The organism is Bifidobacterium psychraerophilum (assembly GCF_000741705.1).
GTDB classification, from domain to species: domain Bacteria; phylum Actinomycetota; class Actinomycetes; order Actinomycetales; family Bifidobacteriaceae; genus Bombiscardovia; species Bombiscardovia psychraerophila.
Genome location: NZ_JGZI01000010.1, coordinates 57,672 through 519,044 on the forward strand (window position 1 = coordinate 57,672; position 461,373 = coordinate 519,044).

At 59.6% G+C, this 461,373-nt stretch carries 360 protein-coding genes, 11 tRNA genes, 2 pseudogenes and 4 riboswitches (2 of these 377 running past the window's edge); of the genes and pseudogenes, 127 read left to right on the forward strand and 246 right to left on the reverse strand.

The genetic code is table 11. The annotated features are described in order from the left end of the window. The 10 genes from BPSY_RS07445 to tsaD all read left to right on the forward strand — a co-directional run. On the forward strand, window positions 1-584 hold the 3' portion of the coding sequence (locus BPSY_RS07445; RefSeq protein WP_033497566.1) for an amino acid ABC transporter permease. It extends 94 nt beyond the left edge of the window; only the last 584 of its 678 coding nucleotides appear in the window; its start codon lies off the left edge, out of view; it ends in the stop codon at window positions 582-584. A gap of 15 nt (window positions 585-599) precedes the next feature. Then, a complete protein-coding gene (locus BPSY_RS07450) occupies window positions 600-1,706 on the forward strand; it encodes an amino acid ABC transporter permease (RefSeq protein WP_081884340.1) in 1,107 nt (368 codons plus the stop codon). Window positions 1,707-1,831: 125 nt separating this feature from the next. Continuing rightward, on the forward strand, window positions 1,832-4,792 hold the full coding sequence (gene leuS / locus BPSY_RS07455) for a leucine--tRNA ligase (RefSeq protein WP_034886839.1): 2,961 nt from the start codon (window positions 1,832-1,834) through the stop codon (window positions 4,790-4,792). 253 nt (window positions 4,793-5,045) lie between these two features. Then, window positions 5,046-5,840, forward strand: coding sequence for a ComEA family DNA-binding protein (locus BPSY_RS11145; RefSeq protein WP_051921832.1), 795 nt, complete (start codon window positions 5,046-5,048; stop codon window positions 5,838-5,840). A gap of 143 nt (window positions 5,841-5,983) precedes the next feature. After that, window positions 5,984-7,693, forward strand: a complete 1,710-nt coding sequence (locus tag BPSY_RS07465) for a ComEC/Rec2 family competence protein (RefSeq protein ID WP_052118909.1) — start codon at window positions 5,984-5,986, stop codon at window positions 7,691-7,693. A 55-nt stretch (window positions 7,694-7,748) separates the two neighbouring features. Continuing rightward, window positions 7,749-8,732: a DNA polymerase III subunit delta gene (holA, locus tag BPSY_RS07470; protein ID WP_033497918.1), complete on the forward strand. Its 984-nt coding sequence runs from the start codon at window positions 7,749-7,751 to the stop codon at window positions 8,730-8,732. A gap of 29 nt (window positions 8,733-8,761) precedes the next feature. After that, the gene (gene tsaE / locus BPSY_RS07475; protein WP_033497879.1) at window positions 8,762-9,364 is read left to right on the forward strand and encodes a tRNA (adenosine(37)-N6)-threonylcarbamoyltransferase complex ATPase subunit type 1 TsaE; all 603 of its coding nucleotides are present in this window, start codon (window positions 8,762-8,764) and stop codon (window positions 9,362-9,364) included. A 43-nt stretch (window positions 9,365-9,407) separates the two neighbouring features. Further along, the gene (tsaB, locus tag BPSY_RS07480; RefSeq protein ID WP_238556826.1) at window positions 9,408-10,358 is read left to right on the forward strand and encodes a tRNA (adenosine(37)-N6)-threonylcarbamoyltransferase complex dimerization subunit type 1 TsaB; all 951 of its coding nucleotides are present in this window, start codon (window positions 9,408-9,410) and stop codon (window positions 10,356-10,358) included. Next, window positions 10,355-10,966 (forward strand): ribosomal protein S18-alanine N-acetyltransferase, encoded by a 612-nt coding sequence (rimI, locus tag BPSY_RS07485; protein ID WP_081884341.1) that lies wholly within the window; start codon window positions 10,355-10,357, stop codon window positions 10,964-10,966. Before tsaB ends, rimI begins: the two co-directional genes overlap by 4 nt. A gap of 68 nt (window positions 10,967-11,034) precedes the next feature. Beyond that, the gene (tsaD, locus tag BPSY_RS07490; RefSeq protein ID WP_033497912.1) at window positions 11,035-12,081 is read left to right on the forward strand and encodes a tRNA (adenosine(37)-N6)-threonylcarbamoyltransferase complex transferase subunit TsaD; all 1,047 of its coding nucleotides are present in this window, start codon (window positions 11,035-11,037) and stop codon (window positions 12,079-12,081) included. Between the two features lie 12 nt (window positions 12,082-12,093). Here the strand turns inward: tsaD and BPSY_RS07495 are convergent, their stop codons facing one another. The 3 genes from BPSY_RS07495 to BPSY_RS07505 form a co-directional block, all read right to left on the reverse strand. Next, complete coding sequence (locus BPSY_RS07495; protein WP_034886776.1) at window positions 12,094-13,569, reverse strand: MFS transporter; 1,476 nt, start codon at window positions 13,567-13,569, stop codon at window positions 12,094-12,096. A 2-nt stretch (window positions 13,570-13,571) separates the two neighbouring features. Further along, window positions 13,572-14,348: a winged helix-turn-helix domain-containing protein gene (locus BPSY_RS11150; protein WP_051921834.1), complete on the reverse strand. Its 777-nt coding sequence runs from the start codon at window positions 14,346-14,348 to the stop codon at window positions 13,572-13,574. A 173-nt stretch (window positions 14,349-14,521) separates the two neighbouring features. Then, window positions 14,522-15,034 (reverse strand): class II glutamine amidotransferase, encoded by a 513-nt coding sequence (locus tag BPSY_RS07505; RefSeq protein ID WP_051921835.1) that lies wholly within the window; start codon window positions 15,032-15,034, stop codon window positions 14,522-14,524. A 161-nt stretch (window positions 15,035-15,195) separates the two neighbouring features. Between BPSY_RS07505 and BPSY_RS11710 the strand changes: the two genes are divergently transcribed. Beyond that, window positions 15,196-15,435, forward strand: a complete 240-nt coding sequence (locus tag BPSY_RS11710; protein WP_034886780.1) for a hypothetical protein — start codon at window positions 15,196-15,198, stop codon at window positions 15,433-15,435. Window positions 15,436-16,056: 621 nt separating this feature from the next. On the opposite strand, the gene BPSY_RS07520 is transcribed toward BPSY_RS11710, so the two are convergent. Then, window positions 16,057-17,082 (reverse strand): uroporphyrinogen decarboxylase family protein, encoded by a 1,026-nt coding sequence (locus tag BPSY_RS07520; protein WP_033497876.1) that lies wholly within the window; start codon window positions 17,080-17,082, stop codon window positions 16,057-16,059. 455 nt (window positions 17,083-17,537) lie between these two features. Then, complete coding sequence (locus BPSY_RS07525; RefSeq protein WP_033497875.1) at window positions 17,538-18,233, reverse strand: aspartate/glutamate racemase family protein; 696 nt, start codon at window positions 18,231-18,233, stop codon at window positions 17,538-17,540. 245 nt (window positions 18,234-18,478) lie between these two features. Beyond that, window positions 18,479-18,571: riboswitch (Fluoride riboswitch) on the forward strand. Between the two features lie 55 nt (window positions 18,572-18,626). On the opposite strand from BPSY_RS07525, the gene BPSY_RS07535 reads away from it, so the two are divergent. Both BPSY_RS07535 and eno (BPSY_RS07540) read left to right on the forward strand, forming a co-directional pair. Then, window positions 18,627-19,121 carry an inorganic diphosphatase gene (locus BPSY_RS07535; protein WP_033497873.1) on the forward strand — a complete coding sequence of 165 codons (495 nt, stop codon included), beginning with the start codon at window positions 18,627-18,629 and terminating at the stop codon, window positions 19,119-19,121. Window positions 19,122-19,359: 238 nt separating this feature from the next. Then, complete coding sequence (gene eno, locus BPSY_RS07540) at window positions 19,360-20,652, forward strand: phosphopyruvate hydratase (protein WP_033497872.1); 1,293 nt, start codon at window positions 19,360-19,362, stop codon at window positions 20,650-20,652. Between the two features lie 87 nt (window positions 20,653-20,739). Here eno (BPSY_RS07540) and BPSY_RS07545 read toward each other — a convergent pair whose 3' ends face one another. The 6 genes from BPSY_RS07545 to BPSY_RS07570 form a co-directional block, all read right to left on the reverse strand. Further along, window positions 20,740-22,509, reverse strand: coding sequence for an ABC transporter ATP-binding protein (locus BPSY_RS07545; protein WP_033497871.1), 1,770 nt, complete (start codon window positions 22,507-22,509; stop codon window positions 20,740-20,742). Continuing rightward, entirely contained in the window at window positions 22,506-24,353 is a 1,848-nt protein-coding gene (locus BPSY_RS07550; RefSeq protein ID WP_051921836.1) for an ABC transporter ATP-binding protein, read from the reverse strand. Before BPSY_RS07550 ends, BPSY_RS07545 begins: the two co-directional genes overlap by 4 nt. Window positions 24,354-24,384: 31 nt before the next feature. Further along, the gene (locus BPSY_RS07555) at window positions 24,385-26,001 is read right to left on the reverse strand and encodes an ABC transporter ATP-binding protein (protein WP_238556827.1); all 1,617 of its coding nucleotides are present in this window, start codon (window positions 25,999-26,001) and stop codon (window positions 24,385-24,387) included. Further along, window positions 25,998-26,849: an energy-coupling factor transporter transmembrane component T gene (locus BPSY_RS07560; protein ID WP_157809786.1), complete on the reverse strand. Its 852-nt coding sequence runs from the start codon at window positions 26,847-26,849 to the stop codon at window positions 25,998-26,000. Before BPSY_RS07560 ends, BPSY_RS07555 begins: the two co-directional genes overlap by 4 nt. Then, entirely contained in the window at window positions 26,846-27,457 is a 612-nt protein-coding gene (locus BPSY_RS07565) for an MptD family putative ECF transporter S component (RefSeq protein WP_033497870.1), read from the reverse strand. The genes BPSY_RS07560 and BPSY_RS07565 overlap by 4 nt, the downstream gene beginning before the upstream one ends. A gap of 414 nt (window positions 27,458-27,871) precedes the next feature. Continuing rightward, entirely contained in the window at window positions 27,872-28,354 is a 483-nt protein-coding gene (locus BPSY_RS07570; RefSeq protein WP_051921838.1) for a Fur family transcriptional regulator, read from the reverse strand. A gap of 100 nt (window positions 28,355-28,454) precedes the next feature. On the opposite strand from BPSY_RS07570, the gene BPSY_RS07575 reads away from it, so the two are divergent. Together BPSY_RS07575 and BPSY_RS07580 are read left to right on the forward strand one after the other, a co-directional pair. Further along, window positions 28,455-28,991 carry a VIT1/CCC1 transporter family protein gene (locus BPSY_RS07575; protein ID WP_202961806.1) on the forward strand — a complete coding sequence of 179 codons (537 nt, stop codon included), beginning with the start codon at window positions 28,455-28,457 and terminating at the stop codon, window positions 28,989-28,991. Window positions 28,992-29,172: 181 nt separating this feature from the next. Continuing rightward, a complete protein-coding gene (locus BPSY_RS07580) occupies window positions 29,173-30,039 on the forward strand; it encodes an aldo/keto reductase (RefSeq protein WP_033497897.1) in 867 nt (288 codons plus the stop codon). Between the two features lie 113 nt (window positions 30,040-30,152). Here the strand turns inward: BPSY_RS07580 and BPSY_RS11975 are convergent, their stop codons facing one another. Then, complete coding sequence (locus BPSY_RS11975) at window positions 30,153-30,920, reverse strand: cupin domain-containing carboxymuconolactone decarboxylase family protein (protein ID WP_238556828.1); 768 nt, start codon at window positions 30,918-30,920, stop codon at window positions 30,153-30,155. An 87-nt stretch (window positions 30,921-31,007) separates the two neighbouring features. Between BPSY_RS11975 and BPSY_RS11715 the strand changes: the two genes are divergently transcribed. From BPSY_RS11715 to BPSY_RS07600, 3 genes are all read left to right on the forward strand, one after another. Beyond that, a complete protein-coding gene (locus tag BPSY_RS11715) occupies window positions 31,008-31,424 on the forward strand; it encodes a MerR family transcriptional regulator (RefSeq protein WP_033497868.1) in 417 nt (138 codons plus the stop codon). A 580-nt stretch (window positions 31,425-32,004) separates the two neighbouring features. Next, window positions 32,005-32,661 (forward strand): MarR family winged helix-turn-helix transcriptional regulator, encoded by a 657-nt coding sequence (locus BPSY_RS11155; RefSeq protein ID WP_051921839.1) that lies wholly within the window; start codon window positions 32,005-32,007, stop codon window positions 32,659-32,661. After that, window positions 32,658-33,419: a hypothetical protein gene (locus tag BPSY_RS07600; RefSeq protein WP_051921840.1), complete on the forward strand. Its 762-nt coding sequence runs from the start codon at window positions 32,658-32,660 to the stop codon at window positions 33,417-33,419. Before BPSY_RS11155 ends, BPSY_RS07600 begins: the two co-directional genes overlap by 4 nt. Before the next feature lie 34 nt (window positions 33,420-33,453). On the opposite strand, the gene BPSY_RS07605 is transcribed toward BPSY_RS07600, so the two are convergent. The 3 genes from BPSY_RS07605 to BPSY_RS07615 form a co-directional block, all read right to left on the reverse strand. Continuing rightward, window positions 33,454-33,702 (reverse strand): hypothetical protein, encoded by a 249-nt coding sequence (locus BPSY_RS07605; RefSeq protein WP_033497866.1) that lies wholly within the window; start codon window positions 33,700-33,702, stop codon window positions 33,454-33,456. Between the two features lie 159 nt (window positions 33,703-33,861). Further along, window positions 33,862-34,500, reverse strand: a complete 639-nt coding sequence (locus tag BPSY_RS07610; protein ID WP_033497865.1) for a class I SAM-dependent methyltransferase — start codon at window positions 34,498-34,500, stop codon at window positions 33,862-33,864. 179 nt (window positions 34,501-34,679) lie between these two features. After that, window positions 34,680-34,755 (reverse strand) — tRNA-Asn (locus BPSY_RS07615). 208 nt (window positions 34,756-34,963) lie between these two features. Here BPSY_RS07615 and BPSY_RS07620 point away from each other — a divergent pair. Beyond that, the gene (locus BPSY_RS07620) at window positions 34,964-35,623 is read left to right on the forward strand and encodes a GNAT family N-acetyltransferase (RefSeq protein WP_033497864.1); all 660 of its coding nucleotides are present in this window, start codon (window positions 34,964-34,966) and stop codon (window positions 35,621-35,623) included. A 36-nt stretch (window positions 35,624-35,659) separates the two neighbouring features. Here the strand turns inward: BPSY_RS07620 and BPSY_RS11160 are convergent, their stop codons facing one another. The 6 genes from BPSY_RS11160 to BPSY_RS07650 all read right to left on the reverse strand — a co-directional run bounded on the left by BPSY_RS11160 (window position 35,660) and on the right by BPSY_RS07650 (window position 40,641). Next, on the reverse strand, window positions 35,660-36,064 hold the full coding sequence (locus BPSY_RS11160; RefSeq protein WP_052118907.1) for a hypothetical protein: 405 nt from the start codon (window positions 36,062-36,064) through the stop codon (window positions 35,660-35,662). Next, window positions 36,061-38,238, reverse strand: a complete 2,178-nt coding sequence (gene feoB, locus BPSY_RS07630; protein WP_238556829.1) for a ferrous iron transport protein B — start codon at window positions 38,236-38,238, stop codon at window positions 36,061-36,063. Before feoB ends, BPSY_RS11160 begins: the two co-directional genes overlap by 4 nt. Before the next feature lie 141 nt (window positions 38,239-38,379). After that, the gene (locus BPSY_RS07635; protein WP_081884419.1) at window positions 38,380-38,607 is read right to left on the reverse strand and encodes a FeoA family protein; all 228 of its coding nucleotides are present in this window, start codon (window positions 38,605-38,607) and stop codon (window positions 38,380-38,382) included. Window positions 38,608-38,647: 40 nt separating this feature from the next. Beyond that, a complete protein-coding gene (locus BPSY_RS07640) occupies window positions 38,648-39,070 on the reverse strand; it encodes a hypothetical protein (RefSeq protein ID WP_051921842.1) in 423 nt (140 codons plus the stop codon). Between the two features lie 17 nt (window positions 39,071-39,087). Then, window positions 39,088-39,792: an SDR family oxidoreductase gene (locus BPSY_RS07645; protein WP_033497863.1), complete on the reverse strand. Its 705-nt coding sequence runs from the start codon at window positions 39,790-39,792 to the stop codon at window positions 39,088-39,090. Window positions 39,793-39,990: 198 nt separating this feature from the next. After that, entirely contained in the window at window positions 39,991-40,641 is a 651-nt protein-coding gene (locus BPSY_RS07650) for a TetR/AcrR family transcriptional regulator (RefSeq protein ID WP_051921843.1), read from the reverse strand. Between the two features lie 484 nt (window positions 40,642-41,125). Between BPSY_RS07650 and BPSY_RS11640 the strand changes: the two genes are divergently transcribed. Then, the gene (locus BPSY_RS11640) at window positions 41,126-41,881 is read left to right on the forward strand and encodes a M23 family metallopeptidase (protein ID WP_100841090.1); all 756 of its coding nucleotides are present in this window, start codon (window positions 41,126-41,128) and stop codon (window positions 41,879-41,881) included. 65 nt (window positions 41,882-41,946) lie between these two features. Continuing rightward, entirely contained in the window at window positions 41,947-43,764 is a 1,818-nt protein-coding gene (locus BPSY_RS07660; RefSeq protein ID WP_033497862.1) for an AMP-dependent synthetase/ligase, read from the forward strand. Between the two features lie 78 nt (window positions 43,765-43,842). Here BPSY_RS07660 and BPSY_RS07665 read toward each other — a convergent pair whose 3' ends face one another. Beyond that, complete coding sequence (locus tag BPSY_RS07665; protein ID WP_238556830.1) at window positions 43,843-45,558, reverse strand: substrate-binding domain-containing protein; 1,716 nt, start codon at window positions 45,556-45,558, stop codon at window positions 43,843-43,845. 199 nt (window positions 45,559-45,757) lie between these two features. After that, the gene (locus BPSY_RS07670) at window positions 45,758-46,975 is read right to left on the reverse strand and encodes an NADP-dependent isocitrate dehydrogenase (RefSeq protein WP_033497860.1); all 1,218 of its coding nucleotides are present in this window, start codon (window positions 46,973-46,975) and stop codon (window positions 45,758-45,760) included. A 106-nt stretch (window positions 46,976-47,081) separates the two neighbouring features. Between BPSY_RS07670 and BPSY_RS07675 the strand changes: the two genes are divergently transcribed. From BPSY_RS07675 to BPSY_RS07795, 25 genes are all read left to right on the forward strand, one after another. Then, window positions 47,082-48,206: a GuaB3 family IMP dehydrogenase-related protein gene (locus BPSY_RS07675; RefSeq protein ID WP_033497859.1), complete on the forward strand. Its 1,125-nt coding sequence runs from the start codon at window positions 47,082-47,084 to the stop codon at window positions 48,204-48,206. A gap of 153 nt (window positions 48,207-48,359) precedes the next feature. After that, complete coding sequence (locus BPSY_RS07680; RefSeq protein ID WP_034886788.1) at window positions 48,360-48,872, forward strand: hypothetical protein; 513 nt, start codon at window positions 48,360-48,362, stop codon at window positions 48,870-48,872. A 41-nt stretch (window positions 48,873-48,913) separates the two neighbouring features. After that, the gene (locus BPSY_RS07685) at window positions 48,914-51,019 is read left to right on the forward strand and encodes an AMP-dependent synthetase/ligase (protein ID WP_051921844.1); all 2,106 of its coding nucleotides are present in this window, start codon (window positions 48,914-48,916) and stop codon (window positions 51,017-51,019) included. A gap of 2 nt (window positions 51,020-51,021) precedes the next feature. Continuing rightward, window positions 51,022-51,507 (forward strand): peptide deformylase, encoded by a 486-nt coding sequence (gene def, locus BPSY_RS07690; RefSeq protein WP_033497856.1) that lies wholly within the window; start codon window positions 51,022-51,024, stop codon window positions 51,505-51,507. A gap of 272 nt (window positions 51,508-51,779) precedes the next feature. Further along, complete coding sequence (gene rpsB, locus BPSY_RS07695; RefSeq protein WP_033496465.1) at window positions 51,780-52,679, forward strand: 30S ribosomal protein S2; 900 nt, start codon at window positions 51,780-51,782, stop codon at window positions 52,677-52,679. 59 nt (window positions 52,680-52,738) lie between these two features. Beyond that, window positions 52,739-53,587 (forward strand): translation elongation factor Ts, encoded by an 849-nt coding sequence (gene tsf, locus BPSY_RS07700; RefSeq protein WP_033496463.1) that lies wholly within the window; start codon window positions 52,739-52,741, stop codon window positions 53,585-53,587. A gap of 226 nt (window positions 53,588-53,813) precedes the next feature. Beyond that, on the forward strand, window positions 53,814-54,560 hold the full coding sequence (pyrH, locus tag BPSY_RS07705; protein ID WP_033496461.1) for a UMP kinase: 747 nt from the start codon (window positions 53,814-53,816) through the stop codon (window positions 54,558-54,560). A gap of 259 nt (window positions 54,561-54,819) precedes the next feature. Continuing rightward, window positions 54,820-55,374 carry a ribosome recycling factor gene (gene frr / locus BPSY_RS07710; RefSeq protein WP_033496459.1) on the forward strand — a complete coding sequence of 185 codons (555 nt, stop codon included), beginning with the start codon at window positions 54,820-54,822 and terminating at the stop codon, window positions 55,372-55,374. 55 nt (window positions 55,375-55,429) lie between these two features. Beyond that, on the forward strand, window positions 55,430-56,422 hold the full coding sequence (locus tag BPSY_RS07715) for a phosphatidate cytidylyltransferase (RefSeq protein WP_033496457.1): 993 nt from the start codon (window positions 55,430-55,432) through the stop codon (window positions 56,420-56,422). Window positions 56,423-56,512: 90 nt separating this feature from the next. After that, entirely contained in the window at window positions 56,513-57,733 is a 1,221-nt protein-coding gene (rlmN, locus tag BPSY_RS07720) for a dual-specificity RNA methyltransferase RlmN (RefSeq protein WP_051921941.1), read from the forward strand. A 212-nt stretch (window positions 57,734-57,945) separates the two neighbouring features. After that, window positions 57,946-58,716 (forward strand): imidazole glycerol phosphate synthase subunit HisF, encoded by a 771-nt coding sequence (hisF, locus tag BPSY_RS07725; RefSeq protein ID WP_033496455.1) that lies wholly within the window; start codon window positions 57,946-57,948, stop codon window positions 58,714-58,716. Between the two features lie 183 nt (window positions 58,717-58,899). Then, window positions 58,900-59,313, forward strand: coding sequence for a phosphoribosyl-AMP cyclohydrolase (hisI, locus tag BPSY_RS07730; protein WP_033496453.1), 414 nt, complete (start codon window positions 58,900-58,902; stop codon window positions 59,311-59,313). Then, window positions 59,310-60,875 (forward strand): anthranilate synthase component I, encoded by a 1,566-nt coding sequence (gene trpE, locus BPSY_RS07735; protein ID WP_033496451.1) that lies wholly within the window; start codon window positions 59,310-59,312, stop codon window positions 60,873-60,875. Before hisI ends, trpE begins: the two co-directional genes overlap by 4 nt. A gap of 76 nt (window positions 60,876-60,951) precedes the next feature. Further along, the gene (trpB, locus tag BPSY_RS07740) at window positions 60,952-63,048 is read left to right on the forward strand and encodes a tryptophan synthase subunit beta (protein ID WP_033496449.1); all 2,097 of its coding nucleotides are present in this window, start codon (window positions 60,952-60,954) and stop codon (window positions 63,046-63,048) included. Window positions 63,049-63,052: 4 nt separating this feature from the next. Next, the gene (trpA, locus tag BPSY_RS07745) at window positions 63,053-63,955 is read left to right on the forward strand and encodes a tryptophan synthase subunit alpha (RefSeq protein WP_415926596.1); all 903 of its coding nucleotides are present in this window, start codon (window positions 63,053-63,055) and stop codon (window positions 63,953-63,955) included. Between the two features lie 103 nt (window positions 63,956-64,058). Next, the gene (gene lgt / locus BPSY_RS07750) at window positions 64,059-65,102 is read left to right on the forward strand and encodes a prolipoprotein diacylglyceryl transferase (RefSeq protein WP_081884346.1); all 1,044 of its coding nucleotides are present in this window, start codon (window positions 64,059-64,061) and stop codon (window positions 65,100-65,102) included. Window positions 65,103-65,153: 51 nt separating this feature from the next. Further along, window positions 65,154-65,819: a ribulose-phosphate 3-epimerase gene (gene rpe, locus BPSY_RS07755; protein WP_033496447.1), complete on the forward strand. Its 666-nt coding sequence runs from the start codon at window positions 65,154-65,156 to the stop codon at window positions 65,817-65,819. A gap of 19 nt (window positions 65,820-65,838) precedes the next feature. After that, window positions 65,839-66,102 (forward strand): phosphoribosyl-ATP diphosphatase, encoded by a 264-nt coding sequence (locus BPSY_RS07760; RefSeq protein ID WP_033496445.1) that lies wholly within the window; start codon window positions 65,839-65,841, stop codon window positions 66,100-66,102. Between the two features lie 32 nt (window positions 66,103-66,134). Next, complete coding sequence (hisG, locus tag BPSY_RS07765) at window positions 66,135-66,986, forward strand: ATP phosphoribosyltransferase (RefSeq protein WP_033496443.1); 852 nt, start codon at window positions 66,135-66,137, stop codon at window positions 66,984-66,986. Between the two features lie 4 nt (window positions 66,987-66,990). Next, the gene (locus BPSY_RS07770; RefSeq protein WP_033496441.1) at window positions 66,991-67,605 is read left to right on the forward strand and encodes a CDP-alcohol phosphatidyltransferase family protein; all 615 of its coding nucleotides are present in this window, start codon (window positions 66,991-66,993) and stop codon (window positions 67,603-67,605) included. Further along, the gene (locus tag BPSY_RS07775) at window positions 67,598-68,581 is read left to right on the forward strand and encodes a DUF881 domain-containing protein (protein WP_033496439.1); all 984 of its coding nucleotides are present in this window, start codon (window positions 67,598-67,600) and stop codon (window positions 68,579-68,581) included. The genes BPSY_RS07770 and BPSY_RS07775 overlap by 8 nt, the downstream gene beginning before the upstream one ends. 2 nt (window positions 68,582-68,583) lie before the next feature. After that, entirely contained in the window at window positions 68,584-68,916 is a 333-nt protein-coding gene (locus tag BPSY_RS07780) for a small basic family protein (protein ID WP_033496437.1), read from the forward strand. Window positions 68,917-68,945: 29 nt separating this feature from the next. Beyond that, window positions 68,946-69,761 (forward strand): DUF881 domain-containing protein, encoded by an 816-nt coding sequence (locus BPSY_RS07785; RefSeq protein WP_051921942.1) that lies wholly within the window; start codon window positions 68,946-68,948, stop codon window positions 69,759-69,761. A gap of 5 nt (window positions 69,762-69,766) precedes the next feature. Continuing rightward, window positions 69,767-70,210 (forward strand): FHA domain-containing protein, encoded by a 444-nt coding sequence (locus BPSY_RS07790; protein WP_033496431.1) that lies wholly within the window; start codon window positions 69,767-69,769, stop codon window positions 70,208-70,210. Between the two features lie 79 nt (window positions 70,211-70,289). Next, window positions 70,290-70,970, forward strand: a complete 681-nt coding sequence (locus BPSY_RS07795) for a MerR family transcriptional regulator (RefSeq protein WP_033496429.1) — start codon at window positions 70,290-70,292, stop codon at window positions 70,968-70,970. A 287-nt stretch (window positions 70,971-71,257) separates the two neighbouring features. Here the strand turns inward: BPSY_RS07795 and BPSY_RS07800 are convergent, their stop codons facing one another. The 6 genes from BPSY_RS07800 to BPSY_RS07825 all read right to left on the reverse strand — a co-directional run bounded on the left by BPSY_RS07800 (window position 71,258) and on the right by BPSY_RS07825 (window position 79,115). Further along, window positions 71,258-71,977, reverse strand: coding sequence for an HAD hydrolase-like protein (locus tag BPSY_RS07800; protein ID WP_033496427.1), 720 nt, complete (start codon window positions 71,975-71,977; stop codon window positions 71,258-71,260). Window positions 71,978-72,085: 108 nt separating this feature from the next. After that, the gene (locus BPSY_RS07805; protein WP_033496425.1) at window positions 72,086-72,433 is read right to left on the reverse strand and encodes an RNA polymerase-binding protein RbpA; all 348 of its coding nucleotides are present in this window, start codon (window positions 72,431-72,433) and stop codon (window positions 72,086-72,088) included. 129 nt (window positions 72,434-72,562) lie between these two features. After that, window positions 72,563-75,211, reverse strand: coding sequence for a DEAD/DEAH box helicase (locus tag BPSY_RS07810; RefSeq protein WP_081884347.1), 2,649 nt, complete (start codon window positions 75,209-75,211; stop codon window positions 72,563-72,565). Between the two features lie 68 nt (window positions 75,212-75,279). Continuing rightward, complete coding sequence (locus tag BPSY_RS07815) at window positions 75,280-75,597, reverse strand: hypothetical protein (RefSeq protein ID WP_033496423.1); 318 nt, start codon at window positions 75,595-75,597, stop codon at window positions 75,280-75,282. Between the two features lie 12 nt (window positions 75,598-75,609). Then, a complete protein-coding gene (locus BPSY_RS07820) occupies window positions 75,610-77,547 on the reverse strand; it encodes a helix-turn-helix transcriptional regulator (protein WP_033496422.1) in 1,938 nt (645 codons plus the stop codon). A 137-nt stretch (window positions 77,548-77,684) separates the two neighbouring features. Beyond that, window positions 77,685-79,115: a UTP--glucose-1-phosphate uridylyltransferase gene (locus BPSY_RS07825; RefSeq protein WP_033496542.1), complete on the reverse strand. Its 1,431-nt coding sequence runs from the start codon at window positions 79,113-79,115 to the stop codon at window positions 77,685-77,687. Window positions 79,116-79,289: 174 nt separating this feature from the next. Here BPSY_RS07825 and BPSY_RS07830 point away from each other — a divergent pair. Together BPSY_RS07830 and BPSY_RS07835 are read left to right on the forward strand one after the other, a co-directional pair. Further along, window positions 79,290-79,363 (forward strand) — tRNA-Pro (locus tag BPSY_RS07830). Between the two features lie 250 nt (window positions 79,364-79,613). Next, on the forward strand, window positions 79,614-80,537 hold the full coding sequence (locus BPSY_RS07835) for a zinc-binding dehydrogenase (RefSeq protein ID WP_051921846.1): 924 nt from the start codon (window positions 79,614-79,616) through the stop codon (window positions 80,535-80,537). A 111-nt stretch (window positions 80,538-80,648) separates the two neighbouring features. Here the strand turns inward: BPSY_RS07835 and BPSY_RS07840 are convergent, their stop codons facing one another. The 6 genes from BPSY_RS07840 to BPSY_RS07865 all read right to left on the reverse strand — a co-directional run bounded on the left by BPSY_RS07840 (window position 80,649) and on the right by BPSY_RS07865 (window position 95,294). Further along, window positions 80,649-84,398 carry a family 43 glycosylhydrolase gene (locus BPSY_RS07840; RefSeq protein ID WP_033496420.1) on the reverse strand — a complete coding sequence of 1,250 codons (3,750 nt, stop codon included), beginning with the start codon at window positions 84,396-84,398 and terminating at the stop codon, window positions 80,649-80,651. 53 nt (window positions 84,399-84,451) lie between these two features. Further along, window positions 84,452-87,262 (reverse strand): LamG-like jellyroll fold domain-containing protein, encoded by a 2,811-nt coding sequence (locus tag BPSY_RS11165; protein WP_051921847.1) that lies wholly within the window; start codon window positions 87,260-87,262, stop codon window positions 84,452-84,454. Window positions 87,263-87,458: 196 nt separating this feature from the next. Beyond that, window positions 87,459-90,614 (reverse strand): immunoglobulin-like domain-containing protein, encoded by a 3,156-nt coding sequence (locus BPSY_RS07850; protein WP_051921848.1) that lies wholly within the window; start codon window positions 90,612-90,614, stop codon window positions 87,459-87,461. A 367-nt stretch (window positions 90,615-90,981) separates the two neighbouring features. Continuing rightward, window positions 90,982-92,208 carry a cobalamin-independent methionine synthase II family protein gene (locus BPSY_RS07855; RefSeq protein ID WP_033496417.1) on the reverse strand — a complete coding sequence of 409 codons (1,227 nt, stop codon included), beginning with the start codon at window positions 92,206-92,208 and terminating at the stop codon, window positions 90,982-90,984. A 186-nt stretch (window positions 92,209-92,394) separates the two neighbouring features. Then, window positions 92,395-94,524, reverse strand: a complete 2,130-nt coding sequence (gene der, locus BPSY_RS07860) for a bifunctional cytidylate kinase/GTPase Der (RefSeq protein ID WP_033496415.1) — start codon at window positions 94,522-94,524, stop codon at window positions 92,395-92,397. After that, the gene (locus BPSY_RS07865) at window positions 94,521-95,294 is read right to left on the reverse strand and encodes a pseudouridine synthase (RefSeq protein WP_033496413.1); all 774 of its coding nucleotides are present in this window, start codon (window positions 95,292-95,294) and stop codon (window positions 94,521-94,523) included. Before BPSY_RS07865 ends, der begins: the two co-directional genes overlap by 4 nt. A gap of 146 nt (window positions 95,295-95,440) precedes the next feature. On the opposite strand from BPSY_RS07865, the gene BPSY_RS07870 reads away from it, so the two are divergent. Further along, window positions 95,441-96,463, forward strand: a complete 1,023-nt coding sequence (locus tag BPSY_RS07870; RefSeq protein WP_033496412.1) for an MIP/aquaporin family protein — start codon at window positions 95,441-95,443, stop codon at window positions 96,461-96,463. On the opposite strand, the gene BPSY_RS11980 is transcribed toward BPSY_RS07870, so the two are convergent. The 25 genes from BPSY_RS11980 to BPSY_RS11985 all read right to left on the reverse strand — a co-directional run bounded on the left by BPSY_RS11980 (window position 96,380) and on the right by BPSY_RS11985 (window position 122,886). Beyond that, the gene (locus tag BPSY_RS11980) at window positions 96,380-96,676 is read right to left on the reverse strand and encodes a DUF3017 domain-containing protein (protein ID WP_081884421.1); all 297 of its coding nucleotides are present in this window, start codon (window positions 96,674-96,676) and stop codon (window positions 96,380-96,382) included. The genes BPSY_RS07870 and BPSY_RS11980 overlap by 84 nt on opposite strands. Before the next feature lie 118 nt (window positions 96,677-96,794). Beyond that, complete coding sequence (purH, locus tag BPSY_RS07880) at window positions 96,795-98,417, reverse strand: bifunctional phosphoribosylaminoimidazolecarboxamide formyltransferase/IMP cyclohydrolase (RefSeq protein WP_033496408.1); 1,623 nt, start codon at window positions 98,415-98,417, stop codon at window positions 96,795-96,797. After that, window positions 98,417-99,922, reverse strand: coding sequence for a cell division protein PerM (locus tag BPSY_RS07885; RefSeq protein ID WP_051921849.1), 1,506 nt, complete (start codon window positions 99,920-99,922; stop codon window positions 98,417-98,419). The genes purH and BPSY_RS07885 overlap by 1 nt, the downstream gene beginning before the upstream one ends. Next, entirely contained in the window at window positions 99,922-100,842 is a 921-nt protein-coding gene (sucD, locus tag BPSY_RS07890) for a succinate--CoA ligase subunit alpha (protein WP_033496406.1), read from the reverse strand. Before sucD ends, BPSY_RS07885 begins: the two co-directional genes overlap by 1 nt. Next, window positions 100,842-102,059 (reverse strand): ADP-forming succinate--CoA ligase subunit beta, encoded by a 1,218-nt coding sequence (sucC, locus tag BPSY_RS07895; protein WP_033496404.1) that lies wholly within the window; start codon window positions 102,057-102,059, stop codon window positions 100,842-100,844. Before sucC ends, sucD begins: the two co-directional genes overlap by 1 nt. 19 nt (window positions 102,060-102,078) lie before the next feature. Further along, a complete protein-coding gene (locus tag BPSY_RS07900; RefSeq protein ID WP_033496402.1) occupies window positions 102,079-102,660 on the reverse strand; it encodes an adenine phosphoribosyltransferase in 582 nt (193 codons plus the stop codon). Window positions 102,661-102,703: 43 nt separating this feature from the next. Beyond that, a complete protein-coding gene (yajC, locus tag BPSY_RS07905; RefSeq protein WP_033496400.1) occupies window positions 102,704-103,132 on the reverse strand; it encodes a preprotein translocase subunit YajC in 429 nt (142 codons plus the stop codon). A 75-nt stretch (window positions 103,133-103,207) separates the two neighbouring features. Then, the gene (ruvB, locus tag BPSY_RS07910) at window positions 103,208-104,275 is read right to left on the reverse strand and encodes a Holliday junction branch migration DNA helicase RuvB (protein WP_033496398.1); all 1,068 of its coding nucleotides are present in this window, start codon (window positions 104,273-104,275) and stop codon (window positions 103,208-103,210) included. Window position 104,276: 1 nt separating this feature from the next. Then, window positions 104,277-104,888 carry a Holliday junction branch migration protein RuvA gene (gene ruvA, locus BPSY_RS07915; protein WP_033496397.1) on the reverse strand — a complete coding sequence of 204 codons (612 nt, stop codon included), beginning with the start codon at window positions 104,886-104,888 and terminating at the stop codon, window positions 104,277-104,279. A gap of 138 nt (window positions 104,889-105,026) precedes the next feature. Continuing rightward, on the reverse strand, window positions 105,027-105,608 hold the full coding sequence (ruvC, locus tag BPSY_RS07920; protein WP_033496395.1) for a crossover junction endodeoxyribonuclease RuvC: 582 nt from the start codon (window positions 105,606-105,608) through the stop codon (window positions 105,027-105,029). Window positions 105,609-105,614: 6 nt separating this feature from the next. Next, window positions 105,615-106,370, reverse strand: coding sequence for a YebC/PmpR family DNA-binding transcriptional regulator (locus BPSY_RS07925; protein WP_033496393.1), 756 nt, complete (start codon window positions 106,368-106,370; stop codon window positions 105,615-105,617). Between the two features lie 52 nt (window positions 106,371-106,422). Continuing rightward, a complete protein-coding gene (locus BPSY_RS07930; protein ID WP_051921850.1) occupies window positions 106,423-107,658 on the reverse strand; it encodes a glycosyltransferase family 4 protein in 1,236 nt (411 codons plus the stop codon). A 3-nt stretch (window positions 107,659-107,661) separates the two neighbouring features. After that, window positions 107,662-108,660 (reverse strand): phosphatidylinositol mannoside acyltransferase, encoded by a 999-nt coding sequence (locus BPSY_RS07935; protein ID WP_033496391.1) that lies wholly within the window; start codon window positions 108,658-108,660, stop codon window positions 107,662-107,664. Window positions 108,661-108,669: 9 nt separating this feature from the next. Next, complete coding sequence (gene pgsA, locus BPSY_RS07940) at window positions 108,670-109,332, reverse strand: phosphatidylinositol phosphate synthase (protein WP_033496389.1); 663 nt, start codon at window positions 109,330-109,332, stop codon at window positions 108,670-108,672. Then, window positions 109,325-110,059 carry an HIT family protein gene (locus BPSY_RS07945; protein WP_081884348.1) on the reverse strand — a complete coding sequence of 245 codons (735 nt, stop codon included), beginning with the start codon at window positions 110,057-110,059 and terminating at the stop codon, window positions 109,325-109,327. The genes pgsA and BPSY_RS07945 overlap by 8 nt, the downstream gene beginning before the upstream one ends. Window positions 110,060-110,070: 11 nt before the next feature. Next, window positions 110,071-112,116, reverse strand: coding sequence for a threonine--tRNA ligase (gene thrS / locus BPSY_RS07950; RefSeq protein WP_033496387.1), 2,046 nt, complete (start codon window positions 112,114-112,116; stop codon window positions 110,071-110,073). A gap of 284 nt (window positions 112,117-112,400) precedes the next feature. Then, entirely contained in the window at window positions 112,401-113,726 is a 1,326-nt protein-coding gene (locus tag BPSY_RS07955; RefSeq protein WP_051921851.1) for an aspartate aminotransferase family protein, read from the reverse strand. 136 nt (window positions 113,727-113,862) lie between these two features. Next, window positions 113,863-115,434: an APC family permease gene (locus BPSY_RS07960; protein WP_081884422.1), complete on the reverse strand. Its 1,572-nt coding sequence runs from the start codon at window positions 115,432-115,434 to the stop codon at window positions 113,863-113,865. 262 nt (window positions 115,435-115,696) lie between these two features. After that, window positions 115,697-116,317 (reverse strand): TetR/AcrR family transcriptional regulator, encoded by a 621-nt coding sequence (locus BPSY_RS07965; protein ID WP_152596813.1) that lies wholly within the window; start codon window positions 116,315-116,317, stop codon window positions 115,697-115,699. Between the two features lie 92 nt (window positions 116,318-116,409). Continuing rightward, window positions 116,410-118,467 carry a glycoside hydrolase family protein gene (locus BPSY_RS07970; protein ID WP_051921852.1) on the reverse strand — a complete coding sequence of 686 codons (2,058 nt, stop codon included), beginning with the start codon at window positions 118,465-118,467 and terminating at the stop codon, window positions 116,410-116,412. A gap of 2 nt (window positions 118,468-118,469) precedes the next feature. Continuing rightward, a complete protein-coding gene (locus tag BPSY_RS07975) occupies window positions 118,470-119,153 on the reverse strand; it encodes a YesL family protein (protein WP_051921853.1) in 684 nt (227 codons plus the stop codon). A gap of 48 nt (window positions 119,154-119,201) precedes the next feature. Further along, on the reverse strand, window positions 119,202-120,167 hold the full coding sequence (locus tag BPSY_RS07980; protein WP_033496383.1) for a carbohydrate ABC transporter permease: 966 nt from the start codon (window positions 120,165-120,167) through the stop codon (window positions 119,202-119,204). Between the two features lie 11 nt (window positions 120,168-120,178). After that, window positions 120,179-121,090, reverse strand: a complete 912-nt coding sequence (locus BPSY_RS07985) for an ABC transporter permease (protein ID WP_100841141.1) — start codon at window positions 121,088-121,090, stop codon at window positions 120,179-120,181. 180 nt (window positions 121,091-121,270) lie between these two features. Further along, window positions 121,271-122,380 (reverse strand): extracellular solute-binding protein, encoded by a 1,110-nt coding sequence (locus tag BPSY_RS07990; RefSeq protein WP_238556831.1) that lies wholly within the window; start codon window positions 122,378-122,380, stop codon window positions 121,271-121,273. Continuing rightward, window positions 122,341-122,886 carry a type 2 periplasmic-binding domain-containing protein gene (locus tag BPSY_RS11985; protein WP_238556832.1) on the reverse strand — a complete coding sequence of 182 codons (546 nt, stop codon included), beginning with the start codon at window positions 122,884-122,886 and terminating at the stop codon, window positions 122,341-122,343. Before BPSY_RS11985 ends, BPSY_RS07990 begins: the two co-directional genes overlap by 40 nt. A gap of 264 nt (window positions 122,887-123,150) precedes the next feature. Next, window positions 123,151-123,245: riboswitch (TPP riboswitch) on the forward strand. Window positions 123,246-123,351: 106 nt separating this feature from the next. Here BPSY_RS11985 and BPSY_RS07995 point away from each other — a divergent pair. Beyond that, window positions 123,352-124,029, forward strand: coding sequence for a TenA family protein (locus tag BPSY_RS07995; protein WP_033496379.1), 678 nt, complete (start codon window positions 123,352-123,354; stop codon window positions 124,027-124,029). Window positions 124,030-124,196: 167 nt separating this feature from the next. Here the strand turns inward: BPSY_RS07995 and BPSY_RS08000 are convergent, their stop codons facing one another. Then, complete coding sequence (locus BPSY_RS08000; RefSeq protein WP_033496518.1) at window positions 124,197-126,440, reverse strand: exo-alpha-(1->6)-L-arabinopyranosidase; 2,244 nt, start codon at window positions 126,438-126,440, stop codon at window positions 124,197-124,199. 289 nt (window positions 126,441-126,729) lie between these two features. Between BPSY_RS08000 and BPSY_RS08005 the strand changes: the two genes are divergently transcribed. Beyond that, window positions 126,730-127,332 carry a TetR/AcrR family transcriptional regulator gene (locus BPSY_RS08005; protein WP_051921944.1) on the forward strand — a complete coding sequence of 201 codons (603 nt, stop codon included), beginning with the start codon at window positions 126,730-126,732 and terminating at the stop codon, window positions 127,330-127,332. A 118-nt stretch (window positions 127,333-127,450) separates the two neighbouring features. On the opposite strand, the gene BPSY_RS08010 is transcribed toward BPSY_RS08005, so the two are convergent. The 4 genes from BPSY_RS08010 to BPSY_RS08025 all read right to left on the reverse strand — a co-directional run bounded on the left by BPSY_RS08010 (window position 127,451) and on the right by BPSY_RS08025 (window position 133,350). Next, the gene (locus BPSY_RS08010; RefSeq protein ID WP_033496377.1) at window positions 127,451-129,571 is read right to left on the reverse strand and encodes a beta-galactosidase; all 2,121 of its coding nucleotides are present in this window, start codon (window positions 129,569-129,571) and stop codon (window positions 127,451-127,453) included. 57 nt (window positions 129,572-129,628) lie between these two features. Next, on the reverse strand, window positions 129,629-130,969 hold the full coding sequence (locus tag BPSY_RS08015; RefSeq protein ID WP_033496375.1) for a glycoside hydrolase family 30 protein: 1,341 nt from the start codon (window positions 130,967-130,969) through the stop codon (window positions 129,629-129,631). A 124-nt stretch (window positions 130,970-131,093) separates the two neighbouring features. Then, the gene (locus BPSY_RS08020; RefSeq protein ID WP_033496372.1) at window positions 131,094-132,419 is read right to left on the reverse strand and encodes an MFS transporter; all 1,326 of its coding nucleotides are present in this window, start codon (window positions 132,417-132,419) and stop codon (window positions 131,094-131,096) included. A gap of 298 nt (window positions 132,420-132,717) precedes the next feature. Continuing rightward, entirely contained in the window at window positions 132,718-133,350 is a 633-nt protein-coding gene (locus BPSY_RS08025; protein ID WP_081884349.1) for a TetR/AcrR family transcriptional regulator, read from the reverse strand. A gap of 171 nt (window positions 133,351-133,521) precedes the next feature. Between BPSY_RS08025 and BPSY_RS08030 the strand changes: the two genes are divergently transcribed. Continuing rightward, the gene (locus tag BPSY_RS08030) at window positions 133,522-134,853 is read left to right on the forward strand and encodes an amidohydrolase family protein (protein WP_202961807.1); all 1,332 of its coding nucleotides are present in this window, start codon (window positions 133,522-133,524) and stop codon (window positions 134,851-134,853) included. A gap of 204 nt (window positions 134,854-135,057) precedes the next feature. Here the strand turns inward: BPSY_RS08030 and BPSY_RS08035 are convergent. The 4 genes from BPSY_RS08035 to BPSY_RS08050 all read right to left on the reverse strand — a co-directional run bounded on the left by BPSY_RS08035 (window position 135,058) and on the right by BPSY_RS08050 (window position 135,422). Then, window positions 135,058-135,130, reverse strand: a tRNA-Val gene (locus BPSY_RS08035). A 30-nt stretch (window positions 135,131-135,160) separates the two neighbouring features. Beyond that, window positions 135,161-135,232: transfer RNA gene (locus tag BPSY_RS08040), tRNA-Val, on the reverse strand. Between the two features lie 20 nt (window positions 135,233-135,252). Beyond that, window positions 135,253-135,323: transfer RNA gene (locus BPSY_RS08045), tRNA-Cys, on the reverse strand. A 26-nt stretch (window positions 135,324-135,349) separates the two neighbouring features. Beyond that, window positions 135,350-135,422 (reverse strand) — tRNA-Gly (locus tag BPSY_RS08050). 174 nt (window positions 135,423-135,596) lie between these two features. Here BPSY_RS08050 and BPSY_RS08055 point away from each other — a divergent pair. After that, window positions 135,597-136,463 (forward strand): PAC2 family protein, encoded by an 867-nt coding sequence (locus tag BPSY_RS08055; RefSeq protein WP_033496366.1) that lies wholly within the window; start codon window positions 135,597-135,599, stop codon window positions 136,461-136,463. Window positions 136,464-136,690: 227 nt separating this feature from the next. Here the strand turns inward: BPSY_RS08055 and uppP are convergent, their stop codons facing one another. Then, window positions 136,691-137,563 (reverse strand): undecaprenyl-diphosphatase UppP, encoded by an 873-nt coding sequence (gene uppP, locus BPSY_RS08060; RefSeq protein WP_033496364.1) that lies wholly within the window; start codon window positions 137,561-137,563, stop codon window positions 136,691-136,693. 187 nt (window positions 137,564-137,750) lie between these two features. Between uppP and BPSY_RS08065 the strand changes: the two genes are divergently transcribed. After that, a complete protein-coding gene (locus BPSY_RS08065; RefSeq protein ID WP_033496514.1) occupies window positions 137,751-138,542 on the forward strand; it encodes a fructosamine kinase family protein in 792 nt (263 codons plus the stop codon). A 127-nt stretch (window positions 138,543-138,669) separates the two neighbouring features. Here the strand turns inward: BPSY_RS08065 and dnaJ are convergent, their stop codons facing one another. Together dnaJ and hrcA are read right to left on the reverse strand one after the other, a co-directional pair. Beyond that, window positions 138,670-139,815: a molecular chaperone DnaJ gene (gene dnaJ / locus BPSY_RS08070; RefSeq protein WP_033496363.1), complete on the reverse strand. Its 1,146-nt coding sequence runs from the start codon at window positions 139,813-139,815 to the stop codon at window positions 138,670-138,672. Between the two features lie 155 nt (window positions 139,816-139,970). Then, window positions 139,971-141,122, reverse strand: a complete 1,152-nt coding sequence (hrcA, locus tag BPSY_RS08075; RefSeq protein ID WP_033496362.1) for a heat-inducible transcriptional repressor HrcA — start codon at window positions 141,120-141,122, stop codon at window positions 139,971-139,973. Between the two features lie 496 nt (window positions 141,123-141,618). On the opposite strand from hrcA, the gene tkt reads away from it, so the two are divergent. Together tkt and tal are read left to right on the forward strand one after the other, a co-directional pair. Beyond that, window positions 141,619-143,724: a transketolase gene (gene tkt / locus BPSY_RS08080; protein ID WP_033496361.1), complete on the forward strand. Its 2,106-nt coding sequence runs from the start codon at window positions 141,619-141,621 to the stop codon at window positions 143,722-143,724. 104 nt (window positions 143,725-143,828) lie between these two features. Further along, window positions 143,829-144,938, forward strand: a complete 1,110-nt coding sequence (tal, locus tag BPSY_RS08085; protein WP_033496359.1) for a transaldolase — start codon at window positions 143,829-143,831, stop codon at window positions 144,936-144,938. Between the two features lie 152 nt (window positions 144,939-145,090). Here tal and BPSY_RS08090 read toward each other — a convergent pair whose 3' ends face one another. The 10 genes from BPSY_RS08090 to BPSY_RS08135 all read right to left on the reverse strand — a co-directional run bounded on the left by BPSY_RS08090 (window position 145,091) and on the right by BPSY_RS08135 (window position 157,848). Continuing rightward, window positions 145,091-145,936, reverse strand: coding sequence for an HAD family hydrolase (locus BPSY_RS08090; protein WP_033496357.1), 846 nt, complete (start codon window positions 145,934-145,936; stop codon window positions 145,091-145,093). Window positions 145,937-146,118: 182 nt separating this feature from the next. Beyond that, window positions 146,119-146,367, reverse strand: a complete 249-nt coding sequence (gene secG / locus BPSY_RS08095; protein ID WP_033496512.1) for a preprotein translocase subunit SecG — start codon at window positions 146,365-146,367, stop codon at window positions 146,119-146,121. Window positions 146,368-146,430: 63 nt separating this feature from the next. Further along, entirely contained in the window at window positions 146,431-147,225 is a 795-nt protein-coding gene (gene tpiA / locus BPSY_RS08100; protein ID WP_033496355.1) for a triose-phosphate isomerase, read from the reverse strand. 186 nt (window positions 147,226-147,411) lie between these two features. Further along, on the reverse strand, window positions 147,412-148,608 hold the full coding sequence (locus BPSY_RS08105; protein ID WP_033496353.1) for a phosphoglycerate kinase: 1,197 nt from the start codon (window positions 148,606-148,608) through the stop codon (window positions 147,412-147,414). Window positions 148,609-148,806: 198 nt separating this feature from the next. Then, window positions 148,807-149,748, reverse strand: a complete 942-nt coding sequence (whiA, locus tag BPSY_RS08110) for a DNA-binding protein WhiA (protein WP_033496351.1) — start codon at window positions 149,746-149,748, stop codon at window positions 148,807-148,809. A 197-nt stretch (window positions 149,749-149,945) separates the two neighbouring features. Beyond that, the gene (rapZ, locus tag BPSY_RS08115) at window positions 149,946-150,875 is read right to left on the reverse strand and encodes an RNase adapter RapZ (protein ID WP_033496348.1); all 930 of its coding nucleotides are present in this window, start codon (window positions 150,873-150,875) and stop codon (window positions 149,946-149,948) included. After that, on the reverse strand, window positions 150,875-151,798 hold the full coding sequence (locus BPSY_RS08120; RefSeq protein ID WP_033496346.1) for a shikimate dehydrogenase family protein: 924 nt from the start codon (window positions 151,796-151,798) through the stop codon (window positions 150,875-150,877). Before BPSY_RS08120 ends, rapZ begins: the two co-directional genes overlap by 1 nt. Window positions 151,799-151,849: 51 nt before the next feature. Then, window positions 151,850-154,282 carry an excinuclease ABC subunit UvrC gene (uvrC, locus tag BPSY_RS08125; RefSeq protein WP_081884350.1) on the reverse strand — a complete coding sequence of 811 codons (2,433 nt, stop codon included), beginning with the start codon at window positions 154,280-154,282 and terminating at the stop codon, window positions 151,850-151,852. Next, window positions 154,279-157,182: an excinuclease ABC subunit UvrA gene (gene uvrA / locus BPSY_RS08130; protein WP_081884351.1), complete on the reverse strand. Its 2,904-nt coding sequence runs from the start codon at window positions 157,180-157,182 to the stop codon at window positions 154,279-154,281. Before uvrA ends, uvrC begins: the two co-directional genes overlap by 4 nt. 297 nt (window positions 157,183-157,479) lie before the next feature. Continuing rightward, on the reverse strand, window positions 157,480-157,848 hold the full coding sequence (locus tag BPSY_RS08135; protein ID WP_033496343.1) for a metallopeptidase family protein: 369 nt from the start codon (window positions 157,846-157,848) through the stop codon (window positions 157,480-157,482). A 175-nt stretch (window positions 157,849-158,023) separates the two neighbouring features. On the opposite strand from BPSY_RS08135, the gene BPSY_RS08140 reads away from it, so the two are divergent. The 4 genes from BPSY_RS08140 (at window position 158,024) to BPSY_RS08155 (ending at window position 163,575) form a co-directional block, all read left to right on the forward strand. Then, window positions 158,024-159,625: an ABC-F family ATP-binding cassette domain-containing protein gene (locus BPSY_RS08140; RefSeq protein ID WP_033496341.1), complete on the forward strand. Its 1,602-nt coding sequence runs from the start codon at window positions 158,024-158,026 to the stop codon at window positions 159,623-159,625. 114 nt (window positions 159,626-159,739) lie between these two features. Then, window positions 159,740-161,695 carry a bifunctional ADP-dependent NAD(P)H-hydrate dehydratase/NAD(P)H-hydrate epimerase gene (locus tag BPSY_RS08145; protein WP_051921855.1) on the forward strand — a complete coding sequence of 652 codons (1,956 nt, stop codon included), beginning with the start codon at window positions 159,740-159,742 and terminating at the stop codon, window positions 161,693-161,695. A 65-nt stretch (window positions 161,696-161,760) separates the two neighbouring features. Continuing rightward, window positions 161,761-162,570, forward strand: a complete 810-nt coding sequence (locus tag BPSY_RS08150) for a 2,3-bisphosphoglycerate-dependent phosphoglycerate mutase (protein ID WP_051921856.1) — start codon at window positions 161,761-161,763, stop codon at window positions 162,568-162,570. Between the two features lie 81 nt (window positions 162,571-162,651). After that, on the forward strand, window positions 162,652-163,575 hold the full coding sequence (locus BPSY_RS08155) for a LysR family transcriptional regulator (RefSeq protein WP_033496338.1): 924 nt from the start codon (window positions 162,652-162,654) through the stop codon (window positions 163,573-163,575). Between the two features lie 39 nt (window positions 163,576-163,614). On the opposite strand, the gene pyrE is transcribed toward BPSY_RS08155, so the two are convergent. The 12 genes from pyrE to BPSY_RS08215 form a co-directional block, all read right to left on the reverse strand. Next, entirely contained in the window at window positions 163,615-164,340 is a 726-nt protein-coding gene (pyrE, locus tag BPSY_RS08160) for an orotate phosphoribosyltransferase (protein WP_033496336.1), read from the reverse strand. Continuing rightward, window positions 164,334-165,314, reverse strand: a complete 981-nt coding sequence (locus BPSY_RS08165; RefSeq protein ID WP_051921945.1) for a dihydroorotate dehydrogenase — start codon at window positions 165,312-165,314, stop codon at window positions 164,334-164,336. The genes pyrE and BPSY_RS08165 overlap by 7 nt, the downstream gene beginning before the upstream one ends. A 46-nt stretch (window positions 165,315-165,360) precedes the next feature. Further along, a complete protein-coding gene (locus BPSY_RS08170; RefSeq protein WP_033496502.1) occupies window positions 165,361-166,188 on the reverse strand; it encodes a dihydroorotate dehydrogenase electron transfer subunit in 828 nt (275 codons plus the stop codon). A gap of 58 nt (window positions 166,189-166,246) precedes the next feature. Then, entirely contained in the window at window positions 166,247-167,233 is a 987-nt protein-coding gene (gene pyrF, locus BPSY_RS08175) for an orotidine-5'-phosphate decarboxylase (RefSeq protein ID WP_033496334.1), read from the reverse strand. 114 nt (window positions 167,234-167,347) lie between these two features. Beyond that, window positions 167,348-168,880: a dihydroorotase gene (locus BPSY_RS08180; protein WP_033496332.1), complete on the reverse strand. Its 1,533-nt coding sequence runs from the start codon at window positions 168,878-168,880 to the stop codon at window positions 167,348-167,350. A gap of 1 nt (window position 168,881) precedes the next feature. Continuing rightward, complete coding sequence (locus BPSY_RS08185; protein ID WP_033496330.1) at window positions 168,882-169,301, reverse strand: aspartate carbamoyltransferase regulatory subunit; 420 nt, start codon at window positions 169,299-169,301, stop codon at window positions 168,882-168,884. Continuing rightward, a complete protein-coding gene (gene pyrB, locus BPSY_RS08190) occupies window positions 169,301-170,248 on the reverse strand; it encodes an aspartate carbamoyltransferase (RefSeq protein ID WP_033496500.1) in 948 nt (315 codons plus the stop codon). Before pyrB ends, BPSY_RS08185 begins: the two co-directional genes overlap by 1 nt. A 235-nt stretch (window positions 170,249-170,483) precedes the next feature. Beyond that, window positions 170,484-173,579 (reverse strand): bifunctional [glutamine synthetase] adenylyltransferase/[glutamine synthetase]-adenylyl-L-tyrosine phosphorylase, encoded by a 3,096-nt coding sequence (locus BPSY_RS08195; protein WP_033496328.1) that lies wholly within the window; start codon window positions 173,577-173,579, stop codon window positions 170,484-170,486. 57 nt (window positions 173,580-173,636) lie between these two features. Next, a complete protein-coding gene (locus BPSY_RS08200) occupies window positions 173,637-173,900 on the reverse strand; it encodes a hypothetical protein (protein ID WP_033496326.1) in 264 nt (87 codons plus the stop codon). Between the two features lie 137 nt (window positions 173,901-174,037). Then, window positions 174,038-175,261: a multiple monosaccharide ABC transporter permease gene (mmsB, locus tag BPSY_RS08205; protein WP_033496324.1), complete on the reverse strand. Its 1,224-nt coding sequence runs from the start codon at window positions 175,259-175,261 to the stop codon at window positions 174,038-174,040. Further along, window positions 175,258-176,811 carry a sugar ABC transporter ATP-binding protein gene (locus BPSY_RS08210; protein ID WP_033496322.1) on the reverse strand — a complete coding sequence of 518 codons (1,554 nt, stop codon included), beginning with the start codon at window positions 176,809-176,811 and terminating at the stop codon, window positions 175,258-175,260. The genes mmsB and BPSY_RS08210 overlap by 4 nt, the downstream gene beginning before the upstream one ends. An 84-nt stretch (window positions 176,812-176,895) precedes the next feature. Continuing rightward, window positions 176,896-178,041, reverse strand: coding sequence for a substrate-binding domain-containing protein (locus tag BPSY_RS08215; protein WP_033496320.1), 1,146 nt, complete (start codon window positions 178,039-178,041; stop codon window positions 176,896-176,898). Between the two features lie 266 nt (window positions 178,042-178,307). Between BPSY_RS08215 and BPSY_RS08220 the strand changes: the two genes are divergently transcribed. Genes BPSY_RS08220 through BPSY_RS08230 form a run of 3 tightly spaced genes read left to right on the forward strand, consistent with a single transcriptional unit; the run spans window position 178,308 to window position 180,721 of the window. Then, window positions 178,308-179,480 (forward strand): ROK family transcriptional regulator, encoded by a 1,173-nt coding sequence (locus tag BPSY_RS08220; protein WP_033496318.1) that lies wholly within the window; start codon window positions 178,308-178,310, stop codon window positions 179,478-179,480. Window positions 179,481-179,501: 21 nt separating this feature from the next. After that, on the forward strand, window positions 179,502-180,356 hold the full coding sequence (locus BPSY_RS08225) for an ATP-binding cassette domain-containing protein (protein WP_033496316.1): 855 nt from the start codon (window positions 179,502-179,504) through the stop codon (window positions 180,354-180,356). A 26-nt stretch (window positions 180,357-180,382) separates the two neighbouring features. Then, window positions 180,383-180,721: a hypothetical protein gene (locus BPSY_RS08230; protein WP_033496314.1), complete on the forward strand. Its 339-nt coding sequence runs from the start codon at window positions 180,383-180,385 to the stop codon at window positions 180,719-180,721. A 78-nt stretch (window positions 180,722-180,799) separates the two neighbouring features. On the opposite strand, the pseudogene metF reads toward BPSY_RS08230, so the two are convergent. From metF to BPSY_RS08300, 14 genes and pseudogenes are all read right to left on the reverse strand, one after another. Continuing rightward, a pseudogene (metF, locus tag BPSY_RS08235) lies at window positions 180,800-181,646 on the reverse strand (methylenetetrahydrofolate reductase [NAD(P)H]). A 1-nt stretch (window position 181,647) separates the two neighbouring features. Then, window positions 181,648-183,960 (reverse strand): 5-methyltetrahydropteroyltriglutamate--homocysteine S-methyltransferase, encoded by a 2,313-nt coding sequence (metE, locus tag BPSY_RS08240; protein ID WP_033496312.1) that lies wholly within the window; start codon window positions 183,958-183,960, stop codon window positions 181,648-181,650. Window positions 183,961-184,142: 182 nt separating this feature from the next. Next, on the reverse strand, window positions 184,143-184,697 hold the full coding sequence (locus BPSY_RS08245) for a SixA phosphatase family protein (protein WP_033496309.1): 555 nt from the start codon (window positions 184,695-184,697) through the stop codon (window positions 184,143-184,145). A gap of 34 nt (window positions 184,698-184,731) precedes the next feature. Beyond that, window positions 184,732-185,787, reverse strand: coding sequence for a tRNA (adenine-N1)-methyltransferase (locus tag BPSY_RS08250; RefSeq protein ID WP_033496307.1), 1,056 nt, complete (start codon window positions 185,785-185,787; stop codon window positions 184,732-184,734). A gap of 81 nt (window positions 185,788-185,868) precedes the next feature. Next, window positions 185,869-187,839, reverse strand: a complete 1,971-nt coding sequence (locus tag BPSY_RS08255) for an ABC transporter ATP-binding protein (protein ID WP_033496305.1) — start codon at window positions 187,837-187,839, stop codon at window positions 185,869-185,871. Next, the gene (locus BPSY_RS08260) at window positions 187,839-189,599 is read right to left on the reverse strand and encodes an ABC transporter ATP-binding protein (RefSeq protein WP_033496303.1); all 1,761 of its coding nucleotides are present in this window, start codon (window positions 189,597-189,599) and stop codon (window positions 187,839-187,841) included. The genes BPSY_RS08255 and BPSY_RS08260 overlap by 1 nt, the downstream gene beginning before the upstream one ends. Before the next feature lie 173 nt (window positions 189,600-189,772). Continuing rightward, complete coding sequence (locus tag BPSY_RS08265; protein ID WP_051921857.1) at window positions 189,773-190,663, reverse strand: ABC transporter ATP-binding protein; 891 nt, start codon at window positions 190,661-190,663, stop codon at window positions 189,773-189,775. A 44-nt stretch (window positions 190,664-190,707) separates the two neighbouring features. Further along, window positions 190,708-191,943, reverse strand: a complete 1,236-nt coding sequence (gene glgA, locus BPSY_RS08270) for a glycogen synthase (RefSeq protein WP_033496301.1) — start codon at window positions 191,941-191,943, stop codon at window positions 190,708-190,710. 151 nt (window positions 191,944-192,094) lie between these two features. Continuing rightward, entirely contained in the window at window positions 192,095-192,547 is a 453-nt protein-coding gene (locus BPSY_RS08275; RefSeq protein ID WP_033496299.1) for a membrane protein, read from the reverse strand. Between the two features lie 112 nt (window positions 192,548-192,659). Further along, complete coding sequence (locus BPSY_RS08280; protein WP_033496296.1) at window positions 192,660-194,192, reverse strand: glutamate synthase subunit beta; 1,533 nt, start codon at window positions 194,190-194,192, stop codon at window positions 192,660-192,662. A gap of 1 nt (window position 194,193) precedes the next feature. Then, complete coding sequence (gene gltB, locus BPSY_RS08285) at window positions 194,194-198,765, reverse strand: glutamate synthase large subunit (RefSeq protein ID WP_033496496.1); 4,572 nt, start codon at window positions 198,763-198,765, stop codon at window positions 194,194-194,196. 263 nt (window positions 198,766-199,028) lie between these two features. Then, window positions 199,029-200,252 carry a radical SAM family heme chaperone HemW gene (gene hemW, locus BPSY_RS08290; RefSeq protein ID WP_033496294.1) on the reverse strand — a complete coding sequence of 408 codons (1,224 nt, stop codon included), beginning with the start codon at window positions 200,250-200,252 and terminating at the stop codon, window positions 199,029-199,031. A gap of 114 nt (window positions 200,253-200,366) precedes the next feature. Further along, entirely contained in the window at window positions 200,367-202,244 is a 1,878-nt protein-coding gene (gene lepA / locus BPSY_RS08295) for a translation elongation factor 4 (RefSeq protein WP_033496292.1), read from the reverse strand. Window positions 202,245-202,412: 168 nt separating this feature from the next. After that, window positions 202,413-210,443 carry a SpaA isopeptide-forming pilin-related protein gene (locus BPSY_RS08300; protein WP_034886795.1) on the reverse strand — a complete coding sequence of 2,677 codons (8,031 nt, stop codon included), beginning with the start codon at window positions 210,441-210,443 and terminating at the stop codon, window positions 202,413-202,415. A gap of 346 nt (window positions 210,444-210,789) precedes the next feature. On the opposite strand from BPSY_RS08300, the gene BPSY_RS08305 reads away from it, so the two are divergent. After that, window positions 210,790-212,367 (forward strand): metal ABC transporter substrate-binding protein, encoded by a 1,578-nt coding sequence (locus BPSY_RS08305; protein WP_033496288.1) that lies wholly within the window; start codon window positions 210,790-210,792, stop codon window positions 212,365-212,367. 129 nt (window positions 212,368-212,496) lie between these two features. Further along, entirely contained in the window at window positions 212,497-212,757 is a 261-nt protein-coding gene (gene rpsT / locus BPSY_RS08310; RefSeq protein WP_033496286.1) for a 30S ribosomal protein S20, read from the forward strand. 113 nt (window positions 212,758-212,870) lie between these two features. Here rpsT and BPSY_RS08315 read toward each other — a convergent pair whose 3' ends face one another. The 7 genes from BPSY_RS08315 to BPSY_RS08345 all read right to left on the reverse strand — a co-directional run bounded on the left by BPSY_RS08315 (window position 212,871) and on the right by BPSY_RS08345 (window position 220,168). Further along, window positions 212,871-213,650: a trimeric intracellular cation channel family protein gene (locus BPSY_RS08315; RefSeq protein ID WP_051921859.1), complete on the reverse strand. Its 780-nt coding sequence runs from the start codon at window positions 213,648-213,650 to the stop codon at window positions 212,871-212,873. 95 nt (window positions 213,651-213,745) lie between these two features. After that, complete coding sequence (locus BPSY_RS08320; protein ID WP_033496284.1) at window positions 213,746-214,804, reverse strand: NAD(P)-dependent alcohol dehydrogenase; 1,059 nt, start codon at window positions 214,802-214,804, stop codon at window positions 213,746-213,748. A 193-nt stretch (window positions 214,805-214,997) separates the two neighbouring features. Further along, window positions 214,998-216,125 carry a branched-chain amino acid aminotransferase gene (locus BPSY_RS08325; protein ID WP_033496282.1) on the reverse strand — a complete coding sequence of 376 codons (1,128 nt, stop codon included), beginning with the start codon at window positions 216,123-216,125 and terminating at the stop codon, window positions 214,998-215,000. A 184-nt stretch (window positions 216,126-216,309) separates the two neighbouring features. Beyond that, window positions 216,310-216,939, reverse strand: a complete 630-nt coding sequence (locus BPSY_RS08330) for a 50S ribosomal protein L25/general stress protein Ctc (protein WP_033496492.1) — start codon at window positions 216,937-216,939, stop codon at window positions 216,310-216,312. Between the two features lie 328 nt (window positions 216,940-217,267). Next, window positions 217,268-218,674 (reverse strand): NAD(P)(+) transhydrogenase (Re/Si-specific) subunit beta, encoded by a 1,407-nt coding sequence (locus BPSY_RS08335; RefSeq protein WP_033496280.1) that lies wholly within the window; start codon window positions 218,672-218,674, stop codon window positions 217,268-217,270. Next, window positions 218,671-219,030, reverse strand: coding sequence for an NAD(P) transhydrogenase subunit alpha part 2 (locus tag BPSY_RS08340; RefSeq protein ID WP_033496277.1), 360 nt, complete (start codon window positions 219,028-219,030; stop codon window positions 218,671-218,673). The genes BPSY_RS08335 and BPSY_RS08340 overlap by 4 nt, the downstream gene beginning before the upstream one ends. Window position 219,031: 1 nt before the next feature. Then, window positions 219,032-220,168 (reverse strand): NAD(P) transhydrogenase subunit alpha, encoded by a 1,137-nt coding sequence (locus tag BPSY_RS08345; protein ID WP_033496275.1) that lies wholly within the window; start codon window positions 220,166-220,168, stop codon window positions 219,032-219,034. A gap of 153 nt (window positions 220,169-220,321) precedes the next feature. Between BPSY_RS08345 and BPSY_RS08350 the strand changes: the two genes are divergently transcribed. Beyond that, entirely contained in the window at window positions 220,322-222,337 is a 2,016-nt protein-coding gene (locus tag BPSY_RS08350) for an AMP-dependent synthetase/ligase (RefSeq protein ID WP_238556834.1), read from the forward strand. Window positions 222,338-222,499: 162 nt separating this feature from the next. On the opposite strand, the gene era is transcribed toward BPSY_RS08350, so the two are convergent. The 6 genes from era to BPSY_RS08380 all read right to left on the reverse strand — a co-directional run bounded on the left by era (window position 222,500) and on the right by BPSY_RS08380 (window position 227,867). Then, on the reverse strand, window positions 222,500-223,549 hold the full coding sequence (era, locus tag BPSY_RS08355) for a GTPase Era (RefSeq protein WP_033496273.1): 1,050 nt from the start codon (window positions 223,547-223,549) through the stop codon (window positions 222,500-222,502). A gap of 4 nt (window positions 223,550-223,553) precedes the next feature. Then, window positions 223,554-224,951 carry a hemolysin family protein gene (locus BPSY_RS08360; RefSeq protein ID WP_033496271.1) on the reverse strand — a complete coding sequence of 466 codons (1,398 nt, stop codon included), beginning with the start codon at window positions 224,949-224,951 and terminating at the stop codon, window positions 223,554-223,556. 2 nt (window positions 224,952-224,953) lie between these two features. Continuing rightward, a complete protein-coding gene (gene ybeY, locus BPSY_RS08365; RefSeq protein WP_081884353.1) occupies window positions 224,954-225,520 on the reverse strand; it encodes an rRNA maturation RNase YbeY in 567 nt (188 codons plus the stop codon). Beyond that, complete coding sequence (locus BPSY_RS08370; RefSeq protein WP_033496269.1) at window positions 225,517-226,581, reverse strand: PhoH family protein; 1,065 nt, start codon at window positions 226,579-226,581, stop codon at window positions 225,517-225,519. Before BPSY_RS08370 ends, ybeY begins: the two co-directional genes overlap by 4 nt. A 38-nt stretch (window positions 226,582-226,619) precedes the next feature. Continuing rightward, window positions 226,620-226,958, reverse strand: a complete 339-nt coding sequence (locus BPSY_RS08375) for a histidine triad nucleotide-binding protein (protein WP_033496267.1) — start codon at window positions 226,956-226,958, stop codon at window positions 226,620-226,622. 111 nt (window positions 226,959-227,069) lie between these two features. Beyond that, the gene (locus BPSY_RS08380; RefSeq protein WP_033496265.1) at window positions 227,070-227,867 is read right to left on the reverse strand and encodes a 16S rRNA (uracil(1498)-N(3))-methyltransferase; all 798 of its coding nucleotides are present in this window, start codon (window positions 227,865-227,867) and stop codon (window positions 227,070-227,072) included. Between the two features lie 115 nt (window positions 227,868-227,982). Between BPSY_RS08380 and BPSY_RS08385 the strand changes: the two genes are divergently transcribed. Together BPSY_RS08385 and BPSY_RS08390 are read left to right on the forward strand one after the other, a co-directional pair. Continuing rightward, window positions 227,983-228,072, forward strand: a tRNA-Leu gene (locus tag BPSY_RS08385). Between the two features lie 64 nt (window positions 228,073-228,136). After that, a complete protein-coding gene (locus BPSY_RS08390; RefSeq protein ID WP_033496263.1) occupies window positions 228,137-229,024 on the forward strand; it encodes a TrmH family RNA methyltransferase in 888 nt (295 codons plus the stop codon). On the opposite strand, the gene BPSY_RS08395 is transcribed toward BPSY_RS08390, so the two are convergent. Further along, window positions 229,011-230,336 (reverse strand): uracil-xanthine permease family protein, encoded by a 1,326-nt coding sequence (locus BPSY_RS08395; protein ID WP_033496261.1) that lies wholly within the window; start codon window positions 230,334-230,336, stop codon window positions 229,011-229,013. The two genes, BPSY_RS08390 and BPSY_RS08395, sit on opposite strands and share 14 nt — an antisense overlap. Before the next feature lie 200 nt (window positions 230,337-230,536). Here BPSY_RS08395 and glgC point away from each other — a divergent pair, with 200 nt between their 5' ends. Beyond that, window positions 230,537-231,781, forward strand: coding sequence for a glucose-1-phosphate adenylyltransferase (gene glgC / locus BPSY_RS08400; RefSeq protein ID WP_033496260.1), 1,245 nt, complete (start codon window positions 230,537-230,539; stop codon window positions 231,779-231,781). A gap of 141 nt (window positions 231,782-231,922) precedes the next feature. Here glgC and BPSY_RS08405 read toward each other — a convergent pair whose 3' ends face one another. The 10 genes from BPSY_RS08405 to aroC form a co-directional block, all read right to left on the reverse strand. Then, window positions 231,923-232,489, reverse strand: a complete 567-nt coding sequence (locus BPSY_RS08405) for a metal-sulfur cluster assembly factor (RefSeq protein WP_033496258.1) — start codon at window positions 232,487-232,489, stop codon at window positions 231,923-231,925. 3 nt (window positions 232,490-232,492) lie between these two features. Beyond that, entirely contained in the window at window positions 232,493-233,062 is a 570-nt protein-coding gene (sufU, locus tag BPSY_RS08410) for a Fe-S cluster assembly sulfur transfer protein SufU (RefSeq protein ID WP_415452635.1), read from the reverse strand. A gap of 58 nt (window positions 233,063-233,120) precedes the next feature. After that, window positions 233,121-234,395 (reverse strand): cysteine desulfurase, encoded by a 1,275-nt coding sequence (locus BPSY_RS08415; RefSeq protein WP_033496483.1) that lies wholly within the window; start codon window positions 234,393-234,395, stop codon window positions 233,121-233,123. Window positions 234,396-234,403: 8 nt separating this feature from the next. Beyond that, complete coding sequence (gene sufC / locus BPSY_RS08420) at window positions 234,404-235,183, reverse strand: Fe-S cluster assembly ATPase SufC (RefSeq protein WP_033496256.1); 780 nt, start codon at window positions 235,181-235,183, stop codon at window positions 234,404-234,406. Window position 235,184: 1 nt separating this feature from the next. Further along, window positions 235,185-236,408, reverse strand: a complete 1,224-nt coding sequence (sufD, locus tag BPSY_RS08425) for a Fe-S cluster assembly protein SufD (RefSeq protein ID WP_033496481.1) — start codon at window positions 236,406-236,408, stop codon at window positions 235,185-235,187. A 17-nt stretch (window positions 236,409-236,425) separates the two neighbouring features. Then, window positions 236,426-237,940, reverse strand: a complete 1,515-nt coding sequence (sufB, locus tag BPSY_RS08430) for a Fe-S cluster assembly protein SufB (RefSeq protein WP_051921860.1) — start codon at window positions 237,938-237,940, stop codon at window positions 236,426-236,428. Between the two features lie 194 nt (window positions 237,941-238,134). After that, on the reverse strand, window positions 238,135-239,793 hold the full coding sequence (locus tag BPSY_RS08435) for a CTP synthase (protein WP_033496252.1): 1,659 nt from the start codon (window positions 239,791-239,793) through the stop codon (window positions 238,135-238,137). 65 nt (window positions 239,794-239,858) lie between these two features. Next, window positions 239,859-240,314, reverse strand: coding sequence for a type II 3-dehydroquinate dehydratase (gene aroQ, locus BPSY_RS08440; protein WP_033496250.1), 456 nt, complete (start codon window positions 240,312-240,314; stop codon window positions 239,859-239,861). Between the two features lie 36 nt (window positions 240,315-240,350). Continuing rightward, window positions 240,351-241,958: a bifunctional shikimate kinase/3-dehydroquinate synthase gene (locus tag BPSY_RS08445; protein ID WP_033496480.1), complete on the reverse strand. Its 1,608-nt coding sequence runs from the start codon at window positions 241,956-241,958 to the stop codon at window positions 240,351-240,353. Between the two features lie 49 nt (window positions 241,959-242,007). Continuing rightward, a complete protein-coding gene (aroC, locus tag BPSY_RS08450; RefSeq protein ID WP_033496478.1) occupies window positions 242,008-243,201 on the reverse strand; it encodes a chorismate synthase in 1,194 nt (397 codons plus the stop codon). A 58-nt stretch (window positions 243,202-243,259) separates the two neighbouring features. On the opposite strand from aroC, the gene BPSY_RS08455 reads away from it, so the two are divergent. Then, window positions 243,260-243,709, forward strand: coding sequence for a prepilin peptidase (locus BPSY_RS08455; protein WP_033496477.1), 450 nt, complete (start codon window positions 243,260-243,262; stop codon window positions 243,707-243,709). Here the strand turns inward: BPSY_RS08455 and mltG are convergent. From mltG to BPSY_RS08485, 6 genes are all read right to left on the reverse strand, one after another. Beyond that, window positions 243,706-244,893 (reverse strand): endolytic transglycosylase MltG, encoded by a 1,188-nt coding sequence (gene mltG, locus BPSY_RS08460; protein ID WP_033496475.1) that lies wholly within the window; start codon window positions 244,891-244,893, stop codon window positions 243,706-243,708. The two genes, BPSY_RS08455 and mltG, sit on opposite strands and share 4 nt — an antisense overlap. Before the next feature lie 11 nt (window positions 244,894-244,904). After that, window positions 244,905-245,369, reverse strand: coding sequence for a Holliday junction resolvase RuvX (gene ruvX / locus BPSY_RS08465; protein ID WP_033496248.1), 465 nt, complete (start codon window positions 245,367-245,369; stop codon window positions 244,905-244,907). 8 nt (window positions 245,370-245,377) lie between these two features. Further along, window positions 245,378-248,068 (reverse strand): alanine--tRNA ligase, encoded by a 2,691-nt coding sequence (gene alaS / locus BPSY_RS08470; protein WP_033496246.1) that lies wholly within the window; start codon window positions 248,066-248,068, stop codon window positions 245,378-245,380. Window positions 248,069-248,176: 108 nt separating this feature from the next. After that, the gene (locus tag BPSY_RS08475; protein ID WP_033496244.1) at window positions 248,177-248,413 is read right to left on the reverse strand and encodes a hypothetical protein; all 237 of its coding nucleotides are present in this window, start codon (window positions 248,411-248,413) and stop codon (window positions 248,177-248,179) included. Then, entirely contained in the window at window positions 248,413-248,847 is a 435-nt protein-coding gene (locus tag BPSY_RS08480) for a DUF948 domain-containing protein (protein WP_051921862.1), read from the reverse strand. The genes BPSY_RS08475 and BPSY_RS08480 overlap by 1 nt, the downstream gene beginning before the upstream one ends. 104 nt (window positions 248,848-248,951) lie before the next feature. Beyond that, complete coding sequence (locus BPSY_RS08485) at window positions 248,952-249,623, reverse strand: histidine phosphatase family protein (protein WP_033496242.1); 672 nt, start codon at window positions 249,621-249,623, stop codon at window positions 248,952-248,954. Window positions 249,624-249,672: 49 nt separating this feature from the next. Here BPSY_RS08485 and BPSY_RS08490 point away from each other — a divergent pair, with 49 nt between their 5' ends. After that, a complete protein-coding gene (locus tag BPSY_RS08490; protein ID WP_033496240.1) occupies window positions 249,673-250,038 on the forward strand; it encodes a phage holin family protein in 366 nt (121 codons plus the stop codon). Window positions 250,039-250,171: 133 nt separating this feature from the next. On the opposite strand, the gene rpsD is transcribed toward BPSY_RS08490, so the two are convergent. From rpsD to guaA, 3 genes are all read right to left on the reverse strand, one after another. After that, on the reverse strand, window positions 250,172-250,798 hold the full coding sequence (gene rpsD / locus BPSY_RS08495; protein ID WP_033496238.1) for a 30S ribosomal protein S4: 627 nt from the start codon (window positions 250,796-250,798) through the stop codon (window positions 250,172-250,174). Between the two features lie 286 nt (window positions 250,799-251,084). Continuing rightward, window positions 251,085-253,643: a UvrD-helicase domain-containing protein gene (locus tag BPSY_RS08500; protein WP_100841143.1), complete on the reverse strand. Its 2,559-nt coding sequence runs from the start codon at window positions 253,641-253,643 to the stop codon at window positions 251,085-251,087. Window positions 253,644-253,959: 316 nt separating this feature from the next. After that, window positions 253,960-255,522, reverse strand: a complete 1,563-nt coding sequence (gene guaA, locus BPSY_RS08505) for a glutamine-hydrolyzing GMP synthase (RefSeq protein ID WP_033496234.1) — start codon at window positions 255,520-255,522, stop codon at window positions 253,960-253,962. 522 nt (window positions 255,523-256,044) lie between these two features. Here guaA and BPSY_RS08510 point away from each other — a divergent pair. The 3 genes from BPSY_RS08510 to BPSY_RS08520 all read left to right on the forward strand — a co-directional run bounded on the left by BPSY_RS08510 (window position 256,045) and on the right by BPSY_RS08520 (window position 261,710). Next, window positions 256,045-258,522, forward strand: coding sequence for a phosphoketolase (locus BPSY_RS08510; RefSeq protein WP_033496232.1), 2,478 nt, complete (start codon window positions 256,045-256,047; stop codon window positions 258,520-258,522). A 187-nt stretch (window positions 258,523-258,709) separates the two neighbouring features. Then, window positions 258,710-260,398, forward strand: coding sequence for a phosphate acetyltransferase (pta, locus tag BPSY_RS08515; protein WP_081884355.1), 1,689 nt, complete (start codon window positions 258,710-258,712; stop codon window positions 260,396-260,398). A gap of 85 nt (window positions 260,399-260,483) precedes the next feature. Further along, entirely contained in the window at window positions 260,484-261,710 is a 1,227-nt protein-coding gene (locus BPSY_RS08520; RefSeq protein ID WP_033496228.1) for an acetate/propionate family kinase, read from the forward strand. 217 nt (window positions 261,711-261,927) lie between these two features. Here the strand turns inward: BPSY_RS08520 and hisN are convergent, their stop codons facing one another. The 3 genes from hisN to BPSY_RS08535 are packed head-to-tail and all read right to left on the reverse strand — an operon-like array spanning window position 261,928 to window position 265,357. Then, a complete protein-coding gene (gene hisN, locus BPSY_RS08525) occupies window positions 261,928-262,755 on the reverse strand; it encodes a histidinol-phosphatase (RefSeq protein WP_051921863.1) in 828 nt (275 codons plus the stop codon). Window positions 262,756-262,769: 14 nt separating this feature from the next. Continuing rightward, window positions 262,770-264,122 (reverse strand): 3-phosphoshikimate 1-carboxyvinyltransferase, encoded by a 1,353-nt coding sequence (gene aroA, locus BPSY_RS08530; RefSeq protein ID WP_033496226.1) that lies wholly within the window; start codon window positions 264,120-264,122, stop codon window positions 262,770-262,772. Between the two features lie 53 nt (window positions 264,123-264,175). Then, window positions 264,176-265,357 (reverse strand): hypothetical protein, encoded by a 1,182-nt coding sequence (locus BPSY_RS08535; protein ID WP_033496224.1) that lies wholly within the window; start codon window positions 265,355-265,357, stop codon window positions 264,176-264,178. A gap of 129 nt (window positions 265,358-265,486) precedes the next feature. On the opposite strand from BPSY_RS08535, the gene BPSY_RS08540 reads away from it, so the two are divergent. After that, window positions 265,487-265,560, forward strand: a tRNA-Pro gene (locus tag BPSY_RS08540). Window positions 265,561-265,627: 67 nt separating this feature from the next. Here BPSY_RS08540 and BPSY_RS11170 read toward each other — a convergent pair. Next, complete coding sequence (locus tag BPSY_RS11170) at window positions 265,628-266,239, reverse strand: DUF805 domain-containing protein (RefSeq protein WP_157809789.1); 612 nt, start codon at window positions 266,237-266,239, stop codon at window positions 265,628-265,630. 223 nt (window positions 266,240-266,462) lie between these two features. On the opposite strand from BPSY_RS11170, the gene BPSY_RS08550 reads away from it, so the two are divergent. Continuing rightward, entirely contained in the window at window positions 266,463-267,485 is a 1,023-nt protein-coding gene (locus tag BPSY_RS08550; RefSeq protein WP_162178447.1) for an alcohol dehydrogenase catalytic domain-containing protein, read from the forward strand. Between the two features lie 124 nt (window positions 267,486-267,609). On the opposite strand, the gene BPSY_RS08555 is transcribed toward BPSY_RS08550, so the two are convergent. Next, a complete protein-coding gene (locus BPSY_RS08555) occupies window positions 267,610-270,543 on the reverse strand; it encodes an isopeptide-forming domain-containing fimbrial protein (RefSeq protein ID WP_162178448.1) in 2,934 nt (977 codons plus the stop codon). A gap of 296 nt (window positions 270,544-270,839) precedes the next feature. Continuing rightward, on the reverse strand, window positions 270,840-271,052 hold the full coding sequence (locus BPSY_RS08565; RefSeq protein ID WP_034886800.1) for a hypothetical protein: 213 nt from the start codon (window positions 271,050-271,052) through the stop codon (window positions 270,840-270,842). Between the two features lie 79 nt (window positions 271,053-271,131). On the opposite strand from BPSY_RS08565, the gene BPSY_RS11645 reads away from it, so the two are divergent. Further along, complete coding sequence (locus BPSY_RS11645) at window positions 271,132-271,296, forward strand: hypothetical protein (RefSeq protein ID WP_156099251.1); 165 nt, start codon at window positions 271,132-271,134, stop codon at window positions 271,294-271,296. 46 nt (window positions 271,297-271,342) lie between these two features. Here BPSY_RS11645 and BPSY_RS08570 read toward each other — a convergent pair whose 3' ends face one another. From BPSY_RS08570 to BPSY_RS08600, 7 genes are all read right to left on the reverse strand, one after another. Beyond that, entirely contained in the window at window positions 271,343-272,518 is a 1,176-nt protein-coding gene (locus tag BPSY_RS08570) for a hypothetical protein (RefSeq protein ID WP_033495415.1), read from the reverse strand. Continuing rightward, the gene (locus BPSY_RS08575) at window positions 272,519-273,157 is read right to left on the reverse strand and encodes a response regulator transcription factor (protein ID WP_160247971.1); all 639 of its coding nucleotides are present in this window, start codon (window positions 273,155-273,157) and stop codon (window positions 272,519-272,521) included. It lies immediately after the preceding gene. Between the two features lie 199 nt (window positions 273,158-273,356). Then, a complete protein-coding gene (glgX, locus tag BPSY_RS08580) occupies window positions 273,357-275,477 on the reverse strand; it encodes a glycogen debranching protein GlgX (RefSeq protein WP_033495525.1) in 2,121 nt (706 codons plus the stop codon). A gap of 163 nt (window positions 275,478-275,640) precedes the next feature. Beyond that, window positions 275,641-276,534 carry a Nif3-like dinuclear metal center hexameric protein gene (locus BPSY_RS08585; RefSeq protein ID WP_033495411.1) on the reverse strand — a complete coding sequence of 298 codons (894 nt, stop codon included), beginning with the start codon at window positions 276,532-276,534 and terminating at the stop codon, window positions 275,641-275,643. A 15-nt stretch (window positions 276,535-276,549) separates the two neighbouring features. Then, entirely contained in the window at window positions 276,550-279,429 is a 2,880-nt protein-coding gene (gene polA / locus BPSY_RS08590; RefSeq protein ID WP_033495409.1) for a DNA polymerase I, read from the reverse strand. A gap of 26 nt (window positions 279,430-279,455) precedes the next feature. Next, window positions 279,456-280,070, reverse strand: a complete 615-nt coding sequence (locus tag BPSY_RS08595) for an ANTAR domain-containing response regulator (RefSeq protein WP_202961808.1) — start codon at window positions 280,068-280,070, stop codon at window positions 279,456-279,458. 83 nt (window positions 280,071-280,153) lie between these two features. After that, window positions 280,154-280,227: transfer RNA gene (locus tag BPSY_RS08600), tRNA-Leu, on the reverse strand. A 112-nt stretch (window positions 280,228-280,339) separates the two neighbouring features. Between BPSY_RS08600 and BPSY_RS08605 the strand changes: the two genes are divergently transcribed. Next, the gene (locus BPSY_RS08605; protein WP_033495405.1) at window positions 280,340-280,939 is read left to right on the forward strand and encodes an NUDIX domain-containing protein; all 600 of its coding nucleotides are present in this window, start codon (window positions 280,340-280,342) and stop codon (window positions 280,937-280,939) included. Window positions 280,940-281,351: 412 nt separating this feature from the next. On the opposite strand, the gene pyk is transcribed toward BPSY_RS08605, so the two are convergent. The 6 genes from pyk to BPSY_RS08635 form a co-directional block, all read right to left on the reverse strand. Continuing rightward, a complete protein-coding gene (gene pyk / locus BPSY_RS08610) occupies window positions 281,352-282,794 on the reverse strand; it encodes a pyruvate kinase (RefSeq protein ID WP_033495403.1) in 1,443 nt (480 codons plus the stop codon). A gap of 159 nt (window positions 282,795-282,953) precedes the next feature. Beyond that, a complete protein-coding gene (locus BPSY_RS08615; RefSeq protein WP_033495401.1) occupies window positions 282,954-283,949 on the reverse strand; it encodes a TerC family protein in 996 nt (331 codons plus the stop codon). Window positions 283,950-284,041: 92 nt separating this feature from the next. Then, window positions 284,042-286,153: an excinuclease ABC subunit UvrB gene (uvrB, locus tag BPSY_RS08620; RefSeq protein ID WP_033495524.1), complete on the reverse strand. Its 2,112-nt coding sequence runs from the start codon at window positions 286,151-286,153 to the stop codon at window positions 284,042-284,044. A gap of 66 nt (window positions 286,154-286,219) precedes the next feature. Further along, on the reverse strand, window positions 286,220-286,894 hold the full coding sequence (gene coaE / locus BPSY_RS08625; protein ID WP_081884359.1) for a dephospho-CoA kinase: 675 nt from the start codon (window positions 286,892-286,894) through the stop codon (window positions 286,220-286,222). Window positions 286,895-287,087: 193 nt separating this feature from the next. Next, complete coding sequence (gene rpsA, locus BPSY_RS08630) at window positions 287,088-288,572, reverse strand: 30S ribosomal protein S1 (protein ID WP_033495397.1); 1,485 nt, start codon at window positions 288,570-288,572, stop codon at window positions 287,088-287,090. A gap of 111 nt (window positions 288,573-288,683) precedes the next feature. Then, the gene (locus BPSY_RS08635) at window positions 288,684-289,562 is read right to left on the reverse strand and encodes a bifunctional methylenetetrahydrofolate dehydrogenase/methenyltetrahydrofolate cyclohydrolase (protein WP_033495395.1); all 879 of its coding nucleotides are present in this window, start codon (window positions 289,560-289,562) and stop codon (window positions 288,684-288,686) included. A gap of 120 nt (window positions 289,563-289,682) precedes the next feature. On the opposite strand from BPSY_RS08635, the gene BPSY_RS08640 reads away from it, so the two are divergent. The 3 genes from BPSY_RS08640 to BPSY_RS08650 all read left to right on the forward strand — a co-directional run bounded on the left by BPSY_RS08640 (window position 289,683) and on the right by BPSY_RS08650 (window position 292,489). Next, window positions 289,683-290,669: a metal ABC transporter solute-binding protein, Zn/Mn family gene (locus BPSY_RS08640; RefSeq protein WP_033495393.1), complete on the forward strand. Its 987-nt coding sequence runs from the start codon at window positions 289,683-289,685 to the stop codon at window positions 290,667-290,669. A 75-nt stretch (window positions 290,670-290,744) separates the two neighbouring features. Next, a complete protein-coding gene (locus BPSY_RS08645) occupies window positions 290,745-291,656 on the forward strand; it encodes an ABC transporter ATP-binding protein (protein WP_051921866.1) in 912 nt (303 codons plus the stop codon). Then, the gene (locus BPSY_RS08650; protein WP_033495391.1) at window positions 291,653-292,489 is read left to right on the forward strand and encodes a metal ABC transporter permease; all 837 of its coding nucleotides are present in this window, start codon (window positions 291,653-291,655) and stop codon (window positions 292,487-292,489) included. The genes BPSY_RS08645 and BPSY_RS08650 overlap by 4 nt, the downstream gene beginning before the upstream one ends. Before the next feature lie 33 nt (window positions 292,490-292,522). On the opposite strand, the gene BPSY_RS08655 is transcribed toward BPSY_RS08650, so the two are convergent. Both BPSY_RS08655 and BPSY_RS08660 read right to left on the reverse strand, forming a co-directional pair. Next, window positions 292,523-293,023 (reverse strand): 2-C-methyl-D-erythritol 2,4-cyclodiphosphate synthase, encoded by a 501-nt coding sequence (locus BPSY_RS08655; RefSeq protein WP_033495522.1) that lies wholly within the window; start codon window positions 293,021-293,023, stop codon window positions 292,523-292,525. A gap of 165 nt (window positions 293,024-293,188) precedes the next feature. Further along, a complete protein-coding gene (locus BPSY_RS08660) occupies window positions 293,189-293,782 on the reverse strand; it encodes a CarD family transcriptional regulator (protein ID WP_033495389.1) in 594 nt (197 codons plus the stop codon). Window positions 293,783-293,904: 122 nt separating this feature from the next. On the opposite strand from BPSY_RS08660, the gene glgB reads away from it, so the two are divergent. From glgB to BPSY_RS08685, 5 genes are all read left to right on the forward strand, one after another. Continuing rightward, window positions 293,905-296,157 (forward strand): 1,4-alpha-glucan branching protein GlgB, encoded by a 2,253-nt coding sequence (gene glgB / locus BPSY_RS08665; RefSeq protein ID WP_033495387.1) that lies wholly within the window; start codon window positions 293,905-293,907, stop codon window positions 296,155-296,157. A 45-nt stretch (window positions 296,158-296,202) separates the two neighbouring features. Continuing rightward, window positions 296,203-296,934, forward strand: a complete 732-nt coding sequence (locus BPSY_RS08670) for a response regulator transcription factor (RefSeq protein ID WP_033495385.1) — start codon at window positions 296,203-296,205, stop codon at window positions 296,932-296,934. A 141-nt stretch (window positions 296,935-297,075) separates the two neighbouring features. Then, window positions 297,076-298,077, forward strand: coding sequence for a sensor histidine kinase (locus tag BPSY_RS08675; RefSeq protein ID WP_420796621.1), 1,002 nt, complete (start codon window positions 297,076-297,078; stop codon window positions 298,075-298,077). 111 nt (window positions 298,078-298,188) lie between these two features. Beyond that, a complete protein-coding gene (locus tag BPSY_RS11475; protein ID WP_081884360.1) occupies window positions 298,189-298,836 on the forward strand; it encodes a LexA family protein in 648 nt (215 codons plus the stop codon). Between the two features lie 2 nt (window positions 298,837-298,838). Further along, window positions 298,839-300,278, forward strand: coding sequence for a Y-family DNA polymerase (locus BPSY_RS08685; RefSeq protein WP_238556836.1), 1,440 nt, complete (start codon window positions 298,839-298,841; stop codon window positions 300,276-300,278). 7 nt (window positions 300,279-300,285) lie between these two features. Here the strand turns inward: BPSY_RS08685 and BPSY_RS08690 are convergent, their stop codons facing one another. Together BPSY_RS08690 and BPSY_RS08695 are read right to left on the reverse strand one after the other, a co-directional pair. Then, complete coding sequence (locus BPSY_RS08690) at window positions 300,286-301,032, reverse strand: ComF family protein (protein WP_157809793.1); 747 nt, start codon at window positions 301,030-301,032, stop codon at window positions 300,286-300,288. A 79-nt stretch (window positions 301,033-301,111) separates the two neighbouring features. Next, the gene (locus BPSY_RS08695) at window positions 301,112-301,948 is read right to left on the reverse strand and encodes an HAD-IIB family hydrolase (RefSeq protein WP_033495384.1); all 837 of its coding nucleotides are present in this window, start codon (window positions 301,946-301,948) and stop codon (window positions 301,112-301,114) included. A 105-nt stretch (window positions 301,949-302,053) separates the two neighbouring features. Between BPSY_RS08695 and BPSY_RS08700 the strand changes: the two genes are divergently transcribed. Further along, the gene (locus BPSY_RS08700; RefSeq protein ID WP_033495382.1) at window positions 302,054-302,485 is read left to right on the forward strand and encodes a metallopeptidase family protein; all 432 of its coding nucleotides are present in this window, start codon (window positions 302,054-302,056) and stop codon (window positions 302,483-302,485) included. A gap of 54 nt (window positions 302,486-302,539) precedes the next feature. On the opposite strand, the gene BPSY_RS08705 is transcribed toward BPSY_RS08700, so the two are convergent. Genes BPSY_RS08705 through BPSY_RS08715 form a run of 3 tightly spaced genes read right to left on the reverse strand, consistent with a single transcriptional unit; the run spans window position 302,540 to window position 307,584 of the window. Then, window positions 302,540-304,078 (reverse strand): DUF5719 family protein, encoded by a 1,539-nt coding sequence (locus BPSY_RS08705; protein WP_033495380.1) that lies wholly within the window; start codon window positions 304,076-304,078, stop codon window positions 302,540-302,542. After that, window positions 304,075-307,212: a glycosyltransferase family 2 protein gene (locus tag BPSY_RS08710; RefSeq protein WP_033495378.1), complete on the reverse strand. Its 3,138-nt coding sequence runs from the start codon at window positions 307,210-307,212 to the stop codon at window positions 304,075-304,077. Before BPSY_RS08710 ends, BPSY_RS08705 begins: the two co-directional genes overlap by 4 nt. Window positions 307,213-307,269: 57 nt before the next feature. Further along, window positions 307,270-307,584 carry a WhiB family transcriptional regulator gene (locus BPSY_RS08715; RefSeq protein ID WP_033495376.1) on the reverse strand — a complete coding sequence of 105 codons (315 nt, stop codon included), beginning with the start codon at window positions 307,582-307,584 and terminating at the stop codon, window positions 307,270-307,272. Between the two features lie 281 nt (window positions 307,585-307,865). Here BPSY_RS08715 and BPSY_RS08720 point away from each other — a divergent pair, with 281 nt between their 5' ends. The 4 genes from BPSY_RS08720 (at window position 307,866) to BPSY_RS08735 (ending at window position 313,066) form a co-directional block, all read left to right on the forward strand. Further along, the gene (locus BPSY_RS08720) at window positions 307,866-309,326 is read left to right on the forward strand and encodes an LCP family protein (RefSeq protein WP_238556837.1); all 1,461 of its coding nucleotides are present in this window, start codon (window positions 307,866-307,868) and stop codon (window positions 309,324-309,326) included. A 68-nt stretch (window positions 309,327-309,394) separates the two neighbouring features. Continuing rightward, on the forward strand, window positions 309,395-310,672 hold the full coding sequence (locus BPSY_RS08725; RefSeq protein WP_033495372.1) for an LCP family protein: 1,278 nt from the start codon (window positions 309,395-309,397) through the stop codon (window positions 310,670-310,672). A gap of 191 nt (window positions 310,673-310,863) precedes the next feature. Then, on the forward strand, window positions 310,864-312,651 hold the full coding sequence (locus BPSY_RS08730) for an FtsK/SpoIIIE domain-containing protein (protein ID WP_051921869.1): 1,788 nt from the start codon (window positions 310,864-310,866) through the stop codon (window positions 312,649-312,651). A 136-nt stretch (window positions 312,652-312,787) separates the two neighbouring features. Then, on the forward strand, window positions 312,788-313,066 hold the full coding sequence (locus BPSY_RS08735; RefSeq protein ID WP_033495370.1) for a WhiB family transcriptional regulator: 279 nt from the start codon (window positions 312,788-312,790) through the stop codon (window positions 313,064-313,066). Between the two features lie 272 nt (window positions 313,067-313,338). On the opposite strand, the gene BPSY_RS08740 is transcribed toward BPSY_RS08735, so the two are convergent. Next, window positions 313,339-314,832 carry a sensor histidine kinase gene (locus tag BPSY_RS08740; RefSeq protein ID WP_033495516.1) on the reverse strand — a complete coding sequence of 498 codons (1,494 nt, stop codon included), beginning with the start codon at window positions 314,830-314,832 and terminating at the stop codon, window positions 313,339-313,341. Window positions 314,833-314,962: 130 nt separating this feature from the next. On the opposite strand from BPSY_RS08740, the gene trhA reads away from it, so the two are divergent. Continuing rightward, complete coding sequence (gene trhA, locus BPSY_RS08745) at window positions 314,963-315,796, forward strand: PAQR family membrane homeostasis protein TrhA (RefSeq protein ID WP_051921870.1); 834 nt, start codon at window positions 314,963-314,965, stop codon at window positions 315,794-315,796. 114 nt (window positions 315,797-315,910) lie between these two features. Here the strand turns inward: trhA and BPSY_RS08750 are convergent, their stop codons facing one another. The 8 genes from BPSY_RS08750 to eno (BPSY_RS08785) form a co-directional block, all read right to left on the reverse strand. Further along, window positions 315,911-316,390 (reverse strand): GreA/GreB family elongation factor, encoded by a 480-nt coding sequence (locus BPSY_RS08750; protein WP_033495368.1) that lies wholly within the window; start codon window positions 316,388-316,390, stop codon window positions 315,911-315,913. Between the two features lie 114 nt (window positions 316,391-316,504). Next, a complete protein-coding gene (locus BPSY_RS08755; protein ID WP_033495366.1) occupies window positions 316,505-316,912 on the reverse strand; it encodes an FKBP-type peptidyl-prolyl cis-trans isomerase in 408 nt (135 codons plus the stop codon). 98 nt (window positions 316,913-317,010) lie between these two features. Further along, window positions 317,011-317,493 carry a hypothetical protein gene (locus tag BPSY_RS08760; protein ID WP_162178449.1) on the reverse strand — a complete coding sequence of 161 codons (483 nt, stop codon included), beginning with the start codon at window positions 317,491-317,493 and terminating at the stop codon, window positions 317,011-317,013. A 183-nt stretch (window positions 317,494-317,676) separates the two neighbouring features. Beyond that, a tRNA-Leu gene (locus BPSY_RS08765) sits at window positions 317,677-317,760 on the reverse strand. A gap of 31 nt (window positions 317,761-317,791) precedes the next feature. Further along, window positions 317,792-318,802 (reverse strand): Ppx/GppA phosphatase family protein, encoded by a 1,011-nt coding sequence (locus BPSY_RS08770; protein WP_033495362.1) that lies wholly within the window; start codon window positions 318,800-318,802, stop codon window positions 317,792-317,794. A 33-nt stretch (window positions 318,803-318,835) separates the two neighbouring features. Beyond that, entirely contained in the window at window positions 318,836-319,378 is a 543-nt protein-coding gene (locus BPSY_RS08775; RefSeq protein WP_033495514.1) for a DUF501 domain-containing protein, read from the reverse strand. Between the two features lie 41 nt (window positions 319,379-319,419). Beyond that, entirely contained in the window at window positions 319,420-319,929 is a 510-nt protein-coding gene (locus tag BPSY_RS08780; RefSeq protein ID WP_238556838.1) for an FtsB family cell division protein, read from the reverse strand. 90 nt (window positions 319,930-320,019) lie between these two features. Then, window positions 320,020-321,315, reverse strand: coding sequence for a phosphopyruvate hydratase (gene eno / locus BPSY_RS08785; protein ID WP_033495360.1), 1,296 nt, complete (start codon window positions 321,313-321,315; stop codon window positions 320,020-320,022). Window positions 321,316-321,514: 199 nt separating this feature from the next. Then, a riboswitch (TPP riboswitch) is annotated at window positions 321,515-321,659 on the forward strand. 2 nt (window positions 321,660-321,661) lie between these two features. On the opposite strand from eno (BPSY_RS08785), the gene BPSY_RS08790 reads away from it, so the two are divergent. The 3 genes from BPSY_RS08790 to BPSY_RS08800 all read left to right on the forward strand — a co-directional run bounded on the left by BPSY_RS08790 (window position 321,662) and on the right by BPSY_RS08800 (window position 324,443). Then, a complete protein-coding gene (locus BPSY_RS08790) occupies window positions 321,662-322,516 on the forward strand; it encodes an ABC transporter permease (RefSeq protein ID WP_238556839.1) in 855 nt (284 codons plus the stop codon). Window positions 322,517-322,726: 210 nt separating this feature from the next. Further along, entirely contained in the window at window positions 322,727-323,647 is a 921-nt protein-coding gene (locus tag BPSY_RS08795; protein ID WP_420796620.1) for an ABC transporter substrate-binding protein, read from the forward strand. Between the two features lie 10 nt (window positions 323,648-323,657). After that, complete coding sequence (locus BPSY_RS08800; RefSeq protein ID WP_081884366.1) at window positions 323,658-324,443, forward strand: ABC transporter ATP-binding protein; 786 nt, start codon at window positions 323,658-323,660, stop codon at window positions 324,441-324,443. Window positions 324,444-324,495: 52 nt separating this feature from the next. Here BPSY_RS08800 and mfd read toward each other — a convergent pair whose 3' ends face one another. The 4 genes from mfd to BPSY_RS08820 form a co-directional block, all read right to left on the reverse strand. Next, window positions 324,496-328,083 carry a transcription-repair coupling factor gene (gene mfd, locus BPSY_RS08805; RefSeq protein WP_081884367.1) on the reverse strand — a complete coding sequence of 1,196 codons (3,588 nt, stop codon included), beginning with the start codon at window positions 328,081-328,083 and terminating at the stop codon, window positions 324,496-324,498. Window positions 328,084-328,141: 58 nt separating this feature from the next. Further along, window positions 328,142-328,741 carry an aminoacyl-tRNA hydrolase gene (pth, locus tag BPSY_RS08810; protein ID WP_033495358.1) on the reverse strand — a complete coding sequence of 200 codons (600 nt, stop codon included), beginning with the start codon at window positions 328,739-328,741 and terminating at the stop codon, window positions 328,142-328,144. Window positions 328,742-328,966: 225 nt separating this feature from the next. Further along, window positions 328,967-329,536 (reverse strand): GNAT family N-acetyltransferase, encoded by a 570-nt coding sequence (locus tag BPSY_RS08815; protein WP_051921872.1) that lies wholly within the window; start codon window positions 329,534-329,536, stop codon window positions 328,967-328,969. Further along, window positions 329,529-332,738 (reverse strand): UPF0182 family membrane protein, encoded by a 3,210-nt coding sequence (locus BPSY_RS08820; RefSeq protein WP_033495356.1) that lies wholly within the window; start codon window positions 332,736-332,738, stop codon window positions 329,529-329,531. The genes BPSY_RS08815 and BPSY_RS08820 overlap by 8 nt, the downstream gene beginning before the upstream one ends. A 128-nt stretch (window positions 332,739-332,866) precedes the next feature. On the opposite strand from BPSY_RS08820, the gene BPSY_RS08825 reads away from it, so the two are divergent. Then, window positions 332,867-334,114 carry a glycoside hydrolase family 3 protein gene (locus BPSY_RS08825; protein WP_193346447.1) on the forward strand — a complete coding sequence of 416 codons (1,248 nt, stop codon included), beginning with the start codon at window positions 332,867-332,869 and terminating at the stop codon, window positions 334,112-334,114. A 38-nt stretch (window positions 334,115-334,152) separates the two neighbouring features. Here BPSY_RS08825 and BPSY_RS08830 read toward each other — a convergent pair whose 3' ends face one another. The 3 genes from BPSY_RS08830 to BPSY_RS08840 form a co-directional block, all read right to left on the reverse strand. Next, entirely contained in the window at window positions 334,153-334,584 is a 432-nt protein-coding gene (locus BPSY_RS08830) for a hypothetical protein (RefSeq protein ID WP_033495354.1), read from the reverse strand. Between the two features lie 591 nt (window positions 334,585-335,175). Beyond that, window positions 335,176-335,787: an NAD(P)H-dependent oxidoreductase gene (locus BPSY_RS08835; RefSeq protein WP_033495506.1), complete on the reverse strand. Its 612-nt coding sequence runs from the start codon at window positions 335,785-335,787 to the stop codon at window positions 335,176-335,178. 62 nt (window positions 335,788-335,849) lie between these two features. Next, window positions 335,850-336,269, reverse strand: coding sequence for a nucleoside 2-deoxyribosyltransferase (locus BPSY_RS08840; protein WP_238556840.1), 420 nt, complete (start codon window positions 336,267-336,269; stop codon window positions 335,850-335,852). A 227-nt stretch (window positions 336,270-336,496) separates the two neighbouring features. Between BPSY_RS08840 and BPSY_RS08845 the strand changes: the two genes are divergently transcribed. The 3 genes from BPSY_RS08845 (at window position 336,497) to BPSY_RS08855 (ending at window position 338,592) form a co-directional block, all read left to right on the forward strand. After that, window positions 336,497-337,513 (forward strand): YdcF family protein, encoded by a 1,017-nt coding sequence (locus BPSY_RS08845; RefSeq protein WP_033495350.1) that lies wholly within the window; start codon window positions 336,497-336,499, stop codon window positions 337,511-337,513. Window positions 337,514-337,523: 10 nt separating this feature from the next. Further along, window positions 337,524-337,595, forward strand: a riboswitch (Fluoride riboswitch). A gap of 107 nt (window positions 337,596-337,702) precedes the next feature. Next, complete coding sequence (locus BPSY_RS08850) at window positions 337,703-338,218, forward strand: fluoride efflux transporter FluC (RefSeq protein ID WP_051921873.1); 516 nt, start codon at window positions 337,703-337,705, stop codon at window positions 338,216-338,218. After that, complete coding sequence (locus BPSY_RS08855) at window positions 338,218-338,592, forward strand: fluoride efflux transporter FluC (RefSeq protein ID WP_033495348.1); 375 nt, start codon at window positions 338,218-338,220, stop codon at window positions 338,590-338,592. The genes BPSY_RS08850 and BPSY_RS08855 overlap by 1 nt, the downstream gene beginning before the upstream one ends. Before the next feature lie 111 nt (window positions 338,593-338,703). Here the strand turns inward: BPSY_RS08855 and BPSY_RS08860 are convergent, their stop codons facing one another. From BPSY_RS08860 to BPSY_RS08875, 4 genes are all read right to left on the reverse strand, one after another. Further along, window positions 338,704-339,750, reverse strand: a complete 1,047-nt coding sequence (locus tag BPSY_RS08860; RefSeq protein WP_033495346.1) for a bile acid:sodium symporter family protein — start codon at window positions 339,748-339,750, stop codon at window positions 338,704-338,706. 147 nt (window positions 339,751-339,897) lie between these two features. Next, window positions 339,898-340,467: a glutathione peroxidase gene (locus BPSY_RS08865; protein ID WP_081884369.1), complete on the reverse strand. Its 570-nt coding sequence runs from the start codon at window positions 340,465-340,467 to the stop codon at window positions 339,898-339,900. A gap of 241 nt (window positions 340,468-340,708) precedes the next feature. Then, window positions 340,709-341,968, reverse strand: coding sequence for a MalY/PatB family protein (locus BPSY_RS08870; RefSeq protein WP_033495344.1), 1,260 nt, complete (start codon window positions 341,966-341,968; stop codon window positions 340,709-340,711). Window positions 341,969-342,097: 129 nt separating this feature from the next. Continuing rightward, window positions 342,098-343,090 (reverse strand): LysR family transcriptional regulator, encoded by a 993-nt coding sequence (locus BPSY_RS08875; RefSeq protein ID WP_238556841.1) that lies wholly within the window; start codon window positions 343,088-343,090, stop codon window positions 342,098-342,100. Between the two features lie 295 nt (window positions 343,091-343,385). On the opposite strand from BPSY_RS08875, the gene BPSY_RS08880 reads away from it, so the two are divergent. After that, complete coding sequence (locus BPSY_RS08880; protein WP_033495342.1) at window positions 343,386-344,777, forward strand: NAD-dependent succinate-semialdehyde dehydrogenase; 1,392 nt, start codon at window positions 343,386-343,388, stop codon at window positions 344,775-344,777. Window positions 344,778-344,930: 153 nt separating this feature from the next. On the opposite strand, the gene ychF is transcribed toward BPSY_RS08880, so the two are convergent. The 3 genes from ychF to BPSY_RS08895 form a co-directional block, all read right to left on the reverse strand. Further along, window positions 344,931-346,016 (reverse strand): redox-regulated ATPase YchF, encoded by a 1,086-nt coding sequence (ychF, locus tag BPSY_RS08885; RefSeq protein ID WP_033495340.1) that lies wholly within the window; start codon window positions 346,014-346,016, stop codon window positions 344,931-344,933. A gap of 128 nt (window positions 346,017-346,144) precedes the next feature. Continuing rightward, entirely contained in the window at window positions 346,145-346,936 is a 792-nt protein-coding gene (gene proC / locus BPSY_RS08890; RefSeq protein ID WP_033495502.1) for a pyrroline-5-carboxylate reductase, read from the reverse strand. 94 nt (window positions 346,937-347,030) lie between these two features. Further along, the gene (locus BPSY_RS08895) at window positions 347,031-348,383 is read right to left on the reverse strand and encodes an alpha/beta fold hydrolase (protein WP_033495501.1); all 1,353 of its coding nucleotides are present in this window, start codon (window positions 348,381-348,383) and stop codon (window positions 347,031-347,033) included. A gap of 160 nt (window positions 348,384-348,543) precedes the next feature. Here BPSY_RS08895 and BPSY_RS08900 point away from each other — a divergent pair, with 160 nt between their 5' ends. Both BPSY_RS08900 and BPSY_RS08905 read left to right on the forward strand, forming a co-directional pair. After that, the gene (locus BPSY_RS08900; protein WP_034886806.1) at window positions 348,544-351,102 is read left to right on the forward strand and encodes a sensor histidine kinase; all 2,559 of its coding nucleotides are present in this window, start codon (window positions 348,544-348,546) and stop codon (window positions 351,100-351,102) included. A gap of 204 nt (window positions 351,103-351,306) precedes the next feature. Beyond that, on the forward strand, window positions 351,307-352,050 hold the full coding sequence (locus BPSY_RS08905; RefSeq protein ID WP_033495338.1) for a response regulator: 744 nt from the start codon (window positions 351,307-351,309) through the stop codon (window positions 352,048-352,050). Between the two features lie 82 nt (window positions 352,051-352,132). On the opposite strand, the gene BPSY_RS08910 is transcribed toward BPSY_RS08905, so the two are convergent. Continuing rightward, complete coding sequence (locus tag BPSY_RS08910) at window positions 352,133-354,736, reverse strand: ABC transporter permease (RefSeq protein ID WP_051921874.1); 2,604 nt, start codon at window positions 354,734-354,736, stop codon at window positions 352,133-352,135. A 151-nt stretch (window positions 354,737-354,887) separates the two neighbouring features. Beyond that, window positions 354,888-355,706, reverse strand: coding sequence for an ABC transporter ATP-binding protein (locus BPSY_RS08915; RefSeq protein WP_033495498.1), 819 nt, complete (start codon window positions 355,704-355,706; stop codon window positions 354,888-354,890). Between the two features lie 372 nt (window positions 355,707-356,078). Between BPSY_RS08915 and BPSY_RS08920 the strand changes: the two genes are divergently transcribed. Further along, window positions 356,079-357,032, forward strand: a complete 954-nt coding sequence (locus BPSY_RS08920) for an aminodeoxychorismate lyase (protein WP_033495331.1) — start codon at window positions 356,079-356,081, stop codon at window positions 357,030-357,032. An 88-nt stretch (window positions 357,033-357,120) separates the two neighbouring features. Here the strand turns inward: BPSY_RS08920 and BPSY_RS08925 are convergent, their stop codons facing one another. Beyond that, window positions 357,121-358,431 carry an O-acetylhomoserine aminocarboxypropyltransferase/cysteine synthase family protein gene (locus BPSY_RS08925; protein ID WP_033495497.1) on the reverse strand — a complete coding sequence of 437 codons (1,311 nt, stop codon included), beginning with the start codon at window positions 358,429-358,431 and terminating at the stop codon, window positions 357,121-357,123. 446 nt (window positions 358,432-358,877) lie between these two features. Here BPSY_RS08925 and BPSY_RS08930 point away from each other — a divergent pair, with 446 nt between their 5' ends. From BPSY_RS08930 to BPSY_RS08945, 4 genes are all read left to right on the forward strand, one after another. After that, on the forward strand, window positions 358,878-359,753 hold the full coding sequence (locus BPSY_RS08930) for a pyridoxamine kinase (RefSeq protein WP_033495496.1): 876 nt from the start codon (window positions 358,878-358,880) through the stop codon (window positions 359,751-359,753). Window positions 359,754-359,928: 175 nt separating this feature from the next. Then, window positions 359,929-360,378: a YraN family protein gene (locus tag BPSY_RS08935; protein WP_051921875.1), complete on the forward strand. Its 450-nt coding sequence runs from the start codon at window positions 359,929-359,931 to the stop codon at window positions 360,376-360,378. Then, on the forward strand, window positions 360,378-361,931 hold the full coding sequence (locus tag BPSY_RS08940) for a YifB family Mg chelatase-like AAA ATPase (RefSeq protein WP_033495329.1): 1,554 nt from the start codon (window positions 360,378-360,380) through the stop codon (window positions 361,929-361,931). The genes BPSY_RS08935 and BPSY_RS08940 overlap by 1 nt, the downstream gene beginning before the upstream one ends. Then, window positions 361,928-363,370: a DNA-processing protein DprA gene (locus tag BPSY_RS08945; protein ID WP_051921876.1), complete on the forward strand. Its 1,443-nt coding sequence runs from the start codon at window positions 361,928-361,930 to the stop codon at window positions 363,368-363,370. Before BPSY_RS08940 ends, BPSY_RS08945 begins: the two co-directional genes overlap by 4 nt. Before the next feature lie 112 nt (window positions 363,371-363,482). Here the strand turns inward: BPSY_RS08945 and BPSY_RS08950 are convergent, their stop codons facing one another. Then, complete coding sequence (locus BPSY_RS08950) at window positions 363,483-363,827, reverse strand: MGMT family protein (protein ID WP_033495493.1); 345 nt, start codon at window positions 363,825-363,827, stop codon at window positions 363,483-363,485. A 123-nt stretch (window positions 363,828-363,950) separates the two neighbouring features. Here BPSY_RS08950 and BPSY_RS08955 point away from each other — a divergent pair, with 123 nt between their 5' ends. The 3 genes from BPSY_RS08955 to BPSY_RS08965 all read left to right on the forward strand — a co-directional run bounded on the left by BPSY_RS08955 (window position 363,951) and on the right by BPSY_RS08965 (window position 367,689). Then, entirely contained in the window at window positions 363,951-365,879 is a 1,929-nt protein-coding gene (locus BPSY_RS08955; protein ID WP_033495327.1) for an FAD-binding protein, read from the forward strand. Window positions 365,880-365,942: 63 nt separating this feature from the next. Further along, window positions 365,943-366,962 (forward strand): succinate dehydrogenase/fumarate reductase iron-sulfur subunit, encoded by a 1,020-nt coding sequence (locus BPSY_RS08960; RefSeq protein WP_051921877.1) that lies wholly within the window; start codon window positions 365,943-365,945, stop codon window positions 366,960-366,962. 55 nt (window positions 366,963-367,017) lie between these two features. Further along, the gene (locus tag BPSY_RS08965; RefSeq protein WP_033495326.1) at window positions 367,018-367,689 is read left to right on the forward strand and encodes an O-methyltransferase; all 672 of its coding nucleotides are present in this window, start codon (window positions 367,018-367,020) and stop codon (window positions 367,687-367,689) included. 120 nt (window positions 367,690-367,809) lie between these two features. On the opposite strand, the gene BPSY_RS08970 is transcribed toward BPSY_RS08965, so the two are convergent. Further along, window positions 367,810-368,505, reverse strand: coding sequence for an LOG family protein (locus BPSY_RS08970; RefSeq protein ID WP_238556856.1), 696 nt, complete (start codon window positions 368,503-368,505; stop codon window positions 367,810-367,812). Window positions 368,506-368,921: 416 nt separating this feature from the next. Continuing rightward, window positions 368,922-370,100, reverse strand: a complete 1,179-nt coding sequence (locus BPSY_RS08975; RefSeq protein ID WP_033495320.1) for a MalY/PatB family protein — start codon at window positions 370,098-370,100, stop codon at window positions 368,922-368,924. Between the two features lie 316 nt (window positions 370,101-370,416). Between BPSY_RS08975 and BPSY_RS08980 the strand changes: the two genes are divergently transcribed. Next, window positions 370,417-370,490, forward strand: a tRNA-Arg gene (locus BPSY_RS08980). Between the two features lie 143 nt (window positions 370,491-370,633). Further along, window positions 370,634-371,413 (forward strand): nucleoside phosphorylase, encoded by a 780-nt coding sequence (locus BPSY_RS08985; RefSeq protein ID WP_051921878.1) that lies wholly within the window; start codon window positions 370,634-370,636, stop codon window positions 371,411-371,413. Between the two features lie 109 nt (window positions 371,414-371,522). Here BPSY_RS08985 and BPSY_RS08990 read toward each other — a convergent pair whose 3' ends face one another. Continuing rightward, window positions 371,523-373,532 carry a hypothetical protein gene (locus BPSY_RS08990; RefSeq protein WP_033495318.1) on the reverse strand — a complete coding sequence of 670 codons (2,010 nt, stop codon included), beginning with the start codon at window positions 373,530-373,532 and terminating at the stop codon, window positions 371,523-371,525. Then, window positions 373,529-375,367, reverse strand: a complete 1,839-nt coding sequence (locus BPSY_RS08995) for a S53 family peptidase (RefSeq protein ID WP_051921879.1) — start codon at window positions 375,365-375,367, stop codon at window positions 373,529-373,531. The genes BPSY_RS08990 and BPSY_RS08995 overlap by 4 nt, the downstream gene beginning before the upstream one ends. 358 nt (window positions 375,368-375,725) lie before the next feature. Here BPSY_RS08995 and BPSY_RS09000 point away from each other — a divergent pair, with 358 nt between their 5' ends. Further along, window positions 375,726-377,657: a histidine-type phosphatase gene (locus tag BPSY_RS09000; protein WP_051921880.1), complete on the forward strand. Its 1,932-nt coding sequence runs from the start codon at window positions 375,726-375,728 to the stop codon at window positions 377,655-377,657. Here BPSY_RS09000 and nrdF read toward each other — a convergent pair. The 13 genes from nrdF to BPSY_RS09065 all read right to left on the reverse strand — a co-directional run bounded on the left by nrdF (window position 377,654) and on the right by BPSY_RS09065 (window position 393,077). Continuing rightward, entirely contained in the window at window positions 377,654-378,649 is a 996-nt protein-coding gene (gene nrdF, locus BPSY_RS09005; RefSeq protein WP_051921950.1) for a class 1b ribonucleoside-diphosphate reductase subunit beta, read from the reverse strand. The two genes, BPSY_RS09000 and nrdF, sit on opposite strands and share 4 nt — an antisense overlap. A 659-nt stretch (window positions 378,650-379,308) precedes the next feature. Then, entirely contained in the window at window positions 379,309-379,944 is a 636-nt protein-coding gene (locus tag BPSY_RS09010) for a GNAT family N-acetyltransferase (RefSeq protein ID WP_238556842.1), read from the reverse strand. A gap of 2 nt (window positions 379,945-379,946) precedes the next feature. After that, complete coding sequence (gene clpX, locus BPSY_RS09015) at window positions 379,947-381,260, reverse strand: ATP-dependent Clp protease ATP-binding subunit ClpX (protein ID WP_033495316.1); 1,314 nt, start codon at window positions 381,258-381,260, stop codon at window positions 379,947-379,949. 138 nt (window positions 381,261-381,398) lie between these two features. After that, on the reverse strand, window positions 381,399-382,070 hold the full coding sequence (locus BPSY_RS09020) for an ATP-dependent Clp protease proteolytic subunit (RefSeq protein ID WP_033495314.1): 672 nt from the start codon (window positions 382,068-382,070) through the stop codon (window positions 381,399-381,401). Window position 382,071: 1 nt separating this feature from the next. Next, the gene (locus BPSY_RS09025; protein WP_033495313.1) at window positions 382,072-382,689 is read right to left on the reverse strand and encodes an ATP-dependent Clp protease proteolytic subunit; all 618 of its coding nucleotides are present in this window, start codon (window positions 382,687-382,689) and stop codon (window positions 382,072-382,074) included. A 160-nt stretch (window positions 382,690-382,849) separates the two neighbouring features. Then, window positions 382,850-384,229, reverse strand: coding sequence for a trigger factor (gene tig / locus BPSY_RS09030; protein ID WP_033495486.1), 1,380 nt, complete (start codon window positions 384,227-384,229; stop codon window positions 382,850-382,852). Between the two features lie 47 nt (window positions 384,230-384,276). Beyond that, window positions 384,277-385,581: an HRDC domain-containing protein gene (locus tag BPSY_RS09035; RefSeq protein ID WP_081884372.1), complete on the reverse strand. Its 1,305-nt coding sequence runs from the start codon at window positions 385,579-385,581 to the stop codon at window positions 384,277-384,279. A 162-nt stretch (window positions 385,582-385,743) separates the two neighbouring features. Continuing rightward, entirely contained in the window at window positions 385,744-386,259 is a 516-nt protein-coding gene (locus tag BPSY_RS09040; RefSeq protein ID WP_051921881.1) for a DUF3000 family protein, read from the reverse strand. A 151-nt stretch (window positions 386,260-386,410) separates the two neighbouring features. Then, window positions 386,411-387,292, reverse strand: coding sequence for a pyruvate formate-lyase-activating protein (gene pflA, locus BPSY_RS09045; RefSeq protein ID WP_033495312.1), 882 nt, complete (start codon window positions 387,290-387,292; stop codon window positions 386,411-386,413). 106 nt (window positions 387,293-387,398) lie between these two features. Further along, entirely contained in the window at window positions 387,399-389,774 is a 2,376-nt protein-coding gene (pflB, locus tag BPSY_RS09050) for a formate C-acetyltransferase (protein ID WP_033495311.1), read from the reverse strand. A gap of 139 nt (window positions 389,775-389,913) precedes the next feature. Next, window positions 389,914-390,105, reverse strand: a complete 192-nt coding sequence (locus tag BPSY_RS09055; protein WP_033495309.1) for a hypothetical protein — start codon at window positions 390,103-390,105, stop codon at window positions 389,914-389,916. A gap of 47 nt (window positions 390,106-390,152) precedes the next feature. Then, the gene (locus BPSY_RS09060; protein ID WP_051921882.1) at window positions 390,153-391,841 is read right to left on the reverse strand and encodes an NAD+ synthase; all 1,689 of its coding nucleotides are present in this window, start codon (window positions 391,839-391,841) and stop codon (window positions 390,153-390,155) included. Window positions 391,842-391,895: 54 nt separating this feature from the next. Beyond that, complete coding sequence (locus BPSY_RS09065) at window positions 391,896-393,077, reverse strand: amidohydrolase (RefSeq protein WP_051921883.1); 1,182 nt, start codon at window positions 393,075-393,077, stop codon at window positions 391,896-391,898. 184 nt (window positions 393,078-393,261) lie between these two features. Here BPSY_RS09065 and BPSY_RS09070 point away from each other — a divergent pair, with 184 nt between their 5' ends. Then, window positions 393,262-394,077, forward strand: a complete 816-nt coding sequence (locus BPSY_RS09070) for a Cof-type HAD-IIB family hydrolase (protein ID WP_033495307.1) — start codon at window positions 393,262-393,264, stop codon at window positions 394,075-394,077. Window positions 394,078-394,222: 145 nt separating this feature from the next. On the opposite strand, the gene BPSY_RS09075 is transcribed toward BPSY_RS09070, so the two are convergent. Together BPSY_RS09075 and BPSY_RS09080 are read right to left on the reverse strand one after the other, a co-directional pair. Further along, complete coding sequence (locus BPSY_RS09075) at window positions 394,223-395,905, reverse strand: oleate hydratase (protein WP_033495305.1); 1,683 nt, start codon at window positions 395,903-395,905, stop codon at window positions 394,223-394,225. A 339-nt stretch (window positions 395,906-396,244) separates the two neighbouring features. Then, a complete protein-coding gene (locus BPSY_RS09080) occupies window positions 396,245-399,046 on the reverse strand; it encodes a phosphatase PAP2 family protein (RefSeq protein ID WP_033495303.1) in 2,802 nt (933 codons plus the stop codon). A 255-nt stretch (window positions 399,047-399,301) separates the two neighbouring features. Here BPSY_RS09080 and BPSY_RS09085 point away from each other — a divergent pair, with 255 nt between their 5' ends. From BPSY_RS09085 to BPSY_RS09095, 3 genes are all read left to right on the forward strand, one after another. Next, entirely contained in the window at window positions 399,302-399,841 is a 540-nt protein-coding gene (locus BPSY_RS09085; RefSeq protein WP_033495301.1) for a peptidylprolyl isomerase, read from the forward strand. An 83-nt stretch (window positions 399,842-399,924) separates the two neighbouring features. Next, window positions 399,925-400,428 carry a very short patch repair endonuclease gene (locus tag BPSY_RS09090; RefSeq protein WP_051921953.1) on the forward strand — a complete coding sequence of 168 codons (504 nt, stop codon included), beginning with the start codon at window positions 399,925-399,927 and terminating at the stop codon, window positions 400,426-400,428. A 138-nt stretch (window positions 400,429-400,566) separates the two neighbouring features. Then, the gene (locus BPSY_RS09095) at window positions 400,567-401,607 is read left to right on the forward strand and encodes a Gfo/Idh/MocA family protein (RefSeq protein ID WP_051921885.1); all 1,041 of its coding nucleotides are present in this window, start codon (window positions 400,567-400,569) and stop codon (window positions 401,605-401,607) included. A 69-nt stretch (window positions 401,608-401,676) separates the two neighbouring features. Here the strand turns inward: BPSY_RS09095 and BPSY_RS09100 are convergent, their stop codons facing one another. From BPSY_RS09100 to BPSY_RS09115, 4 genes are all read right to left on the reverse strand, one after another. Then, window positions 401,677-402,123 (reverse strand): VOC family protein, encoded by a 447-nt coding sequence (locus BPSY_RS09100; protein WP_033495299.1) that lies wholly within the window; start codon window positions 402,121-402,123, stop codon window positions 401,677-401,679. Beyond that, window positions 402,123-402,434, reverse strand: coding sequence for a cupin domain-containing protein (locus BPSY_RS09105; protein ID WP_051921954.1), 312 nt, complete (start codon window positions 402,432-402,434; stop codon window positions 402,123-402,125). The genes BPSY_RS09100 and BPSY_RS09105 overlap by 1 nt, the downstream gene beginning before the upstream one ends. Window positions 402,435-402,605: 171 nt before the next feature. Next, window positions 402,606-403,445 carry a class I SAM-dependent methyltransferase gene (locus tag BPSY_RS09110; protein ID WP_051921886.1) on the reverse strand — a complete coding sequence of 280 codons (840 nt, stop codon included), beginning with the start codon at window positions 403,443-403,445 and terminating at the stop codon, window positions 402,606-402,608. A gap of 124 nt (window positions 403,446-403,569) precedes the next feature. After that, entirely contained in the window at window positions 403,570-404,199 is a 630-nt protein-coding gene (locus tag BPSY_RS09115; protein WP_033495297.1) for an ECF transporter S component, read from the reverse strand. 258 nt (window positions 404,200-404,457) lie between these two features. Between BPSY_RS09115 and BPSY_RS11720 the strand changes: the two genes are divergently transcribed. Beyond that, window positions 404,458-405,894, forward strand: coding sequence for an exonuclease domain-containing protein (locus BPSY_RS11720; RefSeq protein ID WP_081965573.1), 1,437 nt, complete (start codon window positions 404,458-404,460; stop codon window positions 405,892-405,894). An 86-nt stretch (window positions 405,895-405,980) separates the two neighbouring features. Beyond that, on the forward strand, window positions 405,981-406,286 hold the full coding sequence (locus BPSY_RS09125) for a YhbY family RNA-binding protein (RefSeq protein ID WP_033495295.1): 306 nt from the start codon (window positions 405,981-405,983) through the stop codon (window positions 406,284-406,286). A gap of 27 nt (window positions 406,287-406,313) precedes the next feature. Here BPSY_RS09125 and BPSY_RS09130 read toward each other — a convergent pair whose 3' ends face one another. The 12 genes from BPSY_RS09130 to BPSY_RS09185 form a co-directional block, all read right to left on the reverse strand. Then, window positions 406,314-407,360, reverse strand: coding sequence for a DMT family transporter (locus tag BPSY_RS09130; protein WP_051921887.1), 1,047 nt, complete (start codon window positions 407,358-407,360; stop codon window positions 406,314-406,316). 87 nt (window positions 407,361-407,447) lie between these two features. Further along, entirely contained in the window at window positions 407,448-409,055 is a 1,608-nt protein-coding gene (locus BPSY_RS09135) for a xylulokinase (protein ID WP_033495293.1), read from the reverse strand. A 96-nt stretch (window positions 409,056-409,151) separates the two neighbouring features. Then, complete coding sequence (locus BPSY_RS09140) at window positions 409,152-410,180, reverse strand: ABC transporter permease subunit (RefSeq protein ID WP_033495291.1); 1,029 nt, start codon at window positions 410,178-410,180, stop codon at window positions 409,152-409,154. Further along, window positions 410,177-411,268: a fructose ABC transporter permease FruF gene (gene fruF / locus BPSY_RS09145; protein WP_033495289.1), complete on the reverse strand. Its 1,092-nt coding sequence runs from the start codon at window positions 411,266-411,268 to the stop codon at window positions 410,177-410,179. Before fruF ends, BPSY_RS09140 begins: the two co-directional genes overlap by 4 nt. Beyond that, a complete protein-coding gene (gene fruK, locus BPSY_RS09150) occupies window positions 411,265-412,815 on the reverse strand; it encodes a fructose ABC transporter ATP-binding protein FruK (protein ID WP_033495285.1) in 1,551 nt (516 codons plus the stop codon). The genes fruF and fruK overlap by 4 nt, the downstream gene beginning before the upstream one ends. A 103-nt stretch (window positions 412,816-412,918) precedes the next feature. Further along, window positions 412,919-413,887 carry a fructose ABC transporter ATP-binding protein FruE gene (fruE, locus tag BPSY_RS09155; protein WP_033495283.1) on the reverse strand — a complete coding sequence of 323 codons (969 nt, stop codon included), beginning with the start codon at window positions 413,885-413,887 and terminating at the stop codon, window positions 412,919-412,921. Between the two features lie 181 nt (window positions 413,888-414,068). Then, window positions 414,069-415,778 carry an LpqB family beta-propeller domain-containing protein gene (locus BPSY_RS09160; RefSeq protein ID WP_051921888.1) on the reverse strand — a complete coding sequence of 570 codons (1,710 nt, stop codon included), beginning with the start codon at window positions 415,776-415,778 and terminating at the stop codon, window positions 414,069-414,071. After that, on the reverse strand, window positions 415,778-417,478 hold the full coding sequence (gene mtrB, locus BPSY_RS09165; RefSeq protein WP_051921889.1) for an MtrAB system histidine kinase MtrB: 1,701 nt from the start codon (window positions 417,476-417,478) through the stop codon (window positions 415,778-415,780). The genes BPSY_RS09160 and mtrB overlap by 1 nt, the downstream gene beginning before the upstream one ends. A 7-nt stretch (window positions 417,479-417,485) precedes the next feature. Next, a complete protein-coding gene (gene mtrA / locus BPSY_RS09170) occupies window positions 417,486-418,244 on the reverse strand; it encodes an MtrAB system response regulator MtrA (protein ID WP_081884426.1) in 759 nt (252 codons plus the stop codon). 153 nt (window positions 418,245-418,397) lie between these two features. Then, entirely contained in the window at window positions 418,398-419,777 is a 1,380-nt protein-coding gene (locus tag BPSY_RS09175; protein ID WP_033495278.1) for a replication-associated recombination protein A, read from the reverse strand. Between the two features lie 176 nt (window positions 419,778-419,953). Continuing rightward, a complete protein-coding gene (locus BPSY_RS09180; RefSeq protein ID WP_051921955.1) occupies window positions 419,954-422,488 on the reverse strand; it encodes a DEAD/DEAH box helicase in 2,535 nt (844 codons plus the stop codon). Window positions 422,489-422,765: 277 nt separating this feature from the next. Further along, entirely contained in the window at window positions 422,766-423,860 is a 1,095-nt protein-coding gene (locus tag BPSY_RS09185) for a LacI family DNA-binding transcriptional regulator (RefSeq protein ID WP_238556843.1), read from the reverse strand. Between the two features lie 158 nt (window positions 423,861-424,018). On the opposite strand from BPSY_RS09185, the gene BPSY_RS09190 reads away from it, so the two are divergent. Next, window positions 424,019-425,869 (forward strand): glycoside hydrolase family 13 protein, encoded by a 1,851-nt coding sequence (locus BPSY_RS09190; RefSeq protein ID WP_033495276.1) that lies wholly within the window; start codon window positions 424,019-424,021, stop codon window positions 425,867-425,869. Window positions 425,870-425,932: 63 nt separating this feature from the next. Here the strand turns inward: BPSY_RS09190 and BPSY_RS09195 are convergent, their stop codons facing one another. From BPSY_RS09195 to hisS, 3 genes are all read right to left on the reverse strand, one after another. Continuing rightward, the gene (locus tag BPSY_RS09195) at window positions 425,933-426,925 is read right to left on the reverse strand and encodes a PPK2 family polyphosphate kinase (RefSeq protein WP_033495274.1); all 993 of its coding nucleotides are present in this window, start codon (window positions 426,923-426,925) and stop codon (window positions 425,933-425,935) included. Between the two features lie 215 nt (window positions 426,926-427,140). Further along, window positions 427,141-428,934: an aspartate--tRNA ligase gene (gene aspS / locus BPSY_RS09200; protein ID WP_033495268.1), complete on the reverse strand. Its 1,794-nt coding sequence runs from the start codon at window positions 428,932-428,934 to the stop codon at window positions 427,141-427,143. A 59-nt stretch (window positions 428,935-428,993) separates the two neighbouring features. Beyond that, a complete protein-coding gene (gene hisS, locus BPSY_RS09205) occupies window positions 428,994-430,412 on the reverse strand; it encodes a histidine--tRNA ligase (RefSeq protein WP_033495266.1) in 1,419 nt (472 codons plus the stop codon). Between the two features lie 86 nt (window positions 430,413-430,498). Here hisS and BPSY_RS09210 point away from each other — a divergent pair, with 86 nt between their 5' ends. Continuing rightward, window positions 430,499-431,962, forward strand: coding sequence for a DUF349 domain-containing protein (locus BPSY_RS09210; protein ID WP_033495264.1), 1,464 nt, complete (start codon window positions 430,499-430,501; stop codon window positions 431,960-431,962). Window positions 431,963-432,237: 275 nt separating this feature from the next. Here BPSY_RS09210 and BPSY_RS09215 read toward each other — a convergent pair whose 3' ends face one another. The 3 genes from BPSY_RS09215 to BPSY_RS09225 form a co-directional block, all read right to left on the reverse strand. Then, window positions 432,238-434,619: a RelA/SpoT family protein gene (locus tag BPSY_RS09215; protein WP_081884374.1), complete on the reverse strand. Its 2,382-nt coding sequence runs from the start codon at window positions 434,617-434,619 to the stop codon at window positions 432,238-432,240. 171 nt (window positions 434,620-434,790) lie between these two features. Beyond that, window positions 434,791-435,267, reverse strand: a complete 477-nt coding sequence (dut, locus tag BPSY_RS09220; RefSeq protein WP_033495263.1) for a dUTP diphosphatase — start codon at window positions 435,265-435,267, stop codon at window positions 434,791-434,793. Further along, complete coding sequence (locus BPSY_RS09225; protein WP_033495261.1) at window positions 435,267-435,560, reverse strand: DUF4193 domain-containing protein; 294 nt, start codon at window positions 435,558-435,560, stop codon at window positions 435,267-435,269. Before BPSY_RS09225 ends, dut begins: the two co-directional genes overlap by 1 nt. 156 nt (window positions 435,561-435,716) lie before the next feature. Here BPSY_RS09225 and sepH point away from each other — a divergent pair, with 156 nt between their 5' ends. Further along, on the forward strand, window positions 435,717-436,967 hold the full coding sequence (sepH, locus tag BPSY_RS11175; RefSeq protein ID WP_051921891.1) for a septation protein SepH: 1,251 nt from the start codon (window positions 435,717-435,719) through the stop codon (window positions 436,965-436,967). Window positions 436,968-436,981: 14 nt separating this feature from the next. Here sepH and BPSY_RS09235 read toward each other — a convergent pair whose 3' ends face one another. Then, the gene (locus BPSY_RS09235; RefSeq protein WP_415926597.1) at window positions 436,982-438,220 is read right to left on the reverse strand and encodes an alkaline phosphatase family protein; all 1,239 of its coding nucleotides are present in this window, start codon (window positions 438,218-438,220) and stop codon (window positions 436,982-436,984) included. Between the two features lie 199 nt (window positions 438,221-438,419). On the opposite strand from BPSY_RS09235, the gene BPSY_RS09240 reads away from it, so the two are divergent. Further along, window positions 438,420-441,032 (forward strand): DNA gyrase/topoisomerase IV subunit A, encoded by a 2,613-nt coding sequence (locus BPSY_RS09240; RefSeq protein ID WP_033495454.1) that lies wholly within the window; start codon window positions 438,420-438,422, stop codon window positions 441,030-441,032. Window positions 441,033-441,655: 623 nt separating this feature from the next. Here BPSY_RS09240 and BPSY_RS09245 read toward each other — a convergent pair. The 4 genes and pseudogenes from BPSY_RS09245 to BPSY_RS09260 form a co-directional block, all read right to left on the reverse strand. Further along, window positions 441,656-446,131: pseudogene (locus BPSY_RS09245) on the reverse strand (DEAD/DEAH box helicase); the annotation flags it as partial. A 62-nt stretch (window positions 446,132-446,193) separates the two neighbouring features. Then, window positions 446,194-447,453: an MFS transporter gene (locus tag BPSY_RS09250; protein ID WP_051921956.1), complete on the reverse strand. Its 1,260-nt coding sequence runs from the start codon at window positions 447,451-447,453 to the stop codon at window positions 446,194-446,196. Between the two features lie 92 nt (window positions 447,454-447,545). After that, window positions 447,546-447,764, reverse strand: coding sequence for a helix-turn-helix domain-containing protein (locus BPSY_RS09255; RefSeq protein WP_033495257.1), 219 nt, complete (start codon window positions 447,762-447,764; stop codon window positions 447,546-447,548). Further along, entirely contained in the window at window positions 447,765-448,316 is a 552-nt protein-coding gene (locus BPSY_RS09260) for a DUF2975 domain-containing protein (RefSeq protein WP_033495255.1), read from the reverse strand. Between the two features lie 249 nt (window positions 448,317-448,565). Between BPSY_RS09260 and BPSY_RS09265 the strand changes: the two genes are divergently transcribed. After that, window positions 448,566-450,011: a DUF4153 domain-containing protein gene (locus tag BPSY_RS09265; protein WP_034886809.1), complete on the forward strand. Its 1,446-nt coding sequence runs from the start codon at window positions 448,566-448,568 to the stop codon at window positions 450,009-450,011. Between the two features lie 6 nt (window positions 450,012-450,017). Here BPSY_RS09265 and BPSY_RS09270 read toward each other — a convergent pair whose 3' ends face one another. From BPSY_RS09270 to BPSY_RS09280, 3 genes are all read right to left on the reverse strand, one after another. Further along, a complete protein-coding gene (locus BPSY_RS09270) occupies window positions 450,018-452,423 on the reverse strand; it encodes a DNA gyrase/topoisomerase IV subunit B (protein ID WP_033495251.1) in 2,406 nt (801 codons plus the stop codon). A gap of 105 nt (window positions 452,424-452,528) precedes the next feature. Next, entirely contained in the window at window positions 452,529-454,070 is a 1,542-nt protein-coding gene (locus BPSY_RS09275; RefSeq protein WP_274518468.1) for an RNA polymerase sigma factor, read from the reverse strand. Between the two features lie 115 nt (window positions 454,071-454,185). After that, a complete protein-coding gene (locus BPSY_RS09280) occupies window positions 454,186-454,851 on the reverse strand; it encodes a hypothetical protein (RefSeq protein WP_034886811.1) in 666 nt (221 codons plus the stop codon). A gap of 299 nt (window positions 454,852-455,150) precedes the next feature. Between BPSY_RS09280 and BPSY_RS09285 the strand changes: the two genes are divergently transcribed. Beyond that, a complete protein-coding gene (locus tag BPSY_RS09285) occupies window positions 455,151-456,344 on the forward strand; it encodes a polyprenyl synthetase family protein (RefSeq protein ID WP_033495450.1) in 1,194 nt (397 codons plus the stop codon). Window positions 456,345-456,428: 84 nt separating this feature from the next. Then, complete coding sequence (locus tag BPSY_RS09290) at window positions 456,429-458,561, forward strand: Stk1 family PASTA domain-containing Ser/Thr kinase (protein WP_033495245.1); 2,133 nt, start codon at window positions 456,429-456,431, stop codon at window positions 458,559-458,561. Window positions 458,562-458,601: 40 nt separating this feature from the next. Here BPSY_RS09290 and BPSY_RS09295 read toward each other — a convergent pair whose 3' ends face one another. Then, the gene (locus BPSY_RS09295; protein WP_033495243.1) at window positions 458,602-459,312 is read right to left on the reverse strand and encodes a lysophospholipid acyltransferase family protein; all 711 of its coding nucleotides are present in this window, start codon (window positions 459,310-459,312) and stop codon (window positions 458,602-458,604) included. A gap of 48 nt (window positions 459,313-459,360) precedes the next feature. Between BPSY_RS09295 and BPSY_RS09300 the strand changes: the two genes are divergently transcribed. Beyond that, a complete protein-coding gene (locus BPSY_RS09300; RefSeq protein WP_033495241.1) occupies window positions 459,361-459,936 on the forward strand; it encodes a hypothetical protein in 576 nt (191 codons plus the stop codon). Window positions 459,937-460,005: 69 nt separating this feature from the next. Here BPSY_RS09300 and trpD read toward each other — a convergent pair whose 3' ends face one another. Beyond that, window positions 460,006-461,067: an anthranilate phosphoribosyltransferase gene (gene trpD / locus BPSY_RS09305; RefSeq protein ID WP_033495238.1), complete on the reverse strand. Its 1,062-nt coding sequence runs from the start codon at window positions 461,065-461,067 to the stop codon at window positions 460,006-460,008. Window positions 461,068-461,237: 170 nt separating this feature from the next. Then, window positions 461,238-461,373 carry the end of a preprotein translocase subunit SecA gene (gene secA, locus BPSY_RS09310; protein ID WP_033495236.1) on the reverse strand. Its footprint extends 2,786 nt past the window's final position, so the window shows 136 of its 2,922 coding nt (coding positions 2,787-2,922); its start codon lies off the right edge, out of view — the gene reads right to left on this strand; its stop codon occupies window positions 461,238-461,240.

Consider the following 461,373-nt stretch of genomic DNA (forward strand, 5'->3'; position numbering starts at 1 on the left):
TGGTGCTCGGCATCGTGCTCGTCATGATGCGCATATGCCCTGTGTCGAGCCTGAGGGGTCTCGCGTCCGGTTTTGTCGAGTTCTTCAAGAACATGCCTCTGACCATCATCATGGTCTTCATGGTGCTCGGCGTGTTCGGTCAGTTGAAGTTCCAGTTCTCGGACAACTTCGATACGAACTTCTTCTGGCTGGCGGTCTGCGGGCTTTCCATGTACACCTCGGCCTTCGTATGCGAATCCCTGAGATCGGGTATCAACACCGTCCCGCTCGGGCAGGCAGAGGCAGCACGCTCCCTCGGTCTGGGATTCATGCAATCCGCCAGAATCGTGATCCTCCCGCAGGCTTTCAGAGGTTCCGTGGCTCCTCTGGGCAACACCTTGATCGCGCTGCTCAAGAATTCGACGGTCGCCGCCGCGGCTTCCGTCAGTTCGGAAACGTCAAGCCTGATGAGCTCGATGATCGAGAACGACGCCTCCAAGATAGTGACGATCTTCCTGATCTTCGCCATCGGATACGTCATCATGATCATTCCCATCGGCCTGATCACCACCTGGCTGTCCAACAAACTCGCGGTACGCAGGTAGGAAGAGGGAGACATCATGAGTACAAGCACAACATCCCCTGCTGCACCCAAGGTGAAGCGAGTGAAGAAGCGCAAGCTGAACGAGGCATCGGTCCTCTTCGACGAACCGGGGCCAAAGTCCAAGCGACGCATCCTGTTCATCAACCTCATCGGTCTCGCCTTCATCGTCGTGCTGGCGATAGCGGTGCTGTCGCGGCTCGCCAACCCTCCACAGGGGCAGAACCAGCTGAGTTGGAGCCTGTGGAAGCCCGCGTTGAACGCCGAAGCGTGGAAGGACTTCTATCTGCCTGGTCTCTTGCAGACCTTGGAGGCTTCGGTCGTGGCGATAATCGGTTCCGTGTTCTTCGGTGTGATTTTCGGTATCGGACGTCTGCTCGGCTTCGCGCCCATCAGGTGGATCTCCTCAATCATCGTGGAATTCTGCAGGGCCGTACCGGTGCTGCTGTTCATGATCTTCCTGTGGCGGGGATTCTCGGCTATGGGCATCAGCGACAATGCGGCTTTCCTGGCCGTTGTCGTCGGTCTGATTCTCTACAACGGTTCCGTGGTGGCCGAGCTGGTCCGCTCGGGCGTCGGCAATCTGCCCAACGGGCAGCGCGAGGCCGCTTTGGCGTTGGGTATGAGCCCGCTGCGTTCCCTGCTCTCGGTTGAGGTTCCCCAGGCTCTGATCGCCATGCTTCCGGCCCTGATCACACAGCTGGTCGTCGTGCTGAAGGATACGGCGCTTGGTTCGATCATCACCTACACCGATCTGCTTCAGGAATCACGACGTCTCGGTTCCGCCAACTTCAACATGCTGCAGACCCTCGTCGTGGCGGCGGTGATCTACTTCATCTTCAGCTACCTGCTGTCCCGTCTGGCCGAATCGCTCCCACGACGCATGCGTCGCAGGACCACCGGCATCACCATCGAGCCGGTCCAGGCACCGATCGCGATCATGGATCCGTCCAACACCAGCATGATCGAACGTGCCGGCGAACGCGAATTGCCCTTCAATGGTGCGGAACAGCCCTTCCATGACCACTATCACGGTTCGAACGCCGTGGCGGGCAAGTGGAAAGGCAGCCATTTCGAACATGGACATGATCCGAACCATCCGGTGAACAAACACAACAAGTGGTGACAGCGCTGTACAGGCCTGTGCGATCAAGGGGACGTCTATTCGGGGGCGTCCCCTTGATTGTCATATGCTGAGATATCGCCGATGAATACGCGGCAGTGTCCAAGCGAATAGCGATAATGCACCATATGCATTCCAACGAAAACAGCACAGCGTCGCATGCCGAGGCAATCGAAGAACCGCAATTTCGCTACAACGCCGATATGGCGCAACTCATAGAGGAAAAATGGCAGAAGACATGGGAAGGTCAGGGGACCTTCTGGGCTGCCAATGTGGGCGGAGATCTGGTTGATGGGGCAGGAAAGCACGCGGATAAGCGCGATCCGTACTTCGTCATCGATATGTTCCCGTATCCCTCCGGCAAAGGACTGCATGTAGGACATCCTCTGGGCTACATCGCCACCGACGTGGTGAGCCGCTATCACCGCATGAAGGGCGAGAATGTGCTTCACGCGATGGGATATGACGCCTTCGGTCTGCCGGCGGAGCAGTATGCAGTGCAGACGGGGCAGCATCCCCGCATCACCACCGAGCAGAACATCGCCAATATGCGCCGCCAGCTGCACCGCATGGGTCTCAGCTTCGATGACCGACGCTCCTTCGCGACCATCGACCCCGGCTACGTCCGTTGGACGCAGTGGATTTTCTCCCGCATCTACGACTCCTGGTATGACCCCGAATTCAAGCGCGAGGATGGGGGAGTCGGTTCCGCACGCCCGATCAGCGAGCTCATCGAGGCTTTCTCCACCGGGTCGAAGCAGATCCCCGGGCATGACCACGAATCGTGGGAAGCGCTGAGCGCAGCCGAGCAGTCCGAGGTGCTCAACGATTTCCGTCTCGCCTACATCTCCAAATCCCCGGTCAACTGGTGCCCGGGACTCGGTACGGTGCTCGCCAACGAGGAGGTCACCGCCGAGGGGCGTTCGGAGCGTGGCAACTTCCCGGTGTTCCAACGTGAACTCAAACAGTGGTCGATGCGCATCACGGCTTATGGGCACCGCCTGATCAATGACCTTGATGAGCTTGATTGGCCCGAGAAGGTCAAGCTGATGCAACGCAACTGGATCGGTGAATCCCACGGAGCCTCGGTGCATTTCTCGGTCGAGACCGCCGATGGCGAGAAGGATATGGAAGTCTATACCACTCGCCCGGATACCCTGTTCGGCACCACCTTCGCGGTGGTGTCCCCGGAGCACAGGCTCCTTGATGCGATTCCGGAGCAATGGCCGGCTGATATCCCGGAATCCTGGAAGGGCGGCTACGCGAATCCCCGGGAGGCGGTCAAGGAATACAGGCGCGCTTCCGAATCCAAAACCGCCAAGGACCGTGTGGACGAGGCAGGGGAGAAGACGGGCCTCTTCACCGGTTTGTACGCGACCAACCCGATCACCGGCGCCAAACTCCCGGTCTTCACGGCCGACTATGTGCTGATGGGCTATGGTACCGGCGCGATCATGGCGGTTCCCGGCGGCGATCAGCGTGATTATGATTTCGCGGTCAAATACGGTCTGCCGGTGATCTATACCGTCAAACCGCTGGAGGGCGCGGAGGAGAAGCTGGAATCATACGAGGGCACCGCGCCTTTCGTGTCGCACGACGGCATCGTGATCAATTCCTCCGTTGAACACACCAAGGTATTGGGTGACGCGTTGAGCCTCGACGGCCTTCGTGTGGATGCCGCAATCGCCAAGGTCACGCAATGGCTTGAAGAGGCCAAGGTCGGCACCGGCAAAACCTCTTACCGTCTGCGTGATTGGCTGTTCTCACGTCAGCGCTATTGGGGCGAGCCCTTCCCCGTCGTCTATGACGAGGAAGGCCTCCCGCATCTGATCCCTGACGACCAGCTTCCCGTGAACCTGCCGGAAGTCCCTGATTACAGCCCGAAGACCTACGATCCCAACAACGCGGACAGCAATCCGGAGGCTCCTCTCAGCCGCAATGACGACTGGGTCGAGGTCACGCTGGATCTGGGGGATGGCCCGCGCAAATATCATCGTGACACCAATACGATGCCGAATTGGGCCGGTTCATGCTGGTATTACATGCGGTACATCGACCCGGCCGATCAGCAGCATATGGTCGAATCCAACGAGTTCGACTACTGGCTCGGACCGCAGCACAACGACACGGCGGGTACCTCGGGAGGCGTGGACCTCTACGTCGGTGGCGTCGAGCATGCCGTGCTCCACCTCCTGTATTCGCGTTTCTGGCACAAGGTGCTCTACGATCTCGGCTTCGTCAGCTCGAAGGAGCCTTTCCACAAGTTGTTCAACCAGGGAATGATCCAGGCATACGCCTACACGGATGAGCGTGGGCAGTACGTCCCGGCCGCCGAGGTCGAGGAGAAGGATGGCGGTTTCATCTACGAGGGTGAGAAGGTCAACCGCGAATTCGGCAAAATGGGCAAGAGTCTGAAGAACATCATCACACCTGATGATATGTATGACACCTATGGTGCGGATACCTTCCGTCTCTATGAGATGAGCATGGGGCCTCTGGCCGAGTCCCGTCCGTGGAACACGCGCAATGTGATCGGCGGTATGCGCTTCCTGCAACGCTTGTGGCGCAATGTGATCGACGAAGGCAGCGGTGAGCTGGTCGTCAGCGATGATGTTCCGGATGAGAAGACGCTGAAACTCCTGAACAACACCATCCATGACGTGACCGAGGAGATGGAGGCGATGCGTCCCAATACGGCCATCTCCAAGCTGATCGTGCTGAACAACCATCTCACATCGCTGCCATCCGTCCCGCGTAGCGTGGTCGAGCCCTTGATCCTGATGCTCGCACCCGTCGCGCCGCATATCAGCGAGGAACTGTGGGCGAAGCTGGGTCATGAGGATTCGCTCGCGCACGCCGACTGGCCGCGCTATGACGAGCAATACCTCGGACAGGACACCGTGACCGCCGTGGTGCAGGTCAAGGGAAAGATCCGCGGCAAGCTTGAGGTGAGCCCGGATATCGATCCGAAGGAACTGGAGACCCTCGCCCTCGCCCTTCCCGCCGTGCAGGAAAGGCTCGGCGGCAAGCCGCCTCGCAAGGTCATCGTGAAGGCGCCTCGAATCGTGTCTGTGGTTCCCGGGGTCTGAGGGCTCCCAGCCGATAGATGCCGCCACCGCCCAAAGCGACGCGGCACGCAGTGACACCTGCTCCACCAGGGATGGAAACGGACTCCACAAGGTCCGTGAAGCATTCCGGTGGGGCAGTCGTCATATCCGGGCTGTGTGAAACGCCATCACTCATCGTTGCCGCACATTCGACCACACCAGCCGATTGCCGTCATGGCACCCGGCAAGGCGGTGCCATCCTGATGCGATGACAACCACGGTGGAACGACTCAGGATGCTTGATAGAGCAGCGATCGAAGGACCCGACTCGGACGCTGCCGAGGGAGACGGTCGGCGTCCTTCCGCATCCGGCGGCGATGCCTTCGATGCGGGGCAGGTGGGACTTCAGAAGGGCCACACGCTGGACCACGCTGGGGACCATCCACTGGGGTTTGCGGTGGGCCATCCACCGGGTCTTGCGGAGCTGCTCGCCCAGGCGGATGGCCACGGTCGTGACGGTGATGGCCTCGGAACGCAGGGTGATGCCCTGTCCGGGGAAAACGGTGGTGCAAGGAGAACGCCTCGCGTCAGGGACGAGGCCCGTCTTCATTTCGGTATCGGCCATGCCCTGATCGTCATCCTCATTCTGGTGGCCGCATTATGTGCAAGCCTGACCCTGCTGATCCAGCAGGCGAGGAATTACGCGGCCTTCGAACGCCAATCATGGACCCTCGCCAAAAGCCGGGAAAGCCCGTCACAGACCGAGATGCACCCGGATCCGGGCACCACCCCCTCGGATCCGGGCTCGCCTTCCGGGGAACCTTCGGCTGACTCCTCCGCGCAACCATCCGATGAGGTTCCTGCAGCGCCCTCCGTGGAGGCTTCGCATACGTCGGCGCTGATCGACCTCAATACGGCAAGCAGCGCGGATCTGACCACGATCAAAGGCATCGGGCCGGTCACAGCCGAGAAGATCGTGGCCTATCGCAGCACCATCGGCAGATTCCACAGCGTGGATCAGCTGCTCGATGTGCAAGGTATCGGGGTCAAAACCCTCGAAAAACTACGACCCCACCTGACCGTGCAATGATGACAGGGCATACGTGGCATACACGGCATACACGGCGGCCGCGGCAGTCGCGGAGCGATCCGTCCATTCGTATGGTGTGCGCCGATGGGCGTGAGAGGGGCAGCCGCGACCTGAGAATGATGCCGCTAGCATGCGCGGCGTGGGTGGGTGCGTTATCCGCTCCGAGGATCCTCGATGCGAGTACGGCGCCGACGGAGATGCCGCCTGTCGTATTCGCCACGATAGTCGTGGTCGTGGTGCTGCTGGTCACCATGCTTGTAGCCACAGTGCTTTTCGACACAGTGCTCTTCACCCGGTGCGCCGCCGCACGTCACCGATCAACCGTGGGGAAGGGCCACGCCGCATATGTCGGCGGTGCATCGGCACCGTTGAGACGGTGCCTGCCGATGCTGCTGCTGATGTTCGTCGCAGGCGGTGCGGCGGCTCTGAGCGCCATCGCCGATGAGACGGTGTCACGTGGTGACGCTGCTTCCGTGATGGCCTCGGAGCGGGCCGGAAGGGTCGAGATCGTAGCCGAGGTACTGTCTCCTGCCGTGTCCTGCACCTTCCGTGGCAGTGATTGCATGATGAGCATACGGATACGGTCCCTGCGATCAGCAGAGTCGGCCACGCCATCCTCGGCGGAGGCGACGCTCTTCGCATCGGGGCCGGGCTGTATGTTGCAAAGCGGCGCGGTCTATCGATTGACCGGGAAGCTCAGCCATTCCTCCTACTCGAAGGAGCTGTGGTTCACACTGGCCGTGGATGACCGGGCTCCGGCTCCCCGCCTGGTGGTGCAGGCTCCCGGATGGAAACGGGCCATCACGCTGATGCAGCGGCGTTTTCTTGCCGTGACGGCACGACTGGGGGAGCAGGGGAGGGTGCTGGTGCCCGGTTTGACGCTGGGGGTTCTGGGACAGGAAGCCATTGACGGCGGCGGTGCCATGCCGGGGGCGGCGATCGTGGACCCGGCCTATGCGGAGGGAATCAAGGAGGATTTCCGGCGTTCGGGCATCATCCATCTGATGGTCGTGTCAGGAGGCCACTTCCTGCTTCTGGAGTCCGCAGTCATCTCCATGGCGCGAACACTGCGTATGCATCGCGTACTCATCGCATGCGCCACCGCGATCGCGTCACTGGCCCTGGGCCTGTGCGTCTATCCTTCGGCCGCCGTGGACCGTGCTTTCGCCATGAGTCTGCTCGGGGCATGCTCCCTGATGCTGGGACGACCCCGGCAGACGATCAGCCAACTGTCGTGGGCCGTCATCGTGATGCTGCTGCTGCACCCTCGTTTGGCTCATAGCTACGGTTTCGCGCTGTCGTGTGCGGCGGTGCTGGGCATCGCATTATGGTCGGGCCCGACCATGAAGATGCTGCATGCGATGCTGCCCGCTCCGATCGCGAAGGCGCTTGCGGTCACCATAAGCGCGCAATTGCTCACACTGCCGATTCAACTCCTGATCGATCCGAAGCTGCCTCTGCTGTCGGTACCCGCCAACCTGCTGGTGACCCCGGTGGTCAGCGCGGCGACGGTCTGCGGTCTGCTCTCACTCGCCCTCGCCTGGTGCGCGCCGCAGCTCTCGTATCACCTGGCATGGCTCGCTTCGTGCGGCACCTCACTGATGGAGGATTGTGCCACATGGATCGGCAACAGCCCGTATGCGATGCTTCCCTGGGTGCAGGGGTGGGTCGGCGCCCTTTCGGTGTTCCTGATGGAGATGCTATTGCTCATCGCCTGCTCCGTCGCACGAAGGATGCGGGGCGGAGGTGATGACCCAGGGGCCGATGGCGTGCCTTACCAACCCCGTCGGCTGGATGCGCTGCGCTTCTGGTGGCGTGAGAGCAAGGAGATGTTCGGGCTCGGCGGGGATTGAAGGATGCCTCTTGCGATGGCAGGCATTGTCCAGTACGGACGCGAAATTGGAGGTTATGGCAAAGTCACGGTCGGTACAGGCACCATTCACGCTTGTGGTCGGAGGGGATGCATTCCTCAATGCGCAGTGCATGCATGATCTGCGCAACGCGGCGTGCGCAAACAGGCCGGATGCCGAATTGATCGAACTCGACGCCTCGGATTGCGATGCCTACGCCTTTGATGAGGCCGTAGGACCCTCACTGCTCAGTGAAAGCTCCATCGTGGTGATGACCCATCTGGAACGTGCCGATGACAGACTCGGTGCGGCGATGGAAGCCTACTGCAAGCAGAACAACGGAAACGGGGAACAGGCCAGTCTGGTGATCTGCCAGCATGAAGGCGGGCAGAAAGGCAAACGGCTGCTGGACAAGCTGGTCAAAGCGGGTGCGGACAGGCAGAACATACCTGATCTGAAGAAGTTCGATGCGAAGATCAACTTCGTATACGCCATGATGGAGCGCAACGGGCGAAGAATCGAAGCCGCGGCAGCCCAGCAACTCGTCAACGTGCTCGGCGATGACACCGGTGAGCTGGCGGCCATGTGCAATCAGCTCTGTTTCGATTTCGATGAGAATCCGATCGGCCTTGATACGGCGAACACCTATCTCACGGCGAATCCCCAGGTCACAGGTTTCCTGGTGGCGGACAGGGCTGTGGAGGGCAGGACCGCCGATGCAATCATCGCCATGCGGTCGGCTGTGGAACAAGGCATCTCCCCAATCGCACTGATCGGCGCTTTGGCGTTGAAGCTCCGCATGATCGCCAAAGCGGCAGCCATCAAATCGGGAAGCATATCCCAGGCGGAGGCCAAGGCAAGCCCCTGGCAGATCAGGGCGGCAAGCAGGCAGCTTTCCGGCTGGACCTCGCAGGGCCTTGGTCGTTGCATCGAGGCGCTCGCGGATGCCGATGAGCAAAGCAAGAGCAGCGGCGGTGATCCGGTATTCGCACTGGAAAGCGCGATTGAACTGCTTGGCGTAAAAGGACGTCAGGCGAGATAATCGATGCAGTGCGAACATGATGGAGGCAGATGAACGTGGATGACCACTCTGAGAGCAGTGGCAGTGTGAGGATCGAGGCGCCGACAGCCGATGCGATGCGCGATGTGGGCCGTGCCATCGCGCGCTATGTACATGGGGGAGACGTGTTGCTGCTCGCCGGTCCTCTCGGTGCCGGTAAGACCACATTCGCCCAGGGCTTCGGCACGGGACTGGGCGTGGAAGGCCCCATCGTGTCCCCGACCTTCACGATAGCCAGAGAGCTCAGTGGCCGTTTCGAGGATGGGTCGCCGGCGCATCTGGTTCATGTTGACGCCTACCGCCTGGGCAGCACGCAATTCGCACCCGGTGAGGATGTCACATCGAGACTGCTTGATGAGCTTGAGTCCCTCGGGCTGGATGAGGAACTGGAAAGTCCTGGTGCCGATACGCTGGTGCTGATGGAGTGGGGCCAGCAGATGGCCGTTGCACTGGCGCCGGAACGGCTGGAAATCGTCATAGAGCGTCCTGTGGAGCATCGGAGCGGTGATGCGGATACGGAACTGAGCAGTGCCGGGACGCGCATCGTATCGATTACAGGAGTAGGCTCTGCATGGGCGGAGCGACTGGAGCGCATGCGCAGTGAGATCGCATGACGGGTGCCGACGCCAGGCTTGTATCGCACAGGGAGACAGGGCAATGACTGATCAGAACACACGTCACACGATGCGGCATACGCAGGAGCCCGGCGACGCGCAGCAACACGGCGATGCCCCGATTGGCGGGAACGGAGACACGGTCACCCTGATCATCGACACCTCATTCGGTTCGACCGTCGGTGTGCTTGGGCATACACCCATCGTTGAGAGTGATTCACGTTCGCATGTGGAGCGGTTGCAGCCGAATATCGCACGGGCCATGCAGGATGCCGGTGTCGCAGCCGATCGGATCGGACGCATCGTCGTCGGCGTCGGCCCCGCCCCGTTCACGGGACTTCGTGCAGGCATCGTGGCCGCGAAGGCCATAGCCTATGCGAGTGGTGCGGAACTGCTGGGGCAGGATATCCTCGAAGTCCAGCATGACTGGATGCGCAGGCTGCTTCATCAGTCATCGGATGGTCGGGTCAGGCATGTGACGCTGGCCGTCAACGATGCGCGCCGGCATCAGTTGTATTACGCGCTGTATATGGATGAGCGCGTCCTGATGGCGATGGACATCGATTTCCCGGCTGACATCGTCCGGAAGATCATCGCATGCCTGGAATCCGAAGCGGGCGATACCGATGCCTTCGTCATCGATATCGTCGGTCATGGCGCCCAACGCTACAGCGATGTGTGGGCGACGATGCAGCAGCCTGATGCCGAAGCATCAGCCCAGCAGGTACGGCAAACGGCGCTCAGTGTGGGCAGGGTGATCGATCAATCGGTGTTGGATCAGGGTGAGGAGGGTCTCGCCATATTCGCCCAAGCCGCGGTGCGACGCATGGAGGGGGGAGAGGCCTTGCCTGCCGAGCCGCTCTACCTGCGCAGACCCGATGTCTCGGTGCCCAAACCTCTGAAACAGGTTCTGCATCATCCTGAGCATCCCGCGGATGCCCACGCGAACCATGACGTCCAGCGGCCCGCAGCAACAGGCGATGAGCTGCGATGATCCGCTCACTGCTTGAAAAGGACATCGCATCCATCGCGAAGCTCGAACGCGAGCTCTTCGGTCCGGGGGCCTGGAGTGAGGCTCTGGTGCGGCAGGAGATCAATGCGCCGGCCCGCAACTATCTGGTCGACGAGGGGCCCGAAGGAGGGATCCGGGGATATGCCGGCTACTGGTATGACGGCGATGACGCGGAACTCATGACGATCGGCGTCGCCAAAAGATGGCAGCGGCGGGGCATCGCGATTCATCTTCTCGAATATCTGCTGAGCCAGGCCCATCAACAGGGTGCCCGACGGATGCTGCTTGAAGTCCGCGTCGACAATGAAGCGGCGATCAGCATGTATGCACGACTTGGTTTCCTCCGTATCGGCCTGCGAAAGCGTTACTATCAACCCGAGGGCGTGGACGCCTACACCATGTCCCTGGATATCGCTCAATGGGCAGCGATGTCCTATGCCGGGAGACTGCCCCAGAGTGATGGGGCAAGGCGGCATCCGAGTCCCGCTCAGGCTGATGCCGTGGGGACGGATACGGACGCCACGCGGCAGGGGGATACGCCGACGGGGCGGAATATGACGGCAATGAATGATGCGGTGCGGAAGGATTGATGATGAGCGATGCGATAACAGGTGAAGCGGGAGCTTCCCAAACGCAAACTCTCGATGCGGACACACGGATGCACGGCATCACGGTGCTGGGTATCGAATCCACCTGTGATGAGACCGCCGCAGCCGTTATCCGCGATGGACGTCTGATTTCCAATGTGGTCGCCTCCTCGATGCTGGAACATGCACGCTACGGTGGCGTGATACCCGAAATCGCATCGCGGGCCCATGCGGAATCCTTCGTACCGGTCGTATCCAAGGCGCTTGCGGATGCGAATCTTGATCTCAGCGATGTGGATGCGATCGCCGTATCCGCCGGACCGGGTCTGGCAGGATGCCTTGCAGTCGGGGTATCCGGGGCGAAATCCTTGGCATGGGCTGCGAAGAAACCGATATACGGCATCAATCATGTCATCGGGCACATCGCCGTCACCCAGTTGCAATTCGGTGCCTTTCCGGAAGACACGATGGCCCTGATCGTCTCCGGAGGTCATACCTCCCTGCTCCATGTGCGTGATGTGGCACGGCATGTGGATGTTGTCGGCACCACGCTGGACGATGCGGCCGGTGAGTGCTTCGACAAGATCGCACGCCTGCTCGGTTTCCCATATCCGGGCGGCCCGCATATCGATAAGCACGCCCGCACCGGTGACCCGCATGCCATCCGTGTGCCCAAAGGACTCACCCAAGGCAAATCAGCCGCCAAGCATCCATACGACTTCAGCTTCTCCGGCGTCAAAACGGCTGTGGCACGTTGGATCGAGGGCGAAGAGGCCGCTGGGCACGCCATTCCGGTCGATGATGTGTGCGCCTCCCTTGCGGATTCAGTGGCCGATGTGCTGGCCGAAAAAGCGATGGCGGGTTGCGCGCAATACGGGTCGGACACCCTGATCGTCGGTGGCGGATTCTCCGCGAATTCGCAGTTGCGCGAGAAGCTGCAACAGGTGGGAGAGCGCGAAGGTGTGCAGGTGCGCATCCCGAGAATCGCGCTCTGCACCGACAACGGTGCGATGGTGGCCATGCTCGGTTCGAACCTGCTGGCCTCCGGCATCGCACCCTCATCAGCTGACTTCCCGATCGACTCTGCGATGCCGTTGACCCAGATCGTGATGCCCTGAATCATCCAAGGATCACAGGGTTTGGATCCTCTTGAAATCGCGTAGTGCCGGGACGGCCAGAGGTGTCATCGTCACCAGGAAGTAAATGACTCCCAGAATGGCCAGAGTGCTTTGCAGCCCGATGAGATGGGACATGAACCCTCCCATCAGCGATCCGATAGGCATCAGACCCCAGGTGAGGGCGCCGGTGAGAGAGATGATTTTCCCGCGTGACTGCTCGGGCATCCTCTCATACAGGACCGCGCCGAGGATGGGATTGAGGAATCCCGAGCCTATGCCACCTATGACCATCGTCATCAGGACCACATTCATCGGTGCGTTCATAGCCATGGCGATATACCGTGGGGCACCCGCGAGCAGATAGCCCACGATGAACACGGGGAAGCGCGGAAGTCTGGAAGCGAGGATCGTTGCCAGCAGACTGCTGATGATGGCCGGGAAGGTCAGCGCCGCGAAGAGCAGACCAAGAGTCTGCGAGCCGTGATGCTGTGAGATGACCCAGGCGGGAGCGAGCACATCGGTCCAGGCGATATCTATCATATTCGTGATGGCCGGAATCAGAGCGAGTCCGAATACGGTGGGAATCGCGATCAGCGACTTCCATCCATCGGCGATATCGCTCATATACGTCGAAACGCCCGCGCGCAGATGAGTCAGGGTGAGCCCGGTATGCATATGCCGTGCATGCTGCTTGGATGATGCCTCAGTCTGTGTTGTCTGAGCCTGTGTCGTCTGAACCGGGGTTGTCCGGTGCTGCGTCTTCTGACTCCCCGCCTCGTCCCCGTGACCGGGTTGAGACGTCGAGAGCAATGGCAGCAGCGCAGGACGGACGATGAAGGAGATGAGCGTCGCGCCGATGATCAGTCCCAAAGCCGTGAACGCCAAGGCATAAGGTCCTCCGACAAGACCTATGATGACACCTCCCGCAGCGGATCCGATGGTGCTCGCCAGACGTTCGGTCGTACCGGACAGACCCGTGATTCTTTCCATCGGTTGTTTCGCGAATTGGGCAACGGTCGGGGAGAGCACGCTTTTGGCGCTATTCGATGGGCCACGCAAGGCGCCGACGACGGCCACAATCGCGATCAATGCGGGGATCGAGAACAGATGCAGGGCCCACAACAGTGGGATGAGCGCTATGAAACATGCACTCGCGTAATCGCAGAAGACCGAGATGCGCGTGGGTCCCAGCCTGTCGATCAGCGGGCCGGAGACCAGATTCGCCAGAACCAGGGTGCCCAGTTGGACTGCGCTGACGACACCGGTGGCAGCGGTGTTATGCGTCAGGTTGAGGACCATCCAGGGGACCGCGAGACTGCTTAATGCGGTACCGAACAAGGACACCACATCAGAACAGAGCCAAGCCGCCACGACGATGCGCGTGCGCGACGAAGTCCTGCTGGCGGCATGTTGTGCGGAACCGCCCGAGGTCGGATGGCCGGGTGCGATGATGTCCGCTGCATCGGTGACGATGTCGGGGTCGTCCATGCTCATCCTTCCTCGCCTTCGGGAAGATTCTCGTCGCCGGCGCTTCGATCCTTGCCGTGCCGGGTAGTGCTGTCTTGGGCATCGCCGTGCTGGTCGGCACGGTCTTCATCCGCCATGCCTTCATTCGCGATGCCTTCATCCTGCATCGCAACCATCAGAGGGAAGCCCAGGAGCTGTATCGTGAAGACTTCGGTGTCGGCATCCATGTCCGTGTCCGATTCGCTGTGCCCGGTGGGCTCGCCGCTGTGCAGGGGATGATCCCGCATCTCGTCCAGCAGCAACGCCGCGATCTTATGCGTGATCGTGTGCGCCTGCTGTGCCGTGAGCCGCATCGGAAAATCACTCAGGGTCGAAGCGTCCTGCCACTCGGGGGAGAGCGTCCTCCAATGTTCGGTGGCTGCGATCATCTGACGCGAATATTCGGCGGCAACAACCTGCTGGAAGCCATACATGGCATCGAGTTGGACATCCGCGTCCGCTTCCTGCCGCGTGGGGGTGTTCGTGACCGTCGATGTGTTCGAGGCGCGCCAGACCAGTTTCCTGCCTGCGGAAAGCTGCTCGTCCTTTTCGATGAATCCGTATTTCGCCAGCATTCTCAGGTGGTAGCTGGTCGAACCGGTGTTCAGCCCTGTCCTGTGCGCGAGATCGGTTGCCGTTTGTGGCCCGTCGATGCGGAGCAAGCCGAGCAGCCGCAGTCGTATCGGGTGTGTGAGCGCACGCAGCTGCTCAGGGTTCGGTGTGATCGAATCTATCTTCGATGAGAAATCATGCTCTTCCATAAGTGCAAAGATATCATTGCAAATAAATCTATGCAAACGAATCTTTGTATAGAGTCGCTTTTGTTACTGGAAGCGGAGTGACATACTGTTTCGACGGCCAAACATGGTGCAGAGCGCATCACAGCATCCATGCACCAAGGCCTTCCGCGGGAGTGGAAGCTGAAGCCCTCTGTTCAGGCAGCCTCGTCAAGGACGAGATTGACGGCCTTCTCCCACTTGTGGTTGCTGACGAGGATATTCCCGGTGGCGCCGCTTACGAGTTCCTGACCGTTGTGCCAGCGGATGACCCCGCTTTCGCTGATTGAGGCGAATTTGCCCTGCTCGCCGGTGGTGATATCCACCGCATGCCCCTGCCAGGCCTGGATGACATTCCGGCTGTCGCAGCCGTACAGACCGCTCGTGTAACCCTCGGCAACACCATTATGCGCGATATACCCGCGCTCACCGTCGACTTCATAATGGAAGGGATGCGTGTTGGTCTCGCGTATGCCTCCATGTGTGGCATGCCTGAAATGCAGCAGGAATGGCACGGAAGTGAAGTACCGGTAATCACCGAGTATCTTGCCGAGCGTCTTGTTGTTATCCAGATTGCGGTAGCGATGCAAAGCCGTGCCGTCATACCATGCGATACCTGCACCATCGGGGTTGATTGCGCTCATGGCCGCCAACTGAATGACACTTGGCATGCTACCCGCCTCCGCAGTAATGATGACGCACATATCTCTACCTCGATTCCGTTCTGTTCCAGGCCTTCAGGCTCCGTTGTGATGCTGTGGTTCTTCGTGATACTGCAAAAGCCTATCCACCGGAACCGCAGTACTCAAGGATGTCGGTATACGCATTCGTGATGACCGGTTATCAGCGGTGGGGATTGGCGGCCTCATGCGACCACGGCGCACTGCTCAAGACAGTGCAGATTGAGACGATGTTGATGATGTTGATGATGTTGATGATGTTGATGGAGACAATGATGGTCGGTGCGACTGGTTTGTGCGACTGGTTTGTGCGACTGGACAATGCGATTGGTCGGTGCGAGCGGTGGGCGCGACCGAATGGTGCAAGCGGTCGGTGCGGGCGATCGATGTGACCCATCGATGTGACCGATCGATGCAGCCGATGGATGCAGCAGATCGATGCGGCTGCTCAGGAAGCGACATGACTTGTTCGGGTCCGGGCCGAGCATCAAAGCACTTGATAGCGCACGATAGGCGATGCGTCTAACGGATTCGGCACGTCGGCGTTCCAGTCGTTTAGCATGCATGGCAAGGGATATGGAAATATGCACATACGAGGATGGGAGCGGCTGCGATGGACTTCGGAGGAATACTGCGCATCACGGCATCGTGGCTGGATCTCGAAGAGCTGTTGCCTGAGGATGCATCGTCGCACTCTGCTTCGCACCCCGCCTCGCACTCTGTCTCGCACCCCGCCTCGCACCTTGCCCCGGATTGCGGCGCACCTGAGCCGATACGCAGTGGCGGGCTCTCCGGGCAGGGCCTCATCATTCCACTGGCCGCCGCAGGCGGATGTTCCCAGCCCATCGCCGTCCATCCATACCGTCTCAGCGGGAGGGCCGGGGGCGTCCGGGAAGGCGTCGGCGGCAATGAGGCCATGGCCCAATCCCATGAGGGATGGGGTATTCGGCCGTGTTGTTGCTGACCCGTCATGCTGTGACGGGTCGATGAGCATGCCGCTGACGATCGGTGGGCTACTCCTCGACTGCCGATCTCAGTGCCGACAATGCCGGATTGCGCAATCCGGTGAGCGTGCTGCACGTCGGCGACAACAGGAAGGGTTTGCCCCGATACACCTGCAGTGCCCTGCGGGCCTGCTGCTGTACGGTCTCCACATCCCGCTTGGTGATGTCGGCCCTGTTCACTCCGGCCAATGCAGGAATGGGTGATGGTGTTCCGATGCCGGGGTTGCCGGAGTCGAAATGATCCCAACTGATGGCCTTCACCGGGTAGCTGGAGATCACATCCGGGAATGCGTGCGGGCCGCAGGTGTGGAGCAGGGTCGGGAGTCCATGGTCGCTTATGGAGGCGATGATGCGTCTGTCATACGGGGTCGAGAATTCGGTGAATATGGTTTTGCCGCTGATGACAGGATTCGCTGTGCCGGTCAACGCGTAGTACACCGCGTCGGCCCCGGCGTCGGCGATTCGGGCGATGTAATCCTCCAGGACCAGGGTTATCTCATGCAGTGCACGGTGGGTGCCCTCGGGGTCTTCGCTGATCAGATCCTTCAGGCTCACCTGCGTGGTGGAGCCGGGTATCGTCTTGCCCACGCTGCGTGGCAGACCCGCCAGCCCGAGCAGAATGGTCAAGGGGGAGAAGACCGTTTGCGCCACCGGCAGATCAGGCAGTGACTTCCTCACGCGTCGCAAGACATCGATCTGGTCGAGTATGGCCGTGGAACCGATCGCGCGTTCATGGTCCACCAGCCGCAGGTCCTTGACGGTGTTGATGATTCCCCGGGTCTGGTAGGGCTGGGAACCGTGATAATCGTCATAGTCGAAGGTATTGCCGAAGGCCTCAAGATAATAGGTGTTCCTTGGATTGATTTTCACCCAATCCCAGTCGTATCCGAGCGTGAAGCGAATCGTCGCGTCGGCGAGCAGTGCCGGATCGGTCTCCACATCGAAGAAATGACCCCATGCGGCGACCGGAGGCCTATCCGGGACCTCTCCACTCAGCACGGCATCGAATCGTGAGCGGCTGTTCCAATCTGACATGGGAATCTCCTTCTGAGCAGTTCATGTGTTCCGATGACCAGGGCATGGATACAGCCGGAGCGGAAACGCATCTGTTGTGTTGCACACGAAGGTAACAAGGATTGAGACGGCTGTGGCGGGTGCAGGCATCGGCATTACTTGGAGCCGGTTCAAACACCCCGGTTTTCCGCCCAATCCCCGCAATCGCAAGGGTATAGAGGTCCGTTATAACCCGTGACACCCAATCCCGAATGCGCAGCAATGCCCACGCAATGCCCTCGCAATGCGCTCCACCCTCGATGAGCGCTACCAGTGCCTAGGGTTGAGTGTCGCCGGATGCACCTCTCAGCGGCGCAGGAGATGGACGGTGCCCCGGGGGAGAAGCAAGGAACATGCACGATGCATCCATGCCGCGTGGCACCGATGTCACGCCTCCATCCGATCATCGCTTCGGCTATGGTGCAAGTTCTTGAAATTCAAGCACAGATGTCTTCAACGGCCTGCTGGATGTGCAGTTTGGCGATGTCAAGGATATCAACAGGGATGTCGGTATTCTGCAGCAACAGGGGCAGTTCGGTGCAGCCCAGGATGATGCCATCGAGGTGATTGCTATGAATCATCGTTGTGATCAGCCGTATCATCTCCTGTCTGGTCTGTTCCAGAACGATACCGTTCTCCAATTCCTCGACGATTTTCCGGTGGATGTAAGTCTGATCCTCCGGCGAGGGAGTGATGATGTCGATGCCGGTCCGGATGAAAGGCACTGTGAAGAAATCATGCTGCATGGTGAATTTGGTACCCAGCAGCCCAAGCCTTCTCAGTCCTTTGTCCTGAGCGGCCTTCAGGGAGGGAGTGATGATGCTCAGTAAAGGAAGATCGACCTGTTCCTGGATTCTTTCGAAAACAATATGGGGTGTGTTGCCACACATCAGCCCGAAGTCGGCGCCCGCCTGTTGCAGTTCGCGTGCGGCATCTGCGAGGTAGGTGGCCACGGCAGCGTAATCCTGAACTTCCAACAGTGAAAACATGTGGTACATATTGATGCTGTTGATGACGATTTCCGGCAGAGTCTCAAGGCTGCCCATACGGTGCTGGTACCCTGCGATGATTTCCGAGTAGTACGACATGGTCGCCTCGGGACCGATACCTCCGATGATGCCAAGTTTCTTCATAACGTACCCCCTGTGAGAGCCCAGTGTATCCGTGGGCATGCCGTTATGCGGTCATGTGGACGCATCACGGATAACGCCATTGATGATGATCTCCTGAAGTCCTCGCACCGGCTCCTGGGATGCCGAGTATCAGGGTCTTGGGTATTTGGGTATTTGAGTATCTGAGTCTCTGGGGTGGGGCTTGGGAGCTCTTGGGAACTTTCGGGACACGCGTGGGGCGTTTCCTCGTGTCGCGAGTTATAGTGGGCGTGGTTGGGTATGAAGTTACCCTAGGCACCAAAATGAAACACAGTACATACGCCTGAACCGCTCAACGAGCTGATGACTTCTGCAGAGATGCAGGAGCCGTTATGCCCAGTCTCCTCATCTCTGGAACGATGACAAGGAGACAGTATGAAGAGCAGCGCGGCATTGCCGGTAATCATTGAAATTCCCCGTGGCGAACGCAATAAATACGAGGTGGACCATCAGTCGGGTCGAATCCGATTGGATCGCACACTATTCACATCAATGGGATACCCCGCCGATTACGGCTTCATCGAGGGGACGCTCGGGCAGGATGGTGACCCTCTTGATGCCCTGGTCCTGGACGAGGTTCCCGTATTCCCGGGTTGTCTGATTCTGGCCCGTCCGGTGGCATTATTCGTGATGAGCGACGAACACGGTCCCGATGCGAAGGTGATATGCGTTCCGCAGGATATCCGCTACCAGGGCATCGAGAACCTCGATGACATCAGTTCATGGAAGCAGGAGGAGATCGAACACTTCTTCTCGCAATACAAAGCCATAGAACCCGGCAAGTACGTAGACCCTGAATTCTTATGGAAAGGGGTGAGCGCCGCCAATAAGGAAATCTCGGAATCGTTTACTCGGGCCCAACGTGGCTAGGAATCCATCCTCCGATTCACTACCGCCGCGCTCTCTCTGTGCGGAGCTCACTGTGTGGTGTCCTCTGCACAGTGCTTGTTACACAGTGTTCTCTGCGCGGTGTTCTCCGCACAGTGCTTGTTACACAGTGTTCTCTGCGCGGTGTTCTCCGCACAGTGCCCTCTACGCAGTGCTTGAGACACAGTGCTTGTTATGCGGTGTTTTATACAGTGCACAAGCAATTAGCTAAGGAAATATTATGGATACGACAATCTCTCACATTCACGCACGTCAGATCCTCGATTCACGAGGCAACCCCACACTCGAAGTGGAAATGGTGTTGGACGATGGCTCCTTCGGTCTCGGTTCGGTGCCTTCAGGCGCTTCGACCGGTGAGAACGAAGCCAATGAGAAACGGGATGGAGATAAGCGGTTTTACGGTGGCAAAGGCGTGCAAAGCGTCGTTGACGGTGTGAACGGCGAGATCTCCAAGGCCGTCATCGGTCTTGATGCCAGCGATCAACGAGGTCTGGATGAGACGCTGATCGACCTTGATGGCACGGAAAACAAGTCGAGGCTTGGAGCGAATGCCATACTCGGCGTCTCGTTGGCGGCCCTGCACGCTTCGGCCTCTTCCTCACATCTGCCTCTGTACCGGTATATCGGTGGTACGGACGGTCACATCATTCCGGTGACCTCGATGAATGTGCTGAACGGAGGGGTTCACGCCACCTCATCAAACGTGGACATCCAGGAATTCATGTTCGCGCCCGTCGGTTTCGACAGCTACCACGATGCACTACGTGCCAATGTGGAGTCGTATCATGCCTTGAAACAGGTGCTGGTCAAGCGTGGGCTGGAAACAGGGCTGGGGGATGAAGGCGGATTCGCGCCGAATCTTCAATCGAACACCGAAGCATTCGATCTGCTGGTCGAAGCCATCGAAAAGGCGGGATATGAAGCGGGGGGACAGATCGCCATCTGCTTCGATGCCGCAGCATCCGAATTCTTTGACAAGGAGGAAGGCGTCTACCACTTCGATGGCGCGCTCGCCAGCGCCCAGGATATGACGAATTTCTATGAGGGGCTGCTGGACAAGTATCCGATCGCTTCCATCGAAGACCCCTTTGACGAGAACGCATGGGATGATTTCAGATCCTTGACCGCCAGGGTTGGTGACAAGGTTCAGATCATGGGGGATGACATCTTCGTCACCAATCCGAAGTTCATCACACGCGCGATCGCCGAGCGTACGGCCAACTCCACCTTGATTAAGCTCAACCAGATAGGCACGGTGACCGAAACCCTGGATGCCATAAGACTCGCTAATCGCAACGGTCTGACCACCATGGTGTCGCATCGTTCGGGTGAAACCCCGGATTCGACCATCGCCGATCTCGCCGTGGCGACGAACGCCATGCAGCTCAAGTCGGGGGCACCCGCACGCGGCGAGAGGGTGGCGAAATACAACCAGTTGCTACGAATCGAGGAAGGCCTGGGGAACTCCGTGGAATATGCGGGAAGGAATGCATTCCCGCAGTTCGCGGCGTGAGCGCACGGAGCTGAACCGGAACATGCGGGGAACTGCCGTGATGCGGCGGAATCTCATTCGTGGGGATTCCGCCGCATCGTCTTCAGGCTAGGCTATGCGCCACTGGCTTGCACGATGGCGTGCGGCATAGAAGGAGGCATATTGCCCTTCCTGCCCGATAAGTTCCTCATGCCTTCCACGCTGCACCACGCCACCCTTCGCATCGAGCACGATGATCAGATCGGCTGAGCGAATCGTGTTTAGCTTATGCGCTATCACCAGCAGAGACGAGGTCCGCCTCAGACGCTCCACGCAGTCCATGATGTGACGCTCGTTCTCGGCATCCAATGCGCTCGTCGCCTCATCCAACAGCACGATGGGGGCCTGCTTGAGCAATGCCCGGGCTATCGACACACGTTGGCGCTCGCCGCCTGAAAGGGCATGCCCGCCTTCACCGACCCTGCTGTTCCAGCCATCGGGCAATCTGTCGACGATTTCGGACACACCCGCGAGCGCGCCGGCATCTTGAACCTCCTGGTCAGTGGCCGATGGCCTTCCGACCCGGATATTCGCGGCCAAGGTGTCGTCGAAGAGGTAGACGTCCTGGAAGACGATGGACAGCTGCTCCATCAGCTGCGCGACGGGCTGGTCCTGCACCGCCACGCCACCGACGCGGATCTGGCCTGAAGTGACGTCGTAGAAGCGTGCGATGAGCTTTTCGATCGTTGACTTCCCGCCGCCCGAAGGTCCGACAAGAGCCACCATCTGGCCGGGTTTCACGTCGAAGGAGACATCGCGAAGCACCGGATGATCGGAGAGGTAGGAGAAATTGACGTCCCTGAGTGAAACCGCACCCTTGTCGCTGAGTTCGGCGGGCGCATCGGGTTCGCTCAGTGTCGGCGCATTGAAGATGTCGTCCAGATGGTCCAGCATCACCCTGTTGTCTTCGACACCCAGCAGCTTCCCGCCAAGCTCCTCAAGCGTCTGCATGAAGCGAAGCGACAATCCGATGAACGCGATCGCGGAGACCGGGCCCAGGGTGCCTGCCATCGCGAAGCGGGCGGCGAATACAATCATCAGCACCACGATCAGCTGCCCGATCACACCGGTGAGCAGATTCGCGGCGGTGCCCCACCACAGGGAGGTCTTCTGGGCTGCGGTGCTGGCCGCGCTCGCCTCGTCGAGTTCCTTGAATGAGGTGCTGCGACCGCAGGCGCGCAAGACGCCTTGACAGCGACCGAATTCGACGATGCGATCGCTGATCTCCTGCTCTGCGGGGTCGGTGATGTGCTTGCCTCTGGTGATGCAGTACTGCGAGAGCCTGAGCATAAGCAGCATCACCGGTACGCTGAGCGCCAGTATCAGACCGAGTCGGACATCCCAGACCAGCACCCCGATGATGACCACGCCGACGCAGCAGGCGTTCTGTATCAGTTTGCCCAGCAGATGGGCGACGCTCTGCCCGAGTGTCATCACGTCCTGCGAAGCGAAGCGGGAAAGGTTGCCGGCCGAGGACTCATGGAACCAGCCGATGGGAAGTTTGGCGAGTTTATCACCGACTCTCCTGAGCAGGTTGCGGATGATGTCAAGGGCGGATTCATAGGATGCTATGGCACCGAGATACTCTATTACCGCACCTGCGGCGCCGAGCAGTGCGAGCATGATCATCCATCCCCAGAAGCCGAGTCCCAGCGAGGTGTCCGCGCCGGAGAGTGTGGCGGATGCCGGCAGAAGCACCAGCAGCGAGAGGCCTGTGACGATGCCGGAAGCGGCGCTCAGCGCGATATCCGATGTGAAACGTGACTGTCCTTCCTCGGAGATCATCACCCGGTACCGGGAGATCAACGAGGGTTTGCCTTGTGCTGATGCTGCACTCATAGATTCACTCCTTCGCTGCCGGAATTCACGGCGGCGTAATCGCTGGCATCTGTCTGCGCGTTGGCCCAGAGGGCCGCGTAATGGGATTCGTCGGCAAGCTCGTCATGGGTGCCGCAGGCTTTGATCTGCCCGCGTTCAAGCACGACGATCTGTTCGGCACCAACGATGGATGTCGGTTTGTGCGCGATGACGATTACGGTTCTGTCGCGTACCAGGTTGTTCAATGCTGTTTGTATTTCTGCTTCCGACTCGGGATCCACCGACGCGGTCGCCTCGTCGAGTATCAGGATCGGTGCATCGACGATCAGCGCCCTGGCGATGGCGATGCGGTGTTCCTGTCCTCCCGATAATCCGACATCCTGATTGATGACCGTGTCGTAACCGTGCGGGAGGGCCATGATCTCAGCGTCGATGTTGGCGGCTTTGGCGGCTGCCCTCACCTCGTCAAGGCTGGCTTCGGGACGGGAAAGCGCGATGTTGTCCCTGACCGACATGCGCAGCAGCTGCGCATCCTGCAATACGAAGGATACGGTGGAATACAGCTTGTCATAGGACATATCGCGTACGTCCACGCCGCCGATGCGTACCGTGCCCTCATCGGGGTCGGCGAATCGGGCCACCAGCGTTGCGAGTGTGGACTTACCGGATCCCGAAGGGCCTATCAGCGCGGTCGTCGTGCCTTCGGGAATACTGAGACTCACATCGTTGAGTGCCAGCACATTCCCGTATGAGTACTTCACATGGTCGAAGCGTATGTCGTAGCCCTTGGGCGTGCGCGGTGTCGCGCTCTGTTCCATCACGGGGGTGTCAAGCACGTCCTTGAGACGAAGCGCGGCGGCTCCGGCGACCTGGTATGACCAGGACATATTGCCGGCGACCTCTATGGCTGCGGGAAGCACGAGGGCGATCAATGCGCATGCGAGTACCTGCACGGATGTCACCCAACCCTGTGAAACCATCAGGAATCCGCCTGCGAGATTGATCAGGAGCATCACCGGAGCGGCGATGAAGGACATCGAGATCGCCGAGCCTTTCAGCAGGGGTGCGCACCACCCGACGTAGAAGTCGGAGAAGTCGTCGGCGGCGCGGGCGAAGTTCCTGTGTGCGCGGCCAACCTGTCCGAAGGCTTTCACCACACTGATGCCGCTGACGAATTCGACCATCGTCGAGGAAACGGTGGAGAGCTTCGTATCCATCTCCGCGGTCTTCTCGGGCATGCCTTTCATCGTGAGCATCTGCAGCAGCAGGTATATGGGTATGGTCGCGACGGAGAGCAGACCCAGACGCCAGTCGATGCTCAGCGCATAGAGGAAGAGGGCGGCCGGCATCACCAGGGCGGAGGTGGATTCGACCGGGGCATGTGCGACGAGGCCGTGAACGGTATGGGTGTCGTCCTGTACCGCTTTTCGGATCTGGCCGCTGGTCGATGCCGAGAAGTGGGAGAGTGGGGCCCGGCCCAGTGCGGATATGAGACGTGTGCGCAGATCGAGTCCCATGCGGGCATCGGCGAAATGCGTGATGCTCAGAGCCAGGAAGTACAGGCACAATCTGCCCGTGAAGGTGCCGATGAGTACCGAAAGCAGCATCATGGCTTTGGGCTGGTCGATGGGTGAGCCCGTATTCCAGGCTTGCAGGAATACGGCACCCAGATTCACCAGCGCGACGTATGGGGCTATGGCCAGAACCGCTGAGATTCCGGAAAGCACCCGTCCTGCGAGCAACCACCATCTGATGGAACTGGTGATCTGGGCGAGCGCGGCCTTTCCGGCCTTGCTTTTCGACGCGGCGTCCGTTCCGCCGTCGCTATGCTCGCTTGTGTTCTTCCTTGTTGTTGGTGATGTCACAACTGTCCTTCCAGAACGCCCGATGCGGCGTCTATCGTATTTCTGCTTCTTCTTGTCTCACCACGGATTCGACCTGGATGTGCGAGCCGCCCTCGGATTCCGACAGGGCATGCAGGGTGACGATCCGATCGGCGCAGGCCCGAAGCAATTCGGTGTCATGGGTGATGACTATGACGATCGAGCCGCTGCGGGCGAGCGACCTGAGTCGCTTCGCGATGGCTATCAGATGCCGGTAGTCAACGCCGGAGGTGGGTTCATCGAATACGTACACCCGTTTGTCGCAGGCGATCGCCGAGGCGATGACCAGCCGTTGCTTCTGGCCGCCGGATAGGGAAAGCGGATGCCGGTCGGCGTATGCTTCAAGATCGAATTCCTTGAGCAGCGAGGGGACATCCACGGCTTCCCACTCCGCGCTGCTCTGTCCCAAGGTCACTTCCTTGCGGAGTGATTCCGAGAACAGTTGGCGGTGCACATCCTGCATGACGATGTAGCTCATGCGGGTTCTGTCCCGATGCGACACCGTGGCGCCGTCCAGACTGATGCCCGAGCCGCCTCGTTCCTTGAGCAGGCCGCAGATCAGACGTGCCAGCGTTGATTTTCCGGCCCCATTCGCTCCTACCAGGGCGGAGACGGAGCCTTCAGGGAATTGCACATGGCTGATGTCAAGAACGGCCTTCTTCCGGTATGCGAAGCGAAGATTGTCGAGCGCGAGGCCATTGCCGCCCTGCTCCGTGACCGGTGCGGTGGCCACCATCGGTTCTTCAAGCGAGCGCAGACCTCTTCGCCGCCGGGCTTCGTCGCTTTGCGCAAAGAACTCATCCCCGTCCATGATTTCGCTGATACGTCCGGAATCGAGCAGTACGGCCTGATCCACCAGCCCTTTGAGGAAATAGAGCCTGTGCTCGGCGATGACGACGGTTCGTCCCTGTCGTTTGAGCCGCGCCAGCATCCCGGCGAATTCTTCGATCGCATCGACGGAAAGGTTGGAGGTGGGTTCGTCGAAGAGCAACAGGGGCGTGTCCGCGCCGATGGCCTGCGCGCATGCGACTTTCTGCAGTTCCCCGCCGGAGAGCTCGTTCAGATGACGTCCCATCAGCTCCTCGATGTCGCCATCTCGTGCGGCACGGGCCACATTGCTGACGATCTGCAATCGGGGGACGGCATGGTTCTCCATGCGGAAGGCGAGTTCACTGCGCACCGCGCTGGTGAAGAACTGGGTTTTCGGATTCTGGAACACCGTGGCGCTGACTTCCCCGCAGGCGCTCAGATCTGCTGTGGACAGGTCGAGATCCGCCACGCGGACATGACCGGTGATCGTTCCCTGATGAAAATGGGGGACCAGACCATTGAGGAGTTGCAGTGCGCTTGTTTTGCCGGAGCCGCTCGCGCCACATAGCAAGGTGATCGTTCCCGGCCGGATGTCCAGTGAAATATCGTTGAGGGTCGCTCTGTCGGTGCGTTTGACATCCGCGGTGCCGTCATCGGCGGCTGTGGTGTAGTACGTGGAATGCCGTGTCGGTGCCGAGCCGTACCAGAAGCTCACATGATCGATGTGCGCGACGGCGTTGCCGTGGTGGGATTGCCCGGAATCCAAGGACTCCGCTGATGATATGCCACTGTGCTCCATATCCTTCTCTCCCCGGTTCATAGGATGATCCCCCCTCCGAAGATGCGCAGTGCGATGAGCAGCAGGGAGCAGATGCATACGAAGATGTCCCCGGTGCCGAATGTCAGTGCTTCGATGGTGGTGGGATGACGGTGCGTTCCCAGGCCACGCAACATCGATGAGGCGCTCAGGTCGTCGGCGATCCTTGAGGAGGCCGCAAGCAGGGGGACCAGAATGAATTCCGAGCTTCGTATCGGGTGCATGATCGCACCGAGCGCGCCGGGACGGATGCCTCGCAGCAGCATCGCGTCGTTGATGGCCCGCAGCTCCTGTCCGACCGTGGGGATGAATCGAATCACGACGATCAGCGGGACCACCACGCTTCTGGGGAATCGCAGTGTGACCAGGGCGGCGGCTATCTGGGCGGGGCCTGTTGTCGCGATGAAGAAGGCCGCGTATCCGCAGGAGACGCCAAAGCGGGTGAACCAGTAGGCCGCCACGGCCACAAGAGCGGTCACGGGGTTGGCAACAAGACGTGGAAGCACGAGGAATACCGTGGCGCATACCAGGATGAATACGCTGAATTTCAGCGCCCCACGCCATCTGCCGCACAGCAGATACAGCACTGCGACGAATGCGGCGGTCGCGAGCGTGAGGATGAAGGGTCCACCGCCAAGCACCAGGATGTTGACGAGTACCAGCAGCGCTATCGAGGTGCGCGGGTCGACGGACAGACCGCTGGCGGCGGCACCGGCCTGCAGGGTTCCGGCATTCGCCGTGGATGCCCTCTGCATGGCCGAGGGTGCGGGGGAGGATGCTGCTGCCGAGGCCGCTTCGGTCGGCGTCGACGTGGGCGGTACTGCTTCGCTCAGTGTTGCTTCGGCGCTCACGACACCATACCCGCTTTGGCGAAATGTCGGTCGATGAGTTTGGTGCCGATCCATGCTCCGAGCAGTCCCACGAAGCAGAGAATGACGATGAAGGCGGCGACGACCCACGGGGTGAAAATCTGGGACATCTGATTGGCGTATGTCGCACCCATGCTGCCTCGCATATCCTCGTAGTATGCGGTGGTGTTGATGAAGAGCGGGGCGAAGGGGCCGATAAGCCAGAGTTGGAAGAGGCCGTAGGCGGCGATGTTATGGCCGCGTGACCGGTAGTGCCCGGCTCTTACGATGAGATCCGCCACGAAGCCCAGTCCGGCGCACAGCGGGACGGTGCCCCAGAAGTGCCCGGTGGCGAGCATCAGGATGCCGATGATCAGACCCAGTATGGTCATCGCCCCCATAACATGCGTTTTGGCCATGAACAGCATGATGACGGTTCCGCCGATGATGGTGCTGAGGGTGAATCCTGCGAACATGCCGATCGGACTGATGATTCCCATCATGCCGCCGAGGAAGGTGACGAAATAATAGATCGCCGTGAACACACCGATATTGACCAGGTCCCTGGTGCCTAATGTCAGACGCGACGTATTATCTTGCTGTGATGTCATGTGTGGTGCTTTCTTGATGAAATGAGCTTGTAGCAACTGCCGGGTGCATTACTGCAGGGGGAGCCGGGGCTGATGAGGCAGGCGGGTCTCCCAAGAGGATGCTAAATATCCTGGGAGCGAAATACAAGACTGTGATTTTCCGAGAAATTCGGTTATCATATCCGCCCTTGTCGTCGGGTTCCTGTTCTTCAGGAATATGCCTTCCATCAGCACGTGACCCATACGAGGCCCTTCTACAAATCAATAATGATAATAATTATCATATACTGCCGATGCCGTTTTGTGTAGGGTTCGGCGCGTTGGCGGCGTGATGCATCGGTGGCAAGGTCCCGGAAGCCGCGGTGTCGGCTCGTTTGAAGCGTCGGGCGGGCAACGGCGATCCTTCTGTGGACTTCGCCTTCCCTCCCGGTCGCCTCAGTCGGCGGTTGTGGGGGATGGCAGGGTGCCTGCCAGACGTGCCCTGCAGTCGCCGCACAGACCGTGAAGAACGAGATCGCCGGAGTCCACGGTGAAACCGTGCTCGCTGGCCGCGTTGATTTCGGCGGAGTTCACCGGTGGTATGTCCAGATCGAAGATCCGCCCGCATTCGCGGCAGACCATATGGGCATGCGGTCGCTGTTGGCCGGTGTCGTAGAGCATGGCCCCGTCCACCATCGCCATCTTGTGCACGATGCCCAGTTCGGCGAAAAGCTCAAGTGTTGCATACACGGTCGGCAGGGAGATGCCCGGCATCAGATCCTCCAATTGCCGCTGTATGTGCACGGCGCTGACGTGCTGCGGGGAGGAGGAGACTATGCGGTATATCAGTTGGCGCTGTGGCGTGTTGCGCAGCCCGTGCTCATGCAGCAAGGCATCAAGATCCCTTGATCCGTCTGATGTGCGCGTTGTCGACTGCATAGCTCATAGCCTACTATCTTCACCCATTATTTCAAGGAATTTATAGTTTTAATTTGCATCTTATTAAAAGTTATTTAAGATAAGAGGCAAAGGAGCAGCGATGACGATAGAGAGTGAAATGGAATCGGGGAACATTCCGGAAACGACGGGTATCCATGTTGCGCATGGCGGCGATCATGATGCCTTCGTGCTGCGATATGTTCAGCCGGGATTGGTCGGACTGATCGATGGCACGGTGAGCACCTTGGCCCCGGTGTTCGCGGCCGCGATCTTCTCAGGACCCCACGCGGCGTTCATTGTCGGTATGGCGACCGCCCTGGGTGCGGGTGTCAGCATGGGGTGGTCGGAGGCGCTCTCCGACAACGGCAAGAGCACGGGTCGTGGTTCGGCCATCGTCCGCGGTGCGATCACCGGTGCGGCCACAACCATCGGCGGCACCTTCCATACGCTGCCATTCCTGATTCCCAGTCTTCACTGGTCGTTGATCGCGGCATTCATCGTCGTCGCCATCGAACTGGTCGTCATCGCCTGGGTCCGTTATCGCTTCCTGCATGTCCCGATGAAGAATTCCCTGATGGTCGTCACCCTGGGCGGTGCCATCGTGCTGGCCATAGGGGTGGCTCTGGGCGCCAGCTGACTCGTGCCTGCCGACGCCCGTTCCCCAGCGCTATGCGATGGCATCGGCGCTCTGCACTCTGGGGTTGACTTCAAGTGGACTTTAAGTTTTACACTCGTGCTTGGCATCGCAGGCGCTGATATGCATCACTGCCTTGCAGTGCCGGAAGATCAACAATGAAGCCAGTGATGGAGGAACGAATATGGCGAGCGTTTTGCATGATCATTTCACGTTGGCGAATGGCGTGGAGATTCCGAAGATCGGCTTTGGAACCTGGATGATAGAAGACAATGGCAAGGCCGCGCAAGCTGTCCGGGAGGCCATCGAGGTGGGCTATCGCCATATCGATACGGCTGAGGCGTATGGCAACGAAGCGGGTGTTGGCGAGGGGGTCCGTTCATCGGGGGTCGACCGCAAGGATATCTTCGTGACGACCAAGCTCCGTGCCGAATACAAGGACTACGAGGGCGCCAAGCAGGCCATCGATGAATCCTTGAAAACACTGGATCTCGGATACATCGATCTGATGATCATCCATTCACCCAAGCCCTGGGCCAAATTCGGTGAGGAGGAGCACTTCTTCGAAGGCAACCTGGAGGCATGGAAGGCCTTGGAGGAGGCCCATGATGCAGGCAAGATACGCGCGATAGGCGTATCGAATTTCCAACAGGTCGATTTGCAGAATATCATTGACCACTCGGCAACCCTTCCTGTGGTCGATCAGGTGCTCGCCCACATCGGGAACACCCCATTCGATCTGATCGATTACGCACGGGAGCGCAATATCCTCGTCGAGGCGTATTCGCCCTTCGGGCACGGGGATATGCTGAACAACGCCGATATCCAGCGGATCGCCGAACGCAATGGGGTGTCGGTAACGCAACTCGCTGTCCGATATCTGCTGCAGCAGGATCTGCTGCCGTTGCCCAAGGCCTCAAGCATCGACCATATGAGACAGAATGCGGATGTCGACTTCGTCATCAGCGATGAGGATATGGCCCAGCTGCGCGATATCACCAAGCAGCGCTACTCGGATGCGAATAGGAAATTCCCGGTCTACCAGTCATGAGGTGATTCCCGCCTTCTGCGTGGTGATGGATGCCGGCCGATCAACGCGATGTCCCGCGGCCGGCATCCATCCCGGTGCTAGGCGTTCCTCGCACCGGATACCGGCGAGGGCGCCTACTTCCATATTTCCTTGGCCATGTTGAATACGGCCCATGCTTTCGGCCAGCCCACATAGAAGGCGGCATGCGTCACGGCCTCCGCGATCTCCATCTGCGTGATGCCGTTCTCCTTGGCTGTTTGCAGATGAAAACGCAGGGAGTTGTCGAGCACTCCGCTGGACATCAGGCTGATCACCGTCACCAGGCTTCTGTCCCGTGCGCTGAGCTGCCGCTGCCTGGCCCAGACCTCACCGAAGAGAACGTCGTCATTGAGACGGGCGAATTCGGGTGCGAAAGCGCCCAGCTGATCCCGTCCCGCACTGACCTTGGTGTCCATCGTCATCGTGCTCGAAGGACTTGGGTCGGAGGGGAGATCCGCGGCAACGGCGGCGTTCGCGGCATCGTACTCGGCGTCGCTGACCGTCCGTCCCCATGAAACGGCATGACCATCGGCATCCTTGAGGGTCACCGCAAGGTGCTCCATGGCATGATTGCGGCAGGCGCCATGCCAGTGATTCACCCCTTTGCCCGTGGTGACCACATCCCCGCTGCGCAGGAGTCTCGGGGCCTTGCCCTCCTCCTGGTAGATGCCGAATCCTTCGGTCACCACAAGAATCTGGGCGACGGGATGCGTGTGCCAATGGTTGCGGCAGGCGGCATCGAAGTGGACGGTGCCTGTCGAGAATTCCTCGTCCGCCTCATGCATGGTCAGGCTTCCCGTTCCGTCAAAGAAGTTCGGGTCGAGCGTTGTGCTCGTTGGATCGCTGCTGTGTGTTGCGGTCATCGTCATCCTTCAATCGCTGCATCGAATACTGATGCTCGTATACTAAAACTTCGAGTGAGCTTTAAGTCAAACCGTGTAGGGGAATCCATGGAATATGCAATCGGACAGGCTGCCAGGGCCGCAGGCATGACGGCCTCAACGCTGAGATACTACGAGCAGGAGGGTCTCATCGTGGCGAAACGGCATGAGAACGGTAGGCGCTACTTTGACCAGGAGGATGTCAACTGGCTGAAATTCATCCACCACATGCGCAGCACCGATATGCCCATCGCGGATTTGGCCAGATATGTCAAGCTCCGCAGGCAGAAAGTGGAAGGCTCCCAAGAGGAGCTGCTGCTGATCATGAAGAAGCATGAGCGGCATCTGATAGAGAAGATGGCTCATTACCAGAGCAATCTCGATATGGTCAGATACAAGATCTCAATGTACGAGCATGAGCTCAAGGACGGGGACAACGATCTCTTCGAACTCTTCAAAGAGCGCAGGTGCAGATCCGATCAGTAGTCCTTCCTCATGCCCTGTGTGGGGGCGAATGCCCGTCGCGCACCCTGGCATAGTTTCCATGAATCCCGACCTCGGGCCAACTGAGCATCTGATTATTTACTTTCCGAAATGTTGCAACTGCTTTGGCCTTCAGGGTGTCCTCGGACCGTTCGTATGAACCTGAAACTTCCCGTACCTACGGATCTTCGCTTGAGAAAGACGCAGTTCTCGGTGCCGATCAGCATCGGTGACAATGTGTGAATCGGATCGGGGGTGACCATATTGCCCCGAGTGGCGATTGGGAAGAGTCCCGTCGTCTGTGCGAATTCATTACTTCCCAGCAGTGGCCCTGGTGAATATATGAGTGTCTTGGCCAATTGGGTGATTGGGGATATCTTAGCGATGCTGCGTGCCATCGATGCCCTCTAGTGCTACGTGAGCCGGGGGACTTGCCGATAGGGGAACCGCGGCCTGCGGATGTATCGAAGGGGTCGGCAATCGCGGGTAGGTAATTGTCAAGTAGTTGACAAATTCACGAAGGGGCCATAGGCTGTTAATTGTCAAGTACTTGACAATCGAAATCGAGCATGAAAGGACAATCATGGGAAACGATGTCAAACCACATATTCTCAATCAACTCAGAGAGTTGAGCATGCTGATGATCCGCAGTCGTACGCAGGTTGCCCGCCTTGATGGCCGTGGCATATACGGTGGCGGGCGTGGGCGTGCAGCCGCCCGTCCGGCGCGCAGGCATGAGCGCTTGGGCGGACCGGGTGCCGCTGTTGCACCAGAAGACCAGGGCGGCCAGATCGCCGATGGGGGAGGCGCTGATTCGGCTGTGCGTGGGCAGGGTCGGGTGCTGCTCACCTTAACGCTGCAATCCACTGTCAGCCAAAGGGATTTGGCGACTATCCTTGGACTGAGCAGACAGGCGCTTGGTCAGCTGTTGGGGAAACTGGAAAGCAAGGGGTATATTTCCAGACAGCCCTCCATCGAGGACAAACGCGTGGCGATGGTGCAGATCACCGAAAAGGGCCGGAAGGCGGCCAGCCAGCTGCACGACAGTCTTCAACAGGACGCCGATATATTCGACTGCCTGAACGAAGAGGAACTTGCCGAATTCAGCGGGTATTTGAACCGCATCATCGACAATATCGAACGAAAGCATCCTGAAGACGATTTTGTCGAGCGTCGCAAGATGATGAGAGAGGCCATGCGAGAATTCCGCAGGGCAAACAGGCAAGAAAGGGACCAATGAGCACACGACCATCAATCTCCTTGTTCTCATCAAGCGAGGCAGTCGCCATAGAGCAGCACAGCGCGACACCTTCGGTAAGCCGCACCTCGACTGGCACGGCGCGCGTGGAAGGTCGTCTGACCTCACCGGTCGCGCGAGTCCCTGAATCCACCGCGGTGGCCGGTGGGATAACCGTCAAAGGTCATACCATCCGCACCTTCGCCTACACCACCGATGCCGCGGTCATCCGCAACACCAACGCTGATGCGATCCTTGCGGTGTATCCCTTCACCGGGGAGCCGGTGATCACGCAGGCCCTGCTCACCGTGGCCCAGCAGCCCCTGTTCGTCGGCGTCGGGGGAGGGACCACAACGGGGACGCGCGTTGTCGAACTGGCTATGGTCGCCGAAATGCAGGGTGCCGCCGGCGTGGTGATCAATGCCCCGGCCCCGGCGGAAACGATCGAGGCGGCGATGAACGCGGTGGATATCCCCGTGGTGGCGACGGTGACCTCCGATGATGAGATAACCGAGGAAAAAATCCTCGCGGGTGCCGCCATCATCAATGTGGCAGCCGGTGCGCGCACCGCTGATGTGGTCGCCAGCATCCGCATCCACCATCCCGAGGTTCCTATCCTGGCTTCGGGCGGTGCCACGGATGAAAGCATCGCCTCAACCATCCAGGCTGGTGCGGATGCGCTCAGCTGGACACCTCCCAGCGCCCAGCAGCTGCAATCGGTGATGATGGCCCAATACCGTGGTGATGGACTGAAGCAGTGATCGCCACCTCGCAACCCAACTCCCTGAATCGAGCCTAAGGGTGGCGGTAAGGGCCGATCACGGCATTCCTGTCGCTCAACTCGCTGACGAACAGGCCATCACCGGAATCAAGATGTGCGAAGATGCTGTCAGCCGTTTCCTTTGCAGTCATTGAGGAATCGATAATCCACACGTTGGTCTGCAGCCGGGTCGGATTCGTCAATCCCTCGATCTTCACGAAGAAGTCAGGGCAGACATCGACCTCGTCTGAATGCAGGTCAAATGAAACAATGTATTCAGTCATCTCTTCCCCCTTGATAGAGCTGGCACTCACATCATAGACAGGATTCGTGATTGCCGGTCCCTGGGTCGTGGCCTCGCGAGTCCTGAGCTTGCGCGGCTTCCCACGCAAGTGCCCATGCAGGCCCGAACACGGCCTTCGGGGATCAGTGCCAGCATCCGCTCAACGCTTGGCGATATCCCGTTGGTAATCGCTTCGGCGAAGTTTCTTCCCGTTCGGCAGGTCGGTGTCCTCCACGGTGATTCTGGTGTACCCAATGGATGCCATCGTTGTGGTCAGGGATGCTTCATCGACGTGATGGTACACCTTCACGATGTCCTTGAACATATGGCCGTATGGTGATTCGGAAACAAAGCCGTCATCCTCATTGACCTGAAGCACGCATGAGACGAATTCCGGGTCCACGGTGCGCAGCGCCCTGGTGAAGGCCTCGTAGCCGACATATTCGATGAACAGGTTGGCCACGACGAGATCGGCGCTTGGCAGCTTCACTGCTTCATCCGATATATCCGCCAAAAGCGGTGTGAATGAATCGCCCAGATCCTGATGCCTCCGGGAGCAGGCCTGCAGATAGCTCTCGTTGAGATCCACGCCGTAAACGTGGGATGTCCGATTCGGATCAATATGTTCGAGACCGTTGCCTCCCGCGACGCCGAGAATCATGATGTCCGACACATCGAATGACGCGAACTGCTCCCTCATGATGAGATTCAGCGCCTGCAACTGGCGTACGGATTCCAGACGCATATGATTCTCGTAATCGGAGAGCTGCACATCGAGCCAAGGATTCGAAGAAGACATGTCGCTGCTCCCATTGCGTGATGGATGGTGATATCCACACGATACAACCCCTCTGTCACCAGTCGGTCCGGCCGGGATAAGCGATGCTCCGCGAGCGCGTGAATTACCGCAATACAGCTATGCATGATTCTGATGTGGCGAACAAAAAACCGCAGCCACTGATGTGGTTGCGGTTTTGATGGCTCCTGCGACTGGGCTTGAACCAGTGACCGTCCGATTAACAGTCGGATGCTCTGCCAACTGAGCTACGCAGGAATAATGTGTGTGGCGTGCGCCGCACACAAGAAGTAGATATTACAGTCACTTTTCAGACAATGCAAATTGGCATGTCGGATGTGTCGGCATCCACCTGCTCCGGGGATCGGACGCGGGGCCTTCACCATCCCTTCCCTGGAATCGGGAAGGTCGTCGTGAATCGGGAACATCATTGCCGAAGTACTTCGCACTTGCTACTAATGGACATATGTCCGATACCAAACAGCAATCCACCGTCGAATACCGTTTCGCACGTCCCGAGGAATTCGACGCGCTTGCCCGTTTGACCGCCCTGTCCTTCGGTGAGTACCCCTTTTTCAGTTTCGTGTTTCGTGAGGCATTCGATTCCTATGCCGATTACGTGAACTACATGGCTCGACTGGATCGGATGCATATCAGGGCCAATGCGCGCAAGCACGCCTGTCTTGTCGGCATCCGCAACGCCCGGGTCGTCTCGGTCGCGCTGTTGCAGGATCCCACAGCCAAACGGCTCGGTGTCTTCGACTACATCCTCTCCGGCGGACTGGGACTGATACCGCATGCGGGTCTCACACGTCTGCTGGATTTCTTCAGTATCAGCGAGCAGGCCCATCAGGATTGCGCGAGGGAGTGTCCTGATGCGTGGTACGTCGAGATGCTTGCCGTGGATAGCGGTCTCAAGGGGCAGGGATTAGGCAGCCATATGATTGAGGAGTGCCTGGTCCCGTATGTGCGAGCCCATGGCGGTACTGAGCTGAGCCTGATCACGAATACTGAGGCGAACCGCCGCTTCTATTCCAGGAACGGATTCACCGAATTCGCAGGGGGACAGCTCGAACGGAAGGGCACACAGATCGGCAATTGGAGTTACCGCATGGATCTGGAATGATGCGAGGAATCCGGCCGTAACACCCCAGAGGAGCCTTCAGCGACCGCTGTGCGGCGTCTGGAAGCGTCCTACGAGCTTGGAGATGTGATTGCCGGCTCCGCCCCTGAGACGGGGCTTTCGCCGCTTTGCCGTAACCATGACGGGGCAGCCTGCGCAGACCAAGGAATCCGGGTCAGGTGAGCAGCTGCCAAGTGAACAGCTGGCACCTCCAATCCGGAGGATGTCGAGTTTTCCTTCCGCCCGTGCCTCTTCGATGACCATCTCGACGAAGTCCAGTGGCAGGTGGAGATGCTCGGCTGCCAGACGGGGTGTTGAACCGGATCGCAGTTCAGCGATGATCGCTTCGCCGATGCCTGTGGCCTGTGGCCTTGCCCCGTCGGGGTGCCGGTTGGGCGCACTTGCGGCTGAGGCCATGCCCACGGTGTGATGGAATCCCTTCACAGCAGTCGGCCTATCTGGAATATCACGATGGCCAGCACATATGCGACCACGAGTCCCATCGCCACGGATTGCATGGCGGTTTTCCCGCCGAACTGGCGTTTCATCTCCGCGACGGTGGCGAGACAAGGCGTGTAGGCAAGCACGAACACCATGAAGGCCGCGGCTGCCGCGGAAGCATGGCCTCCGCTGGAGCGTTCGAAGCTGCCGCGCACCGCTTTGCCGAGAGAACCCCTTCCCTGGGCGGCTTCAGAAGCGTTGCCCGAGTCGTCGATCGCATAGCTTTGGGCCATCGAACCCACAACGACCTCTTTGGCGACGAAACCGGTGATCAGCGCGGCTGATGCATGAAGGTCGTTGAAGCCTGCCGGTTCGAAGATGACGGCCGACTTCTCAGCCACCACGCCGTAGAGCGAATGCTCGACCGCATCCACATGTCCGAAGCTGTTGGTGCCGGCCGCGCCCGCGGTGACCGGTATGGCGGCCAGAAACCACATGATGATGGTCATCGAGATGATGATCGAGCTCGCACCGGTGATGAAGGCCCACAGACGCAAGGCCACCGATTTCACCAGACGGAGAAGCTTGGGCAATTGATATGCGGGGAGCTCCATCGCGAAAGGCTGGGTATGCAGGTCGTTGAACTGCGTCTTCCTCAGGGCGAATCCCACCGCCAGGATGATCACGATCGAAGCGACATACATGAGGAAGATCGCGAGACCCGCATAGCGGTCGAAGAAGGCATACGCCAAAACGATGTAGACACTGAGACGCGCCGAGCATGAGGTGAAGGGTATCAGCAGTCCGGTCAGCAGTCGTTGCCGGGAATCGGGCAGGGTGCGCGTGGATGCCAAAGCGGGCAGATTGCAGCCGAAGCCCACGACCAGCGGCAGGAAGGCGCGTCCATCAAGGCCGATCACCCTCATGGCCTTGTCCATGACGAAGGCCGCACGGGCCAGGTATCCAGAGTCCTCAAGCATCGAGAGGATGAGGAACATGATCCCCATAGGGGGCACGAAGGTCAGCACCGTGATCGCACCGCCCAGCACACCGTCGATCAGCAGCGCATGGAACCAACCGTCCAGTGACCCACTGCCGGCCAGTGTGGTGAACACCGCATCGATACCGGAGGTCATCCACTGCCTGAAGGTGACATCGAAGAAGTCGATGAAGGGGCTGGCCAAGGTTGTGATCGATTCGAACACCAGATACATGACCGCCAGGAACACCACGATTCCCGAAATCGGATGGAGGAGCACCCGGTCTATCCTGTCGGAAAGCGTCACCGCGGCCGCAGCGGGATGGCTCCCATCCAGGGCCCGGACCTTTCCGGCGACCCAGTCGAAACGCTCGTCGGCCGTGGACTTGATCCATTGCGATACCTCACGCTGTGAGGCCTGCCTTCCCGGGGCCGGGGTGCTGAGCATCTGATCGCCGGCGGTGAATGGCGAAGAGCCCCGCTCCGAGGTCGTCGATGCCGCAAGAGCCGAGTCGATGGCCTGCAGCAGCTCCTCCTTGCCTGCCGAGGTCCTGCCGTCCACCTGCACGAAGGTCAGTTCGGGAATCAGCGTGCGCAATCCTTCGAGCGTCACGGATGAGCCTTGGCGAAGGGCGAGATCGAGCATGGTGACGGCCACCACCAGGGGGCGTCCCAGGTCGATGAGCTGACTCAACAGGTAGAGGGATCTCGATGGGGAGGTCGCATTGATCACGGCGACGATCACATCGGGAAGGGGGTTGCCGGCCCGGCCCATCGCCGCCTCGGAGGATACCTGCTCATCAGGGCTGATCGCATCCAAGGATGTCGTACCCGGAGTATCGGTGAAGGTCCACTGCTCATCGTGATGGTCGAGATTGCCGGATTCGATGAGCACAGTGGTGCCCGGTGCATTCATGACCTTTGCGTTGCTGCCCAGCACGGCGTTGAAGAGGGTTGATTTTCCAACATTCGGATTCCCCATGAAGACGATGTTGCTATGCTTCCCATCCGCCTCGCGAGGGGATTCGTGCGAGGTCGGCAACAGGGCCGCGAGGCCCCGATGGTGGTGATGCCCGGATGTGCCGCAGTGGGAGCAGCCGGGTGCCGCCGCATCGCAGTTGGGGCACGCTGCGGGTGCGCTCAGGTCATCCGCGCTCTGATCCGCTGCATGACGATCCTGGATACCTGGCATTGGCATGATGTTTCCCTCAAGTTCTTATGGTCGCACTGTTCGTATGCTGCAATCGCAGTAGGCTCCATGGGCCGGGACCAGGGCCGTGGGCCGGGTCGGACATGACCGTTCAAGCCCTGGCAGCGTGGGGCATACGCGTGCATTCGGTCAACTGGGACGGACCAGTATGCGTCTGGCCGTTGAGCCGTCCACAGCGATGCGCTCGGATCCATGTGAGATCACGCAGCCGCCGAAATTGGCCTTCTGAATGACGGTGATCCGTTCGTGCTCGCGAAAGCCAAGCTCTCTGAGACGGAAACGGTACTGCTCCGCAAGGTCAATTGCGCAGATCTCTATTTCCATACCGAGTGGGCATGTGCGCAATGATTGGGTCATGATTTCGACCTTAGTGGTGTGCGGCGGCATTTGTAAAGGGTCATGTTTCCGGTGTGGTCCTCGCCGCTAGCGTCCGCATCCTGTTCCCGCGCAAGGCCTGTGTATCCAATACGAAGCCCGAGGCGCTTCGCGAGTAGGGAAGATCCTCGGACCGTACCCCCTGCAGCATGATTCCGGCCTTATCCCCGGCGACGACCATCTGGGATTTGCGATGACGGGATTCGATCGCCTTGATCGCCCCTGATATCGCGAGGTCCGTGGAGGGCTCGGCATCAAGTGTGAGCACATCACCGACACGCAGCATCCCACTCTCCACGGCTCCGGTGAATACAGGACCCCGGCCGGTGATCACAAAGACGTCTTCGATGACGAAGACACCGTCGCCTTCCATCGGCTGGGAATGCCACGGTGTCTGTTCGTTGTCCTGACCGCCTGTGCGGCGCAAACGTGAAAAAATACCCATGAGCTTAACCTTAGGGGTTATTGCGGGTTGCGTTCCACCACGAGATCCGCAACCGTGAGATTGGCCTTGCTGAGCGTGCTGTCCAGCAGCACCTGCGCGAGTTCCTGTGGTTTCATGAAGCCGTGCTGCTTCGTCTCATCCACGTAGTCCCTGCTCTCGGTGTAGAAATCGGTATCGATGCCACCCGGATAGAAGCCCACGATTTTCACGCTGCTGCCTTTGTACGCAGCTTTCAGGCTTTCGGTGTATCCGCGTTCGCCCCATTTCGCGGCGCAATACACGGATTCATGCGGATTGCCGCGTAGCGCGGCGGAAGACATCACGTTGATGATCTTGCTTTCCCGCTCACCGCTTGCCTTCAATACCGCAGTGCTCCACGCGATCATCGCGCGCAGACCGGTCAAACAGCGTTCAACATCGGCCGCTGTGTAGGCTGTGGGGGCTTTGAAGGAGGGTTGTCCCGCATTGTTGACCAGCAGGGAGATATGTCCGAGCTGCGAGATTTCGCCGATGCATGATGCGATGAACGCTTCATCGGACGCATCACCGACATAGCCGTAATACCGGGGTCCCATCGTGGTTTGCAGCGCAGCCATCTTCGCGGCATCGAAATCGATATTGCACACGGTGTACTGCCGCTCGATAAGCTGTTGCACGATCGCATGACCGAGACCTGACGCTCCGCCGGTCACAATGGCTAGGGGGGATGGATGTTGGGCCATGATTCGTCTCCATAGTCTGTGTGTCTGCTTCAGGGCAACTATACTGCCAAAGCCCTTTCCGGCGGCATCGCCGGTATCCCTCCATCCCGGCCACCGCAGGTCTCGGATTTGGCGGTGGCCGGGATACGGTCGCGTCCTGGCGTCAATGCCTGATCGTGTGCGGAAGACCGGGGTTGTCGGCGGACGGTGGAAGGAGCGTCATTGTTCTTCCTGGGTGTTGCCTTTCAAAGAGACGTTGAGCATGCTGAATGCCTCAGTGGCCACCGCCTCCATGTCGACGCTGTTGTCGAGAAGCCACTGAATCTGTAATCCATCCAACAGTGCCTGGATGATCCGCGCGACATGCTCCGGTGATGCCGACAGACTGTTTCCGTGGAGCTGCGAATACCGTTCCACAAGATGGCCCACGAACTTGCGTTCGAAAGAGCCCCGTTCGGTGAAATAGGCGTGCGCAGGGTTACCGGGGTCCGAGGCCTTGACGGACATATGCGCATACAATTCCACCAGGCCTGGCGTCATCATATTCTTCTTCGTGAGGTCGGATACGATTTTCACCGGATCCCAATCCTCGTCGATGATGGTGTCGAGTATTTCGGTACTTGGAACGGGGGCGCCGCTGAAGGTGTCCACATCCTGCATATCCCGTTCTCGCAGGACTTCGACGAGAAGATCATCCAGGGAATGGAAATAGTGAAGCACTCCTGCCTCGGATATGCCGACCGCCTGCGATATTTTCGCCAGAGTCGTGTGGTTGAAACCATCCTCGGCGATAATGTGCAGCGCCGAATCGAGTATCTCTTTACGTTTGGCGATACCTTTGGGATAGGAACCACGACTACCTTTTGACATTTCGCTCCTTTCTTAATCATGTGGAATGCGATGCGACGCTCGAACCTTGAGCGTGTGCTGAGCTATCAAATAGTAATCCCAGAAGAGGAAACATCAGGGAAACAACATCCGGATTGCTGAATACCGTGAGATATTCATGGTGATGAAACGTTCAGCGTTGCGTTGCCGGCCCCGGCCGGGACCGCCTGAAGACCTTTCCAGACTCGGATTCCAACGGTGTATTCGGTTGTGGCGGCACAACGTCGTGCGTCGTGCATGCATTCAGTTTCGGCTCTCCGCAGGGACGATTGCAAGTCGTTCAGGTATCGGCGAAAGCATCGCTCCGCACCTGTCCGCACCACGCGGGACACGAAGCGCGCTGTGGACGAAGGGGACTTTCGACCACACGAGGATTCCTCGCAAGCTTCTGGTGTGAAGCCGATGGAATATGGCCGGTACATGGCGTTGCCGCTTGAAGGCGCCGCTGCATCAGGAAGGCACTCATATGAACGATCTGCATGGCAAACGGCATCGTCAGCGTTTCTGGCTCAACAGGAAGGCATGGGCCGCCAAGCGCTCGCTCAATGCGGTATCCGCCTGTTGTCTGGTGGTGGCGGCGATATGGACCTGCATGTTCCTGCCGTTTGTGTTCCACGGTGCTTCCCGGACGATGCCGCGAACGCCATACCTCCGGTGTCCCGACGCCGCTGTGGACATTGCTCGCGGATTCACTCCTGATCCGGGCATCCCCGCAGCATCACCCTCTCCGCCATCCGGGCCCGCACAGGATGGGCTCCTCTTCCATACGAGTGCCGTACGGTCACCGCTGCTGCAGGCGGCGGGTGAAAGGGGATGCCGTGCACGGCTGCTCTGGCCCGTGAAGCATCCCAAGATGCTCAGGGCCTTCGATCCTCCCGAGCAACCCTGGCTTGCAGGTCATCGAGGCGTCGATCTGGGTATTGAGATGGGGGAGCAGCTATTCGCCCCGGCATCGGGAACGATCGCCTTCTCGGGCAAAGTGGCGGGAAAGGATGTGGTCACCCTGTTGTGTGAGCCGTGGCTGCTCAGTTTCGAACCCGCTGTCAGCGACCTTGCGGTAGGCAGTGCGGTGGAGCGCTCCACAGGCTTCGCGGTGGCCGTGGGATCCTCCGATCACTGTGGGGATGAGTGTCTGCATTGGGGTGTGCGCGACGCCGCCGGGAACTACAGAAACCCCGAATCCTTGGCCGGAAGCAGCAGAATTGTTCTCAAAGCGGCGTGACCGAGACCAACATGCTGCCTGGGCATTGTAGAATTCAATTGAATCCGCATGAGACAAGGGGCACCATGTTCAAGGAATATTCTCGTCCGCTAAACCAGGCGATCGAAGACGACCGCAACATTTTTTCGGTTCTGCAGGAGCGGGCGGACCGCGCTCCGGACGATACGCTCATTGAATACAAGACCTTGAGGAACGGTTGGGGAGCCTTCACCGCGCTGGAATTCCGTAATACGGTGGTGGCTTTGGCGAAGGGGCTGATCGCCCGGGGAATCATGCCGGGGGACTCCGTCTCGATCATCTCCCACACCCGGTGGGAATGGACCGCCCTCGATATGGCGATCATGTCCATCGGCGCCCTGACGGTTCCGGTGTATGAAACGAATTCCTCCGCCCAGGTCCGCATGATCTTCAACGATGCCAAGGTGACGATGGCCTTTGCCGAAACCGACGAGCAACGGGATAAGATCGAGTCGGTGCGGGACCAGTGCGCGTACCTCAACGATGTCTACGTGATCGATCTCGGAGCCCTCGATGCGCTCACAGCGTATGGCCGTGGGGTCAGTGACGAGGAGTTCATGGAGCGCGAGCAGGGCGTCAAGGGATCGGATCTGGCAACGATCGTATATACATCGGGTTCGACCGGAACGCCCAAGGGCATCGAGCTGTCCCACAGCAATTTTGTTTTCGTCACCCATTCGGGTGTGCAGACCATGCCCGACATCAGCCTGAAGCCGAACCGGAGATTGCTGCTTTTCCTGCCCCTGGCGCACGTTTTCGCGCGGTATATGCAGTTCTTCTGTTTCGCGGGCAACATCACCCTGGGCCTGTCCAGCAACCTCAAGACGATTCTGGCGGATTTCCATGCCTTCAAGCCCACATTCATACTTGCGGTGCCCCGTATCTTCGAGAAGATCTTCAATGCGTCCTCACAGCGTGCAGGCAAGGGCGTCAAGGGGCGCATCTTCCTTCAAGCGGCGAAGACGGCCCGCGAATGGTCGGTGTATCAGCAGGAGGGCAAGCACATGCCCCTGTCCTTCCGTCTCAGGCACGCCTTCTACGACAAGCTGATTTACAGCAGCATCATGGAGGTCTTCGGCGGCAGCGTCGAATATGCGATTTCCGGAGGGGCCCCGCTCGATACGTCGATCGCGCATTTCTTCAACGGTGTCGGACTGCCCCTGCTTGAAGGCTATGGCATGACGGAAACCAGCGCTCCGGCAACGGTGAACCCCACGGTCGGCTACAAGATCGGCACCATCGGCAAGCCGCTCGAGGGTATGAGCGTCGGCATCGATGAGGACGGGGAACTGTGCATCAAGGGCGCCAGTGTATGCGTCGGGTACCACAACCATCCGGAGATCACCCACAGCCAGATCACGGACGGATGGTTGCACACGGGTGATCTGGGTGCCATCGACGATGACGGCTTCGTGTCCATTACAGGGCGGAAAAAGGACCTCATCATCACCGCGGGTGGAAAGAACGTTTCCCCAAGCGTGCTTGAGGCATCCGTGATGACTTCTCCGGTTATCGGGCAGTGCCTGGTCATCGGAGACCGTAAACCCTTCATCGCGGCGCTTGTCGCCTTGGATCTGGCCGAAACGAATGCATGGCTGAAGGCTCAGGGCGCCGAAACGGTCGCCAGCCTTGAAGAGGCCCGCGAGAATCCGATCGTCAGAACGGAAGTCGAGCGTGCGGTCGATAACGCCAATGATCTGGTGTCAAGAGCCGAATCGATACGCAAGTTCGAGATCCTCTCCGATGATTTCACCGAAGAGAACGGGATGATCACCCCCAGTCTGAAGACGAGGCGCGAGGCCATCATCGCCAAGTACCGCGTGCTGATCGACACCGTGATCTACACGCCAAGGAACAGATCCTGACCCTCATAGTGCATGAACGGGAATCGGGCCGCTGAATTGGTAGCAATTCAGCGGCCCGATTCCCGTTCAAGGGCTTGTCTAGAGTCCGGCGTCGGCGGCCGTGACGTAGTCGGTATCGATAAGGGCGCTTTTGAGATTCGATGCCGAGACGGTTATCAGTGCGTGGGTCAGCGTCGGTGCTGTGATTCCGTTGCTTTTGGCCGAGGCGATGCTGCTGATGGTGCTGAGCGACTGATCGGCGTTCATCAATGCCAGCGCCTGTGCAAGGGTGTCTGCCAGGGTCTTGCGGTCTTCCAAAGCCGTCATCCACTGCTGTCCGTCGACGATTCCGGGGATGTTGTCCAGATAGGCCCCGTATCCGGTGACGATTGGCCAGCTGCTGTCGTCCGTACCGTCCTTCTCCGAGTCGGTGCTCGAATCGGAGGAAGCCGAGGAGTCGGAGGAAGCCGTGGAATCGGATTGTTCCTCGCTGTCGGATTGCCCTTCAGGGGCAACGCTCGGATCCGGTGCCTTGCTTTTCTTGAGATCCTTCTTGCCTGTGATGTTATCGACGATTCCCGAAATGGTGATCTCCGGATTGATGTCCGCCGCGGTGCCCGTATAGCCGAGAGAGCTCAGCGTCGTCGTGACGGCTGAGGCCACGTAGTCATTCGTCGCAAGAATGCCGTCTATGCGGGTGTGTTTGCCTGATGCTTTGGAGTTCTTGCCCAGGCGGTTGGTCAGTTCCTTCTTGATCGAATCCTCGTTCGAAGCATCGAAGGTGACGGACTTCCAGCTATCGGCCGTACTGTTCTTATCGAGCAACGCTGATGGGCTCACCACCGTGCCGTTGCGGAAATACGGGCCGAGTACCTCCCACATGGCCGCGAAGGCGGTTTGGTCGATCGATGAGGAGGTGGTCGTGTCCGACGATTTCGATGAGTTCGCCGAATCGGAGGGGAGCATGATTTCGATCTGCTTCGGATTCTCGGTGCTGGTCTTGTCGAGTTCCAATTTGCTGACCAACTGCTTGGCCTGCACCTGGGCCATCTGCTGCACCGAGGACATCGGCACGAAGAGATCCGGTGTGAAACCCTCGAGTGTGGAGGAGAGCAGGACCACATGCATGCCGGATTTCTTGGCGAGATTCAAAGCCGAAATCATCCTGCTCACCGAAGCCTGTTCGGAGCTCGATTCGGTATCGCTGTCGGATGAGGCACTGGATGAAGCCGTGGCGGAAGCGGACTTGCTGCTCGAAGCGCTGGAGGACGGGGAGGAAGTGCCTTCGGATTGGGTGCCGGTGCCCGATGAACTGTGTTGCAGGGCCTTACCCAGGTAATCCCCGAACTGCCGCTCGGTGCTTGTGTTCTCTATTACCGGTGCGACAATCAGGCTTTCCGATCCTGATCCCGATGATGACGCGCTACTGGAATTGCCGCTGGCCTGCGTGACATGGTTCACCACATAATCCTGGACGGCCCTGCTCTGCTCGTCGAGGGTGTCCTGCGTCTGCGTGCTTATCGACTGCTTATCCATATGCCGTGTGCGCAGTGACGCGCTGAGTTCGGAAACGAATGCGGTCCACTTGTTCAACGGCGTGTGCTGGGAGAGTGTGATCCCGTCCGATGGGGTGAATATCGCAACGCTGCCCGTCGCCTTGGTGGTCGAAGCCGATGTTGAGGCCGATTGCGTGTTATCGGGTGAGGGCGAGCAACTGGCGGCCGAAATGACCAGCAGCGATGCCATCAGGGCGGCGAACATCCGGCCCACTGTGCTACTGCGATGCTTGCTATGCCCGATCCAGCTCAGTTTCACGATTCCCCTTATTGTATGGAACACCTTGGTATTGGAACTCCGTGCGTGCAGGAGCTCTCTGTAGGCTACCCGTATCAACGAACCATTGTAGGGTAATGAGCTGATTCGGCGCAGGAAGCGCAAACTTTCGCCCGGACCGCAAAACAGCATGCGGTCCGGGCGAAAATGTCGGGTCAGGTTTGGCTACAGCGCTATGGGGCTATGCGGACAGGGCCTTGCGCAGCTCCTCATCAAGGGCGTCCATGAATCCTTCGGTATCCAACCAGGCCTGCTGCGGTCCGACGAGAGTGGCCAGATCCTTGGTCATACGGCCCGATTCAACGGTCGAAATGATCACCGACTCCAAGGTTTTGGCGAAGTGATCGAGTTCCGGCGTACCGTCGAGCTGTGCGCGGTGCTTGAGCCCACCGGTCCAGGCATAAATCGACGCAATCGGATTGGTGGAGGTCTTTTCGCCCTGCTGCCAGCGGCGGTAGTGCCTGGTGACCGTGCCGTGGGCCGCCTCGGCTTCGACGGTCTGCCCGTCAGGTGTCATCAGGACCGAGGTCATCAGACCCAGGGAACCGAAACCTTGGGCCACGGTATCCGACTGGACATCGCCGTCATAGTTCTTGCACGCCCAGACATAACCGCCTGACCACTTCAAAGAGCTTGCGACCATGTCGTCGATCAGACGGTGCTCGTAGGTGAGTCCCTCGGCCTCGTAGCGCTCCTTGTACTCGGTTTCGAAGACCTCGGCAAAGATGTCCTTGAAGCGTCCGTCGTATGCCTTGAGGATCGTGTTCTTGGTGCTCAGGTAGACGGGGTAGTGGCGCAGCAGCCCGTAGTTGAAGCAGGCGCGCGCGAATCCGGTTATCGAATCGTCGAGGTTGTACTGCACCTGCGCAACGCCGGAACCCGGGTAGTCGAACACCACATGTTCGATGGCTTCGGAACCGTCTTCGGGCGTGAAGGTGACGGTGAGCCTCCCCTTGCCCGGCACCTGGAAATCGGTGGCCTTGTACTGGTCACCGAAGGCGTGGCGCGCGACGATGATCGGCTTGGTCCAACCCGGGACCAGTCTGGGGACATTCGATATGACGATCGGTTCACGGAAAATCGTTCCGCCGAGGATGTTGCGGATGGTGCCGTTGGGGGATTTCCACATGCGCTTGAGCCCGAATTCCTCGACCCTGGCCTCATCTGGCGTGATGGTGGCGCATTTCACGCCCACATGCTCACGGCTGATGGCGTTCGCCGCATCTATGGTCACCTGGTCGTCGGTGGCGTCACGGTGCTCGATGCCGAGATCGTAGTAATCAAGATCGACGTCCAGATAGGGGAGGATCAGCCTGTCTTTGATGTCTTTCCAGATGACGCGGGTCATCTCGTCACCGTCAAGCTCCACAACTGTGCCTTCGACTTTGATTTTGGCCATGCACTGCCTCCTGAATTGCAAGATGTGATTTACCGGGTCAAGTTTTACCCGACGGATGTTACTGACTTTACCCGAGCGGTCGGGCATGCGCATTAATCTGAATGATATGTCTCAGGAAATCGAAATCGGTCTCGGAAAAAAAGGTCGTCTTGCGTACTCGCTCGATGATGTCGCCATCGTTCCCTCGCGTCGTACCCGCGACCCGCAGGACGTCTCGACCCAATGGCAGGTGGATGCCTATGAATTCGACATCCCCGTGATCGCGGCACCGATGGATTCGGTGAGCAGTCCTGCGACCGCAATCGAGATGGGCAGGCTTGGAGGTCTTGGCGTCCTCGACCTTGAAGGGCTATGGACCAGATATGAGGATCCGCAGCCTCTGCTGGACGAAATCGCGCAGCTTCCCGCCGATAGGGCGACGCAGCGCATCCAGGAGATCTATACGGAACCCGTCAAGGCAGAACTCATCACGCGCCGTCTGCACGAGATTCGCGATGCCGGTGTGACGGTCGCGGGAGCGTTGTCCCCCCAGCGCACCCAGCAGTTCTCCTCAACCGTGATCGAAGCGGGCGTCGATCTCTTCGTGATCCGCGGCACCGCGGTTTCCGCTGAGCACGTGTCCACCACGCATGAACCGTTGAACCTCAAGCAGTTCATCTACGAACTCGACGTACCCGTGATCGTCGGGGGAGCGGCGACCTACCAGGCCGCACTGCATCTGATGCGCACCGGTGCGGCGGGAGTCCTCGTCGGTTTCGGCGGTGGCGCCGTCTCCGCGACCCGCACCACGATCGGCGTGCACGCGCCGATGGCGACGGCGATCGCCGATGTATCGGAGGCAAGGCGCGACTACATGGATGAGTCGGGTGGCCGTTACGTCCAGGTCATCGCGGACAGCGGCATGGGGAATTCGGGCAGCTTCGTGAAGGCTTTGGCCTTGGGTGCCGATGCGGTCATGCTGGGTACCCCCTTGGCCCGGGCCACACAGGCTCCGGGGCAGGGCAAGCACTGGGGTGCCGAGGCGCGCCATATCGAGCTGCCGCGTGGCTTCCGGGCGGATGTCGGCACAGTGGGCACCTTGGAGGAGATTCTCAACGGTCCAAGCCACCAGCCGGATGGCAGAACCAATTTCATCGGGGCGCTGCGCCGTGCGATGGCTTCTACGGGATATGTCGATATCAAGAATTTCCAGCGTTGCGGAGTGGTCGTGACGCCTTTCGGCGAAGCCTAGCAGTGATCGCCGCCCCTGGGGCATGGCCGCTTCGCGAGCCGATGCCCCCACTTATCCACAGTCGGGTGAAGGCGTGTTGACGGGGCTTCGTATTCCTTGAGATGCTCGTGGTGTTTACAGACACCGCGAGCATCTGCCGTATAAGGAGCGACCATGAATCAGCCGGAATCCACACCCCGGGCGACAGGCCCGCAGATGCCCGAATCCAGGATGTATGGCATCGCATCATTCGAATGCGTGATCGCGTTGGGGTCGGGCATGATGCCCGTTTCGATGCATCTCTCGCGTTGCGTTCCCAGCACATTAAGCGACGAGGATTGCCGCCGTCTGTGCATCTCGGCGTGTCGTCTGTCGTGCATGGCGATTGACGTCGTCCGCAGGAGGCTCGATGCCCGCTTGTTGAGACGTTCGGTCGATGAACCGAGCATCAGCAAACTCGAAACCCTTTCCCTGCTGCTTAGCGAGCATTGGGTGCAATCCGTTGAAGTGAAACGCGAAATGGCGCGGCTGCCGGTCGTCGCGAGAAATCTGGATGCTGTGCTTGTCGATCCCCGGCGCATTGAAGTGGCGGTCCATATGAATATCGGGAGAACCCAATACTGGGCCAACACGGTTATGCGCCTACGTAATCAGCGTTGGGTGTGTACGATGCTTGATCTTGGCTGAATGCAGGGTTTTGGGCAGTGCATCGCCTTATAGTGGAGCCTATGCTAAGAGAATTTTCCGTAGAGACGTCTCATCCGACTAACGATGGAGACACCGTTTTTTCATTGCTGAGCAATCGAGTCGAGAGGTATCCGGAGGACACCATCGCCCAATGGCAGGACGAGTTCACCCGGGATTGGCACGAGGTCAGAGCCGACCAGATGCTTCAACGTGTGCGCGAAGTCGCCAAAGGACTGATGGCGCTTGGTGTGCACAAGGGAAGCACCGTCGTCATCTACTCCGCGACCTGCTACGACTGGGGCGTCATCGATTTCGCCTGCGCCGCGATCGGCGCGGTCTCCGTGCCCGTGTACGAGACCGATTCAAGCAAGCAGGCCGCCGCCATCGTCAAGGATGTCAAGCCCGTGGTCGCTTTCGCGGGTGGGAGCGATCATGCCCAGGTCCTCGAAGGTCTCAGAAGTGGATCGCAGGGGTTGAAGTATGTCTTCAACTTCGAGGCAGGCGGGTTGAACGCCGTGAGCGATTTCGGCGAATCGATATCCGAGGATGATCTCGACAAGGCGATCGTGCAGGTGAAGGCGGATGATCTGAGCACCATCGTCTACACCTCAGGTTCCACCGGCAAGCCCAAAGGCGTTATGCTGACCCACCGGAATTTCACGCATATCGTCTTCGCCGGTTACGAGGCCTTGCCGAACATGCTGGCGGCTCCGAGCAGACTGCTGCTCTTCCTCCCTTTGGCCCACTGCTTCGCACGCTATATCCAGTATGTCGCGATCGGTTCGCGCGGTGTCGTCGGCTATGTGCCGAATACCAAGCATCTGCTTGCAGACCTTCGCAGTTTCAAGCCTTCATATCTGCTGGGGGTCCCGCGAGTCTTCGAGAAGGTCTACAACGCCGCCTCGCAGAAGGCGGGGGCCGGCATTCGCGGAAGACTGTTCGCACAGGCCTTTGAACACTTCGTGCAATGGTCGAAGACAGAGCAGCTTCACGAGCGCCACACCGCGATCCAACGACTGCGTCACCGCTTCTTCATGGGTACGGTCGGCAGTTCGGTCCGATCGGCGCTTGGACCGAACCTGCGTTTTCTGGCCTGTGGCGGCGCACCGATGAATGCCGACCTCGCGCACTTCTTCAATGGAATCGACGACATCACCTTCATTCAGGGGTATGGCATGACGGAAACGGCCGCCCCCTGCTGCGTCAACGGGGAGATAGAGAACGAGGTCGGTTCGGTCGGGCGTCCCGGACCGGGCATCTCCGTGGGGCTTGCGGATGACGACGAGCTGCTGGTCAAGGGTCCCAACGTCTTCGTTGGATACTACGGCAGCAAGCGCCTTGACCGCAGCGTGATAGATGCCGACGGCTGGTTGCATACCGGCGATCTGGCCACGATCGACGACAATGGCTTCGTCTTCATCACCGGCAGGAAAAAGGACATCATCATCACCGCGGGTGGAAAGAACATCAGTCCCGCACCGCTGGAGGACACGATTTCGACCTGCCCGATCGTCTCCCAATCCGTTGTTGTGGGGGATGCCAAGCCCTTCATCGGCGCGTTGATCACGCTGGATCCGGAAATGCTGCATTCCTGGTTGAAGTCGCAAGCTCTCGATCCGGAGATGCCGGTTGAGGAAGCGGCCACGAATGACGCGGTCCGTGCCTTCGTGCAGCAGTACGTCGACCAGGCCAACAGCACGGTTTCCAGAGCCGAGTCCGTGCGTAAATTCATCATCATCAATGAGGACTTCACACAGGAGCAGGGCACGCTCACCCCCAGCATGAAGGTCGTGCGCCCACAGGTCCTGCGTCTCTATGCGCAGTTGATCGATAAGGTGCTCTACGCCCCGAAGAACCCGAATGCCAGGCCCGTTCCAACAACCGCGAAGTTGATGGAGAAGGCCAGCGAATCGGTGACCCCGCTGGTGAATATGGCGCAGGAGAACGCCCTGCCGAGGATCAATGAGATGCGCGAGGCGATTGATCGGGCCCGCACGAATGTGTCGGATTCCTTTGCTAGCGTTTCCGAGAGGATTCGTTCGGCCCAGGACGGCGAAGATGAGCATGACGATCATGAGGCCCATGACGAGCATGATGCGCAGACCGATACGGGCGGCGAGAAGACGCAAGAAGCCAACGAGGAGTAATTGTGGCAATTCGAGATATCCGGGTGGTCCCGGACCCTGTGCTTCGCACGCCCTGCGACCCTGTCAGGGACATCACGCCAGCAGTCAGAAGATTGGTTCAGGATCTGATAGACACCGTTGACGATCCCGGACGCGCGGGTCTTTCCGCGAACCAGATCGGTGTGAGCCTCAGGGCCTTCTCATTCAACATCGAGGGCAAGGTCGGCTACGTGCTCAATCCGGTGATCGAGGAGGTCTCCGGTGAGCAGACCGGCGACGAAGGCTGTCTGTCCCTGCCGGGCCTGTGGTACGAGACCAGAAGAAGCGACTACGCCCGGGTGCGTGGCACCGATCTGGATGGCAAGGAGGTTGTGCTTGAGGGCAGCGGGTTGATGGGCAGGATGCTGCAGCATGAGTGCGACCACCTGGACGGTCACGTCTATATTGACCGTCTGGAGAAGGATGTGCGTCGCAAGGCATTGCGGCAGTTGAGGAGTCAGGGACTCTGAGCGAAGGCCCTGGTTGGGCTGTAATCGTTGCCGTGCCCCGTCGGAAGTCGACTTCCGACGGGGCACGTTCTGTTCCGGTGTTGTGGTAGTGTGAATACTTGTGTGTCGCCTAGGACTTTGACGCAGTCGCAGACGTCGGGGTTCGTCATGAATACCACTATCAGACACACGAATTCGCGCCATGTTAGCGATGACCTGTGTCGGTCGGCCTTCGGGTTGCACTCAGGTTCGCATGGCCAGGCAATAACCGGCAATGAAAGGCACAATTCAATATGGCACAGATCACCATGAGCGAAATGCTCAAGGCAGGCGTCCATTTCGGTCACCAGACCCGTCGTTGGAACCCAAAGATGAAGCAGTACATCTTGGTGGAGCGCAACGGCATCCATATCATCAATCTTTTCAAGTCCCTTGACCTCATCGACAAGGCTTACGACTTCATCCGCCAGACCGTGGCCCACAACGGCACCGTCCTCTTCGTCGGCACCAAGAAGCAGGCACAGGAGGCCGTGAAGAAGCAGGCCATCCGCGTGAACATGCCATATGTGTCCGAGCGCTGGCTCGGCGGCATGCTGACCAACTTCCAGACCGTCTCCAAGCGCGTCTCCCGCTTGAAGGAACTCGAGGAGATGGACTTCAGTGATGTCCACGCTTCGGGCCTGACCAAGAAGGAGCTGCTGCTGCTCGAGCGCGAAAAGGACAAGCTCGAAAGGCAACTCGGCGGTATCCGCAACATGAACCGCACGCCTTCGGCACTGTTCGTGGTCGACATCAACAAGGAAGCCCTTGCCGTTCAGGAAGCGCACAAGCTGGGCATCCCGGTCGTCGCCCTGGTCGACACCAACACCGATCCCGAAGAGGTCAACTACCCGATTCCCGCCAACGATGACGCCATCCGCGGCATCGAGCTGCTCACCAGCCTGATGGCCGATGCAGTGGCTGAGGGCACCCTGGATCGCTCGAGCAAGGCAAGCAAGACGGAGACCTCCGCCGAGCAGCCTCTCGCCGAGTGGGAGCAGGAGCTGTTGAAGAAGCAGGATTCCGAAGCATCCGCCGAAACCCCAAAGGCTGAGGCAAGCGATACGGAAGCCGGGAAGACCGAGGCTCCGGTCTCCGCCCAGGCTCCTACCGATGCAGCAGCTGCTACCACGGAAACGGCCGAAGCCAAGTAATTTTACTGGCCGTCCCGGGATAACACCGGGGCGGCTTTTATCATCAGAGGAGAACATCAATGGCAAAGATCACAGCCGCACTTATCAAAGAGCTCCGTGACGCCACCGGCGCAGGCATGATGGATGTGAAGAAGGCGCTGACCGAGGCGGAGGGCGATGTTGCTCGCGCCAAGGAGATCATCAGGGCAAAGGGCATCCAGGCAGCCGGCGCCCGTGAGGGACGCAAGGCACAGGAAGGCCTCATCGCCTCCACCGTTGTGGATGACGCCGCCGGACAGACCGCATACGCCGTCGAGCTGAATTCCGAAACCGACTTCGTTGCCAAGACCCCGCAGTTCGTGGAGTTCGGTGATGAGGTTGTGGCGGATGTGGCCAAGGCATCAGCCGCGACTGCTGAAGAGGCCCTTAAGGCTTCCTCCGAGGCCGGCACCGTGAACGATACGGTCGAAGAGGCTGGCGCTTTGTTCCACGAGCACGTGAAGCTCGGACAATTCGCGAAGGTTTCAGGACCCAAGGTCGAGATCTACGCCCACCGCAAGTCGGTTGAGCTGCCTCCGTCAATCGTGGCCATCATCGCCACCGATGAGGCGGGTTCGGCAGTGGCCCATGAAGTGGCGTTGCAGATTTCCGCGATGAGCCCCAAGTGGTTGAGCCGCGAGGATGTTCCCGAGGACATCGTGGAATCGGAGCGTCGTGTGGCGACCGAGAAGTCGCTGGCCGAAGGCAAGCCTGAGAAGATCGTCCCCAAGATCGTCGAAGGACGTCTGAATTCCTTCTTCAAGGAGACGGTGCTGCTCGAACAGCAGTATGTGAAGGATGGTTCACGCACCATCGCCGATCTCTTCAAGGAAGTCGGCGGCAAGGCTGTGGCATTCTCACGTCTTGAGGTCGGCAAAGGCGAGGAGTGACGCATCCGCTGTAGCCCATCTCTCTGCGGGAGCGGGTTGCGGTGAGCGCGAGCAATGAGTGGGGGCGGTCATATGACCGCCCCCACTTGTATATTCCGGATGGGGAACACGATGGTGTGGGATGCCGGGGGCTGAGCGCATCATGCGGCATGGGAGCTATGTCTCCATTCGTGTATATCCTGAAATACGGTCTGCTAAGGACTCACAGTTATCAGAAAGGCATCATATGACTGACACAGGTCCGACCGCGAATGTACGCAGAGTACTGCTGAAGCTTTCGGGGGAGGCGTTCGGCGGAGGTGCTGTCGGTGTGGACACCACTGTGGTACGCAGAGTCGCGGGAGAAATCGAACTTGCAGCACGGCATGGTGTGCAGGTCGCCATCGTGGTGGGTGGAGGAAACTTCTTCAGAGGTGCCCAGCTGAGTCAGGCGGGCATCGACCGCTCGCGGGGCGATTACATGGGTATGCTCGGCACGGTGATGAATTGTCTGGCATTGCAGGACTTCCTCGAACAGGAGGGCCAGGCCACACGCGTGCAGACGGCCATCACGATGGGTCAGGTCGCAGAGCCTTACATTCCTCAGAAGGCGATTCGTCATCTGGAAAAAGGCAGGGTCGTGATCTTCGGGGCCGGGGCCGGAATGCCGTACTTCTCCACGGATACCGTTTCGATTCAGCGTGCGCTCGAGATCCATTGCGCCGAGGTGCTGATGGGCAAGAACGGTGTCGATGGCGTCTACACCGCCGATCCACGCAAGGATGAGCAGGCGAGGATGTTCACGCAGCTCAGCTACAAGCGTGCACTGGTCGACAACCTTGCCGTCATGGATGCCTCCGCGCTTTCGATGGCCCGCGACAACAACATGCGCATCAGGGTGTTCGGCCTTGAGGCACCTGGCAATGTCACCAAGGCCCTGGAGGGTGAGGATATGGGAACGCTGGTTTGTGGCGGCGATTCGATCACGCGCTAAGGCAGGGATGCCCGACGCGCCACGCGGGCAGGACGCTTGTGCGGCACACCCGGCTTGGCATCTACCATAGTGTTCATGAGATGGTGTTCATCAGACAGTGTTCATAAGACAATGTTCATAGGACGGTGTCGGTGAGACATTGTCGATGAGAGACAGTGCCGAACAAACAGACAGCGTCATCCACGGATCGTCCATCAAGACAGAGCGTCCATCAAGACAGTGCCGACCACAGAAGGCCAATAACACAGAGGAGTCAATCATGGCAGGTGCAATCGATCAAGCCAAAGAGCAAATGAGCAAGTCCGTCGAGGCCACGAAGGAGAACTTCTCCGGCATCCGTACGGGACGGGCCAACCCTGCGCTGCTCAACGGCATCGTAGTCGATTATTACGGTTCGCCAACACCACTGAAGGCGCTGGCGTCAATCGGTGTGCCTGAACCGCGCACCCTTTCCGTCACACCATTCGACGCCTCGCAGGCCGCTGCGGTGGAGAAGGCGATCCGGGATTCCGATCTCGGGGTGAACCCGAACCGCGACGGCAATGTCATCCGCGTCGCACTGCCCGAGCTGACCGAGGAGCGTCGAAAGGAATACGTGAAGCTGGCGAAGACCAAGGCCGAGGAAGGCAAGGTCGCAGTCCGCAACATTCGCCGCAAAGCCAAGGAAAGCATCGAGACATCGGTTAAGGACGGCGACCTGGGCGAGGACGAAGGCGAGCGTCAGCAGAAGGATCTTGACTCCTTGACCAAGAAGACCAGCGACCAGATCGACGAACTCCTCGACAGCAAGCAGAAGGAAATTCTCGAAGTCTGAGTTGAAGTGGGAACATAGTAGTGCGGATGTGGCAGTGCGGGAATGAAAGGCCGGAATGACTCATACGGGGGACAGGCATGATGAAGCCGAGGAGGCTTTAGAAGCCATCAATAAACGTACCGGTCGCAATATGCCTCAGGCGGTTGCGACGGGTGCGGTGCTCGTAGTGGTCATTCTGATCTGCCTGCTCATCCGAATCGATTTTTTCGTGGTGCTCATCATGCTGTTCATGATTCTCGGACTGTGGGAGCTGAGAATCGATTTCGCCACCGCAGGGCTGCATATACCTCTGCTGACGCTCTGCATATGCTCAAGTGTGTCGATTCTGGCCACATACTATGCGCCTGAGCATTTCATCACGATGATGCTGTGCATCATGGCGACGATACTGCTGGTCACCCTCAGCGCATCCACACGAATCAACGTCGGGACCAGGGTTTCGGTGGCGGTGGCCAGGAAACTGTCCAGCGCCGATTCAACCGCACGACTTGAATCCTCATACAACAACACGGACCAGGACGAGGGCATCCATCAGAGCAGACTGAGCAATGTCGGAGCCTCGATGTTCACCGTGCTCTACATTCCCCTGCTGGCATGCTTCCTCGTGCTGCCTTTGACGTTCGGCGGCCATCCCGTCGCGCATGCCGTCATCAGCATTTTTCTTCCCGCGCTCAGTGATATCGGCGGACTGTTTTTCGGGGCATGGTTCGGCAAGCACAAGCTGTCACCGCGCATATCGCCCAAGAAATCATTGGAAGGTCTGCTCGGTTCGATGCTGTTCAGCACGGCCGGGGCCTTCGCCGTATTCGCATCCACATACGGTTCAGAAGTCTGGGGATCCTCGTGGTGGGTGCCGATCCTGTTGGGCGTGATGACCGGAATCATCGGAACCTTCGGTGATCTGTGCGCCTCGATGCTCAAAAGGGATATCGGCATCAAGGATATGGGACATCTGCTCAGAGGCCACGGCGGTGTCCTCGACCGGGTCGATTCGATTCTGCTGACGGCCCCCTTCATCGCCTTGGTGCTGTTCATCACCTCGCTCTAGACGGTGGATGCGGACGGAAGAGGGGCGTACAAGGCCATGGATATGAACGGAAGTGTGGAAGAGGATATGAGCGTGGAAGACGACAGGACGATGACGGACGCCGTGCACGGCGTGGAAGGCGAACAGGCTGAAAGCGGCGTGACGCCCGGCGGGCATAGCGGTGCATTCAGGGACGTGCTGGCAAAGGATCACGCCCGCAGAGGCAAAGCGCCGCTGCATTTCGCGGATATGACACCTCAGATGCGTGAGGATGCGGCAAGCCGTATGAAGCTTCCCCGATTCCGCGTGAAGCAGCTGGCCAATCACTATTTCAATCATCTGTCGACCGATCCCGAAAGCTTCACCGATCTGCCCGCAGCCTTGCGTCAGCAGGTCAGCGACACCTTCTTCCCGCCTCTGATCCACGCTCTTGCCGTGCAGAAGGCCGATGAAGGAACCACGATCAAGACCCTGTGGGAGCTCTTCGACGGCGCTCAGATCGAATCGGTGCTGATGAGATATCCGAGAAGAACGACCCTGTGCATCTCAAGCCAGGTGGGCTGCGGTATGGGATGCCCCTTCTGCGCCACGGGACAACTCGGTCTGACCCGGAACATGTCGACCGGCGAGATTCTCGAACAGGTCCGCACCGCAGCGGCTTCGATGCGTTCGGGGGAAGTGGCCGGCGGGCCGGGGCGTCTGAGCAATGTCGTGTTCATGGGTATGGGTGAACCGATGGGCAACTACAAGGCCGTGATGCAGGCGGTACGTCAGATATGCACCCTTGCCCCGGAGGGCTTTGGGATTTCCGCACGCAACATCACGATCTCCACGGTGGGCGTCGTCCCGGGAATCAAGAAGCTGGCCAATGAGGGTCTGCCCATACGGCTGGCGCTTTCCCTGCATGCCCCGACGGATGAGCTGCGCGATGAACTGGTACCGATGAACCGTCGTTTCAACACGACCGCGGTTCTCGACGCCGCCCATGACTACTATCTGGCATCCAGACGTCGGGTCAGCATCGAATACGCCTTGATGCGGGGCATCAACGATCAAGAGATCCATGCACGCCAACTGGCGAAACGCCTGAACCATTACGGCGACGACTGGGTCCATGTCAATCCCATTCCCCTGAACCCTATCGAGGGATCGAAGTGGACGGCTTCAAAGCCCGAGGATGAACAGCGCTTCCTTGAGATACTTCATCGTGCGGGTATCGCAGCCACACTCAGGGACACGCGTGGTTCGGATATCGACGGCGCATGCGGGCAGCTCGCAGCCAAGGTCCAGTCCCGGCATGCGGATGCCGGCCAGACGCCGGCACTCGCATAGGCCCTGCGGGGTTAGGTCGAAAGCATCCGACCCTGCACCCTGCGCGAGCGGGGCGCAAGGCTGTCCCGTTGACCTATACCGACACGTCTTCGCTCGGTGATCGGCAAAGCGCCCGATCGCTTTCTCGGCAGGTGAATCCCGTAATGATATGCGTCTGCTGATGCCGCTATTCTTATTGGCATACCGTAACTGAAGAGATATGGAGGCGCCTGATGTCGCTCGCGGTCAGAGTTATCCCCTGTTTGGATGTGGATTCGGGCCGTGTGGTGAAAGGCGTGCATTTCGAGAATCTCAGGGACGCAGGGGATCCGGTCGAACTGGCGAGCGAATACTATCGCCAAGGCGCCGATGAGGTGACGTTCCTGGATGTGACGGCATCCTCATCACACCGCTCGACGATGGTCGATGTGGTCAGCAGAACGGCGGACAGCCTGTTCATCCCCCTGACCGTCGGTGGGGGCGTGCGAAGCGTCGATGACGTCGATTCGCTGTTGCGTTGCGGTGCCGACAAAATCGGCGTGAACACGGCGGCCATCAACGATCCCTCGCTGATCGAGCGTATTGCGGACAGATTCGGATGCCAGGTTCTGGTCCTTTCGGTTGACGCTCGACGGGAACGCGGCGAGAAGCACACCCGCTCGGGTTTCGAGGTCACCACGATGGGCGGTCGCAAGTCCACAGGCATCGATGCACTGTGGTGGGCGAAACGCGCCGAGGAGCTAGGGGCAGGTGAGGTGCTGCTCAATTCCATGGATGCCGACGGCACCGAGGGCGGTTTCGATGTGGAGATGATCTCAGCGGTCAGAAGTGAGGTTTCCATCCCGATCATCGCCAGTGGCGGTGCAGGGAAGAAGGAGGATTTTCCTCCTGCTATCGCGGCCGGTGCCGATGCCGTGCTTGCCGCATCGGTGTTCCATTACGGCAAGGTGACCATCGGTGAGGTCAAAACCGCGTTGAGGGACGCGGGATACACGGTTCGCTGATGCCGGGTGCATACCGATCGCGCGACAGCTGGCGTTCCGGCGCCCTCATTACACTGTCGCCGGTACTGTTCAGCTGAACATACCGCATGCGATGACACAGCAGAAGGTGAAGACAGAGCCGAAGAGCCGATACAGGCACCCAGGTGACGTATTGAACAGAGCAACAGAAAACGACGATGGATCATGAGCACAGAGAATACAGAGAACATGAATACCGAGGTTTTGGACGAATCCATAGCGCGCCGGCTCAAACTCGACAGCCAGGGCCTTGTGGCGGCCGTCGTGCAGCAGTATGACAGCAAGGAAGCGCTGATGGTCGGCTACATGAACGAGGAGGCGCTTCGTCGCACGCTGAGCACGGGGCGGGTGACGTTCTGGTCGCGGTCAAGGCAGGAATACTGGCGAAAAGGCGACACCTCGGGTCATGTCCAGTACGTCAAAGGCGTGCATATCGACTGCGATGGCGACGCCTTGCTCATATCGGTCGATCAGGTGGGCGCCGCATGCCACACCGGTGCGAGGTCATGTTTCGATGCAGGTGGGGAATTGCCCAGTGTGGAGGGCTTCCGTACGCAACAGGAGGAGGTTGCCCAATGAGCACCGAAGTCAAGTGTGATGTCAGACAGCTCCGCTGGGGTGAGACCTGGCCTTCACGGGAGGACTTCCGCGCATTGGCGGGGCAGGGGTACCGGGTGCTGCCGGTTGTGCGCAGGCTTCTTGGCGATGCCCTGACTCCGGTGGGATTCTATGAGCGCCTGGCTTCAGGGCGCAGCGGCACCTTCATCCTGGAAACGGCGGAGCACTCCGGTTCCTGGAACCGATACTCCTTCATCGGCGTCAATTCCATCGCCCAGCTGCGTTCCGATCATGGACGTGCGGACTGGCTTGGCCAGGTGCCGGCCGGTATCCCGACCGAAGGGGACGTGATGGAGGTCGCCCGTGAGGCCCTCCGCGTGCTCAAAGCGCCGGAAGTCGCCGGTCTGCCGAGTCTGACCAGCGGTTTCGTCGGTACGGTCGGTTGGGATGCGATTCGTCATTGGGAGCCGACACTGCGAGCCGAAGCCCCCGATGAGACAGGACAGCCCGAGCTGGCCCTGGCCCTGGCGACCGACATCGCGGTCGTCGATCATATGGATGGCTCCCTGTGGCTGATCGCCAATGCGGTCAATGGTGATGATCGACCCACCAAAGTCGATGAAGCCTATGAGCAGGCCATCAGCAGACTCGATCTGATGCAGCGATCCGCTTCGACGACCGTCGAAGGGCAGACGCGCGTGAACCAGCTTGATACCACGGTGGAGCAGCCGGAGCTGAGATTCAGGACGGCGAAGGGCGTCTATGAGGATGCGGTCGAGGAGGCCAAGCGCCATATTGTTGATGGTGACGTCTTCCAGGTGGTGATCTCCCAGAGACTCGATCTTGATTCCCCCTCGGACCCCTTCGATGTATACCGGGTGCTGCGTACCCTGAATCCAAGCCCATACATGTATTTCCTGGCGATGACCGACGCGCATGGACGTGATTTCAATGTGATCGGCTCCAGCCCCGAGACCCTCATCAAGGTCGATCACGGTCATGCCATGACCTTCCCGATCGCAGGGTCCCGTCCCCGCGGGGCGACACCCGAGGAGGATGCGCGTCTGGCACAGGAGTTGCTTGCCGATCCCAAGGAACGAAGCGAGCACATCATGCTCGTGGACCTGTCCAGGAACGATCTCTCACGGGTCTGCGTGCCCAGTTCCGTCGAAGTGGTCACCCTGATGGATATCAAGCGTTTCAGCCATATCATGCATATCGCCTCAACGGTCACCGGTCAGGTGAGTCCCGAACTGACGACCTTCGACGTGTTCAAATCGGCCTTCCCGGCCGGTACGCTCAGCGGCGCTCCGAAGCCGCGAGCGGTGGAGATCATCGATGAGATAGAAGTCGCCGACCGTGGCATCTACGGGGGCACGGTGGGGTACTTCGACTTCTCGGGGAATATGGATATGGCGATAGCCATCCGTACGGCCTTCCTGCGCGACCATCAGGCGAGTGTGCAGGCCGGCGCGGGCATCGTGCTGGACTCCGTACCGGAAACCGAATGGCAGGAGACCCGCAACAAGGCCGAGGCTTCCGTGGAAGCGATTCAAATAGCGGCGCAACTTACCGAAGCCTGAACACGGATGCCTTAAGATAGGCGGGACTGCACAGAATATATGCAGCACATTGGAAGCATGAATGACGAGGAGCATTATGTCAGTACTCGATGACTTGGTGGCAGGAGCAGTGGAGGACCAACGTGAACGTGAGCAGCACGTTTCCTTGGATTCGCTGAAACACCAGGTAGCGGGGCAGTGGCATACCCCCAAGGATGTGTTGTCCGTGCTGAAATCCGAAGATTCGATACCGGTGATCGCCGAGATCAAGAGGGCTTCTCCCTCAAAAGGCCATCTCAGCGATATCCCCGATCCCGCTGCCTTGGCCCGGGAGTATGAGCAGGGCGGTGCAAGCGTGATTTCGGTGCTGACCGAAGGACGCCGATTCCTGGGCTCATTCAAGGATCTGGATGCGGTTCGTGCAGCCGTCGATATCCCGGTGCTCAATAAGGATTTCATCGTCACCGACTATCAGATCTGGGAAGCCAGGGCGCATGGGGCCGATATGGTGCTGCTCATCGTCGCGGCGCTCGATGATGCGAATTTGAAGCATCTGCTCGAACTGGCCCATGACCTGGGCCTCGCCGCGCTGGTGGAAACGCATAGCGTCGAGGAGATACAGAGGGCCGTAGGGGCCGGTGCCAGGATCATCGGCATCAATGCGAGAAACCTCAAGGATCTGCATGTTGATGTGAGCAAATACAGTGAGCTGGCCGCCGATCTGCCTGCGGACGTCGTGCGTGTGGCGGAATCAGGCGTGTTCGGCAGCGTGGAGTTGGAAGCCTATGCACGGGCCGGTGCGGATGCCGTGCTGGTAGGCGAAGGCGTGGCGACGGCTGATGACCATGTTGAAGCGGTCCGTAGGCTTGTTGCAGGCGGTGAAAGGGTGAAAATGTCTGAACGTCGTCCTCTGGGGACACATCAAGGTCCGTATTTCGGCCAGTACGGGGGGCGTTTCGTACCCGAAGCCCTGATCGGTGCACTGGATGAATTGGAACGGGTATACCGGGAGGCCAGTCAGGATCCGGAATTCACGGCTGAACTGAAGCGCCTGAACGAGGATTATGTGGGGCGTCCCTCCTGTCTGACCTATGCGCCCCGTTTCGCCAAGCGCGTCAGTGATGCCGTCGGCGGCGAGGTCAGCATCTATCTGAAGCGCGAGGATCTCAACCATACGGGTGCGCATAAGATCAATAACGCCCTTGGCCAGGCTCTGCTGGTGAAGCGTATGGGGAAGACCAGGGTCATCGCCGAAACCGGTGCCGGACAGCACGGTGTGGCGACGGCGACCGTATGCGCGTTGTTGGGGCTGAAATGCCGCATCTACATGGGCCAGATCGACGCGCGCAGGCAGGCGCTCAATGTGGCTCGCATGCGTCTTCTCGGGGCCGAGGTGGTGGAGGTCACCCAAGGTACGAAAATACTCAAGGACGCCATCAACGAGGCCTTGCGTGACTGGGTGACCAACGTCACAACCACCCACTATCTTCTTGGTACCGTGGCGGGCCCACACCCATTCCCCACGATGGTCAGGGATTTTCAGAAAATCATCGGTGAGGAAGCCAAGGAACAGCTCAGCGAGCATTACGGTGTCGACCACCCGGATGCTGTTGTGGCCTGCGTCGGAGGAGGGTCCAATGCGATAGGCGTGATGAACGCCTTCCTGGATGACGAGCGTGTGGCACTCTACGCCTACGAAGCGGGCGGTCATGGTCCGCAGACCCCGGATCACGCCATCCGTCTGACCGAAGGAACCGGACAGCTGGGTGTTTTCCAAGGTGCCAAGTCCTATCTGCTGGAAAGCAGTGAAGGGCAGACCCTTGACACATACTCGATTTCCGCGGGCTTGGATTACGCCTCGGTCGGGCCGGAGCATGCCTGGCTCAAGGACATCGGACGTGTGCAGTACGACTACGCCACCGATGACGAGGCCATGAGCGCCTTTGCGGATCTGTGCCAAAGCGAGGGGATCATTCCCGCACTGGAGTCCTCGCACGCATTGGCCGGCGCGTATAAGGCCGCGAAGGATCTGCTGTCCAAAGGTGTGAAGCATCCGGTCATCCTGGTCAATGTCTCCGGGCGAGGAGACAAGGATGTGGCGACGGCGGGCAAGTGGTTCGGTTATCTGACGGATGAGCAGAGCAAGGCTTTGGATGCCAACGGTGCCCACGGCAGCAGCGTGGATGGAGAGTGAAGAGATGCTTGAGAGTGGATCAGCAGCGACGAGTGCGCAGATGAAGGACCCGACCCCCGGTGGCGCGCAGCCCCTGGGCTTCCACCACGGCGACAGCCCTGTGGGAAGCCTGCTTGACGGCTTCAAGGAGCGCAACGAGGCGGCCTTCATCGGATATCTGCCATATGGTTTCCCCGATCCGGACACCTCCCTGGAGGCATTGCGGACGATGGTCGAGCATGGTGTGGATGTGGTCGAAATCGGCCTGCCCTATTCCGATCCGGTTATGGACGGACCGGTGATTCAGGCGGCTTCGCATATAGCGCTTCAGCAAGGGGAGAGGATCGCCGGGGTGTTCGACGCGGTCGAGACCGTGGCCAAGGCGGGTGGCGTCCCTCTGATCATGAGCTATTGGAATCTCATCTTCCATTACGGTGTGGAACGCTTCGCGAAGGATTTCTCCAACGCCGGCGGCGCGGGTCTGATCACCCCCGATCTGATACCGGACGAGGCAGGCGATTGGATCGAGGCTTCGGATCGATACGGTTTGGACCGCGTCTTCCTCGCATCCCCGGATTCGACCAATGAACGCCTTGCCGTGGTGGCCCGGAACTCACGCGGATTCGTCTACGCGGCTTCCCGCATGGGTGTCACCGGTGAGCGCAGCAGTATCAGCACATCGCCTGAATTGCTGGTGGAACGTACCCGTCAGGCCGGCGCGCAACATGTGTGCGTCGGCATCGGCGTGTCCACGGCGGAACAGGGAGCGAAGGTCGCCACCTATGCCGACGGTGTGATTGTCGGTTCGGCCTTGGTGCACACGATGCTTGATGATTCAGGCACCACCTCCACTGGTCGTGCCGGGCTTTCCGCACTGGCCGCCAAAACCGAGGAGCTCGCGCAGGGCATCCACCAGGCGAGGGCATAGACGGTATGCAACGCGGCCTGAAGATCAGCCGGTATACCGACGCTTTGGCGCGAATCCAGCATAAGGAAGCTCACGGGGCTTCCATATACAGCATCGAGGAATCATGACACTTGCATACATCCCATCGCCATCCATCTCGCAATTCAACATCGGTCCGGTGACCATCCATATCTATGCGCTGACCATGCTGCTGGCCATCGCCGTGGCGATCTGGATGTCGGCCGTCCGGTGGAAACGCCTCGGTGGGAGCAGCGATCAGATCTTCGACATTGCGCTGTGCGCCGTCCCCGCGGGCATCATCGGCGCACGTCTGTACCACGTGATCACCACGCCGGAACGATTCTTCGGCTCCACCGGCAATTGGGTCGACATCTTCAAGATCTGGCAGGGTGGACTCGGCATCTGGGGCGCGGTGCTGCTCGGAGCATTGGCCGCCTGGGCATGGTGCAGGCATAAGCATTATCCCGCCGCGCTGCTCTGCGACGCCATCGCGCCCGCACTGCTGGTGGCGCAGGCGGTCGGCAGACTGGGCAACTGGTTCAATCAGGAGCTGTACGGTGCGCCTACCACCCTGCCATGGGGACTCAAGTTGAATACGACAGGCACCTCCATCGGTTCGAGCGAACAGTGCTACGACGGCAGCAGCTGCCCCACGGGGACCCTGTTCCAACCGACCTTCCTGTATGAGATGATATGGAACCTCATCGGGGCTGCACTGCTGATCTGGATCGGACGCAAGGCCGTCAGGGTGCTTAAGGCGGGATCGCTTTTCACCCTCTACGTGATCTGGTACACCGCCGGACGTACGTGGATCGAATCGCTGCGTATCGACTTCGCCCATGAATTCCTCGGAGTCCGTGTGAATGTCTGGGTATCGATGGCCGTCTTCATCCTCGGCGTCATGGCTTTCATCATCGTGATGAACAGGGGCAAATCCACGGCTCTGCTCGCGGAGAAGCTGCGCACCATCACCGAGATGGAGGAACGCGAGCTGCAGGAGCACGAAGCACATGGGCATGAAACACAGGAGCACCCGAAGCCCGCGAAGACGACCGACAGCGCTGAAGCCTCCCAGCCATCGGAAACCCGGAGCCAACAGGATGGCAACCCCGATCCCGAGGGGCAAAGCGGTGGGGACGCCCTGTAGATCGCTTCCCCTTCGCATTACTCGTCGCTCTCACTCCCTAGAATGGTTTTTATGCAGATTCAAATAGCACCTAGTATTCTGTCCGCGGACTTCGTCAATCTGGAAAGGGATCTGAAAGCCATTTCCAATGCCGATATGGTTCACGTGGATGTGATGGATCACCACTTCGTTCCCAATCTGACCCTGGGCGAGCCTATCGTCAAGCGAATCTGTGAGGTCACGGATTTGCCCGTCGATGTGCATCTGATGATCGAGGACCCCGACCGTTGGGCTCCGGAATTCGCCAAGCTCGGTGCCGCATCCGTGACATTCCATATGGGAGCCACCCACGCGCCGGTGCGTCTGGCCCGTCAGCTCCGTGCTTCCGGAGTCAAGGCATGCTTCGCGGTCCGACCCGCGGAATCGATCGATGGCATCCTCGATATCCTCGATGAATTCGACATGATTCTGATCATGACCGTTGAGCCGGGATTCGGCGGACAGAAGTTCCTCGACAATCAGATGAACAAGACGCGGCGTTTGCGCGATGAGATCACCAGGCGCGGATTGCATACCCATATACAGGTCGATGGTGGAGTCAGCTCCTCAACCGCCCCCATCGTGGCGCAGGCTGGTGCTGATGTGCTGGTGGCGGGTTCCGCCGTATATGGCGCCGAGGATCCGGCCAAGGCCATTGATGACATCCGTACGAAGGCGCAAGCGCACTTCCGTGCATAAGCATGAGCAAGGGAATAGCATGAAGACATTTGATTCGTTGTTTGCGGAGCTCTCCGAAAAGGCGAAAGAGCAGAGCGAAGGTTCGCTGACCGTCGATGAACTCTCGAAGGGGACGCATTTCATCGGCAAGAAGATCGTGGAAGAGGCGGGGGAGACCTGGATCGCCGCCGAATACGAAGGTGCCGACCGCACAGCAGAGGAAATGAGCCAGCTCCTCTACCATCTTCAGGTCATGATGATTGATCGTGGGATCACATTGGACGACGTATACCGCTACCTGTGAGCTTCTGCATACATTCGTACTGAGGAGAAACGATGTTGAGAATCGCAGTGCCGAATAAAGGCATGCTTTCCGAACCGGCATGGAATATGCTTTCCGAGGCCGGGTACCGGCTGCGCAGCAACCCACGCCAGCTTGTGGTGGAGGATCCCGACAATGAGATCGAGCTGTTCTACCTCCGCCCGATCGATATCGCGGTGTATGTCGGCAGGGGAACCGTTGATGTAGGCGTCACCGGACGTGATCTCCTGCTCAACTCCGGTACGAAGGCCGTCGAACACCTGCAACTGGGCTTTGGTGCTTCGACCTTCCGTTTCGCGGCCCCCAACGAATCCGGTATCGAGGATCTCGCGGACATCGACGGCAAGCGCGTCGCCAGCTCCTTCGACAAACTGGTGGATGACTACCTGAAGGAACACGGGATCCATGCGGACATCATCCATCTGGACGGTGCCGTGGAGTCCTCCGTGCACCTCGGTGTGGCCGATCTGATCGCCGATGTGGTGTCGACGGGTACGACGCTGCGCAACGCCGGACTGCGCATCTTCGCCGAACCGATCCTGCATTCTGAGGCCATTCTCATTCGTTCCCCGCGCATATCCATCGAGGACGAGCGACTGATCGTGCTGAGCCGTCGTCTTCAGGGAGTGCTCACCGCCCAACGTTACGTGCTGATGGACTATGACATACCAGTCAGCAAAGTCGCGATCGCCGTGGGGATAACCCCGGGCTTCGAGTCTCCGACCGTGTCCTCCCTTCATGACAAACAGTGGGCGGCCGTCAGGGCGATGGTTCCCAAACAGCAGGTCAATAATCTGATGGATAGGCTTTACGAGATAGGTGCCAGGGCCATCATCGTCACAGCCCTCCAGGCATCGAGAATGTGAGACAATGCATACGCCGGAAAGCAGCAAAGACACTCGGTACAGCCCTGAGCCAAAAGATGTGTTGTGGACGATTCCCAACGCGATAAGCGTGTTGCGCATCATGACCATACCCGTGATCGCGGTTATGGTCTCCCAACGACATCTGATGATATCCCTGGTGCTGATCGTGGTTTCCGCTGCGTCGGATGGCGTTGACGGTTTCATTGCCAGGCGTTTCAACCAGGTCAGCCGTGTCGGTCAGATCCTCGATCCGATCGCGGACAGGCTGCTGATCCTGTGCACCATCCTCGCGCTTGGATTCGCCCATATTCTGCCGTGGTGGCTGCTGATTGTGGTCGGACTGCGGGATCTGGTTATGGGAATCCTCATCCTTATCCTCGCGCAGCATGGCTATGGCCCTCTGCCGGTTCATTACGCGGGAAAAACCGGTACGGCGATGCTGATGCTGGCCATCCCCACCTTGATTCTCGCGGATTTCCAGGACACGCATTTCTTCGGGATCCTCCATCTGATCGCCTTGGCCGCGGTGCTGTGGGGCGTCGTGCTGTACTGGTTCGCCGGTGTCCTCTACATCCTGCAGGGCGCCAAGCTCATCAGGGAAGACACGCTTCATGAGTGAAGAACTCCACATGCCTTTGTCCTTCGAGGTCTCTGCTGATAGGGTCCCCTTGCATAGGCGTGCAGTGTTTTCCAAATCGGTTTTCTCGATCACCTCATGGAGTATCGGACAGGTGTCGCGGGATTCGATGACAGGGACGATGCGGAGGCGCAAGCTGGCTGATGAGTCGCTTCGCCTCATCGATGATCTGACGAACCGTCCCGTCGACCCGATGTTCGAGGATGCGCTGCTGACCCCCAATGAGCAGCGTTCCCGGCTCTCCATCTGGTCGGGCAGGGTCGTGGTCTTCGTCATCACCCTTGCCGTGGGCTTCGCCGGCTGCCTGATCATCAGGGATCTCCATCAGGACACCAGACAGAAGGTGCGCCAAGAACTGATCGCGCAAATCGACTATGCCTCCTCGCGGTCGGACAATCTCTCGACAAGCATCGATGGCCTGCGCAATCAGATCGACAAACTGTCCACCGAGGTCGGTGGAGGCAAACAGAGCGCCGAAGTGACCAGGGAGGGTATCCTGAACGGCACGACGGCTGTCAAAGGGCCTGGCATCAGCGTGACCTTGACCGATCCCTTGGCCGCTTCCGACGATGGAACGGCTTCCGGCTCATCCGGGCAGAACGACTCCTCGCAGATCCGCATCGTTTCGGATAGGGATCTGCAGACCTTCGTTTCCAAACTGTGGGCCGCAGGCGCGGAGGCGATCGCGATCAACGGGAACCGAATCGGTGTGCAGACCTCCGTTCGCACAGCCGGTTCGACCGTGCTGGTGGGGGTCGAATCGGTGCAGAGCCCATACACCATCGAGGCGATAGGGGACAGCAGCGCCTTGAAGAAGGCGATGAGCTCCTCCACCGAGAGCAATCTGTATGCGACACTGAAACAGGCGGGCATCTACCCACAAGTGTCTACGAAAGATACGATTACGATGGATGCTGCGGGATCACCTGATCTGTCGTATGCAAAAGGGGAGGAATAGATATGTCTGCGGTGCTTGGATTGATAGTGGGAGTGGTGGTTGGCATCTTCTTGCAACCGGATATTCCCATCGTGCTGCAGCCGTATCTGCCGATCATGGTCGTCGCCGCATTGGACGCGCTCCTTGGGGCCGCACGATCCTTCTTCGAGCGGAGCTTCTCCGACAAGGTCTTCGTCATATCCTTTCTGTCGAATGTGCTGACGGCCACGCTGCTGGTGCTGCTCGGTAACCAGCTCGGGGTGGGCTCACAGCTGCAGACCGCCGTGATCGTGGTCTTGGGCATCAGGATATTCTCGAATGTGTCCGCAATCAGAAGATTCATCTTCAGGGGATAGTCGGAGCATCTATGGCAAAGCACGATGATATGGAATCAGAGCCGGAGACGGAGGCCCAGACTGAGGCACGCCGTACCCGGCGACGCAGCAAGAACGGCGACAATACCGATACCGGATCTTTTCCGATGGTCAGAAGAAAGCCCTCACGCTCGCTGAACGCCAATGCCACACGCGCGAAGGTCGTCACCAGCGTGCTGGTGGGGCTCCTGTGCGCCCTGCTCGGTTTCGGATATGTCGTTCAGGTGCGCAACACCTCCTCCTCGTATGAATCCTTAAGCGAGGACGAACTGGTTCGCGTGCTCGATGAGACCAGCACGCAGGTGGACAAGCTTGAGGAGCGCCGGAACGAACTGAACCGGCAGCTTACCTCCATCCAGTCCGCGGCGGACAAGCAGAAGGAAGCGGAGAAGATCGCGCAGCAGAACGCGCTGACCAGTGGCATACTCTCCGGAAGACTGCCCGCACAGGGCAAAGGCGTGACCATTCACGTGACCCAGCACGGCACGCATGTCGATGCGGCGACGATGTTCACACTGATCGAGGAGCTGCGCAATGCGGGAGCCGAGGTGATCTCCTTCAGTTCGGTTCGCGTGGTCACATCCACATACATCAAGGACACGAAGAACGGCCTGATCGTCGATGGGGAACAGCTTTCCAGCCCTTATACGATCAAGGCGATCGGCAACCCCTCGGACCTGCAGAACGCCATTCAGATCGCCGGGGGAGTGGGCTCTCGTTTGAAGGTGACACTGAATGCGACGGTGAGTGTCGCGCAGACCGATAGTGTCAAAATTGACGAGGTTCGCACACCCAAGCAATATCAATATGCAAGAACGGTAGAATAACGACTATGACTGATCCGATTCCAACAGCTGGCGAAACAACAATAATCGGCATGCCGGCGCTGAGCATACCTGTGGTAACGAGTGCCGACCGTCCACTGACTCAAGATGATCTTGAAACGATAGCCAAGCTTTCCGAAGGCACCGCACTGCTCATCTCGACGCGTGGCGCCGTCTCAGGCTCCAGATACCTCCTCGATGAGGATGAGGTAACGGTGGGCAGGGATCCCAACGCCGACATCCTGCTCGACGACTCGACCGTATCCAGGGCGCACGCACTGTTCCGAAGGGTCGGAAACGACTTCCATGTGGTCGATGCGGGAAGCCTTAACGGCACCTATGTCAATCGTGAACGCGTCGATGATGTGATGCTTCACAACGGTGATGAGATCATGGTCGGAAAGTTCCGACTCGTTTTCTTCACCAAATCCGCAGTTGTATCCGCACGCTGACGACGGAGCTCGCGTTAGACTGAAAGCATGATGAGAATTGCACGCTTGCGATTTGCTGGCGTGCAGGGGACTTCCAGTGATGAGGGGCACGGCGATGGCGGTAGGACGGCAGACGGACGGTGAACAGGCGACGGCGTTTTTGAAGCTGCATGTGCCGCTGGAGGAACGCACCGACTTGAACGCCGATGATGCAATCCAGGGGGAGTTGTTCGGCTTCCCTGAGGACAGCGATGAGATTCGCGGCTACCGGGGGACCGTGGCGTCCAAGGCCGCAGGAATCACATACAGGCAGCTTGACTACTGGGCGCGCAAACAGATCGTCGAACCGTCGATCAACCCTTCACACGGCTCGGGATCACGACGACTGTATTCCTTCAAGGATGTGGTCATCCTGGCCGTGTCGAAGAAACTGCTGGATGCGGGTGTGAACCTGCAGAATGTGACCACCGCAATCGGATATCTCACCGAGCGTGGAGCGCAGCAGCTCGAAGGCATCACGATTGTGTGTGATGGAACGGCTGTGCGTGAGTGCACCGGTGTGGAGGAAATCTCCGCGATGGTCAACAGCGGCAAGGCCGTGTTCGCCGTATCGGTCGGATCATTGTGGCATCAGATGGAACAGACCCTTGAGCACGAGGATTATGTCGAGATCCGCAGCGCCTCGGCGAGTAAGCCCGCTGGTCGGCCGATCGATGAACTGACCGCGATGCGTCTGCGCAAGCGTATGGAAGAGCAGCGCATCGAACGAGAGCGGGCCTAAGACCAGAGCAGTGCATCGCCGAGGACAGCCACGCAGCGCAGAGCAGCGCTGCGTGGCTGTGTCGTTCCTGACAGCAATATGTTGATCTAATCTGACATAACGTACATTATCGGCGTTTACTGTATGGACTGCAATGATAGTGATTTTGATTGTGATAGGGATTTTGATTGTGATAGGGACTCTGATAAGGAAACGCCGGGTACAGAATGGAAATCCCATACCCGGCGCAGCCGAGGAATCCTGATGGTCCGTATGGGCGAATGCCCGGCACCAGCACTGATGTCGTTTCAGTGGGTGGTGAAATACTGTTCCACGGCGTTTTCCAGTTCATCAACGTGCTGGATGATCTCGTAGGCACCATGCTCCTTGAGCTCACCATCCTCGGCGTAGCCCCAGGCGCAGCCTATGGCGTCCAGACCGACGGCGATGGCGCCATCAACATCGGTCCAGCGGTCGCCCACCATAACCGCCTTATCGCCGTGTTCCGGGTCAAAGCCGATGTTCTCGAAGGCGTAGCGTATGACCTGATCCTTGTTGATGCGGCTGTTGTCCCTGCTGGCGCCGTAGACGGCGTCGACCATCGCGTCGATACCGAAGTGCTCGCAGACCGGGCCGGCTTGGTATTCGGGCTTGCAGGTGGCCACGGCGAGATAATAGCCGTCGTCGCGGAGCTTGCGCAATTGCTCGGGTATCCCCTCGTACACCGAGTTGTACAGGCATCCGGGCACCAGATGACCGGGTTGCTGAGGGTCGTCGAAGGTATCGATCTCCGAGTAGTATCTGCGATACAATTTCACGGAACGCTCAAGGGTCTCGCCACGCAGACCGTTGCGGTGCATGGATTCCATGATGGCCGGGCCGATGAAGCGGTTCAGCTCCTGCGCGTCAGGAACCGGCTGATGAAGGTCCTCAAGTGTTTTCCTGACCGATGAGAGGATTCCTGGTGCTGATTCGGTCAATGTGCCGTCCAAATCCAACAGCACCACCCGTGATGCGCGATTTGCCATATCCCTTACATTCCCTGTCTGGTAGTTGATGCTGATATTCAATCCAAGGACTTCGCCCGACGCGCCCCGCCGCTTTTCAGAGCCTGCGTGCAGGGCGCATCATGATGCTCACTCGTAATCTGGTATCCAACCGTCATGATGCATCGCCAGGCGCTTCTCCAACAGTGTTTTCAACTCATCTTCACTGCGGCGCTCAAGCAGCATATCCCAATGGGTCCTGGTCGGTTTGGTGATTTCGTCGGCCTGTGAATCGTGCTCGCCCTCACGCTTTGCCACGGAACCGCAACGGCACTCCCACTCCTCGGGAACCTCGGCGCCTTCGGCGAAGGGAAGAATCGTACGATGACCCTTAGGACATACATACGCAACATCCATGCGTGCCGCAAAATCCACATTATCGTCTGATTCCAACGATTTCGCACCGATGCTCATCCCGCGCAAACTGCGTTCAGCCATACTGCCTCCTCAAAATTGTCCTTATCCAAACTACAAAACAGCTGGGACGTAACGAATATTCCGCAATTCGCCCCTCGCTGAGGCCACTTCCCCACCGCCCGGTCCCCCGGAATCACGTGCGCCGCGGCATCAATCAACGCCCGAATAGGCCACGATTCCTCGATTGACCAGATCGGCCGCGACCGTCGCGCTTTGCGACAGCTCCGCCCCGGGCTCGCCGAGGTAAGGACCGGCCTGGGCTATCTGCGAGAGGATATCGGCCAGACGCTTGGCATTGCGCACGAAGTCGCCGCCGGTCATCTCGCTTTCCTTGAGGATCATCGAGAGGTCCTGCCCGCCTGCCCATGCGAACATGATGTCGCATATGCCGAAATCCAATTCACGGCTCGGCTCAAGGCCCTCGTCTTCGCACAACGTATTGATCTGTCCCCAGATGCTGACCATCCGCTCGGCGCATTGGGCGACCACACCATCGGCCCCTCCGGGATAATGCCGTGGCACTCCCCCGTATCCCCCGCGTCTGGCCTCGTACACCAGCGAGGAAAGCACCGAAGCCAGTTCCTGTGGTCCCAGGTGATCGAGTGTGCCACTGATCAGAATCTGCGCCAGGATCAGATCCTGATCGCTGTAGATGCGTCTGAGCAGTTGGCCGCGGTCGGTCAGCTCATAGTCGGTTGAGGAGCCATGGGCCGATCCCCTGCCGGGCTCTTCGCGCTTCAGGTAACCGAGCTGGTCGAGGATCCCGCAGATCCTATCGAAGCGGCGTGCCACCGAACCGGTGCGTGAATCAAAGCGATTGCTGATCCGATCCAACTCACGCTTCTCACGAGCCCAGCGATGGCCCCATTTGAGATGGGATTGCAGATCGGGGCACGCCCGGCATGGGTGATGCCGTTCCTGCTCCTGCAGGGCCGCGATCCTGCGATCCAGATTCCTGAAGGCCCTGCTGCGTTCCTTCTCCGAGGCGAAGGGGTGGTGCTTGAGTTCCCTGCGCTCTTTTTTCTGCGCGTCGGCCAGTTCCATGCGAATGGACATGAAGGATTTGAAATCCCCGTACTCACAGGCGAAGGCCTGCTCATAACCCGCCAGGGCACTGCGCAGCGTATCCATCTGCGATTCAAGCTGCCATGCGGATTCGTTGGCCTCCCACTGTGCGAATGAGTGATCCAGCGTGATGCGTGAGCTCTCGTAATTGCTTGAGTTCAGCAGATTCACCGCCATGTTGAAGGTCGGTTTGAAGCTTGAATGCAGCGGGTAGACGCGCTTGCTGGACAGCGAGGCGGCCGTTGAAGGGACGAAGCCATGATGATCCACGACGACCGCATGTCCGATGGTGTCGATTCCCCTTCTTCCCGCGCGACCGGTGAGCTGTGTGAATTCCCCGGGCGTCAAGGCGACGTGTCCGGTCCCGTCGTATTTCTCCAGTTTCTCGACCACGACGCTGCGAGCAGGCATATTGATGCCCAGTGCCAGTGTCTCGGTGGCGAATACGACCTTGACCAGACCTTCCTCGAACAGCCGTTCGACAATCTGACGGAAGAGCGCGATCATACCTGCATGATGTGCCGCGAAGCCTTCTTCCAGTGCAAAACGGAACTTGCTGAATTGCAGGGTCTTGAGATCATCCCGGCTCAACTGTCCATCGACCATCTCGTCGACGATGCGACGGATACGCCTTGCCTCATCATCATCGGTCAGTTCCAGACCTGCGTTGATGCACTGTTCGACAGCCTGATCGCAGCCATTGCGCGAGAATATGAAATATATGCCCGGCAGCTTCCCCAGATAATCGAGCTCATCGACCACCGCCCAGCGGCGTGGGGTATGGCGTTCCACCGCGTTGGACCTTGGACGGCTGTGCGGATGCCTGGACTCGAAGCGGGCGTTTCTTCCGGTGTCCTTGTGCTTGGTGGCCCGGCGATCGAGCTGCTCCAATCGATTCACCAATTCCGGATTCAGTTTCAGCGTCTGCTGTTGCTCGGCCTTGTGCCTATAGAGATCGTAGAGTTCAGGTTCGGTGGAGTCGTCCTCCTGAACGATCACATGCTGTTCCAACGGCACCGGCCGGCGTTCCGAGACGACCAGCGTCGTCTTTCCCCTGACCGATTCGATCCACTGCGAGAAATCCTCGACATTCGATACCGTGGCCGAAAGTCCGATGATGCGGATGGATTGGGGCAGGTGGATGATGACTTCCTCCCAGACCGGACCGCGATAACGGTCGGCCAGAAAATGGACTTCATCGAGTACCACATAGCGCAGCGCATGCAGTGTGGAAGACTCCTCGTACAACATGTTCCTGAGCACTTCGGTGGTCATGACCACGATATCGGCCTCTGAATTGATCGAGGTGTCACCGGTGAGCAGCCCCACGCGGCTTTCGCCGAAGGTCGCCACGAGATCATGGTATTTCTGGTTGCTCAAGGCCTTGATCGGCGTGGTGTAGAAGGCTTTGACATTGCGTTCCTGGGCCAGGAAGACCGCGAAATCGGCGATAACCGTCTTGCCGGCACCTGTGGGTGCGGCAACCAGTACATTGGTGTCCGCCTCCAGGGCGTCCAATGCCTCAAGCTGGAAATCATCAAGAGGGAAGGGGACGCTTTCGGCGAAGCGCGCGACCGCGCTGTTCGCGTGGAGCCGTTGTTTTCTGGCGGCGGCGAAGCGTTGGGAGGGGCTTTGCTCCTCCTCGCCCGATGGGCGATCCGCTCCCACACGTCCTATCGGGATGATCGGTGTACGCCGTTGCGATGAAGGGTTCTTGTGCTGATGATTAGCCATGGTGCCGAGAGATTCTGTCGTGACGCATGCGCAGGGCTCCGCCCAGCATCGCAATGCCTGATTGTGGATTACTCGTTGAAATGCCTCCACTGCTCCCAACGACTCATATGTTTCATTCTTTTATTCGTTTTGCGCTCGATAACACGTGCATGGGCCTCAGCATAACGGTCGGATGCCGACAGCAGCGGCTGGGTGAAGGAAGGCGGCTCCGGAAGCGATTCTTCGGATGGGGATGCGTTCATTGCCGCAAGCTTCTCCCCTATCTCCGATCCGAGCACGGAAACCTTCTTCATCGCTCCGAGTGCGTGGCTGAATGCATACCAGGCTCCGACTCCAAGCATGACGAACATGAAGATCGTGATGACCAACCAAATCCACCAAGGCATGCTTCTCCCTCTCTACTCGTCCACCAGGGTGACCTCTTGTTCAAGGCTCAGTTCCCTCCGGGCCCTGGCAAGAATCATGGTTCTGAGCGTTCCGGGCGCGACGGCGACGATATGCCTAGCATGGGATATGCAGAAGGCGACGAACCACGAATCCGAGGAGACCGTCAGATGCACCTTCTCGCCGGTGCCGTGCGCTTCGGTGCTTGCACCGGGCAGGGACTTGGTGAAGGCGAGGTCCGGCTTGTCGGTGATGAACATCGCCGCTGTGCCGTTGTCGAAGCTCCACTTGCGCAGTTCGCTGATCGGAGCGTCCGGGAACTCGACCTTATGCAGCGGTGTGACCAGTTCGGCCCGTTCGATTCTGGCGAGACGCAGCATCTGCCATGCATCCTCGTGGGAGCCGTTCCTGCTGTTGCCATTCAGCGGGGTGACACCGTTGACGTCGGGTTTGGTCTTCTGATCCTCGCTGATTGCGTCTCCGATATCGGTCCACACAGCGGCGTAGTAGACGCCTTCATCGACGAAGATCTTGGCCGGGGCAACGATCTTCCTGCGGGTTCTTCCGGCACCGTCGGTGTATTCCATATCCAGCAGTGAAGCCGTGTCGAGCGCACGCTTGACCACGGTGAAGCTCGTCGGCTCAAGTTCGTAGCCGGTAAGGCTCAGCCAAGGGGTCTCACCTGGTTCGACATGCTGTCTGAGGCGTTTGTAAAGCGAATCGGCCTGCGCGCGTGAGCCCTCGGGAAGCAGTGGCGAATGGGCCAGATAGCTCACGGAAGCGGTGATCAGACTCAGATACTGCGGAGAGACACCCGCAAGACGTTCCAATCCAAGCGAATTGGTGGCGGACACGATGTTCTCGGTATCGAGCAAGGACCAGTCGATATCGAAGAACTGGCTTCCCGCCATCTCCCCGTCGTCGGAAACCGTCGTCAGTGTGTTGATGTCCTTGTGGATCACATTGATGGCGCGTTTGAGCTCGTCCTCGTTACGGGTCTTGCCCACGAAACGTTCCGCCAGCTCCGCGAGTGAGAACTCCTCGCCAAGATGCGCGGAGAGGAAGAGCATCAGGCGCAGGCGGCGATCGACCTCCGAGCCGGTCTGGAATGATGCGCTTGAACGTTTCGCATTGTCCTCGTCATAACCGTTCAGATCATGGTCAGGCGTCGAATCACGCTGTGCCGTATTGGCCAGGGTATGCGTGTCGTCCTCGGAATCCCCATCGGCCTCGGCGAAACCTGTGGCCGCGACGAGTCTGCGATGGAAGGCGTCCGCGGCTTCGGGCGGGCTGATGATCGTGGCACCCGGGTGCTCCAGAACGAACATGGCAAGATCGTCCGAATCGGTGTAGGCGACGTTGATGTGCTCACCGTTGACGTCGACCGTCGCCGCGAAACGGCGTGAATCAATGACCCGTTGCAAGGCATCGGGAATCGTCTGCGTCCCCAGGCCCGGCGCTATCGAATCAAGACCAAGGCCCGGAATCGGTATCTGCGGTACGCGCGGGGTGCTTCTGGAGCTTTGATGAAGCTGCTGCTCCGAGGACTGGGACATCGAGATCGAACGTGCCAGGTAGTTCGCGGCTGCGAGTACCGGCAGGTCCTCCAGATCGAAGCGCAGGCGTACCCTCGGCTCATCCCCCAATTGGAGTCGGTATGAGGCGAAATCCTGGCCTTCGGACTTTGATGAGTACTCGGGCTGTCGTGACTCGATCGCGATGCCCATCGCGGCGAGCTTCGCCCTGTCCCGTTGGAATTGCTTCGCAAACGCGGCCTTGGCGGCCTGATCCGCCAATTCACCGTATGAATCGGCATATGCCTTGACCCGTTGGGCTATCTGTCTGGATGTCAACCATTGGGGGAAAGCAGACGACAATACCGCAAGAACATCCAGTTCATGTTTTCCCCATTTATCGGAGAACCGCCGCCTGCCATTTGTTCCCTCTGCCATTAGTCCTCGCGTATCACTAAAATCTTAAATTAAATGTGCCCGGTTCTACACACTGTTATCTATGATAGATGCTTTTTGCCCGCTTACATGCATATTTGCTTAATATCCGGGCTATTTTCTTGTGAGGCTTAACGCGCCTACACCCACTCATCCGGCTCTATACCCTGCGGTCCCACATAGCCGCCATTCGGCACGTACGAGGGGTGTCCAAGATCCTCCAAAACGGCGTCCGCGAACATGGACACATTCTGTCCAAAAGTCCAATCCCCATGGATCGTCACCGAATTGGCCGCAGCCAACGAGGGCACCGAATACGGGAAGCGTTCGTTGAAGTCACCGATGTTCTTGTAGTAGTGCTCATCGAGCTCCACATTCGGGAACATGTAGTTCCCGTCCTCCATCTCGTAGGAATCGGTGAGATGAAAACGATCGGAACGCATGATGAAGAGATCGTCGGTTGTTTTGACGGGCAGGAAACGCATGCGGTCCACCTCTATGCATGACGCGTCGTCGAAGAGGCTGATCGCCGCACCCATCGCCGTTTCGAGCTGGATGACCTTCGCGGTCTCCCCATTGCTGGGATCTACGGTCTTCTCATTGCAGATCACCGGGAGCGGAAGCACCCCGTCGTATTCATCGAGTTTCTGCTTGAGGGCGTCAACGCGGACCCAGATGCTGTTGGTGTTGAAGAAGGGATGCTTTTTGATGTTCGTCGCCGCACGTTTGTCTTCCGAACGGACCTGGCTCATCTCACGCAGGAGCAGCCTGCCCGACTCCTTGTCGACGACGATGTGACCGCCCTTGCGATCGGCATTGGTTCGCTTCGATACCTCCACCATGAATGAGGATCCGGATTCCGCGAAATGGCCTGCCAATGTCCGCGAGGGGCGTGCGCCGAGATTGTCCGAATTCGAGATGAAGAGGTATTCGATGCCGTGTTCGAGCAGGGTGTCCAGCAATCCCGATTCGTGAATGGTCGAGAAGACGTCGCCGTGTCCCGGTGGGCACCATTCGAGTTCGCGGTCGTCCGGGAAGTCGACGGGTTCTCCGCTATCGGCGAGGATCTTCGGCTCGACGTGCTGGATGATTTCGACGGGGATGTCGTGCTGCTCGAAGGCCTTCGTCTTGCTGAGGACGCGCTTGGTGTCTTCCGACGTACGGAATGAATTCATGAAGATCAGCGGCAGCTGCACATCAAGACGTTTCCTCGCCGTGATGACCTGACCGAGAATGATGTCGAGGAAGCGCATCTGACGGGCTTTGTGACGACGGACCGGCAGCAGTGATTTCGCGCCTTCAAGCCCCATCGACGTGCCCAATCCCCCGTTGAGCTTCAGGAAGGCCGTTTTGGAGAAGGCCTCGAGGGCCTTGTCCGGGTCGATCTGTTCATGCACCTCACGCACCGAGGGGATATCGTGCAGCGCCTTGACGTTGCTCTCGCGTATCGAATCATCCGACTCATCATGTTTCCATGCTTCGAACAGCCGCTCAAATTGCGATATCGCAACTTCGCTCATTTCACGTTCGCGCATTTTGGCTGCAGATTTCTCAAATACAGCGTCGCCCATGATCGGTCTCCTTCCAGACACAATATTCACCAGTCTAGCGGTTTGTATGGTGGTGTCGAGGAAGGACGTGGCCGCATCGCCGCCGGCCATCGATAACCCATCCCCCGTGCAAGCCGGATTATCAAAAATCCATATCTTGTGCTACCTTATCTCTTCGGTGCTTAGTTGCATCGTCGGGCCATAGCGCAGCTTGGTAGCGCACTTGACTGGGGGTCAAGGGGTCGCGAGTTCAAATCTCGCTGGCCCGACTAGAACGGCCGTTGTTCGTGAACGAGCGACGGATGCGGTTGAATCGCTGACTCGCCCTACGCCTTATGGCGGGGGCGAGTTCTTGTATCTCAGGGTCTTCGGATCGGAGCGCCACGGCATCGTTATGTTCCAACGCCCGGGTTTCACCGATGGCGATCGGGCGAGGATCGGTGCGATGCATGCGGAGGGTATGATACTTCGTCAGGTTGTGACATCGGACGCATAGGAACGGATGCAAAGGAAACACGTATGCAGGCATGGACGATCGACCCGGGCGCATTGGGTGGCCTCTCCTTACAAGACACTCAGGAGCCCGCACCTCAGGCTCATGAACTCCTCGTACAGGTCGAGGCATTCGCCCCGAACCCCGGCGATCTGGCCGCACTCTCGGGGCAAGCGGCAGGATCCATCCCCGGTTGGGATGGCAGCGGAACCGTCATCGCACCCGCAGCCGATGGGACGGGTCCGAGGGCCGGTGACCATGTGCTGTTCCTCGGACTCGCCGCCCAAGGCTGGGCACAGCGCAGAGCCGTGCCGGTGGCGATGACGGCCGTCGCGCCACCGGAGGCGAGCTGGGAACATCTCGCGACGCTCCCTGTTCCTGCCACAAGCGCCCTGCGGGCCTTGCGCAAGCTCGCTTCGATACTGGGACGTCGCATTATGATCGTCGGCGCGGGCAGTGCGGTCGGTCGTATCGCGGTCCAGCTGGCGGCGCGTGCCGGCGCGCATGTCATCGCCGTCGCCCGTGACGAAGGCCAGCACCAGGAATTGCGTCGACTCGGCGCGGATGAAGTGCATTCGACGCTTGCCACGGTGACCACGCGTGTGCACGGAGCGATCGATCTGATCGGCGGACAGCATCTGGTGGACGCCTATGCCCTGCTGGAAGCGGGGTCGACTGTTATCGCGCTCGGGCATGCGGCCGGTGCGGACGAGCACTTCCCGTACGGCGCCTTCGTATCGGATACGACAACTGCGAATCGATCGATCACAAGCTTCTTCCTCGGTTCAGAAACGGATCTGTCTGCCGAGATGGCGTATCTTGCCGCTGATTCGAGTCTGGATGTCGGCGCTCTTGACGTCAGGTCATGGACGCGACTCGCTGAATGGGTCGCGCAGGGCGCCCCGCGTACGAGCGGACGTCCGGTGTTCCGGGTTGAGCGTAGCAAGTAGCGAGACACCCAAGCACTCATCGACGATAAGCGCTTCATACGCCAATGTGGGTGGGGTCCCGTGACCGGCACGGGACCCCACCCACACGGTCCTGATCCTAGGGTGTGACCCTTATCGTTGTGCTTTCCTGCGTAGCTTCACCGTCACCACACCCACACCTGCGCAGATCAGTGCGAGCGCGGCCACGCCTGCGAGCGCCGAACCGCTCCGGGCCAATCCGGCGACTCCATCCCTTGCCGCGGTATCCCCATCACCCGTCTGTGCACCGCCGTTGCCGGTGCCGGAGGCATCGTTACCGTCCGTGCCGTTGCCACCTGTGCCATTGCCACCGGTGCCGCCGTCATCCGTATCGCCTTTGGATCTCACAAGCGAGTCCATCGCGGCGGCAAGGGCCTTCTCGGCATCGTCGACCTGCTGTTGGGAGGCCCCATCATCCGCATACACATCCTGGGCCGCGGCCAGTGCCGCGCTGAAGGCCTTCCACGTGGTAGCGGTGTAATCCTTCGCACTGAGCTGCCGTGCGGAGCGGATCGTCTGCGACAATGCTGTTTTGTCAACGCTGACATCGTCGGAGACCACGTTCACCTTGAATGAGACGCTTGCGGATGCGAGTTCCTCGGAGGAATCCATGTCGAATACGGGCATGCCGTCCGCGGCCCAATGGACGCGGCGCACGAAGGTGTCCCTTCCCGAATAGTTGCGGTACCCCTCGCTTTGGTTCGCATAGGCGTGGAAGACGTATATCTGATTGCCGTCCTCGTCTTCGCTCCACATGCCGTGCCCGGTGCCCAATTGCCAGCTGCCGTTGAATATACCTGATTTCTGAATCGGATAATTGAGATTCGACCAGCTGGATGGATCCGTCAGATCGGTGTTGCCTGAAGCGTCGGCGACGGCCAATCCCGTGGTATATGTTTTACCGACCGAGGACCCTGAATACATCAGATACAGTTTCCCGTCGCGCGTCGTGACATTCGGGCCTTCGGCGATGGTGACGTTCCACGCGTATTCCGGTGCCACGATGCGCACCGGCGTTGAGGTGATATGGGAGGGGTCGGAAGGATCCATGGTCGCGATATACGTCGCCCCCAGTTGCTGCCAGGCATAGTAGGACTGCCCCTGTTCATCCTGGAAGTAGGTCATATCGAGTGACATACCCACACTGCCGTTCGCCGCGGTGGCCAATGCGCTGCCATCGCTTCGTGTGATTGGATGCGGGGTATCCCAATTGGCGGCCTGGGTTGGGTCCAGGTCGTTGCCGTTCGCATCCTGCTTCAGCTGCATGTAGACGGATTTCCCGTTCGACCAGGTACTGCCGTACCCGGCCATGAAGAGGATCGTCAGACGTCCGTCGATTTCGTGGATCTCCGGGGCCCAGAAACTGTGCATAATCGAATTGCCATCGCTGTCCTTGGCGCCGGCGGAGAGCAGGATGTTCTCCTTCGGGTTGTAACCATTGCTGGCGACCAGACCACTGGCCTCGCCCGGTGTGTCAGCCAGAGCCTCGATGCTGTCCGCCATGCGGAAGGGCATATGAGGGGTGCCCCGCTGCCAGGTCACATCACCGTAGATGTCATTGGTGGCTATCATCAGATACTTGATTTCGGTGACGTCCTTGCCATCGACCTGATGTTTCCAGTTCCACTTGTACACCGACGGGTCGGCGCGCTCCTCCGCGAAGGGGACCTTGTATGATGTCTGCTTCACGGTTCCGCTCACCGTGTATTCGCCGACCTTCGTCAGATCGACGTCGGATGTGTCCCATGATTCGATGGGCAGTGATCCTGTCGAACCATCGGAATACGTCAATTCGGCCTTTGCGGGCAGCTGCAGGGCATCCACCGAGGAGTTCCGCTTCACCGTGATGTCGGAGAGGTTGCTCACCCCGGTGTTCTGCGAGCGTCCGAAACGGACGTCCAAAGCGCTCGCCGTCTCCTCGTCGATCGGGATTGTCGATCCCGCCCGGAAGTCCTCGATGCCACCTGCGGTATCGGCATCCATGATTCCCAGGGTCGAGAATTCCCCGACGAGCACCTCGCCGTGCTGCGAATCGGCATCGATCAGCTGCTCGAATGTGGTGTATTTGGATACGCCATTGTCATCGGACCAGCCGACCAGATAGCGTGTGGAGGCTGAGTCGTAGACGGCATAGGGATGATTTACGCCGTTCGTCTCCCCGACGTCAATGATGCCGGCCGAATTCGGATCCTCGTGGTAGCTGAGCAGATCGTCGGATGTGGCCAGAAGAATGCTGTTTCTGGCATCGGCGGTATCCGTGCCTCGTTTGGTGCGCACCGACACGATGCCATAGGATCCGTCCGCCATGTACAGCACCGAGGGGTCCTTGAGGCTCCGTGCGTAATCGACCGTATTCATATTCAATGGTTGCGATGCATAGCCGAGGGGGAAGAAAATTCCATAGTTCTCGTTCAGGGTGGTGAAAGCGGCATCATCGTCATCCTTCAATGCCAGATGCATGCTATGCGCCACATCACCATTGTTGGCCTCATCCACCGATGTGGCATTCCTGTCGTACGCGGCAAGGGTCTGTGCCTTCGAAGCCGGCAACACCTGTACCCTGAAGGTCTTCTGTACCGGGGACGCGGCCCCCGCCTTGCTGATCGTCGCCGTGACGCTACCGCTTGTCCGCTCCTCCCCTGCGATGCTCAGTCTGCCATCTTCGGAAACAGTGATTCCATCCGAGGCGGTGAAGGACACCTCGGTGCCGTTGATCGCGGAGGGCAGGCTGGTGCCTGATTCGAGGACCGTCGGGATCACATATCCGGTGGCGGCATCCGCAAGCAGCTCCTCAGTGGATTTGTCACTCGCTTTGACGGTGATGGTGTAGCTTCTGCTGGAGCTCAGACCGCGTGTCACGGTGGTGGCCGTCAATGTCACCGTCCGGTCATCCTCGCCCTTGGCGGGTTGGTTGACGACACCCTGATTCGTGATGATCGATTCATCACTTGAGGTCCACGTTACCGCGCCACCTTCGCTTGGCAGGGCGATGTAGCTCGCATTCACGGTCTGATCGGCGAAATCGAGTCCATCGATAACCGCATTGGCGATCTCATCTTCATGGATGCGGGCATCGTCGTCGCTTATCGATGCGATCTCTTCCGCGCTCAGCGCCGTATCGTATATGCGCATGGTCGAGACGGCCCCCTTGAAGTTGTTGTCCGGCCAGGGTGCGCGTCCGATGGTGTTGAGACTCTGGTCGGCCACATGTGAAGGGTCGGCGGGAACGGTTCCTGCCGCCACCGCTTCGCCGTCTATGTAGAGTTTCGCACTTTTGGTGGAACCGTCGATGGTGGCGGTGACCGACAGCCACTGATTGGCTTTCGCGGTGCAGGAAGCGGATTGCACGAGGGTTTCGACCGCGGATGATTTGATGCCGACCAGGGGCCTGCGGTTGGATCCGCAGTTCAAGGATGCGAAGAAATACTCGGTGTTGGGCGATGAGTTGCCGATATTCCACAGGAAGTGGAAGGCACTGAGCATGGATGGGTCGGCTTTCACCTCGATCTGTACGGTGGCCGAGCTGCTGCCTGCGAGCAGATCGGAGGGCAGCTTGACCCAACTGCCTGAGCCATCCTTCGAACCTCCTGTCAGGGTCAGGGCCTTGTCGGACCACAGGCTGTCGCTGGGATTCTGGACTTCGGCGGCGCCGACCTCGCTCGCGCTCGCGGTGTTGTCGACGGTTATGCCGTCATCCGGTTTGTTCTCGAATGAGTATTCGGCCACGAGTCCGTCTGCCGGCACCGTCGTTTCCGCCAATGCGGAGGAAGGGAGCATCATCACCCCCGCGAAGGTCACCGGTATGGCCGTAAGCACGGCCAGTAGTTTGTTCACATGCTTCATTGCACTCCTATTCAGTGGTGTCGGATGCGCGATTATCTGGGCATCCTTTAGGTTCATTGCTGTTCGGATGAGGAAGGGGGCGACGTGCGCCTGTGCTTGACGAGGTGGCGCAGCATCAGTGACACGGCGGCTGCAAGGAGCAGCAGAGCGGCGGTGCGGATGGGTGGACCGCTTGCCGCACCGGTCGACGCCAAGGTCTTGTCACTGATGACGCTCCGCGTATCCTTCCCATTGCCCGCGGCATCACCTTCCGTCTGCTTGGATTCCCCCGTCGCATCCGGATCCTCGCTGCCGCTGCCGTCATTCCCGCCGTTGTTTCCACCGTCATCGTCGCCGTCGTTGTCGCCGTCATCGGTGCCCTCGCCGTCGTCCTGTGACACCACGACTTCGGCACTGACCGTGATGGCTGTCGAGCTGTACAGTGGGCGGTCCGTGGCCTGGGCCGCGAAGCCACCGGAGAGGCTCCATGAATTCGCGGTATTCGCACCGCTGTTGATCAGGAGCTCCGTATCACTTCTGCTGCGTCCGGTGGAATCGGTCCATGACCAATGGTTGAGATTCGCACCTATGCTTCGGACGGTTCCGGAAACCGTATATCTTCCATCACGCGAGGTGTCGACGCCGGAGACATCCCAGCTGACCTCACTGTCGGCGGTGCCGAAATCATGGTTCAGGCTGACCTGCTGTGTTTTCGGAAGTGCGGAGACAAGCTGCTCCGCGGAGGCTCCTCTGGGAACCTTCACCGTCTCCTTGACGTTCAGATCGGCGTTCTGGCTTGGTGAGGCATCGGCTGCGCGAATCGCGTCATAGCCGGACTTGGTCAGTGGAACGATGCCACCATGCTTGGTGCCTGATCTCAGCACGAAATCCGATGAATCCAGATACTGCCATGCATCCTCGGCGTCGAGATCGCTCGCGACCATCGGACGGTAGCCGGGTGTGGGGAAATTGTCCACATACAGATACCACTTGTCCTCGCCGTTGACCTTGAAACTCGCGGCGCCTTCGACCGAACCGTATGCGCTGCCGATGCCCTGCTGCGTCGTCCTCCAGTCGACGTTATTGGCTGCCCGCCACCAGTCCTGCCGATCGGTGACCTGCATGTAGATGTTCCCGCTCCCGGTGACACGATAGGTGCGCAGTCCCCCATCGGCACGTTCGCGCTGAATGATCGTGGTGTCGATGGTGGTGGTGTAACTCGTGGTCGGTACCAGAACACCGCCGAATTCGAAGCTGTCCTGGGAGAAATCGGTGGTCGACGCCCACAGCACGTTCTTCCCTCGCGGAGCATCCCCCACCTGGGCCTCAACCGACCAATACATCACGAATGCTCCGCCTTCGCAGGAGGCGTTATCAACCCCGTCATCGTTCAGGTCGCAGAAGTCGGCGACCCAGGTCGCCTCGGGCGCCCACGCCATGCCGATCTGCGAAATGGCATCGCCGGTCACCGTATCCGTCAATGTGGAGGACCGCGTCCCGCTGCTGTCCGCGGTCGTTTCCAGTGTGCTCATATCACTGAAGCTGATGAAGTCCTTGGTCTGCCATACATGAAACTTGGTGCTGTAATCATTCACCCACGCATACCAATTCGCATTGTCGCCGCCGAACACGCGCAGATCGGTTGCCAGCACGTAGTAGGTGGCATTCTCCGGGTTATACGCGATGAAGGGGTCGCGTACGCCGGTTGTGGACAGGTTATTGGCCAGCACGGGTTCTCCGGCATTGAGCGGATCCCATTGCTCGGCATTGTCGCCGCGTGAGATGTCGAAATAGATTTTCTCCGCGTATCCATTGGAATCCTCCATGAAATGAACCATGATGTATCCATATGCATCATCGCCGTCCACCGCATCAACCGTGACCTTGATGCTGGTGCTGATCGAGGGATCCCGCTGCGAACGGGCGGATATTGTCGCGGTCCCTGCCATCGATGCGGTGACCAGACCGCTTGCCGAGATGCTCGCGACCGCCGGATTATTCGATTCCCATGTCAGTTCGGGATCGGCCCCGCTCGGTGAGATCGTTGCCGATAGTTTCGCCGAAGAGCCCTCCTTGACGGTGAGCGCGCCGTCCTTGACTCCGGTGCCCTGGATGCTCAAGGATGTGGGCTGGGTTATTCCCAGTTGGGTGCCGGAAAGCGCGGCATCATATATCTTCAGATTGTCGAGCAGACCGGAATAGTACTCGCCGCTGCCCCAATTGCCCTTGCCGAATTGGAGCACTCCGCCCGAGTCGCCGAGGATCTCGCTGAGCGTATTGCCGGAGGTGTTCCGTGCGACGAATTTCCTGTCGACGTACACCGTGGAGGTCTTCCCGGAAACCACGACATCCACGTGTTTCCATGAGGTGCCGGTGGTGACGCCCGCTTCGATGGTGGCCGCATCCCCGGCTCGCCCACTGAGATAGCGTTCGACCCTGATCTTGTCGGTGTGATCGAGCACTCCGACATACGTCGGGGCGTTTCCCTCGACCTGAGCGTTCGTCGGTGCGGCGAACAGGGCCCAGGCACCGAAGCTCTGCTGTGTTTTGCTGTCGAATGAGAAGGTGACATCATCCATGCCGGCGAGGAGCGGGCTGCCGTCGTTCTTGGTGACATCGAGCCAGAAGGCACTGCCGAGTTGCGCTGCCGTGCCCTCGCCTTCCGCACCGGACACCAGTGTCTCCGTGCCCTTGATGCTCGCTTTGGCCCCGTCATAGGCATAGGCCTTATCGACTGCAGGGGTGTTGAAATCAAAGCTGGCGATCGGGCTGATGCTCGAATCCTCCGTCTGAGGTTCAGCCGAGGCGACGGTGGACGATGCCAGCCCCGTGCCCAGCGCCGCGAATGCGGTCACGCATGTCAGCAGTTTTTTGATGCTTGTCATGATCGTTCTTTCTGTGTCGTGTGCGCGATACGCTCAGGGATCCGGAACACTGCCGGTGTCAGCGGGTGTCAGCAGGCATATGCGCCATTGCAGTGGCTGGTGATATCGGTCGATGCCCGGGCTGTGGTGCAGCCGTGCCTGACCCGCGAATCACGGGATTCGATGCGGATAGGCACGGCTGCCGCCGTGATCGCCGCTACCGTATGTGCTGATCGGCGCTATCGCGTCTCATATGGGAACGGGCCAATGCGGTGGCACCGAGCGAGGTGGCGAGTATCGCGAGGATTACGATCGCGCTGACCGTCGATCCGGTGCTGGGCAGTTTCCCGCTGAGGGCGGTATGTTGTTGGCCGCCGTCCTGGCTGTTGCCGCCCTGTTTGCCATCGGACGGTACAGCTGCACCGGAGTCATCATCTCCCCCGGGCGAAGGTGTCTCCCCACCGCTTTTCTGCAAGGTCACCGTGTAGATCGCATGCCTGCTCGCATCCGATGACGTGACCGCGATGGTGATGACATGATCCGCAAGGGATATCTCCACAGTCGCGGCGGGGTCGACGGCACTGGCATGCACATCGGCTTTCGTGACCGTCGAGGGATCGGCTACGCGGACCACCGCCTTGCCTGCCTCGAGATCGGGAATGCTCACCTCCGTGCCGGATACACGCAGTGACTTGAGACGCACCTCGTCGGAAAGCCCGGTGTCGACCGGCAACACGGTCACGGTGGCGGAGACCGGCATACGGGAATCGTCATCGGCGACACCCCGGACTTCGAATGATCCGGCCTGTGCATAGGACGCCGCATCGATCTGATCCCAGCTCACTCCGGCTGAGGCTTGCGAGTCATCCGCCTTCGTCAGTGTCACGGTGTTCGGCAGGGATGCCGTGGGATCGGTGCCGACCGTGGTGCTCAGGCTGACCGCCTGCACGGATGCAACCGCGATATTCGGCGCATACGCCTCCAAGACCCGCTGATACTGCGCTCGGGTCACGGGCAGCACCGTGCCATGGCGGGGCATCCCGCCATCGGAGTTCGTCGGGAAGTTGCCTTCCGGCATCTCATTGCCGATGACGGTCCATGCGGAGGCGTCGGAGATATCCTCAGTGGCCAGCGGCACGTAATGGTTCGGGCCGCCGTGGTAGTTGGGCTGATCGGCGAAGAGATAGTACTGGTACCCGTTCACGTCATCGGCGTTCGCCTTGAATAATGAGGGTCCCTCCCCTGCGCTGAAGGTCCCGCCGTAGCCATTCGACTGCCCGTATCCGATTCTCTCCCCCATCAACGACCACTGATCGCTTGCCAGACCCGAGGTCGGATAGCTGCCCGTGATCGTGGCCAGGAGATTCGTCGATTTCTCCTGACGCAGGGTCATGGAATTCTCGTCTTTGTAGATGCGGTAATACGTGCCGTTCTCTTGCTGAACCGTGGCGTCGATGGAACCGGCACCGCTCTGTCCCCGGCGATCCACGTCGATCCAGATCTTCGCCTCCGAGAAATTCACGAAGTCATCGCTGGTGACGTACATCATCCGGTTGTAGGTCAGTGTTGTCCGCGCGGCGGTATCCGTCGTGTCGTAGAGATTCGACGCCCAATACACGACGTACTTGCCGAGTTCCTCGTCGTAGTAGGCTTCCGGTGCCCAGGTGTTGCCCGCGTATTCGGAGCTGACCTTCACATGCCGTTGATCGGACCAGGTGACCAGATCATCGGACTCCCAGATCTCGATGTACTTCGATCCATCGGCCTGGGCGCCCGCGAAACCGGACAGGCCACCGGCCGAATTCGGGCGGCCCGCGATTTTCAGGTCGGTGGCGATCATATAGAACTTGTCGCCATCCTTGGATTTGAATATGAAGGGATCGCGAAGGCCCTGCTCCCCCTGTGAGGATGTGAACAGGGGTGTTCCGGCGTTCAGAGTGTTCCAATCAAGAGCATCATTGCCTTTTGAAGCGGAAAGGCTGATTTTCTCCCCTCCCACGCCCTCTCCGGTGAAGAAGGCCCATACATAGGCCTCATCAGCCGACTCATCCGTTGGCATGGCCTGTATGGTGACCGTGAAGTCCTTGCTTGTCGTCACGTCGCCGAGTGTGGCCGTCGCCCTCAACACCAGTTGCGTGGCGTCCTTCCCTGCGGCCGGGCGGAAAACCGTGACGGTCCGTGACGAATCATTGACACCCTCCGTTATGGATGGGGATGCTTCGCCACCATCCACAACATTCCAGGTGATGAGCGAGCCGTTCACGCCTGATGTGGGTACGGAGAAATTGGTCCTCATATCGTCCGCATTCGCGATGGCGATGGCTGCGAGATCCTGCTGCACCCGTTCCGCGTCGCTGAGCCCGCGAGGTACGGTGAGTGTGTATTCCTTGCTTTGGCTGAGACCATCAACGGAGAAGGTGGCCGTCAAAGTCACCTGCTGATCGCTGTGCTGCGAGTCCGGGCGGGTCACGGTCGCCTTGCCGCCCGTAATCGAAATGGCGCTGTTATCAGAACTCCATGCGATTGTCGTTCCCGCGGACGTGGTCGGCAGCGTGAAGTCTGCGGTCACGGTCGTTGGGAGCTCCACCCCGGAGATGGCCTTGTCGAAGACCTGGGAGGAATATATGTCGGAGATCGCGTCGGCGCTCAGGGCCGAGCCGTACACCGCATAATCATCGACGTCGATTTTCGTGTTGGGATCCGGGTACGAGGATTTGCCGATATAAGCGACCAGGTCCTTGTAATTCGTCAAGCCTCCCTCCGCAATGGCATATTCACTGGATCCGACCTGTTTCCCGTTGAGGTATACGCTCATCTTGCCTGAGGAACCATCGATCACGGTGGTGTACAGGGCCAATGCCGCGGTGGATCGAGTGCCGCTGGTGGGGGCGGCCGTCGAGCCGGGTCCTGTTTCCGTGGACCAGGGACTGCTGCTGGGATTCGCCGCTGTTGCGCCGGTCATCACCGATTTGAGGTAATTGCTGGGATTGGAAGGATTCAGGAGGAAATAGCCTTTGGATGTGGAAGCGTTGCCGATATACGCGGCGGCGGTGTTGCCGCTCCCGTAATTGTTCTTCAACCACATCGACACGGTGACGTCGCTGTTTCCCGCCAAGGATGCAGTGGGCACGGTCACATACTGGCTTCCGGTCAGCATGATCCGACCGTTCTCGATGGCGGCGCTGCCGCTGATAACACCGTCGCTGTCCTCAGCCGTACCGGTGTTCCGGACTATCCCATCATCCGCCGCCGTGTCGAATGGGTAGTGGATCAACGGCTGGATGCCGGTATCCGCAGAGGCAGTGCCGAGCTGCACGGCGCCGCATGCCATCAGCAATACCGCGCTGATGGCACCCGCTGCAAGTTTTCTCACAAGTCTTGTACCACTATTACTGTTCACAAGCCCCCCTGTTCGGCCAGTGCTTCATCCGGAGCCCATGTGTGATGTCCCCGTCATGGGATGGCGATACGCCTGTGGATGATCGCTTCGAATAGCACTCGTCGCTGCTTTGTTTTGGAAATCGCCGCGCATTCAACGGTGAATGCACAGAACACTCTTGAACAATACATAGATTCAGCCCGGTCGCGTGGCGCGACCGGGCTGGGGATGTCGGGTTTCAGATAACGAATTGTGATTGTAAATCGTTCATATTCCGGGAATCCTGACCTTCCGGAACAGGGAATTTCCGTATCGGGCGGCCGGATAACAATTCGATAACAATCCAGGGAGCCGAAAGGGTTCAGCCCCAGAGCTCCTCGGAGGCCAATGCCGCGCCTTTGGCAAGCGTCTCAAGCTTGGCCCACGCGATGTGCGGGTGAACGCGCCCACCAAGACCGCAATCGGTCGAGGCGATGACGTTCTCCTTGCCGACCAGTCCGGCGAAGCGTTCGATCCGATCGGCGACCAGGCGGGGATGCTCGATGACGTTCGTGGAGTGAGTGACCACACCTGGAATGATGACTTTGCCTTCGGGCAGTTTGTGATCCTCCCAGACGCGCCATTCATGCTCATGACGGACGTTCGCCGCCTCGAAGGTGTATCCGCCCGCGTTGATCTGCAAGACCTTGTCTATGATGGCCTCAAAAGGAATGTCAGTGGTGTGGGGACCGTGCCAGCTGCCCCAGCACACGTGGAAGCGGACCAGTTCCTCGGGGATGCCTCTGAGCGCGTGATTCATCGCTTCGATGCGCGGCTGGATGAAGTTGCGATAATCCTCGATGGATGGTTCCGGGTTGATCTGGTCGAAGCCCTCGGCGATCGAAGGGTCATCGATCTGCAGTTCCAGACCGGCATCGGTTATCGCTTTGTATTCCTCGTGCAAGACATCGGCCCATGCGAAGAGCAACTCCTCGTCGCTGCTGTAGTACTCATTGCCGACTCGTGCGGCGGAACCGGGTGAGACGGCGGTGATGAAACCGGTCGGGAATCCTTCACGTCGCAATGCGGCCTGCAGATTGCGGATATCCTCGTTCACCGCATCCTGACCGATGTACGTCAGCGGTCCCACGACACTGGGATAGGCGGTTGCGGTCTTGCCTACGAGCACACCCCCGTCAGGATCGGAGTACACGTCGTGGAAACGTGTCCAATCGCGGCGATCGGGGAATGTGGTGTAGCGCAGATGCCCGGGTGTGCTTCTTACCGGGGTGGCGTCGAAGGGATCGCTTTTCGATATGCGAAGACCTGAGACCCGTTGGGAGATGTAGTTCCACCATGCCCCGTAATCGACGGAGGAACTCATCGCCTTGCCGTATTCGCCGTCATTGGGGATATCGACCCCGACTTCGCGCTGATGCCGTACAACCTCGTCCACGGCTGCCGTTTCGAGTGCGTCGAATTCCGGTGTGTGATTGAGCGTGAAACCATCTTCGGCGAATTGCCGGGCGGCATTGGCTTCGATGAGCTGTTTGCTGCGGGGAAGGCTTCCCGCGTGGGATACCAGTATGTGATCGTCGTTATGTAACATACATCCCACGATAGGGCTCTTTGAGCCCTCGCGCAGCATATCGGGCCACGATGCGGTACGGCGTTTTCCGGACCGTGCCGGGCCGCGTCGGATGGTTGCGCATAACGGTGAAGGCCCACCGTGCGGGGCTGTGCTCGCCATGATCGTGGCTGCCGCCTGCAGGGTGGGCCTGACTGTGTTGCAATATCAGCGTTTTTTGCGCTTCTCCCGGATATTGACCGATATCTGAACCGGTGTTCCTTCGAAACCGAACTCTTCGCGCAGGGAGCGTTCGATGAAACGACGGTATCCGTGCTCGAGGAAACCTGTGGCGAAAATCACGAATCGTGGAGGACGGTTCGAGGCCTGGGTCGCGAAGAGGATGCGCGGCTGTTTGCCTCCTCTGAGTGGATGAGGATGCGCGGCCTGGATCTTTCCGAGGAAGGCATTGAGCTTGCCGGTGGGAATACGCTGATCCCAGGATTCCAAAGCGGATCGCATCGCATCGGCCAGACGATTGGTGTGCCATCCCGTTTTGGCCGAAAGGTTCACACGCTGCGCCCAGGTGACCCGATCGAATTCGGTTTCCCAGAGTCTTTCCAGACGCTGTCTGCCGAAGGAATCGAGCAGATCCCACTTGTTGAAGATCAGGACGATGGCACGGCCCGCATCAACGGCCTGGCTCATGACCTTGAGATCCTGATCGGAAATCGGCTGTGAGGTATCGAAGAGCACCAGCACCAGTTCCGAGCGTTCGATCGCGGCCTGCGTGCGCAGACTGGAATAGTAATCCGCTCCCGAAACCTTGTGCAGACGGCGTTTGATGCCGGCCGTATCGACGAAGAGCCAATCCTCGCCATCGACATCGACCACCTCGTCAACGGGATCGCGCGTGGTGCCGGCAAGATCGTTGACCACCGATCTTTCCTCATGCGCCAGCTGGTTCAGCAAGGAGGATTTGCCCACATTCGGACGTCCGACAAGCGCCACCCGTCGCAGACCGGTCGGCGTGAGAAAGCCCGAGGTCTTCTTCGCGGATGCCAGGCAGTCCATCGAAGCGTCGAGCAGCTCTCCTATGCCGCGCCCATGCATGGCCGAAATGGCATAGGGCTCCCCCATCCCGAGTTTCCAGAACTCGGCGGCCATGTACTCGCCGGTGCTGTCATCCACCTTGTTGACGGCGAGCAGGGTGGGTTTGCCGGAGGCACGGAGCATGCGCACGATGTTCTCGTCGCTTGCCGTCATGCCGACCTGTCCATCGACCACCAGCACGACCGCATCCGCGAGGGAAACGGCAACCTGTGCCTGGGATGCGATGGCCGATTCGATGCCTTCGACATCGGATTCCCAGCCACCGGTGTCCACCAGACGGAAATCATGTCCCGACCATTCGGCGTCGTAACCGACACGGTCGCGCGTCACCCCGGGGGTGTCCTCGACCACGGCCGCACGACGGCCCAGGATTCGATTGACCAAGGTCGATTTTCCGACATTGGGGCGGCCCACGACGGCGAGCACACCTACCTGTTTGGCGGCGTACCGGTCCCCGTCCATGACGGAGCCATCGGCTTCAAGCAGGTTGCGGTCCTCATCCTCAAGCTCATAGCCTTCGAGATTCGCCGCGTATTCCTCGTATGAACGCCTTTCCACCGCGTCCTCGACCAGTGAGACCAGTGCCGCGAGGGTCTGGTCGAAATCCATATCCGAGTTGTCGACGGTGGTCACGCCCTCCGCGGCACTCAGAAAGCTGGTCACCTTCGAGTCGGCCTTATCGCGTGCCTCGACGTCATCGCCTCCGACGCCCGTCGCGCTCTGACCGGCTCTGCGGGCCGCCCTGATCTCCTCACGGGCGGTGAGCAATACCCGCACATCGGCCTTCGGCGCCACGACTGTGGTGATATCCCGGCCTTCGGCGACGATCCCGGCACCCTCGGAATACGAGTCCTTCGAGGATTCGCCGGCGATGTATGCACGCTGGGCCGCGATCAGCACATTGCGGACGGGTATGATGCTGGATACCACGGAAACATGTGATGAGACCTCATGGTCCCGTATCAGCATCGTGATGTCCTTGCCGTCCGCCAGAACCGTGGGATTGTCGGGATTCAACCCGATATCGAAATGCCCTTCGGTGAAGAACGCGCCGACGGTTTCGGTGATGAGCTGCTCGTCCGGATGCTCGGCGTCCAGATCGATGCCCCGCTCAAGGCACCACCATGCGCAGGCCCTGTACATGGCACCGGTGTCGAGGTAGGCGAATCCGAAATGTTTGGCAAGCGCTTTGGATGTGGTCGATTTGCCGACGCCGGCAGGACCATCGATGGCGACCGTGATCACAGACCCACCTCCTTCTCCAGGGACTTCACCTCTACGGATGAAAGCACCCGGTATGCACCCGGCTTGACGTCACCGAGCTTGATGGGGCCGATCTGCGTGCGGACGAGTCGCTTCACCGGGAAACCGACGGCTCCGAAGAGTCTGCGCACTATGCGGTTCTTGCCGGAGTGCAACACCACCTTGACGATGGTGTGTTCTCGGCTCTGGTCGATGATCGCGCAATGATCCAGTGTGATCTGGCCATCATCCAGGTGCACGCCCTGGGTGACCAGCCTGCGGCACACGTTGCCGCCGATCTTGCCTTCCAAGGTGGCGATATAGGTTTTGGCGACCTCGTATTTGGGATGCATGACGTGCTGCGAGAGCTCGCCGTCATCGGTCATCAGGATCAGGCCCTCCGAGTCGTAATCCAGACGTCCCATATGGAATACCCGCTCGTACTTGTCACCGATGATATCCCTGAGGGTGAAGCGTCCTTTGGGGTCGTCCATCGTCGACAGGACCTTCTTCGGCTTGTTCAACGCCAAGGTCACGTGACGATTGTTGATGTGTATGCGCGAACCGTCCACCCTGATCTTCTGGCTACCGGGATCGACACGTGAGCCGAGCTCGGTCACGAGCTCCCCATCGACCTCGACCCGGCCCTCGGTGATGATCTGCTCGCATTTGCGACGGGAACCGAATCCTGCCTGAGCCAGAACCTTCTGCAGACGTATGGCATGTGCTGAATCTTCATGCGCCTTCGTGGCGCGAGAATATGAATGAGGCATCGTTCTCCCAACGTGGCCGTATACAGCTTGTATTAATTATTGTCTGATAACTATAGACTCGTTCATAGTACAGCATGACCTTCGACTGGTACTATGACAATCGTTCACAGGCTTAACAACCTCAACAGAATATAAGGACCATATCAATGACAGGTAATCAAACATCCAGCAGTGCAGTGTTGAAGAGCACGTTCTCGCCTGCGACAGCCATCAGGGTCGGAGCCGAGTTCGCCGGCACCTTCCTGGTGACCTTCGCACTCTTCGCCGTGGGAACCTGGGGACAGGTCCTCTATGGCGCAAGCGTCATGTACGTGGCACTCGCCACAGGACTCGCCTATGCTGCGGGAAGCGCTTTGTTCGGCCGTATATCCGGTGCGCATTTCAATCCTGCTGTGACGATCGCGGCCGTGTTCACCGCAAAGATCGGCTGGCTCGAAGGCCTCTTCTATGTGATCGCACAGCTTCTCGGCGCGATTGCCTCAGCGGCGATAGTCATCGGCATCCTGCCGACATCCAGCACGGTGACTTCCTCGATGTGGCTGACCTCCGCGGTCAACGGCTTCGATAAGGGTTCCGCCTCGAACAGCATGCTTTCGCAGGCGAACATCTCCTTCAACGTCACCATGGCCATCGTGCTTGAAATCGTTGCGGGTCTGATCGTCGTCGGCGCGGCCGTAAGCACCCTGCGCGACAACGGCGGCGCGGACAAGCGTCATGCCCTGTACTCGGGATTCGCATACGCGATCGCCGCAGCCATCACCTTCCCGATCACCGGTGCAGGCCTGAACCCCGCGCGTTCGACGGGTATTGCCATCTTCGCCCAGAACAAGGGTCTCAGCCAGGAGCCGCTGCAGCAGCTGTGGGTCTTCTGGATCTGCCCGATCCTCGCCGCCGCGATCGTCTCACTGGTCATCATCATCACCAATATGGTGAAGGGCAACAGTGCGCTTGCCGGTGCGGCCTATGATGTCGAATCCGACGGAGATGACGAGGATGTGGAGATCATCGGTGACGAAATCGTGTACACGAGCGAATCACCCGCAGCCACCTCGGAGGAATCCGCTGAAGAGTATGAGCAGAAGGATTCAGAGCAGCAATCTGATGCTGAAGTAGGTAACGAGGAGACCGAGGCCCAGAGCGATTCCGATGAAGGAGTCAAACGCGACTGAGCGTACCTTCCAAGGGCTGCGTTCTCGCAGCGTAAGACGTAGCACAGCAGTGCATATGGCGGCAACGGAGATGATCACCGTTGCCGCCATATGATATCCGAACCAGGCAATGATGCCACTGGCCACGACGACCATGGTAACCGACCACTCGAACAGCGGGTTGCCTTCGTGGCGTTCGGAGACGAAGGGGTGCGTGCTCTTGCGCTTCTTCATATCAGGATCTTGCGGATGTCCCATGGTCATGACTCCTTCTTGTCGATGATGATGCTGAAACGGCAACGATCGTATGCTCACGCACCCGAATTCACCAAGGCCGAGGCCCTGCCTCCGATCAGTGGAAGAAGTGGCGGGCCCCGGTGACATACATGGTCACTCCGGCCTTCTGGGCCGCCTCGAAAACGGCTTCGTCACGTATGGATCCTCCTGGCTGCACCACGGCCTTGACACCCGCGTCCGCCAGAATCTCCATGCCGTCGGGGAACGGGAAGAAGGCATCCGATGCCGCGACGGCACCCTGCGTCCGATTGGCACCATCAGCCAGGGTGTTGGCCCTGGTGACGGCCAGATGGCTGGAATCAACCCGGTTGACCTGTCCCATGCCGATGCCGACCGTGGCGCCATCATGCGCGATGAGGATGGCATTCGACTTGACCGAACGGATGGCCCTCCAAGCGAAGTTCAGATCCTTGAGCACACCGGCATCCGCCGCCTCACCCGCGACAAGCGTCCAGGTCTCGGGGGCATCGCCCGCGGCATCGATGTGATCCTGGCTCTGGACGAGCAGACCACCGTCGATCTGTCTGATCTGATCCTGGGTCCTCGGAGGCTTCGCGACCTTCAGGATGCGCAGGTTCTTCTTGCTCTGCAGCAGGGTGAGCGCATCGGCGTCATAGTCCGGAGCCACAATGACTTCGGTGAAGATCGGCTTGACCTGTTGCGCCATCTGCAGGGTCACCGTCGCATTGGCTGCGATCACACCGCCGTAGGCACTCATCGGATCGCATGCGTGGGCCTTGCGGTGGGCTTCGGCAACATCAGCGCCTATGGCGAGACCGCAGGGATTCGAATGCTTGACCACGGCCACGGCTATGGTGCCCGGGAAATCCCAAACACTGCGCCAGGCCGAGTCGGCATCCACGAAATTGTTGTAGCTCATGGGCTTTCCGCCGAGCTGTTCGGCATGGGCGAAGCCATTCCGATCCAGCGGGTCGAGATAGAGCGCCGCCTGCTGATGAGGATTCTCCCCATATCTGAGCGTGTGAGAACGGTCCCAGGTACGCGTCAGGGCCTCCGGGAAGGAGGAGTCAGAAGCAGACGAAGCATCGTCGGCAAGTGTGCCGATGCCTTCCGGTTGAGGCCACTGGGCTGCCGTCCATTCGGCGATGGTCGCATCGTAGGCGGCCGTATGCGCGAAAGCCTTGGCCGCCAGCCATCTGCGCTCATCGAGGTCGAAGCCTTCCCCTGATTCCACACGCTGTGCGGCCAGCGCATAGTCCTTCGGATCCGTGATCACGGCGACGGAGGCATGGTTCTTCGCGGCTCCCCTGACCATCGACGGGCCGCCGATGTCGATTTTCTCGATCACGGCGGCCGCATCGGCACCCGAACGTGCGGTGTCGGCAAAAGGATAGAGGTTGACGACAACCATATCGAAAGGCTTGATGCCGAGATCATCCAGTTGGGATACATGCGCCGGATTCGTCATATCGGCCAGGATTCCCGCATGCACGTGAGGATCGAGCGTTTTCACGCGACCGTCCAGGCTTTCGGGGAAGCCCGTCACCTTTTCGACCGGGGTCACCTTGACGCCGAGGCTTTGCAGAACCTTGGCGGTCGAACCGGTCGAGACCACCTCTGTTCCGGCTTTGGCGAAGGCCTCGGCCAGCACTTCGATGCCTTCCTTGTGGAATATGGACACCAGTGCCCTGTTGATCGGTCGCTTGCTGCTTGGCATTACTGTTCCTCCTTGTGGTGCGGATGGGAGTCGTTGGAGAGACTGAATGCTTCGGTCCCATTGTTATCCCCCGAAGTTCCACTGACGACCCTGCGTTGCGGCGCAGCATCGCGGGAGGATGCTTCGGAAGTCTCATCATCGGGTGCGCTCGTCGTTGAGGCTCCGTCCCTGTCGCCTGATGGCCCCTTGCCTTCGCGGGATCCATCCGAATCCCCTGCATCATCGCGCTCTTCGTTGTCTGGGCTCAGCGAGTGCGAGACATCGGCACGGCGTTTGATCTCCGCGATGAACCAGATTCCGCCGAAACGCAGGCCATAGGCCAGAAGCACCACGCCCCAGGCGATTGCAAGGCCAAGTGCCGTGGAATGTGCCAGCATACTGGTGGTATTGGCCACGTCCACACCCACATGCGCAAGCCGTTTGCTGCCCAAGGCCCCATTGGAGAGGGAGAACACGGCTGTGGAGCTGACGGTGAGGAGTATCGAGACCAGGCAGAAGGAGAGCGCGGGATAGCCGAATCTCAGCAGGTTCTTCCTGCTCAGCAGACTTCGATCCTGCTGTTCCCCGCGCCGCCATACGTGGAAGGCGTGTGGGTGCAGCATGGCAAGCAGTGCGAGGATGAAGGCCAGGGCGGCCGGAACGGACATGCACAGCACGCGGAGCAGATCGTTCTCAAGCGCCGAGGGCAGCAGACCGAAGACGGGAACAGGTGGAAGGTCCGTGGACTGTCCCACCCAAAGCGAGAAGTTGGCCGAGCTGCCGATGGTGAACCCGGCCCCGGAAAGCCACGATACGGCCCAGATGCAAAGGTTCGGCAGCCATGCGACGCTGGCTAGGGTCGTCATGATGCGAGAACCGGTACCCATGCCCACGAGGTCGAAGACCCGGCCCATCGTGCTGGCGTTCATCAGGGACCAGACGGCGACCGTCGCGATGCCGCATATGGCCAAGGCGACCAGCAGGCTTATCCATATTCTGATCGCGAGACGTATGGACTGGTACAAGGCGGGGGGCATCGCACGTTGGGCGCGCTCCAACAGGCTGTGCACCGTGTCGTCGCCTGGTAGCAGCGCCCACAGATATCCGAGCGAGAACACCAGGCCTATGCCCAGCAGATTCAACCATTCAGAGGTGACCAGCGTGTACCCGGTCGTGTGCAGCAGCGCTATATGGATAAGCACCCATGAAGCCAGACCGCACACATACCCGCCCCAGCTGGTACCGATCTTCAGGGCGAGTGCACGTATGAGCAGCACCAGCATGATGCTCAGCAGCAAAGGTATCAGCGTGATGAGGAAGGAGCCCGAGGTGAATCCCGCACCTTGCGAGAGGAGCAGGATCGCACTGGTCAGGCCGACGGAGAGCGAGGAAAGCGATCCTCCCTCCTCCATCGAAATCACCAGCAGCATCAAGGAGATGAAGCATCCGAGTGCAACGGCGTAAATGGCCATCGTGACGATGGTCACATACAGTCCCTTAAGCCATGTGTGGATGCGTGCGTTCATTACCGGGCGGCACCCGCCAGCACCTCGCGCATGATCTCAGCGGTCTGCCCGGGTGTCTTGCCGACGCGTATGCCCACTGCCTCCAGGGCATCCTGCTTGGCCTGCGCGGTTCCTTTGCCTCCTGAAACGATGGCTCCGGCATGACCCATCTGTCTGCCTTCGGGGGCCGTGAAACCCGCGATGTATGCGACGATGGGCTTGCTCATATGCTCCTTCGCCCAACGTGCGGCCTCCTGCTCGGCATCTCCCCCGATCTCGCCAATCAGGATGCAGGCTTTGGTGTTCTCATCCTCTTCGAAGGATTGGAGGGCTTCAAGCAATGTGGTTCCGACAATCGGATCGCCACCGACGCCCAGGCATGCGGTGAATCCGATATCCGCGAGTTCGCCCATCAGCTGATAGGTCAGCGTCCCCGATTTGGATACCAATCCGAGGGGGCCGCTGCTCACGATTTTGTCGGGGATGATTCCCAGATTCGTGCCCGCGCCATTCTGCTCATTGGGCAGGGTGATCAGACCGGGGCAGTTGGGGCCGATGATCCGAACCCCATGGCGTTGCGCAAGGGCCACGCAATAGGCTGTATCGGCCACGGGAATGCCCTCGGTGATGACCACGATCAGCTCGATCTTCGCCTGTATCGCCTCGATCATCGCGGCTTTCGCGAAGCGAGGGGGGACGAAGACGACGCTGGCCCTGGCTCCGGTCGCATCCTTTGCCTGCTGGCAGTCGGCGAATACCGGGATATCGACCTCGCCGCCATCGGCTGAGGTGAAGGCCACCGAACTCCCCGCTTTCCTGGGGTTCACCCCTGCGACGATGGGGGTGCCTGCGGCGAGCATACGTGCGGTGTGCGTCATGCCCTGATGACCGGTCATGCCTTGGACGATGACGGGCGCTTGTGCATCAATGAACAGTGGCATCAGCGGTTCTCCTTGGATGGCCAGGAGGATGAGGGGCTGAACTGCGCGGCGAGCGATGCCGCCGTCTGTGCCGCCTCCTCCATGGTTTTGGCCACATGCAGGCGGGGGTTATTCGCCTGGGAGATGGTGGACAAGCCTTCCTGCGCGGCATTGCCATCGAAACGGATCACGATCGGTTTCGCCGAATTGAGTGTCTGCAACGCCTGAAGGATGCCTTCGGCCACCAGATCGCATCTGGTGATGCCTCCGTAGATGTTGACCATCACGGAAAGCACCTGCGGGTCGGAGAGCACGATGGACAGGCTTCTGCTCATCACCTCGGCTGAGGCCCCTCCCCCGATATCGAGGAAATTCGCCGGTTTCACGCCGGTGCCCTGTTCCTCGCCCGCTCCCGATACCGCATCGAGCGAACTCATCACCAGTCCGGCCCCGTTGCCTATGACGCCGACCTGACCGTTCAGATGCACATAGTGCAGGCCGTGTTCCCTGGCCTGCTGCTCATAAGGGTCCGTCTGGATCGGGTCCTTGAAGCGCTCCCATCCGTCATGACGGAAGGCCGCATTGTCGTCCAAGGAGATCTTCGCATCCAATGCGCACAGCGTTTTCGAGGATTCGTCCTCCGGATCGCCGACTTTGGCGAGCGGATTGATCTCCACCAGGGTGGCGTCATTCTCTTTGAAGGCGCGCCACATCTTGAGCAGGATCTGTGCGGCCTGATCCACATCCGCATGGTAGAAACCGATGCTGGCGGCCATCTCGGTCGCCGCTGCGAGGTCGAAGTCCTCAAGTGCCCCTATATGAAGCCTTTTGACCGCTTCAGGATGCTCTTTGGCGATGACCTCCACTTCGGTGCCGCCATTCGCCGTCGCCAGCACATCGAAATCCCGGGAGGCGCGATCGACTGAAATCGACACGTAGTATTCGTGCAGAACGTTCTTGGCGCCAGCGACAAGAACCCCACTGCATTTATGTCCGTGGATGCTCATCGGCAGTATCTGTTCCGATGTGAGTATCGCGTCATCCCTGTTCGAGGCGAGTTTGATTCCCCCGGCCTGACCGCGATGACCGGTTTTCACCTGCGCCTTGATGACGCACGGGTATCCGATTTCATCGGCGGCAGAGGCCACCTCATGGGAGTTCTGCGCGAAAATCGCTCGCGGAGTTGCGATCCCCTGCTCCTCCAGTAGCTCACGAGCCTGGTATTCATACAAATCCATTGTGCTTCCTTAATGACCCCTACGCCGGCATACTGAACAATGTGCTGACCGGATGCTGCTCCAGCGCATCGCGACCGTTCAGCCCTTCAAGTTCCATGACGAAACTGTAGCCGCTGACACTGGCACCCGAGGCCTGGATCAATTGGGCTGCAGCATGCGCGGACCCGCCTGTGGCGATCAGATCGTCAACAACCAGTACGCGCTCACCGTGTGCACACGCGTCCTGTTCGATCTCCACGCATGCGGAACCATACTCCAAAGCATACGTCTGACTGAGCGTTTCGGGCGGAAGTTTGCCCGCCTTGCGGACCGCGATGAATCCTTTGCCCAGGGCATTGGCCATTGCAGGCCCCAGCAGGAAGCCCCTGGCCTCAAGCCCGGCGACTACATCGATCTCGTCAGGCGATACCGGCAGGTTGGCGAGCATCGCTCGTATCAACAACGATAATCCGCGTGGATCCGCCAACACCGGCATGAAATCCCTGAAGAGTATTCCGGGCTTCGGGAAATCCGGAATACTGCGGAACAGGGAGATCAGGTATTCGATCTCCTCGCTCTGCAGAGAAGGGATGTTGCCGGCTTTGATGTCGGACTTGGGCATGGGTGACTTCCTTGTATTCGTCTCTATGGCGGTTGTCGACAACTTACTTGGCTGCTGGATGCTGCTCCGGCGCTTCGTCGGTCGTCACGCTCTGCACATCGATGGGCTCCTGGGCGGCACTGGAATCAGTGGCGATCTGTGCCTGATCCGCGTCATTCGGCGCCTCAAGGGGATTGCCCTCGGCATCGACCTCATCATCGGAAACGAATGCGGGGACGACGGGAGGCTCGGTGATCGCCTGGATGCGCCAACGTGACTGCGCACCCTCCGAATCGATCACGATCTGATCCTTGTCGAGATCGACCGAAACCACGGTGCCGATGAGACCCGAGAAGGTCGCGACCTCGGTACCCGGCTGCAATGACTCCCTGAAGTCCTTGACCTTGGACTGTTGCTGCTTGGATTTACGAGATTGCCACCACATCAGTCCGACCATGAACACGATGACGACAATCATGAAAGAATATTCCATTGGCTTGCTCCTTAGAGTTTGGGGGTATCGGAGGCGCAGAAGAGCGAAGAGTTCAACACATCCAAAGACTTGATTTTAGAACAGCTTGTTGACATCCGGTCCGGGTTCCAGACCGAGGTGGGCCCAGGCCTTCGCCGTGGCGACACGACCCTTGGGCGTCCGGATCATGAAACCTTCGCGAACCAGATAGGGTTCGCATACGGTTTCCACCGTTTCGGCCTCTTCCCCGACCATCGCGGCGAGATTGTTCAGTCCGACCGGACCTCCGTTGAAATTCGTCACCACGGCCTTCAGCACGGCTATATCCAAGCGATCCAGACCCTCCGAGTCGATCTGATACAGGCTGAGGGCCTGACGGACGTCATCGGGCCCGACGGTTTCCAGATCATGGACCACGGCCCAATCGCGGACACGGCGGAGAAGACGGTTGGCGATGCGCGGCGTGCCCCGTGAACGAAGGGACAGTTCGGTGGCGGCATCCGAGACCAGGCGCACATGCAGGACCGAGGCTGATCTGTCGATCAGACGCTCAAGCTCCTCATGCGGATAGAAGTCGAGATGAGCCGTGAATCCGAAGCGCGCCCTCAGCGGTGAAGGCAGCATGCCTTCACGGGTCGTGGCCCCGATGACCGTGAAGCGGGGAAGCGTCAAGGGTATCGATGAGGCACCCGGACCCTTGCCGACCATCACATCGACACGGAAATCCTCCATAGCGATGTACAACAGCTCTTCGGCGGCGCGTGGCAGACGGTGGATCTCATCGATGAACAGCACTTCGCCCGTTTCGAGCGAGCTGAGCATCGAGGCGAGATCGCCCGCATGTTGAATCGCAGGGCCGGAGGTGATGCGGATGGTGACATCCATCTCCTTGGCGACGATCATCGCCAAAGTCGTTTTGCCGAGTCCCGGAGGGCCTGCGAGTAGGATATGGTCTGGGGCGACATCGCGTTTCTTCGCCGCGTCCAGGAACAGTCCCAGCTGCGCCTTGAGCCTCGGCTGGCCGATGAATCCCGCGAGGGTGTCGGGTCGGAGCTCCTCGTCGCTGAGCACCTCGTCACTGATGGGATCCGCGGAAACCATCCTGAGCGAATCCTCATTGGCCCCATTGTTCTGCAACATCGCGTCCTGCTGTTCCGCGGACATATCAGCGCCCCCTGTCGAGTGAAGTCAAGGCAAGTTTAAGCGCCCGGGGCACATCTTCGGAAGGCAACGGCAGGGAGAATCCGGAGTCTTGCAATGTCTTGCGCACCGCCTGCTCCGCATCCCGCATCTGCCATCCGAGGGAGAGCAGACCCTGCAGCACCTGCTCGCTGCCTTCGTCCAAGTTCTCCTCCGTCCCGCTTGAAGGTGCTTTGGGCAGGTCGATATGTCCCGCAAGATCCAGGATGATCTTCTGCGCGCCCTTGCGTCCCAAACCAGGCGCCTTGGCCAGAGCGGCCGCATCGCCGGCCTCCACCGCGGCGACGAGCTGATCCGGTTTGAGCGTCGACAGCAGGGACAACGCCACCTTGGGACCGATGCCGCTGACCTTCTGCAATCTGACGAAAAGGGTCTTCGAGGATTTGGAGATGAATCCGAAGAGCGTGATCGCATCCTGCGAAACGTTCATGGTCGTGTATACCCGGGTGGATGATCCGGCATGCATACTGGTCAGATCACCGGCCGGCATATGCACCTCATAGCCAACGCCGGAGACGTCGATCGTGGCGATATCCGCTTCGATAGCCACCACTGTTCCCGAGAGTAAAGCAATCATGCACCCATCCCTGCTTCCATTGCCCCGCCTGCGGCCTCCCGCACCGATACCGCTGCGATACGCTGATCGCGTTGCAACGGCACCGCTGCGTACGGGACATCAGAGCGGGATACATGTTTCGAACGTTTGTTCGATAGTCTACATGCCTCTGCCGACCCCGCGGCTTCGGGCGGCCTTCTGACTTGCCGTCGTCCACTGACGCTGGGCGGCTGTGAGATGCTGCTCCCGTTCCCCTCCCTGCAGGGCACCACCGGGGCGCAACGCATGGCATATCGCCAGAGCCAGGGCATCCGCGGCGTCAGCGGGCTTGGGCAACTGGTTGAGTCTGAGAATGGTGGTCACCATGCGTTCCATCTGGATCTTTTCGGCTTTTCCGTTTCCGGAAATGGCGAGCTTCGCCTCGGTCGGGGTATGCAGGGCCACGGGGATGCCCCGTTGGGCCGCAGCGAGCATGGCCAATCCCGCGGCCTGGGCCGTCCCCAGAACGGTGTTTCTGTTGGACTGGGCGAAAACCCTTTCGATCGACACCGCATCGGGCGAGAAGGCATCCATCTTCGCCGAAAGGCCGTTGAAGATGGTCAGCAGGCGCAGATCCTGGCTTTCCTCTGGCGCTGAGCGCACCACATCCACATGGATAAAGGAAAGCCGGCGTGAAGCGCCGGCTTCGATAACGCCGACCCCGCAGCGTGTAAGCCCGGGATCGACGCCAAGGATGATCACTGTTCCTTACTCCTCGTCGAGCTGGGCCAGAACGTCATCAGACGCCGTCCAGTTGTAGTAGAGGTTCTGAACATCATCGAGGTCATCGAGGTTGTCGATGAGTTTGATGACCTTGCGTGCGGAGTCGATGTCGAGTTCCACCTCGCTCTTGGGGTTGAGCACCAGATCGGCCGAATCGTAGTCGATGCCGGCATCCTGCAGTGCTTTGCGAACCGTGACCATATCGCTTGGATCGGTGATGACGGCATAGCTTTCCTCACCGTCGGTCACATCCTCCGCACCGGCTTCGGCCGCGATCTCGAAGACCTTGTCATAATCGACATTCGACGCAGGAACCACGATCTGTCCCTTGCGCTCGAAGTTGAAGCTCACGGAGCCGTTCTGCGCCAAGGACCCGCCGAATTTGGTGAGTGTCGAACGCACTTCGGCGGCCGCACGATTGCGGTTGTCGGTCAGACATTCGATGATGAGTCCGACACCGGCAGGTGCGTAGCCTTCATAGACGATATCCTCGTAGTTCGCCGCACCGGCCTCTTCGCCGGAACCGCGCTTGACGGCGCGGCTGATATTGTCGGCAGGCACCGACGACTTCTTGGCTTTGACGATGGCATCGTACAAGGTCGGGTTTCCATCGGGGTCGCCGCCACCGGTGCGTGCTGCGATCTCGATGTTCTTGATCAGCTTCGCGAAGAGCTTGCCGCGCTTGGCGTCGATGGCAGCCTTCTTATGCTTGGTGGTGGCCCACTTGGAATGCCCTGACATTTCGCTCCTGACAGATTCGATACGTTAAACGACAATGATTTTAGGGTGTCTCTCAGACAATATGACGCTGTCGGGTGAAGCGGTGCCCCTCTTTGGGCGCGTTGAGGACGTCGGCATAGACGGAAAGCACACTGCTGGTGACCCGGGACCAGTCATAGTCGCGGGCCCTGGCCTCACCCTCGACACAGAGCCTCGCACGGGCCCCGTCATCCTCTATCAGCTCCGTGATCGCCCTGGCGCAATCCTGGGCGTCACCATTGGTGAAGAGCGTCGCCGCCTTGCCTTGTCGGGATACCGCCTGGAAGGCCTTGAGATCGGATGCCACGGTCGCGCATCCGGCAGCCATCGCCTCCGCCAGCACGATGCCGAAGCTTTCGCCGCCGGTCTGCGGGGCCACATACACGGTGAGGCTTTTATAGAACGAGGCCTTGTCCTCTTCGCTGATGCGTCCGAGAAACTCCGTGTGCGCGATGAGCTCTTCGGAGACGGAAGCGAGTATCTTGCGACCGTCATGCTCACCGTCGCCAACGCAGAGAAAACGGGCCTGTGGGAAACGCTTGAGAATCAGCGATGCAGCACGGGCGAATACGGCGAAGCCCTTGCGCTCCTCCCCCATGCGTCCGAGGAAACCGATGGTCGGGCTTGTCGATGTGCCCAGCCATTCGTCCTTCGTGGAGGCCGTCGCATATGCGCTGGTGCAGATGCCGTTGGGAATGACCGAGATATCGGTTGAGGGATCCAGATAATGACTGGCTGTATCCATCGCGGCATCACTCACGCATATGGCCGATTTGATATTGGACAGGTATGAACGCAGATAGAACTGCGTGCATCTCAGGGCCAGTGGGTAGGTGTCGAATGAGGCGTGGAAGGTCGCGACGTACGGGCAGGGCTCAAACCCGGGGATTAGGGGTTTGTGGCTGATACTGGGCACTTCGGGCTCATGGAGGTGCACGATGTCGAAATGGCCTTGTTTGATCCATCGTCTGGTGACCGATCCGACCCATCCGAAGTAGCTGAGGTTGGCGACTGATCCATTGTAGGGAATCGCGAAGGAACTTCCTGTGGTCTGCACCCACAGTGGCATATCATGCGTGCGTCGTCCCGGGGCCAGCACCTCGACGTCATGTCCCCGGGCGATCAGCTGCTTCGCGAAATCCCTGATGTGGAATTGCACGCCACCCGGGGTTTCGAAGGAATAGGGGCTGATGATGCCGACTTTCAATTTTCTGCCGTTAAGCGGATCACCGGCATCGCTGGCAGGAAGCTGGGAAAGTTCTGAGCGCATGTATTACATTCTCCCACTCGGGCCCGCCGATGTTCTGGATATGCTGTCAATATTTTCTGGCACGCCATGCATTCTGGCAAGATCGAGATCTTCGATGAACACCGGCTGCAGCATGTGCCAATCCTCTGGATGGTCCTCTATCTTGGCCGACCAGATGTCGACCCAGGCCTGGGACAGCGCCGTAATCGCCTCTTCCTTGGGCATGTCCTCATAGGGGTGGGGATCGATCGGGCCGCTTATCGTGCACACATAGCCATGCTTGATTCCCGCGACACGCCTGCCTGCGGCGTCCAGGGCCTCCCTGTGCATGTTGAACACATAGAGCGGGCGTCCCGTTTCCAGCGCTATGGTGGCCGGTCCACGTGCCACGCGCATCAGCGATCCGAATGCGTTGACGAAGACGCCGTGTCTGCTCAGATCGCGGTCGGCCAGCAGAGGAACGATGACATGCGCTTCGTCCAGGCGCTCCTCCAATTGCCCGATGAGGCCGTGCTCTCCGGTGAGCAGAATGGTCATGCCGAGTTCTTCGCGGATGGAAACGAAGACCTTGAGCAGCTCCTCGTTCTTCAGGCGTTCGGCGACCGTCGTTACCGGCGCGATGGCCGTATTCGCCCAGAATCCCGCATAGTCCCAGTTGCCCTGGTGTCCCATCGCGATTGGGGCGGAAGATTCGACGCAGAGTTCCTGTATGGAGGCGAAACCCTCCCCCTCGCCTCTGATGCGCGCCAGAAGCTCCTGCTCGCTGCGGGCGCCGACGGTCAGGGCCTCGGCGAAATACATGAAATAGGAATGCATCGCCTTGCGCGAACTCCGGCGGAGCGTCCTGCGGTCCACCTGGCCGTCTCGGTGCTGCAGGACCTGCCGGAGATTGCGTTCCAACTGGCGCACCCCTGCGATATGCAGCAGCCAGGCCGCATCCGCCGCGAAGGAGAACACCGCCCGGATCAGGGTTTCCGGCAGCCATGAGGCATGTTTCGCCAGGGCACTGAGCACATGGTTCATGGATTCAGCTCACTCGTGTTCCGGATTGGCGGGTTTCGTGGATGTGCTCATGCTTCTGCTGACATGCCATATGCGTTGCCACACGGTCAGAACGCCCAGGGCCGCAAGCAGCAGCATGCAGCAGGTGAGCACTGCTGGCGGCAGCCCGATGCCGGTGAGCGCCATGCCGACCAGAATGATGACGAGTCGGTCGGATCGTGTCGCGACGCCGTTCTTCGCTTCGAAGCCTTCGGCTTCGGCGCGCGCCCGTGCATACGATGTGACAAAGGATGTCATCACCGAGAACAGGGCCGCATACATGCCGATTTCAGGCCAGTAGTCGTTGGGGCCGGTGGCGCCCGAGGAGATCAGACGGTGGAAGTATATGATGACGCCTGTGAGCACGGCCCAGTCGGCGATACGGTCCAATGTCGAATCCAGAAAGGCGCCGAATTGGGTGCCTCCGCCGCTGAGTGCGGCAACGGAGCCGTCCAGGGAATCGAAGATCACCAGGATGGTGAGCACGATCGCACCGGGTAGCAGCCAGCCGGTCAGGCCGGTGATGATCGAAACCACAACCGTGCCCACCGCCCCGACCACGGTCACCACGTTGGCGGTGACTCCGATGGACACCAGACCGCGTGCGATGGGGGCGATCAGACGCTTCCAGGGTTTGCGCAAGTGCTCAAACATCGATATCCCTTTCATTGGGGTCTTCGCGCGTCGGGCGCGCATGATTCGTGTCTTCGGTGCCGCACAGGGCCGCAAAGGCCTGCGCATACTGGCTGCGCTGGTCCGAAAGCAGAATGGGCATCGTGCGTGTCTGCGCCACGATCGGCATGAAGTTGGAATCCCCGTTCCATCTCGGCACGATGTGCTGGTGGAGATGGGATGCTATGCCGGCACCCGCGACCTCGCCCTGGTTGATGCCCAGATTCCATCCGTCCGGATGTGAGACCTTGTCCATCACCCGCATGGCCTGCGCACTGGTCTTTTCGAATTCGATGAGCTCATCGTCGTCAAGATCGGTCAGCAGGCTCACATGGCGATAGGGGCACACCATCACATGTCCCACGTTGTAGGGGTACAGATTCATGATGACGAAGACCTTGGTGCCGCGCCATACGATCAGGCCGTCCTCATCGGATTTCTTCGGAGCCTCGCAGAACGGGCACTGCCCTGTCCGCGGTGATTTCTCCTTGTCGGGGGCCAGCACATACGCCATGCGCTGGGGCGTCCACAAGCGCTGGATATGATCCTCCTGCGGGGGGAAATCGTCGACCGTGTCACAACGGACCTGCGATGAGTTCCCCTGCTGCCCATCATCCTGATAAGCATCGTCCTGCCGCACAGTCGGGCGCGCGGATTCCGTATTCAATTGCGCGCCCTCTTCACGTGGGACATCATCCCTGTTTTCCATAGTTCTTCAGCTTACTGCTGGCTGATGCCCGTAGCTGCGGTGAAGTCCTCGCTGGAGCTGATCTGGGCGCGTCGTGCGATCGCCGTGGTTATGCCATTGATGGCCTCGTCGACGGGAACGCCGTTGATCTGGCTGCCGTCACGGAAACGGAAGCTCACCGCGTTCCTGCTCCGGTCATCCTCACCGGCGATAAGGGTGAAAGGCACCTTGGATTTCGAGGCGTTGCGGATCTTCTTGCCGAAGCGGTCATCCGAACGATCGATTTCGCAGCGCACCAACGCATCCTCCAAGCGGTGCAGGATGCCTTCGAGATGCTCCGTGTATTCATCCGCGACGGGGATGGCCTCGACCTGCACGGGTGCAAGCCATGCGGGGAAGGCTCCGGCGTAATGTTCGAGCAGAATCGCGAAGAAGCGCTCGATCGAACCGAAAAGCGCACGGTGGATCATAACCGGCCGTTGGTGCGATCCATCGGCGGCGACGTATTCCAATTGGAATCGCTCAGGAAGATTGAAGTCAAGCTGGATCGTGGAGACCTGCCATGTGCGTCCAATGGCATCGCGTGCCTGGACCGAGATCTTCGGCCCATAGAAGGCGGCGCCACCCGGGTCGTCCACCAGGTCGAGGCCCGAATCCTTGGCGACTTCGGCGAGGGTGTTGGTCGCCTCCTCCCACACCTCGTCGGATCCGACGAACTTGTGCGGATCCTTGGTGGAAAGCTCCAGATAGAAATCATTGAGACCGAAGTCCTTGAGCAGGCCGAGCACGAAGTTCAGCAGGCTCTTGAGTTCGTCCTTCATCTGATCGCGGGTGCAGTAGATATGGGAATCGTCCTGGGTGAGACCACGTACCCTCGTCAGACCGTGGACCACGCCGGACTTCTCGTAGCGGTAGACGGTGCCGAATTCGAAGAGGCGCAGCGGGAGCTCTTTGTATGAACGTTGGCGCGAACGGAAGATCAGGTTGTGCATCGGGCAGTTCATCGGCTTCAGGTAGTAGTCGAAGCCCTGCTTGGTCACCTGACCGTCGGCATCGGTCTCCTCGTCAAGATGCATCGGAGGATACATACCGTCCTTGTACCACTGCAGATGCCCGGAGATCTCGTAGAGATGGCCCTTGGTGATGTGCGGGGTCTGCACGAAGCTGTAGTGATGCTTGCGGTGCTGCTCGCGCGAGTAATCCTCCATCGCGTTGATGATCGCCGCGCCCTTGGGGTGGAATACGGCCAGACCCGGTCCGATCTCGTCCGGGAAGGAGAACAGGTCCATCTCGGCGCCGAGTTTGCGATGATCCCTTTTCGCGGCCTCCTCCATGCGGGAGAGATACGCCTTCATCTCGTCCTTGCTGGGCCATGCGGTGCCGTATATGCGCTGCAGCATCGGGTTCTTCTCGCTGCCGCGCCAGTAGGCTGCAGCCGTGCGCTGGAGCTTGAATGCCTTGATGTAGCGGGTGTTGGGCAGGTGTGGTCCCCTGCACAGATCCTTCCAAACGACGGTGCCTTCACGGTCGACATTGTCGTACATGCTGAGTTCGCCAGTGGATACCTCGGTTGCGGCCTCCTGGTCGATTTCAGCTTCTTTGACGCCGATCAGTTCAAGTTTGTAAGGCTGATCGGATTCCTCGGCGCGTGCCTCGTCCTCGGAGACGACACGGCGCTGGAACCGCTGGGCCGACTTGATGATGCGCTGCATGCGCTTTTCGATATCCTTGAGATCCTCCGGGGTGAAGGGCTTCTCGACATCGAAGTCATAATAGAATCCGTCATCGATCACCGGCCCTATGCCAAGCTTCGCGTCAGGGCGAAGCTCCTGGACGGCCTGTGCCATCACATGGGTGCAGGAGTGACGCATGATGGCGACACCTTCGACGCTGTCGAGGGTTATCGCTTCCACCGAGTCACCGTCATGAAGCGGGGTGTACAGGTCTCTCGCTTCACCGTTGATCTTGACCGCAATGATGTCCTTGTTCTCGGCGAAGAGTTCGGTTCCGGTCTGTGTGGCATTCACCTCCTTCGGATCACCGTTGATTGTGATGGAGATGGTCTGCGTGGCTGCCATAGTGCCGTCCTTACTCTCGACCCGCGTTACAAGGTGCAGGTCTGGACTGTGTGTGTACGCGCATGATGATAATCAGGCGCGATATTTGACAACCGCCACCATATGAGGTGACGGAGACAAGGTGGCCCCCGATGGGCGCAGACGGCCATGATGCCGAACTCCCCGTTCACGGCATGCTTCGGCACCATCAGATACGGCATATGGATCCATATGCGCCGACCGACACCCATCGGTCGGCGCGGGTCGGGAGCTTGCGGCTCCTTGGCCGGTGAAGTTCCCGACGCTCAGGCGACTTCGGCGATCGACTGTTCAAGGGCTCCCAGGAACCAGTCGAAGTCTTCCTGCGTCGTGGTTATGTTGGGGTATACACGAAGAATCGTGTCATCGTTGATCGATGTCATGGTATGCACCCGATGCTTCTGAGCCAGTACGGTGCCTATGGCGTTGGCATAACCGGTGCCCTGTTCATCGCTGCCGAACTTGAGGCCGATCATGTAACCGCGTCCACGGATCTCTTTGAGCACCGTAGGGTGCTTGCTGCGGATGCGTTCCAAACCCTCCCATACATAGCCGCTGCGCTCGAGGACCTTCGCCGCGACATCCTCTTCGATCATGAATTGCAGGGAGCTCAACGCGACGGCGGCCGAGATGTTGTTGTCCTGGTAAGTGGCGGTATGCATCATCGCGCTGTCGAAAGACCCGTATGCGGCCATATACAGTTCCTCCTTGACCTGGACTCCCGAGACCGGAAGAACGCCGTCCGAAATGCCTTTGGCGAAGGTGAAGGCATCCGGGACGAGTCCTTCGTAGTATTGGTGCGCCCAGACGTATCCGGTTCGGCACGAACCGGCCTGCACCTCATCGAGAACCATGTAGACATCGTATCGGTCGCATAGCTCACGAACCCTGTAGAAGTAGTCGTCGGCAGGTACGACAATCCCTCCCTCCCCCTGTATCGGTTCGGCGATGAACATGATGACATCGCCTTTTTTGAATTCCTCCTCTACCGCGTCGGCATCGCCGTAGGGCACGTAGGCATGCCCGGGTACGGGGGTCTGCCAGCGGCGCCACACGTCCTTTCCGCCTGCGTTGACCGCACCGGTTGTTTTCCCATGGAAGGAATTGAGGGTGGATATGACCCGGGTCCTTCCTGTTTTGGTGCGTGCGGCTGCTATACGGCACATTTTGAGTATGACCTCGTTGGCCTCGGCGCCTCCTCCCCCGTTGAGCACGGTGCGTGTCAGCTCCGGGGTGATGAGCGCCATATTGTGGGCGAAAGCGGCCGTCACCGGTTTAAGCGCCATCGGATCCATCGTCAATGCCTTGCTCTCCAGATAGCGGCGCACGCCGTCCAACACGAAGGGGTTGTTGTGCCCGAGTATGTAGACACCGACGCAACCGATGAAGTCGAGCCGTTCATTGCCCTCCGAATCCCACATGTGGCAGCCCTCGGCTTTGACGATATCGAATGTCAGGCCGGCGGACAGTCCGATCTGAGTCCTGTATTGATTCATATGCCTGAGCTGGAGTTCCTCAACCCTGCGTGAATCGAGTGACAGGGATTCCTCAAGGGTGATGAATTCCGGGTAGATGGTGTTGACGTCGGTCATGTGCTGCTCCTGTTGGATTGCGGTGCGGCCTGCGGATGTACATTCGGCAGACAGCGCCTGTCGGTGTTGATTGTGGTTTGGATGCCTTCGTGCGTGGGATTGCCTTGCGCACGAAGGCGGGAATCATGTGCCGTGGCTATCCGGCAAGGCCATCCGTGAGCTCTTCGTAGCTCTGGGGCCTTCTCAGCCTGAGGATGATGGCCTGGGCGACACCTGCCAGGAAGAACACCAGCAGCAGGCCAAGCAGGCCGTAGGTCAGCGCCCCGGCTTTCGGATTGCCCGCCGCGTCGGAGTCACCGACCAGAAGGGGGAAATTGACGACGATCATCATCAGGAAGACGGCAAGTATGATGCCGCCGAGACCGGGCGCCACCCGGGTCTGCCATATACCCGCTTCAAGATCTCGGTTTTTGGCGAAGAAGGCGATGACGGCCGCGCAGGTCAGCAGCATCAATGTCACGAAACCGGCCGTGGCGACGCCTGAGAACCATGTGAAGCCTTGGGCATAGGGATCCAAAGCGCTCAGGACGATGATGCCAAGGGCGAGCAGGGCGGTCGCGCTCTGCGCCAGGGAGGCGCGAGCCGGCGAGTGGTGTTTCCTATGGGTATGCGCCAGAAAGGCCGGCAGGGCCTTGGAGGAACCCATCGCATGCATATACCGGGCCAGTACGTTGTGGAAGCTCAGTATGCAGGCGAACAGGCTGGTGATGAGCAGCACGCTGATGACCACGGCATACCAGGATCCGATATAGCGCTCGCCGGTGAGTTGAAGCATGTTGCCGGCTTCGAGCGTCGATCCGGCGACTTCGACCACGGAATCCGGTCCCCACGCGGTGACGAGTGCCCATGATGCGAATACGTACAGCACGCTTGCGAAAGCGCATGCGATGTATGTTGCACGGGGAATCGTCCGGTCGGGATTCTTGGCCTCACTGCGGTAGATCGCGGTCGATTCGAATCCTATGAAGCTCGCGATGCCGAACATGAATGCGACGCCGGGCGAACCGCTGACGAAGGCCTGCGGTGAGAAGGATTGCGCGATATGGATGCCGCTTGCGCCCCCTGTCGCGAATATCGCCAGCGACAGCACGAGGATGACCGCGATTTCGGCGATCAGCAATACGCCCAGGACTTTTGAGCTCATATCGATATGCCTGTACCCGAGGAATGCGGTGAGTGCCAGAACCATCAGGGAATACGCCCACCATGGGAGCGAAATCGAGAAGGCCTCCAGAGCCACGGAAATCTGCAGCCCGATCAGGCAGTAGACGGACACCTGGATCGCGGTATATGAGACCAATGCCAGCATGGCCGCGCCAAGACCCCAGGTAGGGTTGAGTCCGCGGCCGATATAGGCGAAGAAGGCACCGGCCTTGGGGACGAATCGTGCCATGGCGCTGAGTCCTACGGAGAACAGGGCCAAGGCGATGCCGGCGACGATGTATGTCGAGGGGAATCCTGCGCCATTGCCCAACAGTATTCCCACCGGTGCGCCGCCCCCTATGACGGTCAATGGCGCAGCCGCGGCGACGACCATGAACACGATGGCCCCAACGCCCAGGGAGCCTGACAATGATTGACGTGTCGACGAGGAGGATTCAGGCGGAGGGTTTGATGTGGTGCCCGGAGTGGGCAGCGATGACGACGCTGCGTGCCTGCCCGGATTGTCTGCGCTCAGCGGCTCCGTGTTCAGAATGTCTGTGCTCATGGTGCTGTGGCCTTTCGATTGAAGGCGCCTGGGTGATCTGCCGTTGTCGCATGCTGTGGAGGGGTTCTTGTTCGGCATCGATCCGGGGCCTGTATGGCAATGAGTACTGTGACCTGTTCTGATGATGCGTCCGGGATGTCTCCCCCAGGCTGAGCAGGCCTAAGGGTATTTATAAATGAGCAAGTGCTCTTTTTAATGTCGGGCAGTTATCCAATATGTTTCACGCCGAAACACTACAGAAACGAAAAAGCGGGCACAGGCGCTATTTGCCGGCGAGGCGGAGGACGGCGTCGACGGATTCCCGCAGGGTGCGGGCCCTGTTTTCCGAATGGGTCATGGCGTATTCGACCTGGGCCTGGATGGCTGTTGATATCGCCATCTGCGCCAGATCCCGCAACGGGGCGGACGCACTGATCTCGCCAAGTTCCACGGCCTGCTGCAGAAATCCTTCGAGCTGCGACGACCATTCGTTCAGTTCGTCCAAGGTTACGGAGGCCTGACTATGGGTGGAAACCGCAAGACCCCAGAAACTCACTGCGATTTTGGCCTCGACCCGGGATACTTCGGAGATCGGGAAAATCTCGTCAAGGGCGAGATTGAATGCATGCAGACCGGATGCGTGTTCGACCGCGTATTGGATGCGGGTGCTGGTGTCTTCGGTGATGGTCGTATATGCCTGTTCGATGAGTTGGTTCATGTCATCGAAGTAACGCCATAGGAGGCTGTTCGATATATCCAGCTTACGGGCCAAGGCTCTCGAATTGGCCTCCGCCATGCCCTGCTCCCCCACAAGTTCAAGAAAAGCTCTGACGATACTGTTGCGGCGCGCTTCGTGATCCACGATTTTGGGCATGATGATGACTTCGCTCTCTGAAAGGCTCAATGGACAACAAGATACCAGAAAGCGTTGCGGGATCTGATGGCGCTCACGGGCCCGCAACGCTCCGCCATACCTGAGGCTCTGCGCTCCTGCGGCTATTCCCAGATTCCGTGCAGGGCGCGTAGCTCGACGGTCGCCTGCCCCGTCATATCGGCGCTCAATGTGGCCGCGAAGGACCCGTCGATATCGGTGCAGTTGCTGAGTATGGCTCCTGCCGCCTCCCCATCGTTGAGGAATATCTCGGCAACGCCACGATCATAGAAGATCTCAACGCGCCTGATCTCCTCGATGCCGGTGCTCAGATAGAGATCATCGGTGGGTGCGCCCTTCGTCCACACGCGTGTGATCCCGTTTTCGCGCGTCAGATGCAAGGAGCGTTCGGACGAATGTGCGGCGATCCTCAAATCGAAGTCCGTATCGTCGGGCAAACACACATCGGCATAGTAGGCGTTTGAGGGAACGGGAACATGCATGGTCGGTACGGCTCCGTCGACACCCTTGGCATCCAGGGATTCGATCGCGAGGCTCTCCCCCACCAGATGGTCATATACCTCTTCGACGGGGCTGCTGGTCAGCCTTCCATTCCGCACATGGAGCTCGCGCGGCAGGGACATCACACCATTGGCCGCGTATTCGTTCTCCTGGCGGACGCCGAACCAGTCCGACAGCCATCCGATGGCGATACGGCGCCCCCGGTCATCCGCAAAGGACTGGACCGCGTAGTACGAGGTGCCGAAATCGCATAGTCCGGCGGTCCGGGCCCTGAATCGCGCCGAAGCAGCGGCATCATCCGCGCCGACGATGTCTCCCGTATACCAGAGAACCGGCTGGAAGCGACCTCCGCCATCGCGGAACTTCATCAAAGCCGCGACGGCTACATCCTCCCCATCCAGGGGGAAGAGGTCGGGGCACTCGTATGTGAATGATTCGGTATGCGCGGTATCCGCGAATGCGACGCCTTCATACTGCCAATCCTCGGCTGTGGAGATGCCCTTCGTCGGGTCGGCGGTGAACATCGCCAGTGCAGGCACACGTGCGCCATCGGCCTGGCGCTGCCCCTTCGTATCTCTGGGAGCGTCGGCATACCAACCTTCGCGGAGGTCCGTCGAGGGTGCCCAGCTGAAGTCATAGTGCTGCTGCTCGACCGATTCCTTAGCCACATTGCTCGCCACGACCATCACGGCCGCATCGTCCGCAATGGCATCGTTCCGTCTGAATCTCCACTCGACCTTAGGATCGCGGAAATCAAGGCCGAGTTCCGGATGATCGCCGTCTTCCGGGCGGCGCACAACGATGTCTTCAGGGCCCATATCGATTCCATTGACGCTTTCGCACGTCGTCTGGTACTCAAGCAGGCTTGAGGGATCGCCGGGGATCTCCATATGCCGGGTGAGGAAGAATCGAATCGCATGCGCTTCATCCCCGGGGCAAGGTTTGCCCGACTCGTCGACGGGTACCGCACTTCCTGAGAACGCGCCGCCCGAGCGATCCTGGCCCTGGTGCAGTCGTGCTTGCGGGAACAGCGCGACGGGCAGATGCGTCCAATGCACCAGATCGGTGCTCACCGCATGCCCCCAGTGCATATTGTCCCAATTCCATCCGTAGGGGTTGAACTGGTAGTACAGGTGGTACCTGCCCTGGAAACGGCACAGTCCGTTCGGATCGTTCATCCAATGATTGAAGGGCTCGAAATGCGAGCGCGCCCTGCCGTGCGATTCGTGGAAGGAGCCCAGATCCCCGACCGGGTGCAAGGGCAGCGCATCCGATGTGCCCATCGTGCCATCATTGGATGATTGAGGGCTGACGTCCATGAAGGTGATGCCTCTGTCAAGCAGTCCCTCACCACCGGAGAGATAGGCCAGTGAGACCCGTGCATTGATGCTCTCGATGCTGTATGACCAGCCTTCTTCGATATCGAAGGAGACATGACCACGTCGGGTGCCCTCCTCAAGAAGGAACTCCTTCCTGAGGGGTGCCGTATCGATGTCTGGCTGCCTGGCGGCGATGAGGGCTATGCCGGATCGTCTGTCGTCGGCGTGATCACCGGTACCGGGCACCCCTTCGATGAAGAATTCGGCATGCGTGTACCCCTGAGCCGAAAACGGCGTTCGGTCCGTCCGGCTATCTGTCTGCGTATGCGTTACGGAGCTCATGGCTATCGTCCCTCTGTCATGTGTGAAGGCGTCGAAACGCCTGCGCTGATGTTATGAATATCCATCCCCGGCAGCTTTGCGTAGGAAAACACGACCATGCAGGAGAGCAAGGCGGGAACGGAGAGACCGAACACCACCAGCACGCCGGGCCAGGTATACCAAACCCATACCAGGAGCGCGAACAGCACCGCACTCATCAGACTACACAAGGGTCTGGCTACCACCATCTGGATTGTCGTCTTGGCGATCCAGAGTCCTGATTCCTCGAAATTCGCGCGGAGCACCCAACTGAGCAATGTGAATATGCCGAGAACGGCCATAAGCACCACCAGTGCCCCCGAGACGGCCACACCGATCCGGCCTCCGGCATCATGCCAGTTGACGACCCAGTAGTCGAAGATCAGCAGGGCCCACAGGCAGAGCAGCGGCCACCCGAATGCATTGGCTGAGCGTATGTCCTGTTTCCAGGCCTTATGGAAGCAGGACCACGTATTGCGGACCGTCCAGGCGCGGTCCTCGCAGAGCAGCCAGGTGCGATAGGTGGTGTGCGCGGCCCCGATCGAGGGAAAGAAGCCGAAGATCAGGACACCAAGCAGCGTATGCGCGATCATGGCCACATTGACGATGAACACCATCAGCGCGGTTCTGCATATCCGCTCATAACTCAACGCGAATCTTGACAACATTGCACTACCTCGATTTCTTCCTCGTAAGTGCTGTGACGGGCATGCCCTTCACCCCTTGATGGCACCGATCATCACGCCCTTGTTGAAGTACTTCTGCAGGAAGGGGTACATGACCAGCAGCGGCAATGTGGAGACGATGATCACGCCGTATTTGATCTGCTCGGCGAAACGCTGCGCCGCCACAGCCGTCATGCCGGCGCTGTTCGAGTTCGTCTGGTTCGCCAGCAGAATCGATTGCAGCACGTTCTGCAAAGGCTGTTTGCTGGCATCGCGGATGTAGATCAGGCCGGTGAAGTAGTCGTTCCAGTGTCCGACGAAATAATACAGGGCGATCACCGCGATGATGGCGCTGGACAGAGGCAGCACGATGCGCACGAAGTAGCCGATGTAGGACATGCCGTCGATCTGCGCCGCGTCGTGCAGCTCCTCCGGGATGGAGGTCTCAAAGAAGGATCTGGCGATGATCAGGTTGTAGACGCTTACGGCACCCGGCAGGATGAACACCCACATGGAGTTCAGGATGCCGATCTGCTTGTAGAGCAGGTAGCTGGGGATCAGGCCGCCACCGAAGAACATCGTGAAGGTGAACAGGAACATGATGATGCGCCGTGGTTTGAATTCGGATCGGGAGAGCGCGAATGCTGCCGGCAGCGTGACCACCATGTTCAGCGCGGTTCCCGCGAAGGCGTAGATAAGCGTGTTCTTGTATCCGGTCCAGATGCGGGAGTCGGCGAATATCTTCGTGTACCCGGTGAAATTCGTGCCTTTGGGGAGGGTGAGCACCTCGCCTATGGCGACCTTGGTCGGGTCCGAGAAGGATGCGATGACGATGAACCACAGTGGATACAGCACCACCAGGATGATCGCCACGACCAGAATCGCGATCAGGCCGTCCGCTATATGGTCGCTCAGCGTTTTGGACTGCTTGGTCTTCTTGTTCCAGGGAACGCTGCTCCCATTCATTTTCGGGGCTTCCGGTCGTGCGGCTTTGCCCTGCAAGCTAACTGATGTCATGGTGATTCCCCTCAGAAGATACTGGTTTCGGAAACTCTCTTCGAGATCGCGTTGGCGATGACGAGGAACACGAAGTTGATGAGTGTATTGAACAGTCCTATCGCTGTCGAGTATGAGAACTGGTTCGAGACGATACCTATCTTGTAGGTATAGGTCGAGATGACTTCGGAAGATGAGAGGTTCAAGGCGTTCTGCATCAGGAAGACCTTCTCGAATCCGACATTGAGCACACTTCCCATGTTCAGGATGAGCAGTATTCCGCAGGTCGGCAGGATCGTCGGGAAATCGACGTATCGGATCAGCTGGAAGCGGCGGGCCCCGTCGACCTTCGCGGCCTCATACAGGGCGGTGTCCACACTGGAGAGTGCCGCAAGGTAGATGATCGAATTCCAACCCACGTGCTGCCATACCTCGGTGACCCAGTAGATGGGTGTGAAGAGGTTGGGATTGCCCAGAAGGCTCGTGTCTCCGAGGAAACGGCCCAACAGTCCGGTTCCGGGGGTCAGGAAGATGTTGATCATCGCCACGATCACCACGGTTGAGATGAAGTGCGGCATGTAGGTGATCGTCTGCACGAAGCCCTTGACCTTGGTGCTGCCGATCTGGTTGATCAGCAGTGCAAGGATGATCGGTGCGATGAATCCCATGACCATCGTCCACAGGCTGATGGAGATGGTGTTCTTCATGATGTTGCCGAACATCGGGGACTCAAGGAACTGCCTGAAATATTTCAATCCGACCCAAGGGCCTCCGGTGAGGCCCTTGCTGGGAACGAAATCTCGGAAGGCGAGCTGGACGCCGTACATGGGTACGTAGGCGAACAGCCCGATGAAGCAGATGGCAGGCGTCACCATCAGCCACAATTGCCAGTATCGCTTGAAATGCTCGCCTAGCCGTGTGAGCAACGAACCGTGCTTCGGCATCGCCGGGTGCCGTTCACGACGCTTGCGACGTTTGCTGCTTGTCGCAGCCGCTGCGACTGGGACGATTTGCGTGGCATCCTGCATGCCGGGATTGACCTGTGTCTGCCCTGCCGCCACGCTTGCGACTGTTGCGCTCTGTGTCATTGCGCTTCCCTTCCGATTGCGTTAGCTGGCCTGTGATCAGTTCTTGGTGTACTCGTCGTAGTACTTCTGCCACAGTTTGACGTTCTGGGTGAGTCCTACGCTGTCCAGTTTCTTGACGTAGGCATCCCAATCAGCGTCGACGCCGCCCTTTTGGATCCAGGTTGCGGTCTTGGTGAGCGCGTAATTCAGCACCGCGGTGTTGTTGTTGGTGATCGTGGTCTGGTCGTCGACATCAGGACGGACGTAGATGGGCATCACATCCTTCGTCTCATCAACATTCGCGAATGCCTTGGTGTATGCGGAATCAGCCTCGCGCAGGGCCTCACTGGCCTTGTCGTTCTTGATGGTCGCGCTGTCTGGAATCCAGCCTGCGAAACGGTCGGCGGTGGCCTTGCATGGATCCTTGGTGCTGGAATCGAAGCAGCGGTCGTTTACCGTGTAGGTGCTGTTGTCGGAGCTGGTGACGTCTTCGGGGATGTCGCCGTAGTACTGCTGGATGGATACCTTTTCGCTGTAGAGCGCGTTGACGACCTTATAGACCGCCTCTTTGTTGGGTGCGTTCTTCGAGACGGCGATGGCGTGGTTGGAAAGCTCCGTGAGATCCTGCGAGGCATCCCAGGTGACTTCGGAATCCGGTGTCGAGGCCGTGGCCTTCAAAGAGGGGAGCGCCACGTACTGGTCCTGGAGCTTCTCGAAGTCCGTGGTGGCCCAGCCGACGATCATGCCGCTTTTGGCCGTCTTGCCATCGCTGACGGTATCGGCGGTGATGGCCGAGTCCTCGCGCGTCAATGCATCGGCGGGGATGAGACCCTGCTCCATCAGTGAATGGAGGTATTTGACCACGCTCTTGTATTCGTCGCTTTCGAGGAAGTTCCCCACCTTGCCGTCCTTCACGTAGATGCCTTGGAATGATGGCGATGTGCCTGCGAAGCTGGTCGTGATGCCCAGGGAGTTCAGCAGAACGAAGGGGTTCCACAGGGAGAAGCCGGTGGTGTCGATACGGCGCATGTTGAATGGCACCTCATCGGCTTTGCCGTTCCCGTTCGGATCCTGGGTCTTGAAGGCCGTGAGGACCTTGGTCAGCTCATCCCACGTGGTCGGCATCTTCAGGCCCAGCTTGTCGAGCCAGGTCTTGTTGATGAACATGTGGTTGGAGGAGACGCGGTAATATTCTCGCCTCGATCGGATGGCAGAACGAAGACATTCCCGTCCTTGTTCTCCACCATCTTCTTGGCGCTGGTCTGTGTTTCGAAGAATTTCTTCACATTGGGCATGGCGTCCATGTGTTTGGAGAGATCCTCGAAATACGGGTATTGCTCGCCATCGGTGGGATCGAAGGTGAAGATCGAGACATCGGGCACATCCCCCGAAGCGAGCACTGCGGATTTCTGCTGGCTCCATGAGGAATCGGCCACGTCATCCCACTTGATCGTGCAGTCGCACGCCGCTTCGATGTCCTTGGTCCATCCCATCGACTTCATCGCGACATCGGTGGAATACCGTGTGATGAGAATATTGACGATCGGCTTGCCGTTCGCATCCACTGTGGCCTCATCACTGCCTGAGCCTCCACAACCGGAAAGGGCCATCGTCACCGCTGCTGCTGCGGCCGCCAGCGAAAGCATTCGCTTCTTAGCACCTCGTCGTGCCATATTTCCATCCTTTCAATCATTGCTTCCTCAAGATGCTTCGCCACGGGCGACGCACCGAAGTTACCTGCAACCCATCCGGATTCCCGTCATTGGAGTCCGTGAGCTTCTCTGCTGGGTTGCATTCATCAAAATAACACGTCAATCGTTTGACGTCAAACGATTGACAGTCTTTCTTCGCGGAGTGTTGCGAAGCTGGCCGGAGGCGCGGTCGTTTGGGCGTGCAGGAGGTCTGGGAGTCCTTCATCCCCACCGGACTGTAGTGTGAATCCCGACACGGGGCGCCGCTTCCTGGCGGCTGAGATTGACCCGTTGAACCTGATACAGATAATGCTGACGAAGGGATGTCCTGCATATGGGTATGCATTGCCATGTTTCACCATCAACGCATGATGGAATGAAGTCTCCACTGGTGGTGGGGCCGCTTACATCGATCCTGTCCTCCTCTTCCTGCGAGGGAGGTGCGAGATGACACAGAGCGCATATGAACTGCTTCGCAATAGAACGGGTGTGGAATGGGATGCCGCGGTGAATCACCGCTTCGTCCGGGAGCTGGTGCACGACCAACTGGCGGATGATGTGCTGCGCTCCTATCTCATCCAGGATTGGCAGTTCTCCTTCGACTTCTATTCCTTGATGGGAGAAGCCATCGCTACTGCCGACACGATGCCGGCGAAGGTCAGGCTGGGGCGGCAGATGGGTTTCATCGCCAATGATGAGAACACCTATTTCCATGAACGTTTCGCACAGTTCGGAGTCAGTGAGCGTGAGCTGGAATCCCCGGAACTCACCCCGGCATCCGCAGGATTCCGGGGTCTGTACCGTGATGCGGTCGACGCGCACTCCTACGCTCAGGCCCTCGCCGTGCTGCTGGTTGCTGAATCGCTGTACCTTGATTGGGCCGAGACGGCCAGCGATCACGGAAGGTCGATGCCACGGCTTGAGCAGAACATCGGCTGGGTCAATGTGCACCGCGGTGCCGATTTCGAGGAATGGGTGCGTTTCCTCATTGACGAATTCGATCGGGTGGCGGATCCGAAGGATCCTGATGTGGTGCGGTGCTTCGAGCAGGCGGTGCACTACGAGCTCGGCTTTTTCGATGACGCATACGACCATGCCGGCGATGACAGCCGGAACGTCGCCTGAAAGGCAGGCACGAAGCCGTCGCTGACGGCTGTGCCGCTCCGATGCATGCGTCACCGATCAATGACGCATAGCCGCCCACGGACCATATAGGCTCCGTGGGCGGTGTGTTCCGCGGATATCAGGGGCGATGATTCGATGATGGCGATCATCGCCCCCCATCACATAGGTCAGGCCTTTGCCTGCCGGTACTGTTCCAACAGATAGGTGGTGAGCCGGTCGCCCCCCGGTCCGATGAGCATCGAGAGGGAGTTGATGGGCATCGTATCGAGGAAGACCATAACCGCCGTGTTGTCCTGAGGGATAACCGGCAACCGGCCGTTCTCCCCCTCCTCGATCATGCGGCGGACGATCTGGGCGCCAATCGGATCCTGACGCCATTCCTCCAGATTCGACCATTCGTCCAGGGGCATCCGCCTGCCGTCGCCGTCGATCTCCACATCCCGTCTGCCGATGATGTCCCGACTGGATGTACCCACTTCTATCCCATAGCTTCCCTTCTCGATGCGCCAGTCGTCGAAACGCTCCGACCAGTAGGAGAAGGCACGCTCATCGAGGGGGATCGTAATCTCGCGGGACTCCCCTGCCTCCAGGTACACTTTCTCGAAGCCCTTGAGCTCATGCACGGGTCGCGCGACATCGGCCTTGCCCGGCGCCACATAGATCTGGACGGTTTCGGCGCCTGGTGTCGACGAGGTGTTGCTCACCGTCGCGTGTACCTCCGCGGTGTTGGCCCCTGTCTTGTCCACCCGGATGTCGGTGATGTCGAAATCCGCGTAGCTCAATCCGAAGCCGAATGGATAGGCCAGTGGCTTGTCGTAGGTGTCATAGTATCGGTATCCGACAAAAACACCCTCGCCGTAATCGACGTGCCCCTCCTCTCCGGGCCAATTGACGGTGCTCGGATCATCGCTGAGATCCAGAGGAATGGATTGCGCGAGCTTGCCCGAGGGGCTGGAGGATCCGAAGAGCACATCCACCAGTGCCGCTCCCCCCGCCTGTCCGAGCAGCCAGGATTCCACGATTCCCTTCGCCTGCTCTCTCCACGGCTCAACCGAAACAACCGAGCCATTGGACAGCACGACGATGATCTCCTTGTTCACGGCGGCCAGGGCCGTCAGCAGTTCCGTCTGCTTCCGTGGAATATCAAGGGTCGTGCGGTCGAATCCTTCCGATTCGGCTTCGGAGGGCAGACCCAGGAACACCACGACGGTCTGCGCGTCCTGCGCGGTACGTAGCGCTTCGTCACGCAGCGCCGCATCCTGCTCACTATCGTCCAGAGTGAATCCTGGTGCGAATGCCGCCTCGATTCCTGCATCCGAGAGGGCGTCGAGGAAGCTCGTCATTCTGGTGGGGGTGATGTGTGATGAACCACTGCCCTGATATCTCGGGGTCCTTGCGAATTCACCGATGACGGCCAGCTTCGTATCTGTGGACAGGGGCAGGATGCCGTCATCGTTCTTGAGCAGCACGATGGACTCTCTGGCGGCCCGCCGAGCCATATCGTCATGGGCCTGAACGTCGAAACGATATCCTTCGATATCCATCGCCGCGCTGGCCTTGTCGGTGAGATCCAGCATGCCTTGGGCCATATCCTCCAGCTGCTTCGGGTCTACCTTCTGCTGCCGAACCGCATCCACGATCTGATCATCGGTGTGGCTGGGCGGCATTTCAAGATTGAGCCCTGCATTCAGTGAGGCGACGCGATCATGGTCGGCGCCCCAATCGCTCATCACGATGCCCTTGAACCCCCACTGGGAGCGGAGCACATCACTCAGCAGCCAATGGTTCTCGGAGGAGAACACCCCATTGATGCGATTGTAGGAACACATGATCGTCCAGGGCTGCGCGGTGGTGACGATGTATTCGAATGCGGGGAAATAGATCTCCCGCAAGGCGCGTGACGATACGTTGGCGCTGATGCGTAGGCGGTCGCTTTCCTGGTTGTTGACCGCGAAATGCTTGAGTGATGTGCCGATGCCTTTTGACTGCACACCGGTGACGATGCCCACGGCCTCATGGCCGGCGAGATATGGGTCCTCGGACCAATACTCGAAGCAGCGGCCCCCGAGCGGGTTGCGTTTGATGTTGACGCCGGGGCCGAGGATGACGGCCACCTTCTCCTGGATGCACTCCTCGGCCATGGCCTCGCCCACCTCATGGACCAGTTTCGGATTCCATGAGCTCGACAGACCTGCCGCCGGTGGGAAGCAGGTGGCAGGTACCGTGTTATCGAGATCGACCGTCTCGGAACTCCCGGCGGTCTTCCGCAGCCCGTGGGGTCCGTCGGTGATCATGTATCCCGGTATGCCCTTTGACTCCACGGCCTGAAGGTGCCAGGAATCCCCTCCGGATGTCAGACTCGCCTGTTCCTCAAGCGTCAGATCTGCTGCGTGATGATGATGTTCGCCCATGAAACCCTCATTTCCGTGTGGATCCGGATGGTGCACGACATCATTGCCGTTCACCTGCGATGCCTTGCGCTGAGGCCGTCGGGCCCAGACACCTCGCATCGGATAGATTCCTACCAACCGGTTGGTAAGTAGAGTATCATCTTATTTCACGAAACACACCGTTCTTGGTCGACTCGTTGAACATTGCTAGTGTGGCGGCCGAGAACACATCTGTCATGGGGCGGAGGAAGGCATGCCTTCGTATGCCCGGCCCCATGTGGAATGGATGAAAGTGAGCACCAGTATGGCCATGCAGGAGCAACGGCGCACACCGCACAGCATCGCGGCGCAGGATCGGATGGCGGCGATACTGGAGACGGCCGTCACGTCATTGGGCGTACGCGGCTACTACGGCACTTCCCTGCAGAGCATCGCCAACGGAGTCGGTCTGACGAAGGCGGGGGTGCTCCACTATGTAGGCAGCAAGGAAGGTCTGTTGGAACTTGTGCTCGACAAGATGTACGACCTGCAGACCGATGAGATATTCGCCGCGATGCAATCCGAGGAACGCCCTCTCATCGCAGAGCTATGGAGAAAGACGGTGGCGGTGAATGCGCAACGGCCCGAGCTGGTTCGCATGTTCACCACACTGAGCGCCGAGGCCCTGGACCCGGCGCATCCTGCCCATGACTACTTCGAATCACGTGAAGGCAAAACGGATGATGCCGCCCATACCATACGGTGGTCGCTTCCCGATGGCGTGCAGGCGGGTCCGCTGCTGCAGGCGGGATTCAGCATGATGGACGGTATCCAGCTGCGGTGGCTTCGCAATCCGGGCAACGATCTCAATACGATGTGGTCGCGCTGCGAATCGGTGCTGATGCCGTACCCGCTGTGGCAGGGATACCGATAAGGTCTACGGATGCGGAAGGCCGCCCGTGTACGTTCACGATCGCAGCACGCTGTCTGTGTCGATCGTGGACGCACACGGGCGATACCGGGGCTCCGCAGGGGCATCAGGGCCTTTCGTCTCAGCTGGCTATCACGGCCAGATTCCATGGAGCGATCGATATACGCTCGCCTTCGGACACATGGTCCGAGGTCGACAGCCCTTCTTCGGCCCCCTCTGGAAGCGCCGGCACTCCACGGATGCTGATGGCGCGAGGCGCGATGATGACCTCGCCTGATACGGGGCTGTCGAATGCCGCGGTGGAAGCGGTGTAGTTCAGCAGGTAGCTTATGGTCTCCCCCGCCTCATTGCTGCCTGTGCGGATGACCAGCCCCTCCGGGAGCGAGGCCCGTCGGTCATCGATAAGGCCCGCATTCCCAAGCGCCTCGCGCAACAAGGCCCTGGTCGAGTGATCGTCGGGAACCGTGCCGATCCATTCCGCCCAGCCGCTGCCGTACTGATGCCGGGTCACCGCCGCGTAATGCTTCCAAACCGGATGGTCATACCAAGCGATGACATCCTCATTCCTCTCGGGTGTCAGCAACTCGATCAAGGCGGTCGCCTGGGATGAGACCGGAGCCTGCCCGGTGAAGGCCAGGCCGGTGTCCTGTGGCCGTGTGAACTGCTGATATGACGATCCGAACACGTCATCGAGACCATGGGGTGCCCTGTCGTGCCATATGGTCACGTTCTCATCCGCCACGAAGGAGCGCAGCGTGGAGATCAGATGGCCTCCTGCACGCACATACTCCTTCAGGGTGTCGATGCATTCCTGGGTGGCGCAATACAGTGCGGGCGTGATCACCGCCTGGTATGCGCCGAGCCGCTCGATCGAAGCATCCGCAGGTACGAAATCGCATTCGATATTCAATTCGAAGAGGGCATCGTAGATACGGCGAAGCACATCGTTGTATCCGGGGCCGGTGCCATCGGGCAGCCCCGTCTCCAAACGGAACCATTCGAGTGCGCTGAGGGATTCGTTCGAGACCATGATGGCCACCGGATTGTGCTTCCTCAAATGCAGGATTCTTGGACCCACCTTAGGGTCGGCTATCTCGCGTCCGAATACCCCCGCCTCCTCATAGGTGGGATTCGACTCCAGATCATGGCTCAGCAGGCCTTTCCAATAGCTCTCGAAGGAGTTGTGGATGGAGTGCCAATGCCAGTACATCACACCGTCCGCACCGGATGCCAGGTGGCTGTAAGCCTGAAGCCTCAGTTGCCCGGGATAGGGCAGCCAGCCGTGCTGGCCTTGCGCCTGGGTCTCCAGAACGATGTAATTGGCACCTGATCTGATCGAACGGGTCATATCTCCGCCGAAGGCTATCTCCTTGCCGCTGAGGGCGTCCTCGGTCGGATGGTAGATGTCGACTCCGGCGATATCCATATGGGCGGCGGCCTTGAAGTGATCGACCGCGGGTTGGACGCCGTATGAATGGCCGCGCCACTCGAAATCGAAGTTATGCGTCACGAACTGCCCGTCCCGGGCGTATTCGCGTACGATGTCCGCTTGCCACCCCAGGAATTCGGAGACCTGTTCACGTCGGAAGGCGTCGAATGCTCCGCGCAGGGATTCATTGATCGAAGCGCGGACATCGGGGAAATCCTCCCAGGCATTGATTCTGTTCGACCAGTAGTCCAGGCCGAATGTGTTATTGAGCGCGTCAAGATCATCCGAAAAACGTTTGCGCAGGTGTTTGACGAACAGCATCTGCATATCGTGGCTGACGGAATCATAGTATTTCGTCTCATTGTCGACCTGATAACCGATGACGGCCGGATGGTCGGCCACATGCGCGATGAGCGCACGGATCACCCGTTCCGCGTAGAAGAGGTATGAGGGGTTGACGATATCCATGATCTGGCGTGCGCCGTAGTGCCCGGGGCCGGCGGGCGTTTCGGCGAGGACATCCGGGTGCATGGCGACGAGCCAGGTCGGTACCGCATAGGTCGGAGTTCCCACGATCACATCGATGTGATGCTTATGCGCCGCTTCGAGGGCACGGTCGACATGCGTGAAATCGAATTCGCCGGGCTGGGGTTCGCAGGTGCTCCACGTCGACTCGGCGATGCGGATGACGTTGATGCCGGCAGCCTGCATCATCTCCATATCGGTGTTGATGCGGTCGACGTCCTTCGGCATGTACTCGTCGTAATAGGCGGTGCCGAACAGTGGGTGTGTGAAGACTGGTGTGGTGGTCATGGAATGTCCTTAGGGGTGGTGGCGTGCGGGCGGGTGACGCCCGCACGCCTGTTGCCGTTAGTCGATGATGAAGGTGTTGAATGAGCGCGGTGCGAGCACCACATCAATCCCCCGCGAGGCTTGCTCCGGGTCGGCGAAGTCGAAGGGCAGGCTCCGATCCAGGGCGTTCTGCACGACCAGCACGATGCTGCCATCGGGATTTCTGAAGGCGATGCCGAGTGAGTTGAAGTGTCCCGTGGTCTCCAGCACGACGGCCCCCGGATGCACGTAGGTGGAGAAATGCCTCATCACATACCATTCCGGGTTTCTGACCAAGGTGCCCTGCTGCGAATCAATGCTGTAGAGGGAGTTCTGCTGCCATCCCCAGGTGCTCACGATTTCGGTGAGCGCCATATTCCAGTACGTGTACGCGGTCGCTCCATTGCGCAGGTAGTGGTTGATGAGGTGGAAGACGTATTCCGCATACTCCCATGAGTTGTCGCCGTTGCCGCATTCGGACTCGGTCTGCAGCAGTTCCAGCTCGGGCCATGATTCGTGTGTGCGTGCGATGCAATGCTGTCCGGCCCACTGATAGCCGATCCCTTTGATGTAGGAACGTGCCTTGTCGTCGAACAGGATGTTATCGACGTATCGGTTGTAGTTCTCCAGCTTCATCGCGTAACCGCCGACGAAGGCCATGTCCTCAGGTCCGTTGAGGGTGCCCAGGAAGATCTCCGTATCGATGCCTGCCTTGTCGAAGGCCGGCCCGAGGTAATCGCGGATGAACACACGCATGTCCTCACTGGACCAGAGGCAGCTCGGGAACTTCTGGTCGGCGAAGACCTCGTTCTGCACATGCAGCTGCGTGACCTCGATGCCGCGCTCGGCATAGGACTGGATGTATCGGACGAAGTACCGGGCGTAGGCATCCAGATTCTCTGGGGTCATGACGATGCGTCCGAAGTTATAGGCCTTCGGGAACTTCATCCAGGTCGGCGGGCTCCAGGGGCTTGAGAACAGCTGCATCTCCGGCTGGTATTGCTGGGCGTGGCGGATGTAGGGCACGAGGGTGTCGTCATCGTGACCGACGCTGAAATGCTCAAGGGAGTAGTCGCCGTCATGCTCGTCATAGCTGTACCATTGCTCGGCGAAATCGTTGGCTCCGACGGGCGCGCGGTTGAAGGTGAAGTTCAGCTCATCGGGGCTGAAGAGCTCCCTGTAGACGGTTTCCTTGTCCTCCTCGCTCAGATAGCGTTCAATGGCCAGATAACCGAGTTCATTGAAGCAGCCGCCGAAGCCACGGATCTGCTGCAGGGCGTTGCCGGTGAGGGCCAATCCATCCGCGCTTGTCCGTGCTTGGCCACTGAGTTTCGACGTCACCAGTCGTTCCTCGGGTGTGCTTGCGATCCAGGTATTCATTATCCGATCCTTACCTTGCTGTGTTTCCTATGTGTGTGGTGTTGCGTTGTCGTGATGCCGATGCCCGATTCCGGGCCCCGCGATCCGGCGTGATGATCGGCGGGGCATCTTCTCATCGTCGCCGTCACTTCACGGTTCTGATGAAGAGGATGAATACGCATCCGATCAGCGCCAGGGCGATGGCCAATGGGAAGGCGAATACATAGCCCACCGCGAGAACCACGGTGGACATGATGATCGGGCCGCACATCTGGCCGAGCGTGGTCGCGAGGTTGAGGATGCCCAGATCCTTGCCGGCCTGATCCTTGTTCGGCAGCACGTCGACGAGCAGTGCCTGGTCAACGGAGGAATACACGCCATAGCCGAGTCCGGCGATGGCTGCATAGAGATACATGCCTACCGATGAGGGGAATATCCAGGGCATCGCGATGCCGATGGCGAAGCAGACCGAAGCGATGATCACCGGCAGCTTGCGGCGGCCGATGAAGTCGGAGAAGGGGCCCGCCACCACGGATCCGACCAGGGATACGACCATCGTGATGACGGAGATCACCGATATGGTGGCGGCGGATTCCGCGGTGGACTGACCGATGTAGTTCTGGACGATGTAGAGCTGGTACGCGGTGATCATCTGATAGCTCACCAGCATGCAGAAGCGGCCGACGAAGGCCTTGTAGAAATCGTGGGACTGCGAGAACTTCGGTGGGCGGAAGGACATCACGACATCCTTGACGCCATCCTGTGACTTCGGCAGATATGCCGCCGACTCCTCACGCGGCATGATGAGCACCGCCACCACGCCTCCGAGGAACATCAGCGTGCCGGAGATGGCGAATCCGGGTATCAGATTCGATATGAAGTACGCGCCGATGAGGGTTCCGATGGGTGCGCCGATCGTGGCGCCTGCGCCGTAGAACGCCGACATCGTGCCGCGCACGCCGGAAGGTATGCGGTCCGAGAGCAGAGCCACCAGAGGCGCGATCATGCAGTTGAGGCCGAACATGCTGCCGCAGTAGTAGATGGTCAGCAGAATGGCGTTGTCGGTGGTGCCGGTCAGGAAGAGCGTTACGCCACCGAGCACCGCACCGAAGAGAATCCATGGCGTTCGTCTGCCGAAACGTGATCGTGAGCGGTCCGAGAAGTTGCCGAAGAGAAGATTGGCCACGAGCGAGGCGACGGCGGTCGCCGCGTTGACGATGCCGAGCAGGGCTTCGGGTTGGATGCCCTGGATCGATTTGTAGTGCTCGGGAAGCAGGACTATGGATACGATGCCGAGCCCCGACATCCACAGGATGCCGAAGATGAGGAATCCGGCCCCGAATCGGAACAGGGTCCCCTTGCTTACTTTTCTTCCGGTCTCCGGACTGAGCGACGGATCCTTGGAGGCGGCGGCGATGGCCTGCTCATGGGCCGCCAGAAGCGTCACCTGATCTTGGGTGCTTGTATTCATTCGATATCTCTTTCGCTGGTCTTCGTTGACGTAACGCCCGAACATGGAAAGACATCACTATCTAATGCATGTTAGGTAGAGAATAGAATAAGTGAATTCACTTAACTTGTCAACACGGAATCGCTTGATAGCAACAATAATCAGTGAATTATCAGAGAATTCATAGACAGGATACTTCCTTGGATTCTTGGAACTCTCGATAATGTAACGATATATCTGTTATATATTAGATAATAAACAACAACGAAGCGGAACACTCGATTCGAAGCTTCCGCTCCCCTATGACCGGAGCCTTGCCTCAACGATATCCATCCCATAGAGGTGAGGGAAACAGCAGCCCTTCGAACAACAGCCATTCGTCATACATATCGATGGGCGGTTCGCGTAGCCAACGCAGTTGGATGCCATCCATCGCCTCGATGCACTGGCGCACGACGGCCTCCATCCGGTCCTCCCACGGGCCGAGCTGAGGAGGGATTTTCCATGGATACCGTGAATACATCTCCCAGACAAGCCCTGGCCTGGTGTGGAAGTAGTCATACAGCGGATGGGCCGGGTTGAGTGACTCGGATTCAAGAACCACATAGAGTTGGACCATCATTCGCCGTTGGGCGTTATGACGCACCAGAAAACGCAGATACGAGGGGAACAACGGCTCATCGGGATTGCTGCCGGGCAGACCCGAGGCCATGAAGTCATCCGGGGTGCCGGAAGTGTCATAGATATCGGTGACCAGCAGGGAGAGCAGCCCGTCTTTGTTGCCCACATAATGCAGCAGACCCGGCTGGCTCATCCCGACGTCATCGGCGACATCCTTCAATGAGATGCCGTTGAAACCTCGTTCGCTGATCAGACGCGTCGCCGACTGTGCGATTTCACGTTTGCGTTCCTGCGGGTCTTTGCGAACACGTTTCACTCTGGCTTGTGGCATATGCCTCATCGTAGCGAGATGCCGCTATGTTCCGGCCTGTCGTGTGCGCCGAAGGCTGATATGAAGCCTTCACGGAGGCTGCGGACATACCACCGGCACAGGGATGCCCACGGATATGCCGCTAAGATGCCGTGTAAGGCAAGCCATCAATACCATGGCTGGAGAGGTTGGATGCTTATGACCGGGTCATTTGCGATAACGAATGTGAATATTGTCAGTGAAGACGCCAAGGACGGCCTCCTGCACGGCTACAACGTGGTCGTCGGTCCTGATGGGAGGATATCCAAGGTCGGAGCCGGGAACCGGACCGGCATCCCTGACGGATACCACCGCATCGACGGCACGGGCAGATACCTGCTTCCGGGCCTGATCAACGCGCATGTGCATCTCTTCTCCAATGGCAAACCGCTCTCCGCGACGCTGACAGGCCCCACCTTCCAGCATGCGGTGAGCGCGGCGCTGCATAGCCCGCTCGGAGCCTTGCTGATCGCCCATCGCACGAAGGTGAACGCACGGACCCTGCTGCTTTCCGGCGTCACCACATTCCGTACGGTGGGAGATGTGGGCTACGAGGCGGTCAGACTGCGCGAGAGGATCGAGAGCGGTAAGGAGCTCGGTGCCAGGATGCTGGCAGCGGGGCCTCTTCTTGCGATCACGGGCGGGCACGGCAGTCCTCAGATAGCGTTGATCGGTGATTCCCCATCACAGAACAGGAAGAACGCACGCACGAATATCATGCATGGCGTGACGGCTATCAAAATCGCCGCAACGGGTGGAGTCACCGACGCGCGCAGGATCGGCGATGCGGGCCGTCCCCAGATGAGCGAGGAGGAGATGGCCGCGATATGCGAGGAGGCGCATCACGCCGGTCTGCTCGTCGCGGCTCACGCGCAGAGTCCTCTGGGTGTCACGATGGCCTTGCGTGCCGGGGTGGATACCATCGAGCACGGCTGCGCGATGAACAGCGAGATCATCGATCTCTTCGGCGACAACCCCCGTTCGCTTCGTGGCTGGTCGGCGTTGATCCCGACGCTTTCCGCGGCACTCCCCCTGGTCAAACTCAGCAGGGAGGTCACCGGAGTGGATGAGATCGTCGTCGCGAATGCGCGCATCGCCGTGGATGAGATGGTCCAGGGAATCCATGACGCCAAGGAGAACGGCATCGCACTGGGCATGGGAACGGACACCGCGATGACCTATGTGACCCAGTACAACACGTGGCGCGAGCTCGCCCTGCTGAATGAATACGGCGATTTGACGCCGCAGGAGGCGATACACGCAGCAAGCGCCGAGAATGCCCGGATTCTGGGTTTCGATCAGGTCACAGGGCGGATCGCACAGGGGCTCTCCGCGGATCTGCTGCTGCTGAAGCGGAATCCGCTCAATGATTGGCGCGCTTACGAGCACCCGGAGTTCGTCATCGCGCGTGGAAGGGTTTTGCAGAATCCACAGATCGAGCGTTTCGAGCTCGTCGACAATGAGCTGGACGCGATGAAGGCCTGATCGAGGGATATGGTGCGCCTCCCTCGCAAGCAGGCTGCCAAGGGACTCTGGTCCCGCGGTGACTGGCGTTGGGGAAGACGCATCATAAGGGGCTTCGGCCGCCGTGCATCGCTGTTGAAGCGGTCGGTCTCATCGAGCACATACAGCAATTGATTCGAGACCATATGAGAAACACAAATGTGTGAAAACTGACGTGATGAACTGTGGGCGATGCAGGAATCGAACCTGCGACCCCTTCGGTGTGAACGAAGTGCGCTAGCCGCTGCGCCAATCGCCCGAGTTTTTGGGTAAGGACTCGGTGTCCTTGTGGGCGATACTGGGATCGAACCAGTGACCCCTTCCGTGTCAGGGAAGTGCGCTACCGCTGCGCCAACCGCCCGGTTGAGTCTTGCGACTTCGAGGTGGGTACGAGAGTCGAACTCGTCTAAACGGCTTTGCAGGCCGCTGCCTAACCGCTTGGCTAACCCACCGTGACTGGTCTACGTCTCGGACCTCGAGCGGGCAACGGGACTCGAACCCGCGGTCTCGACCTTGGCAAGGTCGCGCTTTACCAACTAAGCTATGCCCGCATCACTGCTATCTGCACCCGGAAGACTGACCTCCAAGCACGAGTCACTACTATAACTACATCATTGGGATTACGCAAATTGCGTGTCGTTTGCGCGAGTCATGGCGTCATTCCCCCTGTTCTCGCTTTGGGCAAAAGCTCGGAACATGAAGATATTCCCGCTAATCTATGAACTGTGAGTGAAGAAGCACTGCAATCCCAAAACGTTCTGATCGCTGCATTCGAAGGCTGGAATGATGCCTGCCAGGCGGCGACGAATGTGCTGCGCCATCTCATCGACGTCTACGATTCGCACGAAGTGGCGCGGATCAACTGCGATGGTTTCTATGACTATCAGATTTCACGTCCGATGATGTGCCACGTTCAGGGCCAACGACGTATCGTCTGGCCGGAAACGGTGTTCTACGAGATCAGGATAGACCCCGAGCACACCGTCTATGCACAGATGGCTCCGGAACCGAATTACCGCTGGAAGGAGTACTGCAGGGAAAGCATGCATATCGCCGAGCAATGCGATGTCGATGCGATTGTGACCCTTGGTTCGATGTACGCCGATTGCCCTCATACCAGGCCCCTGCCTGTGGAATCCTTCAACGATGACTGCGGGTGCGCAACGGAGGATGAGCACTGCGGCCCCATCGGCGTTCCGACCGTGCTGGACACGATGGCCGAAGAACGCGGATTCACCGCCGATCCCATTTGGGTTTCGGTGCCTCAGTACCTGGGTAGCGACGAGTGCGCGCAAGGCACCCTCCAACTGCTGCGTACGCTGTCGGAACTCCTGGGTGTGCATCTGGACGAAGGCGATCTGCAGGAGCGCGCCGATCGTTGGAAGGCGCAGGCGGAGGTGCTCGTGCGCTGCAATGACGATCTGGCGGACTATGTACACAGGCTGGAACGTGAATACGACTTCGAACAGAAGGCCCGTAAGCAGGCTGAGATGTCCACGCTCAACATCGGGGACGTCGTCGCCGAAGCGGAATCCTATCTGCGTGGGCCGGGATCGGGTCCTTCATCGGAACTGGGCACGGAGCGGCAATAACTCGTCGTCCCGCATATACGCACCAGGGTGCTCTGCCGATCTGTCATGAGTTGGAAGCGCGGTCACCGTACCGGCGTCTCCCGGCGGGCATGGGAAACAGGAAGTGCCCCACCTCATGCGTATACCGCATCACGGTATACGCAGGGTGGGGCACTTCCTGTATGTGCATGGTTTCCGATGCCGCTATGCGGAAGGCATCGGAGCCGGCACGCTTCGGATCGGGGGTATCACACGCTCGGTCCAGCCAGGGGCGCGAGCACCCCGGTGATGAGCAGCAAGGCGACGATGACGGCGATTGCTATGCGGTAGATCGCGAAACCCTTGTAGGAGAATGTCGAGACGATTTTCAGGAATGCGATGATCACCAGGTATCCGACGACGAAACTGACGATTGTGGCGCATATGGTCGCTCCCCAGCCGGGGAATCCGGATGTGGCACCTGCGGCACCGAGTGATTTGAAGGTTTCCAGAATCCCTGCACCGAAAACCGCAGGAATGGCCATGAGGAAGCTGATTCGTGCCGCATCCTCGCGGGTGTAGCCAAGGGCGCGGCCGAAGGTGATGGTGCCGCCTGAACGGGAGACACCGGGGACCAGCGCCAGCATCTGTCCTATGCCGAAGATGACGGCATCTTTGAGTGTCATCTCCTTGATCGTTTTGGTCTGTGCGCTTTTGGCATCGAAGTACCACAGCAGCAGACCGAAGACGATGAGCATCAGCACGGTGATCCATAGATTCCGCAAGCCGCTTTCGATGCTCTTCTGGAAGAGCAGGCCTGCGATGACGATGGGCAGCGTGCCGACGATGATGAACCATCCCAGGGAGGCATCGCGGTCCTCGGAGCCGAGACGCTGTGAGATCTCGGAGCCATCCTTGCCTTTCAGGCACATGAACCAGTGGCTGAGGATTCTTGCTATATCGTGACGGAAGTACAGCAATACCGCGCTTTCAGTGCCCAACTGGATGATGGCGGTGAACGCGGCCCCGGGATCCTGCCCGAGCAACGCCCCGGCGATGCGGATATGTGCACTGGAAGATACAGGAAGGAATTCAGTGAGCCCTTGGATGATTCCCATCAGTATCGCTTCGAAGAAATTCATAAGCCCTCGTATTGCTTGTTTGTTGGTGTCAACAGAACTATAACCTTCCTTAGAGTAACGAAAAACACTGTCTTGTGGAGTGTCGAAGGCCTTGTCGCGCAGAATGCCCACAATGAAGGTCATGGGCGGATACTGGCATCGTGATGCACAGCGCCGCGATATGACGTCGTCGAATTGGGAGGATGATATGGAACAGTACAGAAAATCCAGGGCCCACTCCCCTCGTGGCTTCTTCGAGTGTGAAGGGCGCGGCCTCAAATGGCTTGCCGAGGCACAGCCGCAAGGTGGTCCCCGTGTGGTGGAGGTATTCGGCTGGGGCAATGATTATCTGGATATCGAAAGGGTTCAGTCGGCGTCACCGACCCCTCGGGCCGCCCATGATTTCGGCGCGGCACTTGCCCATCTGCACGATTTCGGCGCGGAATACTTCGGCGAGGCGCCGAAAGGCTATGACGGCACCTGCTACTTCGGTCCTCTGCAGGATCCGGTCCCCATGGATACAGGCACATGGACGGATGCCGCCCAATACTATGGCGAAGGCAGACTGCTGCCCATGGTGCAGATGGGCCTTGATCGGGGAAGCCTCAATCGCCAGGATATGGAGATGACGCAGGCCGTTGTCGATGCGCTTCCCGAGCTCTTGGGTCCTGCCGCTTCCGACCGGCCGGCACGCCTGCACGGGGATTTGTGGAGCGGCAATGTGATGTGGACCGCCGACCGTGGGCATGCCGAGGCGGTTCTCATCGACCCGGCCGCCCACGGTGGGCACCGCGAGGAGGATCTGGCGATGCTGCATCTCTTCGGCATGTCGTATCTGCACGACATCCTCGACGGTTACCAGTCGGTGCATCCACTGGCCAGCGCTTTCATGGACAGGATGACGCTGTGGCAGCTGTACCCGATAGCGGGTCATTGCGTGTTCTTCGGCGGCGGATATGTGAGCGAATACCGCTCCATGTGCCGTTCGCTGCTTGGCTGAGCCCTCTGGCCACGGCGCCTCGGCTTCCCTCATACGATTCCGGGGCGAGGCCGAGGCATCCAGGGCGAATCACGCCATCCGGATTCTCGGCCTCGCCCCGAACATGGGTGGGCTGGTGCCCGAAGTCCTAGCTCAGTGCGTCTTTGAGACGGTTGAAGAAGCCCTTGCGGTTGACCGGTGTCGGCTTGGAACGCTGCGCCGTATGCTTCGCATCGGCGTCATGGGATTCGGAGAAGGATTCGATGAGTTCCTGCTCCTTATCGTTGAGTTTGGTGGGGATCTCCACGGTCACATGCGCCACCAGCTCGCCGCGTTCACCCTGGGAACGCAGTTTCCCGACTCCCAGGCCCTTCAATGAGATGGTGTCGTCAGGCTGGCATCCTGCCGGTATGGAGACCGACTGCTGTCCGTCGAAGGTGTCGATCGTGATGTCATGCCCGAGCACGGCCCAGCTCATCGGAATCCTGATCCAGCAATGCAGATCGTCGCCTTCACGGGTGAACTGCCGATCCGTCGCGATGCTGACGTCGATGTACAGATCGCCCGCGGCGCCGCCGCCTTCTCCCACCTCGCCCTGTGAGGCCAGACGGAGCCTCGAATCATCCGATATGCCTGCCGGAATCGAAACGCCGACCGTCCTCTTCGTGCGCACGCGGCCATGTCCGAGGCATGACGGGCATGGATGCTCGATGATGGTGCCGTGCCCTTCGCAGCGGTCGCAGGGAGCGGTGGTCATCATCTGGCCGAGCATGGTCCGCACGACCTTCTGCACGAATCCCTGTCCGTGGCATTCAGGGCATGTGACCGGCTTGCTGTTCTGTTCCGCGCCGGAGCCCCCGCAGTCTTGGCAGAGTCCGTAGGTGTGGATGACGGTGTTCGCCGTTCCGCCGAAGACGGCGGTTTTAAGGTCGATGGTCAGACGGGTGAGCGCATCGCGTCCCGGCTGCGTCCGCGGAATGGGTCCCTGGGAGGCACCCCCACCGAAACCGCCGCCGAAGAACTGTCCAAACACATCCGAGAATCCTTCGAAGCCTGAAGCCCCACCGAAGCCTGAAGCGCCGGGATTATTGGGATCAACGCCCTGATCGTACATCTGGCGCTTCTGCGAGTCCGAAAGCACCTCATAGGCGCTGTTGACTTCCTTGAATTTATCCTCGAATTCCGCACCGGCGATATCAGGGTGGTATTTACGGCTCATCTTGCGATAGGCGCGCTTGATCTCATCCTCGCTCGCGTCCTTGCTGACTCCCAAAACCTCGTAATAGTCTGCCACTGATGACTCTTTCTGTGTTGTTACGATGACTCTCGTTGTGGTGCGGCACCGTCCTGCCGCGATCTCCTGCGCTTCACGTGCCGGGGCTGCGCGTTGAGTCGCTTACTTCTCCTGCAAACCGGCCGATGCTTCCTCACCCGCCATCGGCGTACATACTACAACCCGTCCCCGCCAGAGTCGTTTGCCAGCAGCGCAGTCAGATAATGTGCCACCGCATGCACGGCCGCCATGGTGGTCGCGTAATTCATATGCGTAGGCCCGATCGATCCCACGAAGGCGAGCGGTTCATTCGAAAGCGAAGCGAAATCATCATCGGAAGGGGTTTGCGTCGATTCTGCGCGATCGGCTTGCGCATTCGTGTGCCCCGCATCACCGTCAGTGTGCGATGACGATGACGCTCCGTACCCACTGGTCACCACGGCGGCATGCAGCAGCCCCGGGTTATGTGTTTCCGAACCGATGGCCACGCTCACACCCGATACCTGAGAAACCTCGCTGAGTGTGCTCATGAGCTTCATCAGCACCACCTGCTCTTCGAGTGCATCGAATAGGGGCGCCAGATCGTTCAGATTGGCGGCCTGCTGGTGGGTGAGCTGCGAGGTGCCTGCCATATAGAGGCTGCTGGCCTGCTCCTGCGACGCCATATCCTCCAATTCATCGGCAAGACGGTCGGTGAGCGCCCGTATGGCGTTGAATTTGGCGTCGGTACCCAGCTGACGGATGTCCTCGCTGGCCTTCGACAGCGTTATGTTCTGATCCTGTTCGTTGATGACGCGGGAGAGATCGTTGATGACGTCCTGCGAGAGCTGTGTATTGCAGCGGATGCTGCGTTGTGCGACCCTCCCGGTATCGGTTATCACCACCACCAGCAACAGCAAACCGGACAGTGGGATGATCTCAAGACGCCGCAGTTTCGACTTCGCGAGGGATGGCGATGCGACGACCGCGACCTGGCCGGTTATCTGCGCGAGCAGTCGCGCGGAACGTTGCAGGGTGTCCTCAAGGTTGACCGACCCGGACAAAAAGGATTCGATGCCTCTGCGCTGTGCGGTGGAGAGCGGAACGACCGTGGCCAACCTGTCGACGAAATACCGGTACCCTTTTTCCGTGGGAATGCGGCCTGCCGAGGTGTGGGGCTGGATCAGGAAGCCCTCCTCCTCCAATGTGGCCATATCGTTGCGCACAGTTGCGGAGCTGACTCCGAGATCATGATCCTTCGTCAGTGTGCCTGAGCCCACCGGTTCCTGGGAGCGGATGTAATCCTCCACCACGGCTCGCAGCACCAGCATGCGCCTGTTGTTCGTCATGCGCACCTCCTCGGGTTGCCTTGTCCTGTCGGCTGATGCGTTTTGCGGACCGTGCCATCGGTGTCGTCAGCCGTGTTCGCGTTGTCCTGCCGTGTGTCGGATCATGCGATGGCAATCCATCCCACACGGATCAGTGCACGGCCGTGACATGCATGGCCGTGAAAGAAGACAACGCCTTCCTTCCTACATCTATACGATTGTATTAGCACTCACTGTCAACGAGTGCTAGGGCTTCGTCATAAGCGCACAGTGTACGTTTTTGGAATCTTTTGAGCATATTGCGAACATCTTATGAGTGCAAAGTTCACGTGACTGAGCGGATATGTACTGCGCCGCATGCCTGATCAGAGCTGTCACACACGCACGGGCCACGGGCAATACCCTTCTGGTGTCTGCTCTGAAAGCTAGCATTGAAGAGCAATGTGAGGGCTACCAAGCACTGTCCGACACAAGCCGGGCACAAGGCCCAACCAATTGGAAGGAAAGTTGATCATCTATGACCGATTTCACGTGGTCTGAACTGGACGAACGCGCAGTAAAACTGGCGAAGGTCCTCTCAGCTGACGCGGTCGAGAAGGCAGGAAGCGGACATCCCGGTTCCCCTATCTCACTGGCACCCGTCGCTTACACTTTGTATCAGCATTTCATTAAGCATGATCCCAATGATCCGAACTGGGCGGGACGCGACCGTTTCATCCTCTCCGGTGGACACGCCTCACTGACCGAGTACGTGCAGCTGTATTTCTCGGGTTATGGCTTGACGCTCGACGATCTCAAGCGCTTCCGTACCGCGGGTACGCGTACGCCTGGCCATCCTGAGTATGGTCTGACCCCCGGCATCGAAATGACCACGGGTCCGCTGGGCCAGGGTCTCGCATCGGCCGTTGGTTTCGCATACGGACAGCGCTATCAGCGCGGTCTGCTTGATCCCGAGGCTCCTGCAGGTGAATCACCATTCGACCACAAGGTCTGGGTCATCTGCGGTGAGGGCGACGTCGAGGAAGGCGTCTCCTCGGAGGCAAGCTCACTCGCAGGGAACCAGCAGCTCGGCAACCTGACCGTGATCTTCGACGCCAACCACATCCAGATCGAGGGCGACACCAAGATCGCCTTCTCCGAGGATATCCTCAAGCGTTACGAGGCATACGGTTGGTACACGGATGAATTCAGCTTCATCCAGCCCGACGGTTCCTACAACGAGGATGCCGAAGGCTTCGCGAAGGTCCTCGAAAAGGCCGAGCAGGTCACCGATCGTCCCAAGCTGATCAAGGTCGATTCGCTCATCGCATGGCCCACCCCGGGCAAGACCAACGATCCTTCGTCACACGGTTCGAAGCTGGGTGCCGAGGCCGTCGCCGGATTGAAGAAGGAACTCGGATACGATCCCGAGCAGTCCTTCCAGGTCGATGAAGAGGCACTCGCACACGCACGCAAGGTCGCTGACCGCGGTCTTGAAGCGCACAAGGCATGGGATGAGAAGTTCGAATCCTGGAAGAAGGCCAACCCCGACAAGGCGGCTCTGTACGACCGCATCGCCGCTGGCAAGCTCCCCGAGGACTTCGACAAGGCCATCGACGAGCTCGTTGCAGGCTTCACCGCAGGCTCGAAGGTTGCGACCCGCAAGGCCTCCGGTGCCGTGCTGAACGCCATCGCCGCCGTGATGCCCGAACTCTGGGGCGGCTCCGCCGACCTCGGTGGTTCGAACAACACCAACATCAAGGGCGCAGCCTCCTTCGCACCCGACGAGTACGCGACCGTCCAGTGGCCGACCGTCAGCAAGTACGGCCGTCAGCTCCACTTCGGTGTGCGCGAGTTCGCGATGGGCGCCATCACCAATGGCATCCTTCTCGGTTCGAACACCCGTCCCTTCGGCGGCACCTTCTTCCAGTTCGCCGACTACGAGCGTCCTGCCGTGCGTCTTGCCGCACTGATGGACATCCCGAACCTCTTCGTCTGGACCCACGATTCCGTGGCGCTCGGCGAGGATGGACCCACCCATCAGCCAATCGAGCATCTTGCGGCCATGCGTGCGATCCCACAGCTTGAGGTCGTCCGTCCTGCCGACGAGTTCGAAACCGCTGAGGCATACCGTTACTTCTTCGAGAAGAACAACACGCATCCCGCAGCCTTCATCCTGACGCGTCAGGGTGTCCCCTCCCTTGAGGAGACCGCGGCGAAGGCCAAGGCAGGAGTCCGCAAGGGCGCCTATGTGCTGGTCGACACCGAGGGCGAGCCCGACGTGCTGCTGCTGGCGACCGGTTCCGAAGTCCAGCATGCGGTTGCAGCCGCGAAGTCGCTGGCGGATGAGGGCGTCAAGGCCCGCGTCATCTCGGTTCCCTCCCTTGAGTGGTTCGAAGAGCAGGATGACGAGTACAAGGAAGAGATCCTTCCTTCCACGGTCAAGGCCCGCGTTTCGGTCGAGGCCGGTCTCGCCATGCCTTGGTACAAGTACCTCGGCTCCTATGGCAAGCCCGTGTCCATCGAGCAGTTCGGTCTGCAGGGTGATGGCGACGAGAACATGCGCGATCTCGGCATCACCGCCGAGCACGTCGTTGAAGCCGCCAAGGCCTCAATCGAAGAGGTCAAGGCCGCTCGCCAGTAAGTATCCGGGAGGGCCGAGGCTTCATGTCCGGCTCTCCCCCGCTTCCGCAGGGGCGTCAGCCCCTGCGGTAACAACAAGTTTTGGTTGGAATACAAGGAGAAATAATGGCACAGAATGAAAATACACAGCGCACCAGCGATTCCGGTGTCTCCATCTGGCTCGACGATCTGAGCCGCACCCGCATCGAATCCGGCAGCCTGCAGAAGCTGATCGCCGAGAAGAACGTCGTTGGCGTCACCACCAACCCTTCGATCTTCCAGAAGGCTCTGAGCCAGGTCGGCCCATACGACGCACAGCTCAAGGAACTCGGCAAGGTCGACGTTGAGACCGCCGTTCGCGAGCTCACCACCACCGATGTACGCAACGCCACGGATATCTTCCGTGATGTCGCCGAGAGCACCGACTACGTGGATGGCCGCGTTTCCATCGAGGTCGATCCCCGTTTGGCTCACGACACCGAGAACACCGCCAAGCAGGCCGTGGAACTCTGGGAAAAGGTTGATCGCCCGAACGCCATGATCAAGATCCCGGCGACGCTCGAAGGCCTTCCTGCGATCACCGCCACCCTGTCCAAGGGCATCTCGGTGAACGTGACCCTGATCTTCTCGCTCGAACGCTACGAGCAGGTCATCGATGCCTTCATCGAGGGCATCGCACAGGCCGACGCCAATGGTCACGACCTGAAGCACATGGGTTCCGTCGCTTCCTTCTTCGTGTCCCGCGTGGACAGCGCCGTCGACAAGCTGCTCGAAGCCAACGGTTCCGTGGAAGCCAAGGAACTCGAAGGCAAGGCTGCCGTTGCCAACGCACGTCTGGCATACGAGCTCTTCGAGAAGAAGTTCAACGAGGACTCCCGTTGGTCCGCTCTCGAAGCCAAGGGTGCACGCCGTCAGCGTCCCCTGTGGGCTTCAACCGGCACCAAGAACGCCGCATACTCCGATTGCAAGTATGTCGACGAACTCGTTGCCAAGGATATCGTCAACACCATGCCTGAGAAGACGCTCGACGCCCTCGCAGCACATGGCAATGGCGCACCTTCGATCGAAGGCACCTACGAAGAGAGCCACTCCGTGATGGAGAAGCTCGAGGAGCTCGGCATCAGCATCAAGGATGTCACCGACAAGCTTGAGGCTGACGGTGTTGCTTCCTTCATCGCTTCATGGGATTCCGTGCTTTCCGACGTGCAGGCCGGCATCGACCGCGTGAACGCCTGAAACACGGCGCCCAGGCGCATACAGCAGTAAGACTTCGGCCCCTGCATCTCACCTTGAGGTGCAGGGGCCGAAGCATATGCTCATCCGCCCATATACGTCCTGTCCCCTGTGGCAGAGCCACGGGCGAATCCCATGCTGAGCCGGTGGGCTGGCTAGCGGGAGGCCTCCAAGGCCGCGTCAATCCATTGGGCGACGCCATCCTCGTTGTTCGAGGGGCATATCTGGTCGGCCTCGTTCAGCACATCGGGTATGGCATTCGAAACGGCGACCCCGATGCCGGCCATCCTCATCATCGAGATGTCGATCGCATCATCGCCGAAGGCCGCCACGGAGGCGAGAGGGACGTCCTGCCGGGCGCAGAGGGTTTTCAGGGCGTGGGCTTTGTTGGCCTTCGGATTCATCAGCATCCACATGATGCCTTCACTGACATGGGGTTCGAAGTCAGGAGGGAGCACCGCCTGCAGATGCTGAATCTGCTCGGGATACGGGAAGATGATGATCTTATCCGCATAGCCTGGCGGCAGGGTGCTGAAGTCGGTGATATGGCATTCCTCATGGGCCCAGAGCACCCGTATGTCAAAGTTCGTGTAACGCTTGTCATTCATGACCACGCCGACACGCAGCCCAGGGATCGCCTCGACCAGATTCCTGCACACCTCCGCCGCGCGCGATGAGGGGAATCCGAAGCGCAGCAGATGATCATACCCCTCCTGCGTCTGCGAGGTGAGCATGTCATAATCCGAAGATTGCGGCGATGTGTCGATGAGCGCACCATTCAGATACACACATGCATCGACCGGAATCTGATGGACGATGTCCCAAGCCGTTCGCACCGGGCGTGCAGTGGCCACGGCGATGCCGATACCCGCTTCGTGGGCGCGGTTCAGACTTGAGATGGTGCGGGCGCTTAGCGCCCTCGTTTCGAATGAGGATCCGTCGCACAGCAGGGTTCCATCCAGATCAGCGACAAGAAGACGTAGTGGCGGATGCGCTTGCATGATATCCCATCTCTCGGCCCGAAAGGCACTCGGTCATTCGGGATCCCTATCCGATTGCCCCCAATATACCGGAACACCGCAGCCTATGGACTGCGGTGTTCCGGAACATCAATAGTACATCGAAGCGGTGGTACGCTTCAGCGGCGGTACCCACCACCATATGCATCGCTGGCTGATGTCGTTCAGCCTACGTTGAACTTCGCCATAAGGCCGAGAGCGATGATGATCGCCACCCAGATCAGCGCCACGATGATGGTGATGCGGTTGAGGTTCTTCTCCGCGACACCTGAGGTGCCGGCATTCGAATTGATGCCTCCACCGAACATATCGGACAGACCACCGCCCTTGCCCTTATGCATCAGGATCAGAAGGGTCAGCAGTACACTGGCGACAACCACGATGGCTTCAAGAACGATCTTGACAATAGTCACAGGAACCTCCACATTTTTTTGCTCTTTGGCAAGGATACAGCACGCAGACGATTATCGTTCGTTTTAACGCGCAAAAGATTGTTTTTGAGTGATGCGGGCGATTTTCGAGAACTCTTCGACCTCCAAAGAAGCGCCGCCGACAAGAAATCCGTCCACATCGGCCTCCTGGATCAGCTGCGCCGCATTCTGCGAGCTTACCGAACCGCCGTACAGGATGCGCACCGTATTGGCCACGGTGTCGTTGAAAGCCTGGCGCATGTGCGCCCTGATGGCTCTCGCCGCGTCCTGCGCCGACTGAGGGGTGGCCACCATGCCCGTGCCGATGGCCCACACCGGTTCGTACGCGATGATCAGCGCGGCCGCCTCCGCCTCGTTGAGATCCCGTGTCACGTCGTGGACCTGCCCGACGGCGAACTCCAACTCGATGCCCTGACGCCGTTCCTCGAAGCTCTCACCCACACACAGTATGGGTTGCATACCCGCTGCGAGTACCGCGCGTACCTGATCGACGATATTGGCGTCATCCTCGGGATGGTACTTGCGTCGCTCCGAATGCCCGACGATGACGTACGAGCATCTCAGCTGAGACAGCATATCCGCTGAAACATCACCGGTGAAGGCACCCTGCGAGGTGACGGAAACGGATTGCGCGCCGTAACGGATGCGCAGGTTGTCCGCCTCGACCAGAACCTGCACGCTACGCAGGGAGGTGAAAGCCGGAAACAGTACAATTTCGCAGTGTTTGTAGTCGAAATGGGCATCACGGAGCAGCCAGGCAAGTTTTTGGACGAAGTATGTCGCTTCGAGATGATCCAGGTTCATCTTCCAATTACCCGCAATAAGCGGAACTCTTGCCATCAGTATCGCCTTTCCGAACCCACCCCATAGACCAGGGGCGGATGGCTTCTGTTGCCAGGAAGCGCATCCGCCCGCATACCACTTTCATCATACGTGACCCGATACGGCCGATTGCCTGACTTCGCCATTGACGTCACATCGTCAACGTGGGAGCCGCACCGAGTCATCTCCTATCCGGCGGTACCCTTACTCGATCACTTTGAGGCCGGGCAGTTCCTTGCCTTCGAGGAGCTCCAGCGAAGCGCCGCCGCCTGTGGAGATGTGGGAGAAGCCCTCCTCCGGGAAGCCGAGGTTACGCACGGCGGAAGCCGAGTCGCCACCACCGACGATGGTGAACGCCCCTGCCTTGGTGGCGTCGATAAGACCCTGGGCGACGGCTTTCGTGCCCGCCGCGAAGGCCGGGAACTCGAATACACCCATAGGTCCGTTCCATACGACCGTCTTGGAATCCACGATTTTGTCGTGGAAGAGCTTCTGCGAATCAGGCCCGATGTCGAGACCCATCTTGTCGGCGGGGATGGCATCCGCTGCAACCGTCTCGTAGGGCGAGTCGGCGGCGAAGGTATCCGCGGCGATGATATCGGTCGGGAGCACGAGTTCGACGTCGTTCTCCTGCGCCTTCTTGATGTATCCCTTGACGATCTCCACCTGGTCTTCTTCCAGGAGGGATTTGCCGACCTCGTGGCCCTGGGCCTTCAGGAAGGTATAGACCATGCCGCCGCCGATGATCAGACGGTTGGCCTTGCTCAGCAGGTTTTCGATCACGGCGAGCTTGTCGGAGACCTTGGAACCACCGAGAACGACGGTGAACGGTCGCTCCGGGTTGACGGTCGCCCTGGACAGAGCCGTGACCTCTTTCTCGACCAGCAGTCCGGCAGCCGAAGGCAGATCGGCGGCGACGTCATAGTTGGAACCCTGTGCACGATGCACCACACCGAAACCATCGGATACGAAGACATCGCCCAACGCGGCGATCTTCTTGGCGTAGGCGGCGCGCTCATCCGCGTCCTTGCTGGTCTCTTCAGGGTTGAAGCGCACATTCTCGAGCAGCAGGACATCGCCGTCCTTCAATGCGGCGACCTTCTTCTGTGCATCCTCACCGTAGGTGTCGCTTGCGAGCTCCACATTCACGCCGAGCAGCTCCCCGAGGCGCTTGGCCACCGGCGCGAGGCTCAGTTCGGGAACGACCTTGCCCTTCGGACGGCCGAGATGCGCCATCAGGATCACCTTCGCGCCCTGCTCGCGCAGATTGTCGATGGTGGGCAACGCGGCCTTGATCCGGCCATCGTCGGTGATGGTAGTGCCATCCAGCGGAACGTTGAAGTCAGCGCGGACGAGGACTCGCTTGCCCTGCAGATTACCGAGGTCCTTCAGTGTTTTCATGAACTATCCTTTCCTAGCTGCAGTCCAGGTAGCCTGTGATGGTCGTACCTGCCACAGAAAGCATCAAGGCGCATGATGACGCCACATCGAATTCTATCCTGTACAACAAACATTCCCACGAGCGTCACCATAGGCGTCGGATTCCTGCGACGCGGTCCGGATGGGCATCGTCGCAGCGCACTGGCAAGCCCGACAGGGCTATTGGGCGCGCTGCTTCTCGACCTTGGCCGCAAGCTGCAGCAGACGCCTGATGCGTCCTGCGATGGCGTCCTTGGTCACCGGCGGATCCGCCAGACGTCCGAGTTCCTCAAGACTGGCATCACGGTGATCGAGACGGAGCTGGCCTGCAGCCCGCAGATTGTCCGGGATGCTGTCGCCCAGGAGCCTGAATGCCTCAACGACCTTCTCGCTGGCCTCAACCGCTGCTTTGGCGCTACGACGCATATTGGCATCATCGAAATTGGCGAGGCGGTTGGCCTTGCCGCGCGATTCCCCATCGTTGCGCTTGCCCGTCCACTCTCTTGCGGATTTCGGTGCGCCGATGAGATTGAGCATGCGTTCGATCGCATCGGGATCTCGGAGCGTCACCCGTTCCGAGCTGCGTACCTGCCGCGCCTTCGCATTGATGCCGAGGCGTCGTGCAGCACCGACCAAGGCGAGTGCGGCCTCGGAACCGGGGCATACGATTTCGAGATAGCTCGCTTTGCCCGGATCGGACAGTTCGCCATGCGCAAGGAAAGCGCCGCGCCAGGCCGCCTTGATCTGGGCGATATTGCCGCTGATGATATCGCTTGGCAGTCCGCGCACAGGACGTTTGCGTCGATCGAGCAGACCTGTCTGCAATGCCAACGCCCCGCCTGCACGCAATACGCGTACCGAATATCGCACGGCGTCACCGGCCGGTGCCTGCCTCGAAACCTCTATGAGGTCCGAGCTGTGACCGTAGATTTCCTTGATGGCGTTCTGCAACCATTGGGCAGAAGCAAAGGAGTCGAATTGCGCCTCGACGACGATATGTCGCTGCACCAGATGCAGTCCACCGCCGAAACGAATCATCGTCGCGGCCTGTGCCTTCTTCGCTGCAGGAAGTTCATTGTCTATAGCGGCAAGTTCGCTCTTGACATCATCGAGTAGAGCCAATAGCCAACCTCCTACGGTTGTGAGAGTCATTTCCATTCCGGCTTCCAGCGTCCAAACTGAAAAGCCACCGGCTATCTGTGATACAGAATATCTTGGACAACCTTGCACCAGCATGGCCTTCATGGACACGCTTATTTCGCAATATGGATGTGTGCCCTATCCGGGCGGAGAACGATGATGCCCGGCGGGGAGGAATCTCAGACACGATGACGATGCAGCTCCCTGGCGGAAACCGTGACGCTCAGGCCGTGCTCCCGCAAACGCTTGGCCAGGGCCTCGCTCATGGCCACCGAACGGTGCTGACCGCCCGTGCATCCCATCGCTATCGTGACGAAATGCTTGTCCTCACGTGAATAGCCCCTGATGGCGGTCAGGATCGCCTGCGTATAGGATTCCAGAAATTCCTTCGCCCCGGCGCTGGTGAGCACGTAATCGCTGACCGCTTTGTTCAGACCTGTCAGCTCCCTCAATCCGGGCACCCAGAAGGGGTTGGGGAGGAAACGCATATCCGCCACGAAATCCGCGTCCAAAGGCAGACCGTATTTGAATCCGAAGCTGAAGATATGCACCGAAACCGTGGTGGGGCCGGTGCCGAGCAGCGCGTCATACAACTTCGTGGACAGCTGGTGAATGCTCAGATTCGAGGTGTCGATAACCACATCGGCACGTTCTTTGAGATGCGCCAGCAGCTCCCTTTCCTCATGTATGCCATCGATGAGTCTGCGCCCATGCTGCAAGGGATGGGGTCTGCGGACCGATTCGTAGCGTTTGATCAGCACCTCGTCATCGGCGTCGAGGAACAGGATCCGGTATTTCACACCCAGATCGTCCAAATGGCTGAGCACGGCGGCCAGATCATCAAAATAGGAACGCGACCTCACATCGATGACCGCTGCCAGTTTGTGCACCTTGGACCCTGAGGAGGTCATCATATCCACAAGAGGGACCAGCAGCTTCGGGGGAAGATTGTCGACCACGTACCAGCCCATATCCTCCACGCTGTTGGCGGCATGGGAGCGTCCCGCACCCGACATACCGGTAACGAGCAGCACCTCGAAATCATCGGCTGGCGCCGGCCTGGTGTCCGCCTCTGCCGAATATGTGGTCGGATCATTGTGTTCGGTCATCACAGCACCTCCTGAAGCGCTTGGAGCATGGTCACGTCGATATCTGCCGGCAGTGCCTGTTCGCTGAGTCCTGTCATCAAGGCTACCTGTGGTATCGCCTGGTGCAAGAGCATCATCTCACCACCTATGGCATGTCCGCCTGAGGATCTCCATGCGAGCATCGCCTCGGTGGGCCTGGGGTCATACACAACATCGAGGAAATGTCCGAGATGCCGTGGTGCCGAGTCCCTCAGCCGATGTGCGAAATCGTCGGCGGCATGCGCTGGCAGGGTGCTGATGGACACTGCGCATCCGGGAGCATGCAGCACCGCCTGCTCCAAGGGCAGTACGCTCAGATCCATGTCGAGCTGCTCAGCCAGTGTCTGGAGATGGGCGGCTTTCTCGATATTGCGGGCGAAGAGCTTCACGCTGCTCATGCCGAGCAATTCGCAGGCCGCCAGAGCCGAACGTGCGGTGTTGCCGCTGCCGAGGATCATGGCGCATCCTGATCGCTGCCCGGTGGATGCATCCTGACCGGCTCCGCTGACCGTGCCCGTCCCGGAGCGCTCTGCGCTGATGAACCCGTCTTTTCTCAAGGCCTCGGCGATTCCGCGCACATCCGTGTTGTACAGGCGTATCAGGGCTTCGCCGTCGCCCGCCGACCAATCCAAGACGGCGGTATTGGCGACCGATAGCACGGTCGACCACCGATCGGCACTCTCCCCCAGCTTCATGACGGTCCGTTTCAACGGCATCGTCAGACTCAGACCAGCCCACGTCGAATCCAGGCTGTTCAGAAAGGACTCCAAGGCCGGGGCATCGACCTCCCGACGACCGTAGCGCCAGTCGTTCAGCCCAAGTGCCCGATAAGCGGCATTATGAAGCGTCGGTGAGAGGGAATGCGCAATGGGTTTACCCAGAACGGCACATTGGTGCGTAATCATCTGCACAGATATCTCCTTCGCTCAATACCAATATTAAGCGAAGTGTGATGCCTATTCGTTTCCTGGCTCCTCGGACGCCTGGCCCACCACGCCCTCGGCTGTGTCGGTGACCGTGACCGCGGTGCCTGCGGCAGCCTTCTGCGGGGCATCCCCATTGTCATCATCGCGATGAAGAGCCTCGTAAATCGTCGTCGCCTTCGCCTTGCCGACGCCTTTGACGGATTCAAAGTCCTCGATACTCGCCTGACGCATGGCGCGCACCGAGCCGAAGTGATTGAGCAGGCGCTTCTGGTACGAGGCGCCGACACCGGGAATACCGTCCAAAGCCGAGCGCAGGGCACCCTTGCGACGCTTCTGTCGATGGTAGGTAATCGCGAAACGATGGGATTCGTCACGGACACGTTGCAGCAGATACATACTCTCCGATTGCCGTTTGAGGATCAATGGATAGTCCTCGTCGGGCATCCACACTTCCTCAAGGCGCTTCGCCAGTCCACAGACGGCGACATCCTGCACACCCTGATCCCTGATGGCCTTCGCCGCCGCCCGTACCTGCGGCTTGCCGCCATCGACGACGATCAGATTGGGTTTGTATGCGAAACGATGGGATTGCACCTGTTGCTGGACGATCTCCCCGGCTGCGCCATCCGCTTGGCGCTCGACGCCGGCCTCTTCGATCTGTCGCTCGTTCTCCATGCTGTCGCCGGTGTCCCCGGCCACGTTCCCGTGGCTGAAACGTCTGCTCAGGGTCTCGTAGATGGCCGTGGTGTCGTCCACCGCACCCTCGCCGTTCTTGCCGCGGATCGAGAAGCGCCGGTATTCGGACTTCTTCGCGGTGGCATCTTCGAACACCACCATCGAGGCGACCTGGTACGCGCCGCCCAGGGTGTTCGAGATGTCGTAGCACTCGATGCGCAGCGGGGCCTGAGCAAGCCCCAGTGCCGAGGCAAGGTCGTTCATGGCCTTGGTGCGGGCTCCCATATCGCTGATGCGGCTCATCTTGCTGCGCTGCAAGGATTGCCTGGCATTGGCGTTGGCGCGTTCCATCAGGGTGCGTTTCTCCCCGCGGGAGGGTACGTGGATGGTGACACCCGAACCACGGCGCTGCGAAAGCCAGTGCTCCAGCTGCTGCTCCTTGCTCGGGGCCAAGGGCAGTATGATCTCCTTGGGAATCGGTGAGATGGGTTCCAGCAGATCGTCACGGCCCGTCATCTTGCGACGTGCCTTGCGGAACTTGGTGGCCTTCGACCTGGAGGTGCTGTCCGTCGCGGTGGCTCGCTGCGTGCTGCCCAAAGCCTCGCGCGCCGTTGCGATGGTGATCCCCGCCGATGAGGCGCTGCGGATCCGCGTTTCATCGCGGTCGGTCTCCGATGGCTCGGATTCCTGCCGGTCCCCGTCCTTCGGCATCTCTTCGAGCAGGGTCGAATACACCTGCGTGATCAGATCCCCGACGAGTTCCTCATCGGATACATCCTCGACCCGTTCCACACTCCAACTGCGTTCCCCGCGTATGGAGCCCGCCCTGACGAAGAAGGCGTGGACCGAGGCCTCGAGCTCATCGCTGGCAAGACCGAAGACATCCGCGTCCACATCGGACTCGAACACCACGGCGTTCTGTTCGATAACCGTGTCGAGCATGGTGATCTGGTCACGCAGACGGGCGGCACGCTCAAAATCAAGTTCCTCACTGGCCTCCTTCATCTGCGCGCCCAGCGTCGCCCTGAAGGAACGGCCGAGTTTGCCGGTCATGATCCCGATGAGCTGCTCGCACATCTTCCTGTGCTCATCAAGATCGATCCGGCCCACGCATGGTGCGGAGCATTTGCCGATCGATGCGAGCAGGCATGGGCGCTGACTGACCTGTGCCCGGTGGAAGACACTGGGCGAACAGCTGCGCACAGGGAAGCTCTTCAGCAGCTTATCGAGGGTCTGCCGCACATCCCATACCTTCGCGTAGGGCCCGAAATATCTGGTGTCGCGACGGTTTCTGCTGCGTGTGATCCATATGCGAGGCACATCCTCGCCGGCCGAGATGGCCAGATAAGGGTAGGTCTTGTCGTCACGGAACACGACGTTGAAGCGTGGATCGAACTCCTTGATCCATGTGTATTCGAGGGTGAGCGCCTCCAGCTCCGTGCCGACCACGGTCCATTCCAGACTCCGGGCGGTGAGCACCATCGTCTGGGTGCGTGGATGCAGTTGGAACAGCGGCTGAAAATAATTGCTCAGACGATTGCGCAGGTTCTTGGCCTTGCCGACATAGATGACCCGGCCTTCCGCATCCCTCCATTTGTATACGCCGGGCTGTGCCGGAATGTCCGAGGCCTTGGGCCTGAAACCATCCCTGGAATCACCGAGGAGCGGGGCGCCGTTAGCGTTGCTCCCACCCTCGTTCTGGCCTCCGCCGGCATCCGTCCGCATCAGTGCGGAGGCTGTTTTCCTCCACACGTCGCTGGAGTGTCGTTCGAAGATGCCGGAACTCATTGCCCGGTGCCTTTCAGCGTCTTGGCGAGGAAACGGCCCGTCCAGCTGTCCTTCTCCTCGGCGATCCGTTCGGGAACGCCTTCCGCAACGATGGTGCCGCCCTTGTTGCCGCCTTCGGGACCGAGGTCGATGATCCAGTCGGCGCTTTTGATCACATCGAGATTGTGCTCGATGACGATGACGGTATTGCCTTTGTCGACAAGGCCCTGGAGCACCTTCAGCAGCTTGCTGACATCCTCGAAGTGCAGTCCGGTCGTGGGTTCGTCAAGGATATAGGCCGTGGTTCCGTCGGAGCGTTTCTGCAACTCCGTGGCCAGCTTCACGCGCTGGGACTCGCCGCCCGACAGCGTCGGAGCGGGCTGTCCGAGGCGGATGTAGCCAAGGCCCACGTCCACCAGTGTCCGCAGATAGCGTGCGATCGAGGGATAGGCGGTGAAGAAGTCGGCGGCCTCCTCGATCGGCATATCCAATACGTCGGCCACCGATTTGCCGTTGTAGGTGACCTCGAGGGTTTCACGGTTGTAGCGTTTGCCGTGGCAGACCTCGCAGTCCACGTAGACATCGGGGAGGAAGTTCATCTCTATTTTGATCGTGCCGTCCCCGTGGCAGGCCTCGCAACGACCACCTTTCACATTGAAGGAGAAGCGTCCCGGACCGTATCCGCGCACCTGGGCTTCGGGCGTTTTCGCGAAAAGCTGGCGTATCTTGTCCCATACGCCGGTATATGTGGCCGGATTCGATCGCGGGGTCCGTCCGATGGGGTTCTGATCCACATGGATGACCTTGCGCAGTTGCTGCACACCATCCACCCTGGTGTGCTTGCCGGGAACGATGCGTGCGCCATTGAGCCGGTCGGCGAGCACCGGATACAGGATCGAATTGATCAGTGTCGATTTGCCCGAACCGGAAACCCCGGAAACCACCGTCATGACCCCGAGTGGGATGTGCACGGTGAGGTTCTTCAGGTTGTTCTCACGCGCCCCGACGATGGTGAGCTGCTTGGTCTTGCGGATCTTGCGACGCCTCTTCGGGGTGGCGATGCTTCGCCTGCCGGCGATGTAATCTCCGGTGATGGAGCCGGGGGCGTTCACGAGCTCCTGGGAAAGACCCGAGAACATGACCTTGCCGCCGTGCTCGCCCGCGCCCGGACCGATATCGACGACCCAGTCGGCCTCCATAATCGTCTCTTCGTCGTGTTCGACCACGATCAGGGTGTTGCCCAGATCGCGAAGATGATGCAGCGTTTCGATCAATCGCTCGTTGTCGCGTTGGTGCAGGCCTATCGAGGGCTCGTCGAGGACGTACATCACACCCACCAGACCGGAACCGATCTGCGTCGCGAGCCTGATGCGTTGGGCTTCGCCTCCGGAAAGGGTCGCCGCGGCACGCGATAGCGTCAGATAGTCAAGACCGACGTCATTGAGGAATCCGAGTCTCGAACGAATCTCCTTAAGCACCTCGCCCGCGATTTTCGCGGCGGCGCCCTCCAGATGAAGACCCGATACCCAGCCAAGGCTGCTCTCGATGGGCATATCGCACACATCGGCTATGGATTGGTCATCCACGGTAACCGCGAGCACCTCGGGCTTGAGACGCTTGCCTTGGCAGGTCTGGCATGGGATCTCGCGCATATACGATTCGTAGTACTGGCGCATCTGATCGGAATCGGTTTCGTCGTGCCTTCTCATCAGGGTGTGAATCACACCCTCGAATCCGGTTGAGTACTCACGAAGACGACCCCAGCGGTTCCTGTAGGAGACCTTGACCTTGAAATGGTGGCCGTAGAGAATCGAGTGACGGGCGTCTGTGGGCAATTCCTTCCAGGGCGTCTTCATCGAAAAGCCGAGCTCATCCGCCAGACCTTCAAGGAGGTGCTCGTAATACTCCGACGTGCTTTTGCTTCCGCCCCAGGGCTCGATGGCGCCGTCGGCGAGCGATTTATCAGGGTCGGGCACCACGAGTTCGGGATCTATCTCAAGACTGAAGCCGAGGCCGGTGCACGCCGGGCATGCACCGTAGGGCGCATTGAAGGAGAAAGTGCGGGGTTCGATTTCATCCAGTTCCAGTGCGTGCCCATTGGGGCAGCTGCGGTGCTCGGAAAAAGGCTGACGACGCCGCTCGTCCTTCTTGTCCAGATCGACGAAGTCCGCGATCACCGTGCCATGCGCCAGTTTCAGTGCGGTCTCCACCGAATCGGTGAGCCGTTGGCGGATGCCTTCTTTGATCACCAGACGGTCGATGACGACCTCGATGGTGTGCTTCTTCTGCTTGGCCAGTTTGATCTCGTCCGAAAGCTGTGTCATCTCGCCGTCGATGACGGCCCTCGAATACCCATCCGAGCGCAGTGTCTCCACGAGTTCGACGAATTCGCCCTTCCTGCCGCTGACGACCGGAGCGAGCAGCTGGAATCGGGTGCCGTCCTTCTGCGTCCGTAGCGTATCGACGATCTGCTGCGGCGTCTGCGCCGTGACCAGCTCGCCGCATACCGGGCAATGCGGGATTCCTGTGCGTGCGAACAGAAGACGTAGGTAATCGTAGATCTCCGTGATCGTGCCCACGGTGGAGCGCGGGTTGCGGTTGGTCGTCTTCTGGTCGATCGAGACCGCCGGGCTCAGGCCCTCGATGAAATCGACATCGGGTTTGTCCATCTGACCGAGGAATTGCCGTGCATAGGCCGAAAGGGACTCGACATATCGCCGTTGACCCTCCGCGAAGAGGGTGTCGAAGGCCAGTGATGATTTCCCGGATCCGGACAGACCGGTGAACACCACCATGCGGTTGCGTGGGAAGGCGAGGTCGACGTTCTTGAGGTTATGCTCGCGGGCGCCCTGGATGACGATCTTCCTGTCATTCGGCACCTCCTTGAGATCCGCGATAAGCGATTCCCCGTCCGCCACCATATGCGGATGATCGTATGCCGACTGCGATGACTGCTGTGTTGTTGCTCTATGATCCACTATCCGTCCGATTCTTATCTATGCGTGTAGCGGTGCTGCTGCCAGGTGACCGTATAGCCCGATGAACAATGCAATATCTTAACGCAAAACATCGATGCATTCGAACACATGTTCGAAATATGCGTAGAGCGAGAAGGGATTTCATCATGTGCCGAGGCCGTCATGATTGTGTGTCGGCGCACGGCACATGCGGTGGCATATGTGATGGCGAGCATACTGAAGAGCACGCTGGAGAGCGGTCTAGTAGCCATGCCGGTGCAGGTAGTCATCATCGAAGCCGAAGTAATGGCCGAGTTCGTGCAGCACGGTTCTTCGGATCTGTCGGATCAGCTGTTCCCTGCTGTGGCACACCCGTTCATGGGCCCCTTTGAAGATGGTGATGACATCGGGAAGAGCGCCCGCATACCCCCAGCTGCGTCGAGGAAGCGGAATGCCCTCATAGAGTCCCAGAAGCTCCCCGGTGGCGGAGGCGCCTCTTGCCAGCTGTCCCTCATCCGGTTCATCGGCGACGGTTATCACGATATTATCCAAGGCCTTGAGGAAGCGCTCGGGCAGACCTGCCAGGGCGTCGTGCACGGCGGATTCGAATTCCTCATCATCGACATGCATCTGCGCCTCCCTTGTGATTCGCTCTTCCTGCAACGATACGCGAATCACCGCTACGCCCGGAGCGCATCGAGGCCGGCTTTCGGCGCGAAGCGCATTACAGGTATCCCCTTCGCTATGATGGGCGATTGGGTATTTTCGATTTCACACAACAGGACATCAGGAAGACGGTAGAGGCATGGCTATTGAGGCACAGGGGCTGGAAATTCGTATTGGAGCCCGAGTGCTGCTCTCCCCTACCGATTTTCACGTCGCCAAAGGCGACCGCATCGGTCTGGTGGGTCGAAACGGAGCAGGGAAAACCACGCTGACGCGCGTCATCACCGGCGATATGCTGCCATCTGACGGCAAGGTGCGCGTCTCCGGGAAGCTCGGGTATCTGCCGCAGTCAACCCATGTGGCGGATCCTCACCAGACCGCGAGCGACCGCGTCATGAGCGCGAGGGATATCTCGTCCATCATCACCAGGATTCGCAAATCCGAACAGGATATGATGAACCCCGATCCCGATGTGATGGAAAAGGCGATGGCCCGCTATGACAAGGCCCAGCAGGACTTCGAGAACGCAGGCGGTTATGCCGCGCAATCAGAGGCCATAAAAATGGGTGAGAGCCTCGGGCTCGATCAGGATGTGCTCAACCGGGAATTGGGTACGCTTTCCGGAGGGCAGCGTCGACGTGTCGAGCTGGCCAGAATCCTTTTCTCGGACGCGGACACGCTGATTCTCGATGAGCCCACCAACCACCTTGACGCCGATTCCATCGAATGGCTCAAGCATTACCTCAAGCGCTTCGAGGGCGGTTTCCTGGTCATCTCCCACTCCACGGAGCTTCTGGATGAGACCGTGAACAAGGTCTGGCATCTCGATGCCCAACGCGGTTCGATCGATATGTACGCGCTGGGGTGGAAAGCATACCTTCGTCAGCGGGTGGTCGATGAGGAACGCCGCAGGCGTGAACGCGAGGTCGCCGAGAAGAAGGCCGACCGTCTGATGAAGCAGGGTATTCGTCTGCACGCCAAAGCCACCAAGGCCGTGGCCGCCCAGAATATGATGCGCCGCGCGGAGCGACTGTTGGAGAACACGGAAGACGCCCAGCGCGCCGAGAAGGTTGCGGATCTCAGGTTCCCGGAACCGGCACCGTGCGGACGCACGCCGATTATGGCCAAGGACATCTCCAAGGCCTTCGGATCGAATATCGTATTCGCGGGCATCAATCTGGCGATCGACAAAGGGTCGCGCGTTGTGATCCTCGGATACAACGGCGCGGGAAAAACCACCACGCTGCGTTTGCTGGCCGGTATCGACAAACCCGACACCGGTGAGGTCGAATTCGGCCACGGTGCGAAAATCGGCTATTTCGCGCAGGAGCACGACACCCTGGATAACCAGGTGAGTGTGTTGGAGAATCTGCAGCAGGTGGCACCTGATCTTGACAATACGCAGGCGCGTTCGATCCTCGGATCCTTCCTCTTCTCCGGCGATGATGCGATGAAGCCGACCTCGGTGCTGTCCGGCGGTGAGAAGACCAGGCTCGCATTGGCCACTCTGGTGACCAGTCGCGCCAACGTGCTGCTGCTTGATGAGCCCACCAACAACCTTGATCCCGCCAGTCGTGATGAGATCCTCAAGGCCATATCGAAGTATGAGGGGGCGATCGTCCTGGTCACCCACGACGAGGGTGCGGTGCTTGCGTTGAACCCCGAGCGCGTGCTGCTGATGCCGGACGGTGACGAGGATCTTTGGAACGACGGCTATCTGGAGCTCGTCGCCGAAGAGTAACGGACGGCGATGCCGCCAGGTGCGCGCATCGCCTCTTCCGAACGCGGAACAGATGCCCTCAGGGTACAGTGGAGCAATAGGGCCATTGTTTCCGCAAAGGAAGGGGATCCCGCCATGGTGTCCTTGCTGTTTGACGATGATGCGCAGGCTTTGGAGGCCTTTCTCACCGAAGCCTTTTCGGAGCGATCCATTCGCGATCTTGAAGATCCGCTGCTGCACGAGGGCGTGCCGCTGATGCGTCAGGCCGCCTCCGCGGTCATACGCACCGCAGCTCTGATGATCGCGCATGCGGTCGGTCCGCTATCCGAGAGCCGCGTCGTGGTGCTGGCGGGAGCCGGCAACAACGGTGCGGATGGCACATTCGCGGCCGCCGGACTCGCCTCAGCCGGTGCCCACACAACCCTCGTCGCCGTGGGGAAGACCCTTGATGATGAAGCACTCGTCGAACTCTCGAACAGCAATGCCTATATCGTGGCGCTGGACGAGCAGGCGCGCATACCCGGCGTCACCGCCCCCAGAAATGCGGAGGAGCGCTCGGCGCATATGGATGAGGCGATGGTCGAACTCGGCAAGGCCGATCTGATCATCGATGCCATGACGGGCATCGGACTCAAGGGGGCCCTGAGAGGCATTCCCGCCGAGATAGCGGGTCTTATCGGCGAAACGGAGGGGCTGCCGGATCGTATCGCCTTCCCCCACGGCTCCCATATCGACGATTCCCGCATGGTTCTTGCCGTCGACACCCCTTCGGGGGTCGGTGTGGATGACGGCTCCCTACCGGGTCCGTATATTCCGGCGGATGTCACCGTCTCCTTCGGCGCCTTGAAACCCTGCGCCCTGCTGCCTCCCTCCTCCTATGCCTGCGGTCAGTTGGTGCTGGTGGATTTCGATTTCGAAACCGAGCGATCCGCGCCCGTCGCGGAGGTGATGACCGCACGCAAAAGCGCGCAATCCATACGTCTGCCCAGAGTCAACGATTCCAAATACACCCGCTCGGTCCTCGGCCTGGTCACGGGCTCGCAGCGATACCCGGGGGCCGGTATGCTCTCGACGCTTGCCGGGGCCCGCTCCAATGTCGGAATGGTCAGGTACATCGGCCCCCCGCAGCTTCGTGACCGCATACTGCAGATATTGCCCGAAGCCGTATTCGAGTCAGGCAGGGTTCAGGCCTGGACGCTCGGATCCGGACTTCCCGTCGTCGATCCCGGTCAGGAGGTGGCTTCGGATGACGGACAGGCTTCTCGTATCGGCGAGATACTGAGCTCCTATGATGCGACGGGCTCCTCCCCCGATGCCATCTCGCAGGAGGGTTCTGGGCTGCCCCCGGTCGTGGTGGATACCGGTGCTTTGGATATCATGCCGGAACATGTGACATCCCTTGTGGTCATCACGCCGCATGCGGGTGAGTTGGCGCGCCTGTTGCAGGCCAGAGGCGAGGATGTGGATTCGGCGGCCATCGCCTCGGAACCTCTGCGATGGGCGACGAGGGCTTGGGAACTGACCGGAGCCACCGTGCTGTTGAAGGGTGCCATCACGGTGATTGTCGGCGACGATGGCTCAGGACTCCCCCGCGTGATCACCGTTGGTCGTGCGCCGGCATGGCTGTCGACCGCAGGTGCCGGCGACGTGTTGGCGGGAACGCTGGGCGCCGTGCTCGCGCAGAATGCCGATAATCTGATCGCGCATCCCGATCTGATGCCCGATTATGTGGCCGCGGGCGCCTATGTGCATGCCCTGGCGGCGTCCCTGGCCAGTGAATCGGCACAGTTCGGGTGGTCGCTTCCCGTGCTCTACGACGGTGATGATGTGCAATCCTTCAGTGAGGATCTCACCGGCCGTCTCACATCAGGCAGCGCATCCGATACGCCCTCGTTGGGACATCCGGTAACGGCAAGCGATGTGATAGACGCATTGCCGAAAGCCTTCTCGCTGCTGGCGGGGTTGTACGACGACTCCCCTGAATCGGAGAAGCCGGACAGCGCGGACGACCGTCCCTCGCCCTTTTCATCCGACGGCGATGACGACGACGATGATGTGATCGATGACGGCGGCGTGGATAAGGAAGTATGACCTCCGCAGTGCAGGGCGGCGACAGGACTAGGCTCATATCCACATGAGGTCACAAGGAGATGGCTATGGAACAGCAGCACGGCAAGCTCATCATCATGCGGCATGGTGAAAGCATCTGGACCGATAAGACGGTGAATTGTTTTGCGGGCTGGGTGGATATACCTCTGACCGCCCATGGCGAGCAACAGGCCGCACACGCTGCGTCGCTGCTCGCCGCATCGGGGTTGAAGCCCGATGCGCTCCTCACTTCGGTGTTGAGGAGATCCATTCACACAGCCGACATCGTTCTCGATGCCATCGACAGGCTGTGGATCCCCGTTGAACGCAGCTGGCGTCTCAACGAAAGGCATTACGGCGCTTTCCAAGGTCAGACCAGACCAGCCATGCGCGATCGCTATGGCGAGGAGCTCTTCAACACCTACAGGCGGTCCTTTGATGTGCGCCCTCCCGAGATCGAGGAGGACTCACCCTACTTTCAGGGTCTGGATCCCCGGTATTCGGCGATGTTCTCCGATGGTCTCGATGCCCTCGATCCCGCCGGCATCAGAAGCGAATGTCTCAAAGACGTCTGGATCCGGCTCCGTCCTCTCTGGGACGGCCGCGTGCTCCCGCTGCTCTCTTCGGGCAAAACCGTGCTGATCGTCACGCATGGTTCTGTTGTCAGATCGGTGGTGAAGGAACTGGAGCATGTCAGCGATGCGGATATCCGTTCCATCAACGTCCCGACAGGGGTTCCCATGATGTATGACTTTGCGGTCGGCGGCGATGGCAGGCCCGAGGTGCTGGGCAAGGGCATCTATCTCGACCCTGAAGCGGCGGCACGCGGCATAGCCGACACCAACGCCCTGGGCTCGGCCGAGGCCCCCCGCAGTTGATCGCCGATCGGTCCGGCCGGGTCCGCGTCGGGTTGCTATAAGCAACAGCTGTGTTCATGGCATCTGCTATAGATTTCATGTATGACACTGCTGCAATTGAAGTACATCGTGAAAATCGTCGAATGCGGTTCGATGAACGAGGCTTCGCATGAGTTGTATGTTTCCCAACCAGCACTGAGCTCTTCGGTCAAGGAACTGGAGAATGAGCTCGGCATCGAGATCTTCACCCGGTCATCCCAGGGCATCGCCCTTACCGTTGACGGCGCGGAATTCCTCACCTACGCGAGACAGGTGCTCGACCAATCGGCGCTTCTCGAGGAGCGCTACAAGAACGCCAAACCGCGCAAGCAACTGTGCAGGGTCTCGACCCAGCATTACATGTTCGCGGTCGAAGCCTTCGTCGAGATGATCAGTTCCACCAAATCGGACGAGTACGAATTCACCATCCGTGAGACCCGTACCAGGGACATCATCAATCAGGTGGCCAATATGCAGTCCGAGGTGGGTATCATCTACCTCTCGGATTTCAATAAGGACGTCATCGGCAAACTGCTGCGTGAGAAGCATCTGGAGTTCCATCCGCTTTTCCGGGCGGGCCTCCACGTCTTCCTTTCCAGGAACAATCCATTGGCATCGAAGAAGGTGCTGACCATGAAGGATCTGGAACCCTATCCTTTCATCCAGTACGAGCAGGGCGACGAAGGAAGCTTCTACTTCGCCGAAGAGGCGGTGTGGCCGGAATACTCGCCCAAGCAGATCAATGTGACCGACCGGGCGACGATTCTGAACTTCATCGTCGGACTCAACGGCTATACGGTCTGCACCGGAATCGACAACGAGGATCTCAACACCGAGAAGATCGTCACCGTCCCCCTGGATTCGGATGAGTCGATGCTCCTGGGGTGGATCACGAATGAACGCGCCAAAATCTCGACCGCCGCAGGCCTGTATCTGGAGAAACTCAAGTCGGTCGTCGCGGATCACGGGTATTCGATCATCGATTGAGCGCCCGTGATCGCTGAACGGCGATTCGGATCCTCGTTTTCAGACGGTATGCGACCCGTAGCGTGCCAGATATTCCTCGGCGGCCTGCTGGATGTCCACGGACAGGAGGGCTGAACCGTCACCGTGCTGCATTTCGGCCGCCGCTTGGAAGATCTGCCTGACATTGACGATGCTGCGCACCGGGAAAGAGAATTCCCGTTCTATGGTCTGCACAGCCGAGGCTTCGCTCCCCTTCGACTGCTCCATGCGGTCCACGGCCAGAACCAGGCCGACCACTTCGACATCGGCTTCGGCCTTGAGCTTCGGAATCGATTCCCGAACGGCCGTACCCGCCGTCATCACGTCATCGACCATGATGACTTTCATGCCGTCACGCAAGGGCGTTCCCACGAATGAACCGCCGTCGCCGTGGTCTTTCTTCTCCTTGCGGTCAAAGGTGTAGCCGATCGGCATATGGTGCGCGCTGGTGAGGGCTATCGCGGTGGAGACGGCCAGGGGAATGCCCTTGTATGCCGGGCCGAATACGGTTTCGACATCCTTCGGGAAGGTGCCCTCGCTGATCAGCCCTTCGATGACCGTCGCGTAGAACTCTCCGAGCAAAGCGATCTTGGCCCCGTCGTCAAAGGCCCCGGCATTGATGAAGTACGGCGATTGCCTGCCGGACTTCAACGTGAAATCCCCGAATTTCAGCGCCTCCGACTGCAACAGGAACTGTGTGAAACGATGTTGCAACGATGTCTGATGCTGCCCGTTATCGGCTACCATGCCATCCCCTTCTCAAGTTTCTCGGCAAGTTGTGGTCTGGAATCCAGTAAGGATTCAAGTTCATGGGCGACTCTGAGCGGCGCGACGGGATCGAGCAGCGAAGCCGCCCCCACCTCCACCGCATTGGCTCCGGCATAGAGGAATTCCAGGGCATCCTCGCCCTTGCTGATGCCTCCGATGCCGATAATCGGTATGTTGGGCAGCGCCTGCCGCACTCTCCATACAAAGGACAGTGCGATCGGCAGTATGCAGGGACCTGAGACCCCTCCGGTGTTGTTCGCCAGGATGGGTTTCCCGGTGTTGATGTCCAGACGCATGCCGACCAGGGTATTGATCAGACTCAGGGCATCGGCACCCGCATCCACGCAGGCCTTCGCGATTTCGACGATATCGGTGACATTCGGAGAAAGCTTGACCACCATCGGCTTGTCGCTGATCGACCGCAACCTGCCGATGAGCCGGAACAGTGCCAAAGGGTCGGTCCCGACGGACATGCCGCCATGGGAGACGTTCGGGCAGCTCACGTTGATCTCGAGCATGTCGGCAGGACTGTCCGCAAGGCGCGCGACGACCTGGGCATAGTCGTCGTCGCTGTGACCGGCCACATTGGTCACCACCGTGGCGCCAAGGGCTTTGAGTTTGGGCAGCTCGTCGATCAGGTAATGCTCGACGCCGGGATTCTGCAATCCGACCGCATTCACCGTTCCGCACGGTGTTTCCGCCGTTCTCGGCGTGGGGTTGCCCTCCCAGGGAACCGGGGACACGCCTTTGGTGCTGATCGCGCCCATCGCGCTGACATCGTAGTAGCGTCCGCAGGCGGCCAGATTGAAGGTGCCCGATGCGGTGCCGACGGGATTCTTCCAACGGACCCCGGCCACGACGGTACCGTGCCTCCACCCGGTATGTGGCTCATCGGTGCCTGGTGTCTCCGCCCGCGGTGACCGTCCTTCTTCCCCGCTCGCTTCGCTCCGCATCCCCGTACCGGCAGGATCCGTCTGCAAGGATTCCATCATCGTCATCTCACACCGCCCATCCAAGTTCATCCGCCGTGAAAACCGGACCGTCCATGCATACCTTTTTACGTCCTTCGACGGTGTCCTCGACACAGGCGACGCAACTGCCGAAACCGCATCCCATGCGTGCCTCCAGACTGAGCTGCGAGGGAATCGCATGAGCCGAAGCCCACTGCGCCACAGCCTTCATCATCGGATGCGGACCACATGACAGTATGATCGTCTCCCCGCTCTTGCCTTCACCGCATTCATCACCGTCAAGCCCTCCAAGGTGACGGTTGAGCAGCGTGATGACATTGCCTTCAGACTCGTCGATGCTCCGCACTGCATCGCAGTATCGTGATGCTGTGGAATCCGCATAGCGGATGTCGCGATACCCCAGCAAGGCCAGACTGTCCGCATCGGATCTCGCCATGAGCTGCTGGGCTGCGTACAGCAGAGGCGGTATGCCCAATCCGCCGCCGACAAGCACATAGCGTGCGGATCTGCTCATATCGAATCCCCTGCCCAAAGGACCGAGCACATCGATGCTGTCCCCCGCCCTCAGCCGGGAGAAATCGAGCGTCCCCGAACCGACCACGGCGAAGATCAGCGTGATCGCATCTCCTTCCACGGCACTGACGCCGAAGGGACGTGGCATCATCCGGGTGGGATCATTCGTATAGAGGTTGATGAACTGTCCGGCGGCGGCATGCCGGGCGACATACGCGTCCTCCAGCACCAGATGGGTGATGCCCGGAGCCAATTCCCGTACGGAGAGTATCTTGGCGCTGTGCCTCGGCATCAGGAACGCACCGCCGTCATCGGCATGCACATCATGACTTGCACTGTTCATCGTCTTCCCCTGCCGTCTCTTCGCTCCGACTTCGCCATATTCACGGGTGTCCATCCGCTCATCGTGCATCCAATGCGGCGAGCAAGGTGTCGCGCATGGAGATGGCGGCGGCGCGTGCGCACTGTGAAACAGTGTCGCAGGCCTCCTCGACGCTCATATCCGGACTGTATCCTTCGCTGGTGCGCCATGCGCCGATGATTCCCCTGGATGAGTTGACCAATGCTCCTGATGCATGGTCGTCGAACATAGCGGCCACATCCTGGGCCGAACCGCCCTGGGCCCCATACCCCGGGATCAGGAAGAAGGTATGCGGCATGCGCGCACGCAGACTCCGCCCTGCCTGAGGATGCGTCGCACCGACCACCGCACCGAGACGGGAGTACCCGTGTTCGCCGATGCTCTCACGTCCCCATTCACTCACCAGATCGGCGACGCACTCGTAAACGGCCCGGCCGTCTTCGGTCTTCAGTTCCTGTATCTCACCGCTTGAAGGGTTGGAGGTACGGACCAGCACGAAGAGGTCGGTGTCGCTTGCCTCGGCAGCCTGGGCGAAGGGGGTGATGCCATCCGAACCCAGATAGGGGTTGACGGTGATCGCGTCCTCATGCCAAGGCGAGGACCCCCGACCGCCCGGAACGCCGCTGAGATGCGAGGCATAGGCGCTTGCCGTGGACCCTATATCGCCTCGTTTGATGTCGCCTATCACCGAGAAGCCCATCTCCTGGGCCAACGCGCAGCTACGGATATACGCCCGCACGCCTTCCTGTCCGAGGGCCTCATACATCGCTATCTGAGGTTTCACGGCGGGGACGATTCCCTGCACGCCTTCCATCACGGCACGATTGAAGCGGAGATATGCATCCGCGAGCGATCGTGCACGATCCGCGTCATCGCCGTCATCGACGTGAGCAGGCTGGGTGCCAGCGGTGTTCTGGTCCTTCCCGGGCGTTGGCATCAGCTGTGATGGGATCAGGGCGGGGGTCGGATCCAGTCCGACGACGCTCGGGTTGCCGCTGCGTGCTATCGCTTCGATCAGTTTGTCCAAGGCCTTATGCCGCCTTCCATATGTTCCTGTATCCGCGTATCAGGCGAAATCCCTTTCGGCCATGTTCCATGACCATATTGTTCAATGAGCTTTCACGACGATGACTGATGACGATCACGCGCCTTGCCCATCGTCGATCAGCATCCCCTGCGGTATTCGGGAGAAGGCCAACGATGAGGAGATCACGGTGGCGATCGGACGCCCGGTGACTTTCCATGAGCCGAACGGCGTATTGCGGGCCTTGGAATGGAAGTTCCCGGGATCGATCGTCCACTGTTCGTCGGGTGCGAGAATGCTCATATCGATGGCATCGGCGTCGTCTCGGCCCCTCAGATCGAGCAGACGTAGCTGCTTGCCGAGGGAGGGATCGGACAGCATGGCGGTGATGTCGACGGAGGGAACCCCCATCAATCCCGCCGGCGCCACGGCCATCAGCTCGATCAGCCGCCTGTCGTCTATGAATCCCCCGTCGACGAGCACGCTGTGGCACACGCCATAGGCGCTTTCCAAACCGATGATGCCGTTCGGTGCTTCGCTCAGAGGGAGCTGTTTCTCGGCGATCGTATGTGGAGCATGGTCCGTGGCGATCATATCCACGGTGCCGTCGCACACCGCCTCGATGGTGGCCTGACGGTCCGCCGCGCTTCTCAACGGCGGGTTCATCTTCGCCAAGGTCCCGTGTTCAAGAACATCCTCGTCACACAACGCCAGGTAGTGGGGTGCGGTCTCGCAGGTCACCGGCAATCCTTCACGCTTGGCCCGGCGGATCGCTTCGAATGCCGCAGCCGTGCTGACATGTTGCAGATGGACATGCTGGCCTGTGCGACGGGCAAGCTCGATATCCCGGTCAACGATGGTGAGCTCGGTCGATGAGGGAATTCCTGGTACATTGAGCCGTCGCGATATCTCGCCTTCATTGATGACACCACTTTCGTGGTGTTCGCAATGATCCACGATGGGGATGCCGGCAAGCAGTGCGTGCTCCGCGACCTCGGACAGTATCCCATCGGCGATCGCCGCACCATCGTCGCTGATCGCGATCACCGGGTGCGAATCGGGACCTTCGGCCACGCCGGATGCGCCGGATGCGCCCTGCCCGCGCAGGAAGCGTTTCCACGCCCCGATATCGCTCGCCTGCAGACCCTCGCGTCCCATGGAGGCTGCGACGCACAGACAGTAACGGACCGGCAGGGTCTCCCCGATCACCTCTGCATAATGCTGCAGATAGTCGATGGATGTCTCGAAGCCTGCGTCAGTCACCTCCTGCGCACCCTGATCGCCCGGCTTGACCGCGGCTCCGTCGAGTGCGGGAAGCGTATTCGGCATGATCAGGACATTGGTGTATCCGCCGCTTGCCGCCGCCGCACAACCCGAAAGCATGCTTTCCTTCTGCGTCTGCCCGGGATCGCGGAAATGCACATGCGGATCGCAGAGTCCCGGGGCCAGGGTCAGGCCCGAGCAATCCACATGGATGTCCTCACCGGCATCAAGCGCATGCATCCATGCCTTGCCCAGAGCGCCGCTCTCATCAAGGCATGGCGCCGATCCGGTGGGTGCCGTCCGGTGCGGTCCAAGCGCGAGATCGATACGCTCACCTGTGTCCCAGACCGTGAGTCCATGGAGGAATATGGATGGTGATGCGCCCATATCAGAGTTTCGCTTCCTCGTCGCAGTAATCGCAGCGGTATTCATGCCGTTCACTGTGCGCGAGGTGGAAACGCTGGCTGATGCCCGGTTCCGTTGTGGTGACACAGCGGGGGTTCACACAGGTGATCACGTTCACCAGATGGTCGGGAAGATTGGGCTGGTGTTTGGCCACGATCCTACCGCCTCTGACGATGTCCACGGTCGCCTGCCTGGCCACGAATCCGAGCACATCCAGATCCACATCCTGCTCGTCCTCGATTTTGATGATGTCCTTGCAGCCGTAACGATTGCTGTCCGCGTTCATGATCAGTGCAAGCTTCGCGGTCGCCGGATCGATATGCAGATACTGCAGCACGGTGAGCGCCGTGCCCGCCGGTACGTGATCGATGATGATGCCGTTGGTGATGCTGGTAACTTCCATCAGGCCGCAACCTCCTTATTCGACCAATCCTCATATCCTGGCAGTGTGTCACCGACCAGGGTGCTTTCCAAAGCCATACGCATCAACATCCCGTTGCGCACCTGTTCGAAGTATGCGGCGCGGGGGTCGGCGTCCACATCGACGGCGATCTCGTTGACACGGGGCAGGGGGTGCAGCACCGCCATGCTCGGCTTGGAGAGCTTCAGCTTCTCCGCATCGAGGATGTAGGTGTCGCGAAGGCGCAGGTAATCGTCTTCGTTGAAGAAACGCTCCTTCTGCACCCTGGTCATGTAGAGCACATCGAGGTCCGCGATCACCGAGACCAGGTCCTTGACCTCCTCGTACGAGCAGCTTGGCGTTTCATCGATGCGGTCCAGAACGTACTGCGGGGTTTTCAGTTCATCCGGGCTGACCAGGACGAAGTGCACATTGCCGAAGCGGCACAGTGTCTCGATCAATGAGTGCACGGTACGGCCGAAGGTCAGATCACCGCATAATCCGACGGTGAGGTCGGTGATGCGCCCGAAGCGGGATTTGAGCGTCGCCAGGTCGGCCAGGGTCTGGGTCGGATGCATGTGACCGCCATCGCCGGCATTGATCACGGGGACGGATGCCGCCTGCGATGCCACAAGCGCGGCGCCTTCCTTCGGATGCCTGATCGCAACGGCGTCGACATAGTTGGAGACGGTTTTCAGGGTGTCGCCTATGGATTCGCCCTTCGAGACGCTGGAGAGCTGGGCGCCTGCGAAACCGATGACATTTCCCCCCAAACGGAGCATGGCGGTTTCGAAGCTGAGACGGGTGCGGGTGCTTGGCTCGTAGAAGAGCGTGGCCAGAATCCTGCCATCGCAGGTGTGGGCGACTTCCTTGCGATGCGTGTCGATATAGCTTGCTTTGAGCAGCAGATCCTGAATCTGGGCTGTTGTCAGATCGTCAAGCGTGACCACGCTGCGACCGCTTAATGATTGATCGGTGGATGCTGCCGGGGATGTCCCATTCTCAACGGGCTCCGAGAAGCGTTCGTGTTGTTGCTGTTCGGACAAAGGCTCACCTTTCGCTTGTGTCAAGGTGGCCACCTTCATGTGACCTAGTTGAATTTACGCTGCCATCGGGACAGCGGCGATATACGTCGTCATTTCCGGCGCATATCGCGCGTTCGTGAAGGGCGTCACGAGCCATCCCTCAGTCCTGCGTGTCGTAGAAGAGACGATCCATCACCTCACGGCAGCGCCGCATCAGCAGGAGCATGCGGTTTTCGAATTGCTGCCCCCAGTGCGCGGGATGCCCGAGATAGACGGCGATACCGCCAAGCGAATAGCTGTCATCCGGGAGGATGTCCGCCTGGGCCGCCCTGCCGGACCATAGATAGTTCCCGTTTCGCGCCCCGGTGCAGGCCCTCCACCCCTGTTCGAGGATGTCGGCGTCCTCAGCGTCGATCAGCCCCAGCTGTTCAAGGGCGTGAAGCGCGGGAATCGTCTGCGTGGTGTGCAATTCATCATGCATGCCCGCATGCTGGAGCTGCATCAGCTGAACCGTCCATTCGACGTCGGAGAGTCCTCCTTTGCCCAGCTTCAGATGGCGGTCACGTCGCACCCCACGCGGCAGGCGCTCGGCCTCCATACGCGCTTTGAGGCGACGTATCTCACCGATCTGGCTTTGGCTGATCTCCGATCGTGGGTATCTGATCGGATCGGCGATCTGTGTCAGGAAGTCGTGCGCCAGCGCTTCGTCGCCCGCGGCATAGCGCGCCCGGAGCAAGGCCTGGTGTTCCCATACGCTGGACCACATCGCATAGTATTCCCTGCATGAGTCGAATGAACGGATCAGAGGACCGTTCTTGCCTTCGGGACGCAGATCCATATCGAGATCGATTTTCGGTTCCACCGTCGTCGGGCCGGAGACGACGCCTCGCAAGTCATCGATGACGGCCTTCGCGAAACGGTTCGCCTCAAGATCGTCAACGCCTTCGTTTGGCCGGTATATGGCGATCACGTCGGCATCGGAGCTGAAATTCACCTCCCGCCCGCCGTACCGTCCCATCGCGATCAGGCTCACCGCCGCCACGGGAACGGAGCCGTCCCTGTCTTTCATCTGTCGTCTGAGCGACCATCGCAGGGCCGAATCGAGTATCGCGTCGTAGACCTTCGTCATCCCCTCAAGGCAGGCGTCATCGTCGAGTGTGCCGCTCATCCATGCAAGTCCGATGCGTTCGATTTCATGCCTGCGCATGGCCCGTATCGAATGGGCGTATTCCTGTGGCCTGTCCGCGAAACGTTCGCTTGCCGAAGCCGTTTGGGTGTCGAGGCTCTCCCTGCTTCGCGCGCCGAGTTTCGCATCATCCCCGAGCCAGGTGACCGATTCGGCGGATTTGTTCAAGGCATCGAGCAGGAAGCGGGAATTCGCCAGAACGTGGCATAAGCGCTGGGCGGCCGAGGGTGAATCCCGAAGAAAACCGAGGTAGTTGCTGCCCGACCCGAAGCGTTCCTCCAGACTGCGCCAACCAAGCAGACCCATATCCGGGTTCTGCCCTTCACCCAGCCATTCGAGCACTGCGGGAAGAAGGATCTTGTTGATCTTCGCCGCCCTGGATACGCCTGAGGTCAGTGCCTGCACATGCCTCATCGCGTTTTGCGGATCCTGGAATCCGACGGAGGCGAATCTCACCAAGGCTGCCTGAGGGCTCAGGCTGATTTCATCCTCGTTCAGTTGGGCGTTGATCGGCAGCATCGGGCGGTAGTAGATGTCCTGATGCAGTCTGCGGACCTCGCGTCGGGTCGCGTCGAAACGTTCCACTAGTTCATCGGCATGCATGCCGAGGCTCCGGGCGAGCCTGCGCAACTCGATATTGGCATCGAGGGCATCGCGGTTCAGCTCCCGGGATCGTTCGATGCCTCCGATGCTGCCCGGGCCGAGATCCGGGAAGAGATGGGTTCGCTTGAGCGACCACATCTGCCTGCGGTGTTCCAGCACGCGTTCGAAGCTGTAGTCCCGGGCCAGGCGTTCGGCCTGATTGCGTGAGACGTAGCCGCCTCTGGCGAGGGCGTTCAGGGAATCGATCGTCGCTGTGGTGCGCAGGGATTCATCCGATCTGCCGTGCACCAGCTGGAGCATCTGGACGGTGAACTCGACATCCCTGAGCCCTCCCTTGCCGAGTTTGATCTCCCGGTCTTTGAGCGGGGCGGGAATCAGACTCTCGACGCGTTTGCGCATCTGCTGGCAGTCATAGACGAAATTCTCCCGTTGCGAGGCCTTCCATACGAACTGCTGCGCCATATCGTAGTAGGCTTTTCCCAACTCCCGGTCACCTGCCACGGGGCGCGCTTTCAGCAAAGCCTGGAACTCCCAGTTCTGGGCCCATTGCTGGTAATAATCCTGATGGGATTGCAGGGTTCGGACCAAAGGTCCGTCCTTGCCTTCGGGACGAAGTGCGGTGTCGATCTGCCAGAGCGATGGCTCCCGAACCCCGGGGACCACCGATTGGCACACTTTCTGGAGTATGCTCGCCAATTTGCTGCCGGCTCGCACCAGCTGCTGGTGGTTCTTCGAATCCTCCACCGGCTCTACGACGTAGATGAGATCCACGTCGGAAACGTAATTCAATTCCCGTGCCCCGAGTTTGCCCATGCCGATGACGGTGAATCGGCAATCTTTGGCCTCATCCACCACTCCACGGGCCACGGCGAGCGCGGCTTCCAGGGCGGCTGAGGCAAGATCGGAAAGCGCCCTGCTGATCATCGGCTGCACGCTGACCGGGTCGGAAGCCGTGGTGTCCCGTGCCATGATATGCGCGAGTGTGCGCAGGTACTGGGCTCTGAGATGCGTCGTGCCGTCGGCGAGCGAGAGACGGGACACGGGAAAAGCTTCGGTGGCATCGTCGGCGGCGACGGCCGCGAGCATATCGGATCGCATCGTTTCCGCCGTCGGCAGCGCCTCTGATGAGGCCGCGCATTCGAGCAGGTCCGGTCTGGTGCGCATCAGCACACCCATGACCTCCGAGGCTCCCAGCACGGACACCAGCGTGGCCCAGGACCGCGGATCGGGAAGCAGATCATGCAGGTACACACCGTCGTTGTGGAAGGATTCGCGGATCATCGTGAGATGCTGCAGGGCGATGTCGGGATCGCATACACGGGTCAGTGCTTGGAACAGGGCATCCATGCAGCCTTCACTCATCCCCGCCGCCCGCAACGCGGCAAAGCCTTCCCGAGCCTGGGCGAGATCCTGGAATCCGACATGTATGAGTGCCTGCGAACTCAGTTGCTGTGCTTGTTCTGCCATGCATCAAATGTAGCTCACGAATGCCACGGCGGACCGGGTATGGTGACAGGCGCGGATTCAGTCATCCCTGCCTGTGGCCGGATCGTCGCCTGTTGCCCGCTCCTCCTCCGCCTGGGACCTGCGTACGGCCTGCATACCCGAAACCGCCTGATGCGACGTATGCAGGATCACGACGAGCAGGCATGCCGAGAATATGAGCGTGGGCCACGAAAGCAGGCTCCCGTCCTGCATCGATTCGTACACTGATTGGATAAGCCATATGCCGCATGCCAATGCGGTCATGGCATACAGTTTCGCTTGTGCCGATGTGCTGAGTTTCATGGCATCTCCTTGCCGTGTTCTCTGAGTGCTGCAATGGGTCTGTGACTGTTCGCTTCGTTGGATGCCGTTGAGGGTGTGACGGGTCGGACGCCGAGTCCGTCAATCCCGCCACACCCTGCGTGCACGATGGTGAGCGATCAGCTCTTCTTGCGCTTCGACATGATGTCGATGGCCACTGCGACCAGCAGCACCAATCCCTTGATGGTTTTGACGATTGCCGTGTCCACGCCCATGATCGAGAGTCCCTGGTTGATCACACCCATGACGAATGCGCCGACGACGGCACCCGGGATCGTTCCTATACCGCCTGTGACGGCTGTCCCGCCGATGAAGCAGGCGGCGATGGCATCCATCTCGAACTCCATGCCCGCCTGGGCGGTCGCGGAGGCGAGACGTGAGAGCATGCAGACCGCGGCCACGGCCGAAAGGAATCCCATATGGATGTACAGCGTGAAGTCGACCCTTCGGGAATCGATGCCCGAAAGGATGGCCGCCTTACGGTTGCCGCCGACCGCATAGACGTGACGTCCGAATACCGTTCGTGTCAGGATGAAGTTGTAGACGAGAACGAGAACCGCCACGATCACCAGCATGATGGGGGTACCACCTTGGTCCGCGTTTCCGGAGGAGGCCAGGAGGTAGGTGACGAAGGCGATGACGACCGATGCGATGACGATTTTCCCTATGGTCAGGCTCATCGGTTCGGTGGCGAGTCCGACTTTGGCCGCCTTGCGTCTGCGGGAGATCTGCGCCCAGGCGAAGGCCGCGATGCACAGCAGTCCGAGCACGATGGTCAAGCCGTCGAAGGGCCCCCAGAACATCAGGATATTGGGCAGGTAGTTCCTCGCGATGCCTCTGAACGCGGATGATGTGATCGGTACCGATTCACCGACGATAACGGTCGCCAGGCCACGGAATATCAGCATGCCCGCAAGCGTGGTGATGAATCCGGGAATGCCGACATATGCCACCCAGAATCCCTGCCACACACCCACCAGCAGTCCGACGACCAGGCTGACGACGATGGCGAGCACCCAGTTCATCCCCTGCCGTTCCATCAGCAGCGCGCATACGCCGCCGATGAATGCGACCAGCGATCCGACCGAAAGGTCGATATGCGTGGCGATGATCACCATCACCATGCCTATCGCGAGGATGATGACGTAGGCATTCTGCTGGATGAGTGAGACGAAGCTGTTCGGTTTGAGGAGCACTCCCCCGGTGAGCACTTCGAATACCAGCACGATTACGATAAGCGCGCCCACGATGCCGTATTGGCGGGCATTGCTGGCGATGGACGAGAGCATGCCGACTTCTTTGTCTCGCTCCGATTTCTTTGGTTCAACGGTTGCGGATGTCATCGCGCCGTCACCTCCCTTTCCTTGGTCATGCCCCTCATCAGGTATTCCTGGGTGAAGGCTTTTTTGGGTACATCATCGGTGATGCTGCCCTGGCTCACGGTGTAGATCCTGTCGCAGATGCCGATCAGCTCCGGCAGCTCGGAGGAAATGACGATAACCGCCTTGCCTTCATCGGCCAGATGGTCGATGATTTCGTAGATCTCATATTTCGCGCCGACATCGATGCCGCGTGTGGGTTCGTCGAGAATCAGAATGTCGGGGTTGGAGATGACCCATTTGGCCAGCACCACCTTCTGCTGGTTGCCGCCCGACAGAGTGGATACCGCGACATCGATGTTTCTGCACTTGATGTTGAAGTCCTTGCGGTACTCCTCGACCTCTCGCCTCTCGACGTTGCCGTCCATCACACCGTGCCGGCTCATCTTCCTGAGCGAGGCAAGCGCGGCGTTCTCACGGATGTTCTGCAGCAGATTGAGGCCGAACACCTTGCGGTCCTCCGTTGCGTACGCCAGACCGGCGTCGATGGCGGATTGCACATTCGGCATCTGCACGGCTTTGCCTTTGACGAAAGCCTCTCCCGAGATATTGCTGCCATATGAGTGGCCGAAGATGCTCATCGCCATTTCGGTCCGACCTGCGCCCATGAGTCCGGCCAGTCCGACGATCTCTCCGGAGCGCACGTAGAAGTTGGCATGATCCATCACCACACGCGAAGCGTCCAGTGGATGATGAACCGTCCAATCCTTGACGCGGAAGAGCTCCTCACCCGGCTTCGAATCATGATCGGGATACATATTCGTCAGTTCCCGGCCCACCATCTTCCTGATGAGTTCATCCTGGTCGAAGGGTGTCTCAGGCGAGATGATCATGTCCCCCACCGTCGAGCCGTCCCTGATGATGGTGACCGCATCGGCGATCGCAGCGACCTCATTGAGCTTGTGGGTGATGATGATGCTCGACACCCCGTGCTCGTCCCTGAGTTGCCTGACCAGATGCAGGAGATGTGCAGAATCCTCGTCGTTCAACGCGGCCGTCGGTTCATCGAGGATCAGTAGTTTGACGTCCTTGGAAAGCGCCTTGGCGATCTCCACCAGTTGCTGCTTGCCCACGCCGATATCCATGATTTTGGTATCGGGATCCTCGGGCAGCCCGACCCGTTTCATCAGCCGATCCGCTTCCACGCGTGTGGCGTTCCAGTCGATGACGCCTCCCGCGGAGCGTTCGTTGCCCATGAAGATGTTCTCTGCGATGGACAGGAATGGGCTCAGTGCGAGTTCCTGGTGGATGATGACGATCCCATCCGCTTCGGAATCATTGATGGTGTGGTATTTGCACTCCTTGCCTTCGAAAACGATCGTTCCGGAATAACTGCCATAGGGGTATACCCCGGAAAGCACATTCATCAGTGTCGACTTACCGGCCCCGTTCTCGCCGCAGATCGCGTGGATCTCTCCGCGGTCCACCGACATGTTCACGTCGGTGAGCGCTTTGACCGGGCCGAAGGTCTTCGTGATTCCTTGCATCTGCAGGATTGTCTCAGTTGCTGACATCACGTCACTCCTCTTCTTGCTCTGCATGACTGCCCAGGCGGGCCGCCGCGGCGCATATGCCGCCGCAGCCCGTGGGATCATGGCTTACTTGGTCAGCTGGTCGAATTTGTCCTGCGTGACATATCCGGCTTTGACCAGATCGCTCAGATTGTCCTTGGTGATGCTCACCGGATCCAGCAGCTTCGAAGGCACCTCGATGGTGTTGTTGTTGAACTTGCCGTTGAGCCCGGTCACTTCCTTGCCTTCGGCGATTTCGATGATCATGTCGTATACCGCGTCCGCGAGGTCGTTGACGTTCTTGAATACCGTCTGGCCTTGCAGTCCCTGGCTGATGTTGGCGACGGCGATCTCCATGGCGTCCTGACCGGTCATGAATGGCCAGCTATCGGTGCCCGGCTGCATGTCAGGCCGCTTCGACTGGATCGCGTTGATGACGCCTTGCGTGATCCCGTCGTAGGGGCTGAGCACCGCGTTGAGCTTTTGGCCTTGGGAGTATGTGGAATCAAGGATCGACTCCATATCCTTCTGGGCCTGCTCGGTTTTCCAGGATTGCACCGAGATCTTCTGCCAGTCGTCGACTGTGAAGTCCTTCGTCACGCCTCCGCCGTGGTTCGACGGTGAGACCAGCACTCCCGATTCGAAATACGGTTGCAGCAGATCCCACGCGCCCTTGAAGAAATACTTGGCGTTGTTGTCATCGGGCGAACCCGTGAACAGTTCGATGTTGAAGGGGCCTTTGGCTCCGTCTTTGAGACCCAGCGAATCGATGAGGTAGTTGGCCTCCAGAACGCCGACCTGTTCCAGTTGGAAGGTCGCATAATAATCAACGGCCTTGGTGTTCATGATCAGACGGTCGTAGGCGATGACCTTGGTGCCGGCATCGCGGGCCTTCTCGACCGCTGGCCCGACCGCCGTGCCGTCCTTCGCGGCGACGACCACGATCTTCGCGTCATTGTTGACCATGTTCTCGATATCCGAATTCTGCTGTGCGGGCTTATCGTCCGCAAAGGACAGGATGACCTTGTACCCGGCATCTTCAAGCTTGGCTTTGAGGTTGTTGCCGTCCTTGTTCCACCGTTCCTCGGACTTCGTCGGCATCGAGATGCCGATCGTGGCGCCTTTCTCCAAGGATGAGGACTCTCCCGTGGATGTGCCCGAACGGGTGCCGCCGCAGGCGCCCAGCCCGACCACCATGGCGAGGCCCGTGGCCGCAGCCAGGACTTTGACCATCCTTCTACCTAGTGTTCCACCCATTGCTTTCATGCGTTCTCCTTCTTCATTGAGGGAAGCGGCGGACTGCCTTGTCCACCAATCTGATCTCTGATTCAGATGTGTTTATCACTATACAGTCTTGTGTTCAAGTCTTCAACTCAATAAGCAACAATATTAATGTTTGAATTCATGTCTTGAATATATAAAGGGTGTTTGTTAAAGAAATACCCTATTCATCCCCATTCAGTCGTCATAGGGCTTCACAGCTTGTATGCTAGATTGCTATGACAGCACGATTCTTCGGCTCCCAGTCCTCATTGCGAGAGGCCAACCGGGCTACCTTGCTTAAGACCGTGCGCAACTACGGTGCCATGACCCAGGTCGAACTCGCCGAGAACACGGGCCTGTCCACGGCGACCGTATCCAATCTGGTGCGTCAGCTGGTCGACGAGGATGTGGTCGAAACCAAGGCGACGATCCGCAACGGACGCCGTGCGACCCTGGTGGCGCTCACCCGTCGCCAGGGTATCGGCGTTGGCGTGCACATCGAACGACGTCATATGCGTGTGGTGCTGATGGACTTCGCCAAGGTGGTGCTCTCCGAGCGCGGTATGCCGTTGGCGCTGAACCATCGTCCCGATTCGACCATTGAACGGATCATGGTGCTCATCAAGGAGATGGTGAGCGCGATAGGTGCCGCCATCGACGAAATCGTGGGCATCGGGCTGGCGGTGGGCGCACCGCTTGACTACCGCACCCATGCGGTCGCGATACCTGGGATCCTGCATGGGTGGGAGGGCATGGATCTTACCGCGCCCTTCCGCACCGCATTCAATGTTCCGGTGAATGTGGACAATGACGCCAATGCCTCGGCATTCACCGAAATGCGCATCGGAGCCGCCAACGGCGTCGACAACTTCGTGTACATCCATGCCGATGACGGCGTGGGGTCGGGCATCGTGATCAACGGAAGGCTCCTGCGCGGCATCACCGGCCTTGCCGGCGAGATCGGTCATATACAGGTCGACCCGCTCGGCAGCATCTGCAGCTGCGGCAACCGTGGATGCCTGAACACCGTGGTCGACGAGGATCGATTGGTCTCCCTGCTCAGCGTGACCCACGGGAACATGACGCTTGAGGACCTGGTGAAGATGACCAACGACGCGGATCCGGGATGCCGCCGTGTGGTCTCGGATGCCGCCTTGCGCATCGGCAGCGTCGCGGCCGATCTATGCATCTGCGTCGATCCCGAGATAGTGGTCCTGGGCGGCACCCTGTCCACCACGGGTGATGTGTTCCTCGATCCCTTCCGCGAATCGCTGCAACGGCTGCTCTTCCCCGATGCCTTGACCCCGATGCAGGTCAGATCCGCCGCGCATCCGGTGTTCAACGCGGCGATCGGTGGCGCGCTGATGTCCATCGAGAAGGCGGACAACACCATCGGAATCAGGTCATGACTAGCTCAGAGAGGAGATAACATGACCGGTAATGACCATCAGCCTCTTCTGGAGACCGTGGATGTTTCCTTGCGCTTCGGCTTCATCGAGGCCTTGAAGAACGTGAACCTGACGATCAACCGTCGTGAGGTGCTCGCCGTCGTGGGCGACAACGGAGCGGGAAAATCGACCCTTGTCAAAACCCTCGCCGGTTTTTACCAGCCCAATGACGGGCAGCTGCTCTGGAAATCGGAGCCTGTTTCGATTTCGAATATCCGGGAGGCGAATGAACTGGGCATAGCCTCGGTGTTCCAGGATCCAGAATTCTGCGAGAATCTGGATGTCGCATCGAATCTGTTCCTCGGCAAGGAGAAACGCTCGACCTTCCGAAGAAGGGACGACGAAGGCATGTACCGTGAGGCGAAGGCCGTGCTGAGAACACTCTCCTCGGTGATCCGCATAGGACAGCCGATAGCTTCGCTGTCCAAAGGGCAGCGGCAGACCGTCTCCATCGCGCGCACCCTGCTGAGCGACCCCGAACTGATACTCCTCGACGAACCGACCGCATCCCTCTCGGTGATGCAGACCGCCGAGGTCCTTTCCTACATCAAACGTCTGCGAAGCGAGAACCATTCGGTGCTGATGATATGTCATGATCTTCCCGATGTCTTCGCCGTCGCGGACCGGATCATCGTGATGAGGCAGGGACGCATCAAGGGCGTCCATTACACCAAGGAGACCAGTTACGAGCAGATCATCGCCGAGATCGCGGGCGTGAACGCCAGCGGACAGCCTTTCGAGGATGAACGGCAGACGCAGATCGTCGTCAACAATATGATCGCCCAGCATCACCTCATCGATCGATCGATGAAACGCAATCTGTATGAAACGCAGTGAGCCGAAGGGCTCGGGAAGGGATCAGCATGGAGTATGTGCTATACGCGGGAATCGCCATAGTGGGCGTGGCCATCGGAGTGTTCTTCGGGGCGTTGCCGCTGCGCAGCAGCGAGATGAATGACCGACAGCAGAAGCACTCGTCCTTGGTCGGCATGATCGCCCTTGGTGTGGTCGCGGTGCTGATCATCATCGGACAGGATGCCGCGTCATGGATCGCGATCGCCGCACTGTTCATAGGCTTCGGTGCAGGGAAGATCCCCGTCCTCCATCGCGCGCTCATCCACCGCTGGCCGTATCTCAAGGCCACACCGGGCACGAAAGGCAAAGGTCAGGGCAAAGGCTCCGGCAAACAGGGCCGACGCTAGACGCTAACCATCATGCCCCCTGCGGGCACGCCACGAACGGCATACCCGATCCGGATGCGCCACTTGCCATTGCGGTCTTCAGCGTTCGAAGAGGGTGTGCGTATTGTTCCAGATCCGCCGGGTCGTTCCCGCGTGATTCATCGTATAGAGGTGGATGCCGTCGACGCCCCGGGCCAGCAGGTCGCTGATCTGCTCCGAAGCGTAGATGATCCCGGCCTCGCGAAGGGACTCCTGGTCATCCCCCCCAGCGATCCAATATCCGAGTAAGGCCTTCGGGTATCCTCGAACCGCACATCGAGACCATACGTCTGATCTGGGCCGCGCTGGTGACCGGCATTATCCCGGCCTCGACGGGAACGGTGATCCCCGCCGCACGGGCCTTGTCGATGAAGTTCAGAAAGTCGGCGTTGTCGAAGAACAACTGTGAGATCAACCGCTCGGCACCCGCGTCCACCTTGGTCTTCAGATGACGGATGTCCTCGTCGAGGCTTGCCGCCAGCGGATGGCACTCCGGGTAGCAGGCTGCGAAGACCTGCATATCCGGCTTGTGCTCTCTGATGTAGGTGACCAGATCGCTGGCATGGTCGAATACATGGGCGGGTTCGCGGTCGGGAAGCACATTGCCGCCCAAAGCCAGAACAGCGGATACTCCTGCGGCCTCGAAAAGGCCGAGTTCCTCGTCTATCGTCTGCTGATCGGCGTAGAGCGCCGTCAGATGGGCCACGGCCGGAATGCCGTATTCGGCCTTGACGGTGTGCGCTATCCGTGCCGTGACGGTGCGATCCGATTGTTTGCCGGTGCCGTAGGTCACCGAGATGAAATCGGGGTCGACGCCCTGAAGACCGTCCAGGGTGTCATAGATGGTTCCCACCGGGGTATTGCGCTTCGGTGGGAACACCTCCAAAGAGAACATCGTGGAATGCAACTCAGTGCCCCAGACGCGCACGCACGGCCTTCGCCGCAGCGACCATATGCTCAAGGCTCGGCCACGTTTCGGCGTTGCCTCGTGTTTTGAGACCGCAGTCAGGATTGATCCATACGGACGAGGCGTCCATCTTGTCCAGGATGTTGCCGATGCGTTCCTCGATCTCCTGCTGTGACGGGATGCGCGGTGAATGGATGTCGTATACGCCCGGACCGGCCTCAGTCTCGAAATGAGCATCCTGGATGGCGTCAAGAACCGTGAGATCGGAGCGTGAGGCTTCGAAGGAAATCACATCAGCGTCCATCGCATCGATGTCACGGATGATGTCGTTGAATTCGGAGTAGCACATATGCGTGTGTATCTGCGTCCCGGGCTTGACGCCGGAATGCACCAGACGGAAGGCGGGTATGGCCCAATCGAGGTACTGCGCATGCCAATCGCTTTTGCGCAGCGGAAGCTTTTCACGCAGAGCCGCCTCGTCGATCTGGATCACCTTGATGCCGGCCGCTTCCAGATCAAGGACCTCGTCACGGATGGCGAGTGCGAGCTGGGTCGTCTGCTGCTCGTGGGTGATGTCTTCACGTGGCCAGGACCAGTTCAGAATCGTCACCGGACCGGTCAGCATGCCTTTGACCACACGCTCTGTCCTCGATTGCGCATAGGCGCTCCAGGCCACGGTGATCGGCTTCGCCCTGGAGACATCCGACCATACGATGGGGGGCTTCACGCAGCGGGTGCCATAGGACTGCACCCAGGCGTTCTTCGTGAAGAGGAAGCCATTGAGATTCTGACCGAAGTATTCGACCATGTCATTGCGTTCGAACTCGCCGTGCACCAGCACATCGAGACCGATCGCCTCCTGCTTCGCCAGCACGGCATCGATCTGCGATCTGATGAAGGCGTCGTACTCCTCCTGGCTGATCTCACCATGACGGAGCTTCGCGCGTTCCGCGCGGACCTCCTTCGTCTGGGGGAAGGAACCGATGGTGGTCGTCGGCAGCACGGGAAGATGGAGTTCCTCGCGTTGCAGGCGCTGGCGCTCACTGCGCGCAGGCTGACGGTTGAGTTCATCCTCGGTGAGTGCGGCGATACGACTGACCACGGACTCATCCGCCGTCACACGTCGTCCGTCGAAAAGCGATTGGTTGCGCTTCAGGCTTTCGGAAGCCCTGCGCTCCTCGTCGCCTGCATCGGCGAGATCGGCGATCTCCTTCAGTTCATCCAGCTTCTCCACGGCGAATGCGAAATGACGGCGTACCTGCTCGTCCAGACCATCCTCGTTCGCCACACTGAAGGGAACGTGGAGCAGTGAGCTCGCTGTGGAGACCGCGACGCGCGACGTGACCTTGCGCACGGCGTCCAGGATGCCGAGACTCACCGCATAATCATTACGCCAGATGTTGCGTCCGTTCACCACTCCGGCGAATATCGTGGTCTGCTCCGGCACACCGAACTTCGCCAGGGCCGCAAGATTCTCATCCTTGCCTTCGACGAAGTCGAGACCGATGCCGTCGAAGCCCAGCAGCGCCAGGGTCTCATAGGAATCGCCCACATGACCGAAGTAGGTCTGCAGCAGAAGTCGAACGCTGCCTTCCTGCGCACGCCGTGACGGCAGGATCTTCGCATAGAGGCTTTTGAAGAGCTCGATATCCCCGCGTTCCTTGTCAAGAACCAGATAGGGCTCGTCGAACTGCACCCAGTCCGCGCCCAATGACGCGAAACGCTGCAGCACCGAAGCGTAGGCCGATGCCACCTGATCGATAAGACCACGGTCGATGGCCAACGGAGCGCCTTCCGGACGACGGGCCAATTTAAGGAAGGTATAGGGGCCGATCAGCACCGGCTTCGTCACGATACCGAGCGCCTTCGCCTCCTCGAACTCACGGAAGGGTTTATCCCCGGCCAGTGTGATGGATACCGAATCGTCGATTTCGGGAACGAGGTAATGGTAGTTGGTGGTGAACCACTTCTTCATCGGCAACGCGGTGACGTCGCCCTTCTCCCCCTGATACCCGCGGCCCATCGCGAAAAGCGTGTCCTCGGGTGAAAGTGCGAGACGCTTGTATCGTTGCGGAATCGCGCCAAGCAGTATCGAAGTGTCCAGAAGCTGGTCGTAGTAGCTGAAGTCATTGCTGGGGATCAGCCCAATGCCGGCTTTCCGCTGGATGTTCCAATGGCGTTCGCGAAGCCCTTTGGCCGTGGCCTTCACGTCATCGATGCCGTGCTTGCCTCTCCAATAGCCCTCGATGCTTTTCTTCAGCTCCCGATCGGAACCGATGCGGGGGAAACCGACTACAGATGTGGGCACGGACATGAAACCTCCAATGGATGATAGGCGACTGTTGAAGACTAGCAAAACACTGAAGGAACAGAGTAATCAGGCGGATTGATGTGTCGCTATAAATCCGATTGATACATACTGCGGGGCGATGGCCTCTTCCGTGACGGGACCGGGTGGCCGACGACGATGCGCCCGCCCCATCACGGTGCCGGGAATCAGAAATCGTGGGGGCCGAGGACGGCGAGCAGGGTGCCGCTATGCACCTGCCATTCCTTGAAGGGCTGGTCGGAAGCGAATATCGCGATATTGGCGGGAGACATGCCCAGATTCAACAGATCCAGCAGTGCGGGGTCGGAGTCCGATGTGGCGAGCCATTGGCAGCTGATGGATACCGTCGGTTCATGGCCGAGGACCATCAGCACCTTGCGTTTGGTCTTCGTGGCCTGGAGTTCGTCGAGAACGGACTGGACACCGCCCTCATAGAGGCTTTGACGCATATCGACCTTGGGTTTGTCCCCGAAGACCTTGAGCATGCGCTCCAAGGTCTGACGCGCCCTATCCGCACCTGAGCAGGCTATACGGTCAGGCATCAGATCCATCGACATCAGGCCTTTGGCGACGGTTTTCGCCTGTTTGGCACCCTTTTCCGTAAGCTGCCTGGCCCGGTCGTCGACGCTGCCGAAGGCATCCGCCTTGCCATGCCGCATGACCACCAGCACATACTCATATGAATGGGCCCGCTTCGCCACTTTGCTGATCTTCACACCCATACCGCGTACCTTTCAACGGCCGGCACTGCCCCGGTCACTTCTTCGGATCGTCTGGTGCGTCGTGCTCGATGACGCTGCGTTGATGGTCAAGATCCCTGATGACCTTTCTCAATTTCCTATCGGAGATATCCCGAAGCTCCAACGCCTCGAACGATTCACGAGCACCCTCACCATCAACATCAGTATACGTGTCTTTGGACCCACGCTCACGCCTGCGCAGGGCCGGGGATCCCTCTGTCATCGCGCGCGCGATCACCAGGAAACCGGTGTGGGCGATCATCTGATGATCGGGACGCACCGAAAGCCCCTGCGCCTTCCAGCTGCGCTCCAAAGTCTCATCGATCGTGGGTTCCGTCCAACGCTCCGAATCCCTGAGTGCATCCGCCAAACGACTCATCTGCGTGGTGGTGGTGATATAGCAGGTGAGCACACCACCGGGTGCGATGACCCTTTCCACCTGATCCAGGCGGTTCCAGGGATCGAGCATATCCAGCACCACGCGGTCGAAACTGTGCTCCTCCAAGCCGGCCGCGACGGAATCGAAGTCTCCCTGAAGCAGCTGCCACCATTGCGGCTCGCCGCCGAAATACACCGTTGCATTCGCCTGCGCTATCCGGGCGAATTCAGGGCGAAGCTCGATCGTGGTCAGCGAACCCCGCTCACCCACAGCGTCGAGAAGATGGATGCTGAGGGATCCCGAACCGGCTCCGGATTCAAGAACCCTCATCCCGGTGCGGATGTCACCGAGACTCAGCACCTGGGCGATATCCTTCGGATACATGATCTGGGCGCCCCTCGGCATCGAAAGGACGTAATCGGCCAGACGAGGCCTCATCACCGCATACTGCCATCCGCCGATCGCCCTGGCGGCCTTCCAGGGCTTGCGCCTGTCGTCATCCGTGGCCTCGCGTTTGGTCGTTGCGGTGACGATGACGCTCCCCTCGCTCAGGCCGATCACATCGTCATGCCGGATATGGCCATGCGGGGTCTGGATGACGGCACCGTGCTCCAATTGGGTGGTGATCATATTCCCTTTGCGATCGGAAAGCTGGACCTTTTCCCCAACTTCCAGAGGGCCGCGCAGTGCCATGTCTTATCCTTCTCCGCCCAGACCTTCGTGCTGGTCACCGGCTGCATCGCAGAGGTGACCAGCACGAAGTGATCCGAGCTGTCAGAGTGAACCGCCATCGGTGTCATCCGATGCCTGTGTGAACTGTGAATTATACAGCGTGGCATAGGCGCCGTTGAGGGCTATCAGCTCGTCATGCGAGCCCTGTTCGATGATCGAGCCGTGGTTGACCACAAGGATCAGATCGGCATCGCGGATCGTCGAGAGCCGGTGCGCGATGACGAAGCTGGTCCTGTTCTTGCGCAAGGCGTTCATCGCCTGCTGCACAAGCAGTTCCGTTCTCGTATCGACCGAACTGGTGGCCTCATCGAGGATCAGGATGTCCGGATCGGAGAGGAATGCACGGCATATCGTCATGAGCTGCCGCTCCCCCTGGCTCAGTTCCGAACTGTCCTCGTTGAGAACCGTATCGTAGCCTTCGGGCAGTCTGCGTATGAATTCATCCACATGGGTCGCCTTGGCGCCCTCAAGCATCTGCTCTTCACTGAGATGACGGCCTTCCGGCACGCCATACAACAGGTTGTCGCGCACCGTGCCATCGAAGAGCCAGGTGTCCTGCAGCACCATGCCGAAATGACGGCGCAGGCTGTCTCTGGTCACGGTGGAGGTGTCCACACCATCGATGGTGATGGCGCCGCCCTGGATCTCGTAGAAGCGCATCAGCAGATTCACCAGGGTGGTCTTGCCCGCACCGGTGGGACCGACGATCGCGACCGTCTGACCGGGCTTCGCCTGAAGGGAGAGGTTCTGGATCAGCGGTTCGTCGGGTCGATAGGAGAAGGAGACGTTGTCGAAGCGTACATGCCCTTCGACGGTGCCGCCTGTGAGCTCACCAATCTCATGGGCATCCGCGGGATCGGGCCGCTGCTCCTCCTCGTCCAGGAATTCGAAGATCCTCTGGCAGCTGGCCAGGGAGCTCTGCAACATGGTTCCCATCGAGGCCAACTCGCCGAGTGGCTGCGAAGACTGCCGGGAGTACTGCGTGAAGGCTTGCAGGTCACCCAGGCTCAAGGTGCCGGAGAGCACTTTGACACCGCCGAAGATGACGACCAGTACGAAACTCAGATTCCCGAAGAAGGTCGTCACCGGTGTGACCAGGGATGAGAGGAAGGAGGCCTTGAATGACGCGTCGTACAACTCGCGGTTGCGCCCTTCGAACTCGGCCTTCGCCACATCCTGCCTGCCGTATGACCGCACGATCATATGACCGGAGAACATCTCCTCCACATGGCTGTTGACCTCACCGGTCTTGGCCCATTGGGCGATGAAGTTCGGTTGCGTCTTCTTCATGATGAAGCCCGCGCACAAGCCCATCACCGGGATGATGATGAAAGCGATCAGCGTCAGCAATGGTGAGATGGTAAGCATCATGATGAAGGTGCCCACCACCATGAACACCGAGAAGAACAGTTCGCCGAGGATCTGCTGCAAGGTCTGCGAGATGTTGTCCACGTCGTTGGTCGTACGGCTCATGACCTCGCCGCGGGGCGTTCTGTCGAAGTACTGCAGGGGCAGACGGGACATCTTGTCTTCGATCTGCGCCCTCATCCGGAACACCGCATTCGAGACGACTCGTGTCATCAGGAAGTTCTGCACGAGCCTGAGCAGGATCGAAAGCAGATAGATCGCGATGACGATCAGCAGGATCGTGCCGAATTTGGACCAGTCGATGCCTTCGCCGACCTTGACATCCATCGATGAGATCATATCGGCGAGAGAACCCTGTCCTCTCGCATGCAATGCGGCGATGACCTGTTTCATCGGTGTTCCCTTGGGCACGCCCTGCTTCTGCAGCATCGTGCCGAGGATTCCGGAGAAGAGCACATTCGTGGCTCTTCCGAGTATCTTCGGGCCTAACACGATCAGGCCCACGGAGATCATCCCCGAAACGACCATGATGCCGACGCGGATTTTGCTGGCCAGCAGATAATGCAACAGGCGTTTGATGATCTTGCCCGTCTGGCCCTTCTTCTGCACTGGGATGGCAGCGGGCATTCCTGAAGCTCGTGACATTATGCTCCCCTCCCGTCCAGGCTCAAGGTCTCCACATCAGGACCCAAACCACCTTGAGATTCAACGATCTGCTGGTATGTGGGACATGTGAGCATCAACTCGTCATGCCTTCCTCTGCCTACGATCCGACCTGACTCGAACACGAGTATCTGATCGGCATCACGTATCGATGTGGCTCTCTGCGCCACGATGATCTGGGTCGCATCCCGGGTGACGGGAGCCAGGGCTTCACGCAACTTGCGGTCCGTGGCGACGTCAAGCGCCGAGAAGGCGTCATCGAAGGTGTAGATCTTCGGATGGCGCAGAACGGCGCGTGCGATGCACAGGCGCTGCTTCTGTCCTCCGGAGAAATTCGTACCGCCCTCCGAAACCGGGGCGTCGAGTCCCTGGGGATTCTCGCGCACGAACTCCTCCGCCTGCGCGATCCGCAGGGCGTTCCAGATGTCGTCATCCGAAGCGTCTTCGGCACCATACAGCATATTGGAGCGGATGGTGCCGGAAAACAGGATGGCCTTCTGCGGAACCTGGCCGAAGAGCAGATTGAGTTCCGCGGGATCGTATTCACGGACGTCATGCCCGTCGATAAGCACCGAACCGGAGGTCACGTCGAACATTCTGTTCATCAGACGCAGCACCGTTGATTTTCCCGAACCGGTGGACCCTATGATGGCCGTGGTGCTGCCGGGTTCCGCGGTGAAGGAGAGATCGGCGAGCACCGGATCGTCCGCACCGGGATATGAGAAGCCGACGTTTCTGAATTCGACCTTCCCCATCGGTGACTCCACGACGTAGGGATGCTCGGGTGCGGTGATGCTGCTCTTGGCATCCATCACCTCGTTGATGCGTTTGCTGGCGACCGATGCACGCGGAACCATCACCATCATCATGGCGGCCATCATCAGACCGATGAGGATGATCATCAGATACTGGATGAATGCCTGCAAGGAACCGATCTGCATACCGCCTGACTCGATGCGTTTGCCACCGAACCACATGATTCCCACATTGGAGAGATTGATGATGAAGAACAGCAGCGGGATCATCATGCTCATCAGACGACCGGTTGACATCAAGGTGTCATACACCTTGCGATTGGCGACGTGGAATCGTTCGGCCTCACTGCGCTCACGCACGAAAGCCCTGATGACGCGCACACCGCTGATCTGCTCGCGGACGAGCTTATTCACCGCATCGAGCGTGCGTTGCATCCTGCCGAACAAGGGGCCCATCTGGGACATCAGAATGCCCGCCACCAGCAGCACCACTGGCAGGATGACCGCCAGGGACCAGGTCAGCGGCCTATCCTGTCGGAATGCGAGAATCAAACCACCGATGAACTGCACCGGTGCCTGAAGCACGATGAGCAGCACCTGCATGGTGGTCATCTGCACCTGCTGGACGTCATTGGTCGTCCTGGTGATCAGGGAACCCGCGGAGAAACGCTCCACCTCCTGCAGGCTCATATCCTCGACGGCGCTGAAGATATCGCGACGCGTCTCATAGCCGAGCCTCATCGCCAGACGGGTCGAATAGTAGACCGCGACGAGATTGGCGACGATCTGCACCAGGGAGATCCCTATCATCTGGAAGCCGTAGCGATAGATGGCATCCTTGTCCCCGGCCGCAACCCCGTTATCAATGATGTCCGCCTGAAGATTAGGCAGATACAGGTTCAGCACGGTCTGCGCCACCTGGAACACCACCAGTATGGTGACCTGTATCCAATACGGCCTGAGGTATTTGCCCCATAGTCTTAACATTCATCCTCCACATACCTACGAACAGGCGCAGAGCCCCCGGCTCAACGCAAAACCTGACCAAGGGTACTACCTTGGAGATTCAACTCATAACAAGAGAGGGCAAAACAGCCCATTCTCAGCCAACCGTGAACGCGCCACCGAATCCCGTCACCGACGGCCCCAACCGTGACCTGCTACACCGCGAAGGCGGACCAGCGCCCATCCTGCCGTGAAACGTGCAGAGGAATCCCGAACACGCTGCTCAGACGCTCATCGGTGAAACCATGCTCCAGATCGCCCCGGTACACGATGGTCCCCGGTTTCGGATCGGCACCGGATACGGCGTCCTGGTGGGCGGCCGATTCGTCACCTTCGATGCGTCCCATGATCGCCACATGATCGAAGCCCTGGGGTATCTCCTCAAGTCGATGCGTGACCAGCACCACGGCCTTGCCGCCCTCATCGGCCCCGATGCGGCTTAATGCCCGGATGGCGAGTTCCCGTCCTCCAAGGTCAAGCCCCGTGGTGGGCTCATCGAGGATCAGGAGCTCTGGATCCGCCATCAGCGCCCGGCATATCAGAATACGCGTTCTCTCACCCTCCGAGAGCTTGAACATCTGTTTGCCCCGCAGATATTCGACCCCGAACCGAGTCATCAGTTCCAGCGCCCTGCCGTATTCCTCTGGCGTATAGGAGTCGCGCCACCTTCCGGTCGTCGCGGTGAGTGCGGTCACGACGACGTCGAGGGGATCCTCTTCCGGTGGAAAGGCGCGTGACAACTCCGCCGACGACAATCCGATGCGGTTGCGGTAGGAGAAGACGTCGACCTTGCCCAGACGGTTACCGAGGATCTCCACGCTGCCTTCGCTGGGGAAACCACGGGTGCTCATCATCGACACCAGGCTGGATTTGCCGATGCCGTTGGGGCCGAACAGCACCCATTTCTCACCTTGGGCGATACTCAGATTGACATCGGTGAGTATCACACGGCGCTGCCTGCGGAATTCGACACCCCTCAGGTCGAGCGCCCGCCGTGGCTCAGCCTTCACGGCTTCGGCGTGATCCCCGTTGCCGACTTGATTCATCTTCTGACACCTTCGCTTGGTAGTCGATTACACCCTGCATCAGCTCAACGCCGGCCCAAAGCCCTCCGATAGACGGCGATGGTCTCCTCCGCGATGCGCTCCCATGAGAAGTGGTCACGGGCACGCTCGTATCCTGCCTTGCCCATGTCCTTCGCCCGTTCCCGGTCCTCGAACATCGCATCGATCGCCCCGGCCATGTCGTGCACGAAGGCATCGGGATCCGTGGGCGTGCCTGTGCCGTCATGAAGCTGCTGCAAAGGCACCAGGGAGCCGGTCACACCATCCTCCACGACCTCAGGGATACCACCTGTGGCACTTGCCACCACGGGCAGGCCGCACGCCATGGCCTCAAGATTCACGATCCCCAGGGGTTCATAGATGCTGGGGCAGATGAAGACGTCGGATCCGTGCTCCAAGGCGCACAGCTCGGGACGCGACAGCATCTCCTCGATCCAGATGATATTGCCGCGCTCCTCCTGGAGCTGGGCGAAACCCGACTTGACTTCGGCGGCGATCTCGGGGGTGTCCGGGGCTCCGGCGCACAGGACCACCTGGATATCGGGGGCGATGAGGTGCAGGGCCTTGAGCAGATACGGCAGACCCTTCTGCCTGGTGATCCTACCGATGAACAGCAGTGTCGCCTTGCTCCGATCGATGCCGTAGCGTTCGAAGACGCCCCATGCCGGATCACCGTCATCAGGACGCACGAAGTCATCCATCGTGATGCCGTTGTGAACCACGTCGACCCGTTCCGGATCGACCTTCGGATACGCGCTCAGGATGTCCTGTTTCATGCCCGCGGAAACGGCGATGATCCGATCCGCCGACTCGTAGGCATCACGTTCCGCCCAGGAACTCAGCTGATAGCCGCCTCCGAGTTGCTCCGCCTTCCACGGGCGGAAGGGTTCCAGACTGTGCGCGGTGATGACCAGGGGGATGTCGTGCAGTTGCGCGGCCAGGCGCCCAGCCAGGCATGTGTACCAGGTATGGGCATGCACCAGGTCGGCATCGACGTCCCGTGCCATCAGCAGGTCAACGCCGAAGGTCTTGAGCACGGTGTTCGCGTCCGACAGTTCCTTCGGGACGTCGTAGCCCTGAACATCCAGGGATGGGAGTGGTCCGTCCTCCCCGCTCCGTTCGGAGGGCGATCGTGGGCCGTCGAAGGCCCTGACGGTGACATCGATACGGGAGGCGAGGACCTGAGACAATTCATCAACGTGTACGCCAGCTCCGCCGTAAACATGCGGTGGGTACTCGCGAGTCAGCAAATCGACCTTCATAGTGTGCCTTCTCTCTCTGCATTATCGCAGTCGCTTGTATTGCACAGTCATGTCGTACACAGGTGTTGTCTCACACGGTCGCATCCCAAGGCAATCGCATCGTTCACAAGCAAGCACATCCCGCACGATGTCACGTCAGGCCGAGGGCGACCTAGACGGCGGCACCATAATCATCGAGATTAGGGTTCTCATGAGGCGATCCCCCGACGAAGAACAGGCTGAGCACACCCACCGCGAATACGGCGGAGATGGTGATCACCAGCCACAGTGGCACGCTTGACAGCCACATGATCACCAGGAAGGCGATGCAGGCGGCAACGATCAGCACCCAGCTGATCAGTCGCATCCATTGCCTTGGTGAATGTGGCATGTGCATCGGATTCTCGTTGCGCTGTTGCTGATCGACCTGAACCGCATCGAGATCGGTGCCACCGGAGGGCTTCCATTCGGCACTCTCATGGTTCTGCAATCGCCTCGAACGCTCCTGCAAGGCATGCTCGTCGATCATGCCTGAGCGGCCACGCCCATTGCTCTGATCATATTGGCTCGGAATGCCTTTCTGATTACTCCGGGCCTGTGCACGTCGGGCTGCGCGGTTTGCCATTCGGAAATCCTCCCTGTTCCACAGTATGCGGAAACTACCTGTGTTCGAGATCTATCGTCGCTGTGCGATCTTCCCGGGCCGCATCCGACCCTCCGTTGGGAATACCACCAGTCTAGCGCGGGAGCATCATCGGGCGCTGCGAAGCCACGACGGGGGCCGGAAGCTCGGTGCCGCCGGTAAGGAAATCGTCCACTGCCGCCGCGCAACTGCGACCTTCCGAGATCGCCCACACCACGAGGGACTGTCCACGTCCGGCATCGCCGCACGCGAAGACCCCATCCTGGCTGGTGGCGAAGTGATCGTCACGTGCCACATTCCCTCTCGGGTCGAGCTCGACAGGCACCTGATCGACCAGCGTGGTCGTATCGGGATGCAGGAAGCCGACCGAGATGAGTACCAGATCGGCGGGCAGCACGCGGTCGGTGCCTTCCTGCCGTGTGAAGGGGCCGTTGTCGCCAGGTGCCACATCCACGACCCGAAGGCCGGTGATGTGCCCTTGCTCATCGGCCAGGAAACCATCGACCGCGGTGTTCTCGGTGATGTTGACTTCCGCGCCTTTGGCATCGTCATCCAAGAATTCTACGGAATCGGTGCTGTACAGATAGGTGCCGCCCTCTTCCATCGAGGAGGTTTTCTGGTAGGTGCGTGCATAGGTGGGCCAGGGATTCGCATCGGGGCGATCCGCTGGCTCCTGCGGCATGATCTGCAGCACGGTGACCGACTTCGCGCCTTGTCTCAATGATGTTCCGAGGCAATCGGAACCGGTGTCTCCACCGCCGATGACGATCACATGCTTGTCCTTCGCCGTGATGTCGTTGACCGGCTGCTTGCCCCAGACACGACGCGTGGCATCCGGCAGGAAGTCCATCGCGTAGTGGATGCCGTCGAGTTCGCGTCCCGTGATCGAGATGTTGCGCGGAACGGTCGATCCTATGGCCACGACCACCGCATCATAACGGCTGCGCAGGTCGTCCCAGGTGATGTCCTTGCCGATTTCGGTATTCGTCCTGAATCGCGTGCCTTCGGCTTCCATCTGCTCGACGCGCTGGTCGAGCAGGCTCTTGTCGAGTTTGAAGTTCGGAATACCATAGCGCATCAGACCGCCGATGGCGTCGGCGCGCTCATAGACGACCACGGTGTGCCCCGCGCGCGTCAGCTGCTGGGCGCAGGCGAGGCCCGCGGGGCCGGAACCCACCACGGCCACGGTCATATCGGTGAGGCGCTGCGGCGGCTGCGGCTTGACGTAGTCCAGCTTCCAGGCCTGATCGATGATCGTCTGCTCGTCCAGCTTGATCATCGTGGGCGGTTGGTGGATACCCAGTACGCAGGCCTGCTCGCAGGGTGCCGGGCAGATGCGTCCGGTGACCTCCGGGAAGTTGTTCGTCACGGAGAGCCTGTTGTAGGCGTCCTCCCACTTCTCCTGGCTTACCAGGTCATTGAACTCGGGGATGATGTTCCCCAAGGGGCAGCCCGTCATGCAGAAGGGTGTGCCGCAGTCCATGCAACGGTTGGCCTGGGTCGTGGTCCAAGGCTGCTGACCGACTTCGGCATGCACATCGAACCAGTCCTGAATACGTTCGTTGACCGGACGCTCCGCAAGCTCCCGCCGGGTGCGTACCTTCAAAAATCCTCTGGGATCTCCCATATCAGTGAGCTCCTTCCATCACGCGCTCGTACACATTCTCCCAAGCACCTGGTTCGTTGAAATCTACCTGGTCACGCTGTGCCTGCTCCATGACCTTGGTCATGGCCAGATACTGCGTGGGCACCACATGGGTGAAGCGCGAAACCGCGCCGTCCCAGTCCTCAAGCAATGCTGCTGCGGTCTGTGATCCGCTTTCCTCGGCATGCTGTTTCACGAGTTCATGGACGATCTTCGCATGCTTCTCGTCAAGGGGCCGGAACTGCAGGGTTCCGTTGGATGCGGCACTTGGATTCACATTCGCCATATCCAGATCCAGTACGTAGGCATTGCCGCCGGAGAATCCTGCTCCGAAGTTCCTGCCCGTAGCGCCCAGCACCAGGACGGTGCCGCCGGTCATGTACTCGCAGCCGTGGTCGCCGACGCCCTCCACCACGAAGGTGGCGCCACCGTTGCGGACGGCGAAGCGTTCACCGGCCTTGCCCGCCACGAACATCTGACCGGATGTCGCTCCGAAGCCCGTGACATTGCCGCATATGACGTTGGTATGGGGATCGAACTCTATATCCTCTTCGGGGCGCACGATGATACGTCCTCCGGACAGGCCTTTGCCCGCATAGTCATTGACCTCGCCATATACACGCAGCGTTTCCCCGCGAGGGATGAACGCTCCGAGCGACTGACCGCCCGAACCGTGCAGGGTGAGATCGATGGTGTCATCCGGCAGGCCTTCGGCCTGATAACGCTTGGTGATCTCATAACCGAGCATGGTGCCGACGGTACGGTTCACATTGCGGATCGGCAGTTCGATGCGCACCGGCTCCTTGCGGTCCAAAGCCGATTGGGCCAGGGCGATGAACTTGTTGTCGATGGCCTTGTCGAGATCATGCTTCTGATCGATGGTGTGGTGCAGCACGGTGCCCGGTGTGGGGCCGGCAGGCATCAGCACATTGCTCAGATCTATGCCTCCGGATTTCCAACGCTTGATGGCTTCGTTCTGATCCAGGCACTCGACGTGGCCAACGGCCTCTTCCAGGCTTCTGAAACCGAGCTGGGCCAGGATCTCCCGCACCTCCTCGGCGATGAACATGAAGAAGTTCACCACATGCTCAGGCTTGCCGGTGAAGCGTGCGCGCAACTCGGGATCCTGCGTGGCGATGCCCTGCGGGCAGGTGTTCTTATGGCAGGCGCGCATCATGACGCAGCCTTCGACCATCAGCGCCGCCGTTGCGAAGCCGAATTCCTCAGCACCGAGCAGAGCCGCGACGACCACATCACGTCCGGTCTTCAACTCACCGTCGCACTGCACGACGATTCTGCTTCGCAGTCCATTGAGGATCAGCGTCTGCTGCGTTTCCGAAAGACCTATCTCCCAAGGGGTTCCCGCATGCTTGATCGCATTCAGCGGGGCCGCTCCGGTTCCACCGTCGTAGCCCGAGATCAGCACGACGTCGGCATGGCATTTCGCGACGCCTGCCGCAATGGTGCCCACGCCGAATTCCGAGACCAGCTTCACATGGATGCGGGCCTTGGGATTGGCCATCTTCGCATCGTTGATGAGCTGCTTGAGATCTTCGATCGAGTAGATGTCGTGATGCGGTGGTGGTGAAATCAGCTCGACGCCGGGTGTCGCATGACGGACCTTGGCGATCCACGGCGGGACCTTGGCGCCGGGCAGATGCCCTCCCTCTCCCGGTTTGGCTCCCTGGGCCAGTTTGATCTGCAGGTCGGTGGCGGAAACGAGGTAATCGCTCGTCACACCGAATCTTGCGGAGGCGATCTGCTTGATGCGGCTCGTGCGTGCAGGATCGTTGATGCGATCGTCGGATTCCCCACCTTCACCGGAATTGGACCGTGCACCCAACTGGTTCATCGCGATGGCGAGCGTCTCATGCGCCTCCTGGGAGATCGAGCCATAGCTCATGGCACCTGTGGAGAAGCGCTTGACGATTTCGCTCGCGGATTCGACCTCGCTGATGTCGATCGGCTTGCGCTTCGAATCGAATTGCATCAGTCCGCGCAGGGTCATCAATCGGTTGGAGGTGTCATTGACATGATCCGAGTACTGCTTGAACATCTCGTAGTTGCCGCGTTGCGTGGACTGCTGCAGCAGGAATATCGCGTCGGGATCGTTCAGATGGTCCTCGCCGGTGCGCCTCCACTTGTAGTCCCCACCGGTCCGCAGATTGCGATGCGGACGGGCGGTCCATTGGTTCGGATAGGCGACGCGGTGGCGTATCGCCACCTCCTCTGCGAGTTCCTGCAGGCCGATGCCGCCGACGCGCGAGGTGGTGCCGGTGAAATATTCCTCAACCGTCTTCTCATCCAGACCGACGGCTTCGAAGAGCTGCGATCCACGGTAGGACATGATGGTGCTCACACCCATTTTGCTCATGATTTTGAGCACGCCCGTGCTCAGCGCGGCGATGAGGTTCTTCGAGGCCTTCTCCGAGGTGACGGAAAGGTATCCCTTACCGGCAAGATTCTCGACCGATTCCAAGGCGAGGTAGGGATTGACGCAGGCGGCGCCGTAGGCGATCAGCAAGGCCACATGGTGCACTTCGCGGACATCTCCCGCTTCGACGGCGAGCGATACCTGGGTGCGCGTATGTCGGCGGAGCAGGTGGTGCTGCACGGCGCTCGTCAGCAGCAGGGACGGGATGGGGCCCCATGTGTGGTTCGAATCACGATCCGACAGCACGATGAAATTCTTGCCTGCTGCGATCGCGGCATCGACCTCCTCGAATATCTCATCGAGCCGCTGTTTCATCGCGTCGCCGCCACCGGCCACCTGGTACAGGCCTTTGATGGTGTATGGCTTGTAATACCCGCCGAGGATCTTGGCCTTGTCGAGACGCTTGAGCTGGGCCATCTGATCGGAATCGACCACGGGCAGGGGAATGAGGATCTTCTTCGCATGCAGCTCCGAATCCTCAAGCAGGTTCGGCTCGGGGCCGATGGCGGATTCGAGGCAGGTGACGATCTCCTCGCGTTCCCAATCCAGAGGAGGATTGGTCACCTGGGCGAATTTCTGCGTGAAGTAATCGAAGAGCATGCGTGAGCGTGAGGAGAGCACCGCCATGGGCGCATCGTTGCCCATCGAGCCCAGAGGCTCCTTGCCTGTGTTCGCCATCGGTGCCAGCAGCAGCTTCAGATCCTCTTCGGTGTATCCGAAGGCCCGCTGCCTGCGCTGTACGGACATACCGGAGTGGCTGACGTGCTCGCGTGCCGGCAGTTCGTTCATCTCGACACTGTTGCCTTCGACCCATTGCCTGTATGGATGCTGCGCCGCAAGATCGGATTTGATCTCATCATCGGGGACGATGCGGCCCTGCTGCGTGTCCACCAGGAACATATGCCCGGGCTCAAGGCGCCCTTTCGCGACGATCTCGCTCTGGGGGATCTCGTTGAGCACACCGGCCTCGGAAGCCAGAACCACATGGCCGTCCTTGGTGAGCTGCCAACGTCCCGGTCGCAGACCGTTGCGGTCGAGCTGCGCACCGACCACATTGCCATCGGTGAACACGATGTTCGCAGGACCGTCCCAAGGCTCGATCAGCGTGTTGTTGTATTCGTAGAAGGCCCTGATCTCCGGGTCGAGCGACTTGTCCTTCTCCCATGCGGGAGGAAGCATCATCAGCACCGCATGGGGCATCGAACGTCCAGCCAGATACAGCAGCTCAAGGGTTTCGTCGAAGGTGCCGGAATCCGAATACCCCGGGGTGTTGATCGGCAGCAGGGGTGCCATATCACCGATCTCGGCCGAACGCAGTCGGCCTTCGCGTGCGGAGACCCAGTTCCGGTTCCCCTGGATCGTGTTGATCTCACCATTGTGGGCGAGGAGCCTGAAGGGCTGTGCCAGGGGCCAGCTCGGGAAGGTATTGGTCGAGAAACGGGAATGCACGATGGCGATCAGGGCCTTCATGCGTGTGTCGGAAAGATCGGTGAAGAAGGGCTGCAGCTGCTTGGTCGTCAGCATGCCCTTGTAGGTCAGCGTCCTTGTGGAGAGTGATGCGAAGTACACACCGACCTCATGCTCGGCACGCTTGCGCACGCGGAAGACGCGGCGTTCAAGCGCGAAACCCTCAAGCGATTCGTCATCCGAAGCGAGCAGCAGTGTTTTGAAGGAAGGCATGGTCGCCAGGGCCTGCAGTCCGAGTCCGTCGGGATTCGTCGGGACCACCCGCCATGCCAGGACCTTAAGACCCTCATCCTCGGCTATCGCCGCGATTGCCTGTTCCTGCTGGCTGCTCGCCGCTATGTCACGGTCGAGGAAAGCGATACCGGCGGCATACTTCCCCAACTCGGGCAATTCCACATCGATGGTGGCCCGCATGAACTCATCCGGCATGCTGACCAGGATGCCGGCACCATCACCGGTGTTCTCCTCCGCCCCGACGGCGCCGCGGTGATCGAGGTTCATCAACACTTCGATCGCGTTCTCGACAATGCGTCGTTCCGGCACTTTGTTGAGCGTGGCAACCATACCAACACCGCAGGCGTCATGCTCCGCATTCGGGTCGTACATCCCGTGTGGAGCGTGGATCGTGAGATCTAGCGGGGCTTTTAAGGTCACCGAAATCACCTCTTCTGTGGGTAAAGGAGAACCGAAAGGGTCTCATTGACATTCCTTCACAGATTACAGCGTGCATACGTCAAAGCTTGTTTTTGCGTCCAAATTACGGCGGAGCGAGTCGTTGCGGAAGGGTTGACTTACTCGAAACACAAGCAATATCAACAAATCGGCACTACTTGTTCACACAACACCCGCAGCTCATCCCAGGGCGGATTCGTCTGCATCACCATGCTGCCGGGTCTGACGCGCCTGTTCCAGGACGGTCAGTAAGCCACCGAGTCCAGCACACGGCTTATCAGGGCGTCATTGAGCAGACGTCCACGAAGTGTCGGCACAATCACCGAGGAAGGCTCTTCGATAAGCCCCTCGTCACACAAGCGGCGCAATACCGCAGGCTCAGGTGTCGAGGCGGCGACTTCCTCGATGCGGGACAGGGGCAATCCCTCCCGCAGCCGCAGGCCGAGCATCACGGTCTCTTCGATATTCGCGGTGCGGTCGATACGCTCGGTATCCTTCCATGGCAGGGCGTCCTGATTCAGCTGATGAGCCCAAACACGTGGGAAAGCGATATCCCAGGCTCTGATGCCGAAGCACTCTTCGGCATCCTGCGTCGCCGCGCCTTCACCGTGCAGGTGCCGACCTTCGGTCTGGGCGTAATGGGAATGTGCGCCCGGGCCTATGGCGGCCCAGTCCACATTGCGCCAATACCCGAGATTATGCCGCGACTCGAAACCCGGCTTCGCCCAGTTGGAGATCTCGTACCAATGCAGACCACGGGCACTGAAGAGACGGTCGGCGATCTCGTACTTGCTGGCCTCGTCGTCATCATCAGGTGCCGGCAGCTCGCCGCGCCGCACCTGGCGTCCCATTTTCGTGGTCGGTTCCAGGGAAAGCGCATAGGCGGAAATATGGTTGACATCCAGCGCCAATGCGGTTTCGACGCTCACGCGCCAATCCTCGACGCTCTCCCCCGGCGTGCCATAGATCAGATCCACACTGACCTCAAGACCGACGCGCTGTGCATCGGCAACATGCTCGCTGACATTCTCGGGCGTATGCGTGCGATCCAATGTGTGCAGCACATGCGGCACGGCCGACTGCATGCCGAATGAAATCCTGGTGAATCCGCCGTCTTTCAGGGTTGCCACATACGATTCATCGACCGTATCGGGATTCGCCTCGGTGGTGATCTCGGCACCGTCTTCGATACCCCAGATGTCACCGGCGGCCTTCACCAGAGCGACCAGATCCTCGGCTGCCAGCGTCGTCGGTGTGCCGCCGCCGAAGAAGATCGTCGAGATCGGCGGTTCCTCGATGCCGTGTTCAAGCTGCCACCGCTTGAGGATATGCATTTCGCGGATCGCCATCTGGGCGAAATTCGACCTGCTGGCACCCTCGCCGAGATCCGTCGCCGTATAGGTGTTGAAATCACAGTATCCGCAGCGCCGAAGGCAAAACGGTACGTGTATGTACAACTCGTAGGTCACGGTTCATCCCCTCCCCGGCGTCCAGGTGGTGGCCGCATCGGCATGACGCCGTCCCGCCTGCCGCCCGCCTTCATACATGCCCGGCGAAACGGCCATCCCCTGCCGCATGGACGCTCAGTTCTCTTTTTTGGCCGCGGCCCTGATCTTGTCCTTGGTGTCGCGGTCCGTGGAATCGTCGGTGCTCAGTGCGGCGATGAAGGCCTCCTGCGGCACCTCCACGCGTCCGAGCATCTTCATGCGCTTCTTGCCGGCCTTCTGTTTTTCAAGCAGCTTGCGCTTTCTGGTGATGTCCCCGCCGTAGCACTTGGCCAACACATCCTTGCGCAGGGCCCGAATGGTTTCGCGCGCGATGATCCTTGATCCGATAGCCGCCTGGATGGGTATCTCGAACTGTTGGCGAGGGATCAGTTCACGGAGCTTCTTCGTCATCATCACACCGTAGGCATAGGCCTTGTCCCTATGCACGACCGCACTGAAGGCATCCACCTTCTCACCCTGGATGAGAATGTCGACTTTGACCAGATCGGCGCTCTGCTCGCCGGACTCATGGTAGTCAAGGCTCGCGTAGCCTTTAGTGCGGCTTTTGAGCTGGTCGAAGAAGTCGAAGACGATTTCGGCGAGCGGCATCGTATAGTGCATCTCCACGCGTTCGGTGCTGATGTATTCCATCGTCCCCATCTGCCCGCGGTGGTCCTGGCAGAGTTCCATCACCGCGCCGATGAATTCCTTGGGCGTGATGATGTCCGCGGCGACCACCGGTTCGACGATCCGTTTGACCTTCCCCTCGGGGAATTCGCTGGGATTGTTGACATGATGCAGGCTGCCGTCCTCCATCGTCACATCGTAGGTGACGTTGGGTGCGGTGGAAATCAGATCGAGGTCGAATTCGCGGCTCAGACGTTCGGCGACGATCTCCATATGCAGCAATCCGAGGAATCCGCATCGGAAGCCGAATCCCAGGGCCACTGATGTCTCGGGTTCGTAGATCAGCGCGGCATCGTTCAATTTGAGCTTATCGAGCGCATCCCTCAGATCGGGGAACTGGGCGTTGTCGACCGGGAACAGGCCCGCGTACACCATCGGTTTCGGGTCGCGGTAGCCAGGCAGAGGCTCATCGGCACGACGGTTTTCGGCGGTGATGGTGTCGCCGACCTTGGACTGCCCGACATCCTTCACACCGGTAATGACATATCCGACCTCACCCGCGCCAAGTGCCTTCGTCGGCACCATATCAGGGCTGATCACGCCGAGTTCGATGGGATCGTGAACGGTGCTCAACCCCATCATGCGAATCTTCTCACGGGACTTCAATTCACCATCGACCATGCGGATGTAGGTGACTATCCCGCGGTAGGAGTCATAGACCGAGTCGAAGATCAGGGCCCGCGCAGGGGCCGAGGCATCACCGGAAGGTGCGGGTATCTCCTCGACGATGCGGTTGAGCAGCTGCTCGACGCCTTCCCCGGTCTTGCCCGAGACCCGCAGCACATCGCTGACGTCGCAACCGATGAGTCCGGCGATCTCCTCGGCGTGCTTCTCGGTTTCGGCGCTCGGCAGATCGATTTTGTTCAATACGGGAATGATGGTCAGATCGTGTTCGATGGCCATATACAGGTTCGACAGCGTTTGGGCCTCAATGCCCTGTGTCGCATCGACCAGCAGTACCGCGCCCTCGCAGGCGGCCAGGGCACGGGATACCTCATAGGTGAAATCGACATGACCTGGGGTGTCGATCATGCCGAGCGTGTATTCCTGCCCATCGAGGGTCCATGGCACACGTACGGCCTGGGATTTGATGGTGATGCCACGTTCCTGCTCGATATCCATACGATCGAGGAAACGATCGCGCATCTCACGGTCCGATACGATGCCGCTCAGTTGCAAGATCCTGTCCGCCACCGTTGACTTGCCGTGGTCGATATGCGCGATGATGCAGAAATTGCGGATAAGCGACTGGTCGGTGAAACCAGCTTGGTTATTCGGCTCAGACACCAGATTCCACTCCTTAGCAGTTTTCCGGGCCCATGCATGACCCGAAGCAACAACTCTACCCTGCTATATCTACGGCTCGCGCATGGGAAGCGTACACAACGGCATATGACACGCCGTACCAAGCCGGCGGCATACGCGGCCCGCACGCTTCGCGGGAAGTACCGAGCTCTACCTGCGTCGTCTTGAGAGGGAACCGAGCAGCACTGCGAGGGCACAGATGATGAGTGTCACGACGGTGAAGCCCGCCAGCATGATGCCGGTTGAAGCCAGCCATCCGCCGGTCGTGATGCCTGTCGGAGCCGCATCCGGGTGAGTGGTGGAGACCGCAGGAATCGATGACCCGGGAAGGGCATGATCCAGGTAGGCGGCTATCGGCAAATCCGCTTCACCTGCATTGGCGCCGCCAATGCCGATGATCCGCGAATAGCGATCCTGAGGAAGCAGATAGCCGTCAGGGGCCCGCTCCTCCTTCCAGAAATAGGAGCCGAAGGCCAGATCCCGGATCGAGCATCGCCCGTCAACACCCGTATCACAGGCACCGACTCGCTGTGCCTCCCTTTCGGAATCAGGACCCGGCAAGAGTGGAGGGACGGTGCCGATGTATCGGAACAACACGAAGGTTGCACCGGCAAGCATGCGCTGGGGATCTTCGATATCCGCTTTGCTCACCGTCAACACCGAAGGCAACTGTCGATTCGCAAGCAGCAGGGAGGCGACGGCAGATCCCGCATTCCCGGCATCGACGCTTACCGCACCCACCCATTGCCTATCGGGTGCATATCCTTGGGGCGCACTGCGTTCGGTGAACAGGTACCGTGCAAAACCACCAACCCTCACCGAACATAAACCATCGGCCCCTGAGGTGCAGCTGTTGATGAATGCGTCACCGTCGTCGAGCACACCATTGTCATTGCTGTCCTCATTCAAGTCGAATACCGCACCTGCCAGACCTTCGCCGCTGACCGCATCGCTTTTGCGCACGCTGACGGCCGTCGGCGATTTTCTGTCGCTTATCGCCAGGGGAATCAGCAGATCCGTGCCCGCTCCCGCGTTGAATGCTTCGACGTGCACCGTGCCCAGTGGCCCATCACGGCGCTCATATCCCGGTGGTGCTGCGGTTTCGACCCATAGGAAATCACCGAAGCCATCCACGTCGACGGAACAGCGGCCATCAGGATTGAGCTGCGTGATATTCGTGGTGCAGGAAGCGACGGTCGTATCGATGCCGTCGTCGATGGCGCCGTTGTGATCCAGATCCCGGACCAAGGCGAAACTCGCACCCGATAGCGGCATGCGGTCATCCGCATCCACTTTCAGCACACTGAGATGTGAGATTCTAGGGGTATCGACGGCGAGTTGTGTCACGGTGCCTTCAGCGTCGGTCAGGATGATCGGATACACCGTGTCTGAGAGCTCATAGCCCAGGGGTGCGGCCACCTCCTTCACGTAGTAGAGCACTCCTGTGGCGCTGACCGCCAGATCATCGACGCGGCATATCCCCGTCCTATATGCAGTCGTGCATTCCCCTACCTGGCTGTCATCAGAGGTGAATTCGCCGGGGCTATGGTCATCGCTGAATATCGCGTAGGTCGCTCCTCCCAGCCGGTTCCCGCCAGCGCCGCCCTCACGCTTATCGATGATGATGCTGCCGGGATTCCTGGGATTGATGAAAGGCAGCGGCGGTATCGAAGTTCCCGCGTTCTCCGGCGTCACATTGACGAGTGCCGAGGTCCTGTCTTGCGGCAAGGTGTGCAGCGGCGGTGCAAGCGTCTCCTCCCAGAAGTAGGAGGCGAATCCCAGTCCCGCCACCTCGCAGATTCCGTCGGTCCCGGTCGTGCATGACCCCACTTTCACATCCCCCGGCAGATGGGTGTCACCAGGTGGGGTGGAGGGATCCGCGGCCTCATAGAGATCGAATTGAGCCCCCGGCAGCGGGCTGTTGGTGATGCGATCGAGTTTCAATATCCGCAATGTGGTGAGTGTCGCCGAATCCTTGAAAACGGTTGGGGTTGCGGTGTTGTTCGTCCCCGGTGCCTTCACGCGCACCGCTGCGCTCACACGACGAGCAGGTGGATCGTACCCGACGGGCGCGTTGATCTCCTTCCAGAAATACACACCCGTATCGAGGTCCGTAACCGTGCACATCCCGGATTCCGCTGCGGTCGTTGCGCACGATCCGCGAAGTTCCACCGTCGCCGCATCATAGACGCCTGTTCCCGACGTGTCCTTGTACAGTTCGAAAACCGCTCCGGCAAGTGCTTCGCCCGAATCGGCGTCGACTTTCTTCACCGTCAACGAGCTTGGCTGTGGGGCATCGACGGCGATGTAATCGAATGACGTCATCTGGGGCTGCCCTTGCGCATCGTATCCGAGATCGGAGAGGATGATGACCGGGCTTACCGGATCGGGAGGCAACTCATACCCTGGTGGTGCGTCGCTTTCCACAAGGAAATACGCTCCCGGCGACAGTCTGTCGAATGAGCATTCACCCGAGGCGGAAGCCGTCTGGCACTCATTGAGTGCACTGTCGACGCTGTTGTCGAAAACCTCATCGGCGTTGCTGTCCGCGTACAACGTGAAGGTCGCTCCGCCCAAAGGCATCGTGGTATCGGCCGCTCCGGTCGAGGAACGGGCGAATTTCCGGATCAGGAGTCTGCCTGATGCCACGGGGTCGTTGAAGGAAACGATGGGCATGACGCTTCCGGCGTTACGCGCATTGATCGTAATCAGTGCGGTTGTCCTGTCCTTCGGGAGCGCATAGCCGTCGGGTGCCACGACCTCCTCCCAGAAATAGCTGCCGAAGTGCAAGCCGTCGACCGTGCAGATTCCCTGGCTGTCGCTCTCGCATTCCCCGACTTTCACATCGGCCGAGGAGTGGAGATCGTCTGGCTGACGGCTTGCATCGGCACTCCTATATAGTGCGAATGTGGCACCTGCCAACGCTGAGGCCTTATCCGTGCCGAGTTTCCTGATGCGCAGTGCCGTGAGTCGTTGCTGGTCCACCATCGCAATGCCTGTGGAGATACTGCCGCCCTCGGTGATGGTGAGCACCTCGCTATACGGATCGTCGGGCAGCACATATCCCTGAGGGGCGGCTAGCTCCTGATAGCGGTAATCCCCGGCATCACGCACTGCAAGCGAGCAGCTCCCGAACTCGGGAGTGGCCGCATCGGCACCGGATGTGGTGCACTCATCGAGTATGGGCCCGTATGGTGATCCGCCTGCGTCAACCGCAAGCAGTCCGAAGCGGGCCCCTGCGAGCGCCTCCCCCGTTGTGGCATCGATCTTCTTCACTTCGACCGTACTGGCCTTGGGGATGTTGCCGAATGCGTACTCGTATGTGGCCGAGGCATCACCGGCATCGCCACTCAGCGTGATGAGTGGGCTCACGGCCTGCCGAGGCAGTTCATACCCCTGTGGGGCATCCGTTTCGACTACGAAGTATCCGTTTCTGCGACCCGGATCGGTGCTGGTGTTCAGATCATCGACGGTGCATGTTCCATAGCCATCCGGACTTGGGGTGTGCACGTCGGAGGTGGTGCAATGATTCACTTCCCTGTCCTGTGAGGCATCGAAGCTCCCCGAGTCATCGCTGTCCTCGTATATGAGGAAACCCGCACCGGGAAGCGGCGTGCTCGTCAGGACGCCGTCCGGCGTGCTGCGGTATTTCCTGATGACGATACTTCCGGCATTGCGGGGATTGCTGAATTCGTAGGGCTGCTTCGTCAAAGCTGTGCTTCCGGCATTATCCGCATCGATCACTATCAGTTCGGATGTCACGGTATGCGGCAGTTGGTAGCCATCCGGTGCGCTTTCCTCAACCCAGTAGTAGCGGCCCCACGGCAGCTGCCAGATCGTGCAGATGCCGTTCGTATCGGTGATGCATTCGTCAATACGGGTGTCTTTGCCGCTTGCGTTCGGTGTGGCCGGTGCTTCGCTCTGTGTGCCGCCAAGTCGATACAGTGAGAATCTCGCACCGGCGAGCCCCGCCCCGCCGAGCAAAGCGGTCTTGTGGATCGTGATCCCCGAGGAGGTCTGCCGATCATAGGCGGTGGTGACGGCGAACTGCCGTGGTTGCCCCACGTTGGCTGTGGTGATCTCAATGGCCGTGAACTGATCCGGACACTGCGTGGTGGATCCTGATCCCATGGGCAAGGGGCAGGGATTGATGTCATATCCCTGTGGCGGGGTCATCTCAAGCCAGTAGTAGCGGCCAAGGCCTGGCGCATCCACCGTGCAGTTTCCCGATGGGCCGGAGGTGGTGCAGGTGCCGACGAGATCGTCATATGAAAGGGAGGCGATCGTGGCGGAGCCAAGCACCACATCGGGGTGTTCACCCGTCATGCGATACAGGCCGAAGCTTGCTCCCCCAAGCGGATCCATCCCCTCAAGCCCCACTTTGCCCACCTGCAACCCGGTCGGTATCGCGGCGTTGGGCACCTCCACGAAAGCGACGGATGCATCGTCCGCCTGCGCCGGTGGAGTGATCGTTATGGAGGCGAAGGCCGAGCAGCCATCCGCGGCAGGCACATAGGTGAAAGCCGGTGGCGCCTTGCATTCGCGGTACAGATAGTCGCCGAGGCCCAGATCCTCGACGGTACACGTGCCGTCGGCACCGGTCGTGCAGCTGCCTGCGATCGCTCCCTGCGTCCCACCTCCCGCATCGCTCCACACCTCGAACAGCGCTCCTGCGAGCACCATCGACTGGTCACCGGGATCATCGGGATTCTCGGCGTATTTCAGGAAGTGCATCTGCCCGGGATTCCTGGGGTTATAGAACTGCAAGGGCGTTATTGCGCTTCCCGCGTTTTCGGCGGTGACGAAGAAGACTCCCGATGTGCGATTCTCGGGCAGGCTGCCGATCGGCACCGATGTCTCCTCCCAGAAGTACGCCCCGAAATCGTTCACCTCCACCTGGCATCTACCAAAATCCGCCCCTGAGACGGATGAGGTGGTGCATGAGGAGACAAGGGTGTCGGCGGCGTCGTGGGTGGCACCGACCGGGGTCGAGGCATCGGCTTTCCTGTACAACGCGAAGCCGTAGTCACCCGCTCGGTGATAGTTGCCGTCTCCCCCATTGAGCGCCCATTTCTCGACCGTGAGGGTGGTGCTTTCCGGAAGGTTCCTCATCACGATGGTCGTCTGCGTCGAATAGTCGAAGGTGATTTCCTTATCCTTCCATTCGCCTTGGCTCGCGCTATCCCATCCTGCCGGGGCCCCGGCATCATCCGCCGGGAAGATGGCGAAACGCGCATATCCTGAATCCACGGTGAGACGGGTCTCGCCTTCGGCCTCCGCAGCCGTGTAGCGTCCTTCGGCATCCGTGACCCATGCGGCGCCACGCTCCTGCGCGGGCGCGCAGCTCTGACCGGCCACCACACCACCCAGCTCCCGCACGCATGCGTCCTGGGTGAAGTCGTAAGTGAGGGGAAGCGCGGATCGACCGTTGGCATCTGAGATGACCATCCACTGGCTGTCGTCGAAGACGCCGGTGCTTGGTGCCGTCTGGCCCAATCCCAGGCCGTAGAGCCGTCCGGTGACATTCCTCATGTTGGCGAGCTCGTCTATTGAGGTGACTGGGTCGTCCTGTCCGCGCCCGACGATAGGCGCTTTGATCCTGCTCATCTCCAGTTCAACGGAGACGACGTTCTCGGGGTCGTAGCTCCGACTGACGTACATCTCCCCCGCTCCGGCATTGTTGGCGCTGATGTCCGAGCTTCCGGCGTCCGCGAAATATCCGCCGGGAGAATACGTCAGTGCGACAGCATAGGGGTTGCTCCGGAAACCTTCCCCGGGCGGGGTGGTCTCTTTCAGGTAATAGTGTCCATAGGAATAAGGATGGAGCACATCCGCGGCGGTGAATGAGACATACCCGTTCTCGTCGGTGAAGCGCTCGCCCGTCAGGGTCTGCGCGCTGCTGCAACTGCCCTGTTGCGTGGCTTCGGCGCACTGTTTGTCCGTGAATATCGTGAACCCGACGTTGCGCAGGGGCCTGCCATCGGCATCCACTTTGCGCGCCGTGATGATCTCCGGGGTGTTCGGGATGATGATATCCGAAACCCGTTGCCGCGAGAAGGAATTGTAATTCAGCAGGATCTTCTCCCCGCCATTGCCGGTGTCCAGGTAGTACAGCACGTCGAAATTGAGTTCGGTACGGTTCGGGATGTTGTAATCGGTGATACGGCCGGGCAGATCCGTCACTCCAACGCGATAGGTGGATCCATATGATTCGAAATCGTAGACCTTGGCGCTGCTGAGATCGTTGTTGACGAGCACGCCTTCATCATCCGTGGTCACAGCCGTGTATTGTCCGGATGAGATATCCGTGGCGGGCATGATCATCCGCCAGCCGGTGGTGCTCGACCCGTTCATCAGATGGTATCCGGTATTCTGCCATGATCCGGCTGCATCCGGATCCGCCCTTTGCGTCGCGGCGTCAGGGAAGTCGACGTCATGGTCCTCTGGCGCATGCACGACGACGGCCTTCAGCCCTGCGCTGCCGTCCAGGGCCTTCATGGCCTTCACATCACTGAGGGTAAAGGCGGTCTGCACCCCGGCCGGGCACCGCCCGAATGTGTTGCCGTTGTAACCGGCGCTTCCGCTCTCACCGGGGCACCATCGGTACATGGTCGAGTTCACCGGCATCGCCCAGGAATCGAAACTGCTTTCCACGCCGGTCTCGTAATAATTCACCACATTCAGGGTTCCGCTCCCCGGAATCACACTGCCGTCCGCCTGGCTTATCGGGATGAACCGCAGGTGGATGCTGTTGAGCAGCAGGGCGTAACCCGGCGGAGACGCGGTTTCTTTGAGCACGAAGTAGGAAGTGGGATAGAGCCCGAAGTTCATCTGCGCCCCGGTGTCCTTGTCCACGAAGGCGATGGCTCCGTCGTCATCGGTGCTGAAACTGCCTATGTTCCGCGCCTGGGACCCGGTGATGTCGTAATCGGATCCGGTGTTGTACAGATCGAAACTGGCTGCGCTGCCCGCCGGGGTTTTCACCGGGGCGCCGGTGATATCGGTTTTCTGGATATGCGCTGCGGGCATGTAATTCAGATTCGTGGTGATTTCAAGATTGGATTGGTAATTGCCGCGTTCCATGTAGAACAATGAGAAACGGTGCCGTGTGCCATCCACGAAGGTCGAGCCCTGCCAACCTGATGGCGGGGAAAGCCCTGCGGCGCTGAACTGCTGTCGAAGAGTCGATGAGGTGATGACCTGCCCCGCATTGCCTTTGACCGTCACCTGTCCCGTCCTGAAATTGATGGAGCCGCTTGCGGGTGCGTGTGATCCGCCGAGATCCAGGACGAGCGCCCCATCGATGAAGATCCACATATCGTCGTCGCCGGAGAAGTCGAACACCATGTCATCACCGCCCACCACGCCTCCGAGCGGCTGGGTGAATGTGGATAGCATACCCAAGCCGAAGTAGTGGTTGATGGCCGCATCCGTCACACTGATGTTATTGGCCTCACCGTTGGTGAACACCTGATCGGCGGTGTTGAAGGGGAAGAACTGCCCCACATTGGATCCGGTCTGCACCGCCGCTTTGTTGTAGACGTCGAATTGGCTGGTCGTGGTGTTGTAGGCGGCAAAATTCTCCTTGGAATTGTATTTCAGATAGTTCCCGTCCAGTTTGAAGAGATTCGCACCGACGACTTCATAATGCGCACGTCCTTCATGCTCGACCGCAGGGTTGAAGAGATATGACAGGGAGGCGTCGCCGTATCCGTTGAGAACGGGGTAATCGTCCTTCAAGGCGGTTTGGACGATCCCCTGTTTCACCGAATCGCCTGCGGAGAGATTCGTGGCGTTCGAACCCCAATTGCCCAGATCGCAGCCCGAAGGCGGCCACTTCAGATCCTTGGCGAATTTCAGCGCCTCTCCCTGGACGCCCCCGCTGTTCAAGGTCGACGGGCCGTTGATGCCCGACGTGAGATAGCTCTTCCACGCGTTGCAACTGGTCGGCGGTGCGTTGTCGGGCGCTTCCTGGGCGGCGCCCCAGTAGTCGAAAAGCTGCATCGATGTGGACGGCAGACTAACCGTCTCGATGGTGCTCAGTCCCGCGGCCCGTGCGGATCGCAGTGGTGCCACCATCAGCGAGGCGAGCATCGCGCATATCATCATCAGCGAGGTTGCGATCCGTGCATACCATCCCAAAGCCGCCTGGGCTGTTTGGGTCTTCCCGAGCTCAGCCATATCGTTTCCTTTTATCCCGGCGGCGGTATGTGCGAAGCTTCTGCCTGCCCATGACCGCGCATCCAACATGGCACATTATACATAGAGTACGTTTTTATACGTATCGACTGATGTAAGGATACGGGCCTGCGGCATGCGCGGCTTCGGAGTGGATCGAGCGCGGCGCGATGCATGCCCGCCGGCATCACGTCCGGACACCATCGTCGGTATTTGTGATAATGGTTATCGTTAGTTACAATCTGATGCATGTTCCCATCCATTCGGATTCGGGGACATCACCACAGTCGCCCGGTGGTCCGGCTTCGATTTTGCACCACCACAACCTGGAAATTAGGTAACTCAGACCATGACCGACCCGAACACCACCCCCAAGGCGATGTCCAGAGCCAGAGCCACGATCATCACCGTTACAGCAGCCGCAATCGCCATCGCGTTGATTGTCGGAAGCGTCATATTCTGGCGCAGCAAGGAATCATCGGCCCCGGAGGGCAATACAACGGCCGCGAACGCCGTCAACGGCATCAAGGACAGTTGCGAAGACGTCATAACGGTAACCGCATCAGTCAATCAGTGGGGCTCCCTTGCCAAGGAGCTCGGAGGCGATTGCGTAGCGGTCACCTCGATCATCAACTCGACCTCGGCGGACCCGCACGGCTATGAAGCCAGTCCTTCGGATCTCTCCACAATCGCGCAGGCGGACATCGTTCTGATCAACGGAGCAGGATATGACGGATGGGCCGACACCACGCACGCCACGTCAGCAACACAGACCGTCATCGATGTGGGGACGCTGATGGGCATAACCGCCACCGAGGAGGAACATGACCATGAGGAGTCAGAAGGGCATCACCACCACGGTGACGTGAATCCGCATCTGTGGTTCAGCCCAGACGCGGTGCTGAAAACAGCCTCCGCTCTCACCGCGGCCTACACCACACATGCCGACGGCAATCCGAATGCCCAGGCGACGGTCCAGCGGCACTCAAACGCCTGGAACAGCGATTATGCCGACTTCGTGGCGATGGTCAACACGGCACGCAAGGAGCAGGGCGCACGAAACTACGCAGCCACGGAATCCATAGCCGACTTGCTGATGACCTATATCGGCGCGGTGAACAATACGCCGGAGACCTATACCAGTGCGGCCGCGAATGACGCGGAGCCCTCAGCCTCCGATCTGAAGAGCGCCATAGACATCGTTGCGGGACCGACGGTGGATGTGCTGATCGTCAACCCACAGGAGCTTGACGGCTTTGCCGAGCAATTGCAGGCCTCCGCCAAGAAGAGCAGCAAAACCATAGTCTCGGTCAGCGAGCAGCTTCCGGAACAGACACCGACCCTGCTGGGATGGCTCAGCCTGATCGCCAAACAGACCCTTGCGAATGACACCTACAACGGATTCTTCCTCACCCAGGACGTCAAGGACCGCAGCCTGCAAGATTACGCCGGTGAATGGCAATCGGTGTACCCACTGCTCCAGGATGGCAGCCTGAAGGAGGTCATGGAAGCCAAGGCGGCGAGCGGGACGATGAGTGCTGAGGAATACACGCGCTACTACGACGTCGGATACAAAACCGATGTCTCCACGATCACCATCGGATCCGACACCATGTCCTTCTCGCGCGGTGACGATACGGTATCCGCGAAATATCGATATGACGGTTTCCACATCCTTGATTATGCCAAAGGCAACCGTGGTGTGCGGTACCTCTTCACCGCGGTCGGCGAGGTCCCAGACGGTGCCCCGCAGGTCGTGCAGTTCTCCGACCACGGCATAGCATCCGAGAAGTCGGCGCACTTCCATATCTTCATGGGAGAGAACAGCCATACGCAGACGCTCAAGGAAATGGACAACTGGCCGACCTACTACCCCTCATCCCTCAGCAAGGAGGCGGTGGCCAAGGAGATGCTGGCCCATGGATAGTCCCCATCGCCCCGTCTTCTGGACGTAAAGCCACGGTCGGGCGGTTGATTACCGCACATTGTTCGGCAATCATGCTAAACTGTGGGTTTGTCTGTCAGGAATAAAGCACACACGTCGTTTGGAGTAATAGTGGCAAACATCAAGTCGCAGAAGAAGCGCGTCATCACCAATGACAAGGCGCACGAGCGCAACATCGCGGTCAAGAGCTCAATCAAGACCGCCGTTCGTTCCGTACAGAAGGCCGTGGAAAGCGGCGACAAGGCTGCTGCACAGTCCGCATACCAGCTTGCCGCCCAGCGCCTCGACAAGGCCGCGGGCAAGGGTGTGATTCACAAGAATCAGGCCGCCAACCGCAAGTCAGGTCTGGCTTCAGCAGTGAACGCCATCTGATTGCACACCTTACGGTACGCTTCGACCCCGCATGGCAACATGCGGGGTCGTTTTGTATGTGCACCAGGCATCCCGCTCAATGAGCGGATCGGCACCGCTCGGGAGGGATATCCTCAGCCTTCGTGATGCTTGCCGGCTGCTTCCGGTGGTATGTTCACAGCCGCATCCTGAGGCTCGTGCACCTGCGGATGCACGACAGGGCGGCGCAGATAGCGCGACCTCATACGAAGATGGGCGCGTTCACGCTCCAGGGCGCCGGGAAGCATGATGTTGAACTTCACGGACAGCAGGCGCATGGCGACCACCAGGGCGACGATGCCCAGGTCGAGTGCCATCTCGCCATGCAGATCGATGATGCCGGCCCGGACGCATTTGCTGACGATGACCGTCAGGATGCAGCCGACGAAGGAAGGCACCGCATACCAGTGTTTATCCCTGATGATCGAGGGCACCTCATTGAGCAGGGTGTCCCGGATCAGCCCCCCTGCCAAGGCGGTAAACATCCCCAGGAACACCGCAGTCATCCCGGATGTATGGAAGGCCATGGCCTTAGCGGTGCCATTGACCGCGAACAATCCGAGAGCCATGGCATCGACGACGATCATCGATCTGGTGAGGTTCCCGATTTCCGGATGCGCGATCGCGACCACGACCCCAGAAAGCAAGGCGGACAGCACATAGCCCTTGTTGGTGATGCCGGTCGGGGGAAGACTGCCCAGCAGCACATCGCGGACGATGCCTCCCCCCAAAGCCGTGACCCACGAAATCATCAGAATCGAGAAGATATCGTAATGCTTGCGGGTCGCGGCCAGACCACCGGAAAGACCCGAACAGAAAATAGCCAGATACTCTATGCCGATGAAGACGGCATTGCTTTCTAACGCAACCGACATAGTTCTCTCCCCAACAAGCACCGGCAATATACGCGCTGCCAAGACTACCCGAAATCAACGGCGACTCGCTGTGTCCGGAGAGGTATTTCCGTACGCTAGCCGATGACGACAACAGGTTTGATCAGATCGCGGGGCTTCTCCTTCATCAAAGCAACCGCATCCGCGATATGCTCGAATCCTTCGAAACGGTGCGTGATCATCAGTGATGGGTCAACCCGTCCATGAACCACCATGCTCGCCAGGCGTTCCATACGCAGCCGGCCACCGGGCATCAGCCCTCCGTGGATGGTTTTGTGCCCCATTCCCACACCCCAATCGAGTCTGGGAATCCTGACATGGTCCCCATTGCCAAGATAATTCACGTTACCGATGGCGCCACCCGGCTTGAGCATGCGTATCGCCGGCTCGAATGTATCGACATCACCGCCGGCGATGAGTACCCTATCGACACCTTCGCCATCGGTCATCTCCAGAATCTGGTCATCGATCGGGCCATCCTTGTAACTGATGGTGTCCGTCGCGCCATATTTCCGGGCAACCTCAACGCATATGGGTCTGGACCCAACGCCTATGACCCTCGATGCACCCCGAAGAACGGCACCACGCACACACATCAGACCTACCGGACCGATGCCGATCACGCATACCGACTCACCGTACGTGACCTTCGCCATCTCGGAGGCATGGAAGCCCGTCGGCATCATATCCGAAAGCATGCAAGCGGTTTCGAAACCTATTCCACTGGGAAGCAGAGCCAGATTGGCGTCGGCCTCGTTGATGTGGATCTTTTCCGCGAACACGCCATCCTTGCCATTGGAGAACTTCCATCCTCCCAGCATTCCACCGGAATGCACCGAGTACCCACGCTGAGCCTCGCGTGAACCCCAATCCGGTGTTATCGCAGGCATAATGACGATATCCCCAGGTGAGAAATCCTTCACTAAAGCGCCGACTTCGATGATCTCCCCCACACCTTCATGCCCTAAAACAAGATTGTGCCGGTCGCCTATCGCACCCTCCCACACCGTATGAATATCCGAGGTGCAGGGAGCCAGGGCCACCGGACGACAGATCGCATCAAGTGGTCCGCAGGCGGGATCCTCCTTCTCAATCCAACCGGCTTTGTTCAATTCAAGCATCGCATACGCTTTCATGGCATTGTCCTTTCGCACGAGGTCGTCGTTGACCGGATGCCTGCAGGTCTGATGTCACGATACGGCATCCACATCACATAGTAACAAATTAAACACTATGTACGGCATATGTGACGGGACATGCATGCATAACAAAGAGGTGGTCGTCGTCCACCGGGACGACGACCACCATGTTATGACGTGCGGCTGGGTGTCAGCACACCTTCCACATCCAGTTGTGCGGATCCTCGCGTTCACCGAGCTGGATGCCCAGCAGCTCCTCACGCAACTTCACCGTGAGCTCTCCTGAGCCTCCATCCGCAACCGTCACATCGAAGCTATCGGACTTGAAACGTCCGATCGGCGTGATGATCGCGGCTGTTCCGCATGCAAAGACCTCGGTGACCTCGCCCGATTTGATGTCCTCAAGCAGATCATCGAGCTTGATCATCGTTTCCACGACGTCGCGATTCTGGTCCTTGAGCAGCTGGATCAGTGAATCCCTCGTGATGCCGGGCAGTATGCTGCCGGTCAGGCTCGGGGTCTCCAGATGCCCATCCTTGTGCACGGCGAACATATTCATGCCACCGAGTTCCTCAAGATAGGTCTTCGTCGCGGCATCGACGAAGCAGACCTGTTCGCAGCCATGCTCCAGACCGCGGTATTCACCGAGCAGCGAGGCCGCATAGTTGCCGCCGCACTTGGCGAAGCCCGTGCCTCCGGGACCGGTACGGAACCATTTGTCCTCGACCCAGATGCTTACCGGCTTCACACCGCCTGGGAAGTATGGCCCGGATGGTGAGGCGATCACGCAATAATCCACTTCCTCAGGTGCACGCACACCGAGGAAAGGCTCCGAGGCGAACATGAAGGGACGCATGTACAGGGTGTACTCGCGACGGGTGGGAACCCAATCGACATCCTGCTTGACGAGGGCGGCGACCGAAGCGAGGAAGTCATCGATGCCGAGTTCCGGAAGGTACAGACGCTTGGCCGAATTCTGGAAACGCCGCGCATTGGCATCCGGCCTGAAGAGCCAGGTCGAACCATCGCTGTGACGGTATGCCTTGAGACCTTCGAAGACCTCCTGCGCATAGTGCAGCACCGATGCGCCCGGATCAAGCCTCAAGGGGGCATAGGGCTCCACGCGGCGATCCGACCAACCCTCGCCCTTGGTCCAGCTGATATGGCTCATATGATCCGAAAAGACCTGTCCGAAGGCCGGCTTGTCGATGAGTTCCTTGCGCTTCGATTCGGAAGCGGGCTCCGTGTTGGCCAGAATGGTGAATGCTTCGGCCTGTGCATCCAAAGCGGCCGGATCGTGATGTGATTGCTCTGTCATACTATCGTGCTTCTTCTTGCTGTTGCCGCATACGCGGCTGTGATCATAAAGGGCCTCAGGGCTTCTGGCTCAGCACCCACACCTGCACTATCGCACAGGTGCGCCGTCTTCGCGTGAGGCGGCTCACATTATGAAAACGCACGGCCGACCCAGAAGCCGACCGTGCGCTCTGCGTGAATCAGAACTACTCGGCGTCCGCGTCGGCGGCATCGGCAGTGGCGTCCGCATCCTCGGCAGGTGCCTCTGTGGTGGTCTCCGGCTCAAGGGACTCTTCCTTCGGCACCTCGACGGTCACGACGGAATCTTCAGGATCGTCGATGATCAGCTCGGCGCCCTCAGGCAGCTTCACATCCTTGGCGAGAACCTTCTCGCCGTCGCCAAGACCTTCGACGTTGACCACAATGCGCTCGGGCAGGTTGGTGACATCGGCACGGACCTCAAGGTTCTGCATATCGACGAATGCCACGGCCGCACCGGTGGTCTCACCTTCGACGAAGACAGGAACCTCGACGACGACCTTCTCCCCTGCACGGACCTCAAGGAAGTCGATGTGCTCGACCTGACGCTTCACAGGATTGCGCTGCACATCCTTGACCACGGCCATCTTGCTGCCGTCGTCATACTTCAGCTCGAACAGTGCGTTGGTGTGGCGCAGCGCGTTGGTGGTTTCCTTCATCGGCAGCTTGATGAAGGTCGGCTCGTTGCCGCCCGCATAGATCGTCGCAGGGATCTGGAATGCGACGCGCATACGACGTGCTGCGCCCTTGCCGAACTCACTGCGTGTTTCACCCTGAATGGTAATGGTGTTTGCCATGATGCTCTCCTCGTTACATACACAGCGTGCCGCATGCACACTATGTCGTATCAGTGTCTTGTACCGATCCTCCGGCGCATCGACGCGTCGAAAGATCTCCATGAGGAGCAGACCAATCAGCCGAGTCGATTACGGGAACGAATCATCGATTCCCCTCGCCAAAGCAATGAAGCATACGATAGCACATGCCAAGGGACAACTGAGCCGATGCGCAGGAGCCGTGGAAGCATGCGTACCCGGTCATATGACCAGGCCCTCTCAGACCTGGCACGACAGACCTGACATGACGGGTACGCACAAGCTCACCCCGTGATCGAGACGCGGCGGATCAGGAGGACAGTTCCTTCACGGCGGCGATGATAGCCTGCAGCTCTGCCTTGGCGTCTCCGAAGAGCATCTGCGTGTTGTCGTTGAAATACAACTCGTTCTCGATGCCCGCATATCCTTTGCCGCGCCCGCGCTTGATCACCACGACGTTCTGCGCCTTGTCGACATCGAGTATCGGCATGCCGGAGACGGCCGTCCCCGCTTTGCGAGCCGCAGGGTTGGTGACGTCATTCGCACCGACCACCAGGGAGATCGAAGCCGTGGGGAACTGTGGGTTGATCTCATCGAGGTCAACCAGCTCCTCGTACGGAACGTTCGCTTCCGCAAGCAGCACGTTCATATGACCTGGCATACGTCCGGCAACGGGATGAATGGCATAGAGCACTTCGATGCCTTTGGCCTTGAGCAGTTCGCCCAGATCCGCAAGCTCACGTTGGGCCTGCGCCTGCGCCAGACCGAAACCAGGTGTGAAGATGACCTTCTCCGCATACGCCAGTTGCACGGCCACATCATCGGCTGTGGTTTCCTTCATCGTCCCTTCGGGACCCTCGGCATCCCCCGCCGTTCCGGTATCACCGAAGCCACCGAGCAGGACGCTGGAAAGCGGACGGTTCATCGCCTTGGCCATCAGGACCGAAAGCGTGACACCCGCCGCGCCGACGAGAGCACCCGCGATGATCAGCGCGACATTGTCTATGGCAAGACCGCTCATCGCGACCGCCGTACCCGTGCACGCGTTGAGAACGGAGATCACCACCGGCATATCGGCCCCACCGATGGGGAAGACGAACAGCAGTCCATAGATCAACGCCAGCAATGCGGTGAGCAAGGACCACAGCAGGCGTCGTTCAGGCTGGATGATCAGCATGACGAAGCTTGCGACAGCCAGCAGCACGCAGAGCAGACTCCATAGGTTCTTCAGCGGCAGTGAAATCGGCTTGCCGGGAATCACACCCTGCAGTTTGCCAGCGGCCACCAGCGATCCGGTGAAGGTCACCGAACCGATCAGCACACCCAGACCGGCGGTGACCAGCACCACGCTTCCCGGGGTCGATGACGATGCGAGAATATCGTTCAGTGCCACCAACGCAGCGGCGCCACCACCCACGGTGTTGAACACCGAGACCAGCTGCGGCATATCGGTCATTTTGACCTTCTTGGCCGAATACACTCCGGCGAATCCTCCGACGAGGATCCCGGCTACGAGCACGATGACGGCGGTCGAGGAGATGAAGCCCACCACGAAGAGGTGCACGAAAGCCATCACCACGGCGAGCACCATGCCCTCAGCGGAGATGCGATTGCCTTTTCGCGCCGTCTTCGGCGAGTTCATGAAGTGCAGACCGATCACGAACATGACGGAAGCCAGCAGATATACGAACCACGCGACTATATCGATGTTGCTCATGATTGATTGGCTTTCTGAGCGGACTGACGCTCATCGGATTTCCCGTCATCGGATTGCTTCCCCTTGGAGCGGGTTGGCTTCGATGATTTGAACATCTCCAACATGCGATCGGTCACCACATAGCCTCCGATGACGTTCATCGTGCCCAGCACCGCGGCCAGGAAGATGAAGACGTAGGACAACGGCGAATCAGCATGTGCCGCGACGATCACCACACCCACGATCACGATGCCGTGTATCGAATTGGCCCCGCTCATCAGGGGCGTATGCAGGGTCGCTGGAACCTTGCCGATCACTTCGACGCCTAGCAATAATGCCAATATGAACAAAGTGATAGGAACCACGAGGTTTTCCATATCAGTCTCTTCCTTCCTTACGACCTGAGATGACCAGTGCGTCATCGAGTTCCCGGCTCAGATCCATCTGCAGAGCCCCACCCTCGCTGACGAAGTGCGCGAGAGTATCGGCAAGGTTCCTGGACAGCAGCATGGATGCCGTCGTGGCCACCCCGCTCGCCAGATCCGCGTTGCCGATGACTTTGACCCCGCCGGCGGTGACGGTCATACCCGGGGCGGAGCCCTCCACATTGCCGCCAAGATCACTTGCCGCGCAGTCAACGATGACGGCTCCGCGGTGCAATCCCTCCACACCTGCTTTGCTCAGCAGCACCGGTGGTTTCCGTCCCGGAACCTTCGCGGTGGTGATGACGATATCGAACTGGGCCGCCTTCTCATCGACGGCACGTTGCTGGGCCTGCTGTTCCTCCTCCGTCAGCTGACGCGCATATCCACCCTGACCCTGACCAGCGGAGAAATCGACATCCAGATCGAGGAACTTGGCCCCGAGGGACTCGACCTCCTCACGGGATGCGGGACGCACATCGTAGGCCGTGACCACGGCCCCAAGACGCTTCGCTGTCCCGATCGCCTGCAGACCCGCGATGCCCGCACCGAGTACCAGCACCTTTGCCGGGCGTATGGTGCCTGCCGCGGTTGTCATCATCGGCAGGAAGGAGCCGTATTCCTGCGCTGCGACCAGGACGGACTTGTATCCCATCACGGAGTTCTGCGAGGTCATCTCATCCATCGATTGGGCGGCGCTGAGCTGCCTGGGCAGACGCTCCATGGCGATGCCCACGAGTCCGGCATCCTGCAGGGCAGCCGTGTATCCCTCATCGGTGAAGGAGCCGAGCATGCCCAGAACCCATGATCCCGCCGGCAGCATGGCGATCAGATCCGCGGAGGGACGTTCGACGAAGCCGAAGGCCTGCGCTGTCGCTATGATCTCCTCTTTGCTCACCACCTGCACGCCCGCCTGACGAAAATCATCATCGCTGAAGCCGGCGCTGATGCCGGCATCGCTTTCGATCAGACAGGACACATGCGAACGCTTCAGCCGGACTGCGATATCCGGTGTAAGCGCGACGCGGGACTCCTGTTGCGTTGATTCCTTGAAAACTCCATATGTCACGCTGGACCGGTCTTCCTGACCCATAGACATCCCTTCTCGCTAGATGTGCGGGGACACTCGACAAACGTCGATAGACACAGTGTATAAGACATTCACGATTCCTACGCAGGTGTGTCCGCTTCATTATCTCCATTGCACAGGATACTGTTGTTAGGTCGTATAGATGGAGGAGAGAGCGTGACTTTGATCAAATCTGCGAAGTCCTACCTTGTTGCGATGGCGCAGCGCGCAGCAACCCTGGGTGGATATCATGACCACGAAGGAAATGCCGGCGATGATGCTTCCGGAATGCAGCACGAGCATGAGGCAAGCACGGAACCCGTCGTCCGTGAATGGTCCGTCGGCTATCCAACAGTGACCGCCATCGATGAGCAGTCGGGTCTGCTGACCACGTCGACGTCGGGCGCGGGCAAAATCCCCGATGACATGACCGTCTATGACCTCTATGCATCCCGCGCCCGGGAGATGCCCGATGAGGATATGTACCACTTCCAGCGCAATGGGAAATGGATCAGCCGTACGGCTGCGGAAACCTTGGAGGACATACGCTCCACCGCGAAGGGCCTGCTGCATGCCGGTCTGAACAAAGGCGATGCCGTGGCATTCATGTGCCACACCAGTTATGAGTGGAACATCGTCGATGCCGCGGTGCTCGCCGTGGGGGGCATCATCGCGACGGTGTACGACACCGATTCGGCCGAACAGATCCGTTACATCGTCAATAACTCGGACGCAAGCCTGCTGATCGTCGAGACCCGCGACATGCGCGAGAAGGCCGATGGCGCCATCGACGAGTGCGAAAGCCTCAAGCGTATCGCCTGTCTGGAGAACGGGGCACTCGAGGAGCTTCAGGCCTATGGCACCACGGTCAGCGATGAGGAGCTCGATAAGCGCATCGCCTCGATCAAAGCCGACGATCTCTGCTCGGTCGTCTACACCTCCGGTTCGACCGCGGCACCCAAGGGCGTCGAGATGACGCACTCGCACTACTGCACGCTGGCGCACAACCTGTGTGCCTACATCCCCGATCTCCTAGGTGACAAGGACGGTTCGGTACTGCTCTTCCTGCCGCAGGCCCACTCATTCGCGCGCGCCATCAACTATGCCTGCGCTTACAGCTCCATCCAGATCTACATAGCACAGGGCATCAAGACGCTGATCTCTGATCTCCAGGTCGCCAGGCCGACCGTGATGATCGGTGTGCCGCGTGTTTTCGAGAAGGTGTACAACGCGGCTTCACAGAAGGCCGGTCATGGCGCGAAGGGAATGACATTCGCGGCGGCCGTGGTCGCGGCCCAGGATTACATGTCCCAGGTTTCAAGCCAGGGAAAGGCGAACAGGCGAACCACGCTGCGGCGTGCGCTCTTTGACCCCATCGTCTACAGTTCGCTCAGGCAGGCCCTCGGTGGCCGCGCCAAGTGGATCGTATCCGGCGGCGCTCCCCTGGATCCTGCGCTGCTCAGCTTCTTCCGTGGTGCTGACGTCCCCGTGTACGAAGGCTATGGTCTGACCGAGACCACGGCTCCCTGCGCCTTCAGCCCATTGGGATCGCCCTTCCATGACGGTTCGGTGGGCATCGCATTCCCCGGTTTCGCGATCCGCGTCGCTGCGGACGGCGAGATCCAAGTCTCCGGAACCAGTGTCTTCAATCGCTATCACAAGAACGACGAGGCCACGGCCTCCTCCTTCACCAAGGATGGCTGGTATGCGACGGGCGATCTCGGACGTCTCGACCATGATGGCTTCCTGTACATCACCGGACGCAAGAAGGATCTGATCATCACGGCAGGCGGCAAGAACGTCTCCCCCGGACCGATCGAAGAGATGATCCAGCGCTCCTCGATCGTTTCGAGAGCAGTGGTGCTGGGCGATAAGCGCCCCTTCATCTCGGCCCTGGTCACCCTCGACGAGGAGACCCTGCGTCCTTGGCTCGCATCCAAGGGTTTGGACAAGAATATGTCGATCGCGGACGCGGCGAATAACGCCGCCGTGCGCGCCGAGGTCCAGCAATTCGTCGATGAGGCGAATGATGGTGTGTCGCGTGCCGAGTCCGTGCGCAAATTCATCATCCTTCCCGAGGATTTCTCCCAGGAGAACGGACTGCTCACCGCATCCATGAAGGTGATCCGTCCCAAGGTCATCTCCAGCAACGCGGAACTGCTGAACACCAAAATGTATACGCCGCGCAAGTAGCGCATCCGCCATCGCTGTTCCCGCTGTGCCCCGGCCGTGAAACGGTCGGGGCACAGTTGTAATCACACACAGTTGTAATCACACACAGCTGTCATCGCATGCAAAGATCATCAGACATTGCGGTGCCGGGACGTCATCACCGCCGGCCCGGTGTCAGAATGATCAGAAACCCAGTTTGGCGAGTTTCTTGGGATCGGACTGCCATCCTTTGGACACCTTGACATGAAGCTCGAGTTTCGCCTTGCTGCCGATGATGCGGTTCACGGGCGTCCGGAGCCTCTTTTTCACCTGAACCAGATGCTGCGCACCCTTGCCGATGATGATGGGCTTCTGCGAATCGCGTTCGACATAGATGGATACCAGAACACGGACCTTATCCGTGGCATTGTAGGCTTCGGCATCCTCATCCGGGTAGATGACGGAATCGACGACAACCGCCAGCGAATGCGGCAGTTCATCATCCAATTCCTCAAGGAACGCCCCACGAACCAGTTCGGCGATGGTGTCCTCCGGGCGTTCCTCGCTGAGCTGCTCGTCGGGATACATTTTCGGGCCTTCAGGCATGGCATCGACCAACAGGGAACGTACCTCATCGAGATTGTCATGTTTCAGGGCGCTCACCGGAACGATATCCGTGAATGCGCCGAACTGTTCGACCTCGATGAGCTTGCTGATCAAAGCCTCACGATCAAGGGTGTCGATTTTGGTAACCACGGCGATTACCGGAACCTTCCAGACATCCTTTGCGTCTTGCCCATCCGATGAGGGCCGTTCCCCGGTACCCGCAGCACCGGCATGCGCGCCGGCCTGCCCCTTGCCGTACTGCGAACGCAGACGCGACAAGATCATCGTGTCTCCGGGGCCTATCTCCTGATCCGCGGGCAGGAGGAAGGCTATGGCATCCACATCGCTCAGGGACTCGTCGACCATGTCGTTCAGACGTTGGCCGAGCAGCGTGCGTGGGCGGTGGATGCCGGGCGTATCGACAAGCACCAGCTGGGCGTGCTCAAGTGTGAGGATGCCACGTATCGCTTTGCGCGTGGTCTCCGGACGTGAGGATGCGATCGCGATCTGCGTGCCGATCAGGGCATTGGTCAAGGTGGATTTCCCTACATTGGGCCTACCCACCACGGCCACGAAACCTGATCGATAAGGCGTCTGCGCGCCTGTGGTCTCAGCTTCCGCACTCCGATCGCTTTCACCCTGTGTCATTGATTCAGTCCTTCTCATCCGGTAGCTTGTCCGCTTGCTGCGCCGTCTCTTCGTCATTGCCGTCTTCAGATGCAGTGCCTGCAGGTTCCACCAATATGGTGGAGACCTTCTTGCGCCTGCCTGCCGAGTCTACCGCTGTGAGACGCAAACCCCTGACCACGGCCGACGATCCCACGATCGGCACCCTGCCGAGCATCTTGGTCAGCAGGCCGAATACCGTGTCGACATCATCCTCATCGATGTCGATTTCGAACAGTTCCTCAAGATCCGCTATGGATGTGCGGGCGGGCAGTTTCCATGTGGAGGGACCGACCTGTTCCGGCTCCTGGTGCTGCGTGCGATCGTGCTCGTCTTCCAGCTCTCCGACGATCTGCTCTATGGCGTCCTCTATGGTGACCAGACCCGCGATACCGCCGTATTCATCGACGACGACGGCCACATGCTGCCTGGTCTGCTGCATATGGTGGAAGAGATCGTCCACGGGCTTCGATTCCGGAACCAGCATCGGATCGCGGCATACCGAGGAAATGACCCTGCTTGATGCGGCGGGGTTGAACGCAATCGTCCGCACCGCGTCCTTGAGGTAGGCGATGCCGACCAAGTCATCGACGTCCTCACCGATGACCGGGATACGGGAAAAGCCTGAACGTGAGAAGAGTTTCAAGGCCGAACTCAGACTGACATCCCTGTCGACGCAGATCATATCCGTTCGCGGGACCATGATCTCCCTGGTGAGCGTATCCGAAAGGGTCAGCACATTGCGCAGCATCTCGGAGACCTCGGGATCGAAACCGTTGCTTTCCACAAGCCGATCGACCATCGCGCGACCCTGTTCGAGCTGGATCTTGTCGAGTTCCTCATCGTCGGAGAGACTGAGGTCTTTGCCGTGCTTCCTGCCTTTATTCGGGTTGCGCGCCTTCGCGAAGGGTGTCAGGGCCACCGCCACAGTGGTGATCTGGGCGTACGCCAGCATGATATCCAGCGGTTTCGAAGCGCCTGCGACCCGCGGCCGAACCAGAATGGAGACGAAGGCCACCAGCAGGGCGAAGACCAGACCGCAGATCAGACCGATCCACAATTCCGCACCGAACAATGATGCGATGCCCGCGACCAATGCGCCATCCATCACATTGCACACGATGCGGAAAAAGGCACATGAGCCCGCCGTGGCATAGCGATCAGCGATCAGACGCTGCACCTTGTGGATTTTCTCGATCCTCTTCATCCGCGAGAACTGACCCAAGTCAAGATCGGTCTGAACGGCCAGAATCAGATTGTTCAGGCTTGCCCTGGTGACCCGCGAAACCGCGCCTTCGGTCGCCGCCATCACCAGCGAGAGCCACACCAGGGCCGAAGCGACCACAACCATCAGCAGGACGAGAAGCAATAATTCACTCTGCATGTTCACGCCTCGGTGCCTTTCGTCGAATGGCCTTTGCGGAGCGCACGACGCGGATCGGCACCACCGATCGCACCTTCCGGAAGCCAGGCCTGCGCGGCTTCACCCTGCGCGGCACCGCCTTGCAATTGTGCGAGGAAGGTCAGCAGCAGTTGGCGTTGCAGCCCGAACATCTGCCGTTCCTGATCGGCCGTGGTGTGATCGTATCCCAACAGGTGCAGCATGCCGTGTATGGCGAGCAGCATCATTTCCTCCGTTGTGGAATGGCCTGCGGCAGCGGCCTGTTGCGCCGCGACCGATGGGCATATGACGATATCCCCCAGGATGCCCTCCACAATGCTTTTGCCATCTCCCGGACGCAGTTCGTCCATCGGGAAACTCATCACATCGGTCGGGCCTTTGAGATTCATCCACCGCTCGTGCAGTTCGGCTATCGCATCCGCCTCATAGAACAGCACGGTCAGATCGGACTGCGTACTCACACGCATCTGGTCCAGAACCCATATCCCCAAATCCGAGAACAGTTTGGGTTCGATGTCCCACTGCGTTTCGTTGGTGACCTCGATGCTCATCTTGTCCTGTTCCTTCTCGCCGCTTCGCGTTCCTCACGCGCCACGGCATCCCTTTGGGCCTTCTGGTCGTAAGCCTGTACGATTTTGCCGACGAGCTCATGCCTCACCACATCCGTGGCGTCGAGGTGCGCGAAGGCGATGTCGTCGATATCCTTGAGAATCGCCTCGATCGTCGAGAGCCCCGACTTCGGTACCGCGAGATCCACCTGGGTGATGTCCCCGGTGACGACCATGCGGGTGTTGAAGCCCAATCTGGTCAGGAACATCTTCATCTGCTGCTCGGTGGTGTTCTGGGCCTCATCCAGTATCACGAAGGCGTCGTTGAGGGTTCGTCCACGCATATAGGCGAGCGGGGCGACCTCGATGCTTCCGTCGTCCATGTAGCGTCTCATCTGTTCGGCGCCGAACATATCCGACAAGGCGTCATACAGGGGACGAAGATAGGGATCGACCTTCTCATTGAGCGTTCCCGGAAGGAAGCCGAGGTTCTCCCCCGCCTCAACGGCCGGGCGGGTCAGGATGATTCTGCTGATGACCTTGTCCTGGAAGGCGCGAACGGCCTTGGCCACCGCCAGATAGGTCTTGCCCGTTCCGGCGGGCCCTATCGCGAAGGTGACGGTGTTGCGCCCGATTGCGTTGACGTAGGCTATCTGACCTGCGGTCTTGGGCCGTACGGGAATGCCCGAGGCATAGGTGATGACTCCCGGGACGTTCATGGATTTGCCCATACGCTGTTCTTTTCGCTTCGTCGGTGAGAGTTCCCTCCCGAGAATGTTGCGTTTATGGATCTGTGAGGATTCGATCATCCGTCTGACGGTTTCGGCATCCATCGGGGCGGAATACGCCGCATCGATGATGGTGCTCACCACATCCTGGGCCTTCGCCGCCTGCGCTTCGGTCTGGCGGTTGCGCGACATGATCACGACCCTGTTCCCTCTGACGATGATGGTCAGATCCGGGAACGCCCGTTCGACTTCTCTGATGACCTCATCGACCGGCCCCAGCACCGTCACTGGATCCAGTTCCGCCGGAATGGTGATTGTACGTGTAGTGGTGGCCACGGATGCCTTTCTGTTGTCCTGGGTTCAATCGTAGTACGCTACTCGTCCAGTACTTCGCCTGTGAGCACATGTGCGTGAACATGGAATACGGTCTGTCCGGCATCCAGCCCCGTGTTGAAGACCAGGCGGTACGCGCCGTTGTAGCGTTCCTTGGCTATCCCCTGCGCCACTCCCACGATATGCGCCAGCTCGGCGGGATCCTCGGAGGCCAGTTCGTCGACTGAGGCATAGTGCCGTTTGGGCACGACCAGCACATGTACCTTGGCTTTCGGATGGATGTCTTCGAAGGCGTAGGTGCTCTCATCCTCGTACACTGTCGTGCTGGGGATCTCACCCTTGATAATGCTGCAGAACAGGCAGTCTTCGCTATCACTCATGCTGGCTCCTTCGATTGTGTATTACAGCCTCCATGCTATTGCCGGTGCGGGATAAATCGCCCCGTCGCGTATCCCCGGCGATGCGCGATGCACCGCCCATCCTTCGCCGCTTCAGGACCAACGCCCCAAAGCGCGGGACAGCAGCGAGAGCGCAACCGCCCCGGCACACGAAGCCCGGAGTATATTGCTGCCCAGCACACAGCATTTCGCGCCGGAATCCTTGAATAGCGCGATCTCATCATCGCTGATGCCGCCTTCGGGCCCGACGATGACGCTGATCGTCCTCGGACGGGCGTCGCTGAGGCACCGTGCCTCCATCGCGTCGGCGGCCTCCTCGATTCCCGACCAGCTCTCGCTCGCATCCTGATGGAGCACGATGACCAGATCACCGTGCACATTCGCCCGTTTGCAGATCGCCGCGATCTGTTTGCTGGAAACGTGATCGGCCAGCTGCGGACGCCATGAGCGCCGGGATTGTTCGGTGGCCGATTGGATGACCTGAAGCCATTTGCGATCGGTACGCCCCTCCTTCCACCGTGCGATGGAACGGTCACTCTGCCAGGGGATGATCGCGTCCACGCCGATCTGGGTCGCCATATCGATGGCCTGCTCATCATGCCCGCCCTTGGCGAGTGCCTGTATCAGCGCCAATCGTGTTGTCGGCTGCGCTTCCTTGCCGACCGAGAGTATCTTGACGACGCCGTTCTGAGGATCCTCGATGCTCGCCTGTATGCGCAGCCCTCTGCCGTCAGAGAGCTCAAGACCATCCCCCTTCCCCAATCTCATCACTTGGATGGCATGTTTGCGGACGTTCTGCGGCAGGGTGATGTTCCAGCCGGAATGCAGTTCATCGGTGTGGACAGGGGCATCGTCACTGGATGGATCAAAGAGGAACAGGGCTTCAGTCATGGGCACAAGAGTACCGTCACCACCGGGTTTCAGCCTGTATCGCCGGCACCTCGCGACACGGTTCACCAAAATCCTGAATATGTGTTATTGTTTCATCTGTTGCCTAAAAGCAAATGTCCGGGTGGCGGAATGGTAGACGCGCTAGCTTGAGGTGCTAGTGCCTATTTATACAGGCGTGCGGGTTCAAGTCCCGCTCCGGACACCAGTACCGGGAGTCAGATGACTCCCGGTTTTCTGTTTTCATACGGCGGTCAGGATGGTGGTGAACGATGCGACTGGTCTATCTCGACAACATCGAAGACACGATGATCGATGAATACACGCATCTGACCGAGCTGCAACTCCGCAATCGTCTTGAACCCGAAAAAGGCGTGTTCATCGCCGAATCCCCGAAGGTGATCTCCAGAGCGCTCGATGCGGGCGTGGAACCGAAGTCCTTCCTCGTGGAAGAGCCCTGGCTGGCGGGGATGTCCGAGACCTTCGCACAGGTCGATGCACGTTGGGGTGAGGATATACCCGTGTATGTGGCCTCGCCGGAACAGCTGAAACTCATCACCGGATATCGTCTGCACAGAGGCGCCCTGAGCGCGATGAAACGCTGGGCCCTCCCCTCCGTCGCGGATCTGTGCAGGGATGCCAAACGCATCGCCGTTATGGAGAACATCGTGGATCACACGAATGTGGGCGCCATCATGCGTTCCGCGGCGGCGTTGAACGTAGACGCCGTCCTGCTCACCCCCTCATCCGCCGATCCGCTCTACCGACGTGCCGCCCGCGTCTCGATGGGCACCGTGTTCCAGGTCCCGTGGACACGCATAGGGGGCGACGATACGAAGGCCTGGCCGGATGCGGGGCTGCAGGAGCTGCATGAACTCGGCTTCGTCACAGCCGCCATGGCTCTTGAGGACGACTCGATCTCGATGCAGGAGCTCAGCAGGCTGTTGCGCGACGATGCACCGCGATCCGAGCATATCGACAGGCTCGCGATGATCTTCGGCACCGAGGGGGACGGTCTTTCCCATAGGACCATAGCCCGGGCCGACCTGACCGTGAAGATAGCAATGGGCCACGGCGTGGACAGCCTGAACGTGGCCGCCTCAAGCGCCGTGGCCTTTTGGGCCACCCAATACGAGGGTGCTCAGCCTACTTCGAGCTGATCGCGTCCTTATCGCCTGCTTCCGGCACAGCAGGTGCCTCATCCTTCGGCAGAGAACCGGTGGCATGGCCGATTGCGGTCAGGCCGTGGTACATCACCAGAACCGCTATGGATCCGATGGCGATGCCATTGAAGCTGACACCCGCGATCGAGAAGGTGAAGTTGGCGATGCCGATGATCATCGTGACCGCGCCGACCATCATATTCACGTTCTTGCTGAAGTCCACCTTGTTCTCCACCCAGATGCGCACCCCGAGCATGCCGATCATGCCGTAGAGCAGGGTCGTTACGCCGCCGAGCACGCCGCCGGGAATCGAATTGATGATCGCACCGAACTTCGGGCAAAGGGCCAGGATGAAGGCGAAGGCCGCGGCGCACCAGTATGCGGCGGTCGAATAGACCTTGGTAGCCGCCATCACGCCGATGTTCTCAGCGTATGTGGTGGTTCCTGAGCCTCCTCCGAAACCGGCGAGCATGGTACCGATACCGTCCGAGAACAACGCGGAACCCATCTGTTTGTCATAGTTGCGGCCGGTCATCAGGGAAACGGATTTGATATGACCGATGTTCTCGGCGATCAGCACCAGCACCACCGGAATGAACATCGGCAGCACACTCATATCCGCCTGGGGCAGATGGAATTTGGGCAGTCCGATCCAAGCGGCCTGCTCGACCGCGGCGAATTTGACCTCTCCCCTGAAATACGCGAAGGCATAGCCGATCAGCACACCGATCAGAATGTTCAGACGTCCGATCATCCCCTTGAACAACACGCCGATCAGCATCACGGCCAGCAACGTCACCAGTGCGGTGATGGGCGAACCCTTGAAGTTCTCCCACGCGGAGGGCGCGAGGTTGAATCCGATGATCGCGACCACGGCACCGTTGACGACCGGTGGCATGATCGCATCGATCCACTTCGCCCCCGCGAAATGGACGATGACGCCGACCAATGCCAGCAGCACGCCGGTGATGAGGATACCGAAGCTGGCCACGCCAAGACCCTTGTTGGCCGTGGCCACGGCCGCGATCGGCGCGATGAATCCGAAGGAGCTTCCCAGGTAGCTGGGCAGCTTGTTCTTGTTGATCAACAGGAACAGGGCCGTGGCGATCGCCGTGAAGAAGAGGGTGGTGGATGGATCGAAATGCGTGAGCACTGGAACCAGGAAGGTCGCGCCAAACATCGCGATCACATGCTGGGCGCCGATTCCTATGGTTCTCGGCCAGGTGAGACGTTCATCAGGCTCCACGACCTCGCCTGGCGCCAGCGTTTTGCCGTCGCCATGCAGCTTCCATCCGAATGACATTGCCATAACTGCTCTCTCTCGTACTTGCGCCATGTTCATCACAACGCTCAGACATAGAGTAATGCAGCTGTGTGACGCGCTGAAGTCCGCAATTCCTTCATCCAGTCAAGAATTTATGCAATGATGGTGTCGACGAAGTTTCGCAATGCTGCGAAACGGCTGCTTCAGCGGGTCGTACGCCATCAAGCTGACGGAAGGAGAGCGCGATGAGTAACAATCCTAAGATTCTGTCCATTGTTCTGGCTGGAGGAGAGGGCACGCGACTGATGCCCTTGACCCGAGACCGCGCAAAACCAGCAGTTCCCTTCGGCGGTGTGTTCCGGCTGATCGACTTTCCCCTGAGCAATCTGGTGAATTCCGATTACCGCCAGATAGTCGTCCTGACGCAGTACAAATCCCATTCCCTTGACCGGCATATCTCACAGATGTGGCGATTCGCCCCGATGCTCGGCAGCTATGTGTCACCTGTGCCCGCACAGCAACGCCTGGGCAAGCATTGGTACCTGGGTTCGGCCGACGCGATCTACCAGACCATCAATATCATCGAGGATGTGCAACCGGACATCGTCGTGATCGTTGGCGCGGACCATGTCTATCGTATGGATTTCGGTCAGATGGTGCAGCAGCACATCGAGTCCGGAGCCGAGTTCACCGTTGCGGGCATCCGTCAGCCCCTGAGTGATTCCAAGCAGTTCGGCGTCATCGATGTTGATCCCAAGCATCCGAACATGATCCGCAGCTTCCAGGAGAAGCCCGAGCATCCCGACGGTCTGCCGGATGACCCCAAGTCGATCCTCGCCTCGATGGGCAATTACGTCGCCAATACCAAGGCATTGTTCGAGGCGCTGTCGCTCGACGAGAAGGCGGAGGATACCAAGCACGATATGGGTGGTGATATAGCCCCCTTCTTCTCGGACAGGAACCAGGCCGGGGTCTATGACTTCAATGACAATTCGGTTCCCGGCTCCAACGACACCGATCATGCCTACTGGCGTGATGTGGGTACGATCAAGCAGTTCTACGATGCACATATGGATCTGATCGCCTACGTCCCGGAATTCAATCTGTACAACACCGAGTGGCCGATCTACACGAATAATGGTTCGCTTCCGCCGGCGAAATTCGTTCACTCGGGTCAGGATCGTCTTGGACACGCAACCGATTCCATCGTGTCGCCGGGCGTCATCGTTTCCGGTGGTGAGGTCCACCACTCGGTGCTCTCCCCCAATGTGCGCATCCATTCATGGGCGCAGGTCGTAGATTCGATTCTCTTCAACGGCGTCATTGTGAATCGCCGCGCGAGGATCTACAAGGCGATCATCGATAAGAATGTGGTGCTCAAGGAGAATTCGACGGTGGGCATCGATACCCAGCACGACATCGAACGTGGCTTCACGGTCACACCGGAGGGCATCACCGTGGTCCCGAAGGGCACCGTCGTAGAGGATTGACGCCGCAAGAGACGCCTGTTCGGCAAAGCCGCACCCGCCCCGAAGATATCGGGCGGATGCGGCTTTGTGTTGACGCAATGCTTGGCGGGGATGCCTCTGGATGACCCTGCCGTCAGCGATGACTAAGCCATCAACGAGGACTCAGGTATGGGGCATCGCGCTGAAATTGAAGCCGAGGGCCGCGAGCTGTTCCCTGCCTTCCGGGCTGATCATATCCATGGTCCAACGCGGCGTCCATGTCCAATCGATGCGGAACTCCTCGACCAGACCGGCCAGCACGCTGGCGCACTGATCCTCCAACAGATCCGTAAGGGGGCATGCGGGGGTGGTCAGCGTCATCGTGATGATCGCACGTCCCTGTTCGTCGATCTCTATGCCATACACCAGCCCCAGATCGACGACGTCAATACCCAGCTCGGGATCGATCACCTGATGCAGGGCTTCCTTCACATCCTGCGCGGTGGCACGACCGATATCGTCAAGCGCCTTGATCGCTATCTTGTTGCCGTCATCCTCGTCATCGCAGGCGCATGACCCGCCACAGGCGCAACCGCCGTGCTCGTCCTGACCATCAAGATCACGGTTGTACAAGGCGGCCCGTTCCGGGTTCGCCATGACCTTGCGTGCGGCATCTTCACTGCCGACCACCGCTTCGATGGAATCCAGGATGGATCCGGAGGGCTCCGGTACCAGATTTGAGTGTGACATCGTTCAGCGCTCCTTCGTTTGCATCGCCATCGTAGGCCGTGAATCCATATGTGACAAGGCCTGGGCGACGGATGCCTTCATGCCCTCCCACCCCAGCAAGGCGCATTTGATGCGCATCGGATAGCGGGAGACGCCTTGGAACACCACCGCATCGCCCAAGGTGTCGTCCAGATTCGCATCGGGAACTCCCTTACCCCGGGAATCCATCAGGCGATGGAAATCCGAGGCCATACTCATGGCCTCATCCACCGTCTTGTGCTCCACGAGATCGACCATCACCGACAGGCTGGCCTGGGAGATCGAACATCCCTGACCGTCCCACACCAGTCTTTCGATGCGTTGCGGACCGCCGTCCGAGCCATCGGATACCTCGACATGAACCGTGACCTCGTCACCGCAGGTCGGGTTGAACTGGTGCGAGCGGGCGGGTATGCAATACTCATGGGTATGGGACAGGGTCACTCCTGTCTCCGCCTCGGTATCCTGCTCCTCCAGCGTCACCTTGCCGTGTGGGTCCCGGGCGGCATCAAGAATAACCTCCTGATACATCTGCTCCAGATCCTCATCACTCATGCCATATAAAGCCATGGTGTCCAAAATACTCGTAACCTCCGTTACTTGCGATCGTTCTTCACTTCACGCGGAAGAAATCGCGGACTCCCCCCACGGCTTCGACCAGCCGGCGAGCTTCCTCCGGCGTGTTGTAGACGGCGCTCGATGCCCGATTTGAGGCGAATACGCCGAAATGCCGGTGTACCGGCTGGGCGCAGTGATGCCCGACGCGTATGGCTATGCCCTGCGCATCGATGAACTGGCCCACGTCATGGGGATGGACACCCTCGACCTCGAAAGCGACCGTGGCGATCCGACGCTCTGCGGATCTCGGGCCGAGGATGCGCACGCCTTCGACCTCCCCGAGCTTGAGCAGTTCCTCGGTGATCGTCGCCTCATGACGTTCCACACGATCCATGCCGATGCCCATCATCCAATCAGCCGCGACGCCTGCCGCGACGATCTGCGCCACCGGCTGCGTTCCCGCTTCGAAGCGTGCCGGAGGTTCCATGTATTGCGCGGGCTTGTCCATGAAGGCCAACTCGACCATCGAACCGCCGAAACTCGCCGGCGGCAAGGCCTCCAGCAACGCGCGTTTGCCGTAGAGGAAACCGACGCCTGTGGGTCCATACATCTTGTGGGAGCTCCAGGCCGCGAAATCGACGTCCAGGGCATGGAAATCGATGCGCATATGGGGCACCGACTGGCATGCATCCAGCACGACGATGGCCCCTACCTCATGAGCCCTGCTCACGATGGGTGCCAGATCGGTTATCGCTCCCGTCGTGTTGCCGACGTGGGTGATCGCCACGATCTTGCAATGCTCTGTGATCACCGTATCCGCGGTGTCGGAACGTATGCGGCCTTCATCGTCGAGATCGAACCATCGCAGCGTCGCACCGGTTCTGGCGGCGAGCTCTTGGAAGGGCAGCAGCACGGAGTGGTGCTCCGCTTTGCTGACCACGATCTCATCCCCGGGCTGCAGTGCGAAACGGCGTGCGGCCGCCCCACCTCGTCCCATCGAGGCGTTGCCGAAGGAGGTGGCGAGCAGATTCAGGGATGCGGTGGCACCGGCCGTGAACACGATCTCCTCTTCGCCTTCGGCCTCCGAAGCGTGTACCAGTCGCGCGACTTTCGCCCGTGCCTCCTCAAAGGCCACGGTGCTTCGGGCCGCAAGCTCATGCGCTCCGCGATGCACCCCGGCGTTGATCGTGCGGTAGAAATCGCTTTCCGCGTCGATCACTGCTTCCGGTTTCTGCGCCGTTGCGGCAGAATCCAGATATACAAGAGGATGTCCGTGGATACGCTGATCGAGTATTGGGAACTGTTGACGAATCGCCGAGAAATCCTCCATATCGGTCATCACGCCAAAGCCGATTCGGAGTTGGCGCCTTCGGGGAGGTAGCGATCGTAACCGGACTCTTCGAGTTCATCCGCCAATTCGGGCCCGCCGGTCTTCACGAAGTGTCCGTCCGCGAAGACGTGGACGATGTCCGGTTTGATGTATTTCAGAATACGCGTGTAGTGGGTGACCATCATGATCCCCAGCCCGGTATTCTCCTTCGCCCTGTTCACGCCTTCGGACACGATTCTCAGCGCATCGACGTCAAGACCCGAATCCGTCTCATCCAGCACGGCGAACTTCGGCTTGAGCAATTCGAGTTGAAGCACTTCGGCGCGCTTCTTCTCGCCGCCCGAGAAGCCCTCGTTCACCGAACGCTGCGCGAATTTCGCATCCATCCGGAGCTTTTTCATCGCGCCTGACAGATCCTTGGTCCACTGTCTGATGGCCGGTGCCTTGCCGTCGATTTCGGTTTTGGCCGTGCGCAGGAAGTTGGTCATCGAAACACCGGGAACCTCCACCGGATACTGCATGGCGAGGAACAGCCCGGCCTTGGCACGCTCATCGGGGGTCATCGTGAGAATATCCTCACCGTCAAGCAGGGCCACACCCGAATCGACCTGATACTTCGGATGCCCGGCGAGGGTGTAGGCCAGAGTCGATTTGCCCGAACCGTTCGGCCCCATGATGGCGTGGGTCTCATTGGAGTTGACTGTGAGGTTCACACCCTTGAGAATCTGCTTCCGGCCTTCCTTCGTCTCGACCGAAGCGTACAGATCCTTGATTTCCAGCGTTGCCATATCAGTTTCCCTCCAAAACGTGTTGCATATCCTCAGTCTCTCCCTTGGCCAGCCGACGATCGATCGTCGCCATCAGATGCCCTGAGATCGACGGGATGCCGATCTCCTCCACCAGCTCCCCGAAGAAGCCACGAACCACGAGCTTGCGTGCCTCGGCTTCCGGGACGCCGCGTGACTGCAGGTAGAACAGCTCCTCATCATCAAAGCGGCCGACCGAACTCGCGTGCCCGGCACCGATGATATTCCCGTTCTCGATTTCCAGATTCGGTTCGGAATCCGCGACGGCACCCGGTGTGAGCACCAGGTTGCGGTTGAGCTCATAGGAATCCGTTCCCGGTGCGGTCGGCAGGATCATCGCGTTGCCCACCCACGTCGAATGCGCGTTCTTGCCTTCGAGCGCACCCTTGTAGACCACACGCGATTTGCACTCGGGATGGTTGTGGACGACCATCGTGCGATGCTCCATGTGTTCGCCCGGGTCGACGAAATAGATGCCCAGCATGTTGAGATCGCCCTGGGCTCCGCCGAAGTCCTGATCCATGCGGATACGGACCACATCACCACTGAGGGTGACCACCGAATGCCTCAGCGAGGCCTCCTTGCCCACATGGATGCGATGATTGCCGACATGCTTGGAATCGTGCGTCCATTCATGGATGAAGGTGGTGCTCACGTGGGACTGCTCGCCGGTGGTGATCTCCACACCCTCAGCCAGTCTGGCCTGCCCCTGGTGTTCGATCACCACGTCGGCATGGACACGGTCATCGACCTCGATGACGAGGTGAAGCGCATCGAGATCCAAGCCGCCGCCGGTCACGGTGATGAGCACGGGAACCTCGGTATCCTGGTGTATTTGCACCACCAGCGCATCCTTCGCGCTGGCCCATTCGACCGATGACGCACGGTCGTTCGGCTTGGAGACCGTGCCGCTCGGTGCCACGTCCTTCGCGACCCTGCGCACGTCGACCTGTGAGTCGCTCAAGGCTGAACCATCGATCGAGGATACGGTGACCTTCGTTGCTCCCGATGCCTCGAAGAGCTGGAAGAACTCCTCGATACGGTCAACGGGGGTGAAACGCCAGTCCTCCTGACGACGTGTCGGCATCTTGAAGGCATCCGGGGAGAAGGAGCGTGGGGCCCGATCCGCACTGGATGGCATCAACGCCGGCAAGGCGTAAGGATCGTTCGGATCGGCCTTGGGCATTGTGACTTCGTGTTCCGTCATATTTCCTGATTCGCTCATCAGCCTACTGACCCTTCCATCTGCAGCTCAACCAAACGATTGAGCTCAAGCGCGTATTCCATGGGCAGCTGGCGTGAGATCGGCTCGACGAACCCACGGACGATCATTCCCATGGCCTCCTTCTCCTCCAAGCCACGGCTCATCAGATAGAACAGCTGGTCTTCCGAGACCTTGGAGACGGTCGCCTCATGGGCCATCGAGACGTCATCCTCGCGCACATCCACATGCGGGTAGGTGTCCGAACGTGAGAATTCATCGACCAGAAGCGCATCGCACACCACCGAGGAACTCGAGCCCTCGGCCCCCTTGAGGATCTTGACCAGACCGCGATAGGCCGAACGACCGCCGCCCCTCGCGATGGACTTGGCCACAATCGTCGAGCTGGTGTGGGGTGCCAGATGGATCATCTTGGCACCGGTGTCCTGGTACTGTCCCTGCCCTGCGAAGCCCAGAGACATCGTCTCGCCTTTGGCATACGGTTCGGCGAGAATGCAGGCCGGGTATTTCATCGTGGCCTTCGAACCGATGTTGCCATCGATCCATTCCATCGTGGCGCCCTCGCGCACGTAGGCACGCTGGGTCACCAGATTGTAGACGTTATTCGACCAGTTCTGCACGGTCGTGTATCGGACGCGGGCATGGGGCTCCACGAAAATCTCGACTATCGCGGCATGCAGGGAGTCGGTGGAGTAGATAGGTGCCGTGCAGCCTTCGACGTAATGGACGTATGAGCCTTCGTCCGCGATGATCAGCGTGCGCTCGAACTGCCCCATATTCGGGGTGTTGATGCGGAAATAGGCCTGCAGAGGGATATCGACATGCACCCCTTTGGGGACGTAGACGAATGATCCGCCCGACCACGCCGCGGTGTTCAAGGCGCCGAATTTGTTGTCGTCAGGAGGGATGACCTTGCCGAAGTACTTCTTCACCAGCTCCGGATACTGCTTGACCGCGGAATCCGTGTCCAGGAAGATCACACCCTGTTCCTTGAGGTCTTCGCGAATGGAGTTGTAGATGACCTCGGACTCGTACTGGGCCGCCACTCCGGAGACCAGACGGTTCTTCTCCGCTTCCGGAATACCGAGCTTGTCGTAGGTATTGCGGATGTCGTCCGGCAATTCCTCCCAGCTTTGCGCCTGCTTCTCCAGCGGTTTCACATAGTATTTGAAATCATCGGCGTTGAAGCCGCTGAGATCGACACCCCAATCGGGCATGGGCTTGTCGAGGAATGATTGGTATCCCTTCAACCTGATGTCAAGCATCCAATCAGGCTCGCCCTTGTCCGCGGATATGGACCTGACCACATCCTCACTGATGCCTTTTTTGGCGGATTCGCCTGCGCTATCGGCATCATGCCAGCCGTAGCCGTACTCACCGAACTCAGATATCAGCTGATCGTCCTGCTTGATCTTGTCTTCGTTCACGTGGGCACGATCAGCTACATACTGATTCATCTCCACATCCTGTGACGCATCCGCGTTCCGTTCCGGATCGGTCAATTCGCGTCCTCCCATTCAATGCCGTCAGCACAGTGTCGTCTACACGGTGCCTGTCTACAACAATGATCATCTACCACAATTTCCCAGCACAATGTCATCAGGAACATCCTCATAACGGCTTTGCCAGTCTAGTGAAGCATGCCATAAAAAGGAACCCTTTTACAGCATGCTTCATGAAGAGCGAAAGACACAGGCGAGGGATGGGGCCTTTACTTCCCGCTGTGATGATCGATTGCGGCCTTCACCAGACCGGCGAAGAGCGGATGTGGACGTGTCGGGCGTGATTTGAACTCGGGATGCGCCTGTGTCCCCACATAGAAGGGGTGCACGTCCTGCGGCAGTTCGACGAATTCCGTCAGCTCACCGTCAGGGCTCGTGCCGGAGATATGCAGGCCACCCTCATCAAGACGCTTCTTGTAGGCCACATTGACCTCATAGCGATGGCGATGACGCTCGCTGACCTCGACCGCGCCATACAATCCGGCGACCACTGATTTCGGATCCAGAACGGCTGGATAAGCACCCAGACGCATCGTGTGACCCATATCACCCTTGCCCTCGACGATGTCCTTCTGCTCTTCCATCGTGGCGATCACGGGATTCTCGCAGCCAGCCTCGAACTCCGAGGAATTCGCATCCTCCAACCCAAGGACGTGTCGGGAATACTCGATCACCATCGACTGCAGGCCCAGGCAGAGGCCGAGTGCGGGGATCTTGCGTTCGCGCGCCCAGCGCAGGGCGCCGATCTTGCCTTCGATGCCGCGAATGCCGAAACCGCCGGGTATCACGATGCCATCCATCTGGGCAAGGGCGGCTTGGGCGCCGTCCATGGTCTCGCACACGTCGGCCGCCACCCATTTGACGTTGACCTTCGCGAAGTTCGCGAAGCCACCGGCTTTGATCGCCTCGGTGACGGAGAGGTACGCGTCCGGGAGGTCGATGTATTTGCCCACGATCGCGATATTCACCTCATGCTTGGGATGATGCACGCGCTCGAGGAGATCCTCCCACTCGTTCCAATCCACATCGTGGAAAGGCAGACCGAGTTCACGCACCACGTAGGCGTCAAGGCCTTCGGAGAACAGGATCTTCGGAACATCGTAGATGCTGGGTGCATCCACGCAGTTCACCACACCCTCTTCGTCGACATCGCACATCAGCGAGATCTTGTCCTTGATGCTCTGGCTCAGTTCCCTGTCCGAACGCAGCACCAGCGCATCCGGCGTGATGCCCAATTGACGAAGCATCATCACGGAATGCTGGGTCGGCTTGGTCTTCAGCTCATGCGCAGCAGCTATGAAGGGAACCAGCGAAACGTGCACGAACATGCAGTTCTGAGGACCGATGTCCCGGCGAACCTCGCGCGCCGCTTCCAGGAAGGGCTGCGATTCGATGTCTCCGACCGTTCCACCGATCTCGGTGATGATGACGTCCACATCCTGTGAGGCCTGGGCACGCATACGGCTTTTGATCTCATTGGTGATGTGCGGAATGACCTGGACGCATTCGCCGAGGTATTCACCGGCGCGCTCCTTGCGCAGCACGCTCTGGTAGATCTGGCCGGTGGTCACATTCGCCTTCTGGGACAAGAACACGTCCAGGAAGCGCTCGTAGTGGCCGATGTCCAGATCCGTTTCGGCGCCGTCTTCCGTCACATAGACCTCACCGTGCTGGAAGGGGTTCATGGTGCCGGGATCGACATTGATATAGGGATCGAGTTTCTGTTGCAGTACATGAATGCCGCGGCTGCGCAGCAATCTTCCGAGCGATGAAGCAGTGAGTCCTTTTCCAAGCGATGAGACAACGCCGCCGGTCACGAAAATGTGTTTAGTGATATGTTCCTGAGAGTTTCCATGTTGTCTAGCCATGGGACTTCAGCGTATCACCCAAGGGTGACTCAGCGTGTTTCGCAGGGTCGTTTGTGGACGCGAGGCTAGGCTTTCCTCAAACCACCCGCAATCGCCCGTAACGCGAGATGATATCCCTCGAATCCGAAACCGGTTATCGTGCCGGTGGCGATCGGCGAGATCACCGATCGTCTCCGGAAAGCCTCCCGTGACGCCGGGTTGGAAATATGCACCTCGACCAGGGTCAGACCGGCATCAGTGACCTGGGCCGCGGCATCGGCCAGACCGTAGCTGTAATGCGTGAAGGCCGCCGGATTCAGAACCACGGGTGTGGACTCATCGACCGCCTGATGCATCCAGTGGATGACCTCGGCCTCGTCATCGCTCTGACGAACCTCGACCTGCAGGCCGAGCTCCTTTCCCCAATCCGAGCAGAGTTCACGGAGATGCTCAAGGTCCTGGTGACCGTACACTTCCGGTTCACGGACGCCGAGACGTCCAAGATTCGGTCCGTTTACCACCACCACGCGCGGTGAATTCATATATGCTCCTTCTTCGCTCAGTACGGATGTTGCCGATCACGGCCTGCGGATACGCCTGAAGGCCTCCTCGACCGCATCCGCAGGCGGATCATCCAGATGGATGGGATGGCCTATATGGTCCAGCACCACGAATCGCAGTGTGTTGCCACGAGCCTTCTTGTCACGGTGCATCAGCGAAAGGACGCTCTCGAAATCGCCGCCGTCCCATGATGTGCGCAGACCGAGGGACGTGAGCAGCTCACGATGGTAATCGACCTCATCGGCGTCGAGGTATCCGAGCAGATGCGCCAACTCGGCGGCATACACCATGCCCACGGAAACCGCCTGCCCGTGCCTCCACCGGAAATGTTCAAGCTGTTCGATCGCATGCCCCAGGGTATGCCCGTAATTCAGGAACTCCCGCTTGCCGGATTCCCTCAGATCGACGGAAACATGTTCGGCTTTGACGCTCACCGTCCGCTCGATGAGTTCGGCGATGACGCTCCGGAGCCCGTCGTCGATGGCATCACCCTGGAAATGACGGAGCTGTGAAGCGTGGTCTTCAAGAAGATCCAGAATCACGCCATCCATGATGAAACCGGATTTGGCGACTTCTCCGAGCCCTTCGATGAAAATATCGTTCGGCAATGTGGTGAGTGTCCGCAGATCGGCCAGCACCCCCCTGGGCGTGTGGAAGCTGCCCACCAGATTCTTGCCTTGCGGGGTGTTGATGCCGGTTTTCCCGCCCGTCGAAGCATCGACCATGGCCAGCAGGGATGTGGGGCAATTCACATACGCTATGCCTCGCATCCATGTCGCTGCCACAAAACCGGCAAGATCGGTCGCGGCGCCTCCACCCAGACCCACGACAGCATCCGAACGGGTGAATCCCTCCTTGGAGAGACGTTCCCAGATGCCGTTCGCGACGCTTATGGTCTTGCCGGCTTCCGCATCGGGAATGGTGATATCCGTGACCTGGTAGTGGGCCGATCGCAGCGAGGCGCGTGCATGGTCGCTGTGACGCTGCACGCTCGTGGTGTGTATCAATGCGACCCGTACGGGTTCATCGCCGAGTGTCTCACGCAGACCTTCCATGCTGCCCTCGCCGATGCGCACGGTGTAGGGATTCGCTCCTGCGACCAGCACCCTGCGTTCGCGCAATGCGGCGACCAGTTTCTGGGCCGCCACGGAGGGCGGTGCGCCATGGGTCCGGATCACGCGGGTCGACAAGGCCTGGAACACCGGCTTCCTCTCCTCATACAGATGCATCCATCTGGCATGGGCGTCACCCGCGAGCAGCGGCCTGTTGCCGCTTCTCGAAGCCCGTTCCATCATCTCCTCCGGATCGGCATCCAGATACACCAGCAGGCCGCCCCGATCGGCGTACCGTTCCAAGGCCCGCCGAGTACGTTTCGTCATCGGTGCTCCCCCGCCCAGAGCGAGCACACCCTCGAAGTGTTCCAGATCATCGACGATGAGTTCGCACTCCAGACGGCGGAATTCCTCTTCTCCATCGCTCTGGAAGATATCGGCGATCCTTCTGCCCTGCTCATGTTCCAAAGCGACATCCGAATCCCGGAATTGGATGCCCAGGATATTCGATGCCTCTTTGCCTATACGGGTCTTACCCGCTCCGGGCATGCCGATCAGCACCGCCCGGGGCATGATGCCTGTATCGTGTGCAACCCTGTCCGATTGATTCACCGTCATCCCCCTAACGAAGGTGCTCTGGCCATGAGGCGATGTATTGCCGGGCGTTCCTTGCGGTCTCCTCGACATTGTCCCCGCCGAACTTCTCCAGGACGAATGAGGCAAGCGTCAGACGCATCATGGCTTCGGCCACGACCGCAGCCGCGGGCACTGCCGTGATGTCGGAACGCTGATGGATCGCCGTGGCGGGCTCCCCGGTGAGCACGTCAATCGTCTTCAACGCCCTCGGAACCGATGAGATCGGTTTCATCGCCGCACGCACGCGGATGGGCTCACCGTTGGACATACCGCCCTCTATGCCGCCAGCCCGATTGGTCTGACGAGAGATATGGCCCTGCGCATCCGCAACGATCTCATCATGCGCCTGGGAGCCCGGCCGCTCGGCTTCAAGGAAGCCGTCCCCGATCTCCACGCCCTTGATCGCCTGAATGCCCATGAAGGCCGAAGCCAGGGCGGCGTCGAGACGTCGGTCCGATTCCACATAGGTGCCCAGACCTGCCGGAACACCATAGGCGATCACCTCGATGACACCGCCCAAGGTGTCACCGGCCTTCTGGGCCTGATCGATACGGCTGATCATGCGCTGTTCGGCATCAGGATCAAGTGTGCGCACCGGTGAGGCATCAAGCCTCTGCGCGTCATCGGCGCTGGGCAGGGCCTGATCCTGCTCACTGCCGACACCGCCGATGGACAGCACCTGCGAAATGACACGAATGCCAAGGGTCTGTTCAAGGAAATTACCTGCCACGGCCCCCAAAGCGACACGGGAAGCCGTCTCCCTGGCGCTGGAACGCTCCAGAATGGGTCGCGAGTCCTGGAATCCGTACTTTCTCATACCCGTCAGATCGGCATGCCCCGGCCTCGGGCGGCTCAGCGGTGCGTTTCTGCCCGTTTCCGGAAGCTCGACACCCTCCTCAAGCGGATCCGCGCTCATCACCTGCACCCATTTGGGCCATTCGGTGTTGCCGATCTCAATGGACACCGGCGACCCGAGGGTCTTCCCATGCCTGACCCCGGTGAGCAGACGGACTTTGTCCCTTTCGAACTTCATCCGGGCACCACGCCCATGCCCCAGCCTCCGTCTCGCCAGCGCGTCACTGATCTGCTCAGTGTTGATCGAGATGCCCGAAGGCAGCCCCTCGATCATCGCCACAAGGGCTTCTCCGTGGGATTCCCCTGCCGTCTGCCAGCGCAACATGCTTTCTCCTTCGATGCTGAGTTTGATGTCCAAGTCCAACTTCGGTATATCTTACGTAATGCCCTACCTCTTGCTCATGCCCTGTCTCATCTGCTGTCTCGCGCTTTCGATCGAGGATCTGCGCAGCAGACGGATTCCCCGTGCATGGGTCGGGGCGGGTGTGGCCCTGCAGCTGATTGTATTCATCTGCTGGTGCGCATTCAACGGTGTGTGGGGCACCCTGGTGACGGCGGTGACTTTGGCCGTGGTGTGCGCACTGCTCCAGTTGGCCATATCCCTGGCCAGACCGGGGGCGCTGGGACTGGGTGATGTGAGCTGCACCTTGCTCGCGGGCCTTGCCGTGGCCTTCTTCGGTCCCGACGCCATCCTGGTCTGGTGGTGTCTGATGGGAATCCTGGGAGTGACGGCGATCGCGCTCTTCGCACGCGCCGGTGCCTCCATCGCCTTCGCACCCGTCATCTCGATCAGCGCGGTAGGCGCGATCGTCGTGGATTCGGCCTTCTTCTAGCTGTTATCGGCTTCCCACTGCTTGTATTCCTTCACATAGCCGTCGAACTCGCTGGAATCGGCTGTAAACTTGGTCTCCCCTGTATCCAGGTTCACCGTCACGAAGTACAGCCAGTTGCCTGAGGCCGGGCTCATGGCGGCTTTGATGGCGTTGTCCCCCGGATTGCTGATCGGTGTTGGGGGCAGGCCTGTATGCACACGCGTGTTGTAGGGGTTGGATTTGTCGCTGAGCTGCGCATTCGTGAGGTCGGAGGCGGAGACGTTGGCCCCATAGGCGACGGTGGTATCCATGCCGAGCGTCATGCCTTTGGCCAGTCGGTTCTCGATGACCCTGGTGACCTTGCTGTAGTACTCCTCCTGGTTGACCTCAGCCTCCGCGATCGAGGCGATATTGAGTATGCGCTCCCGCTCGCTTCCCGTGGGTACGTTCATCGCGTCCAGCTTGGCGATCCGCTGATCCACCAGCTCTTTGAGGATCTCCTTCGCCGAGCTTTTGCCCTTGACATTGTATGAACCGGGCTCGAACCAGCCTTCGAAGTTGCCACCCGCCTCACTGGGCAGGATGCCGGAACCCTTGTCCTTGATGATGGCGTCGAAATCGGATTTCTTGATCGACGAGAGGGTGGCGGCCTTGGTGATCACATCCGCGGCCTTGTCACCCGATCTGACTTCAAGGAAGCCTCCGGCCTTGCTGGAGTCGGTGAGTATCGTGACCACATCAGAGGCCTGCATATGCAGTTTGAGCTCGAACACACCTGGGAAGAGCTGGTTCTGCACCCCCGCGACGGCAACAGCCTGCGTGAACGCGGCCGCGGATTTCACGATATCCGCTTTCACCAGGTTTTCGGCGATCTTGTCGGCGCTCTGCCCGGTCTCCACGGTGAAATCAACTTCCGAGCCACCTGGACCGGGATAATCCTCAGCGACCGATTTGGTGGCGCTGACGATCGAAGACATTCCCGAGACCTTCTGGGCCACAAACCATCCACCGCCGCCGAGCAGCGCCAGAATCACCAGCACTATCAGCGCGGTCGTCAGGCGCTTGCGATGCACGGACACCCGTCGGCGTCGCATCTCACGTCTTGATTTCGGCGGCAAAGGAGGCGCTGAGGACGCAATGGGTTTCCCCGCCTCATCCACCAGATGCGAGGCATCGGTGAAAAAGTCATCCAGATCTTGATCCAACACACACTCCTTTATTCGTGATTCAGTTCGTCCAAGGCTGATTGCAGCAGCACGACGGCGGACTGCTGATCAACGAAGGGACGATGTTCACGCCCTGCGACGCTTGCCTCACGCAACTGTCTGTGCGCGCTTACCGTGGTGAGTCTCTCATCACGCAGATGCACATCCGGCATGCTTTCCAGATCCAGTGTGCCTTCGTCCATCAGCGCCTGCAGACGACGTCCCAGGGCAGCCGCCCAACGTTCGGCTTTCTTCCCGCTGCGACCCAGAGTCCCATCCAGCAGCAGGGGCAGTCCAATCACAACAGTAGCAACTGCTTCTTTCTCGATGATGTCGACAACCGACTCCAAGGCCAGGAAGCTGTCACCATCAACAACCACATTCCCAGCCGGATGGGCGAAAGTCAACTCCGGGTCGGACAATGCGAGGCCGACCCGTGCATTGCCGAGATCAACACCAAGCCAAGGTGCATGCATGGAGGCGCTCAGACCTTCTGCGCCTCGGCGCGCAAGGCTTCCAAGGCCTGGTCGATACGGGTGGCATCACGGCCTCCGCCCTGCGCGAAGTCGGGTTTGCCGCCACCGCCGCCACCGAGGACCTTCGATGCTCCGCGCACCAGATCCCCGGCCTTGATCCCAAGCTTGCGGGCCGACTCATTGGTGGCTGCCAGGACGACGGGACGTCCGTCCTCGCTCTCACCAGCCAACGCCACCACCGACGGACGATCGTCTCCAAGCTGGGCTCTGAGATCGCTTACCGTCTTGCGCAGAGCCTCCACCGAACCGAAACGCCCTACATTACGTGCCGCAACCAAGACCGGCGACGCCGAGTTCCTGGCCTCCTCGATGATCGCCGGTACGGATTCGGAGAGATTCCGCTCGTACATCGCGGCAAGACGCCTATCGGATTCCTTGAGTTTGTTCAACAGACTCGAGATGCGTGATTCCAGCTCATCGGGACGCGCGTTCAAGGTGTCCGAAAGCTGCGAGACCAAAGCGTGCTCTCTGGCATTGAATTCGTAAGCCCCCTGCCCGACGACGGCATCCACGCGACGCACGCCGGTACCGACCGAAGCTTCGGAAAGAATCGAGACCTGCCCGATCTTGCCCACATGATCGACGTGGGTCCCACCGCACAGCTCACGGCTCCAACCGTCCTGACCAATGGTCACGACCCTGACGATATCGCCGTATTTCTCGCCGAAGAGGTGCATGGCGCCCAGCGCGATGGCGTCATCGAACTTCATCTCCGTGGTGTTGACCGAGAGATTGTCCCGCAGACGATCGTTGACCCGCGCCTCGACGGTGTTCATCGCATCCGCGCTCGGAGCCCCCGACCACTGGAAGTCGAAGCGGAGCCTGTTCGGCGCATCCTCGGATCCGCGTTGCGTCGCCTGCGGCCCCAGCTCCTCGCGAAGGGCTTTATGCACCATATGCGTCGCGGTGTGCGAACGGGCTATCGCGCCTCTGCGTACCGGGTCGATGGTCGCGGTGACCGCCGAGCCGACCACCAGGGTTCCCTCGGTGATGCTGCACTGGTGAACGGTCAGTCCCTTGACCGGATGCTGCACGTCATCAACATCAAGCACGGCACCTTCATCGGAGAGTATCTCGCCCTGGTCGGCGAGCTGTCCACCCGCCTGGGCGTAGAAGGGTGTGCGGTCGAGGATGACCTCGACGTAGGCCGGAGCTGAGACGGCGGGTACGGAACCCTTGCCTGCCTCGATGATGCCGAGCACGCGTGAACGACTTGAGTAATCGGTATAACCCAGGAATTCCAAAGGCCGATCCAAGGTCTTCTTGAAGTCGTCATAAACGCTGACATCAACGTTGTGGCGTTTGCTGAGTGCATCCGCGCGCGCACGTGACTTCTGCTGCGCCATCAGCTCGCGGAACTTGGGTTCATCCACATGGACGCCCTGTTCCTCCGCCATCTCCAGCGTCAACTCGATCGGGAAGCCATAGGTATCGTGCAGGGTGAAGGCCTCGTCCCCGCTGACCACGGCGTCACCGCCCTGGGCCGCGGAATCCTGCGCCTTCTTCACCGCGACGTCAAGAATCGAGGTTCCTTTGTCGAGTGTGCGTCGGAATGACGCCTCCTCGCCATAGGCAGCCGCCGAAATATCGGGGAAGAGTTCGTTGAGTTCCGGATAGCTCGAAGACATCGCCTCTTTGGAGACCGGGAAGAGATGCGGAAGAACGTCATCCTGAACTCCGAGTGTGCGCATCGAGCGGATGGAGCGGCGCAGGAGCCTGCGCAGCACATAGCCACGGCCTTCGTTGCTCGGGCGAACGCCGTCGCTCATGATCATCAGCGCGCTGCGGACATGATCCGCAACGACCCTGAAGCGCACGTCGTCATCCGCATCCTCGCCGTATGTATGCCCTGACAGCCGTTCCGCGGCCTCGATGACCGGATAGACCTCATCGGTCTCGTAGATGTTGTTCTTGTGCTGCAGCAGGTACGCGAGCCGTTCCAGACCTGCACCGGTATCGATGTTCTTGTTCTCCAATTCGCCGACGATATGCAGGTCGGTTTTGGATTTCACATTGTCGACTTCGAAGTTCTCGAAGACGAGATCCCAGATTTCGATGTATCGGCTTTCATCCGCCGCGGGTCCACCCTCGATGCCGTATTCCGGCCCACGATCCACATAGATCTCCGAGCAGGGTCCACCGGGTCCCGGTCCGCCGGTCGTCCAGAAGTTGTCCTCCATGCCCATGATCTGCATATGCGCGGGGTCCATGCCCTCGTTGCGCCAGATCGAACGCGCCTCCTCGTCGTCCGTGTAGGTCGTGACCCACAGACTCTCGGGGTCGAAACCATAGCCGCCCTGGTCCTGCGGTGTGGTCAGCAGCGTCCAGGCGTAGTGGATCGCCTCCTCCTTGAAGTAATCACCGAAGGAGAAATTGCCCAGCATCTGGAAGAAGGTGCCGTGACGCGTGGTCTTGCCCACTTCATCGATGTCCAGTGTGCGCACGCACTTCTGATTGCTGGCCATACGCTTGCTCGGGGGTGTCTGCTCGCCAAGAAGGTAGGGAATGAAAGGCACCATACCTGCGATTGTGAAAAGCGTTGTCGGATTAGGTGAAATCAGCGAAGCCGAAGGCACGACCATATGGCCCTGTTTGGCGAAAAAATCAAGATAGCGCTTTGCAATCTCTGAGGTGCGCATTCTTCTGTTTACTCCTTATGGTGCGTGCGAACAACACCCCGTCTTCTTGTGCGGTCACAAGTCAGGGCGTGATGTGTTGTGTTATATGCTGTTGAGCTTCAGCTCAACTCAACGCGAATTATCGATGTACTGACGGTTCAGTTCCGCTTCGCGTGCGCGGCGTGTCTCCTGGAATTCATCGTACAGACCTTGCAGTGTGGAGACAGCGACGTTGGTGGTGTCATGCCCGAAGACGAAATCCCTGGCACCGGCCGGGGTGTGTGCCTTCACATAGGCCCTCGCCTTGCTCGCCGTCACTACGCCGATGGTGACGCCAACCCCTATCCAGAACAAGCGTTTGAACATCACTCCCCCTTGTGACTGTGGAAGGCCCGCGAGGAGCCGGTCTCAGGGGCGGACGATGCCGCCGGCTGAGCCTGCTGACGGCGGCCTTTGAAAAATGAGCTTGCCGTGGTCCGCAAGGCGAAGAAAGCGGAGGCGAGCTTGATGATCGGCTTGCCGAGCATCGATCCGTACAGATCCGTAAGAGCTCCGACATTACCTGCCGTGGTCGAGGCGGCAGCCGAAATGCGGTTGACATCTTCAAGTGTTTTATTGACCTGCTGCACGGTTGCCGTGGACTCGTCGAGTGTGGGCAACGCATGCTCACCGGTCTCCTTGACCGTATCCGCCAGCTGATCGAACAAGCGCCCGAGCCTGATCAACGGATAAATCAAGAATCCTGCGAGCACCGCGAAGGCAATGGCTGCGATAAGACCCGCGATTTGGCCTACATCCATCTTCAGCACCTCTTTCTGACCCCAGTCATGTTACTCGCTCAAGGCTACCACGATGAGTGCAACATGAGCGTTGTGGTGAAAGGCCCCAGCGGCTGCGCCGCGCATCATTCGTTGTAGGCGACCACGGACAGGGCCTCGTCGATCGGCTTGGAGGTATCAAAGTCGATGCGCGTCACACTGCCGTTGCGTGGCCGTTCACTGAGGTCATAGCCCTGTGGCGCATAACGGTGCATCAGACTGAGCAGCGTATTGCCGTGGGAGATCACCAGCACGTCATCGCCATCGTGCACGCCTTCATCGGCCGCGATGATGGCGAAGCCACCTTCCACACGCTTCCAGTATTCCCCATCCGATTCGGCATCGTGAAAGGGGTCGGCCTCATGCAGAAAATCCCTGCTCGCCCCGAGACCGAAGCGTTCGACGATCTCATTGTATGTTCCGGCTCCATGCGGGGCCCCGGCGGCCCACCAGGCTGCCGCCATATCCTGTCCTTCGTAATAGCCGTAGCATTGCTCCCTGAAATGCATATCCGAACGCGGCTCGGGAAGCGGGTCGCTGGCCGTATTGCAGCGCAGGATGGTCTGCGCGGTTATCTGGGCACGGGTGGTGTCCGAGCAGAAGGCGGCCGTGAAGGACACCGAGGCGAGTTTGCGTCCGGCCCGTTCCGCATCCGCCATGCCTGTTTCGGTAAGAGGGGAATTCGACCATCCCTGCAAGCGGTTGTATCTGTTGAACATGGTCTGCCCGTGACGTACCAAGTGAAGATGAAGTAGCATATCTTCGATTATGGCACCGTCACCGCGGCGATTCCCGCATAATGGTGTCATGGGTAGATTCTTCGGACGATGGTTCACACTTACGGTCGCGGTCGGCGTCATGACGTGGCTGCTTCCCGGCATGATTGTTCAGGGTTCCAACACCTTCATCTCGATCGCATGCTTCGCGCTCTTCATGGCGTTGATCAATGCATCCGTCAAACCCGTAGTGCAGCTTCTCGCGCTTCCGCTGACCATTCTGACCTTCGGACTCGCCGCGTTGATCCTGAACGTGATGTTCATGCAACTGGCATCCTGGCTCTCGTACTCCGTATTCCACGCCGGCATATACATCGGAGGGTTCTGGTGGGCTGTGTTCGGCAGCTTCATCATGATGGTGGTTGACGGGATACTCGGCGCCATCATGCGCGATTAGCCCTCACACTCCACTCAGTGGACACCGATAACCGGGGATAGCCATACCCGACGCACAGCGATTGACGGTGGATAAACGACGATGCGCCGCACATAGTGTGCGGCGCATCGTGCAAGTCTCGGAAGGATCCGAATCAGCGGGCGTAGTACTCGACCACGTACTGGATGTTGACCTGGACTGGAATCTCTTCAGGCTCCGGCTTACGGGTAAGCGTTGCCTTCAGTGAAGTGAGCTCCACATCGAGATATCCCGGAACCGCGGGGAGCACGTCACGGTGGACGCCTTCGGCTGCGATCTGGAAGGGAACCGTGGTCTGGCTCTTCGGCTTGACCTGGATGGTCTGGCCTGGGCGCACACGGTAGCTGGGGCGATCGACGATGTTGCCATCGACGAGGATGTGGCGGTGAACCACATACTGGCGGGCCTGTGCGGTGGTGCGGGCGATGCCTGCACGCAGCACCAGGTTGTCGAGGCGAACCTCAAGATCCCGGAGCATGGCGTTGCCGGTCTGGCCTGCCTCGTGGGTGCCCTTCTCATAGGCGGCGCGAAGCTGCTTCTCAGAAAGACCGAACTGGGCCCTCAAACGCTGCTTTTCACGCAGACGTACGGCGTAATCGGATTCGGTGCGACGACGTGTGCGACCATGCTCGCCTGGAGCATAGGGACGCTTTTCGAAGATTCGCTGAGCCTTGGGAGTCAGTGCGATTCCCAGTGCTCGGGACAGGCGCACCTGACGGCGCGAACGCTGAACCTTGGTCATAATTGCTATTTCCTTTGTTGCTGTCGTTATCTGAACGCAGGTGGAAACCCACCGAGTCAGCCTCTCCAATGCTTCACCGTGCCAAGCACGAGCAGTGTTCCCACTGCCGACCCATTGACGGGCTAAGACTCCAGACAGATGCCTCCTTGTGCAGGCACCAGCGTTCAATCCTACACCAAGGCCTGTATGTTTCCGACACGCTCCGGGTTCGAAGGCCTAGCGTCCTTGCGCTTCCCAGCAGGCATCAGGTGGATCCACACGGCATTGCGGGAACAGAGCCCGGCGTTCAGAGCTTTTCGATGGGGGCGACCCTGAGCATCAGACGTTTGACGCCGTCGGAGCCGAAATCCACGGTAATCACGGAGTTCCGCCCTTTGTCCTGGAGCTCAAGCACGGTTCCCAGCCCGTAGCGGTCGTGCGATACCTTGTCCCCCACGGCGAAGTCGGCGATCTGGCGTTCCTGCGTGCTGGCGGGAGCGGCTTGCTGACGTTTCGTATCGATGCGACGCGTGGTCACCTTCGCATGCTTCGATCCATGTGAACCACCACCTGCACCGGCACCTCCGCGGTACTGGCCGCTGCGATAGCCATAGGACCCACCCTGCGATGAGGAGGAAGCCGAGCGGCGGTATGAGCTCCCCTGATTCGACGAGCAGCCGCCACCCCATCTGGCCGAGGATCCGAAGGAGGCGCCGAAATCGTCATCCTCGAAACCGCCGAACTCATTGTCGTCGTCCTTCCAGTTGCTCCGCATCCGTTCGACGCTTGACTCCCTGCGCTTCCAGTCGATGAGTTTCTCGGGAATGTCATCGAGGAACTGACTGGGCAGCATCTCACTGGCCTGTCCCCACTGCGCACGGACCGCGGCACGGGTGAGATAGAGATGCTGTTTCGCGCGTGTGATGCCCACATAGGCCAGACGTCGCTCCTCCGCCAGTTCGCTCGTATCCTCCAGACTCCGTGAATGCGGGAAGGTGCCCTGCTCCATCCCGGTGAGGAACACGACCGGGTATTCGAGTCCCTTCGCGGTGTGCAGGGTCATCAGGGTGACCTTGCCGAAGTCCGCGGTCTCGTCGGGCAATTGGTCGGAATCCGCCACCAGTGCGGTGGTCTCCATGAAGGAGGACAGGGAGGCATCCGGTGTGTTCTGTTCGAATTCCGCCGCCACCGATTGCAGCTGGGAGAGATTCTCCACCCTCGAGGCATCCTGCGGGTCATCCGATTTGCGCAGTTCCTCAAGCAGACCGCTTTGCTCAAGCACCTGAGCCACGATTTCAGAAGGTTTGGCGTCATGCTCCCGTGCGAAGGCAGCAAGTCCGATCATCAGATCCCGGAAGGCCTTGAGCATGCTGGACGTTCTGGTGGGCACGCCCTCGATCTGCTCCATATGGCTGATGCCGTTCCAGAAACTCACGCCATGCTCCTGCGCGTAGCCGGTGACCAGGGACTCCGCCCGCGGTCCCAATCCACGCTTGGGGACATTCATGATTCTTCGCATATTCACATCGTCATCGGGATTGGCGAGAGCCTGCATATAGGCCAGTGCGTCCTTGATCTCGCGACGCTCGTAGAATTTGGTGCCGCCGATGAGCTGATAGGGAATGCCGGCGTTGATCAGGGCCTCTTCCAAGGAGCGTGATTGCGCATTGGCGCGGTACATGATCGCCATATCCGCATAGTGCACCTGTTCCTCGCCCGCCAGACGGGATATCTCGTTCGTGATCCACGATGCCTCCTGCTGCGCGTTATCCGCGGCGAAGGCTGTTATCGGACTCCCCTGCCCCAAGGCGGTCCACAGTTTCTTGGGTTTGCGCCCTTCGTTCTTGGCGATCACGGCGTTCGCGGCATCAAGAATCGTCTGGGTGGAGCGATAGTTCTGCTCCAGCATAATCGTCTTCGCGTTCGGGAAATCCTTCTCGAAGTCCTGGATATTACGTATATCCGCACCACGGAAGGCATAGATCGATTGATCGGAATCACCGACGACCGTGATCCAGGCGGGACCGCTTTTACCCGCCGCCACAGCCGTACCCTGCTGGGGCACATCCGCATCCACGCCCGCCAACTCACGGATGAGCTCATACTGGGCATGGTTGGTGTCCTGATACTCATCGACGAGGATGTAACGGAACTTATGCCGGTAATAGTCGGCCACCAAGGGGTCGGTCCGTATCAACTCGACCGTCCTGCCGATCAGGTCGTCGAAGTCGACGGCGTTCGCCTGTGCGAGCCTGTGCTGGTATTCCGCGTACATCACCGCGTACAGCTCTTCCACATTCCCGAATCGCCCGAGCTGCTGACCACGCTGACCCGGCTTGTAGTCAGGTGCGTACTCCTTGAGTTGGGTCTGCCAATCCTGAAGATTGTTCTTGCAGTCGGATATGCGCGCGAGAATCGCGCGGGGGGTGTAGCGCTTCATATCGATGTTGAGATCATTGCCGATGATCTTCACCAGGCGTTCGGAATCGGCGGAATCGTAAATGGAGAATCCCGAGCGCAGGCCGATGGATTTACCATCCCTTCTGAGGATGCGCACGCAAGCCGAGTGGAATGTGGAGACCCACATACGCTGGGCGACCGGCCCGATAAGCACCGAAAGACGTTCCCTCATCTCCGCCGCCGCTTTATTGGTGAAGGTGATCGCCAGGATCTGACTTGGCCATGCCCCGAACTGGCTGAGTATCCATGCTATCCGTCGGGTGAGCACACGGGTTTTGCCCGATCCCGCGCCTGCACCTATCAACAGAGCCTGACCCCGGTGTTGCACGGCCTGCGCCTGTTGTTGGTTGAGATCGCCGGTCAGCTCTTCGGCGCTTCGTTGTATCAGATCAGGATCACCCGTCACGTTCCTCATACCCTCGTTCTTAGTCATTCGAATGTTCTCAATGGTCAGGATGCTCATCCCTCTGGCGGCGCCACCCTTACGGACGCTACGCCATACCCGCGCCGCCGGACGGATCACCAGCATCGCCGCATGATCCGGCGTGATGAACCGCGGCTTCGCCCGGCACCGCGTACCGAAGGATGGCAGCGGTGTCCACAGCCTCCTGCTTCCCCGTACACCAATACCTTATATATATAAGGTGTCGTCCACGAATATCGGCATCATGGGCGACACCTTACACAGCCGGGCATGTTCTCACGGCATGGTCTGCAGGATGCTACTCCCACTCGATCGTTGCCGGTGGCTTCGAGGTCACGTCGAGGGCCACGCGGTTGATGCCTCTGCATTCGTTGGTGATACGGGTGGAAATCGCCGAAAGCACGTCATAGGGAACCCTTGACCAATCGGCCGTCATCGCATCCTCGGAGCTGACGGGTCGCAGCACGATCGGGGAGCCGTAGGTGCGTTCATCACCTTGAACGCCAACGGAATGGACATCGGCAAGCAACACCACCGGGCATTGCCAGATGTCTCGGTCAAGACCCGCTTTGCTCAACTCCTCACGGGCGATGGAGTCCGCCTCCCGAAGCAGATCAAGACGTTCCTGCGTGATGGCCCCGATGATACGAATGCCCAGACCCGGACCCGGGAAAGGCTGTCTCCACACGATCTCATCAGGAAGGCCCAATTCGGTGCCGATCGCCCTGACCTCATCCTTGAAAAGCGTGCGCAACGGTTCGACCAATTCGAATTTCAGATCCTCAGGAAGACCGCCCACATTGTGATGCGATTTGATGTTCGCGGCGCCGTCGCCGCCACCTGATTCGACCACATCGGGGTAGAGCGTGCCCTGCACGAGGAATCTGACCTCTTCGCCCTGCTCACCCGCCTTGCTGACGATATCCCTTGCGGCACGTTCGAAGGTTCTGATGAAACGCTCACCGATGATCTTCCTCTTGCGTTCCGGTTCGCTTACTCCGGCAAGGGCGTCGAGGAAGTCGGCGGAGGCGTCGACTGCGACGAGGCGGATGCCTGTGGCCTGCACGAAGTCCTTGCGGACCTGCTCCACTTCACCTTTGCGCAGCAATCCATGATCCACGAACACGCATGTCAGCTGATCACCTACCGCCTTGTGCACCAGAGCGGCGGCCACCGCCGAGTCGACACCCCCGGACAGACCGCAGATCACCTGATGATTGCCGATCTGGGCTTTGATCTTCGCCACCTGATCCTCGATGATGCTTGACGCATCCCAGTGGGCTTCGATGCCGGCGCAATCATGGAGGAAGGTCTCGATGAGCTCCTGTCCCTTGGGCGTGTGGCGAACTTCCGGATGCCACTGCACGCCGTACAGTCCCCTGGCCACATCCTGCATGGCCGCAACCGGTGCACCCTGCGTGTGCGCGAGCACCTCGAAACCCTCAGGCGCCTGTTCCACCGCAACACCGTGGCTCATCCATGTGCTTTGCTCCGCAGGAGAATCCTTGAGGACACCCTCGGCATGATCGATCGATGCCGGGGTCTTGCCGTATTCGCCAAGAGCCGCTCGGTCGACGACCCCGCCGAGCTCATGCGCCATGACCTGGAATCCGTAGCAGATGCCCAGCACGGGAATGCCCGCGGAGAATATCTTGGGGTCGATGCCCGGCGCACCCGGCTCGAAGACCGAGGCAGGTCCTCCCGAAAGGATGATGGCCTTCGGATCCTTGGCGAGGATCTCATCCACCGGCATCGAATGAGGCACCAGTTCCGAGTAGACGTGGGCCTCCCTCACCCGACGCGCAATCAACTGCGCGTACTGCGCACCGAAATCGACTACAAGAACGGGACCTTGTGCCATATGTTCTTCTCGCTTCCTTAGGAATCGACATGTTGTGCCTTGTATTCCGCCACTTGGCAGCGCTTCGGATCGGTAATTCCCGATGCCCTGCGCCGCCCGAATCGCGGTTGACATGAATACGTCGATTATGGCTGTTGTTTTCGACATATTCCCCATCCCGCGAGTTACAGGGAGAACGCGGCTGTCCTATCATTTATTATGTTCATTCGAACTGTCGCGAAAAGTATCCCCCACGACAATTTCATTGAGAGTCAAAATCGAAAAATTGGGCAGATGCACTGCAATGAGTGGGAAACAGGCAGAAATGGCCAATTCTCGGAGTCCGAAAAAGGTAACAGAAGGTCTACTTTGCCTAACAACATCGAACAGACACGCAAAAAAACTGCCATAAGTCTGCTAGTCAACGTACCATGATTAGCGACTGGTGATGAGGGTCCCAAGAACCGGAAACGATTCGCGGAACACTCAAAACCGAACGAAAACAATCAATCGCACAACACAGTGCAGAGTACAGGAGTACATATGACGAGTCCTGTTATTGGCACCCCTTGGAAGAAGCTGGAATCCCCAGTTTCCGAGGAGACCCTGGAAGCCGTCGATAAGTATTGGCGTGCAGCCAATTACCTCTCCATTGGCCAGATTTACCTTCGTAGTAATCCACTGATGAAGGAACCGTTCACACGTGAGGATGTTAAGCATCGTCTCGTTGGACACTGGGGAACGACACCTGGTCTGAACTTCCTGATCGGTCATATCAACAGACTGATCGCCGATCACCAGCAGAACACGGTGATCATCATGGGCCCGGGCCACGGCGGTCCTGCAGGCACCTCACAGTCCTACCTGGACGGAACCTACACCGAGTACTTCCCGAAGATCACCAAGGATGAGGATGGTCTGCAGAAGTTCTTCCGTCAGTTCTCATACCCAGGCGGCATTCCTTCCCACTACGCACCGGAGACACCAGGCTCAATCCACGAAGGTGGAGAGCTGGGTTACGCCCTGTCACACGCCTATGGCGCCGTGATGAACAACCCGAGCCTCTTCGTCCCGGCCATCGTCGGTGACGGCGAAGCCGAGACCGGCCCTCTGGCCACCGGCTGGCAGTCCAACAAGCTGGTCAACCCACGCACCGACGGCATCGTGCTGCCGATCCTGCATCTTAACGGATACAAGATCGCCAACCCGACCATCCTCTCGCGCATCTCCGATGAAGAGCTTCATGAGTTCTTCCACGGCATGGGCTACGAACCATACGAGTTCGTCGCAGGATTCGATGACGAGGACAGCCTCTCGATCCACCGTCGTTTCTCCGATCTCTTCGAGACCGTGTTCGACGAGATCTGCGAGATCAAGGCCACCGCGCAGACCGACGACATGACTCGTCCGTTCTACCCGATGATCATCTTCCGCACCCCGAAGGGCTGGACCTGCCCGAAGTTCATCGACGGCAAGAAGACCGAAGGCTCATGGCGCGCCCATCAGGTTCCGCTGGCTTCCGCCCGCGACACCGAGGCTCACTTCGAGGTTCTCAAGAACTGGCTGGAATCCTACAAGCCGGAGGAGCTCTTCGACGAGAAGGGCACCGTACGTCCCGAGGTCCTCTCCTTCATGCCTGAAGGCGAACTGCGCATCGGAGACAACCCGAACGCCAATGGTGGCCGCATCCGCGAGGATCTCAAGCTGCCCAACCTTGACGATTACGCGGTACGCGAGGTCGAAGAGTACGGCCACGGCTGGGGACAGCTCGAAGCCACTCGTCGCCTGGGTGTGTACACACGCGACATCATCAAGCTCAACCCGGATTCCTTCCGCATCTTCGGACCGGACGAAACCGCTTCGAACCGTCTTTCCGCAGCTTACGAAGTAACCAGCAAGCAGTGGGATGCCGGCTATCTGTCGGATCAGGTCGACGAGAACATGAGCGTCACCGGTCAGGTCACCGAGCAGCTCTCCGAGCACCAGATGGAAGGCTTCCTCGAAGGATACCTGCTCACTGGTCGTCACGGCATCTGGAGCTCCTACGAGTCCTTCGTGCACGTCATCGATTCGATGCTCAACCAGCACGCGAAGTGGCTCGAGGCCACCGTGCGTGAGATTCCTTGGCGCAAGCCGATCTCCTCGGTCAACCTCCTGGTCAGCTCGCACGTATGGCGTCAGGATCACAATGGCTTCAGCCATCAGGATCCAGGCGTGATCGACATCCTGCTGAACAAGAACTTCAACAACGATCACGTTGTGGAGATCTACTTCCCAGCGGATTCGAACTTGCTGCTCGCCGTTTCCGAGCGTGCATACAAGTCCACGAACAAGATCAACGCCATCATCGCCGGCAAGCAGCCAGCCGCCACTTGGGTCTCACTTGATGAGGCACGCGCCGAACTCGAAAAGGGTGCAGCCGAGTGGAAGTGGGCCTCCAACGTCAAGGATGGCGAGGACGTCGATATCGTGCTCGCGGCCGCAGGCGATGTTCCCACCCAGGAACTCCTGGCAGCAGCGGACAAGCTCAACCAGCTTGGCGTCAAGTTCAGGTTCGTCAACGTTCTGGACCTGCTCAAGATCCAGAATGCCTCCGAGAACGATCAGGCCCTCAGCGATGCCGAGTTCACCGAACTCTTCAGCGCCGACAAGCCCGTCCTCTTCGCGTACCACTCCTATGCACGCGAGATCCGCGGACTCATCTGGGATCGTCCGAACCACGACAACTTCAACGTCCATGGCTACGAAGAGCAGGGTTCGACCACTACCCCATTCGATATGGTTCGCGTCAACAACATCGATCGTTACGAACTCACCGCCGAAGCACTGCGTGCAGTCGACGCGGAGAAGTTCGCCTCCAAGATCGATGAACTTGAGAAGTTCCGTACCGATGCCTTCCAGTTCGCAGTGGACAAGGGCTTCGACCACCCGGATTACACCGATTGGGTGTGGCCTGGCGTCAAGACCGAGATCCCAGGAGCCGTCACGGCGACTGCTGCGACCGCAGGAGACAACGAGTAATCTGAAGTACTAGATTCCTCCTGTCGGCATATCTGCCGGACATCAAGGGGCTCTGAATGTGCAAACATCCAGAGCCCCTTCTTCATAGTTGTTTCCGGTGGTGATTCTTATCACATATGGGCATTACAATATGAGTTGCTATCCGCACCATGCCGACTACACAGGTGTAGTCGTCTTTTGTATTCGAATGGAGAGATCCTTGAGCGTTTGCAGTGTAACCATACTCAGTCCTGAATCAGCCAACGGTCGTAATGTGATAGCGCTCGGAGTCACCTCCGCGTTCTCACAAGCCAAAAGCACCGCTGTGTTCCGTCCGGCGGTCTGCCACGACGATTCCTTTACCTCAGCGTTGATCGGGCAATCGAGCGTGAAGACACCGCAGGCGGCAAGCATCGGGGTCTGCCCCAAACAGGTCCGGGAGAACCGTGATGAGGCCCGGGCCGATATCGTCGCCGGCTTCCACGATCTCATCGATGATTACGAGCCGGAAGCCGTTGTGATCGTCGGCACGGACAAGTCACCGATCGCAGACCCGCAGGAATTCGCCTTCAACGCACAGCTGGCAGCCGACCTGCAATCCCCCGTCTTCCTTGCCGTATGCACGCTGGAGCGCAACCCTGCCCAGCTTCTCGCGACCGTCCGAGCCTGCCAGGCGAGCGTCCGCAACGCGGGATCGACCGTTGTGGGCGTATTCGTCACCGGTTGCGCAGCTGAGAAAAGCGCCGAGACACTCCGTGAGCTCAAGGTGTTGAATCTGCCGACGTGGACCGTGCCGCCACAGGGTGTTGACGCTCATGATCCCGCAAGCATAGATGCGGCGCTCAAGCTCTTCGACCGCAACGTGCCCTCATCAGAGCTCCTTGAGGCCGCGGCCACGGACTTCGAGAAGCCGGTTACGGCGGTCCACTTCCAGAATTCACTGCTGCACAAGGCGAAAGCCGCCGGCAAGACGATCGTCCTGCCGGAAGGAGAGGAAGACCGCATCATCCGCGCGGCGGACTTTCTGCTTGCCCGCGACATCGTGAAGCTGATCATCGTCGGAGAACGGGACGACATTCTGGAACGTGCGGAATCACTTGGCCTGAAGAACCTCGACAAGGCGGAGTTCCAATCGATACATGACGAGGCGCTGCTTCAATCCATGACCGATAGATTGTGCGAGTTGCGCCGCAGCAAGGGGCTGACGGAGGAACAGGCACGGCTGACCTTGGAGGATCCCTCGTACTTCGGTACGATGCTCGTCGTTCTGGGAAGGGCCGACGGTCTTGTCTCAGGGTCGGTGAATTCCACAGCCAACACCGTGCGTCCGGCATTGCAGACCATCAAGACGAAACCCGGTGCCTCCTTGGTCTCCGGCTCCTTCCTGATGTGCTTCGACACCCATGTGGCGATTTTCGCCGACTGCGCCATCAATCTGAACCCGGATGCCCAAGCACTTGCGGATATCGCCATACAATCCGCCAGCACCGCACAGGCATTCGACATGAAACCGCGTGTAGGCATGCTTTCGTATTCCACCCTCGGATCCGGGAAAGGGCCCGATGCGCAGCTTGTTGAGGAGGCGACCAGACTGGTGCACGAGAAGGCGCCTGAACTCAGTGTGGTCGGCCCGATACAGTTCGATGCCGCATGGTCACCTGATGTCGCCTCGACCAAGGCGCCAGGCAACGAGGTCGCAGGCCATGTGAACGTTTTCGTCTTCCCTGACCTCTCGGCGGGCAACATCGCCTACAAGGCCGTCCAACGCTCCTCAGGGGCGCTTGCCGTGGGGCCCGTGCTCCAAGGTCTGAACAAGCCGGTGAACGATCTCTCCCGCGGAGCGACGGTCCAGGACATCATCAACACTGTGGCGCTTACAGCCGCTCAAGCCCAATAGGCGCACGGCTTTGTAAGCCCCCACGAGTAATCTCACAACAGTAGGGAGCGTTCGCTCCAGGTCATATCATCAGGAGGAAGCCATAATGGCGAAAACCGTCCTTGTCATCAATTCGGGCTCAAGCTCAATCAAGTATCAACTGGTCGATCTTGAATCAGGCGAAGGCCTTGCTTCCGGTCTCGTCGAGAAAATCGGCGAACCGTCAGACGGTCATTACAAGCATGAGTACCAAGGCCAAAAGCACGAGTTGGAAGAGCCGATTCCCGACCATGAAGTCGGACTCAAGCGCGTTCTTGAATTCTTTGAAGAGTATGGACCCAGCATCCAGGAAGCCGGAATCGTGGCCGTCGGCCATCGCGTGGTCCAGGGTGGATCGGTCTTCCCGAAGCCGGCTCTGGTAACCGACAAAACCATCGCACAGGTCAAGAACCTTGCCGTGCTCGCACCTCTGCACAACGGCCCCGAGGCCGTCGGAGCCGAAGTCATGCGCGCGCTGCTCCCCGACACCCCACAGGTCTTCGTATTCGACAGCTCCTTCTTCTTCGACCTGCCGAAGGCCGTCAGCACGTATGCGCTGAACAAGGACATCGCCGACGAGTACCACATCCGTCGTTACGGCGCCCACGGCACCAGCCACCAGTATGTCGGCTCACTGGTGCCCGAGCTGGTAGGCAAGCCTGCTGAAGGGCTCAAGCAGATCGTGCTGCACATCGGCAACGGTGCTTCGGCATCGGCACAGATCTCCGGCAAGCCCGTTGAGACCTCAATGGGTCTGACCCCTCTCGAAGGACTGGTGATGGGAGGACGCACGGGCGATATCGATCCCGCCGTCGTCTTCCACCTGATCCGCAATGCTCACATGAACGTCGACGAGCTGGACGCGCTCTTCAACAAGCGCTCCGGCCTGACCGGTCTGACCGGCCACGGCGATATGCGTGAGATCCATCGCATGATCGCCGAAGGTGACGAGAACGCAAAGCTCGCGCTCGATATCTACGTTCACCGCATCGTCGGATACATCGGCAACTACGTCGCCCAGATGGGTGGCGTCGATGTCATCACCTTCACCGCCGGTGTCGGCGAGAACGACGAGGTCGTACGCAGGGAAGTCGCCAAGAAGCTTGCCCCCTTCGGCGTCAAAATCGACCTTGAGAAGAATGATATCCGCTCCAAGGAGCCACGCATCATTTCCACCCCGGACAGCAGCATCGACATCTGCATCATTCCGACCAACGAAGAGCTCTCCATCGCCCGTCAGTCGGAGACCATCGCAGAGAACGGCGACTCATACGGGAACGTCTTCAACAAGTAGTAGTGCGAAGCCGCTCGGTACCGGGCTTCACGCCTTCGGGCGGCCATGATGCAGAGGAGGCCACCACGTCAATACGACGTGGTGGCCTCCTCTGCATCTCATGCAAGCATTCCGGTAGCCGATGCGGATATATCAGGGCTGCTTCGCCTGGACCACGGCATGCGCTTACACGTGCACGTTCCCATCGACTTTCGCAGACGGCACAGGCTGCAGTGCGTCAGAGTGCCTGCAGTACCGTGTGGTGCAGCAATCCGTTACTGGCCAGTCCGTTCCCGCCCCAGGGGCCGGGATTCCCCTCGAGATCGGTGAAGGTACCACCCGCCTCCTCAACGATCGGCACCAGTGCCGCCATATCGTACAAATCAAGTTCCGGCTCAGCGGCGACGTCGATCGCGCCCTGTGCGACCAGCATGTACTGCCAGAAGTCACCGAATCCTCGCAGCCGCCACATCCTATCGCTCAATGCGATCAACTCATCGCGGTCCCCGCGTTCCTTCCAGCCGCTCAGGGACGAGAGCGACAGGGAGGCATTCGCCAGATCGGACACTCCGGATACGTGCAGGCGCACGGCATTATCCGCATCGGAACCCATATAGGCTCCTCCATCACGCACAGCAAACCAACGATTATGCAGCATCGGGGCCGACACAACCCCGAGCACGATGTCATCACCATCCTGAAGTCCGATTAATGTGGCCCAGACAGGCACACCGCGTACGAAATTCTTCGTACCATCAATAGGGTCGATGATCCACCGCCTGCCGGTCGAGGCGGCCTTGCCGAGTTCCTCGCCGTAGATGCTGTCCTCGGGACGCTCCTTGCCGAGGCGATCGCGTATCAGCTGTTCGGTGGCGCGATCGGCATCCGTGACCGGAGTGTGGTCGGGCTTGTTCTCGACATGCAGATCCATGGCACCGAAGCGGTGTGAGGTGAGCTCATCGGCCTCATCCGCCATGCTCAGTGCGAGAAGAAGATCGTCGTAATGAGGATTATCCGCAAGTTCCTTCGCAAAGGACCGTTCATCATACACAGTACGTGCTGCCATCAAGGGGCTGCCTTTCATTTGTCATCGTTCAGCATGGAACGCCACATCTCCACAAAATCGGGAAGCGTTTTGCTGGTTGTGCCGATATTCTCCACAGTGATTCCATGGATCCGCAAAGCGAGCATCGCACCGAATGTAGCCATCCGGTGATCCGCGTAGCTGTGAAGGTCCGCCGCATGCAGACGCTCCTGAGGTACCGGGGTGATGCTGATGCCGTCGGGCAGCTCCTGTGCTTCTCCCCCGATTCTCCCGATCTCCTGCACCAAAGCGGCAAGTCTGTTTGTTTCATGACCCCGCAGATGCCCGATGCCGAGCATATTGGTACCTGCATCGGCGAATACGAGCAAGGCCGCCAGGGATGGCGCGATCTCCCCTGCCGCAGTGAGATCGAAATCGCCGAGACCGTGAATGGTGCCGTCAGAGGACACCCGGCACCAGCGCGTCCCCTCCTCCTCGATGAAGCTCACATCAGCGCCCATACGACTGAGATACCCGGGAAGCAGACCCCCGGGCTGGGTTGTCTGCTCCGGCCAGTTCGGCACCTCGACGCTGCCGCCTGCCAGCAAGGCCGCACCGAGGAAGGGGGCCGCATTCGACAGATCGGGTTCGATCGTCACATGGGGTGGCAGGTGCAGGCTTCCCGGCTCGACAAGCCATTCACGCTGGTATTCATGCGCCTTCACCTGTGCACCGGCATGCTTCAGATCATCCACGGTCATGCGGATATGCGGAAGGCTGGGAAGCGTCTTCCCGGTATGCTTCAGTATCACGCCATGCGGCAGGGCCGGCGCTATCAGCAATATTCCCGAGATGAACTGGGATGAGGCCGAGGCATCGATCGCCACCTTCCCGCTATTCCATTGGGAGGGTGGAACGAGGGTGAAAGGAAGATGACCGGGCTCACCGTGATAGACGATGTCCGCACCGAGTTGTTCCAAGCCCTCAAGCAGTGGCGCCATAGGACGCTGATAAGCCTGGCTGTCCCCGTCGAAGGTGACGGGACCGTCAGCGAGCATAGCCAGACCCGGTACGAAGCGCATAACCGTACCGGCAAGACCACAATCGATGGTGACGTTGCCCGTATACCTGCCGCTTCCGGGAGGACTGACGCTGACCGTCGTCGGATCGTCGGCATCACTGCTCACACGAACCCCAAGGGTCTCCAAAGCGCCCATCATCAGCTCGGAATCCCTGGAACGCAGCAGTCCATGAAGCGTCACCGTGCTGCTACCGGCCGCAGCGAGCAGGAGATAGCGATTCGACAGTGATTTGCTGCCCGGTATCTTCACTCTCGCATGCAGGGGACCCTGTGGCGCGGGAGCCGGCCATGATTCCTGGATGTTTGGGTCTGCTGTCATGTCTGTCATGGTATCCGCCCTCCCCGATTTTTCTGGAATCCACCGCCGATCCGTACCGCATTCTACTGATCGGCCGCAAGCCTCGATTCGACCATCAGGGGATCGTCCCGATGCGGGGATTCGGAGGAACTCTGTATATACACCATCTGGGCCTGCACACGATCCGCCTCAATCGCCGCGATCTGACGGGAAAAGACGATGAACCATCCCAGGAATATGAGCCCTGCGAGGGCTTCGACATTGGTGAGGGTATTCGCCCCTTCCAGCCAGACGAAACCTGCGACCGCGCACAGTACGATGCCCAGATCGGATATGACATACATCGCACGGGAAAGCTGCGGTGCAAGCCACGGCAATCCGATTAGCAGTATGCACATGATTCCAGGCAATCCTCTGGCAAACACGTTGTGCAGAATGGGATGCGGTGAATAGCGGAAGGAGCCTATGCCGATGAAGGCGATGCCGGAGCAGATCAGCAGCGCCGTGAGCAGTATGGTCCGCATCGAAAAATGGGCGACCTCCCCGGAGGCCTGGGGCGCGTCATCGATCTGCGGGGCTGGGCGGTGCGCACGGGACCACGCCAGCCGCATGCGGTGGGTGGCTCTGAGTTCGGAGATGGCAAAGTAGCTGATGATGACGATGCATATACCCGCAAGTATCAATGTCGAATTGAACATCCGCGCCGCAAAAGTGGTGCGGTCCCCCAGCTGGGAGAAGTTGTTGTGCCACCAGTAAGGGTCATCGGTCGTCAGCCCTGCGGTGGACACACCCGCCATCACGAAGAGGGGCAGCAGCGAGGCGATGGTTTTCGCATCCATCAGATCGGCCTGCACAAAGGTGATATAGCCCGCGACGCCGGCGAAGATGCCGCACACCCAGGGAATATAGCCGCTGAATATGCGCACGCCCATCATATCGTTCATGATGCTGAGCAAGGCGTAGATCGAAAGGAAGATGGTCGCCGCATACACTACGGACAACGCGATGATCTCGACGATGCGACGTATCGGCACCCACCAGCCCTGTCCCAGGGTCAATGATTTGGACCGTCTGGAATACCCCACGATGAAGGAAAGCACACCACAGAGCGCCACGACACCCGAACCGACGATGAACACACGTCTCGTCACCAGCCAAATCGCACTCGCATTATCCATGAACACGGTCATCGAAACCGCGGCAACCATAAGGCATAGGATGAACGAGATAAGACCGGACGTCTCGGCGCGCTGATGCCGCCCCATAAATCCTCCTCCGGTCGCCGACTGCTCCCCCGATTCTAGCCGCAACACGCTACCGGCATTTATGGGTTACAATATTATCTTGTGCCCACGTGCCGGTATCGGTGTGGGTTGCACCAGTCCTTAGGACATCGGGCCGTAGCGCAGCTTGGTAGCGCGCCTGCTTTGGGAGCAGGATGTCGCAGGTTCAAATCCTGTCGGCCCGACTTCATATATACAGAAATGACCGCATCGCAGCGGCCTCGGATATCACCAAAGAATACGGGTACGACTTCACACCGTCATATATGCGTTTTCTCCGCTTTCGGACTGCGGAATGATGAGTGTCGGACCGCCCTGCTTCGCATTGGGAAGGCGTGACCGGCTTTGCCTGAGCATCAACGCCACATACACGCAGTCACACACGATGGTGAGGGCGGCGACCTGCACCGTGGCGATCGCACCGCCGTCAACATACGCAGCGATGACGTTGGGGAACGCCCCTGACCGGAGCTGGAGCACTCCCTTCGTAAAGGTTGCGGTCAGTGCGGCTATGAGCAATGCACAACCATCACCGATATACGGAAGGACGCACCAGTATCGGCTCATCCCCGAATCCTGCAGACGTCGGGATCCCAATGACAGCGTCGGGAGCAAGGTGACGAGAACCCACACCAGCATCAACGCGGAGAGGCCGTTGCCCCACCACCATGAGGCGAAGCCGATGGCGGCCATCACCACCGCATTCGTCAGCATCCACCACCAGTATTCGCTTCTGCTTGCCCGTCCATTGAACATGGCATATCGCCGGACGAAGCGTACGACGGACTGATCCCATCGAAAAGCACGACGAGGTTTGACCACGTACAGAGGAGGTATGCGAGTCTTCCTATCGTGACTCAACATGCTTCCTCCTCTCGTCCGAAGTGCCTGTGCCATGTACGGGCCCGGTATCACACCACGCACAGCTGTACCTTGCCTACGATCAAGTCTAATTTCCAGCTTTCCTTAAGGATATGAGCGAGCTCCCAGCTTCTGTACCCTAAACGGCTGCTTACCGTCGATCACTGGCGCGAGCATTCACACCCTATTGCGTGACATGTCATGCAACTTCGCTATGCTGAATTACATGACATGTTACCTAAATGATTCATCAATAGAACGAGATGCCGTGCGCGTGGAAGGCTTCGACCCCATGCAGACGACAGTGGTCAGGGAGAGACTGTCCCGGAGGAGGCAGAGCCGCCACGCTCTCGTCCACGTCACACATGCCTCGATGGGAGTGACGGACGCCATGGCCGTGCGGGGCGATTATCTGCTCCATCCCATACGAGGCTTCACACCCGGCTATGACTTCGTAGGCGTTATCGAGCGTTTGCCCGCAGACACACCACCTGATCTGCACGTCGGACAACGGGTTGCGGGGATTCTTCCTCGGATGGGTGCACATGCGAGCCTCATCAGCGTCGCACCCTCCCTGCTGGTGCCGGTGCCGGACTTCCTTGACGACGCGATTGCGGCGACGGTCCCACTGGATGCCGTTACCGCCCTGTTCGCGCTCGATGCACTGGCAGTGGAGTCGGGAACGATCCTCGTGCAAGGTGCCGGCGGTGCAGTCGGAGCGTGGGCCTCACAGCTCGCCACCACCCGAGGCTTCACTGCATACGGCACGGCATCGCCGCGCTCTCATGACCACGCCGCACGGTTCACCGCTTCCGTGTTCGATTACAACGACGCCACGTGGATTGACCGGATTCTCGAAGCCACCGACGGGGGTGTTGTCGGCGCGATCGACCACACCGGCAGTCGATCCGTGCGCAGGACCATACGCCCGGGTGGTCGTCTGGTGCGCACGGCATTCGGTGGAACGCCCGGGCGAGGGCGCTCCAGCACAGCGGCCGGCTTCGCCACCTCGGCGCTGCGACGTTACGCGCAACCACATGAACGCATCTGCTCCGTCCCAATCATCGTGGCAACACAGCGGCCACGATATCGGCGGGCACTCAGTGGACTTTTCACCGCGGTCGGCAAGGGGACGCTCCTTCCACCACAACCACGGGTCACACCGCTTGCAGCATATACGGACGCCCTTGCGTCCATGGTCGGAGCCGCTCCGGGCGAGAAGATAATCCTGACAACATCGGAGGAGTAAACCACGATGAAGCGCATACGGGAATGTCCGAACCGCCACCCGCCCGTGCCCGCACGGGAACCCACGGGCAGATGGCATCAAGCCGAGGCGCATGGTTCATAGGGGGATACGGCCCGATGTGCCATCATTCCAGGATGTTGGCTGTGGTTTCGGCTCGGTGGGACAGGTAGTACGGGCGTACCGCGAACACCAGGAACAGTGTGGCAAGCACCAACAGGACGAGGATGCCGATGCCTCCGGTGTAGGGCAGGTTCGCCAGGGAGTGGGCCGGGTCGGCCACCATGACCGCGCGCCCATCCCGGGACACGAAGGCCAGGCTGGTGCCATGGGTGCGATACGACGCCAGCGTCACCTCACTGGCGTCCGTGTTCCACACCGGGAGCACCTCCACCATGAAGGCCGGCACCTTGAAATACCCCGACGGAGCCGAGGTCTCCCTCAACGACAGGCCGCGAGCCTCCACACCCAGTAGCTTCAGCGTGCCGTCCGTATGGGAGAAGACCTCACTGAGCGCACCCGTGTCGCCCGGCACCGCCAATCGGTACACGCCCGGACCCAGCTGCACGAAGCCCAACACCTGCCCGTCGCGGCTCACCTCGAAGCCCGCGCCACCCAATACCCTGGTGGTGTCGTCCTTGTCGACCTTCACCAGGTCCAACCCGAACACATACGCGTTCGCCGTCGCGCTTTTGGACTCCGCGCCGGGGCCGGCGTCATCCCAACCCGGGGACACCCCGGCGATACGTGAGCGGGTCAGGGTCGCCGTGTTCACATTCGGACGCAAACCCCCACCACCCGGAGCGGACAGGGACGCGCCCGTATTCAACACCGCACTGTAACGGATCCGGATCAGCGAACCCACCGGAACCGAGGCCTTATTCGCCACATGACCGGACGCATCCTCAGCGAACACAGCCTTCAAGCCGCTCACACTCAACGTGTCACCAGACACCCCGACCGACAAGCCCGGCGTGCCCGTCACATCCGTATCCGGCGACGGCACATCCATCAACACCCGCACCGCGGACACGGCAGGCAACGTCAACCCCGCATCGGCCACATCGGACAAAGCGAACACGTAAGAGGAATACGGCAAAGAAGCGAAGGACGACAGGTCAGGCACCTGGAGCGCGATCTCATACTCCACCTGACTCCCCAGGTCGAAACCATCCATACCAGCATCATTCACAACCCGCTTCGACACATCCAACACGCTCGTCTTCAACGAAGCCCGACCCAACCTGGGCTTGCCCTTGACACCGGCGTCCGCGAAATCCACGAGACCCCCATCATCCCCGAGATCCGGGTTGAAGACCCTGGTGCCCACGATGATCGGCAGGGAACCACCAGACGCCTGACTATCATCCACCACCAAATACAAGCCCGGACCGGACACCGGCAGCGTCACCGTCGCCAGGGAAGAGAACGTGCCCGCGGGCAGGCTGCCCGCCACCGCGCCCAGGGACCCGGTGTCACCGGCCAACGCCTGGGCGAACAACTGCAGACTGCCCGCATACGGACTGAACGCCGAAGTCACATCATCACTCAGAGGCACACTGGGATACCCCAACCAGTGAGATGCCACCCAAGCAATGGGGTTACCAGCATCCACACCCACACCACCCGCCACACCGGCAGCAGCCAGGACCGCGGACACCAACCCGGCAGGGGTCGTCAGTTTCACACTGCGCAACGCACCCGTATGATCGAACACCGTCTCCGCGTAATCACCGATTTTGTACGCCCTCAACCCACCAGAGGTGACACCCGTCACCTCGATGCCATAGGAGGGAGGAACCTGCACCTTCCAACCTTTGATCGTGGTCTTCACCGGCTCAGTGGCCCTATTCGTCAACCCAACCGTGGCACTGCCATCCTCTTGGCCCCATATATACAGGTCATAATCCTTCGACACATCCGGCATCAACGACTCGGGCAACGCCATATTCCCGCCAGCACTCGTCCTGCCCGAACCCAACACCGTGGAGGTAACCGGATCCACCACCTTCCAACCCATGTCCGAGCCCAGATCCGAAACGCCCGACAGACTCAAGGCCCTTGCACCCGCAGCACCCGACACCGAAGCAGACCAGGTATGCAACTGCTTGCCCGACTCGACATAGGTCAACCGCAAATCACCCGACGCACCCTGACCCTGATCACCGCTGAGAGCCGACAGCAGCAGACCATCAAGACCCAAACGAAGAGCAGGACGCAAACTATAAACGGTATTGCCTGTATTGAAGTAGTCAGGGATACCACTATCTCTCCCCACATATGCACTATATTGGCTGGACCAGCGGGCAGAACGTGTCCAAAAGCCCTGACCATAGGTGCATCTACTTCCAGGACAAGCAATATTGGCATCCGCCACCGAACCAGAAGTATGGCCAAGATACTTGCTGAAATCGCCGATAGACAGGGGAAACACCCTGTATGCGTTCACCGAATCAGACTGCTGCGTGTAACCACCCTGAGAACCGCAGCCAATCAACTGAGGCGCCGTACACACGCCCTCTACTGGGGCCACACGCAGCAAAGACTGTTCAAGAGAGGAATAATGCTGCGCCCCCACCGCATCGGACACGAGAGCCAGATTCGACTGATAAGGACCTGTCGCACTATCAAAAGAATTCCGAGCCGTAGAAGATATATTGTCAAATGGGAAACCTGGGATCACTGTGTTATCAGACCATAGCAGAGCCTCATTCGTGGCGACCGACGTGGTAGCGGACTTCGAATACGCCTGGTTCACACCAAAATCGGCATCGGGTACACTCGCCACCGCACCCTTCGCCAAGGTCTTGTACCCGCCGGACACCGTTGCACCGCCATAGGTACCCGTATTGCCCTGCTTGCCGAACACGATACGACGCGTATTGGCCCAACCGTCCTGAGGTATCCCGGGCGTCTCGTTATCCTTATCCACCACCGGAAGCGCACCCGCACCCAAAGTGCTGAAATACCCATCAGGGCCCAAATCAACAGGAGCAGCCGACGCCCGATCCACCGGCAGCGCCACCAGCACAAGAGGCAGAACCAGCAACAGGGACAGCAAGAAGGCAACTACTGCCCCCCCCCCCGCGACAGGCACCAAGCGAACAGACGCATAACGACCAACACGACCAGATACACGACGACCGATATCCCGCAAGCTACCCATACGAACACTCCCGCCTCAACACCGTCCTCCTGTGACCGGCGATGATGCAGACAGAGTCCCAAGGCTTCAGGACTTGCCGGCGTGCAGACTGCCATCAGGAGGTACATGACCATACAATATGCTCAACATCATACAGTATGTATATCCATCTCCATCGTATAAGCGCTGCGTCACGGTTTCTCAGAGTCGCATCACTGCTTGGGCGCATAGTCCTTGATACATCTGGTCATGGCGACATGTTCACCAGTTGTGCCGCATCCGAGGATGCTCATGTGCCGGCAGAGACCCTTGCCTGCCGGAGACCGGTGATCCTGCTTGGACTCCTCGTCATCAAGCGAATACACTCGATTCTTGGGTGCGCTTCCTTGTCCGGCTCCGGAAATCTCGACGATCTCCGACTCCATGAAGAATTGCACTTCGGTTCAGGCAACGCGATTCACCACAGGAATGTGGGAACGCATACAGTTGAGGAAAGGGATTCATATGAAGGTTATCGCTGGAATATTCGCAGTCTCATGTCTGTTGGGTGCGGGGTACGCGACTCCTGCCAATGCTCAGAGCAGTGTCACGCAATCCTCGGAGGACTCCGGAATCGTGGTCCTCTACAAGCCTTGCCCTGCATGGCTGTCCTGGCTGTGCGACCGTTAACGGTCAGGGTGTGATTCTGGCAGCGGATTGACCTCAACGTTGAGGATCATTGAGGCCGAGCATCACGCGGAAGACGGATCGCCATCGTCCATTCATGTTCGTCGGCGTTGCAGTCCATGCTGCCACCCCTCTCCTTCACGGCGCTTTCGATCAGATGCAGGCCCGGACCCGAAGTGCCGAGATCCGAGGGCTTGTCCTGAAGCGTCAGATTCGAGGACAACACACTGACCGCATCAGTGTCGAAGGTAATGCGGAAGAGGTATTCACCGGGCCTGCCGTATTTGGCTATGTTATTGGACAGCTCATCGATCATTCGTGCGACTTCCAGGCACTGCCCGGTGTCGGCGAACTCATCGATGCCGATGATCTCGATACGCCCGGTAAAACCCAACGCCGCAAGTTTCCGCTCCGCCGCGCATGTTCTCTGATGCAGGATCCGCTCCCCATCGGAGCCCTGGATCTCGGGGACCGGGATGCTTTCCAGGGTGCGTCGTGCGGGCTCGATCACCTGTTCACGCAGCTGGTGCAGCACTTCGCTCACCATGCCTTCGAGATCCTGGATCTCCTGTTTGGCGGCCGGATCCACATCCGGGTCGCTGCGCCATAAACGACTGCGCTGTATGACATGCGTCAATTCGCCTGCGATCCGGTCATGGAGCACATGCAGGTTCTCAAGTCTCTCGGTCTGGAATCGCAGACGCTGCTCGCTCAGCTCCCGCTCCTTCTGGGCCCGCATCGCCGACGTCTGTTTCTGTATGGCGAAACCGGCAAGCCCCGACAGCACATAGCTGCACGCAAGCCCCACATCCCCCACTGTTGGGGCCTCACCACCGAACACGACGCCTGAGAATGATGCCATCACATTCGCCGCCACGCATATGACGGGAATCAGCGGCTTGCGTCTCAGTCCGAGCACACCGAGCGCATACCATGTTCCCCAGAAGTCCGAAGGTCCCACCACGAGCACCGGAAGCAATGATTTGACGACGCTGAGCACCGACAGCCCCACGGATGCCGTCTCAGGCAATAAGGGCAGCACCGCCAGCAGCAGGGCGTAGATCACGGTGAAAGCCACACCGATGGCGGTGAAGCTTTTCCAGGCCAGGATCTCCATGGTCATGAAGGTCAGGCATATGCCGGATCCCGCGGCGTAACGGATATGGGACCGGTAGTTTCGCAACAGCTGCTGCATCGTTTTCTGTACGGTCGCGCCAAAGGCCATTCAGATCAGACCATCCCTGATGCAGATCGCGATGGCTTCGGTCCTGCTGTGGGCGTTGAGCTTGGCGTAGGCGCGTTTCATATGCACCTTGACCGTTGCGGGGCTGATCCCCAGACGAACCGCAATGGACTGCAAGGTGCGTCCCTGTGCGAACATACTGAAAATATCGCATTCGGTATCGTTCAACGCGATGATGCTGCCGGGCCCCTGCCAGTACATCGCGGCATCGTTTCCCACCACATGCCCCAGGGTCCTGACGATATTCATCACCGTCTCGTCCTTGTTCAGCACCGCCGAAATACCCGCCTGACGGGCGGAATCCTGCTCATCCGGTGAACGCAGGGCGGTGATGCCCACGACTTTCATCGCCGGATACAGTGCTGTGATCTCACGCGCGAATTCGATGCCGCTCATCTCGGGTATGGACATATCGGTGAGTATGACCTGAGGCAGTGCCGCCTCGGCCTCGCACAGCTTCAGCGCGTTCCTCGGCACGGTCGTCGTCCAGAGCACATGAATCGGAGCGGAGCTGCGTTTGAAGAGGATTTCGAGATAATCTACGGCATAGGGGTCGTTGTCCAGGATGCCAAGAGTCAGTTGCCCGCTGTCCGAGCCCCTCATCTCTTCTGGAATTCCCAAAACCTCAACGCTCCTCATCTTGGATGATCGAGAATCATCGACCACAACCGGGTTGGTACATCAGCCTGTGCGAAGGTACGTCAGGCACTCCCTCTAGCTTCGCCTGCAGTCAGGACAGTCCATGCCCACCTTCATCGCCCTCGTGGCCTGCAGCGACATCCCCGTACCGCAAACTCTCCCATCCCCCGTCATGAATCGCTCAGAATTCCCTGGCCACCTTGGGTTTTGTGGCGCTCATCAGCATGATGAAGCTTCTGGGCTGGGCCGTGATGTTGAATCCCGCCTCATACACCAGTTCCGGCCCTGCAGGGTTGAAGGTGTCCACCACCAGCTGCCATTTGTTGCCGTATTTCTCATCAGGGAGGGAGAATACGATCGGCTCGTAGAAGGCGTTGAATATGCAGATGAAGTCATTGTCGACCATCGTCGAACCGAACCAGTCCTTTTCGGGAATGTCGGCGCCGTTGACGAACACCATAACCGAGAATGCGTGGGTGTTGTTCCAATCGGTGCGGTCCATGATCGAACCGGTATGGTCGAACCATTCCACTTGTGGAACCGTGTCCGAGGTGTCCCCCGCCTCGCGCCCCATGAAGAAGCGTCTGCGATGGAGCACCGGGTGATCCAGACGAAGATGGATCAGCTTGGTGGAGAATGCGAGCAGCTCACGCTGGCTGTCATCCAGATCCCAATTCGTCCAGGAGATCTCATTGTCCTGGCAGTACGCGTTGTTATTGCCATGCTGGGTGCGGGCCACCTCATCCCCACCGCAGATCATCGGGATTCCTTGGCTGAACAGCAGCGTAGCCAGGAAATTCCTGCATTGGCGCGCCCTCAGCTCGTTGATGTCCCTGATCGATGTGGGACCTTCAACGCCGCAGTTCCAGGAGCGATTGTTGCTTTCGCCGTCCCGGTTGTCCTCCCCGTTGGCCTCATTGTGCTTCTCGTTGTAGCTCACCAGATCGTTGAGTGTGAATCCATCATGCGCGGTCACGAAGTTCACCGAGGCGACCGGTCTGCGGCCATCATCCTGGTAGAGATCCGAGCTGCCCATCAAACGACTGGCGAATTCGGGCAGTGTCGATGGCTGCGACCGCCAGAAGTCACGGACGCAGTCACGGTAGCGGCCGTTCCATTCGCTCCAGGAGGATGGGAATCCTCCCACCTGGTATCCGCCCGAACCCAAATCCCACGGTTCGGCGATCAGCTTGACCCGGGAGATGACGGGATCCTGCTCGACGATGTCGAAGAAGGCGGAGAGCTTGTCGACCTCCTGGAACTGCCTGGCGAGTGTGGCCGCAAGGTCGAAGCGGAATCCGTCCACATGCATTTCCGTGACCCAGTACCTCAACGAGTCCGTGATGAGTTGGAGCGCATGCGGCGAACGCATCAGCAGGGAGTTGCCGGTTCCTGTGGTATCGAAATAGTGGGCCTCGTCGCCATCGACCAACCTGTAATAGGATTTGTTGTCTATGCCACGGAAGCTCAGTGTGGGACCCTGATCATTGCCTTCGGCGGTATGGTTGTACACCACGTCGAGGATCACCTCGATGCCGGCGCTGTGGAATGATTTCACCATCGATTTGAATTCATTGACCTGCTCTCCGCGGGCCCCTGAACTGGAATAGTCATTATGTGGCGCGAAGAAGCCGATGGTGTTGTATCCCCAATAATTCGTCAGCCCCTTCTCCTGCAGGAAGGTGTCGTTGACGAACTGGTGGGTGGGCATCAGCTCTATGGCCGTGATGCCCAGCTTTTTGAGGTATTCGATGACCGTCGGGTATGCGAGCCCAGCGTAGGTGCCGCGAATCTCGGGGGGTACATCCTGGTTGAGATTCGTCATGCCCCGCACATGGGCCTCGTAGATCACTGAATCGTGATAAGGGATGTATGGATGCTGGTCGTTACCCCAATCGAAATAGGGATTGACCACGGCCGACTTCATCGTGTGGGGTGCCGAATCCAGTGTGTTGAGCGAACCTTCATCATGGCCTTCACCGTGCCAGTAAGAGAACAGGCTCTCATCACCATCTATGTTGCCCTCGATGGCCTTGGCATAGGGGTCGAGCAGCAGTTTGTTCGGATTGCAGCGTTGTCCGTGAGCGGGGTCGTAGGGGCCGTGGACACGGAAGCCGTATCGCTGACCTGGTTGGATTCCCGGAAGGTAGTTGTGCCATATGAAGGAGTTCTGCTCGCTCATCGCGATACGTGTTTCGTTGTCATCATCGTCGAACAAACAGAGTTCGATTTTTTCCGCCGCCTGTGAGAAGACCGCAAAGTTGACACCAGCACCGTCATAACTGGCACCAAGCGGATACATGGAACCTGGTCTTATTTGCATAGTTACTAGTATCGCATTATCTTCTGTGTTTCCATTGCAATCCGCGGTCCAGCGCTTCGTGACAAATCGCACAGATGATGGACTTCGACCTGGCACCCGCGTGCCTTGCAGGGCTCAGCTCCGATAGCTCGGATCATGTGCCTCAGATGCGCAAGGACCAGGGATCGGTGTTCAGGGCGGAGATTGTCAGCTGCGGGCGAACTCCGTAACGCTCCTGGACCCGAGCGGGAATATCGATTCCGGCATGGTGGAACCACAGACTCTCGATAGCGCTGTGAGGCGTATTGATCAATGCAGGGCGTATATGGCCATCGCCGCTGCCGAGAGCGACGCCTGCACCGCGCATCGCAGCCTCGTATCGCGCCTGCTCGATCGCATCGAGCGCCGGATGGTGGCGCAGGTCGCTCGTTACGAACACATCGGCCCCGCATGCACGCACGTCGTCGAACATCGAATCTCCCGAGCCTGGTAGGACCGCGACCCGGCTGACCGGCGCCTCAAGATCCCCGCTGACCTGCACACCCGCCTGGGTGAAGGGCAGCGCATCCTTCACCCGCATCGCGAAATCTCGCAGGCTCATGGCCTGCGGCAATACGCCGACCCTACCCAGTCCCACCTGGTGTTCGGACAGCTCGTCATTGATGGGCAGCAACGGTCTCAGATCCTGAAGGCCAAAAGCCTCCGCCGCGCCTTCGGCCACGCCACGGTACGCTGCATCCGCATTGGTGTGCCCCACCCACAAGGCACAATGGTGTTCGATGAGCCTGCGGATGATCTCGCCGCGAAAGCCAAGACCCGAAACCTCATGAACGGATCGGAAGAGCAAGGGATGATGCGTGACCAGTAGATCCGCGCCCTGTTCTATCGCCTCATCCACGACCTGGGGCGTCGGATCGACGGCGCAGTGAATGGCATGCACCGGCGCGCAGAGATCCCCGACGATCAGGCCGGGTGCATCCCAGTCCTCGGCATACCGTAAAGGGTAGAGCTCTTGGAGAACCCCGATCACCTGTTCGAGTCTGAGTGCATCCGCCATCGTCAATCACGCCTTTCAGTGCGCGGCAAGCTGCCAGTCATCACCGAGACCGGTGGAGACATCCAGTGGCACGGCGATCTCGACGGCATGCTCCATCGCGTCCTTGACCAGTCGTGTCGCCTGTTCCTGCTCGCCATCGGCGATTTCGACGACAAGTTCATCGTGTATCTGCAGAATGATCCTGCTGCGCAAACCCGCCTTGATGAGCTCCTGATCGGCCTTCACCATCGCGATCTTCATGATGTCCGCTGCTGAACCTTGGATGGGCGCATTCAGCGCTCCGCGTTCCGCCGCGTCACGGGCCTGGCGATTCGTTGATTTGAGACCCGGGAAGTATCGTCTGCGGCCGAACATCGTTTCGGTGTAGCCCTTCTCGCGGGCTGTATCCACGAGTGATTCGAGGTAATCCCTCACCTTGCCGAAAGTCGCGAAGTACTTTTCCTTGAGCACGTCGGCCGCCGCCGGGCTGATGCGCAGCTGCTGCGCCAGACCGTAGGTGCTCAATCCATATGCCAGCCCGTAACTCATCGCCTTGACGTGCGAACGCTGATCCTGCGTAATGTCGTCAACCGGCAGATCGTAGACCAGACTCGCCACGTATTTGTGGAAATCACGACCCGAACGGAAGGCTTCGATAAGGGCCTCATCACCGGAGAGATCGGCCATGATGCGCAATTCAACCTGTGAATAATCCGAACTCAGCAGGGATATGAAGCCTGGTCCGGGCACGAAAGCGGAACGTATCTCGCGCCCCTGCGCATTCCGGTTCGGGATGTTCTGCAGGTTCGGGTCCACCGAGCTCAGGCGCCCGGTGGCCGCAACGGTCTGTTCGAAGGTCGTGTGGATACGGCCGTCGCGTGGATTGACCGCATCGAGCAGGGTCTGCACTATCTGCTTGAGCTTATTGGTCTCCCGGTGCCTCAGCAGGGCTCCGAGGAAGGTGTTCGCACGCTCGTTATCGACCGATTTCAGATACATATCCTGCAAGGCCGCAGCATTCGTGGTGTAGGAACCGCTTTTGGTCTTGCGGGAGTGACGCAGGCCCATGTCCTCGAAGAGCACCTGCTGCAACTGCTTGGGACTCTGCAGGTTGACCTTCGTGCCCGCCTTCTCCCAGGCCAATTCCTGTGCCTGACGTGCATCGGCGGCGAACTGGTCGCGCATATTCACCAGGCGTTCGCCATCAATGGCGGCACCATACGACTCCATCCTGGACAGTGTTGATGAGACCGGCATCTCGATGTCCGTCAGTAGCTTCAGCTGCCGCCGTTCATCAATGACCGGAGCCAGGTATCTGGCGAGTTTATAGACCAGACCGGCGCGTCGGAGCAGGAGTTCCTCATGCTGCCGCCGCTCTTCGTCATTGCCCTCGGCCGTCTCGTCATCGAAGGCGAAGGCCCCCTGTGTTGACGAGGACTTGCTCTCCGCGGGGCTTTCAATCTGCAGGAAATGCTCGGCCGCACGTTCCACCGAATCCGGGTGGAAATCCGGGTGCACCAGATATCCGGCCAGTTTGGTGTCCAGCACGGGCTGTGGCAGCGGCAGATGAGCCGACGCCAGCATATGACTGTGCTCCTTGTATCCGTGGACCGCGGCCTGACTCGCGTATGTGTCGAGCACGGCGGCGACGCCTTCGTGAAGGGAGTCGTCGTCATCTTGGCTGAAGGCGGATGCCTCCAGAATCACAGCGTGACCGTCTGCGGACATGAAGGTCAACGACGCACAGCTTGCACGGCCTGGCCGATCATCGCCCTCGGCGCTTAAAATCCACGATTGTGCGACATCGTCGGCGCAGTGCCCAGACTGCTGGTCGCCCTGTTCACCGTGTTCCTCAGCACCCGTTGTGGCGGGGTCCTCCCGACCGCCCGAAACGGTGACGAGGTGCTCATGCGCCCAGCGCATCAGCTCATCCTTCGTCGAGACCGTATCGAGCACGGCGTCCGGCTCCTCCTCCGCGTCCGGCGTTGATTCCTGGGCCGCATCAGCGACCGGCATGCAGTTGAAGGCTTTCAGCACCCGATTGCGCGTGCGCTCCCCGAATTGAAGTTTGGCGAACAATTCCTTCGCGGCATCGGTATCGACATCACCGAAGGTCAGATCCCCGACCTCGACACCGAGGTCCAGATCGCGTACCAAGGCATTGACCTTGCGGTTCAGACGGACCTGATCGATGTTCTCGCGAAGCGCCTGTCCTTTTTTGCCTCCGATGGAGTCGGCGTGTTCGAGGATACCTTCCAAACCGCCATATTCGTTGATCCATTTGGCCGCGAAACCATCGCCCACACCAGGGACGCCCGGGATGTTGTCGGCCGTCTCGCCCCTCATCGCGGCAAGCTCGGGATATTGAACAGGCGTCACATGATACTTCTCCACGATGGCATCGGGAGTCATATGTTTGAGCTCTTTGAAGTGGTGACCCGGATACAGCACGGTGATCCGCTCGTCGACGAGCTGGAAGGCGTCCCTGTCCCCCGAAAGCACCAGGGTGCGGAAACCGGCCTGCTCACCCATCGTGGCCAGGGTACCGATGACATCATCGCCCTCGAATCCGGGCTTCTCGATATAGGTCACCCCGAGGGAACGCAGCAGATCCTGAATCAGTGGCAGCTGGCTCAGCAGCTCTTCGGGGGCAGCATCCCTCGTACCTTTGTATTGCGGGAGCATCTCGTTGCGGAAGGTGCCGCCCTTGACATCGAAGGCCACGGCAAGGTGGGTGGGATGCTCGGATTCGATGACCTGCGCGAGCATCGTGGAGAATCCCCACACCGCATTCGTGCTCTGGCCTGCATCGTTGCTGAAACTCTCGACCGGAAGGGCGAAAAACGCCCTGAACGCCAGGGAGTGACCATCGACCACCAGGAGCGTGTTGTCATCCTTCTGTTCTTGCGACGTCATCCCCTGTGGCCTCCTGATGCTGTTGTTTAATCTTCGCCGTCTACCTGTGCGATAACCGCATCCGCGACTTCCTGCATCGTCAGACGCCTATCCATCGAGGTCTTCTGAATCCACCGGAAGGCTTCAGACTCGCTCAGGCCCATGTTCTCCATCAGGAGACCCTTGGCGCGATCGACACGTTTACGGGCCTCGAAACGGGCCTTCATATCGGTCACTTCATCGCGAAGCGCGTTGATCTGATCGTATCGGGACATCGCAACCTCAAGCGCGGGCAGAAGCTTTTCAGGCACGAAAGGCTTGACCACATAGGCCATGGCGCCTGCATCGGCGGCCTTCTCGACCAGGCTGCGCTGTGAGAACGCTGTAAGCATAACGACAGGGGCGATATTGTTCTCGCCGATCTCCGTTGCGGCGGAAATGCCATCCCTGCCGGGCATCTTGACATCCATCACAACCACGTCGGGCTTCAGCTCTTTGGTGAGGTCGACGGCTTCCTGACCGCTGGCCGCCTGGCCAACGACATCGTAACCGGCATCCTTGAGGGCTTCCACGATATCCAGGCGAATGAGGGCCTCATCCTCGGCCACAACAACCGTGCGGCCTTCCGAAATCTCTTCAACCCCTGCGCTATCTGCAACCATAGCCACCCTCATTTCGTAACTTCCCATCCGAGCTAGGCTTCCATGCTTCCCCGGGACGCATCTATCGGACAGATCTTGGACAGTGCCCCTGGTGAGACTCGAACTCACACTGCACGGATTTTGAGGCCGTTTCCTCTACCAATTGGGATACAGGGGCTTTTTGTACCTTTTGGGAATTTACCACATTCTCCAGACTGCGCAAGCTGACCGGTATGTGGGACCTACAATACAAGTGTACAAACGCTATTTGAGACCCCAAAGGAGACATCATGGGAAATGTGACATATCGTCATTTCGATCCCTGGCGCCCGTCACCGGTGAAGGAGGAATCCCGCAGCCAAATCGTGGAGAGCCACTACTTCAACGTGGACCGGGTAGCCTTCGAATCCTCACAGGTAGGTCATTTCGAACGCTATATTCTTCATGAGAACAACGGTGATACCGTGGCGGTGCTTGCCGTGACGAAGGACAACAGGATTCCTTTCGTCGAGCAGTACCGTATTCCGACGCACCGTTGGACACTCGAAATCCCTGCAGGCCACGCCACCAGCCCAAGCGAGCGTCCTCTGGATGTCGCGATGCGCAAACTGCGTCAGGAAGCGGGCTTCGAAGCCGAGCACTACACCCAGTTCGGGCGCTTCATCAACACGCCGAGCTTCTCGACCCAACACACCTCGATGTTCCTCGCGACCGGCCTGACAGCCGTGGATCGCAGCTCCATCGGACCAGAGTCCCCTCGTTCCAATGTCCGCCTCTACACGGTGGATGAGGCCTATCGAATGGTGCTCAACGGGGTCATAGTCGATGCCAAATCGGTTATCGCCGTGCTGCGTGCGCACTGCGGCCTTGATGACGTGCAACAGCACTGATCGCAATCCCGGAACCCCGGATGTAAGGATGTCTTCCACCATGAAGCCTCCCGTCATCCGGGGTTCCTTTGCATATCCACCTGCCCTTCCTCCGCTCGCCAGCCGTCCCGAAGCCACCGGAGCATGACGCGCTCCCGTGCAGGCCGCAGCGGGCTGCAGAAGGTCACAGAGGTGGTATGGAGAGGCACCGTGGCACAGGAGAAAGCCGTAAGAACAGGTCCAAGCGACCAGAACGCCCCGGACTGAAGTCTTCATAACGGCGATTTCACAGCACATGGTTACCTGGCACAGCTGTATATGGTGCAGCCTTGGACAGCACAGAGCTTCATAGCATGAACCTTCATGGTATGAATGTGGGGCCCACACGGATTCACCGTGTGGGCCCCACATTGATGTTGCGCTAGCTGTCGTCTTACTCTACCGAGCCGACGATGTGCACGTAGATGGAATCGGTGCGTCCTGGCTCATGCTCGCCTTGCGCGCTGCTCAGCAGCACGATGCGATCGCCATCGGAGACGGCTCCGGCTTCCTTCAGCGTCTTGTCCGCAACGGACATCAGTTCGTTACGGGTCAGATCGTGATAATCGGAATCCAGCAGGAACGCCTCGGTGCCCCAGCTGAGAGCGAGCCAACGATAGGTGTGCTCGTTGGTGGTCAGACCGAAGACAGGCGCGGCAGGACGTTCACGGGAGATCCTGTGGACGGTGTTGCCGGTCTGGGTGAAGGCGACGATGGCCTTGGCGTTGAGCTTCTCTGCCAGATCGACGGCGGCCGAGGAAACGGCTCCCGCGTTAGACATATCGAGGTTCTTCAGCTCGGGGATGCGGTCGAAACCATGCTCGGTGGCGTATCCGGAGATGCGTGCCATGGTGCCGACGGTCTCGGTCGGGTAATCGCCCACGGCCGTCTCGTTGGATGTCATCGTTGCATCGGCGCCGTCGAGGACGGCGTTGGCGCAATCCGAAGCCTCTGCACGGCTCGGGACCGGTGAATGCACCATCGAGCCCAGCACCTCGGTTGCGACGATAACGGGCTTCGCGTACTGACGGGCAAGCTCGATGCAGCGCTTGGTGACCAGCGGGACCTCTTCGAATGGCATCTCGACGGCCATATCGCCACGGGCGACCATGATGCCGTCGAAGGCCTTGACGATCTCTTCGAGGTTCTCGACTGCCTGCGGCTTCTCGATCTTGGCCACGATCGGGATGCGACGTCCTTCTTCATCCATGATCTCGTGGGCGCGGTCGATATCCGTCGCGAAACGGACGAAGGACATGGCGATGATGTCGGCACCGGTCTGGATGGCCCAACGCAGGTCGGCCTGATCCTTCTCGGTCAGTGCAGGAAGGCTCACGGCGACGCCTGGGAGGTTGATGCCCTTGTGCGAGGAAACCGGGCCGGAAACGATGACCTTGGTGTGCACATTGTTGCCCTCGACACTGGTCACCTCAAGGCGGACCTTGCCGTCATCGATGAGGATCGGATCCCCTGGGTGGCAATCGCCCGGGAGTCCCTTGAATGTGGTCGAGGTGATGTTCTCGTCACCCTCGACGTCGTCTGTGGTGATGGTGAATTCCTGGCCGGCCTTGAGGATGACCTTGTCTTCACCTTCAGCGTTCTTCTTGAACCAACCGCAACGAATCTTCGGTCCCTGCAGATCAACGAGAGCCGCAACGTTACGACCTGTTGTCTTGCTTGCTTCGCGAAGGTTGCCGTACACCTTGAGATGATCTTCAGGAGTTCCGTGCGAACGGTTGAGTCGTGCCACATCCATACCCGCTTCGACGAGCTTGGTGAGGTTCTCCAACGATTCTGTGGCTGGTCCGATGGTGTCTACAATCTTGGCTTTGCGCATGAATGCCTGCCTATTTCCTATTTGATGGTTGGGGGGTAGATATCCCCTCGTCTTCCAAAACCGAGTCTACTAGCAATCGGCGACGGAAGACAGCGAATCGGCCCGGTGTGTTGTTAGCGCTCACAATTGATGTGAGCCCAATGTTTGCAAGGCCTCCGCCTACTTCTGTGCGCCCGTCGATTGTGCTTCGATCTGCTTCATTTTGATAACGCTCGCTATCGAAGCCGCCCCGATCGCCACCACGATGACCACCAGTGAGAGCCAGGTTGGAATCTCCGGAATCGCATGGATCGGCCTTCCCGAATTCAGGAAGGGCAGTGAATTGCCGTGCAGGGCCTCCATGATCAGCTTGACGCCGATGAAGGCCAGAACGACGGACAGTCCCACCGGCAGATAGACCAGTTTGTCGAGCAGCGCGCCGAGCAGGAAATACAGTTGCTGCAAGCCGAGCAGCGCGAAGATATTCGCCGTGAACACGATGAAGGGATCCTTGGTGAGTCCGAAGATGGCGGGGATCGAATCGAAGGCGAACATGACGTCGGTGGTGCCGATGGCGAGGAACACGATGAGCATCGGGGTGAAGTACTTCACGCCGTCCAGTGTGGTGCGCAGATGCTTGCCGTCATACTGATCGGACACCCGCATCACCTTGCGCAGCACCCGGATGATCCCGTTCTCATGGTATTCCTCATCATCATCCCCACCGGATATGAGTTTGAATGCCGTGAACAGCAGGAAGGCGCCGAAGATGAAAAACACCCAGGTGAATCTGACGATCAGCGCGGAACCTGCGAGAATGAAGATTCCACGCAGCAGCAGCGCGATGGTGATGCCGACGCTCAGCACGAATTTCTGCAGTTGCTTCGGCACCGCGAAGTTCGACATGATAATCACGAAGACGAAGAGGTTGTCGATGCTCAAGGAGTATTCGGTGAGCCATCCGGAGTAGAACTCGATGGCGGGGCGGGAGCCGGCGACCCACCACAGCAACGCTCCGAAGACCAGTGCCATGGCCACGAAAAAGATGATGTGCTGCACGCACTCCTTTGTCGAGGGGACGTGGGGTTTGCGTCCGATCACGAACAGGTCGACCACGAAGAAGACCGCCAGAACAACGAAGGTGCAAATCATAAACGCCAGAGGGGTTTCAGCCATAATCCACCACTATACGTGACGATGGTGACGATGCCGGCACCCCTTCGGCAAGCCCGATACGGGCGTGGAACACCCGGATCCCGGGCTTTCGCTCACTGCTGCGTCTTGATCATCTGACGCAGTTCCTTCTTCAGATCGCGGATCTCATCGCGAAGCCTTGCGGCGAGTTCGAATTGCAGTTGTTCCGCCGCCGTGTGCATCTGCTCACTGAGCTGTCTGATGAGATCGGTGAGATCCTGCGCCGGCAACCCGGCCTCAAGAATCTCCTGGTGGCGTTTCTGCGCTTCGTCCTTATCCATGATCGGGATGCCGAGATGTGAGTTCCCTGCCTTGTTGGCATTGCGGTACCCACCTTCGAGCAGGCTCTTGGTGTCGATATCCTCATTGGCGAGCATGTCGCTGACGTCACTGATCTTCTTGATGAGCGGCTTCGGATCGATGCCATGTTCGGTGTTGTACTTGATCTGACGGTCGCGACGACGATTCGTCTCATCGATGGCCTTGGTCATCGCATCGGTACGCTTGTCCGCATACATCAGCACCGTTCCAGAGACATTCCTGGCCGCACGGCCTATCGTCTGGATCAGCGAACGGTACGACCTGAGGAACCCTTCCTTATCCGCATCCAGAATGGCCACCAGGGAGACCTCCGGCAGATCAAGCCCCTCGCGCAGCAGGTTGATGCCCACGATCACGTCTATGCTTCCCTGGCGCAGTTCCCTGAGCAGCTCGACACGTCTGAGTGTGTCGACATCGGAGTGCAGATACTCGACCTTGATGCCACGTTCAAGCAGATAATCCGTCAGATCCTCCGCCATCTTCTTCGTCAGTGTCGTTACCAGCACACGCTCATGCTTCGCGACACGGTCCTTGATCTCCGCGAGCAGATCATCCACCTGGCTGCGTGTGGGCCGAACCTCGATCTTCGGATCGACCAGCCCGGTCGGTCGGATGATCTGCTCGACGACGCCATCCGACAGGCCCATCTCGTAATTGCCCGGAGTCGCCGACAGATAGACGGTCTGCCCGACCCGATCCAGGAATTCAGGCCACTTCAAGGGCCGGTTGTCCATCGCGCTCGGCAATCTGAACCCGTGCTCGACCAGTGTGCGCTTCCTGCTGGCATCGCCTTCGAACATGGCCCCGATCTGCGGGACGGTCACATGCGATTCATCGATGACGAGCAGGAAGTCGTCGGGGAAGAAGTCAAGCAAGGTATGCGGCGGAGTACCCGGCGCGCGTTCGTCGAAATGACGCGAATAGTTCTCCACGCCCGAGCAGACACCGATCTGCGTCAGCATCTCCAAATCGTATGTGGTTCGCATCGTCAGACGCTGGGCCTCAAGCTCCTTGCCTTGTTTGCGCAGCTCGGCGACGCGTTCATCCAACTCGCTTTTGATCGTCTTCAGCGCATGCTCCATACGGTCCGGACCTGCGACGTAATGCGTCGCGGGGAAGATGTGGATCTGATCCTCATGGCCGATCTCATCACCCGTCAGAGGATGGAGTGTCGATATGCGTTCGATCTCGTCGCCGAAGAACTCGATGCGTATGGCGAGCTCCTCATAGACGGGAATGATCTCCACCGTATCCCCCCGCACCCGGAAGGTGCCGCGGACGAATGCGATGTCATTGCGTTTGTACTGCATCTGCACGAAGGTCCGCAGCAGATCGTCGCGGTTCATCTCCTGCCCCTCTTTGAGGAGCAGCATCCTGCCCGCATATTCCTCGGGGGTTCCCAGACCATAGATGCACGACACCGTCGCGACGACCACGCAATCGCGTCTGGTCAGCAGATTGGCGGTTGCCGCATGCCGCAGGCGTTCCACATCATCGTTGATGTTGGAATCCTTTTCGATGTAGGTATCGGTCTGCGGGATGTAGGCTTCCGGCTGATAGTAGTCGTAGTAGGACACGAAGTAGCTGACGGCGTTGTCCGGCATCAGCTCGCGGAACTCCGCGCACAGCTGGGCGGCAAGTGTCTTATTGGGTTCTATGATCAAGGTCGGCCGTTGCAGCTTCTCGATCATCCATGCGGTTGTGGCCGTTTTGCCGGTTCCGGTAGCACCCATCAGCACGATGTCGTTCTCACCGTTTTCGATGCGTTCGGTCAGCTGCTTGATCGCGGCTGGCTGGTCTCCTGAAGGTTGGTACGGCGACTTCACCACGAATGGTGCGTTCGTCCGTTCGATCTCAAATCCCATGGCCATTCCTCTCTCAGCATCTTCCGTCGCCCGGGCGCCTGCATCACCCCTCCGTCGATTCAGACATCACACCGCCTGTTTCGACAGCTCCTCATACACTGTATCAACCCGCTCGAACATTTGTTCGATTCCCTCGGATGAGTCGATGATGATATCCGCCACGCCTTCCCGTTCATAACGTGTCGCCTGGCTGTTCACCCGGTTCAGCGCATCACGTTGCGACATGTGCCGTTCCTCGACCATCCGCTCGACACGCGTGTCAACAGGCGCTTCCACACTAATCACATGCTCGAAGACGAAGGGGATACTCGCCGCAACCTCAGCGAGCAGCGGAATCTCATGGACGATGATCGATGGAGCCGCACTCCCCCGGGCATCGGCAGAGGAATCGGCATCCGTCCTCGCGATGCCGGAAGCATGACCTTGCTTGAGCATCTGCTCTTCGAGACGCGCGGCCTGCGCATAGACCTGAGGATGGATAATCGCTTCGAGGACCTTCTTCTCCCGTTCATGGCCCGGTGCGAAGACCTGGGAAGCCATCCATGAACGGTTCAGCCGGCCCTTCGCATCCAATGCGGCGGAACCGAAGCGGGAGACGATACGCTGCAGGGCGACCGAGCCCGGTTCTATGACGGCACGTGACAGTTCATCGTAATCGATCACATATGCGCCAAGGCTTTGCAATCGCCGGGATACGGTGCTCTTCCCCGCTGCGATGCCGCCCGTCAGAGCAATTCGCATTCCTGTCATCTCCTTTTGACGCGGGTGCAGACCCGCATGGGCATGGTGCGGTGGTCCCGGCACCGGGCTTCGGCGCCGCACCGTGCGGCACGAAGCCTTTGCCGACGTGTTCGTGCATGAGGCACATATGATACACGGGAAGCCCGGTCGAAACCGGGCTTCCCGTGTGACTGGTGATGCGTGGTAGAAGCGATCAGTTCTTTTCGCTCAGCAGCTGCTCGCGCAGTGCTGCAAGCTGATCGTCGGCGGCAAGAGTTCCTTCATTGCCCGCTTCGGAAGAATAGGTCGAGGTCTCCTCGGCCTTCTTCTCCTTGGCAGCGGACTCCTGACCATCTTCGGCTGCGGAGGTCGCGGCGTTCTCGATCTCCTTGGCGACGAAGGCCTTGTGCTCTTCCCAAAGGTCGTGAGCTGCCGCGTACTGGGCTTCCCACTCCTCGCGCTGCTTCTCGTATCCGGCGATCCACTCGTTGGTCTCGGGATCGAAACCTTCCGGATACTTGTAGTTGCCGTTCTCGTCGTACTCGGCCGGCATGCCGTACAGAGCCGGATCGAAATCCTCGGATGAAGGATCGACCGAATCGTTGGCCTGCTTGAGCGAGAGGGAGATGCGGCGACGATCCAAATCGACGTCGATGACCTTGACGAAGACCTCTTCGTTGGGCTTGACGACGGTTTCAGGGTTCTCGACGTGGCGGTTGGCCAGCTCGGAGATGTGCACGAGGCCTTCGATACCGTCTTCGACGGAGATGAAGACACCGAACTGCACGATCTTCGTGACCTTGCCCTTGACGATCTGTCCTGGAACATGGGTACGTGCGAAACGCTGCCACGGATCTTCCTGCGTTGCCTTGAGGCTCAGCGAGATGCGCTCACGGTCCATATCGACATCGAGCACCTCGACGGTGACCTTATCTCCGACCTTGACAACCTCGCTCGGGTGATCGATATGCTTCCAGGACAGCTCGGAAACGTGGATCAGTCCGTCTACGCCGCCAAGATCGACGAATGCGCCGAAGTTGACGATGGAGCTGACCACACCTTCGCGGATCTGGCCCTTCTTGAGCTGAGAGAGGAAGGTCTCGCGGACTTCGGACTGCGTCTCTTCGAGGTACTGACGACGGGAAAGGACCACATTGTTGCGGTTCTTATCCAGTTCGAGAATCTTGGCCTTGATCTTCTGCCCGATGTATGGGCTGAGATCGCGGACGCGTCGCATTTCAACAAGCGATGCAGGCAGGAATCCACGCAGACCGATGTCCACGATGAGTCCACCCTTGACCGCTTCGATGACGGTGCCTTCGACAACGCCATCGGCATCCTTGATCTTCTCGATGTCTCCCCAGGCACGCTCGTACTGAGCACGCTTCTTGGAAAGGATCAGACGGCCTTCCTTGTCTTCCTTGGTGACGACAAGAGCCTCGATGGAGTCGCCGACCTGAACCACTTCGTCAGGATCGACATCCTTCTTGATGGAAAGCTCGCGGGAGGGAATTACGCCCTCGGTCTTGTAGCCGATGTCCAGCAGCACTTCGTCATGATCGACCTTGACAACGGTGCCCTCAACCAGATCGCCATCATCAAAGTTCTTGATGGTGGAATCGACTGCTTTGATGAAGTCCTCCTCGGTGCCGATATCGTTAATCGCTACCTTCTGGGCTTCTGTGATATTCTCTGCCATTAATTGATTGTTTTTCTTGTAGATTGTGAACGGATAAGATCTGTCTTAAATTATGGGAATCTGTCATTTCGACACATTCAGTGTTAATAATAGGCGAAAACACGCCATTTGTCATGCGAGGCCGCGCTCGGCAATCTCGACCACGTTGCTGAGCAGCATCGCCCGCGTCATCGGACCCACTCCCCCGGGATTCGGCGTGTATGCGCTGGCCTGCTCACGGGCGGCCGGATCGATGTCCCCACGGATGCGCCATGCGCCTGTTTCCGGATCCTGAACCCTTGAAACACCGACGTCCACCAGCACCGCGCCGGGCGCCACATCATCGGCTGTGACGATTCCCGCGCTGCCGGTCGCCGCGATGATGACCTCGGCCTCACGCAGATGCCTGTGCACGTCGACCGTGCCCGTGTGACAGAGCGTTACCGTGGCATTCACCTCGTTCCGGGTCAGCAACAGCCCTATGGTCCGTCCTATCGTGATCCCGCGCCCGAGCACGCACACCCTCTTGCCTGCAAGGTCTATGTCGTAACGCTTCAGCAGTTCGATCACACCGCGAGGCGTGCATGGCAAGGGGGTGCTGAGCTCACCCTTCGGATGCAGCACCAATTCGCCGAGGTTGTAAGGGTGCATGCCGTCGGCATCCTTTGCGGGGTCGATGCTGTCGATGATCGCATTCGCGTCGACGCCACGCGGCAGAGGCAGCTGGACGATGAATCCGGTGCAGGCCGGATCCTCATTGAAGTCCCGCACAACCGACAGGATCTGTTCGAAATCGGCATCCGCAGGCAGCGTCCTGCGCAAAGACCGTATGCCCACCTCGGCGCAGTCCTTGTGCTTCCCCGCCACATACCTGGATGAACCCGGATCGTCACCGACCAGCAGCGTGCCCAGCCCGGCCTGCACACCCTGTGCCGCCAGACGGGAAACCCTTGACTTCAAGTCAGACTTGATAGCTGCCGCGACTGCGATCCCATCGAGTTTCAATGCCATAAGACCAGGCTCCTATTCTGCTCACATTGCTTCGCGATATAGGCTATCGTGAAAGCAGGATGAGTAGACCACGGTTTATGCCGGACGAGGACGCACAACAGATCAAGAAGAAGGCAACGCATGAAGCGCACACTGCGTGATTATGCCCGTGCAGCGGCCGTTTTCGCCGTTGTGGCTTTGGTGTCCGCCACCGGAGCATGTTCCTTGCGCGGCAGCGCGCCCGAGACGACCACCGCAACGCCTGCGGGTCCGGTCACGGTGGTGGCCTCCACCGCGCAATGGGGCTCGTTGGTGCAGGAGCTGGGAGGCTCGCAGGTCAAGGTCACATCCATTCTCGGCAGCGCCAATGCGGATGCGCACAACTTCGAACCCACCAGTTCGGACATCTCCAAAATATCCACGGCGCAGATGCTGGTCGTCAATGGCGCAGGCTACGACGATTGGGCCACCAAGGCCGTGGGCAAGAGCAGCGTTCTGGTCAGCGCGGCCGACACCGTGGGGGCTTCGGAAGGCGACAACCCGCATCTGTGGTTCTCCAAGGAGACACGCAAGAACATGGCGACGGAAATCACCGAATCGCTCAGCAAGATCCTGCCAAGCGAAAAAACATACTTCCACACGCAGCTCAGTACCTGGCAGAAAAGCGAGACGGCACTTGAGAAACGGATCACCGCCTTCGCCAAAGGCCACAACGACCTCACATACGCCGCCACCGAAGCGGTCGCATACTATCTGATGGCCGATCTCGGTTTCAAGGATGTGACGCCGGAGGGCTACCTGCGCTCGGTCCAATCGTCAGGCGAAGCCGCGCCGGCCGATCTCAAGTCATTCAGATCGCTCCTCGACAAGCAGGAGGCGGATCTGCTCATCGACAATCCCCAGACCAGCGACGACGCGAGTGCATCATTGGTCGAGGCCGCGCGGACCGCCGGCATATCGGTGATCGATGTCAGCGAACAGATGCCGCAGGGCACCACGACCTTGGAGCAATGGGTCAGCGCGCTGATTACGCAAATCAGCGAAGACACAGCCAAGTCCTCCGTCTCGGCGCCGCCATCGGCGAGTACGAGTACTGTTCCAGATAGGAGTGCCTCAAGCACCAAGTGAACGGCCCATGCCGCTTCTCGCTTGCAGGCCCCGCATCGCAACAATATGTCAAGGCGCAACAGTAGAAAGCCATCCATGCAAGAACATCCAGCGCAGGAGTGCATCGTATTCAAGGATGCCTCAGTAGAGCGGAGCGGCCGGATCATCTGGTCGCATGGCAATTTCAGTATTCCGAACGGTACGGTCACGGCGATCGTCGGCACCAACGGTACCGGCAAGACCACGATGATGAACGCAGAGCTCGGGCTCATCCCACTGAAGACGGGATCCGCAACGATACTCGGCAAGCCCGCCGGAAAGGCGAACGAAAGCATCGGTTACGTGCCGCAGAGCTACACCTCGGATATCGACTCCAATCTGACGGCCGAACAATCCGTGCTTCTGGGACTTACCGGGACACGCTTCGGTCTGCACATCACCACCGAGACCGAGCGTCGAAAAGCGTATGAGGCGATGGACTTCACCGGAATCGCGGACAAGGCGCATATGCGTCTCTCCCAGCTTTCAGGCGGTCTGCGCCAACGGGTGGCGATCGCCCAGGCTCTGGTTGCCGATCCTAAACTGCTGATGCTCGACGAGCCCCTGGCCAACCTCGATCTGGCCAGCCAGCGCGCGACGGTCCATGTATTGGCCAGGCTCAATCACGAACTCGGCATGACCATTCAGGTGGTGGCCCACGATCTCAATATGCTGCTGCCGATTCTCACAGGTGCCGTCTATCTGCTTGACGGGCATCCCCATTACGCCGAGATGAACACGGTTCTGGACGCCGACCTGCTGACCCACCTGTACGGGACGACGGTTCAGGTGGTCACCACCCCACAAGGCGATATGTTCGTCACGCCCAGCGCGGACGAGCCACAGGACGTCACCCCCGATACGCACAACGCCGAGGACGTCGCCAAATTCCATCATCATCCGGGCCAGACCGAGGACACACATTCGGATTCGGCGATGAAGCGCACCGAGGGAGGAAGGGCATCATGAACAGTTCCGTGAATTTTTCATTCGATCCGAGCTGGATGGAGACCCTGCACGCGCCTTTCATGGTGAACGCCGCACTGGCCGGCCTGTGCATCGCCGTTGCCGCCGGAGTCATGGGCTACTTCACCATCGCCCGGCATTCGACCTTCGCCGCCCACGCGCTCGCCCATATCGGCCTGCCCGGGGCCACGGGAGCCGTGCTCTTCGGATTGCCCGTCTCGGTGGGGCTCGGGGTGTTCGCCCTCGGCGGGGCCCTGGTCATCGGGGCCTTGGGCAAACGCGCCACTCAGCGGGAAATCGCCACAGGCACCGTGCTGGCCTTCGCGACCGGTCTCGGTTTGTTCTTCGCCAGATTGTCGACCTCGGCTTCGCAACAGATGCAATCGATTCTCTTCGGTTCCATTCTGACCATCACCAGCTCGCAGATCATCGGCTTCCTGATCTTCGATGTGCTGCTGATCCTTCTGGTCACCATCGTCTATCGTCCCCTGCTCTTCAGCTCTCTCGACGAGCAGGTCGCCCAGGCCAAGGGCATCAATATCGCGGTGATGAATGTCATCTTCATGGCGATGATGGCCGGTGTGATCACCATCGCTGTCCCGGCGGTGGGAACCCTGCTGATTTTCGCCCTGGTCGTCACTCCTGCGGCGACGGCGAATATCATCGTCGCATCGCCCTTCCGCGCGATGATTCTCGCCGGAGCGCTCTGCCTCGTCTCCATATGGGGTGGTCTGGTGCTCTCGGCGATGTTCCCGACCCCGCCGAGTTTCATGATCGTCAGCATCTCCACCGTGCTCTGGGCGATCACCAAATTCGTGGCCTCACGCAGATCGTAGGGCGGGCCGCTCGGGCAGCGGTCATAGGCGTGATTACAGTGTCGTGTGCTGAATCAAGGTAGCCGTCGCCATGGCCGCGATGCCTTGTCCGTCACCAGTGAAGCCCATGCCATCGGTGGTCGATGCGGTAAGCGTCACCGGCGCCCCAAGCGCCTGACTCATCGCCACGGAGGCATCCTGCCTGCGTGGCGCGACCCGGGGCCGCTGCGCCACCACGACCACGCTGCCGCCGTTGACCGACCAGCCGTTGCCCGCAAGCATCACCGATATCTCACGTATCATGTCGCGCCCATGCATATGAGCACCCTTGGATTGCGGTCCGACGCCGAAGAAGGAACCGATATCGCCGAGACCCGCGGCGGAGAGCAACGCGTCGATCAGTGCATGCGCCGCAACGTCGCCATCTGAATCACCGGACAGCCCCGTGAGGCCTTCGGCTTCGGCATCCTCCCAGCGCATGCAGGCGAGCCACAGCCCCCTGCCACTGTCCGGCGATGAAAACCTGTGGGCGTCGAATCCCATACCCACCCGCATGGCAGCGATTCCTGAATTAGCGTCATCCGTCATAACAAGTCCCATCGTCGTCAGGCATGTCGTCATCGATGTGCGAATGCCTGTGCCCTGCGGTGCATGGCCTCTGCATATGGGTGAGGGGCCGGATCCCTTCATCCGGCCCCTCACCCATGCCTGTCATACTGCTTACTTCTTCGACTTCTTGCTCTCCGCATCCAGACGCGCAAGCGTCTCGGTCGCGGGTTCCTTCGGTGTTTTGGAATGATGCTTATCATCCCCGGGCCGCGGATCGGCATAGCCGAGATTGACGTCCAGAAGGCGCTGCGCCTCCTCCTCGTCCAGACCTTCCGAAAGCGCGATCTCGGAGGTCAGGATGCTCCGTGCCTTCGTCAGCATGCGCTTCTCCCCTGCGGAAAGGCCATGCTCATCGACATCCCGCTGAGCGAGGTCACGCACCACCTCGGCGATTTTGTTGACGTCACCCGTGGCGATCTTCTCGACATTGAGCTTGTAGCGGCGTGACCAGTTCATCTCCTTCTCGATGATGGGTGTGCGCAGGATCTCGAAGACCTTGGCCACCTCGCGAGCGCCGACGATGTCTCGCACGCCGACCTTTTTCGCGTTATCAACGGGGACATTAATCACGAGACCATCCGAGGACAACACGGAAAGCTGGATGTACTGCCGGGTTATCCCTTTGACCGTCCGTTCGGTGATGGCCTCAACCTTTGCTGCGCCGTGACGCGGATAGACAACCATATCGCCGACGTTATATGCCATGAACCCTCCATACTAAATGCAAAACTCGAATAATTCTGCCATAACGGTCAGACTTGTGCCTGTGCATCCGTATCGGGGGAACACGGTATCCCCAATGCGCTGAGAGCATATAGACTCAATATATGGAGACTCTAAATATAGATGACCACCGTACAACGCCGTCACCCGTGGACTATGGCGTCCTCGATTCAGTCAGCAATGCAAGATTCTATAATCCGCACGCGATTCTCGGAGGGCATCTCGGCAGCGAAGAGGCCGAGGGCTCGGTGACGATACGGACACTGAGACCGTTGGCGAAGCACGTCGTCATCATCACCCAGTCCGGTGAGTACACGGCCCAGCACGAGTTCAACGGCATCTTCACCGCCGTGGTCCCCGCGCAAAGCAGCGGGTCGCAATGGTCGGTGCCCGATTACCGGATACGCACCACCTATGAGAACGGGGTGACGTTGGTGGAGGACGATCCCTATCGCTATCTGCCGACGGTCGGTGATGTGGATATCTATCTCTTTGGCGAGGGAAGGCATGAACGTCTGTGGGAGGTTCTTGGCGCGCATGTCCTGCATTATGACGATCCGATGGGATCCGCCGACGGGACGCCGGGGCGACAGGTCGATGGGGTGTCCTTCGCGGTCTGGGCTCCGAATGCGCATGCGGTCCGGGTGGTGGGAGACTTCAACTCCTGGGATGGTCGCAGGCACGCGATGCGCGAGATCGGATCCTCCGGCATATGGGAGATCTTCATACCCGGCCTGCATGCGGGGGCGCTCTACAAATTCGAAATCCTCAATGCCAATGGCGAGTGGAAGATGAAGGCCGATCCGATGGAGCGCGGCCACCAGATCCCTCCGGCCACGGCCTCCATCGTGGTTGATTCCCATCATGTCTGGAAGGATGAGGACTGGATGGATCGTCGCAGGCGCAGCGATCCCCATGCCGGCCCGATCAGCATCTACGAGGTCCATGCGGGAAGTTGGAAAGAGGGCCTCGATTACCATGAGCTCGCGGATCAACTGGTCGACTATGTCAAGAAACTCGGTTTCACGCATGTCGAGTTCATGCCGCTGACGCAGCACCCGTTCACCGGCTCTTGGGGATATCAGGTGACCGGCTACTACGCCCCGGATTCCCGTCATGGCTCCTATGACGACATGAAGTATCTGATCGACTCATTGCATCAGGCCGGCATCGGCGTGGTGATGGATTGGGTTCCGGCGCATTTCCCCAAAGACGACTTCGCGCTCGGACGCTTCGACGGGACGCCATTGTATGAGGATCCCGATCCCCAGCGTGGTGAGCATCCCGACTGGGGTACCTACGTCTTCAATTTCGGACGCAACGAGGTACGCAATTTCCTGGTCGCCAACGCCCTGTTCTGGTTGTCGGAATTCCATATCGACGCCTTGCGAGTGGATGCGGTGTCTTCGATGCTGTATCTCGATTACAGCCGCAAGGACGGCGAATGGCACCCGAACATCTACGGCGGACGTGAGAACCTCGAGGCCATCTCCTTCCTCCAGGAGACGACGGCCACGGCTTACCGTGACAATCCCGGCATCATGATGATCGCCGAGGAATCCACCTCATGGCAGGGCGTCACCGCACCGACCGATGCCGGTGGTCTCGGATTCGGGCTCAAATGGAATATGGGATGGATGCACGACACGCTCGAATACATGCATGAGAGTCCCATCAACCGTAAATACCATCATGATGAGATCACCTTCTCGATGGTCTATGCCTATTCCGAGCATTATGTGCTCCCGATATCCCATGACGAAGTCGTTCATGGCAAGGGATCGTTGATGGAACGCATGCCCGGTGACGATTGGCAGCGTTTCGCCGGCGTCAGGGCGCTTTTCGCCTACCAGTGGGCCCATCCCGGCAAGAAGCTGACCTTCATGGGCAACGAAATGGCCCAGTTCGGCGAATGGAACAACGAGCACAGCATCGACTGGGACTCGCTGAACTGGAAGGATCACCAAGGCGTGCAGCGGCTGGTCTCCGATCTGAATGCACTGTACCGGAACAGCCCCGCGTTGTGGAGCCAGGATTTCGATCCGGCAGGGTTCCAATGGCTGACGAGTGACGACTCCGATCACAATGTGCTGAGCTTCCTGCGCATCGGCAGTGGAGGCGAGCAGATCGTCGTTGTGGTCAACTTCTCAGGAAACGCTTGGCAGGACTACCAGGTACCGCTTCCCCAGGGCGGTGCATGGAAGGAGATGCTGACTACTGACGACGCGATTTACGGAGGTTCCGACATCCATAATGGAAGCTTCGTGGCGCAGGAGGAAGCCTATCATTCTCGTGAATGGTCGGTGAAACTCACGATTCCTGCGCTAGGAGCACTATTCTTGGTACCTGAGGACTGACACGATGCACCTTGAGCGCATCCACAAAGTAAGGCTAACGTGAGTATGATCAATAATTCAATGTCTCCCGCAAAACCGCATACGATCCTGGTGGTCGAGGATGAACCGACGTTGGCCACGGCCATCGCACAGCGACTGACGGCGGAGGGTTGGACGGCGAGGGTTGCATCCGATGGAGCCAGCGCGGTTCAGGCTGCGGCACAGTTGCGCCCGCATCTGGTGATCATGGATATCATGCTTCCCGTCATGGATGGTCTTGAGGCCACCAAGCGCATCGTCGCCGAAAGGCCCGTGCCGGTGCTTATCCTCACCGCACGCGATGACGAGGCGGACAAGGTGATCGGTCTCGGCGCAGGAGCCGATGACTACATGACCAAGCCCTTCTCGATGAGAGAGCTGATCGCACGGTGCAAGGCGCTGCTCCGCAGGGTCGAGAGGGCCAAGGTCATTGCGAAGAATTCGGAAAACGAGAAGGTGCTCGATTTCGGCTCGCTGATCATCGACCCCGCCCAGCGCATCGTCACGATGGATGGCACGCAGATCCATCTGACACCTACGGAATTCGATCTGCTGGCCACACTCGCCCGTAAGCCGAAGTCCGTGCTCACACGCGAGAAACTGCTCGAGGAGGTCTGGGACTGGGTGGATGCCTCCGGAACCCGTACGGTCGATTCGCATGTCAAGGCATTGCGGCACAAGCTCGGCTCGGAGATGATCAGAACCGTGCACGGAGTCGGATATGCCTTCGAACCACCGGAATCAGGTCCGGCAGCCTGATCGCCATCGTCAACCGCCACAACGCTCAGGGAACAGGTTTCGCACAACACCATGCAAAAGGCTTCGAAGCATAGCTCTTCACCACATGTGGATCCAGAACGACCTATCGGTTTTCTTTCCTCGCTGAAGGGCGAGCTGAGCATGCTGATTACGATTTCCACGGCCATCGCCTTCGTGATGGCCTGGTTTCTGCTCAAGGTCGGATGGAGCGGATGGATCTCGATGCCACTGACCCTGATTGTGGCCCTTGGCATCACCTACGTCTTCTCCAGGGGGCTCACCTCTCCCCTGCGGCAGATGCGCGACGCGGCCACGGCGATGTCCGGCGGCGACTACACCGTCAGGGTGCAGGCGGCGACGCTCAGCCACGATGAGGTGGGGCAACTGGCCAGATCCTTCAACGAGATGGCCGAAGAGCTGCAGCATGCCGATCAGATGCGTCTGGACATGGTGGCCAACGTCAGCCACGAACTGCGCACCCCGGTCTCCGCACTGCAGGCGATGGTCGAGAACATGGCCGATGGCGTGACCGAGCCCACCGAAGCCAATCTCGACAGCATTCTTGATCAGACGCATCGGCTCTCGGATCTGATCGCCTTCCTCCTCGACCTCTCCCGCATGGAAGCCGGTGCGGCCAGCCTGGAAATCGATGCCTTCGACTTTGCGGACTTCATCGACGAAACCGTGGAACCCTTGGAGATAGCCGATGCCGGACACGCCCACGACATCCGCATGGATGTGCCGGAAGGCATCACGATGGAGGGTGATCAGGATCGTTTGCGTCAGCTCTTTACCAATATCATCGCCAACGCTCTGAAACACTCCGCAGATGGCACCACCGTGCTCATCGAGGCCCACGAGGGAGAGGACGAGGGAACCATCGTGACCAATGTGGTCAACTATGGTTCGCAGATTCCGCAGGAGGCCCGCTCCGACATCTTCCGACGCTTCGTCAAGGGCAAAGCCGGCCCCGGAACGGAATCAGGCGGTACCGGTCTGGGACTGTCCATCGCGCGCTGGGCCGCCCAACTGCATGGCGGCAGCATCGTCGTGGTGGACGATCCGCGCGGCGCCGACTTTGAGATCACGCTGCCCAAATACCATATGGCCCAATATCAGGGCACCACGGTTCAGCGCCCTTAGGAGCATGCCCTTCCCTCCGGTGCTTCCCGCCTCAAGAGCTCCGGGAAGCGCTGGAGGCGGAATACTCCGAACGATGACGAATCGACATCCGGACATGCTATATTCGAACATATGTTCGAAACTTCCGAAAGCCGTCCGATCCCCCGTGGCTCGATCCCCCGTGGCTCGATCCCCCATGGCTCGATCTTCCACGCCCTGATCCAGCCGACGCCGGTGCCGCTCGCGTTGGAATCCGTCAGGGCCGGGTTCCCATCGGTCGCCCAGGATTATTTCGCCGGGGACTTCAGCTTCGATGAGAACGTCATCATCCACCCGGATACCACCTTCATCCTTAAAGTCGCCGGTGACTCGATGGAGGGTGCCGGCATCTTCGATGAGGATCTGCTGGTGGTGGACCGCTCCCTGGAACCGCAGGAGGGTGACGTCGTCGTAGCCATCCTGGATGACGAACTGACGGTGAAACGGCTGCTTATGCACGGGCACGTACCGATCCTCCATGCGGAGAATGCCCGGTATCCCGATTTCATACCCCAGGACGATCAGAGCCTCTCCATCTGGGGAGTGGTGACCGGTAACTACCACAGCCAACGGAACACGACCATGATCCACCACGGCAATACCCCATCCGGGCACACACCCCTCCCGGGGGTCTCCTCATCGTCGGCGGCGGCACGGACCGAAGCGGCGCCACAGACCGGGGCATCCAGAGACGCCAAGGCACGGGTCAACAGCGCCTACGCCTCATCAGGGTGGCGATGAGCATGGCTGACGGCACGATCTCCGCAGACCCCGGCGCAGCCATCGAGGGCATCGAGAACGACGATGAGGCCTATGCGATGGTTGACGAGGATGCGGCGCTGAGCTCCGGGTCCGATGACGGACAGGACGCCCGGACTCCCCCGCGCTTCGTCCTGGCGGATGCCAACAGCTTTTTCGCCTCATGTGAAACGGTATTCGACCCCTCCCTCGCCGGGCGCCCCGTGGTCGTGCTCTCGAATAATGACGGATGCGTGGTGGCGCGCAGCGCCGAAGCCAAACGGCTCGGCATCATCAATGGCACACCCTGGTTCAAGATCAGGGAGCAGGCAATGCACGATCACGTGGTGGCGCGCAGTTCGAACTATGAGCTGTATGCCAGCCTGTCGCATCGCATGATGAGCGTCATGAGGAATTTCCTGCCCGATCAGGAGGTCTATTCCATCGACGAATGCTTCCTCAGGGCTACGGGCGAGGATGAGGCCTTGAGAAACACATGCTCCGACATGCGTGCCGCAGTGCTCAAGGGCGTCGGCATCCCCGTGAGCGTGGGGGTGGCGCCAAGCAAGACCCTCGCGAAGATCTCAAATCACTGGGCCAAGCAGCACAGCGGGAATGGCGGCATCACGCTGTGGAACCACATTGACCGGAAGCATGGCGATGAGGCCCTGGCCAGTGTTCCCATCGACGACATCTGGGGGGTCGGACGTCGACTGACCCGCAAACTCATGGGGATGGGGATCACCAACGCCCTTCAGCTCAGAGATGCGGATCCGGTGATGATACGCCACAGATTCTCGGTTATGTTGGAGCGCACCGTACTCGAGCTGAGGGGTGTTCCATGCATCGAGGCCGACTCGGATGCGAACGGCGGTGTACGCAAATCCCAGATCCTCTGTTCACGCATGTTCTCCTCGCCCGTCACAGGATTCGAAACACTGGCGCAGGCTCTCAGCGTCTACGCCCAGCAGGCCTGCCACAGGCTCCGCCGCCAGCACGGTCTATGCGCACGCGTCGCCGCATTCAGCTCCACCAGCCCATACCGTCAGAACTACACGAGAATCTCCGGATCGGTGGTGCTCGACGATCCGAGCGACAGCCCCATCATCATCGCCAAGGCGGCCTGTGACGCCTTGCGCCCCTACGTCGATCCGCATGCCCAGTACATCAGGGCGGGCGTGCTGCTGCTCGGCCTTTCCCAAGCCGATAGCTACCACACGCTGGAAGGTTTCGAAGCGTCCCGGGACGAACATGAACTCGGTTCGACCATCGAAGACATCTCCCGGCGCTTCGGGCCACGCCACGTCGGCATTGGATATGGCGGCATGAGAGGCGGCGGCCACCAGGATGCGGATACCGGGGCGCAGTGGACCATGCGTCGCGACATGCTCTCCGGGCGCTGCACAACGCGCTGGGATGAGCTGGCTGTGGTCCATGCCAGATAGGTCGTCGTCACTCATGCCCCGCCGTGCTGGCGATCAGCAATGCGGTCAGGGTGCATAGGCCTTCATCACTCAAGGCCCGCATGCATTCGCGCAGCGTGGAGGCGGTGGTGATGATGTCATCGACCAGAATCACGCTGGAATATGCCTGAAGCCTCAGGCGGGAACGTACATGGACCAGCCCGTTGATTCTGTTCGCCCTGCCGCGTGATCCCGCGACCTGGACGGATTTCCCGGCATTGCCACGGATATCCAGCCCATTCACCAGACTGGCGTCAAGACCCGATGAGCGTAATTGCCTCACGACGGCACCCGCCAAATCCAAGGTGTGCAGACGCCCACGGTGACGCAGGGAATGGCGGGAGGAAGGCACCGGAACGACGGCGATCCGCATGGTCTTCACATCGGTCCGCCGGCGAAGCGCCGGGATTACGACGCGTCTGGCCAGTAGGGCCATGCTCGCCCCGAACACCCTGCCGAGTTCAAGATCGCCGTGATCCTTCCACGCCAGGATGGCGGCCCTGGTCGAACCGCGGTACAGGGCTGAGGCAAAGCAGAAGGCCATCGCCGTGCGGGGCATGGGCCTCGCCACAACATCGGACAGTCCACTGAGACATGACGGGCACAATAGCTGGTCAGGCATGTCGCATCCTGCGCAGCCGCGTGGGAACAGCAGGAATCCGAAGGCACGCAGACAGCGGGATGCCACCGTCCTGAAGCCGCCGTCACCGCGCAGCCCATCGAATCGTATATGCATGTGCAGCATCACAACATGACGCCTGCCATCCGGCGTCCCCGGACGTCCATGGTGGTCGGATTACGGCCACCACCGGCCCTCAGTGGACAGTCGGCGACAATTGGGCGATGATGCGGTCGGCGACGGCGATCGTATCGTCGGGATTCGCCACCCGGATAGGCATCGTGCCCGCAAGCGCGGCCGGATAATCATTGCCATCGGGATCCATGCGGTCGCCGATGAAGATGATCTCATTGACCTCGACCTGGAGTATCGAAGCCAACTCACGAACGGCATAGGCCTTATCGATGCCACGTTCGGAAATATCCACGCTTGTCGACCCGCCCGACCTCACCTGCAGATGAGGCAGATCAGCGGCGACTGCCGCGGCCAGGGCGTTCTTTTTGCGGTTGCTCGGATCCCAGGCCTCTTTCTGCTCGACCGGGGCCTGCTGCCCCAAGGCCGAAAAGGTGATCTGGCTGCCACGATCCTCGACACGGTGCCCCCAGGGGTGCTCCTCCCAGATGCCCAGTTCCTTGGCATGCCTCTCCAATGAGGCGACGGCCGCGGCACGATCCCGCGCACTGAGATCATGGGCATACACACATTCCCAGTTATCACCGCCCCAACGGAAATAACGGGTTCCGCTGGTCGGCATCAGATGAAGTCTGCTTCTGTCCGTTGCGATGTCGAGACCATCCAACACGTCCAGCACCTGCTCCTTGAACTGCGCGAAGCGGCCTCCCGAAACGATGGCCACGGTGGTCAGGTGGGTCAGAGCGGCCAGACGCCTGCCCATGCCTTCGGTCATGCGCATCTTCGAGCGGGCCAGGGTGCTGTCGAGGTCGAAGGCGACGACGCGCACCGTCGTGCACATGGCATCGATATCCGCCTGCTCCCATGATCGGGGAATCGTAACGGCTGCTGGGACTGTCATCTGTGCGCTCCTCACTGACCTAACAACGGACATCAGTCATCGTAGTACATCACCGTGTGACACGGGGCGTTGCCGGGAGCCCCGAGGAAGACATATGGTTGGCATATGACGTATCAGGCACCCTGGCTTTCAAGCACCAACCGCAACAGGCACGGGCGTGGCATGCGCCGTCCGATGTTCGGCACCCGGCTTCCTCATTACCGGACCAGATCGGGCATGTTCGACGATATGGTGGCCGGACAGCTCAAGCGGCTCAATGAGGCGTGGCCCGAGTTGATGAAGCCCGTGGAATTCGCGGTCGAGGATGTGCCACCCTCAACACCGACGCCCTGGGATGAGGGTGACCGCACACTGTCCCAGGGTTTCGCGGCCAATCATGGCATCCCTGCGCGTGTTGTCCTCTACCGTATGCCGATACAGATGCAAAGCCGTGACCGCATCGAATTGCAGTTCCTGATCCGGGATGAGGTGGTGATGCGGCTCGCCGAGCTCTATGGCAGGAGCCCTGAAGAGATAGATCCCATGTGGGGCGTGTGATCCGCCACATGTGGCGCGCCTGATCCCAAGGCACGCCCCGACCCACCGGATGCGCTATCTTACGGCACCCGGGCGTTGGTTGGCGTTGATGTATGAGCTGCGTGGCATCAAGGCGGTCTCCGATATGAATCCCAGTCCCGCGACCTTGGCCTTGCTCAGATCCGCACTGTTCAGACGTGCATTCCACACCACGGCATGGTCGCTGTCATCGAGCGTTATCGCAGCCACATCATCGCCGAAGGCATCGGCGTCCACACTGGTGGATGCGTTGGCGCCCAGGGTCACCTTCCTGACCTCCAAGGCCTTGCCCTTGGAGTCGTAACCCGAGAGGGTGAGCGTTGTTTCGGCATTCGCCGTGTTGGCCAGCACAAGGGTCGCGTCGAGTTGCCCGGGCAGCACGATCGCGCTTGAATCAACGGCCTGCGTGGATGCGACCAGACCGAAGTCACGCTGACCGCCATCACCTGAGATGCTGCTGGTGGCGCTGACCTGCACCGCTTCGTCTGAGGTCACGGATATACCCAGCGCATCATCCGGGGCCTGACCCAGATCCTGGACCTTGACCTGCTCCGCCTTCAATGAGTATTGATGTGTGTCACTCAGGCCTTTCTCGGTCATCCAGGCGACGTTCACGGAGGCATCCGTCTTGGAGAACAGGCTCAATGACACATCATCCCCCTTCGTGACTCCGGGAAGCGCAATGCTTTGCGAGGCGTCCGCGAGGGGCGTGGCGTAATCGGAGCCATGCGGTGTGAGACCGTCCATGACGGTACTCCGCACCACTGCGGCGACAGGTGTCTCACGACTGCTGACCGTAACGTAGAGGGCATCCTGGCCAGGCGCGGCCGCCGATACATCGAATACGCTCTCTTCACCGGCGCCCACGGTGATGGTGCTTCCCGTGGACAGGGCCAGACTGCCGCTGCTCTTGCTCCCCCAGACGCGGATGCTGACGGCGGTTGACTTTGAGGATGGGTTGGCCACGACCAGCTGCTGGGAGCTGCCGGTCTGCGTGCCTGGCAGCAGGAAGGATTCATCCAGGCTCGGGCTCACGCAATTCGATGCCGATATCCCGCGCAGATCCCCCTTGCTCGCCCATGATGCCACTGAGGATGAAGCGCCTTCACCGGAAGATGCCTTGAGCAGCTGGGTTGTCTGTATCAGAGGGCTTTTCTTCACGGAGACGGCGGACATCAAGACGCTTGCCGCATCCAGGGGATCCGAGTCCTGGAGATTCGTGGACTCGGCATTCGCGGATATCGGCGTCACAACGGACTCGAAGACGGATCCGAAAGCCGCCTGTCGCGCCGAAGAGGTGATGTCCCCTTCGGATGCCTGGTATTCCGAGTCGCCATATTTGCCCGAATCGGCCAGACTCATCTGTGCGGGACAGTAGGACTGCACGATATTCTGGCTGACCTTCTGCCGTACGGTCGATCCATTCCGCCCGGTTCCGTCAACCAGTGTCTCCGGAGGATGCACCAGAACCAGAACCGCCGCCAGGGCGACAATGACGATCATCGTGAACGCGCCAAGCAGCAGCCTGCGTATACGTCCCATATTGCGCATTCCCTTCTGTGCCGAATCGCTCATGATCGCTCCCGCCTCGTTCGTTCGGCCCGTGGCACGGCCACAAGGCAATAGGTGACCGCAAGAACGCCGAAGCACCAGAGCCATGCGTATCGCCAGGGATTGGACACGGCCTGCAGCTCGCCGCTGCGGTCAATGCCCTGATCCGCGGTGTCATCGGAAGTCAATCTGAAGTAGGTGCCGTTTTCGTTGCTCACCACCGACTGGGTGCCATCGCTTGCCGTGATGTTCGAGACCAGGGTTTCGCTCGCGGTCCTATCCGACAGCCCATCGGCGTCATCATCGCTGGCGACGACGAATATTCCCCCCAGCCCCAGCTTCTCCAACGCGGAGATCGCATCGGCATCGGCATTCGACAGCAGATGCGAGGAGGCCGTTGCCAGGGTCTGGCTTGGCCCATCCGTGTATCCCGAGGCCATCATGGCCCATGCCGCCGGGTTGTTATCGATGAGATCGCCTCTGGCGGTGCGCATCACGGAGAAGCTCACACGATTATCGGATTCGGCCTCCAGGACGAGTATGCGGTGCCCCGGTTTCTGATCGAGATAGTCGACGCTCACCATCGGCAGTCCTGAACTCTGGGCGCTCACGCTGCCTTCGTCGCGGGTCTGCATCACGCCGTAGGCCCCCCACAGCAGCACGCATGCGACCATGAACGCGGCGAGCAGCGACCGTCCGACACGCACCGCCACCTGGGGCATCCGTGAGGCGGAAGCGAGTTGCATGCGTGCCGGATCCGCCCGCTCGTGAACCAGCACGAATGGACGCACCGCACTTCCCGAGATCACGCATACGCAGGCGAGCAGACCGAGCAGGGCCAGACATAAGCCCGGCAGGGCCGATCCCGCCACGGCGCCTTCCGCATCCAGTCCGATCATCACGCGGGTGGAGACCAGGCTCAGCACCACCCCGCACAGCACCATCGCCCACAGCATCCTGGTGATGCGCAACGCGAAGGGCAGCACCAAGGTGCACACCGCCATCACGGTGACCAGCAGCAGGGAGATCAACAGCATCGCTTCCACGAAAGCCGCGCTCATGCCGAACATTGCATCGCTGGTGCCGTCAAGAACGATGCGTCGGAGCATCTCCCCGACGCTCATCGCCTTCGGCGATCCGTTCAGGGCATGGCTTGGCAGCATCATGTCGCCGAAGAGCTGGCGCCAGGCACCTGAACCGAAATGATGCACGACGTTGACCAAAGTAGGTGCGATCGCGAATGCGGAGGGCAGAGGGATGAGCAGCAGCATCGTTCTGTGCTGACGCACCGTGACCAGGAAAGCCATGAATATCACCACAAGGGCAAGCACCAGTTGCGGCTCGGCCGTCACCACCGGGATGAAGCACAACGCCGCCAAAGCGGCGCATTGGATCGAGGAGTGGGGCGTGTTCGGATCCTCCGTCCGGTACATACCCACGGCGCGCAGTGTGAACGCGATGCTGACCGGCAGGAACATCATGACCACCAGCATGCTCACATTGCCTTGCGTGTAGAGTCCCATCGCCCATGCAGCCGCGCACCACAGCAGTCCGGCCGCGGCACGTACAGGGTTCGACCTGGTCACCGTTCCCGCGAGCGCCCAGAAGGACAATGCCATCAGCGGCGCGGATATGAACAGCAGCACGGCGATAACAGCCGCCATATTGCCTGCCGTGAACACACCCCCCACCAGCAGCAGCAAGGCGTAGGGAGCCGCCGGGGCGGGCACCCCGATGCCCACCGCATATGACCAGGACGTCGTCGCCGCGCGGGCGGCCTGCGCCCATGAGGCGGCCGTCGGCAACAGTGCCTCGGCATTGATCGCCCCACCCAGGAACACGCCTCTGAAAGGCCCCCAGAGCACGGCGATCTCGACGCCTGCCGCTATCACCGTCATGGCGAAGGCCCAGAGGGCGCGACGCCTGAGCTGAACCTTCAGATGTGCCTTCGCCAAGGGGCTGAGCAGCGGTACGTTCCCCTGCTGCACGAAAGCACTGTTGCGTTCGCGCCATCGCGAGATCTGCTGTCGGCTGGCCTGCAGCATATGCAGTTTGCCCAGCGACACGCTTGCGGTCCTGGTCACCAGGCGCCTGGCCTGCACGGCCTGCGGGAAACGGACGAGCATCCGCCACGGCTGCCAGAACTCACACCATGCCTCATAGGGCTGCTTGCGGAACATCAGCACGAAGAACATGGCCAAGGACGTCACCAGGCTCCACAACCACATCAGTGGCCACAGCAGCATCCCGCTGTCCGTATAGCGGTATTTGCTCCTCGCATCGATAACGGCCATCGCGCTGCTGACCGGATACTCATCGGACACGGCTTCACCGGCCCTGTCGCGCACACCTTCGAATCGTGCGCGTCTGTGCGCGATCACCGCCGATGGGACGACCAGGACACGGCCTGAACTCAGGCAGACCCGTCTGCAGAAATCGGCAGACTCCCCGAATGTCCCGAACCAGGAGTTCACCCCCGAAAGCTTCTTCAATGTGGATAAGGGCAGCAATGCGCCGGCAAGGGAAACGGCGAATACATCCTGCCGTGCGTCGTACTGCTCCTGATCCGGTTCGCCGTCCACCACCAGGCTGACCGTCTGGTGTCTGCCCGCATATCTGCCCACATCATGCAGACCCTCGCCGCTCCACCCGACCTGTTTGGCACCGAGCAGCGAGGCGCCGGGAGCATTGCGCCAGGCCTCGACCAAGGTATCGAGGCATTCCTGGTCACGAGGGCGGGAATCGTCATGCAGCAGCCACAACGCCCTGACCTGGCTGGGAAGCTTCGCATAGTCAAGGGCCTTCTCAACGGCGTTGCTGAAGGAAACGGCCCCTTTGGCGCGCACCACCTGCACCTGCATGGTCTTGACATGGGGGAAACCACCATGCTGTGATGCCGCGGGCGTCATCACCTCCACGGCCGAATACATCGGTTCGGTGGTCTGTCCCGAACAATCCGCGACGACGATAACGGCAGGGAGCACACGCTGACCGAGTACGGCCCGCACCGTCTGCCCGAAGTACCGTAGATCCTCCCCGACGGTTATGACGGCAGCGACGCTGCCTTCGACTCCCTGACGGTGCATACTGGGTTCTTCAGCCAGGATCGAGGCAAGTTCCCTCTGGACGTCCGACTGATTGGAAGCTACGAAACTCATGGTTCCAGTGTACGCATGAGCTTCACCACCTTGGATTTACGACCGGGGCGGGGCGCGTCAGACCTGCCCTCGCGACCGTTCCTTCTTATAGCGTCGACGCTCGCGTTCGCTCATACCACCCCATATGCCGAAACGCTCGTCATGATCGACCGCCCATTGGAGGCACTGCTCCCGCACCTCGCACCGCGCGCAAACCTTCTTCGCTTCGCGCGTGGAACCTCCCTTATCGGGGAAGAATGCCTCGGGATCCGTCTGCGCACACAGGGCCTCATGCTGCCATGACAGATCGGCGTCGGGTTTGAACAACCCCCACAGTGGGTTAGCAACTCTGTCATCGGATTCGTCAGCGGAATCATCAACGACTCTCCACATGTCGAACCTCCCTTGATCGCAGAGGGCAAAATGCCATCTCTACAGGTAAATTACACATGTGTGACTTGCTAATGTCAAATTCTCAGCTGTGTCAATGCTCACATTTACGGCAATTCGTGGTATATGGCAAGTGTGCTCATTCTGAGCAACTTTCCGGACTATCAGCATCTATACAGACTCCCGATTGCTCCATAACATACAATCTAAGGGTTTACAGAGTCTGAAATCACATCATGTGCATGGATGAATGCCACGTCCGTGTTCTGTCAGGAGGCGCGAGAGTGACGTCACGGAGCACCCGCAACGGCAAACTTCCCAATGTCCGGGGAGGTAATGCAGCCAAACCGAAACACAGCATCGGCTATATATCCAGGCACCGCGTGCTTAGCGTTTTCGTCGCGGCGCTGGTGGCCGTGGTGGCGTTCTCCGGCACCTTCGCCGCCGCCACCTATCTCGATATCGACACTACGATTCGTAACAAAGCTGTGAAGGTCATCAGCAGCGACGGCAGCTCGACATCCCCGACGACAATCGACCAGTATGCCGGGAAAACACTCAACATACTGATTCTGGGACAGGATACCCGCTCGGGATCCGAAAACGCCGCCATCGGCGGGGGCGACACATCCGATGCCAGCAACCATCAGTCCGATACCGCCATGGTGATGCAGATCTCAGCCGACCGTTCCTACATCAACCTCGTATCCATCCCCCGTGATTCCCTGGTCGACGCCCCCAGTTGCCAGACCACAAAAGGCACCGTCGCCGCACGGTACAACGTGATGTTCAACTCGATATTCGCCACGGGATACGCAACAGGCGGGGATATAGCCTCAGCCGCCAGCTGCACGATGACGGCAGTCAACGCCCTGACCGGACTGGATATCTCCAACTTCATCGTCGTTGATTTCAGCGGACTCAAAAGCATGATCGATGCGATCGGCGGCGTCGATGTGTGCATCCCCCAGGACACCGAGGATTCATACACGAACCTCAAACTGAGCAAGGGGTATCAGCATCTCACCGGCACACAGGCCACGCAGTACGCGAGGATGCGGCACGGCACCGGCACCGATGGATCCGACATCATGAGGACCACCAGACAGCAGTATCTGATCAAAGCGCTGCTCAACAAAGCCGTATCGAAGAATCTGCTGACCAGCTCCTCGGAGCTCTACCAGTTGGCCAAGGCGGCCATCTCATCCCTGCAGCTGAGCGAAGGCCTGGCGAGCACGACCGGATTGGCCGGGCTCGCCATGAGCCTTGCGAATATCGATTCATCCCACATCTACGCGCAGACCATTCCCGTGGAAGCCGCCCCCTCGGACAAGAACCGCGTGGTGTGGTCCAGTTCGGCCAGCGAGGTCTGGGCCAAGTTCCAGAAGGCACAGCCACTGACGCAATCCACGCAGAGCACCTCCTCGGCAAGTGCATCATCCTCCTCGTCGAATGCAGCATCCTCGACCACGTCCAGCTCCAGCGCTTCGACGCAGTCCTCGTCCAGTTCCGCTGCATCCGCATCCGCATCCACATCAACATCCTCATCGGCAAGTGCGTCATCGAGCGTCAATGCGACAACGGGATTGATCACGAACTCTTCCGGCCAACTGATAGACCCCGCCACAGGCGGCATCGTCGATCCCGAGACCGGAACGATTCGCGACGCGAACACAGGTCAGTACATCGGCATCGCGGACCGCTATCTGCAGTACACCGTATGTGGCGTTCCTGCACAGGAATAGCAGCCGCAACACCACGCACACATTCTCCCGTGCTAATTGTGACTGCAGAGTCTTGAGACGGAGGACACATGGCGCAGGAATCTGGTGAACATGAGACTTGGGACAACCCCCCGAGCTTCATGCCTTCACGCAGCACAGGGCACTCTGCATCGCGCGGAGGACAGGCGAACGACACTTCCGCGGCGCCTCCAAGCTTTTCACCCCGGAACGGTTCCTCGACGCCGACCCCGTCCCAGGCAGCGCCCAGAGGTGGCAGAAGCTCCGCCCCATCCCGGAGCGCAAGCGGCAGCTCACGTGCCGCAGGACCGCAACGCCAAAGCCCTGCGAAACCCGCTCGCAATGGCGCAAAGCCCATTTCCGCATCCTCCCAGCCGAAGCATAAGAACACGGGCAGGAAGAAGCACGGAGCCGGCAGAATCATCGCCAGAATCCTCATCGTCCTGGTGATATTGCTGGCCCTGGTCGGCATCGGCCTGTGGAGCTGGGTCAATGGTCAGCTCAACAAGAAGGATATGCTCAGCAGCGCGGCCGACACCCCGGCGCCCACATGGCTGATCCTCGGCTCCGACGAGCGCGACGGCACCGCCGGCACCGGAACCGAAGCCGACGCCCCCGGTTCGAGGACCGATACGATTCTGGTACTGACCAAGCCGAAGAGCGGTCCGAGCTCGTTGGTGTCGATTCCCCGGGATTCTCTGGTGACGGTGAAGAACACCAATATGAAGATCAATGCCGTCGCCGAAACCTATGGGTACACATCGCTTGTCGAGCAGGTGGAAACCATAACCGGGCAGAAGATCGACCATGTCGCCATGATTAAATTCGGCGGTCTGGAGAAGGTCGTCAACGCGCTCGGCGGTGTCGAACTCTGCTATAACAGCACCGTCAACGACGCATATTCAGGATTGAACTGGACCGCCGGATGCCATACCGCCGACGGCGCCACGGCCCTGGCTTTCTCAAGAATGCGCTACTCCGACCCACAGGGTGATTTCGGCCGCGCCAAACGGCAACGCCAGGTCATCGCCGCGATCGTCTCCAAAGCCAGCAAGGCTTCGACCCTGACGAACTTCTCGAAGACGAAAACACTCGCCAGCTCCGCACTCTCCGCAATCGTGGTGGACAATAAGAGCAACCCCTGGACCCTGCTGCAGATGGCATTGGCCTTCAAAGCCGCATCAGGAAGCAATGGCGTGACGGGCAGCGTGTATTGGACCGATCCTGATTACTACCCGGGCGGCGGCGTCGGCTCCACGGTGAAACTCGATGCCGACCGTAACCTCACCCTCTTCACACAGCTTGCCGATGGCTCGCACGCCTCCGGAACAGTAGGCGGCCAGGACTGACCGACGGGTCCTTCCAGGAAACCATCGCCACATTCGTGCACACACGGCACGGAAACGGCCGGGTCCGCAGACGCTGAGCGATACTGCAGGGCATGCGAGTCCACACACCACTGAGACGATCGGACGGACACCCGTCACCATCACAGGCCTCTCCCACCAGAAGCCCGGCTCGGGGCGCATACGGCCGCATCATGCCTGTTGTATCACTGCTGCTCCCGGCCGCAGGCCAATTCGCCATCACCGTCTACATGGCCTCCTTGGGGCATTGGTTCATGGCCGTGGCATCCCTACCGGGCTTTGCGGCCCAGGCCATCTCCTCGCTGCTGATGCTGTCCCACGCCACGGGAACGGACACGCGACGGAACGAGGTCAGCGGATCGATACCATCGCATACCCTCATCGGATCAGAAGCAGCGGGTCGGGCCGATGGGACGCCAGGCCACCCCGGGCTGCCGAATGGCGACCTCATCGAGGACCTGGGCTTCCACTCCCCCCGTATATCCCACATGTGGCGTCATATCGTGAGCCTATGGGTGAACTTCCTCAATGATGGCGCACCGGCCTCCAAAGAGGATGCCGCATGCTTCGAATCACCCATCGCTTCGACGAAGGATGGCGTGCTGAAGCTGGACCTGCCGAATAACGGCCCGCATGCCGTGGTGGCCGGAACAACCGGATCGGGCAAATCATTCCTGCTACAGAACTGGTGTCTGTGCATGGCGACACGCTTACCGCCGAGCAAGCTGAACTTCGTGCTGCTTGATTTCAAAGGAGGGGCTTCCTTCACCATGCTTGCACAGTTGCCCCACACGGTCGGCTGTGTTTCCGACCTCAGCCTGGAACATGCGAAACGTGCGCTTGACGGGCTTGAGCACGAGTTGAGACGACGTGAGCTGCTGCTTCAGGAACACCGCGTATCGCGATGCCAGGAGCTCGACGAAGCTCCCCCTCGGATGGTCATCGTGGTCGATGAATTCCATGCGCTGAGGCGTTTGCTGCCTGATGCCGAGGAACGGATGGAACGGATCGCCGCACTCGGACGCTCATTGGACATGAACCTCATCCTATCCACCCAGAATCCACTGGGGCAGATCAGTTCGCAGATCAAGGCGAACATCAGCCTGCGCATCTGCATGCGGGTCCAGGATCCTTTGCAATCGATCGAGATGCTGGGCAACGCCGCCGCATCCTGCATCGACCCTGCCGAACCGGGCTATGCATACTGTGCGGACGGGCACGGTGTCCGTGCCTTCCAGACATCGACATGCCGTCACCCTCGGCATCTGATCCGCGCCATCCGCACGGCCTTCTCCTTCCTCTCGCTTCCACCTCCCGCAGCGCTGTTCACGGCACCACTGCCCCGTCTGCTTGATGCCGCCGCAATCGGATGCCGCCCGTCGGAGACTCCACCGATTCATGGAATCGTGATCGGCCTGGAAGATGATGGGGTGCGCACACGCCCCTGCACGGTGCTGCCTGGGGAAGGCAACCTTCTGGTCATCGGAGCTCCCGGCTGCGGCAAGCAGGCGCTGGTCGCGCATATGCAGAGGCTTCTGGGTGCGGGGGCGAAAAGGGAGGTCCTGCGCCTCCACGGCAGGGACGCACGGCCGGAACCCTTACACCGCGCCTGCAACGCTCATATGGCATCCGTTCTGATCGTTGACGACGCCGGCGCACTGATGGATCCGCTGTGCGAACGAAAGCTCAGGGAACCCTTCATCTCGGCCTTGCGTTCCACGCATGTGATGGTCATCTGCACCATCGATGCCAGCGGACAGCTGCGTCATCCGGAATACTTCCCTTCGCGCATCGTATTCCCCTCCGGCGATCCGAATAGCGATCTTCTTGCGGGCATCCCAGCGTCGTACATACACGCGATGGCGCCGGAGGATGTCGGCCTGCCGGGTCGAGGCTTCCTGATCAGGCACACCCGCGCCATACCGATTCAGTGTGTGACGGAGGATCCAAAGCCGCCATGAGGCATCCCCTTCGGCAGGGCAGGGCATCGCGCAGCCCTCTTTCCATCAGGAGCGAGGTCTTGAAAAGTCGGCATTTTCGTGCTTTCCTATGTAAGGACTCGGATTTGCCGGGTATTGGAAGCGAAAGAAGGCGACAATGAGTAGTGCTTTTGATTGGCGCGCCAAAGCGGCTTGCCGTGACAAAGACCCTGAGCTGTTCTTCCCGGTTGGAAACACCGGCGCTGCTTATCAGCAGATCGAAGAAGCCAAGGCCGTGTGCCGCACGTGCAAGGTGATTGATGCATGCCTGAAGTGCGCACTCGATACGAACCAGGATTACGGCGTCTGGGGTGGACTGAGCGAGGACGAGCGCAGGGCGCTCAAGCGCAGGGCAATGCGTGCGCGCCGCTCACAGGCCATGCAGATGCAAGCCTGAGACGACGCCTCTGTTATATGCGGCAGTGATCGGCATCGTGGTGCGTAACACGACGGCACCCCACTGCAGCAGATGACAGGTAGTGAACGATAAGCGGTGTGGAACAGCTTCCGGCTGTTCCACACCGCTTTTTTTATACGTATGCCACTGTGTTTATGCCACCGTGTGGATGTCACCGTACAGATGCGACCGTGTGAATGCCACCGTATAGCTGTCACCGTGCGGATGTCACCGTACAGCCATCACTGTCTCCACACCGCCCTGTATCGGCATCAGGCTGCGGATTCCTGGGCGGCCCGAAGCTTCATGTTCAGCACCACTCTGGTTCCGCCTTCACGACGCGGCTCCCATCGCACCGAACCTCCGAAGTCATTGGTGACGAAGGTATTGATGATCTGGGTCCCCAGACCCGATCCGCTGCTGCGCGCGAAACCGCCCGAGGATTCCGAGCTGTAACCATTGCCATCGTCCTCGACGACCACGCTGAGATTGTTCCCGCCACGTCCCACCGATATCGTGATATTGCCTTCCTCGCGTCCCTCGAATCCATGTTCCACGGCATTGTTGACCAGCTCCGTGAGCACGAGGGACAAGGGTGTCGCATCCTGAGCCGGCATCATACCGAACTTGCCCATGAAAGTGATATGGATGTGCTGATCCTGGGTGGTGGCCAGATCGACACTCATCTTGAGCAGGCTGGAGATGACCTTGTCGAAGTCGACCACCTCGTCGGCCGTCTGGCTCAGACCCTCATGCACCACGGCTATGGTCTGCACGCGACGCTGCGCCTCCTCCAACTCCTTGCGCACCTCGGGAAGCTTGGTTCTCCTGGCTTGGAGCCTGAGCAACGCGGAGACGGCCTGCAGGTTGTTCTTCACCCGGTGATGGATCTCCGAGATGGTGGCATCCTTCGTCTGCAATTCCTGCTCGCGACGACGCAGCTCCGTGACGTCCCTGCACAGCACGACCGCCCCGGTACGTCCGTGCTCGTCGGATAAGGGCAGGGATCGTATCGACACGGCTGATCGGCTTGCATCGAGTTCGGAGTCCACAGCCGCCTTGCCGCTGAGGACCAGGGGCAGCGACTCGGGGACGGGATCGTTCTCGCGAATCAGGGAGGTGCCGATTTCACTGAGATAGCGGCCCTGCATGGTGTCGATGGAACCGAGCCTTCTGAAACAGCTGATGGCATTGGGAGAGGCATAGCCGACGATGCCGTCGGCGCTGAGGATGATGAATCCGTCCGAAACACGGGCGTTGTGCCGTTGGTTGAGCACCGAGTCCACATAGGGGAACTGCCCACGGGGGATCATCTCGAAGAGCTCTTTGCCCGCGTCGATGCTTTCGGATTCATAGCGACCATTCGATTCACGGGTCGCCATATTGGTTTCGCGCACGACGAGTCCGAGGGTCTTCCCCTGGTGCCTGACCGGTGCGTAGACGTCGCAGACGACCGCCCTCCCCCTGGTTCTCAGCGTATCCGAGTGATAGATGTATTCGGATTCCATGGCAGCATCGAATTCCGCCTTCAAGGAATCGGATATTCGGGTACCCACCACATCCTCCGACCGCAGGGACATCACGGTGGATGGCCTGCACTGCTCAGCCACGACGTAATGGCCATCGCCTGTCTGCAGCACCAATAACAGATCCGCGAAGCTCAGGTCCGCAATGACCTGCCAATCGGCTACCAAATGGTGCAACCACTCGCGGTCCTCGTTGTTGAAATCGGGACGGGTGGCAAGAATATGCGTGAAATCGGCCATATGCTCCATCATATGACCTGCCGTTGCCGTATGGAAAGCAGCGACACACTCAGGTGACGTCTTTGCGCATCAGCTAAGCTACGGTATCGTAGGTTACGTTACCGTAGCTTTGGAATGAAAGGCGGCATTCATGCGCACAGGGCAGCCAGCACCCGGTGGGAATGGGCAGGAACCGGATGAGGAGCATCTCACACCGGCGCAGAGCATCAGGAAGAGGGCACGCGACAGGGCACGACGCATCATCGAAAAAGCCGACACGAAGGCCGCACGGCTTGAGGAGCAAGGCAACCCTGAGACGGCAGGGCTCCGTCTGGACGTGCACGGACGACCCAAACCTTTGCTGCGTGGATGGATACACGCGGTGACCACTCCCCTGGCCCTGGCGGCAGGAATCGTGCTCATCTGCCTGAGCCCCACCACCTCACTCAAATGGGCGTGCGCGGTGTTCATGTCGTGCTCGCTGATACTCTTCGGCAACTCGGCGCTCTATCATCTGGGTAACTGGTCGCCGAAAACGACGGTCATCCTCAGACGCATCGACCATGTCAATATATTCCTGCTGATTGCCGGCACCTACACCCCGGCGGCCTTCGCCCTGAACCAGTTCTGGCAGCGCGTCATCATCATAGGGCTCTGGTCATGCACGGCTGTGGCGATGCTGGTGCACGTCATCTGGATTACGGCGCCCCGGTGGCTGTACACCTTGGTATACATCGTATTCGGCGTATCCGGTGTGGGCTTTCTCGGACTCTTCTGGCAGTCCCCTGCCGCAGGCCCGGCGGTCGTATGGCTGATCGTCGCCGGAGGCATCTGCTACATCGCCGGTGCCATCGTATATGCCATGCGTTGGCCGAATCCCTGGCCCAGGGTGTTCGGCTTCCATGAGATCTTCCATTGCGGCACGGTCGCAGGGTATGCATGCCACATGGTCGCCATATTCCTCGTCGTCTGCGCAATACGCTGAGCCGCAGGCTCCGTGACTTCATACGCGTGGTGCCCGTCATCGTTAGACGATGACGGGCACCACGCGTATGAGGGGTATGCATGCCCAACGGCATCCATACCTACGCTTCAGGCATTACTGCAAGGGCTTGGCATCCAGGATCGTGACCGCGATATCCTTGCCGTTCGGGGCCTTGTAGGAGACCTCATCCCCTGAATGACCGCCGATGATGGCCGCCCCGATGGGTGATTCCGGGCTGATCACATCGTATTCGGTGGCGACGGCTATGTCACGAGAACCCAGAACATACACCATCTCGTTGCCAGCCAGGTTAAGCGTGACTATCGAGCCGTTGCCCACGGTACCGGCCGCGGGTGCCTTGAGGATCTTGGTGTTGCGCAATTTGACGATGAGCTCGTTGATGCGGCCTTCGTTCTTGCTCTGCTCTTCACGCGCGGCCTGATAGCCGCCGTTCTCGCTGAGATCCCCCTCGGCCCGGGCAGCGGCGATGCGTTCGGTGATCTCCTCACGAATCTCACCCTCCCTGCGTGCAAGTTCGGCCTTGAGCTTGTCATATGCATCCTGCGTCAGCAGAATCGTCTTTTCCTCAGCCATGATTCCTCCTTGGACTGTCCGTTGAGGTGATAGTCTATACCCTTTATTGACAAGGGCTGTCAATAGAAAAAGCGCCGGGTGTACCGGCGCTCAGCGTTCGGTCGTTATGATGGGCTATCTCGTCGAGACGATGTCGATGACGAACACCAAGGTGTCGTCGCCACCGATGCCCGCCTGAGGCACCCCCTGGGATCCGTACCCATACTCGGGCGGTATCGAAACCACCAGTCGTGATCCGACGTTATGCCCCGGCACCGTCTGATCCCATCCCTTGATGACCTGTCCGACACCAATGCCGAAGCTGGCGGGCTGGTGGCGCTGGAAGCTGGAGTCGAATACGCTTTGCGATCCCCATGTCACGCCGTGATAATTCACGGTGACCGTATCCCCCTTGCGCACCAACGGCCCATCGCCTTCGACCAGCTCGACCACCTTGAGCCCGGCGGGAGCCTCTCCCTCGAACTCGATGGTCGGCTGTGCGCCGAACTCGGCATTCACTTTGGGCATGCCCTGATCCGTCATTGTCCCTCCTCATTCATCAGCTTTGGTCGTCTACCTTATCGTCTTTCCCGACGCAGCACAATTCATCATGCTCCGGGTGACGCCTGCACGCGGTAACTCTAGTACAACTGCGAATACATCGCATACAGGTAAAAAATACCCAGTGCGGCCAAGAGCACGGTTATCACGGCGATGGTGGTCATGGCCTTGACCCGTGTGACAGCGCGTGGCGAGAGGAAGCGGGCAAGCGCAAAGGACACGAAGCCGATGACGGCGCAGTTGAAGGCCACGGCCCACAGCTGTGAGCCGGCCAGGCTCGCACCTCCCAATGGGTTTACCAAGGAATCGAAAATCGAAGGCAGGACGGAGAATCCCCAGATGAGGAAGCCCACCATGCCGACGGCACCGAAAACCAATGGGCTCAGTCGTTCACGGACCCGGTTACCAAGTACATCGGCGATCCACAGCAAGGCGAACCCGACCGTATACGTGAATCCCACGGCCAGCAGACACGCCACCGCCGCCCAGGGAATCAGCGCGATGCTTTTCTGTGGGGCCATCGCCAGATACAACGGGGCGCAGATGATCTCAAACACGCACATGATACCGGCGGCGATTACCGCCTGAGTGGGCATATCGGGCCACTGTCTCCCGGATGAAGGCAACCGTCCAGCAGGTGATTCCATCGTCTCCGCCTCTTTCTTCGTCAATCGGCCAGGGCGGTTGGCATACCTGCCAACCGCGAAAGCCCTGATGATGCATGAAGCATCCGTGTATGGCAACCCTGGTGCCCCCGGTGGGAATCGAACCCACATGCCTTGCGGCGGCGGATTTTAAGTCCGCAGCGTCTACCATTTCGCCACGGGGGCGGTGTCCGGCTCTTAGCAGCCGACTTGTGTATTATGCCACTTCATCATTGCCTGCGAGCAGCCTGCGCCCACAATCAAGCACAATTCCATCGAGCAGGCCGTGCTCGCTGGCGATATACGAATCCAATACGACGCCACGCGTGGCCGCCGCCTCACTGACACGCCGAAGCACTTCGCTCCACACCAATGCACCCGCACCCACAACATCGATCCTGCCCGGATGGATGGCACCAAGCCCGGCACGCTGTTTCCTGCTCATGCGCAGCACACGGTCATTGACCGGGAACACCCGATCGAAGGCGATCCGCGTGCCATCGACCTGTGCCCGGTCGTATTGTTCGAGACCCATGGCGAGGGCACTCATCGTCGTCACGGTACCGGAGACGCCGATTATCGTGGCGGTGGCTGCCGCATCGATATGGTTGAAGGCCTCATCGATATGCTGGTTGATGTCGACGACCGCCTCATCGATCTGCCTCTCAGTGGGCGGGTCGTCAATCAGATGGCGTTCGGTCATCCTCACCGATCCGATATCCATCGAATATCCCGCGCTCACCTTGTTCGCCGGCGTCCGCACCCCGTCGCCTCCGAGGACCATTTCCGTCGACCCGCCGCCCAGATCGACGACCAGATACGGTGCCTTGGGTGCCTGAGGGGTGTTCAGCACACTGCTCGCTCCCAGGAAGCTCAAGGCGGCCTCCTGTGATCCCGGGATGACTTCGGGCCGTACACCCAGTATCGATTCGATCCCATCCTCGAATTCCATGCGGTTCGTCGCGTCACGGGTCGCCGAGGTGGCGACGAAACGCAAGGCATCGATCTGATGCCCATTCAGGACCTCCGCGAATTCCCGTGAGGCGGCATATGCGCGTTCCAAGGCCTCATCCGAAAAGCGGTGATTCTTGTCAACATCCTGTCCGAGCCGAATCACACGCAGCATACGCGGTACGACCGGGTGCAATCCTTCGGCATCCACCTGTGCCACCATCAGGCGGATGGAGTTGGTGCCGCAATCGACACCTGCAACCGTCACTGAATCCATCTGAAATCTCCTTCTGGCCGAATGGCGCTCAGGCTATAGCGAACAACGACATACCACAGGCGAGAATTCCCCGTTGACCTGCTCCAATGCGCGATCCCCTATGGGATTCACACCGCTGCCCATCACCAGGCTCTGCGCGACGAGTGCATGCAGACATTTAACCCTCACGGGCATCCCACCGGCGCTGGTTCCGGCGATATGGCTTTCGTCATCCCCGAGCCGCTGAGCCAAGGCGTGCCGGAAAGCAAGATAGGCCTCATGCGCATGACGGTAATCCGCGGCGACGTCCTCATCGTTCTCAAGCATCTCGTTGTATCCACGCATCGAACCTTCCGCCTCGGCGTGGGACACGGCTTTGACCGCCTCGGGACTGGTCAGGTAGCAACTGGTCGGGAAGGGTATCCCACCTTCCAGCATCGGTCTGGTGATCACCGCCAAAGGCCTGCCGCACACGCATCTGGCCCCGATCGCCACGATGCCTCTTGGATACCTGCCGAGTTGACGCTCCACCACATCGACATCCTCCGCCGTCGGAGGATCCCGCATCACGGCATCCAACACTTCCTCAACCTTCATGTCCACCTCGTTCCGCTGCCTGATCATACGTGGTGCAGCACCTACTTCGTATCCTGCGCATCCGAATCACTCGTTGCGGCAGAGCTCTTCTGCGATTGCTTGGTCGTGCCCTTATCCGCCTTCTCGAAGGATTCGGCCATATCACGGTACCAAGGAAGATCGCTTTGTGTGGTGCTCCCGGAGTCATTGCTTTTCTTGCTGTTATCAGCGGTCCCTGTCACGGCCTCGGGATGCAGCACCCTGATGGCCTGCTCCCCGGGAAACACAAAACCGAGTCTGTCCCTTGCCTGAGCCGTCACATAGGCGTTATCGCTCCAGCGGGCGATATTGTTCTCCAGTTCCTGCTTCTGTGCGATCAGGGAGGCTTCCTGCTTGCGCAGGCTATTGAGTTCGGAAAGATTCAGGGCGTAGGTGTGGAAGGTGGAGACCAGCTCGATGGAAGCCAGCACGATGATGATCATCGCCACGAAGAAGGAAATCGGGCCCGCCGTGCCACGTTTGCTCGACGTTGCGGATTTCTTTCCCTGCTCAGGTGCTGTTGTGGTGGCCATGCTCATGAAAATACCCGCCACGCTCGACTCGGAGCGTGACGGGTAGATGTTCAGGCGTGATCATTGCGGGCAATGATCCGCCTGATGATGCTACTTGATGTACTTCTTGCAGGCCTTGAACGCGCTGTATCCTGCGTACTTCGCGACGGAACCGAGCTCTTCCTCGATCTCCAGCAGGCGGTTGTACTTGGCGATACGCTCGCCACGTGCAGGAGCGCCGGTCTTGATCTGGCCGGTGTTCTTGGCGACGGCGAGATCGGAGATCGTGGTGTCTGGCGTCTCGCCGGAACGGTGGGAAACCATTGAGGTGAAGCCATTGGCCGTTGCCAGCTCGATCGCGTCGAGGGTCTCGGTCACGGTGCCGATCTGATTCAGCTTGACCAGCAGGGAGTTGGCGGCCTTGAGGTCGATGCCCTTCTGCAGACGCTTCGGGTTGGTCACGAGCAGGTCGTCACCGACGAACTGGAGACGATCGCCGAGTTCAGCGGTGATCTTCTGCCATGCGGTCCAATCTTCCTCCTGGAAGGGATCCTCGATGGAGACCAGCGGGTACTTCTCGACAAGACCCTTGTAGTAGTCAAGCAGCCAGTCGTCGTCACGAAGCTCACCCTCGAAGAGGTACTTGCCCGTTTCCTTGTCGTAGAACTCGGAGGAGGCGACATCCAGCGACAGACCGATCTGCTCGCCGGGCTTGTAGCCCGCCTTTTCGATGGACTCGACGATGAGGTCAAGCGCCTCCGCGTTGGAATCCAGGTTAGGTGCGAAACCACCCTCGTCACCGAGACCGGTGCTCAGGCCGCGAGCCTTCACCACGCCCTTGAGGGTGTGGTAGACCTCGACGCCTGCGCGCAGAGCCTCTTTGTAGCTGTCGAATCCGTATGGGGACACCATGAACTCCTGGATGTCGACGTTGGAATCGGCATGTGCTCCGCCGTTCATGATGTTCATGTTGGGAACGGGCAGGATATGTCCGTTGGTGCCACCGAGGTAACGGTAGAGGGGCAGATCAGCGGATTCCGCTGAAGCATAGATGGCCGCGAGGGAGACGCCGAGGATGGCGTTGGCTCCGAGCTTGCCTTTGTTCGCGGTTCCGTCGAGCTCGATCATCGTCTCGTCGAGCGCGCGCTGATCCGTTGCATCCAGGCCGATGACGGCTGGCGCGATGATCTCGTTCACGGCTTTGACTGCATCGAGGACGCCCTTGCCCAGATAGCGTGACTTATCGCCGTCACGACGCTCCCAAGCCTCCGCCTCGCCGGTGGAAGCGCCTGAAGGAACGAGTCCGAGGCCTTGCGCCCCGTCCTCCGTCTCAAGAACTACCTCGACGGTCGGGTTGCCACGGGAGTCAAGAATTTCGCGTGCATAAACGCTTTCAATTGCTGCCACAACTTCTCCTTAAGACATGTATGTTGTGCTGACACTCATAAGAGTAGTGCGTTTGTTGGACGATGGCGCTGAGTGGGGCCAATTTTTATGTTAGCGCTAACAAGTCGGATGCCTATCCTGAATCGACTTCCCCCCATCCCCTGCCGACCCCGTCCGAAAACCGCCGGGCCCGCCTTGTCCGAGGCATCACTTTAGAATGTTCCGCGACACGGGGTGCCCGGGCAATCGCCTTAAATACGCTGAAACGACATGTTGCATCGTGCAAGCTGGCTGCTGGGCTGAGATCACACTCGTCGAACCTGATTTAGCTCGTACTAACGAAGGGAATGTCGTGTTCGACCATGATGTGAACACTTATGAAACACCACCGGGAGACCGTTTTCAAGCTCCCCGCACCAATCGCGTATCATCACGGATCTCGAATCCCATCAGACGCCTGCTCTCACATTGCTACCCGTGGATCACATCCGCATCGCTGCTGCTGATCTGGGCACTCGCCTCTGCCGGAGGGCAGGAATCGACGCTCCCCTCACCCGGGGCCGTCCTCTTGGCAGCCCGCGATCTTTCCGCACAGGGACTGCTGCTGCCGTCCATAGGCGCCAGTGCGCTCAGGGTGGTGATCGCCTCCGCCATCGCCATCGTGATCGCGGTGCCGAGCGGGATCCTTTCCGGCATATCCAAGCTTGGATCCCTGATCATCGACAAGCCGATCCACATGCTGCGTGCCGTCCCCTTCAATGCCTTGGCGCCACTGCTCATCGTTTGGCTCGGCATAGGGGAAACGCTCAAAATCGTACTGATCGCCATCGGCGTGTTCTCGCCGATATATCTGAATCTGCGTGACGGCGTGCAGCAGCTGGATCCGAAACTTCTCGAACTGGCGCGAGCATACCGCATTCCACCCAAGGACGTGTTCATCGATCTGCTGCTCAAGGGCTCGATACCATCCCTGATCACCGGACTCCGTTTCGGGCTGACGATCTCCTGGATCGCACTGGTGACCTGCGAAACGGTGAACTCCTCCACCGGCATCGGGTACCTGCTCTCACGTTCCCAGCAGTTCTCGCGTAATGACCAGATGGTGCTGTGCATCGTCATGTACGCCCTCCTCGCACTCATCACCGAATCACTGATGTCGGTATTCGAAAAGCTCGCGACCCCTTGGGCCTCGCGTTCCTCTTTCCGTCTCATCCCGCGCTGAACACGCCCGCCACCGCATCAATCACGGCATCACAGACCTTATTCGAAAGGCACATCCATGCAGTCATATCACCGTCGACACCAACAACAAGAAGCATCCGAATATCCTTCGGACCGCACGAGAAGCCAACACGATCACCCACGAAACGCCGGAGGCCGGCATAGGCTGCGCCGATTCACATCGCTGCTATCGGCATTCCTCGGTCTCGCCTTGGTGACCTCGCTCGCGGCATGCGGGTCAGACAACGCCCAGAGCAGCGGCACCACATTGCGTGTGGCATATCTGTCCACGGCGAATTATCTGACCACATTGCAGTATGAGGATTTCGCGAAGAACTCTCTCTCACCCGCCCACATCACCTGGACCGGCCCATACAGCCCGAGTGACGCCTATGCCGCGGTGCAGTCGGGAAACGCCGATGCATCCAGCACCGGCACCGGGCATTTCGTCGATCTCATCGCCGAACAACAACCCTGGGTGGCTTTCGCACTCGAATACTACGATGGCGATTCCCAAGGCATCGTGGCGGCACCGGGAAGCAACATCACCAGTCTCAAAGGCCTGTACGGCAAATCAATAGCCATCGACTCCAAGGGCGGCACCGGCGATTACATCGTCAATCAGGCCTTTGCGCATGCGGGGCTGGATGTCAGCAAAGTCAACAAGGTCGAGATGAAGCAAACGGATTTCGCCTCGGCCTTCACCTCCGGCAAAGTCGACGCCCTGGCTTCCTTCGACCAGAATCTGGCGATGGCAATCAGCACACCCGGCGCAAAGCTGCTTACCGATGGCAGCCGTTACGAGAGTCTGAACGTATCCATCCATATGGTGTCGAAGCGATTCGCCCAGGAGCATCCGGATGTGGTGAAGAAGCTGTACCAGGCGCTGAAGAAGGAATCGGATAAGGCGCAGACGCATCCTTCCATCATCACCGACGCATACAGGAAATTCGGCGCTTCCGACACGCTGACGAAGGTCGTCGCAGGCTTTGACACACCTGAAATCCGCCCGATCGATGCGCAAGGACTTGCCCAACTGAACAAGCAGGCGGAACAATACAGGCAATTCGGATTCATCGACCATGTGCCCGATCTCAGCGCAGCGGTGATCGACTGCTCCGGGAAGCACTGAGGGCGCCGGCATGACGACACATCCAGTGTGTGAAGAAGACGGGTCCTGTGGCGCTACGAAGGATCCCGGCCCATCGACCATGCCGCCAGCGCGGCATGCGTCCGGTGCCGAAGGGAAGACCGTATTGGAGATGTCCGGCATCGCCAAGATCTTCGGGGAGCGCACCGTGCTGAACGATGTCAGTCTGACGGTCCGCGGCCAGGACAAGGTCGTGCTCATCGGCAGGTCGGGATGCGGCAAATCGACCTTGCTGCGTCTGGCCGCCGAACTGCTCATACCCAGCTCCGGGACTGTGCGCCGTGCCGAGGATGCGGCCTTCGTCTTCCAGGATGCACGCTTGGTGCCTTGGTTGAGGATCTGGCAGAATGTCACCTTTGGCTGTCATGCCAGCGCATCGGAGCGACGTGAACGGACACGCGAGGCGCTGCGTTCGGTCGGACTGCCGGGACGTGAGAACGATTGGCCCGCCCACCTGTCGGGCGGGCAGCAGCAGCGGGTCGCCCTGGCACGGGCTTTGGTCCGGCATCCTCGCCTGCTGTTGCTGGATGAGCCCTTCGGCGCACTCGACGCGCTCACACGAGCGGATATGCAGGATCTGCTGCTGGAACTCCAGCAACGTCACCACTACGCGATGCTGCTGGTCACCCACGACATCGAGGAGGCGATCATCCTGGGCGACACCGTACTGACGCTGCGCGACGGTCACATCACCGACAGGATCGATTGCACGGGAGTGCAACATGATTCGCTCATGCACCTCGAATTGAGAGAGCTGCTGAAGCACACCCTGCAATAACGCCACCCGCATGGATGCCACGGACGTCGAGCGGGGAATACGCCGTAACGGTTTATCCCCCGCGCTTCGGACTCCAGGCCAGATCGTCGAGCAGTTGATCGACCCATTGCATGATCTGATCCGAGTCCATCGCCGACGATCCCAGCGACCCGGCAAAGGGTGCGGGGACCAGCAAGGTATGGGTCACCGGCCGGTACTGCATGCCCGGATAGATGCGTGCGATCCTCATCATCACCGAATCCTGCGGATCGATGCTCGCCACACGAACATTGCGCCCCTGGCCGATGATCTCCGTGATTCCCAAGGTCTTGGCTTTCTCCCGCAGCCTCGCGACGTCGAAGAGCACATCCAATTCGCGTGGAGGCTTGCCATACCGGTCTTGCAGTTCCTCCTGCAGATCCTTGAGATCCTGCTCGCCGTGGGCCGCTGCCAGCTTTTGATAGGCTTCGAGACGCAGTTTGTCGGAATCAATGTAGTCCAAGGGAATCGAGGCTTCGATCGGCAGGTCGATGCTGACGACGCTTTCCTCCTGCTTGTCCGGTTCCTTCACATGCTCCACGGCCTCGGAGACCATGCGCACATACAGATCGAAACCGACCCCCTCGATATGGCCGGACTGCTCGTCGCCCAGCAGATTGCCCGTACCACGAAGCTCCAAATCCTTCATCGCCACATCGAATCCCGAACCCAGGGCGCTGTTCTGGGCTATCGTCGCCAAACGGTCGTGGGCGGTCTGCGTCATCGTCTTGCTGGGATCATAGAGGAAATAGGCATAGGCGCGTTCACGGCCTCGGCCCACTCTTCCGCGCAGCTGATGCAACTGGCTCAAACCGAACCTGTCCGCACGATCGACGATCAGCGTGTTCGCATTCGAGATATCCAGACCCGTTTCGATGATCGTCGTGCATACCAGCACGTTGATATCCCTGCGCCAGAAGTCACGGATCACACCGTCAAGCTGCTTCTCCCCCATCTTTCCGTGCGCGATGCCGACCTTCGCCTCGGGAACCAACTCCGCGAGCTTCGCCGCGATGCGTGCGATGTCCTCGACCCGGTTGTGCACGTAGAACACCTGACCGCCTCTGAGCAGTTCCCTGCGTAGCGCGGCGGTCACCTGCGCATCCTCATACGCGCCCACATAGGTCAGCACCGGCAGACGGTCCTCCGGCGGCGTGGCCAGCGTGGACATCTCCCGGATTCCGGTGACCGCCATTTCCAGGGTTCTTGGGATAGGCGTCGCGGAGAGGCTGAGGACATCGACGTTGGTACGCAGCGCTTTCAAGGTCTCCTTGTGCTCGACGCCGAAACGCTGCTCCTCATCGATGATGACAAGACCCAGATCCTTGAAGGCGATTTTCGGATTCAGCAGCTTATGCGTACCGATGACGATGTCCACGCTGCCGTCGGCCAGCCCCTCGATGGTCTTGCTGCTTTCCTTCGCGGTCTGGAAACGGCTCAATGCACCGATTTCCACGGGGAAACCTTCGAAACGCTCGACGAAGGTCTCATAATGCTGCTGCACCAGCAAGGTCGTAGGTGCGAGGACCACAACCTGTTTGGAATCCTGAACGGCCTTGAATGCGGCCCGCAATGCGATCTCCGTCTTGCCGAAGCCCACATCGCCGCATATCAATCTGTCCATCGGCATCGGACGTTCCATATCATGCTTGACCTCATCGATCGTGGTCAGCTGATCTGGGGTCTCCTGATACGGGAACGCATCCTCAAGTTCCTTCTGCCACGGTGTGTCCGGGCTGAATGCGAATCCTTCTGTCCTCTGCCTCGCGGAATAGAGTTTGACCAGATCGTCGGCGATCTGACGCACATGTTTGCGCGCCTTCGCCTTCGTCGCCGCCCAATCGCTGCCTCCGAGCTTGTTGAGCTTGGGAGACTCCGCGCCGATGTATTTGCTGACCAGATCAAGCTGGTCGGTGGGGATGAAGAGTTTGTCCGCCGGCGCGCCGCGCTTGCTCGACGCATACTCGATGACCAGGTATTCACGTTGCGCCTTGTGGGATCCCTGTCCCACGGTGCGCTGCCGCATTTCGACGAAGCGCCCGATGCCATGCTGCTCGTGAACCACATAGTCACCCGGTTTGAGTTCCATCAGGTCTATGGCCTTGCGCCTGCGTTTCGGCGTCTTCGTCTGCGAGGCGGCGCTGCTGTGCCCGGTCAGATCACGTTCGGTGAGCAGGGCGACCTTGGCGGAGTCGTCCACGAAGCCTTCGATGGCAAGGGATCTCACCGCATGAATCGCGCTGATGCCGGTCTCGTTGACGGCACGTGCAAGCCTGGCGAGGGTACCCTGCGCGGCCGAGGTGATGGTCACCTCGACACCCTCATCGATCAGGCCGCCGATTCCGGCGCTGGCGCGTTCCTCCATACCCCGGAATTCCTCAGGAGCCTTGGCTCCGATCTGGATATGGCCAGGCCGCGAGGCATCGACGCCGAAGCTGGTGAGCTTCCACATCTCCTGCTGGGAGAACTCCATCGATGTGATGGTCTCATCGAAATCAAGGAAGCTGGCTTCGTCGAATGCGATCGGAGCACCCGAACTGTGCCCCGATGCAGCCACATGCCAACTCGCGGCAAGGAATTCATTCGCGGTTTTCGACAGATCCTCGGCGGCCCTGCGCAAACGCTCGGGATCGCAGAGCATCACCACGGCATGCTTCGGAAGCATGCCCGGCACCGCTTCCAGATGATCGACCAAGGCGGGCAGCAACGATTCCATACCCTCGATCGGAATGGCCTGGGCGATGGATTCAAGCATGTCGTCGGCGTTCGGGATCTGACCCACCAATGATTCGGCCCGCGCCCGCACCTGCTCGTTCAGCTGCATCTCCCGGCAGGCCGTCGCCCAGACACTGGGTATGTTCCCCCCATAGGTCCTCTGGTCGGAGGCGTTGAATTCCTTGATCGCATCGACCTCGTCCCCGAAGAACTCGATGCGTATCGGGTGTGGTGCCGTCGGCGGGAAGACATCCAGGATGCCGCCACGTACGGCGAACTCCCCGCGATCCATAACCAGATCCACACGCTTGTATGCGTTCTGCACAAGCTGTTCCACGGCCTTATCGAGACTCAGCTCATGACCCAGATGGAACACCAATGGCTCAACGTCACCGAGCCCTGCGACGACCGGCTGGATCAAGGAGCGTACGGGCATCACCAAAATCCGTATCGGACCGAACATGCTGCTGTTCGCATCGGGATGGGCGAGCCTGCGGAACACGGCCATGCGGGAGGCCACGGTATCCGCCCGGGGGGAAAGACGCTCATGCGGCAAGGTCTCCCAAGCCTCAAGAACCGCTATATCCGCAGGATTGCCGCCGTACCATGAACGCAGGGCATCGGCCATCTCCTGAGCATCCCTGCCGGAAGGAAGCACCATCACCACATCGTTGCGTTCCGCGACCGCGGCCGCAATCGCCGGACGTATGCCCTCGCTGGCCCCGATGGTCAACGCGGGATCGGTCGCCGAATCGGGAAGCTCGGTGTTGCCGAGATGCAGGTCCCTGAAGGCTGCATCCGAATCAAGCCGTCCAAGCAGATCGTTCAACGACCCGAAAGCGGCATCCTTGGATGTGGCGGTGGCATCACCCTGCCGCGCCGTCTTGCTGGTCTCTGCCGGCCGCATCGTCGTATCCTCGCTTCCGTCTCGACGAGACGTCATTACATGTGCGGTCTGGATGGACCTACCTGCCATTGAACTGCTCCTGTGCCTGGGCCAAAGTGTGCACTGCTATCGTTTCGGCCGCATCCGCGCCATCGGCAAGGAAATCAGGAAGCGCTTGTTGCTGATCGCGCGAAAAGCCCCCAAGCACCCAATTCACGGTGTTCCGATGGGCATCGCCGGCCCGTTTGGAATGTCCGACGCCCAGGCGTACACGTGCGTATCGATTGCTTCCCAATGATTTGTCAATCGACTTGATGCCGTTATGCCCACCGGCCGAACCGCCTGCCTTGACCTTGATACGACCGAATTCCAGATCCATATCATCGTGGATGACGATGATGCGCTCGGGTGCGATGTCGTAGTAAGCCGCGATTGAGGAGACCGCGTTGCCCGACTCGTTCATGAAGGTCAGGGGTTTGGCCAGGAAAAAACGAATCCGTCGGCCATCGAGGTTCAGGATGCCTTTGCCGAGTTTGGCGAGACCCTTGTGATCGCTGAATGAAACGGACCACCGTTCCGCAAGCACATCGGCACACATGAATCCCATGTTGTGGCGTGTGCCCTCGTATTGCGAGCCGGGATTTCCCAATCCGGCTATCAGCCAAAAATCAGATGCCATACCACTGTCCTCTATATCCAGCCATCTCCGTGGGCTTTCGACGGGCCGGATCCCGCATCGCCATCATCCGATGCACGCAGTCCGCTCCCAAACTCGCCTTGGGTGTCATCGCGCGACGCGATGCCAAAGCCTTTCAGATTGTACCAATGGCTGTGACGAAGCTTTCACCAAGACGCTCGGGCATGCACAGGCGGCCTTCGTGGCGCACACCCCGAAGCACAGGCCTCAGACGCTCGCTTCAAGCGCGCGGTACCAATAGGAAACGTCGTGCAACACCCCTTGCGAGTCACGAGAGCCTTCGGGCAGCACGCCGTATCGAATGAAGGAGAAGCGCTTCATCAAAGCCACGGAGGCTGCGTTGTCGGCGAAAATCACACCGATGATCTTGGTGAACCCACGCGCACGGGCGGCCTCGATCCCCCAAGTCACCAGAGCGCGCCCCAAACCACATCCACGCTTTCCGCGATCGACGTAATAGCTCAACTCGGCATCGTGATCGTAGCCGGCTCTGGGATGGAAGCGGGACAGGGACGCGAAGGCGACGACCTCACCTCCCATACGTATGACGACGACCGGGTAATGCTCGCGCGGCTCATGCGAAGACAACCAGGCCTGACGTTCCTCACGTGTCTGCTCATGCAGATCGGCGCTGGCGCCACCGGCCACAACCGACTGGTTGTAGATTCTGGTGATCGCTTCCAGATCCTCATCCCCTGCCGCTTCGATGGACATGGTGGCGTGTCCATCCCCCGCAGCGCCATCATGAGCTGCGGGGACCGCGTGATGCTCACTCATTGTTCTGGGCCTCGACGGCTTTGTTGACCGCTTCCTTCAAGCGCTGCTGCGCCTCGCCGTATGCGCTGAAATCACCCTTCTGCAAGGCCGCATCGGAATCCTTGATCGCCTGATTGGCGTCATTCAAAGCCTGCTGCAGTTCGGCGCTCCGCTTGGTGCCTGCGGTCGAACCCTCGTCGGATTGCTGTTTCTTATCCGTGTCGCTCTTCCCTGCGGTGCTGCCGCTGTCCCCAGTGGAGTTTTCCGCATCGCCTGCGGAGGCACCGGAGTCGCCGCCGAAGACCTGATCCAAAGCCTCATCGAGGGTGTCGGCGAATCCCACCTGATCGCCGAATGCCACCAGGACCTTCTTCAACAGCGGGAAGCTGGTTTTCCCGCTTGACTCCACATAGACAGGTTCTATATACACCAGTCCCCCACCGATCGGAAGGGTGAGCAGGTTGCCTCGTTTCACATTCGTGCTGCCGGATTCGAGCAGATTCAGTTCCTTGGACACATCGGCATTGGCGTTGAAGTTGTTCTGAGCCTGTCCGGGACCGGGAACATTCGAGTTCTTCGGCAGCTCCATCAGACGCAAGGTGCCGTAATTCGGCCCTATCTTGCCTTGCTCATTACCCGCATCCGAATCGACGGAGAGGAAGCCCGTCAGGATCTCACGGGTCACGCTGCCCGCAGGGATGTATGTGGAGGTCAATGAGAAGGTCGGCTCCGTGGCCCCTTGATTCTGCATCGTCAGGTAATACGGAGGTTGCAGGACTCCCTCGGATTGGTTCTTCTTCGATTCGACGGGATCGATCGGCGTCTGCCAGAAGTCCTCGCCCGAGAAGAACTGGTTGGCCGAGGAGACATGGTATTTCGCGAGCAGCTGGCGTTGCACCTTGAACAGGCTCTCCGGGTACCGCAGATGGCTCATCAGATCACCCGATATCTGGGAGATGGGCTTGTATTGGTTCGGGAAGACCTGTTCCCACGCTTTCAGCACGGGATCCGTCGGATCCCATGCATATAAATCGACGGAACCGTCATACGCGTCCACCGTCGCCTTGACCGAATTCCGGATGTAGTTCACATCCTGCGACCCCAGACTCTGAATCGTGCTGGATGTCTTCGTGGTGGAGTCCTGCGTGGCGGAACCCAGATCGACCGTCTGCGAATACGGGTAGTTCGATGAGGTGGTGTATCCATCCACGATCCACTTCACGCGCCCGTTGACGACGGCGGGATACACCCTGCCGTCCAAGGTCAGATATGGTGCGACTTTCGCGACACGCTCCTTCGGGCTGCGATCATAGAGGATCTGCGAATCCGAGGTGACGCGGTCGGAGAACAGGATCTGGTCCGAGCCGAACCGTATCGCGTACAGGAGGCGTGAAGCCAGATTCCCTACACTCGGGCCGCCACTGCCCGTGAAGGTGTTGGTGGCGCCTTCCGATCCGGTCGGGTAATCGAATTCCCACGATTTGGCTCCTGCGGGAGAACCGACGATCGAGTATTCCGGGGCGTTGGGTGAGAAATAGATCCGTGGTTCGTATTTCTGGGAGTCCGTGAGCTTGCCCTGCGTCGGTATGCCCTGTTCGAAGAATTCGGGCTGTCCGTCGGCGGTGACCTTGTTGCCGTATGCTGCCACAACCCCATATCCGTGTGTGTACACCGTATGGTCGTTCACCCAATTGCGGTTGTCGTTGCCATCCAGATTCAGCTCACGTGCACCGATCACGGTGTCCTGGCTCACGCCATCGATCTCGTATTTATCGACCGCCAGGGTGTCTTCAAAGCTGTAGTACTGCTTGGACTGCTGCAACTGGCGGAAGGTCGGCGAAACGACCTGCGGATCGAGCAGACGGATCTGCGCGGTTGTCTCCGCATCCTGTGCGAGTGCACCGGATTCTCCTGTCGTCGTAGCCTGATAGGAATCGCTTTTCAGCTTGCCCAATCCATACGCCGCCTTGGTCGCGTCGATATTGCGCTGGATATATGCGGACTCAAGTTCCTGGGCATTGGGGTTCACTTTGAATCGCTGGAGCAGCATCGGCCACACACCGCTGAGGGCTATGGCCACAACCACAACGAATGCGGTGGCGATGGCAGGTGTGCGCCACTGCCTGAATGCGGCGGCTGCCGAGGAAGCGGGACGGGAGGTCTCACCGAGCGACTTCGCCTGCATGATCCACACACCGAGCACCACGCCGAGTATCGCCACAAGAGCGGACAGCACGATGGTCACGGGAACGGTCGCATGGACCGATGTGTATGAGGCTCCGGTGATGCGGTCCCCCTGCTCCACGAGCAGGTCGAACATGCCGAGCAGCATGCCGCCCGCCCATACCAACATGGTCAGTATGAGCCAGATGCCTATCTGACGACGTGAGCGTTTGGACATATTCAGGATGCCCCTGCCGTTCACCGGCATGGTGAAGCGGATGCCACCCATCAGCACGTGGGTGATGATGGAGAATATCAGGGCTGCGAGCAGCAGCATGGAGATCGCCCGGACCACCAGCTGCAGCCCCGGGAGAATGAAGACATAGAAACCATTGTCAAGCCCGAACTGGGGATCCTTGACACCGAAGGATTGCGCGTTGAACATCAGCAGGATCTGAGACCAGTCGGAATTGAACTGCGATCCGAAGATCAAGCCGACGAAGAGGGAGATGATCACGGCTATTCGTCGTGCGAAGCGTGAGCTGACGCCTTTGCCGATTTCGATGACATCCCCTCGTACCCGTATTTTCGATCCATCCGAGGAATCAGGTCGTGCGCGGATGGCCAGGGTGGCGGATACATAGGTGACCACCGCCATCACCAGGGCGTACGCCACCCACAATCCGACTTTCACCCCGAGCTGGGTCCAGATGACATTCGCGAAGCCCAGCTGCGCATACCACATCACATCCGTGGCGAAACGTGCGAGCAGCAGGAACACCGCCGCGAGCACCACGATGACCAGACCTGCCACGATCAGCAGCTTGCTCCATGAGAAGCCTCCGCCCTTCGTCGTCGTGCGGCCTGACGATGAAGGTGGTTTTCTGCCGCCACCCTGAGCAGGACGCACACCTTGCCCCTTCGGCGTCTCACGACCCTGCTCGCCATCCGCCTGGACATCGAGGATGATCGGATCATCGTCGTCGTCACGACGCCCCTTGCGCGAGGACGAATTACTGCCCGAATCGAACATGCCGGCAAAACTATCAAAGAAAGACATACATCAAGCCTACATGAGTAATTCAGCATGTTTTCAGCCACATATGGTCATTGCTGTCCGCAACCTGGATTCAGGCGGGTTCGGCGACTTCCCTCAGGTGCCGTGGAATAATGTAAGCCATGCATCGTATGCGTCGGACGAGCTTGGGGATCATCCATTCCAGCGCCAGCAGGGGCGTTGCGTTCCTGCTTGTCCTCTGCTGCATCATCGCGCTAGCGGCATGTTCTCCCCTTGTCGACCAACATGGGAAGCCCTCGAACACCAGTCCTGCGGTACAGCACAGCCAAAGCTTCGCCGACAGAGAAGCCGCGCCATCCCCGAATGCCTCCATCGAGCAGTCCCCCGAATACCGGGCCGCAAGCGCCGTCGCCGCCATGTCGTTGGAAGAACGGGTCGGTCAGCTGGTGATGGCGCCCTTGAACGTCGGGGATGATCCCGAGGGATTCAGCACGCTCATCGCTCAGTACCATGTCGGTTCGGTGCTCTTGCTGGGCAACTGGCGGGGCGGTGTCGCGCAGGTCGGTCAGGCCGCGCAAAGGCTGCAAGGATACGCCCCCGCAGGAAGTAAACTGCTGATCGCCAGCGATCAGGAAGGTGGGCAGGTGCAACACCTGCGAGGCCCCGGTTTCGACAGCATGCCCAGCGGCGTGGATCAAGGACGGATGGATACCGCAAGCCTCCGCTCCTCAGCCGGACGTTGGGGCACCCAACTGAAGAGCGCCGGGGTCAATGTGAATCTCGCACCCGTTCTCGACACCGTCCAGACCCAGCCTCGGCAGTCGAATGCACCTGTTGGTGCGCTGGACCGTGATTTCGGTCTTGATGCCGGTGGCAACAGCGAACATGGCATCGCCTTCATACAAGGCATGGCGGATGCCGGGGTGTCGACCGCGATCAAACATTATCCAGGTCTGGGAGCGGTGACGGGCAACACCGATTTCACCGCACAGGGTATTGAGGACAGCACCACGAGCTTCGACGGTGATGAGATCTCGGCATTCACCGCTGCGCTCAAGGCCGAACCGGCGATGGTCATGATGTCCCTGGCGACATATCCACGACTCGATCCGGGGAATCCTGCGGCATTCTCGGCCACGATCATCGGCAATCTACGCAATGAGCATGCTTTCAACGGCGTCATCACATCCGATTCGCTTTCGGCAGCGGCCCTCGGTGGGACATCCCCCGACCAGCTCGGCGTTCGCTTCGTCGAGGCCGGAGGGGATCTCGCCTGCATCGGGGCCCGGTCATATGTGGAACCCGTTATCCAAGGTCTGATCGACCGGGCGAAGCAGGATGCAGCTTTCGCGTCGAAAATCCAGAGTTCAGCGACACGGGTCATGACTCTGAAATATTCCGCAGGGCTGGCTCAGTAGCACCGCACCGACAGTCCGGCCCAAGCCCGCAATTCACATCATTCGACCGAGGACTCCATGGGGGTGCCGTCCTCCTCCTGCCTGAGTACGACGATTCCCCGGTGGTAGCGCAGGAACATGCGTGCGCCTGCGCGGCTCACATCACGGTGCGTGCACAGCATACGGATTGCGAATGCGGTCTGGGCCCCCTCGGGCATATCGAGGAAAGCCTTGTGCGCGTCCCATCCATCCGCGGCAACGGCCTCGGTCGGCGCGTAGGCGTACCCGAAACCCTCTTCGTTGACATATCCCATGATGGGGAGATTCCAGGCATCGTGATCGCTCAGAGCATCTTTGTAACGCTCGACCGCATCCAGATCGGCATCACTGATGCCGAAGCCCTTGGCGATCTCGTTGGCGTATGCGGTTTTCTCCTCGGGAGATTTGAGATAGAAGCCTCTATTGATCGTGACGGACGCATGTTGTGCCATATTTCCTCCTCGAAACTAACATACCAAATGTGCGTTTTTGCATTGTGGACAGCGTAGCATCGCCTCCTCGGCATTGCACGGTAAATACGGAAAATGATTGGAATCGGTGCGCCCTTGGTAGTATTTTGCAGTATTTGCAATGTTTTTGAGCATCTCAGGCAAGCATTTGAGCGCTTTTGACAATATCGTCATGGCCTGGCTGCGGAGGGGTTCAATGACTCTATACACAAGATGTCGATGTTATATATACCATTTCATCCCCTACCTATGGTGGGTCGAAAGGACCGACGCATCACGGCCGGAGGACGCGGCATGGGATACCCCGACCTTATTTCGGCAGTGACACTACGAAAAAGACACCATGGAACGGCGCTGCCGAAGAACACCGCAGGAAAAGACTATGACAGGGTGCTGCCACCTGCGGCGGCGGGACGCCTGGGAAGTCAGGATGGGTCGGCGGATGACTGCCTGGTCATATTCACCGGGGTTTGGCGTCTTTCGCCAATACGGGATATACCATGCGTATTGGCAAAAGACTTAGCAACAGTGTATGCGCATTCATGTTTCCTCGGTGTTAGCGCCGCGCGACTCCTAACGCTCCTTGCGGCGGGCCAGGGATTCACCCATAAGCGCTATCTTCCCGAGTTGCCCTGCTGCAGCGTCACGCGCCTCTTGACTGTCATCCCCCATGCTGAGATCGCCGATGTAATGCAAGGAGACATCCTCGACCGAGCAGTAGTGCCTGAAGGTGCGGTCGCAGATCTGGAATTCCAGGGCCTTGTCCATACCGCTCGAACGGTACCAATCCTCGGAGCCGCCGGTCAACGCGAGAATACGCACCGTCTTCCCTGCCAGGGCACCCGGCAGGCCCTCACGCCCATACGCGAAACCTCTGCAGATCACCCGGTCGAACAGACCTTTCACCATCGCCGGCATCGTGTACCAATACACCGGGAAGACCAGCGCGATCACATCCGCGGATGCGAGTCTGCGCTGCAAGGCCACGACATCATCCGGCACAGCGCCGCGGTCCAGGTAATGCTCACGGTCGGCGAGGGTGTAGACGGGGTTGAATGCTTCCGCATATAAGTCGAGAAGCTCGACTTGCGCGCCGCCTGCCGCGGCACCCTCCACAAAGGCCTTGCCCACGGCATCGGTCAGGCTATGGCTTTCCGGATTACTGGTTATCGCTAGGACCTTCATGGATTCCTCCCTGATTCCTTCTGATGAAGCTGCGCCCATCCTATCGGCAGGCAACGATGCGTTCAGAACTCACGGAGCCCGATACGCCGATGGCTGCCGGTGGAGAGATAGGACTCGAGATCGTCAACCGAAACGAATAGCTCGGTAAGGGACTCGGCGATCATCAGATTGACGGCATCGCCCTCGGAGCAGCCTTCAAGAATACCGAACACCTTCTTGCCCAATGCGAAGGCGTATCCGATTTCGAACATCGTCCCGGGATCATCGTCGATCAGATTCGCCAGGACATACTTCGATGCCCGTATGCCTGCGCAATCATCGTCGAAACAGACGCGAGGGCCGACGACCTTGATGTCGCTGGCATAACGTGGTTTGAAGAGTTTGAGTCCGTGCCCTTCCAGCGTCGCCTCGATGCGCTGCATGCTTTCGAGTTGTCGGCGATCGAAAAAGGGACCTGCCACGTAGTAGTCATAGCCGGGCATAGCCATTCCTTTCCACTGCGGCTCGCAGCATGTTCCGAGCGGGATCGACCACCACACCAGTATCCGACTGAATCATGACAAGGGGCCGATGGGTAGAATCGCACTGTAAGCCTTCATCGGGATGCAGGGTCGTATGTATGTGGCATATATGCACGACGGCAACCGTGTATGACGGAATATGTGCGCCCTGCCGGTATACGGGTGTGGAGAGAGAAGGAGAGAAAACGATGGAGAATGCGTTCGCGCTGGCGATTGTCTACGGGCCGGTGGTGTTCTTCGGCCTGCTTTTTCTGTTCTCCTATATGAAGGAGCCCCGGCAATTCCGCAACGCGATCTATCTGGCTGTTTTCATCATCCTGCTGGCGACCTGCCTGCTCTTCCGCTTCGGTCAGGAGTGGATGGTGCTGCCCATCTTCATCGCAGTCATCTCATGCCCTCTTATCGTCGTCATATTCCTGATCTGGAACACCGTGCTGGTCGTCAGGCATGAGGGTCTTTCCTTGCCCACCCTGCTACCCGCCCTATTGGCCGCCGCCATCGTCGCCTATCTGGCGTTGATGCCCCTGCTCGCCGTATTGCGGGCCCCGGAATGGTTGACGAGTATCGCCGCACTGTTCCTGGCTGCTGGGCTTTGGTTCTTCTTCTCCTTCGTCGCCTTGCTCCTGTATTCCTGGTTCTACAGGCTGCTGCCCCGTAACAGACATTATGACTACATCATCATCCACGGCGCGGGACTCAACGGGAAGAAACCGACCCCACTGCTTCGCGGAAGACTCGACAAGGCCCTGCAGCTTTGGGAGAAGCAAGGTCGCAAGCCGCTGCTCATCACTTCGGGAGGGCAGGGTGCCGACGAGGAGATTTCCGAGGCTGATGCGATGCACGATTATCTCGTCAACGAACAGCAGGTTCCCGAATCCTCGATCCTCAAAGAGGACCGGTCAACAACCACTCTGGAGAATCTGCAATACTCGAAAAGCCTGATGGATGAGCATTCCGGCGCCTCAACCTACCGTTGCGCCCTGGTCACCAGTGATTATCACGTGTTTCGGGCGGCCGAGTACGCGCATAAGGCGGGTTTGAATGCGGATGGCATCGGCAGTCACACCCGTGGGTACTATTGGCCCACCGCGTTCATCCGTGAGTTCATAGCCATCTCGGTGGCCCATAAATGGCCGTACATCGTCATCGCAGGATTCTGGGCGCTTTCCGCCGCCGTGGAGCTGTTCAAATACTTCATTCACTGATAGGAGTAGTATCGGGTCTGGCGATGGAACCCGCCGGGAGCTCTGCTCCGAACCGCATACCGCTGATAGTTCCTACCCGTCCATAGACAGGACAGGTGCGCCCTGATCCTGGGGGCCGACGGCAGCGGATTGCGAGCAATCGCATCGGATAATCCACGCCACGCCCTGAGAACGCACGGAAGGATTGTGATGTCTCAACCGGCACAAGAGCAGGATGCCCCTTATCCCTTTATCAGTCCGATCATCGCTGGTGTGGTGTTCCTTGGCGGATGCGTGGGAACCGGGGTGCGTTATGCGCTGTCACCGCTTCCCGTTCTGGGAGCTTCATCCCAAACGACGCCAGGAAGCTTTCATCTCGGCACCTTCATCGCCAATATGATTGCCTGCTTCTGTTATGCGGCGTTGGTCTCATATCTGGCCCAGGCACCGTGGATCCCCGCGCGACGGCGCGAGCTGGTCAGCCGAAGCTGCGGCATGGGAATATGCGGAGGCCTGTCGACCTTGTCCGCCCTGGCTCTTGAGGTGTTCCTCTCCCTGCGTGCGGGCAGTGTGTTCGGGGCGCTGCTGTACATCGTGCTCACCTTCGCCGGTGGCTTCGTCCTCGCGCTCCTCGGCGTGAGACTGGCCACATGGATGGCCGAACATCACCGGGATCTTGATGATGTGCATGCACGGTCGCATGCAGCCGATGAAGGGAGTCGGTGATGAACCCCGTGATACTGACCCTGTCAATCTGCATATGCGGCGGCATCGGATCCGTGCTGCGCTACCTGGCCGACGGCGTCATCCGCACCAGGTGGATGTCCGTCTTCCCCATCGCCACCTTCTCCATCAATATCACGGCAGGATTGGCGACAGGTGTGGTGGCCGCCATGTACGCCGCACAAACGCTGTCGGCCCCTGTGCATCTGCTGCTGGCGACCGGTCTGCTTGGTGGTTTTTCAACCTTTTCGACCGCCATCAACGAGATGGTGTCTTTGTCCAGGCAAAAGAAGATAGCCGCCGCGTCCGGTTACGCAGCCGCAACGATGGTTGTTCCCGTTGTCGCCGTGGCGCTTGGTTATCTGCTTGTTGCCTGAGACCGACACTTATGCGGCGATTGCGGTAGAACAATCGCGGTAGAACAATCGCGGCATAAGCCCTTTGAATCTCCTTCAACACGGCCGGATCGGCGTGAGCCGTCCGGTGTCTCAGGATGCGCTGGGAACCGCGGCTGGCTGAGCCGATTCCGGGGTCTTCGCACTGCTGTGCTCCCCGTGCTGCGAATCCGCCGCAATCGCATAGTCGTCATCATGGCGACGCCACCAGGAAGACAGCACCGAACCGGAGATGTTGTGCCAGACGCTGAAGAAGGTGGATGGTATCGCCACCACCGGGTTGGCTGCGAAAGCCTGCAATGCCAAGGTCGCACCCAATGCCGAATCCTGCATGCCCACCTCGAAGGTGATGGCCTTCTGTTGGGCGTATCTGAAACCTTTTGGATACACCTTGAACATCAGACGACTGAAGAGGTAGCCCAGACCATATCCACAGAGATTATGGAGCATCACCACAGGCAGCACCATGGCCGTTTCCACCGTGAACAGCTTGGCGTTGTTCACCGACACCACAACGCCGATGATGACGAGTATGGCTATCTGGGAAACCGCGGGAAGCGCCACCGTGACCTTCTGCACCCTATTGCCGAATATGGCGTGAACCGCCACTCCCAGAGCCACGGGGATCAACACGACTTCAAGTGCGGTGAGGAAGAGCTTGGTGACCGGGATCTGCACGTACTGGCTGGCCAGCCCGCTCATCAGCAGAGGTACCATGATCGGCGCGCACAGCGTGGAGAGCAGACCGATGGATACGTCCAGAGCCACATCACCTCGTGACAGGAAGGACATCACATTCGAGGATGTTCCCGACGGGCAGCAGCCGACGAGGATCACTCCCACGGCGATCATCCCGTCGAGGTGGAATATCTTGCATAGCGCGACGGCCAGCAGCGGCATGATGATGTAATGCGCGAGCGTGCCGACGATCACCATCAACGGCATCTTGACGATGCGTTTGAAGTCCTCGATGCTGAGGGTCATACCCATGCCGAAGAGGATGATGCTCAGGAAATAATTGGTATAGCTTTTTGCCCACATACTCGTTTGGGGCAGGAAGAAGTTAATAATGGCCCACACCACCACAACAACCGTAAACCAACGAGTAAGCCATTTGCCGAACTGCACTACACGAGACATTAATCTCATCCCCTTCCAACCCCGCAACTTAGCGGGCTTGGAAGGTGTTTGGGGTCACTCAGACCACTATGTGAGCATGTGGCTCACATTCCGGAATGCCTGGCATCCCATTACGGCATGCGATCATGGCATCCGATAAGCGCGGTCCTACAGCAGTCCGGCGATGTCTCCCTCAATAGCATCAGGCGTGGTGGAAGGCGCATATCTCTTGACCACACGGCCCTGACGGTCGATGAGGAATTTGGTGAAATTCCATTTGATGCGACCGCCCGCCACACCGGACTTCTGGCTCTTGAGCCAGTCATACAGGGGGTCGGCGTGCTCGCCGTTGACATCGATGCGCGCAAAGGTCGTGAAGGTGGTACCGAATCGCAACTTGCAGAAGCTGCCGAGCTCCTCATCGGTGCCGGGTGCCTGCCCTGCGAACTGGTTGCATGGGAAGTCCAGGATCTCAAACCCTTGGTCATGGAATTTTCCGTACAAGGCTTCCAAACCGTCGTATTGGGGTGTGAATCCGCATTCGGTGGCCGTATTGACGACCAGCAGCACCTGCCCCTGGTAATCCTTCAGGCTCTTCTGCTCGCCTTTGATGGTTTTCACACTGAAGCCGTACAGCGCGGAATCACCACCCGGCTGCCCCTCGGCTGTCGTCACATCCGCTGCCGTGCCATCGACCCTCTCGTCGGCAACCGTGACCTTATCAACTGATTCGCTCATATCGCGCCTTCGCATCCTGTAGTGATCTAACGACTCTTGGCAATCAGACTACAGAGCGCGAGCGCATCGGCGATGCCGATTCACGATGGACGTAATTCTTCCTTGCGCTTCCGACCTGGTGGCTCAGATCACAGCATTCACCCACGCAGTTCACCCACGCAGTTCACCCACACAGTTCACCCACACAGTTCACCCACACAGTTCACCCACACAGTTCACCCACACCTTCCGGTGGCGGCGCTCAGAGCAGGCCCTCAGACACCAGTGCCTGGTGCATGCGATCGAAGCATTCCTGAAGCAGAGGGTACGGCATCGCGAAGTTCATGCGCACACAACCCCGGCCGACGCCTCCACAAGCCAGACCATCGGTTAACGCCACCTGGGCGCGGTCAAGGAAGAAGAGCGCAGGATCCTGCAATCCCAGGGGGCGAAAATCAAGCCATGCGATATACGTGCCCTCGGGTCGCACATAGCCCACCGTGGAGAATCTTGTGCGCATCTCTTCGTCGACGTAATCCCGATTGCGCAGCACATAGGGGAACATCTCATCGAACCAGGGGCCGCCATGCTCATAGGCGGCGATAGTCGCCACCGCCCCGATCGTCGCCGTCTGATGCTCGGACCATTCCGCCTTCCTCATCCACAAGGCACGGTCATCCGGATTGCTGAGGATGACCTGCGCGCATTTGGTGCCGGGCACGTTGAATGCCTTGGAGACCGAAGTCGCCGTGATCGCCTGCATGGCGGTCTTCTGGTTAATCGAGGCGAACGGGATATGCCTGGCGTCATCGAATACGAAGGATGCGTGAATCTCATCGGAGAAGATCCGGACATCGTAACGGTCAGCCAATGCGGAGAGGGTGAGCATCTCTTCGCGGGTGAGTACCTTGCCGATCGGATTATGAGGATTGCAGAGCACGAAAGCCTTGCACCCGCTACGAAACGCGGCTTCGATGGCGGCGAAGTCGAATTCCCAGGCCGCATCACGTCGCAGCATCGGAATCTCGACAACCGTGATGCCATAGAGCTGCGGCACACTCAGGAAAGGCATATACGCAGGGGTGGGAACGATCACCGTGTTCCCGGCACCCACGAATTCGCGGAGAAAAATCTCATATGCCTCCATCACATCGGGCACAGGTCTGATGCAGTCAGCGCTGATGTCCCATCCGAAACGTTGCTGCTGCCACCGTGCGCAGGCTTCGGCGACACCCCGCTTCAGCGGATCGGGGATATAGCCCAATGAGCAGCGTCGAACCGCGTCGATCATGGCTTCCTGAATACAGGGGGCCAGTCCGAAATCCATTTCCGCGATGAAGGCACCAATGCAATTGGGGTATCGCGTCCACTTGTCGCTGCCGATCCTGGCCAGATCATCCGGCGTCTCACCATCGATGGCGCTGGAATCGAAGAGATGCCCTTGGCATTCCGGGAGGGCGTCATGCTGCGGTGAGGGCTTCGTCAGGCTTGCGAGTCTTGTGCTTTCCAGTAATCCATGCATGCATTCATTGTTTCCAATGACGTGTCGCGCCGCATCAGCCACTCTCCCCCGTTTGGTGAGAGCGCTGTCCATTCTGCTTATGGGTGGTGGGTGCGCTCTGGCGTATGACGCAGTGTGGGGAGCGGTACTTCAGGAAGGCTGCACGGGACGCAGATAACGGCTTGCCACATTCCTGATGGCATCGTTGAGTGTCCTGATTGATTTGCGTGTGTCTCCGACGCGGGTCAGCAGACCCACACTCCTGACCGCGTGATCGTCATCAATGGGGCAGGCGACCACGTCATCACGAAGATATGAGAGGGTTGAGAGTTCCGGGACGATGGAGATACCCAGACCCATCTCCACGAGGTTCTGCGTTACCACATAGTCGTCGGTGGAATGAGTGATCTTGGGTTCGAAATTCCATTCACGCGCGATGCTCACCAGATTGGCCTGGCATGTCTCGCAGCCGGCAATCCAGGATTCGTCATGCAGCAACGCCAGATCGACGGCTTCGCCATTGCGCTCGTATGCCTTGGCGATACCGCTCGATTTGCGGACCAGCAGGCGCAAGGGGTCTTCGCCGAAATAATCGACCTGGAGATCCTCGCTGATGTGCAGGAAATCCGGAATGCTGCCATATCGGAAAATGATGGCTGCATCCGCCTGCCCACGATCCATATGCAGTATGGCTTCCGGCGGTTCCATCTGCACCAGGCTGACGTCGATATCGCTTTCTCGGCTCAGATTGACCAGGGTACGGGCCAATAAGGTCGAACAGATCGAAGGCGGAGCCAGAATCCGCAGATGAGAGGAGGCGTGCAGACGATATTCCTCCAAATCGCCTTCGGCCTGCGTCACACGCTTCGCGATCAATTCGCCGTGACGGGCCAGCATCATGCCCGCACCAGTCAGGCTGACCCCGTGGGCATTGCGTTCGACAAGCGCCATGCCACATTGCTGTTCAAGACGTTTGACCTGTTGGCTGATGGCCGCCTGCGACCAGCCGCTCGCCCGTGCCGCCGCCGAAAGCGAACCATGCCGTTCGATATTCCACAGGGTAACCAGCATCTGAGGATTCAAGGTCTGCACGCCCGCCCCACTCTCCCGGCCCCGTGCCGTTTCGGCCATTCGCTTCGGCATCCGCATGCCGTCATCATCATCACCATTGCTTCCAGCCTAACCGCACTGTGTAACCTCCTGGATGTCTCGACCGATCGCTCGTGCTGCGGGCAAGCTGACGACGTCGGCGAACGCACTACTCCCCGAAGCGGAAATCCGCCCGCCGCGAATTCCGTCAGCTCAGGGGCAAGGGGCATTGCGCGGCGGCGAAGAGGATAGATAATGAATGCAGGTTGGGTACGGGGACTCATATCGGTGCATATCGGATGAGTGGCCATATCCAAAACTTCGATCAGACTCAAGGAAGAGGAAGATTATGGCATACGCCACCATCAATCCGTACACCGCGGAACAGCTGGCAAGTTTCCCCACCGCAACAGATGAAGAGGTCGAGGCCGCCATCGACCACGCCGACACGGCCTTCGCTACCTGGAAGGACACCAGCTTCGCACAGCGAGCGGGGATCCTGGCCAGGGTCGCCAGCATACTGCGCGAACGGCACACTGAATTCGCGAAGATCCTCACGATGGAAATGGGCAAACTGCTCACCGAAGCGGAAGCGGAGGTCGAACTGAGCGCGCAGATCATCGACTATTACGTGGAGCACGCCGAACAACAGCTGCAGCCGCGAACGCTGCCGAGCGCCGATTACCGGGAGGGACGCGCCAAACTCGTTTACGAGCCTTTGGGTGTGCTGTATCTGGTCGAGCCGTGGAATTTCCCCTATTACCAGATCGTCAGGGTCGGCGCCCCGCAACTCATGGCCGGGAACACCCTGCTGCTCAAACATGCTTCGAATGTGCCGCAGTCGGCCTTGGCATTCGAGAAACTCTTCAAGGAGGCGGGACTGCCGGATGGCGTGTTCACGAATCTCTTTGCCTCCCATGACCAGAACGAACTGATCCTCTCCGACCCCCGGGTCAAGGGGGTGGCACTCACCGGCAGCGAGGGTGCCGGTTCAGCCGTTGCGGCGCTGGCCGGAAAGTATCTGAAGAAAAGCACCTTGGAATTGGGAGGCTCCGACCCATTCATCGTGCTCGAGGACGCCGATGTCAGGAAGGCCGCGCAGTGGGCCGTTACCGGTCGTCATTGGAACGGCGGCCAGGTCTGCGTGTCATCGAAGAGACTCATCGTGGTGGATGCGGTCTACGACGAATTCCTCGATGCCTACCGTTCGGGCGTGGCAGCGCTCAAAGCCGGGGATCCCACGGATCCTGAGACCACCTTGGCACCGCTGTCCAGCAGATCGGCGGTTGATATATTGGGCACCCAGGTTGACGAGGCCGTCAAGGCGGGCGCGCATGCCGAGACCCTGGGAGAGCCGGTTCCGGAGCACGGCGCCTTCTACCAGCCCACGATCCTTACCGGTATCACCACGGACAACCCCGCTTACACCACGGAGATGTTCGGTCCTGTGACCCAGCTGTATCGGGTGGCCGATGAGGAGGAGGCCCTGAAAGTGGCCAACGGCACGCCCTTCGGATTGGGCGGTTCGGTGTTCAGCTCCGACTCGGCACGCGCCTGGAAAGCTGCGAGTCGCATCACCACCGGCATGGTGTTCATCAACCATCCGACCGGCGTCAAGGCCGATATCCCCTTCGGCGGCGTGAACCGTTCAGGATACGGGCATGAACTCATCGACCTGGGCATCCACGAATTCGTGAACATCAAGGTCATCGCCGAACCCGACATCGACGACGCGTTCTGATGCGTCGCCATCCGGGTCCTCACAGCGTCCGGAACAGGGCGACGCCATCGTCGTGATGACCCGCAGAACGAGTGGTGGGCATCCGAGGCACAGCAAGGTATGCGCTGTGCTCCGGATGCCCACCACTCGTATCCAGGCTTGGGACAAAGCCGCTCACACGTTGAAGCGGAACTCCACGATGTCTCCGTCCTGCATGACATATTCCTTGCCTTCGAGGCGGAGTTTGCCCTCCTCCTTGACCTTGGCATAGGACCCTGCGGCGAGAAGGTCGTCATAGGACACGATCTCGGCTTTGATGAAGCCTTTTTCGAAGTCGGTGTGAATCACACCGGCAGCCTGGGGTGCGGTCCAGCCTTGATGAATCTGCCACGCACGGACCTCTTTCTCCCCTGCCGTGAGGAAGGTCTGCAGACCGAGGATGTCGAAACCGACGCGGGCCAACTGGTCGAGTCCCGATTCGCTGAGTCCTGCGTCCTCCAACATCTCCTTGGCGTCGGCCTCGTCGAGTTCGGTCAGATCGGCCTCGAACTGGGCATTGAGGAAGATCGATGGTGCTGGTGCGACCGAAGAGGACAGGCGCTGTTTCAATTCGTCGTTCTGCAACTCATCGTCATCAACATTGAATACATAGATGAAGGGCTTGGCGGTCAGCAGGTGCAGATCATAGACATCCGCCTTGTCGATCTTCTTCGCGTTCGCGGCATGATCGATGGTCTCGCCGGATTCGAGAATGCTCTGGGCCGTCTTCACCGCATCAAGGTATGCAGGCGTGATCTTGCGTCCGCGCAGATCCTTCTCCAAGCGGGGCAGGGCGGTCTCGATGGTCTGCAGATCGGCCAGAATCAGCTCCGTATCAATCGTCTCGATATCCTCGGATGGATCGACCTTGCCATTGACATGGACGATGTCATCATCCTCGAAGGCCCTCACCACTTCGCAGATGGCATCGGCCTCGCGAATATTCGCGAGGAACTTATTGCCCAGACCCTCGCCTTCGGAGGCGCCTTTGACGATTCCTGCGATATCGACGAAGGTCACCGTCGCGGGGATGATCTTCTGGGTATGCACCAATTCAGCAAGCGGCTGCAGACGCTTGTCCGGCAGGGGCACGATACCCGTATTCGGTTCGATCGTGGCGAAGGGGTAGTTCTCCGCAAGAACGTTATTGCGGGTCAATGCGTTAAACAAGGTGGATTTGCCGACATTGGGCAATCCAACGATTCCGATGGTAAGTGACATGGCTTCCAGTCTATTGTCGGACGGAGATAACTGCCTCGGCGGAAGTGATCATGGCGCGATGCGTCGCATCCGTCATGGCCAGGCGGCCATCCCCGTTGTATGTCTGTTGCTCAGGACGGCGGAGGGACTCAGCCTTCCACGGCGTCGATGGCATCGATGACGGCACCCCTGAAGGCATGCCGTTCAAGGGCGGCCACACCTTTGATGGTGGTTCCACCCGGTGAGCACACCGCATCCTTCATGGCTGCCGGAATCGTCCCCGTGGCGATGTTCAGCGCGCCTGTCCCCTGCACCATCTTTGCGGCGAGTCGGTATGCGGAAGCACGCTGCAGTCCGTGCTTGACCCCGGCATCGGCGAGCGCCTCGATGAAGATCGCCGCATAAGCGGGACCACAACCGGCGATGGTACCGCCGATGGACAGCTGATTGGAATCGACCCTTTCGATCAAGGCGATGTTCGAGAACAGGGACGTGAACACTTCACGCTGATCATCCGTGAGGGTGTCACGGGATTCGGTGACCAGAACGCCCTGGCCGACCGCGATCGGCGTATTCGGAATGGTGCACACCACATGCGCCTGTTCGGGGAGGAAGGATGAGAAACGCTCAAGGGTGAATCCTGCGGCGATGGACACGACGAATGTCGAGTCATTCGAAAGCTCATTGGCGATGGGCGCGCATAGCTGTTCGACCAGATAAGGCTTAACCGCGACAATCACCACATCCGCGGCGGCAGCCACCTCGGCGGCCGAGTGCAAGGGTCTGGCACCCAGGGAGCGAGTCGCCTCCTGCAGTTTGTCGAAGTGGCCTGCGCACGCGACGATCTGCTTGCCACGCACCACTCCGGCATCGACAAGACCCTTCGCGATGGCCTGCGCCATATTGCCGTATCCTACAAAACCGACTGTGAGATTGCTCAATTCCATCTGTGTTCCTTTCGCCAGCATCAATCTTCCCACCTTTCCTCATGACCGCAACATCCCAGCCCACGCATACGCATCGGCACCTGGACAACTAGGAGAACACGGCCTCCAGATCCCCTCTGTCCCTGGCCTGCTCGAAGAGCGTGCGGAAGACCGCATCCCCATGCACACCGTCATGTTCGTAGCCGTTGGTCACCCAGGCGTGGGCGTTGCCCACACGGGAAAGCGTGTCGAGCTGCATGCCCGAGTCCACATACATATCGTCGTAATATACGGCTGATTGAAGAGGCACGTCGTTCCTGGCCAGCTGTCCGGTGTCATAGATCCGATTCCAGTGGCTTTCCTCCATCAGTACGTCGAGGGCGGCTTTGAAAGGTCGCAGCTGACCTTGCTGCTCGAACATCCAGGGGAAGATCGCCTCCCCTGTGAACAGCAGAGGACGCGCTGAGGTGGAGAAGGAGGGATCCTCATCGCGGACCCGCTGCGCCGCCCAGCGGATCGGCTCGATCTCGCCATCCGCATAGATGAACTCCTGCAAGGGCCAGTACAGGGGCTTGCTATGCAGACGAGTCATCACCGCGTTCAGGAAATCCTCGCCGAGATGCATATCCCCGGCTCCGGAGCCAGGCAGGGATCCGTCACCGTCGCGGAAGGCCGTGTCCAAGAGCCAATGCATGGTTTCGAAACTGGGCTTCATGCCGAAGTTGCTACCAAGCGTCTGGAAGGCTTCGACGCTTAATGGGTCGCCGTTCTCCAGTCTGACGTCCCCGGCCGCGAGGATGTCCGAGACGGCTGCGACGCGGGCTTCATCCTGTGGGTACCGTGCATAGAACTCCTGCGTTTTCGCCCGCATGCGCGGGAAGGTGTGTTCGTACACCTCGGTCGCACTGGCGGGAATGTGCGGTATCCCGCCGGTGGTGAAGGCCGCGTCGATGCCTTCCGGGTACAGGGAGAGATAGCTCAAGGTAAGGAATCCCCCATAGCTTTGGCCGAGGGTCGTCCACTTCCTGCCTGCGAAAGAGCTTCTACGCAGATGCTCGAAGTCACGGACGATCGAATCCGCCAGGAAGTGTTTGAGGTAGTCGGCACCCTCGCGCCCCTTATGGAACACCGACATGGTCGCCGCTCCCACCGGTGATGACCTGCCGGTTCCACGCTGGTCGGGAAGCACCACACGGAAATGCTTCGATGCCTCGGCGATCCAACCCTCACTGCTGGGATTCATCGGCCTCGGGCCGGCTCCCCCGGGCCCTCCCTGCAGGAACACCAGCAAGGGGAGGTCGTCATGCACATGCTCCGGAGAGCACAGCACTCGGTAGAACAGGCTGATCGATGCTCCGTCAACACTCTGACCAGGCTCCTTGCCGGTCCAATCGAGCGGAACCCGGCATGAGTGGTCCTCCACATAAAGCCCTGGTATGTAGTAGCTTGCCAAGCGTGGCATCGCAGCACCTTTCCCTGTCGCATGCGTGACCGTCTCAGATGCACGATCCGCAATGCGGTCTCCTTCACTGAGCTTCCAGTCTATGACCAGGGCTTGCACATCACAGGAATCATCCGGAGGGAGCAGAGGATTCGGGGACTCGAAGCGCTACCCTCGAAGCATGGGTCGCATGCAAGGAATCATCAGATGGATGGACAGGCATATGGTCGTCGTCGACCTGCTGCTGTTCATGCCGCTGAGCCTGCTGAGCGCGGTGATCGTCGCCGACACCGATAACGCCCAGGGGCTGTTGTTTGCCGTACCCGCCGTGGCACAGGTGATCTGGTCCCAGATCTACATACTGCCGTTGGCGATGAGGCGCAGATACCCACAGAGCGCGGCCCTGACCTTCGTGGCACTCTGCATGCTGCATATGATCTTCGGACCCTCGCTGATGCTGACGGATGCCGTCGCACTGGTGATGTTGTATTCCGTCATCGTCTATGGAGACCCACGTAATACGCGCGCATTCATCGCGCTTTCCTTCGTGATGGCATTACTGGCCACCATGGCGATCACATCGAGTTACACGATCGGTTCGCTGCTTTCCCCGTCCGACGATGGCAACAGCTGGCTGGGATACAAATCCTGCTCAACCGCCAGCAGAAGCATCGTCACCCTGCCCTGTCTCCTGGATGTCTCGGACAATGTATCAGCCGTTCTCATCCTGTTCTTCGTCTGCCTGATATGCGTGGTCATCATGGCCTTCTGGCAGCGGGCGCGAATGTACACCGTGCGCATGATGAAGGAACGCAACGCCTCACTCGAAGCACGCCAACGGGAAGAGGCCCATATCGCCGCACTCGCGGAACGCCGGAGAATCGCCAGGGATATGCATGACGTGGTGGCGCACACCCTTTCCACGATCATCGTGCAATCCGACGCGGGCAGATATGCGGGATCACACGATATCGCCATCGCGAAATCCACGATGCAGACGATTCACCATGAGAGCGACACCGCTTTGCGCGATATGCGCCGGCTGCTCGGCATTTTCGAGGATGCAGGCGGGCAATCCTCCGAATCCGTGACGGACTCGAAGGATTCGGAGAAGGAATCATCCCGGTCAGGCAGCGAGCAGCTTGCCGCAGCCCCGGACGCCGCCGGGAACCCGCATTTCGACGATGCCTTGGCACTCATACAGGAGCATGACCGCATCCCCCTCAATCCGGCGATCGTGCACCGCATCGACGGTACGCCTGAGCCGAATGAACTCAGTGATGAGGCCTCGACGGCGGCGTATCGGGTGCTTCAGGAGTCCTTGAGCAATATCAATAAATACGCCGGACGCAACGCCAAGGTGTGGGTGGATGAGCAGTGGTCAAGCACCGGACTGCAGCTGAACATCAGGGATGATGGTCTTGGTGCGAAGTCCAGCGAGGATGGGCACCAGGCTGGATTCGGGCTGATGGGCATGAAGGAGCGCGTACAGTCCCTGGGAGGGTCGGTCCGCTCGGGACCGCTGCCCACCGGCGGCTTCGAGGTGCAGGCCGTCATCCCCTTCGCGACCCGACAGCAGGACCGCACAACCCGGAACTCCGACTCCCCTGCCGATGCCGCACTGAAAACCCGCGTGCCTGCCATGTTGCAGCGCTTGCGTTCAAAGCCTTTCGACCAGGCTCCCTCCGCCGCGGGCAAACGCTTCAATCGCATAGAACGCATGTCGCAGTGGAGTGAACGCCATTACACCCTGATTGACACCATGATCATGCTGCTGACCATCATCCTCGGTATATGGAGCACCGCGCTGTGGACGCCTCTGATCACACTGTCCGACTTATTGCCCGTCACCGAAAGCTCGGCACCTGTGAGCGCGGCCATGGTCATACTCGTCACCGTACCGCCATTGAGCTTCAGGCGTCGATTCCCGCAAAGCTGCGCCGCGATCATCGTCATCGCCTCCACCCTGCAACTGTTGTGCATCCCCGATATCTTCATCGTCAATATGCTGGCGCTCTTCTTCCTGCACGCGGTCATTCTCCTGGGACCGGTCAAACGCATACGTTGGGCGATCGTCACCGCCTTCGGCATGTGCGTGCTGCTCGGCATCAAACTCTTCGTGGCGACCTATTGGGGGTATCCCACCCTGATTCTGTCGCTATTCAAAGCACCCTTGCTGAACAGCGATTCGACGGACAGCCTCTCGGCTTCGCTCACCTTCGCATTCGTCATAGGACTCGGAACGATGGCGTTGTGCGGAGCGACCATCGCCAGCGCCTTGTGGACCCGCACCAAAGGCACGAATGCCTTGGTACTGCGAGAGCGTGAGGAGGCCCTGAGACAGGAGGAGGAGCAGCAGCGGCTTCTGGCTACCAGCATGGAACGGGACCGCATCGGCAACGCGATCCAGCATGAGGTCACCAGCACGCTCAAAGCCGTCAAGCAAAAGGCCGCCGACGGCCTGAACACCCTCGAGCAATGCCTTGACAACCCCGATACCGATAACACGCTCGACGCACAGGAGTCTTTCGCAGCCATCGGCAAGGAGGGTCGTCTGGCGCTGGCGCATATGCGGCGTCTGCTGCGCATACTGCGCGAATCCCGCAGCGACGGGGATCTCGGTACCACTGAGGGGAATGCCGCGGCGGGCGGAAAGGGCAGCAGCGGCGACACTGCGGGCCTGGAATTGTCACCTGCACCAACGCTCGAAGAACAGCTCCGTCATATTTCGAAGGTCTGAGGATGACGAGATCCCCTGTGCTGACCCATATGCCCAAGCGCGCCCGTACCCGGAGCTGAGGGATCACGAAGATCCCGTTCACGGCGATTGCCACGCCCATATCAGGCGGGAAGCGGCCGGCGCGGAAGCGGGAGGAGGAATTGGCAAGCCTGTCATCCGACCGTAGAGTGGGTAGCGGGGTTCATTGACAGAGAAGAGGAAAACATGGGGCATCATGACCGTCCGATCACGGTGATCATCGCTGATGACCAGGAATTGGTCCGCGCGGGATTCTCCTTGGTGATCGGTTCACAGCCGGATATGCAGGTTCTCGGCCAGGCGGCCGATGGCGAGCAGGCACTCCGGCTTGCGGAGGAATTGCACCCGGATGTGGTGTTGATGGATGTCCGCATGCCCGTTATGGATGGCATCGAAGCCACCAGACGAATCACATCCCTGAGCTCGTCGACCCGGCTTGATGAGGATCCGGATACGACCCGAGTGGTGATTCTGACCACCTTTGACCTTGATGAGTACGTGATGGCGGCCATCAATGCCGGAGCATCCGGTTTCCTGCTGAAGGACACCGAGCCTGAAACCCTGCTCGCATCCATACGGACGGTCAAGCAGGGCAACGCGATCATCGCACCGTCCGCGACGAAGCGCCTGATCGAAAACATGCTGCAGGACGAGGCCGCACGCGGCATCGCGCACGATGCGGCAGCGGGCGCGGATACCGCACAGCACGCGCAGGAGCCCTACATCGATCCCGAGGTCGATGAGCTGACCCAACGCGAGCGCGAAGTACTGATAGAAATCGCCCACGGTCTGAGCAACCAGGAGATAGCGGATCTGCTGTTCATCAGTCTGCCGACCGTCAAAACGCATGTCGCGCATATCCTTCAGAAGATCAACGCCAGGGATCGCGTTCAGGCGGTTGTCTTCGCCTACGAGAACCACCTGGTATGACGCATGTGTCCCCGTCGCGATGAACTGAGCGCATCGCGACGGGGACACATGGGATTCAACAGGCGAGGAGCCGGCTCTCGCTTCAGGCCTCGGCCAAAGCCGCCACGGGCGGGGTGCTCACCGCTCTTCTCGCGGGCAGCACGCTTGCCAGAAGGGCCGCCACCACCGCGATGACCACGATGCCTGCATCCATGCTCCAGTTCAAGGGGAAGGCCACACTCCCGAACTGCGAGAACACCAGATAGGAACCCAGCCAACCGAAGGCCGTACCCAACACCAGCCCCACGATCACGCTGCATCCGGAAATCAACAGGGCCTCCATCGCCAGGGAGGACCGCAACTGGGTGCGCGTCATACCGATTGCCCTCAATGTCGCGGACTCCCGCAGACGTTCGATGACGGACAGGCTCAGGGTGTTCGCCACGCCTATCAGCGCTATCACCACCGCGACGGCGAGCAGTGCGACAAGAATCATGAGCAGCACATTCACGATCTGCTCCCACTGTGCCCTGACCGCTATGGAGCCGCCTACGCTCACACCGTCCGCACCGCTCAATGCCTGCTTGATATTGTCGACAAGCGTCCCGGCGGCTTGCGTGCCATCAGACTTCACCCATATTTCGTAGGTGCTGCCGGACGCTCCCGATGCGGTGAAGGTGCCCGGCGCGACAATGCCATAGATGCTGTTCTGACTTGCCACCCCTCTGAAACTGGCGGCCACCACCGTGAACTCCCGTGCATCGTGCGAGTCTGCGGTCTTGCTGCCATCCTCCGCATTCCCGGTGGACAGCTTCACCTGGCTGCCTTTGGCAAGACCATAATCCTTGGTGGCGAAGGACTGCGGCACCAGCAGATCACCATGGGTGAGCTGCTGCTGGGATGTCAGACGCATCGTCTGCGTCATCTGCGCGCCACTCACCTCGTACAGGCTCATATCCGTCCGCTCATCACCCTCACCGAGAGTCGCCGTGGTCGTGGGAATCAGCGAGGCGGATGCGACGCCTTGCACGGCCTTGACCTTCTTCACGTCAGCGCTGCCGAGCTTGGAACCAGAGACCTGCACATCCACGCTGTAGCGCGCATCAAGGGCGTCGCTCATGGTCTCCTTGGCGCTTGCGGCACCGGTACCGAGGCAGGACACCAAGGTCACACCAATCAGCAGAGCCGCACCTGTGGAGGCGACGCGTTTGGGGTTCTTCTGGATATTCGCGGAGGCCACGGTGGACGCGGGCCCGATGTGGGACACCAACGCGCCTATGCCCTTCAGCAGCCAGGGCATCCAGCTGCTGGAACACATCAGCACGCCGATGAAGAACACCATCACACCGAGCATCGCCAGACCCAAGGTCTGCAACGAAGCATCGGCGGACATGGCGGCCATCTGCCCCTGCGCCGAACGGAAGGTGTTCACCGCAGGGATCACCATGGCGACCATGCCGAGCACGATGGCGAGGGCACTGATCACCCTGGTGAAACGTCCTGCACGCTTCTTGCTCTGCGCCTCCATGGGTTGCAGGGCTTCAAGCGGAGTGACGCCGGTTGCCGCACGCGCGGATCCCAGAGAGGCGAGCACGGTGATGACGAGACCGAAGGCGATCGGCACCACGAAAACAGGCCATGACAATACGAATGCGAAGCGGGCGCCGGCGAGATCGATACCGCTGAGACCGAGCAGCAGCATCAGGACCAAAGCGCATCCGACACCGATCAGCGAGCAGATCAGTCCAAGTATGCCTGCCTCCGCGATCACCGAGACATACAGCTGGTTTTTCTTCGCGCCGATGGTTCTGAGCAGCGCCAGGGTGCGACGCCGCTGGGCGACGATCACCTGGAAGGTGTTCGCGATCACAATCGCGGCCACGAACATCGCCAATACACCGAAGGCCAGGATGAAGGTCGTGGTGACGTTGACCTGTCCCCCGCCGAGATTATCCATCATGGTTTTCTCGATCGCCGCACGGTTCTGGATATGGAAGCCATCGGGCAGAATCCTGTTGATCTCCGCCAGCGTGCGTGCGGTGGCCTCTGACGAGGATGGATCCAAGGAGACGTATGCCGCGGAAAGCGGAACGTCGGCGAAACCTCCGCTTTGTCCCAATCCCTGCAATTCGGCGAAGTCGTGTTCCGAAACGATCGCCGCCCCGCCGTAATAGGCGTATGCGCCGGCTGAATCCTTCGTGATTCCCACCAGGCGGAGATTCTTCGTTTCACTGTGTCCGGTCATGCTGACGTCTGCCGAAACCGAAGCGGTGACCATATCCCCCACATGCGCCCCGATACGCTGGGCAAGCTGTTCGGGGATCGCAGTCTCCCCGCTCTGCGCAGGCCAGAGACCTGACGTGAGCTGGACCGGCATGATGCCGCCCGGGCTGGCCATGCTGATCACCGCCGTGGAGGTGTGGGAGCCCTCCGAGGACGCGGAGAATTCGACCTGTGCGGTCACATCGGGACGGGCACCGGAAACCCCTTGCACCGCCCTGATCCGATCAAGCCGGAGCTGTTCGACCGTCATCGCATTCCCCGAAGACCCATTGTCCTTCTGGGAGATGGCGTACTGGGCATCCCCGAAGCTGGCGGAGACCTGCTGTCGCAGCGAATGATCCAGCGCATTGCCGAAGAGGAAAGTGCTCGCGACGAACATCGTTCCGATGATGATGGCGATGCCCGCAGGTATCAGCATCTTCATGCTTCGCTTCATGAGTGTAAACGTTATAGACCACATGGTCGTGTCAATCCTTCTCTCAGTTGCCTTCTGCACTTCAACCTGGGTTGTTGGCATCACGTGTTGAACGTTGTGCGACGCCAGGTACCGGACGTCGATGCGCCCGGATCCTCGCCTACCGCTCCTCGGCAGGACGGGCCGCTTCGCCGGCTGGACGGCTGGAGGATGACGAAGCCGCGCCACGCTCGTCAAGCAACAATCCGTTCATGCGATCCGCCGTTGGATGTTGTTCATCGGCAACGATGCGACCATCCGCGAATACGATCGCGCGATCCGCATATGAGGCCGCAATCGCATCATGGGTGACCATGATGATGGTCTGCCCCAGTTCGGAAACGGAACGTTTGAGGAATTCGAGCACCTCGGCACTGGAAACGGAATCCAGATTGCCCGTCGGTTCATCGGCGAATACGATAGCGGGCTTGCTGATGAGTGCCCTGGCTATGGCCGCTCGCTGCTGCTGTCCCCCGGAGAGCTCATGTGGGCGGTGGTTCAATCTGCCTTCCAACCCCAAGGTCTCAACAAGCGTTCCCATCCACTGCTTATCGGGCTTTTTGCCCGCCAGAGTCAGTGGCATCACGATATTCTGCGCCGCGGTGAACATCGGCAGGAGATTGAAGCTCTGGAAGATGAATCCGACGCTGCTTCTCCGCAGCAGCGTGAGCTGGGTATCGTTCATCGTCGTGATGTCGGAGCCCGAGAACACGATGTTGCCGCTCGTCGGAGCGTCAAGTCCCGCCAAGGTATGCATCAGGGTCGATTTGCCCGAACCGGAAGGCCCCATGATCGCGGTGAACTTGCCACGCTCGAAGGCGACGTTGACGCCCCGCAAGGCATGGACGGCATTCTCGCCCTCGCCGTAATCCTTCACCAGATCGACGGCTTCTATGGCCACGCCTGATGATCTCGAAACATATGCATGGACGCCGCTCATCGCCGATGTCGTCGTGCTGTCGGTTCCAACCGTCTGCCCTGTGTTCGTGTTCATGGTTCCCTCTCCGTGCCTGCCAATTGCTTCGCCTGATTAACGCTTCCCAATCTATTGCGGCTCCGATTGGGGCGGCATCATGCGCAGGATTGAAAAACCGGGAATCGCGGGCTTCGCTGTCATCCCGAAGAATGAGAGTGCCGGCCGCCCAGAGTGTTCCGCGCAGCTGAGCACGGCTGAGCACAGTCACATGAAGTGGATGGCGGATCGCATCGTCGCGATGGGTATGCTGGATGCATCACGGCGCGCGGTCTGCCGAGGTGCCGTGGACAAGCCCGGTGCCGAAAGGACCATGACGGGCATACGGAGGGATGGCACATGGGAAACATTATTCTTGGCGTCGGCAATGCGGCACGGCTCTTCCATTCCGACACGGGGGAAGGCAAAGGCACCGAGGATCTGATCAGCATCGTCGACCCCCGGGCGCATGTCGTCTCCGCCTTCGATTTTGCGGTGACCCGCGGGGACGGCATCTTCGAAGCCACCACCGTGTGGAAAGGCCAACCCGTCTCCTTGGAGAACCATCTGCGCAGGCTCTCGCACTCCGCGCGACTGATGGATCTGCCGCAACCGGATATCGAGGCATTCGCACAGGCCGTGCACACACTTATCGAGCAGTACGACGGAAGCGAAGCCGGTCCCCTGCTGCGTCTGCTTATCTCACGTGGCCTTGATGACGCCACAGGCATCGGGCGGCAGGACGGCGGGCTGCCGAGCATCTGGATGTTCATAGACGCCATGGGTTCGCTGCATGAAACCGATCCGATCAGTATGATCTCCCTGACCCGTGGCTATCCTTCGGACATCGCCGGACGGGCACCCTGGCTGCTCAATGGCGCCAAAACACTGAGTTACGCCGTCAATCAGGCGATACACCGCGAGTGTGACCGTCGAAAGGTGACGGATGCGGTACTGACCACGGAAGACGGTTATGTGCTGGAATGTCCGAATTCCTCGATCGTCGCACAGTACGGCACGCATCTGGTCACACCGGATCCCTCGATCGGCATTCTGCATGGCACCACGCAGCGTGAACTCTTCGCGTACGGCCGTCAGGAGGGTGGCTCCTTCGAATATGCAAAGCTCCCCTTCGAACGGCTGCTGGAGGCGGATAGGCTGTACATGACCCACGGCGGGTGGGTCATTCCTGTAGGGGAGCTTGACGGCAGGCGCTACACGGTCGATCCTTCATCGATCGAATCCATCAACGCCGCCATACATGCGGGTCGCACCCATGACGAGGCCCTCGGCATAGGACCGAAGGCCGAATAACGATACTGCGGCGGCCCCTTTGATTCCGGGACCGCCGCAGTTACAACACCCATACCCACATTCAAGACCGGGATGCCGATTCAGGCCTTCACTCGGCCAGACCCGATTCCTTCAAGGCTTCGAAGGCGCCTTTGAGATCGTCGAGTATATCCTCGATGTTCTCGGTGCCGATCGACAGACGAATGGTTCCCTGATGGATGCCCTGATCCTCAAGTTCCTCGATGCTCTCCTGCGAGTGCGTGGTCGAAGCGGGATGGATGACCAGGGACTTCACATCCGCCACATTGGCGAGCAGGGAGAAGAGGTGCAGGTTGTTGATGAACACACGCGCCGCATCCTTGCCACCCTTGATGTCGAAGGTGAAGATCGAGCCCGCGCCCTTCGGGAAGTAACGTTCGTACAACTCATGGTCACGCCTGCCGGGCACCGCGGGATGGCTGACCTTCTCCACCTGGGGAACCGTCTGCAGGTACTCGACGACCTTCAGGGCGTTCTCAACGTGGCGTTCGACGCGAAGGCTCAACGTCTCCGTCCCTTGCAGGAGCAGGAATGCGGCGAAAGGAGACAGGGTCGCACCGGTGTCGCGCAGCAGTATGGCGCGGATACGGGTCACGAAGGCGGCCGGCCCCAGGGCTTCGAAGAAGTTCAGCCCGTGATAGCTTGGGTCGGGCTCGGTCAGGGTCGGGAATTTGCCCGGCACTGCGGCCCAGTCGAAGTTCCCTCCTTCGACGACCACTCCTCCGAGGGTGGTGCCGTGACCACCGATGAACTTGGTCGCGGATTCGACGACCACATCGGCCCCGTGCTCAAGCGGACGGAAGAGGTACGGTGTGGCGAAGGTGTTGTCCACGACGACCGGCAGATGATGGCGGTGGGCGATCTCGGAGATGGCCTCGAAATCGGCAAGATCCGCATTCGGATTGCCGAAGGTCTCGAAGAACACGAGTTTGGTGTTGTCCTGTATCGCATCCTCGAAGTTCTGGGGTTCCTCCGGATCGACGAATGTCGTGGTGATGCCGTCGCGGGGCAGGGTGTGACGCAGGAGGTTGTAGGTTCCGCCATAGATGTTCTTCGCCGAGACGATGTGATCACCGGTCTGCGTGATGTTGCGGACCGCGTATTCCACTGCCGCGGCACCTGAAGCCACGGCGAGACCGGCCGTACCGCCTTCCAGTGCGGCGATTCTGTTCTCGAAGGCACCCTGCGTGGAATTGGTCAGACGACCATAGATGTTGCCCGGGTCCTGCAGCCCGAAACGCGCCTCGGCATGATCGAAGTCATGGAAGACATAGCTCGTTGTGGCGTAGATAGGCACCGCGCGCGCGTCCGTCGCGGGATCCGCCTGCTCTTGGCCGACATGCAGCTGCTGGGTCTCAAAACGATAGTGTTTCTCGGTCACGATTGCTCCTTGATCATCTGTTACATCGTCAATGCTTGTTGCTGCCCTGTGCCGCAGCTCGTGCGATGAGCCTGACACGGGAACACCGCCCGTTGCCGCCTCACTGCCCGCCTTTGTCATTATCTCCCGCTTCACCGGCTGCGTGCTGATACCTGCCACCCGATCCGCTGCTGCGTTGTGATTGCGACGATAATCCGAGTTATCGCCACATTTCAAGCCGGAGGGCCCATTTCGCTATTGCGGCTGTTTATAGCGCTTTGCAGTCCCTTGATTTTCCGCTGTTCATGGGGTCTGCGCGCAAGCGCAGGAAATACCTGCGACACGCCGCTCATCCCTCTATGATCGAGGAGGACATCAACAACATGCTAGGTAACATGGCGTGCGGATCGCATCGGGTACAGTCATTGCCTGATGGATCCGAAACAACGCAAAGACAAGGGGCTTCCATGACCAGTGATGTGACGCTATACGACCGCGATCCGAAATACATCCCCAGAGTCGCCGCAGTGCATGATATGTGCGGATACGGCAAGTGCTCGCTTACGGCCGCCATTCCGATCCTTTCAGCCGCAGGATGCGACGTCTGCCCGGTACCGACCGCCCTGTTCAGCGCACACACGATGTACAAGGACTACACCTTCCACGACACCACAGATATGCTCGGTGCATACCTCGATGCCTGGCGCAAGGAGGAAGTGGAGCTGGATGGGATCTACAGCGGCTTTCTCGGTAGCGCCGAACAGGTGGATATCATTCGCCGGCTCTACAGCGAATACCCCGATGCCCTGCGTCTGGTCGATCCGGTGATGGGTGATGCGGGCAAGATGTATCCGACCTACACGCAGGAACTCTGCGACGCGATGGGCCGGCTCGCCGATGGCGCGGATGTATTGATGCCGAATCTGACCGAGGCCAGCATTCTGGTGGGCAGGGACTACCCCGGGCAGAATCTCGATGATGACCAGGTCGCCGAATGGTTGGACCTGCTGCTGGGTCTGGGCGCCAAGAACGTCGTGCTCAAAGGCATCGACCGTAATGACGGCAAGCTGCGCAACTATGTAGCTTCGGCTGCTTCGGGGGCGGAAGGGAAGGTCGAGCTGACGCATGAGAAGCATCCCTTCATGATCCATGGGACCGGGGATGCCTTCGCCTCCGCTCTGTGTGGTGCCGTGCTCGCGGGCAAAGGATTGGCTGAATCCGCTCATATAGCAGGGGAATTCGTGCGCTCCGCGATGAACAGCACCCGCCAGCAGCCTCATTATGAGCAGCGCGGCGTGAGCTTCGAACTCAATCTCGGTGAGCTCACGGGACTGGTGGGCTGAAGGCCGGAGGCCTCCGACACGCTGCGGCGATTCGGGAATGCCGGCATGGCGCGGAATACATCCACCGTGTGATGGATCCCCAGCCCTGCCCACCACGATCCGCGGAGTGGCGCACATCCGACCACATGCGTCGGATGCTTCGCGACTCCGCGGATCGTCATGCTGAACTGTGGGCATGACTCAACACCACATCAATTCCCTTCACGGATACGCGGACCACCAACGGACCATCGCCTCCATTCGATCCCTCCTGCTCGACCCCGGTATCAGCGCGAAACGAGTCGGAGCGCTTGGTGAGACATATGTGGCCGCCTGGCTCGCATCCCGCGGGTGGACGATTCTTGACCGCAACTGGGGCACCCGATACGGTGAACTCGACATCGTCGGTGCCGACCCCGAGGGCATCCTGGTGTTCGTCGAGGTCAAAACACGGAGAAGCACCACCTTCGGGCACGCTCAGGAGGCTGTGGACAGCAGGAAGCAGGCGCATCTGAGATCCGTGGCGGCTCAATGGATGATCGCCCCGGAACATCGTCGTTCACGTGCGGGTATACGTTTCGATGTCGTCACCCTCACCCTGACCGATGGAGGCCTGTCCCTCCGCCACATCCCCGGGGCATTCTGATGGCCATCGGAACGGCGCAATCCATCGGCATCGTGGGTCTCCGGTCATTCATCGTGCATATGCAGGCCTTCATCTCGCCAGGACTGCCGTACTTCTCCATCATCGGATTGCCCGACGCCTCCGTCAATGAGGCACGCGAACGCGTGAAGTCGGCGTGCGGAGCATCGGGATTCCCCTGGCCCCAGACCAGGGTCACAGTCAATCTCTCCCCCGCATCGATGCCCAAACGCGGTGCCTCCCATGATCTTGCGATTGCGCTGAGCGTCCTGGCCGCAGGAGGCATGGTTCCCGCGGAAGCCACCGCCAACATGATCGCACTGGGCGAATTGAATCTCGATGGCAGTGTGCTTCCGATCCACGGGGTGCTGCCGATGCTCCTGCATGCCCGTGAACGAGGCGTCTCCAAGGTCTACATCCCACAGGCCAATATGGGCGAAGCCGCACTGCTTCCGGATGTGGAGATCGTCGGTATCGGCCATCTCAGTGAACTGATCAATCATCTGGGCGGCGATTGCGCCGTACAGGAAGCGATGGCACCTGCGGGCATGCATGACGGCCAGGCCGATCCGGACACCTCGCAGGCGGCATCGGGATCCGGCATCGTCACGGCTTTGGATATGCGGCAGGTCACCGGGCAGGAAAGCACCAAATGGGCGTTGAAGGCGGCTGCTGCCGGTGGGCATCACCTGCTGATGATCGGCCCTCCGGGTTCGGGCAAAACCATGCTTGCCGAGCGATTGCCCACCATATTGCCTCCGCTCGATGAGCGGCAGCAGCTGGAAGTCGCTTCGATCCGCTCCTTATGCGGCACGTTGCATCAGCACGGCATCACGGATACGCCACCCTTCGAGGCACCCCATCACACGGCTTCCAATGCCGCTCTGGTAGGCGGTGGAGGCGGTCTTGCGCAACCCGGTGCGATCACCAGAGCCCATCACGGCGTGCTCTTCATGGATGAGGCACCCGAATTCTCCCCGCGAGTGCTGCAATCCCTGCGTGAACCGTTGGAGACCGGATTCGTCGCTTTGGCCCGATCCAAAGGAATCACACTGTACCCGGCCCGCTTCCAATTGGTGATGGCCGCCAATCCCTGCCCATGCGGATACTCCTATGGCTCAGCCGAACGATGCACATGCGCCTCACGTGAACGCCGCCGCTATTGGAACAGACTTTCCGGCCCGATCCTCGACCGCATCGATATCCAGACAGAGGTGTGTGATGTGTCACGGCTCCCCACGGATGATGCATCCGATGGTGAGTCAAGCGGACATATGCGCAGCAGCGTTCTTGCGGCCAGATCACTCGCCCGTCAGCGTTTCCGGGAACAAGGGTGGCTCTCCAACGCCGCCGCCAGTGGGGAATGGCTGAGGACGCACACATCCCCAGCCGCGCTTGCGCATATCAACCAGGCACTGCGCACATCCCTGCTGAGTATGCGCGGCGCGGACCGTTCCCTCCGCTTGGCCTGGACGTTGGCGGATCTTTCGGGACGCAGCAGCCCGACGATCGCGGATGTCGATCTGGGCATACATCTCCGCACGAGGCTGGCATGAGCATCACGATCGCGGACTCCCGGACCCCTGACGGCCAATCCCCCATCGACGATGAGACCTTGGCTCGCGCACTGCTCTCCTACTGCACGGATGGACCCGACCCCTTCATGGAGTCGCTCATGCTGGCATGCCGACACGGTCTTCTTGACGGTGCATGGGATATATGGCAAAGCATCAGCGAGGAGAGGCGATACCCGTCTCCGGGTTCAGGTCCTGCGGCACGAAAGCTCGAAGAGGCCTTCGCCAGGGTCATCCGACGGTCGAATAACCCCCATCGTGATGCGGTGGCCGGCATCCGTGCCAGATTCCGCGCACGATGCTCGCACTGGACGAACAGGGCGTCACGCATACCATCAGAGCACAAGGACGGACAATACGCTTGGCTCAGCATGGACGGCGACTTCTGGCTGATGGCACCGCACCATCCCTGCTGGCCGGATCGGCTCAATGACCTTGCTCTGCATGGCGACTCCCAAACACCGCTGTGCCTGTGGGGACGAGGGAGACCGGAGGCTCTCAGCACCTGCGGGCATCCCATTGCAATCGTCGGCTCCCGCGAGGCTGATGAATCGGGAAGACGCACGACCTACGCGCTGTCCCGCGCGGTGAGCGGACAAGGTCATCTGGTCATATCGGGAGGGGCGATCGGAATCGATGTCTGCGCCCATCGGGCCGCGCTTGCCGTGGACCGGAATCTCCTGATGCCTGCCGATGACGGCACCCTGCCAAATCCTGGATCAACCCTTGCCGTATTCGCCGGCGGCCTCAGGCACATCGGTCCCGCACGCAACCGGGATGTGTTCGCCCAGATGCTTGCGCAAGGCGGTGCCTTGATCAGTGAACTCAGCCCGGAGACCATACCCGATGCCCGACGTTTTCTGGTGCGTAACAGAATCATCGCCGCTCTTTCGGGCACGGTGGTCATCGTGCAGGCACGCACGCGATCGGGTGCGCTGAACACCGCACATTGGGCCAACACCTTGTGCAGGGAGGTATATGCCATTCCCGGCTCCATCGAGACACCTCACCATGCCGGATGCAACGCCCTGATCCGCGACCACCAAGCCGAAGCACTGTTGAACGCCGAAGAGCTCCTCGGATCCATCACGCATAGTCATCGTTCCGCCCCTCAGGGGAGGACCGGTGGGTCATCCTCAGAGAAAACTCCCGTTTGCCGCGCACAGCTACCGCCGGTGGAGGCCCGTCTGATGGGGATCATCATGGCACATTCACACCATGCAGGAGGACTGCATGCCGGATTGGTGATGACGTTGGCGAATGAATCATGCGTGCGGAAGCGCCCGATGCCTGCCGGGAAGGCGATGTTGGGCGCATTGCGGCCCGAGGAGGTGTTCAGTGGATTGGGTTCCCTCGAATCCCGGGGTCTGATACGCATCGATGAACAGGGACTCATCACATGCGGCGATACCGCATCATGACCTGCCGCGACACCTCTGCCTCTCTACCGCTGGTCTCTTTACCACCGGTCTCTTACCCATTCGCAGATGTCTCCAGCGCTTATCGGATCGGCATCCGGAAAAAGGGTGGGATTCAGGCCTGCCACTGGCAATGTTCCAGATCGGCACGCCATCCCCCGGCTCCCGCGGCCTCCGCCTTCGACGGTGGGATGAATCGCACATGCTCCTGCTCCAGGAGTTCCCGCTGCTTCTCCGGGCCACCGAAGGCGAAGCCGGGCGCAAGCGAACCGTCGCGGAAAACCACACGATGGCATGGGATCACACCTGGTTCGGGATTCGAGTGCAGCGCGTACCCCACGATTCTGGCATTGCGCGGATTCCCTGCGAGGGCTGCGACCTGGCCATAGGTCGCGACTTTTCCTGCCGGGATGCCACGGACCACCTCATACACTCGCTGTGAAAAGTTCAGCTCTGCCATGCTTTCCATATTCTTGACAGCGCTCGACAAAAACACCGGCGCAGACGAGAGGTCACTCCCGCAGCGAAGTCCGCTCCGATTCGCGTGCCCATGCTCTCCGCCTGTTGTGCAAGAATCGATGTCATGAGTCCTAGTCAGCTTGAAGATTATTATGACGCGGTAATTGTCGGAGCGGGTGCGGCGGGACTGTCCGCGACCTTGGGCCTGCTCCGCAGATGGCGAAACAGCTCCCCCGAGGATGCGGCGGTGCCGAAGATACTCGTGATATCGAAGCTGCAGGCCCTGCGTTCCCATACCGGATCGGCGGAGGGCGGCATTGCCGCGAGCCTCGGCAACATCGACAAGGACGACTGGCACTGGCACTACTATGACACCATCAAGGGCGGCGATTGGCTTGTGGATCAGGATGCCGCACACCTGCTGGCGGAACTGGCTCCTCAAACCGTGATCCGGCTTGAGCATGATGGCGTGGCCTTCTCCCGCACCCCGGACGGGCATATCGCACAACGACGTTTCGGAGGTCACACCGCCGATTTCGGAAAGGCCCCGGTCAAACGGGCGGCCTTCGCCGCGGACCGAATCGGGCATCAGATCCTGCACAGCCTATGGCAGCAGTGCGTCGCATACGATGTCACCTTCGCGGAGGAATGGTATGTCAGTGATCTGATCCTCTCCGAATCCGATGCCGGAAAGCGGGCGAATGGGGTGCTCGCCATCGATACGCATACAGGCACCGTGCACGCCGTCAATGCCTCCAACGTGGTCATAGCCACCGGAGGGGCAGGTCGCCTGTTCAGCACGACCTCGAATTCCTGGGATCTGACCGGTGACGGCCTGTCTCTGGCACTGGACGCCGGTTTGCAGATCGAGGACGCCGAATTCATACAGTTCCATCCCACCGGTCTGGCTCACACCGGCATTCTGTTGTCCGAAGCGGCCCGCGCGGAAGGCGGGGTATTGCGCAATGCCGACGGTGAGGCATTCATGCAGCGCTATGCACCGGAACATACGGATCTCGCCGCACGGGATGTGGTCAGCCGCGCCATACGCAGCGAGGTGAAATCCGGTCGAGGAGTGGCCGATCCCAAGGAGCCCGATGGCCCGCGTGACTGTGTATGGCTGGATATGCGCTCCATTGACCCCGATCATCTGGAAACGGCGCTGCCGCAGGTCTGCGAGATCATCAGGGGGTATGCGAATCTCGATCCCTCCCGTGATCTGATCCCGGTGAAGCCCACCGCCCACTACACGATGGGCGGCATCCCGGTGAATACCGACGGACAGGTATACAGCTGGTCCGATGGCGAGCGGCACCTGATACACGGCTTGTACGCAGCAGGAGAATGTTCATGCGTCAGCGTGCACGGCGCGAACCGGCTCGGCGGCAACTCTCTGCTGGACGCCTGTCTCTTCGGCACACGCGCCGGTGAATCGATAGCCCGGGATCTGCTTGCGAGGAAAGACGACACTCGAAACCCGGATGGGCAGGACATCCCGCGGACGCCCGACGCACCTGCGATTGACGTCGAACGTCGAAAGGCCAAGATCGAGCAGCTGCTCCACCGGCCGGCTGATGACGACGGCGCGGCAGGCCCGGCATCTCAGGACGGTGGCCTTGGATCAGCGGTCGGTGGAGCCGAAGTCAGGCAAGGTGTCAGCGACAACGCCTATGCGCTGATGTCCGATCTCGGCAGGCTTCTGGAACGTCATATCGCGGTGGTCTGTGACCGGCAGGGCATCGCGGAAGCGAAGGCTGCCCTGGACCATGGTTTCACACGACGTGCCGCCGCACTGCGTACCCACAGCGATGCCGCCGCATACAATCAGGAATTGACTGCGATTCTTGAAGCACACCGTCTGCTGGCCCTGGCCAAGGCCGTGGTCAATGCGATGTCGGCCAGAGAGGAATCCCGCGGATCGCTCAAGCGCCTTGATTTCCCCGAACGCGATGACGAGCGCTTTCTGGCCCACTCGATGACCGACACCACAGGTAGGATATCTTGGCAGCCGGTGCATATCGTCGATGTGCCGCCACGGCAACGCGAGTACTGACAGCTGGAATGTTTGGATCCCGGCCGGGCAACATCGGCCGCTCAGAGAAGGAAGGTTGTGCGCATGGTTGGTGATGGTGCAGAACAACATGCTGATTCCCCGATGAGGGTTGTGATCCGCATCTCCAGATTCCTGCCGAAACCCGAGCGCCCACGCCGCCACAGCAACCCCTTCGCAAAGGATGATGCCAAGCAGGAACCGGCATTCCCACGTCGCAAACGCCAACGCGGCAAACAGTGGGTCCAGGATTATCCGATGCGCGTGCATCCGCAGGACACCATTCTGAACTGTCTGCTATCCATCAAGCGCGACAGTGATCCCACACTGGCATTCCGCTACTCATGCGGGCATGGCATGTGCGGATCCGATGCGGTGAGCATCAATGGAACACCGACCTTGCTATGCACGGCGACTGTGGGTGAATGGGCGAAAACCCCGGTACCTCTCAGCAGCGGCAATGAGTTTCGCCATACAGGGGTCACCACCGGGTCGGTGGATGCATCCATACCAGTGACGACCTCGGATGCAGGGCCCGCATCACCTGCTGGTGCCGATGAAAGCCTTGCCGCTCCCGGAAATGACGATGGCGGCGATGCCGGGCCAGACCGCATCATCGAACTCGCCCCGCTTCCAGGATTCCCCGTGCAACGTGACCTCATCGCCGATATCGATCCGATGCTGGAGCAGATCAAACGGATGAAGCCATATCTGCAGGCCAAAGGGCTGCTGGCGACCAAGGCGGATGGTGCCGTCGACGTATTCGAATACCTGCAACGCCCCGAACAATTGCATCGTTACGAGCTGCTCAGCAATTGCATCGCGTGCGGTGTATGCGAAGGCAGCTGCCCCGTCTATGCCGGCGGCGAGGCCTTCATAGGGCCTGCGGCGCTGATCATGAGTTCCCGTTTCATCAACGATTCGCGTGACGGTGCCACTGATCAGCGTCTGGATGACATCCGTCAGGCCGATGGGATCGCGGCATGCCAATCCGTTCGAGCATGTTCGAGACATTGTCCCAAAGGCATTGACGTCGGAGAGGAGATGTGGCGTCTTGTCGAAAGAAGCGGCGGAGCCCAGGGATGAAGGCTGACCTGCCGCGATAGGACAAAAGCCCGCCTCGCCACTAGAGTATGGGATTATGAACAAAACCTCTTATACGAATCTTTCCAAGGCATGGGAATTCATCGAGTCGCGCGCCCTCGATGCACAGCGTGCCGTATTGCAGAGCACCCGTGCGACCGCGGAATCACAAGGTCATGAACAGGGTTCGGCGGCACAGGCCTCATTCCTCAAGATGCTGGTCAAACTGACCGCCGCACGCTCGATCATCCTTGTCGGAACGGCCGCGGCGGTGGAGACCATAGAGATCATCGATGCGTTGGAAGGCAAAGGCCAACTGACGGTTGTCGACTCAAGCGCCGATGGTGCGGCCTTCATCCGTTCCATTTTCAATGAGCTCGATGACGAAAGCGATACCCGTATGCGCGTGGTCAACGCGGCGGCTGGAATCTTCCTGCCCCGACTGAATGCCGACGATTACGACCTCATCATCGTCACCGGCGACGCCTCGAACTACACCGCCACCTATGAGCAATCACAGCGTCTGCTGAAACAAGGCGGGATTACCGTTTTCACCGACATGCTGGGCTTCGCCAGCTCCGATTCACAAGGCGGGCTGCTGAATCCCGTCGACCGCAGTCCCAAGACGGTCGAACTGCGATCGTTGCTGAGCACCATCGAAACGGATGAGCATATCGACAGCACACTGATTCCTGTCGGAAGCGGTCTGCTGATCGCCGAGCACCGGTAACACCCGCCGCCATCCCCGGCTGACGACAGCCCGAAGGCCGCACCATCCGGCCTTACCACGGCTCAGAGCGGGTGGGTGCGGAGCTCCGCACCCACCCCAAGCGGCATTCAGGCCGGGTTATCAGCGCTTGCCGATGCCGCTCGTGGCCACTTTCACAGCCTCATCGGCATCATCGGTGACGAGGACGCGATCGGGATCGAGATCGGAGATCATCGCCCTGTCCTTCACCGTCGTGTTCAGCCAATCGAACAGCCCCTGCCAGTACTGCTTGTCGTACAGCACGACGGGGATGCTCGCGACTTTGTTGGTCTGCACCAATGTCAGCAATTCGAACATCTCATCCAAGGTGCCGAAACCGCCGGGGCAGATGATCACACCTGAAGAATATTTCACGAACATGGTCTTGCGAACGAAGAAGTAGCGGAAGCTGATCCCCAGATTGACCCAGCTGTTGACTCCCTGCTCGTGTGGCAACTCGATGCCGAGGCCGATCGATTTGCCTCCGGCGAGCGCCGCTCCGCGGTTCGCGGCCTCCATCACACCGGGCCCACCGCCGGTGATGACGGCGATACCCTGCTCAGCCACCTTTTTGCCCATATGCCGGGCGGCTTTGTAAATGGGATCGGTACGAGGCGTACGGGCTGACCCGAAGATCGACACGGCAGGGCCGACTTCCGCGAGCGCGCCGAATCCATCCACGAACTCGGACTGGATGCGCAGCACGCGCCACGGATCCATATGGAGCCAATCCGTCGTGCTGCCCGGTGCCAGGAGATTCCCTGTGGTGTTGTCCTTGGGGATCATATGGCCCCGCATGATTACCGGACCGCGATGGTAGGTATCCCCCAGAGGGGACGCCCCCTCCTGGTGTTCGCCATGCTCATCATGCTCGGACGGCTGCTGTGCCGTCTTCAGCTCTTCCTGCTCGGTAAGAGCTTTGGTTTTCTTGGCCGAACGAGCTTTTTTCCCACCTTTTGCACCGGCATCCGATTTCGTCTTGTTATCCGACTTTTTCGCCATTCATGCTCCTTGATCTGCTCACCATCAGGGTATCAGCGATTCAATGATGTTCACCCTGCACGATTACCGAATACCGTTCTGCTTGCCGACAGTTCAGATGCCGTTCATATATGCGCCCATCGGGCAGCACGCGTCACCATATGCATATCGAGGACGGTGTGCCTCACCGTGCCCGTGAATGCGTGTGGCATGACCCACTGGAAAGCGACATCCTAACGGTGCTTCAGCGCCTGCTCAACGCCTTCACAGGCCCGTTCAAGCATGCTGCGTGGGCATGCGATGTTCACCCGTTCAAATCCGGCACCGCCATCACCGAAGAGCACGCCCTCATCGAAGTAGACCCGTGCCTGGTATCGCATGAAGTCGCGCAACTCCTCAGCCGACATCTTGAGCTTTCTGCAATCGAGCCATGCCAGATAGGTGCCTTCCGGTTCGACGAGGTCGATCGCGTCGTTGCCTGACGCGAATTCCCTGAGCACTTCCAGATTCCCGTTCAGATACGTACGCAACTCATTCAGCCAGTCCGCGCCATGCTCGTATGCGGCCTGGCACGCGACCAGACCGAAATGGTTGACCGAAAGACCGGCGACATTATCGGCGGCTATGCCGAAGGACCTCCTCAGCGCCGCATCCGGAATCACAACATTGGATGTGATCAACCCTGCCAGGTTGAACGTCTTGCTCGGGGCGGTGAATTCCATGCAATGCGCGGCAACGTCCTCCCCCAGTGTGGAGAACATCGTCACCTCATGACCCGGATATGCGAAATCCGCGTGGATCTCATCCGCGAGGATCGTCACGCCGTGTCGCACACAGATATCGGCGAGACGACGCAGCTCCTCGGCGCTCCACACCCTTCCGACCGGATTGTGCGGGTTGCACAGGATCATGGCCGTGCACCGTGGTTCCGAAGCCTTACGCTCCAGGTCCTCATAATCCATTTCGTAGCGACCGGCCGCATTCTGGACCAGCTCATTGTTCAGAATTGTCAAACCGTTGCGGAGGGCCGCATTGGTGAAGGGGTAATAGACCGGTCGCTGGATGATGACGGCATCGCCGGGATGCGTCACCGCTCGCAGCCCTGTGAATACCGCGGTCATCACGCCGTCGCTTGGTGTAATCCATTCTTTCCGGATGTTCCAGTGATGATGCTCCGACATCCAGGATTGCAATGCCTCATAGTATGCGTCGGTGCAATACTCGTAACCGAACACGCCCCCATCCACGGCCCGATGCAAGGCCTCGATGATCTCCGGTGCCGTCGTGAACTCCATATCCGCAACGGAAAGCGCGAGCACATCGTCGCTGTTCGGCCCCATATCCTGACGGACCGCCGCCCATTTTTCTGAGGCGAGTTGGCTGTGATCAATAACGGTATCGAAATCGTACACTCTGGTGGGCCTTTCCGGTCATTTGCATGGGATTCAAACGATGTTCATGCTACATCCGCATATAGGACGATTCCTTTCCGCAAAGCATTTCGCGATGACATCGGAGCGTGGCATGCCGCATGGCCCTGTATCGCCTCACATACCGCTCTGGCATACCGCTCTGGCATACCGCTCTCGCGTGGTCATATCCTCGAATCCGGGACCCTGCTGTTGCATTCGACCGAATCACCCCAGATGAGACACACCGGTTTGCAAAAGGCGAAGGAGAGAGCTATTGTATTCAAGTTGCCTGAAAGCCTCGGCATTCAGACGACATGCGCCAGTAGCCCAATGGATTAGAGCAGCTGACTACGGATCAGCAGGTTGCAGGTTCGAATCCTGTCTGGCGCACATACCAAACCCCCACGGTCATCACGACCGCGGGGGTTTTCTCATGCCAAGCCCCGACCGGTGCGGCTGCGATGCTGTGAGGCCGGTGACTATACTGGTGTGTCTTGGACAGGGACGCGGCAAGGATCGCCGTGCCGCAGCATATGAAGGACGCCGACACCATGCTATTAAGCGAATTCGATGGGGATGACACCGCCATTCTCGAACCGAGCCATTCCGATGCCTCGGTCCCGCAATCGGGGCTTCCCGAAACCTTCCTCTGCCCTTTCGCCCAGCAGATCATCGATGAGCTCGCGGCGGAGGGACGCATCACCCCGATCGGCGCCATCAACTCAGTGAACGGCTCATTGCCGATGTATTCGATGCATCATCAAGGCCGTGACTATGGTGTCGTCCGTGCCAACATGGGTGCGCCGATAGTGGTCGGGGATTTCGAGGAGATGCATTACTTCGGCGCCAAGCACTTCATCGTGTTCGGTCCGTGCGGGATCATCGGCGAAGACAGACGCTCGGATGAGATCATCATCCCCACGGCCGCACTGCGCGATGAAGGGACAAGCTACCACTACGCGCCATCCTCCCCCTCCATAGCCGCGCAATCCGCAAGCCTGGCATTGATGGAAGACGTACTTGTCGAGCATTCCATCCGGTACGGAACAGCCGTCACATGGACCACGGATGCCATTTACCGTGAGACACGCAAGAAAACCGGAGAGCGTGTGAATCAGGGTGCCAGTGTGGTCGATATGGAGGCAAGCGCTCTGATGGCGTGGAGCCAATTCCGCAAGACCGACCTCTACCAGTTCTTTTACACGGCCGATTACGTCTCACAGGATGGCTGGGACCAGCGGCGCGATCAGCGGCGCAGACCCCTTGAGGATTTCCTGCGGATCGCGCTGCTGATAGCATCACGCTGCCAATAACGATGCGATCACAACGGCACTTCGATACCAGCGTTCCCGGCGTGCACCCTCTCACAGGCGGCACACACCGGGAACGGTGATCATACGAAGCGGCTAGGCATACCGCACGTCATCCACGGGTGCTACGCCTCGCACGCACCACCAGGAAAACCGATGACAGGGCCGCGCAGAGCACCACGAATCCGACCGCCCATAGGGATGCCGTGCCTGTGGTGGCGAGATGGCCGGCACCGCCGCCCCCTTCTCCATCGGATGCCGAGGTGATGGCGCCGGATCCAAGATCATGGCCGCCTGCCGCATCCGAGGATCCAGCTCCTCGCGGTGGATTGTTTGCCGTGGTATCCGGTGCGGATGAGCTCACCACAGCCGCACGCACTTCGGCTCCGAGACCTTGGGAATCATCGAGCGCCACACCACTGACGCGTTGCAGCGCACCGGCCTGCCGTTCCTGGGCATTGAGCACGATCGTCGTCGAACGACCGGGCACTGTGATCCGGGTGTTCGCGGCGACGCTTCCCGCAGCAATCGTTTTGCCCGCCACGCTTCCTCCTCCGGTGGTCATCTTCACTGATCCGTCATGACCGACCTGCACCGAGACATCCGTCAGTCTGACCTCGATCGCCGTACCCGGATACAGCAGCAGTGAGGATACGGAGGCTTTGGCCTCTTTGGCATCAACCGTCGAGCTCAGCTTCGTGGCCGATATCTGCCCCGCATACCCATCGGTGGCCTCATCCTTGCTGGCGGTGCCGCTGAGGGATTTCGCCTTTGCGCCATCGCCGGACGCCGACAGTGCCACAGGGCTCACCGGAGAAGGCCCTTGCGCATACAGGCCATAGGCATATCTGCCCGTGGGAACCGCGTCATCGTCAGCAGTGCCATCCGAGGGTGAGGGATCGGGTGTGGGCGTGGGATCGGGATCCTCATGTGAATCCTGGGCGCTCCAGTGAACCTGTCCAAGTATCACGGATGGATAGGTGCCGGTCAGATCCTCGTAGCGCAGCGCATTGATGGTGATGCTGCCATCCTGGTTGACGACGCGCTCATTGAGATACACATGCACCCGGGGTGTTCCATCCGGGGCCATGCCCGTATAGAGGTCGGTTCCGCTGTTGATCCACACACCGTTGACGAAGATTCCCGAACTGCCGCCGCTGAGAGCGATGCTTGAGGATCCGTCGGCCTTCACATCCAGCGACAGTCCGTATACACGTAAGGCGCTCCACATATACATCCCGATATCGGATGTGTCGGGTATCTGTTCGAAGGATTCGACATCGACATGCGATCCGCCATCAGCATCATGCCGGACCGTGACGTTCTTGGCAGTCACCGGCACCTCGGTGGAGGTGATGCTCGGCGAGGTGGCGCTGCCCACGGAATCGACACTGGGCTGCCCGTCGATCAGTGTTTTCCCTGATGGAGAGACGACGGTGACGCCTGAAACGGCTGGCACGGTCTTCTCGGTTTCAGCGGGGGCGCAGCTCACCACGCCCAATTGCACCCGCCATATCTCCGATGCCCCGGCTTCCGCCTCGATGCGCAGTGCCGTCGTGGTGGTGCGGGAATCCTTGTCGCTTTCGCGTTGCGCGACGTATACGCGGGTTTCGCCGTATTTCGACGTCGGCAGATCGTAGGTGTATCCCGAGGCGAGTTTGTCCTGCTGGAGGATGTCGGTGTCGTTCACCTTGAGGCTGCCGAAGGAGACCTCGCTTTTGCCGTCCCTGGTGCATGAGACCTGCAGATCGCTGAAGGTCACCGCAGGCCGGTCCCTGAGTTGGTAATCCCCGCTGGCAATCGATGCGAAGGCGCCATCCGATGCCGCCCTGCTCTTCAATTGCTGCGAGCGCGTGGTGTTGAGCTTGAAGAAATCACCGGTCGCGTCCAGATCGTTGCTCACCGTATTACCCGATGACCATTCACTGAGCGGTGCCTTCTCCTGTTGGACTCCCCCATCTATATCGAGTATGCGAACGCCATACGCACTGGTGGCGGGAATTTCATCGGCATGTGCCCTATCCGGCATGAATGCATGGAACATGGCCGCCACGCAGCAGATGACGAGCAGAGCCGCCCCGAAAGCTGTTGAGATACGTCGGATTCTTGTGCTGTCTTTCATCGCTGTGCTCCAAATTGCTTAAGGAATGCTGCGCCAGTGGGCACACCAAGTCCTGTGACCGGATCCCAACCCTCCGAGGATTGCAGGCTCTGAGGCTTGACGTCCCACATATACAGGGTCTCCAACCACAGCTGCCCTGTGTCCGCACCACGGCGATACCAGGTGGCCGCCGATGCTGGACGCACATCGCGTATCGCCTGCGACCCTGCCATCGAGTAGAGGTAGGGTGTGGCCAGACCGACCTTCACGCCACTGCTCGCCTTGGCAACGGCCACGGTGGCTGCGACCATCGGGGTCGCCAGACTGGTTCCTCCATGAGCCTCGTACTCCACCGTTCCGTCACTGGGTGAGTACACGGTGAACCCGGTGTTCGGATCCGCAAGAGAGGACACATCAGGCAGCAGACGTCCGTTGCCGCTTTTGGACAGGGACTTCTGCCACGTCGGACGCGTGTAGTATTTCGATTCTCCACCACCGGCTCCATAGATGAAGCCCGGAGGAATGATCGCGCCATTGCGGGCGAAGCGGGTCTGCGTCTCCCAGCCGGATTCCACCTCAATGGTGTTGTCGGCGTTCAATCCCGTGCTGGTGCCGCCTACTGCGGTCACATAGGGGCTTGACGCCGGTGATGCCACATCGGCCTCTCCTTGATGATCGCCTGCGTTGGTGTAATCACCGTCGTTGCCGGTTGATGCGAATACCGAGATATCCCTGGATCCGGCTTCGACGAGCACCCTGTTGAGCAAGGCCCTGTCCCCGTCGGTGTCGAGTTCTTCCTGGGCTCCGAAGGACAGCGAGATGACGTCCGGCGTGCTCGGCGATTCGACCGCGTCGAGAATCCTCAGATACAGGCTGTTGGTCGAGCAGTCGTTGGCACCCCAATACTCGATATCGGCGTCAGGGGCTATCGCGTGTGCCGCCTGCACATCAAGATGCTGTTCGGTGGTCCATGCGGCCGATCCTCCGCAGCGGCTTTCATCGGGGGAATCCGGGGCGTGATGCGTGTATTGGCCCGATCGGAAGGTCTGCGCACCGACCTTGGCGAAATACGTATTGGTGTTCGCTTCCACGGTCGCATCGTCGTATGCCGCGACAATCGCGATTCGTGAGCCTTTGCCCGTTGCGGAGGCCGGCAGTTCGTGGATCGCGCGCAGCTGTTCCGGGCCGTAGCCGCATAAGGCGTTCGAACGATATGTCACATTCACCGAGGTCGGCCATTGGGATGACAGCTTCTCACCCCAGTAGGCGGCGCAATCATCACTGACCTGCGTCGACGCGGCATTGCCCTGCGTCGATCGTTGTGCCGGTGAGGCGGTGGTGGCAGGCAAGGCGGCATCGGTATCAACCAGACCGGCGACGCTTTGGACCATGCTCAGATCAGCGGGCACGGAGAGGTCTCGGCTGGGTGCGACGGCCTGCCGTCCCTCATGTCTGCGCTGGACGAATGTGGTGTCGAAGGCCTGGGCGACGGCACTGCGTTGACCGGATATGCCCAGTGCGGAGATGTTCTGGTGGATTCGGTCCACGGTCAGCCCCTGCGAGGACAACCAAGCGCGAAGGCTCGTGAGCTGTGACGAGGACGTATCCTCCCGCAGGATCAGCGTTGCCGTGATACTGCGGTCATCGTGCACCTGGGTGCCCTGCCGGGACCATTCCGGCGCGGTTCCCGACAATGTTCTGCGTGTACTCGAGGTCGACACCTGACGTGCGTATGGGACAGGACCCTTCGGGTCATTCAGGGTACTTCCCCCGAATGCACTCCCCTGGGCCGCGGACAGTGAAGCAAGCACTGCGATGCAGGCCACCCCACCGGCGAATGAGCGCTTGAGGCGCATGGATTCCCTCTCTTCTACAAGGTGAGAAAGCTTCGGTACCCGCCTTAGCGTTCGCATGAACGTTTCCCTTAAGGGATACCGAATATAATTGATAATGATTACAGATATCATTGTAACCTGAGCCCTCTTCCTGCGGATACTCGCGCGTCGCCAGATCCATCGGAAAGAAAACTGTTGCTTTGTTCACCCTGCGTATGCATCCAGTACCCCTTCAGGACATCCGAAAATGATAGAAACGGCCTTGTTCCGTTTGCGCACCCTCCCTTGCGAACACCTCGGGCGATTCACCACAAGGGTCGCTCCGCGCCGGGGTGCGCAGGAATGGCATTCGACCAGCACAACCTCATGGAGAACAGCAATGCAGAACACACGCCTGCTCACAGGCGCATGCGCCGCCGCGCTCATCGTTTCCGGCTTGGCCGCCAGCACGATCACCACCGCACAGGCATCAGAGCGGAATACCTACTACAGCAGCAAACAGCCCTACACCGCTCCAGGCAGCACCGCTTACTCCGCGGCGCCGGCGGGATACCAGCCCATATACTCCGAATCGGTCGCCCGTCACGGATCCCGTGGACTGTCGAGCTACAAATACGACGCCCTGCTCTTGAAGATGGCAGAGACAGCCTCCGCGGAGAACGGCTTCGTCAGCGAAGCCGCAAAAGATTCCTTCCTCAGCAACGTCAACGCCATCATCGCCGCCAATGTCGATAACGGCTACGGCATGCTCACAGGCCAAGGCGCCGACCAACACTACGGCATCGGCGAACGGGCATACGAGCGCAACAAATCCCTGTTCGACAAGGCCGCCTCAGAAGGCGACAAGATCGCCTACCAGACCTCCGGGGAGGCACGGGCCACCGAGTCCGGCGAAAACTTCGTCAAAGGCTTCAACACCGCGTCAAAGGGCATACTCGCCACGGATACGGTCTCGCCCTTGAACGCCGCAGGAAGCGGAGCGGCAGCCATCTTCGACAAAACCCCGGACACGCTGTACTTCCATAAATCCGCGAACCCGGACGGCACCCAGAAAAGCGGAAAGGCGGCCGAGGTCGCCGACGCATACCAGGATTTCGTCGACAACAGCACCACGATCGCCAATGCCGAGGACTACATCGAAGGCCTGCCGCGTTCCCAGTCCGCCGCGACGGATCTGCTTTCCGGCATCTTCACCGCGGACTTCATCTCTTCAATCGGCACGGATTCTGATCACCGCTGGTACAACACCACCGACGGCAAAAAACATGACAAGTCCGAAACGCAATACCTCAACTGCGCGGCGAACGCCGACCCGCAGCAAGACGAGGATGCATGCGGCGACATGGGCAAATCCATCAAAACAAGCGTCGATGCCGCCATGGATCTCTACAATCTCTATATCATCGCCGCGGATATGACCAATGAGAACAACAGCGCGCACTCCTTCGACTTCGACAGCTACTTCGAGGGTCATGAAGCCGACGCGGAATGGTTCGCATACATTCTCGACTCCGAGGATTTCTATGAGAAGGGGCCCAGCTACAGCGGCCAGAACGAGACCTACTCCATCGCGCAATCGCTCCTGGATGACTTCTTCACCTCGATCGACAAGCGGGCTTCCGGCGGAGGCACGGTCGCCACCTTCCGCTTCGCCCACGCCGAGACGATCATGCCATTCGCCGCACTGCTGAAGCTGCCGGGCTCCACCACACAGGCACCCGCCGTCGAGCAACCCCAGTCGGAGGATCAGGTATTCAACTACGCCAACAACCCGTGGCGAGGTGAAAGCGTGACGCCGATGGCGGCCAACGTCCAGTGGGATGTCTACTCGAAAAGCGGCACCGATCCGAAAACCTCACAAGCGTATACGCCGATCGTCCGCATGCTCTACAACGAGCAGGAGATCCAGTTCAACGCCTCATGCAAGCCGGTTGCAAGCGGATCGACCTGGTACAAGGAGAGTGAACTGAAACGCTGCCTTTCCGGTATCGCAACCTCGGAAGATCCCACAATCGTCCAGACATCCGGCAGCGGCAATTCGGGCACCACGAATGGTTCCTCCTCATCCGCACAGGCCGGCGACCGGACGAAGTCGACGGCCTCCGCGACGGATGCCGCTTCCTCGGATGGCGGGAAGGCCTCCTCACAGGCAGGGAATACGTCAGCGGGCACGGACAGCCTGGCCGAAACCGGGACCAGCACCCTGCTGCCGTTCAGTCTCGCGCTGCTCCTTTCCCTCACGGGAGCAGGAGTTCTTATCCTGATCAGCAAACGCCACCAGGAAGAAGGCGGACATCCCGGATCGCACTAGAACTCCCAGTCATCGTCATCGGTGGATTCCGAATGCCCCATGACGTATGACGATCCGGATCCGGAGAAGAAATCGTGGTTCTCATCCGCGGCGGGCGACAGGGCAGCTAGAATCTCGGCGCTCACCGCGGTCTCCTGAGCCGTGAATGTTGCAGGATACCCCAGGTTCATCAGCGCCTTGTTGGCGTTATACCGCACGAAGGCACGGACATCGTCGATGAAATCGAAATCGGCATACACCTGATCCGAATACTGCAATTCCAAGTCATAAAGCGTATCGAGCAGCCCCATGGTGAAATCCTTCATGTCCGCCCGATCCGAAGCCGACCGCTCCTGCAGACCGCGCTGGTACTTGTACCCCGAATAGTATCCATGGATCGCCTTGTCCCTCAGAATCAGACGAATCATATCGGCCGTGTTCATCAACTGAGCCCGCGAGGCGAAATGCAGCGGCAGATAGAAGCCCGCGTACAGCAGCAGCGATGACAGCAAGGTGGAAGCCGCTTTGCGCTTCAGGGGATCATCGCTCTCATATTCTTTGAGCACCGTGGTGACGCGTTGCTGCAACAGGTCATTGCCTACGGCCCACCGATATGCCTTGTCGATCTGTTCGCTGGAACAAAGAGTCGAGAAGATCGATGAATACGAGCGTGCATGGACCGCCTGCATGAAGGCGATATTGGTATAGATCGCCTGTTCATGTTCGGTTCGTGCATGCTCGATCTGGCAGATCTCCCCCACCGAGGATTGAGTGGTATCCAGCAAGGTCAGTCCGGTGAACACACGCACCGTGGTATCCCTTTCGATATCCGTCAGTGAATTCCACGATGGAATGTCGTTGGACAGCGGGACCTTCTCCGGAAGCCAGAAATTCGACACCAGACGGTTCCAGACCTCGAGGTCCTTCTCATCCACCAGCGCATTCCAGTTCACCGGTCGCACCCGTGCGCCGTGATCGAATCTGAATTGTGGTGGGGTCACCGACGCCTCCATCATCGCATCATCAGCTATGCGCACATCCGTCTTGCGTTCCCGCTCCATCATGATTCCACTCCTCTTCCCGAAGGATCGTGGGCGACATGCACCCGCATTCCGTCCGGAAGCGCGATGCACCTTGCCATCCCATATCACGTACAACCACTACATATGGCATTAATTCATATTCTCAATGCCATATGTAGTGCTCTGCGACACGATCATAGCCGGAGGAAAAGGAAAGTTCGACCCCTAGAACATTTTTGTGAGATATGACACAGACACGCGGTCGGCCGCCCGGCCTGCAGACAGGATTGGATATGAATTGTATACATCCATGCAAAATCAGCAATCTTTCAGCTAATGATGTGGTTTTCTGTGCATAATCGATGCAAGTGAGTTGCCGACAGGAAGGTACGTCATATGAACGGGACACGGTGTGGCATTCCATTGTGCGATCGGACACCGACCAAGGAGTGGGACACCTTGCGTGACCGCCCCGCGGAAGCAGGTGCGCTAGGAGCCATCCCGTTGTGCGAATTCCATATGTGGGTCCTGGAACATGGCGGAAAACTCAACGTCCAATACCGGGGCTGACCCGGGCACCATATGGATGCCCCGGGGCGACGAATGCACCTATGCGCGCTGCGCAACACCTTCCGTGACCCACCGACACATCACCGTCCCCGCGCGGTCAACCACTCCTGTCGCGTAATTCGACGCACGTCCTCATCCCGATAGACTTCACCGTCCAACTGCTCCATACGGACATGATGCATGGTGCCCGCATACTGCAGGCCGCACTTCTGCATGACCCTCTTCGACTTCACGTTGTTGACGTCATGCCTGGCCCACATGGATTCCAGCCCGAGGTCTTCGAAACCATGACATATGAAGGCGGCAACCGCCTCCGGCACCAGGCCTTGTCCCCAGAAGGGCTTCGCGATCCAATACCCGAACTCGCATGCTTTCGCGGGCCGTCCTTCGCTCTCGCTGCCGATGCCGTAACGGTTCCCATCCACCTCGTCCGATGTGAAGATCAGGGTGCCGTAGGACAGACCGACCGACCCTATCGCCTCGTCATCCCCGGCGAGTGTGATGGCGTAGGTCTCCGGCACGGCAAGCACATCCCGTATGATCCTCGCGCTCTCCTGAGGGCTTCCGTGGACGGCCCAACCGGCCGCAGGACCGACCTCGGGATCCCGGGCGTAGCGGAACAGGCTCCGCGTCTCCTCTTCGTCATCGACCCGCCAAGGCCGCAGGCGCAGACGCTCGGTATTCAGCACCATCATCATTCCGTCATCAGGGCGCATCGCTATGCGGTCCTGCGGTGCTGGCGCTTCTCCGCGGCAATGCGTCGGGGCTGGGCGACACCCAGGATGGAGTCCCGGTCGACGACCACGGTGCTCACCTCTTCAAGTTCAGGCAGATCGAACATCGTGGACTCCAGAGTTCTTTCGATAATCGACCGCAGACCCCTGGCACCGACCCCACGTTCCAGAGCGGTTTTCGCTATGCATGCGATGGCATCCTGAGTGAACTCAAGCTCCACGCCATCACTGGCGAAGAGTTTCCTGTATTGCTTGACCAAGGCATTCGCCGGTTCGGTCAGTACCAGTTCCAGTTCCTGCTGGCTGAGCTCATGCAGCACGCTGACCACAGGAAGGCGACCGATGAATTCAGGCAGGAGCCCGAATTCGGAGAGATCATCGGCATCCGCCTGCCCCAGCAGCTCCTCACGCTTCAGCTGATGGGTATGCCAGGATGCGCCGAAACCGCTTTCATGCCTGCCGAGCCGCTGCTCGACAATCTGGTCGAGACCCACGAAGGCACCGCCACAGATGAAGAGAATGCCACGGGTATCGATATGCGCGGTCTCCTGATCCCTGTGCTTGCGCGTGCCTTCCAGCGGAACGCTGGCGATGGTGCCTTCCAGAATCTTCAATAACGCCTGTTGCACACCCTCGCCGCTCACATCACGCGTGATCGAGGTGTTCTCCCCTGATTTCCGTGCTATCTTGTCGATTTCATCGATATAGATGATCCCGTGCTGGGCACGTTCCACATCGCCATCGGCGGCCTGCAGCAGCCGTTGCAGCACCGTTTCCACGTCGTCACCGACATACCCCGCTTCGGTCAGCGTGGTCGCATCCGTGATCACGAAGGGCACATTCATGACCTTCGCCAGCGTCTGCGCGAGATAGGTCTTGCCGACGCCGGTGGGCCCCAGAAGCAGGATATTCGACTTGGCCACCTCGACGTCGCTGAGGTCATCCGATCCGTCCGTGCGTGCCGAAGCCTTCTCGATATGCTGCACGGACTGCTTCAGCTCCATGTTGACGCGCTTGTAGTGGTTGTACACCGCGACGGAGAGTGTGCGTTTGGCATCGTTCTGACCGATGACGAAACGGTTGAGATAGGCGAAGATCTCACTGGGAATAGGAAGTTTGAGGGCGTTGACCTCGGCGTCATGCGTGCGCTCCTCGGAGATGATGTCCACACACAGTTCGATGCATTCGTCGCAGATCGCAGAATTCGGGCCGGTCACCAGTTTACGAACCTGATGCTCGGTTTTTCCGCAGAATTCACAACGTGGTATGTCTTCGTTGTAGCTGACCACACGCCCCATAGATATCCTCCCAGAAGAGGGCAATACATAGCATGCCCGCTGCCCTGTTCACCATTGTGCACCGGGTAGCGGGCATATGCTTCGACGACTCAGGTCGTCTGCACACTTCCTCCCCCACCGGGGAGAGGAAAGCTTGCACTACTTCCTGTTTTCCAGCACCTCATCGACGATGCCGTATTCCTTGGACTGCTGTGCCGTGAGGATCGTATCGGTTTCGATGTCCTTGCGGATCCGCTCGATCGGCTGACCGGTATGCGTGGCCAGTGTGTGCTCAAGCCACTCACGCAGACGCAGCATCTCCTTCGCCTGAATCTCGATTTCGGTGGCTTTGCCGAAGTCCTGCTGCATGGCGGGCTGATGAATCAACACGCGCGCATTGGGCAGCATCAGGCGTTTGCCCGGGGCGCCTGCCGCAAGCAGGATGGCTGCGGCCGATGCGGCCTGTCCGAGGCACACGGTCTGAACATCGGGCTTGATGTATTGCATCGTGTCGTAGATGGCCGTCATGGCGGTCATCGAGCCACCGGGCGAGTTGATATAGATCATCACATCGCGGTTTGGATCCTGGCTTTCCAGAACCAGGAGCTGCGCCATGATGTCATCCGCCGAGGCGTCATCAACCTGCACGCCCATGAAGATGATCCGGTCATCGAACAGTTTGGTGTACGGATCCTGACGCTTGAAGCCGTATGGCGTCTTCTCCTCGAACTGCGGGAGGACATAACGGCTCTCGGCGCGGACTCCCGCCACCCCGCCAGGTCCGGCCAGACGGTCGGCACGTGCGACGAACTGAGCTTCTTGAGATGACATCTCACTCCCCCTTCTGCGCGTTCATCGTGCCCGGCGTGGTCACGATTTTGTCGACGAAACCGTATTCCAAGGCATCCTGTGCGGTGAACCAGTGGTCGTATTCGTTGTCACGGTAGATCTCCTCGACCGTATGGCCGGTCTGTTCAGCCGTGAGTTGCGACAAGGTCTTCTTCATATCCATGATGAGTTCCGCATTGATACGGACATCGGTCTGCGTGCCGCCAACGCCTCCGGATGGCTGGTGCATCAGGACACGGGCATGGGATGTGATGAAACGCTTGCCCTTGGTGCCGCTCGACAGCAGGAACTGCCCCATCGAAGCGGCCATGCCGACAGCGACGGTCGCGACGTCGGGCTCTATGAGCTGCATCGTGTCATAGATTGCCATGCCTGCGGTGATCGAACCACCTGGCGAGTTGATGTAGAGCCAAATATCCTTGCTGGGATCTTCCGCGGCCAGCATCAGCATCTGTGCACATATGATGTTGGCATTGGCATCCTTGACCTCGTCACCAAGCCAGATGATGCGGTCTTTAAGCAGACGGTTGAAAATCGGATCGGTCGGAGAGAACGATTCACCCTCGGCCAGAACCGGTGATTGTGCAAGAGAATTGCTCACCGTGTCTCCTTCTATGTGTGGTTGTGTTTCGAGCCTACAGCCCAGAATCGACGCTCCGGGCGGCTTTGCGCTCTCGGCTATGGAAAGGCCCCAAACCCCCACGTAATCGCGGGTTTTCGGGGCCTGTCACATGAGCTGGCTAGATCAGGAAACCGTAGGTCTACTCCTCTTCGGTGGCCTCATCCTTGGCGGCGAGCTGGTCGGCGACCGCTGCGGCTGCCGAGGCGGCCTCGACGCTTTCCTGCTCCTCTTCGGCCGCTTCGTCGCCGAGGAACTTGCTCAGGTCGAGCACCTTGCCGTCGGTGTCCTTGAAGGTCACCGCGCGCATACCGGCGAGCAGGCCCTTGGAACGTCCGACCTCCTGGACCGCGGAGCCCAGCTGGCCGTTGTTGACGATCGCGTTGATGAAGTTGCTGGGATCCATGCCGTACTGCTGGGCGATCGAAGCGAGGAAGTTCGTCACATCGGCCTGGGTGACGGTGATCTTGAGCTGTTCGGAAAGGGCATCGAGCACGATCTGATCGCGCAGCTCCTTCTCGACAGCCTGTTCCGCCGTTTCCTTGTCCTCTTCAGGTGCCTGGGGATTGCCCTGCGCGTTCTTCTCACGCTCGGCCAGCATCTCATCCTTCACGCCCTTGGGCACGGGGATGTCAACGCCTTCCTGCAAGCGTGCGATGAAGGCATCGCGGGCCACGGTGGCCTGGCGGCCTTCGGCATCGGCTTCGCTCTGCTTGCGGATATCCGCCTTGAGCTCATCGAGTGTGTCGAACTCCGAGGCGTCCTGGGCGAAATCATCATCGAGCTCAGGCAGTTCCTCGGCCTTGACGGAATTCACCTTGACGGTGACCTGGGCCTTCTCGCCCTCGTGGTCACCGGCTTCCAGGGTGCCCTCAAAGCTGGTCTCCTCGCCGGCCGACAGACCGTCGAGAGCCTCATCCAGCCCATCAAGCATGGTTCCTGAACCCAACTCGTAGCTGACGCCTTCCTGGGCGTCAACGGACTCGTCGCCGATCTTGGCGTCAAGATCGATGTTGGCGTAGTCGCCCGTCTTGGCCGGACGGTCCACACCCACCAGAGTGCCGAAACGCTGGCGCAGTGCATCAAGCCTCGTGTTGATGTCATCATCGGTGACCTCGGGCTTCGCGACCTCGATCTCAAGACCTTCGACGGCGGGCAGCTCGAACTTCGGGCGCACCTCGACCTCGGCGGTGAACTTCAACTTGGTCTCGTCATCCGCTGATTCCGGGACTTCCTTGACATCCAGCTTGGGCTGGGCCATAGGATGGATTTCCTTTTCGGCCAGGGCCTTCGAATACAGCTCCGGCACACCGTTGTTCACGGCCTCGCCGACGACAGATCCGAAGCCAACACGCTGGTCGATGATCTTCCCTGGTACGTGCCCCTTGCGGAAACCGGGGATGCTGACCTGCTTGCCAATCTCCTTGCGGGCCGCATCCAGATAAGGATCAAGCTCCTCTGCATCGGCGGTGATTGTAAGCCTCACCTTGGTGGGCTCAAGATTCCTTACGCTGATTTTCACGCTGCGCTCCAATTCATCACATTCTATATTCTGCCTCAAGGCAACCGTTACATAATAGCTCGACTTACGGACTCTGCAAGCAGCTCGATCTGCCAGTTCCTGGCACCCTGCTCATGGAGGAATTCCGCCACGTCAAGGCCCTCCACATCATCGAGCCAACACAGGTTGCGCAGATACTGCGGTTTGATGATCACATCCGCCGGCGTGCGCGTGTCCTGGGAGATGATGTTGACCACCCTGCGCACATTGCCGAGGCGTTCGAAGCGTTCAGGATGGCGCTGCTGCCACAGACGCATCGACCGCGGCGCATTGTTCTCGTCACCGTGCGCGGCACCGCCTTTGCGGGCTGGCATGACCGGCAGTTCATCCTCCGTGAGATCAAGGGCAAGCTGTATCGCATCTTTCCAAACCGTGGCTTTGACCTGCCGCTGGATCGGGGCATAGCGTTCGAACATCTTGTCCTGTTCTCCCCCCGTCCGCACGCGGACCCGCTGATTCAGCGAACGTATGGAGCGGAATGCCTTCAGATTGCGTGGTTTGACCTTCGCGGCCTCGATAATCGCGGAATCGGAGAGCAGGAGGCTCGGAGCGATATCGTGTTCACGCGCCAATGCGTCGCGAAGCGTCCACAGCTCCTTGACCACGGCCAATCCGCGCCTGTCACGATGCAGATCGCTGATGTGCGAGACCCGCAGCCAGGGTTCCAAGCGTGGCGGCCTCGCCGCGGTGCCGCGGTCAAGCAGCCAGGTGAACTCCTCCTCGGCCCAGGAATCCTTGCCCTGAGCCTTCAGATCGGCTCTCATGCGTCGTTCGAGATCGATGAGCAGCTCGACATCCAAAGCCGCGTAGTTGCGCCAATCCCTGGGAAGGGGACGATAGGACCAATCCGCGGCGGAATGCTCCTTCGCCAGTACCAGACCCAGGTAGTGCTCGGTGACGGCAGCCAATCCGAAATGATGGAGTCCGAGCATCCTGGCCGCAAGTTCGGTGTCGAACAAGGCCTTCGGCTGCATCCCCAGATCGCTGAAGCCCGGCAGATCCTGCAAGGCGTCGTGGATGATCCATGTGGCCTGCCCAACGGCATCGTTGAACGCCTGCCATGAGATCCCCGAATCACCGAGCGCGATCGGATCGACCAGAGCGATTCCCGATTCCTCGCGTTTGAACTGGACCAGCCAATCCTCATGCCCGTATCTGAAGCCGGAGGCCCTCTCCGCATCCGCCGCCAGAGAGCCCGAAGCCTGGCTGAAGCGAAGGCACATCTCCTGGAATGCGGCTGGTGTGGATATGACTTCGGGCACTCCCGAAAGCGGCTCCGCCAGCAATCGCGGTGTCTGATGCTCACTCAGCAATACGTCTTACTCCCTTATATTCGGCTCTCCGACTTGTGAGAAATGCGATGGGCCCAACTCGGCGTTATCGCCTTGCCCTGCCACATCCAGTAGATACTGGGCCCACATCGAAACATGCAGCCCGGCCTCGAGGCCGGCCGGCCCAACATCCGCAGGCGTCCATTATACCCGCATCTCGCAACCGGAGGATTCCTCCTGCCCGATGGCTCCGAAGGAGCGGTTCTCGGTCAGGGTGACGGTGCCGCCCACGCTGTCCGGCACCACATCACTCAGATGATCGCTCAGATCGTCAAGGAACATGCTCGCTGTGAGGCAGTCACGTTCGGCGCGTTCGATGGCGACACTCATGAATGCGACACAGCGCCACCGTGAACCCCAATCCAGACGTGGCGTACGCGCATACAGCACCATGATCCAGGCGCTCGGCTGCTGTGAGGAGGCCCCGGTGCCACCCTCGCAACTCAATTCGATGCCTATGCCGAAATCGGCCATGGCGGTGGGCACCTGAATCTCACGGTATTCGACGCCTTCGAGCCTGCGCATCCGGTGAACGGATTCAACCGCATACCACATGTCATCGGGAACATTCCCCGGTCTGGGCAGCGCATGAGCAGCATGTTTCCCGTCCGGGGCGCTGACCGTGTCGCCACGCTCCGGCAGAGTAAAGATCTCGGCCATACCTTAAGGCTATGCGCTTGAGGGCCGTTTTCGCAGTAACGACACCAGCGATTGCGGCCGACTCTCGCGGGGGCGTGGCTCTGAGACCGCGCAGGGCCACGCCGGTATCCCACAAGGGATGTGCCACCCCCTGATGACGGCCTCCTCCGAGCTAGTAGACGACGAATCCGTGATCTTCGAATTGCTTGACCACACGCTGCTTGAGCTGGGCGGAAGGACCCTTGGCATCCTCAAGAGGATAGGGAATGCGCATCTCGTGCCATTTCGGCCGTCCGAGCTGATGAAAACCGAGCACATCGATATGCTCGACGGCATCCCCGAACTGCTCGCAGATCCCGGCGACCTTCTCCACATTCTCGAAGGAATCGGTCAAACCCGGCACCAGCACGAAGCGCACCCAGATCTTCGTTCCCAGGGACGCGATCCTCTTGCCGAAATCTATCGTTGGCTGCAGTACTCCGCCGGTCACTTCCTTGTAGGTCGCCTCATCACCCGATTTGACATCCAGCAGGCACAGATCGATGTCCTTGATCATCTCGTCGGTGTAATTCCGGTTGAGGAAGCCCGAGGTATCGAGACAGGTGTGCACCCCCATCTCCTTGGCCGCCCTGAATACACGGGACACGAAGGCGGGCTGCATCATGGACTCGCCACCGGAGAAGGTGATGCCACCTCCCGTCGCTTTGAACAGCTCCTTGTACCGGTCGATTTTGTCGATCATCGCACTGAGATATACCGGCTGCCCATCCCTCATCTTCCACGTATCAGGATTCTGGCAGTACTGGCAACGCAGGGGGCAGCCGCTCATGAACACGGTCATGCGCGTACCCGGTCCATCCACTGCGGTGTTGATGTCCCATGAATGCACGAAGCCGATATCACCTGTTTTCAGAGCACGCAGCCTGTCCCGTCTATCCAGCCCCACCGGCGACTCGAAGCCCGACAGCCCTCCCATCAGCGTCTGGCTCTGGTATTCCTTCGAGTCCTTGAGCATATGGGGTCTGGTCGTATGGAACTCCATAACCTGAGACATCCTTGTCCTCCTCAACATCGCGTGCGGGGGTGGGACCGAAGCCCCACCCCCGCATGTTCCGGCACTGAGCGCATACGCACTGCCCGTATGCCGCTACTGCACTGAATCAGTCGCTGACTGCACCTTGGTGGAAGGTACGGGAAATCACGTCAAGCTGCTGTTCCTTGGTGAGTTTGACGAAGTTCACCGCGTAACCCGAAACGCGCACGGTCAGGTGCGGGTATTTGTCAGGGTTCTCGACAGCATCCTCAAGCTGCTCCTTGCGAAGCACGTTGATGTTGGCGTGATACAGACCGTGACCGTTGCCCGCATCCAGGATGCCGACCAGGTTGCCGATTCGCTCGCCTTCGTCACGTCCCAGTCCGTCAGGGGTGATCGTATTGGTCAGTGAGACGCCGTCAAGCGCGTCGTTGTAGTCGATCTTGCCGACCGAGAACATCGAGGGGAGCATGCCGTGCGAATCCATACCGTTCTCGGGGTTCGCACCGGGTGCGTAAGGCTCGCCCTTCTTGTGCCCGGATGGGAAGGAACCGGTGTTGTGACCGTACTCGACATTGGAGGTGATCGTCAGGATGGACTGGGTCGGGACGGCTCCGCGGTATACCGGCAGCCTCTTGACCTGGCTCATCACCGTGCTGACGACCCACTTGGCCAGATCATCGGCGCGATCATCGTCGTTGCCGTAGACGGGGAATTCCCCGGCGGTCTTGTACCCGACGATCAGATCGTCGGCACCCTTCTCGCAGTACTCCTTGGTGCCTTGCGCATCCTTGTTGTAGATCGGGTAGACCTTGGCGTACTTGATGGCCGAAAGCGAGTCGGCTGCAATCGACAGTCCGGACATGCCGCAACCAAGTGTGCGGTAGACCTCTTTGTCGTGCAGGGCCATCTCGATGGATTCATAGGCATACTTGTCATGCATGTAATGAATGATGTTCAGCGCCTGGACGTAGGTCTCGCTCAGCCACTGCAGGGCCTTCTCGTAGTTCGTCTTGACCTTCTCGAAGTCGAGCGTGCCGTCTTCGTTCGGGGTGATCGGCTCGATGTAGCCCTCGTCGATGACCCTCATGCCGGTCATCTCGTCGAAGCCGCCGTTGATCGCGTAGAGCAAAGCCTTGGCGCTGTTCACACGCGCCGCGAAGAACTGCATCTGCTTGCCGACCCTCATCGGGGACACGCAGCATGCGATGGCCGCATCATCGCCCCAGTGTGCACGGATCTCCTTGTCGGACTCGTACTGGATTGCCGAGGTGTCGATCGAGATGCGGGCGCAGAAGCGCTTGTATCCTTCGGGAAGCTTCGGATCCCAGAAGATCGTGATATTCGGCTCAGGTCCCGGCCCCAGGTGTTCAAGGGTCAGCGTGTTGAGCAGACGGAAGGAGGTCTTGGTGACCTGCGAACGTCCGTCATCGCCGAAGCCCGCATCCGACCAGGTCGCCCAGTACGGGTCGCCCGAGAAGATGTTGTCGTAGTCCTTGGTGCGCAGGAAGCGCACGATGCGCAGCTTCATCACGATATTGTCGATGATCTCCTGTGCGTCGGTTTCGGTGATCAGACCGTTCTTCAGATCGCGCTCGAAGTAGCAGTCGAAGAATGCGGAAAGACGACCGATCGACATCGCGGCGCCATCCTGGCTCTTCACGGATGCCAGATAGCCCATGTAGGTCCACTGCACGGCTTCCTGGGCGTTCTGCGCGGGACGGCTCAGATCGAGTCCGTATTCCTGACCGAGCTTCACCAGCTTCTTCAGGGCCTTGATCTGCTCGTCGTGCTCCTCGCGGAAACGAATCCAATGCTCGATCTCGGGCTCGGTGAAGTCGTTGCGGTAGGGAACCGAATCCTTGTCGCGCTTCTTGAAGGCGATCAAGGCATTCACGCCATACAGCGCGACACGGCGGTAATCGCCGATGATGCGTCCACGTCCGTATGCATCCGGCAGTCCGGTGAGGATCTTGTTGTGGCGTGCGACCTTGATGCGCTGCGTGTAGACGCCGAACACACCGTCGTTATGGGTTTTGCGGTAACGGGTGAAGATCTTCTTGATCTCCTGATCCGGCTCCTTGCCCGCTTCCACGATGGCCTGCTCGACCATGCGCCAACCGCCGTTCGGCATCATCGCACGCTTGCAGGGGACATCGGTCTGCAGACCGACGATCACGTCGTCCTGCGTGCCATCCGCTGACTTGCCATCGATGTAGCCGGCCGCGAAGGCGTCGATGTCTGCGGGGATATGGGTCTCCACGTCGTAGACGCGCTGCTTGCGCTCCACCGCGAGATAGTGCTCATCGAGATAATTCCACAGGAACTTGGTCTTCTCGGTTGCGGGAGCGAGGAAGGATTCGTCGCCGTCGTAAGGGGTGTAATTCTTCTGGATAAAGTCTCGAACGTCTATATCATTCTGCCAGTTACCCGCAGTGAACTCATCCCATGCCTTGGCCTTGAGATCGTCCTGCGAGACGGCTGTAGATTCAACTGCTGTCATAGACACTCCTTGGTGTGTGATCAGTAGACGCTTCTTCACGTCGCTGTTGCTATCAAGTGTACAGAGCGACGCTGGGCAAGCTCTGATAGATGAACGTGATGTTGCTCACATTCAGCGCATGGCATACGGGAATTGTGTACTATCTGGCACTCTTCCATCTATTATCCTGCTCTTCCCACTCCTTGTTGCGCTGGGCCACGATTTTCCAAGCGTTGAGGGCATCTTTCTCGGATGCGTATGGTCCCATCCTCTGGCTTATCGGAGATTGCGGGCCCAACTCGGCCTGCTCGGTCACCGTGTTGAAATACCACTGCTTGTCTTTGTCACTCATCGATATCACCTCGTCATGCGTTCTTCGGTCTGTTTGCTGCAAGCCCTTTATTCTCTGAAAGCGTTGGTCACGGGCAGTCTGCGGTCACGTCCGAATGCCAATGCGGTGACCTTGGGACCAAGCGGATACTGTCTGCGCTTCCACTCTGCCCTGTCCACCAGACGCATCACCGTGTCAACCGTTTCAGGGTCGAAACCGTCCTTGAGCAGGTCGGCCCGTCCATGCGCGTGTTCGATGTACGCGGCGAGCACCTTGTCCAGCAGCTCATATTCCGGTAGGGAATCCGAATCCTGCTGGCCCGGTCTCAGTTCGGCACTCGGAGGTTTAGTAATCGAATTCTCGGGGATCGGAGGCTGCTCCCCCAACGCCTCGGCCTGCCTGTTGCGCCAGCGTGCAAGATCCCAGACGCGTACCTTGAGCAGATCCTTGATCGGGGCGTATCCTCCGACCGCATCACCGTAAATCGTGGAATAGCCGCAGGCAAGCTCGGACTTGTTACCCGTGGCGAGAGCCAGGAGGCCATGCGTATTGGAGTATGCCATCACGATGACCCCACGGATTCTGGCCTGCAGATTCTCCGCGGCCACGCCTTCGAGATGCAACTGTTTCTGGTAGGCGGTGAACAGTGGCTCGACCGCCTGTATCTCATAATGGGCACCGATGTTCTTCGCCAGATCCGCAGCGTCATCCCGGGAACCGTCCGAGGAATACATGCTTGGCATGGAGATACCCCAGACATGCTCGCCACCACAGGCATCAGCCGCCATCGCCGCTACCAGAGCCGAATCGATTCCCCCCGACAACCCAAGGCAGACACCGGTGAAATGGTTTTTGGCCATGTAATCCTTCAAACCGAGCACGCAGGCCTGATAGACCTCCTCATCGGGATCGAGGGCCGGGCTGAGCGTGGCGGGCTGCGCCGCCTCCTGCCCCTCACCAGCTTGCCCATCGAGGTCCAGATGCCAGAAGCCCAGATCCTCACGGAATTGCGGAGAGCGTTCAAGCAGCTGCCCGTCCGTGCCGACCACGAAGCTGCCACCGTCGAAGACCAGGTCATCCTGCCCGCCAACCTGGTTGAGGTAGATCACAGGCGCATTGACCTCCGCCGCACGACGCGCCGCCAGCTCCTGGCGCACATGCCCCTTCCCCTCCTCGTATGGGGAACCATTGATGGTGAGCAACACATCAATATGCTGCTTGGCCAATTGCGCGACGGGACCCCCGTCCTGCCAGATGTCCTCACATATCGCCAGGCCGACACGGGCGCCGTGGATCTCCAGCACGACGCTGCGCTCCCCCGGTGTGAAAATCCTGAATTCGTCGAATACACCGTAATTCGGCAGAAAATGCTTGTCGTATCCGGCCCAGACCACCCCGTCATGCAACACGACCAGACGGTTTCTCGGGCGATCGTGTTCGCGATCGGTGCCGACCGTGCCGACGACCACGAAGATCTCGGCAAGACCCTCCTGCTGGAGACGTTTCGCCAGATCGTTCGCCGTCTGCCATGCCGCCCTGCGGAAGGTGGCGCGGAAGGCCAGATCCTCAATCGGATAACCACTCAGGGTCATTTCCGGAAAGACCACGACCTGTGCGCCATGCCCGGCGGCGTTTCTGCTGTACTCAAGCACCTTGGCCGCATTGCCTTCGAGATCCCCGACGCAGGTGTCTATCTGCGCCAAAGCGAAAAGAAGTCCTGTGCGGTTTGCTGTTGGTGTGCTTTCGCTGCTTGTCATGAATCCATCCTAAGCCCGGCGCTGGAAGCCGCGCGGCGGTGGGTCCGTGGGGATTCATCCCAGGTGTTGCAATAGCAGCCGCGCCGTGGAGGTGTAGAAGCGCACGGCCGTCGGGATACATTCGTCCAGACCGAGGAACTTGGGGCTGTGCAGATTGTGGTGCCCGGGCCGCCCGTTCGAACCGATGAAGGCGAACACTGCGGGAATGCGACGAGCGTAATCAGAGAAGTCCTCACCGGCCATACTCGGCTGGATTCGTTGCAGGGAGGCGTACTCGCCGACATGATCGGCAATCAGGGTGCTCAGACCTCCGTCACCGACCAGAGGATTGCTGACGTCCTCCCACTCAACGTCGGCACTGATGCCATATCCCGCGCTGATTCCCGCTATCTGCGCACGCAGACGGTCACGCAGCAGCACGCGGTCCTCCTCACTGAAGAATCTGGCGGTTCCCATGAAGCCCGCCTCTGCTGGAACGACATTCCAGACGCTGCCCCCGTGGACTTCCGTGATGGAGAGCACGGCCGAGTGGAAGGGTGAGGCGTTTCTGCTGACGATGGTCTGCGTGGAGAGCATCATCGTCGCCATCGCCTCCATGGGGCCGGTCCCCTTGTGCGGATAGCCGGCATGCGTGCCCTCGGCATGAAGCCTGACCGCGAAGCGCGCGCAGCCGGCCATCATGGCTTCGGTGCCGACGGCGATCTGCCCCGGAAGATAGTCGGGATTATTATGGATTCCCGCGATGGCCTGCACCCCTTCGATCGCTCCGGCCTCCATAACCGCCTGCGCGCCCTTGCCGACCTCCTCGGCGGGTTGGAATATCAGATCGATGGTGCCGGACAAGGATTCCCGCATACGCTGCAGCTCAAAGGCGGCTCCGAGCAGAGCGGTCATGTGGATGTCGTGCCCGCAGGCATGCATGTATCCCTCATTCAATGAGTGGTAGGGGTATTCGGATTCCTCACGAACCGGCAATCCGTCGATATCCGCACGCAGGGCGATATGAGGACCCGCGCTGCCGCCTTCGATGCGCGCGAAGACACCGCTGGCGAGATTCAGATCGCGCACAGTGATGCCGTGATCCACCAGCCTCCGTCTCAGGAAGTCGCTGCTGTCATATTCCTTGAATGCCAATTCCGGATGTTGATGCAGAAAACTCCGGATTCCCAGCAGTTCCTCCATATCGGTGGAGACCCTGGCACCCCCTGCCGAAGTTTCACGCTGTTCACCGTTCATCAACTCTCTCCCATCCACGGCACCCGCCGAAACCGTATGCACCGAATCACCGCCCCAACAGGCGAAGCCGCCTTGTGTCCTTCCGACACTACCTGCCGCATGTCTTCTCGGCACGACAGCCCGTAGACGACAGCTGATAGTCTCGACAGGCGAAGGGACAATGCCGATCCAAGGAGCAACACACATGGGCGCTCATCCGAATATCACATCACCGATCAAGGCTGCATTCTTCGATATCGACGGGACGCTCACCAGCTTCAACACGCATACCGTACCTGCTTCGACGATAACCGCCCTGCAGGATCTCACAGCACGCGGAGTCAAGATCTTCATCTGCACCGGCAGGGCACCCTCCCAACTCCATGCGGCGCAGCGGATGATACCGGTTGAATTCGATGGGTACATCACCCTCAACGGCCAGTACTGCTATGACGGCGAGGGCTTCGTGAACGAGCTTGCTTTGGATCAGGAGGACATCGCCCTGTTCATCGACTACCTCAGAAACCACCCGACGCTGGTAAGCAGCTTCGCCGAGGTGGATTACACCTACTTCAACCAGGACAACAAAACCCTTCGGGATGCATGGTCCGTTCTCGGTAAAAGCGCACCTGACGTTCAAGTGGATGATGTGGAACGTGCCTTGCAGCATCCGACCTATCAGATGAGCCCTTTCATCCACATCGAGCAGGAGCAGGAGATCGTCAGCAAACTACCGCACACCACAGGCGTGCGCTGGCACAGGGCCTTCACCGATCTGATTCCCGCACAGGGCGGAAAGGCAAGGGGCATCCGCTGCTTCATCGAGCATCTCGGACTTGAATCCAAGGAGACCATCGCCTTCGGTGACGGCGGCAATGATGCCGACATGCTCGCATTCGCCGGCATCGGCGTCGCCATGGGCGGCGCCACACCGAATGCCAAAGCCTCCGCGGATTACATCACGAGCGATGTCGACGATGACGGCATCCTCAACGCCCTGCGGCATTTCCGGGTGCTCTGAACCGCAGATCACCGAAGCCGCATACTGACCCGGTGATGCCCGTATGAGACGCCTCGCCCTCCGAGCGACGGAGCTTCGATACAGCAGTCCCGCCATGACGCGGATGACGCCGGGCATCACGCCTTCGGATGAAGCGACGAGTGCCTCATCTGAACATGGTGCGCATGGCGTTGAGCAGCACCTTCGGATTCTTCTCGTAGTGGTGCAGAGGGGTCAAACGTTCGCTCGGGATGCCGAGGAAACGGTAGACGGCAATCTGCGCACAACGGATCGAGTATTGCTCGGTGAAGACCATATCGAATGGCATATGCGCGAATTGGCTGATAAAAGCCAGATTCCGTGAATGCCTGGGCACCACGAGCGGGCGGTCGACAACGGAACGCTGGTTGAACAGAGCGCTGGCATACGGCATATGTGCCGGCACCACGTTCACGATGGAGTCCATGATCTCGTCGTGGCGCTGGCCTATGCCCGCCGCCCGGGTGTCCGCATGAGCCAGCAGTCCGAGCGTCTCCTCAAGCATCTCCCGGCCCGTCATCTCGATGAAGGGCTTCTTCACATACACGCCGGACTCACGTGGATTGAGAGCATATCCCCACAGCACACCCTCATTCTCCTTCTGCGCCTTGTAATGCGGTTGATGGTGCACCACCAGTGACAGCAATTCAGGACTGTCGATGAAGGTGTTCAGGGCATTGCCCGGATGCTGTTGGGTGATGGCCGCGATCTCGTTGATCAGCAGATGGGAATCCGTCGTCACGGTGAAACTGGTCCATTCGCTCTGCGACCTGTCGCCGAAGAATTTATCAGGATGACCCAGATCATAGAAATGCTGTGATGCCTGTTTCCACAAAGCGGCGCTTGGCGCATAGCGCATATCCTCGGTGATCGGAGTGTCCAGATCACCCAGGGATGCGCTGTCGGTGATGGAACCGTTCGTGTCGAAGACCAGATCCTCCGGCGCCACATCGATCACACCTTCCTGACCGGTCTCGGCGCCTGCGACGATGCGGTATTCCAGTCCGGTGACCAGAATCTCGTCGCGCAAGGTGGAATCCTTGAAGACGAATGCGGTGACCATCGTGTTGTTGATGAAATGCACGCCTTTGCCCTCCAGCCACTTGCGCAGCGGCAGGATAAGGCTCTCATACTGGTTATAGGGCGTGCGCGTCACACCGGCGAGCGTGTTGATGCGACTGAATTCGAGGATCATCCTATTCATGTACCGACGCAGTTCCATCGCCGAGCTGCATCGTTTGAAGGCGAATGTGGTCTCCCACATGTACCAGAAGTTCGTCCGGAAGATGTGCGGGCTCGATGCGAACCATTGCTCGATGCTGATGTCGTTGAGTTTGCGCTCGTCCGATTCGGGCATCATCATCAATTTGCTCAGCAGCATGCGGTCTTTGTTGTTGAATTGCATATGGCTGTAATCGTTGGCATCGCCCTTGTTCCTGATGCCCTGGAAGGAATCGATCAGCCTGCCGACGTCATGGGTGGGATGCGCGTGGTCGAAGCGGAGAACCTCCTCTGTAACGCTCAGACCCGGTGTATCGAGCGAAGGAATTGATGAGAACAGATCCCAAAGATTCTCATAGGTCTCCTCATTCAGCATCCTTCCGCCACGATTGACGAAGCCCTGCCTGCGCTGGACGTCGGCTATGCCGTATTCCCTGGTGAACTCCTCCACATCATTGCCATCATTGGCACCGTGATCATCCAAACCCATAATGGTGATCTGGCTTCCGCGCCAGTACCCATCACGGATCAGATACGCCGCCGCAGCAAGATTTCCGATTCCCGCACCGATCATGTATGCCTTAGCCATGATGCTGACCCTCTTTCCGGTATTCGACTGTGAACCCCAACTGTCCACCACTCTAAACCGCATCCACCCTATGCCGCGACATTGAAGGAATACTGTACGCATACCGTGAGTATGACGGAACGGGGGACGGCGAATACCATCCGTCGGGTCCGTGGAACAAGAGACGGGGCCCGGACCACGTCCGGACCCCGTCGTGATGGTGATCTGAATCGCCGTGCCACTCGTAGCCATACCCGGCGGCCCCGCGACTCGGAACCGCCGTCGTTCAGGATCAATGCATCCTGTCCTGCATCACCGCCGAGCGTCCAGCATCACGATCCAGCGTTCACATCACCGTCTTCAGCGCTGGTGCCTGCGCACCAGAAGCGTCACCACAGCGCCCGAAAGCAGCAGCAACGCGGCCGCGGCGATGAAGACGGCACTGTCGGCACCCGTGGTGGCGAGGGGATCGCCACTCTGTCCGGACACCTTCTGAGCGTTGCCGGATGGTGTGGAGGTCTTCGCGCCGCCATTCGAAGCAGCCGAAGGATTCTTCGGCCCTTGGGGCGCATCGCTCTGGGTTTCGACGGAAGCCTTCGTCTGACCGGTCGTGACCTTCACCACATCACCCTTGGTATTCAGTGTGACCTTGGCGCTGTATGCCGCTGCAAGGTTGATGCGTCCCCAACCCTCGCTCGAAGCGTCAAGCGGGTATCCGGAATCGATTTCGGTGGATGCCAGCACCTGCGTGAGCTGCTTGTCATTCAACGAACTGTATCCCGGCACCTTACGCAGCAGATTGACGGCGGCTGCGGGCACGACCGCGGACTGACCGGCTTTGCCCGTCTGGGAGAAGCCATAGGTCATGCGTGCCGTGTACGCACTGATCTCGGAAGCCGTATCACTGACCGCCTTCGTGGAGACCGCATCGGTGAAGGCATTCTGGTACCCCTTCGAGGTCTTGGCATCGGTACCGCTGATGCAGGCCTCCAGCGTGTCACCGTAACCATCGGCCTTGCAACGCGCCGTCAGGTAGGCAAGCAGCTCTTCACGAGCCGCACTTGCCTCGGCTTGGGTATCCTGATCGTCCAACGCAGTGGCCACCCCGTACTGCCCTGCGATATGGCCACCCATGATATCCAGTGGATAGTGGACTCCAAGCACGATGCGGTTATTGCCGGCCTCGGACACACGCGTCATGATCTGCGTGCCGAATTCAGGCAGGATGCTTGCCAGACCGGCACCCTGGGTGAATGCGAATGTCGTATGCCCCGAGGGGAATGAACCGGAGGAGGCGAGCCCATCGTACTGGCCCTGCTGCTCATATGCCGCGACCTTGCTGATGCCCAGTGTCTGCTGCAGACCGTTCAGGTTCAACGTGGTGCCATTGTAATTGATGCGATCCACATAGGGACGAGGGTGCGAGAAGGCGGTTTTGGCCTTGCCGGTGCTGGCCGAAGCGCTCATATCACTCAGATATGCGCTCGTCTTAGGCAGTTTGCCACTGGTGACGCCATCTTCGTAATATCCGCCGATAACCGTTCCGAGCGCATCATGCAGCGTCTTCTCGGAATTCATCTCGGCATCCACAACGGCTCTGGCCTGCTGATCGTTGCTGCCGTTCGCGCTTTCCTTCGCGGCCTTGTTGTTGATGGAAACGGTCAGGTCGTCATCGTGGCTGAGAACGCTTTTACCAGCCTCGGTAACACCCACCCCGGCCTTCCAATAGGTGCCGAAATCAGCAAGCAGACCGGTGATCGCATCAGTGCTGGAAACCACTACGGAAGGCTGGCTGCTGCCGAAAGTGATGCTGAGGATGTCCTGCTTGTCAGCACTCAGGGTGACCTTCGCGCTGTATGCCTTGGCAAGATTCAGACGCTCGTAGCCATTCGAACTCGAATCGAAGGGATAGCCCGATTCGATCTCGCTCTGCGCCAGAATGGTTCTGCGTTGGGCATCGCTCAACGATGGGAAGGCGGTCAGCAGCAGATTCTCCGCGCCGTCCGGAACGACGGCGGCTTTACCGCTGGTGCCGGTCTTATCGAATCCGTAGGTCATCCGTGATGTGTACGCCGCGATCGCGGAGGCGCGATCCGTGACCGGAGTCGTGGAAACCGCATCCGTAAAGGTGTTCGTATATCCGGCGCTGCCGTTCGCGCCGGTCTTGTCGATGCAGCTCTGAAGGGTGTCTCCGTAACCAGCCGCCTTGCACTGCGCCGTCATGTAATCGACCAATTCCTGGCGTGCGGGCAGCAGCTGATCGCTGCGGAACGCCTCATCAGACCAACGAGCCGTATTCGCCGCCTCGCCGTTGATCCGGCCTCCCATAACGTCCAGCGGGTAGTGCACGCCGAGCACGATGCGGTTGTTCCCGGCTTCTGATGCCCTGGTGACGATTTCGGGACCGAGTTCAGGCAGCAGTGTGGCCAGTCCGATACCCGCAGAATATGCGTAGGTGGTATGGCCGGAGGGGAAGGCCTGCGAGGGTGCGCCGAACATGCTGGCATAACTCGCGCTGTGCGTCAGACCGGTGCTGCTATCGGTCCAGTCGGCGATGCGGTCGATGCCCAGCTCCGCTTTCAAACCGTTGAGATTGTTCTCGCCGTTCATGGAACGGTTCTGCCCGTCATCGGCAACGGTGAAGAAGGGCCTCGGATAGTTGAAGTACTGCTTGGCCGCACCGGTGCTGAGATAGCTGGTCACACTCGCCTTGCTCGCGAAGAGCAGGCTGCTGGTCTTCGGCAGGGAACCATTGCTCAGGCCATCGGTCAGGAATTTGCTCAAAATCGGACCCAGGGCATCGGAGAAGGTCTCCGTCGCATTCTGATCCGCGTCGATAAGCGCACGCTGCGCCTGGGTATGTGTGCCGTCCACGGTCGCTGTGTCAGTGGCGGCCTTGTTGTTGATCGTTTCGGTAAGCGTGTCGTTCTTCGACAGCACGCTCTTGCCCGCATCGCTGACGTTGCCGCGATAGACATCGCTGCTCGCGTTGCTGGTATTCGACTTCGGGGTCCACCAATTGTTGTATTCGCCTAGCAGCGATACGACATCGGGTTTGTTTGTATCCGAGCTGTAGCTCGTTGCAGCCTGAGCGGCCGTTGCGGGCAACAGTGCTGCCAACGCCAGCGCGGAGGCGGAGATAAGTTTCAGGGCTTTCTTCATGTCTGCTCCAACTGTGCTTATGGATTCTTCGCCCCCACCACGATGCCTGTGTTCCCCCATGCATAAGAATGCTTCGGCATATTCGGGGGGCACCTCTTTTGTAAGCCTTGCAATGCTCGAAGAGGGCTCAGCCGAGCGTTCCTTCATCCCCAGTTCATGCAGACTTCATCTAAGCCCGTGCACCGGCATGTCGGAAATACGGGCCGCCCGCCCCGAAAGCGGACGCCGGTCTGCAAGGCGTGACAGACTGAAAGCATGACATCAGCTATTATGCATACCTCAGCAGGCGATATCCGTATCAAGCTTTTCGATGAGAGCGCTCCTGAAACCGTGGCGAACTTCATCGGTTTGGCCAATGGCAGCAAGACATGGACCGATCCCCTGACAGGTGAAGAGAGCAATGAGGCCTTCTACAACGGGCTGACCTTCCATCGCATCATCAAGGACTTCATGATCCAGGGCGGCTGCCCATTGGGCACCGGCACGGGCGGCCCCGGGTACACCTTCGATGACGAGATCGATCCCTCATTGAAATTCGACAAGCCCTATCTGTTTGCCATGGCGAATGCGGGTCTTCGTCGCGATCCGCGCACAGGCGCCGTCCACGGAACCAACGGATCCCAGTTCTTCATCACCACAGTCCCGACCCCTTGGCTCGACGGGCATCACACCATCTTCGGCGAGGTCGCCGATGAAGCCTCACGCAAGGTCGTGGATGCTCTGGACGCGGTCGCCACGGATTCCTCCGACGCACCCCTCGATCCGGTGATGATCGAAACCATCGAAATCGCCTGAATCAAGGATTCCCGGACCCCTTCCCCAGCCATGACGGTATGGCCGAGGAAGGGGTTTTGCATAGCGTAGTACGCTGGATGGCGATGACCAGCTCCACTCCGCAACGCCACACAGGCCAGGAGAAATATCAACGCGGCACACGCAGCTACACGATGTCGCATATCCGAGGAAAAGATACCGGCATCGAACTGATGGTTCGCAGCTACCTGTTTTCCCGAGGACTGCGATTCCGCAAAAACGATAAACGCTACCCCGGCCATCCCGATGTGGTGCTCCCCCGCTGGCATACGATCGTCTTCGTCAATGGCTGCTTCTGGCACGCCCACGAGCATTGCGACAAACACTCCACCCCAAAATCCAACGTCGAATTCTGGTCGAAAAAACTACTGCGCAATCGCGAACGCGATGCCGAACAACAAGCGGCCCTACGTGAAGCCGGCTGGAGAGTGCTGGTCGTATGGGAGTGCGAGCTCGACCGCAGCCATCGGGAGCAACGGCTCAAGCTCCTCTATGAACAGATAACCGCTCATCCGCTGGCTGAAGCGCAGACATCGACCCTTGATCGTGATGACGACCCGCTAAACTGAGTGAAGCATCCAACAGGCGGATACCCGCCGGCAACGAAGAACAACGAGGTCCGGGATCGCTGGGCGGCAGCGCGTCAGGCGCGGCGGGAAGCCTGACCACACCGCATGCCGCACACCACACATGCAAAGGGGAAGCCCATGAGCGCAACTGCTCCAATCCATCAACACTCCCAACACGAGGGTCAGATCAACGTGGCCATTCTCGGCGCAGGCGGAATCGCGCATACGATGGCACGCACGCTGCTCGCCATGTCTTCCGATGAACGGTACAGCAGCCTGATCAATCCCTACGCCGTCGCCGCACGCGACCGGGATCGCGCCGCCGCCTTCGCGGAGCAATACGGCCTGCCGGTATCCTACGGCTCGTACGAGGATCTGGTAGCGGATCCGAATGTCGATCTGGTGTACATCGCCACACCGCACAGCCTGCACGCCGAACAATCGCTGCTCTGCCTTGAGGCGGGTAAGAACATCCTGGTCGAGAAATCATTCACGGCGAACGCCCGGCAGGCGCAGCAGGTCTTCGATCTCTCCGAATCCAAAGGACTGCTCTGCACTGAGGCCATATGGACCAGATACATGCCATCACGAGGCATCATCGATGAGGTCATAGCCTCAGGTGAGATCGGAGAGGTCGTTTCCGCCACTGCGAATCTCGGCTATCCGATCACCGCTCACGCAAGGCTCGTCGATCCCGCACTCGCCGGAGGGGCATTGCTGGATGTGGGCGTCTACCCACTCAACTTCCTGGATATGGCGCTTCAGGGAAGGGATCCGAGCAGAATCGCCAGTGCATACCAGCCTTACAGCACCGGTGTGGATGCGCAAAGCTCCACCACGCTCTTCTATGATGACGGCATCATGGCCGTGGCCAGCAGCAGCATGCTCGGCCAATCGGATCGCAAAGGCTGCGTCTGGGGCACCTCGGGTGTGATGGTGTGCGAGAACATCAATGATGTCTCCTCGATCACCGTGTACGGGCCGGGTTATGAGGTGATCAAGGAGCACCCGATTCCCGACCAGCTCACGGGTTATGAGTACGAAGTCGCATCAGCGGCGCACGCCGTGCTGGAGGGAAGACAGGAGTGCCCGGAGATGCCCCATTCGGACACCCTGCGCATCATGCGAATGATGGATGAGATCCGTGGAATCTGGGGTGTGCGCTACCCCTTCGAATAAGCCGCTCCCGTCAAGGCTTCGAGGGCCGCAGGCGTGTCTGTCCGCACGTCTGCGGCCCTCTTCGACCTTTCAGGAGTCGCGCGGCGATGCTGCGGGCAAGGTCGCATGATGCGACCAGTCGACAACCGCCTCGATGTTGTTGCCATCAGGATCCACTATGAAAGCGGCGTAGTAACCGGGATGATAATCCCGAGGCCCCGCTTCGCCATTGTCCTTGCCGCCGGCCGCGATACCCGCCTGGTGGAAACGCCGCACGCTCGACTCGCCATCGGCGCGGAAGGCGATATGCGTAACGGGCGATGGCTGTTCAGGGGCAGCCGCCTGAGGTGACGGCTCCACGGATGCCGGGCGGGGCGAGAGGTAGAAGTCGGAGCGCGGCGTTCCGTCGTTTGCACCGAAACCAACCGTCTCACCGTGCCTGACTTTGGTGATGTATCCCAAGGGCGCCAACAGACGGGTGTAGAACTCAAGCGAGCGCCCCACGTCGCTGACGTGCAGTGTGATGTGGTCGATCATCACACCGTGGCCGCAGCGCGTGCGGATGTGATCATCGTCAGCATCATGATGGAAGGCTCCACCGCTTCGACCGCATGTGGCAGACGCGTGGGAAAATACACCAGTCCTCCGGGAAGCAGATCCACGGTCCTGCCCGAAGCGGTGACCTTGAGATGACCCGAGACCGTCTGGACGAAAACAGGCATCGCGGCCGTGTGCTCGCTGAGCTGCTGGCCTTCGTCAAAGGAGAACAGCACCACATTCCCCCCGGTATGCTGCATGATGGTTCGCGAAACCGTGGCCTCGTCCTGAATCTTGACCAAGGAGGTCATGTCGGGGATGAATCCGAGATCCAAGGCCTCGGCTTCCCCTGTCCCCTTCCGGTCCGTCTGATGCAGCGATGCCTCGTCATGCTTGGAGCCGTGCTCGTCAGCTTCCGTCATATTCATTCCTTTCAACGATGTTCCTGGTTGTTGATCCCATGGTCCTGGTTCCATCGGACTTCAGGATCGCTTGTGGGCGACGATCGCGATGCCGTTCATATACCGCTTATAGCGGGTGAAGGTCTGTTTCATCAACAGCACCCGTTCGCGTGCCGCTTTGTCACGCATCACATTCCTGAGTATCCGCAGCACACCCCTCACGCCTTCATCCGCGACATTTCTCCTCACATTGAGCAAAGCCATCGGTGCGGTATCGATCCAATCGACCTCGAAGCCCTCGGCCTCCAGCAACGCCGTCCATTCCGAAGAGGTCAGAGGACGGGCGTTGACCTTGATGGCCCGGGCCAGATCCTTGCGTATCCGCGTCTTCGTGTCTGCATCGAGGTCGTCCGGTTCCAAACCAAGTTCATGGATGGCGTATCGTCCACCGGGACGCAGCAGCCTTGCAGCCTCGGCGATGATCTGCTGCTTGCCCCGATCGCCCTGCATGGTCAGCATGGCCTCGCCCACGACCACATCGGCGCTTCCGGCGTCCAATCCGGTTTCCTGGGCTTTCGAGGTCACACAATGTCCTTTGCCCGCAACGATTCCCTCGACTATCGCGGCGGCTTTGGGATCCTCATCGACACCCACATACGTCCTCGGATCGTGGCCGAGTATCTCCGCCGCCGTGGCCCCCAGGCCGGGTGCGAATTCCACCACATCATGGTCCTTGAGTCCTGCGTGTGCGAGCATCTGCCTCGTGAGTTCCAGGCCTCCGGGCCTCAGCACCCTCTTACCGAGCCGGGCAAGCAACCAGTGCCCGGGAATGTGCGCCGAATCCCTTTCGGAGAATGGCAACTCGTCATCATTGAGTGGTGCGGGCGGCTTCGATGCCGTTGAAAGGCTTTGATTGGTCATACAGCCCAAGCTAGCGTCCCGCGATCGAAGCCACAAGAGTCTATGGAAAAGAACGGGCAAACTCCCAGCTGACGGCATCAGGCACCCTGCCGGATGCTCCCATCCAGGAGCCCGCCCAAGGCGTTCAGACCGTACCGGTGACGGCACGACCTGATGCGAAACGACTCAACGCACCTGTTTTCGCAATGCCGATATACAGCACCCACATCAGTGCACCGGAGATGACCGCACCTGAAATGCAGTTGGCGATGATATTCGTCAGTGCGAAGGCGCCAGTGATGTGCACACCGGCGTATGTGGTGAAGAAGGAGAACACCGAACCGGCCAGGCCAGTGAGGATTCCCGCGAATACGGCCGACCAGACATTCCAGCGCTTGTACATCAGTATCAGGAAGGCCAGCTCCGTGAAGAGGCCCTGCACGAGTCCGGCGACGATGGAACCGCTGAAGCCCCACTGATTCCCCAGCAACATCTCAAGGACGGCGGCAACGAGTTCGGCGTACAGCGCGGCACCCGGCTTGCGGATGATCAGCGCCGCGATCACCCCGGCGAAGTACCAGAATCCGCTGAGAATCCCTTCCAGACCGGGGATTATCCCCGACAACAGGGCGGAAGGTGCGGTGACCACCATATCGAAGACCCAGAACACCAATCCGGATGCAACAGCGATAACTGATGCAATGGTGATGTCAATCGGCCTCCATCGATAATCAGGCCTGTTCGGCGTCGATGTGGCATGTTGTTGCGCAGACATTGCTCTCCTCTGATAGGTGCCCTGCTCGTCTGTTCGGAGTGCAGGGCGGGGTATCACGAGAAAGAGGAATACCAAGATAGGCATTGACTTCGTTCGACGGTGTTAGCCGTGTCACGTTCAACGGTCGGAGACTTCGTCTCCCTCTCAGCTTTCCAGCTCCCGTGTCTTGCATGAACAAGCTAAAACGCACACTGGACACCCTTCCCCGTCCGGGGAGTCTCCGAACGTTCGGACCTGGCTTGCGCAATAATGGTTCCCATGAACCTTTGCGACGGATTTGCGGTCCTTGATTTTGAGACCACAGGACTGAGTCCAGCCAAAGGAGATCGTGCGATTGAGGTCGGTGTCGTGCATGTGGCACCTGATGGCACGCTCGAAGACGAGGTGGAAACCCTTATTCATGTGCAGCGCGACCTGGGGCCGCAATCGCTGCACCACATCAGTGCCGCCGAGCTGATGCAGGCACCGGATTTCGCAGGTATCGCCAGATCGCTGGGAGCCTTCCTCGAACATCGTGTCTTCGTCGCCCATAATGCCCAATTCGACTCCGGCTTCCTCAACCGCGAATACGAACGACTGGGTTACCGGATTCCGGTTGACGACTCCGATACGATCTGCACGCTTAAACTTGCCCGACGCATCCTCGGCGTCGGAGGGCTGTCGAAATGCTGTGCCCTGTGCGGCATCGAGAACGCCGACGCCCACAGTGCCCTCAGTGACGCCCGTGCCACCGCCGAGCTACTCGGAATCTTCATGAAGGAGGATCCCCGATGGACGGGATGGCAGGCGATGATGGCCGGAGCGGCCGAACAGGACTGGCCTCGGATCACCGAAGGCGATCAGGAGTGGATGCCACGTCGTAGCCACACACGGCATGATGCAGCCCCGTACTACGGCGTTGTGCCGTCGGAACCACCCGCTCGGGTATCGACTGCGCCGACAGACGCATCACGAAGCGCAGACGACACCCTCATTGCCCCCGTCGAAGCGGGCGGTGTTGATACGACGCTTATGGAGATCATCGCCTCTCGTTGCACCGCACACCCACGCTTCGCTGCCGACCCCGGGTCCGTGATGCGGTACCTGCGTCTGTTGGATGATTCCCTGGTCAGCGCATCCCTGTCGCTTCATGAAAGAATCGCTCTGGCGGATTTGGCATCGCAACTGCAACTGTCGCAGGAGGAGTGCGCAAACGCACACGAACAGTACTTTCGCGAGGCGGCACAGGCGGCTTGGGAGGATGGGGCACCGAACGCACACGAACGGCAACGACTGTTGGACATCGGCCACGAGTTGACGATTCCCGGGACGGTCATCGATCACGCCACCGCGGACACACTCATGGATGCACCCATAGACCGCATCTCGATATCCGATGATATCGGGCGCCCAGTGCCCCTCCACCGCCCTTTCGAGTTATGTGAAGGCGATCATCTTGTTCTCACCGGCGCGATGTCCAGGCAACGGGGTGAATGGGAGGGCATTCTCCGCTCACTCGGGTTGGTTCCGAGAAACGCGGTGAGCAGGAAAACGCAGCTGGTGATCGCCGCGGATCCCGATTCCGAATCCACCAAAGCACGCAAGGCCCGCTCCTATCACATACCCATCGTCGATGAGGCCTGGCTTGAGGATGCCATCAGTGATGGTATTGCGGTGACGGCGAATGACCGGTATCCATCCGCGACTTCCTGGTAAGTGCCGATGAAGAGGTACCAGTATGCTGGACTCAGAGATAACCGCAGGCGCGACAGCGCCGAAGAGGAAAGCGAATAACAGCACCCATGGCATTAAGCAAGAAGCAAATCAAGCAACTCCGGTCTTTGGCGAATCATCTGAACCCACTGATCATCGTGGGCAAGCAGGATCTGTCGGATGCCGCGTTGAAGCAGGCTGACGAGACACTCGAAAAACATGAGTTGGTGAAATGCTCCGTGCTCGATGGCTCCGGTCTGAGCGCCAAGGAAGCGGCGGAACGTCTGGCCGAAAGCCTCCATGCAGAGGTGGTGCAGGTCATCGGCAATCGCTGCGTGATCTACCGTCGGACCCACGATGAGCATGTCGATGCCATCACACTGGTGAGAGAGTAGTCCACAACAAGCTCTCGGATGCCACGGTCAGAACAGGCGTATGGCAATGATTCCGGCCAGCAGTATGACCGCTCCAACTATCTGTATGCCTGTGACCCTGCGCTTCGAGGCACGTAACAGGCCGAACTGGTCGACGGTCAATCCTCCGCAGATCTGACCGAAGAGCACGATGATCACCGTCAGACCGGTCCCGAGAACCGGTGCCAGGAAAGCATTACCAAACACATAGGTGGCCCCGATGAGACCACCGATCCAGAACCACCAGGGACTGGCACCGATTACGGCAAGCCGATTCATGAATGCGGCCGTGGCGCTCGGGGCCGGCTCCGATGCCGTCTGCCCCTGCCTTGGCCGCGCATCAGCTCTGCGACCGTGGGTGAACCCCTCCTGAATGATGACGATCAGCACCAGCAGCAGCGTCCCGATCAGGAAGGAGATGAAGGATGCATGCAAGGCCGATCCCAGTTCACTTCCCAAACGCCCATTGATGGCGGTCTGTGAAGCGCCCAGCATACCCAGCAGCACACCGAGGATCTGCCACATCCAACGGGAGCGCGCAGCACCATCGGGACTCTGATTAAGCATCCTTCGGCTTCGGGAGGCCCGTATATCGGGGATGACCACGGCCAGCGCGACGCCGATGAAGGCGAGCACGATGCCCAACAGACGTTGGACGCTGATCGGGTGTCTGGACACCCCGAACCATCCGGCCGCATCAATCGCGTTGCTGGCGATGATCTGTCCGAGGATCGGCATCACCACGGTCTGCATGCCTCCCAGCTTGGGAAACATCAGGATATTGCCCGTCAGAAAGAGCACGCCGAAGACTCCCCCAAGCCAGATCCACCAGGGCTCGGACTGCAGGAATCCGTCGGGCAGGCCTATACCGCCCTCGTTCAGCGCCAGGATGATCCATAACGCCGCCGTACCGACGAGGAACGAAACCAATGAGGCCCTGAAGGGAGAGGACAGCACCGCACGCAGCTGGGCATTGATCGCGGTCTGCAGCGGTAAGGCGAAACCGATGCCCACACCCAACAGCATTGGCAACACGGCAATCAGAGCACCAGACATGACTATTCCCAACCCTTCCACGCACTACGACAGACCACGGCATCAGCCTTCATCCATAGCAGGGGCACTCCCCTGTCCGACAGCTCATCACTGCATGGCATTCACCGAAGGATACAAGCGCACGAAGCGCTCATATGCAGCATCGTACAGCTTCATCGCCCCTGCCTTCGCCTCATACAATGAGCCGTGTCTTTGCGACCGCAGTCTTCCCAGAACACGCCCGATGCCCTCACCGACCGGCGCACCGTTCTCCTGCCGCTTCTCTTCGTGGAAGGTATAGAGCACCAAGCAGGACAGCGCGACGGCAGGCATCACCGCCGCATTGTCGAGAACCTCGATTCTTGACCCGAGCACATCCGCGAGAATCTGGCACCATACACCTTCACGGGCACCACCTCCGACGAGTGTGATGTCCTCCGCTTTCGCATCGAAACACTCCAGACCCTGACGCAATGAGAAGGCGACACCCTCCAGGCTGGCGCGGGCCATATCCGCCCGATCGGTGTTCACACCAATGCCCACATAGGCTCCCCTGATATCGGCGTTCATGACGGGAAAGCGCTCCCCCACCAGATAGGGCAGGCAGAGCACGCCATGGCTTCCTGGAACACTGCGTTCCAGCAATCCGGACATCCGGTCGAAGTCCTGCTGCGAACTTCGACCGTCACCATTGGAATCCTCGACCCCTGCCGCGAAGACACGTGTCGCCCAACCGTGCACACCGCCGGCATTGAGGAAAGGCACACCGTTGATGTACCCTTCCGGCATCGCATAGGCGAGATTGGCGAGTCCTGGCTGATCGGTGATGGGCCCCTCCGACACTCCCGCGATCCATCCGGATGTGCCGATGTTGATATTGTATTCGCCGCTTTTCGTCACCGCGCTGGCCAAAGTCGTCGCGCCCGCATCGCCGATGCCTGCGAAAACCGCGGTACCCTGCGCGAAACCGGTCAGGGCGCTGACGGAACGCGAAACACGGCCGACGATATCCTGGGGTGAATGCAATTCGGGGAATATGCCGATGTCTATTCCTGCGGCGGCGATCAGCGGCTTCTCCCAGGAGCGCGTGCGGATATTCATCGCACCCGCCGTGGAGCATGCCGTCACATCGCCGATGTAGCTACCTGTCAGCCGCGCGACGATGTAATCCTTCGCGTCGAAGAGCACATGCGCCGTATCCGCATAGGCTTGGGGCTCATGCTCCTTAAGCCACATCAGTTTGGGCAGTGGGAGCGAGCCTTCGCAACGGTTGCCGACCACATCGAGGAAGCGGTCCTCACCGTAGGCCTCGGCGAGGAACCCCGCCTGATGTGCAGCGCGGCCATCCGAATACAGGATGGCCTTGCGGACCGGCCTGCACTGCGAATCGACGGTGATCACATCCTGCATCTGCCCGCTGAGGATGATGCCCACCACGCTCCCGGCCGTCGCATCCTTCCCGGCATTCATGCCATCAAGGGCGTCGGTCAGTGCATGCCATGCCTCGATGAAGCAGTGCCACCAGTCCTCCGGATCCTGTTCATGCCATCCATCTTCTTCGACCGACCGGGGCAAGGTGATACTTGCGGATGCCGCGATCTCCATCCGGGCGTCATCATCCAAGGCCTCGCTCCGTCCGATCCGATCATCATCGACGGATACCAAAACCGCCTTGACCGCCGTCGTCCCCATATCAAAAGTCGCGATATACGCCATACCGACATCCTAACCTGCCCGCACCATGACGACAGCGGGCGGGCGCATACCAAGGTATGCGCCCGCCCGCCTGGGGAAGTGTCCGGCTTTGAACCCTTATCTGCGTTTCACCGCCATCACGGCTCGCTGCAGGACCACGAAGATAAGAATCATCACGCCGACCACAATGGTCACCGCCTCCGCCGGAACGGAGAAATCGGAGGTCAGGGGGTCGATGATCGAACGCACCAGGGCGCCGATGACCGAACCCAACACATACCCGAAGCCACCTGAGATGAGTGTTCCTCCGATCACCACCGAGGCCACCGCGTCAAGCTCCCAGCCCACACCCACCACGTTCTTCGCATTGCCCATGCTCGCCATGTAGACAATGGATGCCACTGAGGCCAGTAAGGCCGAGATGATGTAGATCGAGTATTGCGTGCGTTTCACCGGCAGTCCCATCAGCTCGGCCGAGGAACGTGACCCACCGATCGCATAGATCGTGCGTCCGGTTCTGGTCTTGTGCAGCACGATGTAGCCGATCACCACGACGATCACCGCCACGAACACACCGAGATCGACGGTCAAGTCGTTGGAGATCTTGGGATTGTCGATGAGATGGATATCCGTCGCCAACCACGAGAAATTGTTGTCCTTCGGAACGGTGAGCGAATCCGTGGAGATGATCGAGGCGATTCCACGAGCCAGGAACATCGTCGAAAGGGTGGCAATGAAGGGCTGCATATTGAATTGCTCGATCAGTATCCCCGCGAGCGCTCCGAAGGCCACGCCGATGAGCAGCATCACGATGATGGCCACCCAGGATGGCACACCCGCAATCATCAGCTTGGCCGCGACCACTCCGGTGATGGCGACGATCGCACCGACACTCAGATCGATGCCGCCGGTGAGGATCGGGAAGGTCATGGCGACGGCGAGGATGATCAGATACGAATGATCCATCAGCAGGGAGGAGATGAAGCCCAATCTCAGGTAGGTACCGAACATCAGCTCGCCGATGATGATCATCACGATGAAGATCACCACCGCCGCAAGCGTCGGTATGGCCTGGGGGTTGATGGTGAACGGGCTTCTTTTCTTCGCCGTCACGCGTTGTTTGGGTGTTGCCGCTGCGGATGTCATGCGATCGCCGCCTTCTGTGAAGCCTTGATGGCGTTCTTACGTTTGAATTCGGCACTGAGGTTCCGGATCTTGGGGGCCTGCATCACGCATATGATGATGACCACCACTGCGAAGAATGCGGGTGTAGCCGCGGAATCAATGCCCAGTGTGATGATCGTTTTTCTGATCATCGCTATGATGATGGCTCCCAGTGCACTGCCGAGTAGCGAGAATTTCCCTCCCAGCAACGAGGTGCCGCCGATGACCACCGCGAGAATCGCGTACATTTCGAGATCCTGACCGGTTTTGGAGACGTCCACGCGCATCACGGATGCCGTTGCGAACAGGCCTGCGACGGCGGCCAACAGACCGGAAACCACATAGACCAGGAAGAGGATCTTCTTTGGGTTGATACCGGCCATGCGGCTTGCCTCTTTGTTGATGCCGACGGATTCGATCATCATGCCCATCGCCGTCTTCCGTGCGAGAAGGCCCACAAGGGCGACGATAATCACGGCGATGATGAAATTCGCGGGCAGACCGAGGACGAAGCCATTGGCGATCCATTTGAGGGGCTCACCACCGGCGACGGTTGAAGCGTCGGTATTCTGACCGCTGGTAATCACCTTCGCCAGGCCTCGCCCGGCCAGCATCATGATCAGTGTGGTGATGAATGGCTGCAATCCGAGCAAGGACACCAGTGCGCCGTTAATAGCGCCGAGAACCAGACCAAGACCCAATGCGACCAGGATGGAGAGCCAGACATTGGTGCCTGTGCTCAGCAGTTGCATCGAAATCGCTCCGGCAACGACCATCACCGAACCGACGCTCAGATCGATGCCGGAGGTGGAGACCACCAGCGTCATGCCTGTGGCGATCATCAGGTAACGGGCCGACTCCTGGAGCATGGTGATCATGGGTCCGGAAAGACCGCCCGTGCGTGGGTTATAGCTGAGACTGAGGAACTGGCGGTCGAAAATCGTGCAGAGCACGATCAGAGCGATCAACGCCACAACCGACCAGGTCAACTGATTACGCATGATGCGCTGGATGAAGCTTCTGACAGCCGATGGCTCCGCAACACGCTTGACCGTTGGATTCGTCATCATGCCGCCTTTCCTGAATTCGTCGTCTCGACATCCGAGTTGGCGATGGTCTGCACTATCGTTTCGGGCGAGATCGTGCCGTCATTGAGTATTTCGGCGATTTTTCTACGGTCTTTCAACACCACGATGTCATCGGAGAGTCTGACCACTTCCTCCAGTTCGGATGAGATGAACACCACGCTCATGCCCTGCTCCGCCAATTCGAGCACCGTCTGCTGTATCTCGGCCTTCGCGCCGATATCGATGCCCCTGGTCGGCTCGTCGAGTATGAGCAGCTCAGGTTTGGTCGCCAGCCATCGTGCCAGCAGGACCTTCTGCTGGTTGCCGCCCGATAGATTCCTGATGAGTTTGTTCGGATCGGCCGGGCGTACATTGAGTTCCTTCATGTACTTATCGACTATCGCATCGGCCTCCTTCTTCGGGACCGGTCTGAACATGCCCCTGATGGCCTGCAGGGCCAGCAGGATATTCTCACGGACCGTGAGATCGCCGACGATGCCCTCGTCACGCCGGTTCTCGGTCGAATACGCCACCTTGCCGCGCAACGCGGATGCCGGGGTATCGATGTTGGCGTCGGATCCATGCAGCTTGTACACGCCCTCGTCCGCCTTGTCCGCTCCGAACAGCAGGCGTCCGAATTCGGTGCGACCCGATCCCAGGAGTCCTGCAAGACCGAGCACCTGACCTTTGAAGATATCGACCGATATGGGCTTGATGCTGCCCTTCTTACCCAGCCCCTCCACCGATGCGACAGGCTGCTCGCCGCTTTCGACGGTGCGGGAGCTCTTCTTCGCACCGATCTGCGAAAGCTCGCCGGCACTTTTGCCGATCATCATGGAGATGAGTTCGTCCCTTGGTGTCTCCTTGGTCATCACCTCAGCGATGTATGTGCCGTTGCGCAGCACCGTCAGACGGTCGGTGACCTCGTAGATCTGATCGAGGAAATGGGAGACGAAGAGTATCGCGACACCCGAGTCGCGCACCTGACGCATGATCGAGAAGAGGTGTTCCACCTCGTTGGCGTCCAAGGAGGACGTCGGCTCATCGAGAATCAACACCTTCGCGTCGATCACCATCGCCCTGGCGATGGCCACGAGCTGCTGCATCGCGATGGATATCGACGACAGCGAGGCATGCGAGTCGAGGTGCTGCAATCCCAAGGTGGCCAGATGCCGTTTGGCCTGTGCATGGGTCTTCTTCCAATTGATGCCCAGGGGGCCGTGCAGCTCATGCCCCAGCATGACGTTCTCGCCGATGCTCAGGTTGGTGCAGAGGTTGACCTCCTGATACACCGTTGCTATGCCGGCGTTCTGCGCATCGGCGGTTCCGGTGAAGGTCTGGGGTTTGGAGTCGACCGAAATCGATCCTCCGTTGATTTTGTATACGCCGGTCAAAGCTTTGATCATCGTGGATTTGCCAGCTCCGTTTTCCCCCATCAGAGCATGTATCTCACCGGGGAAAAGACGAAGGTTGACACCATCCAAAGCCTTGACCCCTGGAAATTCGATCGTGATGCCTTGCATCTCGACGATGGGTTGGTTTTCTGACATGTCTGCGCCTTACGGGAATGGAAGGAATATGGTTGTCCAAGCATGGCTGCAGCGGCACGGTACGGTCCTGTGTGCCATGCCGCTGCAGACTCGGTGGATATCTTTAGTACGGACGGGAATCGATGACCTTCGCGGCCTCCTCGGCCGTGAAGACCTTCGACTCGACAACGATGTCCTTGTCGACGGTCTTGCCATCCAGGATGTCGCTCACCGTCTGGGCGGCAACCTCGCCGAAGATCGGGTTGTACTCGATGACCAGTGACAGGTCGCCATCGATGAGGGCCTGGAGTGCGGGCTTCGTGCCATCGATGGTGATGATCTTCACCTTGCCCTTGAGCCCGGCCGCATCAACCGCCTGTGCCGCGCCCAGGCCCATTTCGTCATTCTGAGCGAAGATGAACTGGACGTTCTGGGACTTATGCTTGTCCAGCAATCCCGCTGTAACCGTTTTCGCTTCATCCGTGGACCAGTTCGCTGACTGGCTCTCCAGGACCTTCTGCTTGGAATCCAGCTTGCTTTCCCAGCCCGAGCGGCGGTCATTGACCACGGAAAGACCTGCCGGCCCCTCCAAGACGAAGCCGTTGGCACCGTCGGGGAACTGCTCGTTCACGAACTCTGCAGCCTGCTCTCCGGCCCAGGTATTGGAAGGGCCGATGTGCGCCGCATAGAGATCCGTGTCATTCGGCTCGATGCCACGATCAAGCAGCACAACCGGGATCTCGGCTTCCTTGGCCTTTTTCAGGGAATCCTCCCAGCCTGTGGCCTCGGTCGCGGACAGGACGATGGCATCCACCTCATCGTTGACGAACTTGTTGAATGCCTGGATCTGCTTCTGCTGGTCGCTGTTCTGTGTCGGGGAATAGATCAGATCAAAACCTGCGGTTTTGAATGCATCCTGCACATCATTCTCATTCGCGGTACGGAAGCCTCCCTCAGGGCCGACCGCCACAAAGCCGACGGTCTTCTTGGCATCGTCACCATCCGAGCTGCTGGAGCTTCCACAAGCCGCCATGCCGAACAGTGTGGCGGACGCCGCCACCAGAGCGATACCCTTCTTCCATGAAATCTTCATAAAACTCCTCCTTGAGTTCCACGGCGTTCCTTCGCCGTCACAGATAGCCATTGGAAGCCATCTGATGTCATTATGTTGGAAATCACCCATATTCCCAACGCCCGGCAATAACAATTCGGTAACGCTTGATAACAAAACGGTAACGATGGCACATCAGCTCCGTGATGGCACGCCCCCATCTTCAGTCCCCGCTTGCCAAAGCCTCGACCTGGGAGTCCTTGAACATCCATATGCCTTTGAGACTTCCCACGGTGTTGCGCACGATGCCTGAGGAATCGAGCGCCACCAGGCTCTGCGCCTCGTCGATCTTTCCCGAAGCCAGGGCGACGGTGTGATCGGGAAGGTTCTGCGTCGACTCCGGCCCCGGAACCAGCTGCTGGTACCCTTCACCGTCCGCCAATGCGTACACCAGGGTCGTGTCGTTGTAAAAGACCAGGGCGGAGACGCCCGGACGCGCCGCGACAAGTGTCGAGCGCTCGGCCAAGGCCAGAGGACGCAGGCTTTCATCCCTTTCGATTCCCGTGAGCACGACCCTGCTCTTCCCCGCCTCATCAAGCAGGATCAAGGCCATGCGTGAACCTTCATCGGATACCGCGACGGCTTCGATCCTGCTGCTCCCCAACCAGCTGATGGACAGCTCATACTCCTTCTGCCCATGATGCACCAGAAGCTTGTCACCTCCCCGGGTGACGGCCCAGATCTCACCATCCTGACCTGCCGCGATCCGATGCACGACACGGCCCGCGAACATCGTCCCGCAGCTCCTGACCGATGCGGACAGGCATTCCACACTGCCGTCCTCCTTCAATAGCGCCCCACCGCCTTCGGTGAACACCAGGCCTGATGCCCCTTTGCCTGGCGAGCTCTCCCCGACGCGCAGCAGATCAGCCGAACTCAATGACACCACGGCCCCGGCGCTGTAGGAATATACACGTTTTGAGACCTGGGTGACCATCAATCCGCTTTCCGATCCGTCACCCGAATAATCGGCACCGCTGCCCGAATAGATTCGAATGTCATCGGGAGGACTGCCATCGCCAAGTGTCAGCCGTATCTGGTGGATCAACATCTCCCGGTCTTCCGGCGTCATCAGGTCGAGACTCGACGAAAGGTGCACCTCGACATCCGTCGCATTATCCAGAAGCGAGTCATCCAGCAGCTCCACGCCAAGCTCGTTGATTGAGACGGCTGCAGGCACCAGCCATCCCGCCGGGCCATCCAGCAGCTCCTTTACGGCCAGGGCACGCCACGAACGCCATGCGAACCAACGGATATCGGGAATCAGCGTCGTACGCGACGAGGCCAGTTGGAACAGCGAGACTTGTCTGAAGACCTGCTCGAAATCGCTCAATGCGATCTGCACGCCATTCGGCGCACGGGAGATGCGCCATTGACCATCGACTTTCTCCATCATGATTTCCAGCTTGACCTCCGACCCGCTTTGGGCAGGGGTGTAAATCCCATGCCCATCCAGGGCCCCGGTGGTTTTGAGGCGCAGCTGCATCGTGATTTCCTTCTCATCCCGCCGCTCACCCAGAACATCGGCTTTACGGATGATCTCGGGGCTGTCCGAGAACACCACGGTGCCCTCATCCGGATCCCACTGCCGTGACGCCTCCGCGGTCAGGAATTGACGGGCTACCGTGAAACCATCATTCTGGACCCCGGCAGGCATCGCATTCATGAAGCCGGTGACGATGTCCTCGGCCTCGTCATCCTGAGCCGGGCCATTCGGATTGGTGTATACCCTGCGGGTCTCCTCCTGGAACTGTTCGAGGCCTTCGACCCGGCCCGAATCGACCAGTCCGAGGGGATTGGAGCACCCCGACAGCAGCAGCAGGCCTGAGGCGGCCAGAAAGGTCGCGGCCTTGCGGATTCGGGTACGGTCCATCACACATCCCCCCTGTCATCATCCTTCCGATCCGCCTGTGCGACGGACCTTCCTGCATATATGCCCGCCCCGGATGCGTCGACGGGATCGAGCTCCTCGTCACCACGGAATCGCAACGGCTGCGCGGATGCCGGGACCTCATGCAGACCGTCGCGGGGCAGCGTCACCAGGAAGCAGGTGCCCAGATCCGGGGCCGAACGAAGTTCGATGCCGCCACCATGCAGTCGTGCGTCGCTCATCGCTATCGCCAGTCCGAGACCGGAACCTCCCGTGGTCCTCGCACGCGACGCGTCGGCCCGCCAGAAACGATCGAAGACGTGGGCCAGCTGTTCCGGCGCCATACCCGTACCGTGATCCCGGACGGCGATCGCCACTGCCTGCCGGTTGCACGCCATATGCACTTCGATGGGCTTGCCTTCGGCGAAGTCGATGCCATTGATCAGCAGATTACGGATGATGCGGGTGATGCGTCTGGAATCGAATGACGATATGACGGGATCCTGCGGAAGGAGGACGGCGATGGGGACCCCCTTGGCCTCGGCGATCTGCCCGACCTGGATGACCGCGCTGTTCACCGTCTCACGCAGATCGCCTTCCACCAGGTCGACCGCCGCGTATCCGGCGTCGTAGCGGGAGATCTCCAACAGATCGGCGAGCATCTTCTCGAAACGATTGATTTGTCCGGAAAGCAGCTCGACGGTGCGCGCCGTACTTCCCTCGAAGGAGGATTTTCTTGATTCGAGCAGATCGGAGGCCATGCGGATGGTGGTGACGGGTGTGCGGAGCTCATGACTGACATCCGAGACGAAGCGGCGCTGGAATGTTCCGACCTTCTCAAGTTCCTCGATCTTCTCATCAAGGGATGAGGCCATTTCATTGAAGGAACGCTGCAGAATGCCTATCTCGTCATGCCGGTTGACATCGACACGGGCATTCAGCTGACCGAGCGCGACCGACTCGGCCGCAACGGCCACACGCTCGACCGGCCGTATGACCGAACGCATCACGCACCAGACCACGATGCCCAGCAGCAGACACAGCACAATGATGACGATGAGCATGCTGAGCTGGATCTGCATGACGGATTGTTGCTGTGATGCGTATGAGTACACGGCGAAGAGCTCAAGATCACCCAAAGCGGAAAAGTTCAGCACCGTTCCCAGCACCGCGCCCGGGGCGCGGTCATGCGTCTGCGACTTGAGGTTGATCGGCTGATAGCAGACGCCCCCGCACGATCCCCCACTGACGGCACTGCGCATGGACTCGCTGATCAGCGAAGCCACCGTGGGATCCGTCGAGACCGGCACCAGAACGCTGTTGGCCGTTCTGCCGCTCCCCCACATGAAGACCCCGACCAGATTCACCGCACCGTCGTTCTGGAAGGAGGAGGCCAGATTGGTGATCAGGCTCTGGTACTGCTGCTGATCCTCCATCTGCGCGGCATCCAGGCCTTCCTGCACGCGGGCCACCTGATTGCTGAAATCCCTTTGCGCCTGGGCGGAGACCTGATCCTGCAGCGAATTCCTGATCGAAAGCAATGACGCCAACGAGAACACCACACCGAAGATCAAGGCCAGCAGCACGGCCAACGAGACCGCACGGGCCTGGAGCGAAGTATATATCCTGCGCCGCCCCCACGATCGTGGATGACCCAGGGATTTCATCCAGGCGACGATACGATGTCCCGATGTCTGATTCATCACCGGCTCACATCATTTTCGGAGGCACGAACTTGTATCCGATGCCACGAACCGTCTGCACGATTGATGGGAATTCGGGATCGTCCTCGATTTTCTGGCGCAGCCGCTGCACATGCACATTGACCAATCGGGTATCACCCGCGTGCTCGTATCCCCAGACCTTGCGCAAGAGCTGATCCCTGCGCAGGGCCTCGCCCGCGAACAGTGCAAGGGTATACAGCAGATCGAACTCGACCGGAGTCAATGCGAGCTGTTTGCCGAATTTCATCGCCACATGCTCACTGCGGCTCAGACTGACGCCACCCTTGACGATCCTGTCCGGCAGGATGCTGCCATCGCCTTCTGCCGGGACGGCGACGGAGCGCAGCCTCGCGCGGATGCGGGCTATCAGCTCCGCGGCCTTGAAGGGCTTCGCGATATAGTCGTCCGCACCTGCCTCCAGGCCAAGCACCACGTCCTGGGTATCCGATTTCGCGGTCAACATCACAATCGGCACATCCGAATGTTCTCGTAGCAACCGGGCCACCTCAACACCGTTCAAGCCCGGAAGCATGACATCCAGAAGCACGATCGCCGGTTGGACGATGGGGAACATCTCGACGGCGCGCACGCCGTCGAGGCAGATCACCGCTTCGAAGTCCTCCGCTTCGAGCACGATCGACAGCATCTCCGCCAAGGCTTTGTCATCGTCAACAATCATCACGGTCTTGTGTATCGCCACCGCTCTCTCCCCCTGCAGATTGAGCGTCCTACCAGCCAACGGCATCGTTGCCGACAGGAGCATTTCCAGGTTATGCGCTACCCATCATATCCCGGTATGCGCCTGTTGTGTGAGCGCGAACATCATGTGTTGGCGAAGATGCTGATGCGGTGGAGGTCTCCTGCCGCAGGGGTCCCCGTGATGCGTCGTTCGGCCGCGCTATTCCTGATGCTTCTCGGGCGGGTTGTGGAGTATCCCACGGATGCGTTCAAGCCTCGGACCGATCTCATGCTCATATCCCCGGTCGTTCGGATCATAGTATTGCCGACCAACGAGCTCATCGGGCATGTATTGCTGGGATGCCACAGCCCCCGGAGCGTCGTGGGCATACTGATAACCGTCATGGTTGCCCCACGATTTCATCAAGGCCGTTGGCGCGTTACGCAGATGAAGCGGCACCTGTCCTATGCGCCCGGCATCCACATCAGCCAAAGCCTCGTTGATGGCCATATAGCTGGCATTCGATTTGGGTGCCGTCGCCACCGCGATCACGGCCTCCGAGAGGATGATCCTCGCCTCGGGCATACCGACGAGAGCCACGGCCTGCGCCGCGGCGACCGTTGTCTGCAGAATCTGCGGTGCAGCCATCCCCACCTCCTCGGCCGAGGCGATGATGATGCGTCGTGCGATAAACCGCGGATCCTCACCGGCCCTGAGCATCCTGGCGAGATAGTGCAGCGAGGCATCCACATCCGATCCACGCATGGATTTGATGAAGGCGCTGGCGACGTCATAGTGGTCGTCACCCTGCTTGTCGTAACGGACCGTGGCGATATCCATCACACTCGAAACGACATCCGTGGTGATGATCGGCCTGCGAGCGCCCTTCTTCCTGGCGGTATCGCCGGTCACGGCACCGGCGGCGGCCTCAAGTATCGTCAGCGATTTGCGGGCGTCGCCCCCGGCTAGGCGAGTGATCTCATCGATGGCCTTGTCGTCGGCCTTGACCTCGTCCGCCAGGCCTCGGGTGTCGTGCAGCGCGCGCTCCAGCAGCGCATGGACATCGTCATCATCCAGGACTTCGAGTTTGACCACAACGGAACGCGACAACAAGGGCGAGATCACGGAAAAACTGGGATTCTCCGTGGTGGCCGCGATGAAGGTGACATCGCGGTTCTCGACGCTGGGGAGCAACGCATCCTGCTGCGATTTGGAAAAGCGGTGCACCTCGTCGATGAACAGCACCGTTTCCTTGCCTTCGGTGACCAGTCGATCATGCGCACGCCGCAGGACGTCACGAAGATCCTTGACCCCGGATGTGACGGCCGACAGTTCTTCGAACACGCGCCCCGACTGTTTGGCGATGATGTACGCCAGCGTCGTCTTCCCCACTCCAGGAGGACCGAAGAGAATCACCGAACTCGGCGCCGTCAATGAACGCCGCGAGGACTGGGATGCGAGGCGGCGCAACGGGGAGCCCGGGACCAGGACCTTCGCCTGACCCAGCACTTCCTCAAGAGATGCCGGACGCATGCGGACCGCCAAAGGCAGCGTATGCTCCTCCGGCGTATCGGCGGCGCCAAATAAATCATCAGCCATGAATCCTCCTGTTGTCCCTGCACACCTTAGCCATGCACACCAGACCTTTGCGCACCTTCCTACGAACGGCACACGCCTTCGCCCAAGGCCCGCACCATTCGGCATCCGCATATTAGAACATCTGTTCGAATTATAGCAAAGCCCGAAAGGGGAACGATATCCGAACACCGTGGGCTTCAGGCCAGATCCTCTATGGGGCCGACACGGTAGTCGTGGAACATCACTTCGCCACTTTCCTGGGTGGCGTCCAGATCGACAGTCGCGGCGATACCCCAGTCATGGTCGCCCTCGGCATCATCGAATATCTGCCGCACGAACCAACTGTGCTCGTCCCGCTCATGGGACTGGTCGATGGTGATGAAGTCCTTGGAACGGGCGGCCGAATCCGTCCCGATCGATTCATGCTCCTCATAGAGGTCATCGAGGGCCTCCTCCCAACGATGCACGGGATACCCCCAATCCCCATCCAGATCGCCGAGTTGTGACGGCCTGTCGAAGGCGACCAGCTGGACCCTGCGGAACATCGCATTGCGGATCAGCACCTCCATGCCACGTCGATCCTGAACCACCTGCTGCCGGCTCTTCGGCGGAGCGGCATGCATGGCATCCGCCTCGTCCTCGCCGTCACCGCCCGAAGACTCCCACTCGTCCACAAGACTGGAATCGACCGAACGGACAAGCAGCCGCAGCCAGGAGATGATGTCTTCGAGCTGCTCATCCCGCTTATCCTGAGGAACGGTCCGGCTCAAGGCCCTATAGGCATCGGAGAGGTATCGCAGGAGGGTGCCCTCGGAGCGCGAGATGCCGTATCGCGCGATATAACCGGTGAAGTCCGAAGCGCTTTCCACCATGTCCCGCACAACCGACTTCGGACTGAGCCAATAGTCATTCGCCCACGGCACATCCGCCCTGTATTGCGTGAACGCGGCATCAAGCACATCTTCGAGCGGCTTGGGATAGGTGATATCGGCAAGACGCTCCATGCGCTCCTCGTATTCGATGCCATCCGCCTTCATATCCGCGATCGCTGCGTCCTTGGCCTGCCTCTCCTGCGCCCGCAGCACCTGACGGGGATCATCCAGCGTGGATTCGACCATGGAGATGACGTCAAGGGCATAGGTCGGCGATTGCTCATCAAGCAGTTCCAACGCGGCGAGCAGGAATGGGGAAAGGGGCTGGTCGAGGGCGAAATCGTCGGGGATATCCATATTCATGAAATAATCCATCGACCCATCGCGCAGGCGCTCGGCGTCAATGACCTCACCATCCAGCAGGGTGGTGAATATCTCATCGGCACGCTCGTGCAGATGCTCCTTCTGTGCCGGCGTCTGCCGGGAGTCCTCGATCAATTCGTCGATGCGGGCGCGGGCATCACCTCCCTGCTCCACCTCGTTGAGCACCATCGAGTGGGTGATGTTGAGGTGGGGCACCAAGGTTTCGGGCTCGGCCTCGATAAGCCGGTCAAAGGTGGATGCGCTCCATGTGACGAAACCCTCCGGAGCCTTCTTGCGTTTGACGCGTTTGAGCTTCTTCGGATCATTTCCCGCTTTGGCCACGGCCCTCGCGTTCTCGATTTCGTATTCAGGGGCCTGCGCGACGACCAGGCCCTGGGTGTCGAAGCCCATACGACCCGCACGCCCGGCGATCTGGTGGAACTCACGGGATTTGAGTCTGCGCATCCTTCTGCCGTCATACTTGGTCAGTCCGGTGAGCAACACGGTATGTATGGGCACATTGATGCCGACACCCAGGGTGTCCGTACCGCAGATCACCGGCAGCAGGCCCTGCTGGGCGAGATGTTCGACCAGACGTCGGTACCTCGGCAGCATGCCGGCATGATGAACGCCCACTCCCGTGCGCAGCAAACGTTGCAGTATCCGTCCGAAAGCCGTCGTAAAGCGGGTGCCCGCCATCGCCTCCTTGATCCGTTCGCGTTGCCGTTTGTCGGATATGCCGCTGTTCGACAGCGCCTGCGCCGTTTCCAAGGCGGCATCCTGTGCGAAGTGCACGATGTAGATCGGGGTGTCCTCATGCCGTATCAGCAGCTCCACGGTCGCGGGCAATCCGCTTTCCACATATTCGTAGCTCAGAGGAACGGGACGTGGTGCATCGGCGATCACATCGACATCACTGCCCGTGCTGTGTTCCAGCGACGCGGCGATTGAACTCACATCGCCCAAGGTCGCCGACATCAGCAGAAACTGCGTATGATGCAGTGTCAGCAGCGGCACCTGCCACGCCCAACCCCGCTCGGGATCGCCGTAATAGTGGAATTCATCCATGGCGACGCAGCCGATATTCGCGGACTCACCTTCACGCAGGGCCTGGTTCGCAAGAATCTCGGCCGTGCAGCATATCACGGGGGCATCGGTGTTGATGTGGGTGTCACCGGTGATCATCCCCACGTTCTCCTTGCCGAAGACCTTCACCAGATCAAAGAACTTCTCGCTGACCAAGGCCTTGATCGGTGCCGTGTAATAGGAACGTCTCCCTGTGCACAAGGCCGCGAAATGCATACCCAATGCAACCATGGACTTGCCCGAGCCCGTTGGCGTGCTGAGCACGACGTGATCGCCCGCGAGCAGGCTCATCAGGGCCTCCTCCTGATGGGGCCACGGCGTGATGCCCCTGGATTCGACCCATGAGAAAAAACGCTCGAAGATATCATCGGCACCCAGGTTCCGGGCACCGCTCCCACGTTCCGGAAGCATGCCGGTCAGGGAGAGGTCTTGTCCGTCCTGCTGTGATTCGTCATTGTCATTGCCCATCAACTCGGCAGACCCCGTTCCTTGGATAGAGACTCATATATGCAACACGCGTCCGGATGCAGGCACGCCCGCCCGAACACAGCTCCCATACGGCCATGCGTGAGGCATGACGGATATGCCGCATTGCGTCGATATCCGGCCTGCCGCATACCGCGCGTACTGGAAGCATCCTCACGTAGCAGTGTATCCCGTCTGCCGCACCACCCTGCTCGTCCGGCCATCACCCTTCGCTCGGCGCGGGAGCGGAGGTTCCGCGCAGAATCATCGAGGTCCCCACCAGAATATGACGCCGATCCATCGTTTCATGCTTCATCAGTTTCACGGCCTGTCGCGCCGCAAGCCGCGCCATCTCAACCGGGTCCTGATGGATCGTCGTCAGATCCGCGACCGGGGCGATGCGACTGTCGTCAAAGCCGATGACGGTCATATCCTCGGGCACGCGGATGCCGAAGTGGCGCAACCTGGCGATCAGCGCGACCGCGAAATCATCGGTCTCCACACACAGGGCCGTGGGGCGCCGGGAATCGGAGAGCAGGGTGGCCACCACCGAGGAAACCGCATCGTCGAAGGACCTGGGCATGCTGTCATGCCCCCCACCGAAGACCTCAAGATCCTCCTGTCCGTAATCGCATGTCCGAGCGGATGCGATGAAGGATTGCGATCTGAGTTTTGAACTGAATTTGAATTCATGCGAGGACGGCTGCTCGACGTATCCCAGCCGATGGTGGCCCAGGGAACGCAGGAGACGCACGGCATCGAGCATCGCACTGTTCTCATCGAGACGCACCGACGCGTCATAGCCGTCATCGCTGCGCGAATCGAGCCCGATCGTCGGCATGGTCAAGCCGCCGAGGAGTTCGAGCTTCTGTTTATCGAGATCGAAGGAGGTCACGATTATCGCATCGGTGTTCCTGTTCCCCGGAAGCATCTCGAAGTAGCGATCCTGCTCGGCCTGGTCCGGTGTGATCAAGGGCACGATGTCGTACCCCTCAGGTGCCAGAACCTCATATGCGCCCTGCATGGCGCAGGAGTTGAACCAGGTGTTGATCCCCCCCGCAAAGAGCAGGGTCACGCGCATGGTGCGCCCGGATGCCAGCGATGAGGCGTTTCTGGAGAAGGTGAAGTGCAGCCGTTCTGCGGCATCCTCAATACGGGCACGGGTGTGCGGGTTCACGCGGTCCAAGCCCCGCAATGCTCGCGAAACGGTGGAGTCGGAGACCCCGGCCTCAATCGCGACATCGTGGATGGTCAAACGTCCCACGGCTCCCCCTCCTGCCCGGATGATGCACTGATATGCATTCACCTTACCCGACATGGAATTATACAAGCGCATTTACATACATATTTCCAGTGTTTTCAATATACAACACACCATGTTGATTTTATTTGTGCAAGCGCTATTATTTTCTTGAGTGCTATAGCAACCCCATCCACGATGGGGAACGAACACCTACATTCAACGAGGAGAGTGTGATGGAATCAGCCTTCAAACGCAATGACACGGCAGCAGGCGGTGCTCCGGCGATTATCTCGGACCAATGGTGGAAGCAGGCCGTGGTCTACCAGGTGTATCCGCGTTCATTCAAAGACACCACAGGCTCGGGTCTGGGTGATATAGCGGGCATCACCAGCAAGATCGACTATCTGAAGCGTCTGGGCGTCGACGCGATCTGGCTCTCCCCCTTCTACCCCTCCGAACTCGCCGACGGCGGCTACGACGTCGCTGATTATCGCGATGTGGACCCCAAGCTCGGCAGCATGGCGGACTTCGACGAGCTCTCCCGCACGGCCCATGACAACGGCTTCAAGGTCGTGGTGGACATCGTTCCGAACCACTCGTCAGATCAGCACCCCTGGTTCCAGGAGGCGCTGGAGGCGGAACCCGGTTCACCCGCACGCGAGCGTTACATCTTCCGTGACGGCAAAGGCGAGCACGGCGAGCTGCCCCCTACGACATGGACCAGCAACTTCGGCTCACCGGCATGGACGCGGGTCTCGGACGGCCAATGGTATCTGCACATGTTCGCCAAGGAGCAGCCTGACTTCAATTGGAAGAACCCGGAGGTCCGCGAGGATTTCCTCACCACGCTGCGATTCTGGAGCGATCACGGCGCGGACGGCTTCCGCATCGATGTGGCGCACGGACTGGCGAAGGACCTCGATCGCGACGACCTCGACGATTGGGACGTCAACGCCGTTCACGAGCTGCCCACCGACGGCAGCCACCCCGTCTACGACCGTGACGAGGTGCATGAGATCTACAAGGAATGGCGCAAGGTCTTCAACGAGTATGAGCCGCCCCGCTTCGCCGTCGCCGAGGCATGGGTGAACCCGGCGAGGCAGTACCTGTATTCCAGCCCTGACGAACTCGGACAGGTTTTCAATTTCGAATTCGCCAAGAAGAACTGGATCCGTGACGAGCTGCACACCGCCATAGAGGAGGGCATCGAGCAGGCACAGCGCTCCGGATCGACCTCGACCTGGGTGATGAGCAACCATGATGTGCCACGCAACGCCTCACGATACGGGCTGCCGCAGGTTCCCGGCTTCAACGGGCAGCATCACTGCATCTCCACCGACTGGCTCCTGCGCAACGGCGGCAACTACATCGAGGACCGCGAGGTGGGAACAAGGCGCGCCAGGGCCGCGATCCTCCTGGAGCTGGCCCTTCCCGGATCCTCATACATCTACCAGGGCGAGGAGCTCGGGCTTTTCGAGGTCCCGGACATCCCCTGGGACGCATTGGAGGACCCCGAAGCCTACGGCACCGCCAGAAGCGCCCTGGTGAAGGGACGCGATGGGTGCCGCGTGCCCCTGCCCTGGGTCTCCTCGGACGCCCCCGTTCTTGACGACTCCGCCAAGAAGATCACGCTCTCCCGATTCGGCCATGCCGATGAGATCGAGGGTGGAGGCACCTTCGGCTTCTCTCCGAAGAAGCGCAGCGACGGGACCACACCCAGCGCACAGCCGCATCTTCCACAGCCGGACTGGTTCGCCGATTTCGCGGTGGATGCCGAGGAAGCCGACGAGGATTCCACGCTCTCCCTGTATAGGAAGGCGCTTGGACTCAGGCATGCCAGGCAGACCAGCGATACCTCGCTCACTTGGTTGGAAGGATTCGACAGGGCATCGCAGACGCGCGACGGAGCCGATGGCCAGCGCGGAGGCGTCATAGCCTACAGGCGCGCGAACGGCTGGGCGAATATCACCAACTTCGGCGATGCCGATATCGAGCTGCCCGAGGGGGACGTCATACTGTCCTCGGCGCCCCTGCATAACGGTCTGCTCCCCAGGGACACGTCGGTCTGGATGCAGTTGCGGTAATCTTCGGCATACTCAGCGAGATTGATCCGGCGCCTCACCTCCTTGGGCAGGTGGCGCGCCGGATCATTCATGTTCCAGGCGACGACGCGCGGCATCCATATCCATATTCGCCTCAGGCCATCGCATATCCATATCCTGCATCGTGGTACGCAAGAGCTCGGAGACCACGGCCCTCGAATACCACCGTTTATCGGCAGGAATCAGATACCAGGGCGCGCTGGGCGTCGAGGTGCGTTCGAACACCTCCTGCCAAGCCTGCATATAGTCATCCCATCGCGCACGGGCATCCAGATCGCTTTCATCGAATTTCCAATGCTTACTCGGATCGTCCAGCCGTTTCAGGAATCTCCGCTTCTGCGCATCCTTGCTGGTCACCAGAAAGACCTTCAGGATCGTGCAGCCGTCATCGGTGAGCCTGCCTTCGAAATCGTTGATCGTCCGGTATCTGGATCTCCACAGCGTTTCGGGATAGGTGCCATAGATACGCGGCATGACGATATCCTCATACTGCGAACGGTCGAAAACCGCCATCCAGCCCGGTTTCGGCAGCTCCCTGCGTATCCTGAACAGGAAGTCATGCTGCCGCTCCTCGGCTGTGGGTGCCCCGAAGCCGTGGTAATGAATGCCCATCGGATTGACCTGGCTGAAGACATGCTGGACGATACCGCCTTTGCCGGAGGCATCCATCCCTTGGAGAATCAGCAGTATTCTGCGCCGGGAACCACGCGATCCGTTGGCATACAGCAGATGCTGAAAACGCATGATCTCACCGGCGCTGATGTCGATGAAGCGTTTGCCCTCGGCCTTCCTGCCGGGGAAACCCGGTGTCGACGCCGGCGCAATCGAGGTCAGATCCATGCCTTCGCGGAAACGCAGCAGTTCCGCCGGCGGTTCATCCCAGACTGCGCTCAAAGCCTTCGATGAGAGTGTCGCGTCCTCCAGGCGACGCTCCACACTATGCGCGGTATCGGCCACCTTCGCATCCTTGCGGGCCCTGCGCAGAGCACGATCCTCGGCATGTCCGCCCTGTCCCCCATGTTGTTCGGAATTCCCCATCCTCAGATCCTCTCCTCGAAGTGCCCCACGCACACCACGCTAGTCCACGATCCTGTGATGATGACGATAACCGCCACCGAAATACGAGGACGTCCGAACCATGATATGGCTCGGACGTCCTGCATGACCCTCGGCTCAGACCGCAACGGCGATTATCATGCGGGAGTCGACGGGCATCCGTCGCCACCCTTCACGGCTCGTCGTCTGCTTATCGCCTACTCGTCGTCGGGATCGAAATCGACTCCGGTCTCCTTGCGCTGATCGTCGGAAATCGGCGCCGGGGCACCGGTGAGCGCATCCTGACCGCCGCCGGACTTCGGGAAGGCGATGACGTCGCGGATGGAATCCACACCGGCGAGTATCTGAGCGGTCCTATCCCAACCGAAAGCGATGCCGGCGTGAGGGGGCGCACCGTATTTGAAGGCCTCGAGCAGGAAGCCGAACTTCTCCTTGGCCTCTTCGGGGGCGATGCCAAGAACCTTGAGCACACGATCCTGAATATCGTCACGGTGGATACGAACGGAACCGCCGCCCATCTCCTCACCGTTGCAGACGATGTCGTAGGAATCACTCATCGCATGCTCGGGATCCTGGTCGAAACGCTCGATCCAGTCGGCACTCGGCATCGTGAAGGGGTGGTGCATCGAGGTCCACTTGGAGTGGCCCACGGCCACATCATCGTCATCGGGATCATCGGTCGGCTTGAACAAGGGGAAGTCGACGACCCAGGTCAGGGCGAATTCGTCGGGTTTTAGCAGCCCCTGCCTGCTCGCGATCTCCACGCGCACAGCACCGAGCAGCAGCTGCGAGGATTCACGCGATCCGGCCGCGAAGAAGACGGCATCGCCATCCTTCGCATGGGTCGCGGCCTTGAGGCCTTCGCGCTCCTCGTCGGAAAGGTTCTTGGCCACAGGCCCTTTGAGCTCGCCGTCCTCGGTGAACTGCACATAGGCGAGACCCTTGGCGCCACGCTGCTTGGCCCACTCCTGCCATGCATCGAACTGCCTGCGCGGCAGGGATGCCCCACCTTCATACACCACGGCGCCCACATAGGGTGCCTGGAAGACGCGGAAGGGGGTGTTGGTGAAGTAATCGGTCAGCTCCACGATCTCGTTGCCGAAACGGAGGTCCGGCTTGTCGGAGCCGTACTTATCCATCGCGTCATGCCAGGTGATGCGAGGCAGAGGCAACTTGACCTCATAACCAGCCGACTGCCACACCGAAGCGATGACCTGCTCAGCCATCGCCATCACGTCATCCTGCGATGCATAGCTCATCTCGATGTCGAGCTGGGTGAATTCAGGTTGGCGATCCGCGCGGAAATCCTCATCACGGTAGCAACGGGCGATCTGATAGTACTTTTCGATGCCTCCCACCATCAGCAACTGCTTGAGCAGCTGGGGGGACTGCGGGAGGGCGTACCAAGATCCGGGAACCAGACGTGCGGGAACCAGGAAGTCACGGGCACCTTCCGGTGTCGACTTGATCAGCGTCGGTGTTTCGATCTCGCAGAAATCCATATCATCAAGGGCTGCTCTGGCGGCTTTCGACATCTTGGCGCGCAGACGAATCGAACGCTGCATCGAGGGACGGCGCAGATCCAGATAGCGGTAGCGCAAGCGGACATCCTCGCCGGGCAGCTTATTCTCGGATTCGTTCTCCAGAGCCGTGGAGACCTGGAAAGGCAGTGCATCGGATTTCGACAGAATCGTGACCTTCTGGGCGACGATTTCTATCTTCCCGGTCGCAAGGTGGGTGTTCTCGTTGCCTTCCGGACGGGCACGGACCTCTCCCTCGACCTGCACAACATACTCGCTGCGCAGAGGACGGGCCACCTCCTCGTCATAAATCACCACCTGAACGAGTCCGGTCATATCACGCAAATCGATGAAGGCGACGCCACCATGATCGCGCCTACGATCCACCCATCCCGAAACGGTGACGGTGTTGCCGATTTCGGCCTCGCTGACCTCTGTGGCGTAATGCGTTCTATAAGCCGAGTGGCTCATCTATTCCTCTATTCACTCGCAAGGTTTGCTGTTCCTGATAGCTTCCTTCATGCACGATGTCAGGCTTGCGCCTTGTCCTCAATCTGCACGCTTTGCTGGGCATACACGGTATCCGGCATCCACGACAGCGGGTCGGCCCTCTTCTGCTCCCCCGTAAGGATGTTCTTGACCTCATCCGAGGACCCGTCCCCCTGCGCATCCGCAGTGGAGGCGTCCGCGGGGAACCAGACGTACGGGATGCCCAGATGATCGGCGTAACGAATCTGTTTGCCAAGCTTCGCCGCACTCGGTGACACATCGGCCGCAATCCCCCTGCCACGCAGACTTCTCGCGATGGCATTGCTGACAGGCCGTGTGCTTTCATCCCAGACCGCGACGAGAACCGCCGCGGGCGATGTCCTGGACGCCTTGGCACCCGCCGTATGCAGCATATACGAGACCAGACGTGACAGCCCGATGGAAAGGCCCACACCCGGATACCGTCTATTGCCCTGGGTCGCCAGATTGTCGTACCGGCCGCCCGAGCACACCGATCCCAGAGACGAAGCACCGTCCAGGAAGGTCTCGTATACCGATCCCGTGTAGTAATCGAGTCCCCGCGCGATGCTGAGATCGGCGATGACCGCACCCGGTCTGATCTTGGCCGCCTCGTCGACGATCATGGCCAGCGTGGAGAGCCCCTGCTCGGCGAGTTCATATGCCTCGCTCTCGTGCCCGATGCCATAGCGATCGCACAACTCGGCGAATCCGGCTCTCAAGGCCGTGCCGTTCTCGGCCCGCAGCGCCGCGAGTGCCAGGCAGGCACGCGCCTGGGCTTCGTCCGCCCCGCAGTCCTGCACCAATAGTTTGACCACTTCATCGGCGCCGATCTTGTCGAGTTTATCGACCTCGCGCAGCACGCCTTCGACGTCGCTCAGACCAAGTCCCCGATAAAAACCCTCTGACAGTTTGCGGTTATTGGCGTGCACGGTCGCTTTCGGCATACCGAAGGCACGGAGCTCCTCCATCGCCGAAACCATGACCAAGGGGAGCTCGACCTCGTAGTGTTCGGGCAGCTCGCCGTTACCGACCACATCGATATCCGCCTGGACGAATTCACGAAAACGCCCTTCCTGCGGACGCTCACCACGCCACACCTTCTGGATCTGCCAACGCTTGAAGGGGAAGGTCAACGCCCCCGAATGCTCAACGACATACCTGCTCAGCGGAACCGTGAGATCGAAGTGGAGACCCAGCCGATCCTCCACCGGCGTGTCGCTTTCCGAGCCGACTTCCTGGAGACGGCTCAGCAGATAGATCTCCTTGCTGGTCTCCCCTTTTTTCAGCAGGCTGGAGCCCTGCTCGACTGCTCGCGTCTCGATTCCAAGGAAACCGTTCAGCTCAAAGACCCTGCGAACGGTATCGATAACGCGCTGCTCCACCACTCGTTCGGAGGGGAGCCATTCTGGAAATCCTGATAATGATGCACCTTTAGCCACGATTCCATATAATAGGTGAGGTTGCGGAAAAACATCACACGGTGTGGTCGCGCGACCCCTCTATCACACAAGCTAAGGAGCTGGCCATGGCCGACGAGACTGCCACAACACCCGAGAACACCGAATCCGCTCAAGGGCAGACCGTTTCGCCTGATAACGCAGGCACAAAGACGCGCCCTGCACCGGCGGCCCCGGCACAGGCAGCACAACCCGGTGCGCATGCACCCAAACCCCATGTTCCTTCGCCATCGGCCCTGGCCAAGAAAACACCGGCCATCGCAGCACCCGTGCAGCAGAGCGCCTACTCGAAGGCCGAAGAGGACGCCGCAAAGACCTTCGGCAGGGTCGATGACCAAGGCAATGTCTTCGTCAACGAGAACGGCACCGAACGCATCGTGGGGCAATTCCCGAATGCCGAAGGCACCGAGGCCCTTGATCTGTACGCACATCGTTACCTCGACCTCAAGGCAAAGCTGGATCTCTTCGAAGCCCGCCTGAAAAGCTCGGAGATCAAGGCACACGAAATCGACGAATCAATCAAAAGCCTGCATGAGGAGATCGCCGAGCCTCAGGTCGTGGGCGACATCCCGGCTCTGAACTCCGCGCTCGAAGCCATCACGGTCGAGGCCGATAAGAAGAAGCAGGAACTGGCGGCGGCACGCAGATCCGCGATGGAGAAGGCCATCAAGGAACGCACCGCCATCGTGGAGAAGGCGGAGAACCTCGCCGCGTCGCTTGGAGACAGCACCAACTGGCGCTCGACCGCGGATAAGTTCCGCTCGCTCTTCGACCAGTGGCAACAGCATCAGCGCGCCAACGTCCGCATCGACAAGACGGATGCGGACGCCCTGTGGAAGCGTTTCTCCTCGGCACGCACCGAATTCAACCAGGCACGCAGGAAGTGGGCGCAGAACCGCGACGCGGAACAGTCCAAAGCCAAGCAGCTGAAGGAAGAGATCATCGCCGAGGCCGATGCCATCAAGAATTCAACCGAATGGGCGGCAACATCGCATCAGTTCAATACGCTGATGGATCGTTGGAAGCAGGCGGGTCGCGCCGGACGCAACGAGGATGATGCCCTGTGGGCACGCTTCAGAGAGGCCGCCGACACCTTCTTCAATGCGCGTCAGAGCGACCGCGACGAGACCTCAAGCAACGAGAAGGAGAACCTCGCCAAGAAGGAGGCGCTGCTGGTCAAGGCCGAAGCCCTGCTCCCCGTGAAGAACGAGGAGTCGGCGAAACAGGCACGCCAGTCGCTTGCACAGATCCAGGAGGAGTGGGATCTCATCGGCTATGTCCCCCGCGAGGATGTCCACCGCATCGAAAGCCGCCTTGACAAGGTCGACAAGCAGATCAAAAGCGTTGAGGAGGCTGCCTGGAAGCAGTCCGACCCTGAAGCCGATGCGCGTAAATCGAGCTTCGAGGTGCAGTTGACCAGCCAGCTCGCCGAACTCGACGCCCGTATCGCCGCTGAAGGTGACGCCAAGAAGCGCAAGGCTTTGGAAGCTGAGAAAGCCGCCAAGGAGCAGTGGCTCAAAGTCATCAAGTAGGCCCTGTCTCCGCACGTGCAGTAAGCACACCATAACGAAACCGTGCGTGCGGGCACATCCGACGACCATATCCGGTCGATCCATGTGCCCGCACGCACGGTTTTGTGCTGTGTGGAAGCGGTCGCATGGCAGCGGTCGAAGGGGAAGCACGCCATGGCCATGTTGGGTGGATTCGCGGATGCCGCGTATCCGTGTACCGGGAACGGCCAAGGCCGGCGATCATGATGCCTGACTAAGCCACGCTCATGCGCACCGCAGCTTTCAGGAGCCGGAGCTCAGTTGTGGGATTGCATGTGGCGCAGTCTGGGCTCTGCGGAATCCTTGGCGCCCGTCAGGCGGTATACGTCGAATACGCCATCGATGCGGCGCACGCCGGTGAGCAGCGAATTCAGATGCTGAGGATCGGCCATCTCGAAGACGAACTGGCTGGTGGCCACGCGGTCACGCCCGGTCGCCTGGCTGCCTGAGAGGATATTGACACCGTGGTCGGCAAGCACCCTGGTCACGTCCGACAGCAGATGAGGGCGGTCCAGGGCCTCGACCTGGATCTTCACCATGAAGGTGCCCTTGGTGCTGGTCCATGAGACATCGACGATCCGCTCGGGCTGGCGTTCCTTGAGATCGAGCAGATTCTGGCAGTCGGCCCGATGAACCGAGACGCCCTGATTCCTGGTGATGAAACCGACGATGGGATCACCCGGCACCGGTGTGCAACAGCGGGCCAGCTTGACCCAGATATCGCCCACGCCCTTGACCGAGACACCCTGTGACCCGCCGCTTGAGGAGCTTTGCTCGAGTTGGCGCAGCGGCAGGGACTCCTGCTCGACCTCGTCATCGACCTCGGAGGGGCCGGCGTCCTTCACCAGTCTCGAAATGACATTCTGAGTGGAGACCTGACCTTCACCGACCGCCGCATACACCGTTTCGGCATTCGGGAAGTTCAGTTCGTCGGCGATGCCGACCAGGGCCTCAGGCGTCAGCAATGAGGAGACCGGAAGGTTCTTTTTTTTGCGCATCGCGCGGGTCAGCTCGTCCTTGCCTTCCTCGATCGCCTCGGAACGGCGTTCCTTGCTGAACCACTGCCGTATCTTGTTGCGCGCCTTCGGGCTTTTGACGAAGCTCAGCCAATCATGCGAGGGCCCGTCATTATCGGATTTGCTGGTGAGTATCTCGACCGTGTCGCCGTTCTCGAGTGTGGTGTCGAGGGGAACCAGACGACCGTTGACGCGCGCGCCCATCGTGCGATGCCCGACCTCGGTATGCACGGCATACGCGAAATCGACGGGTGTGGCGGCTGCGGGAAGGGAGACGATCTTCCCTTTCGGTGTGAAGACATAGACTTCGGATGAGCCCAGATCCTCTTTCAAGGAGCCGAGGAACTCATTGGAATCAGGCGTTTCGCTGGTCCAATCGGCAAGCTGTTGAATCCATTTGAGATTATCGGCCTCGGAGAGTTCGGACACCTCGGACTGCTCACGTTTGCGATCGGTGCGGTCAGGTGCCGAAAGCACACGTCCCGCCTTGCCGTTCTCCTTGTACTTCCAATGGGCCGCTATGCCGAATTCGGCACGACGATGCATATCCCAGGTGCGAATCTGGATTTCCACAGGCTTGCCACCGGGGCCGACGACCGTGGTGTGCAGCGACTGATACATATTCAACTTGGGCATCGCGATATAGTCTTTGAAACGTCCCGGAACCGGGTTCCACCGCGCATGAACCGCACCAAGGGCCGCATAACAGTCCTGAATCGAATCGACGACGATCCTGACACCCACCAGGTCATAGATGTTCGCGAAGTCATGCCCGCGAACGATCATCTTCTGATAGATACTGAAATAGTCCTTGGGCCGGCCCGTCACAATGGCTTCGATGCCTTGGCTGCCCAGATCGTCATTGATCTCGGCAAGGATCTGCTTGAGGTATACGTCACGCTGCCCGGCCCTACGGGCGACCAGAACCACGATTTCGTTATAGATCTTGGGGTACAGGACTTTGAAGCTGAGCTCCTCGAGCTCCGTCTTGATGGCGTTCATGCCGAGCCGATTGGCCAGCGGCGCATAGACATCGAGGGTTTCACGAGCCTTGCGCTGTGCACTGGTGGCCTTGACGTAACGCCATGTTCGCGCATTGTGCACCCGGTCGGCCAATTTGACCACAAGCACCCGAACGTCGCGGCTCATCGCGACGACCATTTTGCGAATCGTCTCCGCCTGGGCCGAATCCCCGTATTCCATTTTACTGAGCTTGGTCACGCCATCGACCAGACCCGCGACCGTCTCCCCGAATTCATCGCGACACTGCTCAAGCGAATAATCCGTGTCCTCCACGGTATCGTGCAGCAGGCCGGCGGATACGACGGTCGGCCCCATCCCCAGATCAGCCAGGATCTGGGAAACGGCAAGAGGATGGATGATGTAGGGCTCACCGGATTTGCGGCGTTGCCCCGAATGCTGCACAACGGCACGCTTGTAGGCCCTGTAGAGGATCGACATATCCTCATCGGGATGGTGCAGCTCACACATCTGCAGGATCGGTTCAAGTGGATTGATCGGATCGGTGCTTATCTCGCAGCCGAGCGCGCGCGACGACAACCCCTGCGTGGTATCCGCAGCAGCATTGCTTCCGGTTCGTCCGGTCTCGTCGCCACCGACCATCTCTCCCCCTGTCCCGTCTGTATTAGTACCGTCCGCACCATCACCATATACATAGTCACCGTGTGCATGACCGTCATCACATCAACCGTCGTATACACTGCCCGCCGTGCCTGCAGACCACCTGCACGGTGGAACCATCCTACATTCGTCCCGAAGAAGTACGCGCAAGGCTCAGGAGGAAACGCCGGTCGAACCGAAACCGTGTTCCGCCCGGTCCGATCCGGGGAGCCGGGAGGAAGGCACGAAACGTGCCTGGACGTATCGCTGAATCACCAGTTGGGCTATCCGGTCCCCCGCCGCGAATGCCACCGTGTGCTCGGGGTCCAGGTTGATCAGAGGCACTTTGACTTCCCCGCGATACCCGGCATCGATGGTCCCGGGCGCATTGAGGACCGTCACGCCCTTCTTGATGGCGAGGCCGGAACGTGGATGCACCAGCCCCACATACCCGGAGGGAAGCGCCATCGCGACGCCGGTGGGAGCCAATACTCGCTCGAAAGGTTTGAGGGTGATATCCACGGTGGTGCACAGATCGGCACCGGCATCACCGTCATGCGCGTACCAGAGCTGTGCCGGATGTTCGGGATCGAGGGATTTGACCAGCACCTCAATGCTTTCCGCCTCGGCATAGTCCTCGTCAAAGCTCATCAGGCGGCGCACTCCTTGCATACGGGTTCGCCGTCGTCGGTCATATAGGCCAACTGGCTACGATGCTTCACCAGGAAGCATACCGAGCAGATGAACTCATCTCCCTGCATCGGGATCACTGTCACCGAGGAGTCCTCATTGCTGAGGTCCGCACCTGGAAGTTCATAGTCTTCGGCGATAGCATTCTCATCATCATCTATGTCGCTGGATGTGCTCGGTGTGCCCTTGCCGAGAGCTTGCAGCGATTCCTCATCCTCGTCCTTGTTACGCGGGGAATCATAATCCTGAGCCATCGTCTTCCTTTCATCAGTGCCATATAGTGGTAATCACTGCGCCATAGGATACACGACTTTCTCAATGTCGTTTGATACGCGATTCGAAATACCTGAAAAATACCGTGTATGGGGCACAATGGAAGAGACAATCATGCGGAGGAAGTTGGTAAGCAAATGCCTGAAGAACCCATTAGGGTAGCTCATTTCGACCATGTCACCGACAGGGGCGATCTGGTCTTTGTGTTCGACCATCGGCATTTCGCTGTACGCATTGACGACACTCTCGAACGTGGTCTTATGGAGGCCAAGCAGATCAGGGCGGAGGCCCAGGGCATCGTGCAGCCGCAGGCCTCCTCAGCCCTTCCGATTTCTTCAATTCAGTCGTATATCAGAGCGGGTGTCGAACCATCCCGGGTGGCTCAGCGCTTCTCGGTGAGCGAGGCGCTGGTCAGGCGCTTTTCAGCTCCTATAGAGACCGAGAAGAAGTACGCCATCGAGCAGTTCCTTGCCGTTGCAGCCCCCAAGAAATCCGCTGCCAGAACGAATGAGGATCTGATCGAGGCCTCCCTTCGCAACGCCCGCATCAACCCTGCGAACATCACATGGACCGCGACACGCCGGAACCACGAACCGTGGCACATCCACGCCAATTTCCAGGCCGCTGGCCGCATCGTGAAGGCGGATTGGTCCTGGGACATGCGTGACAACAGTGTCAGCAGCCTGAATGCGACAGCCAAGCGTCTGCTCGGCGAGCACGATGCCAAACAGGATATATTGCCATCGTCCATGCGGCAGGCGCTCAGCGGCAGAGGGCCCGTCCCCTATGACTGGCTGACCGGTGACGCCTCGGAGGAGCTTCAGGAAAGCGAGATGCCCGCGGTGGTGCAGGATGAGGAAGGTGCCTCCCCCACAGGAGGCGCCGCTCATGCGGCCTCAAGCAGCTCGGATCCGACGGTCCGGCGTGTATCGCCACGCCCTGCCCAGCCACCTCAACAGCATGGTGCTCCATCCGCCGGGGATTCCTCGCAGGGATCCGTTGCGCAACAACCCTCCACACCAGCGGCGCCCACATCCTCCACGGATGCCAAGGCGGGGCAGGCGGAAGGCTCCAAGGGACGTCGATCCACACGGGAACTGACCGGTTGGCTGTACGGCAAGCCGAAGCAGCCCACCGCATCGCAACACGACTCCTCGACGGAGCCCACATCGAAGGTCCTGCACACCGACGCCTCAAAGCAGCAGTCCGAGAGCACAGAGGCATCACCCGATGCGGATGCCACCGGCACCGAGGCTGGGCGGTCACATTCCGAATCCACACCAGATGCTCGCAAGAGCGGCGAGAACAGCAAGCAACAGGACAACACCCATCGCAAATCGGGACGCTCCGCCGTTCCCAGCTGGGACGAGATCCTCTTCGGAGACTGAACGCGTCAGAACCTTCAGGCCATATCGATGAGGCAGGGAATATCCATCTCCATTTTGGTGAGGGAACCGTGGACGCTCGGCAGACGGGTGGCCTTATCGCTTTGCACGCGGCTGTCGACGATGGTCGCGGTTCCCGCGGCACTGACGATCACATCACCTATCATCGCCTCGACGCGTTCCTCGACCTGTCCGAAAAGCCCTTGTTCGACCGCCTCATCCCTGGTCCAGCACGTGGCATCCTCGCCCAATGCCGTATGCCACCTCCGGGCGATGTCAGCGGCATCAGCCTGATCCGTCGAATAGAGCATCGGTGCGCGCGGCTCACCACCGACGAGCGCGACGTCCTCACTGAGGGATTCATGTCCGGCGATATCACAACGATCACGTGGTGATGCCGAGAGCATGCCGTGATCCGCAACGATCACGATCAGGGTGCCTTTGGGCGCGCAGCGATGCAGCAGGGCCAATTGGGCGTCGATCTTCTCGAAGGCCCCGATCCACGCGTCAGAATCCCAGCCGTAGTTATGGCCGACCTTGTCCGCATCCCGAATATACAGATACGTGAGTCCGGGCTGCCTGGCGGCCGTGCATGCGGCCATCACCCGTGCCTGCGCGTCGTCATGACCCACATACCGCGAACCCCTCAGCGCGGCCTCGGTGAGTGGCGAAGCCGCGAATTTCGGCATACCCGACGAGGTCGCGCGCACGCCTTGCCTCGTCAGGGATTCAAAGATGGTGTCCTGCCGCTGAAGATCGTGCGGATCCGGGGCATGTTTGAACTGGATGAGTTGGCTGAGTTCCCGTGTCTCAGGGTTGATCTGCGTGTACCCGGTCATGCCGGTCAGTCCCGGGCACGTCCCGGTACCGAAGGTGCCCATCGCAGCGACGGTGGTGCTGGGGAAGCATGTGCTGATCGGGCGTTGGTTGAGCGAATCCTCCATCAGTGAGCGCATATAGGGAACATGGCCGAGACGTTTGTTGAGATTCCAGAAACCAAGACCATCGACCAGCACCACAATCGCAGAGGATGCGTCAGGGATGCCCAGGGTTTCCTGCAGGACCTTCGGATCGTGGTGGATGGCGGTGCTGACCGGGGCACCCAGTGCGGAGGTCAACGCGGGAAGGACCGACGAGAGATGATAGGCACCGCCCCTATGGAAACCGTCGGCACCGGCCTCGGCCACGGCATCGCCGTAGCGTGCGACTTCGGCTCGTTGCAGGAGGACACTGTCATCGGGGATCTCAACACTCATAGACTCCATTCAACCACCAGCGCTTTGCAACCGCCCGCATGGGAGGACCGAGGGGCCGGATTCGCGATGATGCGGGAGAGGGTGTGCAGGGGCGCGGCGGGTGGTGAAATAGGGCGTAAATCAGGTCAATAACGGTCAAACATCCCTAGGTGTTGGATAATGGATGCCGGATTACCGCAACACAGGAGAGCACAACCGCATGGCATCGCGTCACAAAAGCAATACACCGGCATTCGACCCGAGGACGGTCAAAGAGCATATCGTTGAGACGCCGCTTAACGATGAGATGAGCAAATCCTTCCTCGAATATGCCTATTCGGTGATCTATGCACGCGCGCTTCCTGACGCGAGGGACGGGCTGAAGCCGGTCCAGCGCAGAATCATCTACCAAATGGGGCAGATGAACCTGACGCCTGATCGTTCCTACATGAAGTCGGCCCGTGTGGTCGGCGAGGTCATGGGCAAGCTGCATCCTCATGGGGATTCCGCCATATACGAGGCGATGGTTCGATTGGCGCAGCCTTTTGCGATGAGGCTTCCGCTGGTCGACGGCCATGGAAACTTCGGCTCACTCGACGATGGTCCGGCCGCCTCCCGCTACACCGAGGCGCGTCTCGCCCCCGGATCCTTGGGAATGAACGCAAACATCTCCGAGGAAACCGTTGATTTCGCGCCCAATTACGACAACAAACTGCAGGAGCCGCAGGTACTCCCGGCCTCAATACCCAATCTTCTCGTCAATGGTGCCTCCGGCATCGCCGTGGGCATGGCGACGAATATGATCACCCATAATCTCGGCGAGGTCGTCGAAGCCGCGAAATACGTGATGGATCATCCCGCGGCGGACCTTGATGATCTGATGCGCTTCGTTCCAGGCCCCGACCTGCCCAACGGCGGCATCATCATCGGGCGTGAGGGCATCCGCAAAGCCTATGAGAGCGGTCGCGGGGCATTCGTCACACGCTCGGCCACCCACATCGAGAACGTCACGGCGCGAAAGAAAGCGATTGTGGTCACCGAACTGCCATTCATGGTAGGCCCCGAACGCGTGCTCGAACGCATCTCCGAAGGTGTGAAGAACAGGAAGCTCGAAGGTATCTCCGGTGCCATTGACCTCACCGATCGGCATAACGGCACCAGACTCGTCATCGAGATCAAAACGGGCTTCGATCCGAATGCGGTGCTGGCGCATCTCTTCAAGCACACACCGCTCGAGGAGTCCTTCACCATCAACAATGTCGCCCTGGTCAATGGACGCCCGCGCACGATGGGTCTGCGTGAACTGCTGGATGTCTGGATCGCGCACCGCCGGTCGGTGGTCAAACGCCGCAGCCAGTATCGCAAACGTAAGGCGCTTGAACGGCTGCACCTGGTCGAGGGCCTGCTGATGGCGCTGATCGACATCGATGAGGTCATCGAAGTCATCAGAAGTTCGGATGATGCCGATGCCGCCAAACAACGTCTGATGGCGGTATTCGATCTGGACGAGATCCAATCACAATACATCCTTGATCTGCGGCTGCGGCGGCTGACTCGGATGAGCCGTATCGAGCTGGAGAGCGAACGGGACGATCTTGCCAGGACCATCGCCGAACTGGAACGCATCCTGTCCTCATCGACGGAACTGGACCGTGTGGTGGTCGGTGAGATGGATGAGGCCGTCGCACAGTGGAACACCCCGCGACGTACCGTACTGCTCGATGAGGATCCCTCGGGGGCCTTCTCCCCCGTGGACGGTGCTTCACAGGGCGATGCCTCCTCGAAACTGAGCGCCGTCAAAGCCTCCCTGCCGGGCATAGGCTCGCAGGCCGCCGGAAAGGGCGGATCGGCGTTGCAGATCGAGGATGAGCCCTGTGCGATCATGATGAGCGCCTCCGGTCTGATCGCGCGGACCTCCCCGAGTGCGGTCGACGCCTGGGAGAGCCGTTCATCCGTTGAGCGCAGGATGCAGGATGATCAGATCATCTCCATCTTCCCGACGACCACGCGTTCCACCTATGGCCTCGTCACCTCGGCAGGACGTTTGGTCCAGGCGCATACCGCGGATCTCCCGGCCCTTCCTTCCACAGCCTCCCTCAGCGTTTCGGGTGGGGTGAACGCCGATGAGCTGCTGGCACTCACGGAAAGCACCGAGTCCACACCCGGCGAACGCGCCGTGACCGCCATCCCGCTCGACGACACACGATCGCTCGCGATCGGCACATCCGCCGGCATCGTCAAACGATGGAACCGTGAATCACCGTCGACAATGGACTCCTGGACGATTATCGATCTCAAGCCAAAGGATGCCGTGGTCTTTGCCGCAGCGGCCAATGACGATGATCGGCTGGTCTTCATTTCATCCGATTCGAGTCTGCTGACCTTCGATGCTGCGAATGTTCGTCCGCAAGGCCGCAATGCGGGTGGCATGACGGGTATGCGTCTGTCTGACGGAAGCCATGTCGCATGCTTCGCCGTGATCCCCTCCGGCAAGATCGCCTGGACCTATGAGGAGGGCGACAACGGCCTGAGCTCGCAGTCGGGTGCGGTTGTACTGACCGTCGCCGGTGATTCGGAGGCGCTGCCGGGGACGGAGAACGGCTCCGCGAAGCTCACGCCCCTGGAAATGTATCCGGTCAAGGGCCGCGGTACAGGCGGCGTCCGCTCACAACGCTTCCTCAAAGGTCAGGATGTGCTGCTGACGGCATGGGTGGGTACCTGGCCTCTGCACGCCTCCACCGCTTCCGGCAGCGCTGTGGAACTTCCCCAGATCGATATGCGCAGGGATGCCTCCGGACAGGATCTTGCAGCCCCCATCGCCTTCGTCGCCTGATCGGGGGCCCCGGCGCCGCTATGCGGGATGCGGCCAACGCCCTCTCAGCGGTACAGGCGCATGCCTTGCGGCACCGGGACGAAGGCCGCATCCTGCATCATGGCCCGCATCGCGGGGTCGGACAGCAGGGCTTTCCCGTTGATCTGCGAAAAGGTTATCGAAGCCTTCGCGTGCCGCTGGAAGTATGCGGCCAACGCCGCGAATGCCTGGCGCTGATCGGACTCGTCAGCGCCGGCGAAGAGCAGCAGGCGGTGGCCTCTGGGATTCGCATACAGCACCGCTCGTCCATCGACGATGACCACCGCACTGCCGAAACGTCTGCTCGCCTTGAAGCTGCCGCTTGATTCCACCTGCCCCGCTGCATCCTCGGAGGCCGCATGCCGCGATGGCACGGCTTCGGATGACACCGTCTCGGATGGCACAGTCGCCCCGCCCATCACCGCACTTGCAGGCCAATCCAGTGCCGAGCCATAGAGATTGGCGGGATCGCTGGTATCCAGCACTACGCAATCCTGCCCGATCCCTTGTCGGGCGTCCGGGGAATCGGCATGCGGCTTCCCGCTGCCTCTGCCAGGGCCTTCAGCGAGCGCGGCCTGCGATCGATCATCACCATTCGCGACGCCGTTGCTCCTCAGCAGATTGACCGTATCCGCATTGGCGAATTGCGCCGCTCCAAACCCTTGGATGTACATACCCCTGACGACGGATCCATGCTCCTCCATCCGTCTGAGTACCGGATAGAGCGCGGAGAATCCACCCTCTATGGATTCCCCGTTGACCACGGCGGGGGAAATCACACCGTATCGGTCCAGCAGGCTTTCGACGAGAACGATGAGGTAAGCGGCCGTCGCCTGCTCATGCAATCGTTCAGTCGCCCCTTCGGTCGCCTCGGTGGACATCCGCCCGGATGAAAGGGAGGCATCGGCTAAGGAATCCTGCATCTGCTCCGTCGTGAAGGGTGCGCGCCACAGACCGGAGAGTTCCGCATGGCCGCTCATCATGGCTCGCAGCCCGCTGCGCAATCCCGGCCGAGCGCGCATCGCCCGTGCGGTGCCGCGGCGCCGTCCACGATGCATGGGGGCGTTCTCTTCGAGATGCGCACGGACCGGGGCGAATGTCCCGTTCGTCAACCGCCCCTCCCATACCAGCGACCACAGCTCGTGCGAGACCAAGGAATCGTCACTGCCCACAGGCGCAAGCTGATTCGAGAGGAAGGCTCCACCGGATGAGAGCAGACGGAGCACATGCTCCCGTAATGACGGGTCGTGTGATTGCCGCTCGGCTCCCCCGCCTTCTCCGCTCGGGGCTTGGGCATCGCGGTCATTCATGGCGATCCGCCGTAATGTCATATGCAAGCGCCCCTGCAGAAGCGGCGAATCGGCAAGGTAGAAGGCGATCCGTTGCATCAGGGCCTGTCCCTGGGACCGCCCCTGGGCTTGCCGTTGGGTCTGCCCTTGTTCCGATGAGCCAAGCCATATCACCTCGCCTGAGGCCAGCAAGGCATCGAGCATGCCGGGAGAATAATCCCTGACCCGGCTCACGAAGACATCCGACTCCCACACCGCCGCAGGCAACGCCAGTCCCTCAAGCTGTTCGATCACACGGAGCAGACCGCTTTCGCCTTGGTAGACCCCTTGGCCGGGGGCACCGACACCCTGCCGTCGGAGCAGAAAATCCTGGTACACATCCGCGCCCACGGCCGCGATCGAGCGGCGGATCCTTCGCAATGAGCGTGAGCGCAGTATGCGGAACACGGATGAATGCAGCCAACGTCGCCTGTCCAGGTCAGGGCCATCATCCGCATCCTCTCCCCCGTCAAGATCAAGCAGGCTCTCGTGCAACTGCAAGTCACCAAGTATCCTCATGCTCTCGCCATGATCAAGGGCGAAACGGTCGGCAATCGTCCGGGTGGAGAATGGGGCATGCGTTTTGGCATAACGCAGCACGATATCCCTGAGCGCCGCATCACGATGCCCGCCGTCCAGGGCCTGCGCATCCTGTGCGTTCACCCAGTATTCGTGCCCACCGAAGGCGAGTTCGACGATTCTGTGCCGGTGCTTCAGCCACCCCAGGTCATCCTCCAAAGCCGCCGCTCGATCCTCCTGCCGCACTGCCGGCATATCGCCGTGGGCTATCTGCGGATCCCAACGTTCGGCCACCTCCTCGGAGCTCAGAGGACCCAGAACCCGGAGAAGATCGGCGATTCCTTCGGCGCCGTGACCATGCCGACCATCGGCGGTGCGCTGCAATTCCGCTTCGCTTTCGGCCATCACCCGGTCATCGAGCAGTTCGGTCACATCGATATCCCCCAGCAGACCTTCAAGCACCTCCGGATCGACGGAGAGTGTTGAAGCGTTGCGCTCCGCCTGCGGGGCATCGCCTGCGTAGAGGAATGCGCCGGTGTACCCGAACAGCAAGGAGGCCGCAAAAGGCGATGGCGTTGCGGTCTGCCTGTCCAGAAGCCGTACAGCACCACCGTTGATGCTGTCCATCAGTGCCTTGAGCCCAGGTATGTCGTACACATCCTGCAGGCATTCGCGTGTGCTTTCCAGCACCAGGGGGAAATTCTTCACGCTGCGTGCCGCGCCCAGAAGCTGTGATGCCCGCAGCCGTTGCTGCCATAATGGCATGCGTCTGCCGGGGTCCTGTCTGGGCATGAACAGTGCGCGTGCCGCACATTCGCGGAAGCGGGCGGCGAAGAGGGCTGATTGACCGATCTGGGAACGAAGCAGCTTTTCCAGCGCCTCAGTGTCGAAAGCCAGCAATTCACGGGCGGCAAGAGTGCTTTCCGAGTCCGGCATCCGCAGCACGATACCGTTATCCGCCGCGTACACGGCCCCGTCGTGCCCATAGGACTCCCTGATTCGGGCGGAGATGGCCATAGCCCACGGTTCGTGCACACGTCGTCCGTACGGTGAGTGCACGATGATGCGCCAGTCCCCCTCCTCATCACGGCAACGCTCCACGACGATATTCCGGTCATCCGGCACGATTCCGGTACTGAGATGCTGCTCGCGCAACAGCGATGCGAGGTTGCCACGGGCAAAACGATCAAGCCCGTCCTCGATCAACCTTGCTTCGGTGGCCTGATCGAAGTCCGATTCCGATTCTTCCGGGTCTTTCCGCCGCAGGGCGACGTCATCATCCGTGGACAGGAGACCTTGGCTCACCTCGCGCAGGAATGCGCCCAGGGACGCGCCATATTCGGCGTCTCTGCCGACGCCTTCGCCATGCCAGAACGGGAGTCGTGCGGAACGCCCGGGCGCTGGAAGCACTATGACCCTGTCGCGTGTGATCTCGCGGATCTGCCAGGTCGATGTTCCCAGGGTGATGACATCGCCGACGCGTGATTCGTACACCATCTCCTCGTCCAGCTCCCCCACCCTCCGGGAAGGGGAGGCGGAATCGGTCTCGGGAAGGAGAACGCTGAAACTGCCTCTATCCGGGATGGTGCCGCCTGAGGTAACCGCCAGGCGTTGGGCACCCGGTCTTGCGGTTATGGAGGCGCTCTCCCTGTCCCAGTTCAATATCGGCCGGAATGCAGAGAAATCAGCACTCGTGTACCGCCCCGAAAGCATGCCCAGCACCGCCTCGTACATATTCCGGCTCAACCGGGCGAAGGGTGCGGCACGCCTGACCCTTGCGTACCATTGCTCCGCGTCCAGTTCCCCCATCGCCGCTTCGGCAACCGTCTGCTGCGCGAGTATGTCCAAAGGATTGAAGGGAAGACGTATGGCCTCTATGGCACCCGAACGCATACTCTCGATGATGGCCGCCGTACCGGCGATCTGTCCGCGCGTCAGCGGGAAGAAGACCGCATGCGACACCCCTCCGACACGATGATCGGCACGTCCCACGCGCTGCACCGCGCTGGAAACCGACAAGGGCTCGGCGATCTGCACCACCATGTCGACGGAACCCATATCAATGCCCAGCTCCAGGCTCGATGTGGCGACCACACAACGCAGACGGCCCGCTTTGAGATCCTCCTCGACGCGTTTGCGCCGTTCCTTGGACACCGAACCATGATGCGCCATCGCGATCGCGTCCTGATCCTCACCGGCCACGACCATCTGGCTGCTCGGCCCGATCGTCGACGGGAAATGCCGGGGATCGCCGGATCCGGAACGGGCGGCGGCCGCAGGCCCTGTGCTGCCGAGCGATTGGGCGTGAAGGTCGTTCAGCCGCGCCGTCAGCCTTTCGGCCAGACCTCGGGAATTCACGAAGACAAGGGTCGTGCGGTGCCGCAGTACGATATCGAGCACCTGCCGCTCGATATCGGGCCAGATGGAAGCTCCTGAACGCTCGTCGTCGCTCGCACTGGTGGTGAGATCACGCATATTCGCCAAGGGTTCGACCACGCTGAGATCCATACGGGCATCCCCCGGTGCCGAAACGATACGGACCGGCTGGGTCCCGCCGAGGAATCGTGCCACCTCGTCCAGCGGGCGCACCGTCGCGGAAAGACCGATGCGTTGAATGGGTTGTTGTGCCAGGGAATCCAATCGTTCCAGGCTCAGCGCGAGGTGCGCACCGCGTTTGTTGCCCGCGAGCGCATGGATCTCATCAACGATCACCGTATCCACGGTTTCCAGGATGCCGCGGGTTTTGGAGGTCAGCATCAGGTACAGGGACTCAGGTGTCGTCACCAGTATCTCCGGCGGGTGGGAGGCAATCGCCCGGCGTTGCTTCGGCGTCGAATCGCCGCTGCGCACCGCGACACTGATCTCCCTGACGTCACCGCTGTCAAGAGAGGACTGCGACTTCTCCGCCAGTTCCATAATGCCCTGCAAGGGATGGGAGAGGTTCCTCGCCACATCGGCTCCGAGCGCCTTCAACGGGGAGATGTACAGCACCCGCACGCCTGCGGGCCGCCGCTTCGATGAAGGCGCCGAGGCCTGGTGCTCGACGAAGAGTCGATCTATCGCGTACAGAAAGGCCGCCAGGGTTTTGCCCGATCCCGTGGGAGCGCTGACCAAAGCGTTGCCGCCGCTCGCGATGACCGGCCAGGCCTCGCGTTGGACTTCTGTCGGTGTGCCGAGGCTGCGCCTGAACCAGCTTGCGGTGAGTGCCGAGAAGGTCGAAAGAGCGGAATCCATATCTCCATGCTCGCCCTGTGCCACGACCGTGTTCACTGCACGCACCTGCAACGATCCATCCATCAGACCGGCGAGGTCTCGTGCGTGTGGACGACCTTCCCTATGTCATGCCTGAGTTTCACGCCTTGCAGGCCTTCATGCATGACGATCATCAGCGCCAGCAATCCAAGGAGATACCAAGGGAAGAGACCGATATCAATACCGTTGGCGATCATCCCGAACACAGGTGGCATCAGCAGAGAACCGGTGTATGCGCTGGCCATCTGCACGCCGACGATGGCCTGCGAGCGGCTTGCACCAAACAATTCGGGTGTCGAATGGATCACGCATGGGTAAACGGGCGCGCAGCCCAATCCCAGAACCACAAGTCCGGACAGCACCACGACGTGCGCATCGATCGGCAGCAGCACCACCACCAAGCCGATCGCCATCACACAGCAGCCGATGCGGATCATCGTCGTATCGTTGAAGCGCATCGTCAGGAATCCGCTGAGCGCCCTGCCAACGGTGATGCCGATGTAGAACATGCTCGCCCACGTCGCGGCCTGCTCCACCGATATTCCCCGGTGCATCACCATGTAGCTGCTGGCCCACAGGCCTGCCGTGGTCTCTATGGCGCAATAGCAGAACATCATCACAAAGACCTGGCTCGCACCCGGGATCCCGATGATCTCCCGAAGGCTGAGACTCGTTCGGCGTTCAGCACCCGCGCCGTCAGCGGCAGGATTGCCTGACTCCCCACTTCCGTCGGGATGTGTTTCCTCGGCAGTCACCCTTCGCTGCTTCCACAGCGGAAGACTGAGCAGCAGCACGGCCGTAAGAGCCATCTGCAGCAGCGCGATGATCCGGTATCCCCCAGCCCATCCCTGACCGCCCGTCAATGCGAAGCCCATGATGTACGGTCCCACCGAGGCACCGACGCCCCACATGCAGTGCAGCCAGCTCATATGTCTGCTGGTGTAGTGCAACGCGACGTAGTTGTTCAGCGCGGCATCGACGCCACCGGCACCCAGACCATAGGGTATGGCGGCAAGACACAACTGCCAGTAACCGGTGGAGAAGGAGAAGCCGAGCAGAGCCAGGGCCGTGAGGCAGACCGAGCACACGGTGACCTTACCCGCACCGAAACGCAGCGTGATTCGATCACTGAGCAGAGCGGAGATGATCGTACCGAGGGCGATGATAACCGCGACTCCGCCCGCGTAGGAAACAGGGACCCCGAAGCTTTTCACCATCGAAGGCCAGGCCGAGCCCAGCAGCGAATCGGGCAGACCAAGACTGATGAAGGCAAGGTAGATAACGGCAAGCAGGAGATTGACCATCGAGTGCTGATTCCCTTTCAACATTGCAAACGAACCCCATTGTCACAGCGCCCACCATCCTACCGAAGGCTGTCGAAGAGGCCCATGGGATCTCAGTCCTCATCCTCATCACTGGTGTATTCAAGAATGTCCGCGGGCTGGCATCGCAGGACCCGGCACATCTCATCCAGCGTGGAGAAACGGATCGCCTTCGCCCTGCCGTTCTTGAGCACGGAGACATTGGCCGGCGTGATGCCGATGGCCCGTGCGAAGTCATTGACCGACATCCTCCGACGGGCAAGCATCACATCGAGATTCACCCGGATAGCCAATCAGATCACCGCCTCAAGCTCGACATGCTGCTTCGTGGCGGTTACCAGCAGGCCGCGCATCACCACCACCAGAAGGATGAAAGCCACTTCGATCACCACAGCGACCAGCAGGGCCAACAGCAACGGTAAGGGCCCGACATCGGCGATGAAGGCGGCATGGATCAGCAGACCGAAGGTCAGCACGGCGGATGCCATCGCAACCCATATGATCGCATCCACCCACAGGAAGGAACGATCACTGAACACACTCCCCTGTCCGACCATTGACAGCAGGCGCCACAGCGCGAGCAGACCAGCCTCGAAACATGCGATGATCAGCAGCGCGGTAATCAGATACGGCATGCGCAGATATGCATAACCAGGCTCGCGTTGTGCGACATCGCCCGAAAGGGTGGGAAGCAACCAGCACTGCGAGATGAGCCCCAAAGCAAGCATCACCACGATGAAGGCCTTGAGCACCCCGATGACCCAACCTTGGAGTGACGGCCTGGTCCGTTGCCGCCCCGCTGGCGCTTCGTATGCATCCCTTGTGTACGATTCCTCAGACCTCATGATGAAGCTCGCCTTTCATGCCGCATCGCCCGACATTGCCATGTATCCGGTATCTGATCACACACTCTATCGCATTTCAATGTCTATATATCGAATATCAATTCTTTCATATTGAATATCAATGTTATCAGGAATTCTGTAGGAATTGTGGAAAATCGACTTTCAATCGTTATCTATCGAAATTCGATATATTCTCGAATGAACGGACCCACCTGGCGCACAGGGGGCACACCCACGAAGGAGCATGTGATGGCACACAGCACGCAGCCGCCGGAAGCGGCGGAGCGAACCCCGGATCCACAGGAACCACGGCTGGAGGGAGACGAGCGAAGGGCACAACCCTCCTGGGCCGCACCGGAGGCACCCGACCCGAAACAGCCCGCGACGGCGGACGCCACCGTCCCAGGCGAGCCCACCCTGCAACGCGCGTACATCCTTCTGGCAGCCGCCCTTGCGGCCGCGATAGGCGCCGACCGCCTGGTCTTCGCCTCCTTCGAGTCACGGTATGCGCTGAGCGCATACGCGCTGTTCTGGATCGCCTGGACCGTGCTGCAGACAGGGATCTTCTGGTCCGCCGGCGCGAGACGTCCGCTTTCCTGGCTTGCCGCGTCATCGACCATCCTGCTGGGTGCCTGGCTGATCCTCGCGGATACAGGCCGGGCGTATGCCGGCAATCCCGAGTACATGGCACTATCCGTTCTGGCCATACCCGCTCTTGCCATGATGCATATCCAGATCTCGACACATGACTTCGATCCCAGGCAACCGGGACGCGCTGCTGTGCGCTGGATCTCCGGCTGGGTCGTTCAGCCGTTCACCGCCCTGCCAAGACTCGGCACGCCCCTATCCGCACTGTGGAACTCCTCAAGCCCGGATAGGAAGAAATCGGCACTGCGCACCGTGCTGCTCTCCATGCTGTTCGGCATTCCGGTGATCGCCCTGCTCATCGCGTTGCTGGCTTCCGCGGATGTCGTTATCGACTACGCCGTCAATACCATCATCGGCGGCATCGATCTGATGCCCCTGGTGACGCATACGGCGATCATCATCGCCCTCACCGCCTGCTGCTATTCCTTGCTATGGAATCTCAACGCGCGCAACATCGATCGCAGCACGCAGACCCAGGATGCGGACAGGGACCACGCGCCGCGCACACGGCCATTCGACCCGACGGTCTGCATCATCATCCTCGCCGCCGTGCTCGGCCTGTATCTTGCATTCAGCGCCGTCCAGTTCACCTTCCTCTTCGCGCAGCAGGGATTACCGGACGGCTTCAGCTACGCCGAATATGCGAGACAGGGCTTCTGGCAGCTGTTGGCCGTCGCCGCGCTCAACTTCCTCGGCTTCGGATTGGTGCTCAATTACGCACCACGCAAGCCCATGCTCAATGTGATGCTTGCGGGACTGGTCGTCGCCACAGGGGTGGTGCTGAGCTCTTCCGCACTGCGACTCAAGCTGTATATCGACGCATACGGCCTGACCTGGCTGCGACTGTCCTCCATGCTCTTCATCATGCTGCTGGCCGTGGCGCTCATACTCTGCGTCGCGCGCATCCGCTTCGAGGCGACACCCCTGATCGCCGTCTGCTGCGCACTCTTCGTCGTCTGGTTCCTGATCCTGGGGTACATCGACCCTGGCCGTCTCATCGAGGAATACAACCTGGCGCACGGCTTCTTCTCGGTCACACCGGACTGAGCGAACTCAGGTATCGATTTTGCTGCGATCGAAATCGTCGGCATTCTCCACGATGAACTGCTTGCGTGGAGGCACATCATCCCCCATGAGCAGTGAGAACACATCGGAGGCATGCTCGGCATCCTCCATGCGGATCCTTCTGAGCATACGGGAACGCGGATCCATCGTCGTATCCGCAAGCTGATCGGCATCCATCTCGCCAAGACCCTTGTAACGCTGGATATCCTCATGGAAATCGATGCGCTGCTTCTTCAACTCGGCCAGTTTGCCGGCCAGCTCGTCATCCGAATAGGTATAGATGTATTCGCCTTTGCGTTTGCCCGCCAAGGCGATGCGGTGCAGGGGCGGCACGGCCGCATACACATGACCGGCCTCGACCAGGGGCCGCATATAGCGGTAGAACAGCGTGAGCAGCAGAATGCGGATATGCGCACCATCCACATCCGCATCGGTCATCATGATGACCTTGTTGTAGCGCGACTGAGTGATATCGAAGCTGGCACCCGAACCTGCGCCGATCACCTGGATGATGGCCGCGCATTCCTTGTTCGAGAGCATCTGGGAGACCGAGGCCTTCTGCACGTTGAGAATCTTGCCTCTGATCGGCAGGAGTGCCTGGAACATCGAGTTACGGGCAGCCTTGGCGGTACCGAGTGCCGAATCACCCTCCACGATGAACAATTCCGCGATGTCGTCATTGCCGGGCTGCGAGTCGGAGAGTTTGGCCGGCATCGAGGCGGATTCCAGCGCGTTCTTGCGACGCGTCACCTCTTTGGTTTTCCTGGCCTGCACACGGGCGTGCATCTCGCCGACGATCTTCTCAAGCACACGCGAGGACTGCTCTTTGAAGCCACGCTTTGAACCGGAGATCATCTCGGAGAACTGCTTATCCGTCATCCGCGTGACAATCGGCTTGACCTGTGCCGTACCGAGCACATCCTTGGTCTGCCCCTGGAATTGCGGCTCCGCGATGCGTGCCGTGACCACGGCCACAAGCCCGGCCAGTACGTCGTCACGCTCGATCTTCGAGTGCGAATCCCTGAGATTGACCTTGAGCTTACGCGCATTGCTTTCGACGGTTTTGCGCACCTGACGGGTCAGGGCGTTGAGGAAGCCGTCGACGTGCATGCCGCCGCCTGGCGTCTCCACGACGTTGACGAAACTCAGCAGGGTGGTGTCGTATCCGTTGACCCAGCGCAGGGCGATATCCACACCGCAGGTGCGTCGCACCTTCTCCGCGTGCAGCTGCCCGCCTTCGACGACCTTCTGCGTCTCCTCCTCATACTCAGCCTCACCCGAGATGTGCCAGATATCGTTGATCGCCTCGCCTTTCGACAGGAAATCAACGAAGTCCACAACACCTCCCGAATGCAGGAATTCCTGCACACGTGGATGATGGAGCCCGGATTCCCTGTGAAGGCCGGTGCTCACCGCGTCTGACTCCGCTGCATCATCCTCTGCGTCGTCATCGGACCGTGCTTCGTCCGAGGCCATGGCATCCGATTCGGCGTCGCCTGATAAGTCGCCGTCCATCTCGTCGGGTGCGGCCTGATCGGCGCTTTCCGCGACGGATGTGCCGCTCTCCGGCCCATCCGAGGGGCCCGCTTCGCGTACTGCGACATCCGACATGGCATCGGCGTCGATGACGTCCTGCGCCGCGATGTTCTCGTTGAGGTTCTCAGCGGTGTTCTCACCAGTGTTCTCAGCAATGTTCTCGTCGATGACGGTTATCTTGAGGCCGGGAACCAGGAAGCTGGTCTGACGCACCCGCTCGATGAGCTGTTCATAGCTGAAAGTGGCCGTGCTGTTGAAGATCTCCGGATCCGCCCAATACCGGATACGGGTACCTGTCCGTTTCGCTGGTACCTTGGCGACGACCCTGAGCTCAGTGGGTTTGTTGCGTCGTGTGCGCTTGAATGGGGCATCCGGTGAGGGATTCCCGTCCGCGGTGTCTTCGTAGACACCGGGGTGACCTTGCTTGAACTCCATACGGTAGGTTTTGCCGTCACGGTCCACCTCGACGTCGAAGCGTGCACTCAGGGCATTAACCACCGAAGACCCGACTCCGTGCAAACCGCCGACGGCGTTATACGAGGAATTGCCGAATTTCGCACCCGCGTGAAGCTTCGTAAGCACCACTTCGACGCCGGTAAGCCCGGTTTTCGGCTCCACATCCACCGGGATGCCACGCCCGTTGTCGGCCACGGTGATGGAAGCATCCTGATGCAGCGTCACCTCGATGTTCGTGCAGGCACCGGCCAAGGCCTCGTCGACGGAATTGTCGATGATCTCCCAGAGACAGTGCATCAGACCCTGGCTATCGGTCGTCCCGATATACATGCCAGGCCGTTTGCGCACGGCATCAAGCCCTTCCAGTATGGTCAGACTCTCCGCACCGTAGGATTTCGCCATATTCTCTCCGCTTACCGTCTTCCTGTTCTATGAGCCGCCACGCCCGTCTTGAAAACGCGGCCCGTGCCATCGCACAGACCGCGTCCTTCGAATTCCCGCCCGATCCTACTGGTCGAGGAAATCACGCAAGGTCTGCGAACGCGATGGGTGGCGCAGTTTGGACATCGTCTTCGACTCGATCTGTCGAATACGCTCACGTGTGACGCCGTAGACCCGGCCGATATCGTCCAGGGTCTTGGGCTGTCCGTCTTCCAGGCCGTAACGCATTTTGATCACGCCGGCTTCACGCGGGCTGAGGGTCTCAAGCACCTGCTTGAACTGCTCCTGCAGCAGGGAGAAGGCAACGGCATCCGATGGTGCGATGGCATCGGTGTCTTCGATGAGATCGCCGAATTCAGAATCGCCATCCTCGCCGAGCGGCGTATGCAGGGAAATCGGTTCACGCCCGTATTTCTGGACTTCCTGAACCTTCTCCACCGGCATATCCAATTCACGGGCCAGCTCGTCCGGCGTGGGCTCACGACCCAGATCCTGCAGCATCTGACGCTGCACACGCGAAAGCTTGTTGATGACCTCGACCATGTGGACAGGAACGCGGATCGTCCTCGCCTGGTCAGCCATGGCGCGGGTGATGGCCTGCCGGATCCACCATGTGGCGTAGGTGGAGAACTTGAAGCCCTTCTTCCAATCGAATTTCTCGACTGCGCGAATCAAACCGAGATTGCCCTCCTGGATCAGATCCAGGAACAGCATGCCTCGTCCGGTGTAGCGTTTGGCCAGGGAGACCACGAGCCTCAGGTTGGCCTCCAGAAGATGATCCTTGGCTTTCTTGCCGTCCGAAGACGCCCACTTCAACTCACGGCGGCGTTTGAACTCCAGGGATTCCCCATCGGTGTCCAGGATATGCTGCGCGAACAGACCGGCCTCGATGCGTTCGGAGAGATCGACCTCCTGTTCGGCATTGAGCAGACTGACCCGGCCTATTTGCTTCAGATAATCCTTCACCGGATCGGCGGTGGCCCCTGAAGCCACCACACGACGCTTCGGATTGCCCGAAGGAACGGTGTTCTCATCGTCCTCGCTGTCATTGACGACGAAAGCGCCTTTGGCTTTGGCTACTTGCTCCGCCTGCTGCTTGCGGGAGTCGTCGTCACTGTCATCATCGTCATCGCTGTCATCATCATTCGACTCGTCATCCGTGTCTTCGTCACCGTCTTCAACGGTGTCATCGTCATTGTCGTCAGCATCATCATCGTTATCAAGCGTGTCGTCGATATCGTCAATGTCCTCTTCGTCGATTGACTCTTTTGACGTCTGCGCCGCTTTGCTCTTCTTGGCGCCACGCTTGGCGCCCGCGGCCTTCCTCTTCTTTGCAGGGGCCTTGGGAGTCTTCCGTTCGTCGGAGGATTCCTCAGAGGTGGTGGCGGAGACCTCGGCCGACGTCTGCTGTGATGTTGCCTCCGCAGCTGATGAAGCGGTCTTTGCGGACCGTGCCGGACTCTTCTTCGTGGAAGTGCTCTTGGTACGCCTGGCCCCAGTCCCCGATTTGGATGTTGTGGCTCGAGAGGCGGCTGCCTTCTTGCTTGTGGTCGACGTCACCGCGTTGTCGCCTGTGTTCTTCTCAGCCGTCGTATCCTTTGTGGCCAACTTATCCTCCTGGATGATCCTGCCCATGCGCCTAGCATCAAGGCGCACTTATGACAAGGGCAAATTGTCAACTAATAGAGTGAACCACCTTGCAAGGACGATTATTCCCGATTAGTCAAGATCGGAAGCCATTTGGATGGATATTCTGCTCCAGGGCGCAAATCACAATCGCGGCAAGGGTGCACCGCTCATCCAGTTCCAAGGCCTTCAAGGCATGGGCACGCGCGCCTGCCTCGCCAAGCCACCAGGAGATATATGCGATCATCGCCAGCGCCTGGACCCTGCATTCCTCCGGCACAGATGCGCAGATCGCCTTCAGCAGGACCAACCCGCGTCTGCAGCGGGACTGTGCCTGCGGGCTTTGCGGAGTATGGAAGACACGGTTCAGTGTGTCCGACATCACCCTGGCGTGTTCACTGCTGTGTGGCTGCGCTGCGATGTCCACGAGCATCCGTCTGGTCATCACCTGGCCTTCGGCCTTTCCCTCCCCCGTGCCGTATCCGGTCAACAGCGTGAGAATCAGCGCATCACGAATGGAGAGGACCTCATTGATGCCCACAATCAGATGCGCGACCCAGGAGGCATCGTCCAGGCTCGGTCTTTCCCTTCCCTCTTCGTATGCAATCCACGACAGCCATCCATCGAGCAGTGTGCCGCTCCAATGTTCCACCGCCTCGCGCCCACCGCATTGCCGACGCATATCCCTGAACTGCTGGCGGTAATCATCCATCTGATCCAGGCCTAAGGCGACCGGCAGGGGATCCACCGCCTCTTCCGGCACGGAGGGTCCTGTGCATGATCGGGCGCACGGCTCCTGACATGGCGCCGTATGCGCCCGGTGCACCCGCTGTTCATCTCGCTTCATGGTCATCTCGCCTCACTCGTGACATTCGCTGTTGTGTGTGCTTTCCCTGGCGGACTGCGTCCTCATCTTCAGGAAGATGCCTTGAACTATCCCAGCCGGACGGCATGCCATGCAGGTCGTCGGAGCCATGTGGTCGAATGTGCGTCTTCGCACAGTGCAATCAACCGGATCGCTGGTATATGCATTTGCACATGCTTGTGGATATTCTCATAGGTATGGACCCATCTGCAGATATCTCTGTCATCGAGTCTCGCATCGACCGTTTGGTGAAGCAATATACCGGTGCCATAGATGGAATGACGATTCCCCACCCCTGCGCGGCCGTGCTGAATTCAATCACCGAGCAGGCACGCATCTCCAGTCAGGGAGGCAAAAGGCTCAGAGCCCTGCTCACGCTCACGGCCTATGATGCCGCCTGCAGCTCCTATGGCGCGTCCATTCCAAAGGATTCCCAACGCCTGTGCGCCACCGATCTCGCATGCGCCATCGAAGTCTTCCAGACCGGCGCGCTGGTGCATGACGACATCATCGATGACTCCGATCTGAGGCGCGGCAAACCCTCCGCACACATCAATCTCGCATCGACCTTCGCGCATTGGACGAATCCTCTCCACCAGGTCCTTCAGGATGCATCGGGATCCGAAACCGTGGACACGTCGGCATTCGATTCGAGTGACAGCTCATACGGCAAAGGCCTCGGCATCATGTTGGGCGACATCCTGGCGACAGCAAGCATCGAAATCGCCAGGAATGCCTCCCAGACGCTGCCGAAGGCGCAGGAGATCATCGAGGCCTTCCTGACGATGCACCGTGAGGTTGAAATAGGTCAGGTTCTTGATCTCGGCGTTGAGCATGTTCCGCTGAACAACCCGACCCAGCTCGTCACCGCTTCGCTGGGGGTGTTCCGCTGGAAAACGGCCAGCTACACCACGATCGCCCCCATCGAGCTCGGCTTGCTGGCTGCTGGCGTGAAACAGGTCAAAGCCCATGCGGCGGCGCAGGGAATCGGCATGAGTCTGGGCCTGGCCTTCCAACTGGCCGATGATCTGCTTGACGTTGTCTCGGACAGCGAGCACACCGGCAAACCAGTGGGCGGCGATATCCGGGAGGGCAAGAGGACGGTGCTGCTCGCCGACGCACTGTCCAATGCCTCGGATGCAGACAGGGCATACCTGATCGCGGCCTATGAAAGCCGGAATCGTTCACCTGAGCAGGTCTCCCGGATCATCGGGCTATTCGATTCCACCGGTGCGATCGAGCGCTCACGCGAGCGTATAGGAAAATTGTGGCGATCCTCCCAGGTATCGCTCGCTGCGGCGGTGCAGACACTCAACCTGACCCCGGAGGCCGCCGACCGGCTCTACAATGCCTGTGCACGCTTCATCCCACCAGAGCTGCTGGAATCATGACCGAAGCAGTCACGACGTGGAATTTTCGACAAGACCAAAGGGACATCCGCCGCCTTTCGGCATGACCGACCGTAGGATACAAACATGAGCGAAGAGGGACTGCAGCCGCAAGGACTGGTTCTGGACGGCAGATACCGCATTATCAGGCGTATAGCCGAGGGCGGTATGGCGACCGTGTATGAGGCCTTGGATGAGCGCCTGTCCCGGCAGGTCGCGGTGAAGATCATGCATCTGCAGCTCGCCCAGGGACCGCATCGCGCCCAGTTCGTCGAACGCTTCTACCGTGAGGTGCGTTCGGCCGCGTCAATAGCAAGCCCCCACATCGTGCAGGTCTATGACAGTGGCGAGTATCAGGGCAGGAACTACCTCGTCATGGAATATGTGCGGGGTGTCAATCTGAGATACGAGATGAACATGCAAGGGACGTTCAGCGTTCACGAGACGCTGCGCATCATCTCGGAGACCCTGGAAGGATTGTCGGCAGCCCACGAAACAGGTGTGGTGCATCGCGACATCAAACCCGAGAACATCCTGCTCAACACCCGCGGGCACGTGCAGATCACCGATTTCGGATTGGCCAAGGCTGCCTCCCAGGCGACGCTTTCGACAACGGGAATGCTGCTGGGCACCGCCGCCTATCTGGCTCCCGAGATGATCGAGCTCAACCAGGCCACCAAACAGGGCGACCTGTATGCACTGGGCATCATCGCCTACGAGATGCTCAGCGGATCGGTTCCCTTCGCCAGCGACAATCCGGTGACATTGGCATTCAGGCACGTCCATGATGACGTCCCCCGCTTGGATACGGTCTGCGATGGGATCGATCCGAGCGTATCCGCAGTGATCGGGCATCTGTGCGAACGTGCGATGGAATCACGTCCGAAGGACGCGTATGAGGCTCTTCAGGAGATCAATGCGTGCAATGCCCGGCTCAGCCCCGATGCAGGATTGTTCAGGGTGCCGCCCTCTGACCGTCCCCAGTCCGAGAACACCGAAGCTACGGCTTTGCAGGCACGCCACCAGGAGACTGCGAGTATGGCCGTTCCGGTGCCCCCTGCCGCCGGCCAGGCGGAACATACGCAGCAGACGTCGACTTCCGGCCAGACAGTGGATTCCGGCCAAGGAATGGATTCCGACCAAACGGTCAATCTCGGTGCATGGGGAACGCATGACGGCGAAGGCGATACGCAGATCCGTCATGAATCCGCGATGGGCGCTCCCACCACACAGACCCCACGGAAACGGCGTCGCCCAGCACTCATCGCGGCGATTTCGGTATTCGCCGTACTGCTGCTATCAGGCGGAATCTTCTCCTGGTGGTATTTCCTTGGTCCCGGAAGCTATTGGACCGTCCCACAGCCGAATGACATCACCTGCACCAATGAGAGTGTGTGCAATCTTGCCGGTGCGGACTTCTCCAAGTACGAGAGCACACTCAAAGTCAGCGGCATCGCGTATTCGGTCAGCAAGGAATACAGCGATGCCGTCGCCAATGGCAGAATCATCTCCGCCAGTCCCGAAGCCGTCGGCTCCCATGTGAGCAAACGCGGAGGATCCCTGAAGATCGTCGTGTCCCAAGGGGTGAAGCAATCGACCATTCCGGAGGATATTCTCGATGCCACGAGCGAAGCGGGCAAAAAACCTCTGGAGGCGCTGAAGAACGCGGGATTCAGTGCCGTCTCCCACGATGAGGACAAGGACGAATACTCCCTGACCGTTCCGGAGGGCGCTGCCATCAGCGTCTCACCCGAACCCGGCACAACACTCGATCACAACGCCTCGGTGAGCATCGTGCTTTCCAAAGGTCCCAAACCCGTCAGCATGCCAGACATCACCGGCAGGTCAAAGGCCGCTGCCGAACAGCAGCTTGCGGAAGCCCAACTGAAGGTCACGTACACCGAGGATTGGTCGGACAGCGTGGAGAGCGGCAAAGTCGTGTCTGCCACACAGCAGGCCGGAGCCCAACTCCATTGGGGCGATGCGGTCACCGTGGTCATCTCCAAGGGCCCGCAGATGGTGACGATGCCCGACGTCCGGGGACAAAGCTCCGATGATGCCAGCAAGACGCTGAAGGCACTCGGATTCGAAGTGAAGATATCCGCGCCTCTGGGCGATCTCACCCACACCGTGCGTCTGCAGAGCCCTGATCCGGGGGCCTCCGTGCGCCTTCGAGACAGCAATGGAAAGGCCACGGTCGTAACGCTCACCGTGGTCTGAACTTCAATGGCATGGCCCATGCACAGGGCCATGCCGCCCCTTACTGCTGGTCGACCTTATCGGTCGCCTCTTCCAGCTGCTTCTTCTTGTTTTTCAGGACCTGTGCGTACATATCGACATATTCCTGTCCACTGAGCTTCTGGATGTCCTGCATCATGCGATCCGTCAGCTGCCTGAGCTGTTCACGGGTGACCTCATTGGCGGGTGTCTTGGGCACCGCTATCGCTTTGCCGAAAATAACCGAGGTACTGCCTTTGCCCGGAATCACCTTGCCGGGTCGTTGCAGCTCGCGTGAACCGATTATCGCCGTTGGAATAATCGGCGATCCGGTTTCGAATGCCAGACGGGCGACACCCGTATGCCCACGGAACAGGCGTCCATCGGGGCTTCTCGTCCCCTCAGGATGAATTCCGAAGAGATCCCCCGCATCAAGGATGTGCCGTGCCGTTTCCAGTGCGCCGAGGGCCTTCGATCCGCCCGAGCGGTCGACCGGGAACACACCGACCGACGTGAACCACCACTTTTTCAGGCGTCCTTTGATGCCTTTGCCGTTGAAATATTCGGCTTTGCCCATGAAACGAATCATGCGGGGACTGGAGATGGGCAGCAGGGCATCATCGATCACAGCCAGATGGTTGGATGCGATGATCGCGCCCCCATGCTCCGGAATGTTGTCCGTTCCCTCGACAGTGGGATGAAAACGCCTTCGTGCTACAGGACCCAGCAATTTCACGAAAAACCAATACAGCACGGTGCCTCCTGGCCAGCGATTGCCAACCGCTGCGGTTAGAGTAGGGATATGACCGACCACAAGAATAGCAATCCTTCGGACGAGCAGCCAAACCCGCAGCCGCATGATGGCGCTTCCAACAGCGGCCCGACCTCGAATCACGCATCCGATGCCGATGATTGGTCCGCATTCCTCGATGCGCACGCGGATGATATCTCCTCGGTGGAACGGTCACGCGATGCCAGACGATTCGAGAAGAAAGCCCAGAAGGCTCAGAAGAAGGCCGCACTGAGCGTCAATGATCTTAAATCCTCGGCCTTCACCGGACCGGCCCGGGGCTCGGGCCCCCGCGATTTCGAAGGGCGAAGCTGGCTGGATACCGACGACGTGATGGATCAGGGCAGTTCCTTCACTCCCCCCAACCCGGAGCTCGGTCCCATGCGTTTCGGGGTACTGGCATTTTCGATCATGTGCATCCTGGCTCTCGTCGCCTTCGCGGTGGCGATACTCGTGCCGCAGTGGTCCGGAACCGTAGGCACCGTGGGCGGGATCCTGATGCTGATCGGCGGGGTCGGTCTCTTCACGCAGCTGCGCGGTCACCGGCAGACCAGAAGCGATGCCTTCGACGATGGTGCCAGGGTATAGGCAGTCGCGGTCACAACATCAAGGTGATGCGGGGCCAACCACCACGCATCACCTCACTGCAATACGCTTCTATGCCTGCACCTTGGACTGCGCCGTGGCAATCCACCGTTGCAGCAGCTCTTGTGCCGCCCCATCGGCGATGGCCTGCCCCGCCAAGGCATAGGCCTCGGTGAAGCGTTCCGTCAACGATGCGGAGGCGTCACTGAGCAGATGGGCGTCCGCCACGATGGCCGAAGCCGCATTGAGCAGGGCTGTGGTCCTGGAGGGTACGTCCTTGCCGGCAACGAAGTCCCTCATCACCTGGGCATTGAACTCCGGCTCTCCCCCGCGCAGATCCGCAACGGTGATGCGTTCGAGTCCCAACTCCTTCGTGGGATCGAATTCGCTGGTCGAGACCTTGCCGTCACTGACTTCCCAGAGTGAGACCGGCCCCGTCGGAGCCATCTCGTCCAGGCCCTCGGATGATGTGTACACGAGGCCGCTTTGCCCGCGTCTGGCGAATACATCGGCCATCATCGGACTCAGCCTTCGATCTGCGCACCCGATCGCCACATGGCTTGGATGCGCCGGATTCGTCAGCGGACCCAGGACGTTGAAGACGGTGGGAATGCCCAGCGCCGAACGCACCGGTCCCACAAAGCGCATGGACGGGTGGAAGGTCTTCGCGAAGGCGAAGGTGATACCCACCTCATCCCCGACCTCGGCGACGGCCTCCGGATCGAGGTCAAGAGGCAGGCCGAGGGATTCCAGGCAATCCGCGGTACCGCTTTTGCTGCTGGCCGCGCGGTTGCCGTGCTTCACGATCTTGACGCCTGCCGCCGCGGCGACGATGGCTCCCATCGTGGAAAGGTTGACGGTCGACGCACCATCGCCACCCGTGCCGACGATGTCCGTGGTCTCGCCACTCACCGGCAGGGCTTTGGCATGCGACACCATGGCTTTCGCCGCTCCCGCCACCTCTTCGCTGTCAAGCCCCAAGGTCTGCATGGCGGCCAGGGTCGCGCCGACAGCCACGGGATCGGCGTTGCCGCTCATCAGCTCATCCACGAACCAGTACGATTGCTCCGCACTCAGTCGTGTGCCTGTGACCAAGGTCGTCAGAATCGCCTTCCAGGTGAAGGGCTCAACCATTATTCCTCCTAGATGCTGCCGGATACCTCATGCCTACTCATGACGAGCATTCGCTGCCATTCTAATGCCACTTCATTACTGCGAGTCCGCATATGGACATCATGCGGGAATAAAAAAACCGGCTGGCAGCAACGCGAATATCGCATCGTTACCAGCCGGCAGTCAACGGGCTACTCGTTCTGTCCGTGGCACATCTTGTACTTGCGACCCGAACCGCAGGGGCAAGGCGCGTTGCGCGAGGTACCGGGGAAGGTGCGTCCATCGGACCACGGTGTGCGCAGTTCCTCTTCCTTCGGACGCTTGTTC

Bases quoted from the DNA above. Each gene is read 5' to 3' on its own strand.
- BPSY_RS07450 (WP_081884340.1), top strand. From the start codon at position 600: ATGAGTACAAGCACAACATCCCCTGCTGCACCCAAGGTGAAGCGAGTG.
- leuS (WP_034886839.1), top strand. From the start codon at position 1,832: ATGCATTCCAACGAAAACAGCACAGCGTCGCATGCCGAGGCAATCGAA.
- BPSY_RS11145 (WP_051921832.1), top strand. From the start codon at position 5,046: ATGCTTGATAGAGCAGCGATCGAAGGACCCGACTCGGACGCTGCCGAG.
- holA (WP_033497918.1), top strand. From the start codon at position 7,749: ATGGCAAAGTCACGGTCGGTACAGGCACCATTCACGCTTGTGGTCGGA.
- tsaE (WP_033497879.1), top strand. From the start codon at position 8,762: ATGAACGTGGATGACCACTCTGAGAGCAGTGGCAGTGTGAGGATCGAG.
- tsaB (WP_238556826.1), top strand. From the start codon at position 9,408: ATGACTGATCAGAACACACGTCACACGATGCGGCATACGCAGGAGCCC.
- rimI (WP_081884341.1), top strand. From the start codon at position 10,355: ATGATCCGCTCACTGCTTGAAAAGGACATCGCATCCATCGCGAAGCTC.
- tsaD (WP_033497912.1), top strand. From the start codon at position 11,035: ATGCACGGCATCACGGTGCTGGGTATCGAATCCACCTGTGATGAGACC.
- BPSY_RS07495 (WP_034886776.1), bottom strand. From the start codon at position 13,569: ATGGACGACCCCGACATCGTCACCGATGCAGCGGACATCATCGCACCC.
- BPSY_RS11150 (WP_051921834.1), bottom strand. From the start codon at position 14,348: ATGGAAGAGCATGATTTCTCATCGAAGATAGATTCGATCACACCGAAC.
- BPSY_RS07505 (WP_051921835.1), bottom strand. From the start codon at position 15,034: ATGCCAAGTGTCATTCAGTTGGCGGCCATGAGCGCAATCAACCCCGAT.
- BPSY_RS11710 (WP_034886780.1), top strand. From the start codon at position 15,196: ATGACCGGTTATCAGCGGTGGGGATTGGCGGCCTCATGCGACCACGGC.
- BPSY_RS07520 (WP_033497876.1), bottom strand. From the start codon at position 17,082: ATGTCAGATTGGAACAGCCGCTCACGATTCGATGCCGTGCTGAGTGGA.
- BPSY_RS07525 (WP_033497875.1), bottom strand. From the start codon at position 18,233: ATGAAGAAACTTGGCATCATCGGAGGTATCGGTCCCGAGGCGACCATG.
- BPSY_RS07535 (WP_033497873.1), top strand. From the start codon at position 18,627: ATGAAGAGCAGCGCGGCATTGCCGGTAATCATTGAAATTCCCCGTGGC.
- eno (WP_033497872.1), top strand. From the start codon at position 19,360: ATGGATACGACAATCTCTCACATTCACGCACGTCAGATCCTCGATTCA.
- BPSY_RS07545 (WP_033497871.1), bottom strand. From the start codon at position 22,509: ATGAGTGCAGCATCAGCACAAGGCAAACCCTCGTTGATCTCCCGGTAC.
- BPSY_RS07555 (WP_238556827.1), bottom strand. From the start codon at position 26,001: ATGAACCGGGGAGAGAAGGATATGGAGCACAGTGGCATATCATCAGCG.
- BPSY_RS07565 (WP_033497870.1), bottom strand. From the start codon at position 27,457: ATGACATCACAGCAAGATAATACGTCGCGTCTGACATTAGGCACCAGG.
- BPSY_RS07570 (WP_051921838.1), bottom strand. From the start codon at position 28,354: ATGCAGTCGACAACGCGCACATCAGACGGATCAAGGGATCTTGATGCC.
- BPSY_RS07575 (WP_202961806.1), top strand. From the start codon at position 28,455: ATGACGATAGAGAGTGAAATGGAATCGGGGAACATTCCGGAAACGACG.
- BPSY_RS07580 (WP_033497897.1), top strand. From the start codon at position 29,173: ATGGCGAGCGTTTTGCATGATCATTTCACGTTGGCGAATGGCGTGGAG.
- BPSY_RS11975 (WP_238556828.1), bottom strand. From the start codon at position 30,920: ATGACCGCAACACACAGCAGCGATCCAACGAGCACAACGCTCGACCCG.
- BPSY_RS11715 (WP_033497868.1), top strand. From the start codon at position 31,008: ATGGAATATGCAATCGGACAGGCTGCCAGGGCCGCAGGCATGACGGCC.
- BPSY_RS11155 (WP_051921839.1), top strand. From the start codon at position 32,005: ATGGGAAACGATGTCAAACCACATATTCTCAATCAACTCAGAGAGTTG.
- BPSY_RS07600 (WP_051921840.1), top strand. From the start codon at position 32,658: ATGAGCACACGACCATCAATCTCCTTGTTCTCATCAAGCGAGGCAGTC.
- BPSY_RS07605 (WP_033497866.1), bottom strand. From the start codon at position 33,702: ATGACTGAATACATTGTTTCATTTGACCTGCATTCAGACGAGGTCGAT.
- BPSY_RS07610 (WP_033497865.1), bottom strand. From the start codon at position 34,500: ATGTCTTCTTCGAATCCTTGGCTCGATGTGCAGCTCTCCGATTACGAG.
- BPSY_RS07620 (WP_033497864.1), top strand. From the start codon at position 34,964: ATGTCCGATACCAAACAGCAATCCACCGTCGAATACCGTTTCGCACGT.
- feoB (WP_238556829.1), bottom strand. From the start codon at position 38,238: ATGCCAATGCCAGGTATCCAGGATCGTCATGCAGCGGATCAGAGCGCG.
- BPSY_RS07635 (WP_081884419.1), bottom strand. From the start codon at position 38,607: ATGACCCAATCATTGCGCACATGCCCACTCGGTATGGAAATAGAGATC.
- BPSY_RS07640 (WP_051921842.1), bottom strand. From the start codon at position 39,070: ATGGGTATTTTTTCACGTTTGCGCCGCACAGGCGGTCAGGACAACGAA.
- BPSY_RS07645 (WP_033497863.1), bottom strand. From the start codon at position 39,792: ATGGCCCAACATCCATCCCCCCTAGCCATTGTGACCGGCGGAGCGTCA.
- BPSY_RS07650 (WP_051921843.1), bottom strand. From the start codon at position 40,641: ATGTCAAAAGGTAGTCGTGGTTCCTATCCCAAAGGTATCGCCAAACGT.
- BPSY_RS11640 (WP_100841090.1), top strand. From the start codon at position 41,126: ATGAACGATCTGCATGGCAAACGGCATCGTCAGCGTTTCTGGCTCAAC.
- BPSY_RS07660 (WP_033497862.1), top strand. From the start codon at position 41,947: ATGTTCAAGGAATATTCTCGTCCGCTAAACCAGGCGATCGAAGACGAC.
- BPSY_RS07670 (WP_033497860.1), bottom strand. From the start codon at position 46,975: ATGGCCAAAATCAAAGTCGAAGGCACAGTTGTGGAGCTTGACGGTGAC.
- BPSY_RS07675 (WP_033497859.1), top strand. From the start codon at position 47,082: ATGTCTCAGGAAATCGAAATCGGTCTCGGAAAAAAAGGTCGTCTTGCG.
- BPSY_RS07680 (WP_034886788.1), top strand. From the start codon at position 48,360: ATGAATCAGCCGGAATCCACACCCCGGGCGACAGGCCCGCAGATGCCC.
- BPSY_RS07685 (WP_051921844.1), top strand. From the start codon at position 48,914: ATGCTAAGAGAATTTTCCGTAGAGACGTCTCATCCGACTAACGATGGA.
- rpsB (WP_033496465.1), top strand. From the start codon at position 51,780: ATGGCACAGATCACCATGAGCGAAATGCTCAAGGCAGGCGTCCATTTC.
- tsf (WP_033496463.1), top strand. From the start codon at position 52,739: ATGGCAAAGATCACAGCCGCACTTATCAAAGAGCTCCGTGACGCCACC.
- pyrH (WP_033496461.1), top strand. From the start codon at position 53,814: ATGACTGACACAGGTCCGACCGCGAATGTACGCAGAGTACTGCTGAAG.
- frr (WP_033496459.1), top strand. From the start codon at position 54,820: ATGGCAGGTGCAATCGATCAAGCCAAAGAGCAAATGAGCAAGTCCGTC.
- BPSY_RS07715 (WP_033496457.1), top strand. From the start codon at position 55,430: ATGACTCATACGGGGGACAGGCATGATGAAGCCGAGGAGGCTTTAGAA.
- rlmN (WP_051921941.1), top strand. From the start codon at position 56,513: ATGACGGACGCCGTGCACGGCGTGGAAGGCGAACAGGCTGAAAGCGGC.
- hisF (WP_033496455.1), top strand. From the start codon at position 57,946: ATGTCGCTCGCGGTCAGAGTTATCCCCTGTTTGGATGTGGATTCGGGC.
- hisI (WP_033496453.1), top strand. From the start codon at position 58,900: ATGAGCACAGAGAATACAGAGAACATGAATACCGAGGTTTTGGACGAA.
- trpE (WP_033496451.1), top strand. From the start codon at position 59,310: ATGAGCACCGAAGTCAAGTGTGATGTCAGACAGCTCCGCTGGGGTGAG.
- trpB (WP_033496449.1), top strand. From the start codon at position 60,952: ATGTCAGTACTCGATGACTTGGTGGCAGGAGCAGTGGAGGACCAACGT.
- trpA (WP_415926596.1), top strand. From the start codon at position 63,053: ATGCTTGAGAGTGGATCAGCAGCGACGAGTGCGCAGATGAAGGACCCG.
- lgt (WP_081884346.1), top strand. From the start codon at position 64,059: ATGACACTTGCATACATCCCATCGCCATCCATCTCGCAATTCAACATC.
- rpe (WP_033496447.1), top strand. From the start codon at position 65,154: ATGCAGATTCAAATAGCACCTAGTATTCTGTCCGCGGACTTCGTCAAT.
- BPSY_RS07760 (WP_033496445.1), top strand. From the start codon at position 65,839: ATGAAGACATTTGATTCGTTGTTTGCGGAGCTCTCCGAAAAGGCGAAA.
- hisG (WP_033496443.1), top strand. From the start codon at position 66,135: ATGTTGAGAATCGCAGTGCCGAATAAAGGCATGCTTTCCGAACCGGCA.
- BPSY_RS07770 (WP_033496441.1), top strand. From the start codon at position 66,991: ATGCATACGCCGGAAAGCAGCAAAGACACTCGGTACAGCCCTGAGCCA.
- BPSY_RS07775 (WP_033496439.1), top strand. From the start codon at position 67,598: ATGAGTGAAGAACTCCACATGCCTTTGTCCTTCGAGGTCTCTGCTGAT.
- BPSY_RS07780 (WP_033496437.1), top strand. From the start codon at position 68,584: ATGTCTGCGGTGCTTGGATTGATAGTGGGAGTGGTGGTTGGCATCTTC.
- BPSY_RS07785 (WP_051921942.1), top strand. From the start codon at position 68,946: ATGGAATCAGAGCCGGAGACGGAGGCCCAGACTGAGGCACGCCGTACC.
- BPSY_RS07790 (WP_033496431.1), top strand. From the start codon at position 69,767: ATGACTGATCCGATTCCAACAGCTGGCGAAACAACAATAATCGGCATG.
- BPSY_RS07795 (WP_033496429.1), top strand. From the start codon at position 70,290: ATGAGGGGCACGGCGATGGCGGTAGGACGGCAGACGGACGGTGAACAG.
- BPSY_RS07800 (WP_033496427.1), bottom strand. From the start codon at position 71,977: ATGGCAAATCGCGCATCACGGGTGGTGCTGTTGGATTTGGACGGCACA.
- BPSY_RS07805 (WP_033496425.1), bottom strand. From the start codon at position 72,433: ATGGCTGAACGCAGTTTGCGCGGGATGAGCATCGGTGCGAAATCGTTG.
- BPSY_RS07810 (WP_081884347.1), bottom strand. From the start codon at position 75,211: ATGGCTAATCATCAGCACAAGAACCCTTCATCGCAACGGCGTACACCG.
- BPSY_RS07815 (WP_033496423.1), bottom strand. From the start codon at position 75,597: ATGCCTTGGTGGATTTGGTTGGTCATCACGATCTTCATGTTCGTCATG.
- BPSY_RS07820 (WP_033496422.1), bottom strand. From the start codon at position 77,547: ATGGCAGAGGGAACAAATGGCAGGCGGCGGTTCTCCGATAAATGGGGA.
- BPSY_RS07825 (WP_033496542.1), bottom strand. From the start codon at position 79,115: ATGGGCGACGCTGTATTTGAGAAATCTGCAGCCAAAATGCGCGAACGT.
- BPSY_RS07835 (WP_051921846.1), top strand. From the start codon at position 79,614: ATGCAGGCATGGACGATCGACCCGGGCGCATTGGGTGGCCTCTCCTTA.
- BPSY_RS07840 (WP_033496420.1), bottom strand. From the start codon at position 84,398: ATGAAGCATGTGAACAAACTACTGGCCGTGCTTACGGCCATACCGGTG.
- BPSY_RS11165 (WP_051921847.1), bottom strand. From the start codon at position 87,262: ATGACAAGCATCAAAAAACTGCTGACATGCGTGACCGCATTCGCGGCG.
- BPSY_RS07855 (WP_033496417.1), bottom strand. From the start codon at position 92,208: ATGTTACATAACGACGATCACATACTGGTATCCCACGCGGGAAGCCTT.
- BPSY_RS07865 (WP_033496413.1), bottom strand. From the start codon at position 95,294: ATGCCTCATTCATATTCTCGCGCCACGAAGGCGCATGAAGATTCAGCA.
- BPSY_RS07870 (WP_033496412.1), top strand. From the start codon at position 95,441: ATGACAGGTAATCAAACATCCAGCAGTGCAGTGTTGAAGAGCACGTTC.
- BPSY_RS11980 (WP_081884421.1), bottom strand. From the start codon at position 96,676: ATGAAGAAGCGCAAGAGCACGCACCCCTTCGTCTCCGAACGCCACGAA.
- purH (WP_033496408.1), bottom strand. From the start codon at position 98,417: ATGCCAAGCAGCAAGCGACCGATCAACAGGGCACTGGTGTCCATATTC.
- BPSY_RS07885 (WP_051921849.1), bottom strand. From the start codon at position 99,922: ATGAACGCACGCATCCACACATGGCTTAAGGGACTGTATGTGACCATC.
- sucD (WP_033496406.1), bottom strand. From the start codon at position 100,842: ATGCCACTGTTCATTGATGCACAAGCGCCCGTCATCGTCCAAGGCATG.
- sucC (WP_033496404.1), bottom strand. From the start codon at position 102,059: ATGGATTTGTATGAATACCAGGCTCGTGAGCTACTGGAGGAGCAGGGG.
- BPSY_RS07900 (WP_033496402.1), bottom strand. From the start codon at position 102,660: ATGCCCAAGTCCGACATCAAAGCCGGCAACATCCCTTCTCTGCAGAGC.
- yajC (WP_033496400.1), bottom strand. From the start codon at position 103,132: ATGGAATATTCTTTCATGATTGTCGTCATCGTGTTCATGGTCGGACTG.
- ruvB (WP_033496398.1), bottom strand. From the start codon at position 104,275: ATGTCCGCGGAACAGCAGGACGCGATGTTGCAGAACAATGGGGCCAAT.
- ruvA (WP_033496397.1), bottom strand. From the start codon at position 104,888: ATGATTGCTTTACTCTCGGGAACAGTGGTGGCTATCGAAGCGGATATC.
- BPSY_RS07925 (WP_033496393.1), bottom strand. From the start codon at position 106,370: ATGTCAGGGCATTCCAAGTGGGCCACCACCAAGCATAAGAAGGCTGCC.
- BPSY_RS07930 (WP_051921850.1), bottom strand. From the start codon at position 107,658: ATGCGCTCAGAACTTTCCCAGCTTCCTGCCAGCGATGCCGGTGATCCG.
- BPSY_RS07935 (WP_033496391.1), bottom strand. From the start codon at position 108,660: ATGAACCATGTGCTCAGTGCCCTGGCGAAACATGCCTCATGGCTGCCG.
- pgsA (WP_033496389.1), bottom strand. From the start codon at position 109,332: ATGTTTGAGCACTTGCGCAAACCCTGGAAGCGTCTGATCGCCCCCATC.
- BPSY_RS07945 (WP_081884348.1), bottom strand. From the start codon at position 110,059: ATGGAAAACAGGGATGATGTCCCACGTGAAGAGGGCGCGCAATTGAAT.
- thrS (WP_033496387.1), bottom strand. From the start codon at position 112,116: ATGGCAGCCACGCAGACCATCTCCATCACAATCAACGGTGATCCGAAG.
- BPSY_RS07955 (WP_051921851.1), bottom strand. From the start codon at position 113,726: ATGACCGACGTCAACACCATCTACCCGGAATTCATCACCCTTGAGGAA.
- BPSY_RS07960 (WP_081884422.1), bottom strand. From the start codon at position 115,434: ATGAGCACAGACATTCTGAACACGGAGCCGCTGAGCGCAGACAATCCG.
- BPSY_RS07970 (WP_051921852.1), bottom strand. From the start codon at position 118,467: ATGAGCTCCGTAACGCATACGCAGACAGATAGCCGGACGGACCGAACG.
- BPSY_RS07975 (WP_051921853.1), bottom strand. From the start codon at position 119,153: ATGTTGTCAAGATTCGCGTTGAGTTATGAGCGGATATGCAGAACCGCG.
- BPSY_RS07980 (WP_033496383.1), bottom strand. From the start codon at position 120,167: ATGACATCAGTTAGCTTGCAGGGCAAAGCCGCACGACCGGAAGCCCCG.
- BPSY_RS07985 (WP_100841141.1), bottom strand. From the start codon at position 121,090: ATGCCGAAGCACGGTTCGTTGCTCACACGGCTAGGCGAGCATTTCAAG.
- BPSY_RS07990 (WP_238556831.1), bottom strand. From the start codon at position 122,380: ATGTTCATCAACAAGACCTGGCTCGACAAGCTGGGCCTGAAGATGCCG.
- BPSY_RS11985 (WP_238556832.1), bottom strand. From the start codon at position 122,886: ATGGCACGACGAGGTGCTAAGAAGCGAATGCTTTCGCTGGCGGCCGCA.
- BPSY_RS07995 (WP_033496379.1), top strand. From the start codon at position 123,352: ATGACACAGAGCGCATATGAACTGCTTCGCAATAGAACGGGTGTGGAA.
- BPSY_RS08000 (WP_033496518.1), bottom strand. From the start codon at position 126,440: ATGGGCGAACATCATCATCACGCAGCAGATCTGACGCTTGAGGAACAG.
- BPSY_RS08005 (WP_051921944.1), top strand. From the start codon at position 126,730: ATGCAGGAGCAACGGCGCACACCGCACAGCATCGCGGCGCAGGATCGG.
- BPSY_RS08010 (WP_033496377.1), bottom strand. From the start codon at position 129,571: ATGACCACCACACCAGTCTTCACACACCCACTGTTCGGCACCGCCTAT.
- BPSY_RS08015 (WP_033496375.1), bottom strand. From the start codon at position 130,969: ATGAATACCTGGATCGCAAGCACACCCGAGGAACGACTGGTGACGTCG.
- BPSY_RS08020 (WP_033496372.1), bottom strand. From the start codon at position 132,419: ATGAATACAAGCACCCAAGATCAGGTGACGCTTCTGGCGGCCCATGAG.
- BPSY_RS08025 (WP_081884349.1), bottom strand. From the start codon at position 133,350: ATGCCACAAGCCAGAGTGAAACGTGTTCGCAAAGACCCGCAGGAACGC.
- BPSY_RS08030 (WP_202961807.1), top strand. From the start codon at position 133,522: ATGCTTATGACCGGGTCATTTGCGATAACGAATGTGAATATTGTCAGT.
- uppP (WP_033496364.1), bottom strand. From the start codon at position 137,563: ATGAATTTCTTCGAAGCGATACTGATGGGAATCATCCAAGGGCTCACT.
- BPSY_RS08065 (WP_033496514.1), top strand. From the start codon at position 137,751: ATGGAACAGTACAGAAAATCCAGGGCCCACTCCCCTCGTGGCTTCTTC.
- hrcA (WP_033496362.1), bottom strand. From the start codon at position 141,122: ATGACGAACAACAGGCGCATGCTGGTGCTGCGAGCCGTGGTGGAGGAT.
- tkt (WP_033496361.1), top strand. From the start codon at position 141,619: ATGACCGATTTCACGTGGTCTGAACTGGACGAACGCGCAGTAAAACTG.
- tal (WP_033496359.1), top strand. From the start codon at position 143,829: ATGGCACAGAATGAAAATACACAGCGCACCAGCGATTCCGGTGTCTCC.
- BPSY_RS08090 (WP_033496357.1), bottom strand. From the start codon at position 145,936: ATGCAAGCGCATCCGCCACTACGTCTTCTTGTCGCTGATCTGGATGGA.
- tpiA (WP_033496355.1), bottom strand. From the start codon at position 147,225: ATGGCAAGAGTTCCGCTTATTGCGGGTAATTGGAAGATGAACCTGGAT.
- BPSY_RS08105 (WP_033496353.1), bottom strand. From the start codon at position 148,608: ATGAAAACACTGAAGGACCTCGGTAATCTGCAGGGCAAGCGAGTCCTC.
- rapZ (WP_033496348.1), bottom strand. From the start codon at position 150,875: ATGACCGAACACAATGATCCGACCACATATTCGGCAGAGGCGGACACC.
- BPSY_RS08120 (WP_033496346.1), bottom strand. From the start codon at position 151,798: ATGATTACGCACCAATGTGCCGTTCTGGGTAAACCCATTGCGCATTCC.
- uvrC (WP_081884350.1), bottom strand. From the start codon at position 154,282: ATGAGTTCCGGCATCTTCGAACGACACTCCAGCGACGTGTGGAGGAAA.
- uvrA (WP_081884351.1), bottom strand. From the start codon at position 157,182: ATGGTGGCGGACGGGGAATCGCTTATCGCGGATCTCAAGGAGGTGCCG.
- BPSY_RS08135 (WP_033496343.1), bottom strand. From the start codon at position 157,848: ATGCATGTCGATGATGAGGAATTCGAATCCGCCGTGCACGACGCCCTG.
- BPSY_RS08140 (WP_033496341.1), top strand. From the start codon at position 158,024: ATGGCTATTGAGGCACAGGGGCTGGAAATTCGTATTGGAGCCCGAGTG.
- BPSY_RS08145 (WP_051921855.1), top strand. From the start codon at position 159,740: ATGGTGTCCTTGCTGTTTGACGATGATGCGCAGGCTTTGGAGGCCTTT.
- BPSY_RS08150 (WP_051921856.1), top strand. From the start codon at position 161,761: ATGGAACAGCAGCACGGCAAGCTCATCATCATGCGGCATGGTGAAAGC.
- BPSY_RS08155 (WP_033496338.1), top strand. From the start codon at position 162,652: ATGACACTGCTGCAATTGAAGTACATCGTGAAAATCGTCGAATGCGGT.
- pyrE (WP_033496336.1), bottom strand. From the start codon at position 164,340: ATGGTAGCCGATAACGGGCAGCATCAGACATCGTTGCAACATCGTTTC.
- BPSY_RS08165 (WP_051921945.1), bottom strand. From the start codon at position 165,314: ATGCGGAGCGAAGCGAGCGGGGAAGAAGGACGGTCACCGCGGGCGGAG.
- BPSY_RS08170 (WP_033496502.1), bottom strand. From the start codon at position 166,188: ATGAACAGTGCAAGTCATGATGTGCATGCCGATGACGGCGGTGCGTTC.
- BPSY_RS08180 (WP_033496332.1), bottom strand. From the start codon at position 168,880: ATGGGCGCATCACCATCCATATTCCTCCATGGACTCACGGTCTGGGAC.
- BPSY_RS08185 (WP_033496330.1), bottom strand. From the start codon at position 169,301: ATGGAAGTTACCAGCATCACCAACGGCATCATCATCGATCACGTACCG.
- BPSY_RS08195 (WP_033496328.1), bottom strand. From the start codon at position 173,579: ATGGCAGAACAAGCACAGCAACTGAGTTCGCAGGCACTCATACATGTC.
- BPSY_RS08200 (WP_033496326.1), bottom strand. From the start codon at position 173,900: ATGAAACTCAGCACATCGGCACAAGCGAAACTGTATGCCATGACCGCA.
- mmsB (WP_033496324.1), bottom strand. From the start codon at position 175,261: ATGACATCCGCAACCGTTGAACCAAAGAAATCGGAGCGAGACAAAGAA.
- BPSY_RS08210 (WP_033496322.1), bottom strand. From the start codon at position 176,811: ATGTCAGCAACTGAGACAATCCTGCAGATGCAAGGAATCACGAAGACC.
- BPSY_RS08215 (WP_033496320.1), bottom strand. From the start codon at position 178,041: ATGGTCAAAGTCCTGGCTGCGGCCACGGGCCTCGCCATGGTGGTCGGG.
- BPSY_RS08220 (WP_033496318.1), top strand. From the start codon at position 178,308: ATGACAGCACGATTCTTCGGCTCCCAGTCCTCATTGCGAGAGGCCAAC.
- BPSY_RS08225 (WP_033496316.1), top strand. From the start codon at position 179,502: ATGACCGGTAATGACCATCAGCCTCTTCTGGAGACCGTGGATGTTTCC.
- BPSY_RS08230 (WP_033496314.1), top strand. From the start codon at position 180,383: ATGGAGTATGTGCTATACGCGGGAATCGCCATAGTGGGCGTGGCCATC.
- metE (WP_033496312.1), bottom strand. From the start codon at position 183,960: ATGTCCGTGCCCACATCTGTAGTCGGTTTCCCCCGCATCGGTTCCGAT.
- BPSY_RS08245 (WP_033496309.1), bottom strand. From the start codon at position 184,697: ATGGGTGTGAAGATCAGCAAAGTGGCGAAGCGGGCCCATTCATATGAG.
- BPSY_RS08250 (WP_033496307.1), bottom strand. From the start codon at position 185,787: ATGGCACTGCGCGGCCCTCTGGAAGTTGGGGAAAAGGTCCAGCTTTCC.
- BPSY_RS08255 (WP_033496305.1), bottom strand. From the start codon at position 187,839: ATGTCACGAGCTTCAGGAATGCCCGCTGCCATCCCAGTGCAGAAGAAG.
- BPSY_RS08260 (WP_033496303.1), bottom strand. From the start codon at position 189,599: ATGTTAAGACTATGGGGCAAATACCTCAGGCCGTATTGGATACAGGTC.
- BPSY_RS08265 (WP_051921857.1), bottom strand. From the start codon at position 190,663: ATGAATCAAGTCGGCAACGGGGATCACGCCGAAGCCGTGAAGGCTGAG.
- glgA (WP_033496301.1), bottom strand. From the start codon at position 191,943: ATGAAGGTCGATTTGCTGACTCGCGAGTACCCACCGCATGTTTACGGC.
- BPSY_RS08275 (WP_033496299.1), bottom strand. From the start codon at position 192,547: ATGGCAAACCGCGCAGCCCGACGTGCACAGGCCCGGAGTAATCAGAAA.
- BPSY_RS08280 (WP_033496296.1), bottom strand. From the start codon at position 194,192: ATGGGAGATCCCAGAGGATTTTTGAAGGTACGCACCCGGCGGGAGCTT.
- BPSY_RS08300 (WP_034886795.1), bottom strand. From the start codon at position 210,443: ATGGCTGAGCTCGGGAAGACCCAAACAGCCCAGGCGGCTTTGGGATGG.
- BPSY_RS08305 (WP_033496288.1), top strand. From the start codon at position 210,790: ATGACCGACCCGAACACCACCCCCAAGGCGATGTCCAGAGCCAGAGCC.
- BPSY_RS08315 (WP_051921859.1), bottom strand. From the start codon at position 213,650: ATGTCGGTTGCGTTAGAAAGCAATGCCGTCTTCATCGGCATAGAGTAT.
- BPSY_RS08320 (WP_033496284.1), bottom strand. From the start codon at position 214,804: ATGAAAGCGTATGCGATGCTTGAATTGAACAAAGCCGGTTGGATTGAG.
- BPSY_RS08325 (WP_033496282.1), bottom strand. From the start codon at position 216,125: ATGACAGAGCAATCACATCACGATCCGGCCGCTTTGGATGCACAGGCC.
- BPSY_RS08330 (WP_033496492.1), bottom strand. From the start codon at position 216,939: ATGGCAAACACCATTACCATTCAGGGTGAAACACGCAGTGAGTTCGGC.
- BPSY_RS08335 (WP_033496280.1), bottom strand. From the start codon at position 218,674: ATGAGCAACATCGATATAGTCGCGTGGTTCGTATATCTGCTGGCTTCC.
- BPSY_RS08340 (WP_033496277.1), bottom strand. From the start codon at position 219,030: ATGGAAAACCTCGTGGTTCCTATCACTTTGTTCATATTGGCATTATTG.
- BPSY_RS08345 (WP_033496275.1), bottom strand. From the start codon at position 220,168: ATGGGTCAGGAAGACCGGTCCAGCGTGACATATGGAGTTTTCAAGGAA.
- era (WP_033496273.1), bottom strand. From the start codon at position 223,549: ATGACACAGGGTGAAAGCGATCGGAGTGCGGAAGCTGAGACCACAGGC.
- BPSY_RS08360 (WP_033496271.1), bottom strand. From the start codon at position 224,951: ATGCAGAGTGAATTATTGCTTCTCGTCCTGCTGATGGTTGTGGTCGCT.
- ybeY (WP_081884353.1), bottom strand. From the start codon at position 225,520: ATGAGCATCGAGGTCACCAACGAAACGCAGTGGGACATCGAACCCAAA.
- BPSY_RS08375 (WP_033496267.1), bottom strand. From the start codon at position 226,958: ATGAGTGATAGCGAAGACTGCCTGTTCTGCAGCATTATCAAGGGTGAG.
- BPSY_RS08380 (WP_033496265.1), bottom strand. From the start codon at position 227,867: ATGACTGAAGCCCTGTTCCTCTTTGATCCATCCAGTGACGATGCCCCT.
- BPSY_RS08390 (WP_033496263.1), top strand. From the start codon at position 228,137: ATGCGACTGGTCTATCTCGACAACATCGAAGACACGATGATCGATGAA.
- BPSY_RS08395 (WP_033496261.1), bottom strand. From the start codon at position 230,336: ATGGCAATGTCATTCGGATGGAAGCTGCATGGCGACGGCAAAACGCTG.
- glgC (WP_033496260.1), top strand. From the start codon at position 230,537: ATGAGTAACAATCCTAAGATTCTGTCCATTGTTCTGGCTGGAGGAGAG.
- BPSY_RS08405 (WP_033496258.1), bottom strand. From the start codon at position 232,489: ATGTCACACTCAAATCTGGTACCGGAGCCCTCCGGATCCATCCTGGAT.
- sufU (WP_415452635.1), bottom strand. From the start codon at position 233,062: ATGAGTGATGAGGATCTGGAGCAGATGTATCAGGAGGTTATTCTTGAT.
- BPSY_RS08415 (WP_033496483.1), bottom strand. From the start codon at position 234,395: ATGGAGGATTTCTCGGCGATTCGTCAACAGTTCCCAATACTCGATCAG.
- sufC (WP_033496256.1), bottom strand. From the start codon at position 235,183: ATGGCAACGCTGGAAATCAAGGATCTGTACGCTTCGGTCGAGACGAAG.
- sufD (WP_033496481.1), bottom strand. From the start codon at position 236,408: ATGACGGAACACGAAGTCACAATGCCCAAGGCCGATCCGAACGATCCT.
- sufB (WP_051921860.1), bottom strand. From the start codon at position 237,940: ATGGGAGGACGCGAATTGACCGATCCGGAACGGAACGCGGATGCGTCA.
- BPSY_RS08435 (WP_033496252.1), bottom strand. From the start codon at position 239,793: ATGGCTAGACAACATGGAAACTCTCAGGAACATATCACTAAACACATT.
- aroQ (WP_033496250.1), bottom strand. From the start codon at position 240,314: ATGAATTCACCGCGCGTGGTGGTGGTAAACGGACCGAATCTTGGACGT.
- BPSY_RS08445 (WP_033496480.1), bottom strand. From the start codon at position 241,958: ATGCCCCGGGCGGTGCTGATCGGCATGCCCGGAGCGGGTAAGACCCGT.
- aroC (WP_033496478.1), bottom strand. From the start codon at position 243,201: ATGTTGCGCTGGCAGACGGCAGGGGAATCCCACGGAGAAGCCCTTGTG.
- BPSY_RS08455 (WP_033496477.1), top strand. From the start codon at position 243,260: ATGCCCTACCTCTTGCTCATGCCCTGTCTCATCTGCTGTCTCGCGCTT.
- ruvX (WP_033496248.1), bottom strand. From the start codon at position 245,369: ATGCATGCACCTTGGCTTGGTGTTGATCTCGGCAATGCACGGGTCGGC.
- alaS (WP_033496246.1), bottom strand. From the start codon at position 248,068: ATGCGCACCTCAGAGATTGCAAAGCGCTATCTTGATTTTTTCGCCAAA.
- BPSY_RS08475 (WP_033496244.1), bottom strand. From the start codon at position 248,413: ATGTTCAAACGCTTGTTCTGGATAGGGGTTGGCGTCACCATCGGCGTA.
- BPSY_RS08480 (WP_051921862.1), bottom strand. From the start codon at position 248,847: ATGGATGTAGGCCAAATCGCGGGTCTTATCGCAGCCATTGCCTTCGCG.
- BPSY_RS08485 (WP_033496242.1), bottom strand. From the start codon at position 249,623: ATGCTACTTCATCTTCACTTGGTACGTCACGGGCAGACCATGTTCAAC.
- BPSY_RS08490 (WP_033496240.1), top strand. From the start codon at position 249,673: ATGGGTAGATTCTTCGGACGATGGTTCACACTTACGGTCGCGGTCGGC.
- rpsD (WP_033496238.1), bottom strand. From the start codon at position 250,798: ATGACCAAGGTTCAGCGTTCGCGCCGTCAGGTGCGCCTGTCCCGAGCA.
- guaA (WP_033496234.1), bottom strand. From the start codon at position 255,522: ATGGCACAAGGTCCCGTTCTTGTAGTCGATTTCGGTGCGCAGTACGCG.
- BPSY_RS08510 (WP_033496232.1), top strand. From the start codon at position 256,045: ATGACGAGTCCTGTTATTGGCACCCCTTGGAAGAAGCTGGAATCCCCA.
- pta (WP_081884355.1), top strand. From the start codon at position 258,710: ATGGAGAGATCCTTGAGCGTTTGCAGTGTAACCATACTCAGTCCTGAA.
- BPSY_RS08520 (WP_033496228.1), top strand. From the start codon at position 260,484: ATGGCGAAAACCGTCCTTGTCATCAATTCGGGCTCAAGCTCAATCAAG.
- hisN (WP_051921863.1), bottom strand. From the start codon at position 262,755: ATGGCAGCACGTACTGTGTATGATGAACGGTCCTTTGCGAAGGAACTT.
- aroA (WP_033496226.1), bottom strand. From the start codon at position 264,122: ATGACAGACATGACAGCAGACCCAAACATCCAGGAATCATGGCCGGCT.
- BPSY_RS08535 (WP_033496224.1), bottom strand. From the start codon at position 265,357: ATGGGGCGGCATCAGCGCGCCGAGACGTCCGGTCTTATCTCGTTCATC.
- BPSY_RS11170 (WP_157809789.1), bottom strand. From the start codon at position 266,239: ATGTTGAGTCACGATAGGAAGACTCGCATACCTCCTCTGTACGTGGTC.
- BPSY_RS08550 (WP_162178447.1), top strand. From the start codon at position 266,463: ATGACATGTTACCTAAATGATTCATCAATAGAACGAGATGCCGTGCGC.
- BPSY_RS08565 (WP_034886800.1), bottom strand. From the start codon at position 271,052: ATGGAGTCGGAGATCGTCGAGATTTCCGGAGCCGGACAAGGAAGCGCA.
- BPSY_RS11645 (WP_156099251.1), top strand. From the start codon at position 271,132: ATGAAGGTTATCGCTGGAATATTCGCAGTCTCATGTCTGTTGGGTGCG.
- BPSY_RS08570 (WP_033495415.1), bottom strand. From the start codon at position 272,518: ATGGCCTTTGGCGCGACCGTACAGAAAACGATGCAGCAGCTGTTGCGA.
- glgX (WP_033495525.1), bottom strand. From the start codon at position 275,477: ATGTATCCGCTTGGTGCCAGTTATGACGGTGCTGGTGTCAACTTTGCG.
- BPSY_RS08585 (WP_033495411.1), bottom strand. From the start codon at position 276,534: ATGGCGGATGCACTCAGACTCGAACAGGTGATCGGGGTTCTCCAAGAG.
- polA (WP_033495409.1), bottom strand. From the start codon at position 279,429: ATGACGTCGCAAGAACAGAAGGATGACAACACGCTCCTGGTGGTCGAT.
- BPSY_RS08595 (WP_202961808.1), bottom strand. From the start codon at position 280,070: ATGGTTGCAGATAGCGCAGGGGTTGAAGAGATTTCGGAAGGCCGCACG.
- BPSY_RS08605 (WP_033495405.1), top strand. From the start codon at position 280,340: ATGGGAAATGTGACATATCGTCATTTCGATCCCTGGCGCCCGTCACCG.
- pyk (WP_033495403.1), bottom strand. From the start codon at position 282,794: ATGCGCAAAGCCAAGATTGTAGACACCATCGGACCAGCCACAGAATCG.
- BPSY_RS08615 (WP_033495401.1), bottom strand. From the start codon at position 283,949: ATGGCTGAAACCCCTCTGGCGTTTATGATTTGCACCTTCGTTGTTCTG.
- uvrB (WP_033495524.1), bottom strand. From the start codon at position 286,153: ATGGGATTTGAGATCGAACGGACGAACGCACCATTCGTGGTGAAGTCG.
- coaE (WP_081884359.1), bottom strand. From the start codon at position 286,894: ATGCGAATTGCTCTGACGGGCGGCATCGCAGCGGGGAAGAGCACCGTA.
- rpsA (WP_033495397.1), bottom strand. From the start codon at position 288,572: ATGGCAGAGAATATCACAGAAGCCCAGAAGGTAGCGATTAACGATATC.
- BPSY_RS08635 (WP_033495395.1), bottom strand. From the start codon at position 289,562: ATGGCATTGAAACTCGATGGGATCGCAGTCGCGGCAGCTATCAAGTCT.
- BPSY_RS08640 (WP_033495393.1), top strand. From the start codon at position 289,683: ATGAAGCGCACACTGCGTGATTATGCCCGTGCAGCGGCCGTTTTCGCC.
- BPSY_RS08645 (WP_051921866.1), top strand. From the start codon at position 290,745: ATGCAAGAACATCCAGCGCAGGAGTGCATCGTATTCAAGGATGCCTCA.
- BPSY_RS08650 (WP_033495391.1), top strand. From the start codon at position 291,653: ATGAACAGTTCCGTGAATTTTTCATTCGATCCGAGCTGGATGGAGACC.
- BPSY_RS08655 (WP_033495522.1), bottom strand. From the start codon at position 293,023: ATGCGGGTGGGTATGGGATTCGACGCCCACAGGTTTTCATCGCCGGAC.
- BPSY_RS08660 (WP_033495389.1), bottom strand. From the start codon at position 293,782: ATGGCATATAACGTCGGCGATATGGTTGTCTATCCGCGTCACGGCGCA.
- glgB (WP_033495387.1), top strand. From the start codon at position 293,905: ATGGAGACTCTAAATATAGATGACCACCGTACAACGCCGTCACCCGTG.
- BPSY_RS08670 (WP_033495385.1), top strand. From the start codon at position 296,203: ATGATCAATAATTCAATGTCTCCCGCAAAACCGCATACGATCCTGGTG.
- BPSY_RS08675 (WP_420796621.1), top strand. From the start codon at position 297,076: ATGCTGATTACGATTTCCACGGCCATCGCCTTCGTGATGGCCTGGTTT.
- BPSY_RS11475 (WP_081884360.1), top strand. From the start codon at position 298,189: ATGTTCGAAACTTCCGAAAGCCGTCCGATCCCCCGTGGCTCGATCCCC.
- BPSY_RS08685 (WP_238556836.1), top strand. From the start codon at position 298,839: ATGGCTGACGGCACGATCTCCGCAGACCCCGGCGCAGCCATCGAGGGC.
- BPSY_RS08690 (WP_157809793.1), bottom strand. From the start codon at position 301,032: ATGCATATACGATTCGATGGGCTGCGCGGTGACGGCGGCTTCAGGACG.
- BPSY_RS08695 (WP_033495384.1), bottom strand. From the start codon at position 301,948: ATGACAGTCCCAGCAGCCGTTACGATTCCCCGATCATGGGAGCAGGCG.
- BPSY_RS08700 (WP_033495382.1), top strand. From the start codon at position 302,054: ATGACGTATCAGGCACCCTGGCTTTCAAGCACCAACCGCAACAGGCAC.
- BPSY_RS08705 (WP_033495380.1), bottom strand. From the start codon at position 304,078: ATGAGCGATTCGGCACAGAAGGGAATGCGCAATATGGGACGTATACGC.
- BPSY_RS08710 (WP_033495378.1), bottom strand. From the start codon at position 307,212: ATGAGTTTCGTAGCTTCCAATCAGTCGGACGTCCAGAGGGAACTTGCC.
- BPSY_RS08715 (WP_033495376.1), bottom strand. From the start codon at position 307,584: ATGTGGAGAGTCGTTGATGATTCCGCTGACGAATCCGATGACAGAGTT.
- BPSY_RS08725 (WP_033495372.1), top strand. From the start codon at position 309,395: ATGGCGCAGGAATCTGGTGAACATGAGACTTGGGACAACCCCCCGAGC.
- BPSY_RS08730 (WP_051921869.1), top strand. From the start codon at position 310,864: ATGCCTGTTGTATCACTGCTGCTCCCGGCCGCAGGCCAATTCGCCATC.
- BPSY_RS08735 (WP_033495370.1), top strand. From the start codon at position 312,788: ATGAGTAGTGCTTTTGATTGGCGCGCCAAAGCGGCTTGCCGTGACAAA.
- BPSY_RS08740 (WP_033495516.1), bottom strand. From the start codon at position 314,832: ATGGCCGATTTCACGCATATTCTTGCCACCCGTCCCGATTTCAACAAC.
- trhA (WP_051921870.1), top strand. From the start codon at position 314,963: ATGCGCACAGGGCAGCCAGCACCCGGTGGGAATGGGCAGGAACCGGAT.
- BPSY_RS08750 (WP_033495368.1), bottom strand. From the start codon at position 316,390: ATGGCTGAGGAAAAGACGATTCTGCTGACGCAGGATGCATATGACAAG.
- BPSY_RS08755 (WP_033495366.1), bottom strand. From the start codon at position 316,912: ATGACGGATCAGGGCATGCCCAAAGTGAATGCCGAGTTCGGCGCACAG.
- BPSY_RS08760 (WP_162178449.1), bottom strand. From the start codon at position 317,493: ATGTGCGTGTTTGAGATCATCTGCGCCCCGTTGTATCTGGCGATGGCC.
- BPSY_RS08770 (WP_033495362.1), bottom strand. From the start codon at position 318,802: ATGGATTCAGTGACGGTTGCAGGTGTCGATTGCGGCACCAACTCCATC.
- BPSY_RS08775 (WP_033495514.1), bottom strand. From the start codon at position 319,378: ATGAAGGTTGAGGAAGTGTTGGATGCCGTGATGCGGGATCCTCCGACG.
- BPSY_RS08780 (WP_238556838.1), bottom strand. From the start codon at position 319,929: ATGGCCACCACAACAGCACCTGAGCAGGGAAAGAAATCCGCAACGTCG.
- BPSY_RS08800 (WP_081884366.1), top strand. From the start codon at position 323,658: ATGACGACACATCCAGTGTGTGAAGAAGACGGGTCCTGTGGCGCTACG.
- mfd (WP_081884367.1), bottom strand. From the start codon at position 328,083: ATGCGGCCGGCAGAGACCAGCAAGACGGCGCGGCAGGGTGATGCCACC.
- pth (WP_033495358.1), bottom strand. From the start codon at position 328,741: ATGGCATCTGATTTTTGGCTGATAGCCGGATTGGGAAATCCCGGCTCG.
- BPSY_RS08815 (WP_051921872.1), bottom strand. From the start codon at position 329,536: ATGAGTGAGCATCACGCGGTCCCCGCAGCTCATGATGGCGCTGCGGGG.
- BPSY_RS08820 (WP_033495356.1), bottom strand. From the start codon at position 332,738: ATGTCTTTCTTTGATAGTTTTGCCGGCATGTTCGATTCGGGCAGTAAT.
- BPSY_RS08825 (WP_193346447.1), top strand. From the start codon at position 332,867: ATGCGTCGGACGAGCTTGGGGATCATCCATTCCAGCGCCAGCAGGGGC.
- BPSY_RS08830 (WP_033495354.1), bottom strand. From the start codon at position 334,584: ATGGCACAACATGCGTCCGTCACGATCAATAGAGGCTTCTATCTCAAA.
- BPSY_RS08835 (WP_033495506.1), bottom strand. From the start codon at position 335,787: ATGAAGGTCCTAGCGATAACCAGTAATCCGGAAAGCCATAGCCTGACC.
- BPSY_RS08840 (WP_238556840.1), bottom strand. From the start codon at position 336,269: ATGCCCGGCTATGACTACTACGTGGCAGGTCCCTTTTTCGATCGCCGA.
- BPSY_RS08845 (WP_033495350.1), top strand. From the start codon at position 336,497: ATGGAGAATGCGTTCGCGCTGGCGATTGTCTACGGGCCGGTGGTGTTC.
- BPSY_RS08850 (WP_051921873.1), top strand. From the start codon at position 337,703: ATGTCTCAACCGGCACAAGAGCAGGATGCCCCTTATCCCTTTATCAGT.
- BPSY_RS08855 (WP_033495348.1), top strand. From the start codon at position 338,218: ATGAACCCCGTGATACTGACCCTGTCAATCTGCATATGCGGCGGCATC.
- BPSY_RS08860 (WP_033495346.1), bottom strand. From the start codon at position 339,750: ATGTCTCGTGTAGTGCAGTTCGGCAAATGGCTTACTCGTTGGTTTACG.
- BPSY_RS08865 (WP_081884369.1), bottom strand. From the start codon at position 340,467: ATGAGCGAATCAGTTGATAAGGTCACGGTTGCCGACGAGAGGGTCGAT.
- BPSY_RS08870 (WP_033495344.1), bottom strand. From the start codon at position 341,968: ATGCATGGATTACTGGAAAGCACAAGACTCGCAAGCCTGACGAAGCCC.
- BPSY_RS08875 (WP_238556841.1), bottom strand. From the start codon at position 343,090: ATGCCGAAGCGAATGGCCGAAACGGCACGGGGCCGGGAGAGTGGGGCG.
- BPSY_RS08880 (WP_033495342.1), top strand. From the start codon at position 343,386: ATGGCATACGCCACCATCAATCCGTACACCGCGGAACAGCTGGCAAGT.
- ychF (WP_033495340.1), bottom strand. From the start codon at position 346,016: ATGTCACTTACCATCGGAATCGTTGGATTGCCCAATGTCGGCAAATCC.
- BPSY_RS08895 (WP_033495501.1), bottom strand. From the start codon at position 348,383: ATGCCACGCTTGGCAAGCTACTACATACCAGGGCTTTATGTGGAGGAC.
- BPSY_RS08900 (WP_034886806.1), top strand. From the start codon at position 348,544: ATGGGTCGCATGCAAGGAATCATCAGATGGATGGACAGGCATATGGTC.
- BPSY_RS08905 (WP_033495338.1), top strand. From the start codon at position 351,307: ATGGGGCATCATGACCGTCCGATCACGGTGATCATCGCTGATGACCAG.
- BPSY_RS08910 (WP_051921874.1), bottom strand. From the start codon at position 354,736: ATGAAGATGCTGATACCTGCGGGCATCGCCATCATCATCGGAACGATG.
- BPSY_RS08915 (WP_033495498.1), bottom strand. From the start codon at position 355,706: ATGAGCGGCGTCCATGCATATGTTTCGAGATCATCAGGCGTGGCCATA.
- BPSY_RS08920 (WP_033495331.1), top strand. From the start codon at position 356,079: ATGGGAAACATTATTCTTGGCGTCGGCAATGCGGCACGGCTCTTCCAT.
- BPSY_RS08930 (WP_033495496.1), top strand. From the start codon at position 358,878: ATGACCAGTGATGTGACGCTATACGACCGCGATCCGAAATACATCCCC.
- BPSY_RS08935 (WP_051921875.1), top strand. From the start codon at position 359,929: ATGACTCAACACCACATCAATTCCCTTCACGGATACGCGGACCACCAA.
- BPSY_RS08940 (WP_033495329.1), top strand. From the start codon at position 360,378: ATGGCCATCGGAACGGCGCAATCCATCGGCATCGTGGGTCTCCGGTCA.
- BPSY_RS08945 (WP_051921876.1), top strand. From the start codon at position 361,928: ATGAGCATCACGATCGCGGACTCCCGGACCCCTGACGGCCAATCCCCC.
- BPSY_RS08950 (WP_033495493.1), bottom strand. From the start codon at position 363,827: ATGGCAGAGCTGAACTTTTCACAGCGAGTGTATGAGGTGGTCCGTGGC.
- BPSY_RS08955 (WP_033495327.1), top strand. From the start codon at position 363,951: ATGAGTCCTAGTCAGCTTGAAGATTATTATGACGCGGTAATTGTCGGA.
- BPSY_RS08960 (WP_051921877.1), top strand. From the start codon at position 365,943: ATGGTTGGTGATGGTGCAGAACAACATGCTGATTCCCCGATGAGGGTT.
- BPSY_RS08965 (WP_033495326.1), top strand. From the start codon at position 367,018: ATGAACAAAACCTCTTATACGAATCTTTCCAAGGCATGGGAATTCATC.
- BPSY_RS08970 (WP_238556856.1), bottom strand. From the start codon at position 368,505: ATGCGGGGCCATATGATCCCCAAGGACAACACCACAGGGAATCTCCTG.
- BPSY_RS08985 (WP_051921878.1), top strand. From the start codon at position 370,634: ATGAAGGACGCCGACACCATGCTATTAAGCGAATTCGATGGGGATGAC.
- BPSY_RS08990 (WP_033495318.1), bottom strand. From the start codon at position 373,532: ATGAAAGACAGCACAAGAATCCGACGTATCTCAACAGCTTTCGGGGCG.
- BPSY_RS08995 (WP_051921879.1), bottom strand. From the start codon at position 375,367: ATGCGCCTCAAGCGCTCATTCGCCGGTGGGGTGGCCTGCATCGCAGTG.
- BPSY_RS09000 (WP_051921880.1), top strand. From the start codon at position 375,726: ATGCAGAACACACGCCTGCTCACAGGCGCATGCGCCGCCGCGCTCATC.
- nrdF (WP_051921950.1), bottom strand. From the start codon at position 378,649: ATGGAGGCGTCGGTGACCCCACCACAATTCAGATTCGATCACGGCGCA.
- BPSY_RS09010 (WP_238556842.1), bottom strand. From the start codon at position 379,944: ATGCGCCCTGATGACGGAATGATGATGGTGCTGAATACCGAGCGTCTG.
- clpX (WP_033495316.1), bottom strand. From the start codon at position 381,260: ATGGGGCGTGTGGTCAGCTACAACGAAGACATACCACGTTGTGAATTC.
- BPSY_RS09020 (WP_033495314.1), bottom strand. From the start codon at position 382,070: ATGTCATCTCAAGAAGCTCAGTTCGTCGCACGTGCCGACCGTCTGGCC.
- BPSY_RS09040 (WP_051921881.1), bottom strand. From the start codon at position 386,259: ATGGCCGAGATCTTTACTCTGCCGGAGCGTGGCGACACGGTCAGCGCC.
- pflA (WP_033495312.1), bottom strand. From the start codon at position 387,292: ATGTCTCAGGTTATGGAGTTCCATACGACCAGACCCCATATGCTCAAG.
- pflB (WP_033495311.1), bottom strand. From the start codon at position 389,774: ATGACAGCAGTTGAATCTACAGCCGTCTCGCAGGACGATCTCAAGGCC.
- BPSY_RS09055 (WP_033495309.1), bottom strand. From the start codon at position 390,105: ATGAGTGACAAAGACAAGCAGTGGTATTTCAACACGGTGACCGAGCAG.
- BPSY_RS09060 (WP_051921882.1), bottom strand. From the start codon at position 391,841: ATGACAAGCAGCGAAAGCACACCAACAGCAAACCGCACAGGACTTCTT.
- BPSY_RS09065 (WP_051921883.1), bottom strand. From the start codon at position 393,077: ATGAACGGTGAACAGCGTGAAACTTCGGCAGGGGGTGCCAGGGTCTCC.
- BPSY_RS09070 (WP_033495307.1), top strand. From the start codon at position 393,262: ATGGGCGCTCATCCGAATATCACATCACCGATCAAGGCTGCATTCTTC.
- BPSY_RS09075 (WP_033495305.1), bottom strand. From the start codon at position 395,905: ATGGCTAAGGCATACATGATCGGTGCGGGAATCGGAAATCTTGCTGCG.
- BPSY_RS09080 (WP_033495303.1), bottom strand. From the start codon at position 399,046: ATGAAGAAAGCCCTGAAACTTATCTCCGCCTCCGCGCTGGCGTTGGCA.
- BPSY_RS09085 (WP_033495301.1), top strand. From the start codon at position 399,302: ATGACATCAGCTATTATGCATACCTCAGCAGGCGATATCCGTATCAAG.
- BPSY_RS09090 (WP_051921953.1), top strand. From the start codon at position 399,925: ATGACCAGCTCCACTCCGCAACGCCACACAGGCCAGGAGAAATATCAA.
- BPSY_RS09095 (WP_051921885.1), top strand. From the start codon at position 400,567: ATGAGCGCAACTGCTCCAATCCATCAACACTCCCAACACGAGGGTCAG.
- BPSY_RS09100 (WP_033495299.1), bottom strand. From the start codon at position 402,123: ATGATCGACCACATCACACTGCACGTCAGCGACGTGGGGCGCTCGCTT.
- BPSY_RS09105 (WP_051921954.1), bottom strand. From the start codon at position 402,434: ATGACCTCCTTGGTCAAGATTCAGGACGAGGCCACGGTTTCGCGAACC.
- BPSY_RS09110 (WP_051921886.1), bottom strand. From the start codon at position 403,445: ATGACCAATCAAAGCCTTTCAACGGCATCGAAGCCGCCCGCACCACTC.
- BPSY_RS09115 (WP_033495297.1), bottom strand. From the start codon at position 404,199: ATGTCTGCGCAACAACATGCCACATCGACGCCGAACAGGCCTGATTAT.
- BPSY_RS11720 (WP_081965573.1), top strand. From the start codon at position 404,458: ATGAACCTTTGCGACGGATTTGCGGTCCTTGATTTTGAGACCACAGGA.
- BPSY_RS09125 (WP_033495295.1), top strand. From the start codon at position 405,981: ATGGCATTAAGCAAGAAGCAAATCAAGCAACTCCGGTCTTTGGCGAAT.
- BPSY_RS09130 (WP_051921887.1), bottom strand. From the start codon at position 407,360: ATGTCTGGTGCTCTGATTGCCGTGTTGCCAATGCTGTTGGGTGTGGGC.
- BPSY_RS09135 (WP_033495293.1), bottom strand. From the start codon at position 409,055: ATGGCGTATATCGCGACTTTTGATATGGGGACGACGGCGGTCAAGGCG.
- BPSY_RS09140 (WP_033495291.1), bottom strand. From the start codon at position 410,180: ATGACATCCGCAGCGGCAACACCCAAACAACGCGTGACGGCGAAGAAA.
- fruF (WP_033495289.1), bottom strand. From the start codon at position 411,268: ATGATGACGAATCCAACGGTCAAGCGTGTTGCGGAGCCATCGGCTGTC.
- fruK (WP_033495285.1), bottom strand. From the start codon at position 412,815: ATGTCAGAAAACCAACCCATCGTCGAGATGCAAGGCATCACGATCGAA.
- fruE (WP_033495283.1), bottom strand. From the start codon at position 413,887: ATGAAGATTTCATGGAAGAAGGGTATCGCTCTGGTGGCGGCGTCCGCC.
- BPSY_RS09160 (WP_051921888.1), bottom strand. From the start codon at position 415,778: ATGGACCGTACCCGAATCCGCAAGGCCGCGACCTTTCTGGCCGCCTCA.
- mtrB (WP_051921889.1), bottom strand. From the start codon at position 417,478: ATGAATCAGACATCGGGACATCGTATCGTCGCCTGGATGAAATCCCTG.
- mtrA (WP_081884426.1), bottom strand. From the start codon at position 418,244: ATGCCGTTGGCTGGTAGGACGCTCAATCTGCAGGGGGAGAGAGCGGTG.
- BPSY_RS09175 (WP_033495278.1), bottom strand. From the start codon at position 419,777: ATGGCTGATGATTTATTTGGCGCCGCCGATACGCCGGAGGAGCATACG.
- BPSY_RS09180 (WP_051921955.1), bottom strand. From the start codon at position 422,488: ATGCTTCCGGAACGTGGGAGCGGTGCCCGGAACCTGGGTGCCGATGAT.
- BPSY_RS09185 (WP_238556843.1), bottom strand. From the start codon at position 423,860: ATGTCGGGTAAGGTGAATGCATATCAGTGCATCATCCGGGCAGGAGGG.
- BPSY_RS09190 (WP_033495276.1), top strand. From the start codon at position 424,019: ATGGAATCAGCCTTCAAACGCAATGACACGGCAGCAGGCGGTGCTCCG.
- BPSY_RS09195 (WP_033495274.1), bottom strand. From the start codon at position 426,925: ATGGGGAATTCCGAACAACATGGGGGACAGGGCGGACATGCCGAGGAT.
- aspS (WP_033495268.1), bottom strand. From the start codon at position 428,934: ATGAGCCACTCGGCTTATAGAACGCATTACGCCACAGAGGTCAGCGAG.
- BPSY_RS09210 (WP_033495264.1), top strand. From the start codon at position 430,499: ATGGCCGACGAGACTGCCACAACACCCGAGAACACCGAATCCGCTCAA.
- BPSY_RS09215 (WP_081884374.1), bottom strand. From the start codon at position 434,619: ATGGTCGGTGGCGACGAGACCGGACGAACCGGAAGCAATGCTGCTGCG.
- dut (WP_033495263.1), bottom strand. From the start codon at position 435,267: ATGAGCTTTGACGAGGACTATGCCGAGGCGGAAAGCATTGAGGTGCTG.
- BPSY_RS09225 (WP_033495261.1), bottom strand. From the start codon at position 435,560: ATGGCTCAGGATTATGATTCCCCGCGTAACAAGGACGAGGATGAGGAA.
- sepH (WP_051921891.1), top strand. From the start codon at position 435,717: ATGCCTGAAGAACCCATTAGGGTAGCTCATTTCGACCATGTCACCGAC.
- BPSY_RS09235 (WP_415926597.1), bottom strand. From the start codon at position 438,220: ATGAGTGTTGAGATCCCCGATGACAGTGTCCTCCTGCAACGAGCCGAA.
- BPSY_RS09240 (WP_033495454.1), top strand. From the start codon at position 438,420: ATGGCATCGCGTCACAAAAGCAATACACCGGCATTCGACCCGAGGACG.
- BPSY_RS09250 (WP_051921956.1), bottom strand. From the start codon at position 447,453: ATGGTCAATCTCCTGCTTGCCGTTATCTACCTTGCCTTCATCAGTCTT.
- BPSY_RS09260 (WP_033495255.1), bottom strand. From the start codon at position 448,316: ATGAGGTCTGAGGAATCGTACACAAGGGATGCATACGAAGCGCCAGCG.
- BPSY_RS09265 (WP_034886809.1), top strand. From the start codon at position 448,566: ATGGCACACAGCACGCAGCCGCCGGAAGCGGCGGAGCGAACCCCGGAT.
- BPSY_RS09270 (WP_033495251.1), bottom strand. From the start codon at position 452,423: ATGGCGAAATCCTACGGTGCGGAGAGTCTGACCATACTGGAAGGGCTT.
- BPSY_RS09285 (WP_033495450.1), top strand. From the start codon at position 455,151: ATGGACCCATCTGCAGATATCTCTGTCATCGAGTCTCGCATCGACCGT.
- BPSY_RS09290 (WP_033495245.1), top strand. From the start codon at position 456,429: ATGAGCGAAGAGGGACTGCAGCCGCAAGGACTGGTTCTGGACGGCAGA.
- BPSY_RS09300 (WP_033495241.1), top strand. From the start codon at position 459,361: ATGACCGACCACAAGAATAGCAATCCTTCGGACGAGCAGCCAAACCCG.
- trpD (WP_033495238.1), bottom strand. From the start codon at position 461,067: ATGGTTGAGCCCTTCACCTGGAAGGCGATTCTGACGACCTTGGTCACA.